The sequence below is a fragment of the Amycolatopsis sp. DSM 110486 genome, from assembly GCF_019468465.1.
GTDB lineage: Bacteria > Actinomycetota > Actinomycetes > Mycobacteriales > Pseudonocardiaceae > Amycolatopsis.
Window position 1 is genome coordinate 5,437,550 of record NZ_CP080519.1, and the last position, 456,360, is coordinate 5,893,909.

Genomic DNA, 456,360 nt, shown 5'->3' on the forward strand with positions numbered 1-456,360 from the left:
ACCTCGCGCTGATCGCGAAGTTCATGCCCGCGTACCTCTTCGCGCCCCAGGACTACGCCCCCGTGCCGACCCGCGACGACGCCGCGGACGACGAGTTCCTCTTCCGCCAGGGCCCCGCGCGCGGCCTGTCGAAGGTCCGTTTCCACGACTGGAAAACGGCCTACGGCAAGGCTTCGCACATCCCGAACGTGGCGCTCTTCCGCGAGCAGGCCGACCACCTCGTGCGCCTGCTCACCGAAGCCGCGCCGGACGAGGCCCAGCAGGCCGACCTGGACTTCGGGCTGGCGCTGACGGAGCTGTTCACCCTCGTCGTCTACGGCCAGCTGATCCTGGAGCAGGCCGAGCTCACCGGCGAGCCCGACGACGTCGTGGACCAGCTCTTCGCCGTGCTGGTGCAGGACTTCAGCACGGCCGCGGTGGACCTCAACGGCAAGGCGAGCTCCACGGCCAAGCAGCAGGAGCTGGCTCTGGCGGCCCTGCGCAAGCCCGTCGTGGACGCCGACCGCTTCGCTCGCGTGTGGACAGTGGTGCGGGACCTGTCCGGCACCTACGAGATGAACGCCTAGGCGCACCGGGTCCGCGGGCGCACCCGCGCGCGGACCCGCTCGGGCCCGTTGTCCTGACGGACAACAAACGGCCTCGTTCAGGTTGATCGGGAACATCGCGTTCGCGTGTGCCCTGCTGCACGGTGAGCAGGCAACCCCTTTCACCCCACAACAGGAACGAGGCTCGTCATAGCCGCTTCCGCACTCCCCACCGTCGTACTGGTCCACGGCGCCTTCGCTGACGCGTCAGGCTGGCAGGGGGTGGCCGCCGGTCTGCGTGAACGCGGGTACCCGGTCCTCGCTCCGGCCAACCCGCTGCGCGGGGTCGCCGCCGATGCCGGCTACATCAGGGACTTCGTGTCGACGATCCAGGGCGACGTCGTGCTCGTTGGCCACTCGTACGGCGGTTGCGTGATCACCAACGCGAGCACGGGCATCCCGAACGTGCGGGCGTTGGTCTACATCGCCGCTTTCGCGCCGGACGAGGGAGAGACGTTGCTCGAGTCCTTCGCGCTCGGCGGCGGGGCGTCCGAACTCGGTGAGCGCCTGGTTCGGCGCCCGTACCCGGGTGCGCCCGAGGGCGACGCCGACGGGTACATCGACCTGGAGTTCTTCCACCAGCTGTTCTGCGCCGACCTGGACACTGATCTCGCCGCTTTCATGGCCGTCGCCCAGCGCGGGTTCGCGCTGTCCTGCCTGTCCGCCGCTTCCGGAGTGCCTGGCTGGCGGACCATCCCGAGCTGGTACCTCGTGGCCGCCGACGACGTCACGATCCCGCCGGAGGCCGAGCGGTTCATGGCGAAGCGCGCCGGAGCGCAGACGGTGGAGGTCGCCAGTTCGCACGTCGCGATGATCAGCAAGCCGGCCGAGACGATCGACCTGATCGTCGCGGCATGCGGTGCCTGACACAGGACAAGCTCTAGGCTGACCTGGTGACGCGACGCGAGGCCACGAGCGGGCCCGATCCGGAGCTCGTGGCACTCGCCGGACGGCTGCTGGGCGCCATCGACGAGTTCGCGGACGAGATCGCGTCCGCGATCGAGGCCCGCGTCGAGTTCTACTCCCTGACTACCGTCGTGTCGGCAGACGACCTGAGGCGATCCGTGCGAGGCAACCTCGAGTATGTCCTCCGGTCCTTGCAGGAGGACCGGTTCGCCGACGTCGCGGCAGCCCGGACGACCGGTGCTCTGCGAGCCGAGCAAGGGGTGCCGCTGTCGGTGGTCATGGCGGCGTTCCGCGTGCTGTTCAGCCAGATCTGGCACAGCCTCGTGCGGCACGCCCGTACGCAGGAACGGGTCTCCGATCAGGCACTGGTGGACGCGGCCTCCGACCTCTGGTCCGCACACGACACCTTCGCCGAGGAGATGGCCGCTGCGCACCGCGAGGCGACGATGGCACTGGTGCTGCGGAACGAGGGCGAGCGGTCGGCTCTGGTCGGCGCACTCCTGGAGGGGCGGCCGCTGCACGAGACGTCCGTCTGGGAGGTAGCGGACGTGCTGCGCCTGCCCAAACGGGGGCCCTTCGTCGTGGTCGCGGCCGAATCGGTGCAACTGGCCCAGGAGGCGCTGCCCGGCATCGAGAACCGCTTGCGGGCACGACGCATCGGGTCGGCCTGGCGGCTGATGCCCGATGCGCAGATCGGGATCGTGCGCTTCGAGAACGACGCCGACCTGCGCCCGCTCGCGTCGACCCTGACGGCGTCGGCGCACAGCCGGATCGGCGTCAGCCCGCCGTATCGGGCACTGACGGAGACGGCGGCCGCGCTGCGTTTCGCGCGCATCGCGCTGGCGAGCACCGTCGCCGGCACGCCGCACGTCACGATGTTCGACGACTTTCCCCTTGCCGTCGCGGCGGTCAGCGCGCCCGACGCGATGCAGCGAGTCCGGCAGGCCGTACTCGGCCCGAGTCCGGCAGGCCGTACTCGGCCCGAGTCCGGCAGGCCGTACTCGGGCCGATCCTCGACCTGCCGCCCGAGCAAGGCAAGGTCCTCCTCGACACCCTGGCCGCGTGGCGGGACAACGGAGGGTCGGCGTCAGGCGCCGCGGCAGTTCTGTTCTGTCACCCCAACACGGTCCGCCATCGGCTGCGCCGGGTCGAGGCCGCCACCGGTCGCTCTCTCAGCGACCCGAAAGCAACCGCGGAGATCCTGATCGCGCTCGAGGCCGCGTTGCTGGGAATTGCGCGGTGATGACCGCCTGGGCTCACCGGTCCGCGATCCCGGGCCGGGCTCGCCCGCTCGGCTACGCCGGTGCTCGGTGACGGCACCCCGCCTCGAAGCCCGGGCCATCACCACCGCGCGGCTGGACCTGCTGCCGCTGCTGGTCGAGCACGCCGAGGAGATGGCGCGGGTGCTGTCCGATCCGGCGCTGCACACCTTCATCGGCGGCACCCCGGACACTCCGGAAGCCCTGCGTACGCGCTACCAGCGCATGACCGCCGGCTCGCCTGACCCGGCCGTGACCTGGCTGAACTGGGTGATCCGGCTTCGCGGCGATGCCTGTCTGACGGGCACCGTCCAGGCCACCGTGAGTGCCGCCGGCGCGGAGATCGCCTGGGTGGTGGGGACGCCGTGGCAAGGCCGCGGCATCGCCACTGAAGCCACCCAGGCGCTCGTCGCCTGGCTCGAACGGCAGCCGGTGGCCGCCGTTCTCGCCCACGTCCACCCCGGGCACCGGGCTTCCGCCGCCGTGGCCACCGCCGCCGGGCTCACGCCCACCGACGAGTGGCACGACGGCGAAATCCGCTGGCTCCGGGCCCGCTGACCCGGTCCTACTTGCCGAATCCGGCCCGCCGCAGCGCGTCGGCCATCGAGCCGTTGCCGCCGGAGTTGCCTCCGCGGTCACGACCGCCGCCGCTACCACCGCGGTTGCCCTGCTGGCCACGCCGCTGACCGCCGCCACCGCCCTGGCCGCCACCGCCACCCTGGCCGCCGCCGCCGCCCTGACCGCGGTCACGACCGCCGCCACCGCCACCACCACGACGGTCCTGCGACGAAGCACCCGGCTCGTCGTCCAGGCGCAGCGTCAGCGAGATCCGCTTGCGCGGCACGTCGACGTCGAGCACCTTCACCTTCACGATGTCGCCGGGCTTCACGACGTCGCGCGGGTCCTTCACGAAGTTCTTCGACAGCGCCGACACGTGGGCGAGGCCGTCCTGGTGCACGCCGACGTCGATGAACGCGCCGAACGCCGCCACGTTCGTGACCACACCCTCCAGCCGCATCCCGGGCTTGAGGTCACCGATCTTGTCCACGCCCTCGGCGAACGTCGCCGTCTTGAACGCCGGACGCGGGTCGCGGCCGGGCTTCTCCAGCTCGGTCAGGATGTCCGTGACGGTCGGGAGCCCGAAGGTCTCGTCCACGAACTCCGTCGGCTTGAGCGCCTGCAGCGTGCGGGCGTTGCCGATCAGCTCGCGGATGCCCGAGCCGGTGCGGTCGAGGATCCGCCGCACCACCGGGTACGCCTCGGGGTGCACCGAAGACGCGTCGAGCGGGTCGTCGCCGTCCGGGATGCGCAAGAAGCCGGCGCACTGCTCGAACGCCTTGGGCCCGAGCCGCGCGACCTCCTTCAGGGCGGTGCGCGACTTGAACGGACCGTTGGTGTCGCGGTGGGACACGATGTTCTCGGCGAGCCCCGTGGTGATGCCCGAAACCCGCGTGAGCAGGGGAGCGGACGCGGTGTTCACGTCCACGCCGACCGCGTTCACGCAGTCCTCCACCACCGCGTCGAGCGAGCGCGACAGCGACACCTCGGACAGGTCGTGCTGGTACTGGCCGACGCCGATCGACTTCGGGTCGATCTTCACCAGCTCGGCCAGCGGGTCCTGCAGCCGGCGCGCGATCGAGACGGCGCCGCGCAGCGACACGTCCATGCCCGGCAGCTCCTGCGACGCGAACGCCGACGCCGAGTACACCGACGCGCCCGCCTCGCTGACGACGGCTTTCGTGAGGCTCAGTTCGGGGTGCTTCTTGATGAGCTCCTGCGCGAGCTTGTCCGTCTCGCGCGACGCGGTGCCGTTGCCGATCGAGATCAGGTCCACGTGGTGCTTCGCCGACAGCACGGCGAGCTCGGCGATCGACTGGTCCCACTTGTTCGCCGGCTGGTGCGGGTAGATCACGTGCGTGTCCACGACCTTGCCGGTCGCGTCGACCACGGCCACCTTCACACCGGTGCGGAAGCCCGGGTCGAGGCCCATCGTCGCGCGCGTGCCGGCCGGCGCGGCCAGCAGCAGGTCGCGCAGGTTCGCCGCGAACACGCGCACGGCGTCGTCCTCGGCCGACTGGCGCAGCCGCATCCGCAGGTCGATGCCCAGGTGCAGGAGGATCTTGGTGCGCCAGGCCCAGCGCACGGTGTCGCCGAGCCACTTGTCGGCGGGCCGGCCTTGCTGGGTGACGCCGAACTTGTGCGCGATCCGCATCTCGTACTCGGTCGGACCGACGCGCGGCTCGGCGTCCTCGGCCCGGGGTTCCTCGGCCTCCATCGACAGGTCGAGGATTTCCTCCTTCTCGCCGCGCAGCATCGCGAGGATGCGGTGCGAGGGGAGCTTCGCGTACGGCTCGGAGAAGGTGAAGTAGTCGGCGAACTTCGCGCCTTCCTCTTCCTTGCCCGCGCGGACCTTCGACGCGATGTGCCCCTCGGTCCACATCTTCTCGCGCAGCTCGCCGATCAGGTCGGCGTCTTCGGCGAAGCGCTCCACGAGGATCGAGCGGGCGCCGTCGAGCGCGGCCTGCGCGTCGGCGACACCCTTGTCGGCGTCGACGAACACAGCGGCCGCGGCCTGCGGGTCGGTGTTCGGGTCGTTCATGAGGCCGTCGGCCAGCGGCTCGAGGCCGGCCTCACGGGCGATCTGCGCCTTCGTCCGCCGCTTCGGCTTGTACGGCAGGTAGATGTCTTCCAGGCGCGACTTCGTGTCCGCGGCCATGATCTGGGCCTCGAGCGCCTCGTCGAGCTTGCCCTGCGTGCGGATCGACTCCAGCACGGAGACGCGCCGCTCGTCGAGTTCCCGCAGGTAGCGCAGCCGTTCCTCGAGCGTGCGCAGCTGCGCGTCGTCGAGCATCCCGGTGACTTCCTTGCGGTACCGGGCGATGAACGGCACGGTCGACCCCCCGTCGAGGAGGTCGACCGCGGCCTTGACCTGACCTTCGCGCACCCCCAGCTCTTCGGCGATCCGTTCCTCGACCGACTGCACGCTCACAACCAGGCTCCTGCTCCGTCTCGGTGTCCCGTGCCGAGCATTCTGCCGCCCGGTGCGGTGCGACTTTCGTATGGCCCCGTCGAAGCGACGCCCGAACGGTTCCTTGACACCGAGATTGGTCTAGTCCACTTTGTGGTGACCTGCCTCACTCTTTCGTGGAGGTCTTGCTGTGTTCTCCAAACGGTCCCCACAACCTCGCCCTTCCCGCCGACCCAAACTCGCGATCAGCGCCCTGATCGCCACCGTGGCCGCGTGCCTCGGTGTCACCTTCGTCATCGGTGGCAGCGCCTCGGCGGCCAACATCCTCGCCAACCCCGGCTTCGAAAGCGGCAGCCTTTCGGGCTGGACCTGCAGTGGTTCCGCCTCCGTGGTGTCCAGTGGCGCCCACGGCGGGACCAAGGCGCTCAGCGCCGCGCCGTCGTCGTCCGACACCGCCCAGTGCTCGCAGCAGGTGACGGTGAAGGCGAACACCGCCTACAAGCTGTCGGCCTGGGTGCAGGGCAGCTACGTCTACCTGGGCGTCTCCGGCACCGGCGGCGCCGACACCAGCACCTGGACGCCGGGCACGAGCGGCTGGAGCCAGCTCGTGGTCGACTTCACCACCGGCGCGTCCACCAGCATCACCGTGTACCTGCACGGCTGGTACGGACAGCCGGCCTACCTGGCTGACGACGTCAACCTCGACGGCCCGGGCACCCCGCCGCCCACGACCCCGACCACGCCGACGACACCCACCACCCCGCCGACGACCCCGACCACGCCCACCACGTCCCAGCCGCCGACGACCGGTGACCTGGCCAAACACGTGCTCACGGGCTACTGGCAGAACTTCTACAACGGCGCCAAGGCCCTCAAGCTCGCCGACGTGCCCACGCGCTACAACATCATCGCCGTGGCCTTCGCCGACGCCACGGGCACACCGGGCGCCGTGAACTTCACGCTCGACTCCGGCCTGTCGTCGCAGCTCGGCGGCTACACCGACGCGCAGTTCCGCGCCGACATCAAGACCGTGCAGGCGCGCGGCCAGAAGGTGATCATCTCCGTCGGTGGTCAAAACGGCACGATCAACGTCAGCGACTCGTCGTCGGCGAACAACTTCGCCAACTCCGTTAAGTCGCTGATCTCGACCTACGGCTTCGACGGCGTGGACATCGACCTCGAGAACGGCATCAACGCCACCTACATGGGCCAGGCGCTGCGCAGCATCCACAACGGCGGCGGCTCGGTCATCACCATGGCGCCGCAGACGATCGACATGCAGTCCACCCAGGGCGGCTACTTCCAGCTCGCGCTGGGGATCAAGGACATCCTCACGGTCGTCAACATGCAGTACTACAACTCGGGCACCATGCTCGGCTGCAACGGCCAGGTCTACGCGCAGGCGACCGTCGACTTCCTGACGGCGCTGGCGTGCATTCAGCTGCAAGGCGGTCTGCGGGCCGACCAGGTGGCCCTCGGCCTGCCGGCTTCCGGCTCGGCGGGCGGCGGCTACCAGGCTCCGTCGAACGTCGTCTCGGCGCTCAACTGCCTCGCACGCGGCACCAGCTGCGCCGGCTTCAAACCCTCGGCCACGTACCCGGCGATCCGCGGTGCCATGACCTGGTCGATCAACTGGGACGCGTCCGCCGGGTACGCGTTCGCGAACACCGTTGGCGGCGCGCTCGCGAATCTGCCTTAGGGGCGCTCCGGACAAGACCTTGGAAGGACTCCCGCGACGGCAGGGAGGGCGTCGTCGCGGGAGCTCCTTTCAAGACACCCCCAGTGCACGTGCTCAGAGGGGGGTGAGCGCGTGCGACGCCGCAAGCGTGCCTGGTGGTGGTTGGTGGATGTGTTGAGGGATTGTTGAATCTGCTGGTCAGCGACCGATCCGGAGGTCGACGATCGGCAGCCGCAGTGCGCCGGGCGCCGTCGTCGGTACGGTCGGCTTGAGCGGCGCCACCGGAGTGATCCGGCGATAAGCCGAGCCCAGAGCCGGGCGGGGATCGGCCTCGCCCTTGTTCGGCCACAACGCCATCGCGCGTTCGGCCTGGGCGGTGATCGTCAGCGACGGGTTCACGCCCAGGTTGGCCGAGATCGTCGAGCCGTCGACGATGTGGAGGCCGGGGTGGCCGTAGACGCGCTGGTAGGGGTCGACGACGCCGGTGTCGGGGGAGTCGCCGATGGTGCAGCCGCCGATGAAGTGGCCGGTGATCGGGGTGTTGGCGAGGTCGGTCCAGGCGCCCTGCGGGAGGCCGCCGATCTTCGCGGCGACGCGGCGGGTCACGTCGTGGCCGGCCGGGATCCAGTCGGGGCTCGGTTCGCCGCTGCCTTGACGAGTGGTCATCCGGCGGCCGAGCAGGCCCCGTTTCGTGTACGTGGTCACGGAGTTGTCGAGCGTCTGCATCACGAGCAGGCCGATCATGCGTTCCGACCAGTGCCGCGGGTTGTGCAGGCGCGGCAGCTGGCGCCAGCGTCGAGCCAGTTCGCGAAGCCCCAGCGCCCACCGGCGTTTGCCGGGTTCGGCGTCCACGAGGACGGTGGCCATGAGGCCCATGACGTTGCTGCCCTTGCCGTAGCGCACGGGCTCGACGTGGGTGACGGCGTCCGGGTGGATCGACGACGTGATGGCGACGCCGCGCGTGTAGTCGGTGTCCTTGCGCAGCGAACGGGCGGCGAGCACGGCCTCGGAGTTGGTGCGCGCCAACAGGCCGAGGCGCGGTGACAAGCCCGGGAGCGTGCCGTCGTCGCGGAGCTGGTGCAGGAGCCGTTGTGTGCCCAGGGCCGCGGCCGAAAAGACGACCTCGCGCGCGGTGAAGGTGCGCCGGCCGCGCCGGACCCAGCGGCCGGTGCGCTCGGTGTCCACCGCGTAGCCGCCGTCGACCGGGCGCACGGAGACCACCGTCGTCAACGGGTGGACCTCGGCGCCGGCCTGTTCGGCGAGGTAGAGGTAGTTCTTCACCGTGGTGTTCTTCGCGCCGACGCGGCAGCCGGTCATGCACTCGCCGCAGTGGGTGCAGCCGCGCCGCGCGGGGCCGGCGCCGCCGAAGAACGGGTCCGGGGTCTCTTCGCCCGGGTGCGAGCCGAAGTACACGCCGACGGGCGTGCGGCGGTAGGTGTGGCCGATGCCCATGTCGTCCGCGACTTCGCGCAGCACCTCGTCGGCCGGCGTCGTGAGCGGGTTCTCGACGACGCCCAGCATGCGTTTGGCCTGGTCGTAGTAGGGCGCCAGCTCGTCCTTCCAGTCCGTGATGTGCGCCCACTGCTTGTCCTGGTAGAACGCGTCCGGCGGCTCGTACAGCGTGTTCGCGTAGACGAGCGAACCACCTCCGACGCCGGTGCCGCTCATCACGAAGGTGTTCTTCAGCAGGGTCAGCCGCTGGATGCCGTACAGGCCGAGTTTCGGGGCCCACAGGTATTTCCGCAGGCGCCACGACGTCTTGGCGAACTCGTCGTCGGCGAAGCGGCGCCCGGCCTCCAGCACGCCGACGCGGTAACCCTTCTCCGTGAGCCGCAACGCCGTGACGCTGCCGCCGAACCCCGAACCGATCACGAGCACGTCGTAGTCGGAGTTCGAGACCGTGCTGTTCAAGATCAGGCCACCACCCTGAAGTCGGCCGGGTCGAGCACCCGGGTCCTGCGGTCGTATTCGGTCACCAGACCGGGCCAGTTGGTGCTCACGCGCCCGTCGGCCTGGCGGTACCAGCTCGTGCACGCGCTCCACACGCTGTGGCCCAGCCGCTGCTGCACCTCGCGGTCGTAGCGCTCCTCCACCTCGGGCCGCACGTCCACATAGGACACCCCGGGCCGCGCGAGCTGTTCCACGGCCTGGCGGATGTAGCGCGCCTGCCGCTCGATCATATAGATGATGGAGCCCGCGCCGAGGTTGGTGTTGGGGCCGTAGACGCAGAACAGGTTGGGGAACCCGGGCACCGTCATCCCCAGGTACGCGCGGGCGCCGCCGCGCCACGCGTCGTCGAGACTGCGCCCGTCGAGTCCCAGCACCTTCATCGAGCCGAGGAAGTCGGTGGCGTTGAAGCCGGTGCCGTACACGATCACGTCGGCTTCGTGCTCCACGCCGTCTTCGGTGCGTACTCCACGCGGCGTGATCTCGCGGATCCGGCCGGTCTCGACCTCGACGTTCGGCTGCGCGAGCGCGGGCAGGTAGTCGTTGGTGAACAGGATCCGCTTGCAACCCAATGGGTACTTCGGCGTCAGCTTCCGCCGCAGCGCGCGATCCTTGATGTGCTTGTGCCGCAGCTGGGCCGTCCGCAGCTCGAAGGCTTTCGCCAGCGCGGGGTGGCGCGTCATCGCGTAGGTCGCGTACTCGGCGAGCAGGAAGATCCGCAGGCGGCCGAGCAGCTGCGTCGCCGGGAGGCGTTCGAACAGGCGCTTCTGCCAGCGCGCGTACCGCGTGTCGTTCTTGGCCATGATGTAGGGCGCCGTGCGCTGGAAGATCGTGAGCCGGGCGGCGCGTTTCTGCAGCTCGGGCACGAACTGGATCGCGCTCGCCCCGGTGCCGATCACGGCGACGCGCTTGCCATCGAGGTCCGCCTCGTGGTTCCACAACGCGGAGTGGAACGCCACGCCCTCGAAGCTGTCGCGCCCCGCGATGTCGGGCAGCACCGGCCGCGACAGCTGCCCGACCGCCGGCACGAACACGTCGGCCTCGAACGTCTCGCCCCCTGCCGTCTCGACGCGCCAGCGGCCCTCGTCGAACGTCGCGGCCGTCACCTCCTGGCCGTAGCGGATGTGGGGGCCGAGGTCGTAGTCGGCCACCACGCGCTTGAGGTAGGCGTGGATGTCCGGCTGCATCGAGAACCGCTTGGGCCAGTGGGGGTTGGGCGCATAGGAGAACGAGTACAGCGGCGACGGGATGTCGCACGCCGCGCCGGGGTAGGTGTTCTCGCGCCACACCCCGCCGGGCTCGTTCGCGCGCTCGAGGATCGTGAAGTCGTGGAAGCCGGCGCGCTTCAGTTCGATCGCCGTGCCGACCCCGCCGAACCCGGTGCCCACGATCAGCACCGACGGCGTCCTTGCCGTGTCTCCCATCCTGAGCAAGTTACTCACGCGTCCGTCGCGGTGGAAGGACACGAACGGTCAGATAATCGAGAATTCCGGCCAGTGCCGGGATTACGCGGCAAGCACCTGGATGTCGTGACGCAACCCGGGTTCGGCCCAGGTCAGCAGACGCTTGCCGGAGCTTTCCAACGCGGCTGTGTCGCGCTTCGGCAGCCGTTCGTACGGCGTGAGCACGAGCGTGGCCGCGTCGCGGGTGGTCTTGAGGTCCCAGGCGCCCTTCACGAAGCCGCCGACGAGCAGTGTGCCCTTGACCAGACCGTTCTGGCTGATCACGCGCTTGCGGTGCTCGTCGCGGATCACGCGCGTGCGGTCGGCGTAGGAGAGCAGCGGCTGGTCGAACGGCGCCAGCAACCGCGGCGGCGCGGGCACGTCCTCGCCGGGCAGCGTCGCGCCGGGCAGGTCGTAGAGCGTGCGGCCGGCGTAATCGACGTACGTGCGCAAGTCCATCCCGTCGACCACTTCACCGAGCTTCGTGAGACCCGACCACGCCTGCGCGTCGGCCACCGTCGCCGGGCCGAACGCCGCGAGGTAGCGCCGCACGAGCTGTTCGGCCGAGGACACGGCCTCGCTGCCGGCCAGCCAGCGGTCCGCGAGCTGGTAGGTCGGCTGGCCGGCCTGGCCCCACACGCCGCGCGGCGGGATCTGCACCAGCGGCAGGAGGCAGCGCGCCAGGTGCATCAACGCGTCGCTCTCGCGCTCGGGCCACTTCTCGGCGAGCGCGGCTCCCAGCTGCGCGCTCGTGTGCGGGCGGTCCGCGAGCAGTTCGCGCGTCACGGCGGCCACCTCGCCGTGGTCGAGGCCGGCCACGCGGGCCGCGTGCAGCGTGTTCGTGCGGAGGTCGCGGTCCATGATCGGCTGCACGAGCGGGCGCCACGCCAGCGCGTCGGCCGCCGTCACGAGGTGCACGGTGCCGCGCATCAGCACGATCCGCGCCACGCTGCGGTCCAGGAGCAGCTTCGCCAGGTCGTGCGGCTTGAAGCCGTGCAGCCGCGCCCACAGCGCGTAGTACGGCGGGAACGGCGCCTGCGCCTGCAATCCGGCGAGGTGCTCGACGGCCGCCAGTGCCGGCATCGACGCCCGGCGCAGCAGCAGCTGCCGATCCATCGTCGCGCGGTTGAGGGCTCGCAGACTCAGCTTCATGCGCCCGAGCGTAATGGGCATTGCGGACACAATACGTCCTCAACGAGCACAGCCGAACTGACCTGATCCATAATTCCGGCCATGGCAGAGCTGGCAGCCCCCGCGGTCCGCGACTGGGACTTCCCCCGCGGCACCGCCAGCGTCCTGCTCATGCTCGGGTTCGCCGAGGACCACGGCGTGCCCGCCGAAAAGCTGGTGCCGGGCACCCCGCGTGAAGCGCTGACCGGCCCCGATCGGCAGGTCGACGCGCGGCAGGAGCTGGCCGTGGTGCGCGCCGTCGCCACGCACACCGGCGGTGGCGACGACGTCGCTCTCGAACTCGGCCGCCGCTATCGCGTGACGACGTTCGGCATCTTCGGCTTCGCGTGTATCAGCAGCCCGACGATGCGCGACGCGATGCTGTTCGCGTTGCGCTACCTGGACTTGAGCTTCACGTTCTGCATCCCCCATGTGGAGCTGGACGCGGAGGGGATCAGCCTGGTGCTCGACGATTCGCGCGTACCCGCCGACGTCTCGCGGTTCCTCGTGCTGAGGGACCTCGCCGCGATCCACACCGTGATGCGCGACCTGCTGCCGGGGATTTCCCCACGGAGCCTGGAGTTCCGGCATTCGGCACCATCGTCGACGAGGTCCTATGTGGACACCTTCGGCGTCGAGCCGGTATTCGGCGCCGAGCGCCACCGCGCCGGCTTCGACCCCGCGTTCCTCACCATGCCGTTGCCGCAGGCCAACGAACAGACCGTGGCCCTGTGCGCCGCCCAGTGCGACGCCCTCGTGGCCCGTCGCCGCGAACGGTCCGGCATCTCCCAGCTCGTGCGAGAACGCCTGGTGCGCCTGGGCGGCGTCGACGCCGGCATGGACGAGATCGCGCGCCAGCTCACCGTCAGCCCGCGCACACTGCGCCGCCGGCTCACCGACGCCGGCACCGGCTACCGCCAGCTCGTGGACGAGGTCCGCCAGACGCTCGCCGAGGAAATGCTCGACACCGGCGCGTTGTCCGTCGAAGATGTCGCGCTGCGCCTGGGTTACGCCGAGGCGTCGAGCTTCATCTACGCGTTCAAACGGTGGACGGGGACGACTCCGGCGGCCTACGCGCGTCGTTCCGCTCCGCGAGCACGGCCGGGTAGGTGACCTCGATCAGGCCCATGATCGATTCCACGAGGAAGGTCCGCAGCTCGGCGCGGTTCAGCGTGCCGCGGATCAGCCATTCGCGAGACGCCGCGCGCAACATCCCGCCGTACGACCGGATCATCGCGCGCAGCTCTTCCCGGCCCTCGGTGACGTCGGTCATCAGGGCCCCGGCCAGCACGCGGTCGGCCGCGACGTCGTCGGCCTCCAGCATGATCCGCTCGATCTCGGGGTCACGGCCGGCGGACTCCGGGCCGATCGCGGTGAGCCACGCGTCGCGGTTGCGGTCGACCACGTCGATCCAGCGCTCGATGCCGACCTCCAGCCGGCGCCGTACGGGGCCTTCGGGCAGCGACTCGACCACGGGCGCGGGCACGATCATCATCTGCCGCACGACCTCGAGGTAGAGCTCGCGCTTGCCGCCGAAGTAGTGGTTGATCAGGGGCCTCGCCACCCCCGCGGCCGCCGCGATGTCCGAAGTGGACACTGACGCGTAGCTGCCGGCCCCGAACAGGCGCCGTGCCACCGCGAGGATCTCGGCCCTGCGCTCGGCCGGTTCCAGCCGGCGCCGCGTGGGCCGGGTTCCGGTGCTCATCGTGCCAGCCTTCTCGTCCTCCGTCCTGCTGTCAACAAGTTGTTGACCGCACGTAAAGACCGTGTACCACTGTTGTGTGTGACGGTATTTCTACATCGACTCGGTCCGTTATTGAACCGGAACAACCGGCCGGTAACTTCGCCGCCCACTGGGACGACGGATCGAACGGGGGCTGGGCGCGGTGGGGTAGGAGCAGATGAGCGATGCGGAGGGTGGCACGACTCGGCCTGCGGGCCGCTGGGTCAGCGTGCGCTTGCAGCACCGCCAGGTGCGCGTGGACGAACCCTGCTGCGCGGGCGAGTGCCGCGGTGAGTGCTCGGCGGACCTGTCCTACGACGGCATCGTCATCAGCAACTACGACGAGGGCGCGCTCGTCAGCGAGCGCTGGATCCCGCTGGGCGCCGAACCGAGCGAAGAAGACGACGAGGTCCTGATCGAGCAGCTGCGCGCCGCCATGCTCTGGCAGGCGCGCCGGCCGCCGAAGACCACGACGGGGGAGTGAATCGCCGCCGGGCGGGACTTTCCGGCGGCGAGTGTCACCTCGGCAGGCTCTGCGGTTCAGGCGCGCAGGCCGTCGAACGCCATCTTGCACACCGCGTCCGCCAGCTCCTCACCCGACGAGCCGCGGCGCGGCCGGTACCACTCGATCAGCGAGTTCACCGTGCCGAACAGCAGCCGCGCGGCGACGGCGGGGTCGATGTCCGGCCGCACGTCACCCTCGGCCTCGGCCTGCTTGACCAGATCCGTCACCAGGCGGTCGAACTCGCGCCGGCGGGCCAGCGCCGAACGCTCCACCTTCGTGTTGCCGCGCACGCGAAGCAGCAGCGTGACGAACGGCAGCCGGTCGGCGAGCACCAGCACACTGCCGCGCACGAGGTGCTCCAGCCGGTCGATCGCGCGCCCGTCGAGCTGCTCGGTGGACGCCGCGATCTCGAACAGTCCGTCGAGTGCCCGGTCCACCGACAGCCGCAGCAGTTCTTCCTTGCTGCGCACGTGGTGGTAGATCGCCGACTTCGTGATGCCCAGCTTGCGCGACAGGTCTTCCATGCTGGTGCCGTCGTAGCCGCGCTCGTTGAACAGCTTCACCGCGACCTGCAGCAAAGACTCCAGGTCGTACCCGGGCCGTCCCCGCCGGGCCGGAGGGGTCGTCACGTCTTGTCTCGTTCGTCGATCACGCGCCGCATTTTGCCAACCGACCGCTCCAGCGTGTCCGGCTCCACCACATCGACACCCACCGTCACGCCGACGCCGTCCTTCACACCCGCGATCAACGCCGCCGCCGCAGCCGCTCGCGCGTCCGCCGACGCGTCGTGACGCGCCTCCACCCGCACGGTCAGGTGGTCCAGCCGGCCCCGCGTCGAACGCACCAGCTGGAAGTGCGGGCTCAGCGCGTCGGTCTGCAGCACGATCTCCTCGATCTGTGTCGGGAAGACGTTGACGCCACGCAGGATGATGAGGTCGTCGCTGCGCCCGGTCACCTTCTCCATGCGCCGGAACGCGGGCCGCGCCGTGCCCGGCATCAGCCGCGTGAGGTCGCGCGTGCGGTAGCGGATGATCGGCAGCGCCTGCTTCGTCAGCGACGTGAACAGGAGCTCGCCCTGCGCGCCCGACGGCAGCACCTCTTCGCTGAACGGGTCGATCACCTCGGGGAAGAAGTGGTCCTCCCAGATGTGCAGGCCGTCCTTGGTCTCCACGCACTCCTGCGCGACACCCGGCCCCATCACCTCGGACAGTCCGTAGATGTCCACGGCGTCGAGCGCGAAGCGTTCCTCGATCTCCGCGCGCATCTGCTCGGTCCACGGCTCGGCGCCGAAGATGCCGACCTTCAGTGAACTCGCCCGCGGGTCCACGCCCTGGCGCTCGAACTCGTCGAGCAGCGTGAGCATGTACGACGGCGTGACCATGATGATCTCGGGCTTGAAGTCGGTGATCAGCTGCACCTGGCGCGCGGTCATGCCACCCGACGCCGGGATCACGGTGCAGCCGAGCTTTTCCGCTCCGTAGTGCGCGCCGAGCCCGCCGGTGAACAGGCCATAGCCGTAGGCCACGTGCACCTTGTGGCCGGGGCGCCCGCCGGCCGCGCGGATCGAGCGCGCCATCACGGTCGCCCACGTGTCGATGTCGTCCTCGGTGTAGCCGACGACGGTCGGCTTGCCCGTGGTTCCGCTGGACGCGTGGATGCGCCGGATGTCCTGCTGCGGGACGGCGAACATGCCGAACGGGTAGTTGTCGCGCAGGTCCGCCTTGGTGGTGAACGGGAACTTCGCGAGGTCGGCCAGTTCCTTGCAGTCGTCCGGGTGCACGCCCGTCTCGTCGAACTTCTTGGTGTAGAAGGGCACGTTGGCGTACGCGTGCCGCAGTGTCCATTGCAGACGCATCAGCTGGAGGGCGGCGAGCTCGTCGACGCTGATTCTTTCGACAACACTGTCCGGCGTTGTACTTTTCATCGGGTTTCCCGGCTCTTCTCGATGACGCGGCTGCGGCCGCGGAACTCGGCGACGACTTCGGGCCCTTCGGGGGTGTCCCGGTGCACGGTGACGTCGTAGATGCCGTTGCGGCCGTAGCGGGTGCGCTCGATGGCCGTGGCGGTGAGGTGGTCGCCGAGGCGGCCGGCCGCGACGAAGGAGATCTCGGCGCCGGCGGCGACGGTGACCGGTCCGTGGGTGTTGCACGCGAGGGCGAAAGCGGTGTCGGCGAGCAGGAACAGGTAGCCGCCGTGGGCGATGTCGTGGCCGTTGACCATCTGCTCGGTCACCTTCATCGTGGCGACCGCGCGCCCGTCGGCGGCCTCCACGAGCTCGATGCCCAGGCCCTTCGACGCTTCGTCGGTGTCGAACATGGTGTGGGCCGCGTTGCGCGTGGTCACGTTCGGTTGCCTCCACGTGAGTAACTGACCGAATGGCCGGTAATCCAGGCCCGCCGTTAGTAAAGGCGGGGCGCGGGTTCGCTGTCAAGCACCGGGACTTCCGATCAGAGGCGGGAGCGGCTACGATGGAATTACTGAACGTCCGGTTGGTAATTCCGCGCGGGTGCCTCACCGCGCGACACGGCGAGAGGGTCGGGCCCCATGGTTTTGCTCCGCAGCTACGTCTCCGGCGGCTGGCACACGGCGACGGACGAGGGGGCGCCGCTGCACGACGCGGCGACCGGAGAGGAGGTCGCCCGCGTCTCGTCGACCGGCGTCGACTTCGCCGGCGCGCTCGACTACGGCCGCCGCGTGGGCGGTCCCGCCCTGCGTGAGCTCACGTTCCACCAGCGCGCGGCCCTGCTCAAGGCCCTCGCGTCCCACCTGCGCGAGCACCGCGAGGAGCTCTACGCGGTGTCGGCGCGCACCGGCGCCACGCTGGGCGACTCGAAGTTCGACGTCGACGGCGGCATCGGCGTGCTGTTCAGCTACGCCTCGAAGGGCAAGCGCGAGCTGCCCAACGACACCGTCTACCTCGACGGCGCGGTGGAGCCGTTGAGCAAGGGCGGCACCTTCGTCGCACAGCACGTCGCCGTGCCGCTGCACGGCGTCGCGATCCAGATCAACGCGTTCAACTTCCCGGTGTGGGGGCCGCTGGAGAAGTTCGCGCCCGCGTTCCTCGCCGGCGTACCGAGCCTGGTCAAGCCCGCGAGCCAGACGGCCTACCTCACCGCGAAGCTGGTCGAGCTGATCATCGAGTCCGGCATCCTGCCCGAGGGCTCGCTGCAGTTCATCGCCGGCAGCGTCGGAGACCTGCTCGACCACGTGACCGCGCAGGATCTGGTGTCGTTCACCGGTTCCGCGTCCACCGCGCAGAAGCTGCGCGCGCACCCGGCGGTCGTGCGCAACTCCGTGCGCTTCAACGCGGAGGCCGATTCGCTGAACTGCTCGATCCTCGCGCCCGACGCGCGGCCGAGCACACCGGAGTTCGACCTGTTCGTGAAGCAGCTGGTCACGGAGATGACCGTGAAGGCCGGCCAGAAGTGCACGGCGATCCGCCGCGCGTTCGTGCCGGAGGAGATGCTCGACGACGTCGCCGAAGCCGCGAGCGCGCGCCTGGCGAAGGTCGTGGTCGGCAACCCGACCGCCGAGGGCGTGCGGATGGGTGCGCTGGCCAGCCTGGAGCAGCGCGAAGAGGTCCGCCGCTCGCTCAAGGCCCTGCTCGACGCCGGCAGCGTCGTCTACGGCGACCTGGAGCACGTCGACGTGGTCGGCGCCGACGAGTCGACCGGCGCGTTCATGTCGCCGGTGCTGCTGAAGGCCGACCCGCAGCGTTCGGAGCCGCACGAGGTCGAGGCGTTCGGGCCGGTGTCCACGCTGATGCCCTACACGTCGATCGCGCAGGTCATCGAGTTCGCCGCGCGCGGCGGCGGCAGCCTCGCCGGGTCGATCGTGACCGGCGACCCGGAATTCGCGCGGACGATCGTGCTGGGCGTCGCGCCGTACCACGGCCGGCTGCTGGTGCTCGACGCCGACGACGCGAAGGAGTCGACGGGCCACGGCTCGCCGATGCCGCAGCTCGTGCACGGCGGGCCCGGTCGTGCCGGCGGTGGCGAGGAGATGGGCGGCATCCGCGGCGTGCTGCACCACATGCAGCGCACGGCCGTGCAGGCCAGCCCGAAGGTGCTCAGCACCGTCACCGGCCGATGGGTCGAGGGCGCGCCGCGCGTCGAGGGCGACCACCCGTTCCGCAAGTCGCTGGCCGAGCTGCGCGTCGGCGACTCCGTGGTGGCCGGCCCGCGCACGGTGACCCGCGCCGACATCGACCACTTCGCCGAGTTCACCGGCGACACCTTCTACGCCCACACCGACGAGGCCGCCGCGGCCGCGAACCCGCTGTTCGGCGGGATCGTCGCCCACGGCTACCTGGTCGTGTCGTTCGCCGCCGGCCTGTTCGTCTCGCCGGAGCCGGGCCCGGTGCTCGCCAACTACGGCCTGGAGAACCTGCGGTTCCTCACGCCGGTCAAGGAAGGCGACGCGCTCACCGTGACACTGACCGCCAAGCAGATCACCCCGCGCATCGACCAGGAGTACGGCGAGGTCCGCTGGGACGCCGACGTCGTGAACCAGACCGGCGATTCCGTGGCGAAGTACGACGTGCTCACGCTCGTTTCGAAGGAGCAGCCGTGACCGCTGTAGCTGAGGAAGACCTACTCGGACACTTCGAGCACACCATCGAACGCGACCAGCGCATCGAGCCGCGCGACTGGGTGCCCGAGGGCTACCGCAAGACGATGATCCGCCAGATCGCGCAGCACGCGCACTCGGAGATCATCGGTATGCAGCCAGAGGGCAACTGGATCACGCGCGCGCCTTCGTTGCGGCGCAAGGCGATCCTGCTCGCGAAGGTGCAGGACGAGGCCGGCCACGGGCTCTACCTGTACTCGGCCGCGGCCACGCTCGGCGCGGACCGCGCGGACCTCACCGACAAGCTGATCACCGGCCGGCAGAAGTACTCGTCGATCTTCAACTACCCGACGCTGACCTTCGCCGACGTCGGCGTGATCGGCTGGCTGGTCGACGGCGCGGCGATCTGCAACCAGGTACCGCTGTGCCGGTCGTCGTACGGGCCGTACGCGCGGGCGATGATCCGGATCTGCAAGGAAGAGTCGTTCCACCAGCGCCAGGGTTTCGAGCTGCTGATGACGATGATGCGCGGCACGCAGCAGCAGCGGGACATGGTGCAGGAAGCCGTGAACCGCTGGTGGTGGCCGTCGCTGATGATGTTCGGCCCGCCCGACGCGGAGTCGCCGAACACCGCGCAGTCCATGGCGTGGAAGGTCAAGCGGCACACCAACGACGAGCTGCGGCAGCGCTTTGTCGACATGTCGGTGCCGCAGGCGGAGGCGCTGGGCGTCACGTTCCCGGACCCGGACCTGCGCTGGAACGCTTCGCGCGAGCATTACGACTTCGGCGCGGTCGACTGGGATGAGTTCAAGAACGTGTTGCAGGGCAACGGCCCGTGCAACAAGCAGCGCGTCGAGCACCGGAAGCAGGCGCACGACGACGGCGCGTGGGTGCGGGAAGCGGCTGTCGCTCATGCTGAGAAGGAGGCTTCGCGATGAAGCACGATTGGCCGCTGTACGAGGTGTTCGTGCGCGGGAAGCGCGGGCTCAACCACGTGCACGTGGGTTCGCTGCACGCGGCGGACGACCAGATGGCGCTGCACAACGCCCGTGACCTGTACACGCGGCGCAACGAGGGCGTCTCGATCTGGGTCGTGAAGGCCTCGGACATCACCGCGTCCTCACCGGACGAGAAGGACCCGTTCTTCGCACCCAGCGGCGACAAGGTCTACCGGCACCCGACGTTCTACGACATTCCCGACAACGTTCCGCACATGTGAGGCCTTGATGTCCTTTGACAACGTCTATGAGGCCATCACCGAGGACAACGACGCCCGGTGGGCCTTCGGTACGGGCTTCGCCGACCCGCTGTCCGGTGTGGACACTTCGGTGCCTTCGGGTGTGGACGCCGCCGGCTTGGCGGCGTACTGCCTGATGCTCGGCGACGACGCGCTGGTGTTCTCCCACCACCTGCAGGAGTGGGTCACGAACGCGCCGGAGCTCGAGGACGAGGTGGCGATCGCCAACATCGGCCTCGACCTGCTCGGCCAGGCCCGGCTGCTGCTGGCGCGCGCCGGCAAGGCCGACGGGACCGACCGCTCGGAGGACACGCTCGCGTTCCTGCGGGCGGAGCACGAGTTCCGCAACGTCCGGCTCGCCGAGCTCGGCGGGGGCCATTTCGGGCACCTGATGGCGCGGCTGCTCGTGTTCTCCACGTGGCGGCTGGCGTTGCTGCAACAGCTCGAGTCCAGTGTGGACCCGGTCCTCGCGGCGATCGCGGCCAAGGGCGTGAAGGAGCTTGCCTACCACCGCGACTACGCGGCGCAGTGGGTCGTCCGCCTCGGCGACGGCACTTCGCTGTCGCACGAGCGGATGCGGGAGGGGCTCGACGCGGTGTGGCCATACGTCGACGAGCTGTTCAAGACGCACCCGCTGGAGCTGGTGGACGCGGCCTTGCTGCGGCCGGAGTTCGACGTTGTGCTCGACCAGGTGCTGGCCGCGGCGACGCTGGAGCGGCCGACCGTGGGAGCCGTGGCCGGCGTGTCCGGGCGGACCGGTCGCGACGGCGTCCACACGGAGCAGATGGGGTTCCTGCTGGCGCAGCTGCAGAGCGTGGCGCGGGCGATGCCGGACGCGACATGGTGACCGCCGACGTGCTTTTTCCCGCGGAGGCGGCATCGAACACCCCGCTGGCTGTGGCCGAGACCGTGACCGACCCGGAGCTGCCGATGCTCACGCTCGCCGACCTCGGAGTGCTGCGATCGGTGTCCGTGCGGGACGGTCGCGTGACGGTGGCCATCACCCCTACCTACACCGGCTGCCCGGCCATGGACACCATGCGCGACGACCTGGAGCACGCGTTGCTCGGCGCGGGTTACGCGGACGTCGAGATCCGCACCGTGCTCGAACCGGCGTGGTCGTCGGACTGGATTTCGGCCGACGGGCGGCGCAAGCTCGCCGAGGCCGGCATCGCGCCGCCGGGTGCGGCCCCGCGGCGCGCGAGTGGACCGGTGCCGCTCACGTTGTCACCGCCCGTGTCGCGCATCGCGTGCCCGCACTGCGGTTCGCTCGACACCGAGGAGCAGTCGCGGTTCAGCGCCACCGCGTGCCGGGCGCTGCGCCGGTGCCGTGCGTGCCTGGAACCGTTCGAACACGTCAAGGAGATCTGAGTTGACCAGCACGATTTCCCGGCGCACCGGCTTCCACTCGCTGCGGGTCGCCGACGTCGAGCGGCTGTGCGACGACGCGGTCGCCGTGACTTTCGACGTGCCTCCCGAGCTGGTCGAGACGTTCGCCTTCGCGCCCGGCCAGTCGCTGACCTTGCGCCGCACCGTCGACGGCCGCGACGAGCGCCGGTCGTACTCGATCTGCGCTCCGGCGGGCCAGCGGCCGCGCGTGGGCGTGCGCTTGGTTCCCGAGGGCGTGTTCTCGTCGTGGCTCGTGCAGGACGTGCGCCCGGGTGACGTCGTCGAGGTCTCCGCACCGACGGGAACCTTCACGCCGGATCTGACCACGGGCGGTCACCACGTGCTGATCGCCGCCGGCTCGGGGATCACGCCGGTGCTGTCGATCGTCGCGTCGCTGCTCGCGACGCCGGACGCCACCGTCACTGTGCTGTACGGCAACCGCCGCACGGACACGGTCATGTTCGCCGACGAGCTGGCCGACCTGAAGGACCGCTACCCGGCGCGGCTCGAGCTCATCCACGTCCTGTCGCGCGAACCCCGCGAGGCCGAGCTGTTCACCGGCCGCCTCGACGCCGACAAGCTGCGCGCGCTGTTCGGCTCGCTGGTGCCGGTGGAGTCGGTGGCCCACTTCTGGCTGTGCGGGCCGTTCGGGATGGTCACCGGGGCGCAGGAGGTGCTGGCGGCCCTTGGCGTGCCGGAGTCGAGTGTCCACCAGGAACTGTTCTACGTGGACGACGTGCCGCCGGAGCCGGTCAAGCACGTCGACCCGGCGGTGGCCGGCGCCGCCTCGGAGGTCACGCTGATCCTCGACGGTCGCTCGACCACGATGAGCCTGCCGCAGGAATCGTCCATTTTGGACGGTGCGCAGAAGTTCCGGCCGGACCTGCCGTTCGCGTGCAAGGGCGGGGTGTGCGGCACCTGCCGGGCCCGCGTGACCGAGGGTGCCGTGGACATGCGGCGCAACTTCGCGCTGGAAAAGGCCGAGGTGGACGCGGGGTTCGTGCTGACGTGCCAGTCGCACCCGGCGAGCGAGCGCGTGACGGTGGACTACGACGCCTGATCAGCGCCTGCGGCGCCGGCGCTGCGAACCGAGCGTCAGGTCTTCGGGGCCGTCCGGTTCCGTCGCGGGGCGGGTCGTCTCGGGCAGGCCCATGGCTTCGGCCGCGCGTTCCTGCGCTTGGGCGAACTTCCCCGACGGCCGGTCCTGGGCCCGCCGCAGCACCGAGGTCCGCAGCCGGTTGTACCCGCGCACGGCGACGGGCCGGCGTGACCGCAGCTCGTACTCCGGCAGGGTTGCGAGCGCGGCCGCCAGCTCACGGTCGACCAGCACCGTGCCGGGGCGGGCGACGGACGTCAGCCGCGCGGCGAGGTTCACGACAGAGCCGTAGACGTCGCCGAAGCGGGACAACACCCGCCCCGTAGCCAGCCCCGCGCGCACGGCGGGCAGGTCGTCGGACGCGGACGTGCGTTCGGCGAGGGTGAGCGCGATCTCGGCACCCGACTCGGGGGAGTCGGTGACGAAGAAGACCTCGTCGCCGATCATCTTCACGATCCGCCCGCGGTGGTCGGCGACCACGCCCGCGGCCAGCGACTCGAACCCGTCGAGCACGCGGCTGAGCTCGTCCTCGTCGACCTCGCGGGTCATTTTGGTGTAGCCCACCATGTCGACGAAGCCGACGACCTGCGGCCGGGCCTCCAGGTCCTCGTCGGTGGCGAACGCGCGCCCGGCGAACGCCACGAGGTGGCGGCGCCACACGAAGTTCTGCACCTGCTCCAGCTCGGGCAGCAGCCGCGCGACGAGCTTGGTGACCTGGCTGTCGTCGAGGCCCGGGTTCTCGGCGATGAGCGACCACAGCATGTGCACCTGCCACTCGGCCAGACGCGACAGGTGCTGCCCGAGCGCCCGTGTCACGGCGACCTCGAGGTTGCGCGCGACAAGTCCGGACGCGATGAGCTGGTCGGCGGTGCGCATGGCGGCGACGTCGGCGTCGGTGAACACCACCTCGTCGTCCTCGGCCGCCGCGAACCCGAGCGCGCGCCACAGCCGGCGCGAGCGTTCCTCGGGCACACCGGCCTTTTCCGCGACCTCCAGGCGGGTGTACTTGCGCGGCCCGCCGAGGAGAAGCTTCTCGAGTTGGTGCTGCACCTCAGGGGATTCGGCCACGGCTCAGGTCGTGTGCACGATCAGCACGTCGACACCCGACTTGCGCGCCACCTCCGCCGGCACCGAGCCGAGGATCCGCCCGGCGAGCGTGTTGAGGCCGCGGTTGCCCACCACGAGCAGGTCGGCCGAAGTCTCGTGCACGACCTTGCGCAGCGCGTGCACCGGCTCACCGTTCACGGCGATGGTCTGGATGTCCTTCGCCCCGGCCTTCGCGGCCCGGTCCCGCGCACTCTGCAACGTGTCCTCCGCCGGCGCCGACCCGACGACCTGGTAGGCCTCGTCGCCGAGCTCGTCCTGCGCCTGCTCCACGTCGTGCTTGCTGGCGGGGTAGTACGCGCACACCAGGACCAGCTTCGCCTCGGCATCCGCGGCCACCCCCGCCGCGCGATCCACCGCGGCGAACGACGAGTCGGACCCGTCCGTCCCCACCACCACGGTCCGATAGACAGCCATCCGAAACCTCCCGGCAAGCCCGAATCGGGGCGTCACTGCCCCGCTTGTCGGGGAAGGTTACTCGCCAGTCGCTTCGCTCGCTGTCTGCCTCGGCTCCGCCGGGGCAGACAGCGAGCGAAGCGGTGTTTTCTGCCCCGGCTCCGCCGGGGCGGGCGAGATCGCCTTTGAGCCGGTGTTGGGATAGAGCGGTCGGATCGGCCTGGCGGCCGATCGCACCGCTCTATCCCAACACCGGCACGATCTCGCGCTGTGGTCGCCTCCAGGACCCGGGGCTCGATCTGTCGTGTTGGGTGTGTGCTGGCCCGAGGTGCGCCCGGGTCGGCTCGGTATTCGGGCGCCTTCGCGGGGTTGGGCGGGGGGCCGGAGACTCCGGGCAGTGCGAGTGCGTCTGGCCCGGACAGTGACCAATTTGGGGCGTGGGTCGGGCGGCGGTCCGTCGCGTTGGGTGTGCCGGGGTGGCTCTGCGCTGGGGGCTTTCGGGGGTCGCGCTGCGGGGCTGGAAGGCCCGGGCCGGGGGATCGTGGGTGGTCGGGACGGCAAGCAACCCGGGTCGGGGACCCGGGTTGCTGGGAACAGACGAGCCTCGTTCGGAGGAGGTCAGTCGCCGGTGGGTTTGCCGGCCCGGCCGGAAGCGGGTTGGGGCTGGGGCTTCGGGACGTCGTTGGTGCGGAGGCGGACTGTCTTCTCGACGTCGCCCGAGGCCGAACCCGAACCCGAACCGGCGGGGGCGCCAGCCGGGACAGGGGTCTTCGGCTCGGTGGAAGCCTTGATGTCCGCCGGCACCAGCGTTTCCGCCTCGCCGAGCACGTGGTGGGCCTCGGCCAGCACCGTGCGCGCCTGGCGCACCTGCTCGGCCAGGCTGGTCCGGACGTTGCGCAGCGCCTCGACCCGCTCGTTGGCCTGCGTGATGCGGCGGTTCGACTCGTCGGTGGCCGTGCGGACGCGGCGGCGGGCCTCGTCGGCGGCTTCGGCGAGGCGGGCGTTGGCCTCGGTGATCGAGTCCTGCTTGCGCTTGTTCGCGTCGGCGACGGACTCGCGCTGGCGGCGCTCGATGTCGGCGCGGGCCACTGTTTCTTCTTCGAGCACCTTGGCGCGGATGGCGGCGGCGTCCTCGGCGGCTTCGCGCACTCGGCGCTCGGCTTCGGCCTTCGACGCGGCCTCCTGCTCGGCCAGCACGCGCATCGCCTCGGTGCGGCGGGCGGCCATGGCGATCTCGAAGTCCTCTTCGACCTGCGTGCGGCGGGCCTCGGACTCCGCGTCGAGTTTGTTGCGCTCGGCCTCGGCCTTGTCGGTGATCGACTTCGCCTCGGCGCGGGCGTCCTCGAGGACCTTGCGGTGCTCGGCTTCCATCTCCTTGCGGCGCAGGTCGAGCTCGGTGAGCAGCTGCTCGTACCGCGCGCGCATGGCGCTGGCGTCGGTCTCCGCCTTGGCGCGGATGTGGCCGGCCTCGGCCTCGGCGCGCGCCCGCGTGTCGGCGGACTCGTCCTGCGCGAGGCGCAGCATCCGCTGCAGGCGCTCGGACAGGCCCTCGACGCTCGTCGGCGGCTGCGCCAGCCGGTCGACCTGCCCGCGCAGGTCGGCGATCTCACCGCGCGCGATCTCCAACTGCCGGGCGAGATCACCCGCCTGAGCGATGGCGGCGTCGCGGTCGCCGGTGAGCATCTTCAGGTCGGAGTCCAGCCGTTCCAGGTGTTCGTCGACCTGCGCTCGGCTGTACCCGCGCTTCGCCACGTCGAAGCCGGCTCCCAGCGGCACAAGCTCCCGTTCCTCGCCAAGGCTCATGGCCCTACCGTAGCCGCTACGGGGTCACGGACGGGTGAGCACCCACGGTGTCCGGACGAGCCTGCGCCGAGCGGCGGAACACAGTAGCCCGATGGCTGAAAACGACGCCGGAACCGGTTGTGCGCAACTGTGACCTACAAATCTTGACCGGCCGGCCAATCAAGGCGCATGATCGAAGCAGGGAAACTTTCTGAACAGCAGGTTCTCTGCGGAGGTGAGCACGAATGAGTGAAGTCTCGACGCGCGCCTGGACCCGGCCCCACGACTGGGCCGAGGTCGTCATCGGTGTTGTCGCCGCTCTTTCACCCCTTTGGCTGAGCACGGACACGATGACGATGTGGACGATGGTGATCCTCGGTGCGCTGATCGCCATCGACGGCCTGGTGTCGCTCGCGGCGCCCGGTGTCGTCTACGGCGAGGGCGTCCAGGTCGTCCTCGGGGCGTTGCTGTTCATCGCGCCGTGGGTGATGGGGTACACCGAGTTCAACGGGGCGTCCTGGACGTCCTGGGTCGCCGGTGCGCTCACGATCATCGCCGGCGCCGCCGCGATGCCGATGGCCACCGCCGCCCACCGGACGGCGATGCCGCACTGAAGGAGCTGACATGACGGATGACTCGGCGAAGGAGCGGATCCTCTGCGCGGCTGAGGCGCTTTTCGCCGAGTCCGGCTTCGACGCCACCCCGACGTCCCGCATCGCGGAGCGCGCCGGGGTGCCGAAGGGTCTGGTCCACTACTACTTCCGCCGCAAGTCCGACCTGCTGGCGGCGCTGGTCGCCCGGCTGCCCGACGAGAACATCGAGCCCGCCGCGGTGGTGGTGCCCGGTGATCTCGCCGGGTCGCTGCGCCGGCTCGTCTCGGAGCTCGACCGCCGCTTCGCCGGGTCGCTCGGCCTGTCCCACGTGCTCTGGCGCGAAGCCGACACCCACTACGTCGTGCGCGACGCACTCGGAGAACGCTTCCAGCACCTCGTGCGCCTGGTCCGCTCGGTGATCGTGGGCGCCACGGGCGGCCGCCTCGCCGTCGCCGACCTCGACAGCGCGTCGGGCCTGCTCGCCCGCGCCGTCAGCCACCGCCACGCCACCGCCCGCCACTCCGGCGACGACCGCCCCGCCGAGTTCGACGGCGAGCTCACCTTCCTGGCCAACGCGTTGTCGGCGAAGGCGAAGGAGTCCTAGTGTGCGGCTCCGGCGGGTGCGCCTCGAGCGGAACCGTGGGGAGGATATGGCGTTTACGGCGGGGCAGTGTCAGTCGGTGACGATCATCTGGGTGCCGTTCCATGGAACGACCTGAGGGAGTCGCCCTGTCTTCAGCAGTTCGAGGAGAGCGTCGGTGAATTGGCCGAGCGGGATTCCAGATCCTGCGGGGAAGCCGGTTTCAGAATCGGTGACTTCCGGTGATGCGGGGTCGCCGTTGGTGTAGGCGGCGATCATCTCCTCACCGTTGTAAAGGAGATAGCCGTAGCCGTCCTGGACGTGAGCGTCCACGACGCCGTGTTCGGCTTCCACAGTGGCGGTGAAGACGCCGTCCCGGGCTAGCAGATCGACCAGTTGGCGCACGTCGTCTTCGGTGGTGAGCTCGTGGTTGAACCCGCCTTCCTCGCCGTTCTGGAAGGTGGGGCCGTACGCGATGAGGGTCACGCGTGTTCCTCCCGTCCTGTGTCGGTGATGGTACTGCCGTCCGGTTGAGCGACGTGGAGTATCGAGCCGGGGGCGAGGAACGTGGTCTCGAGCTGCTTGTCGCAGGTCAGTGGTGCTGAGCTGTCGAAGTCTCGGGTGCCGCATACCGAACGGTCGACGACGACCGTCTCTTCGGTCAGGCCCCGGTTGCGCATTTTGATCGCGACCTTGACTTCCATGTGCGAGGCCAGCCGCGCGACCTTCCGCCGAGCAGGCGGAAGGTTCGCGGCAACGAACTCGTTGACCCGCTGGTAGTAGTCGTCGACGGTACCGCTGCGAATCGGGACGATCGTGCCGTCGGAGCGCACCCACTCGCCCTTCGCCGGCGAAGATCCGATGGGTGAATTGCCGACGCGATCACGGGCCCGCTGCACTCGCTGTTGATCCGCGGGTGCCGACGCCGGCGAAGGCTTTCTAGGCGATCCTGCCGGACGCGCTCCGGAGCGAATCTACGAGCCGCCGGCGATCGCGGCGGCGACGGTCGCGACGCTGTCCAGCTCCTGGGTGAGGGCCTGGGCAGCGGCCAACGGCAGGCTGGTCGCGAGGGCTTGGAGCCGGCTGGCAGCTTCCTGGAGTTGGCTGGCCATCCGGCGGGTCCTCCGGGCTGTCTGGTGGCGGCGCGTAACGGAGATCAAGTATGACGCGTCGGCCCTGCACCAGGAACCCGCACTCTCGTTGCAAGTGGCTGAAGGCGAAAGAGTTCTAACGCGCAGCCGGCTCCACCAGCTCCACGAGCACACCGCCGGCATCCTTGGGGTGCACGAAGTTCACGCGGCTGTTCGAGGTGCCGCGCTTGGCGTCGTCGTACAGCAGTCGCAGGCCTTGCTCGCGCAGGGCGGCCGCGGCGGCGTCCACATCGGACACCCGGAAGGCGAGCTGCTGGAGGCCGGGCCCGTTGCGGCCGAGGAACTTCGCGATCGTCGAGTCGTCGCGCAGGGGCGCGAGGAGCTGGATCATCGTTTCGGTGCCCGCGGTGCCAGGCGCGCGCAGCATCGCTTCGCGGACCCCCTGCTCCTCGTTCACCTCCTCGTGCGCGACCTCCAGGCCGAAGTGCTTCTTGTGGAACGCGATCGCTTCGTCGAGGTCGGGTACCGCGATCCCGACGTGGTCGATCGCGGTCACGAACGGGGTGAGCACGGCTTGGATGGACTCAGTGTTCATGGGGGCAGGATAAGGGCCACCACCCTGGTGAAGCCCCCTGAAAACCACTGAGTCCATCCAAGACGTGCGCCCCCTCACACTGGCTCCATCAAGAAGCCGCGGGCCCGGGTACAGTCATGAGACTGTCGGTGTTCAGAATTCTTGGGAGGACGACGTGTCCGGTTCCGTGATCCTGGGTGCGGCCCGTACCCCCATCGGGCGGCTGCTCGGCTCGCTGAAGGACTTCACCGGGGCGCAGCTCGGCGGCATCGCGATCAAGGCCGCGCTGGAGCAGGCCGGGGTTTCGCCGTCCGAGGTCGAGTACACGATCATGGGCCAGGTCCTCACCGCGGGCGCCGGCCAGATTCCCGCCCGCCAGGCCGCTGTCGCCGCGGGCATTTCGATGGACGTCCCGGCGCTCACGATCAACAAGGTTTGCCTCTCGGGCCTCGACGCCATCGCGCTCGCCGACCAGCTGATCCGCGCCGGCGAGTTCGACCTCGTCGTGGCCGGCGGCCAGGAGTCGATGACGCAGGCGCCGCACCTGCTGCCGAAGTCCCGCGGCGGCTTCAAGTACGGCGACGTGACGATGCTCGACCACATGGCCCACGACGGCCTGTTCTGCGCCTTCGACCAGGTCGCCATGGGCGCCTCGACGGAGAAGCACAACACCCGCTACGGCATCACGCGCGAGCAGCAGGACGAGTTCTCCGCGCGCTCCCACCAGCGCGCCGCCGCCGCCATCGAGGCCGGCTTCTTCCGCGAGGAGATCGCGCCCGTCACCATCCCGCAGCGCAAGGGCGACCCGATCGTCTTCTCCACCGACGAGGGCGTGCGCGCCGAAACCACCGTCGACGGCCTCGGCAAGCTCCGCCCCGCCTTCGCCTCCGACGGCACCATCACCGCCGGCTCGTCGTCGCAGATCTCCGACGGCGCCGCGGCCGTGATCGTCGCCAGCCCCGAGAAGGCCGCCCAGCTGGGCCTCACGCCCCTGGCCGAGATCGGCGCCCACGGCGTCGTCGCGGGCCCGGACGCGTCGCTGCACGAGCAGCCGTCCAACGCCATCCGCAAGGCCCTGGCGAAGGCCAAGCTCGACGTGAGCGACCTCGACCTGGTGGAGATCAACGAGGCGTTCGCCGCGGTCGGCGTGGTGTCGTCGGACAAGCTCGGCCTGGACCCGTCGAAGGTCAACGTCAACGGCGGCGCCATCGCTCTCGGCCACCCGATCGGCGCCTCGGGCGCTCGGCTGGCGGTGCACCTGATCCACGAGCTGCGCCGCCGCGGCGGCGGCCTGGGTGCCGCGGCCCTGTGCGGCGGTGGCGGCCAGGGCGACGCTCTGCTGCTGCGGGTTCCGGCCGCGAAGTAGCGTTTTCTCGACGAAAGGCCGGGCAAGCTGCCCGGCCTTTCGTCGTTCACCAGCGTCAGGCGTGCTGAGCCGTTTCGAACAACGGCTTCGTCACCGCCGTACTGAACTGCGGACCCACCAGATACCTCGTGCACCCCGCGTCGCGCTCGCACGGCTTGCCCGCGGCGTCGAAGAAGCCCGCCTGCGTGTTGTCGCCGACGACCGTGCCGAGGCCGGTCTTCGCGTCGAAGTCGCGCAGGCGTGGGCCGCCGCTGGAGCCGCCGCCCATCACGCACGCCGTGCCCCACTGGTTCGGCGAGTCGGGGAAGTCCGGGGTGCCCGGCCATTCGCGCGCCGGGCCCGTGCAGAACGCCAGGCGCGCGCCCGTGTACTCCGGCAGGCCTTCACGCGCGGGGTCGGCCGAAGCTCGTGGGTACCCGAATTGGTACACGTCGGCGCCGCCGGGGCGGTCGAAGCCGATCTTCTGCGCCGCGCCCACCTTGTCCTGCACGGAAACGCCATACGCGCCGCGGTTGAGGACCACGAAGGCCTGGTCGAAGGCGTCGAACTTCTGCGCGTCGATCTGGTCGTTCGCGAGCCACGTGCTGTCCGCGACGCCGAAGCGGCCGACGAACTTCCCGTACGGCGCCTGCCCGTCGTGGTAGCCCGGGACGAACATCGAGTGGGCGTTCCACTGGTTGTTCTCGCCGAGGAGGTCGGTGTTGTTCACGCAGTGCCCGGCCGTGACGACGGTGCTGCGGTTCGCGCCGGCCACCACGGTGGCCGTGCAGCTGGAATCTTCGCCATGGTCGGTGAAGAAGAGCCGGCCGACCGTCTTGGACACGGCGTTGCCGGTGGTCCAGGGCGCGCCGTCGGGGCCGCCCGTCGGCGGGTTGTCCGACGAAGGCTGCGTGAGTGCGTTCATCCGTTCGGGGGTCCAGTAGTCGAGCACGGCCTGCTGTTCGGCCGCGGAGACGGCAAGGGGCTGCACGACCGGTCCGGTCGCGGCGGACGCGACGGCCGGCAGCGCAGCCGCCACCGCGCCGGCCGCCACCACGCTGAGGAAGAGGCGAGTGATCATGACCCGGGACGCTAGGGAACAGTTGTCAGGAGCCCGTCAGCGTTTCGTGAGCGCCCGACTTTCGCGGGAAGCCGAATGGTCCGGACCGTTCGTATACTGCCCCTCTCACTGGGAGGGATACCGCATGAAGAGGCTCCTCGTCACCACACTGGCCATCGGTGCGCTGTGCGCAGCGTTCACCCCGGCAGCGCAAGCAACGCCGGTTGCTTCGCCCACCACCACCCACGGTGCGTGCCAGTACACCGAAACGCCCGACGAACCCGCTGCCCGTCCCGTGCCCCTGCCGCCCGACCCGCAGCACACCCCCGACCGCGGCAAGGTCGACGTCCCCGTGATCACCAACCAGGGATTGCTACCGCTGAAACTGGACCGCGCCGAAGCCCCGTGCACGGTGCAGAGCTTCCTGCATCTGGCCCGCCACGGCTTCTTCAACAGCACGACCTGCCACCGCCTCACCGCGTACCCGACGCTGCAGGTCCTGCAGTGCGGCGACCCGACGGGCACCGGCGAAGGCGGCCCGGGCTACAGCTTCCGCGACGAACTGCCCACCGACCTGCCGCCCTCGACCACCAACCCGTCGGGCCCGGGCCGGATCTACTCCCGTGGCCTGGTCGCCATGGCCAACGCCGGCCCCGACACCAACGGCAGCCAGTTTTTCCTCGTCTACGGCGATTCCACCCTGCGCCCCGACTACACCGTGTTCGGCACCGTCGGCCCGCTCGGCCTGCGCACCCTCGACCGCGTCGCCGCCGGCGGCATCGTGCCGAACGAGGGCGGCGCCGTCGACGGAACGCCGGTCCGCAAGACCAACCTGGATCTGGTGCTGCCGCTCGGGTTGTAGGACCCCAGGCAAAAAGCGGGCCGGGACCAAACCGGTCCCGGCCCGCTCCTACAACGCAAACCTCAGCGTGCAAACCTCAGTGCTGCACAGCCTTCTCCGCATGCGCCCCCGTCAAGGACCGCACCTCCATCTCCGCGTACTTCTTCGCGTTGTGCTCCTTCGACAGCATCGTGCCGAGCCAGCCGAGGAAGAACGCGACCGGGATGGACACCAGGCCCGGGTTGTCGAGCGGGAACCAGTGGAAGTCCACGCCCTGCAGCATCGACGCGCTCTTGCCGGTCTTCGCGTCGATCGGCTTGCCCGACACCGCCGGCGAGAAGACGATCAGCACCAGCGAAACGATGAGCCCGCCGTAGATGCTCCACAGCGCGCCCTGGGTGTTGAACCGCTTCCAGAACAGCGAGTACAGGATCGTCGGCAGGTTGGCCGACGCCGCCACCGCGAAGGCGAGCGCCACGAGGAACGCGACGTTCTGGCCGTTGGCCAGGATGCCGCCGACGATCGCGACCGCACCGATGACCACGGCGGTGATCCGTGCGACGCGCACCTCCGAACCCGGCGTCGGCTTGCCGCGCTTCACCACGTTCGCGTACACGTCGTGGGCGAAGGAGGCCGACGCGGTGATCGTCAGGCCGGCCACCACGGCGAGGATCGTGGCGAACGCGATCGCCGAGATCAGGCCCAGCAGCACCGGCCCGCCGAGGTTCAACGCCAGCAGCGGCGCCGCCGAGTTCACGCCGCCGGGAGCGGCCTTGATGTCGTCCGGGCCGACGAGCGCGCCGGCGCCGTAGCCGAGCACCAGCGTGAACAGGTAGAACACGCCGATCAGCACGATCGCCCAGACCACCGAGCGGCGGGCCTCGCGGGCGGTCGGCACGGTGTAGAAGCGCATCAGCACGTGGGGCAGGCCCGCCGTGCCGAGCACCAGCGCGATGCCGAGCGAGAAGAAGTCCAGTTTGGACGTTCCCGTGGCGCCGTACTGCTTGCCCGGCCCGAGCAGCGTCTCACCGGCCTTGCCCGCTTTGTCGACGGCGCCCTGCAGCAGCGCCGAGAAGTTGAAGCCGTATTTGCCGAGCACCCACAGCGTCATCGTGAGCGCGCCGACGATGAGCAGCACGGCCTTGATGATCTGCACCCACGTGGTGCCCTTCATGCCGCCGATGAGCACGTAGGCGATCATGATCACGCCCACCACGGCGATGACCACCGACTGCGCGGCCTTGCCCTCGATGCCCAGCAGCAGCGCCACCAGGCCGCCGGCGCCGGTCATCTGGGCCAGCAGGTAGAAGAACGACACGATCAGCGTCGAGATCGCCGCCGCGGCCCGCACCGGACGCTGCCGCATGCGGAACGCCAGCACGTCGCCCATCGTGAACTTGCCCGTGTTGCGCAGCAGCTCGGCCACGAGCAGCAGCGCGACCAGCCAGGCCACGAGGAAGCCGATCGAGTACAGGAAGCCGTCGTAGCCGTACACCGCGATGGCGCCCGCGATGCCGAGGAACGACGCGGCCGACAGGTAGTCACCGCTGATCGCGATGCCGTTCTGCGGGCCGGTGAACGCGCGCCCGGCGGCGTAGTAGTCGGAGGCCGTCTTCGTGTTGCGGCTCGCGCGGAACACGATCACGAGCGTGATCAGCACGAACACCGCGAAGATGATGATGTTCAGCGTCGGGTTGCTGCCCTCGACGCCTGCCGCGAGGGTTTTCATTCGGACTCCTTGGCGGCGGCCGGGTTCTCGATGTCTTCACGGATCCGCTCGGACAGCGGGTCGAGCTTCCGGTTGGCGTAGCGCACGTACAGCCACGTGATGAGGAAGGTCGACACGAACTGCAGCAGGCCCAACAGCAGGCCCACGGTGAAGTTGCCGGCGATCTTCGTGCTCATGAAGCCGTGGGCGTAGTCCGCCAGCAGCACGTACAGCAGGTACCAGGCCAGGAACAGCGCAGTCATCGGGAAGACGAAGCGGCGCAACCGGCCGCGCAGCTGCCTGAACTCGGCGCTCTCCTGTACGTGTTCCCAGTCCATGTCCGGCGGGTCACCGGTCAGGTCGGTGTCGGTGGGACTCATCGTCACTCCCTCGCGACGCTGCGAATTGTGGTCCGCGCCACAGTAGGGAGGCGAGCGCCCGTGAGGAAGCGTCAGCGGTTCAAACGCCGGGCGACACGACGAACGGTCGACGAGCGGTACGCGGGCGCGGACGAATGGGGCGGCTCCGGGCCGGGCGCTCGCTCGTCGAGGTGCAGGCGGAGCATCGCCGCGCCGGCCCAGGACGGCGGGCGGCCGCGCAGGGAGACGGCCACCATCACGCCGAACGCGAGTGGTACCGACCAGGGTGCCGGTTGTGACACCAAGATCGCCACCCAGCCGTCGAGCCGCGGCCCGGCCAGTGCGAACAGGATCGAGCCGGACGACGCGACCAGCCCCGTCACCACACCGCTGATCGCGCCCGCGGCCGTGAGGCGCGGCCACCAGATGCCGAGCACGAGCAGCGGGCAGAACGTCGACGCGGCCACGGTGAAGCCCCACGTCACGAGCACCCCGGCGTCGAGCTGCGCCGACGGCAGCGCCAGCACCACCATCACGGCGGCGGCGAACACCACGGTCACGCGCAGGCGGCGCAGGCCCCCGGGCATGAGGTCGTAGGCGATGGCACCGGACATCACCAGGAGCAGGCCCAGCGACGTCGCCAGGAACGCCGCGAACGCGCCCGCGGTGAGCAGCGCCGTGAACAGCTCGCCGGCCCAGCCGGTGTCCACTTGCGCCGGCAGCGCGACGACGACCGTGTCCGTGTCGCCGGAGAGGTAGATCTCGGGCACCAGCACCCGGCCGAGCACGCCGTAGACGCCGGGGAACAGGTAGAACACGCCCAGCAGCGCCACGGTGATCGCGGCGGTCCGGCGGGCGGCGCGACCGTCCGGGCTGGTGTGGAAGCGCATCAGGACGTGGGGCAGGCCCATGGTGCCGAGCATCGTCGCGATGAGCACGGCCCACGTGCCCAGCAGCGGATAGCCCTTGTCGAGGTCGAGCAGCGGCCGCTGCCAGTCGGGGCCGCCGAGCGCGGCGCCGTCGCTGACGTCGGGCACGGGCGCGTTGGTGGCGAAGACCAGGCGCTCTCCACTGTGGACGGTCAGCTCGCCCGGCGGGAGCGTGCGCGGCCCGGTCGCGGTGACGATGGTGGTGGGCTCGCGCAGGACCACGGTCACGTCGTGCTCGAAGTCCACCGGCGTTTCGTGGGTGAAGCGGGTGAACTCCACGGGCGTGAGCGCGGCGTCGCGGTCGGCGTCGCTCACGTGCAGTACCAGCCACAGCGCGGGTACGAGGAACAGCAGCAGCTTCAGGAAGAACTGGAACGCCTGCACGTACGTCGCCGCGCGCATGCCGCCCAGCGCGAGCGTGACGCTCACGGCCGTGCCCGCGATGACCACGCCGACCCAGTACGGCGTGCCGCCCACGGCCGTGAGCACCAGCCCGGCCGTGCGGAACTGCGGGACGACGTAGATCGTGCCGATCACCAGCACCACGACTGCCGCGATCCGTCGTAGCGCCGGCGAGGCCAGGCGCGCTTCGGCGAAGTCCGGCACCGTCAGCGCCCCGGACCGCCGCATGGGCGCCGCGACGAGCACGAGCATCGCGATGTACCCCGCCGTGAACCCGACCGGGTACCACAGCGCGCCGACGCCGTCCTTCACCACGAGCCCCGCCACCCCGAGGAACGACGCGGCCGACAGGTACTCCCCGGACACCGCCGCGGAGTTCACGAACGGCGAGATCCGCCGTGAGGCCACCAGGAAGTCCGACGTCGTGCGCATCGCGGCCACCCCGCGCACGCCGATGAGCAGCGTGATGAGCACGACGGGCGTCACGGCCAGCGCGAGGTCCATCTACCGCTCCTCGGCCTTCTCCGCGCGCCGCAGCTGCCAGCGCGCCAGCCCGGCCATCACGGGGTAGGGCAGCAGCGCGATCATCAACCAGGACAACGGAATGCCCCACACTCGCACCCCGTCCAGCCCCGGCGCCGCGGCGAACACCACGGGCAGCCCGAGCACGAGCACGAACATGGCGACCAGCGCGGGGATGCCGCGCTTGCGTTGCGTTCGGTAAAGCACGGCGGCACGTTCGGCGTCCGAGGTCCTCAGGCGCGGCATCCGCCACCGGCCGCGCGCCTGCCTGCGGGAGCGGGCGAGGCGCGTCTGCGGGCTCATCACGACGACCCGCCGGACCCGGCTCACAGGGCTCTCGCCAAGTCGGCCCTCACCAGGACGACCCCAGCTGCCCCTGCTGCGCCGCCTCCAGCAATCGGTCCCGCAGCTCCCGCGCGTGCCTTCGGCTCACCGGAACGTCGCCGACGGGGGTGTGGGCCAGCAGTCCACCCGTGGTGTCGCTGCGCAGTTCCAGTACGGCGGACACGGACAGCAGATAACCCCGGTGCACCCGCGTGAACCCGGTGCCCTCCCAGTACTCCTCGAGCCGCGAGATCGGCATGCGCACGAGGTGCACCCCACCGCGGGTGTGGAGACGGACGTAGTCGCCGTGGGCCTCGACGAACAACACGTCGTCGCGGCGGACGTACCGCGTGCGGCCGCCGGCGTCGACCGGCAGGGCGGCCATCGCGTCCGGCGCCGCGCGCTGGGCTTCCGAAGGCGCCATGCGCACGACCTTCGCCAACGCCGCCGCCAGCCGTTCCGTCCGCACCGGCTTGAGCAGGTAGTCCACGGCGCCGATGCCATACGCCGCGACGGCATGACCGTCGTGCGCGGTCACGAACACGATCACCGGCGGCTCCGACAGGCGGGCCAGCAGCGTCGCCAGCTCCAGCCCGTCCAGACCCGGCATGGAGATGTCGAGGAACACCGCGTCGAAGTGGTCCGCCTGCAACAGCTTCAGCGCGTGCAAGGCATCGCCCGCGCCCACGACCTCGCCGACCTCCGGGGCCTCGCGCAGCATCCGGCACAGCTCGTCCAGCGCCGGCGCCAGGTCGTCGACGGCCAGCACCCGCAGCCCGCTCACGGCAGCACCCCCGGCTGGAACCGCGGCACCCGCACGACCACGCGCGTGCCGGCACCCACTTCCGTCTCCACGGTCAGCCCGTACCAGGCGCCGTAGACGTTGCGCAGTCGTCTGTCCACATTGGCCAGCCCGAGGCCGCTGCCCTCGGTGACCCGGCCGGCGAGGATGTCGGCGGCCAGCTTCGGGTCCATGCCGACCCCGTCGTCCTCCACGCTGATCACGCAGTCGTTCCCTTCCGCCTGCCCGTGGACCTGCACCAGCCCGGTGGTCGCGCGCGGCTCGACGCCGTGGCGGATGGCGTTCTCCACCAGCGGCTCCAGCACCAGGTACGGCACGGCCACCGCCAGCACCTCCGGCGCCACGCGCACCTGCACCTTCAGCCGTTCGCCCAGCACCGCGCGCTGCAGCGCCAGGTACGTCTCCACCGCGCGGAACTCCTCGGCCACCACGGTGTACTCGCCGTGGCGCGCGAGGCTGTAGCGCGTGTAGTCGGCGAAGTCGAGCATCAGATCCCGCGCGCGGTCCGGCTCCGAACGCACCAGCGAAGCGATCACCGTCAGCGCGTTGTACACGAAGTGCGGCGACATCTCCGCCCGCAACGCCCGCAGCTCGGCCTGCGCCGCGTGGTCGGCCGACGCCTCGAGCCGGCCGCGCTCCAGTGCCTGCACCACGACGTCCGCCGCCTGCTGCACCACCTCCGAACCGCGCGCGCCCACCACGAGCAACGCGCCGGCCAGCTCGTCGTGGACGTGCAGCGGCACCGCCTCCACCCCGTCGGCGGAAGCGGGCTCCTCGCTGTGCAGTACCTCGTCGAGCACGTGGGCCACGGTGGCGTCGGGCCCCGGCCGGCCCGACCACAGCAGCGAGCCCGACAGGTCCGTGAGCCCCAGGCCGGCCGCGCCGAACAGCCGCCGCAGCCCGTGGGCCGCGCGCCGCGCGTGGGTGCCGGCCAGGCCGTCGATGAGGTCGTCGGTGATCTTGCGCGCCGCGGCCAGCACCGGCACGGGGTCGGCGCGCGCGGCGGCGCGCCACGGCAGCCGGACACCCTCGGTCATCGGCGGGCTCCCCTCGGCGACGGAGTCTGGGGGAGTAGATCCTAGCCCCGAACGCGGCGAAGGGGACTTTCCGCGCGGGAAGTCCCCTTCGAGAATCCGGGAAGGTCAGCGGCTCTGCTTGTAGAAGTACTGCGAGTTCGCGTCCATGTCGTCCTTGGTGATGGAGTGCAGCTGCGCGGTGAGGGTCCGTGTCACGGGCGTGCCCTCCAGCGCCGCCACGGCCTGCTGCACGCCCTGGGTGCCGATCGCGGCCGGGTCCTGGGCGATGAGGCCCTGGTACTCGCCCTTGCGCAGGCCGTCCACTTCGGACGGGCTCGCGTCGAAGCCGACCAGGTTGACCTGGCCGATCTTGCCCGCGTTGCGCAGGCCGGTCGCCGCGCCCTCAACGGTGTTGAGGTTGGTGGCGAAGATGCCGATCAGGTCCGGCGTCGAGGCCAGCGCCGCGGTGACCTTCGAAGCGGCCTGCTCCGGCTCGTTCTGCGTGAACTGGATGCCGGCCGACTTGAGGTTCGGGTGGTTCCTCAGCTCGTCCTCGAAGCCCTTCGCGCGCGCCGCCGTGGTCGACGTGCCCGCGATCGTGTCGAGGATCAGCACCGAGCCAGGCTTGTCGCCCGCGAGCTTGGCCATGGTCTGCGCGGCGAGCTTGCCGCCCGCGGTGTTGTCCGAGGAGATCGACGATTCGGCCACGCTCTTGTCCTGCAGCGACGTGTCGACCTCGACGATCTTCGTGCCGCGGTTCTTCACCTGCTGGATCGGCGCGAGCATCGCCTGGTCGTCGGTCGGCGCGATCAGCAACGCGGCCGGCGGGTTGACGCCCAGCGCGTTGACGATCGTGGTCTGCATGGTCGCGTCGAACTTCTGCGGCGCCTGCGTGGTGAGCTCGTAGCCGAGCTTCTTCGCCTCTTCCTGCGCGCCGCACTGCATCGAGATGTAGAACGGCTCCGCCTGCACGCCGGGCACCAGCGTGAGCTTCTTGCTGTTGGCTGAGTTCGCCGCGCCACCCGAGTCGCTGCTCTGGCCCACCTGCCCGGAGCCGCACGCGGCCAGAAGCGAAGCCGCCGAAGCCAGCGCGCCGGCCGCGATCATCTGCCAGAAGTCCCGCACGTGCGTGATGTTGAAGCCCTTCTTCAGCACGACCGGGATGAACACGCCGATCACCCCCGGCCACGCCGGCCAGGAACCTGGTCAGCGTGATCACCACGGCCACCAGCACGAGGTTCGGAACCCCGGCGAACGACGTGCCGTAGCCCAGCGTCTTGTTCAGCGCGGTCGGCACGCTGCGCACGTCGGAACCGTTGTTGAGCAGCAACGCCGCGCCGAGCGTGACGACCAGCGGCGGGATGTCGGCGACGGCGATGAGCCGGCCGTTGATCAGCCCCCAGATCGTGCCCGCGAGCACCGCCGCCACCAGCCCGGCGAAGATCACGCCCCAGCCCGCGCCGGTCGCGTTGCTACCGAGGCTGAGCGCTTCCATCGTCTTCCCGGCCACCATGCCCGCGAAGATCAGCGCAGAGCCCACGGACAGGTCGATGCCGGCGGTGATGATCACGAACGTCATGCCCACCGAGAGCGCGAGCAGCACCGACGTCTCGATCAGCGTCGTCTGGAGCGTGAACAGCGTCGCGAACTCGGCCGGCGCGAGCACCGTGAACACGATGATCAGCGCCAGCAGCACGAGCGCGATTCAGAACGTGTTGGCGCCGATCAGCCGCTCGCCCAGCGGCACTTTGGCGAATCCACCGTCCACAGTGGTCTGGATGTCCTTCGTGGGCGTGCTCACGCGGCCTCCTCCTGAACGAGGGCGCCGGTCATCGCCGCCACGAGGTCTTCGAGCTTCGTGGCCGCCCCTGCGAACCGGGCCACGCGCTTGCCCAGCCGCAGCACCTCGGGCATGTTGTGGCTGATCAGCACCACGGCGATGCCCGACAGCGAGCCGATGGGCACGGAGGTGCTCTGCAGCGTCACACCGAGCCGCTGGAACTCCTCCACGGCCTGGCGGCGCATCTCGGCCTTGTCGAGCATGCCGATCTTGCCGAGGAAACCCTTGCGGTGGATTTCGCGGCCCAGGAACAAGTTCGCCGCCGGATCCAGTTCGGGTGCGACGGCCAGGTCTTGGTACACGGTCTCGATCCCGAGCCGCCGCGCGGTCACGGGGGAGTCGAACTGAACCTCGGAGCCGTCGAGCAGGATCCTGCCGGACGTCGGATGCTCGGCGCCGGAAAGGCACTTCACGAGCGTCGACTTGCCGACACCGTTGTCGCCGATCAGGGCCGTGACCTCACCCGCGTGGGCCTGGAAGGAAGTGCCGCGAAGCGCTTCCACCGAGCCGTAGTGCTTCGTGAGGTCCGCGTCCAGCAGGATCTCGCTCTTGGGCCTACCTCTTCTCGAGTGCGGGCGGGCGGCAGCGGATCGCGGTGAGCGTGCCCGACGCCTCGACCTGCCCGGCGTCGAACGGCACCACATAGGTCTCGCCCTTGGCGAGGGAGAATTCGCCGCCGTGTTCGGTGCGCAGCGTGCCCGCACCGTCGAGCACCACGAGCACGGAGAACGACGGGTCGAACGCCAGGGAGCCACCGGTCAGCTGCACGCGGTCGGCGCGGAAGAACTCGTCGGAACCCGCGGCCAGCAGATCGACCGACGTGGCCTTGTCCTCGGCGGTGTGCTTCACGATCGTGGTGAGCCGCTCGGCGTCCCAGCCGGACGTGTCGAGCGTTTCGATCGCGGTGTCGAAGCCGATGCCGAGGTGGCCCTTCTCCGGCGAGGCCAGGAAGTCACGCCACTCCAGCGTGAGCGAGAAGTCGGTGGGCTGCTGCAGTTCCACCACGAACACGCCCTCGCCGATCGCGTGCGGCAGCCCGGCCGGGATGTACACGGTGTCGCCGGCCTGCACTGCCACGCTGTTGAGCGCGCCCAGCATGGTCGGTGCGTCCTGCTCGCGCGTCCACTCGGCGACGGTCGCCTTGCTCACCGTCTCCTTGAACCCCGGGTACACGCGCGGGTCGTCGCCGTAGGTGCCCACCACGATCCACGCCTCGGTCTTGCCGAAGTGCGAGTCGAAGTGCTGCTTGGCGAACTCGTCGGACGGGTGGAAGTGCACGGGCAGCCGCTGGCCCGCGTCGAGCAGCTTCACCAGCAGGCCGGTGGAGTCGCCGAGCTTGGCGACGTGCGCGGAACCCAGCCACGCCTCGGCGTTCTCGCGCACGGCGTCGCGCAGCCAGACGCCGCTGGGGAGCTTCGTGAGGCCGTTGGTGTCCTGGCCGAACATCGTGGTGACGGAGCCGACCCAGTCCTCCGGGCCGAACTTTGCCTTCGAAGGGCCGGAGTCCGTGCCGGTGGCACCGCGCAGCGCGGCGATCGCGTCGCCACCGCGGTAGAACTGCGGCGGCTGGTTGGCCGGGAGCCGGATCGGTTCGAGGTGCGTGCTCACGGGGCGACCTCACCGGAACCACGGGCTACGAGATGCACGGGCAGGACTACCTTTCTGGGTGCGGACTGATCCCCCTGGATCCGCGCGAACAGCAGCTCTGCCGCCGCGTGCCCCAGGGCGCTGACGTCGTGTGCGACGACCGTCACCGGCGGGTCCAGCAGGTCCGCCAGCTCGAAGTCGTCGAAGCTCACCATGGCGGGCCGGTGATCGGCGTGGGCCAGCGCGCGCAGCAGGTGCACGGCCACGCGGTTGTTGCCCGCGATCACCGCGGTCGCGGCCGAGGGACCCGTCAGCAGCGTCGCCACGGCGTGGGCGATCGTCTCCGGCGTCGGCGTGCGCATCACGACGAGGCTCTCGTCGTAGGAGACGCCGTTGCGCACGCAGCCCTCGCGGAAGCCGCGCAGACGCTCGGCCGCGGTGAAGATGTCGGGGCTGTCACCGAGGAACGCGATGCGGCGGTGGCCGTGCCGCACCAGGTGCGTGACCGCGTCGATGGTGCCGCCGAGGTTGTCGACGAGCACGGTGTCGGCCACGATGTCGCCGGCCGGGCGGTCGAGGAACACCACCGGCGTGCCCGCGCGCATCTCCGGCACGAGGTAGCCGTGCTGCATGCCGGCCGGGACCACGAGGATCCCGTCGACCCGGCGCGCGCAGAACTCCAGCGCCAGCTCGCGTTCGCGGTCGGAGTTCTCCTCCGACGAACCGGTGAGCACGTGGCGGCCGAACGACGTGGCGATGCGCTCCACCGCGCGGTTGAGCTCGGAGTAGAACGGGTTGCCGACGTCTTCGACGATGAGGCCGATCGTGCCCGTGGTCGAGCCGCGACGCAGGTTGCGGGCGCCGAGGTTGCGGCGGAACCCGAGCTGCTCGATGGCCGCCACCACGCGCTCGGCGGTGTCGGGGTGCACCGCGGGCTCGTCGTTGACCACCCGGGACACGGTTTTGATGCTGACGCCGGCGAGCCGGGCCACATCGCTCATCGTGGCCCGTCGGCTTGCCGGGCGGGGAAGCCCGTCCGCTTCCCGGCCATGAGGAGACAACGTTGTCATAGTGGCGCAGATTGCACACCAAAAGCCGGGTCGCTGTCAATGCCCGCTTCGCGCCGAATGGGATTCAGCCTGCGAAAGTTGTGAGGCAGATGGCTGATCAGTGTGTCCTGAACCGGACAGGCTCTCACGGCAGGCTTGACGTTTTCGTGAGGGATTGCCCAAGGTTGCCCGCATCGACGGTGTGCGCGACAAGGTTGTCATCCCACTCCTCCGCGGCCCTGACGGCCGAGTCGCGCCGACGACTGGAGAGGCGATGGCGATGGCGCGAGCGCGCTGGAGAGCCGGACTGATCTTCCTGGCCACGGCGGTGGTGGCGGCGGTCGCGCCGGCCACCGCGGCGGTGGCCGCGAAAGCCCCGGACACTGATTTCGCGAAGTGGGTGAATCCCTTCGTCGGCACCCGGCCGGGCGGTGAGGACCAGGGCACGGGTGGCGGTGCCGGCAACACGTTCCCGGGCGCGGTGGCGCCGTTCGGGATGGTGCAGTGGAGCCCGGACACGGTGAAGTCGCAGCCGGGCGGCTACTTCTACGACGACAACGCCCTCACGGGCTTCAGCCTCACGCACCTCTCGGGTGCGGGCTGCTCGACGTACGAGGACATCCCCTTCATCCCGTACGTCGGCGAGGTCAGCACCTCGCCCGCGACGGACCCGGGCCACTACACGTCGAAGTTCAGCCACGACAACGAGCACGCCACCGCGGGCGAGTACGACGTCACCCTCGACAGCGGCGCGAAGGTCGAGCTGAGCGCGACGCAGCGCACCGGCTCCGCGCGCCTGACCTACCCCGCCGGCGCGTCCTCGACGCTGCTGGTCAACACGTCCGGCTCGGTCAACGGCACCGACGACGCGTCGATCACCATCGGCAAGGACACCATCAGCGGCTGGGCGACCAGCGGCCGCTTCTGCGGCGCGCAGAACACCTACCGCGTGTACTTCTCCGCGAAATTCGACACCCCGTTCGCCTCGATCGGCACGTGGAAGAACGGCGCGGTGACGCCCGGCAAAACCTCGGAGACCGGCGGAGCCAAGGCGAAGGTGGCGCAGCCCAACGGCGTGAACGCCGCCATCGCGCGCCCGGCCAAGGCCAAGACGCAGGACACCACCGTGAGCGGCCCCGGCAGCGGCGGATACGTGACCTTCGCGAACCTCAACGGCGCGCAGGTCAACGTGCAGGTCGGCCTGTCGTTCGTGTCCGTGGACGGCGCGAAGGCGAACCTGAAGGCCGAGAACAACGGCAAGAAGTCGTTCGACCAGATCGCGGCCGGCACGCGCAAGGCGTGGAACGACCAGCTCGGCAAGGTCGCCGTGAGCGGCGGCGCCGACGCGGACATGACCACGTTCTACACGTCGCTGTACCACTCGCTGATCCAGCCGAACGTGTTCTCCGATGTGGACGGTTCCTACCCGGGCTTCGACGGCCGGATCCACAAGGCCGACAAGGGCCACGCGATGTACACCAACTTCAGCGGCTGGGACATCTACCGCTCGGAGATCCCGCTGCTGGCCACGATCGACCCGGCCCAGACGTCGGACATCGTGCGCTCGATGATGGCCTACGCCGAGCAGGGCGGCTCGTGGGACCGCTGGACCGTGGCCAACGACTACACCGGCGTGATGAACGGCGACCCTTACCACATCATCGTCTCCAGCGCGTACGCCTTCGGCGCGCGTGACTTCGACGCCCAGAAGGCGTTGCTGCTGATGATCAAGGGCGCCACGCAGCCCACCCAGGGCTACACCGAGCGTCCCGGCCTCGCGGACTACATGCGTCTCGGCTACGTCCCCGGCGCCGGCGCGGACACGCTCGAGTACACCAGCGCCGACTTCGCCATCGCGCAGTTCGCGAAGCGCCTCGGCGACAGCGCCACGTACACCACGTTCATGAAGCGCGCGCAGAACTGGCAGAACCTCTACAACCCGGGCACCGGCCACCTGCAGCCGCGCAACGCCGACGGCTCCTTCGCCGGCACGTACGACCCGGCCAGCTCGCAGGGGTGGGTCGAGGGCAACGGCGCGCAGTACGAGTGGATGGTTCCCTACGACCTCGGCGGCGTCGTCTCGGCGTTCGGCGGCGACACGGCGACCCAGTCGCGGCTCGACACCTTCTTCACGCAGCTGAACGCGGGCACGCAGGAGCCGTTCGCCTTCATGGGCAACGAGCCGAACTCCAACGCGCCCTACGTCTACTCCTACGCGGGTGCCCCGGCCAAGACTCAGGCCATCGTGCACCGGTCGATGGACGAGCTCTACAACCCGCGTCCCGAGGGCCTGATCGGCAACGACGACCTCGGCCAGATGTCTGCCTGGTACGTGTGGTCCGCGCTGGGCGTCTACCCGGAGATCCCGGGCCGCGCCGAGGTGCTGCTGTCCACGCCGCGGTTCGAAAACGCCGTGCTCACGACCGGCGCGGGCAAGAAGATCACGATCAACGCGCCCGGCACCGGTGACTACGTCGGCTCGTTGAAGGTCAACGGTGGCGCGGCCTCGAAGTCGTGGCTGCCCGAGGCCCTGATCTCGACCGGCGGCACGCTCGACTTCACCCGCTCGGCCACGGCCACCCAGTGGGGTGCCGCGGCGGCCGACGCCCCGCCGTCGTTCCGCGAGCAGGAGAAGCCGAGCCTGGCGTTCGCCAACCCGGCCCGCGTGGTGACCCCGGCGGGCTCGACCGCGACGGCGAGCGTCGGAGTGCAGGACCTGTCCGGCACCGCGAAGACGTGGACCTACACCGCGGGTAGCGCCGACGGCATCACTCTCTCGCCCGCGTCGGGCTCGGTCGCCGTGCCCGCCAACGGCAAGGCACAGGCCACGGTCAACGTGACCGTTCCCGCGGGCACCGCCGACGGCGCCCGCCGCATCCCGGTCACGTTCTCCGCGCCGGGACTGGCGAGCACCGAGGCCGTGCTCACGGTGCTCGTGGCGCAGCCGGGCAGCTGGCTGGCCACAGTGGACAACGCCGGCATCTCGCCCGACTCCGACTCGACCAAGGCCAACTTCGACGGCGGTGGCTGGAGCTACTCGGCCGACGCGCTGGCCGCGGCCGGAGCCAAGCCGGGCGGCACGGTGACGAGTGACGGCCTCAACTTCACATGGCCGTCGTTCCCGGCGGGCGACCCGGACAACGTGGTGGCCAACGGCCAGAAGGTGACCGTGACCGGCTCGGGCCGGCTCGCGCTGCTCGGCGCCGGCTCCAACGGCAACGCGCAGGGCACGCTCACCATCACCTACACCGACGGCACCATGTCCACCGCCACGGTCGGCGTGTCCGACTGGACGCTGGGCGGCGGCGCCGCGCAGCCGTCGTTCGGCAACCGGATCGTGCTGTCCACGCCGTACCGCAACGCTTCGGGCACCGACCCGCAGCAGATTCGCACGATGGTGTTCGGCACCGCGCCGATCACCCTCGACGCCGGTAAGACGGTGGCGAGCGTGACGTTGCCGTCGAACGTCAGCGGTGGCGCGATGCACGTCTTCGCCATCGCCGTCGGCTGATCTTCGCCAGTCCGTGATCCGTGGAGGGCTCCTCGCCCGAGGAGCCCTCCACGGACCCGTCTCGGGAGGGAGCTCGATGAGGAGCAGAACACTGGCGGGCGCGGTCGCGCTCGCCGTCGCGGCGGCCGGCCTCACGCCGGTGACCGCCTCGGCCAGACCGGCCGACGCGCTGGAGTCCGTGAACACGTTCATCGGCACGCAGGACGAGGGCAACACGTTCCCCGGCGCGTCCGTGCCCTTCGGCATGACGCAGGTGAGTCCGCAAACGACCCACTACGCCGGGTACCTCTACACCGACACCGCGATCCGCGGCTTCGGCCACTTCTTCCTCTCCGGCGCGGGCTGCTGGGAGCAGGGCGGCCTGGTGTCCACGCTGCCGACCACGGGCGACGTCGGTCCGGGAGCCGCGTTCGACACGACCAAGCCCGCCACGTTCGACAACGCCAACTACGCGGCGGCGTACACCCACGACGGCGAAGTCGGGAAACCCGGCTACTACAAGGTGCACCTGACCGGCTACGGCGGTGTCGACGTGGAGACCACGGCCTCGACCCGCAGCGGTGTCGAGCGCTACACGTTCGACAAGTCCGGTCCGGCCAACGTGTTCGTGAACGTCGGGCAGGCCAACGCCAAGGAACCCGTGACCGGCAGCAGCGTCCGGATCGTCGACGACCACACGATCTCCGGCACCGTCGAGTCGCAGGCCTTCTGCGGCGGCAAGGCCTACACGACGTACTTCACCACGAAGTTCGACAAGCCGTTCTCCGGCTACGGCACCTGGTCGCCGACCGGCGGCACGCCTTCGAGCAAGTCCTCGGCGGGCGGCGCGGGCCTGCGCGGCGCGTGGCTGACCTTCCCGAAGGGCGACCAGATCACCGCCACCACGTCGATCTCCCAGGTGGACGCCCGCGGCGCCGACGTGAACCTCGCCGCTTCGCGGGTGCGCCCGTTCGACGCAGTGAAGGCCGACGCCCAGCGCACGTGGCGCCAGGAACTGTCTAGTGTGGACATCACCGGCGGCACACCCGACGAGCGCACGGTGTTCTACACCTCGCTCTACCACGCGTTCCTGCAGCCGCTCACCGCGAACGACGCCGACGGCCGCTACTACGGCTTCGACAAGAAGATCCACCGCGCGATCGGCTGGACGTACTACGACTTCTTCTCGCTGTGGGACACCTACCGCAGCCAGAACCAGCTGCTCGCGCTGCTGAAGCCCGACCGGGCGCGCGACATCGCGAAGAGCATCCTCGCGATCCACGAACAGGGCGGCTGGCTGCCGCGGTGGGCGTACGCGAGCCAGGAGACCAACACCATGACCGGCGACCCGGTCACACCGTTCCTGGTCGACCTGTGGCGCTTCGGCGCGCTGAAGGGTGACGAAGTCGAGGCGTATGAGGCGCTGCTGCAGAACTCGCAGCAGATCCCGCCGGCGTCCTCGCCGTTCCAGGGCCGCTCGGGCAACGCGAGCTACCAGGCCGACGGGTTCGTGCAGTACGACCCGAACTTCCCGAAGAAGGGACAGGACACCGACCCGAACCACGGCGCTTCGGCCACGCTCGAGTACGCGCTGGGCGACTGCTCGCTCTCGGCCATGGCCGCGGCGCTGGGCAAGAAGCAGGACGCGGCGGCGTTGGCCGCCAAGGGCCGCACCTACCAGACGCTGTGGGACCCGACCGTGACCGACCGCGGCTTCACGGGCTTCTTCCGCCCGAAGGTCTCCGGCGGTGACTGGTTCACGCCGCCGGGCCAGCCGTACAGCCCCGAGAGTCAGGACGGTTTCCACGAGGGCACCGCGTGGCAGTACCAGTGGCTCGTGCAGCAGGACGTGCCCGGGCTGATGAAGGAGATGGGCGGCGCCGACAACACCCACCAGCGCCTCGACGACTTCTTCGCCTACGACGACCTCGTGAAGGACCCGGCGAAGACCGTCCGGGAGGAATGGGTCGTGGGGCCGTACTCCTACTACAACCAGTTCCGCTACAACCCCAACAACGAACCCGACCTGCACTCGCCGTGGATGTACACGCTCACCGGCCAGCCGTGGAAGACCTCCGCGGTGGTGCGCGCGGCCCACACGCTGTTCACGAACGCGCCCAACGGCGTCACGGGCAACGACGACCTCGGCACCATGTCGGCGTGGTACGTCTTCAGCGCGCTCGGTCTCTACCCGGCCGTTCCCGGTACCGGGAACTTCGTGCTGAACGCGCCGCAGTTCGCCAAGTCCGTGCTGCACCTGCAGAACGGGCGTTCGGTCACCATCAAGGCACCGGGTGCCGACGGGGCGAAGCTCCAGTACGTCCGCGGCCTGAAGGTGGGCGACGGGTGGCAGGCGCGGTCGTCCGACAAGTCCTACGTGAGCGTCGAGCAGCTGCGGCGCGGGACCACGCTGGACTTCACCCTGACCGCCGACGCTACGCAGGCCACGTGGGCAACATCACCTTCGTCGGCGCCGCCGTCACCTTGTGCCGGTTAGTGTCTGATTGAGAACTATCCGTGAAGGCTCTTTCCCGGAATGCGAGACCGGGAAGGGGCCTTCACGGTTTTCCGGGCATATCCCCACGGTTTCCAGGAGTGGTCCAGACCATATTTCGGACTGGTCGTGAGGATGGTCACGGGCCCCGGTGTTCCGGTGAGGGCCGTCACGCCTCACACTGGTGTCATACGCGTCCGACAGTGCTGTTGACGTCAAGCGGGTGAGTCCCCCTTGGACAGTGCACCGGACGCGTTTTTGTGTGTGCAGGCAGCACGCACCCGTGTGACGCACAGGAGGAAGTCGTGTCCAGCAAGGCCGCTATCGTGTTCCGCGTGGCCGCAGTCGCCGAAGCCCTGTCCTGGGCCGGTTTGCTGATCGGCATGTTTCTCAAGTACGTCGTGCACTCCTCCGGTGAGGGCGGCGTGCCCGTCATCGGCATGGTCCACGGCGTGATCTTCGTGCTCTACGTCGTGATCTCCCTGTCCGTCGCCAAGCCGCTCGGCTGGCGCCCGAAGACCCTGGTGCTCGCGCTGCTGTCCAGCATCCCGCCGCTGTTCACCTGGATCTTCGAGAAGTGGGCTCTGCGCAACGGCCGCCTCGACGGCCCGCAGCGCCTCACCCACGGCGGCGTCGGCCTGTTCGAGTCCCGCGTGCCGGAGACCGTGAACGCCTGATTTTCCCCGCTTTCGACGGGCCCGTACGACCTCGTGTCGTGCGGGCCCGTTCGCGTTCGCCCGGGCGTGTTCGCCGGGGCGAACGCGGTTTCGGCGTTATTCGGTGAAGTCGCCTGAGGAGCGGCGGACCTTGGTGAGCAGGTCGGTGAGCTGCTCGACCTGCCGCTCGGTGAGCCCCGTGAGCCCGAAGTCGATGCCCGTCACCGCGGCTGTCGCGGCTTCGCGGCGCGCGCGGCCGTCGTCGGTGATCTCGACCAGCGTCGTGCGGCGGTCGGTGGGGTGCGGCACGCGCTTCACGAGCCCGTCGCGCTCGAGGCGGTCGACTATGTTGGTGACACTGGTGGGGTGCAACTGCAGCCGTTCACCCATCACCCGCATCGGCAGCCGCGAGTTGCGGGCGAAGGTGAGCAGCACGAGCGCCTCGTAGCGGGCGAAGGTGAGGCCGTGCGGCTTGAGCGAGCCGTCGACCGCCGACTGGATGATCTGTTGCACCCGCATCAGTCCGGTGACCGCGGCCATGGTTCCGGCGGGACCGATCCGGTCCTCCCAGAGCTCAGCCGCACGGGCGATCGGGTCGAACGGCAGCGGTCGGTTCATGACAAACGAAGTTACCAGCGGGTACCCGGAACACGGCGATCGCCCTGCTCGCACCGCCATTGTTTTCCCCCGACGAAAGGATCCCGACATGATCGTCGCGTTCAGTGTGAGCCCCTCCGGCGGCGACCCGGACGCCGGCGTGAGCGAAGCCGTGTCCCGCGCCGTGAAGGTCGTCCGCGACAGCGGGCTGCCCAACTCCACCAACGCGATGTTCACGAACGTGGAGGGCGAATGGGACGAGGTGATGGCTGTCGTGAAGCAGGCCGTGCAAGCCGCGGGGGAGGGCTCGGCGCGCGTCGGCCTCGTCCTCAAGGCCGACATCCGCCCGGGCTACGACACGGGCCAGCTCACCGCGAAGGTCGACCGCGTGGAAGCGCACCTGCGCGAGGACTGAGCGCCTACGGCAGCGGCGGGGTGAACGCCACGGTCCACCGGCCTTCCTCCCTGGTCACCGCCAGGGAGTAGGTGAACCGCGACCCGTGCGTCACCCCGCTGACCACCGCGCGCGTCGGGGAGTGCTCGTCGGGGACGAGCTGCACGGCGATGTCGCGAACGTCCTCTTCGCCGAGCACGGCCACGTAGTCGTCGGCGAAGTCGGAGGCGCCGGAGCCCGGGTAGTCGAGCAGGTCTTCGAGCTCGCCTGAGTCGCGGGCGACCAGGGCGCTGCGCAGCGAATCACGCAGGACTACGGGCGAGGGCGCGCCCGGGTCCGGCTGGTTCGCGATGAGCACCGTGATCGCCACGACCCACGCCACGCCCACCCCGACGGCCACCGCCACGGTGGCGTTGCGCCGGCTCAGCATCACGGCCTCCCTGATCTTTCCGCCGTGAGCATGCACGAGCCGGGCGCTCCTGCCAATCGCGGCGCGACTGCGACACCCGGGCACCGGCGGTGAAATGTCCCGCCGCCCCGTGCCAGGATGGAGGGCGTGACACACCCACGCGGATCTGCAGCGAACTCAGCGGCCATGTCCGCCGCACTGTCCGGCGCGGTCGACCTGTCCGCGCTCAAGGCCCGGGCCGAAGCGTCCCGGAGCCAGCCTCCCGCGCCGCCCGCGGGTGCGGCGCCGGCCGGGAGCGGCGCGCCGTCGTCAGACGTGATCCTGGATGTGACGGAAGCCACGTTCCAGGCCGACGTCGTCGAGCGCTCGCTCAACCAGTTGGTGCTCGTGGACCTGTGGGCCGACTGGTGCGGCCCGTGCAAGCAGCTCAGCCCGGTCCTGGAGCGCCTCGCCACGGAAGCCGCCGGCGCCTGGGTCCTTGCCCGCGTCGACGTGGACGCCAACCCGCGTATCGCGCAGCTGTTCGGCGCCCAGTCGATCCCCACGGTCGTCGCGGTCGGCGGCGGCCAGCCCGTGGACGCGTTCTCCGGCGCACTGCCGGAGCCCGAGATCCGCAAGTGGCTGGACGCGCTGCTCGACGCCCTGCGCGACAAGCTCCCCGGCACCCGCGCCGCCGAGGAGGTCCGCGGCCCGATCGAGGAGCCCGAGGACCCGCGCTTCACCGAGGCCGAGGAAGCCTTCGAGCAGGGCGACTTCGCCGCCGCGCAGGCCGCCTACGAGCGCATCCTCGACGCCGAGCCCGCCAACGAGCTCGCGAAGAACGCCCTGGCCCAAGTCAAGTTCACCGCCCGCGCCGAAGCGGCCGACCCGGACGCCCGCGCCAAGGCCGACGCCGACCCGTCGAACCTCGACGCCCAGCTCGCGGCCGCCGACCTGGAGATCGCGGAGCAGGACGTGGACGCCGCGTTCACCCGCCTGATCGACACCGTCCGCCGCACCGCCGGTGACGACCGCAACCGCGTCCGCGAACACCTCGTCGCGCTGTTCGACCTCTTCGACCCGGCCGACGAGCGCGTGATGAAGGCCCGCCGCAACCTGGCGAGCGCACTGTTCTGAGCCGTTCCACGACGAAGGCCCCCGATCCGCGATCGGGGGCCTTCGTCATGTTCCTGACCCGCCAGGCGCGTTTCCAGGATGCCTGGAAACTCCGTTCACGCTGATTTCCAGCCCGCGTGGAAAACCCGCCTCCAGATGCTCAGCCGTACTGCTTCGAGCAGACAGCGGAACCCTCGAGGTAGCCGCGTCGCAGCGACTCGACCCGGTCGAAACCGCTGTCCGGCCGCTTGCCGTTCACGTCCGCCGACACCAGGCCCTCCGGGCGCAGCAGGTCGGCGATCGCCTCGTCGAGATCACCCGCCGAGAGCCGCAGGCTCCCCGGCCGGTTCGAGAACGCCGCCCAGGCGCCCACCAGACACGACGTCCGCAGCCCCGCGTTCGGGTTGTCCAGCGACGCCCCCACGCCCTTCTGGATCCCCATGGCGTACCGCGAAGCCACCTCCGCGAACGCCGCGAAGTCGCCCAGACCCGTGCTCTGCTGTCCGGACGCCTCGGCGTCGGGGTCCACGGGCTGGGCCAGCGCCGTGAGCCGCGAAACGTCGATGTTCACGGTGTTGTCGGCCGGGCAGTAAGACGCGGGCGGGGTCGACGGCCCACCCTGGCAGCTGCCGCTGCCCGGCACGATCGTCGGCGCCTTCACCCCCGCGCCGCCGAACGCCGAGTCCAGGCTCGCCTTCAGCAGCGTCAGCGTCTGCTCGGAGATCTTCGCGTCGCCCTTGCCGGTGTCCTTGCTGTCGAACGGCCGCTCCGTGAGCCGCGCCTGCACGTTCTGCGCGTTCATGCCCGCGCACTCCTTCGGGCCCTTCTCGAACCCGGACTGGAACGCGAACGTCCGGTCGAACGCCGTGCCGTGGGCCTGCCGGTCGGTGGCGCTGGTGCCGGCCTGGTCGCGGATGAAGAACATCGCGGCCATGATCTGGTCGAGGCCCTCGGCGGTGGACACCTGGTAGTACTTGCTCTTCCCCTCGGCCACCCAGCGGAAGTAGCTGCCCGCGAAGCAGTCGGCCTGCTGCTCCTTCACCACGCTCGGCGTGCTCTTCGTGATGCCGGCCTTCGGCCCGAGCCGGTACTGGATCGCGTGGCCGAACTCGTGCGCCAGCACGGTGACCACCGCCATCGGCCCGAAGCGCTGGCGCAGCATCGGCAGCAGCACGCCGCGGTCCCACGCCACCGAGTCGTCGGCGGAGCAGTAGAACGCGTTCACGAGCTTCTTCACGCTGCCGCACGCCGTCTGCTCGGTGTCGGTGCGCGAGTCGTAGGACAGCAGCGACGTCACGGGCTTGAAGTCCTGCCCGAAGTCGGTCGGGAGCGCCTCGCCCCAGAAGGCCTCGACGTCGGCGATCGCGGCCGTGGCCAGCTGGTCGTCCTGGCCGCCCTCGGCGTTCTTCACGGTCAGGTTCGGCTTCGGCGCGCCGCTCTTCAGGCCGCTGTCGAAGTGGGTCACGGGCAGGCCCGCGACGTTGCCGGCCCCGGGCGTCACCGGTCCGGCCGAACCAGTTCCGCAGGCCGCCGCGCCCAGCACCGCCACCACCGCGAGCGCCAGCAGCGCTCCCCCTCGCCTCATCACGCCCGGGACCCTACCCAGCAGTTGTGCCCGATGTGAGCGTTATCCCCGAACGGGTCGCGAGCGCGGGAACGGGCGGCCCGATATGGTCGCTGACCATGCGTGCTGTCCGCCGGTTCACCGTCCGAGCCAGCCTGCCGGAATCGCTCGCGGGGCTTGGTGCGCTCGCGACGAACCTGCGCTGGACGTGGCACCCACCGACCCGCGACCTGTTCGCGTCGATGGACGCCGAGCTCTTCAACTCCATCCGCGACCCGTTGCGGATGCTCACCGCGCTGCCGCAGGAGCGCCTGCGGGAGCTGTCCGTGGACGAGGACTTCCTGCGCCGCACCCACGAAGCCGCAGCGGAGCTGGAGCAGTACCTCACCGAGCCGCGCTGGTACCAGCGGCGCACCGACGAAGGCCTGCCCGCGGCCGTCGCGTACTTCTCGATGGAGTTCGGCGTCACCGAGGCCTTGCCCAACTACTCGGGCGGCCTCGGCGTGCTCGCGGGCGACCACCTGAAGGCGGCTTCGGACCTCGGCGTGCCGATGGTCGGCGTCGGGCTGCTCTACCGGTCGGGCTACTTCCGCCAGAGCCTGTCGCTCGACGGCTGGCAGGTCGAGCACTACCCGGTGATCGACCCCAACGCGTTCCCGCTGGAGCTGGTGACCGACGGCGGGCACGCGGTGCTCGTCGAGGTCGCCATGCCGGGCGGGCGCACGCTGCACGCGCAGATCTGGCGCGCCCGCGTGGGCCGCATCCCGTTGCTGCTGCTCGACACCGACATCGAGGCCAACGACGAGGACCTGCGCCCCGTCACCGACCGGCTGTACGGCGGCGACGCCGACCACCGCATCCGCCAGGAGATCCTCGCCGGCATCGGCGGCTTCCGGGCCGTGCGGAAGTTCTGCGAGCTCACCGGCCACCCGCAGCCGAACGTGTTCCACACCAACGAGGGCCACGCCGGGTTCCTCGGCCTCGAGCGCGCCCGCGAGATCATCCAGGCCGACCGGCTCGCCTTCGACGAGGCGCTCCCGGCCGTGCGCGCGGGCACCGTGTTCACCACCCACACGCCGGTGAGCGCCGGCATCGACCGGTTCCCCGTCGACCTCGTGCAGCGCTACTTCTCCGACGGCCGGCTCGTGCCCGACATCGACGTGCGCCGCGTGCTGCAGCTGGGTGCGGAGGACAACCCGGGCCTGTTCAACATGGCCCACATGGGTCTGCGGCTCGCCCAGCGCGCCAACGGCGTCTCGGAGCTCCACGGCCGCGTCACGCGCCGCATGTTCTCCCGCCTGTGGCCCGGGTTCGACGACGACGAGGTGCCGGTCTCGTCCATCACCAACGGCGTGCACGGGCCCACGTGGGTCGCGCGCGAGCTGAGCGCGCTGCTGGGCGGCAACCACGACGAGTTCGGCCACGAGGGCCGCACGCCGGACAGCTCGCTGCGCGACGGCGTCACCGACCAGCAGCTGTGGGAGCTGCGCCGCGAGCTGCGGGGAAAGCTCGTTGGGGAGGTACGCCGGCGCGTGCGGGCGGCATGGATGCAGCGTGGCGCTTCGGCACTCGAGCTGGGCTGGACGGAGCGCGTGTTCGACCCGGACGTGCTGACCGTCGGCTTCGCTCGCCGCGTGCCGACCTACAAGCGCCTCACGCTGATGCTGCGCGACCCCGACCGCCTGCGTGCGCTGCTGCTGGACGAGAAGCGGCCGATCCAGATCGTGATCGGCGGCAAGTCGCACCCCGCCGACGAGAACGGCAAGCAGCTCATCCAGCAGATCGTGCGGTTCGTCGACGACCCCGCCGTGCGCCACCGGATCGTCTTCCTGCCCGACTACGACATGTCCATGGCCCGGTACCTCTACCGCGGCTGCGACGTGTGGCTCAACAACCCCGTGCGGCCGCTGGAGGCGTGCGGCACGTCGGGCATGAAGTCGGCCCTCAACGGTGGCCTCAACCTCTCCATCCGCGACGGCTGGTGGGACGAGTGCTACGACGGCTCAAACGGCTGGGCCATTCCCACCGCCGACGGCGTCACGGATCCCCTGCGCCGCGACGACCTCGAGGCCGCGGCGCTCTACGACCTGCTCGGCCAGCAGATCGCGCCGCTCTACTACGACACCGACGCTTCGGGCGTCCCCTCCGGCTGGCTGTCGATGGTCTGGCACACCTTGGAGACGCTCGGTCCGCGGGTGCAGGCATCGCGCATGGTCCGCGAGTACGTGGACTCCGGCTACCTGCCCGCGTCGCGCATGGTCGCCGCCGCCGTCGACGACGGCTACCGCGGCGCCCTGTCGCTCGCCGACTACCGCACCAAGCTCGAGGTCTCGTGGCCCCGCCTGCGGATCTTCGACTCGGAACTGCTCTACGACCACTCCTCGCGCTTGGTTGTCGGCACCGAGGTCACCGTCCGTGCCCGCATCGACCTCGCCGGCCTGGACCCGTCCGAAGTGGACATCCAGGCCGTCGTCGGCCAGGTCGGCGACGGCGACGAACTCACGGACACCGTCACGGTCCCCATGCACGGAGACGGCATCGGCGCGTTCTCCGCTTCACTGCGCCTGCCCCGCGCCGGCTCGGTGGGCTACACGGTGCGGGTGCTGCCGAAGCACCCCTTGCTGGCCAGCCCGGCGGAACTGGCCCGGGTGGTGCTCGCGTAGTGCCGGCGCTGATCGCCCCCACGACCCGGCTGCACCGCGCCTGGCTCGACGCGCACGCCGAGTGGGGCCCCGGCAGCCACGAAGACGGTTTCGGACTGAAACCGGCCGACGAGGTCCGCACGGCGGCCGGGTTCGCTGCCTCGGTGGCGCGGCTGGCCGCCGAGTCGGAGGAGGTCACGTACCGGTGGATCGTCGAGGGCGACCGGGTGCTCGGCGGAATCGCGCTGCGGCACGGGTTCGACGGCTACGTGCGCCAGGCCGGCCACATCGGCTTCGGCATCCGGCCGACCGCTCGGCGGCGGGGGCTGGCCTCGTGGTCGCTGGGCCAGGTTCTCGACCAGGCGCGGAACCTCGGCATGAACCGCCTGCTGCTCGTCTGCGATCCGGGCAACACCGCTTCGATGAAGACGATCGAGTGCCTCGGCGGCGTCTTCGAGGACACCCGCGACACCGGCGGCGGTCCGGGCCGGCGCTACTGGATCGAGCCGGCGGACCCAGGCCTTTGACCGGTCACCGCCGACTCCTCCGAGGACTTACGGAACCGCCGGCGACCCACCCTCCACCACAGGCAACCCCTCAGCCGCCCACGCCCGGAACCCACCCGCGAGATCCGTAGCGTTCTTCAATCCCAACCGCTGCAGATCCGCCGCGGCCAGGCTCGACGAGTAGCCCTCGTTGCACACCACGATCGCCGTCGTGTCAGGAGTCACATCCGGCAGCCGCCAGTCGCTGTCCGGGGCGAGCCGCCACTCCAGGTGGATCCGCTCGACGACCACGGCGCCGGGGATCTCACCCTCGGCGGCGCGGTTGGCGTGCGGCCGGATGTCCACGATCAGCGCGCCTTCGGCCTGCAGCGCGGCCGCGCGCGCCGGCGGAACCCGGTCCAGGGAGGACCGGGCGCCGGCGAGGAAGTCGTCGATCGAGCTCATCGGCCGAGTATGACCGGCAGCGGCGGGATTTCGCCGGGCACGTCGGCCAGCGTCGTGTATTCGCGCGTGGGCACCAGCGGCGGCGAGTAGGCGTGGACGCTGGCGGCCGGCTCGTCGCCGAGGCCGGTGACCTGGTGCGCGCGCCCGGCGCCGAAGCCGATGCTCTCGCCCGCCTTGTGCGTGCGGCGCCGGATCGGACCGCCGGGATAGCGGTATTCCTCACCCAGCTCGCCCTGCAGCACGGTGAACGAGCCGGCCGCGCCGCCGTGATCGTGGGGCTTCGTGTGCTGGCCGGGCAGCCACGACAACAGCCACAGCTCGAGCCCGTCGGTGAGCGCGAGCCGCGCCCACCAGCGGTTTTCCTCGTCGAAGCGCAGCACCTCGCGCAGGCTGGAGGTGAGCTCGGTGGTCACGGTCTTGGTGAGGTCGGCCAGCTCACGCGGCGTCCACAGCAGGCGCTCGGGCTGCAGCAGCTGTGCCAGCAGGGGATCGGTCAGACGGGGGTGGATCTCGAAGTCGGGACGGGTGATCGACGTGGTCAACGCGGGTGCTCCTCAAGCAGGGGTGACGGCTGGCAAGACGGCACAGCGCGGCACGAAACCCGCGTTCAGCAGGCGTGCCGCGCTCGCGTACACCCGCACGAGGCCACGAGGAGCAGGTCGATCGTGCGCCGGCGCCAGAACGAGCCCCGGGCTGCGGGGACGGCGGCGGACGCGGACCTGGACACGTCGCCGATCGTGCCACAGCTCACGGTTTGCACGCTGCGTCGTCCCATCCGCTGGACGCCGTCGCGGGGTCACACGCGCGCGGGTGCGTTGTCAACCCCGGGCGGGTGCGGACGCGCGCGCGTGGACGGCCACAATGGGCTCGTGAGCGAGCCGATCCTGCCCAGCGACCTTGACGACCTCGTGGTGCGGATGTCCGGTGTCGGCGTCCGCCGCAGCGGAAACGACCTTCTCGCGGACCTCGACTGGAACGTCGAACTCGACGAACGATGGGTCGTGCTCGGGCCCAACGGCGCGGGCAAGACGACCCTGCTGCGGCTGGCCGCCGCGGAGCTGCACCCCACGGCCGGCACCGTCGACCTGCTCGGCGACCGCATCGGCCGCGTGAACATCTTCGACCTGCGCCCCCGCATCGGGTTCACCTCCGCCGCCATCGCCCAGCGCATCCCCGGCGACGAGCGCGTGGAAGACGTTGTTGTGAGCGCCGGCTACGCCGTGATGGGCCGCTGGCGCGAGGCCTACGACAGCCTCGACCTCAACCGTGCCGCCGAGTTGCTGGGCACGCTCGGCATCGCGCACATGGCGAAGCGCACCTTCGGCACGCTGTCCGAAGGCGAGCGCAAGCGCGTGCTGATCGCGCGTTCGCTGATGACCGACCCGGAGCTGCTGCTGCTCGACGAGCCGGCCGCCGGTCTGGACCTGGGCGGGCGCGAGGACCTCGTGGCGCGGCTGTCCGACCTCGCGATGGACCCGGACGCACCGGCCATGGTCCTCGTCACGCACCACGTCGAGGAGATCCCGCCGGGCTTCACCCACGCGTTGCTGCTGCGCGACGGGCACGCCGTGGTCGGGGGTCTGATGGACGACGTGATCACGAGCGAGAACCTGTCGAAGACGTTCGACCAGGACCTGGTGCTGCAGCGTTCGGGCGAGCGGTTCTTCGCCCGGCGCCGGTAAGTTCGGGCGTACCGGCCGGTAGCCTGCCGGCATCCGTCAACGAGGAGGAAGTCGCGTGGGAGAGTTCGTAAACCTCGAGGTCGAGGACGGGGTCGGCACGATCCGGCTGAACCGGCCGCCGGTCAACGCGATCAACAACCAGCTGCAGACCGAGCTGGCTGAGGCCGCGCGCGAGGCTTCGAACCGCGCAGACGTGCGTGCGGTGATCCTGTACGGCGGCGAGAAGACCTTCGCCGGCGGTGCGGACATCAAGGAGATGGGCGACCGCACCTACCCGGAGATCTCGAAGTTCGGGGCCGAGCTCACCGCGTCCTGCTCGCTCGTCGCGGCCATCCCGAAGCCGGTCGTCGCCGCGATCACCGGTTACGCCCTCGGCGGCGGCCTGGAGCTGGCGCTCACCGCCGACTGGCGCGTGGCGGGCGACAACGTGAAGGTCGGCCAGCCGGAGATCCAGCTCGGCATCATCCCGGGCGCCGGCGGCACACAGCGGCTTTCGCGCCTGATCGGCCCGAGCAAGGCCAAGGACCTCATCTACACCGGCCGGTTCGTGAAGGCCGACGAAGCGCTGAAGCTCGGCATCGTCGACGAGGTCGTCGCCCCGGACGACGTGTACGCCGCCGCGCACAAGTGGGCCGCGCAGTTCGTGAACGGTCCCGCCGTGGCGCTCAAGGCCGCGAAGGCCGCCATCGACTCGGGCCTCGACGTCGACCTGGCCACTGGCCTGAAGATCGAGACGCAGCTGTTCACGGCGCTGTGGGCCACCGAGGACCAGAAGAACGGGATGAAGTCCTTCGTCGAGAACGGCCCCGGCAAGGCCACTTTCGAGGGGAAGTGACGGCCGTGGCCGACCCGGCCCCGAACCCGCACGCCACGGCCGACGAGGTCAAGGCGGCCTACGGCGACCCGAAGCTCGCCAACGTGCTCTACCACGACTGGGAAGCCGGGACGTACGACGAGAAGTGGTCGATCTCGTACGACGAGCGCTGCATCTCCTACGCCACCGACGTGTTCAACGCCGTCGCGGGCGAGGACGGCCAGCCCTACACCCACGCGATGGAGCTGGGCAGCGGCACCGGGTTCTTCCTGCTGAACCTCATGCAGGGCGGCGTCGCGAAGAAAGGCTCCGTCACGGACCTCTCACCGGGCATGGTGCAGGTGGCCCTGCGCAACGCGGAGAAGCTGGGCCTCGACGTCGACGGCCGGGTGGCCGACGCGGAGCGGATCCCGTACGAGGACAACACTTTCGACCTCGTGGTGGGCCACGCCGTGTTGCACCACATCCCGGACGTGCGCCAGGCGTTCGGCGAGGTCCTGCGCGTACTGAAGCCCGGCGGGCGCTTCGTCTTCGCGGGCGAGCCGACCAAGGTCGGCGACTTCTACGCGCGCAAGCTGGGCCAGATCACCTGGTACCTCACCACGCGCGTCACGAAGCTGCCCGCGTTGAACGGCTGGCGGCGCCCGCAGTCCGAACTGGACGAATCCTCGCGCGCGGCGGCCCTGGAAGCCGTGGTGGACATCCACACCTTCGACCCGTCGGAGCTCGAGGGGATGGCGCGCGGCGCGGGTGCCCAGGACGTGCGCGCGGTGACGGACGAGTTCTCGGCCGCGCTGGCCGGATGGCCGATCCGGACGTTCGAGGCCGCGGTGCCTCAGGAGAAGCTCACGGTGCGGTGGCGCCTGTTCGCCTACCACCTGTGGCTGCGACTGTCCGCTTTGGACAAGAAGGTGCTCTCGAAGGTGCTGCCGCGCGAGCTGTTCTACAACGTGATGATCACCGGGACCAAGCGGCCTTCCTGAATTGGCTTACGGGTTCTCGCTCGACGACGTCGCCTTCCTGCGCTCCGCCGCGGGACGGGCGGCGCTCGCCGACTGCGCGGCGCTGCCGCTGACGGACGCTTCCCGCATTGCCGACGTCGCCGCTGTGCGCCGTTCGGTGGGGGAGCGGTTTGCCGCAGCAGTGCTGGAAACGGTGGTGCTGCGGCGGAAATCGGCTCTGAAGCTCGCGGACGCGGACTCGTGGCTGTTCACCGGCGACGCTTTGCAACAGGCGAGTGCCACGGTGGTGGCGCGGCACCGGGCGGCCAGGTTGGCCGGGCGTGATGTGCACGACGTGACGTGCTCCGTCGGCGCCGACTTGGTGGAGCTGGCGCGGGTCGCGTCGCGGGCACTGGGGTCCGATGTGGACCGCGTGCGGCTGGAGATGGCGCGGCACAACGCTTCCGCGGCATCGGTTTCGGTCGGTGTGGTGCAGGCCGACGCTCTGCGCCCCGTCAGCCGGGACACGGTCGTGGTCGCCGACCCGGCCCGTCGCGACTCGGCCGGACGGCGCACGTGGAAACCGGCGGACTTCCTGCCTCCGCTGGACGAGCTCGTCGACGCCTACGCCGGGCGCACTCTGTCGGTGAAGTGCGCGCCAGGCTTGGACTTCGCCATCGCGCCGTGGGCCGAGGAGGTGGAGCTGGTCTCGCTCGACGGCCAGGTCCGCGAAGCCTGTCTCTGGCGTGGTTTGGACACTGGCGTCTCCCGGCGCGCCACGGTGTTGCGTTCGGACGGTACTCAGTGGACGGTCACCGACACCGAACTGGACGACCTGCCTGGTTCGCCGCCGGGGGAGTGGATCATCGACCCGGACGGCGCCGTCGTCCGCGCCGGCCTCGTCCGCCACTACGCGGCGCGCCACGGCCTGTGGCAGCTGGACGAACGCATCGCGTACCTCACGGGCGACACCCCGCCTCCGGGTGTGCGCGCCTTCCGCGTGCTGGAACACGGCCCGTACAGCGAAAAGTCCCTGCGCGCCACGCTGAAACGCCACGACGTCGGCCGGCTGGAGATCCTCGTCCGTGGTCTCGACATCGACCCGGACGCCCTGCGCCGTCGCCTGAAACTGCGCGGTGGTGCCGAGTCCACTGTGGTGCTCACGCGCATCGGCCGGTCGCCGGTGGCCTTCGTCTGCCGCGCCGAACGCATCCATTCGGAGGGTTCTCCTGGCGCCTGAGGTGGCGTAGATTTCGGGCGCAGTTTACCCGAAGTTCACCCTGGAGGGGTCGCCGTGTCCCGTTTTCCCGCCCTGCTCAAGCTCGCCGCCGCCGCGGCGATCGGCGCCACCGTCGCGAGTGGCGCGACCGCGCTGGCCGGCTCCGACGCCGTGACAGCCGCCCACGGCCGGGAGCCGGCGAACATCGGCCAGGTCAAGAACGACGTGAAGGCCTACTACGGCGACTACCTCGACGCGTCGGGCAAGCACCACTACTCCGACTCGAGCCGGTTCGTCACCGACACCCAGCGCGTAGTGGCCGACGCGAAGCGCTATCTCACGCAGAAGCTCGGCAAGGTGAAGGACCCAGCGATCGTCCTCGACGTCGACGACACGTCCGAGGTCACCTACGGCTGGGAAGCCGACAACGACTTCGGGTTCGACCCGGTCAAGCAGCAGCAGGCGATCGACAACGGCACCTTCGTGGCCAACAAGCCCGTGCTGGAGCTGGCGAACTGGGCCGCTCAGCGCGGCGTGAAGATCTACTTCCTCACCGGCCGCAGCACCCCGCAAGGCCCGCAGTCGCTGAAGAACCTGGCCAACGAGGGCTACCCGGCCCCGGCGGACGCGTTCTTCAAGCCGGCCGGCACGGCGCCCGGCTACCTGCCGTGTGGTCTGACCTGCACCACGATCCAGTACAAGTCGGGCACCCGCGCCCACATCCAGGCGACGGGTGCCCACATCGTGCTCAACCTGGGGGATCAGTTCAGTGACCTCGAGGGCGGCTACGCCGACCACCCGGTGAAGCTGCCGAACCCGATGTACTACCTGCCCTGACGGCGTTGCCCGGCCTGGCCGTCCTCAATGGACAACCAGGCCGGGCCTCCGGTCAGCCGTTGTACCCGGAGAAGATCTTCGAGAACTCGTAGGGTTGCTGGGAAACGTTGGTGCAGCGGTAAAGCGCGCCGTTGCACGCGTTCGCGTCGCGGCCGGCCTCCCAGAACGACAGCATGCCGAGGTGCACACTCTTCGCGAAGTTCACCACAGCGGTGGCGTCCTTCTGGTAGAAGATCTCGTTCTGCGAGTCGTTCACGCCCAGCATCGGCGTCAGCCCGACCTTCTTCCACGCGGCCGCCTCCGAGAGGCCGAAGATGGACTTGAGCTGCGCCTGCGTCGCCTTGGCGGCCGAGATCGCCTTCGCACCCTGGTCGCCGGCGCCCTGGTAGTAGTCCATAGCCATCACGTTGACCAGGTCCAGGTTCACACCCGCGGCCTTGGCCGCGTTGACGACGCCGAGGCCGTTGCTGTCGAGCCCGTTGGGCAGCACCGGCAGCGTCAGCGAGATCTTCAGCCCGGGGTTGTTGCTCTGAACGGTTTTGAGTGCCTGCGACCGCCGCTGAATCGACGCCGTATCCGCCACAGCGGCACCCTCGATGTCGAGGTCGATGTACTTCAGCCCGTACGCCTTCACTACGGCGTCGTACTCCGCCGCCAGCGACGACACATTGCTGCACGCCTGCGCCAGCTCAATCCCCGACGCACCCCCGAAGGACACCTTCACGTCACCCCCGCCCGACCGGATCTTCGCGATTTCACTCGCCTGCCACGCCGACCGCGGGTCATACGCGTTGAACCAGCTGGCCTTACACCCGGCACCCGTCACGAACCCGAGCGTGAACCCTTTGACACCACCCTTCGCCGACATCGCCGACAACACCGGCGTCGGCCACGCCCCCATATCCACATACGGCGCCACAGGCACCGGCGACCCAGCCGCCGCAACCGCCACACCCCCCGGCGCAACCAACCCGGCGGCCACAGCCGCCAATCCACCCAACGCAGCAATCAACTTCCGGGGAGAGGGGAGCCTCATGGTGAAACCTCCACAGCGGGGACCTGAAGAGCGGGAAACCTTGTCCAAATGGTATAGACCAATAATGTGACTCGGGCCATAGGCCATTCGGATGCCACATCGTCCCAATCACCGGCAACGATGCCGCCGACCTGCGCTTTCAGTCGCGGCCAGCCCCACGCAACCCGCCCATCACATCCCGCAAAGACTGCCGCGTGACAAAGCAGTGCCGAGCCAACTCCGCCGGCGACACCCGCGCCACCCCGCCGCCGCGCGATGGCCGGATCCGCCATCGCCGGCAATTCACGGCGACTGCCGCGGGTACTGCCCGCCAACGCCACACCGCCGCGTTCCCGCTGGCGCCCAGTGGACGGGCCCGACGACCTCGGGGATGTCACCTCTCCCTGTCGGCGAATCCCCGTGTTTCTAGGCGGCTCCATCGCAACCATCCACAGCCCGACATCGGATGTGGATAACTCCGGCGCACACCAGTTCTTGTCGGTCGACCCCGGTAAAATGGATCATGGGCGGCCCCCGGGAGGGTGGGTCTTTGCCGCCGCGCGGGTTGCAGCGTCACAGGGCTCGCCTCAGCGCCGAGTACTGAGCACAGTTTCGACCACGTTTGGCGAGACCCCCGAGAGCGTGCCAAGCCAGGCGATCCGCAGCCGCCCAACAGCCACCATCCCAGGCGACCTCGACCCACGATCGCGCCGCCGCTGGCTGCCCCGGAAAACCCCGACCCGCCACTTCAGCGAGCCACCAACAACCCATCCCCAACCAACTCGACCACAGCCAACCGGGCCCTCGCACCGCCATAACCCGGCAGCGCCCATCAGCTCCGCGAGCCCCGCAGCCCCGCCGTCAACCCGAGCACCCCACCGACGTCATTCAACAGCGAGCGCAGTCACCCCGAGACATACCGCCCGCCCTTCACATCCCCCAATGGCACCAACCGCGGCAGGTCCAGCGCCTTCCCGTCCTCCACCGTCGACAGCAGCAGCGGCCGCCCGCCCACCGAAGCCTCGGCCAGGGTCACCGCGGCCCCGTACCCGTCCGACCCGACGGCGACCACCGTCTTGTCCGACGTCGGCAGCACGCCGGCCAGCAGCAGCACCAGCGAAAGCGACGGTCCGGACTCCGTGTGCGTCTGCTGCCCCGCGTCGGACCCGAACTTCGCGGTCACTGTCCGCCGCGGCAGGTGGGCGAGCAGCTCCGGCGGCAGAGTCACGACGCGCCGCCCCACCGTCACGCGCACCGCGCGCGTCGCCGAAGCAGCGTCGGAGACGAGCACCGTCACCGACCGGACGTCCGTCACCGTCCGCGACCCATTGCGGTCGCCCGGCACCGTCAGGTCCACACCGTGCCGGCCCGCCCGGAACACGGCCGGATGGTTACCGAACGACGTATCCACCTCCGCGAGCGCGAACGTCACCGCACGGCTGTCCCCGCGAACCTTCACCGTCACCCGCAGCATCGTGTTCTTGCCCGGCGGCAACATCGGCGACGACCCCGTCACCACCTGATCCAGATCCGCGCCCGCCAACTCGGCCGCCGAGAACGCCCGCGGATTCGCCACGGCGCCGCCGACGCTCACCGACTTCTCGGCCGAGGTTGAGGCCGAAGCCGACGCCACCCCCGTCGCCCCGAACGACGCGACGACCACCGCAAGGACAACGACGAGCCTGCGCATCCGCGCCTCCCTCGACTGGTTCCGCCCGCAATCGCGGACAAGCGGGCGAAGTTTAGCCGCTTTCCCGGAGTTCGGGGTTCACTCGACGCACAACGCCACCGCCTGCCTCCGTCGCCGCGAAACGGCGACACCCACGAGCACCACGACCATCCCCACCACCACCCGCGGCCCGATCTCCTCGCCCAGCACCACGGCGCCGAGCACCACCGACACCACCGGCAGCAGATACCCGACCGTCGCCGCCGTCGTCGGCCCCTCATCGGCAATCAGGCGGTAGTTCAAGTAGAACGTCACACCGGTCCCGAACACCCCGAGCACCACCACGGCCACCACCGACAACACCGTGACGTGCGGCGAAGACGACGAACCGACCGGCAACGCCAGCGCACTCAGCCCCGTCGCCGCCTGCAGCTGCGCGGCCGACAGGGCCAACGGCTCCGTCCCGCGACCCACGAGCTTCCGCCCCATGTACGCGTACGCGACCGCATAACTCACCGCCGCGCCGAGCAGCGCGAGCGAACCCCAGTTCGCCAGCCCGGTCTGCGTCCACGGCGCGAAGATCAGCAACGTCCCCGCAAACCCGATCAGCAGACCCGCGAGCCGCGTCGGCCGGATGCCGCGCTCGCCGCCGAGCGCGAGGCCGATGAGCAGTGACCACAGGGGAGTGGTCGAGTTCAGCACGCCGGCCACGCCGGAGTCAACGGTCCGCTCGCCCATCGCGAACAACGCGAACGGCACCGCGTTGCACAACAACGCCGCGACCGTCAGCCGCCCCCATGTCGTCCGGTCCCGGGGCAGCTTCTGCCGCGCCGCCACCGCGAGTCCGAGCAGCACCAACGATCCGAGCGCGCACCGGATCACCGTCACGAACACCGGCGAAAAGCCTTCGAGGGCGAGTTTGATCCACAGGAACGTCGAGCCCCAGAGCACGGCCAGCGCCGCCATCCGCACCACTGTGCCGCTGCCGGACACCCGCGCTCCCCCTGGTCGATTCGCTTTCCACGCTGCCCCAGCCCGATCGACAGGACAAGTGAAAGATCTTGGACGAATCGTTAAGGAGAGCTGGACAATGTCAGCCGGTGCCGCGCTCCTCCAAATACTGCTTCCCGACCTTCTTCGGCACCCGACAGAGCCACCCCTCGACGAGCGCCTCTTCAAGCGTCGGCAGATCGATCTCGGTCAGCCGCACGAGCACGGCCGGGTAGCCGTTGAAGTGCGGCGTGGTGAAGAAGACGCCCGGCTCGTCCGCCAGCAACGCCTCCTTCGCTCCGACATCCGGCACCCGAACCGCCAGCACGTCGCCCGCCGGCGCCGCGTCCCCGAGTGCGTCCAGATCGGTTTTGCGCAAGGGCCGCTCCCACGCGTACGCCTTGCCCTTGACACCCCACGACCGCGTATCCCTCTTGACGACCAGCTCCGTCCCCGGCAGCTGCGCCCCCAGTCGCGCCACGTCATCCCAAGTCGACATGCCGCCCAGGCTAACCCGGCTTCCCCCGCGCGGCCCCGTTTTTCGCCCGTCCACCAGCCCATCGCCACTGAACGGCGAACGGCGCGAGCCGTCGCCACTGAACGGCGACAACCGTCAGCCTCCGGCGAAAACCCCGGCCGGACACCCATCGCCGCCAAACGGCAACAGGCGCCCGGCCGAGAGAATCACCGCTTCCGCGCCACCAATACAGTGTCGCGAATGGACACTTCGTGCCCCTCGATCACGTGCGCCCGCTCCCGCGCATCGGTCACCACGGACTCCCACGACTCGTCCAACGTCGCCGCCACGTCTTCCGCCAGGAAGAACATGTCCGGCACGTTCGGCCGATGCGCGGCGCCCTCCACGTCCGTCGGGTGGTGGCCGACGATGAGCAACGTCCCGCCCGGCGCCACCGCGTCCGCGAGCCGCGCGAAGATCGGCACGCGCTGGGCGGTCGGCAGGTGCAGGAAGTGCGACGTGACGAGGTCGTACTTCTCGTCGGGCACCCACGTAGTGAGGTCGGTCGTGAGCCACCGGATCCGGTCGCCCAGACCCAGCTCGGACGCCTGCGCCGCACCCCGGTCGAGGGCGGTGGCCGCGAAGTCCGCCGCCGTCACGCGCCAGCCGTTCTGCGCGAGCCACAACGCGTCGCCGCCTTCGCCGGAGCCGGCGTCGAGCGCGCTGCCCGGCAGTAGGTCGGCGGCCTCCGTCACGAGCTGCGCGTTGGGCCGCCCGCTCCAGATCGCGGGCTTCGATCGGTACCGCTCGTCCCAGGAATCCTGGTCGAACGGGACTTCTTCGTGCTGCTCAGCCATCGTCACACCCCGTGCTTCGTCGAGCCGCCGACCAGCGCGGCAACCTGTCGTTCCATTTCGTGCGCGAAAGGCTCCCGCGCGCGTCGTACGTCCTCGGCCACGAGATCGCCGTTGATCACCGCGCCGGCCGTCAGCCCGGCCGCCGCGGCAACGACGACCTGCGACTTCATGTCGGTCACGTTCCCGGCCACCCACACCCCGGGCACCGAGGTGGCGCCGTTCGCGTCGGCCGGCACCGAGCTGCCGATCACGTGCCCGTCGACCTCGAGCTCCACGGGCTCCAGCCCCAGCGACACGAGCACGTCGGCCCGCGCCGTGAACCGCGGCGCGACCACCACGGCCTCCCGCGCCACCACCTCGCCCGAGCGCAGCACGACTCCGGTGAGCGCGTCGTCTTCCACGCGAAGCGCTGCCACCTCGCCGTCGACGACGCGGATCCCGCGCGCGGTCAGCTGCGCGAGCTGTTCCTCGTCGAACGCAGCCGTGTGCCGGAAAACGACGACGTCGTCCGACAGCTGCCGCCACATCAGCGCCTGATGGACGGCCATCGGGCTCGTCGCCAGCACGCCGATCGCCTGGTCACGCGCCTCCCAGCCGTGGCAGTACGGGCAGTGCAGCACGTCGCGGCCCCACCGCTCGGCGACGCCCGGGACGTCCGGCAGCTCGTCGACGAGCCCCGTTGCCACCAGGAGGCGACGCGCCCGCGTGGTCCTCCCATCGGCGAGAGTCACGGCGAACCCGCCGCCGTCCAGCGCGACGGCCGCGGTCACCGCGCCGGCCACGATCTCGCCCCCGTACCCGATAACCTCTTCGCGCCCGGCAGCCAGCAGCTCGCCGGGCGGCGTGCTTTCGCGGGCGAGGTAGTTGTGCACATGGCCGGCCGGAGCGTTGCGCGGCTCGCCGGCGTCCACCACCAGCACGGAACGCCGTGAGCGCGCAAGCGCCACCGCGCCGCTGAGGCCCGCGGCGCCGCCGCCGACCACTACGACGTCGTAGTTCTCGTTCACCTGGTCCTCCTGTAGTTCGTCCCTCCTCTCGGACTATCCGCAGATCTCGCCGACTTGACAAATACGTTTGCCGAAGTAGCAAATGGAGACATGGACGGTGAACTCCCGGACGTCGACGGCGTCCTCGAATCGGTGGGCCCGCGGCTGCGCGCCCTCCGTCAGCAGAACAACGCCACGCTCGCCCAGCTGTCGGAGACCACCGGCATCTCGGTGAGCACGCTGTCGCGCCTCGAATCCGGCCAGCGCAAGCCGACGCTCGAACTCCTGCTCGCCCTTGCGCGTGCCCACCAGGTGCCGCTCGACGAGCTCGTCGGCACCGCGCCGACCAGTGACCCACGGCTGCACGAGAACTCCTTCGTGCGCCACGGCATCACGTTCTTTCCGCTCACGCGCCGGCCCGGCGGGCTGCGCGCGTACAAGCAGATCTTCCCGCCGCACTGGCCCGACACGGACCCCGATCCGCGCGTGCACGAGGGGTACGAATGGGCCTATGTCCTTTCCGGACAGTTGCGGCTCATCCTCGGCGAGCACGACGTGATCCTCAAACCGGGTGAAGTCGTGGAGTTCGACACGCACGTTCCGCATTGGTTCGGCAACCCCGGCAACGTGCCGTGCGAGGTTCTCGCCCTTTTCGGGCCACAGGGCGAGCGGTTCCACGTCCGCGCCCGGCCGGCGTCCTCTTGACACATACCCATATGGGAATACGATGGTGGGCGTGGCACGAGCAGCGACGACGACCGACGTGTTCAACGCCGTGGCCGAACCGCGGCGACGGGAGATTCTCGATGTGCTCGCCGGTGGCGAGTACCCCGTGAACGACCTCGTCCGGCTGCTCGGCATGGGGCAGCCGCAGGTGTCGAAACACCTGCGCGTGCTGCGCGAAGTGGGCGCGGTCGACGTCCGGGACGAAGGACGTCAGCGCTTGTACCGGCTCAACGGCCGTGCCCTGAAGCCGATCCACGACTGGGTGCGGCAGTTCGAGCGCTCCTGGGAGGAGCGGTTCGAGCTGCTGGATTCCGTGCTGGAGGAACTCGAACGCACCGACGACCGATCCACGGGCGAGGAGAGCGACCATGACCGAGACGACAACGGGCACGGCGAAGGTGACCCTGCCGGCCGATGACCAGATCCTGATCACCCGCGAGTTCGCCGCCCCGCGGCACCTCGTCTACCGCGCGTGGACCACACCTGAGCTGGTCAAACGCTTCTGGGCGGGCCACCGCGGCACCATGCGGTCCGTCGAGATCGACCTGCGCGTCGGCGGCCGGTGGCGCTACGTTCTCGACGCCAACGGCGGCTTCGAGGTCGCGTTCCACGGCGAGTACCGCGAGATCGTCCCGAACGAACGCATCGTCAGCAGCGAGGTCTACGAAACCCCCGGCGCGTCCGACGAGGACGCCGCCATCACCACCACGACGTTCACCGGCTCGGGCGACCGCACCAGCCTGTCGATCCTCATGGAGACTGGCAGCCGGGAAGTCCGCGACGCCATCATCGAGTCCGGTATGGAGGGTGGCATGCAGGAGCAGATGGACCTGCTGGAGGAGCTGGCCGCCTCGCTTGCCTGACTCGCGAATCTGTTCTGCGGCACCGGATTCTGCCCGGCTTCGAGTCCGGTGTCGCGAAGGGACCCACCGTGTCGAAAGCGGACACGATGGGTCCCGCCTCGCCGAATGGCACGACGGGTCCCGCCGCGCCGAGCGGGCGCGCGACGGCTCAGGTCTGGGCCGTCGGCCGAACCACGATCTCGTTCACGTCCACCGCCGCCGGCTGGCTCACGGCGTAAGCGATGGCGTCCGTAACGGCCGAAGCCGGGATGCCCAGCTGCTCGCTCGCCGCACGCGCCGCCGCCTGCGTCTCGGGGTCGCCGCCCTGGTCGGCGAGCTCGGAGTGCGTGAAGCCCGGGCTGACGATGGTGACGCGGATGTTCGTGTTCTCCTGGCGCAGGCCTTCGGAAAGCGCCCGCACCCCGAACTTCGTCGCGCAGTACACGGCCGCCGTCGGGTCCACGCGCAGGCCGGACGTCGACGCGACATTCACGATGTGCCCCCCGGTTTCGCCCATCAGCGGCAACACGGCGGCGATCCCGTGCAGCGTGCCGCGCAGGTTCACGTCGATCATGCGGTTCCAGTCGTCGACGCGGAGCTTGTCCAGAGTGGACAGCGGCATCACGCCGGCGTTGTTCACCAGCACGTCCACTCGGCCGTGGGTCTCGTGCGCGGCCGCCACGAACGCGCGCACGCTCTCCAGGCTGGTCACGTCCAGTTGCCGGAAGTCGGCATCACCGCCGTTCGCGCGGACTTTCTCCGTGAGCGCCGCGAGCCGGTCGGTGCGGCGCGCGCCTAGGACGACGTGGTGACCGTCGGCGGCCAGGCGCAGCGCGGTGGCCTCCCCGATGCCGCTGCTCGCGCCTGTGATCAGCGTGATCTTGCCGTTCATGCGTACTCCTCGTGAGGTCTGCGCGGTCGTGGGGACCGTCGTGACCTCGAGGCTGCCCGCGGCGAAACGCCTCCGGAAGGACGCCGTTGCCTAGGAGTGGCACACCCTGGCCGGGCTCATCGCCGCAGGTCGGCCACCTCGTGCAACGACCCCAGCAACGCCAGCGCGTCGGCACTCGCGCTGTTCGGCTCCGCGATGCCCACCAGCAGGTACTGGCCGGACGCGTCGCGCACGTCGAACGTCTGGTAGTCCAGCACGATCCGCCCGACGGCGGGGTGGTGGAACGTCTTGCGCGTACCCGCGAGCCCCTTCACACCGTGGTTTCGCCACAGAACGGCGAATTCCTCGCTCGTGGCCAGCAGCTCGTCCACGAGCTCGCCGACCTCCTCGCGGTCGTAGCCGCTCGCGAGCCGCAACGCATCGACGGCGCTGGCCACGATGTCGTCCCACTCCACGAACAGCTCGCGCGCTGCCGGGTCGTCGAACAGCGTGCGCACCATGTTCGCCGGCTTGCCGACGGGGGACAGGAGCGCGTCGGCGAGCTCGTTGGTCGCCAGCAGGTCGAGGCGCCGATTGGCGACGTATGTGACCGCGTTGGGGAAGGTGTCCATGAGCCGCAGCAGCTCGGGGGAGACGTCGTCGCGCCGGTGGTCCGGCACACGCGGCACGAGCCCGGCGAGGCGGTAGGCGTGCCAGAGGCCATCGGCGTTCAGCCGCAGCGCCCGCCCGATCGCGTCCAGCACCGGCCCGGACGGGTTGCGCTCGCGCCCCTGCTCGAGGCGCGCGTAGTAGTCCGCGCTGACGCCCGCCAGCACCGCGACCTCCTCGCGCCGCAGCCCGCTCACCCTCCTCGGGCGATGACTGGTCACGCCCGCGTCCTCGGGCGCCAGCCGGGCCCGCTGCGCGCGCAGGAATTCTCCCAGCTCGTTGCCGCTCACGTCACCACGGTACCGGGCGCTCCGGCTTCCCGACGGTGCTGTCCAAGCGGTATCACCGCAGGCAGAACGGGCTTTGGATCTGGCGAAACTCCGCAATGGCCAAAGGGAATCCGACGTCACCGGCAAGCGGCTGGCGCCTCGCCGAGGTCGTTGCCGGAAATCGGCGACACCGAGGTCAGCGCCGATTTCCGGCCCGCGGTCGTCGCCGGATCCAACCTCAGGAGGCCGGCTCCAGGTGCTGCCTCAGCACGTCGGCTTCCGCGTGCAGCCGCTCCGCGGCCTCGGTCCGGCCGAGCCTCTCGTACTCGTCCGCGGCAGTCGTGCGCTCCAGCACCTCGTTCTCGACGATCGCGCGCACATCGGCTTCCGTCAGATCACGACGCTCGGCCTCGGCGGCGCCGACACCCAGCGCCGCACCCACGACGTGTTCCGTCCCGGTCGCCGTGGACAGCTGATCGGCCGGCACGGCCTCGGCGTTGTCGATCGCCGCCAGTGCCGAGCGCAGGGCGGTGGTGGCGACGCGGTCGCGGTTCTTGAGTGCCGTCGTCAGGCCGGCACGAAGGCTGGCGCGCATAGTGAGAATTCCATCCGGGAGTCGGAACGAACGATCCCGACGCTAGCAGCCGAGCACCACCTCAAGCGCGCCATTTTCGCGACGTCACCTCGCGCGCACACCCGAAAACGGGAATGTCCCGCCACCTGAAATCGTCACCGATCCGGTGAACACGTCACCGTCGACCGTGCCCACCACGCCGATGTCGAACCGCGCCGGATCGGTCACCACGGCGGTGAACTCCAGCCGATCACCGGCGACACTGCCCGACACGATGGGGACCGTCACGCCCAGCTGAGTGTCCACGATGGACCCAGCCACGCCGTCGGCGACGGTTTCGAGGTTCAGCACCAGCTCCTTGCTCCCCGCGGGGTGCGTGAAGGTGATGTGCCACGTCCCGTCGGCGCCGGTTTCGCCGCTGAACGGCAACGCGCCGGCCACGACCGCCTCCGCGACGACCGCCGGCGCCACACGCTCGCCCAGCACCGGCTGCCCCGGCTTCACCTCGACCCCCGCGGAGTTCAGGAACCCCGCCATCATCCGGTAGTAGCCGACAAGGAACAGCACCTCGAGGATCGTCGCCTCATCGAGCGTCGACGCGAGCGCCGCCCATGTTTCGTCCGAGACGAACGCCGCGGTGCACAACTCGTCGGCCGCCCGCAGCACCGCGTCGTCCTCCGGCGACCACGACGCGGCCGGGTCCGACAACGCGTTGATCTCGTCCGCCGTCGCGCCGGCGCCGAGCGCGGCGGGCACGTGGTTGGCCCATTCGTACGGCGCTTCACACCGCAGCGCGACCCGTAAGATCGCCAATTCCCGGACACGCGGGTGCAGCTTGCCTTGAGACAGCAGGTGTTCGCCGAGACTCGACGAAGCCTTCATCAACGACGGGTTCCGCGCGAGCACCCGGATCACCTCGTCGGCACCGAGTTTCGCGAGCTTCTGCTCCTTCGGCGCCATTTCCTCCAACGGAAGCGGCGCGATCCGGGGATGGGTTGCATGAGGCATGACAGGTTCCTCCCAAAGTCACCGATGCCGCTCGATCCCGTCGAGCGCCTTCCGCGCGTCCTCGGCGCTGAGCATCGGGTGCGAATAAAGGTCGATCAGGGCGCGTGCGAGCAGCACGTCGCCCTCGGGGCTGAACACATCGACGCCCATCGCGCGCGACACGTGCTCGTGCAGCACTGTGATCGACAGCGCCATCGCGGTGCTCACCGCCGCCCTCACTTCGGGCGCGACGTCCGGCGCGTCCGGCCGCGTCCGATCGACGTCGGCCAGCCACTGCGCCCCCAACCGCACCATCTCGTCGAACAACGGCGCGGCGCCGCCGTCCACCAACGCCCGCGAGAGGTACGCCTGGTACGGCCCGACGGCGATCCGCGCGGCCGCCACGTGGTTGCCGCCCGCGCCCGCGAGCGCCTGGTCGTTGAGGCGGTGGATCAGCTTCACCAGGTGTGCGTCGCACGCATCGCGCAGCGCCTGCTTGGACCCGAAGTGGTGTCGCACCAGGCCCGACGACACTCCCGCCGCCTCAGCGATGCCACGGATCGTCGCGCCCTCGAACCCGTGCTCGCCGAAGAGCTGCATCGCCGCGTCGCGGATCCGGGCGCGCGCCGTCAAGTCCTCGGGTTCGGCCACGGCATCCTCCTCACTATACAAACGTACAGCCGACTATACGCGTGTGTAGCCGAGGTGGATGATCGAACGATGCGAGACTGCGCACATGGCTGAGACAGCACCAGGCCGGCCGGGCCGTCCCGCGCGCTGGTCGCGTGACGACATCGTCGAGGCGGCCCGCCGGATCGTCACGACCGAGGGCGTCGACGCGCTGACCATGCGCCGGGTCGCCCGTGAGCTCGGCTGCTCCCCGATGGCCCTCTACCGGCACGTCCGTGACAAGGACGAGCTCCTGTTGCTCCTGCTCGACCACGTCGCCGCCACACTGCCCCGGCCGACGTTGCCGGAAGACCCGCGCCGGCGCGTGGTCGTTTTGTGGCGACAGCTGCACGATGCCCTGGCAGAGCACCCGTGGGTGGTCGGCGTGCTGGCGCAGGGCGACCTGGCCGGCCCGTCCGTGCTGTGGCTGGTGGAGGAGATCCTGGCTGGGTTCGTCGCCTCCGGTCTCGCCCCCCGGCAGGCCGCCGCGGCGTATCGGATCGTCTGGCAGTACACGGTGGGCGTGCTGACCATTCGCCACGCGACGACGACGCATGCGGCCGAGCGCGACCAGGACGCGCCGCAGGTGCAACGCACCATGCTCCTCGACGCCGACGCTGCGGAGCTTCCGTTGATCTCGTCCCTGGCCGGCGAATGGCCGCACGCTTGGGACAACTACGCCGAGGGCCTCGACGCCCTGCTGGACGGCCTCCTCGCACGCGCTTGACATCCACCTCCCCGGTTTGTGTACTAGTACGCAAACCGGGGAGGTGTGGTCCATGAGAGACACGACGGACGTGGTGGTCGTCGGCTCCGGCGCCGCGGGGCTGGCCGCGGCGCTGGCTGCCGCCGGCTGCGGCGAGGAAGTGGTCGTGCTGGAGGCGTCGCCGCGCTGGGGCGGGTCGACGGCGGTGTCCGGCGGCCAGGTCTGGGCGCCGAACAACCACCTGCAGGCCGAAGCCGGCTTCGCCGACAGCGAGGACGAGGCCCTGGCGTACTGCCGCGCCGCCGCGCCCGGCCGCGATCCGGAGCTGGTCGAAACCTTCGTGCGGTCCGTGCCGGAGGCGGTCCGCTTCGTCGAGGAAAACAGCCCGATCCATTTCACCGTGGTCCACGGCTACCCCGACACGTTCGCCGAGCTCCCCGGCGGCAAACCCGCCCGGCACCTCGAGGCTCAGCCGCTGACCACCGACGGCTTGGGCTCGCCCGACGAGCTCCTGTGGCCGCCGCCGTACGGCGCGGCCGTGCTCACCAACGACGAGTTCTTCGAGCACCGCATGTTCGCCGGCGGCGAGCCGCCCTTCGAGCTGATGCAGCGGCGGCTCGCCGCGGGGGAGGTCGCGCTCGGCGCAGGCCTCGTCGTCGGGCTGCTGCGCGGCTGCCGCGCCGCCGGCGTGGAGCTGGTCCGCGGTTGCCGCGTACGACGGCTGATCCGGACCGACGGGCGAATCACCGGCGTCGAGGCCGAACGGGACGGCACCCCGTGGCGGCTGCAGGCGCGCCGCGTTGTGCTCGCGACCGGCGGGTTCGAGCACGACCCCGACCTGCGTTCACAGCTGCTCGCCGGCCCGCTCAGCCACCCCGTCACCCCGCCCGTCCAGCACGGCGACGGCCTTCGCCTGGCCGCCGACGCCGGCGCGCAGTTGTCCCGCACCGGCGAATACTGGTCCTGGCCCGCGTTCCAGGCACCCGACCGGCGCTGGCCCGACGACGCCGGCACGCCGCAAGCCCAGCTCGTGATGGCCGAGCGCTACCTGCCGCACGTGATCTGGGTGAACGCCGCCGGCCGTCGATTCGTCAACGAGGCCAGCCACAACTGCGCCGTCTCCTTCGCCGAGCTCGACGCCAACACCCACCGCCCGCGCAACCTCCCCGCCTGGGCGATCGGCGACGCGCAGTTCCGCGCCCGCTACCCCGTCGGCGGCGTGCCGCCCCACCAGCCATTGCCGGATTGGCTTCCCAGCGCCGACAGCCTCGACAAGCTCGCCGCCCTGATCGGCATCGACGCCGCTGCGCTGCAGCACACCGTCGCCCGCTTCAACGCCGCCGTCGACGCCGGCCGCGACGACGACTTCCACCGGGGCGAAACGGCCTACGAACGCGCCTTCGGCGACACCACCGCGCCACACCCCAACCTCGGCACGGTTTCCGAGCCGCCGTTCTTCGCGCTGCCCGTGCATGCGAGCTCCGTCGGCACCAAGGGCGGCGCCCGGACCGACCACCGCGCCCGCGTGCTCGACTGGACCGGTCAGCCCATCCCCGGGCTGTACGCGGCAGGCAACGCCGCCGCGGCCGTTTTCGGGCCGGGCACCATCGCCGGCGGCATCACCATCGCGTCCGCACTGACCTGGGGTTGGATCGCGGGGTCCGACGCGCCGTGACCGTCAGGCCGTCGGCCGCCCCGCGCCGGCGTAGTCGTCGCCGGGCTTGCGGTACGGGTGCACCTGCACGGCCTGGCCCGTCTGCGGGGCGTCGATCATCTGCTGGTTGCCGATGTAGAGGCCGACGTGGTGGATCTTCGTGGTGGGTTCACCGTAGAAGATCAGGTCGCCCAGCTGGGGTTCACTTACGTGGGCGACGCTGTGGAACTGCGTGTCCGCCGTGCGCATGAGCTTCACGCCCGCGCTGCCGTACGCGGCCGTCGTCAGGCCGGAGCAGTCGAAGCCCGGATCGGGGTCGCCGCTGCCGTTGCCGCCCCACACGTAGGGAAGACCGATCTGGTCGATCGCGAAGTCGACCGCGCTCAGCACGGCGGGGTTCGGCGCCTGGCCGCTCTGCCCGACGGTGCCGTACACGTTCACTGTCGCCAGGATCCGGTGCAGCGAAACGGGCGCGCCCTGCAGCGACGAAACGGCGTTCCACCAGTCTGTCGCCAAATCGCGGCCACCCGCGCACAGTGCGCGACCCGCGGTGAGGGCGGCGTCGTCGATGTTCTGCGGATCGGGCTTGCCGCCCGACGCGCTGCGCTGCCACTTCGACCACACCGCCGGCGCCAGCTGCATCGGCCCGGACGCGTTGGCCGTCGACACGACGCGGCCGTAGAAGTCGCGGACCTCGACGGTGCCCAGCGGCTTGGTCAGCACGCCGTCGGTGCCGACGTGATCGCCCTGCGCCCGCCCGTGGTCGCTCGCGACCTTGCCGACGGCCGCGAGCGTCACCCACGACAGGTGGCACGCGGGTTGTTCCTTGGTGAGCGTGACGGTCGCCTGCGCGTACCCCGTCATCGCCCGAAGCGGGATGTCCAGCCACTGGCTCGTCTTCGACGCCCACGCGTCGAACTCACTGGGTTGCGGCACGTTCGGCTGCGTCGTCGGCACCGCCGCACTCGACGCGGCCACCGACGGCACCGGCGCCTGCGCTGACGACGACGGCTCGGCGGCCGTGGTCGCGACCTGCTCCGACCCCGGCGCGAACTGCACGGCCACCACCAGCGCCGCGACAGCCACGACGACCGCCGCGACCACCACCGCCGCCCGCCCCCGCCGCGACTTCCGCTTCCCGACCTGGGGCTTCTCGCCGTCGCCACTCAGCGGCGACAGGTGCTCCGTCATCGCCGAGGAGAACGGCGGCAGCGGCTCGACCGGAGCCGAAAACACGCGCCCGACCTGGCCGTCGCCGCTGACTGGCGACGTTTCCAAGCCGGCCTTTTCTCCATCGAGCGGCGACGCGCCACCGCTCTCGTCGCCATCCAGAGGCGACAGTCCGGCGGGTTCCCTGCTGTTGCCCTTCATCGGCGACGCCGCGATGGTCTGGTCGTCGCCATCCAACGGCACGTCAGCCTGGGCGTCGCCAGCGAGTGGCGAAAACTCGGTGCTCGCCGTGTCGTCGCCTCTGAGTGGCGACGGCTCGGTGATCTGGTCGCCATTGACGGGCGACTCGGCGCCGGCCGAGTTGTCGCCTTCAATCGGCGAAGGCCCGCTGACCTGGCCATCGCCGCTGATCGGCGACACCGCGTTCTCACCGTCGCCACCCAGCGGCGACGGCTGCGAACCGCCCGGCGACCCCGCCATCACCGGCCCCCGGCAAGTCTCGAAAGCACGAACTCCCGCAGCCCGTCGAGGTCGGTGTCGACAGCGACCTCGATCGGCCGTCCCGTCGGATCGATCGGCACCGCGCGGCGATCGACGAGCGTCATTCCGCGCGCCGGCCCCGCGGTCACGTCGATGTCCACCGGGTAGGTCTCCGTCTGCAGAATCCCGGGGTTGATCGCCTCCGCGACGGCCACCGCGTCGTGCATCACGATGCCGTCGAAGCCCAGGACCTGCCGGTAGTGGGCGAGGTAGTCGGGCGTCAGCCCTTCCAGCGTCTGGCCCAGCGGCCCCGACGAGGCGAGCTTCGCCAGCCACGCGCTGTCCACGGCGCAGCGGTGCGTGAGATCGAGGGGGACCATCACGCACGGCACGTCGTCCTCGGCGATCACGCGGCGCGCGGCTTCGGGGTCGGCCCAGATGTTGAATTCGGCGACGGCCGTGCTGTTGCCGCGCGCGACGCCGCCGCCCATCAGCACGATGCGCGAGATCTTCGACTTGACGCCGGGGTGCGCGGCGAGCAGCGCGGCGATGTTGGTGAGCGGTCCGATCGGCGCGATCGTCACCGGTTCGTCGGACGCTTCCAGCAGCGAGACCATCAGCCCCACGGCGTCCAGCGACTCCAACGGCCGCTTCGCCTCGGGCAGCGTCGCGGCGTGGCCCGAGAGCCCGTCGTTGCCGTGGACGTGGCTCGAACCGCGTTTGTTCAGGTGCACCAACGGCCGTGAAGCCCCGGCGGCGACCGGCACGTCGGGGCGGTCGCACAGCTGGAGCAATCGCCGCGCGTTGGCGGTGGTGCTGGTCAGCGGCACGTTGCCGAAGACCGTCGTCACCCCCAGCAGTTCGACGTCGGCGGAAACCGCCGCCAGCGCGATCGCGAAAGCGTCGTCGACACCGGGGTCGGTGTCGATGATCAGCTTGCTCCCCATCCGTGCTCCCCTTGCCTGTGGCGGGCGTCCCTGCACAGGTTACGGTCATCGGCATGACGTCGATGTGGGGTGCGCCCGCGTTGTCCCGCGTGCGTGCCTGGCGGCGGGCCCGGCGCGACCCGCACCAGGCGAAGTTCCTGACGCGTGACTCGCTGCGCTGGGTCTTGCGCAATCGGGCGTACACGCCGTGGTATCTCGTGCGGTACTTCCGCCTGCTCAAGTTCCGGCTCGCCAACCCGCACATCATCCTGCGCGGCATGGTGTTCCTCGGGAAGAACGTGGAGATCCACTGCCGTCCCGGTTACGGCCGGCTCGAGATCGGCCGCTGGGTCCACATCGGTGACGGAAACGCGATCCGCTGCCACGAGGGGTCCCTTCGCATCGGCGACAAGTCCGTGTTCGGGCGGCAGAACGTGATCAACTGCTACCTCGACATCGAGCTCGGCGCCGCCACCCTCGTCGCCGACTGGGTGTACATCTGCGACTTCGACCACGTGACGGCCGACATCCACGTGCCCATCAAGGACCAGGGAATCGTGAAGTCGCCGGTGCGCATCGGTCCGGACACGTGGCTCGGCACGAAGGTCAGTGTCCTCAAGGGAACGCGTGTCGGCCGCGGCTGCGTGCTCGGCGCGCACGCCGTGGTCCGCGGCGACATCCCGGACTACTCCATCGCGGTGGGCTCGCCCGCGCGCGTGGTGCGCAACCGCCAAGACGACTACGCCGCCGACGCCGCCCGCCGCGAAGCCGTCGCCGACATGGCGCGCAAGGCGAACAAGGCCCTGCAGAAGACGCTCGGCGAGGGCTGACGTTTTGCCACTCTGCGGCGACGACCTGGTTGTCGCCGCTGAACGGCAACTTGGCCATCCAGCGGCGACAGCCCGTCACTCCTCGAACGACATCTCCGGCGGCGGCCGGCGGAACCCACGCGTCAGCACGACCAGGTAGACGATCCCGATCCCCAGCCACACCAGGCCGAAGGTCAGGGCGAGCCCGTCGAGGTTCACCAGCAGCCACAGGTCCACCACCGCGCCGATCGCGGGAGCGATCAGCCACGTCAGCACGTTGCGCGAAGTCGTGTGCCGCGTGCGGATCCAGGTCGCGATCACACTCACGTTGACCATCGTGAAGGCCGTGAACGCGCCGAAGTTGATGAACGACGTCGACGTGGTCACGTCCAGCGCCAGCGCGACCAGCCCGACGATGCCCGTCAGCCCGATCGCGAACGCCGGCGTGTTCAGCTTCGGCTGCAACCGGCCGAAGATCCGCGGCAGCACCCCGTCGCGGCCCATCGCGAACATCAGCCGCGACGCGCTCGCCTGCGCGGCGATGCCCGACGCGAACTGCGCCACCACCAGCCCCGCCAGGAACAACGCCCCGAACAGCGAGCCACCGATGTGGCGCGCGATCTCGAACGCGGCCGACGACTCGTCGTCGAACAAGAAACCCGGGTGCACGAGCTGGGTGACGTACGCGAGCACGATGAACACGCCGCCGCCGATGAGGGCCGTCAGCAGGATCGCGCGCGGGATCGTCCGCTTCGGCTCCACGGCTTCCTCGGTCAACGTCGTCACGGCGTCGAAGCCCAGGAACGAGTACGCCGCCACCGCGGCGCCGCCCGAGATCGTGCCGAACGTGCTGCCCGGGTGGAAGAACGGGTCACCGCTCGCCACTGAGTGGCCATCGGCGAGCACCTGCTTGAGCGAAAGCACCACGAAGAACACGATCACCAGTACCTGGAAGGCCATGAGGACGAAGTTGGCCTTCTCGGCGATCTTGATGCCCAGCACGTTGAGCAGCGACGTCAACACGATGAACGCGATCAGCCACAGCCAGCTCGGCACGTCCGGGAACTGCGCCGACAGGTAGGCGCCGCCGATCAGCCAGATCACCATCGGCAGGAAGAAGTAGTCGAGCAGCACCGCCCAGCCGACGAGGAAGCCGAGCCGGGAGTCGATGGCCTTGCGCACGTAGGTGTAAGCGGAGCCGGCGACGGGGTGCGTCGCGGCCATCTTGCCGTAGCTCGCGGCCGTGAACAGCATCGCGACCAGCGCCACGACGTACGCCGATGGCACCGTGCCCGCGGTCGTCGTCGCCACGACGCCGAACGTGCCCAGCACGATCAGCGGCGCCATGTACGCGAGTCCGAAAAGGACGACGCCGGGCAGCCCGAGCCGTCGTTCGAGCTTGGCTCCGGGGGTCACCTTCGTGGTGCTCATCGGGCTCCTTCTCCTCGCGGACGCCACCGGTCCGGCTCGATGCGGCCCCCGTACAGGGGGAGTTCCAGCGGTTTGTCACCCGGCGTGAACTGGTCCCACATCCGGTTGACGCCGGCGGTCCCTTCGCGACGGACGCGGGCGACCTCGTCCAGGTCGACCGTGCTCGCGAGCACGCCGGACGCGGCGCCCGGCAGCTCGCCGAGCACGGTGCCCTCGGGGTCCACCAGGATGCTGTCTCCTACCCCGACGGGCCCGGCCGTATTCACGCTCGCCACGAAAACCTGGTTGGTGATCGCGTTGGCGCGCGCGAGCACGAGCTCCTGCGCGCGGTCGGGAGTGGTGGTCTGCACCGGGTTGAGCACGAGCTCCGCGCCGAGCCACGCGAGGTGGCGCGTGACCTCGGGGAACCAGGCGTCGTAGCAGATCGAGAAGCCGATTCGCCCCGCATCGGCGAGATCGGCGACCACGAAACGGTCACCCGGGTCATAAGGCTCATACGGCCGCCACGGGAACACCTTGCGGTAGCTGCCGGACAGCTCGCCTTCAGGGGAGAAGACGAGAGCGGTGTTGAACAGCTCGCCGTGCTCGCCGCGTTCGCAGACGCTGCCCGGCGAAAGCCACACGCCGAGGTCGCCGGCCAGCTGGGCCAGGTCGCGGGTTCGCGGGCCGTCGAGGGGCTGCGCGGCGGCGTTGAGCTGCTCGGCGCGTTCGTCAGCGGTCCCTTCGACACCGCAGAGGTGCAGTTCGGGAAAGGCGACGAGGCGGGTTCCGGGGTGCTCGGCCAGCACGGTCCCGACCTGCTCCGCGAACGCCACGACGGACTCGGTGTACGGCCGCGGTGGCAACTGTGCCAGCGCGATCGGCAGGGGGCGGGGCATGCGCCGAAAAATAGTCCATCTTGCTCACTTAAACAATAGTGTTCACTTTGAGATATTTTGTTGGGTATGGTCTCTGCATGGCTGCCGACCTGGGTTCACCGGCGCTGACGGGCATCCGGCGCCTGTCCGCGCTCGAGACCGTGCGGGCCCGCATCGCCCTCGCGATCGAGCTGGGCCTGCTGGGCCCGGGGGAGCGGTTGCCGCCCAACGGCGAAATCGCGCGCGCGCTGGGCGTCGGCGACATCACCGTGCGCCGGGCGCTGGTGTCCTTGTGCGAAGACGGCGTGCTGGTGCGCCGCCGCGGCCGCAACGGCGGCACGAGCGTCGCCCCCGACGCGCCGGCGGGCCGGGTCGGCGCGGTGAACGCGTACCGCGAGTCGGCGGACGAGGTCCACGACCTGATCGACCACCGGCTCGTTATCGAGGCGGGGCTCGTCCAGCTCGTCGCCACGCGGCGAACCGACGAGGACGTCGACCGGCTGCGTGACCTCGTCCGCCGCATGGACGACGCCGCCGGGTGGGCCGAGTTCCACGAGCTCGACGCCGAGTTCCACCTCGCCGTGGCCGCCTCGGGCGCGCCGGCGGCGGCGGTGAGGCAGTACGAACTCGTGCTGCGGGAGCTGTACCGCTTCTACCTGCCGTACCGGATGTCGGCGCTGCGGGCGTCCAACCGGGAGCACGAGGTGCTCGTCCGCGCGATCGCCACGCGCAATCCCGACGAGGCGGCGATCATGACCCGCGCCCACGTCGGTGATCTGCACCGGACGATGTTCGTCGGCCTGCCGGACGTGACAGGTTCCTGACGCACGACAGTCCACTACGGACTGATCTCGGCTCATCGGTGACGCACATCAGCCGATCGGCTGATCCGGGTCATCGCGCGCGGGTCCGATGATCATCACCATGCCGAAGTTCCGTTTACTCGTCCCGGTTGTCGCGGCCGTCGCGATGGTCCCCCTCGTGCCGGCGCTCGCGTCCGCGCAAGGGCTCGACTGGAAACCCTGCGTGTCCATCGCGAAGGGCTGGGACTCCGACGACCAGCGCACCGAGTGCGCGCTGGTGACCGTGCCTCTCGACTACTCCGACCCCGGCGGCCGCACGATCGACATCGCCGTCAGCCGAATCCGCGCGACGGGCACGCGCACGGGCGCGATCGTGTTCAACCCCGGCGGCCCCGGCCAATCGGGCATGAAGATGCCGCTCACGATGTCGGAGAGCAAGGCGTCCGGCCTGCTGGAGCACCACGACCTCATCGGCTTCGACCCGCGCGGCGTCGACTACAGCGCGAGCCTCCAGTGCGACGACGACGACGCCCAGCCCGACCCGTCGTTGTCCGAAAAGGACCAGGCGCGGTTCCTCGCCGACCACAAGGCCGCGGCCAACGCGGCGTGCTTCGCGAAGGACCCCGCGCTCGTGAAGTCGTTCACCACGCCCAACATCGCCCGCGACGTCGACCGCATCCGCGAAGCGCTGGGCGAACAGAAGATCGGTTACTACGGCGTCTCCTGGGGCACGGCCCTCGGCGCCGAGTACCGGACGCTCTTCGACAGCCACGTCGACAAGATGCTGCTCGACTCCGTCATGCCGCCCGAGCTGAGCGTCACGACGATGGACGACGACCAGGCCGCCGCGGGAGAGAACACGTTCCGCGAGTTCGCCGCGTGGGTCGCGCGCTACGACTCCGTCTACCACTTCGGCGGCATCGAACCCCAGGTCGAGAAGGCTTTGCTCGACCTGCGCGCCGAACTCGCCGCGCACCCGCGCACCGGCCCCGACGGTTCGCCGCTCAACGGTGAAACCGTCAACCAGTTCTTCGCCTACCCGCGCCGCCAGTGGGTGGAGGCCGCCAGCCAGCTCGCCGCCATCCGCGACGGCGGCGCTCCGGCAGCACAGCCCGACGCCGCAACCTCGCTGAAAACCGGCTTCGGCTGGGACACCGAACGGACCGGTGGCAATTTCTTCCAGCAGAACGCACTGCTCTGCAACGAATCACCCAGCCCCCGCGACTTCGACACGGTCTGGCAGCACCGCCTCGACCGCATCAAGGCCAACCCGGTCGCCGGCTCGTTCGGCGTCTACGAGCAGATGTGCGTCGGCTGGCCAGTGCCCGCGACGCAGTGGCAGTTCAGCGCCGGCAAGAGCCCTCTGCAGCTCGTCGGCCACGCCTTCGAGCCGGTCACGCCCATCGGCTGGGCCCTCGCCATGCAACGGCAAATCGGCGGCTCCCTCATGACCGTCGAAGACGACGCCCACGGCTCGCTCTCGAGCCTGCCCTGCGCCGCCGCGGCCGTGACGTTCTTCGACACCGGCCAGACGACCACGCAGTCCTGCCCCGGCGAGCCGATCCCGGCTCCGAAGGCGTAGCCGCTGAACGGCGAAACCACGTGACGCCGCGGATAACCTCACCTCGTGAGCGAGATCCTGCGGCGTCACGTGGCCGCGTTCAACGACCGCGACCTCACCACTCTGCTCGCGGGTTTCACCGACGATGCCGTCTGGATCACGGGCACGACGGTTGCCCGTGGCCGCGCCGAGCTGGCTGACCTTTTCGAGAGCGCCATGACCCAGCTCCTGCCGACCCTGACGATCGACGAGATCTTGATCGACGGCGACCGCATGGCCGCCCAGCTGACCGAGCGACTCACCCACGGCGGAGCGGAGCACACGTTCCCGATCGCCGGCTTCTACCGCCTTCGAAACGGCCGCATCGCTTCCGCCAAGATCTATCGCGAGGGCAGCGCAGAAGTCGACTGAATCCCGTTGCCGTTCAGTGGCAAATGCTTCTGACCAGCGGAAACGTCACAGCAAGAAATGGAACAGCGGGCTCCCCGGCTCCACCTGCTCGACCTGCAGCGGGCTCGCCTCCAGCCGCTTGAGCAGGCCGGGCAGCTCGGCCGGCCGCGGGATCTCGATGCCGATCAGCGCTGGTCCGAGCTCGCGGTTGTTGCGCTTCACGTACTCGAAGCGCGCGACGTCGTCCTCCGGTCCGAGGATCTCGTCGAGGAAGCGCCGCAGCGCGCCCGGCTCCTGGGGGAAGCTGACGAGGAAGTAGTGCTTCAGTCCTTCGTGCATCAGCGAGCGCTCGAGGATTTCGCTGTAGCGGCTGACGTCGTTGTTGCCGCCCGAGACGATGCACACCACCGTCTGCTCGGGTTCGACCAGGACCGTGGTCCCGAGTGCGGCCGACGCCAGCGCGCCCGCGGGCTCGGCGATCACGCCGTCGGCCTGGTACATGGCCAGCATCTCCGTGCACACGGCGCCCTCGGGCACGGAGGTGAGCTCGGCGCCGCTGTCGCGCACGAGTGGGTAGGTCACGCCGCCGGCCTCACGGACCGCGGCGCCGTCCACGAACGAGTCCACTGCGTCGATGCGCACCGGCTTGCCGGCTTCCAGCGCCGCGGCCATGCACATCGCGCCGGCTGGCTCGACGCCCACGACGCGGATCTCCGGGTGCCGCTCGCGCACCCAGGTCGCGATGCCGGCCAGCAGGCCACCGCCGCCGACGGGCACCACGAGCAGGTCCGGCACGAAGCCGAGCTGCTCGACGACCTCCAGCGCCACCGTGCCCTGGCCGGCGACGGTGCGAGGGTCGTCGAACGCGGGCACGAGCGTCGCGCCCGTGCGCTGGGCGTCGTCGTTGGCGGCGGCGAACGCGTCTTCGTACGTCTCGCCGACGACGATCACCTCGATGTGCGCACCGCCCAGCGTCGCGATGCGCTCGCGCTTCTGCCGCGGCGTGGTGCCCGGCACGTACACGCGGCCGTTGGCCCCCAAGCGCCGACACGCGTACGCCACACCCTGCGCGTGGTTACCGGCGCTCGCACACACGACGCCGCGCGAGCGCGTGGCCTCGTCGAGCTGGACGATGAAGTTGTAAGCGCCGCGAATCTTGTACGAGCGGACCGTCTGCTGGTCCTCCCGCTTGAGCCACACCCGCGCGTCGACGCGGGACGACAGCCGGGCGTTCGGCTCGAGCGGCGTCCGGGTGACCACACCCGTGAGTCGCTCCGCGGCCTGTTCCACCATCTGGGCACTGACGGTATCGATCCGTTGCACGATCGTTGAATCTACTTCCCGCTCATCGCGACGTCCGAGGCGGTGCGGGCGGCAGCTTGCGGTCAGGCGTCACCGCGTGTTGTGGGAACGGCCTAATTTGCGCAGTCATGATCGTTTCGGACAAGCCTGACCGGCCGGTCTCGGTCGCGCTGACTGCCGCCTTCTTCATGGGCAAGACCGCGGTGTTGCCGGCCATGGGCGCACAGCCGCCGGCGTCCGGTGGCGTCGGATTGCTCGCCGCCCCCTTGGTGCCTGGTGTTGGTGTATTCGGTGGTGGCTCATGCTCAGCGTGTTGTCACTGATCGGCCTCGGGCTCGCCTACCTGCCGGCGTCCAACACCTACATTCGCCTCCACAGCTCATGAACTCTTCGGCACCGCCGGGTACGGGACGAACGTGCTGGTGTTCTCGTCGACCGTCAGCGGCTTGCCGATCGCCGGGAACGCGCGCTGCGAGCAAGCCGGGCGTTCACAGACTTTGCAGCCCATCCCGATCGGCGTCGCCGCGGCGGGCTCGTCCAGGTCGAGGCCGGTGGAGTAGACGAGCCGTCCCGCGTGACGGAGTTCGCAGCCGAGTCCGACTGTGAACGTCTTGCCCGGGCTGCCGAAGCCGCCGATGTTGCGCGAGACCGTGCGCGCGACCCAGAAGTAGCGTTTGCCGTCGGGCAGGGCCGCGATCTGTGTCAGGATCTTGCCAGGCGAGCCGAACGCCTCGTAGATGTTCCACAGCGGACACGCGCCACCCACGCGCGAGAAGTGGAACCCCGCGGCCGACTGGCGTTTCGACATGTTCCCCGCCCGGTCCACGCGCACGAACGAGAACGGGATGCCCCGCTGCTTCGGCCGCTGAAGCGTCGACAGGCGGTGGCACACCGTCTCGAAGCCGACGCCGAAGTGGTCGCACAGCCGCTCGATGTCGTAGCGGAACTTCTCCGCCGTGGTCAGAAAAGGGCCATACGGCAGGATCAGCGCGCCGGCGAAGTAGTTCGCCAGGCCCACGCGCGCAAGTGTCCGCGCGGTCGGCCCCGAGAACGCCCATGAGTCGGCCAGCTCGGTGATCAGGTCGTCGTACTCCAGCAACGCGATCTGCGAAGCCATCCGGAACGCCTGTTGCCCCACGCGCAAGCTCGGCGCGAGCCGCAGCACGCGCGTCGCCGGCTCGTAGCGGTGCTGCTGACCTGCGGCTTCGTTCAGTCCTTCGCTCGTCACCTCCACGCCGTAGCGCTGCCAGAGGCGATCCTTCAGCGACGTCAGCGCCGAGCCTCGGCGCAACGGGATCTCCGCGGCCATGCGTTCGGCGCGCTCGTCGAGCTCCGCGACGTAGTTCTCCCGTTCGTAGAAGAAGTCGCGCACCTCTTCATGCGGCAACGGTGCCGCGGCGCTGCCGTGCAGGCCGAGGCCGTTTTCCGTGGTCAGCGCGACCGTGGTCTCCACAGCGTTGCGGTAGCTGCGGTGCAGCTTCACCAGCGCCTGGGCGATCGAAGGCAGGTTGGAGGCCAGCTCGTTGAGCTCGCTCGTGGTCACCTCGACACCGACGACCTCGTCGAGCAGCGCCTCCTTCACGTCCGCGACCAGGCGAGACGTGTCGTTGTTGGCGAAGAACTCCGTGTCGACGCCGAACGCCTGCGTGATCCGCAGCAGCACCGGCACGGTCAGCGGCCGTGAGTTGTGCTCGATCTGATTCAGGTAGCTGGGTGAGATCTCGAGCACACGAGCGAGGTCGGCCTGGCTCATGGAACGGCTCTCACGCAGATGCCGTAGCCGCGCCCCGGCGAAAGTTTTGTCCATCGCTCCTCCGATCGGCCGGAAGGTTTCCGGCCCTGAACGATTACGTGAACGATCAAGGCCGTGGATTTTCACCCGACTTGCCAACCAGTGATTCGCAAGCTTTGCAAGATGCTACGCATCCTTCACATAAATTGGCAAATTGGAGCTATGGACCGCCTTTTCGTGCTCGTGTCAGGGTCGTAACCAGGCAAGGCGAGCAATCGCAAACTTCGCAACACGGGAGAGTCCGATGACCGAGCAGGCCAAGCAGCTCGACCAGGCGGCGGCCGAGCTGGCCGAGCAGTGGAAGACCGACCCCCGCTGGGCGGGCGTCCAGCGGACCTACTCCGCCGCCGACGTGGTGAAGCTGCGTGGCTCCGTCGTCGAAGAGCACACGCTTGCCCGTCGCGGTGCGGAGCGGCTGTGGGAGCTCCTGCGCACCGAGGACTACGTCCACTCGCTGGGCGCTCTCACCGGCAACCAGGCCGTGCAGCAGGTTCGCGCAGGCCTCAAGGCGATCTACCTGTCCGGCTGGCAGGTTGCGGCCGACGCCAACCTGGCCGGCCAGACCTATCCGGACCAGAGCCTCTACCCGGCCAACTCGGTCCCGGCCGTCGTCCGCCGCATCAACAACGCGCTGGGCCGCGCCGACCAGATCAACTGGGCCGAGGGCAACACTGACATCGACTGGTTCGCGCCGATCGTCGCCGACGCCGAGGCGGGCTTCGGTGGCCCGCTGAACGCGTTCGAGTTGATGAAGGGCATGGTCGCCGCCGGCGCCGCGGGTGTGCACTGGGAGGACCAGCTCGCGTCCGAGAAGAAGTGTGGCCACCTCGGCGGCAAGGTGCTGATCCCGACCAAGCAGCACGAGCGCACGCTCAACGCCGCCCGTCTGGCCGCGGACGTGCTGAACGTGCCGACCCTCGTCGTCGCCCGCACCGACGCGCAGGCCGCGACGTTGCTGACCAGCGACGTCGACGAGCGCGACCAGAAGTACCTGACGGGCGGTCGCACCGCCGAGGGCTTCTACGAGGTCAACAACGGCATCGAGCCCTGCATCGACCGCGGTCTGGCCTACGCGCAGTACGCCGACCTGCTGTGGATGGAGACGTCCACTCCGGACCTCGAGATCGCCCGCAAGTACGCCGAGGCGATCAAGGCCGAGTACCCGGACCAGATGCTGGCCTACAATTGCTCGCCGTCGTTCAACTGGAAGAAGCACCTCGACGACGACACCATCGCGCGGTTCCAGCGCGAGCTCGGCGCCATGGGCTACAAGTTCCAGTTCATCACCCTCGCCGGCTTCCACGCGCTGAACTACTCGATGTTCGACCTGGCCCACGGCTACGCCCGTGAAGGCATGACCGCCTACGTCGGCCTGCAGGAGCGCGAGTTCGCCTCCGAGGAGCGCGGCTACACCGCGACCAAGCACCAGCGCGAGGTCGGCACCGGTTTCTTCGACCTGGTGTCCACGGCCCTGAACCCGGAGAGCTCGACCACCGCGCTCAAGGGTTCGACCGAAGAAGACCAGTTCCACTGACGTTTTCCGCGGGCCGGCGACCCGGTCGCCGGCCCGCACCCCTTCTTTCCCTCGCGGAGGTACGAGATGGCCGACAAGCTGAACTACCGCATCGAAATCACCGGTCCCGCCGGTGACCGGTTCGCCGAGATCCTCACCCCGGCCGCGCTGGAGTTCGTGGCCAAGCTCGACAACGCCTTCGCCGGCCGCCGCCGCGAGCTGCTCGACGAGCGCCGTCGCCGTCGCGAGCGCGTGAAGACGGGGGAGGAGCAGCTGGACTTCCTGCCCGAGACACGCCGCATCCGCGCCGACGACAGCTGGCGCATCGCGCCGCCGGCGCCCGGTCTCGAGGATCGCCGCGTCGAGATCACCGGCCCGACGGACCGCAAGATGACCGTCAACGCCCTGAACTCCGGCGCGAAGGTCTGGCTCGCCGACTTCGAGGACGCGACTTCGCCGACGTGGCACAACATCGTCGACGGCCAGCTGAACCTGTTCGACGCCATCCGCCGCAACATCGACTTCACCACCGAGTCGGGCAAGCACTACACGATCGGCGACGACCCGGCGACGATCGTCGCCCGCCCGCGCGGCTGGCACCTGGTGGAGAAGCACATCCGCATCGACGGTCGCCCCCTGTCGGCGAGCCTGGTCGACTTCGGGCTGTACTTCTTCCACAACGCGCGCCAGCTGATCGCGCGCGGCAGCGGCCCGTACTTCTACCTGCCGAAGCTCGAGAACCACCTCGAGGCGCGCCTGTGGAACGACGTTTTCCTGTTCGCGCAGCAGGAGCTCGGTATCCCGCGGGGCACGGTCCGCGCGACCGTGCTGATCGAAACGATCACCGCGGCGTTCGAAATGGACGAGATCCTCTTCGAGCTGCGCGAGCACGCTGCCGGCCTCAACGCGGGGCGCTGGGACTACATCTTCAGCGTCATCAAGAACTTCTCCGAGCACGGCGCCGACTTCGTGCTGCCGGACCGCGCGCAGGTCACGATGACGGTCCCCTTCATGCGTGCCTACACCGAACTGCTGGTCCGCACGTGCCACCGCCGCGGCGCGCACGCGATCGGCGGGATGGCAGCTTTCATCCCGAGTAAGGATCCTGACGCCAACGCGACTGCGTTCGAGAAGGTCCGCCAGGACAAGGAACGCGAGGCGGGCGACGGATTCGACGGCTCGTGGGTCGCGCACCCCGGCCTGGTCCCCGTCTGTCGCGAGGTCTTCGACAGCGTGCTGGGCGGCTGGCCCAACCAGCTGGGCCGCCTGCGTGAGGACGTCGACGTCACCGCCGCGGACTTGCTCGACGTCGCCTCCGCCGGCGGCGAGGTGACCGAGGCCGGCGTTCGCGCCAACATCAACGTCGCCCTGCGCTACATCGACTCCTGGCTGCGCGGCACGGGCGCCGCCGCGATCCACAACCTCATGGAAGACGCCGCGACGGCCGAGATCGCGCGGTGCCAGGTGTGGCAGTGGATCCGCAACGGCACGAAGTTCGCGGACGGCACAGCGTTGACGCGCGAGCTTGCCGTGGAGTTCCTGGACGACGAGTTCGAGTCGGTCCGCGCCGATCTGCCCGCCGGCCACCGCCTCGACGACGCCCGCGCCATCTTCACCGAGACCGCCTTGGGCGAGAAGCTCCCGGGCTTCCTCACGACGAGCGCCTACGCCCGCCACCTGTGCGACGCGCGGTGACCACGCTCCGGCCGCCCCTGACCTGACCGGGGGCGGCCGGTTTCCCGCACCGCTTTGGGACGGTGCGGCGAGACGGGTCCGGTGGCGGAGGCTCCCCGCCACCGGACCCGGGTTTTCGTCTGTTGCCGTCCAGTGGCTAGGCGCTGGTGGGCGGCGCTTTTTGGGTCTGTCCCCTGGGTGGCGATGGCTCTGTTGCCGCTGATCGGCGACAGGCTCCGGAGCTGCCATTTCGACGTGCCGGCGCAGATCGCCGGGGGTCATCCATCGGCTGCGCGGTACAGCTACGGCTCGCCATTGAGTGGCGATTTGTCGACGAACGCGCCGATCGCCGTTCAGCGGCGACGGCCCAGCCGGCCGCTCATCGGCGAATTCACGGCTGCCGGATCAGCGTCTCGCGGCCAACAGGGCCGCCGGATCGGCGCTGCGCGGCCAACAGCGTCGCGGCGGCCGCGCGGGCCGTGCCGGCCTCACCGGGGTCACCCTTGATCGCGGCGAGCACCGTGGCCCCCTCCATGAGGGAGAAAAGCTGGTCGGCGAGGTCGTCGTCGGCGACGAGCCGGCGCAGGTACGCCCGCACTTCGTCCTTGTGGTTGTGGATGGCCGCGGCCACGCCGGGCGCGAGCGTCCCGAACTCGCCGAAGGAGTTCACGAACGCGCAGCCCCGGAAGTCGGGCTCGCTGAACCAGTCGTGCAGCCAGTCGAAAACGGCCAGCGGGTCGTCGCCCCGCACGGCGACGAACTCGCGCAGCGACCGGCGCCAGCGTTCGTCGCGCGTGTTCAAGTAGGCGGCTACGAGGTCATCCTTTGAAGGAAACACCTGGTAGAGCCGCTTGAGTGAGACGCCGGAGCGGCTGCGCACGGCGTCCATACCCACGGACTGCACGCCCTGGGCGTAGAACAGGTCTTCGGCTGCCTCGAGTAGCCGTTCGGTGGCTTCCGCGGTGTTCACGTCGTGTCCCTCTGGTGTGGAGAATCAACGTTCTCTATGCTAGCCGACACCAGGGAGAACGCACGTTCTCCCGCGATCCGCGCAGGAGAACGCCATGACACCGCGCCCGCCGTTCCCGCCGTTCGACGAGAACACCGCCCGCCAGAAAGTCCAGGCCGCCGAGGACGCCTGGAACACGCGCGACCCCGAGAAGGTCTCCCTCGCCTACACCGAGGACTCCGTGTGGCGAAACCGCGACCAGTACGTCGTCGGCCGCGCGGAGATCGTCGAGTTCCTGACGCAGAAGTGGGAGCGCGAGCTCGACTACGCGCTGCGCAAGGAACTGTGGGGCTTCCGTGGCAACCGCATCGGCGTGCGGTTTCAGTACGAGTCGCACAACGCCGAGGGTCAGTGGTTCCGCAGCTACGGCAACGAGCTCTGGGAGTTCAGCGACGAAGGCCTCATGCGCCGCCGCGAGGCGAGCATCAACGACCGCCCGATCGCGGAAAGCGAACGCTGGATTTTCGGCAAGCGCCCGGAAGCCGAGCACGGCAAGGAGTTCCCCATCTTCTGATCCCTCGGCCGTGAGCGAACGCGCGTGATTTCTCGCTGAAGTGCAGCCAGGATCCAGTCATGAGCCTGGGATTCAGCGGAGAAGTCACGGAGTTCTACCACCGCTACCGCCGCGGTTACCCGACGGCGGTGTTCGATGCGATCGCCGCCGAGTTCGCCCTGGCCGGGGACGACGTGGTCCTCGACCTCGGGTGTGGCACGGGACAGCTCGCCGTGCCGATGGCTGCGCGGGTCCGCGCGGTCGCGGGCATGGACCCATCGTCCGACATGCTTTCGCGCGCCCGCCGCGCCGCGGCCGACGCCGGCGTGACCAACGCGTCGTGGCTCCTGGGTGGTGACACCGACGTCACCGCGCTGAATTCCCTGCTCGACGGGCTCGGCGCCGTCACCATCGGGCAGGCGTTGCACTGGATGGACCACGCGACGCTGTTCGCCGCCGTGAAGTCGATGCTCCGGCCGGGCGGTGGCATCGCGGTAGTCACCAACGGTTCGCCGCTGTGGCGCCAGGACAGCGACTGGTCTCGAGCGCTGCTCGCCGTGCTGTCCGACTGGTTCGGCCAGCCCCTCACCGCGGCCTGCGGAACGGACGACGCCAGCCAGGACCGCTATCGCGCCGCGCTGGTCGGCGCCGGCTACGACGTCGGCGTCCGCACCATCGACTACACCGGCGACCTCACCGCGGACGAGATCATCGGCGGCGTCTACTCGGCCATGGGCGAGGACGAGTTGCCACCCAGCGGCGAACGGCCGGCCTTCGAGAACCGCATCCGTTCGGCGATCGAGCCCCACGCGCCGTTCCGCGAACCGGTTCGCGTGACGATCCTGACCGGTCGCGTGCCCTGAGTCTTGTCGCCACTGAGTGGCAACAAGAGGTCGGCCGCAGGGCTTGGCTGTTCAGAGGCTGGTTTCGGCCGGACTTCCGAGCTCGGTCAACTCGGTGGTGACGGCGTCGAGGTGGAGAGGGCGAAGGTCGTTGACGTCCATCCCGACGTTCAGCTGCCGGCCCCGCTTGCGCCACGCGCTGTGGACGTGACCGTGCAGCAGCCACAGTCCCTCGTCGGGCAGGCGGTACTGCGACCCGCGGGCTTCGCCGACGTGGTCACCTTCGTACGGGAAATGGCTGAGCAACACGTTCTGCCCCGCGATCCGGCGCCGCGCAAACGCTTGCACCGTGGCGAAGTGCTCCAGCCACGCGCGTTGGTGCCGATGTGCCTGGCGCAGTCCGGGCCACGGCTCGTCGTGGTTGCCGGTGATGAGGTGGATCTCGCCGTTCAGCTGCCGGAGCGTGTCGGCGAATCGTGCCAGCCGGCCCATGCCGACGTCACCCAGGTGCCACACCTGGTCGCCCGGCCGGACGGTGGCGTTCCACCGCTCGACGACGAACGCGTCGTGCTCGGGCGGCGTCTCGAAGCCGCGCAGGCCGGCCACGAGCTGGTGGTCGAAGTGGGTGTCAGCGGTGAACCAGACGTCCATGATCGGGCTTCTCCTTGTTGTCGACGTCGGCCCATCGCCGGGGTGGCGACGCAGGCATACCTTGCGCCCTGAACCTCCCCTTGCGCCAGGGATTTTCGCCATTCGGCGGCGCTCGTCACTGTCCGTTGTGGATAGTGGGATGAAGGTCCCCTTCATCCCTTCCCGAGGAGCCGCATCACGGTCGCGTCGGACACCTGGGTGAAGTCGGCGTACCAGCGGCCCACGGCGCTGAATCGCCTCGGCGCGGCGACGGCGATGAACTGGTCCACCTCGCCCTCGAACTCGGCGATGGCGTCCGGCGCGCACACCGGCACGGCCAGCACCACGCGCCGCGCGTCGCGGAGGTCGCGGACGGCGGCCATCGCGGTCACGCCGGTCGCCAGTCCGTCGTCGATCACGAGCACGTCGTGGCCGGCCACTGCGACCTCCGGGCGCCCGTCGCGATAAGCCACCAAACGGCGACGCGCCTCGGCCCGCTCGCGCGCACACGCCGGCTCCATCGCTTTCGGCGTGAGCCCGAACGCGCGCAACGCCGGCATCGAGTAGTAAGGCGGCCCCTCCGCCGTCACCGCGCCGACGCCGAACTCGCGCCGCCCAGGGGCCCCGATCTTCCGGGCGACCACGACGTCCAACGGAGCCCCGAGCACCCGGGCGACCTCGGCCGCCACCGGCACGCCCCCGCGCGGCAACCCGAGCACGACGGGCTCGACCCACGGCTGCCTGGCCAGGATCCGCCCGAGTTGCCGCCCGGCGTCGATTCGATCGAAGAACAACGTCCTCACCACGGTCGCGCCACCAACCAAGACACGATGCTCGCGGCACGCGGATTGTTGAACAATCCATTCGCCGAAAAACGGCGAATGCCTGCCGCGCAGCGCATCCCGACGACCGCCGGAACGAGCCCGGCTGCGTGGTCGATGAACGGCAACACCATGCGTTCCAGATTCCCGCGACGAGGCCGGACGAACCAGTTACTCGCCGCGTTCAGGTAGGCCTACCTACTGCTTCCCCTATTGTTTCGCGCGCAGCGACAGACGGATGCTTCGAGCACCCCACCCAATATCCAGGGAGCCGTCATGACCAGCAGACCCAGAGCCGCCGTCGCTGCTTTGCTCGCCGTTTTCGCCGTTGCCCTCACCGCAGCGCCGGCGGTTTCGGCGCCCGCGCAGGCGCACGCCGCCTGCGTCCGGCCCTGCCACTTCTGACGGCGGGCCCACTCAGAGTTCGAACGCGTTGCCCGTCGCGATCTTCGGGCGTCCCAGCTCGATCGGCTCGCCCATACGCGCGCGCCGGTAGACCTCCGCGGTCGCCTCGGCGATGCGTCCCCAGTCGAAGTCCGCCGCGAGGCGCGACTGGGCCGTTCGGGCGCGGCGGGTCGCGGCGGCGGCGTCGCTCAGGACGGTGGTGACTGCCGTGGCCAGACCCGCGACGTCGCCCGGTTCGAAGGCCAAGCCCGTCTCCCCGTCGACGACCACCTCGCCGAGGCCGCCCGCCGTCGACGCGACGAGCGGTGCCTTCGCGGCCGCGGCCTCCAGGGCGACGATCCCGAACGGTTCGTACCGGCTCGGCAGCACCACGGCGTCGGCCGCCGCCAGCAGCGCGCGCAGGTCACGGTCGGGGAGGTGGCCGACGAAGTCCACCGCGCGGCGAATCCGCAGCTTGCGCGCTTGCGCGACCAGCTCGTCGTGGTGTCGCCCCTTACCGGCGACGACCACCCGCGTGCCCGGGAACTGGCGACGGATGCGGGGGAGGGCGGCCAGCAGGTCCTGCACGCCCTTCTCCCACTCCAGCCGACCGAAGAACAGCAGGAACGGCGCGCCGTCGGGGCTGTGCCGTTCACGCATCTTCGCCACCTCGGCCGCCGAGACCCGCCAGCTGCGTTCTTCGATGCCGTTGTGGATCACGGTGACGTCGGCAGCGTCGATCTCGAACAGGTGCGCCACTTCCTTGCGCATCGCCTGCGAGCAGGTGATCACGGCGTCGGCGCGGTTGGCCAGCCACCACTCGACGGAATGCACCTGCTGGTTGAGCGGGTGCGAAAGCCAGCCCGAGTGCCGGCCGGCTTCGGTCGCGTGGACGGTGCCGACGAGCGGCACGCGCGCGGCCTCGGCGATGGCGATCGCCGGGTGCGTCACGAGCCAGTCGTGCGCGTGGACGACGTCGGGCTGCCACGTGCGCAGCAGGTCCTGCGCGGCGCGGATCATGGCGTGGCCCATGGCGAGCGTCCAGGCGACGAGGTCGCGCTCGAACGTCAGGTGCATCGGGTCCTCGGCCACGCGGATCAGCCGCACGCCCTCGACGTCGCGGTCGCTGCGCGGGTGCGTGGAGGCGTCGGTGCCGGCCTGATGGCGGCAGAGAACCACCACGTCGTGGCCCTGCTGGGCGAGGTGCCGGGCCAGCGCGTGCACGTGCCGGGCGAGCCCGCCGATGACCACGGGCGGGTACTCCCACGACAGCATCAGCACGCGCATGGGCAGAGGTTACTCGCCAGTTGCTTCCGCCGGGCGGCCCGGCTGTCGCCGCCTTCGATCTCTGTCACCATCGAAGGTGATGACTTCCAGCCAGCCTGAGTGGCAGCGCGCGGACCCGCCCCTGACGACGCCGTGGACCGACCTCGTCAGCCCCTCCGACGTGCTCCCCGAGTACCCCAGACCGCAGCTGGAGCGGCCGCGGTGGCGCAGCCTCAACGGCGTCTGGGACTACGCGGGGTGGCCGTCGTCGCCTGAGGAACCACGCCCCGTCGGCTACAGCGAACGCATCTTGGTCCCCTTCGCGCCGGAATCGGCACTCTCCGGAATCAACCGGCGCGACGAGGTCCTGTGGTACCGGCGGCTGTTCGAGATTCCCGACGATTGGCATGGCGAACGCGTGCTGCTGCACTTCGGCGCGGTCGACCAGACGGCGAAGGTCTGGGTGAACAACCAGCTTGTGGTCACCCACGAGGGTGGCTACGCGGCGTTCGAGGCGGACGTCACCGATGCGCTGCGTGCGTCCGGGCCGCAGGAGCTGACCGTTCGCGCCGAGGATCGCACCGACATCTCGCCGTTCCCCCTCGGCAAGCAGCGCAACGCACCGGGCGGCATCTGCTACACGCCGACGTCCGGTATCTGGCAGACGGTGTGGCTCGAACCGGTGCCGTTTGAGCGCATTGAGGACCTGGAGATCACGCCGGACCTCACGGGCTTCACCGTATTTCCCAAGGTCAAGGGTGGTGCTCAAGTCGAGCTGAGCGTTTCGCCACCCAGCGGCGACGAGATCGTCAGCGTTCGTGGGGCCGCCGGCACGAGGTTGCGGGCGGACGTCCCGGAGCCCCACAGGTGGACTCCCGATGATCCGTATCTCTACGACCTCACCGTGCGCTTGCTCGACCACCACGGCGAGGTGCTCGACGAGGTCACCAGCTACGGCGGACTGCGCACCGTGGAGCTCGTCGCGGACTCCGCCGGCCGGCCCCGCATCGCCCTCAACGGCCGGATCACCTTCCTCCACGGCCCGCTCGATCAGGGTTACTGGCCCGACGGCGGCTACACCGCGCCCACCGACGACGCCCTGCGTTTCGACCTCGAGAAGACGAAAGAGCTCGGCTTCAACTTCGTCCGCAAGCACGTGAAGGTCGAGCCCGCGCGCTGGTACCACTGGACCGACCGGTTGGGGCTGCTCGTCTGGCAGGACATGCCGTCGCTCGTGGTGTCGTTCGACGGGCCGCCCGGGCCGGCGCCGGACCCGGTGCCCGAGGGCAAAGACCGCTTCGAGGCGGAGCTGCGGGAAATGGTGCGGCAGCTGCGGAACGTGCCGTCGATCGTCGCGTGGGTGCCGTTCAACGAGGGCTGGGGCGAGTTCGACACGGCGCGGATCGCCGAGCTCGTGAAGGAGCTCGACCCGACTCGCCTCGTCGTGGCCAATAGTGGCGTCAACTGTTGCTTCTCCCGCACGGACACCGGCGCCGGCGACGTCTACGACGACCACACGTACGTCGGCCCCGGCGAGCCGCGCGTGCAGGACCACCGCGCGCTCGTCGACGGCGAGTACGGCGGCCTCGGGCTCGTCCTCGACGACCACCGCTGGCCTGGCACGCCCAACGCGTACGAGATGACCGCTGACGCCGCTCACCTCACGCGCCGTTACGCGGAGCTCAGCACCCGGCTGGAGTCCCTGGTCGGCGAATTGGGCCTCTCAGGGGCGATCTACACCCAGACCACGGACGTCGAGAACGAGGTCAACGGCCTCCTCACCTACGACCGCCGCGTGACGAAACTCGACGCGGACGTCGCGGCGGCCCGCAACCGCGCGGTCATCGCTCGGGGCTCGGTCCCGGCCGTTGAAGCCGCTCAGGAGCCACAAAACCCCAGCTAGAGACGTTTCGCCACTGAACGGCGACACGAAAAGGGCGGGAACCCCCAACGGAGTCCCCGCCCTTCGCCGGCCGTGAAAATCAGGCAGGCAGCACGGCCTCGATCGCCTTCACCACGGTCTCGTCCTCGGGCTCGGTCCGCGGACGGAACCGGCCCACGACCTCACCGTCGGAGTTGATCAGGAACTTCTCGAAGTTCCACTGCACGTCGCCGGCGTCACCCTCGGCGTCGGCGGTCTGGGTGAGCGTGGAGTACAGCGGGTGACGGTCGTCGCCGTTCACCTCGAGCTTCTCGAACAGCGGGAAGGTGACGCCGTATGTGGTGGAGCAGAACGTCTGGATCTCGTCGGCCGTCCCGGGCTCCTGGCCGGCGAACTGGTTGCACGGGAACCCGACGACGGAGAAACCCTTGTCGCCGTAGCGTTCCTGCAGCCGCTCCAGGCCGGTGTACTGCGGGGTCAGGCCGCACTTCGAGGCGACGTTGACCACCAGCAGGGCCTTGCCGCCGAGCGCGCCCAGGGTGGTGTCCTCACCCGAGAGCGTCTTCAGCGGGATGTCGCGAATGCTCATTCCTTCGGTGTCCCTTTCACTTGTGTGGCAGCAGCTGTCGTGCGTCCAGCTGTCCGAACGGTCCATCCGCACGGCGGTACTCCGCCGCGAGCTCCTGCGCGCGAGCGCGGTCGCCAGAGCGCAGCAGCTCGGCGAGCTCGTCGAAACGCGAGGTGTGCACGCGGGCGCGCCGGCGTGCGTAGTCCGCGGCGGAGTCCTTGGTGACCATGAACGCCCAGTCACTCGACAACGCCAGCATCGCCTCCGCGACGGCCTGGTCGGCCACGGTGTCGCGAGCGGTCCCCCCGTGGTCCCCGAAATGCCCGGAAACGAGGTCCAGCAAGCGTTTCTGCAACGCCGTGTTGTCCTGCACCATGTCGGCCACCTGCTCGCCGTCCCACACGCGCCAGTCCTTGCCCGAACCCCACGACGACGCCGGCAGGTCGATCGGCGCGCCCACGTGGCCGGCCTCCAGGGCGCCCTTGAGCGTTGTCACGCGAACGCCCGCCTCGGGCAACGCGCGCAGAACTCCTTCAAGCCACGCGGGACCCTCGTGCCACCAGTGCCCGAACAGTTCCGTGTCATACGCCGCGACAACAAGCGACTCGCGACCGTGCTCCGCCCGCAGCGAACGCAGCCGCGCGACGACCGTGTCGACGAAGTCCTTCACGTGCGTACCGAGCACGTCTGCGGCGAGCGCCGGATCGTACGGCGCCTTCTCGTGCGGAGGCACCTGCTTGCCGGTGACGCGCGACGCCTTCAACCCCACTTCGTGCGCCCACGTGTGGAAATCGCGGTACGCAGCGTGGCCGGGGTAGCCGGCTTTCGGCGACCAGACGCGGTACGTCACCTCGAGATCACGCCCGAAACACACCACGTCCGACGAGCCGACCGTGCGCGCCGCCGACGTGTCGCCGTGCAGCGACGGCCCGTCGACCAGGAACCGCTGCACGCCCGCGGCCGCGTAACCCCGCTCCATCCCGGGCTCGTAGCCGCATTCCGGCGCCCAGATGCCCTCCGGCCGCCGCCCGACGCGCAACTGCGTGTCGGCCAGGCCTCCGCGCAGGGCGAACGCGCGAACGTCCTCGTCCAGCAACGGCTGGAACGGGTGCGCGAGCGGTCCCCCCAGCAGTTCGATGGTGTCACTGTCCACAAGTGACCGCAGGATCGGCGAAAACCCGTGGCGCCAGCGCGTCTCCAGCTCCTCCGTCGCGCGCACGGCCGTCTGGTGCTCGGCCGCGGCCAGGTCGCGCAGGAGCGGGTCGCCGCCCCACAGCGTCGACGCGTGCTGCGCGCGCAGCTGCCAGTGGCCGAGCCAGTCGTGGCACGCTCGGATCGCGTACGGGTCGTCGAGCTGTGCCGCGAGCACGGGTGTCATGCCGAGCGTCAGGACCTCGTGTCGCCCCTCAGCGGCGAAACGCTGCAGCAGGTCGACGACCGGCAGGTACGAATGCGCCCACGCCTGGTAGAGCCACTCCTCACCGACCGGCCAGCTGCCGTGGTGCGGCAACCAGGGGAGGTGGCTGTGCAGGACGAGGCAAAAAGTGCCTTCCGAGGCGGGCGGAGTCACGGGCGCACCGCCACCGCGACCAGATCGAGGCTCGCGTCCAAGTCGTTACCGCGGACGGAGAAGTCCTCCGCCCCGATCGCCGCGACGTCGGCGAGCAACCCCGCCGGCCACACGGCCTGCCCGGGCAGCGAGCCCATCACCACCTCGAGCTGCGCGTCGATGAGCGAGCCGCCATACGCGCGTTCCAGCTCCCGCAGGCGGGCCCCGTGATGCAACCCGTGTAGTGATTGGACGACGAACCCGGCCGCACGCAGGAGACCGTCCAATTCGGACGGTGCGAGCTCCCGCGTGTGATAGGGGTTCAGTGGTGTGTCGGAATCTGGCGTGAACGTGAGCCGGTTCGGGGTCGTGACCAGCAGCTTCCCGCCCGGACGCAGCACGCGGAAACACTCGGCGAGGAACCCGTCCTGGTCCCACAGGTGCTCGATCACCTGGAAGTTCGCGACCACGTCCACGGATTCGCCACCCAACGGCAAATACGCGAGGTTCGCGCGGGCTACGGCTACGTCGGGGTACCGGCGCGCGACGTGCTCCGTGGTCGGCACGTCGTAGTCAAGCGCCAGCACGCGCCGCGCCGTCTTCGCGATCAGCCCCGCGCCGTAACCCTCGCCGCAGCCCGCCTCCAGCACCGTCGCGCCGGCGCAGTGGGGGAGCAGGGCCACGTAGGCGGCTTCGTGGCGACGGAACCAGTAGTTCTCCTCGGGGATGCCGGGGACGGTCCGTTCGCCGGTGAGGTGCAGTGCCTCGGCCCGGGTGGCTGCGTTGGTCACCTGCGCGACCCTAGCGCGTGTCACGTTCCTGACCGCCGTCTCGTTCCTGCCCTATGCAACGGACCCTCACGCGTGTACTGCTGGTGCTGCTCGGCGTCGTCACGGCGGCGACGGGACTGTGGCCACTCCTGTCCCCCCTGGGCTTCTACCAGGACTTTCCCGGCTTCCGTCACGGCTGGGTCAGCATGGACGGAGCGTTCGACGAACACCTCATCCGCGACTTCGGCGCCCTCAACCTGGCGCTGGCGGCGACGCTGATCGGCGCCGCCGTGATCGGCACCACAGCCGTCGCGCGGCTGGCGGCCGTGGCGGCGCTGCTGTTCGCCGTGCCGCACTTCGTCTACCACCTCGGGCACGTCGGCCACTTCGCGACCGTCGACCAAGTGATGATCCTGTCAACGCTCGCGCTGGGCGTGGTGATCCCGCTCGTGGTGCTGTTCGTGCCGGAACGGAAGCAGGTCAGGTCGGCGACACCGTGATGCTCAGCGCGCCCGGGCCGACGTGTGCGCCGATCACCGTGCTCGCGTCGCCGACCACGACGTCCGTGATCCCGGGAATCCGGTCCCTCAGGCGTCGCACGACCTCGGTCTCGTCCGAGCCGAAGCGAGTCACGGCGACGTCCACGCGCTGGTCGCCCGCAGCCTTCACCGCGAGGTCGACGAGCCGGTTCATCGCGCGTTTCGTGCCGGGAACGCGCGCCAGCGGCGAGACCTCGCCGTTACGGACAGTGAGCAATGGCTTGATCGAGAACGCCGTACCCACCAGCGACTGGGCGGCTCCGACGCGTCCCGTCCGCCGGAGGAACTCGAGCGTGTCCACGTAGATCAGCTCGGTGGCGGCGCGCACGCGGCGCTCGGCGGCTTCGAGCACGCGCGCGAGCTGACCCCCGGCGCCGGCGACGCGCGCGGCCGACACCGCTGCGTAACCGAGGCTCATGCTGGCCGTCCCGCTGTCGATGATGTGCACGGGGATCCGGACCTGTTGCGCCGCCTCGCGCGCCGCCTGCACGGTCTCCGAAAGGCGACCTGAGATGTGCAGGCTGACGATGGCGGACGCGCCGCGGGCTGCGGCGTCCTGGTACGTCCAGAAGAACGCACCCGGGTCGGGGGGTGATGTGGTGACGCTGTGGCCGGACTTCATGGCGGCGATGAGCTCGTTGCGGTCGAACCGGTGTTCGTCGTCCGTCTGATCTCCGACGTGCAGCTGGACCTGCACCACGCCGATGCCCCAACGGGCGGCGAGTTTGTCGGGCAGGCACGAGGTCGAGTCCGTGACTACGGCGATGTGCGCGGGCATGGTGCGGGAGGTTAACCCCTGTCGGCCTACTGCCAGTAGCCCACCGTTGGTCCGATCGGGCGAGCGGTGTGCTGGACGGGTTAACCGGCGGACTACCGGGACGATGGTCCCAAAAGATTGCTCATCCAGGTGAATGCCGTCACCTCGGCGGGTCTCCTCGCCTGAATGGCCCTAATCTACCGGCCAGTAGAGCACTGTCCCGCGGCCGAGAGCCGGCCCCAACCGGGAGGTCGAAGAAGACCCATGACGAATATCGTTGTCCTGGTCAAGCAGGTACCGGACACCTACTCGGAGCGGAAGCTCTCCGGTGCCGACAACACACTTGACCGCGAATCCGCAGACGCCGTGCTCGACGAGATCAACGAGAAGGCCGTCGAAGAGGCGCTGAAGATCAAGGAGGCGGGCGAGGGCGAGGTCACCGTGATCTCCGTCGGCCCCGCCCGCGCCACCGACGCCATCCGCAAGGCGCTGTCCATGGGCGCCGACAAGGCCATCCACGTCTCCGACGAGGCGCTGCACGGCTCCGACGCCATCGCCACCGCCAAGGTGCTGGCCGCCGCGATCGGCAAGGTCGAGGGTTACGACCTGATCATCGCCGGCAACGAGGCGTCCGACGGCCGCGGCGCCGCCGTGCCGGCGATCGTCGCCGAGCTGCTCGGCCTGCCGCAGCTGACCTACGTGCGCCAGCTGACCGTCGAGGGCTCCAGCGTGAAGGCCGACCGGGAGACCGAGGACGGCATCACCCACCTCGAGGCGAACCTGCCCGCGCTAGTGAGCGTCGGCGAGAAGATCAACGAGCCGCGCTACCCGTCGTTCAAGGGCATCATGGCCGCGAAGAAGAAGCCGGTCGAGACGTTCACCGTCGCCGACCTCGGCATCGACGCGGGCGAGGTCGGTCTTTCCAACGCGTGGTCCACTGTGCTCGAGTCGTCCCCGAAGCCGCCGCGCACCGCCGGCGAGAAGGTGGAGGACGAGGGCGACGGCGGCACCAAGGTCGCCGAGTACCTGGTCGCGCAGAAGCTCATCTGAGACACGGTTTCGAGGAGGATCACGAAAAATGGCTGAAGTACTCGTCCTCGTCGACCACGTCGACGGTGATGTCAAGAAGGTCACGCTCGAGCTGCTGACCGCCGCCCGCGCGCTGGGTGAGCCCTCGGCCGTCGTCGTAGGCCCCACGGGCACTGCGGCCAAGGCGAAGGAAGCGCTCGCCGGCCACGGCGCCGCGAAGGTGTACGTCGCCGAGGGCGACGACGCCACGAGCTACCTGGTGACCCCGAAGGTCGACGTGCTGACGAAGCTCGCGGAGCAGGCTTCGCCGGCCGCCGTGCTCGTCGCCGCCAGCGCCGAGGGCAAGGAGGTGGCCGCGCGCGTCGCCGTGCGGCTGGGCTCCGGTCTGCTCTACGACGCAGTGGGCGTGAACGCCGACGGTTCGGTGGACCAGTCCATCTTCGGTGGCGCGTTCTCCGTGAAGTCCAAGGCTGCCAAGGGCACGCCGGTGATCTCGGTGCGTCCGGGTGCCGTCGAGGCCGAGGCCGCCGACGGTGCTGCCGCCGAGGAGACCGTCGAGATCCCGGCGCAGGACGCGGCGAAGTCCGCGAAGGTGACCGGCATCGAGCCGATCGTCGGTGGCGACCGTCCGGAGCTCACCGAGGCGTCGATCGTCGTCTCGGGTGGCCGTGGTGTCGGTTCGGCGGAGAAGTTCGACGTCGTCGAGAAGCTGGCCGACTCGCTCGGTGCGGCTGTCGGCGCTTCGCGTGCGGCCGTCGACTCCGGCTACTACCCGGCGCAGTTCCAGGTGGGCCAGACCGGCAAGACGGTGTCGCCGCAGCTGTACATCGCGCTCGGCATCTCCGGCGCGATCCAGCACCGCGCCGGCATGCAGACGTCGAAGACGATCATCGCCGTCAACAAGGACGCCGAGGCGCCCATCTTCGAGATCGCCGACTTCGGCATCGTGGGCGACCTGTTCAACGTCGCGCCGCAGCTGACGGAGGCTGTCGACAAGCGCAAGGGCTGAGGTTTTCCCGCTTCGAAGGCCGCTGGGCGATGTACCGCTCAGCGGCCTTCGGCGTTTGTCGGACCCTGAGAAAAGCCTGAGAACCTGCAATTAACTCAACGTGCACTAATCGGTCATCGATTGGTACTCTCCGCGGTTTCCAGGTCGCAGGTACACAGTGTTCATGACGTCGTCTCAGCTCCTCGTCAGCACTGATCAGGCGGGTGTCGAGCTCCCGGCCGATGCGCCGAGGTACTCCCTGCTCGTGGCCCACGCGAACGAAGAAGTGCTCGCCGCGCAGAAGCTGCGGCACCAGGTTTTCGCCGAGGAGATGGGGGCCCACCTCAATTCCCTGAAGCCCGGTCTCGATGTCGACTACTTCGACGAGTTCTGCGACCACCTCGTGGTGCGCGACGACAAGACCGGCGACATCGTCGGTTGCTACCGCATGCTGCCGCCGGAGCGCGCCTCGCAGGCCGGCAGCCTGTACTCCGACAGCGAATTCGACCTGAAGGCCTTTTCCGGCCTGCGCTCGACGCTCGTGGAGACCGGCCGCTCCTGTGTGCACCCGGACCACCGCAGCGGCGCCGTCGTGAGCCTGGTGTGGGCGGGGATCGCGCGGTACATGCTGCTTTCCGGCCACCGCTACCTCGCCGGCTGCGCGTCCGTGCCGCTGAGCGACGGCGGCAGCTACGCCGCCGGCGTCTGGGATGTGTTGCGCGCCAAGCACTACGCCGACGAGTCGCGCCGCGTTTCGCCGCTGCACCCGTGGGATTCCGACTCCGTCGCCCGCCCCGATCGCGCCGTCCTGCCGCCGCTGATCAAGGGCTACGTACGGCTCGGCGCCGAGGTCTGCGGCCCGCCGGCGCTCGACGAGGACTTCGGCGTCGCCGACTTCTTCGTCCTGCTCGACTTGCACAAGATCGACGAGCGCTACCTCAAGTTCTTCCTCGGAGTGCAGGTATGAGCCACGCCTGGATGCCGACGTCCCCCTGCGGCGACAGCTGCCTCACCGAAGGTGCCGCCACGGTCTCGTTCCCGCGTCGCGTGCTGCGCTTCGCCTCGGCGATCGGCGTGGTCCTGGCGGCCCTGCTGACGGCGCCGCTGCTGCTAGTGCTGCACGGCCGGGGCCGGGAACGCCTGGTCCGGACCATTTTCCGCTCGGTGCTGCGCGCGTTCGGCGTGAAGCTGGTCGTCCGGGGCGGCGCCGACTTTCTCGCCGCCCCCGCCGGCCGCGGAGCGCTGGTGGTCAACAATCACATCTCGTGGCTGGACATCGTCGCCATCAACGCCCTGCGCCCCATGCGCGCCCTCGCGAAAGTCGAGATCGGCTGCTGGCCGGTCCTCGGCACCCTCGTCCGCCGCGGCGGCAGCATCTTTCTGGACCGCGAACGCCTCCGCACGCTGCCCGACACCATGACCGAGCTCGCCGACTCCCTCCGCTCCGGCTCGCTCGTCAACGTCACTCCCGAAGGCACCACGTGGTGCGGCCTCGCCTCCGGCCGCTTCACCACGGCCACCTTCCAGGCCGCCATCGACGGTGGCGTGCCCGTCCGCCCCATCGCCCTGCGCTACCGACTCGCCGACGGCCGCGAGACCAGCATGCCGGCGTTCATCGGACCGGAGTCCCTCATCGCCTCCCTGCGGCGAGTGGCCTCCCTGCGCGGCCTGGTCCTCGAGGCTCACGTCTGCCCGGAGATCGCCCCCGGTCGTGCGGAGGACCGTCGCTCGCTGGCCGCCCTTGCGGAGGCCTCGGTGCACTCGGCTCTCGGGACGGTCCGGATCCCGGCCCAGCGTCGCCGGCGGGTGTCTCCGGCTCCTACTGCCAAGGCCGCCGTCGAGACGGCCGAGGCGCACCCGGTTCACTGAGCTGGCTTTGTCGTTTGACCTGCAGGTTCGCGGGTGTCGCCATTGAACGGCGACACCCGCGAGCTGCGTTTTGCTCCGATGTGACCCTCGCGTGCCTTGGCCACCGGCGTCACTGACTGGCGAAACCCGGCATCGACCCTTGACCGACTTCGGATCCGTACTGGCCGCCACACGCCGAACAAGCTCTAGTCGCCGCTGACCGGCCCTCGCCAACGTCGGCCTGCACCGTTCTCGCGTCGTCGCCACTCAGCGGCAAATCGGTTGCGTGGGCTCCCACCTCACCGAGAGCGGTGATTCCCTTCGTTGGAAAACGGCCTTTCCTGCGCGTCGCCACTCAGTGGCAACGTCGGCGAGCGCCCCTCTAGCCAACCTCCGGAGATAGACCTCAGCCAACAGACCCGACACCATTGCCGTTCAGTGGCAAAACTCACTGACCAGGCAATTATGCCAAGAAATCGGCTTGATGATCGGAGACCTCCACACGATCAGGTGGAGCGCGTCTCAACCGAATCGCTGTCCGGCTGAGACGGCCGACCCCACGGATCGTCAGGAAACGACGATCGTGATCTTCCCTCCCGGATGCCCCGCCTGGCTCTCCTCCTGCGCGGCCGCGGCCTCCTCCAACGGGTAACTCGTCCCCTGTGCGATCTGCAGCCCGCGCCCCGCGTACTCGAGGATCTCCTCCAGCACCTCGGGCTTCTGGTCGTCCGCGCCACCGGCCGAGAACGGCAGCCCGAGCTCGAACGCCGCCCCGTCCGCGATGGTCACCACCCGCTCCTTCGACCCGCGTAGCTCCACGGAATCCGGCAGCACGCCGTGGCCTGACGCGTCGAACACCGCGTCCACCGGCCGGTCCGCCGCCTCGCGGACGCGCTCCGGCCAGCCGTCGCCGTAGAGGACGGGGATGGCGCCGAGCGACTTCACCTCGTCGAGGCTGCGCTGCCCCGCCGTTCCGATGACGGTCGCCCCGAGCGCGACTGCCGCCTGCGTGGCGAAGCGCCCGACAGTGCCGCTCGCTCCATGGATCAGCAGCAGGTCGCCGGCCTTGACCTCCAACAGCCGCAGGATGCGTAGTGCCGTTTCGCCGGCCACGGGCAACGCCGCGGCGTCCTCCCACGACAGGCTCGCCGGCTTGCGGGCGACGGCCTTGGCCAGCGCGTACTCCGCGTAAGAGCCGGTGGCCGACCACCCGAAGACCTCGTCGCCGACGGCCACCGTCGCGCCGTCGCCCACCGCGTCCACGACGCCCGAGAACTCGGCGCCCGGGATCTGCGGGCTCTTCGGCGCGGAGCCCTGGGCCATGGCGCCGCTGCGGACCTTCCAGTCGATGGGGTTCACACCCGCGCGCCGCACGGCGACACGGACCTGTCCGGGGCCGGGTTCGGGTAGCGGGACGTCGCTGAGCTGCAGGACGTCCGGGCCGCCGTACGCGGCGAAGGTGATGGCTCGCATGGTTCCTCGTACTTTCCTTCGATTCGGGACGGTCGTTCGTCCTGCTTCGAGTCAACTGTCCCGCGTCGCGATCCGAACCGCTCGGACGAGCAGCGTTCACTATCCGGAAGAGCAGGACCGGTCCCTTCGTACACGCCTACCGTGGACACATGGACGCCTCCTGGACGAAGCCGGCCCACGTGCTCGATGTCGCCGTGCGCGTCATCTCCGCGCCGCGCCCTGAGATGCTGCCGCGCTTCTCACAGGAGCTCGCCGCCGTGCTGCCGCACCGCGCGGCCGCGATGCAGACGGGCGACTGCCCGCGCAGCCCGTTCAAGGTCACCGGCGACACGGCCATCACCGGCGCCGTGACCAGTGCGGAGCTGGACCACCTCGCCGAGCGGGCCATCCCGGGCGAGGCCGTGGTCCTCGACGGCGTGCTCGCCGGCACCGAACGTCGCCTGATCCTGCTCACCTCTCGCCCCGCCATCGGCAACGGCGCGGTGATCGCCCTGGTGCCTTCCGACGCTGAGCCGTCCGTCGAGGCATTGGGACTCGCGGCCCGCCTCTGGCACCTGACCAGCACCGACGCCGGTCAACGCGCCGTCGACCCCGGTCCCGACGTCCTCGCCAGCAACCTCGCCGCCGCGGCCGCGCGCGCCCAGACCGTCACCGACCTCGGCCAGACGCACGCGGCCACGCTCGTCGCGCTCCTGGCCGTCCTGCGCTCGCGGGCCGGCTCGGCGACGCCGCCGCGCGCCAGACGGCGACCGACCTGGCCGCACGCGCGCTCCTCGACCTGCGTGCAGTGGCAGACCGTGACCAAGCGCTGTCTGCGGAGTCCGCTCGCGCCGCGTTCGGCGTGCTCGCCGACCAGCTTTCGCCGGTGGTCGGCCACGCCGACGTCGCAGTCGACCTCGTGGCACCCACCGACGATCGCCAGCTGCGGCAGGACATCGCCCACACGGCGCGCACCGTCACGCGCGGCCTCGTCATCGCCGCCCTCGACCGCCCTGGCACGACCCGCATCCGCGCTTCCTGGCGCCTCGACGGCGCCGCCCTCCGCATCACCGTCCGCGACGACGCCCCCGACATCCCCGACGTCGTCCTCGACCCCGGCCTGACCGAACGCATCACGCCCCTCGGCGGCAGCTGGGAGGTCGACGCCGTCCCCGGCTGGGGCGCGACGATCACCGCCGCACTCCCGCTGGACACCGTCGAAACGCCCGAGCTGCGCCCGCTCGACCGGCTCAACGCGCGGGAGGTCGAAGTCCTGTCGGGCATTTCGCAGGGGCTGCGCAACCGTCAGATCGCCGCGCAGCTGCAGCTCAGCGAGCACACAGTGAAGTTCCACGTGCGCAACCTCCTCGAGAAGCTAGAGGTCAGCTCTCGCGGCGAGGCCGCCGCACTCGCCCGCGACCTGAGGCTCGATCCGGTCGCGGTGCACCGGACCGCGTGAAATCAACTTGACCTCCATAGCGCTGGAGGTTGCAGGCTGGCGATCATGAGCCGGATCGTCGACGCCCAGCCCCAGCCCCGAAGAAGCGTGCTGTGGAGCCGCGAGCACCGGCTCACGACGATCGGCTTGTTGCTAGTCGTCACGTTGGTGGCCTTCGAAAGCATGGGCGTCGCCACGGCCATGCCCACGCTCGTCGCCGAGCTGAACGGCCTCGCCCTGTACTCGTGGCCGTTCACGACGTTCCTGATCGCCAGCGTCGTCGCGACCGTGCTGTCCGGCCGCATGGGCGACCGCCGCGGCCCGGCGCCCGCGCTTCTGGCCGGGCCGGCGCTGTTCGCCGCGGGACTGGTGGTGGCCGGCACCGCGACGTCCATGCCGGTGCTCCTGGCCGGCCGCGCCCTCCAGGGTCTCGGGTCGGGATTCCTGCTGGTCGCGGTGTCCCTGCTCATCGCCCTGACGTTCACCGACCGCGAACGCCCCGTCATCTACGCCGCGAACGCCGCCGCGTGGGTGCTGCCCGCGGTGATCGGCCCTTCGGTCGCCGGCCTGATCACCGTCAGCGTCGGGTGGCGCTGGGTGTTCCTCGGCCTGGTGCCGCTGGTGGCCATGGGTGTCGCGCTGCTGGTCGTCGTCGTCCGCGGCTTGCCCGACCACGTCCCGGCCGCGGAGGCCCGCCGCGCCAGTGTCGTCCCGGCGGTCGTCGCCGCGCTCGGGGTCGCCGCCTTGACGTGGGCGGGCCAGCACCCGTCGCCTCTCGCCCTCGGCTACGGCGCCGCCGGCCTCGTGGCCCTCGGTTTGGCACTTCGGAAGCTGCTCCCCACGGGCACCCTGACTTTCCGCCCCGGCTTGCCCACCGTCGTCGCCTCCCGCGCCCTGCTTTCCGGCGCCTACGCCGGGATGGAGGCCTACCTGCCCCTCACGATGAGCGCCGTCCACGGCTACGGCCCCGCCCTGGCCGGCCTGCCGTTGACGATCACCGCCCTCGGCTGGTCGGCCGCCTCCGGACTGCAGGGAAGGTTCCTCGACTGGTCCCGCGAGGCGACGCTCCGCATCGGCTTCGCCCTGGTCGCCGTCGCTTTGGTGGGCTTCGGCTTCGTCGCGCAGCCCTGGTGCCCGGCGTGGCTGGCCTTCGTGGTCTGCGCCGTCGGCGGCGCTGGCATGGGCATCGCCATGCCCGCGATCTCCGTCCTCCTGCTCCGCTACTCCCCGGAAGGCGAACGCGGCTTCAACACCTCCGCCATGCAGCTGGCGGACTGGGTCGGCTCGGCCCTGCTCATCGGCCTCGGCGGCGTCCTGCTGGCCGTCGTCGCCTCGGCCGTCCACCCGTCTCCGGCGATGGCGATCCTCGTCGCGGCCCTCGTTCTGCTCGCTTTGCTGGGGGTTCGTGTGACCAGCCGATGGCCGCAGAAGGTGTGACAGGCCACTTTCGCGCCCAGGGTGGACTTCGTCACGGGCTGGAGCGGACTACCCTGATGTGGCGATGACCTATCTCGACCACGCGGCGACCACCCCGATGCTGCCCGAAGCCGTAGCGGCGATGACTGAGGCTTTGTCCACCGTGGGCAACGCCTCCGCGCTGCACTCTTCGGGACGTCGTGCACGCCGCGTCGTGGAGGAATCCCGCGAGATCATCGCCGAAGCCCTGGGCGCCCGGCCTTCCGAGGTGATCTTCACCGGCGGTGGCACGGAGAGTGACAACCTCGCGGTCAAGGGCATCTACTGGGCTCGCCAGAGCGCTCACCCCGCCCGCCGCCGCATCCTGTGCAGCGTCGTGGAGCACCACGCCGTCCTCGACACCGTCGAATGGCTCGAGTCCCAGTGCGGCGCCGAAATCACCTGGCTCGAGGTCGACGACCAGGGCCGCGTCTCGCCGGCCACCTTGCGCGCCGCTATCGAGTCCTCGCCCGAGACCGTCGCCCTCGCAACGGTCATGTGGGCCAACAACGAGGTCGGCAGCATCAACCCGATCGCCGAGCTCGCCGCCATCTGCGCCGAGCACGACATCCCGCTGCACACCGACGCCGTCCAGGCCGTCGGCGCCGTCCCTGTCGACTTCGCCGCCAGCGGCGCCTCCGCCCTCACCTTGACGGGCCACAAACTCGGCGGCCCGTACGGCGTCGGCGCTCTCCTGCTCGGCCGTGACACCGAGTGCACCCCGGTTCTCCACGGTGGCGGCCAGGAACGCAGCGTGCGCTCCGGCACCCTCGACGTCCCGGCCATCGTCAGCTTCGCCACCGCCGTCCGCGTGTCTGCGGAGAGCCGCGCCGAATACGCCGCGCGCGTGGAGAAGCTCCGCGACGAACTCATCGCGGCCGTCCAGCGCGAGATCCCCGACGCGATCCTCAACGGCGGACGCGGCGAGCGCCTGCCGGGCCACGCTCACTTCACCTTCCCCGGCTGTGCCGGCGACAGCCTGCTGATGCTGCTGGACGCCAAGGGAATCGAATGCTCCACCGGCTCGGCCTGCACCGCGGGTGTCGCCCAGCCGAGCCACGTGTTGCTGGCGATGGGCGCTGACGCCGCGGCCGCCCGCGGCTCGCTGCGCTTTTCGCTGGGCCACACGTCGACATTGGATGACGTGACCGCGCTCGCGCGGGAGATCGGCGGGGTCGTCGCCCGGGCGCGGCAGGCGGGACTTGCCGGCATGCGCAAGCAGACCCAGAAGCAAGAGGTGTAAGCGATGCGGGTACTGGCTGCAATGAGTGGAGGAGTCGACTCGGCCGTCGCTGCGGCGCGGGCGGTTGACGCTGGCCACGATGTCGTCGGTGTGCACCTGGCGCTGTCCGCGAAACCAGGCACGCTGCGGACGGGCTCGCGCGGCTGCTGCACCATCGAGGACTCGCACGACGCCCGCCGCGCAGCCGACATCCTCGGGATTCCCTTCTACATCTGGGATTTCGCCGAGCGCTTCACCGAAGAGGTCGTCGAGACTTTCGTCGGCGAATACGCGGCCGGCCGAACTCCCAATCCGTGCGTGACTTGCAACGAGAAGATCAAGTTCGAGGCGTTGCTGGAGAAGGCAATGGCACTCGGCTTCGATGCCGTGGCCACCGGCCACTACGCGCGCCTCGCGACGGTTGATGGCGAGCTCGAGCTTCGCCGGAGCGCCGACGAGGGCAAGGACCAGTCATACGTGCTGGCTTCCCTTACGCCCGAACAGCTCGGTCACGCGATGTTCCCGCTGGGCGACTCGTGGAAGTCCGACGTCCGCGCCGAGGCGGAGCAGCGTGGCCTTTCGGTGGCTCACAAGCCGGACAGCCACGACATCTGCTTCATCCCCGATGGCGACACCAAGCAGTTCCTCGAGAACCGACTGGGGCAGCGACCGGGTCAGCTGGTCGACGCGGAGACCGGAGCCGTTCTCGGGCAGCACACGGGCGTGCACGGCTTCACCGTCGGCCAGCGCAAGGGCCTCGGCATTGACGCGCCGGCCACTGACGGGCGACCCCGGTACGTGCTTTCGCTCGAGCCTGTTTCGGGCACGGTGAAGGTCGGTTCGTCGACCGGCCTTGGTGTTGAACTGATCGAGGCCGACCGGGTGATCTGGCCCAGTGGTCGCGCGCTAAACGGTCCGACCGAATGCGTCGTGCAGGTTCGTGCGCACGGTGGCATCGCCGAAGCGGTGGCCGAGGCCGACGGCGAGCACGTCAGCGTCCAGCTGCGTGAGCCGCTCCGGGGCGTTGCTCCGGGGCAGGTCGTGGTCTTGTACCGGCCGGACGCAGGTGCCGGCGATCTCGTACTCGGCAGCGCGAAGATTTCCAGTACGCGCTGACCTCGTCGCTCAGGCTCCCTTTCGGGTCTCCACGGGGTGCTCGACCTGCGAGCCAGGCTCGTGGAGCGGGGGCGGGATGCTCTCGACCTTTTGGCCGGTCGGCGTCGTGATGACGAGCTTTCCGTCGTCGAGGACCTGATACTTCCAATCGGTGCGATTCTTGAGGCGCCTGTGGTGGATGCAGTAGCTCAGTGTTCCGTCAGTGTCGGTTGCCGACCCGGTCTTCGTCGGCGTCGGTTCGGTCAGGCAGTTGTGCGCAGGCCGCGGGCAACCGGGTTGACGGCATTCGCGGTCCCGGACTCGCACGAACTCCTCGACGTCGATGCTCGGCCGGTAACGGAACTTGCCGACTTCGATCACCTGCCCGGTGAGCGGGTCGGTGATGATCCGCCGCAGCGTCGTGTCGGGACCGGTCGCGATGTGCCGGGCGACCTCGGCCGGAACGTGCCCGTGCCCGGCCAGCTCAGCTGGGTCGTCGTTAAGCCCCAGGTAGGTCTGGAGGTCGACGTACAGGTAGACCTCGGCCTGCTCGGCGACGCCACCCTTGTCCGTCAGCAGGAGGTCGAGCGCGACGTCCGCGCGCAACTGGTCGAGCGTCCGCTTCTCGTCGCTCGTCTTGAGAGCCCGGGCGATTTTGTCGATACGGAGATAAGCGGCAGTGGCCTTCTCCGTGGGTGCGTTGTCGATGGAGAGCTGCGATATGCCCTCGGACTGGTGGTGGAGCACGGTCCGGCGTTCAGCGCGCCGTTGCGTGACGCGGTTCGCCGCTCCTTCGGGGTCGGTCCTCATCGCGGCGTACGCGGTGGCTTTGCGGATCTGTGTCGGGTTCTTGTCGGATAGGCGGTCTTCGAGCAGGGTGTCGACGATTCGGGCGTGGTGATCGGACAGCCACACAGTGCCCTCGGTGACCTTCATGGCGCGATACAGGTCGACGAACCCGCTGTCCATCAGGCGAAAGGTCCGAGGGAGTCGGTTCGCCAGGGCCTCGGCCGCGGAAATCATGGCGCCGGCCCGGTTGTCTGTGAGGTGCAAGGTCAACGCCACTTCAGAGGCCAGTTCTCGGGCGTCCGATCTTCGTCTGCGCAGCCCGGCGAGGCAGTGGAGTTGAAGCGCTTGAAGTCGGGCGATCTGGTGACCCGCGTCCTTGGCCACCTGCATGAGCTGCCCTGTCTGCAAGCGCTCGAAAATCTCGAGATTCGCTTGCATGGCACGGAGAAGGAAGTCGAGATCGGCGGTTTCGGGGGTGTTGTTTGAATCGTCGGCGGCTGCGTTCGCCGACTTCGATTTGGTCATGGCGGCGACGATACGCATCGGCTGGTGCGTGGTCATCAAAACGGTACGAATGGGCCGTTCGCGCACTTTTCTAGGCGTCACCGGGGATTCGTGGCAACGTGGAGTCGTCGGGTGCTGCGGCGGCCAGGATGAACTGTGCGGAATGGACAGTCGGAGGAAAGGTCAGAGGTGCAGCTTGAAACCGGTGTGGCTGGCCACGAAACCGAGTCGTTCGTAGAACCGATGCGCTGCGGTCCGGGAGGTGTCGGAGGTGAGTTGCACCAGGGCGCATCCGCGCCGGCGGGACTCGTCGATCGCCCATTGGATGAGGTCTCCACCGAGCCCGGCGCCTCGATGGTCGCCCCGGACCCGCACCGCTTCTATCTGCCCGCGCAGGGCGCCCTGACGCGCGAGGCCGGGGATGATCGTCAGTTGCAGCGTTGCCACGGGTTCGTCGTTCGACGTTGCCACGACCAGAAGCTGTTGCGGGTCGGCGTCGATGGCTTCGAACGCGCGAAGGTAGGGCTCGAGGTCGTCGGCTGAGTCCCTGGTCGCCCCGAGTTGGTCGTCGACGAGCATGCGCACGATGGCTTCGACGTCGTCGCGGCGCGCTTTCCTCACGGTGATACCGGGCATGGTGATCAGTATTCCAGCGTGGCCGTTGTGGTTGGAGCTCTCGCCGCTGGTGGCCGATCAGTTCGTCCGGTAGTGGCGAACTCCGCCGATCTGCTGGACCGTCAGCTTGTTCTGCGACACCAGGAGGTCGAGGTGGGCGCCCGTTTCGAGGACGGCGAGCATCTGGTTGAACGCGTCCATTTCGGACAGTTTGCGGCCACGGCGGGTCCAGCCCAGCCGGCTGGCGGTCTCGAACGCGGTGCTGGCTCCGGCGTCGACCTGGGCGGCCATCTTCTCGAGGCGCTGGCGGTGGTGTTCGAGCAGTTCGTCGATGCGTTTGTGCACGCTGTCCGCCACCGGGCCGTGCGCCGGCAGCATGCGCTGGTCGGGCAGGGCGCGGACCAGGCGCAGTGAGTCGAGGTAGTCGTTGAGCGGCAACTCGGCCGGCACGGGCTGGAAGCCGATCGACGGCGTGATGTGGGGGAGTACGTGGTCGCCCGAGAACAACAGGCCTGCGGCGTCGTCGAGGAAGACGACGTGGCCGGTGGTGTGGCCAGGAGTGTGGACCACTTCGAGCTCACGGTTCGGCAGGACTTGGCGGCGGCCAGGAGTGAGCCACTCGTCCGGGTCCTCCCACAGGTCGAGGTCGGTGCGGCGGGGGACGTCGGCGAACATTCGCCCCAGAGCGGCGATGACTTCGTCGGCGCCGGAGTGGCGGAGGAGCTCGATCTGGGCGTGCATCGGGAGCTGGTCCGGGTCGGCGGTGACCTTCAGCGAAGGTTCCTCCAACTGGCCCAAGGAGATCTTGTTGCCGAATTCGCGCCGAAGGGCGACGGCCTGGGTGTAGTGGTCGCGGTGCACGTGGGTGACGAGGAACTCGCGCACATCACCGAGTTCGGCGCCGATGCCCTTGAGCGCCTCGGCCAGGAGTTGGCGTGCTTCGGTGAGGGCCCAGCCGGAGTCGACGAGGGCGAGGGTGGTGCCGTCGGTGACTGCGTAGACGTTCACTGCGCGGAGGGCGTCGTTCGGCAACGGCAACGGGATCCGGTAGACGCCGGAGGCCACTTCGTAGACCCCCGGTTCTGTCCAGTTCCGGTTGCTGTCTTCGGGCAACGGCTCCACGGCGACCTCCGTCCAGGCAGGACTTCGGCGTCCCGGCCTTTCGCCTCACATTGGGCCGTCACCGGCGTGGTGTCCACCTGGGCGGCCTGAGACAACGGTCACGTGTTCAGGAGGTCTGGCGGGTGAGGGCGGTGTCGATCGTGAGGGTTGTGGCGACGACCATGCTGGCCAGGGGTTCGGGCAGCTGGCGCGGGATTTCGACAAGGTAGGTGTCGCCGGCGATCGGCGAGGGCCCGGATGGCGAGCGGCTGACGCGGGCGACCTCGGTGTCGGCGTGGTTCTTGATGGTTACGTCCCACGCTTGCTGGCCGGAGGCGGCGACGCGGCCGACTGTGCGGCCGTCGACGACGAAGGTGAAGCGGGTCTCGCCCGGGGTGCGGGTGGGGACGATTTCGCCGATCGGGGTTTCGTCGGCGCGGGTGACGACGAAGCGCGTGCGCAGGTCCTTGGCCGGTCTCGCCACTTTCAGCACTGTGCTGTGGTTGGCGTCGCGGACCTCGAACTTGTGGGTGACGTACTGGTCGTACTTCGGCAACAGGCGCGCGGCCTTGTGTAGGAAGCCCTGGCTGACGTCGGCCACGCCGCCGACGCGAGTGCCGTCGCGGTCGAAGACGCTGAACTCCTCGGTGGTCTCGACGACCTCGGCGCGTCGGCTGACGATGAGGACAGCTTCGGTGAACAAGGTCCCGCCGAAGGTGCGGCCTGGGTAGCGGCGTTCAGGGATGCGCGGCTCGTCGTCCCACCGGCGCAGCCGGGTGGGACTCACCTCGTCGGGGTGCCGGCCCGGCGGTGGTGGCGAGGAGCTCGTCATGGCCATCCAGAGTATCGCTGTCTCCGCGTATTCGGTGCTGGCAAAGGGATATGCGGCGAATGTCCGGCTCACTCGGGTGACCCCGGCGAGGGCGGTGGGAGGCATGCGGGTGGGTTCGGCGAGAATTCGCCCGTGACTGAACGAGCTTGGCCAGACGGCGCCGCCACGGCGATCGGCTCGATGCCCGGGGCGGACCCGGCCGAGGCGGCTGCCGTCGTGTTCGGCGAGCTGCCCGACTTCCCGCACCTGCCTGAGTTGCCGGGGCGTGGGGTGGGGGCCGACATCCTCGGCCGCACCGCGGCGCTGCTCGTGGACCTGGCCGTGGAGGTAGTGCCGAGCGGGTACCGCGTCGCGGGGAGGCCCGGGCACGATCACCGGCGGGGGCGCGACCTCCTGCAGTGGGACCTCGACGCCGTGCAGGAAGCGCGTGAAAAAGCCGGCGTCGTGCCGCCGGTGTTCAAGACACAGGTGGCCGGGCCGTGGACGCTCGGTGCCGGCATCGAGCTGCCGCGCGGGCATCGGGTCCTCACCGACCGCGGTGCGTTGCGGGACTTCACGTCCTCGCTGCTGGACGGCCTCGCCCAGCACGTCGCCGAGCTGAAGGCGCGCATCGGGGCGCCGATCGTCGTGCAGATCGACGAGCCGTCGTTGCCGGCGGTGCTTGCCGGGAGCCTGTCGACGCCGTCGGGCTACGGCAACGTGGCGGCCGTCCCCGAGCCGGAAGCGCGGGAGCTCCTGTCGACCATGATCGAGGGCGTGCGGGCGATCACGGACCAGCCCGTCGTCGTGCACTGCTGCGCGCCGAAGCCGCCGCTCGCGCTGCTCAGGGCCGCCGGCGCGGACGCCATCGCGTTCGACGTCACGCTGCTCGGCAAGGCCTCGGCCGAGACGCTGGACGCGATCGGCGAAACGTGGGACGGCGGCACGTCGCTGTTCCTCGGCCTCGTCCCGGCGACGGATCCCGGTACGCGCCCGACGCTGAAGGACGTCGCCGGACCCGCGTTCAGGCTCGTGGACCGCCTCGGGTTCAACCGGTCGATCCTGGCCGAACGCGCCGTCCCGACGCCGACCTGCGGCATGGCCGGCGCGACGAACGAGTGGATGCGCCGCGCGCTCGCCCTCACCCGCGACCTCGGCAAGGCCTTCATGGAGCCGCCCGAGACGTGGTGAGCTCGCGGTAGCGTGTCGGGCAACGATCGACAACGGGGGATGTTCCATGGGCCTGTTCCGCCGCCGCGCTGCCCGCGCCGATACCGACGCCAAAGCCGCGCCGCCCGACCCGCGCACGCCGTGGCCGGCCCAGCTCGTGCCGTCCGACGTCGAGGCGGCCGCGGCGAAGTTCTGGGAAGGCTGGTTCGAGCTCCTCCCGGTGGTCAACGCGGCCTTGGGCGACCGCGAACCGCACCGCGTCGAGCACGATCTCTGCGTGCTGGTCGAGGCTCTGCACCCGCGGCTGCACTTCTCCCTGGAACGCGGCCGTCAGGCCATCTACGCCCTCGTGGTCACCGGCCAGGAGGATCCGGAACTGCGGCCGTTCACCGACGCCTGGAAGGCCGCCGCCCCGCCGGACGACGCCATCTGGGAGCACCACGACTCCGTGCCGCCGGTCCCGGACCCGACCGAGGTCACCGTGAACCTCGGCGACCACCGCATCGCGCTGGCCGACGTGCGTGTCGTCGCGCAGGTGGACGAGGACGTGGTCGACGTGGCCGTCTACCACCCCGCGCTGGCCGACCTCGAGCCGGCGGCGCGCACCACCATGACCTTCCTCCCTCTGGACGCCACGCTCGGTGAGCGCGTCGCCGCCGAACGGCTACGCCGCGTCGAGACAGCGGAAACCGAACCGGAGGGCACGATCAGCCTCCTGGAGCTCCGTGACCTGGTCCGGGGTCTGAACGGGCAAGAGGACGAAACTGTCGGCACCTCCGGCTAGGGTTACCACCCGTGAGCAGCGACCTTCCCCACGACCAGTTGGCCGCCCCCGCCGAACCGGCAGTGGCGGCCCAGGACGTCACCGACGTCCCCGCCGACGTGCGCGAACGCCACGGCGCCCTCGCCGAGGACGTCCGCGGGCACCAGTTCCGCTACTACGTGCTGGACTCGCCCATCGTCTCCGACGGGCAGTTCGACGCGCTCCTCGGCGAGCTGCAGGCGCTCGAGGACGAGTACCCGGCGCTGGTCACGCCGGACTCGCCGACGCAGAACGTCGGCGGCACGTTCTCCACCGGGTTCACCGCGTACGACCACCTCGAACGCATGCTGAGCCTGGACAACGTCTTCGACACCGACGAGTTCCTCACCTGGGTGGAGCGCGTCGAGAAGGAGATCGGTTCCACGGAGTACCTGGCCGAGCTGAAGATCGACGGCCTGGCCATCAACCTCCTCTACGAGGACGGCAAGCTCACGCGTGGCCTGACCCGCGGCGACGGCCGCACGGGCGAGGACGTCACGCTCAACATCCGCACGCTGGAGCAGGTCCCCGACGAGCTGACCGGCACCGACGAGTTCCCCGTGCCGAAGCTCATCGAGGTGCGCGGCGAGGTCTTCTTCCGCGTCGAGGACTTCCTGGAACTCAACGCGAAGATGGTCGAAGCGGGCAAGCCGCCGTACGCGAACCCGCGCAACACGGCCGCCGGGTCGTTGCGGCAGAAGGACCCGCGCATCACCAAGGAACGCCGGCTGCGGCTGATCTGCCACGGCCTGGGCAAGCGCGAGGGCTTCGAACCGGTCACGCAGTCGCACGCGTACGACGCGCTCGTGGCGTGGGGGCTGCCGGTTTCGCCGCACACGCGCGTGCTGCACACGGCGAAGGAGCTCACCGACCACATCGCGTACTGGGGCGAGCACCGGCACGACGCCGAGCACGAGATCGACGGCGTCGTGATCAAGGTCGACCAAGTCGCGCTGCAACGCCGGCTGGGCACCACTTCGCGCGCGCCGCGCTGGGCGATCGCCTACAAGTACGCGCCGGAAGAGGCGATCACGACGTTGCTCGACATCCAGGTGGGCGTCGGGCGCACGGGGCGCGTCACGCCGTTCGCCGTCACGGAGCCGGTGAAGGTCGCGGGTTCGACGGTGGCGCGCGCGACGCTGCACAACGCGGAAGAGGTCAAGCGCAAGGGCGTGCTGATCGGCGACCGCATTGTGATCCGCAAGGCGGGCGACGTCATCCCCGAGGTGATGGGACCGGTCGTCGACGCGCGCACGGGCGACGAGCGCGAGTTCGTCATGCCCACGCACTGCCCGGAATGCGGCACGGAACTCGCCTACCAGAAGGAAGGCGACAAGGACATCCGCTGCCCGAACACCCGTTTCTGCCCCGCGCAGCTGCGGGAACGGCTGTTCCACCTGGCCGGGCGTGGCGCGTTCGACATCGAGGTGCTCGGGTACGAGGCGGCCGTCGCGCTGCTCGACGCGCGCGTGGTCGCCGACGAGGGCGACGTGTTCGACCTCAGCGAGGACGCGCTGTCCGAGGTGGAACTGTTCCGCACCAAGGCGGGCGACCTCTCGGCCAACGCGCGGAAACTCCTGACGAACCTCGACGTGGCGAAGGACCGTCCCTTGTGGAAGGTGATCGTCGCGCTGTCGATCCGCCACGTCGGGCCCACAGCAGCGCAGGCGCTGGCGCGCGAGTTCGGCTCGATCGAGCGCGTCGAGGAGGCGAGTGAGGAAGAGCTCGCCGACGTCGACGGCGTCGGGCCGACCATCGCGCACGCCGTGCAGGAGTGGTTCGAAGTCGACTGGCACCGGGAGATCGTCGAAAAATGGCGACGCGCCGGCGTGCGGATGGAAGAGGAACGCGACGACTCGATCCCGCGTCACCTCGAGGGGCTGTCGATCGTGGTCACAGGCTCGCTCGACGGATTCTCCCGCGACGAGGCCAAGGAGGCCATCATGGCCCGCGGCGGCAAGGCGGCGGGGTCGGTGTCGAAGAAGACCGCGTTCGTCGTGGCGGGCGAGGCGCCGGGGTCGAAGTACGAGAAGGCCGCGCAGCTCAAGGTGCCGGTGCTCGACGAGGGCGGCTTCCGCGTGCTGCTTGAGCGGGGTCCGGACGCGGCCGCCGAGGTGGCGCTGGATACCGGCACCGCCGAGCCGGACGAAGAGCCCTCCGATGGGTGACGTCGAGATCAGGGTGTCGCGGGACGAGGAGCTCGCGGTGGTGGGGGAGCTGACGGTCGAGGCGTACCGCCTGGACGGCCTGCTCTCCGACGAGGTTGGGTACGAGAACGAGCTGCGCGACGTCGCGCACAGGGCGGAGCACGCCGAGCTGCTGGTGGCTGTCGATGGCGACGTGGTCCTCGGGACGGTCGCGGTGGTGCGACCGGGCACGTCGTACGCGGAGATCTCACGTGAGGGTGAGCTGGAGTTCCGGATGCTGGCCGTCGCCGGATCGGCGCGTGGGCGTGGGATCGGCGAGGCGCTCACGCGGGCGGTGCTGGAGCGGGCACGGGAGCTGGGGTTGGGGAAAGTCGTGTTGAGCAGTCTTGATCGGATGCGGACGGCTCATCGGCTGTATGAGCGCATCGGGTTTCGGCGATTGCCGGAGCGGGATTGGAAGCCGTTTCCGAACATCAGCTTGATCGCGTTTGAGTACGATCTGTAGGCTGTTTCGGCTGGTCAGGGTCTTTTGCCGCTGAGAGGCGACGGTTCGCGCCGGGCTGGGATCGGGTGTCCGGAGGGACGCGGGCAGGGTTCGATTGCTGGCCTGATTGTGGCGGCGGATCTCGTGTAGTCGCGGGGTGCTGAGGTGCTCGACAGCGAACCCGCGTCGGCGACGGCTGGGCGAGCGGTCCGAGCGCCGGGAGGCTGTGGTTCGCCGACTTGGAGTGTTGCCGCCCGTCGGCGACACCACGGATCGGTGTCGCCGACGGGCGGGCGTGCTCGCGCGTGGATTGGGCCAGCGCTTCTCGGCTGAGACGTCATTGCCCCTCAGCGGCGACCCCGTCGAACGGTCAGAAACGCCGCCCTGAGGGGACCGTCGCGCGCCGACGGAAGGCATCGCCGTTCTGCGGCGAATCCCAGCTCAGCGCCTGAATCCGGGACCCGTCAGCCGTCCAGAACGACGGCGACGATTCCGGCGAAGTGGGCCAGGCGGGCGACCTCCGCGGCACGGAAGTTGGGACCGCCCGGACGAGCCACGAGAAGAGCCTTGCCCGGCTTGCCCAGCGGCGTCGCCGCGAGCTCCGTGCCCAGCTCCTTCCACGTTTCCGGGATCCAGTCCTCTTCGCCGTCGAGGACGGTGGCGCGCTCCAGCGGCAGCCAGGGCAGGTCCGTGAACGGGTTCTCCGGCGCAGCGCTCGACGAAGCCAGCCGCCGCGTGCCCGATTCCCGGTGTTCCACGACGACGGCCCAACCGGCGCGGATGATTTTCGGCACACCTTCGGCAAGCAGGTCGAGCCCGGTTTTCGGCTGGGCCGCGATCTCCTCGACCAGCTCCAGCTCGCGGTGGGTGTCCAGAATCCCGGCGTACGGCCGGACGGCGTCGACCTCGACGCCTTCGATGCTCTCGGCCGCGGTGATGAGGGCGTCCGGCAGGCGGCCGGACGGGAGCTCGACCACGAGGTCGTCGATGGCGACCCCGCCGCCGCGCTCCACGACGTCGACGCTGAGGATGTCGGCGCCGACGGTGCCGAGCGCCGTCGCGACGGCGCCGAGGGTGCCGGGGGAGTCCGGAAGCTGGACCCGCAGCAGGAACGACACCACACGCCCCTCTCGCCTCAGGCGTTCCGTCTTGTCGCGGAACGCGGTAACCGGGCGCCGATTGTGACAGACCGGGTACTACTTGGGGACCGCCGTCCGGCGAACGGGACTCCCCGGGTCGCAGCAGGTCCGGCCATAACCCGGTCGAGCCGTCCGGCGCCGCCACCATAGACTTGCAGCTTCCGACCGCACCCGCACAGCACACCCCGGGAGTCACCCGCGTGCCCAACATTTCCCGAGACGAGGTCGCGCACCTCGCCAAGCTGGCCAGGCTGGCCGTCACCGATGACGAGCTGGACGTCTTCGCGGGCCAGCTCGACCAGATCCTGGACTCGGTGGCGAAGGTGAGTCAGGTCGCCGCGGCAGACGTCCCGCCGACCTCGCACTCCGTGCCGCTCACGAACGTCTTCCGCGAGGACGAGATCCGCCCCTGCCTGACGCAGCAGCAGGCATTGGCCGGCGCGCCGGCCGCCGAGGAGGGCCGGTTCCGGGTGCCGCGGATTCTGGGAGAAGAACAGTGAGTGAACTCGTCAAGCTGACCGCCGCCGAGCTGGCGGCGAAGATCCACTCGCGCGAGGTCTCCGCGGTCGAGGTCACCCAGGCGCACCTGGACCGGATCGCCGAGGTCGACGACCACGTCCACGCGTTCCTGCACGTCGACACGGAAGGCGCGCTCGGCGCGGCCAAGTCCGTCGACGAGAAGCTGGCCGCGGGGGAGCAGCCCGCGTCGTCGCTGGCGGGCGTGCCGCTGGCGCTGAAGGACGTGCTGACCACCGAGGGCATCCCCACCACGTGCGGTTCGCGCACGCTGGAGGGGTGGATCCCGCCGTACGACGCGACGGTTACGCGCAGGCTGCGCGAAGCCGGCGTCGTCATCCTCGGCAAGACGAACATGGACGAGTTCGCCATGGGCTCGTCCACTGAGAACTCCGCCTTCGGCCCCACGCACAACCCGTGGGACCACGCCCGCATCCCGGGCGGTTCGGGCGGCGGCTCGTCGGCGTCGATCGCGGCGTTCGAGGCGGCGCTGGCCATCGGCACGGACACCGGCGGCTCGATCCGCCAGCCGGGCTCCGTCACGGGCACGGTCGGCGTGAAGCCGACGTACGGCGGGGTTTCGCGCTACGGCCTCGTCGCCTTCTCGTCGTCGCTCGACCAGGCCGGCCCGTGCGCGCGGACGGTGCTCGACGCCGCGCTGCTGCACGAGGTCATCGCCGGTTACGACCCGATGGACTCGACGTCGATCGACGCACCGGTCCCGCCGGTCGTCGCCGCGGCGCGCGAGGGGGCCAGTGGCGACCTCAAGGGCGTGCGCGTCGGCGTGGTGAAGGAGTTCGCCGGCGACGGCTACCAGGCCGGTGTGCTGCGGTCGTTCCACGCCGCCGTCGAGCAGCTGCGCGCGCTGGGCGCCGAAGTGGTCGAGGTCTCGTGCCCGCACTTCGTCTACGCGCTGCCGGCCTACTACCTGATCGCGCCGAGCGAGGCGTCTTCGAACCTCGCGCGGTTCGACGCGATGCGCTACGGCCTGCGCGTGGCCGACGACGGCACGCACAGCGCCGAAGAAGTCATGTCCCTGACGCGCGAAAAGGGCTTCGGCGCCGAGGTGAAGCGCCGCATCATGCTGGGCACGTACGCGCTTTCGTCGGGCTACTACGACGCCTACTACGGCTCGGCCCAGAAGGTGCGCACGCTCATCACGCAGGACTTCACCTCCGCGTTCGAGCAGGTGGACGTGCTTGTGTCGCCGACCACGCCGACCACGGCGTTCAAGATCGGCGAACGCGTGGACGACCCGATGGCGATGTACCTCGCCGACCTCTGCACCATCCCGTCGAACCTCGCGGGCAACGCCGCCATGAGCGTCCCGAGTGGACTGTCCGACGAGGACGGCCTGCCGGTCGGCCTGCAGATCATGGCCCCGGCGCTCGCCGACGACCGGCTCTACCGCGTCGGCGCCGCCTACGAGGCCGCACGCGACGCCGCCGCCGGCGGGTCGCTCGTGCACCAGGTCCCGGAGCTGGGAGGAACGAAGTGACTGCCGTGGCCGAGTTGATGGACTACGCCGAGGTCATCGAGCGCTTCGACCCGGTGCTCGGGCTCGAGGTCCACGTCGAGCTCAACACGAAGACGAAGATGTTCTGCGGCTGCGCCAACGAGTTCGGCGGCGAGCCGAACACGAAGACGTGCCCCACGTGCCTCGGCCTGCCCGGCGCGCTGCCCGTGGTGAACGGCAAGGCCGTGGAGGGCGCGATCCGCATCGGGCTGGCGCTCAACTGCGAGATCGCCGAGTGGTGCCGCTTCGCGCGGAAGAACTACTTCTACCCGGACCAGCCGAAGAACTTCCAGACCTCGCAGTACGACGAGCCGATCGCCTTCAACGGCTACCTCGACGTCACGCTCGACGACGGCGAGGTCGTGCGCGTGGAGATCGAGCGCGCGCACATGGAGGAGGACACCGGCAAGTCGCTGCACATGGGCGGCGCGACCGGCCGGATCCACGGCGCGGACTATTCGCTGCTGGACTACAACCGCGCGGGCGTGCCGCTGATCGAGATCGTCACCAAGCCGATCGAGGGCACCGGAGAGAGGGCGCCGGAGGTGGCGCGCGCGTACGTTTCGGCGCTGCGTGACCTGCTGCGGGCGCTCGACGTGTCCGACGTCCGAATGGACCAGGGGTCCCTTCGCTGCGACGCGAACGTGTCGCTGATGGACAAGGACGCCACCGAGTTCGGCACGCGCACGGAGACGAAGAACGTCAACTCGCTGCGCAGCGTCGAGCGCGCCGTTCGGTACGAGATGACGCGCCAGGCGGCGATTCTCGCTGACGGCGGCTCGATCAAGCAGGAGACGCGGCACTTCCAGGAGGCCGACGGCACCACGTCCGGCGGGCGCACCAAGGAGACCGCGGAGGACTACCGGTACTTCCCGGAGCCCGACCTGGTGCCGATCGCGCCGGCGCGCGACTGGGTCGAGGAGCTGCGCAAGACGCTGCCGGAGATGCCGGCCGAGCGGCGCAAGCGGATTCAGACCGAGTGGAACCTGTCGGACGAAGCGTTGCGCGACCTGCTGAACGTCGGCGCCGTCGACCTCGTCGCGGCCACGGTCGAGGCCGGCGCGAAGCCGGACGAAGCCCGCGGCTGGTGGGTCAACACGCTGGCGCAGGAGGCCAACACGCGCGAGGTCGAGCTCGCCGAGCTGGCGATCACGCCGGTGCAGGTGGCCGAGGTGATCGCGCTCGTGTCCTCGGGTGAGCTGACGAACAAGCTCGCCAAGGAGGTCGTGCAGGGCGTGCTCGCCGGCGAGGGTTCGCCGCGCGAGGTGGTGGACAAGCGCGGGCTGAAGGTCGTTTCCGACGACTCCGCGCTGATCGCCGCCGTGGACGAGGCTTTGGCCGCGCAGCCGGACGTCGCGGAGAAGATCCGCGGCGGCAAGGTCGCCGCGGCGGGCGCGATCGTCGGCGCGGTCATGAAGGCCACCAAGGGCCAGGCCGACGCCAAGCGCGTGCGTGAGCTCATCATCGAGCGCGTCGGCTCCTGAGTGGCGTTCTCCGTCAAACGCGTCACGTGGCGCGAGTGGCTCGGTCAGGGGGCCGGGCTGCTCGCGCTCGTGGCGCTGTTTCTTCCCTGGACGGTCCTCACCGCCGACACGGCCACGGCCGATGTCCGTGACGCCTTCAACTCCCTGCCCCACGACGATGTCGTGCGCTCGGCCTGGCACTCGGACTTCTTTTCATGGTTCCCGCCGCTGGTGCTGGTGCTGGTCGGGCTCGCGGTGGTGTTCTTCGGGCAGGTCAGGAAGGTCCGGGTCAGCGGCCTGCCGCACCTGTGGCTCGTCGCGGACCTCGCCGCGCTGCTGCTCATGGTCATCGGCTGGACGACGCTGGACTGGGTCTTCGACAGCGACCAGCGGGCGTTCCTGGAAACCGCCGGCGTGATGATCAACCCGGGGGTCGGCCGGTACGTCGCGCTGCTCGCCGTGTTGGTGTCGATCGCCGCGTCGATCCTGGACATCCGGGCGGCGCGGGCGGAAAGCCGCGCTCCACGGTCTCGCCGCTGAGGGGCGAAACCGCCGTTGCCTCTCAACGGCGACGGTCATCTCGCCTGTGGGCGGCAACGCGTTCGCCTCTGAACGGCGATTTGCCGGCTCGCCTGGGAGCGGCAATCGGGATTGGCCACTGAGTGGCGACTGCTGCTGCTTCGCTTGTGAGCGGGAACATGATTCGCCGCTGAAAGGCGACCGTCGGCCCGTCTGGGAATGGCAACCGGGATTGGCGACTGAGTGGCGACTGCCGCTTCGCCAGGGAATGGTGGCCGGATTGGCCGCTGAATGGCGACTGCCAGCTCGTCTCGGAGCGGCGACCGCGATTCGCCCCTGAGTGGCGACCGCTGCGGTGCCGTTCGGCGGCGCCGAGGTGCGACGACCAATCGCCGCCGAACGGCGAAAAGCTTCGAGCTATCGAAAGGTGGCTGGAGTCCGAGCGTTCATCGGTCGATGGAGCGCGCTCGGGCGATCAGCTGAGGCAACGAGCCGGGCGAGGACCAGCTCGGAACCACCTGTCGCCGCTCAACGGCGACAACCACAAACCCCCAGGTCAGACCCGAAGCCGGACCTCAGTCCTTCCCCGGACCGCCCTCGGTTTGGACGATCGTGATGAGGACGACGCGGTCGTCGCTGGAGACGGGTTTGCCGCCGTCCTTGTTGGTGGTGCCGGCGACCGCCAGTTGGGGGCTGATCATGCTCATGGCTGCGAGGCGGCCGTAGGTCGTGGGGGGCTTGCCCTTGCCGTCGAGGCTGACGCTGGGTTTGCCGGTCACAGCGCCGTCCGGGTTGACCGGCAGGTTCTGCAGGCCGGCGGACGACGCGATGCTCAGGGTGCCGTCCAAGTCGGAGAAGTCGGCGCAGCCCCGGACGCCTGGCTTGTCCGGCCAGGTCCACGCGGGCGTCGACAGGGTCTGGCCCGCCTGGACGCGGTACAGCGCGTCGGGGCCGGAGGTCTGGTCGGTGACCCACACGCGTTTGCCGTCGGGGGAGATGCAGAGGCCGCCGGGGGTGTGGAGGCCCGAGGCGTACACAGCGGAGCCCGCGGTCGGGTTGCCGGCGGCCGGGCTGCCCGATGTGTCGATGCGCAGCACCTTGCCTGCCAGGGACTTCGGGTCGGCCGCTGACGCGGGGTTGCCTGCGTCGCCCGTCGCGACGAGCAGGGCGCCGCGGCCGTCGCCGACGAGGGCGCCGCGGTTGCCGGTCGCGCCCTTCGGGATGCCCGTGAGCACCGGCTTCGGCGGCTGGCCCTTCGCGAAGCGCACGACGCGGTTGTCGGTCGCGGTGGTGATATACGCGAACACCAGCTGGTCCTCGACGTAGCTCGGCGACAGCACCAGCGAGGTCAGGCCGCCGTCACCGGTGGCGACGACGTCGAGCTGCTCGAACGGCGTCGCGTCGCGGCCGGCTGTGGCGAGAACCACGCGGCCCGATTTCCGTTCACCGGCGAGAGCCGCGGGCGTCGAGCCGTCGCCCGGCAGGCCGGCGACGGCCGCGACCGTGTCCAGGCACGTGGCGATCACGGCCTTGTCGAAGTCCTTGCACCCCTGCGGCGGCGGGATCGGCGTGGGCGACTGTTGCTGACCGCCCTGGCCCACGCCGCCTTGGCCGTCGCCGGACGGGTCGTTCGGGTCCTGCACCTGCGGCGGCGACTCGGGGCTGGGCACGGGGGCGGCGCTGAACGTCTGGCCGGCCGCGGTGTCGTCGAACCGCGCGCAGCCCGACAGCAGGAGTCCGCCAGAGGCGAGGAGGGCCAGCGGCGCCGACCACCGGTACCGGGTACGCATGATGCTCCAGCCTAGGTGCCCCCACGTGAGCGCGGAGTAAGTGGCTAACGTGGCGATCATGACGCTGACTGTGCTGGTCCCCGACGACGAGGGCGTCGAGGCGCTCTCGGAGCTCCCGATGGTGCAGGCCGTGCGCTACCAGTGGGGCGACCCCGTGCCGCCGGAAGCCGCGAAGGCCGAGGTCCTCATCCCCGGCCGTCACCCGGCGGGCGACCAGCTGTGGCGCGAACTGCCGAACCTCAAGCTCGTGCAGCTGCTCTCCGCCGGCGCCGAGGACTGGGTCGGCAAGCTTCCCGACGGCGTCCTGCTCTCCACCTGCCGCGGCGCCCACGGCGGCAGTACGGCCGAATGGGTCGTCGCCGTCTTGCTGTCGATGTACCGGAAGCTGGACGTGTTCGCCGACGCCCACCGCGAACGCCACTGGGAACGCCGCTCCGCCGAAACGCTCCAGGGCCAGCACGCGCTCATCGTCGGCGCCGGAGACCTCGGGCGGCAGCTGCGGCGCCGGCTCGAACCGTTCGACGTCCGCTGCACGATGGTCGGCATGTCGGCGCGCGACGGGGTCCACGGCGTCGCCGAGCTGCCCGAGCTGTTGCCGCACCACGACATCGTGGTGCTGATGGTCCCCCTCACGTCGCGCACGCGGGGGATGGTCGACGCCGAGTTCCTCGCCGCGATGCCCGACGGTGCCGTCCTCGTCAACGCCGCGAGGGGACCGGTCGTGCGCACCGACGCGCTCCTGGCCGAGCTCACCGCCGGCCGCCTGCGTGCCGCGCTCGACGTGACGGACCCCGAGCCGCTGCCGGCCGACCACCCGCTGTGGCACGCGCCGGGTCTGCTGCTCACGCCGCACGTCGGCGGGGCCGTCGCCGGTGTGCGGCGACGCTCGTACGCCGTCGCCGCGGCCGAGATCGCGCGTTACGCGGGCGGCGAGCTGCCCGACAACATCGTGCACCGCGAATACTGACGCGAAGGGCCCCTGACCTCGGCGCGCTCGCTCGCGGCCGGGGTCGGGATCCCCTACCCTTCGCGCGTGACCAGTCAAGGGGACGACTACCAGAGCGGCCTGCTGTCCGGGGTCGGGGACACGACGAACGACAACGACGACGAGGTGCGCCAGGGCGGCCTGGGCCTCGGCCTGCTGATCCTGCGCCTGGGGCTCGCCGCGATCGTGGGGGCGCACGGCCTGCAACACCTGTTCGGTGCGTTCGGGGGACCCGGCATCACGGGGTTCGCGCACCTGCTCGAGACATTCGGCTTCCACAAGCAGACCACGCTGCTCTCGTGGGTCACCGGCATCGTCGAGGTCGGCGGCAGCGCGCTGCTGCTCGTGGGCCTCTTCACGCCGCTCGCGGCCGCGGGGATCCTGGGCGTCGCCGCCAGCGCCGTCTTCGCGAAGTTCCACGGCGGCTTCTTCGAGGGCGACGGCCGCGGCTGGGAGTTCGAACTCCTCATCGGCGTGGTGGCCCTCGCGCTGATTTTCACCGGCGCCGGCCGGATCTCGCTGGAGCGGAACACGCCGTGGCGCAAGCGGCCGTTGCCCCTGGGTGTCGTCTCGCTGCTGCTGGCAGCGGCGGCTTCGGTGGTGGTCATCGTTTTGACCCGCTGACCTGGGGTTTGCCACGGAGTGGCAAAAGCAGTGCCGCCGCCCGGCGGACGGAGTGATCCGGAGCTCTTGCCGGGCCGCTGACCAGCACGAAGACCGCCGTCGCCACTCAGCGGCAACGAACGAAAAGGGCCGTCCACCCCCTCGGCGATGGACGGCCCGTCTCATTCAACCGTCAAGCTCACTTGTTCGGGTCCCGCACCGCGCCGGTGTCTGCGGAGGTGGCCATCCGGGCGTACGCGCGCAGTGCCGCCGTGATCGGGCGCTGACGCTCCTTCGGCTGCCACGGCCGCTCCGCCGTCTCCATCTTCGACCGGCGCTCCGCCAGGATCTCGGCGTCGACCAGCAGCTCGAGGCGGCGTTCGTGGACGTCCAGCAGAATGCGGTCACCGTTCTCGACCAGGCCGATCAGGCCGCACGCCGCTGCCTCCGGCGAGATGTGGCCGACGGAGATGCCCGACGAGCCGCCCGAGAAGCGCCCGTCCGTGATCAGCGCGCACTTCTTGCCCAGGCCCGAGCCCTTAAGGAACGCGGTGGGGTGCAGCATCTCCTGCATGCCCGGCCCGCCGGCAGGACCCTCGTAACGGATCACCAGCACCTCGCCCGGCTGGATCTCCTTCTTCAGGATCGCCGACACGGCCTCCTCCTGGCTCTCGAGCACCCGCGCCGGGCCTTCGAAGTGCCACAGGTCCTCGTCGATGCCGGCGGCCTTGATCACGGCGCCGTTCTCGGCCAGGTTGCCGCGCAGGATCGCGAGGCCGCCGTCCTTCGTGTACGCGTGCTCGACGTCGTGGATGCAGCCGCCGACGGCGTCGGTGTCGAGCGACGACCAGCGGTTCTCCGTCGAGAACGCCTTGGTGGTGCGCACCCCACCCGGCGCGGCGTGGAACAGCTCCAGCGCCTTCTGCGACGGCGACTCGGCGCGGATGTCCCACTCGTTCAGCCACGAGTCGAGGTCGGGGGAGTGGACCGAGTGGACGCCGGTGTTCAGCAGGCCACCGCGGTAGAGCTCGCCCAGGATGGCGGGGATGCCGCCGGCTCGGTGGACGTCTTCCATGTGGTAGTCGGAGTTCGGCGCCACCTTCGACAGGCACGGCACGCGGCGGCCGATGTCGTCGATGTCGCTGATCGTGAAGTCGACCTCGCCTTCCTGTGCGGCGGCGAGGATGTGCAGCACGGTGTTGGTCGAGCCGCCCATGGCCATGTCCAGCGCCATCGCGTTCTCGAACGCGGCGCGGGTGGCGATCGAGCGGGGCAGCGCCGACTCGTCGTCCTCGCCGTACCAGCGCTTGCACAGGTCGATGACCGTGCGCCCGGCGCCGGAGAACAGTTCGCGGCGCGCGGCGTGCGTGGCCAGCGTGGAGCCGTTGCCCGGCAGCGACAGGCCCAGCGCTTCGGTGAGGCAGTTCATAGAGTTCGCGGTGAACATGCCGGAGCAGGAACCGCAGGTCGGGCACGCTGAGCGCTCGACGATCGACAGCCCGTCCTCGTCGACCTCGCTGCTCGCCGACGCGGCGATCGCGGTGATCAGGTCGGTGGGTGCCTGGGCGACGCCGCCGACGACCACGGCCTTGCCCGCTTCCATCGGCCCGCCGGAGACGAACACGGTGGGGATGTTGAGGCGCATGGCGGCGTTGAGCATGCCCGGCGTGATCTTGTCGCAGTTGGAGATGCAGACGAGGGCGTCGGCCTGGTGCGCGTTGACCATGTACTCCACGGAGTCCGCGATGATCTCGCGCGAGGGCAGCGAGTAGAGCATGCCCGAGTGGCCCATCGCGATGCCGTCGTCGACGGCGATCGTGTGGAACTCGCGCGCGATGCCGCCGGCTTCCTTCACGGCCTCGGCGACGATCTCCCCGAGGTCCTTGAGGTGCACGTGGCCCGGCACGAACTGCGTGTAGGAGTTGGCGATGGCGACGATTGGCTTGCCGAAGTCGCTGTCGGTCATCCCGGTCGCGCGCCAGAGGGCGCGCGCGCCCGCCGCGTTGCGGCCGTGGGTGGTGGTCCGGGAACGGAGGTGCGGCACGGCATTCTCCCAGGTCAGAAGGCTGGTCCAGGCGGAGTCACGAGACCGCTCCGCAAACTGGTCCTACCAATTCTACTCGCTGGGCTCGGCCTTGGAACCGCCGGTCTCGGCGGACGTGGCCTCGGGGGTCTGCTCCGGGGCCTTCTCGGCCGGCTTCGCAGCTGCTTTTTCAGCGGCCGGCTTCAGCTCTTCGTCACTCAGCACACCCGAGGGGTCCTTGATCTTCCCCTCGCTCACGAGCGCGAGCACCGGAAGATGGCGCGTTCTCACCGTGGGCAACGTGACCTGCGTGTCGTCGCCCAGCACGGCACGCACACGCGCCCTGCCGGTGATCGCGAGTCCCTTCAGCGACGACCACGGGAGGTCGCGCTTGCCGAACACCGTCCGCACGGCCAGGCCCTGGCGCGTCGCGACGGTGCGCGTGCGCACGACGAAGACGAACAGCGCGATCGGGAAGATGTACAGCCATTGCAGCCCGTTGATCTCCCCGAGTGCGATCGGTGTCACACACACGGTCAGGAGCGCGATCGCCATGTACGCCGTGCTGGGGATCTTGAACACGGCCTTCCGGCCTTCGTCCGCGCGCTGGTCCTGCTCTTTTTCGGCCACCAATGAATGGTGCACCGCGTCTCCGGCGTGCTTGCGCCCGGGTCGAGGGGTCGCCCGAAGAGCAGTACTGGCGGTCCAGCATGCGGAACCGCCGTCTCGCAGAGTTGACACTCGCGCGGACGCCGGTCTAACGTCAGCGCCGTGACAACGCAGACCGGCCTCGTACTTCCTCAGCGCGTCGACGCTTAGGAAGAGTCCGCTGCGTCGACGCGCGACCCTCGTGCGACCTTACGGTCGGCGGGGGTTTTTTGTTGCGTAGAACCGGTTTCCGACCGGCTGTACGGCTCCAGACAACCCGAACGAGTGACACCGAGAACCCACGAGGCAGAACCGATGACCAGTGCCACGTCGCGCAGCGACGCGAAGCCCGGGCCGACCGCGCCCGGTGTCCCCGGAGCACGTCCGAAGCCGGCGCCGCCGGCGGGAACCCCGGTAAGGGTCACGGGCGCGCAGTCGCTCGTCCGCTCGCTCGAGGCCGTTGGCGCCGAAGTCGTCTTCGGCATTCCCGGTGGCACCATCCTCCCGGCGTACGACCCGCTGCTCGACTCCACGAAGCTCCGCCACATCCTCGTCCGGCACGAGCAGGGCGCCGGGCACGCCGCCACCGGCTACGCCCAGGCGACCGGCAAGGTCGGCGTCTGCATGGCGACGTCGGGCCCGGGCGCCACGAACCTGGTCACCCCGCTGGCCGACGCCAACATGGACTCCGTGCCCGTCGTCGCCATCACGGGGCAGCAGTCGCGCGCGCTGATCGGCACCGACGCGTTCCAGGAAGCCGACATCTGCGGCATCACCATGCCGGTCACCAAGCACAACTTCCTCGTCACCGACCCGGCCGAGATCCCGCGGACCATCGCCGAGGCATTCCACTTGGCGCTCACGGGCCGACCCGGCCCGGTGCTGGTGGACATCCCCAAGGACGTGCTGCAGGAGATGACCTCGTTCTCCTGGCCGCCCGAGATGCGGCTGCCGGGTTACCGCCCGACGCTGCGCCCGCACGGCAAGCAGGTGCGCGAAGCCGCGAAGCTCATCGCGAACGCGCGCCGGCCCGTTCTCTACGTCGGCGGCGGCGTGATCAAGGCCGAGGCCTCGCAGCAGCTGCTGGAGCTGGCCGAGCTGACCGGCATCCCGGTCGCCACCACGCTGATGGCGCGCGGCGCGTTCCCCGACTCGCACCGCCAGCACGTCGGCATGCCCGGCATGCACGGCACCGTCGCCGCGGTCGCGTCGATGCAGCGGTCCGACCTGCTGATCGCGCTCGGCGCCCGCTTCGACGACCGCGTCACCGGCGCGACGTCGTCGTTCGCGCCCGACGCGAAGGTGATCCACGCCGACATCGACCCGGCCGAGATCTCCAAGAACCGCAAGGCCGACGTGCCGATCGTCGGTGACTGCAACGAGATCATCGGCGAGCTGATCGCCGCCGTGAAGGCCGAGTTCGAGCACGGGCACCAGCCGGACCTCACCGACTGGTGGACGCAGGTCGACTCCTGGCGCGACACCTACCCGGCCGGCTACGAGTGGCCCGACGACGGTTCGCTGTCGCCGCAGTACGTCATCGAGCGCATCGGTGAGCTCGCCGGTCCCGACGCGGTCTTCACCGCCGGCGTCGGCCAGCACCAGATGTGGGCCGCGCAGTTCGTGAAGTACGAGAAGCCGCGTACATGGATCAACTCCGGCGGCCTCGGCACCATGGGCTTCGCCGTCCCGGCGGCCATGGGTGCGCAGTTCGGCCTGCCCGACACGCAGGTGTGGGCGATCGACGGCGACGGCTGCTTCCAGATGACCAACCAGGAGCTAGCCACGTGCGCCATCGAGGGCGCGCCGATCAAGGTCGCCGTGATCAACAACGGCAACCTCGGCATGATCCGGCAGTGGCAGAACCTCTTCTACTCGGAGCGGTACTCCAACAGCGATCTCGGTACCCACAAGCACCGCATCCCCGACTTCACGCTGCTGGCCGAGGCCCTCGGCTGCGCCGGGCTGCGCTGTGAGACCAAGGAGGACGTCGACGCGACGATCCGACGCGCGATGGAGATCAACGACCGTCCTGTCGTGATCGATTTCGTCGTGGGGAAGGATGCCCAGGTGTGGCCGATGGTGGCCGCGGGCACCGGCAACGACGAGATCATGGCCGTCCGCGGCATCCGGCCGCTGTTCGACGACGACGAGGTTTCGCAGGAAGCCGCCGAGACCCTCGAAGCCGCCGAAGCTGCCGCGGAAGGAGAAAACCGATGACCGTCCACACGTTGAGCGTGCTGGTCGAGAACAAGCCCGGCGTGCTAGCCCGGGTGTCCGGCCTGTTCTCCCGCCGCGGTTTCAACATCGAGTCTCTTGCCGTGGGCCCTACGGAAAACCCCGAGGTGTCCCGCATGACGATCGTGGTCGCCGTTGAAGAGCTACCGCTCGAACAGGTGACCAAACAGCTCAACAAGCTGGTCAACGTGATCAAGATCGTGGAGCTGGAACAGTCCAGCGCGGTGCAGCGTGAACTGCTGCTCGTGAAGGTCCGGGCCGACGCGACCGTGCGCAGCCAGGTCCTCGAGACCGTCCAGCTCTTCCGTGCCAAGGTGGTGGACGTGTCCCCGGAGGCGCTCACCGTCGAGGCGACCGGGACATCGGACAAGATCGGCGCACTTTTGCGCATGCTCGAGCCGTACGGCATCCGTGAGCTCGTGCAGTCCGGCATGGTCGCGGTGGGTCGCGGGGCCCGCTCGATCACCGCCACCTCGCCCCGCTGATTCTTGAGAAGTCGATTCTTCAGCAGTAACCCGAAAGGAAGCAGTACCCCCATGGCAGTGGAAATCTTCTACGACGACGACGCGGACCTTTCGATCATCCAGGGTCGCAAGGTCGCCGTGATCGGCTACGGCAGCCAGGGCCACGCCCACTCTCTGAGCCTGCGTGACTCCGGTGTCGACGTCCGCATCGGCCTGCCGGAGGGGTCGAAGTCGCGGGCGAAGGCCGAGGAGCAGGGCCTGCGCGTGCTGAACGTCGCCGAGGCCGCGGCCGAGGCCGATCTGATCATGATCCTCGCGCCGGACACGAAGCAGCGCTTCATCTACTCCGAGGACATCGCGCCGAACCTGAAGGACGGCGACGCGATCTTCTTCGGCCACGGCTTCAACATTCGCTACGACCTGATCAAGCCGCCGGGCAACGTCGACGTCGCCATGGTCGCCCCGAAGGGCCCGGGTCACCTCGTGCGCCGCCAGTTCGTGGACGGCAAGGGCGTGCCCTGCCTGATCGCGGTGGAGCAGGACGCGACCGGTGGCGCCCAGGCGCTGGCCCTGTCGTACGCGGCCGCCATCGGCGGTGCGCGCGCGGGCGTCATCAAGACGACGTTCACCGAGGAGACCGAGACCGACCTCTTCGGCGAGCAGGCCGTGCTCTGCGGTGGCGCGTCGGCGCTGGTGCAGACGGGCTTCGAGGTGCTGACCGAGGCCGGTTACGCCCCGGAGATCGCCTACTTCGAGGTGCTGCACGAGCTCAAGCTGATCGTCGACCTCATGTACGAGGGTGGCATCGCGCGTCAGCGTTACTCGATCTCCGACACGGCCGAGTACGGCGACCTCACCCGCGGCCCGCGCGTGATCTCGCCGGCGGTGAAGCAGGAGATGCAGAAGATCCTGGGCGAGATCCAGGACGGCACCTTCGCGCGCGAGTGGGTCGCCGAGGACGAGGCCGGGCGCCCGAACTTCATCAAGCTCGAGGAGCAGGGCAACCAGCACCCGATCGAGGAGACCGGCAAGAAGCTGCGTGCCCTCATGTCGTGGGTGGACCGGCCGATCACCGAGACCGCCTGATCGTCTTGTGATGGCTTGATCGTTCGAAAGGCCCCCTCACCCGCAGGTGAGGGGGCCTTTTCGGTGGTTTCGCCGTTCAGCGGCGAGACCTGTCGCGGTGGGTCGATACGCTGGTGCCATGAGTGATCAGCCCGTCGACGACAAGGCGCACATCCGGCACGAGCTGGACCTCACCGACGCCCCTTGGATCAGGGCCGAGCCCGAAGGCGTCACGCTCGAGGACTGCGTGGAGTACGCCTTCGTGCCGCACACCGACGGCGTCACGTACGTCGCGATGCGCCAGTCGTCGAAACCGGACGGCGTGGTGCTCGTGTTCACGCCGTCGGAGTGGGACGCGTTCGTGAAGGGCGTCCGTGACGGCGAGTTCGACCTGCCTGAGGACCTCGAGGCCTAGGCGATTACGCGGTCGACCAGCTCCTGGAGCCGGCCGGTCGCGGCCGCGAGCGCCGGGTGGTCGCCGTAGTCGCGCGACTCGACGATCTCCCCGTCGCGCACGCGCAGCGCGAAGATGTTGTTGACGCGGAACGGCGTTGCGCCGAGTTGCCCCTCGTAGGCGAATTCGCCGATCAGCACCTCGGGGTCGGTGCTCTGGTAGGTGACGAGGTCGGTGGCCTGCATGCGGATGCCGATTTCCCCGGCCAGCGCGAAGTGCGTGCGCAGGTCTTCGCGGGACTTCAGCATGGGCGCGCCCGGCAGGAACGGGTGGCGGACGTCGGTTTGCTCGGCATAGAGGTCGGGCAGCTCGGACCAGCGCTGGTCGGAAACGCCGTAACAGAGCCGTTGGAACACACCCAGCGGGCTCTTGCGGTCGGCGAGCCGCGCCGGCCGCGGCTGGACCGGGCCGGGTTCGTGGGGCGGGACTTGGGCGTACGCCTCGGCGAGCCCGGCCGCCGCTCCCTGGACCGCCGCCATCCGCAGGTAGTCGTGGTAGTCGCGGCTGTGGACGATCAGCCCGTCGCGCACCCTCAGCATCTGGATGTTCTCGGTTTCGGTCTTTTCGCCGCTGAGCGACGATTCCGCCGTGTACCGGAACTCGGCGACGATCACCTCGGGGTCCGTCATCTCGTGGACGACGACGTCGCTGGTCGACAGCCGGAGCGTCGCCCCCAGTCCGCCCACAAACCGCTCGTGCACCGCTTTTCGACCCTCGATTCGGCCGGGGACGGGGATCGCGGTGGGGTGCTCGACGACGGTGTTCTCCGCGTAGAGCTGGGAAAGCTCGTTGAACCGGCCCGCGGTGATGCCCTCGGAAAGCCGCTCGAAGACCTCTCGGGGTGTGGTCATGGTTGTCCTCCCAGTGGATGAAACGGAGTCCGTAGTCCGCCTCTTCGGGTCGACGATACGGACTACGGACTCCGCTTGTCTACCGGGCTTTCGCCAGCAGGGCGCGCGCGGCGGGGCTGTCGCACGCGTCGGCCCAGCCTTCGGGTGTGGAGTTCCAGAGGCCGTCGCGCGCGTCGAGGTCGGCGCCGGCCCGGACGAGGACCTCGATGACGTCGAGCCGGTTGTTCTGCGCGGCGAGGTGCAGAGCGGTGATCCCGACGCCGTGCTTCGGGCCGCCGAAAGTCCCAACGCGGTTCACGTCGGCGCCCAGCTCCAGCAAGGTCCGCACGGCGGCGATTTTGCCCTGCGCGGCGGCCCAGGTGAGCGCGGTGCCGCGGTAGACGTCGGCGTCGAGGTCCGCGCCGCGCTCGGCGAGGGTGCGCAGGGTGTCGGTGCGATCGTTGCGCGCTGCCCAGCTGAGGGCTTCGTCGCGGATCTCCCGGGGATCGTCGCTGGGGCGCCACAACGGGAAACCACTGTGGGGCCGGTAGAACTCGCGGTGCGCACCCGCCGCCGGCGTGAGTGTCCCGTTCGGACGGACGAGCTCGTCCAGCAGCTCGGCGTCCCCGATGCTCGCTGCGACGCGAAGATTGCGAGGGGACCGGTCGCGCGTTGCCAGTTTTTCGGCCACAGTCCGGTTTCCCCAGAACAACGCGACGACGAGAGGCGTCCCGCCGTCGCCGCGCGCCGACACATCGAGTGGTGCGCCGGCGTCGAGGAGCAGATCGGCGAGCAGGGGCAGATCGCTGTACGCGGCCTGGTGCAACGGGGTCCAGCCGTGGGCGTTGCCCCGCGCGGGATCGGCGCCGCGTTCGAGCAGGACGCGCGTGAGCCGCTCGTCGCAGGTGGCGCCGGCCATGCCGAGGAGGTCGTTGCCGTTGGTGCCGCGCACGTGGACGAGTTCGGGGAACTCGTCGACCACCGCCGCCAGCCCGTCGACGTCCCTCGCCTCCAGGAGGCGAAACGCCCGCGCGAACGGCTCGCCACTGTCCGACAACGCCGCGACGTGCTGGCGCAGCCCGCGCCACGACCCGAACCCGTGTTCCTTGGCGACGACCGTCCGCGCGCCCTCGCGCGTCAACGGCTGGTCGTGGCGCTCGAACGCCTCGCGCGCCCCGGCCGTCCCGTCCTCGGCGGACGCGAGCAGTCCGAGGGCGCGCTCGCCGTAGTACTCGGTGTCGGCGTGGTAGGCGTGCTGCAGATTCGGCCCACCCTCGGCGACGCGCCGGACGTACGCCTGCAACTTCGGCCAACTTGGAAACCCGTGCCCGCGCGCGACGCGGAACTGCGCCTCGGACAACTTGATCGACTCCGCGCGTGCCAGCTCTTTCGCGCGCTTGCGCAGCTGGGCGAGATCGGGTTTTGCGGGCAACGCGGCCATGGGGGAGTCCTTCCTTCCCTCGGTTCGCCCGTGGTCCGCCGGCACCGGGCAGGGAAGAAGGCGCACGCACCGCACTTCACTTCGGGGGTGGGCTCAGCCCTTTCCGCGGACGGGACGCAGCCCTCACCGCGCCTCGCCACTGTACCGCCCGCCTGTCCCGGTTTCGCCCCTCAACGGCAACGCCGGTGGTCGCCGGGTGTGGCCGTAGTGGGCTCTGGGGCGGGGAAGGGATGAAGGTCCCCTTCATGCATTGCCGGGTCACTGTGGGTGCCGAACCGCGGGTGAAGGTCCCCTTCATCCGCGGACGGGTCGAGGTCGCGCCGCAAAGGGGTGAAGGGCCCCTCCACGCGCAGGCGAATGGCGATGGGTGACGGCGAAGGGGCGGAGGGACCCTTCACCCATTGCGGGCGGCTTCGCGGCCGTTGCAGCGGTGAAGGGGCCCTTCATTCGGCGCTGGACCGCGGTGGATGTTCGGGACAGCGTGAAGGTCCCCTTCATCCGGCCGAGAACGTGTCAAAGTCCCCTCCACGCACCCGTGCACCGGATCGCGCTGCGCACGAAGGGATGAAGGTCCCCTTCACCCCTAGCCCGCGCCCACGCCATAGACCCCCGAACGAATGAACATTCCCATCGTTCACCCGAGCACCACGACGTAATAAATCCCTTTCACCCCAATCGCCCCAACCTCACCACGCCACCTCATCCCACCAGGTGGAACACACAAAACACCCCACCCGCCGCACCCCGACTGTCGACACCCCGGCACCGTTTTCCTTGCCGCAAACCCAATCCCCGCCCAAGCGACCCACCCCGACCGCCGACCACCCTGACCGGCCCCGCGACCGAGTTTTCGCCGGATTACGAGCGAGTTAACAACGCGGGCAGCACCGGGGCCCCCGACCGGGCTAAACTCCCGCCCATCCGGGCACAACGGCGTGCGCCGTAGGAGAGCGTCCTCGATTTCGTGACCAGATAGTGGGAGCCGCATCGTGACCAAGCCCAGCAAACCCGTCGTCCTCATCGCGGAGAAGCTCGCGCCTTCCGTGCTGAGTGTGTTCGGTGACGAGGTAGAGGTACGGCATGTGGACGGCACGGACCGTCCCGCGCTGCTCGAGGCGGTGAAGAGCGCCGACGCGCTCCTGGTGCGATCCGCCACGAAGGTCGACGCCGAGGTGCTCGGCGCGACCACGCAGCTCAAGGTCGTGGCCCGCGCCGGTGTCGGGCTGGACAACGTCGAGGTGCCCGCCGCCACCGAGCGTGGCGTGCTGGTGGTCAACGCCCCGACGTCGAACATCGTGTCTGCCGCCGAGCACGCCGTGGCGCTGCTGCTTTCTGTCGCCCGTCGCGTGCCGGCCGCCGACCAGAGCCTGCGCGGTGGCGAGTGGAAGCGCAGCTCGTTCTCGGGCGTCGAGCTCAACGGCAAGACCATCGGTGTCGTCGGCCTCGGCAAGATCGGCCAGCTGTTCAGCCAGCGCCTCGCCGCGTTCGGCACGAAGCTGATCGCGTACGACCCCTACGTCTCGGCCGCCCGCGCCGCGCAGCTCGGCATCGAGCTCGTGCCGCTCGACGAGCTGCTCGAGCGCGCTGACGCGATCTCCATCCACCTGCCGAAGACGCCGGAGACCAAGGGCCTCATCGACGCCGAGGCGCTCAAGAAGACCAAGCCGGGCGTGATCATCGTCAACGCCGCGCGCGGTGGCCTGATCGTCGAGGAGGCGCTGGCCGACTCGATCCGCAGCGGCCACGTCGGCGGCGCGGGCATCGACGTGTTCGTCACCGAGCCCACCACCGCCAGCCCGCTGTTCGAGCTGCCCAACGTGGTCGTCACCCCGCACCTGGGCGCGTCCACCTCGGAGGCGCAGGACCGCGCGGGCACCGACGTCGCCCGTTCCGTGCTGCTGGCGCTGCGCGGCGATTTCGTGCCGGACGCGGTGAACGTCTCGGGCGGCGGCGCCGTCGGCGAGCACGTGCGGCCGTACCTGTCGCTCACGCAGAAGCTGGGCACGGTGCTCACGGCGCTGAGCCCGAAGGCGCCGACGTCGGTGACTGTCGAGGTCAAGGGCGAGCTGTCCAGCGAGGACACGTCGGTGCTGCAGCTCGCGGCGCTGCGCGGGGTGTTCGCCGCTGTCGTCGACGACCAGGTCACCTTCGTCAACGCGCCGCGGCTCGCCGAGGAGCTGGGCGTGCAGGTGGATCTTGTCACCGAGACCGAGAGCCCGAAGTTCCGCAGCCTCGTCACGGTGCGTGCGGTCCACGCGGACGGCGCCGTGCTGACGGTGTCCGGTTCGGTGACCGGCAAGGACGAGGTCGAGAAGATCGTCGAGGTCAACGGTCGTCACTTCGACCTGCGCGCCGAGGGCAACGTGCTGCTGCTGGACTACCCGGACCGCCCGGGCGTGATGGGCCGCGTCGGCACGCTGCTCGGCGAGGCCGGCATCAACATCGAGGCCGCGCAGATCAGCCAGACCACCGACGGCTCCGACGCCGTGATGCTGCTGCGCGTCGACCGCCACGTGGACAGCAACGTCCTCGAGCCGATCGGCGCCACCGTGGGTGCGCACACGATCCGCGCGGTGGACTTCAACTAGCTCCGCCCGTTTTTCGAAAGCCCCTTTCCCCGTCCGAGTGGCGGGGGAAGGGGCTTTCTTTGTGGAGTCCACCCAGACGGGCAACATTCGTATAACGGAGCATTTTCGCCACGAAAGTAGGTGTATCGGGCAGCTAGGTTCTGTGCCGCGAGGCAGAACCACGCGCCGTGAGAGCACGGTGCGGCGCCGGTGCTCACCTGTCGGGGGTGGTGATCGGGGAGCGCCAGGCAGGTTCGCGATCCAGGCCTCGAGTAAAGGGGTTGGGTACTCATGAGCAGATCCCGGTTGCCCGGGTGGGCTGCGCGTTCGACGGCTGCCGTGTCCGCGGTGGTCCTGGCCGCAGCCGTCTCCGCCGCGTCTGGCGCGTCGGCGCAGGGTGCGCCGCTCGCCGACCCGGTCGCGCCGGCCAAGGTCGCCGCCGCGGGGTTGCAGGGCAAGATCTCGCCGCGGCTCGACGCCGCGCGGGGCAAGATCACCGCGTTCGTGGAGCTGGCGAAGAAGCCGGCCGTCGACGCGTTCAACGCCGAGCAGGGCAAGGGCGCCGGCAAGGAGAAGGCCAAGCAGGCTGCGCGCGCCGCGAAGGCGGACGTCGCCGCCGCGGTGAACTCCGTCGTCGGGCAGCTCAAGAAGGCCGACGCGGGCACGCAGCTGGTCACGCAGACGTCGAACGCCGTCGCGGGCGCCGTAGTGACCGCAGACGCGGCAAAGATCCGTGAGCTCGCGAAGCGTCCCGACGTCGTTTCGGTGCGCACGGTCGTGCCGAAGACCAAGAACAACGCCAGCGCCGAGCAGCTCACCAACACGCTCGCCAGCTGGCAGCAGACCGGCAAGTTCGGTGACGGCATCCGCGTCGGCGTGATCGACGACGGCATCGACTACACCCACGCCGACTTCGGTGGCCCCGGCACGCCGGCGGCCTACCAGGCAGTGGACCGGACCAAGCCGTCGCCGCTGTTCCCGAGCGCCAAGGTCGTGGGCGGTACGGACTTCGTCGGCGACGACTACGACGCCGAGGGCAAGACCGGCTCGCCCACGCCGAAGCCGGACTCCAACCCCATCGCGTGCGGCGAGCACGGCACGCACGTGGCCGGCACCATTGCGGGCTTCGGTGTGAACGCCGACGGCACCACGTTCACCGGCAACTACAAGAAGCTGAACAAGAAGCAGCTCGACGCCATGCGCATCGGCCCGGGCACCGCGCCCAAGGCGTTGCTCTACGCGCTCAAGGTGTTCGGCTGCACCGGTTCGACGAACGTCACGTCGCAGGCGCTCGACTGGGCGCTCGACCCCGACGGCGACGGTGACTTCACCGACCACCTCGACATCGTCAACCTGTCGCTGGGCAGCGACTTCGGCGCGCCGGACGACCCCGACTCGCTGTTCGTGCGCAAGCTCGCCCAGAACGGCGTCCTGCCGGTCCTCGCGGCGGGCAACGGCGGCGACCTCAACGACGTCGCGGGCTCGCCGGGCAACACGCCCGAGGCGCTCACCGTCGCCAGCAGCCGCGACGCCGGCGAGCTGAAGGACGCCCTCGAGGTCACGGCTCCGATCAAGGGACAGCAGCCGGGCCAGTACAGCCAGGACTACACGGGCTACGACACGCTCGACCTCACCGCGCCCGTCGTGCCGATCTCAGCCGCCAACAACGCGGGCTGCAATGCCTTCTCCGCTGAGGACAAGGCCAAGGTCGCGGGCAAGATCGCGTGGCTGGAGTGGGACGACAACGACTCCACCCGCGCCTGTGGTTCCGCGGCGCGCGCCAACAACGCGCAGGCCGCCGGAGCCAAGGGCGTGCTGCTGTCGTCCACTTTGGAGCACCCCGCTGCCGGGATCGCGGGCAACGCCGGTGTGCCGATGTTCCAGCTCACCGGCAAGGCCACCACGGCCGTGCGCCCTGGCCTGACCGCCGGCACGCTGACGGTGCACTTCTTCGGCGCCGGGCGGGCGAGCCTGCAGACCACGGACAAGACGATCGTGGACACCCCGAGCTCGTTCACCTCGCGTGGTGGCCGTGGCCCGTCGGTGAAGCCGGACGTCACGGCGCCCGGTGACACGATCACGTCGGCGTTCCGCGGAAGCGGCAACGGCCGGCTCTCCATCTCGGGCACGTCGATGGCCACCCCGCACACCGCAGGCATCACCGCGCTGGTCCGCCAGACGCACCCCGACTGGAACGTCGAGGAGGTCAAGGCCGACGTCGTGGGCTCGGCCGTGCACGAACTCACCGACGGCGCCGGCCACACCTACGCGCCGCAGCGCGTGGGCACCGGCCGCATCGACGCCAAGGCCGCGCTGGACAACCAGGTGCTCGCCTACGTGCAGGACGACCCGGGTGCCGTGAGCGTCACGTTCGGCACCGTCGAGGCGGCGGGACCGGTCACGCTCTCGAAGACGATCAAGGTCGTCAACAAGGGCACCGCACCGGTCGAGTACTCGGTGGCGTACGAGGCCGTGGACTCACTGCCCGGCGTGCAGTACACAGTGGACAAAAGCTCGGTGAAGCTGAACCCGCGCGGGGTCGCGACGGTGAAGGTGACGTTGAAGATCACCGACCCGAAGGCGCTGCGCAAGGTCATGGACCCGACCATGGAGGCCGCGCAGGCCGGGCTCGCCCGCCAGTTCGTGGCCGACGCTTCGGGCCGCGTCGCGTTCACCCCGAAGAACGGCGCCACGGTGCCGCTGCGGGTGGCCGTGTACTCGGCGCCGAAACCGGTCTCGGCCATCACGACGCCGGCCGGCGTGCGCTTCGGCGGGAGCCAGAACCAGGCCGTGTTGAACCTGGGCGGCAAGGGCATCGACCAGGGCACCGGCGCGCAGCGCTACCGCTCGCTGGTCAGCGTGCTGGAGCTGCAGGCCGAATCGGCGCAGCTGCCGGAGTGCGGCGCGGGCGTCTCGTCCGACTGCACGCTCAACGGCACCGCGAAGGGCGGCGACCTGCGCTACATCGGTGCGGCGTCGACGGCCCCGCTCGCCAAGGCGCAGGGCGAACCGGAGAACGCCATGCTCGCGTTCGGCCTCACGACCTGGGGCGACTTCGCGAACCTGGGCAGCAACACGATCCCGTTCGTCGACTTCGACACGACCGGCGACGGCCAGCCGGACTTCGAGACCTTCGTGACGAAGGCGACGGGCACCGACGTGCTCCTGGCCGCCACGGTGTCGTTGACGCAGGCGGGCAACCCGACGGTGGACGTGCAGGCCGTCAACGGTCAGCTCGGCGACGTGGACACCAACGTGTTCGACACCAACGTGATCGTGCTGCCGGTCAGCATCGCCGCGCTGGGCATCGACCCGAACGAGGCGTCGCACCGGATCAGCTACACGGTCGGCACGGCGGGGTACTACGTCGCGCCGGGCAGCACCGACGGGCTGATCGACTTCGTCGGCACGTCGCTCTCGTTCGACGCGCTGGCGCCGGCGTTCTCGGTGCAGGGCGGCGGTGACGCGGCCCTCGGCTACGTCGCCAAGCCCGGCACCCAGCTGGTGGTCAACCGTAACGCGGCGGCCATCGCCGGTGACAAGCCGAAGGGCCTGCTGGCGATCGAGCACCACAACGCGGCCGGCTCGCGCGCGGGTGTCGTGCGGATCGAGTCGACGGTGACACGGCCGTGAGGTAAGGCCCCGTCACCCGGCCAGGCAGGGTGACGGGGTCCTCCGATCGGGGAAGGCTTGTCTCGCTGGTCAGGTTCCCCGAATAGCGGCGATAGGGGGCTTTCCGGGTCGTTGGGACCCGGGAGGCCCCTTTGCCTTTCACCCGTTCAGGTGTCTCACCCTGCGGGAGGATGCGGCATAAGGGTGGTGCGGCTACGGCGTCTTGTCTACGGCCGGTAACCTTCCGCTGCTGGCGTTTTCTTGCGGATGGGCCATCGGTGCGTTCGGTGGCCTGGTCTACGGAGGTGTGTGGATGCGGCTCGCGGTGATCCCAGGTGACGGGATCGGGCCCGAGGTGGTCTCCGAGGCGCTCAAGGTGCTCGGTGAAGTAGCACCGACGGCGGAGATCACGAACTACGACCTCGGTGCCGCGAGGTGGCACACGACCGGGGAGTTGCTCCCCGAGTCGGTGCTCGGCGAGCTGCGTCAGCACGACGCGATCCTGCTCGGCGCGGTCGGCGACCCGACGGTGCCCAGCGGCATCCTCGAGCGAGGGCTGCTGCTGCGCCTGCGCTTCGAGCTCGACCACCACGTGAACCTGCGCCCGGCGCGCCTGTACCCGGGCGTGCGCGGCCCGCTGGCCGACGCCGGCGAGGTCGACATGGTTGTGGTGCGCGAAGGCACCGAAGGCCCGTACACCAATAACGGTGGCTTGCTGCGCAAGGACACCGAGCACGAGGTCGCCACGGAGGTCAGCGTCAACACGGCGTTCGGCGTCCGACGCGTCGTCGTCGACGCGTTCAACCGCGCCGAAGAGCGGCCGCGCAAGCACCTCACGCTCGTGCACAAGACCAACGTGCTCGAGTACGCCGGGTCGCTGTGGTCGCGGATCGTCGAGGAGGTCTCGCTGGAGCACCCCGACGTCACAGTCGCGTACTCCCACGTCGACGCCGCCACGATCCACCTGGTCACGGACCCGTCGCGCTTCGACGTGATCGTCACCGACAACCTGTTCGGCGACATCATCACCGACCTGGCGGCCGCCGTCACCGGTGGCATCGGCCTCGCTGCCAGCGGCAACCTCGACATCACGCGCCGCAACCCGAGCATGTTCGAGCCGGTCCACGGCAGCGCCCCCGACATCGCCGGCCAGGGTCTCGCCGACCCGACGGCCGCGGTGCTCTCGGTGTCGCTCCTGCTCGACCACCTGGGCCACAGGGAGGCCGCGCGCCGCATCGAGGCGTCCGTGGCCTTCGACCTGGCGACGCGCGACCAGGCGTCGCCCGGCACCACCCAGGCGATCGGCGACCGGCTGGCCGCGCTCGTCTCGTCGAACGTGCGCAACGTCAGCTGACGTTCTTGTAGGAACCCCGCCGCGGAAGCCGGTCGAAATCCGGCGCTGACCCGCAACGGTAGGCCCGCGGTCTGTGTTCTTCGCAGACCGCGGGCGAGCCCGACACGGGCGGTGGTTTTCGCACCACCGTCGTCCCTCCCGTCGCGGTCTACGGGAGACGACACCCCTGCTCTCTTTGGCGTGGCTGCCGTCTTTGTTGTGTGGACCCTTGAGCAGATCGTGGCCTGCCGGTGCCACCTCCGAAGTTCCCGTCGTCTGACGGTCCGGACTCCTCGCCGTCTTTCCCAGCGGCTTCCGACGGGTCGCCTCCGGTGTCGCCGGCCAACGGCGAATCCTCGCGCAGCGACTCTGGCCTTGCCGACTCTGCCACGGCCCGCCCGTCACCGGCGTTGCCGTTCAGCGGCGAATCCAAGCCGGCGACACATCCGCTGACTCCTCCGCGCCGGCCGGACCCGGTTCGCGCGGCTCTGATCTGCCCATCGGAGGCCCCGACCCGTCGCTCAGGTTGTCGCCGAAAAGCGGCGAACCCTCCCGCGACGACCCTGCCGACGCCAACCCGGGTCTGACGGGAACGCCACCGCTGTCGTCGATCAGCGGCGAATCCGAGCATGTCGGCCGAGCCTCCGACGATTCGCCGTCGGCCGGATCCGACATCGTCGGTTCGCCCCGGCCATCCTACGTTCCGGACCGCCGGCTCCGGCCGTTGCCGGCTGGTGGCGAATCCTCGCGCGGTGACGCCGGCCCAATCGGCTCGCCTCCGACGGGGTCATCCCGGGCGTCGCCGTTCAGCGGCGAGTCCGAGCGTGGCGACGAAGCCGCAACTAGTTCGCCGCCAGCGGAGCTCGACACCACCACTCTGCGCTTGGTCTACCACGTGCTCAAGCCTTCAAAAGGCGCCGTTCTGCTCGACAACCGGCCCCTCGAGGATTTCAGCCGCGTGACCAGGCGCGGGCGATCGCGGCTGTCACTCAGGAGTCGCACACGGAGTTCGACTTCACGGTCGCCGAGGTCGTCGCCATGGGCCGCCTGCCGCACCACGGCCTGCTCGACCGCATGACCGCCACGGATCGGCAAGTGTGCGCGGCGCGCTCGAGCAGGTCGGCCTGGCGGAGTTCGCCGACCGCGGCGTCCTGACGCTTTCGGGCGGCGAACGGCAACGCGTGCTCATCGCGCGCGCCCCCGCGCAGGAGCCGTGGATCCTCGTGCTGGACGAGCCCACCAACACCTCGACATCCGCCACCAGCTGGAGATCCTCGCTCTCGTGCGGCGAAGTGGCCCGACCGTGCTGGCCGCGCTCCACGACCTCACCTCGCCGCTGCGACGTGCGACACGTGCACGTCCTCGACGGCGGCCGCCTCGTCGCGAGCGGAACGCCCGCGCAGGTGCTGACCCCTGATCTGCTGGCCGGGGTGTTCGGCGTGCGCGCCCACGTGGTGACGCACCGGCCGGCCGGCCGGCCCCAGCTGTTGTTCGACCGGCTCGAGTCCGAGGAGGACAGCCATGCGTAAGACGGTCGCGATGGTCCTGGTGGCCGCGCTCTCCGTGACGGGCTGTGGTGCCCAGGTGTCCGAAGGGGACAGTGGTGTCGCGCCGGCGGGGTATCCGGTGACGGTGACCAACTGCGGTCAGCCGCTCAGCGTCCGAAAGCCACCGTCGCGAGTGGTCACCAACGACATCGGCATCACCGAGCTGATGTTCGCCCTCGGTCTCGACGACCGGATGGCCGGCTACGTCGTCGACAAAGGACAGTCGGGTGGCGTCGCGTCTTCGCCGTGGAAAGCCGATTTCACGAAGGTGCCCAAGCTCGCCGAGAAGCAACCGCGAAGTCGTGCAGAGCGCCGGCGCCGACCTGGTGTTCGCGGGCTGGAACTACGGCTTCTCCGAGAGCACAGGCTTCACCCCCGACACGCTCACGCAGCTCGGCATCCAGCTATCAGCTGACCGAAGCCTGCCGCAACGGCGTCGGCAAGCAGCGCGGCATCATGCCGCCGCTCGACGCGCTGTACACCGACCTGCGCAATCTCGGCAAGATCTTCGGCGTGAACGACCGCGCGGAGAAATTGGTGAAGCAGTACAGCGACCAGGCCGCAGCCGTCACGAAGGCCGTCGCCACTCAGGGGCAACGGCCGAAAATGTTCCTCTACGACGACGGCCGCGACCAGCCGTTCACGGCCGCCCGCAACGCCGGCCCCCGACGAGATCATCACCAAAGCGAGCGGCACCAACATCTTCTCCGACGTCGACGACAGCTGGACTACGGTCAGCTGGGAGGCCGTGGTCCAACGCGCGCCCGACGTCATCCTCATCAACGACTACGGCGGCGAGGTCGGCACTGTCGCCGACAAGGAGAACTTCCTCCGGTCGCAGTCCGGCCTGCGTGACATCCCGGCCGTGAAGCAGGGCCGCTTCTTCGCCTTGCCCTACGCAGCTCTCGTGGAGGGCCCACGCAACGCTTCGGCAGTGCAGGCGTTCGGCGCGTACCTGGCTGGTCTGTCCCGTTGATGGGCTCCCAGGAGGTGGGAAGCTCCGCCCGGCACTTGGATGCCGGGCGGAGCTGTGGCATCATGCAAGCCATGACCGCCATCTCGATCATTATCGCCGAGCGCGCCGGATAGACGCTCCACAAGAGCTTCCGGCGCGCAACCTCTCGCACCCATGCGGGAGGTTTTTTTGTTGCCAGAAACAGGTTCCGCCCCGCCCAAGGAGACACCGTGACCCGCACGGAGCCCGCCGAAACGCCCCTCGGTGACGCCTTCCACCTCTACGACACGACCCTGCGCGACGGCGCCCAGCGCGAAGGCATCACGTACTCCGTCACCGACAAGCTGGCAGTCGCCAGGCTGCTCGACGAACTCGGCGTGGGCTTCATCGAGGGTGGCTGGCCGGGCGCATTGCCGAAGGACACGGAGTTCTTCGCGCGGGCTGCGAAGGGCGAGTTGGAGCTGAAGCACGCAGCGCTCGTCGCCTTCGGGTCGACGCGCAAGGCTGGCACCCGCGCGTCCGAGGATCCGCAGGTCCGCGCGCTGTTGGACTCCGAAGCGCCCGTGGTCACCTTGGTGGCGAAATCCGACCTCCGGCACATCGAACGCGCGCTGCGCGTCGACGTCGACGAGGCGTGCGCCATGGTCCGCGACACCGTCGCGTTCCTGACCGGCGAGGGCCGGCGCGTGTTCCTCGACGCCGAGCACTTTTTCGACGGGTACGCCTTCTCGCGCGACACCGCGCTGCGAGTACTCGACGCCGGCGCCAATGCCGGCGCGGACGTCCTCGTGCTCTGCGACACCAACGGCGGCCAGCTGCCGCTCGGCCTCGCGGAGACCGTGCGCGAGGTCAAGGACAAGACCGGGTTCCGCTTGGGAATCCATTGCCAGGACGACACTTCCTGCGCCGTGGCGAACTCCGTCGCCGCGGTGCAGGCCGGCGCGACGCACGTCCAGTGCACCGCGAACGGTTACGGGGAGCGGGCCGGCAACGCCGACCTGTTCGCCGTGACGGGAAACCTCGTGACCAAGCTCGGAATGGAGGTCCTCCCGATCGGAGGTGCCGCCGAGCTCACCCGGGTCTCCCATGCGCTTGCCGAAATCGCGAACCTCGCACCCGACACCCACCAGGCTTACGTCGGGTCGTCGGCCTTCGCCCACAAGGCGGGGCTGCACGCGAGCGCGATCAAAGTGGATCCGTTGCTGTACAACCACATCGATCCATCTTCAGTCGGCAACGGCATGCGGGTACTGGTCACGGAGATGGCCGGCAGGGCCAGCCTCGAGCTCAAGGGACGTGAACTCGGGGTCGACCTTGCCGGCCGGCCCGAAGCGCTGACGAACGCCGTGCGCAAGGTGAAGGACCTCGAAGCGGAGGGCTGGTCGTTCGAGGCCGCCGACGCTTCGCTGGAGTTGTTGCTGCGCCGCGAAGTCGAGGACGTGTCTGGTGAGGAGCCGGTGACGCCGCCGTTCCACCTGGAGTCCTACCGTGTCGTCCTCGATCACCGGTCCGGCGGCGAGGTCGTTTCGGAGGCGACGGTAAAGGTCCACGTGAACGGGCAACGCGTCATCGCGACGGCCGAGGGCAACGGGCCCGTGCACGCGATGGACGCCGCCCTGCGGGAAGCGCTCAGCCCCCACCTGTCCTGGTTGGACGCCGTGGAACTGTCCGACTACAAGGTGCGCATCCTGCCGTCCAACCCGGGCACTCACGCGGTGACCCGTGTCCTGCTCGAATCCAGCGACGGTGAGCGGGAATGGACCACTGTCGGTGTGCACGGGAACATCGTCGAGGCGAGCTGGATGGCGATGTGCGACGCGCTCGTCCACAAGAGCCTCGCGGCTCGCGTCTGAGATCGGCGGCTCCTTTCTGCCGGGTTCGTCGGTGGGCTGCGTCGATGGCTGTGCGGTCAGGTTGACGCATGGCCGGCGTGGTCGTCGAGGATTTCCGGTGAGAAAGCGGGCGAACGGACCTCTCGTGCACCTCGCGGCGATCGATCCGCAGGTCGTGGGCGACGCGAGGGGTCCATTCGGTCCGAGACGGCGCGAGGGGACCGTTCGCGCCGCCGGGGGCGAGCGCCCCGGCGGCGGCGTACGTAGACTGGCCGAGTGCGTCTAGCCCGTATTGCTCATCCCAGTGGTGGTGTCGCGTTCGCTTCGATCGAGGGCGAGGGCGACGACGCCCAAGTCCTGGAGATCGCCGAGCACCCGTTCGGCCAGCCGAACTTCACCGGCAAGCGGTGGCCGCTCGCCGACGTCCGCCTGCTCGCGCCGATCCTGCCGTCGAAGGTCATCGCCGTCGGCCGGAACTACGCGAAGCACGCGGCCGAGTTCGGCAACGAGGTGCCGTCGGCCCCGATGCTGTTCATCAAGCCGTCGACCACGGTCATCGGCCCGAATGTGCCGATCCGTCGCCCGCATGACGTCGGTCGCATCGACTTCGAGGGCGAGCTGGCGATCGTCATCGGCCAGCCGGTGAAGAACGTGTCCGCCGACCGAGCGGCGAGCGCGATCCTCGGCTACACGGTGGCGAACGACGTGAGCGCCCGCGAACTCCAGAAGTCCGACGGCCAGTGGGGCCGCGCGAAGGGCTTCGACACGTTCTGCCCGCTCGGCCCGTGGATCGAGACGTCGATCGATCCGTCGGACCTGGCCCTGCGCAGCGAGGTCAACGGCGACGTCAAGCAGGACGGCCGCACGTCCGACCTCGTGCACAAGGTGCCGGAGCTGGTCGAGTTCATCTCGGGCGTCATGACGTTGCTGCCCGGCGACATCATCCTGACCGGCACGCCCGAGGGCGTCGGCCCGATCGTCGACGGCGAGTCGGTCTCGATCACCATCGAAGGCATCGGCACCCTGACCAACCCGGTCCAGGACATCTGACTTCGGTTCGACCCGAGGCCCGCAGGCCGTTCGCCTCATAATGGCGACGGTCGGCGGGCCTCCGTATTTCCGGGGTGGTGACTGAGGTCACCGGCTCGTGTTCGGTTCGGATTTCGCCGTTTGGTGGCGGGGCGGCCTTGGCCTTCGCCGTGGGGATGGGGCGGTTGCCGCTGAGTGGCGAATGGCTGGATCGGCAGGTTGGCTGTGGGTTTCCTGCTGCTGACCACGGCAACGGCGGGTGTCGCCACTCAGTGGCGAGGCTCGGCGATCGAGCCCTGCGGCCCGGTCTGGCGGGTGTTGCCACTGAATGGCGACGCCTTGGCCGACGGGGGATTGGTCGCTGAGCTGGAAGTCGCCGGGCCGCGAGGGTTCTCGGCGCGGTCAGGGTGGGTGTTGCCGCTCAGTGGCGACAGCTTGCCCAGTGGGAAAAGGTGGTCGCTGAGCTCGGAGTTGCCCGGCGACCGAGGCTCGAGGTGCCGGCGGGTAGGCGTTGCCGCTCAGCGGCGACACGTTGATCGGCTGGGAAACTGGCCGCCGAGCTGGGTGTCGCCGGCCGAACCAGCCTCGTGGCACGGTCGGGTCGGGGTTGCGCTCAGCGGCGACGGCTTGGCTGGCAGGAACGTGGTCGCTGGAACTGGGGGTCGCTGGGTCGCAAAGCTTTGCGGCGGGCTCGGGTTGGGCGTTGCCGCTCAACGGCGACACCTCGGCCGGCGGTGGGAACTCGTCGCTGAGCTGGGAATCGCCCGGTGACCGGGGCTCGCGGCGCCGTCGGGTGGGCGTTGCCGTTCCGCGGCGACACTTTGGTCGGCGGCAAGCGGGTTCCTCGCTCGGAGTCGACCGGCGTTCGCGTCGCGATGCGCGGTGTGGCTGGGCGTTGCCACTCGGTGGCGACACCCTGGTCGGCGATGGGAAGCGTCGCCGAGTTTGGTGTCGGCTTCGCGATTGAGCTTCGCGGCATGGTCGGGCCAACGGTTGCCGCGCAGTGGCGAGGGCTCCGCTGGTGAAGGGAAGTAGGGGCTGGATCGGTGTCGCCGTTTGGTGGCGACACGGGAGTTGGCATCCGCGGGGGTACACGTCGTCGTTGGGTGGCGACGTCGTGCGGAGTGGATCGATTTAGCTGTCGTGTGGTGCCGCAGCGATCCGGAGTGGGGTGCCGCGGAGCCGGCGGGGGTATGGACGGGAGTGCCGCCACGCTCGTGCTGCGCGGCGGCACTCGGGGTTGCGGTTGTGGGCTATCAGGGGCCAGGCGTTGCGTCCCTCGGACCAGTCGGTTGGGCGCGGACTTGTTGTGTGGGTTGGTGGACGCCGCGAGGCGGGTTGGCCCCGATGGGCTATTTCTTCCCGGCGGGTTCCATCGCGCGGCGGGCGAAGGCCGGGGCGTGCTCGGGGCGGAAACCCAGGCCCAGTATGCGCGCGGGGATGTAGGCGAGTTTGGGGAAGCGCGCGAACAGGGCGATGAGCTGGGGAGGCGGGCCGTCGCGGCGGCCGGACATGACGGGGCGCATCACGGCGCGGTGGAGGAGCCGTTGCAGGGTTTGGACGGCGATCGTCGGGAGTAGGCGGCGGGTGCGGACCTTCGCCAAATCGTCTTCCGAGGCGGGGCCGCGGAGGAGGGGGTCGGCCAGGAGGGTCGCGGCGGCGACCGCGTCCTGGACGGCGAGGTTGATGCCGACGCCGCCGACGGGCGACATCGCGTGGGCCGCGTCGCCGATGCAGAGGAGGCCGTCGGCGTGCCAGCGGTGCAGGCGGTTGAGGCGGACGTCGAGGAACTTGATGTCGTCCATCGTCTCCAGCTCGTCGACGCGGTCGGCGAACTCGGGGCAGACCTCGACGACGTTGCGGCGGAAGGCCTCGATGCCGGCGGCGCGCAGGTCTTCGCCCTTCGGTGCGAGGTAGGCGATTTGGTGGTAGCCGTCGCGGGGCAGCGGCACCGCGAACCGTCGGTGGCTCATGCGCGGCATGAGCATCGAGCCGACTTCGTCGTCGTGGCGGGAAAGGCGGAACCACCAGACGTCGAAGGGGCAGTCGAACTCCCGTGGCTCCAGGCCGGTCGAGCGGCGCGCGAGCGACCAGCGCCCGTCGGCGGCGATGACGAGGTCGGACTCGAGTTCGCCTTCGGTGCCGTCGGCCGTGCGGTAACGCACGCCCGTGACTCGGCCGCGCGAGCGGAGCAGACCGGTCATCTCCGTCTCGAGGCGGAGGGTGAACGTCGGTTCCTTCTGAGCCGATTCGGCGAGCAGGTTGAGCAGGTCCCACTGCGGAACCATCGCGATGTAGGGGTGTGGAACGTTCAACAGCGACAGATCGGCGAGCTTCATGAGGCCGCCGTCCTGAGTGGGGAAGCCGGCTTCCCGCAACTCGCTGTGCGGGATCGCGTGGAATTTCTCGCCGAGGCCGAGCTCGTCGAGCAGCGTGAGGGTGGACGGGTGGACCGTGTCGCCGCGGAAGTCGCGCAGGAAATCGGCGTGCTTCTCCAGCACGGTCACCTCGACGCCCGCCCTCGCCAGGATCAGGCCGGCGACCATGCCCGCAGGTCCGCCGCCGACGACGACGCAACGCGTGTGCTCGGTCATCTGACTCATCTCCCTCTTTTCATCACCCGTTGAATAACCTCAGGATGCACCCGGGGTGGGTCTCACGTCAAGTGGTCGGTGCGTCACAGCGCCGACTGTCCACTGAGGACTTGCGCCTGTGGGGAAGTTGTTCTTTCGCGCGCGGTTCGTGGCAAGGTGGCCGCTTGAACCGTTTCACTGGCATCGCACGAATCGGTTCACTCACCCGGTTGGCCGGATTCCTGTGTCGTAACCGGATCAACGCTTTCCACGCACTGGGAGTAGACGTGGTGCGCCGCATCAGCGGAGCGGCAATCACCTTTTTGGCCGCGTTGCGAACGCGGCGAGTGCCCTAGCCTCACTGGGTGGATTTCGCCGTGGCACCCCCGACCCCTTCGCGAACCGCCCCTCCGGCACCTGTCGGACCCGAACCTTGGGCGCCTCCGGAACTGCGTCTGGTCTGCCTCGACATCGATGACACCTTGATCGACTGCACCGCCGCGATCCGCGTCAGCCTCCACGCGCTCACTGGCCGCAGCGATCTCTGGCCGTTGTGGGACTTGATCACCGAGGAGCACGTGGCGCTGGTCGTCGCCGGAAAACTCGGGTACGACGTGATGCACCACCGCCGCACCGAATGCTTCCTCGCCGAGCTCGGCATCTCCGCGGATTCGGCGCAGGTGACCGCGTTCGAGGCGCGCCGGCGGGACATCCTCGCAACGTCGTGGCAACTGTTCGACGACGTGCTGCCCTGCCTCGAGTGGCTGCGCGCGGCAGGTCTGCTGCTCGCGGCCGTGACGAACGCCTCTGGCGCGCACCAGCGCCGCAAGATCGCGGACCTCGGGCTGGCGCCGTTCTTCGACCACGTGGCCATCGCCGGCGAGATCGGCGTCGCCAAGCCCGACCCTGTGATGTTCCACTCGGTGTGCCTGGGCCTGGGCTGCGACCCGGCGCAGACCGTGCACGTCGGCGACAAGCTCGACACCGACGCCATCGGCGCGTACGACGCCGGCCTCGGCGCCGTCTGGCTCGACCGCGACGGGACCGGTCGCACCGGCGAACGCGCACCCGCCGGTGTACACACGGTCACAACCCTCGACGAGCTGCCTGAGCTGCTGGTTTCCGAGTACGCGACCGTCGGCGTCCCCGTCCAGCGTGCGGCGGGGACCCCCGCTGCGCAGCTGCGCGGCAGCGTGCTCTAGTATTTCTCTCCGTGCGGTACTGAACCGGCCGAGCCGGGAAAGCGCCTCACTGGGGTATGGTGTAATTGGCAGCACGACTGGTTCTGGTCCAGTTAGTCTAGGTTCGAGTCCTGGTACCCCAGCTGCGGAGAGTGACCCCCCTGCTGAGCGAGAAATCGCCTCTGGTAAGTTCTCTCCAGCAAGAAAAACAGAATAGCTCCCCGGAAACGGGGAAAGATCCTAAGCCCCCGTCGTCTAGCGGCCTAGGACGCCGGCCTCTCACGCCGGTAGCGTGGGTTCGAATCCCATCGGGGGTACAGTTAGTCGCCACCCAGGTTCCGCAGTTGCGGACCTGGGTTTTTGGCATTTCTGGGGTTGGTTGATTTCGGGGGCTGAGTAGGGGCCGCTGGTCTGTGTTGGTGGGTGTCTACACGGGACTGTTTGTGGCGGTGGGGTGGTGGCTCGGGTTTTGGTCCGGAAGGGCTGTCGGGGGCGGGGCGGCGGGGGTGTTGCTCATGTGTGCGGTGGTTCGTGAGCGGGTCGGGTTACGCATGCCGGGCGGGACCGCCGGAGCTTGTTCTCGGTAGGGACGCGGCTGCCGGCTTGGGGAGCGGCGGTGGGCGGCCGGAGCATCAGGTTCTTGATGTGGGGGAGTGGCGGGCTTTGGGGCCGCCTTTGTTTCTGGTGAGGGGTACTGGTTGGTTTTCGCCGGAGCCGGAGCCGGAGCCGGAGCCGGAGCCGGAGCCGGAGCCGGAGCCGGAGCCGGAGCCGGAGCCGGAGCCGGAGCCGGAGCCGGAGCCGGAGCCGGAGCCGGAGCCGGAGCCGGAGCCGGAGCCGGCAACTGTGGCTGGGGCTGTGGCTGTTCGGCTGGAGGGCGGGCCGGTCGGCTGAGGGTGGATTTCCTTGCGCTGGTCGACCGGAGGGGCGCGAGTGCAGGCGGAGTGCGGGGTTGGTTGGGGGCTGATCGCTGGGACTGGGGGCGATCTGGCGCCCGTCTCTCGAGGTTGGTGGGTGGCGACGGCTCCTGCTCGGCGCGGCGACGATCTCGGCCGCGTGCGCGACCTTCACGGCAGCGATGGTGGTGGACCGGTTCTTGCTGTGCGGGGCTGGTGGACGTTGTGCGCGGGCAGGTGGGTGCGGACGCGACGAGGCGGTGTTGCCTGCACAACGGCGATGGTGGTGTTGCGGCTGTCTTGTGTGAGCAGCGTGTCCGCGGAGTCGGTCGATGCTTTAGGACGGCGACGGTCGGGTGGTGCTGTGGGTGCGAGGTGATGGCGCTGCCGGAGCCTTCGGACGGAAGCGTGCCGGTGGGAACAGCCGATGCCGAGTGCCAGCGTGTAGGCAGGGACCCGGGATAGATGGTGTCGCCGGTGAGTGGCAAGGGTGTCTTGGGCGCGAGGTGGCCCGGTGGGTTGGTGGGTCGGTTGATGCTGTGCTGGCGTGTGGGGCGGGGACTCGGGATAGGTGGTGTCGCCGGTGAGTGGCATTGGGTGTCTTGCGTGCCAGGCGAGCGGTGGGCCGGCGTGTGGGGCGGGGACTGGGGTGAGTGGGTGTCACTGGCGAGTGGCGTGGGTGTCTTGGGCGCGAAGTGGGTCTGTAGGCCGGCTGATGCTGTGTCTCGGTGCGTGGGGCGCGGAGCCGGGATAGGCGTTGCTTCCGGTGTTTGGCGTGGATGACCTGCACGCGAGGCGTGCCGGTGGGACCGGTCGAAGCTGGGGGCGGGAGGGGCCCGGGGAGGCGGCGCTGCTGGAGTGACGGCGGTTCGGGTGATCTGTGTGGGAAGCGGGCTGGGCGGGAGCGGCTGATGCTGCGCGATGACGCGTGGGAGATGGCTTCTGGGAGGCGTGGCGCGGGGAGCGGTGAGCGTGGTGTTGAGGATGTCTTGTGCGACGCGGGCCGATGGGGCTGGTCGGTGATGTGCCGAACGGGTCGGTCCCTGGTGTGGTGGTGTCGCCGGTGAGTGGCGATGAGGGCGACCCGGGCGTGTTGCGCGCGACGTCTCCTGGGCGGGGCCGTCGTTGCGGTCGAAGGCACGGGGAGGGGTGGTGCTGCCGGCGGTGGTGATGGTGGCCGGTCGGGTGTCTGGGTGCGAAGCCAACTGGGAGAGACCGGTCGACGCCGCTCGGCTGCAGGGAAAGAGCTTTGAGGAGGCGGCCCTACCGGTGAATGGTGATGGGCGTGAGGGGCTGCGGAGATCGTTTCGCTGGTGGTTGGCGGATGGCGTTGGACGAGCCTTCGGGTAATGGTGATGCCTCGCTCAGTGGAACTGATTGGCGTATCGAACCATTGCGAGGGAAGTCGAATTGGATCGGCTGATATGACGGCGGCGGGAGAGAACTGGATCGGGGCGGGGTATTGAGTGCGGAGTGATTGTGGCGATGGGGGAGCCCGAGTCGGATCGCTGTTGAGGGACTGAGAGACGCGTGTAAGGAATGCGCCGTGGACCGGATGGATGGGGCTCGCGGTGGGCGAGGATTTGTCGCGGAGGCAGGGATGTCGACAGGTTGGTGAGGTCTGGGGCTTCACCGGCGGGGCACTGGGGTTGGGGCCTGTAACGCCGTCCTGTGCAGGCCGATGTGAGGCTGGACGGGGCCGACGCCGGCGGTGAGGCGGGGCAACCCGCGGCCGCGATGCCGTGCGGCGGGCCGAAGTCAGCGATGGAGGGGCCGATGCTGGCGGCGGGGAGAGGATCCTGTCCGGGGCGGGGTTGCTGCGCACATGCCGATGTCAGGCAACGTGGGACCGACGTCAGTGGCGAGAGGCAGTCCCGTCTGGGGCTGCGATGGCGCGCGGCAGGCCGATGCCAGGCAACGTTTGGCCGACGTCAGTGGCGAGAGGGAGTCCCGGCCCCGGCTGCGTTGCGGCAGGCTGTTGTCAGCCATGGCGCGACCGACGCCGGCGGCGAGAGGGGAGCTCCGTCCAGGACCGCGTTGTCGGGAACTGGAGTGACTTCAGGTCAGTTCGGTGGCTGGGTCCGTTGGCGGACAGACGGTTCCAGCCGAAATCACCGGCGAGCAAAAGACCCCGGACATGCGGCAGGGCCCCGTCCCGGGAGTGGGAGGGGACCCTGCCGTGAAGTGCACGTCCCGACGTGTAAACGTCGGGGTGGTGTTACTTCTTCTTCGCAGCGCTGGTGCGCTTGGCGGCCGGCTTGGCAGCGGCCTTCTTCGCAGCCGGCTTGGCAGCGGCCGGCTTCGCGGCAGCGGCCTTCGTTGCCGTGGCCTTGGTGGCGGGCTTCGCGGCGGCGGCCTTGGTGGTCGTGGCCTTCGCGCGCGTCGCGGCCGGCTTGGCGGCGGCGGTCTTCGTGGCGGCGGCGGGCTTCGCGGCCGTCGCGCGGGTGCGGGTGGTGGTGGAGCGCGTCGCTGCGGGGCGGGTGGCCGTCGTGCGCGAGGCGGTCGCACGCGTCGTCGTGGTGGCGCGCGACGCAGTCGCCGTGGTGGTGCGCTTGACGGCGGTGGCCTTCGGCAGCTTCTTCGTGCCGGAGATGACGTCCTTGAACGTCGTGCCCGCACGGAAGGCCGGCACGTTGGTCTTCTTCACCCGCACCGTCTCACCCGTGCGCGGGTTACGCGCGGTCCGAGCGGCACGGGCACGCTTCTCGAACACACCGAACCCGGTGATGTTCACCTTCTCGCCCTTGTTGACCGTCCGGATGATGATGTCGACGAGACCGTCGACGGCCTCCGAAGCAACCTTTTTGTCGCCCAGACGCTCCGACAGCGCCTCGATCAGCTGGGCCTTGTTGGCCATTCCAGTCCTCCAAGAAGAACTCTTCGTCCACGGCCACGTCGGCCGACTTAGCGCACACGGTATTACCAACGCAGCACAAATTCCAAACGGCACGCGGAATTTTCCCTTGCACGGGGAGTGGTTCCGCCTCCCGAGGGACCCTTCCGGGGCCAGGGGAGGTGCCGTTTGGTGTGGGCGAAGCAGCCTCTCGCGGGGGCACGGATTCCCTTTCCGAGCAGGGAATCCGTGCCCCCGGACGGGGCTAGGAGGCCGTGATCGGGGTGGTCACGGGCTTCCAGGAGGGCCGGGTCGATTCGAACTCGGTGATCTCTTCGGCGTGGCGCAGGGTCAGGCCGATGTCGTCGAGCCCTTCGAGCAGGCGCCAGCGCACGTAGTCGTCGATCTGGAACGGGGCGGTGAAGTCCTTGGCCCGCACGGTCTTGGTCTCGAGGTCGACCGTGACCTCCGTGCCGGGCTCGTTCTCGAGCAGCTTCCACAGCAGTTCGACGTCCGACTGCTCGCACTGGGCGGCGACGAGGCCGCCCTTGCCGGAGTTGCCGCGGAAGATGTCGCCGAAGCGGGAGGCGATCACGGCGCGGAAGCCGTAGTCCATGAGCGCCCACACCGCGTGCTCGCGGGAGGAGCCGGTGCCGAAGTCGGGGCCGGCGACCAGGACGCTGCCGCGGTCGAAGGGCTCCTGGTTGAGGATGAAGTCGTCCTGGGTGCGCCAGGCGGCGAACAGGCCGTCCTCGAAGCCGGTGCGGGTCACGCGCTTGAGGTAGACGGCCGGGATGATCTGGTCAGTGTCCACGTTGGACCTGCGCAGCGGCACCCCGACGCCGGTGTGCTGGGTGAACGGTTCCATGGTGGGAGCTCCTGTCTCGGGAAGGGTCAGACGGTGGCCAGGTCGGCCGGGGACGAGAGCGTCCCCCGCACGGCCGTGGCGGCGGCCACGAGCGGCGACACCAGGTGTGTGCGCCCGCCCTTGCCCTGCCGGCCCTCGAAGTTGCGGTTGGAGGTCGACGCGCTGCGCTCGCCGGGGGCGAGCTGGTCCGGGTTCATGCCCAGGCACATCGAGCAGCCCGCCTGCCGCCACTCGGCGCCGGCCTCGGTGAAGACCTTGTCCAGGCCCTCGTCGATGGCCGCCTGGCGCACGCGCATCGACCCGGGGACCACGAGCATCCGCACGGACTCGGCCACCTTGCGCCCGCGCAGCACCTCGGCGGCCGCGCGCAGGTCCTCGATCCGGCCGTTGGTGCACGAACCGAGGAAGACGGTGTCCACCGCGATCTCGCGCAGCGGCGTGCCCGGCGTCAGGTCCATATAGGACAGGGCCTTCTCGGCCGAGACGCGCTCGTTCTCGTCGGGGATCGTGGCCGGGTCGGGCACCGAGGCGCCCAGCGGCAGACCCTGGCCCGGGTTGGTGCCCCAGGTCACGAACGGGGTGAGCTCGTCGGCGTCGAGGTGCACCTCGGCGTCGAACTCGGCACCCTCGTCGGTGCTCAGCTCGCGCCACGCGGCCACGGCGGCGTCCCAGTCGGCGCCCTGCGGTGCGTGCGGACGGCCCTTCAGATACTCGAACGTCGTCTCGTCCGGCGCGATCAGGCCGGCGCGCGCGCCTGCCTCGATCGACATGTTGCACACCGTCATGCGCGCTTCCATCGACAGCGCCTCGATGGCCTTGCCGCGGTACTCGAGCACGTAGCCCTGCCCGCCGCCGGTGCCGATCTTGGCGATGACGGCGAGGATGATGTCCTTCGCCGTGACGCCCGGCTTCAGTTCGCCGTCGACGGTGATCGCCATCGTCTTGAACTTGCGCAGCGGCAGCGTCTGGGTGGCGAGCACGTGCTCGACCTCCGAAGTGCCGATGCCGAAGGCCATCGCGCCGAACGCACCGTGGGTGGAGGTGTGACTGTCGCCGCACACCACGGTCGTGCCGGGCTGCGTGAGCCCCAGCTGCGGGCCGATGACGTGCACGATGCCCTGCTCGACGTCACCCATCGGGTGCAGCCGGACACCGAACTCCTTGCAATTGCGGCGAAGGGTGTCGACCTGCGTGCGCGACACCGGGTCCGCGATCGGGAGGTCGATGTCGACGGTGGGAACGTTGTGGTCCTCGGTCGCGATGGTGAGGTCGGGACGGCGCACGGGCCGCCCGGCCAGCCGGAGGCCGTCGAACGCCTGCGGGCTCGTGACTTCGTGCACCAGGTGGAGGTCGATGTAGAGCAGGTCCGGTTCGGCACCTTCGCCTCGGCGCACGAGGTGGCTGTCCCACACCTTCTCCGCCAGCGTGCGAGCCTTGCCGGTCGGGCTGGTCATCTCCGGCTCCTTCCAAGGGGTTGGCCGGGAGCAAGGAACTCGGGCGACGTCCTCAGGCGGGGCGAGCCACGTCACGTGCGCAGCTCGAGTTCGTTTTTCCCAGATTCTGGACTTCCCAAACTTCGGGAAGTTAGTATCGCGTCGTGGGACAGCATAGCGGTATCGGAGTACTGGACAAAGCCGTGGCGGTGCTGCAGGCCGTCGCCGAAGACCCCTGTGGGCTGGCGGAACTCTGCACACGCACGGGACTACCGAGGGCGACGGCGCACCGTCTCGCCGTCGGTCTCGAAGTGCATCGGTTGCTGCGCCGGGGACCGGACGGCCGCTGGCGCCCTGGCACCGCGCTCGCCGAGCTGGCGGGCGGCTCGACCGACCCGTTGCTCGACGCGGCGAGCTCGGTGCTGCCGAAGCTGCGCGACATCACGGGCGAAAGCGTGCAGCTGTACCGGAGGGACGGCGTGCAGCGCGTGTGCGTCTCGACGGCCGAACCGCCGAGTGGCCTGCGCGACACCGTGCCGATCGGCTCGCGCCTGCCGATGACGGCCGGCTCGGGTGCGAAGGTCCTCGCCGCGTGGTCGGATCCGCACACGCAGCGCACCATCCTCGCCGAAGCCGTGTACGGCGAACGCACTTTGCTGGAAGTGCGCCGCCGCGGCTGGGCGCAGAGCGTCGCCGAACGCGAACCCGGCGTGGCGAGCGTCTCAGCGCCTGTGCGGGATTCGTCGGGCACGGTCGTCGCGGCGGTGTCGGTTTCCGGGCCCATCGAACGCATCGGCCGCAAACCGGGCGCGCGTTGGGCCGCCGATCTGCTCGCCGCGGCGGACGCTCTCCAGGAACGGCTTTGACGCTCCACTCCCGCTGACTCCCACCACTCTCCACCTCAGGCCGCCTCTCCTTCGGGGGAGGCGGCCTTCTTTTTTCGGTGGGCGCCGAACGGCCGTTCACCAAACGGCTGTTCGGCGCCCGAACCTGTGCCGATCATCTGAGCCGGCTGAGAATCCGGCAGCCGCCTTCACGAGCGCGCGACACCCCTCGATGGAACCTGGCCCCACTTCGCGGCCCGACCGGCCGCGACCCTCCCAGGTGGACGGAGCCCCCATGACCGAACTCACCGACCTGATCCTCGCCGCCCGACGCGCCGGCGGCGCCCCGGACCCGGCGGCCGCGCTGGTGCGGCTGCAGCGGGAGGTCGCCGCGTCCGCCGCCGAGGTCCTCGGCTGGCTGCCCGGCGCCGGCGTCGACGAGCACGTGCTCCACGCCGAGCCGACGCTGACGTTGCTGCGGGTCGAGATCGGGCCCCGGACGGAGTACCCGCCGCACGACCATCTCATCCCGGCGTGCATCGCCGTGCTCGAGGGCCGGGAGACCAACACCTTCTATCGCGCGGACGGCTCGGGCCTCACGGGCGTGGGGGAGACCGACACAGCGGCGGGGTCGGTGCTGCCGATGGACGAGCGCGTGATCCATTCGGTGGCCAACCGGACCGCCGACCGGTCCGTGGCGCTGCACGTGTACTTGGGGGACCTCTTCCAGCTGTCGCGGACGATCTGGGACCCGGCCACCGGCGCGCCCGGGCCCTACAGCGATGAGCGGTACTTCGCGCTCGCCCGGACCACGGCGCCCGCCTGACAGTCCTGAGTAGACATATCATCTTACCCCTGACCTGCTGATCCATGACGGCGCCCCGGCCGGCGCGGCTAGCCCGCGGTTCTGGCCGGAGCGCTTTTTTTCTGTGCTCGCGGACCCTGTCCGAGGTCTCGTGTTCCGTGCCGAGGGGCCGTTCCCTCGCTGAGTGAGCCGGGTGCTTCAGGTCACTCGCGGGCATCCGGTGCGGGCCCGATACCTGTCCCTGGCACGGCTTCGGACGGCCGAACCGTCGTTCACCGCGGTGCCACCCGCTCGGCCGAGCGCCGCCTGCCCTTGCGTCACACGGAACGCCGGTCCGGGGCCTTCGCCGGTCACACGCTTGGCCGAGTCTTCACGCGACCGGACCCGTGCCGGAGGTCCGGGGTGCGCACCCGTTGCCGCTCTTGGGGGTTCTGCTTTGTCGGGTTTCGTGGCCGGCTCCGGTCCGCCGGCCGACTCCTTTGCCGCCCAACGGGCGTCGCCGCCGGGCCGCCGAACCCCCGCCGCGGCAGGGGTTCCGACCCTCCCCGGGGACGCCCTGCCCGCCCCGCCGGGCCGCCGCGCACCGGATTTCCGACGATCGTCGGGCCGTCGTTCGTCAGTCCGCAAAGGACACTCCCGGGCCCGGGGCAAGATCGCCTTCCGCCACTGGAGAAGCACGGGGCCGCGGTGGTGGCTGGGCCAAAACCGCTGGTAGAGCCCCACTCTGCGCGAACAATCGAACACAAGAGCGAATAAGGTGTCGGTTATTTCGACCGTTCTCGAGCCCTTCGAAAGGGCGGACCGCAGACACGCCAACGGAAAAACCAAGGGTCCCGTTTGGACTTCTTCGCCTTATGGGTAATACTATTGAAGAGTTCGGCCGACGTGGCCGTGGACGAAGAGTTCTTCTTGGAGGACTGGAATGGCCAACAAGGCCCAGCTGATCGAGGCGCTGTCGGAGCGTCTGGGCGACAAAAAGGTTGCTTCGGAGGCCGTCGACGGTCTCGTCGACATCATCATCCGGACGGTCAACAAGGGCGAGAAGGTGAACATCACCGGGTTCGGTGTGTTCGAGAAGCGTGCCCGTGCCGCTCGGACCGCGCGTAACCCGCGCACGGGTGAGACGGTGCGGGTGAAGAAGACCAACGTGCCGGCCTTCCGTGCGGGCACGACGTTCAAGGACGTCATCTCCGGCACGAAGAAGCTGCCGAAGGCCACCGCCGTCAAGCGCACCACCACCGCCACGGCTGCCACCGCCTCCCGCGCGACCACCACGCGCGCGACCGCGGCGACCGGCACGCGTGCGGCTGCCTCGCGCACCGCGGCGACCCGCCCGGCCACCACGCGCTCCACCACGACGCGTACCCGCGCCACCGCTGCGAAGCCGGCCGCTGCGACGAAGACCGCCGCCGCCAAGCCCGCCGCGACGCGCGCGAAGGCCGCCACCACGACCACCAAGGCTGCCGCTGCGAAGCCGGCCGCCAAGGCCACGGCGACCAAGGCCGCTGCCGCGAAGCCGGCCGCTGCCAAGCCTGCTGCGAAGAAGGCCGCCGCCGCCAAGCCGGCCGCCAAGCGCACCAGCGCTGCGAAGAAGAAGTAGCACCACCCCGGCGTTTACGCCGGGACGTGCACTTCACGGCAGGGCCCCCTCCCATCTCGGGAGGGGGCCCTGCCGCATGTGTGGGGTGGTTCTGGCCAAGTTGGGTGCGGTGTTGGACATCGGGTCTGGCCAGCTTGGGGCCGTGGGAATGCTGGGGCTGGCAGGGGAACGATGCGCCCTGGCTCGGTCGCCCGGTATTGCCCGACGGCGCCGGTGCGCATGCTCTGGCCTGCAGGATCACGGCACCGCACAGGAATGACGGGGCCTGCGCACTCGTGGCTCGCGCAGCATAGAACGGCGGACGAGAACACGCTGCTGCATAAGCCGAGAGCCCGCCACGAACAACGCGGCCCGACGCTCTGGCGTAACGGGTTGGGCGCGGTCCAGCCATCGGGTCTGTCCGGTGTACTTCTGCAGGCCGGCTCCCGCGAGCATCGCAATGCCGAGGCCGGCAATCGCCAGGCACGCCTGCGATAGATCACTGTGGCACTCGCTTACCGCCCGACTGCGGCACGGTGGAATGCGGGGACGCGCAATCAACTCCCAGCTTCCTATCAGCGGAATCGCCGCCCAGCTCACGGTGCGGCCTCGGCCTCGGGCCGGCAGCTCTGCCACGCGGCGGATGTCAGGACGCGAACGTGGCCTGGGAAATGAGGGCGCTATCGCGCATTCCTCGCACTCTTGATCCGCAGGACGCCTTAGGCACGACGCACCGGAAATGGTGTGCTACCTGCGTGTTCGCGCTCTCCGGCCCAGGCAAGAGTGCGAACGGCGTGGTCGCGCGGCGAGTTCCGTCGCCTTCTTCTCGCATCTGTCGGGAGAGCGGCTGCGCCCGAACGAGCCGGGATGGCTGTGGTGCGGTGAGCTGGAAGTGGTGCGCTACCTGCATGATCGGCTCGTGGGCCGCGCGAGGTTGGGTGCAGCGTGGCGGCGGGGTGGGGTGCCGCAGCTGTCTTCTCGTATTTGTCGGGGCGGCGAGGTTGTGCCGGAACGGCTGGGACGGGTGCGGTGCGCTGCGAATAGTGCGCCGCCTGCATGCTGGCGCGCTCGATCCGCGCGGCGGAGCGGCGGGGTGCTGCCGCGGTCTTCCCCTTGCCTGCAGGGAGTGGCTGCGATCCCCACCGGGACGGCCGGGGTGGGCGTGGTGCGATGCGCTGGAAATGGTGCGCTACTACCTGCATGTTCGCGCTTTCGGTCCACGCGAGGTTGGGTAAGCCGTGGTCGGGCGGCGAGGCTCAGGCGCTCCTCGATCATCTCTCCGGAGATCGGCCGTGGTGCTCAACCGGAATGGCTGGAGTGGTCGGGCTCGCGGCGTGCGTGACGCCGGGGTTTGGTCTGCTGGGTGAAGGTAGTGGCACCGCGCCGGGGTGCGGTGTCCTCGGCCGCAGGAGGGCTGCTGCGGCGTTGGGAAGTGGCGCGCAGCTCGGTGTTCTTCCCGGGGCTGAGCTTGCAACGTGGCTGGGAGGGCCGGGGAAGCGGGGGCGTGCCGCGCGGACCTTGCCGCACGTTGTCGTGGGCCTGCGGTGCGCGGGAGGAGCGCGGCGGAACCGACGTTCGAGGCTGTGGTTACCGGGATCCCACGGGGAAGGACGCGGGAGCGGCGGGACCGTCGGGTGGATCGGCTGCGGGGCAACACATCCGAGGTCCGGCTGGCAGATATGGCCTGGAGCTGCGGATTCACCCCTCAACGCAGAGCGAGGAAGGCTCAGCCGAGATCGTTGCCCCACCGGGGAGTCGTGGGCTGGGGGCGTCGCTGGGCCGACGAGGGCCACAGCGCGGCCGAGGGTTCTGCGGAGGCGAGACGGACAGCCCACGGCGAGCCTGAGCGCCCCTGCCGACGGTCCCACGACCCAAGTCGGGATGAAATTTCGCCCCCAGCCCGAGCGCTTGATCCGCCGTTCGGGCGGACTTGTGTACCCATAGCCGGCCAACCTCGGCGGGAATAGTCCTCTCTATAGAATCCCCGCGAAGCCACCCCGCGAATAGCGATCCGCCCACTTTTCGAGCCCATTCGAACACCGCCATTCCCCGAAACGCGGAAGGCCTCCCCGCGGCGACAACAGCCGGCGGGGAGGCCCGAACAGAAGAACTGCGTCAGTGTTGCGAAGGGGCGGGTGCGGGCAACGGCGTCGGGTAGTAGTCCGCGCCGGCGAGGCGCGGGCCGATGTCGCCGGACGGCGGGAGGAAGGAAAGGACCCAGAGGGAGCCCTTCTTGCTGGGCACGACGCCCCCGCGGGCGGCGGCGAGCTCGGTGCCGTCGCGGTCGGCCAGGGCGCTGATCAGGTCCGGGATCACGCCGCCCTGACTGGCGATCAAGGGGGTACCCCCGCCGCCGGCGATGGCGAGGAGGCGGGCGATCCCGAGGACCGGGTCGGGCCAGTAGCCCTCTTCCGAGAGGAGGTTCTCGTGGCGCACGTCGACGCCCAGGTCCTCCGCGACGCCTCGCACGGTCTGCACGCACCGCAGGCGCGGGGCCGAAAAAACCCGGTCCGGCCCGAAACAAGGCAACAGGGTGCGCAGGGCTTCGGCTTGGCGCTGGCCGGCGTCGGACAGGGGGCGCAGGTCGTCGTCGCCGGTCCAGTCGTCGCGTTTGCCTGCCTTGGCGTGGCGGACGAGCAGCACGGTGATCAGCGACACCGGCAGCGCGCAGAACTCGCGCAGCACGCGCACGTCCGTGTCGCGCGTGAGGAGGCGCTCGGCCGCGACCGCGTCGAGCCAGCGCAGCTCGTCGACCTCGTGGTTGGCCAGGAAAGTTCCCGACACGGCTTCGCCGCTGAAGTAGTCGACGGTCTTCTTCAGCATGCCACCGCCGCTGCGGGCGGGCACGTCGTACGCGCTCTGCGCGACGTGGCGCCCCAGCACGACGCGGTAGCCGGTTTCCTCCCACACCTCCCGCACCGCGGTGGCGGCGAGGGTCTCACCCGAATCGACCTTGCCCTTCGGCAATGACCAGTCGTCGTAACGAGGCCGGTGCACCAGGGCGACTTCGAACCCGTCACCGGCGCGGCGCCACAGCACCGCACCGGCTGCGCGGACGTCCACGCTCATCCGGCGGCCCCGTGCAGCTTCGCGAGCTCCACCTGGTGGTCGCGCACCTGAGAACCGGCGGCGGGTGAGGGCTGCCACTCGCCGGTGGCCGTGAGGACCCAGCACCGCGTGGTCGGGTCGAGCGCCGAGTCGAGCACGGCGTCGAGCTGCTGCGTGAGCTTCGTGTCCTTCACGCGCACCAGCGCTTCGATACGACGATCGAGGTTGCGGTGCATCATGTCGGCGCTGCCGATCCAGTGCGTGCCGCCGGCGCGGAAGTGGAACACCCGCGAGTGCTCCAGGAACCGGCCCAGGATCGAGCGGACGCGGATGTTCTCCGACAGCCCCTCAACACCCGGCTTCAGCGCGCAGATCCCGCGCACCACCACGTCGACGGGCACTCCGGCCTGCGAAGCGTGGTACAGCGCGTCGATCACCTGCTCGTCGACGAGCGAGTTGCACTTGATCCGGATCCCGGCGTCCTGCCCGGCGCGCGCGAGCTCGATCTCCTCGCCGATCGCGCGCACGATGCCGCGGCGGATGCCGTGGGGCGACGTGAGGATCGTGCGGTAGGTGTCCTGCCGCGAGTAGCCCGTGAGCACGTTGAACAGGTCGGTCACGTCGGCGCCGATGCTCGGGTCGGCGGTGAACAGGCCGATGTCCTCGTACAGGCGCGCGGTCTTCGGGTTGTAGTTGCCGGTGCCGATGTGGCAGTAGCGCCGGATGGTCGAGCCTTCCTGGCGCACGATCATCGACACCTTGCAGTGGGTCTTGAGCCCGACGAGGCCGTAGACCACGTGCACGCCCGCGCGCTCCAGCGTGCGCGCCCACGTGATGTTGGCCTGCTCATCGAAGCGCGCCTTGATCTCGACCAATGCCACGACCTGCTTGCCGGCCTCGGCGGCGTCGATCAGCGCGTCGACGATCGGGGAGTCGCCCGATGTGCGGTAGAGCGTCTGCTTGATCGCCAGCACCTTCGAGTCGGCCGCGGCCTGCTCGATGAAGCGCTGCACGCTCGTGGAGAACGAGTCGTACGGGTGGTGCACCAGCACGTCGCCCTCGCGCAGCGTCGCGAACACGCTCTTGGGCGTCTCGCGCTCGCCGAACGCCGGGTGCGTCGCCGGCACGAACGACCGGTCCTTGAGCTCCTTGCGGTCCACACCGGACAGCTGGTGCAGGCAGGTCAGGTCGAGCAGACCCGGCACCTCGACGACGTCGGCCGGGTCCACCTCGAGCTCGCGCAGCAACAGCTCGAGCATGTGCTCGCTCATGTCCTCCGCGACCTCGAGCCGCACGGGCGGGCCGAAGCGCCGCTGCGCGAGCTCGCGTTCGAGTGCCTGCAGGAGGTCCTCGTCGCGGTCTTCCTCGACCTCGAAGTCGGCGTTGCGGGTGACGCGGAACACGTGGTGCTCCGTCACCTCCATGCCGGTGAACAGCTCGCCCAGGTGCGCGGCGATCAGCTCCTCCAGCGGCAGGAACGTGGCCGTGCGGCTGGTGCGTTCGGGCTCCACGCGCATGAGGCGCGGCACGTTGCTCGGCACCTTCACACGGGCGAAGCGCTCCGTGCCGCCCTGCGGGTCGCGCACCGTCACCGCGAGGTTGAGCGACAGGCCCGAGATGTACGGGAACGGGTGCGCCGGGTCGACGGCCAGCGGCGTGAGCACCGGGAAGATCTGCTCCGAGAAGTAGCTCGACAGGCGCAGCTGGTCGGCGCCGGCGAGGTCCGCCCACCCGACGAGCTGGATGTCCTGCTTCGCGAGCTCCGGGCGCAGGTGATTTTCGAACGCGCCGATGTGGCGCTCCACCAGGTCCTGGTTGCGCTTGGCGATGTAGTCCAGCTGCTCGCGCGGCGTGAGGCCGTCGGCGCTGCGCACGGACAGGCCGGTGTCGTCGCGGCGCTTCAGGCCGGCCACGCGGACCATGTAGAACTCGTCCAAATTGGACGCGAAGATGGCGAGGAACTTCGCCCGCTCCAGCAGCGGCTGCGACTCGTCCTCGGCGAGGGCGAGCACCCGCGCGTTGAAGTCGAGCCAGGACAGCTCGCGGTTGAAGTACCGGTCGTCGGGCAGCGTCTCGACGGCGGTCGGCGCGCTCGAGGTGACAGCAGGCGGAGCCGAGGGCACGCCGCGGAAATCGTCACCCGACGCGTCGACCGCGGCCGTGGTGCGCCGGGCCGCGGGCCGGGCGGTCTCCGTGGTGGCCACGGCCGTGGCCGCGGTGGTCTTGCGGGCCCGCGAGGTTTTCACCGGCGCGGTTTTCGGCTCGCTCTTGGCGGTCTTGGCCTTGCCGGCGGCGTTGGTGCCCGCCTTGGCAGCGGTCGCGCGGGCGGCCGTGGTCACCGCGTCGGCGGAAGCGACGCTCTTGCTCGGAGGCGTCTTCTTCGCTGCGCTGGTGTGTCGTGCGGGGCTTCCAGGCGCCTCAGCTTTCGCCGCGCTGGCCCTGCGCCGCCGGGCGGGCTGTCCGTTCCGGGCGGATGTGCTGGCGTCGTCTGTGCTCACGACGCCCATTGTTCACTACGAAGCAGCAGTTTGCGCAGACCGCGGTGAAGGTCAAATGAACACCTTCAGCCCAATGGGACGGATTCGTCGGGCAGCAGTGCCGCCGTGCGTTTGCCGACGCCGAGCGCGCGCACGTGCTCGAGATCGTCCGAAGTGTCCACGTCGCTGCGCAACGACACCACCGCCCCGGCCAGCCGGACGGCTCCGGAATCGGTGTGCCGCTGGGCGGAATCGGCGCCGAACCGCGGGTCGAGCAGCGCGCCGGGAGCCGACAGCAGCAGCGTGGTGCCGGTGCCCTGGAGGTCCGCGACGAACGCGCGCCGCCCGGCTGCCTCGGCCAGCGCGTCGGCGAAATCGCCCGCGCGCAGGGCCGGCAGGTCGGCCTGCAGGGCGCCGACGATTCCGTCCGGTTCGTCGTCGCGCAGCAGAGCCGCTCCGTGACGCAGGGCTTCGTTCAGCCCGCCGTCGCCCGGTTCGGTCACCAGCTCCACGCCGAGCCCGGCCAGTTCGGACACCGCCGCCGGGTCCGCGGCCACGACCAGCACTCGCCGCACGCCGGCCACCGACGTGACCGCCGCCAGGGTGTCGTACGCCAGCGCCAGCACCAGCTCGGCGTGCTCCGCTTCGACGACCGCGCCACGCAGGCGCGACTTGCCCACGCGGGGGTGTTTCAACGGCACGACCAGGTCCACGTCCACGTGTCCATCTTTACCCGAAAGCTCCGTGGTGCGTGGTGAGCGCACCCTCCCTGGACTGCGTGAACCCCGGCGCGGCAGGATCTGCCGGAGTGGATCGTTCGGAGGAGGAGACTTGGCACGGCGTGAGAAGGGCGGCTTCTGGGTGGGGTTGGCCGCGTTCGTGTTCTACCCGCTGACCCGGATCGGGAAGCGGTCGTACCTCGGCGCGGAGAAGATTCCGCGCCAGGGCCCGGCGGTGCTCGTGCTGAACCACATCTCCCACCTCGACCCGGTGGTGGATGCGGTGTTCGTGCACCGCCAGAAGCGCGTGCCGCGGTTCTTCCTCAAGGACAGCCTGCTCAAGGTCCCGGTCCTCGGGAAGATCGCGACCGCGTCAGGGCAGATCCCGGTGTCGCGCAACTCCAGCGCGGCGGGCGACAGCCTCCGGGCCGCGCACGAGGCACTGGCCGAGGGCAAGATCGTCGTGATCTACCCCGAGGGCACGATCACGAAGGATCCGGCCGGCTGGCCCAAGGAGTCGTTCACAGGTGTCGCGCGGCTGGCGCTGCAGAACGACGCGCCGGTGATCCCGATCGCACGCTGGGGTACCAACCAGATCTACAACGGCTACACGAAGAAGTTCACGCCGTTCCCGCGCAAGACCGTCACGCACCTCGTCGGCGACCCGCTCGACCTGTCGGCCTACGCGAACGCCAACCCCCGCAGCGCCTCGACGCTGCGTGAGGTGACCAAGCTGATGATGGACGAGGTCACCCGGCTGCTCGCCGAGATCCGCCGCGAGGAGCCGCCCGTGAAGAAGCCGGAGGACGGCGCCTGATGGCCGCCTTCGCCACCGACGTCCAGCGGGTGACGGTGCTCGGCGCCGGCTCGTGGGGCACGGCGTTCGCCAAGGTCCTCGGCGACGCCGGCCGCGACGTGACCGTGTGGGCGCGCCGCGAGTCGGTCGCCGAGGAGATCACGACGCGGCATTCGAACGAGTCGTACCTGCCCGGCACCCGGCTGCCCGAGCGCATCACGGCGACGGCCGATCCGGCCGCGGCGCTCGACGGCGCGCAGGCCGTGGTGCTCGGCGTGCCGAGCCAGAGCCTGCGGCAGAACCTCACCGCGTGGCAGCCGCTGCTGCCGCCCGGGGCCATCCTCGTGAGCCTGGCCAAGGGCGTGGAGCTGGGCACGCTCAAGCGGATGAGCGAGGTGATCGCCGAGCTGGCGAAGGTCGACGCGGGCGAGATCGTGGTCGTTTCCGGGCCGAACCTGGCCCGCGAGATCGCCGCGGCGCAACCGGCCGCGGCGGTGCTGGCCTGTGCGGACCACGAGCGCGCGGTGGCGATCCAGCGGGCGAGCTCGAACCAGTACTACCGCCCGTACACCAACACCGACGTCGTCGGCTGCGAGCTCGGCGGCGCGTGCAAGAACGTGATCGCGCTCAGCTGCGGCATGGCCGCGGGCCTCGGTCTCGGCGCCAACACGATGGCGACGCTGATCACCCGCGGCCTCGCGGAGATAGCGCGCCTGGGCACGAAGCTCGGCGCCGACCCGCTCACGTTCGCGGGCCTCGCGGGCGTCGGCGACCTGGTGGCCACGTGCTCCTCGCCGCTGTCGCGCAACCGCACCTTCGGCGAACGGCTGGGCCGCGGCGACACGCTGGAGCAGGCGCAGGCCGCCACCGGCGGGCAGGTCGCGGAGGGCGTCACGTCGTGCTCGTCGATCCGCGAGCTGGCGCGCAGCCTGGGCGTGGACATGCCGATCACCGACGCGATGCACCGCGTGTGCCACGAGGGCGTGGACCCGCGCCGGGCCGGCGCGGAGCTGCTGGGGCGCTCGCAGAAGCACGAGTGGAGCTGATCTCCCAGGGGCTGGGAAGCGGTTGACCGCCGGGGCCGGCGCTGGTTCGCTGTCGGCGTGACGATGTGCCTGATGACCGCGCGGCCGGGGTCCTGTGACCTCCGCCCGGTCATGCCGTCGTGTCGCTGTTGTCGGTGAACCCAGCCCCGGCCCAGCTTTCTCCCCCTTTTCTCCTGCGAGGAACGACCATGTTCGCCGTCCCGGACAACACCCTGCTGCGTCCCGAGAATCCCGCCCTGCGCCACCCGGTGCGTGTCGCCCTTCAGGTGGCCGCAGACCGCGAACGCTGGGCGAACCTCCTGCGCTACGACCCCGACGAGCGCTTCTCCGCCCTCGTGGAACGCGGCGACGGCCAGGAGGTCTGGCTGCTGAGCTGGCTGCCCGGCCAGCACACCGACCTGCACGACCACGAGTTCTCGACCGGCGCGTTCACGGTCGTCTCGGGGCGGCTGACCGAGACCGTCGCGCGCCGCTCACCCGACGGCCGCGCGGTCACCGAGGTGCACGCGCTGGCCGCCGGGCAGTCGCGCGTGTTCGGACCCGGGTATGTGCACGAGATGCGCAACGACGGGCCCGACCCGGCGATCAGCGTGCACGTCTACCGCGACGGGCCGCGCGCGATGCGGCTGTACCACATGGATCCGCTCGGTGGTCCGGTCCGGGACTGACGCCTCAGCGGTCCAGGTCGCCACGCAGGCGGAACTCCTGCTCGACGCGTTCCCGCGAGGCGCCGGTGGCGAGCAGGACCTGAAGCAGGACGCGGGCTTTGCGGGGGTCGAGCCAGCCGGCCATCGTCGCGCCGAGGCGGATCAGGCTCGACTCGGAGCCGTGGAAACCGTAGGTGCCGCGGAACGTCGTGCCCGCGCCGGTGCGTGAGGCGACGACGATCGGCACCTTCGCGCCGGCGATCACGTCGGCGGTCCCGCGCGAAACGTGGCCGACGCCGCTGGCCGCCACGACCACCCCGCCGGCGCCGCCGTCGAGGACGAGCTTGAGCAGTTCGCCGGAATCCGCGATGCCCGCTTCCAGCAACGGAACCAGCCCCGAGAAGTCGGCGCTTTCCACCTGAAGCGCTGACGGACGTCCGCCGGCCGGGTGGAAGTAGTGCACGTTGCGTTCCGCGACGAGCCCGAGCGGTCCCGCCGGGTTCGAGGAAAACGCTTCGAGGTGGCTCGCGTGTGCCTTGCGCACCCAGCGCGCCGAGTGCACGTCGTCGTTGAACGCCACGAGCGCACCGCGCCCGCGGCTGCGGGGTTCGGCCGCGACGGTCAGCGCCGCAAGAAGGTTGGCGGCGCCGTCGGCGCTGGGCAGGCTCGGGTTGCGCATCGCCCCGGTGACGACCACCGGCACATCGTGGGGCCAGGTCAGCTCGAAGAAGTACGCCGTCTCCTCGAGGGTGTCCGTGCCCTGCACCACGACGAGTCCCGCCGCGCCCGCCGCCACCTGCTTCAGACCCCAATCGCGGGTCCGCAGCAGCGTCTCGTAGTCCATCGACGCGCTGGAGATGCCGGCGAGCGTGGCCGCCGTGAGGTCCATCGGCAGGTCGGTGCCGAGGTCGCCGAGCAGGTCCTCGGCGGTCAGCCGCGGCACCACCCCGTCTTCGATCGAGCGGCCGGGGGCCATGGAAATGGTGCCGCCCAGTGCGGCGACGGCGACAAGAGCACGAGTCATGCCCGCACTCTAGGAAATCTTCGCCGCCTGCAGGGTGTAGCTCGCCGCGAGGCGCCGCGGGTTCTCCCGCAGCCGCCATTCGCCGCCGTCGACTTGGCGCATTTCGTTCGGCAACGCGTTCCACGGCACGGTGTCGTGCTCGGTGAACGCGGTGAGCGTGAGGCCGTTGTCCAGCAGCGCTGTGATGATTTCGCCCAGCGAATGGTTCCACGAGTGCGTGGTGCTGTTCACGATGGGACCGTCGGACTCGACGTAGGTGGTTTCCTCGGCGAAGACGAGCGGTTCGGTGTGCTCGAAATACTCGTACTTCGGCCAGCCGTGCTCGGATTCGTCGTCGAGGGTCCACAACATCGGGTGGCCCTCGCGCAGGAACAACCGTCCGCCCGGCTTCAGCAGCCGCGCCACGACCGTGGCCCACTGGGCGATCCGCGGCAGCCAGCACAGCGCACCGATGCCGGTGTAGACGAGGTCGAACGCGCCGTCGCCGAACACGTCGACAGCGTCGTACGTGTTGGCCTCGTGGTAGTCGATCTCCGCGCCGACGCTGTCCGCGAGCTTGCGCGCTTCCGCCAGCGAGCCGGGGGAGAGGTCGAGGCCGGACATCCGCGCGCCCAGGCGGGACAAGGAAAGCGTGTCCGTGCCGATGTGGCACTGCAGGTGCACGCCGCGCAGGCCCGAGACGTCACCGAGGCGCGGGAGGTCGAACCGCACGACGTCGCTGAGGTACCCGGGGTCCGTGCGGAAGCGCTCGAAGCCGTAGTACTCGGACTTCGCGTGCACGGCCGCGCGCTCGTCCCAATTGGCGCGGTTGAGGTCGAACGACTCGGTCACTTCGCTGCCTTTTCGGCCTTGCTGCGGAGTACGCAGAATTCGTTGCCTTCCGGGTCGTGGAGCACGGCCCAGCCGGTGCCGTCGGCGTTGCGCTGGTCGTCGAACATCGTGGCGCCGGCGGCGAGCAGGCGCTCGACCTCGTCGTCGCGCGGGCCTTCGGGCGTGAGGCACAGGTGGATGCGGTTCTTCACGGTCTTGGTCTCTGGCACGCGGATGAACAGCAGCGTGCCGCCGTGGTCGAGCTCGATGCCGACCTCCGGGTCACCCGGCTCGTCCTCCTCGGCGACGGGCCGGCCGAGGACGCCGCTCCAGAACTGGGCCAGCGCATACGGATCGGCGCAGTCGAAGGTGGTGTTCTCGACGATGGACGGCATCGGTCTCCCCTGTTCGGTCGCGGTGATCGCAGTCTGCCCGAAAAGAACGGTCTCACGCGAGGCGGTTTCGCCGACCTCAGCCGGGGAAGCCGACGACCGGCGCGGGCGTGCCGCCGTACGTGCTGCGCGCCAAGACGATCGCGCCCGGCGCCGGCACGAGCCGCAGGTCCGACAGCGGGCCCGAGCCGTCCATCCGCACCACCCGGCTGGTCGGCGCGCTGCCGTCGAAGCTCTGCACGAACAGGGTCAGGTCGCGGCCGGTGTCCTGGCACGCGCGGAGATACGTGTGCCGGGTGGTGGCGTCGGCCGAGCGCACGGGGCATGCGCCGAGGTCGATCGGGTGCGTGGTGCCGGTGCCGGGGTCGAGGGCCTCGGCGGACGTCTTTTCCTCTTCGGTCACGGGAATCGGTCCCACGTCCATCCGCACCCACCGCGACGCGTCCGGCTGGGCCAGCAGCCGGCCCGTCTCGGTGTCGTACAGGCCGTTGAGGACCGAGCCGGGAGCGGCGGCGCGGCCGACGAGCCGCAGCCACACGACGGCACCGTCGGTGGTGGTGGCGGGGGAGATGGCGAGCCGTTCATCGTCGGGTCCAGTGGTCTCGACCACATGGCGCCAGCGTTCGTGCCCGGTCACCTCGTCGAGCGCGACGAGTCCCGCGGAACGCCCGCACTCCAGCGCGGCGAGCACCACCGTCCGGGCTTGCGCGGGCAAGGTGTACGGGTTCACGCACCCGGCCGGCGCGGACCAGTGCCAGAGTTCGTCGCCGGTCTGGATGTCGTAGCCGGCGTACGCGTCATCGCGGATGGTCAAGGTCTTGGTGCCCACCAGGATCTCCCCTGTCTCGACGAGAACCGACGGCACCACGCGGTCGAAGCGTGCAGTGCCGGTGTCGGCGTCGAGGACGACCACCAGGTCGTTGCTGCTGTCGGTTTTCGACGCGAAAGCGGCGACGACCGTGCGCCGGTCGGCGGACGCGAGCAGCGCGTGGACGTGAGCGCCGGCCCGGGCGTAGGACCAGTCGCGGCTGCCGTCGAGCCCGTCGAGCGCCGTCACCGAACCGTCGGCGGCCGCGACGACGACCCCGTGCCCCGCGGCCACCATCGCGCTCACGTCGGCCGGTGGCTGCCAGGACCACTGTCGGCCACCGGGCTTTTCGGCCACCGGTTCGGGGGTCAGGTCCGGCACGCCGCGGGTCGTGCTCGCCGTGGCGACCCGGTCGGCGGCGAACGGCGCCCCCATCGCTGTGGCCAGCATGGCGACGGCCACCAGCAAGCCGACGGGACGGATCCGCCACGACGTGCTGTCGAGCAGCCCGACCGCCACCCCCACCGCGCCCACGGCGAGCACCGGGGTGTCCAGGCCCGGCACACCGCCACGCACGTCGAGCACCAGCCGCACCACGGCGGCCACGGCGGTGGCGATCCCGAGAACCGCCGCCGCGACCCGCACCTTGCGCGACCGCGCCGGCCCCAGCGCCGCGGCGACGAGCGCCCCGGCGACGAACCACAGCAGCCCCACGCCGCTCGCTCTCGTCGCGCCTCCCGACAAGAACGACGCGACCACCACGCACACCGCACCGGCAACCGTCGTCAACCGCAGCACGCTCAGTACGACGCAGCTCGCCGGTCCGCGTTTCACCACCACCGTGAACATCCGGTGACAACGACATCACGTCGGCACTGGTCGGAATCTCACCGAGTGCACTGTGGACACTCGGGTCAGGCGAGCGCGAGGCCGGGGGAGCGGTGGACGCGCCGCCGGGCGTCGACGATCAGCACGTCGCAGCCGGGTTGTTCGGCGACCCAGCTGATGCCGTCGGCGCCGAGGGCGAACGCGGCGGTGGCCAGCGCGTCGGCGTGCGTGAGGTCTTCGGCGACGACGGTGACGCTCAACAATCCGGTGGCGGGCAGACCGGTGCGGCCGTCGAGCACGTGGGCGCCGCGTTCGTACGCGGCCGAGGTGGCGACGGCGCCGTCGCGCGAGGCGACCACGGCGCACACCGCTTCGGGCTGTTCGGGGTGGCGGATGCCGACGCGCCACGGCCGTCCGGACTCCGGCTCGCCCGCGGTGACGACGTCGCCGCCGGCGTTGAGGCAGAACCGGCGTGCGCCGGCCGCGTGGAGGCGATCGGCCGCGCGCTGCACGGCCCAGCCTTTGACGACGGCGCACGGGTCCAGGCCTCGGCCCGGCAGCCGGGCGGAGAAGGCGCCGCCGGAGAGGTCTTCGTAGTACGCGCAGAGGCCGAGCACCTCGTCGAGGTCCGCACTGAGTTCGGTGGTTTCGCCGCGGTCGTAGCGGCATACTTCGCTGCCGGAGCGGAACGGACTGAAGCGGGCGTCGACCTCGCGCAGCCACCGGAACGTGTCGGCGACGGCGCCGGTGAAGTCTCCTTCGTCGCGCAGGTCGAGCGACACGGGCAGCCCCATCACCTGCTCGACGTGCGTGGCCATCACGAGCCCATCGCGTCGAGCGCCGCCTGCAGCGACTTGATGTACGACTCGCTGGTCTGCGTCGCGCCCGAGACGGTGTCGATGTCCGCGCTCTGCGCCTGCAGGGCTTCCTCGCGCAGCAGCGGGATCGCGGCGACGCCGCGGCCGCTGTCCGGCTGCTGCACGAGGGTGACGTTGGTGATCCGGCTGCCGGAGAAGGACACCTGCACCTGCACGGTGCCGAACTCGGTCGGCTCGGCGCTGCCCCGCGTGGTCACGGAGCCGGAACCGGCCGAAGTGGACGGTGCGGCGCCGGCTGTCGGAGCAGGGGCGCTCGTGGTGGTGCTGCTCGTCGCCGGCGTCGGGTCAAACCGCCACACGGCCACGAACCCGGCGATCGACAGCGCGACCACGAAAATGGTCTTCTTCATCGGAAGCTCCTCACGCGGCCAGGCTGAAGCGTTCGGCGTGGACCTGGGTGCCGGGCACGCGCAGCTCCCGCAGGCTGCGCAGCACGGCCGACGTCATCCCGGGCGGACCGCAGACGAACACGTCGCGGTCGCCGATGTCCGGCACCAGCGCGTGGAGCGCGGCGGGACCGAGCACGGGGCCGTGGGGACCGTGCAGATCCGACGGTCCACTGAGGACGTGCACGACCGCGCCGCGGGCCTTGGCCAGCGCGTGCAGCTCGGGCAGAAGCACGGCGTCGGCCGGTGTCCGCACGCGGTAGAGCAGCACGACGTGGCCGCTCACGTCTTCGAGCAACGCGCGGATCGGCGTGATGCCGACGCCGCCGGCGACCAGCAGCGCGTTGGGCCGTTGCTGGTGGATGGTGGTGAAGGCGCCGTACGGGCCTTCGGCGAAAACACGCGTGCCGACGCGCAGCGACCGAAGGCTCGCGCTGGAGCTGCCGACGGCTTTGGCGGTCAGCCGCAGTGTGCGGCCGTCGGGCGCGGCCGAGAGGGAGAACGGGTTGGCCTGCCACCAGCGGTCACGCGTGAGGAAGCGCCACAGGAAGAACTGCCCCGCGCGAGCCGGCAGCCGGTCGAGGTCGCGGCCGGTCATGTACACGGACACGGTGTCGGGCGACTCGGGCACCACGGCGACCACCCGCAACCGGTGCCGCAGGTTGCGTCGCAACGGCAAGAGCACGCGCCCGGCCAGCACGGCCAGACCCGCGCCCAGCCACAGCGTCCACCAGTACACACGGGCGGCCGGGTGGCTCGCGAACGACTGCCCGACGGTGATCTGGTGCGTGAAGGCCAGCACCACCGCGGCGTAGGTGTAGAGGTGCACGAAGTGCCACGTCTCGTAGGCCATCCGTTTGCGCGCGAAGCGGGCGGAAGCCGCGCCGACCACCAGGATGAGCACGAACGCGACGATCGCGCGCAGGATCCCCTCGGTGGTGTTGGCCAGCTGCACCAGCTCGTCGGCCGCGTTCGTGCGCTCGATGGCGGAGTAGCCGACGACCACCAGCACCACGTGCGCGACCAGCAGCCACAGCAGGCTGAAGCCCGTCCAGCGGTGCCACGACGTGAGCCGGTCCATACCGAGCCGGCGATCGAGCCAGGGCAGGCGCGCGACGAGCAGCAGCTGCACGGCCATGGCCTGCGCCGCGTAGATGCCGGCGAGGCGCCCAGCGCTGATCAGCGGGTCGTCCGACAGGTCGCCGACGGCGAAGAACACCGTGGCGAGCACCACGTTGGCCGCCAGGAACGCGAAGATCCACGCCTTGGCGACCACGCGGGGCGCCACCGCCGGGCGGGGCGGGACGGCGATCGGGGTCAGGACACTCACGGGGAATCCCTTCGGCTCGGGTGTCACGAACGCCAGCGTCGCCGTGGAACCTGTGGCGGATCTGGGCGGAACCTGTCGACTGGCTGTCGGCCGCGCGCTCCGCTCGCGCGCCTGCGCGGTGGTCACGGAGGATGGTGGAGTGGACAACCCGAACCCGGTGCGGCTGCTCGTCGTCGACGACGAACCGCACATCGCCGATCTCGTCGCGACCGTCGCCCGCTACGAGGGTTGGCAGGCCGTGACCGCGGGCTCGGGCGCGGCGGCGCTCAGCCGCGCGGCGGAGTTCGGACCCGACATCGTGGTGCTCGACCTGATGCTGCCGGACTTCGACGGCTTCACCGTGCTCGACCGCCTGCGCGAACACGGCAACGCCGTGCCCGTGGTCTTCCTGACGGCAAAGGACGCGACGGCCGACCGCATCGCCGGCCTGACCCGAGGTGGCGACGACTACCTCGTGAAGCCGTTCTCCGTCGAGGAGTTGATGGCGCGGATGCGGGCGGTGCTTCGCCGGAGCGCGGCCGCGCCGCCCGCGCCGCGCACCGCCGTGTTGCGCGTGGAGGACCTGACGCTCGACGAGGACACGCGCGAGGTCCGTCGCGGCGATCGGCTCGCGGAACTGACGCCGACCGAGTACGAGCTCCTGCGATACCTCATGCGCCGCTCGCCGGCCGTGCTCACGAAGGCGCAGATCCTCGACCACGTGTGGGAGTACGACTTCGGCGGCCGGTCGAATGTCGTCGAGCTGGTGATCTCGCACCTGCGCCGCAAGCTCGACGACGGTGCCGAACCGCTGATCCACACCGTGCGCGGCGTCGGCTACGTCGTGCGGGCGGGCCGGTGAAGCGGCTGCGGCGCTGGGCTCGCCGCTGGTACGCCGCGTGGCGCGCGTCGCGGCTCGGCACGCGGCTGGCGTTCGGGCTCGGCGCGCTGGCGCTGGTGGTGTTCGCGATCGTGGGGACCGTCACGGTCGGATTCATGCACGGCTACCTCGGCCGTCGTCTCGACGAACAGCTCAAGACGAGCCAGGTCGCGCAGGTGCCGGGGCTGCGCAGCTCGCACGGCAACCCGGAAATCGTCTACTCGTGGTTCTCGGCGGTGTTCGAAGTCGACCGCGGAGTGGCGACGCCGCAGCCCGGCAGCAACCTGCCGACGGACATCACGCCGCTCGCCGACGTCGCGTCCGACGCCACGCGTGGAGACGTGTTCCGCACGGTGTACCTCCACGGCGACGGGCCTTATCGCGTACGCGCGTGCCCGGTCGCGACGGATTCCGCCGGCAGCGGAACGGTGTTGCTGAGCGCGGCGCCGCAGGCGGATCTGGACAGCACGGTGCGGCAGCTGGTGCTGGTCGAGGTGATCGCGTTCCTCATCGCGCTGGCGATCCTCGTTGTGGTGGGACGGCTCGTGCTGCGCCGCGGCCTGCAGCCGTTGTCGGACATGGCGGGCACGGCGCACGACATCGCGTCGCACGACCTCACGGGGACGGCGAACCTGCCGGTGCGCGCGACGGGCGAAGGCGGCGGCGCGGAGGTGGCGGAGCTGCGCACGGCGTTCAACGTGATGCTCACGCACATCGAGTCGTCGCTCGCCGCGCGGACGGCCGCCAACGAGCGCCTTCGCCGTTTCGTGGCCGACGCGTCGCACGAGCTGCGTACGCCGCTCACGTCGATCCGGGGCTACGCCGACCTTTTCCGGTACGCGGCGGCGAACGAACCCGAGGAACGTGAGGCGCACCTGGCGAAGATCGGCGAGGAGACGGCGCGGATGAGCGTGCTCGTCGACGATCTGCTGCTGCTCGCGCGCCTCGACGCCCACGACGCGGAGCCGCCGGTGCGGCCCGAACGGGTGGACGTTGTCCCGATTGCCGAGGCCGCCGCGGACGCGTTCCGGGTGGGGCGGCCGGCGCATCCGCTGGGGGTTTCGCTGGGTACTTCGGCGGTTTTCGTCGACGCGGATCCTGTGCGGCTGCGGCAGATTTTCGACAACCTGCTGGCGAATGCGGCCGTGCACACACCTTCCGGGACGCGGGTGGGTTTGTCGGTCAGCGTTCTGGATTCCGTCGCGGTGATCCGCGTGGAGAACGCCGGGCCGGGGATCTCGCCGGAGGATCAGCAGCGGATCTTCGACCGGTTCTTCCGCGTTGACAACTCGCGCACGCGGTCGGCCGGTGGCACCGGTCTGGGCCTGTCCGTGGTGCACTCGCTGGTCGTGGAACACGGTGGCACGGTCGAAGTGACGAGCCGGCCGGGCCAGACCGTGTTCACCGTGCGGCTGCCTCTGGCTGGGTGACGCGTCCGGTGACGTGCTCGGGCACGCTCCAGCCGGCGGGCAGGTCGGCGGAGGGTTCGGGTTCGCCGAAGACAGTTGTCACCGGGAGGACGCCGGCCCAGGCTTCGTTGGCGCTCACGTCTTCCGGCTCGTCGTCGGGGCCTTCGGCGCGCAGTTTCACCGAGGCTTCCGCGAGGTCGAGCGCCAGGACGGAGACGGCGGCGAACTCCTTCGCGTTGACGCCGCGCGCGTGGTCCCACGAGCCGGGGGAGAGGTGGTCGGTGAGCACGCGCAGGGCGTGGAGCTTCTCGTCCCGGTCGGTGATGAGGCGCGCGCGGCCGAGGATGACGGCGCTGCGGTAGTTCATGGAGTGGTTGTTGACCGAGCGGGCGTAGACGATGCCGTCGAGCAGCGTGACGGTGACGCAGACGTCAAGGTCCAGTGCGGCGGTGCGCAGACTGGCCGCGCCCGTGGAACCATGCAGGTAGAGCGTGTCGCCGTCGCGGCCGTAGCCGGTGGGCAGCACGAGCGGCGCGCCGTCGCGGACGAGGCCGAGGTGGCAGATCAGGGCCTCGTCGAGCACGGCGTGCAGTGTCGCGCGGTCGGTGGCCGCGCGGTTCTTCTTGCGGCCGAGGGTCGTGCGGGGGGTCGGCGAGAGGCTCGTCATGTCCGCAGTGTCGCGCGGATGAGTGGACGTGTTGAACGGCCACTTCTTCTACACTTGGGAAGTCCACTTTTTCAGTTCGGTTCGAGGAGGATTCGTGTCGTACGCCGACACCGCGCTGCCGGTGAGCCTCGACCGTGAGGCGAGCATGCCGCTGGCCGTGCAGCTGGCCGACGCCCTGCGCGAGGCCGCCGCGAGCGGGCACCTGCGCGGCGGCGACCGGTTGCCGTCCACGCGCGCGCTGGCCGAGCGGCTCAGGGTTTCGCGCACGGTGACCTCGGCCGCGTACGAGCAGCTGCACGCCGAAGGCTGGATCGCCGGGCGCCACGGCTCCGGCACGTACGTGACGACACCGCCGACGCGCGCGGCCGCGTCGGTGTCCCCGGCGGGACCGCTCGCGCCGGAACCCGAGACGGCGCCCGTACTGGATTTGACGCCGGGCACGCCGTGGGCGGCCGGTCTGGACCGCGCGGCCTGGCGCCGCGCGTGGCGGGCGGCGGCCGACCCGGAGCCGTTGGTCCGCGCCCACCGCGCCGGCCTGCCCGAGTACCGCGCGACCGTTTCGGAACACCTGTTGCGGCACCGCGGTCTGGCCGCCGGCTCGGTCCTGGCGACGGGCGGGACCACGGCCGCCGTCGTGGAGCTCGCCGCCGCGGTGCTGCGGCGCGGCGCGGTGGTGGCGTTCGAGGAACCGGGTTACCAGCGGGCCGTGCAGGCGTTCCGGTCCGCCGGCCTGACGGTGGTGGGCGTGCCCGTCGACGAGGAGGGCCTCCGCCCCGACGCGATCCCCGCCGGCGCGCGGGCGGTCTATTGTTCGCCCGCGCACCAGTACCCGATGGGCAGCCGCATGAGCGCGGCGCGCCGCGTGGAGCTCGTGGAACGCGCCCGCGCCGACGGCATGCTCGTCATCGAGGACGACTACGACGGCGAGCTGCGCTTCGACGTCGCCCCGCTGCCCATGCTGGCCGCCCTCGCGCCCGACGTCGTCGTCCACTTGGGGACCACGAGCAAGATCCTCACTCCCACGCTCGGCGCCGGCTGGCTCGTCGCGCCCGCCTCGGTCACCGAGGCCGTGCTCGCCTACCGCGACCTCACCGGCACGCGCCCCTCCCCGGCCGGCCAGCGCGTGCTGGTGGAGCTCGCCCGCCACGGCGACCTGGGCCGCCACCTGCGCAAACTCCGCCGCGAACTCGCCGAACGCCGCTCTCTGCTGTCCGCCGCCCTCACCTCCGCCACCATCCCCATCCTCGGCGACGACGCCGGTGCCCACCTCGTGGTCCCCTTCGCGTCCGCCGCGCAGGAAACCCGCTGCTTGACCGAGGCCGAACGCCAAGGCATCCGCCTGGACGGGCTGGCCCGCCACTTCGCCGGGACGCCGACGGTGCACGGGGTGGCGCTCGGGTATGCGGGCTGCTCGCGGGAGGCTTTGGTGAGTGCGCTGCCGGCTTTGGTGGGTTTGCTTCGCTGACTGGCCGATGTACTGCGCCTTCCGCTGCGGTCGCCGCACCGCCGCGAACGGTCCAGTGGCACCGCGGTCATCGCTCTCGGCGCTGCGGGCCTTTCTCGCGAGGCTCTCGTGCCGGCGCGACCACCGGCGGGTCGGCGTCGCTGACCCCGAGGCCCGGGGGCTTCTTCGCCTGCGGTGACGAGTGGTGTGCTGCGCGAGCGGTCCGGTGGCACCTCAGCCGTCACTTTCGGTGCCGTGGGGCGCGCTTGCGAGGTTCTCGTGACGATGCCGCCGCTGGCGGCGGGTGACCCCAAGGGTGACGCTGCTTCGCCTGCGGCGGTGAGTGGCGTGCAGCGGACTGGTCCTTTGACGCCATAGCTGCTCGGCTGCGGCGTCAAAGGACCAGTCGACCCCCCGCCGATACGGCGCGCTCCTCGTCGCGGCGCGGCCGACCCTGGCCGCACCGCGTGGCCGATGTGCTCGGCCGCGGCCGGGGCCCGCGGACTCGGTGAGTGACCGGCGTCCAGCGCGAGCGGTCCCGTGGTGACCGGTGTGCAGCGCGACCGGTCCACTCGGGCAACCGGCGGGAGGCGTCCGTCACGGTCCGACTGCGCCTGCACCCGGCCGCACCCCAGCGCCGAACAAGCACCTGATCATGCCCAACCCGCACCCACCACCCCCGCCGGTGGACGGGCCGGGGGACCCGTCGCAACGCCGGGTGCGCGCCGTTGGGCGTGGTCACCCGGTACGGTGACCGACCATGAGTGCTGAGAAGATCCGCGTGGCGGTCGTGTTCGGCGGGCGCAGCAGCGAGCACACCATCTCGTGCCTGTCGGCGGGCAGCGTGATCGCGAACCTGGATCCGGAGCGCTACGAGGTGCTCCCCGTGGGCATCACCCCGCAGGGTGGCTGGGTGCTCGGCACCGGCGACCCGACGGAGCTGAGCATCCAGGGCCGCGAGCTGCCGACTGTGGAGTCCGGCCGCGCGCTCGTGCTGGCGGGCGACCCGACCAGCCGCGAGCTGCGCACCGTCGACCCCGGGCAGGCGACCGAGGTGCTCGGCACCGTCGACGTGGTCTTCCCCGTGCTGCACGGCGCGTTCGGCGAGGACGGCACCATCCAGGGCCTGCTCGAGATGGCCGACATCCCCTACGTCGGCCCGGGCGTGCTGGCCAGCGCCGCCGCCATGGACAAGGAGTACGCGAAGAAGCTGCTCGCCGCGGAAGGGCTGCCGGTGGGCACGTACGCGGCGCTCCGCCGTGGACAGTCCACTTTGGCCCAGAATGACCGGGAACGCTTGGGGCTGCCCGTTTTCGTGAAGCCCTCGCGCGCGGGCTCGTCCGTCGGGATCTCGCGCGTCACCGACTGGTCCGATGTGGACGCCGCCATCGAGCTGGCCCGTCGCACCGACCCGAAGGTGCTCGTGGAGGCCGCCGTGGTCGGGCGTGAGGTCGAGTGCGGCGTGCTGGAGTTCCCCGACGGCCGCGTGGAAGCGTCGCTGCCGGCGGAGATCCGCGTGCTCGCCGAGGGCGAGGACGCCTGGTACGACTTCGAGACCAAGTACCTCGGCGAAGACGCCGAGCTGGACATCCCGGCCAAGCTCGGCGACGCCTTCACCGACCGCCTGCGCGCCATGGCCGTCGAGGCGTTCCGCGCGCTCGACTGCCAGGGCCTGGCCCGCGTCGACTTCTTCGTCACCGAAGCCGGCGATCTCGTGATCAACGAGGTCAACACCATGCCCGGCTTCACCACGAAGTCCGCCTACCCGAAGATGTGGGAGGTCACGGGCGTCGACTACAACACGCTCCTGTCGACCCTCATCGACACCGCCATCGCCCGCGGCACCGGCCTCCGCTGACACCACACAGGGTCACCCACTTGGGTGACCCTGTGTGGTCACGTGATCAGGGGATCGACTTACCCAGCGCGAGCAACGCCGCCGGCGTCAGGAACGTGTAGAGCGACGTGACGGTCAGGATCCCGCCGAGCACCTTGCCGGGCAGCTTGCCGTAGGTCGTGGCCGTCACCGCGAGGAACGCGACCAGCCACACCACGAGGATCGAATGCAGCATCCAGCTGCCGTCGAAGAATTTCCACCACAGCAGCGGCACCACAGCTACCGCCACGGCCAGGTTGCCGACCGGCCGGAGGTCCAGGCCTCGGACAAGAGTCACGCCCAGCGTGGTGAAGAACGTGCCGTAGAACGTGACGATTCCGGCCAACGGGATGCCCGTCGCGGGCGGCGCGGTCGCGATGATCACGGCGGCTTGCAGGAGGTCCACGACGCCGGCGAGCAGCGTCACCCAGCCGACCGTGGTCAGTGGATTCGGGCCGTCCTCGACGGGTTTGGCGCCGATCCCGAGAAATGCCAAGCCGTTGAGCCAAACGGCGAGTCCCGAGACGACGAAGATCACGGTTATCGGCGGCACTGGTGATTCCTTTCCGAGGCGGAATTCGGCGCGCGACAGGTCCACTCGGCGCACCGTGGGGTCGAAAGACCAAGGGGTACAACGAGAAACGGTCGACCCGGAGCTGCGGCGATCAGGGTCGAGCGAAAGTGCAAACGGTGAAGAAAAGAAACCTCCTGACATTCCAGGCCCGATATCACGGAGAATTTCACCGGCGCCGCATTTCCCGATGATGTCGCCCGGAACAACTTGGTGTTTCCGTTGTTTCGAAATCATGAACAGCCGCAGGAAAGGACCGGACCACAACCGCCGAACCGACGAACGGCATCACCCACTACAGTGATCATCCGGTGGCACCGGGTGACGCCGACGTGGCCCGCGCGCGGCAAGCCCGAGCCAGGGCAGGAGACAACGCGTGCAGATCGCATCCCGGCTCGACCGGCTCCCGGTCACCCGCCGGCACCGGTACTTCGTCGCCGTGGTGGGGGTGGCGACATTCTTCGACCTCTACGACCTGTTCCTCGCGTCCACGATCAGCACCGTGCTCACGCACGAGTTCGGCGTCACGGCCGACGCGCTGAAGTACGTGCTCGCGTCAGCGTTCGTCGGGGCGTTCGTGGGCGCGGTTTGCCTCGGCAAGCTCGCCGACCAGCTCGGCCGGCGCCGCGCGTTCCTGCTGACGCTCGGCCTGTACTCGGTCTTCACACTGCTCGGCGCCTTCAGCACGGACGTCTGGATGCTCGTGGTCTGCCGCTTCATCGCCGGCATCGGCATCGGCGCCGAGCTCCCCGTCGCCGACGCCTACCTCGCCGACCTGCTGCCCGCCCGCGCCCGCGGCCGCGCGACAGCCTGGGCGTACACGCTCGGCTTCTGCGGCGTGCCCGTCGCCGGGTTCCTCGCGCGGGCGCTGGCCGGCCATTCGCCGCTCGGCGTCGACGGCTGGCGCTGGCTGTTCGTGATCGGCGCGCTCGGCGCCGCCGTCGTCTGGGGCCTGCGGTTCACGCTGCCGGAGTCGCCCCGCTGGCTCGCCGCTCGCGGGCGAGAGGCGGAAGCCGACGAGATCGTGCGCAAGCTCGAAGCCTCGGCGCCGCAACCGCTCCCGGAACCCGCGCCCGAACCGCCCGCGCCGGAACCCGTGCGGTTCTCCGCGCTCCTGCGCAAGCCGTGGGCGCGGCGCACGTCGATGCTCTACATCTTCCAGCTGCTGCAAGCGTTCGGCTACTACGGCTTCGGCTCGCTCGTGCCGATCGTGCTGGCCGCCAAGGGGTTCAGCCTCGTGAACTCGCTGACGTTCAGCGCGATCACGTTCCTCGGCTACCCGATCGGTTCCGCGCTCTCGATCCCCGTCATCGAACGGATCGAGCGCAAGTGGCTGATCGTCGTGAGCGCCGCGGCGATGGCGGTGTTCGGGCTCGCGTTCGGCTACTCGACAGCCGGTGTGGCGATCGCGGTGTTCGGCTTCTGCTACACCGCCGCCAGCAACGTGTTCTCCAACGCGTTCCACACCTACCAGGGCGAGCTGTTCCCGACTTCGCTGCGCGGCACGGCCGCCGGTTCGGCGTACGCGCTCTCGCGCCTGGCCACGGCGGCGATGCCGTTCATCCTGCTGCCGGTGCTGCAGGCGCAGGGCGCCACCAGGATGTTCGCCGTCGTGGCCGCCGCGATGGTGGTGCTGATCGTCGACGTCGCAGTTTTGGGGCCACGCACCACGGGCGACTCGCTGGAGGAGATCGCCGCCCGGACGGTCAGAACTTCAAGGGTTTGACCGGCAGCTTCGCGTTGACGGTGTCCGACACCGTCTGCAGGGGACCGGTCCCGGCCGAGTCGGGGACGGTCAACGCGACGTAGACGTCGCGGTCCACCACGTACCACGTGGCCGCGGCGTCTTCGGTGACCTGCAGCCACTGCACGCCGTTGACCAAGCGCAGCTGCGCGGTCGGGGTGAGCTCCGGCGGCCGGTCGAGCCCGCACCGCAGCACGATCGCGTCGCCGTCACCCCAGGCGACGGTGGCCTTCGGCGCGGGCTGGGCGAGCGTGCGCCGGACGAGGTCCTGGCCGTTGGACTTCAAGGTCGAGGGCAGCGCGTCGACGACCGTCGTGCACGCCTGCGTGGTCGCCTGAGGGGCGGGAACGGCGACGAGTGGGAGCGGTCCACTCGCGACGCCCTCGCCGCTGAGCGCCGATTTCTTCGTCACCGCGAAGACGGCGACCACCACGGCCAGCGCGACCACGAGCACGGCCGCGACCACGAGGACCACCCGCGGGGGTGCGCCGGTGTCGGAATCTGCCACCCCCGAAGTGCACCACGTCTCAGAGGTGGACCACCGGGCAGGTCAGGGTTCGGGTGATGCCTTCCACGTTCTGCACCTTCGCGACCACGAGCTGGCCCAGCTGGTCCACGGTCTCCGCGGTCGCGCGCACGATCACGTCGTAGGGACCGGTGACATCCTCCGAGCTGGTGACGCCCGGCACACCGGAGATCTCCGCCGCCACCGCGGCCGCCTTGCCGACCTCGGTCTGGATGAGGATGTATGCGTGGACCACGGCGTGCCCTTTCGTCGGTAGCGATGGAGTCGAGGTAGGAACGGTGTAGGCAAGGTATCGCCAGCCCCGGGAAAAACCTAGGGGATCCGACTGTCGGTGGTCGAGGCTTCGTACACGGAGAGAAACAGGAGGTGACCGGTGTCACCGGACGATGGCTCGGTGGCCGGGACAGGCGAGTTCGCGCTGATCCAGGCGGTCACCAACGGGCGTCGCCAGCCGGCGGCAACGCTGCTCGGCCCGGGCGACGACGCGGCCGTGGTCGCAGCGCCCGACGGCCGCGTAGTGGCGACCACGGACGTGCTGGTCCAGGGCGTGCACTTCCGCCTCGACTGGTCGAGCCCCGAGCAGGTGGGGCGCAAGGCCGTGGCGGTGAACCTGTCGGACGTCGCGGCCATGGGCGCGAAACCGACCACGGTCCTCGTGGGCTTCGCGTGTCCACCGGACACTCCCGCCCAGCTCGTGACCGAGATCATGAACGGCATGTGGGCCGAGGCGACCCGCGGCGGCGTCGGGGTGTCCGGCGGCGACATGGTGAGCGCCGACCAGATCGTGATCAGTGTCACCGCGTTGGGTGACCTCGAAGACCGTGAACCCGTGACGCGCTCCGGCGCCCGGCCCGGCGACGTCCTCGCCGTCTGCGGGCGACTCGGCTGGGCGGCGGCGGGATTGGCCGTGCTGCGGCGAGGGTTCCGTTCGCCGGTCGGGGTCGTGAACGCGCAGCGCTGCCCGGAACCGCCGTACCCGGCCGGGCCGCAGGCCGCGCTGGCCGGCGCGACGTCGATGATCGACATCTCCGACGGGCTGCTCGCCGACCTGGGGCACATCGCCAAGGCGTCGGACGTCGGGCTCGACGTGAGCACCGCGGAGCTCGAGATTTCCACGCGGCTGCAGGAAGTGGGTTCCGCGCTCGGCGCCGACCCGCTGCACTGGGTGCTCACCGGTGGTGAAGACCACGCGCTGGCGGCGACGTTCCCGCCATTCGACGAGCTGCCGGAGGGCTGGCGCAAGATCGGCGCGGTGACGATGCCGGGATCCGGCGTGACCGTGGACGGCAAGGATTATGGTCACGAAGGCGGTTGGGAGCACTGGCAGCAGCACTAGCCTCGTCGTCGTGGAGATCCGAGCGGTCGCGTACGACCATCCCGACGCGACCAAGCTGATGGCGGAAGTGCAGCTCGAGTACGTGCGCCGCTACGGCAGCGAAGACTCGACGCCGATGGACCCTTCGCAGTTCGTGCCGCCGCGTGGACTGTTCCTCGTCGGTTACCTCGAAGGCGTGCCCGTGGCATCCGGCGCGTGGCGCGCGCACGACGGGCCGGCGCCCGCGTTCAGCCCCGGCGACGTGGAGCTGAAGCGGATGTACGTCGTGGAATCCGCGCGGGGCAAGGGTTTCGCGCGCGTGATGCTGGCGGAGCTGGAACGCACGGCGGTCGCAGCGGGGCGGCTGCGGGCCGTGCTGGAGACGGGTACCGAGCAGCCGGAGGCGATCGCCCTCTACGGTTCGTCGGGCTATACCCGAATCCCGGGTTACGGCGTCTACAAGGACGAACCCGACAACCGGTGCTTCGGCAAGAACCTCGTGTGACCAACGGGAGACGGCTTTGGCGATCTACGCGCTCGGCGACCTCGAACCCTCGATCCACCCGGACGCCTACGTCCACCCCGACGCCACCGTGATCGGCGACGTCCGCATCGGCCCGCGCGCTTCCGTGTGGCCGCAGACGGTGCTGCGCGGCGACCACGGCTACATCGAGATCGGCGAACGCTCCAACGTGCAGGACGGCTGCGTGCTCCACTGCACCAAGCGGCACCCGACGATCCTGGGGCCGTCGTCGGCGATCGGCCACGCAGTGCACGTCGAGGGCGCGGTGATCGGCACCGGCTGCCTCATCGCGTCGGGTTCTGTGGTGCTGAACGGAACCGTGATCGAGGACGGCGGAATGGTCGGCGCGGGCGCGGTGCTGTCGTACAACTCGCACGTGGGCCCGGGCGAGATCGCGCTCGGTGTGCCGGCGAAGGTGCGGCCGAACAAGTCGTTTTCCGCCGAGCAGATCGCCACGGTGGTCGACTCGTACGTGCGCCGCGGCGCACGGTTCCGCGAAGAGCTGCGGCGCCTCGACCCGCCACGGTGACCCCGCTCGCACCGCGCTAGGCTCGCGGGCCGTGACCGCACGACCGCTGCAGGAAATCGTCGAAGCCGGGTGGGCGCAGGCCCTCGAGCCCGTGGCACCGCAGGTCAGCGCGATGGGGGAGTTCCTCCGCGCGGAGATCGCGGCGGGCCGCACGTACCTGCCGGCGGGTGAACACGTGCTGCGGGCGTTCAAGCAGCCGTTCCACGACGTGCGGGTGCTGATCGTCGGCCAGGACCCGTACCCGACGCCGGGCCACGCGGTCGGCTTGAGCTTCTCGGTGGCGCCCGACGTGCGGCCGCTGCCGAAGAGCCTCGTCAACATCTACAAGGAGTACGCCGAGGACCTCGGGCACCCGTTGCCGACCAACGGCGACCTCACCCCGTGGGCCGACCAGGGCATCCTGCTGCTCAACCGCGCGCTGACGGTGCAGCCCGGCAAGTCGAACTCCCACCAGGGCAAGGGCTGGGAGCAGGTGACCGAGCAGGCGATCAAGGCGCTCGCGGCCCGCGACGAGCCGATGGTGGCGATCCTCTGGGGCCGCAATGCCCGCAACCTGCGGCCGATGCTGGGTGAGATCCCGTGCATCGAGTCGGCGCACCCGAGCCCGCTTTCGGCGCACAACGGCTTCTTCGGCTCGCGGCCGTTCAGCCGCGCGAACCAGCTGCTGGCCGACCAGGGCGCGGCGCCGGTGGAGTGGAAACTTCCCTGAGCCTGTCCGGTCGCGGGTCGTCGCTCCGACCTCCAAGGTGAGAACGACACCCAGGAGGACAGCCATGACCACCACCGTCACTTCCGCCGACGGCACGCCGATCGCGTTCGACACCTACGGCGCGGGGTCGCCGGTGCTGCTCGTCGGCGGCGCTGTGAATGACCGGACGACCGTGGCCGCGCTCGCCGTCGTGCTGGCCGAGGCCGGATTCCAGGGCGTTGCCGTTGATCGGCGAGGCCGTGGTGAGAGCGGGGACGCGCCTGTGTACTCGGTGGAGCGCGAGCTCGACGACCTGTCGGCCGTGATCGACGCGGTCGGCGGCTCGGCGGTGGTTTTCGGCCACTCGTCGGGCGCGATCCTGGCTCTCGAAGCGGCGGCCCGGGGGCTGCCGATCACGAAGCTGGCCGTGTACGAGCCGCCGTTCATCGTGGACTCTCAGCGGCCACGCCCTGGTGAAGACCTCGCGGAGCGCATCAGTGCCCTCGTGGCCGACGGTGATCGCGACGGCGCCGTGGAGCTGTTCCTGACCGAAGGCGTGTCAGTGCCGCCCGAAGGCGTGGCGGCCATGAAGGGGCAACCGGTGTGGGACTGGTTCGCCGGCTACGCGCACACGCTGCCCTACGACATCACCGTGACCGGTCCCGGCGGCCGCTTGCCGGCCGACCGGTTGGCCGCTGTCACCGTGCCCACGCTCGTGCTGTCGGGCGGTGCCGGGGAGGCGTGGATGGCCGCTTCGGCCCGGGCCGTCGCCGAAACCGTGCCCCACGCGCGGTACGAGTCGATCCCCGGCCAGGACCACGGCGTCCTCAACGCGCCCGAATCGTTGCGCACCGTGCTGACCGATTTCCTGAGGTGACAAGAGGCGGCTCTATCGAGTGGTGACCACTCGCGGGGGTCCAGGGGGCTTGCCCCTGGCGGGGGTCTGGGGGTTCGACCCCCAGAACACACGTAAGGCGAAAAAAATGGCGAGTGCTCTCCACGAGCACTCGCCATCCCAAGCTTTCGCCTTACCCGCGGACGACCTTGCCCGCCTTGATGCACGAGGTGCACACGTTGAGGCGCTTGCGCTGGGACACGCCGATCTTGGCGTGCACAGTCTGGATGTTCGGGTTCCACCGGCGGTTGGTACGCCGGTGGGAGTGCGAGACCGACTTGCCGAAGCCCGGTCCCTTGCCACAGACGTCGCACACGGCAGCCACGTCGAACTCCTCTGGATATGGGACAAAGAATGGCGCCCAGACCAGCTGGGCAACTCGACCATAGTAACTACTCGTCTGGGTAGGGTCCGCACGGGGTCGTACCTGCAGGAGCGGTACCGGCGAGATTGACTCCGGCAGGATCGACGCCTGCGAGGTCGAGTCCTACGGGATCGACACTCGCGAAGTCGATACCCTCGCGGGAACCAGCGAGGAGGTTACGGGGTGCGGGTGCTGGACGTGGTGGCGGTGTCGGCCTGGTCGGCCGCGTGTGTGCGCAGCCTGGAGGTGCTGCGCCCGGCGATCAACGGCATCAACGTGTACCCCGTCGCGGACTCCGACACGGGTTCGAACCTGCTGCACACGATGACGGGCGCGCGCGACGCGTTGGCCGCCGCGGAGCCGTCCGACGTGGCCGAGGCGCTGACCGTGCTGGCGAAGGGCGCCGTCGCCGCCGCGCGCGGCAACTCCGGGGTGATCATCTCCCAGGTCGTGCGGGGGATCGCCGACTGGGCGGCCGAGGGCGACGACCTCGACGGCGCGGGTCTCGCGGCCGCGCTGGCGCACGCCGACCGGATCGCCACGGGCGCGGTGAGCCGGCCCGTCGCCGGGACGATGCTGACCGTGCTGCACGTCGTGGCCGCAGCCGTCCAGGAGGACACGCGGTCGCTGGCCGATGTCGCCGCCACCGTCGCCGCGGCGGCCGCGGCCGCGTTGGAGGAGACGCCGAAGCAGCTGCCGGCCCTCGCGAAAGCGGGGGTCGTCGACGCTGGAGGGCGAGGGCTCGTCGCCGTGCTCGACGCGCTGGCCGGCGTGATCAGCGGCACCGCGACGCAGCCCGAGCACGAGCTCACGGCCACCGTCGAGGCGCCTGCTGCCGCCGAGCCCGCGCCGTACGCGTGGGAGGTCATGTACCTGCTGGACGGCGTCGAGGAGGCGCGGCTGCCGGCGTTGCGCAAGGAGCTGAGCGGGTTCGGCGACAGCGTCACGGTGGCGGGCGACGGTTCGGGCAGCCACGCCGTGCACGTCCATTGCGCCGACATCGGCGCGGCCATCGAGGCGGGGCTGGAGCTGGGCCGCCCGCGCCGGATCCGCGTCGAACCGCTGCTCACGCCCACGCCGATCGAGCCGGGCGGCGGGCTGGACCGGTCGGTGGTGGCCGTGGTGCACGGCGGAGGGCTGGCCGAGCTGCTGCGGGCCGAGGGCGTTGCCGTGCTGGCCGTGCCCGACGGCGGGAAACCCGGCGTCGAGGACATGATCGGGCTGTTCAACGAGGCCGCGGGCCGGCACGTGACCGTGCTGCCGGGCGGTCTCGATCTCACGGCCGCGGCCGACGCCGCGGCGGGCCACGCGATGGCGGGTGACCGCGATGTCGTGGTGATCCCGTGCACGTCGCCCGTGCAGGTGCTGGCCGCGCTCGCGGTGCACGACGAAGGCCGGCGGGTCAACGACGACGTCGTCGCCATGGCCGAGGCCGCCGCGGCGACCAGGCGTGGCGAGGTGCGGATCGCGGGCGAGGAGTCGCTAACCTGGGTGGGCCGGGCCCAGTCCGGTGACGTGATCGGCCTGGTCGACGACGAGGTGGTGCTGATCGAACCGGCGCCGGCCTCGGAGACGAACCTCGTCGCGGCCGCGATGAGCGTGCTCAACCGGATGCTGACGCTCGGCGGCGAGCTGGTCACCGTGCTGAGCGGGGCCGCCGCCCCGCCGGGCGTGACCGCGGAGCTCGCCGAGCAGCTGCGGCTGGAGCACCCCGAAGTGGAGTTGACGAGTTATGCCAGTGGCCAGGCCGGAGCCGTGCTGCTGATGGGGGTCGAATAGAAATGGCCGGGCTGCGCGAAAAGCTGCCGCTGCTGTTGGGCGCGAAGACGGCGAAAGCGCTGGCGGGTGCGCTGGACATCGAGACCGTCTCCGACCTGCTGCGGCACTACCCGCGCCGCTACGCCGAGCGCGGCGAGCTCACCGACATCGCCGGCTTGGAGCTGGGCGAGCACGCGACCGTGCTGGCGCGGATCGAGAAGATCAGCAAGCGGCGCATGAAGTCGCGCAGCGGCACGATCCTCGACATGGTCATCACCGACGGGAAACGTCGGCTGGCCTGCGCGTTCTTCAACCAGGCGTGGCGTGAGAAGGAACTGGTGCCGGGCAAGACCGGTCTGTTCGCGGGCAAGGTCACGGCGTTCCGCGACACCCTGCAGCTGGCCAACCCGGAGTACGAGCTGCTCGACGCCGAACGCGAAGCCGAGGCCGTCGACAACTTCCTGGCCGAGATCATCCCCGTGTATCCGGCGGCGCAGGGCATGCCGACGTGGTCGATCGCGAAATGCGTGCGGCAGGTGCTCGACGTGCTGGAGGTCGACGCCGACCCGATGCCCGCCGACGTGCTGAAGCAGCACGGGCTGCCCGGTCTCGAACGGGCGTTGCGAGGCATCCACCGGCCCGAAGATTGGGCGCACCTGGAGACCTCGCGCCACCGCCTCAAGTGGGACGAGGCGATGGCCGTGCAGCTGATTTTCGCGCAGCGGCGCCATTCCGCGGTGTCGCGCCCGGCCAAGGCCAGCCCGCACACCGACGGCGGGTTGCTCGACCTGTTCGACAAGCGCCTGCCGTTCGACCTGACTGCCGGCCAGCGCGCGATCGGCGACGAGATCGCCGCGGATTTGGCGACCGAGCACCCGATGAACCGCCTGCTGCAGGGCGAGGTGGGGTCGGGCAAGACCGTCGTCGCGCTGCGGGCGATGCTGCAGATCGTCGATTCGGGGCGCCAGTCGGCGATGCTCGCGCCCACGGAGGTGCTGGCGGCGCAGCACGCGCGTTCGCTGCGGGAAATGCTCGGCGAGCTCGGCATGGAGGGGGAGCTGGGGGCCGCGGAGAAGGCGACGCGCGTGACGTTGCTCACCGGGTCGATGGGCGCGAAGGAACGCAAGAAGTCACTGCTGGAGACGGTGAGCGGCGAGGCAGGCATCGTCGTCGGCACGCACGCGCTGATCCAGGACACCGTGCAGTTCGCCGACCTCGGGTTCGTCGTGGTCGACGAGCAGCACCGCTTCGGCGTGGAGCAGCGCGACGCCCTGCGTTCGCGCGGTTCGGACTCCACTTCGCCGCACGTGCTGGTGATGACCGCGACGCCGATTCCACGCACGGTCGCGATGACCGTCTACGGCGACCTGGAGACGTCCGCGTTGCGCGAGATGCCCGTCGGGCGCTCGCCGATCAAGACGACCGTGGTGCCCGTGGCGGAGAAGCCCGCGTGGCTCGACCGGGCGTGGGAGCGGGTGCGCGAGGAGGTTTCGAAGGGGCACCAGGCGTACGTCGTGTGCCCGCGCATCGGCGACGAGCCCCCGTCGGACAAGAGCGACAAGCGCCCGCCGCTCGCCGTGCTGGACGTGGCGCCGGAGCTGGCGGGCGGGCCGTTGAAGGGCCTTCGCGTGGCGGCGCTGCACGGCCGCATGCCCGCCGACGAGAAGGACGCCGTCATGCGGGCCTTCGGCGCCGGCCAGATCGACGTCCTCGTGGCGACCACCGTCGTCGAGGTCGGCGTGAACGTCCCCAACGCCACCGCCATGGTCATCCTCGACGCCGACCGCTTCGGCGTGAGCCAGCTGCACCAGCTGCGCGGCCGCGTCGGCCGGGGCAGCGTGCCGGGCCTGTGCCTGCTGGTGACGGAGACGTTGGACGGAACCGCCACCCGCGAACGCCTCGCCGCCGTCGAATCCACCACCGACGGCTTCGAACTCTCCCGCCTGGACCTCGAACTCCGCCGCGAGGGCGACATCCTCGGCGCGGCCCAGTCCGGGAAACGCTCGGGCTTGAAGCTGCTGTCGCTCCTGCGCGACGAAGACGTGATCACCGAGGCGCGCGCCCAGTCGCAGGAAATCGTGGTGCGCGACCCGACGCTCGCTTCGTACCCTGGCCTGGCCCAGATGGTGTCCGATGTGGTGGACATGGAGCGCGCGGAGTACTTGGAGAAGAGTTGACTGCCTCGGAGCCGTCGGAGCCGTCGGAGCCGTCGGAGCCGTCGGAGCCGTCGGAGCCGTCGGAGCCGTCGGGCCGTTCGGCTGGTTCTGGCTCAGGTTCGCGTTCGCGCTCCGGCGTTGTGCCTGCTTCGGGCTCTGGCTCTGGTGCGGAGCCTGCTTCGGTGTCCGGTGCCGGCTCCAGGGCGGTGCAGTCGTCGACCTCCGGCTCTGGCGCTGTGACTTCGTCGGGCTCCGCTGCGTCCGGCCTGGCGACCACACCTGGCTCGACTGCCACCGTCCGCCCGGCCGTCGTCGCGGACGCTCCCGGCATCGCACGCGTGCACGTCGGCTCCTGGCAGGCGGCCTACGCCGGCCTCCTCCCGGCCGACTTCCTCGCCGGCCTCTCCGCGTCCCGCCGCGAAACCTTCTGGGCGGAAAGCCTGTCCGCCCCGGCGCCCCGCCACACCGTCCTCGTCGCCGAAACCCCCGACGGCACCATCGCCGGCTTCGCCGCCTCCTGCCCCAGCCGCGACGATGACGCCACCCGCGATACCGGCGAACTCGCGTCGATCTACCTGCTGCCCGAATTCTGGAGCCAGGGCTACGGCCGCGCCCTCCACTCCCACGCCCTCACCGCCCTGGCCACCGACTTCCGCACCGCCACCCTCTGGGTCCTCGCCGGCAACACCCGCGCCCGCACCTTCTACGAACGCACCGGCTGGACCCCCGACGGCCGCACCAAGGTCGATTCCCTCGCGAACGGCACGGTCACCATCGACGAAGTCCGCTACCGCACCTCTCCCCGCGGGTGACCCTTTTCGCCCCTCAACGGCGATCACCGGTTTTACCTGGTCAGGACTGCAACGCCCGCACGCACAGGAACACCGGCTTTGTGTTCAGCACCTCGAACATCTCGGGCCAAGACAGTCGGCAGCCGAGGTCTGTCGTGGTCACCCGAACTCTTTCGGAGAAGCCGGATTCCCGCCGCCGCAGGGGCTGCGTAGCGGCGGCGACGATCATCGCGGCCCACAACTCGTTGCCACTCACCGGCGACACCGACGTCAAGCCCCTGATTCCGCGCCCTCACCCGCCGCATCCCGCACGAAAACCCCCGCCCGCGCCGCCGCCGCAGCTGCCTCCGCTGCCACCCGCGCGTCAGCCGCCGTCACCGACTCCCGGGAGATGAACAACCGGTAGAAGATCGGCCCGCTCGCCACCCGCACGACCTCCGCCGAGTCGGTCCAGGCGGGCACCTCGCCCCGCGTGATCGCCCGCGTGACCATCACCACCGAGCGGCCGTGCCGGTCCTCGTAGAACCCGTGCAGCGCCTCCGCAGCACGCGGGGAGTGGAAGGCCGCCAGCACCGACGCCGTCGGGAGCTCGCGCAGGCCGGGCTCGGTGAAGTACTGCACGAGTTCCAGCAGCGTCTCCGCCAGGTCGCCGGCCAGGGAGCCGGTGTCGGGCGCCGTCCACGGCTGTTCGGTGCCCATGCGCAGCGCGGCGGCCACGAGCCCGTCCGTCGACTCCCAACGGCGGTAGATCGTGGTCTTGTGCACGCCCGAGCGGTCGGCGACCGCGTCCACCGTGAGGTTCGTGAACCCCTGCTCCGCGAGCAGGTCGAGCGTCGCCTGCAGCACGGCGAGGCGCGTGCGTTCCGTGCGCCCACCCGGTCGGCGGGTTCCGGCCAATTCGCTTGCCAAGTGCGACTCCAGTTGCGTTAGTGTGCCCAGTATGCCAGACCTCGACTTCCGCACACCTTTCTCGCCCGACGACGTCTCATCGATCGCCGACCTGATCGGAGACGCGCGCATCGTCGCGATCGGGGAGAACAACCACCACATCCGCGAGTTCGGCGAGCTCCGCAACCGGCTGCTGCGCCACCTCGTCGAGGAACGCGGCTTTACCGTGCTCGGGTTCGAGTCGGGGTTCGCTGAGGGCGAGCTCGTCGACGGCTGGCTGCGCGGCGCTCCGGGTGACGTCGCCGAAATCGGGCGAGACGGCTTCACCTTCTCCCTCGGCGACTCACCCGAGGCGCACGACATGCTCACCTGGCTCCGCGGCCACGGCGGCGTTCGCTACGCCGGCCTCGACGTCCCGAGCTCCGGCGGCTCACCCGTGCCCGCGCTGAAAGCCGTGCAGCGCTACCTCGAGGACGTCGCCCCCGACGTACTCCCGCTGGTCGAGGCCGGCCTCACCGCTTCGGAGCCGTATGCGTCCGTCAGCAGTGCCGTCGCCCCTGGCCGTTACGCGGCGATGGCCGCCCCCGCGCGCGACGCCGCGACGGCAGCCTTCACCGCCCTCCTGTCCCACCTGAAATCGCTGGCACCCGTCTACTCGCAATGGCGCGACCGGGACGCTCACGCCATCGCCGAGCATCACGCCCTCGGCGCCCTGCGCATCGACATGTACCTGCGCGAGCTGGCGGCGATGATGGCGGGCGTCGCGCCGCCGATGCAGAGTTCGTCGCGCGACACGTACATGGCATCGACAGTGAAGCTGCTTCGCCGCCTGCACGGCGAAGGCGCGAAGATCGTCGTGATGGTCCACAACGGACACCTCCAGCGGGTCCCCTTCGCCGCGGCGCCCGGCATGGTCTTCCCCACGGCCGGCACGCACCTGGCCGCCGAGTTCGGCAACGACTACTTCACCCTCGGCGTCACCGCCGGCACCGGGACCACCAGCGGCCTCACCCCGGACGAGGGCGAACGCCTCGGCTTCCGCGTCCACACCGAAGAGCTCCCGCCGCCGGGCGACGACAGCGTCGAAGCCACCCTCGCCGGCTCCGACGCCTGCCTCGTAGACCTGCGTACCAACCGCACGAAAGGCGTGGCGGGCCCGACGAGCATGCGCCACGCCCACATGTTCACCCAGGTGGACGTCGTCCAGGCCTTCGATGCCCTGGTCTACCTGCCGACGATGTCCGTCAGCGACCACGTGCCCCGGAGCTAGTCTGCCATCAGCGGTTCGAATCGCCGATAGGCGGCGAAATCGCGGAAGTGCCGGGCGTACAGGTCGGCGTCGTGCGTGAGGTCGTCCTCGAGGGCGCGCGCGACGTCGACCACCCGCTTGCAGCGCAACGTGATCAGCTCGCCCTGCTCGTTGCGGTGGCTGCCCGTCTCGCCTTCGACGCGCCGGGTCACGGCTTCGCGCGCGGCTTCTTCGCTCTCGGCGTACACGAGCACGAAGTCTTCGCGGTACAGCGGTTCGTACGCGGGCGAATCGCTCGTTGCCTCGTAGAGGACAACGGCGACGTACGCGTTGGCGCTCATCGTTCCCCCTGGTTCGCTCCATGATCACTTTCGCCGCGCACCGGCGAGTGGGCAACCGGATTTCGAGCCCAAACACGGACCAGCCCATCGTGTGACGTCGAGTTGCCGTCGCCGCGCGCTCGGGATACGACGCAGGAATGCGGAACCGAACGGCTCGTGGTCTTTTTTCGGCGACAACGGTGTTCCTGCTGGTGGTGGTGGGAAACTCGCCCGCGCTCGCGGCCAGCGGCACGCAGGTCAACCCGCCGAGCTGGGCGCTCGACCGGATCGATCAACGGACGGGCCTCGACCAGAAGTACCGCTACGAATCCGACGCCGCCGACGTCACGGTCTACGTGATCGACAGCGGCGTCGACGCCAAGCACCCCGACTTCCAGGGCCGCGTCCAGCCGGGCAAGGACTTCCTGACGACTGGCGCCGATACCTCCGACACCAACGGCCACGGCACCCGCGTCGCCGGCATCGTCGCCGGTCGTAGCTACGGCGTCGCCAAGGCCGCGCAGATCTTCCCGGTCCGCGTGCTCGACAAGGACGGCGGCGGGTCCACCGACAACATCATCGCGGGCATCAACTGGGTCGCCCAGAACGCCCACCAACCGGCCGTCGCCGTGCTCGGTATCGGCGGCGTCGCCAACGAGCAGCTCGACAACGCCGTGGCCGGCCTTGCCGCGGTGATGCCCACCGTCGTCCCCGCGGGCGAAGGCGGCGAAGACGACAGCCAGGTTTCGCCGGCGAGGGTCCCGGCCGCGCTCACCGTCGCGGCGAGCGACGTGCAGGATCAGGTGGCGAATTTCTCAGACTTCGGGACGCCCGTCGACCTCTACGCGCCGGGCGTCGACATCCCGGCGCCCATCGCGGGCTCGTCGGACGTCGGCACGTTATCGGGTACGTCGATGGCCGCGGCCGTCGTCGCAGGCGCCGCTGCCGTCTACCGATCCCTGCACCCGGACGCCGCGCCGGCCGACGTCGACAAGGCGTTGGTGCAGGCAGCGACCCCGGACGTGCTGAAAAACGTGCCTTCCGGCACTGCCAACCGTTTGCTCTGCACCCTGGCCGCACCGACGTCCTGACTGTTGCGGCGAGCCCCGGATCCCCGCATCATGCACGCAGGTCGGCGCGCATGATGTCCATCACTTGGACTTCAGCTCCCGGAGGGCGAGAAGAACCGGGTAACGTGCCTTCACTACCGATCCGAAACGGGAAGGACCGGGCATGTTCCGCAAGGTGCTGGTGGCCAACCGCGGTGAGATCGCGATCCGAGCGTTCCGCGCAGGCTACGAACTGGGGGCGGGCACGGTTGCCGTGTTCCCGCACGAAGACCGCAACTCGCTCCATCGGCTGAAGGCCGACGAGGCCTACGAGATCGGGGAGCCCGGCCACCCGGTGCGCGCCTATCTCTCCGTCGAGGAGATCGTCAAGGCCGCCAAGAAGGCGGGTGCCGACGCGGTCTACCCGGGTTACGGCTTCCTGTCGGAGAATCCGGACCTGGCGCTCGCCTGTGAGCAGGCGGGGATCACTTTCGTCGGCCCGAGCGCCGAAATCCTCGAGCTCACGGGCAACAAGGCGCGCGCCGTGAAGGCCGCGCGCGAGGCTGGCGTGCCGGTGCTGGGTTCGTCGGAGCCCTCCAGCGACGTCGACGCCCTGGTGGCCGCGGCCGACGACCTCGGTTTCCCGGTGTTCGTCAAAGCCGTCGCCGGCGGCGGTGGCCGCGGCATGCGGCGCGTCGAGGACCCGGCGATGCTGCGCGAGTCCATCGAAGCCGCGGCCCGCGAGGCCGAGTCGGCCTTCGGTGACCCGACGGTGTTCCTCGAGAAGGCCGTGGTCGACCCGCGGCACATCGAGGTGCAGATCCTCGCCGACGGCGAGGGCAACGTCATCCACCTCTACGAGCGCGATTGCTCCGTGCAGCGCCGCCACCAGAAGGTGGTCGAGCTCGCGCCCGCGCCGAACCTCGACCCCGAGCTGCGCGACCGCATCTGCGCCGACGCCGTGCGCTTCGCGCGCAAGATCGGCTACCGCAACGCCGGCACCGTCGAGTTCCTGCTCGACCGCCAGGGCAACCACGTGTTCATCGAGATGAACCCGCGGATCCAGGTCGAGCACACGGTGACCGAGGAGGTCACCGACGTCGACCTCGTGCAGTCCCAGCTGCGCATCGCCTCCGGCGAGACGCTGGCCGACCTCGGCCTCTCGCAGGACAAGATCTACCTGCGCGGCGCCGCGCTGCAGTGCCGCATCACCACGGAAGACCCGGCCAACGGCTTCCGCCCCGACACCGGCATGATCAGCGCCTACCGCTCCCCGGGCGGCTCCGGCATCCGGCTCGACGGCGGCACCGCGTTCTCCGGCACGGAGATCAGCGCCCACTTCGACTCGCTGCTCGTGAAGCTCACCTGCCGTGGCCGCGACTTCAAGACCGCCGTGGGCCGCGCCCGCCGCGCGGTCGCGGAGTTCCGCATCCGCGGTGTCTCCACGAACATTCCGTTCCTGCAGGCGGTGCTCGACGACCCGGACTTTCGCGAAGGCCGCGTCACCACGTCGTTCATCGAGGAACGCCCGCACCTGCTCACCGCCCGCCACTCGGCGGACCGCGGCACGCGCCTGCTCACCTACCTGGCCGACCAGACGGTGAACCGCCCCCACGGCGAGCGCCCGCGCACCCTCGACGCGACGGCGAAGCTGCCGAAGCTGCCCGCCGACGTGACACCGCCGGACGGCTCGAAGCAGAAGCTCACCGAGCTGGGCCCGGCCGGCTTCGCCCGCTGGCTGCGGCAGTCGCCGATGCTCGGCGTCACCGACACGACATTCCGCGACGCCCACCAGTCGCTGCTCGCCACGCGCGTGCGCACGAAGGATCTGCTGGCCGTAGCCCCGGTCGTCGCCGCGACCGTGCCACAGCTGCTGTCCCTCGAGTGCTGGGGCGGCGCCACCTACGACGTCGCTCTGCGCTTCCTGGCCGAGGATCCGTGGGAACGCCTCGAGCAGCTGCGCAAGGCCGTGCCCAACATCTGCCTGCAGATGCTGCTGCGCGGCCGCAACACCGTGGGCTACACGCCGTATCCCACCGAGGTGACGCACGCCTTCGTCGAGGAGGCGGCCGCCACCGGCATCGACATCTTCCGCATCTTCGACGCCCTCAACGACGTCGAGCAGATGCGGCCGGCCATCGAAGCCGTGCGCGAAACGGGTACCGCCGTCGCCGAAGTGGCGCTCTGCTACACCTCCGATCTCTCTGATCCCCACGAAAACCTCTACACGCTCGACTACTACCTCAAGCTGGCCGAGCAGATCGTGGGCGCCGGGGCGCACATCCTGGCCATCAAGGACATGGCTGGCCTGCTCCGCGCACCAGCCGCCGCGAAGCTCGTGACGGCGCTGCGCAAGGAGTTCGACCTCCCCGTGCACATCCACACGCACGACACGGCGGGCGGCCAGCTGGCCACCTACCTCGCCGCGATCCAGGCGGGCGCGGACGCGGTCGACGGCGCCGTGTCATCCATGGCCGGCACCACCTCGCAGCCGTCGCTCGGCTCGATCGTCGCGGCGACCGACCACTCCGACCGCACCACGGGCCTCGACCTGCAGGCGATCGGCGACCTCGAGCCCTACTGGGAGAGCGTGCGCAAGATCTACGCGCCGTTCGAGGCCGGCCTCGCGTCGCCCACGGGGCGCGTGTACCACCACGAAATCCCGGGCGGCCAGCTCTCGAACCTGCGCACGCAGGCCATCGCGCTGGGCCTCGGCGACCGCTTCGAGGACATCGAGGCCATGTACGCCGCGGCCGACAAGATCCTCGGCCACCTCGTGAAGGTCACGCCTTCGTCCAAGGTGGTCGGCGACCTCGCGCTGCACCTCGTGGGCGCCGGCGTCTCACCCGCGGACTTCGAGGCCGAGCCCAACAAGTTCGACATCCCGGACTCCGTGATCGGCTTCCTGCGCGGCGAGCTCGGCGACCCGCCGGGCGGCTGGCCGGAGCCGTTCCGCACCAAGGCTCTGGAGGGCCGTTCGGCGGCCAAGCCCGTGGCGGAACTGTCCGAAGAGGACCGCAAGGATCTCACCGACAACCGGCGCGCGGCCCTGAACCGGCTGCTGTTCCCCGGCCCGACTAAGGAGTTCGAAGCCCACCGCGAGGCCTACGGCGACACGAGTGTGCTGTCCAGCAAGGACTTCTTCTACGGTCTGCGCCCGGGTGAGGAGTACGCGGTCGACCTGGAGCCCGGCGTCCGGCTGCTCATCGAGCTCGAAGCCATCGGTGAGGCCGACGAGCGCGGTGTGCGCACGGTGATGTCGACGCTCAACGGCCAGCTCCGGCCGATCCAGATCCGCGACCGTTCCATCGCCTCGGACGTCCCCGCGACCGAAAAGGCCGAGAAGGGCAACCCGAAGCAGATCGCGGCTCCCTTCGCCGGTGTGGTGACGCTGCAGGTGGCGGAAGGCGATCAGATCGAGGCCGGCGCGACCGTGGCGACGATCGAGGCGATGAAGATGGAAGCTTCGATCACCGCGTCGGCGGCGGGCAAGGTCGGTCGGTTGGCGATCACCTCCGTTCAGCAGGTCGAGGGCGGGGACCTCCTCATCGTGCTCGAGTAGCGCGTCGCTGCGCCAGTTTCGACCGTCGCGAACGGTCCGTTCGTGCCATCACGGCGCGAATGGACCGTTCGCGCCGTGATGGGCTCGTCTCGACCGGCGTCGCCGCGCTAACGTCGGGCGCATGCTGATCAACGCGGTGCCGCAGTGGCAGGGCGCGATCGGCCCCCGGGCACGGGGACTGGTCGAGGGCTGCCTCGCGCTTTCCGAGCTGGCCGGGCACGTCCTCGGCCTGCCGGTGCACCACATCCACCAGGACCCCGAAACCTCCGACGCGGTGTCGGGCGTCGCCAACCGGGCCGTGCTCACGGGCACGAACCGAGGGGCGCAACTTGCCGCGCTCGAAGCACCTGGCGGCCCGGTCCTGACGATCGGCGGCGACTGCGGAGTCGAGCTCGTGCCGATCGGCGTCGCGCGGTACCGCTACGGCCCGGCGCTCGGCGTCGCCTGGTTCGACGCGCACCCCGATCTGAACACGGCCTCGTCGTCGCCGTCGGGCGCGTTCCACGGCATGGTGCTGCGGTCGCTGCTCGGCGAAGGCGACGAGCAGTTCGCGGCGAGCCCGGCTGTCGAAGCCGGCCGGGTGGCCTTGTTCGGCACGCGGGCTTTCGACGCCCCGGAGGAAGAGGCCATCGGCCGAGGTTTGGCTGTACGCACCGACAATGCCGTCGCGACGCTGCGTGAGTCCGGCGGTGAGCAGGTGTACTTGCACCTCGACCTCGACGTCCTGGACCCGGCGTCCTTCGGTGGCGTCAACTACCCGGAGCCCGGTGGGCTGACGGTCAGCGAGCTTGTCCGGGCGATCGATGCACTGTCCGAAATGGACGTCATCGGCGCGGGGATCACGGAGTGCGTGGGCATAGAGCTCGAGATCCTCGAGCCTGTGATCGCCGCGGTGGGGAGGGTGCTGCTGCAGGACTGAACCCGTTTGCCCACGGGCGGATTCCGCTTCGGCGGTGATCTTCGCCCCGGTGCGCGACCACGAGTGAGTACGGCCAGAAGGAGGTGTGCCCGAGCCGTACCGGATGTGGTCTGCGAAGTGGCGAAAAGCTCGCCGGCCGGGTTCAGGGGATCATTGTTGGTCCTGCGGAACGTCGCTCAGGGCTGCCCGCGCGGCGTCGACGGCTTCCTCAGGATCGACACCCAGCTCCCGGACGCGCTGGGCGTACTCGGCGGCAGCATCGCGCAGTAGTGAGGCGCGGTCCGGCCGCTCGGTCGAGCTGGTGACGACTGTTCCCTTGGCGCGAGCCGTGGTCACCCAGCCGGCGGCCTCGAGTTCGCGGTAGACGCGGGCGATCGTGCCGGAGGCGAGCCCGAGGTCTCGGGCGAGCTGGCGGATCGGCGGCAGCCGGGCGTCGACCGGCAGCGCGCCGGTGCCGATCGCGCGGACGATCTGGTCGTGGACCTGGCGCCACGGCGCGACGCCGTTGTTGGCGTCGACGGTCACTCGCAACGGCATCTACTTCGCCGTCACCGGCGCGGGCAGTTTCCGCGGCGGCGTGGCGATCGCGATGAACGCGGCCAGCGTGACGACGAACGCCAGGAACGACGCCAAGTTGCCGCCGGGCCAGGCGCACATGCCGGTGGCGAGCCCGAGCGCGACGCGTGCGCTCCGGCAGCGCAGCGCCAGGTCGACGTCGGGATCACCCGCGGCCGGCCGTCGGACGGCGAGGAGCACCACGCCCCACGCGACGGCGGTGGCCGCGACGGTGATGCCGAACAACGTCCATTCGCCGATCACGGCGAGGTGGACCGCGGCGGCGAGCGCTGCCAGCGCGGAGACGACGATCGCCCACAGCGGGGCGAAGTCGAGGATGCCGCGTGGCGCCAGCACGGCTTCGCGTCGCGCGCTCGGAGACGGACGTTGCGCGAGCACTTCGGCGATCAACCCGCCGAGGAGGAGCACGGTCATGATCGCGTTGAGGTCGATGGAGTTCGCGAAGTCCGCCGCGCCGGGAATGAACGGGAGGCCCACGAAGAGCCACGGATACCAGAACCTGCGGCGACGCAGATAGTGCACGGCCACGGACACCTGGTCCGGGGTTGCGTCCGGCAAGCCCCATTTGGCGAGCAGGCGCGCGCCCTGGCGTTGGCCTGGCCAGAGCACGAACAGGATGGCCAAGCCGAACAGGCCGCAAGCGATCGCGACGCCGACCACGGAGTCGAGCTGCATGGTGTGATCCCCCTGTCTTGTATCAAGTGAATGATACAAGACGGATGGGCGTCGTGCACAGCGCCGGTCCCGTTGCCACTGAGCGACGACGAGGAGCTAGGTGCGGGGAACGGAAAAGAAAAATCCCGGCCACTCGGGCCGGGATCTCTCTTCTGCGTGCCGTCAGTTCTTGAGGTCCGCCATGATCTCGTAGGAGCGCAGGCGGTCTTGGTGCCCGTGGACCATGGTGGTGACCATGAGCTCGTCGGCGCCCGTGTCGGCGAGGAGCTGGTCGAGTCCCTTTCGGACGGTCTCGGGCGAGCCGATGATGCTCGAGCCGAACCGGTCGGCGAGGAACGCGCGGTCCATCTCCGTGTACGGGTACTCGGCGGCTTCTTCGGGCGTCGGCAGCGCGATGGGGCGGCCGCGGCGAAGGCTGAGGAACGTCAGCCCGCTGGGGCCGGCCAGGAACTGCGCGCGCTCGTCGGTCTCCGCGGCGACCACTGACACGCCGAGCATCACGTACGGCTCGGCCAGAGTCTCGGACGGGCGGAAGTTCTCCCGGTAGAGCTGCACAGCCGGCAGCGTGTTCTCGGCGGCGAAGTGGTGCGCGAAGGAGAAGGGCACACCGAGGCGGCCGGCCAGCTGCGCGCTGAAGCCGGACGAGCCCAGCAGCCACAGCGGCGGCTTGTTGCCCTCGGCGGTCACGGCGTTGACGCCGCGCGCCGGGTCGCTCTCGAAGTACTCGAGCAGCTCCATCAGCTGCTCGGGGAAGTTCTCGGCGGACAGCCCGCCGGGGCCGCGCAGCGCGAGCGCCGTGCGCTGGTCGGTGCCGGGCGCGCGCCCGACGCCGAGGTCGATGCGGTTCGGGTGCAGCGCCTCCAGCGTGCCGAACTGCTCGGCCACCACGAGCGGCGCGTGGTTGGGCAGCATGATGCCGCCCGACCCCACCCGGATCGACTCCGTGGCGTCGGCGACGGTCCCGATCAGCACCACCGTGGCCGAGCTGGCGATGCCCGGCATGTTGTGGTGCTCGGCGAGCCAGTAGCGGCGGTACCCCAGCCGCTCGGCGTGCCGGGCTAGGTCGATGGTGTTGCGCAGCGCTTCGCCGACCCCGTGCCCGTCCGAGACGGGGGAGAGGTCGAGCACGGACAGCGGGACGTCAGGCAGAGAACTCACGCTGAGCAGTAACGCACACGACGGCTGTTCCCTTCCCGGCGAGTCAAGGTCGGGTGGCCGGCGTTCGGTCGAGATCGGACGCACCAGCGGTTCGCCGCCGGGTGGCGAGGGGTTCGCCACTCGGCGGCGAATCCGTGGTCGGGCCGGGGCCGGGCTTGTGGCCACGGTCCACTCGGGTGCGTGGCCTCTGCCGGAGTGCTGGGTTCGGTGGTGCGTGTCTTGGTCGCCGCGGCAGGCGAGGCCGTCGCCGATCAGTGGCGAATCTGGGTCGCGCCGTGTCGTCGGGGCCGCGACCCCGGCGAGACGGCGCGGACGCGGACGAGTCGGAGCGAGCGGGTGCGTGGCCTGCCTGTGGCAGGCCTCACGGTCGGGCCATGGGGTGCGGGTCTCTTGTACGCGCAGCGTGCCCTGTTGGGCACGAGGTCATTCCGCGTTGGGTCGCGCGGGTGTCGCCGATCAGCGGCGAACCGGCGCCCGACCCATTCCGGACGCGGCCGCGCGGCTCGCCGACCGAGGCGCGCGGCCAGCCAGTGCTGCGGGGCCTGGGAGCCCGGCGGGCGCGAGGCCTGGGCGGGCGGGGCCCGGGAGCGCGGCGGGGGTGGAGGCCGGGAGCGCAGCGGGTGCAGGGCCCGAGAGTCCGGTCGACTCGATCACCTGGCCAATACCGGAGATGCCGAGCCAGCCGGGGCGTCGCCGCTGAGAGGCAAATGCCTGAAGGCGGCGGAGGGTCAGGTGCTGGGCAGCCAGTCCGGGTTCGAGGCCAGGACGATGAGGTGCTGGGTCGCCCGGGTGAGGGCGACGTAGAGGACGCGGCGGCCGGTGGAGGACTCGGTGACGAGATCCATGGGTTCGACGAGGACGACGGCGTCGTACTCGAGGCCCTTGGAGTCGAGGCTGCCGACGACCTTGAGGCGTTCGTCGGTCTCGTCGGTGAACCAGGCGTTGACCTCGGGGACGCGGTCCATGGCCGTGATGACGCCCACGGTGCCTTCGACCGAGCCGAGGAGTTCCTTCACCGCGGCCTGCGTCGCGCCTTCCAGAGCGCCGGCCTCGACGGGGCGGACCTCGGGCTCGATGCCGGTGGTGCGGACGGCGCGGGGGAGCTCGTCGGCCTGGGCGTGGCCGGTGACGACCTTCGCGGCGAGGTCGAAGATCTCCGCGGAGTTGCGGTAGTTGGTGCGCAACGTGAAGCGGCGGCGGGTGGTCTTCACGCCGAAGGCCTGGTCGCGCGCGGCGGCGGCCTCGTCGGGGTCGGGCCAGGAGCTCTGCACCGGGTCGCCGACGACGGTCCAGCTGGCGTACTTGCCGCGGCGGCCGACCATGCGCCACTGCATGGGGGACAGGTCCTGGGACTCGTCGACGACGACGTGGGAGTACTCGTCGTAGTGCTCGGGCCGGTGGGTGCCGCCGCCGGTGCTGCCTCGCTCGGGCTCGGCCTCGAGGACGGTCTGGCGGCGGCGCCGCTTGGGTTCGGGGCCGACGAGGACGCGCAGCTCGTCGAGCAGGGCGACGTCGGCGACGGACCAGCCGCGCGAACGGTCGGCGAAGTCGGCGGAGAGGAGGGAGATCTCGTGGCGGTTGAGCACGCCCTTCGCGACCGCGGCGAGGCGCTTCTCGTCGCCGAGCCACTTGAGGATCTGCGCCGGGTACAGGACTGGCCACCAGACGACGAGGAAGCGGTGGAACTCGATGCGCTCGCCCAGGTCGCTGATCAGCTCCGCGCGGTCGAGCTGCTTGCCGTCGGCCTTCGCGTACTCCTCGGCCTTGTCGGCGAGCGCGCCCAGCAGCAGCTCGGCCGTGCGTACGCGCGCGCGGTTGGGCGGTGCGCCCTGGGTGTGGGCCTTGCGGCGGACCTTCTCCAGCTCGCGCGCCGAGAGCTTGAGCACCTCGCCGCGGTAGACGATGCGCATCTCCTGCGGCGATTCCGGCGGTGTATCGCGCAACGCGCGCAGCAGCACCTTCCGCATGCGCAGCGAGCCCTTGATCGCGGCGAGCTCGGAGGTGTCCTGGCGGGTGGCGGCGAGGCCGTCGAGCACCTCGCCGAGGGCGCGCAGCTCCACGTTCGTCTCACCCATCGACGGCAACACCCGCGAGATGTACGTGGTGAACACCCCGGACGGCCCGATCACGAGCACGCCGGCGCCCCCGAGCTGGCGGCGGTGGCGGTAGAGCAGATACGCGGCGCGGTGCAGGGCAACGGCCGTCTTCCCCGTGCCCGGGCCGCCCGTGATCTCGGTGACACCGCGCCACGGCGCGCGGATGACCTCGTCCTGTTCCTTCTGGATCGTGGCGACGATGTCGCGCATCTTCTCGCCGCGGGAACGGCCGAGCGCGGCCATCAGCGCGCCCTCGCCGACGACCTGCATGTCCTCGGGCACGGCGTCGGGGATCAGCACGTCGTCGTCGACGTCGAGCACGTTCTGCCCGGAGCAGCGGATGACCCGGCGGCGCACCACGTCCATCGGCTCCTCGGCCGTGGCCTGGTAGAACGCCGCGGCGGCGGGCGCGCGCCAGTCGGTGACGAGGTTGTCGAACTCGTTGTCGCGGATGCCGAGGCGGCCGACGTAGATGTGGTCGCGGTCGAGGTGGTCGAGCCGGCCGAACACGAGGCCCTCGTACTCGGCGTCGAGCGTCTGGAGGGTCTGGTTGGCGTGAAAGACCATCATGTCGCGTTCGAAAAGCATCGAGGCCTGTTCGAAAATCGCCTCGCGCTGGGCGCCTTGCCCCAGCTCGTAGCCCTTCGTGCGCATCGCCTCGGCCTGTACCCGCAGCTCGGCGAGCCGGGTGTAGACCCGATCCACGTGGGCCTGCTCGACGGCGATCTCCGCCCGTCTCACCCGGGGTTCCGACACGCAACGCTCCTAAACGACTCGATGCCTCACGAGGGCGAAGAACGACTGTACGCGCCCGCGCGCGCGTGATTCAGCAAGTCCTGCCCAACGCCACACTGCGACGTTCGGCGAAGATGGCGGGGTGACGAGGATCGTGGCGGGGAAGGCGGGCGGCCGGCGGCTCAAGGTGCCGCCCAAGGGGACCCGCCCGACGTCCGAACGCGTGCGCGAAGCCCTGTTCAACGCGCTCGAAGTGGCCGGTGAGCTCGACGGCACCCGCGTGCTCGACCTCTACGCCGGCTCCGGCGCCCTCGGTCTCGAAGCCCTCTCCCGCGGCGCCGCCGACGCCTGGTTCGTGGAGGCCGACCGCCGCGCGGCCGACGTGCTGCGCGGCAACGTCGGCGCCCTGGGCCTGGGCGGCACCGTCCGCGCGGCCCCCGTCGAGACCGTGGTCGCCGCGCCCGCGCCCGCCCTGTTCGACGTGGTGCTGGCCGATCCGCCGTACGCCGTGGACGCCGCCGCGCTCGGCTCCGTGCTGGCCGCGCTCGACGAAGGCGGCTGGCTCGCCGACGGCGCCCTGGTGGTGATCGAACGCGCCGCTCGCGACGGCGCGCCCGACTGGCCCGGCGCCTACACGCCCACGCGTGACAAGAAGTACGGCGACACCGCCCTGCACTGGGCCGAGTACACGTGTCGATCACAGGTGTGACGCAGCAGTCACGAAGTGCGCGCGCAGCGTCGCGGCTTGGTAGCGTCCGCGCATGCGGCGTGCGGTCTGTCCCGGTTCCTACGATCCGGCCACCAACGGACACCTCGACATCATCGAGCGGGCCTCCGTCCTCTTCGACGAGGTAGTGGTCGCCGTGGGGGTGAACAAGAGCAAGAAGGGCCTCTTCACCGTCGAGGAACGGCTGGAGATGCTGCGCGAGATCACCGCGAGCCTCCCCAACGTGCGCGTGGACTCGTGGCAGGGCCTGCTCGTGGACTACTGCCGCGAGAACGACATCGCGGCCGTCGCCAAGGGCCTGCGCTCGGTCAGCGACTTCGACTACGAGCTGCAGATGGCCCAGATGAACCGCGAGCTCACCGGTCTCGAGACGCTGCTGATGGCCAACAACCCGGCCTACGGCTTCGTCTCCAGCTCGCTGGTGAAGGAGGTTGCGGCGCTCGGCGGCGACGTCGAGCGGCTCGTGCCGCCGGTGGTGTTCGAACGGCTCGGCAAGGTGTTCCCGCACCAGGGCTGAGCGCGGTCCCGGACGAAAACCGCTCGTTCGCGAACAAGATCCGGTTCGTACCCGAACAAGATCCGAGCAGTTTCGCACGTTCACCCGGCGCATTCGCCCGAACGGGTTGCGACCATCGTCGGGACTTCGGGGAACGCTCGAAGCTGTTCACTTGACGGCAGCCTCGCGACCATCCGATCGGGTTACGGTCCGAAAATGGCCAACCACCGTTCGCGTTTAGCGACCGTCCTGTTCGCGCTGCTGGTCGGATTCCTCGGGCTGGGCACCGCCGCGGTCGCGGCACCCGCTGCCCCGGCGGCGCCGGCGTCCGTGCTGCAGAACTCCTGCGGCAACCTGTCGGGCTTCTCGCACACGTCGCTGTCCTCGCTCCCCGCGGAGGCGACGACGACCTACAACCTGATCCAGAAGGGCGGGCCCTTCCCGTACCCGAAGAACGACGGCGTCGTCTTCGACAACCGTGAGGGCATCCTGCCGTCCTGCGCTTCGAGCTACTACCACGAGTACACCGTGCCCACGCCCGGTGCGAGCAACCGCGGCACGCGCCGGATCATCACCGGCCAGGGTGGCGAATTTTTCTACACCGGCGACCACTACGAGACCTTCAAGGTCATCGACGTCAACGGTGGTGGCGGCGACACCGGCTCCTGCGGCAACCTCTCGGGCCTGGCGAAGATCGGCTACTCCACTCTGTCCTCGGCCGCGAAGTCGGTCGTGAACCAGGTGCGCAGCGGCGCGACCGGCCAGACCTACGAGAACCGCGAGGGCGTGCTGCCGGCCTGCGCGGCGGGCTACTACCAGCTGTTCCCCGTGGGCACGAACGACCGCGTGATCAAGGGCAAGGGCGGCGAGCTGGCCTACACGCCGGACCGCTACTCCACGTTCAAGGCGATCGACCTCAACTCCTGAAATCCCTGACCGGCCTGTGTGCCGCCCCACCCGCGCCGGGTGGGGCGGCACGCTGCGTCATGAGTCGTTCGCAAGAGGACACGCCCAGTCCGGCGCGCGTTCACCGCTTCAGGCCGGCAAGCGGGCAGACTGATCGGTAGCGAAACGGGGATTACTGCTTGAGGGAGTGGCCGTGTACCGGGTTTTCGAGGCACTCGACGAGCTCGTCACGATCGTCGAAGAGGCCCGCGGGGTGCCCATGACGTCCAGCTGCGTCGTGCCGCGCGGTGACGTCCTCGAGCTGCTCGACGACGTCCGCGACGCGCTGCCTGGCGAGGTCGACGACGCCCAGGACGTGCTCGACAAGCGCGACGACCTGCTGCACGCCGCCCGCAAGGAAGCCGGCGAGACGGTGGCCGGCGCCAACGAAGAGGCCGAGCGCACGGTGTCCGACGCCGCGTCGGAGGCCGAGCGGATCCTCGCCGACGCGCGCGCCCGCGCCGAGCAGATGATGGGCGACGCCCACAACGAGGCCGAGCGCATGGTCGCCGCCGGGCAGGCCGAGTACCAGAACCTCACCGACCGCTCCCGCGCCGAGTCCGAGCGCATGATCCAGGCCGGCCGCGACGCTTACGAGCGCGCCATCGAGGACGCCCGCGCCGAGCAGACGCGGCTCGTCTCGCAGACCGAGGTGGTCCAGGCCGCGCACGCCGAGTCGGCCCGCATCGTCGACGAGGCCCACGCCGAGGCCGACCGCCAGCGCGCCGACTGCGACGCGTACGTGGACGGCAAGCTCGCCGAGTTCTCGGAGCTGCTCGCGACCACGCTGCGCACCGTCGACTCGGGCCGCAACCACCTGCGTTCCCCGGTGAACCTGGGCGGCAGCGGCGGTCGTCCGACGCTGTACGACTACCAGGTCTGACCCCCTGCGGGAGTGACGCTCGGCACCAGCGCGAAACCACTGGCGCACCGTGCGTACCCTGGTATCCGATGTCAGAGAACCCTGCCCAGAACACCCGCCCCGCACAGCTCGACGACAAGAGCCCGTGGGTGGTCGACACCCGTGAGCTCGGCCGGCGCGCCGGCCTGAGCCGCGACGTGCGCCGGAGCGTGCCGATCGAGGCCGCCCTCGGTGTGCCCGACGTCATCTCGCTCGAGGCCGGCTCCGTCCTCGAGCTCGACCTGCTCCTCGAATCCGTGGTCGAGGGTGTGCTGGTCAGCGGAACGGCAAGCGCCACCGCCACCGGCACGTGCTCGCGCTGCCTCGACCCCCTCACCGAGGAGATCGAGGTCGACCTCACCGAGCTGTTCGCCTACCCCGGCACGGCCACGGAGGAGACCACCGACGAGGACGAGATCCCGCGGCTGATCGACGACCGGATCGACCTCGAACCGATCGTCCGCGACGCCGTGGTCCTGGCGCTTCCCCTCGTGCCGCTGTGCGAGGAGGACTGCGCCGGGCTGTGCACCGAATGCGGCGTCAAGTGGGCCGATCTCGAGCCCGGACACGGGCATGAGAAGATAGACCCTCGGTGGGCCGCGCTGGTCGAGCGATTCGACGAGAACGCGGGCGAAAAGCCTGCGCACGGCTCCGGAGAGCAAGCCTGACGAGCGTCCAGCTCGATCCGGGAGAAGTCAGTTCGGCTCGTGAACGCGGGCAGACAGTCTGAAGGAGATCTACTCGTGGCCGTCCCGAAGCGGAAGATGTCGCGATCCAACACGCGCGCGCGCCGCAGCCAGTGGAAGGCGGCTCCGGTTCAGCTGGTGCCCTGCTCCAACCGCGCCTGCCGCCAGCCGAAGCTCCAGCACATCGCGTGCCCGACGTGCGGCCAGCACAACGGCCGCCAGGTCGTCGAGCCCGCCTGATCGGGCAGCCGACCATGGGGGGTAAGTCCGCCGGGGGACCCGCGGCCGATCCCATCACACTGCTCGAGGCGCTCGGGGTCGAATTCGACCCCGAGCTCCTTCGGCTTTCGCTGACCCACCGCTCGTACGCGTACGAGAACGGTGGGCTCCCGCCCAACGAGCGGCTGGAGTTCCTCGGCGACGCGGTGCTCGGCCTGGTCGTCACGGACCACCTGTACACCACGCACCCGGACCTGCCGGAAGGCCAGCTCGCGAAGCTGCGCGCCAGCGTCGTCAACATGCACGCGCTGGCGGGTGTCGCCCGCGGGCTGGGTGAGGGCGGTCTCGGGGCGCACCTGTTGCTGGGCAAGGGCGAAGAGCTCACCGGCGGCCGGGACAAGGCGAGCATCCTCGCCGACGGTCTCGAAGCCGTGATCGGTGCCACCTACCTGGCTCACGGCATCGAGGTCGCGCGCAAGCTCGTGCACCACCTCTTCGACGGCCTGCTGGCCGAGGCGCCCCTGCGCGGGGCCGGTCTCGACTGGAAGACCAGCCTGCAGGAGCTCACCGCCTCCTCCGGTCTCGGCGTGCCCGAGTACCGCGTGGAGGACACCGGTCCGGACCACCGCAAGGAGTTCACCGCCACGGTGCTCGTCGCGGGTCGTCCGCTGGGAGACGGTTCCGGCACCACGAAGAAGGAAGCCGAGCAGAAGGCCGCCGAAACGGCGTGGCGCGCCCTCTCCGAAGAGCGGGGCCACGGCTCCGACGGTTCGGCCAAGTCCGAAGGCTGACGCCCGCCGGTCCGGAAGTGTCGTACCGGGCGGGCAGAATGGACGCCATGCCCGAACTTCCCGAGGTCGAGGTCGTGCGCGCCGGCCTCGCGGCCCACGTGGCCGGTCGCACCGTCAGCAAGGTCGAGGTCCTGCACCCGCGCGCGATTCGCAGGCACGCCCTCGGCGCCGAAGACTTCACCGGCCGTCTGGCCGGTGTCGTGGTCGAGGCCGCGCGCCGGCGGGGCAAGTACCTGTGGCTCGAGCTGTCGCATGGTGAGGCCGTGCTCGCGCATCTCGGCATGAGCGGCCAGATGCTGGTGCAGCCCGAGGGCACGCCCGACGAGAAGCACCTGCGCGTACGCGTCCGCTTCGACGACGACGGTCCGGAGCTGCGGTTCGTGGACCAGCGCACGTTCGGCGGCCTCGCGCTCGACGAGCTCGCCGACGTCGAGGGCGACCTGCTGCCCGCTACCATCGCCCACATCGCGCGCGACCCGATGGACGCGCGGTTCGACCCGGCGGCTGCCGTGAAGGCGTTGCGTTCGCGGCGCACCGAGGTCAAACGCGCACTGCTGGACCAGACCCTCGTCTCCGGCGTCGGCAACATCTACGCCGACGAAGCCTTGTGGCGCACCAAGTTGCACGGCACCCGGCCCACCGACAAGCTCACCAGCGCCCAGGGGAGCGCGCTGCTGGCCGCCGCCGGCGAGGTGATGAACGCCGCGCTCGCCGTGGGCGGCACGTCCTTCGATGCCTTGTACGTCAACGTGAACGGGCAATCCGGGTACTTTTCCCGTTCCCTCGACGCGTACGGCCAGGAGGGACTACCGTGCCGCCGGTGCGGAACGGCGATCCGGCGGGAACCGTTCATGAACCGCTCGTCCTACTCCTGCCCGAAGTGCCAGCCGCGGCCCCGCAGCTCGCGTTGATGCGCCTGTCGGGGCGATCAACTAGGATGAACGCGGCGGAAGAGGAGCAGCATGACGGAGCCGGACAGATCGTCGCTGGCCGACAAGATCGACCAGCTGTTCCACGTCGTGCGCCGGCCCGACCGCGAGCAGTACAGCCACGAGGAGGTCGCCCGCGCGTGCCGTGAGGCGACGGGGGAGAGCTTCTCCACCACGTACCTCTGGCAGCTGCGCACCGGGCGTCGCGACAATCCCACGAAGCGTCATCTCGAGGCGCTCGCGCAGTTTTTCGGCGTTCCTCCGGCATACTTCTTCGACGACGAGCAGAGCGTGAAGATCGCGGAAGAGCTGGCGTTGCTCGGCGCCTTGCGCGACGCCGGTGTCCGCGATGTGGCGCTGCGGGCCATCACGCTCTCGCCCGACGGGCTCGACACGATCAGCGACATGATCGACGCGATCGCCCGGAGGGAGGCCGCGCGAAGCGGCGTGAAGAAGGAGGACTGAGCGGTGGCGGACCGGCAGCGCGAGCTCTGGCGACGGTGCCGTCGCCTGGCCGAGGCGCCGGCGCTGCCCGAGCCCTTCGACGCCGCCGAGTTCGTGGCGGGCATCGCCGCCGGTCGCGGCCGGCCGATCGAGCTGATGCCGGTGAACGCGCCGTCCGGCGGGCCGTGCGGCCTGCTGATGAGCACCGCGCGCGCCGACTACATCCTCTATCCCACCAACACCACGGCCCTGCACCGGCGCCACATCCTGCTGCACGAGGTGGGCCACCTGCTGTGCGGGCACGTCGGGTCCGACGCCGGCGCCGAAGGTGCGGCGATCGACACCGCCGTGAGTCGCGCGTTGATGCCGAACCTTTCGCCCGAGCTGGTCCGCCGCGTGCTGGGGCGGACCACGTACTCGGCGGTGGAGGAGCAGGAAGCCGAGCTTGTGGCGTCGTTGCTCGCCCAGCGCGCGGCGAAGGTGCAGGCGCCGCGGCCGGAACCGGACAGCGGCATGGCCCGCATGGACGACATGTTCGGCGGCCGCCCGCGCCGCCGGAACCCGTGATCGAGACGCTGGCGTACCTGGCCTGCGTGCTCGGGTTCGCCGGCTTCGGCGTGAAGCTGCTCGAGGCCGGGCGCGATCAGCCGGCGCGGACGCTGTGGTTCCTCGCCGGCTTCGGCATCTGCATCGCGCTCGGCATCACCGACGGCATGCCGGCGATGGACGAGCTGGCCGGCCACCACCGCTGGTACGCCGAGTACGCGCCGCTCGCCGGCGACCTCGCCAAGTTCGGCGCGATCGGGTTCACGGTCGCGTTCACGCGCTCGATGCGCTTCGGCGCCGACGCGCGCCTGGGCTGGCACGCGGTGTTGTCGTGGTTCGTGATCGCGGTGGAGATCGTGCTGTTCACCCTTGCAGGCCCGGACCGCTCCGGCGACGAGACGGTCGTCGCCGCTGAGGGGCGACCGTTCCTGATCGCGTACGAGCTGGTGTTCGTCGTGTACGGCGTGCTCAGCCTGACGCTCGTCGCCGTGTTCTTCGCGCGCTTCGCCACGCGCGCCCGCGCGGGTTCGCTTCGCACCGGGCTGTGGCTGATCTTCGCCGGCGTGGTGGCGGCGGTGGCGTGGACGCTGTGGGACCTCGACGACGTGGCCGCGCTGATCTCGGATGGCCGCGTCGGGGCGACGGAGGACCTCCCGGCCGCGGTGCTGGGGGCCACGTGCGTGGTGCTCGCGGTGGCGGGGTCGACGTTGTCGGTGTGGGGGCCGTCGCTCGCCACGCCGTTCCGCTGGATGCGCGCGTACCGCGGCTACCGCCGGATCGAGCCACTGTGGACGGTGCTGCGCGACGCCGTGCCCGGCATCGCCCTGGATCCGGCGAGCGGGCTCGGGCGTGGTGCGGAGTTCGCGCTGTACCGGCGCGTGATCGAGATCCGCGACGGGCACCTCGCGCTGCGGCCGTACTTCGACCCGGACCTGCCCGCGCGCGTGGTGGACCGCGCCCGGCGCGACGGCGTGCCGACCCGCCGGGTGGCCGCGACCGTCGACGCCGCCACGCTCGCGGCGGCCCTCGTCGCGCGCGAAGCGGACCACCGGTTCCAGCCCGACGATGCCGACGCGCCCGAGAGCCGGGCCGTGGCCGCCGACGTGAGTGCCGAGGCCGCGTGGCTCATCGAGGTGACGCGCGCGTGGCGGCGCTCGGCTCTGGTGGCCGACGTGCGACGCGAAACCCGGCGTGAGCTGGGCGTTCCAGTCTGATCTTCACCTCTGTGCGCGGATGGTTTCCGCCGAATGGCCGTCCGCCGTGCGCACTACTGCGCAATGCGTGGTACCGTTCCAAGCGCAAGACTGGAGGGTGCCGTGGAGATCAGTCAGCTGCTCAAGGGAGTGCTGGACCTGGCGGTGCTGGCCGTGCTTCGCGAAGACGACGGGTACGGCTACGACGTGCTCCGAAGACTTCGCGTGGCCGGCCTGGAGGAAGTGGGGGACGCTTCCGTCTACGGCACGTTGCGCCGGCTGTACAAGGCCGGGTTGCTGACGTCGTACGTCGTGCCGAGCGAAGAGGGCCCGCACCGCAAGTACTACAGCCTGAACGAGCCGGGGAGAGCGCGGCTGCAGGAGTCGGGGAAGACGTGGGCGAGTTTCGCGTCGACGATGAACGGGTTACTGGGAGAGGCAGCATGAGTACGGAGAAGCCCACCGCGGTGCGCGTGTACCTGGCGAGGGTCCGCACCGCGCTCGGCGATCTGCCCGCGGGGGAGATCGAGGAGATCCTGGAGGACGTCCGGCCGCACCTGGCCGAGATGGAAAACGAGCTGGGGGCCGACGCGCGCGTCGAGCAGCTCATCGAACGGCTCGGCTCGCCGGAGAGCTACGCGGCCGAGCTGCGGGCGTCCGGGGGTTATCCGCCGGCGCCCGCGGGTGCCGAAGCGGCCACGGCCGTGCTGGCTCCGGCGAAGGCCCCGAGCCTGTTCGCGGCGAGATTTGCCTTGTGGGGCTTGGTGTTCTGCGCCGCGGGGCTCGCGTTGTTCGCTTTCGCGGCGGCGGTGAGCCTCGACCCGGACAGGTTGCTGGGTCTGCTGCTCCTGGCGCCGGTGTTCGCGTTGAGCCTGATTTTCTTGTTCCACCGCGGGGTTTCGGCCGTGCTGGAGCTGCCCGAGGTCGTGCGGACGCGGGAGTCGGTGCGGTCGTGGCGCTCCAACCGCGAGGGCGACAAGGCCGTGGCGTACCTGCGTTCGCTGAAGCCCGCGTGGTGGGTGGTGTGTGCGGTGGCCCTGATCGGGTTCGGCCTGCTGCTCATGGTGCGGCACTCGTACGCGGTGCTGCTGCTGCCTTTCCTCATCGCGGCCGCCGCGGCGGTGATCTGGGCCGGGCCGAAGACCGGCGGCGACCGCCGGCTGCTGTGGATCGCGGTGCCGGTGTCGGCGTTCGTGATCGGCGGCGCGTTCGGCGGCTTCGGCGCCGCGATCGACCTGATCACACACCGCACGTACTACCCGGACACGACGTCGTACTCGTCGCCGTCCACGGACACCTACGGCAACCAGCAGCTGCGGTACGGCAACGAAGACGTCGACAACGTCTACGCCTTCGACGCCTCCGGCAAGCCGCTCACGGACGTCTACCTCTACGACGACCAGGGCCGGCCGCTGACCGTCACCCGCTACGGCTGCGAGCAGGACACCGGCACCCGCTCGAAGGTCGGCGAGGACAACCGCTTCCCGCGCCCGCAGCTCGTCCAGGGCGTCCAGGACGCCAACGGCAACCGCGACGGCTACAACGGCTACCTCGGGTATTGCCACGAGCAGGCAGGGGTGCCGTTTGCCGCGGCGATCCCGAAGCCGGTGACTTCGGCGCCGAGTGCTCCTTCCAGTGCACCTGCTAAGCCGACGTCGTCGGCCCCGGCGAAGACGACGTCGCCGACCAGTCCTGCTCCGCCGACGAGGTAGAGCGCGCGAGGGGCCGGGGGAGCAGAGGTCGGGGCTGCTCCCCCGGTTCCGTCTTGTGTCCGGGCCCGGTTCGGTTCCGCAAACCGGTGTGCGCAGGGCCGCTGGGGCGCGAAGATCGGCTGATCCCGACAAACGGTGCCCCGGGGTGCCTGAGGCTCGTGTGGGCCGAACCGGTGGGAGTAAGAAGGGTGCGCGGGAGAGCCGCGGGCGAGGCGCGCGGTCCGCGTCCTGGGTAGTCCCCACCGGACCCGGGAACAGAAGGCAAAAAAGAACTCGGGCGCCCGGGTTCGAGACCCAGGCGCCCGAGCTTCGGGAGCTACGTCAGTGGCCGAAGGCCGAGCGGGCGGCGAGGTCCGCGAGGAGGGCGCGGCCCTTTTCGGCGTTGCGGGGCTGCGACAGGACGTCGTAGCGCTGGGCGACGAGCTGGCTTTGCGAGACGAAGCCGCGCTTGTTGCGGTTGGATGCGTAGCCCAGGGCGCCGAACAGCAGGTTGAAGGCGACGCCCGCGACGAGGCCGATGATGATGGACAGCAGGCCCGCGGCGGGGTTGAGCAGGCTGAGCACCAGGCCGAGGAACAGGCCGAACACCGCGCCCGACATGGCGGCGCTGCTGAGCATCTTGCCCCAGCTCATGCGGCCCGCGATGCGCTCGACGAGCATCGGCTGGATGCCGACGATGGTGACGTCGCTGATCGGGAAGTCGGTGCCCGCGAGGTGGTCGACCGCCTTCTGTGCCTGCTCGTAGGACTCGTAGGAGCCGATCGGCCAGCCTGTGGGCATGGTCGGGAGCTGTGGCCGCGCCTGCTGCCGGCTGATCGTGGACTGCGTGAATGCTTCTGTCATCCCTCTCACCTCTCTTGTCCCGTTCAACGCCCGAGACGGCGCGTTTGGTCCCGCGCCCCCACGATTCACAGATTCTTCTCAGCCGGGCAAGCCGGACATACGAGGCTCTTACGCAATGGAATCCAACAGTACCTTTGACCGGATTGACCCCGCGAGCACCGGCCGGTAGGAAGAACCCGCAAAGGATCCCATCCAAACCTTTGGGGCGGTGCCATGGCTGGCAGGCGAGGGTTGCTCACGCTCGACGCGCTCCGTGAGCAGGTGGCGGCCGGAACGATCGACACGGTGCTGGTCGCGATCACCGACATGCAGGGCCGGCTCCAGGGCAAACGCTGCTCGGCCGAGTACTTCCTGGAAGAGGTCGTGGGCCACGCCACGGAGGCGTGCAACTACCTGCTGGCCGTCGACGTCGACATGAACACCGTGGACGGCTACGCGATCTCCTCGTGGGATGCGGGCTACGGCGACTTCGTGCTGCGCCCCGACTTCACCACCCTTCGCCTCGTCCCGTGGCAGGAGGGCACGGCGCTGGTGCTCGCGGACGTCGAGCGCGTCGACGGCGGCGGGCCCGTCGCGGTGTCGCCGCGGCAGGTGCTCAGGCGGCAGCTGGAGCGGCTGGCCGACAAGAAGCTGCAGGCGTTCGTCGGCACGGAACTCGAGTTCATCGTCTTCGACGACAGCTACGAAGCCGCGTGGGACAAGCGCTACCAGGGCATCAAGCCGTCGAACCAGTACAACGTGGACTACTCGATGCTCGGCACCGCTCGCGTCGAGCCGCTGCTGCGCCGCATCCGCAACGAGATGGCGGGCGCCGGCCTGTACCCCGAGTCGGCCAAGGGCGAGTGCAACCCCGGGCAGCAGGAGATCGCGTTCCGCTACGCCGAGGCGCTCACCACGTGCGACAACCACAGCGTCTACAAGAACGGCGCCAAGGAGATCGCCGCGCAGGAGGGCAAGAGCCTCACGTTCATGGCGAAGTACAACGAACGCGAGGGTAACTCCTGCCACATCCACCTCAGCCTGCGCGGCACGGACGGGTCAGCGGTCCTGCCCGGCGACGGCGACCACGGCTTCTCGAAGGCCATGGAGCACTTCCTCGCCGGCCAGCTGGCCGCGCTGCGCGAGCTGACCTATTTCTTCGCGCCGAACATCAACTCCTACAAACGGTTCGTGCGCGGCAGTTTCGCGCCGACGGCCGTCGCGTGGGGCACCGACAACCGCACGTGCGCGCTGCGCGTGGTCGGCCACGGTGATTCGCTGCGCGTGGAGAATCGCGTGCCGGGCGGGGACGTCAACCCGTACCTCGCCGTCGCCGCGCTGATCGCCGCCGGCCTGCACGGCATCGAGAACGAGCTGGCGCTGGAGCCGGAGTTCACGGGCAACGCGTACGGCTCCGACAAGCCGACCGTGCCGACCACTTTGGGTGAAGCCGCGGACGTGCTGGCGGGCAGCCGCATCGCGCGCGAGGCCTTCGGCGACGATGTGGTGGACCACTACCTCAACGCCGCCCGCGTGGAGCGGGAGGCGTTCGAGAAGGCCGTGACCGATTGGGAGCTCATCCGTGGCTTCGAACGTCTCTGAGCACGCCGCCCGAAAACCCGTCATCGGGCTGACCACCTACGTCGAGCAGGCCAAGTTCCTCGCCTGGGACACGGAAGCCACGCTGCTGCACCGGGTTTACGCCGACTGCGTGGTGGCCGCCGGTGGGATTCCGGTGCTGCTGCCGCCGTTGACGGACGGGTACGCGAGCCTCGTCGACCGCGTGGACGGGCTCGTGCTCACCGGTGGCGCGGACGTCGAGCCGGAAAAGTACGGCGCCGAGCCACACCCGGCCACGTACACGCGCCCGGACCGCGACGCCTTCGAGTTCGGCCTGTTCGAGGCGGCCCGCGAGGCGCGCAAGCCTGTGCTCGGCGTGTGCCGCGGCCTGCAGGTGATCAGCGTCGCCCTCGGCGGCACGCTCAGCCAGCACCTGCCCGAGTCCCTCGGCGACACCGCGCACCAGCCGGCGCCCGCGACGTTCGGCACCAGCAGCATCACCCTCGTCGAAGGCACGCGCGCCGCCGCGTTGCTCGGGCCCGAGACGAAGGGCCACTGCTACCACCACCAGGCCATCGACCGGCTCGGCGACGGCCTCGTCGCGTCCGGGCACGCCGCCGACGGCACCGTCGAGGCCGCGGAGCTGCCCGGTGACGAGTTCGTGCTCGGCGTGCAGTGGCACCCCGAGCAGGACACCGGCGACGTCCGCCTGTTCCGGGCCCTGGTCGAAGCAGCCGAAGCAGCGGCCCAAGCAGCAGAGGAGCGCAAGTGACGAGGATGTTCGACGTGATCAACCCCGCCACCGAACAGGTGGTGCGGTCGGTCGCGCTCACGAGCGCCGAGGAGGCCGACGCGGCGATCGCCCGCGCGCACGCCGCGTTCGGCGCCTGGCGAGCCGTCGCCCCCGGTGATCGCGCGCGGCTGCTGCGCCGCTTCGCCGACGCCGTCGAGGCCGACCTCGAGAACCTCGCGCGCCTCGAGGTGACCAACTCCGGTCACACCATCGGCAACGCGCGGTGGGAAGCGGGCAACGTCCGCGACGTCCTGAACTACTACTCCGCGGCCCCGGAACGCCTGATCGGGCAACAGATCCCGGTGCCCGGCGGGGTGAACGTGACCTTCCACGAGCCGCTCGGCGTAGTCGGCGTGATCGTGCCCTGGAACTTCCCGATGCCCATCGCGGGCTGGGGCTTCGCGCCGGCGCTCGCGGCCGGCAACACCGTGGTGCTCAAGCCCGCGGAGCTCACGCCGCTCACCGCGATCCGCCTCGGCGAGCTCGCGCGCGAGGCCGGCATCCCCGAGGACGTGTTCCAGGTCCTGCCGGGCAAGGGTTCGGTGGTGGGGCAGCGGTTCGTGGACCACGCGCTGGTCCGCAAGGTCGTCTTCACCGGCTCCACCGAGGTCGGCAAGCAGATCATGGCCGGCTGCGCGGCGCAGGTGAAGCGCGTGACCCTGGAGCTGGGCGGCAAGAACGCCAACGTCGTGTTCGCCGACGCCGATCTGGAGAAGGCCGCCGCGACGGCGCCGTACGGCGTGTTCGACAACGCCGGCCAGGACTGTTGCGCGCGTTCGCTGATCCTCGTGCAGCGCCGCGTCCGCGAGCGGTTCATGGAGCTGCTGGAGCCCGCCGTGCAGGGCGTGGTCGTCGGCGATCCCGGCGACGACGGCACGGAGATGGGCCCGCTGATCTCCGCGGCGCACCACGCGAAGGTGTCGTCGTACGTCACCGACGCGACACCTGTTGCGTTTCGCGGTAGCGCGCCCGAAGGGCCGGGTTACTGGTTCGCGCCCACCGTCGTGACGCCGGCGAGCCTGGCCGACCCGCTGGCCGCCGACGAGATCTTCGGCCCGGTCGTGGCCGTCGTGCCGTTCGACGACGAGGCCGACGCGATCCGCATGGCCAACCACACCGACTACGGCCTCTCCGGGTCGATCTGGACGCGCGACGTCGGGCGGGCCTTCCGCGTCGCGCGCGGGGTGGAGTCGGGGAACCTTTCGGTGAACTCGCACTCGTCGGTGCGGTACTGGACGCCGTTCGGCGGGTTCAAGCAGTCGGGCCTCGGCCGTGAGCTGGGCCCCGACGCGCCGACGGCCTTCACCGAGACGAAGAACGTTTTCCTGAGCACGGAGGAATGAGAGAGATGGTGCAGCGTTTCGAGGGCCGCGTCGCCGTGATCACAGGCGGGGCCAGCGGCATCGGCCTCGCGTCGGCGCGCCGGCTGGCGAGCGAGGGCGCGAAGGTCGTGATCGGCGACCTCACGCCCGAGCAGGGCAAGGCGGCGGCCGACGAGGTCGGGGGCCTGTTCGTGCAGGCCGACGTGACCGATCCCGAGCAGGTGGAGGCCTTGTTCCAGGCGGCCGTGGACCAGTTCGGCGCGGTCGACGTCGCGTTCAACAACGCCGGCATTTCGCCTCCTGAAGACGACTCGATCCTCACCACCGGCTTCGAGGCGTGGGAGCGCGTGCAGCGCGTGAACCTGACCTCGGTGTACCTGTGCTGCAAGGCAGCGCTGCCGCACATGCAGCGCCAGGGCAAGGGCTCGATCATCAACACGGCGTCGTTCGTGGCCGTGATGGGTGCGGCGACCTCGCAGATCTCCTACACCGCGTCGAAGGGCGGGGTGCTCGCGATGAGCCGCGAGCTCGGCGTGCAGTTCGCGCGGGAGAACATCCGCGTCAACGCGCTGTGCCCGGGACCGGTGAACACGCCGCTGCTGAAGGAGCTCTTCGCGAAGGACCCGGAACGCGCCGCGCGGCGGCTGGTGCACGTGCCCGTCGGCCGGTTCGCCGAGCCGGAGGAGATCGCGGCCGCGGTGGCATTCCTGGCCAGCGACGACGCCAGCTTCATCACGGCGTCGCAGTTCCTCGTGGACGGTGGCATTTCGGGCGCGTACGTCACTCCGCTTTAGACAGAGCCTTTGGACAGAGCTTTCGGACAGACGTCACCGGGACGGGTTGATCTTCCGCCTGTTCCGGTGGCGACGCCCCCTGTCCGGTTTCGCGGTGGGTAGACCGGAACCGCGGCGACCGGCCCGGTCGCCCGGTCCGGGCGGGTGCCATGCCGATCCGCGAAGCGTCTCCGATGCTGCAGGAGGTCGCCGACCTCTGCGAACTGTGCCGGGTGCGGTGCGAACGGGCGTTCGCGAGGCGAGCCGAACAAGCCGACCCTGGCAGCGAGCCGGCCACGATGGGACCGGTCATGCTCGCGGCGGCGTCGATGTCGCGCCTGTGCGCCGACACGCTCGACCGCTGTTCCGGAATGGCCGCCGACGTCGCGATGGTGCGCATGTCCGTGAAGGCGATGTGCGGCGAGGCCGCGCGGCTGCTGTCGCTGTGCGCCCAGTCCTGCCTCGGGACCGACGACGAGGAGCTGCGCGACCTCGCCGTACTGCTCACGCGCTGTGCCGACCTGTGCGCGTTGCTGGCAGGGCCGCCGAAGATCACGAAGGTCCCCGTGACGCTCCCCGCGCAGACCCGTCACCTGCGCACCTTCAGCCGCGGCTCGGCGGGTGTGGCGTGAACCGTCCGAGGTAGACTGGCGCGCAAAGCGGCAGGTACCGTGGCCGCCAGCACACAAACGTGAATACCGGGCCGTTCGAGCAGGAGCGGGAGAGCCCCCATGAGACCGGTGGGGCACCGAAGGAGCAAACTCCCCGGAATCTCTCAGGTACCCACTACCGCTTCGCGCGAGGCCACTCTGGAAAGCAGGCGCACCCGCGCCTCACCCAAGGTGAAAGCCGCGCTGTGCGGTGAAACTCTCAGGTGCCCATGACAGAGGGGGAGTTCCCAGCGCACCGCTGTGCCCGGTGCCCGGCAAGAGGAGCTCCCATCACCTCCACACCGTTCGACGCCCGCCACATCGGCCCCGCCGAGGCCGAGCGGGCCAAGATGCTCGCCGAATGCGGTTACGGAAGCCTGGACGCCCTCGTGGAGTCGGCCGTCCCGTCCGCCATCCGCGCCCGTGACCTGGACCTTCCCGCCGCGGCGTCCGAAGAGGAAGCCACCGCGGAGCTGCGCGCGCTCGCGGCGCTCAACCGCCCGATGACGCAGATGATCGGCCTCGGCTACTCCGACGCCGTCACACCGGGCGTGATCCGCCGCAACGTGCTCGAGAACCCCGCGTGGTACACCGCCTACACGCCGTATCAGCCGGAGATCTCCCAGGGCCGGCTCGAAGCCCTGCTGAACTTCCAGACGATGGTCGCCGACCTCACGGGCCTGACCACAGCCAACGCGTCGATGCTCGACGAGTCGACCGCCGTCGCCGAGGCCATGACGCTGATGCGGCGCTCGTCGAAGTCGAAGTCCAATGTGATCGTCCTCGACGCCGAATGCCTGCCGCAGACGATCGCGGTCGTGCGCACGCGCGCCGCCGCGCTCGGCATCGACGTGCAGGTGCGCGACCTGCTCACCGGGTTTCCGGAAGAGTTCTTCGGCGTCGTCGTGCAGTACCCGGGCGCTTCGGGTGTGCTGCGAGGCCGCGGCTTCTACCACGCCATTTCCGAGGCCGCGAAGGCCGCGGGCGCCCTGTACACGGTGGCCGCCGACCTGCTCGCGCTCACGCTGATCACCTCGCCGGGCGAATTCGGCGCCGACGTCGCCGCGGGTTCGACGCAGCGCTTCGGCGTGCCGCTGGGCTATGGCGGCCCGCACGCGGGCTACCTGGCCGTGCGCGCCGGGCTCGAGCGTTCGCTGCCGGGCCGGCTGGTGGGCGTGTCCGTGGATGCTGACGGGAACATGGCGTACCGGCTCGCGCTGCAGACGCGGGAGCAGCACATCCGCCGCGAGAAGGCGACGTCGAACATCTGCACCGCGCAGGTGCTGCCGGCCGTGCTGGCCGCGATGTACGGCGTGTACCACGGCCCGGGCGGCCTGAAGGCCATCGCGACCCGCGTGCACGAGCTGGCGGCGGGCTTCGCCGCGGCCCTGCGCGCCGGTGGCGTGGAGGTCGTGCACGAATCGTTCTTCGACACGGTCGTCGCGCACGTTCCGGGCCGCGCCGCCGAGGTCCACGCGGCCGCGCGCGAGGCGGGCATCAACCTCGGGCACGTCGACGCCGACCACGTGCGCGTGGCCTGCGACGAGATCACCCGCCCGGACATCCTCGCGCAGGTGCTGCGCGCGTTCGGTGTGGACGCCGAAGGGGCCGCTGCCACCGCGCTGCCGAGTGGCATCGTGCGCGAAAGCGGCTTCATGGCCCACGAGGTGTTCAGCACGCACCGCTCCGAGACGTCGATGCTGCGCTACCTGCGCAAGCTCGCCGACCTGGACTACGCGCTCGACCGCGGCATGATCCCGCTGGGCTCGTGCACGATGAAGCTCAACGCCACCACCGAGATGGAGCCGATCAGCTGGCGCGAGTTCGCGGGCATCCACCCGTTCGCGCCGGCCGAGGACGCCGAGGGCTACCACCGGCTCGTGGCGCAGCTGTCGGGCTGGCTCGCCGAGGTGACCGGCTACGACGAGGTTTCCCTGCAGCCCAACGCCGGCAGTCAGGGCGAGCTCGCGGGCCTGCTCGCCATCCGCGGCTACCACCACGCGAACGGCCAGCCGGAGCGCGAGGTCTGCCTGATCCCGTCGTCCGCGCACGGCACCAACGCGGCTTCGGCGGTGCTCGCGGGCATGCGCGTGGTCGTGGTGAAGTGCACCGACGAGGGCAACGTCGACCTCGAAGACCTGCAGGCCAAGGTGGACGCGAACCGCGAGACGCTCGCGGCGATCATGGTCACCTACCCGTCCACCCACGGCGTGTACGAGCACGGCATCGAGCGGCTCGCCAAGATCGTGCACGACGGGGGTGGCCAGGTGTACGTGGACGGCGCGAACCTCAACGCGTTGCTGGGCCTGGCGAAGCCGGGCGAGTTCGGCGGCGACGTGTCGCACCTGAACCTGCACAAGACGTTCTGCATCCCCCACGGCGGTGGCGGCCCCGGCGTCGGCCCGGTCGCGGTGCGCGCGCACCTCGCGCCGTACCTGCCGAACCACCCGCTGCTCGACGCCGCGGGCCCGGCAACCGGCGTCGGCCCGATCAGCGGCGCGCCCTACGGCTCGGCGTCGATCCTGCCGATCTCGTGGGCGTACGTGCGCATGATGGGCGCGCCCGGCCTCACGGCAGCCACGAAGGTCGCGGTGCTCGCCGCGAACTACGTCGCCGCCCGCCTGTCGCCGCACTACCCGGTGCTCTACACCGGGCAGGACGGCCTGGTCGCGCACGAGTGCATCCTCGACCTGCGCGGCATCACCAAGGACACCGGCGTGACCGTCGACGACGTCGCGAAGCGGCTCATCGACTACGGCTTCCACGCACCGACGATGTCGTTCCCGGTCGCGGGCACGCTCATGGTGGAGCCCACCGAGAGCGAGGACCTCGGCGAGATCGACCGCTTCTGCGCCGCGATGATCGCCATCCGCCACGAGATCGACCAGGTCGCGGCCGGGCACTGGACCGCGGAGACGAGCCCGCTGCGCGCCGCCCCGCACACGGCGGAGACGTTGGTGGGCGAGTGGACCGCCGACTACGACCGTGAGCTGGCGGTGTACCCGGCGGGTGTGTCGCGCAAGAACAAGTACTGGCCGCCGGTGCGCCGGATCGACGGGGCGCGCGGTGACCGCAACCTCGTCTGCTCCTGCCCGCCCCTCAACGCGTACGAAGGCTGAGACTCGTGCCTGAATCAAACGCAGCCCGAGAGACCTCCCTGCACGCCGTCCACAAGGGACTGGGTGCGCTGTTCACCGACTTCGCGGGCTGGTCGATGCCGGTCCGCTACGCCAGTGAGCTGGCCGAGCACAAGGCCGTGCGCGAGGCGGCCGGGCTGTTCGACCTGTCGCACATGGCCGAGATCCACGTCCGCGGCACGCAGGCCGCCGACGTGCTCGACTATGCGCTGGTCGGCAATCTCACCGGCGTGAAGCCGGGCCGCGCCCGCTACACGATGATCTGCGACGCCGACGGCGGCGTGCTCGACGACCTGGTCGTCTACCGGCTCGACGACGAGGAGTACCTGGTCGTGGCCAACGCCGGCAACGCCGACGTGGTCGCCGAAGCGCTGGCCGAGCGCGTGGCCGGGTTCGACGCCGTGGTGGAGAACCGGTCCGCGGACACGGCCTTGATCGCCGTGCAGGGCCCGCGCGCGGTCGACGTGCTGGCCGCGGTGACCGACGCGGACCTGGGCGCGCTGAAGTACTACGCGAGCGCGCCCGCCGTGGTGAAGGGGCACGACGTGCTCCTGGCCCGCACCGGTTACACGGGTGAAGACGGGTTCGAGCTGTACGTGCCGGCAGCCGAGGCGCCGGCGCTGTGGCGAGCGCTGACCGACGCCGGTGAGGCGTTCGGGCTCGTGCCGTGCGGGCTGGCGTGCCGTGACACGCTGCGGCTCGAAGCCGGGATGCCGCTGTACGGCAACGAGCTCTCGCGTGAGCTGAACCCGTTCGCCGCCGGTCTGGGCCGCGTGGTGAAGTTCGAGAAGCCGGGTGACTTCGTGGGCCGGGCCGCGCTGGAGGAGCTGGCGAAGGCGGACGTTCCGCGCGTGCGGGTCGGGCTGCGGGCCACCGGCCGCCGGGCACCTCGGCACGGTTACGCCGTGCTTTCCGGCGACGCTTCGGTGGGCGAAGTGACCAGTGGTGCGCTTTCGCCGACGTTGGGTTACCCCATCGCGATGGCGTACGTCGATCGGGCCTACGCCGAGCCTGGTACGAAGCTTTCCGTCGACATCAGGGGCAGGATCGAGCCCGTCGAGGTCGTCGCCCTGCCCTTCTACTCCCGAGCCTGAGAGCCCAGCCCCCGCCCCACCGCCACCCTCAACGGAGCGGCTGCGCCGCACTGAAAGGATTCCAGCACAGTGAGCATCCCCCAGAACCTGTCCTACACCAAGGAACACGAGTGGCTGTCCGTCGTGGACGGCGTCGCGACCGTGGGCATCACCGCCTTCGCCGCCGAGTCGCTGGGCGACATCGTGTTCGTGCAGCTGCCCGCCGTGGGCGGCACGGTGACCGCGGGCGAGGTGTTCGGCGAGGTCGAGTCGACGAAGTCCGTGAGCGAGCTGTACTCGCCGGTGAGCGGCGAGGTCGTCGAGGTGAACGAGACCACATCGGACACCCCCGAGATCGTGAACTCCGACCCCTACACCGAAGGATGGCTCCTGAAGGTGCGGCTCACGGGCGACGTCCCGGAGCTGCTCGACGCGACCGCGTACGCCGCGCTCACCCAGGAGAACTGAATGACGACGTTCGACGCCCACCTGTCCGATGTGGACCCGGAGGTCGCCGCGGCCGTGGCGGCTGAGCTCGACCGCCAGCAGTCGACGCTGGAGATGATCGCTTCGGAGAACTTTGCGCCCGTGGGTGTGCTCGAGGCGCAGGGTTCGGTGCTGACCAACAAGTACGCGGAGGGCTACCCCGGCCGCCGCTACTACGGTGGCTGCGAGTACGTCGACGTGGTCGAGCAGCTGGCGATCGACCGGGCCAAGGCGCTGTTCGGCGCCGAGCACGCGAACGTGCAGCCGCACTCGGGCGCCCAGGCCAACGCGGCGGCGATGTTCGCCGTGCTGAAGCCAGGCGACACGATCCTCGGCCTCGACCTGGCACACGGCGGCCACCTGACGCACGGGATGAAGATCAACTTCTCGGGCAAGCTCTACAACGTCGTGGCCTACCACGTCGACAAAGAGACCGGGATCGTCGACGTCGCCGAGGTCGAGCGGCTGGCCGTGGAGCACAAGCCGAAGCTGATCATCGCGGGCTGGTCGGCCTACCCGCGCCAGCTCGACTTCGCGGAGTTCCGCCGCATCGCCGACCTCGTCGACGCTCGCCTGATGGTGGACATGGCGCACTTCGCGGGCCTGGTGGCCGCGGGGCTGCACCCTTCGCCGGTGCCGCACGCGGACATCGTCACCACGACCACGCACAAGACCCTCGGCGGCCCGCGCGGCGGCCTGATCCTGTGCCGTGAGGAGCTGGCGAAGAAGATCAACTCGGCGGTGTTCCCCGGTCAGCAGGGCGGGCCGCTGGAACACGTGATCGCGGCCAAGGCCGTGGCGCTGAAGATCGCGGCGAGCGACGAGTTCCGCGAGCGGCAGGAGCGCACGCTCGAGGGCTCGCGGATCCTGGCCGACCGGCTGTCGCGTTCGGACTGCGCCGAGGCGGGAGTGCGTGTGCTCACCGGTGGCACCGACGTGCACCTCGTGCTCGTGGACCTCGTCCAGTCCGCTTTGGACGGTCAGCAGGCCGAGGACCGGCTGCACTCCGTGGGGATCACGGTGAATCGCAACGCGGTGCCGTTCGACCCGCGGCCGCCGATGATCACCTCGGGCCTGCGCATCGGCACGCCGGCGCTGGCCACGCGCGGGTTCGGCGCAGAGGACTTCGCCGAGGTCGCCGACGTGATCGCCGAGGCGCTGAAGCCGGACTTCGACGACTCCGTGGCGCAGACGCTGCGCGGGCGTGTGGAGCTGCTGGCGAAGAAGCACCCGCTGTACTCGGACCTGTCGCGATGAGCGCGCAGCCCGAGGGGCGCAAGCTGCTGCGGCTGGAGGTCCGCAACAGTGAGACGCCGATCGAGAAGAAGCCGTCGTGGATCAGGACGAAGGTGCGGATGGGGCCGGAGTTCACCGAGCTGAAGGGCTTGGTGCGCCGGGAGGGCCTGCACACCGTCTGCGAGGAAGCGGGCTGTCCCAACATCTACGAGTGCTGGGAAGACCGTGAGGCGACGTTCCTGATCGGTGGTGACCAGTGCACGCGGCGGTGTGATTTCTGCCAGATCGACACGGGCAAGCCCGCCGAGCTGGACCGCACGGAGCCACGCAAGGTCGCGGAGTCGGTGCAGGCCATGGGTTTGCGGTACTCGACGATCACGGGCGTCGCGCGCGACGACCTGGATGACGGCGGTGCCTGGCTGTACGCGGAGACTGTCCGGCAGATCCACGAGTTGAACCCGGGCACCGGCGTGGAGTTGCTGATCCCGGACTTCAACGCGGATCCCGAGCAGCTGGCGGAGGTGTTCGGTTCACGGCCGGAGGTTTTGGCGCACAACGTGGAGACGGTGCCGCGGATCTTCAAGCGGATCCGTCCGGGGTTCCGGTATGCGCGGTCGTTGGAAGTGCTGTCGAAGGCGCGTGAGGCCGGGCTGGTGACGAAGTCGAACCTGATCCTCGGGATGGGGGAGACGGCGGACGAGGTCGAGCCGGCGATGCGGGACCTGCACGAGGCGGGCTGCGAGATCCTCACGATCACGCAGTACCTGCGCCCGTCGCCGCGGCACCACCCCGTGGACCGGTGGGTGAAGCCGGAGGAGTTCGTCGCGCACGCGCAGGCAGCCGAGGCGCTCGGGTTCGCCGGCGTGATGGCGGGACCGCTCGTGCGCTCGTCGTACCGGGCGGGTCGGCTGTACGCGCAGACCAAGGCCCACCGCGGTGAGGAGCTGCCGGAGAACCTGGCGCACCTCGCGGCCGAAGGCCCCGCAGCGCAAGAGGCCAGCTCGCTGCTGGCCAGACACTAGAGGGAAGGGGCGGGTCAATGGCGATCAGCGTCTTCGATCTGTTCTCCATCGGCATCGGGCCGTCCAGCTCCCACACGGTCGGCCCGATGCGGGCCGCGCGGACCTTTGTGGACGGTCTCGTCGACGAGGGCGTGCTGGACCGCGTGACGCGGGTGCAGGCGGAGCTGTTCGGCTCGCTCGGCGCGACCGGGTTCGGCCACGGCAGTGACAAGGCCGTGCTGCTGGGGCTGTCGGGTGAGCGTCCGGAGTCCGTCGACACGGAGACGGTGCCTGAGCGGGTCGCCGCGATCCGGTCTTCGGGGCGGCTGCTGTTGGGTGGCGTCCGGGAGATCTCGTTCGACGAGGATGCCGACTTGACGATGCACCGGCGCAAGTCTCTGCCGGCGCATCCGAACGGGATGGTGTTCCGGGCCTTCTCCGGCTCTTCCGAGCTGCGCACGCGGACGTACTACTCCGTGGGCGGCGGCTTCGTGCGCGACGAGTCGTACGAGACGGACGCGGTGTTCGTGGAGGACTCGACGCCGGTGCCGTACCCGTTCCGCACCGGTGCCGACCTGCTCGGCCACTGCGCGGCGACGGGGCTGCCGATCAGCGAGATCATGCTGGCGAACGAGCTGGCGTGGCGTTCCGCTTCTTCGGTTCGGGCCGGCTTGCTGGAGATCTGGGACGTGATGGCCGCGTGCGTTTCGGCGGGCATCGCCCACGAGGGCGTGCTCCCGGGCGGCCTGAAGGTCCCGCGGCGCGCCAAGGCGTTGCACGACAAGCTGATCGCCGAGGACGGCGTCGGGGATCCGTTGTACGCCATGGACTGGGTCAGCCTGTACGCGCTGGCGGTGAACGAGGAGAACGCTGCCGGCGGGCGCGTGGTCACGGCTCCGACGAACGGCGCCGCGGGGATCATCCCGGCTGTGCTGCACTACTACCAGCGCTTCATCCGCGGGTCTTCGGACGACGGCATCGTCACCTTCCTGCTGACGGCGGGGGCGCTGGGTTCGATCCTCAAGCAGACTGGTTCCATTTCGGGCGCGGAGGTCGGTTGCCAGGGTGAGGTCGGCTCGGCCTCGGCCATGGCGGCCGCAGCGTTGACCGAAGTGCTGGGCGGGTCGCCGGCTCAGGTGGAGAACGCGGCGGAGATCGGTGTCGAGCATCATCTGGGTCTTACGTGTGACCCGGTTGGTGGGCTGGTGCAGATCCCTTGCATCGAACGCAACGCCGTGGGCGCTTCGAAGGCGATCCACGCTGCGCGGATGGCGATGCGCGGAGATGGCAGCCACGTGGTGACCCTGGACAAGGCGATCAAGACCATGCGCGAGACCGGGGCCGATATGTCGGTGAAGTACAAGGAAACCGCGCGCGGTGGACTGGCGGTGAACGTCATCGAGTGCTGAGGTGCTCGTTGGGTGTTGGTTGGATGGGACCGTTCGGAGGGCGAACGGTCCCATCTTGCTTTTCGATGGGTTTCCGGCGACCTGCCCCGGCGGCTTTTGGAGCACCAGTCGGTGAGCGGGGCGCGCGTCGTCTCACCGATAGCGGTGCGTCAGTGGCCCCGTCGCTGGGCGAATAGCCCTGTCGAGGCAGGGGTCAGGCGGGCAGGCTGAACGGCGCGCGTTCGCTCCGTTCGGTCACCAGGCGGAGGCCCGCGTGGACGAGGAGCCAGCCGAGGCGTTGTCGGGGCGTGTGGCTGCGGGGCCGGGCGTGATGGCGCGCGGCGGCGGCGCGCAGTTCGGCCTGACGGGCGTGGACGAAGTGTTCGGTGAAGTCGTGCGGAATCATGGTGTCCCCAGTTCTTCGGTGGATTCGGCGTCGGGTTCCGGGTGGGCGGTGCGGGGAAACGCGGCCCAGTGGGTGACCACCGCGTCGTCGCCCGGGCGGGCGGGCCGGCGGTAGCGGTCGACCACGGCGAGGATGTCGTCGGACATTCGCCGGGCTTCTTCGGGCGTCAGGGAGAGCTGGTTGCTGGCCATCGAGGCGTTCTGTTCCCAGTTGTCCTGCCACCGTGGAAGCTCAGCGACGAACCGCGCCTCCTCCTCGTAGCGCTGCACCACGAGTTGGTGCAGGAACGAAGCCAGGTGCCCGGCCAGTTCCGGGTCGCCCGCGAAGTCGCCGGCGCGCATGGTCGTCGAGTCCTGCGCTGCTTTCCACCAGCGTTCGCGTTTCGAGCCTCGGCCGGGGTCTTCCGCGACCAATCCGGCGTCGGCCAGCTGGCGCAGGTGCCAGGACGTGGTGCCGGAGCTCTCGCCGACACGCTTGCCCAGCCCGGTGGCCGTCGCGGGGCCGTCGCGTTCGAGGAGGTCCAGAAGGCGCATCCGGAGCGGGTGGGCGAGCGCGCGCAGGGTGCGTGCGTCGAGGATCCGTTCGGTGCGTCCCTGGGAGCTCATGGCACCACTGTAGACCGCAGAGAATCCTTTGCAAAGAGGTCTCTGCGATTAGGCGGGCTTAGACTCGCCATCGTGGAGACGTCGGTGGCTAGCGCGAACGAGGCGCTGTTCCGGCCGGTGCGCGCGGGCAACGCGTTCGAGGAGACCGTCGAACGCCTGCTGCAGGCCATCCGCCTCGGCGTGGTCGGCGCGGGGGAGCGGCTGCCGTCGGAGCGCGAGCTGGCGGAGCGGCTCGGGGTGAGCCGCGTGACGCTCAGGGAGGCCATCCGCGCGCTGGCCGATGCGGGTTACGTGGAGTCACGAAGGGGGCGCTACGGCGGCACGTTCGTGAACGAGAACCTGCCCGAGCCGCCACCGAGCAAAACGCGGGAAATCGACGCGGCCGCCTTCGAGGACGCGCTGTGTCTGCGCCACGTGCTCGAAACCGGCGCCGCCGAGGCCGCTGCCGCGCGGACGCTCAGCCCGGCCGACCGGCAGCACCTCAAGACCACGCTCGCGGAGGCCGCGGCCGCCGACCTGGTCGACTACCGGCGCAAGGACTCCCGCCTGCACCTCGCGATCGCCGAGGTCACGGCGTCGAGCTCGCTCACCACGGCGATGGCCGACGCCCGCACGCGCGTGAACCAGCTGCTCGACCGCATCCCCCTGCTCGAGCCCAACCTGGACCACTCCAACGCCCAGCACGAGGCGATCGTCGACGCCATCCTCGCCGGCGATCCCGTGGCCGCGCGCCATGCGATGACCGAGCACATCGAGGGCACGGCGTCGCTGCTGCGCGCCTTCCTGTCGTGACCCGCCGTGAATTTCTCACCGAACCGCACAACCTTTTCACCCGTACGGCCGTCGTCCCATCGTGCTACGCGACACGGATGCCGAGACGGATGGAGCCACCAGCAGTGTCACGAACGAGCCGCCCGATGATCCCCGCGCCCGCCGTCGCCGCCGGTGGCGCAAGATCCGCCGCATCGCGTACTGCGGCTTCGGCGTCTTCGTCGGCCTGCCGCTGATCGCGTTCTGGGTCGCCTACCTGCTGATGGACGTCCGCAGCCCGCAGGACGTGCTCGCCTCGCTCGACAAGACCGTGGAGCTGAAGTACTCCGACGGCAGCGAGCTGCTCAAGGTCCTGCCCGCCGACGGCGACCGCTCCTTCGTGCCCTACGACAAGGTGCCCTCGAAGCTGCGCGACGCGATCATCGCCACCGAAGACCCGACGTTCTGGGACAACGCGGGCTTCGACCCCACCGGCATCGGCCGCGCGTTCCTGACCGGCGTCGGCGGCGGCTCGGGGATCACGCAGCAGTACATCAAGAAGTCGACCGGCGACGACGACGCGACGCTCGGGCGCAAGCTGCAGGAGCTGGTGCTCGCCACGAAGATCACGCAGCAGCAGAGCAAGGAACAGATCTTCACCAGCTACGTGAACATCATCTCCTTCGGCCGCGGCACCTTCGGCCCGGCCGCGGCGATGAACGCGTTCTTCGGCCGGCCGCTCGACGACTCCATGACCTGGAGCGAAGCCGCGTTCCTGGCCGGGATGATCCAGTCGCCCTCGGTGCACGACCCCGCCGTTTCCGGCGACGCACACGCGGCTAAACGCTGGACGTACGTGCGCGACAAGCTCGTGCAGCGCGGTTACGTCAAGCCCGCCGACGCCGCCACGATGGCCTACCCCGGCAAGGAAATCCTGCCGCCCTCGGAGACGCGCGCGAGCGTGACCTACGACGAGTACCACGTGAAGCAGCAGGTGCTCAGCGAGCTCGAACAAGACGGGTTCTCGCTTTCCCGGCTGCAGCAAGGGAATCTGGTCGTGCAGACCACGCTCGACCGCAAGGCGCAGGCGTCCGCGCGCTCGACGCTGGCCGACCGCCTGAAGGGCGAGCCGAAGGAGTTCCGGGGCGCGCTCGTGTCCGTGGACCCGTCCACCGGGGCGGTGCGCGCGTACGACGGCGGCGACAACGGCGTCCGCGACTACGCCGGCACGGAACACCCGGCGGGCTCGGCGTTCTACCCCTTCACGCTCACGGCGGGTCTGCGCGCCGGCGTCTCGCCCGACGAACCCACGGCCGCGCCGGGCAAGATCGACTTCCTGGGTGAGGACTTCGAGTACCCGCAGAAATGCCCGGCGACCTGTACGTTGCGCACGGCGATGACCTCGGGCGCGGACACGCCGTACATCGGGCTGGCCAAACGCGTCGGCGCCGACGCGGTGAGCGCCGCGGCCCGCGACGCGGGCATCCCGGAGGCGGTCGACGGCTCGCCGACCCTGCGCGAGAAGGACGGGTTCCTGATCGGCTCGGGCCTCGCCGTCGGGCGGTATCCGTTGCGGCCATTGGACTTGGCCGGGGCGTACGGGACCTTCGCGGCCGACGGGATGCGCGTCACGCCGCACCTCGTGGACAAGGTGCTCGACCAGGACGGCAGCGTCGTGTGGCAGCACGATGACGAGCCGCACCCCGCGTTCTCTGACGACCCGGGGGTGAGCGCGAAGATCTCCGCCGAGGTGACGAACGTGCTGCAGACGTTCCTGCCCGACGGCCGCCCCGCCGCCCTGCGCACAGGCGAGTTCCAGCACGGCAACTCGTCGGACTACCAGGACGCCTGGGCGATCGGCTACACCCCGCAGCTGGCCACGGCCGTCTGGGTCGGCTCCGACGACGAACGGCGGCTGTTCGACGCGCAGGGGAAGAAACTGATGGGTTCGACCGTGCCCGCGGACATCTGGCGGACGTTCATGGTGCAGGCGGAGCAGGGGCAGCCGATCAAGGAGAACGGCGGGGTCGAGCCGAGGTTCGCCCCTCCGCTCGCGAAGCAGACGGCCCCACCCGGTCGCTGATCTTCCCGTGAAGGGCGCCGTTCATGCGCGCCCTTCACGGGAAGCGATCAGGTCAGCGCACGCGGGCGAGGACGAAACCGTCGTAACCCTTGTCTCCCACCGTCTGGATCGCGGTGGCCTCGAGGCGGTCGTCGCCGGTGAGAGCCGCGAACATCTCGCGCACGCCCCGCACGGACGGGTCCGTGCTGGTGGCTTCGAGCACGGCACCGTCGCGGACGACGTTGTCGACCACGATCGTGGTGCCCGGCCGCGAAAGCCGCACGGCTTCGGCGACGTAGGGCGCGAGGTTGGCCTTGTCGGCGTCGATGAAGACGAAGTCGAACGGCCCCGTGAGCGTGGGCAGGGTGTCGAGAGCGGCGCCGACGCGGATGTCGGCCACGTCGGGCCCGAAGCCGGCGCGGTCGAGGTTCGCGCGCGCCACGGCGGCGTGCTTCGGGTCGTATTCGCAGGTCACCAGCGTGCCGCCGGGCGGCAGGGCGCGGGCGAGCCAGATCGTGCTGTAGCCGCCGAGCGTGCCGATCTCGAGGATCGAGCGGGCGCCGGCGGTGAGAGCGAGCAGGTTGAGCAGTTTGCCTTGTGTGGGCGACACGGCGATGGCCGGCAGGCCGGCCGCGCCCGACTCGGCGAGGGTGGCGTCGAGCACCGGGTCGGCGGGGAGCAGGGCTTCGGCCAGGTAGTCGTCGACTGCGGTCCAGAGTTCGCGGGTCATGGCACCTCCGGCACCAACCTAGCGACTATGCGGCGCGCCGGCCCGCCTTCGGGATCACCAGCGGGGTGCTCGTCTCGGGACACGGCATGACGCGGCACGGCAGTTCGAAGATCTTCTCCACGTTCTCCTCCGTCACGACCTCCTCGGGCGTTCCGGTGGCGAGCACCTGGCCGTCGCGCATGGCGATCATGTGGGTGGCGTAGCGGGCGGCGTGGTTGAGGTCGTGGAGCACGGCGACGAGGGTGCGGCCCTGTTCGGCGTGCAGCTGCGCGCACAGATCGAGGATGTCCATCTGGTGCGCGATGTCGAGGTACGTCGTGGGTTCGTCGAGCAGCAGCAGGTCGGTCTGCTGGGCCAGCGCCATCGCCATCCACACGCGCTGGCGCTGTCCGCCGGACAGCTCGTCGACGAGCCGCTCGGCCAGGTCCGAGACGCCGGTGGCCGCCATGGACTCGGCGACCACGGCGGCGTCGTCGCGGGACCACTGGCGCAGCAGGCGCTGGTGGGGGTAGCGGCCGCGCGCGACGAGGTCGGCGACGGTGATGCCGTCGGGCGCGACGGAGCTCTGCGGCAGCAGGCCGAGGCGGCGCGCGACCTCCTTGGCGCCGTAGCTGGAGATCACCGAGCCGTCGAGGTAGACGGAGCCCTTGCGGGGCTTGAGCATCCGCGCGAGCGCGCGCAGGAGCGTGGTCTTGCCGCACGCGTTGGGGCCGACGATGACCGTGAACGACTTGTCCGGGATGACCACGCCGAGGTCTTCGGCGACGGTGCGCCCGTCGTAAGCGAGGGTCAGTTCCTCGGCGTGCAGCCGGGGCTCGGTCCGGGCCGGTGCTTCCGCGATCGTCTGTTCCACACAGGTTAGGCTAACCTAGTGACCCTCGTTCGGGGAGTTCCCTGGGTCGCATTGGCCGAACGTGACCAGCCGGTGTCATCATGCGGACGGGGTTCTGTGCGGTTCACGGCGTAAGCGAAGGTGGCGATGGATGACTACCGGGTCGTCGCGGACGAGCTCGCCGCCGACATCGAAGCCGGCCGGCTGAGGCCGGGCGACCGCCTCCCGCCGCAACGCCGGTTCGCGCGCGACCGCGGCATCGCCGGCTCCACCGCCGCCCGCGTCTACGGCGAGCTGATCCGCCGCGGCCTGGCCGTCGGGGAGGTCGGCCGGGGCACCTTCGTACGGGCCGCGCGCCCGGCGCCCGAGCCCGGGCTGGCCGAACCCGGCGACGCGCGCGTGGACCTCGAGCTCAACTTCGCCGTGCTGCCGAGCCAATCCGCGAAGCTCGCGTACGCGCTGGAGCCGCTGCTTCGCGCCGACGTCTTCACCGACGCCCTGCACCCCGTGGGCGCCGCGGGGACGAAAGCGGTGCGTGAAGCCGCGGCGGGACTGCTGTCTCGCGGCAGCTGGGAGCCCGACCCGGCGACGGTTCTGGTGACGGGCAACGGCCGCCAGGGCATCGCCGCCGCGATCTCCATGTTCGTGCCGCTGGGGGAGCGGCTCGCGGTCGAGGCGCTGACGTACCCCGTGGTGAAGGCGCTGGCCACGCGGCTGGGTGCCGAGCTCGTGCCCATCGAAACCGACGCCGACGGCCTCGTCCCGGCCGCGCTCGAAGCCGCCCACGCGGCGGCGCCCGTGCGCGCGCTGTACGTGCAGCCGACGCTGCACAACCCCCTCGGGCCGACGATGTCGCCCGCGCGCCGCGCCGAGCTGGCCGACACCGTGCGACGCCTCGACTTGCCGGTGATCGAGGACGGGATCTACACGTTCCTGCGCCCGGACGTCGAACCGCTGGCCGCGCTCGCGCCCGAGCGCACGGTGTTCGTCGACAGCCTGTCGAAGCGGGTCGCGCCCGGTCTCACCGCGGGGTTCGTGGTGTCGCCGGCGGCCTGGACCGCGCGGCTCGCGGGCGCCGTCCGTTCGGGTGGCTGGGGTTCGACGCGGTTCGCGATGGAGGCCGCCACGCGCTGGATCACCGGCGGCGCGCTGGCCGAGGTCGAGACCGCGAAGCGCATCGACGCTGCCGAGCGCGCCACGATCCTCGACGAGCGCCTCGCCGGGTTCACGGTCGTCGGCGATCCGGCCGCGTACCACCGCTGGTGGGAGCTGCCTGAGCAGTGGCGCGCGGAGACGTTCGTGGCCGCCGCCGCCCGCCACGGCATCGCGTTGTCGCCGGCGGCCTCGTTCGCGGTGCTCCCAGGTCACGCGCCGAACGCCGTGCGGCTCGCGGTTTCGGCGCCACCCAAGGAAACCCTCGCGGCCGCGCTCGAGGTCCTCGCGACGTTGGCGGCCGGCTCGCCCGACGACACGTTGCCGGACTGAAGCCTCAGCGCACCCACTTGCCGACGAAGCTCCCGCACGCCACCGGTTGTCCGCTCAGCCGCGCGCGCAAGGCGTTCTCCAGCCCCAGGTAGTCGACGATCGGCGCATCCACCGCCACTTGAGCGGGCACCGGGCCGCCCTGCGCCAGCGTCTTGTTCGGCACGGTTTCGAACAGCACCAGGTAGTCGCCCTCGCGATCGAGATCCGCCGCGGTGTCGAGCATGCGCTGCGGCGCGTCACCGACGATCTCCAACGGCAGCGGCCACTCCAGCGGGAACGGGTTGCGCAGGCCGAAAGCCGGGTACGCGAACGGGTTGTCGGGCAGCACCGCGACGCGGGAGGCCGGGTAGCGCTGCAGACAGTCGCGGATCTGGGCGACGTAGGTGTAGGTCGCCGGGTTCGTGCGGATGCCGCGCATGGCCGGGCTGACCGTGCCGAGGTCGGCTGTGAGCTTGTCGTGCGAGAGGTCGAGGTACGCGGCTTCGTCGTGGTGCGCCACGACCGCCCAGCCGCACAGCGCCACCGTGACCAGGCCTGCCGTGGTGGTGAGCCACGTGCGGCGCAACACCGGCGAAAGGTCCGGCAGCACGAAACCCAGCAGCAGCAACGCCGTGAGCGCCAGGGAGCCGGTGAGCAATGTCGGGGTGTCGTTGCCCCACGACAGGCTCGTCATGAACCCTGTCGCGAGTACCAGCAGCCCGGCCCAGGAAACCTTGCGCCGCACGGTCGCGTGGACCACGACGGCGACGGCCAGGATCCACCACAGCACGTCGGCCCAGCGCGACGAAGCTGTGAGCCGCCCGTCGACCACCGTCCACGCCACCGCGGCCGCGCCGCCGAGCGCGAGCAGCCACGACGCCGCGCGCCCGGCCGCGCCGAGCCGTTCGCCCGCGAGCCGCAGCACCAGCAGCACGACGGCGACGGCGGCGAAGAACGTGAGCTCCCGCACCGGAGGGTGCAGCAGCACCTGCGGGTCTTCCAGCCACAGGCCGAGCAGCCGTTCGCCGTACGCGGGCACGCCGCCCGTCAGCTGCCCGACCATCTCGCCGAAGCCGCCGCCGATGCTCACCCAGGCCACGTAGGCGATCCCGAACGCGCCCAACGCCAACAGGTCACCCGGCAGGCGGCGCAGCCGGTTCGGGTAGCACAAGGTCCAGACCAGCCCGATCACCGCGGCGAGCACGAAGCTCTGCTTCACGAACACCGCCGCGCCCAGCAGCGCGAGCCCGCCGAGCCGCGCGTACTTGTTTCCCTTGCGCAGCCCGGAATCCAGGGCCCACGCGCCGCACGCGGTGAGCGTGATCCCGTCGACGGTGTGCCATGCCATGAGCGGGAAGCCGTTGAGGTTCAGCAGGGCCGCCGCCGCGACCAGTGCCGTGCGGCCGGGTCCCCACGACAGGACCGGCCGCCGCGTCACGAGCACGGCGAACGCGATCGTCGCGAGGGTGATCTGCACCATCGCCAGACAGCTGGACGCGAAGAACAGCGGCCCCGGCAGCGCGAAATCGACCACGTGCAGGATCGCCGAGCCGAGCGGCCGCGCGGAGATGATGTCGGCATGCGGCACTTCGCCCTGCAACACCCGCCACGCCTGCGCGAGGATGAAGCCCTGGTCGGACGGATGGAAGCCGAACCGGCCCACACGCAGCTCCGTCGCCACGGCGAGCACGAGCACCCACGCGGCATGCGCACTCACCCGCCGAGCCTCGGCGACGTCCACTCCGTGTCCTTTCGCCTCGGCTGTGTTTTCTGCCTCGGCTTCGCCGAGGCGCGCGAGATCGCCTGGAAGCCGGTGTTGGGATTGAGCGGTCGGATCGGCCGGGGGCCGATCGCCCCGCTCAATCCCAACACCGGCGCGATCTCGCGCTGTGGTTGCCTATAGGGCCCCGGGCCGGGGGCTGGCCCGGCGGGGCCAGGGTAGTCGGGTGGCGGTGGCGGTGAGTGAGGCCGGTGCGGGCGGGCGCGGCTGTTCGCGGGCTTCCTGAGCGGACTCCGGCATTACGCGGTAGGCCAGGTGGGCTAGGAGCCGGGCGAGGTCGGGGGCCAGGAGTGTGCTGGTTCGGCCGCGTGGCCTTGGGCAGTGACAGGTTGTGCGACCGTCGTTGCTGCGCCTCCGCGACGAGCGCCGCCGCCTGATCAGGGGAGGTCGTTGGCAGGCCGTAGCGGGCCAGGTGGGCGACGAGCTGGGTGGGGTCGGGGCCACGAGACTAGCCGGTTCGGTCGCGCGGCCTTGGGCGGCGGCAGGATCTGCGGCGCTGTTGCAGCGCCTTCGCGACGAGCGCTGGCGACCGATCGGGGAGGTCGTTGGGCGGCGGCGGGTGCTCGTGACGTTCGCGGCGCGGTCGGCAGTCGCCGGCGGTGAGGTCGTGGCCGGCGCCGAGGTGGTCGAGGCGTGAGTGCGCGGCCGGGTGGAGACCGAGGAGGGGCGGTGAAGCGTCCGGCGTAGGCGGCCGGGTCGAGGCTGGGGAAGGCTCGGTGAGGGCACCGGTGGTGGGGATCGGGCGGTCTGCCACGGCGACGACGCAGGGGCCTCGCCAAGGTCCTCAGGCAACCACGGAGCGAGATCGCGCCGGTGTTGGGATCGGGCGGTGCGATCGGCCCCCGGCCGATCCGACCGCCCGATCCCAACACCGGCTCCAAGGCGATCTCGCACGCCTCGGCGGAGCCGAGGCAGAAAACACGGTCACTCCGGGTGCTGAGCCACGGCCACCACGGCGTCGCGCAGCGCGGCCCTCAGACGTCCGACGTCGAGGGGCCCGAGCACGGCCGCTTCGCCTGGCGGCGCCACGAGCACGATCTTGTCGTCGCTGCTCACGAACACCGTCACGTCCCTGCGCCTGCCCGCCAGATCCCGGCAGCCGATCGACCACTCGTCCCGGTCTGTCACGGCTCTCGCCCTCCCGATTCCGCGTTGCGATCGTGCTTCGTGCGGGGGTGGGACGAGCGCCTCACGCGGCTCTTACGCGGGTTCACCCGAATTGCCTACCGACGGGTTGTCCTGGCGGGTTCACCTGGGATGTGCCGTCCGCGCAACGGGAGTAGCGTCCACGCGGCAGGTGGTGGGGACGCGGGAGGTCGGGATGTCCGGGATGGCGCAACCGCGCAAGATCGTGATCGTCGGGGCCGGTCTCGCGGGGGCCTCGGCTGCCGCCGCCGTGCGGGAAAAGGGCTTCGGCGGCGACGTGCTGCTGATGGGTTCGGACCCGCACCGGCCCTACGAGCTGCCGCCGCTGTCGAAGGGCGTGCTGCTGGGCACCACTGACGAACCCGATTGGGTGCACGAGGCCGGGTTCTACGACGCCCACGCCATCCGGCTCACCTCCGGACTCACCGCCACACGCCTGGAGCTCGGCGCGCGCCTCGTGCTCGACGACGCCGGCGGCGAGCACCTCTTCGACCGCCTCGTGCTCGCGACGGGTTCCCGTCCGCGTCCGCTGACCGCGCCCGGCGGCAACTTCCCGGGCCTCTACACGCTGCGCACGCTGGACGACTCGCTCAGCCTGCGCACGGCGTTCGTCGACGCCCGGCGCGTGGTGGTCATCGGCGCCGGCTGGATCGGCACCGAGGCCGCGGCGGCCGCGCGTTCGCACGACGCGGACGTGACCGTGGTGGCGCCCGGGCGCCTGCCGCTCGGGAAGGTCCTCGGCGCCGAGGTGGCCGGGGTTTTCCGGTCCCTGCACCAAGAACACGGCGTGCACTGGCGTCTGGGCGAGCACGTCGCGGAGGTCACGGGCGACCCGAGCGGCGTGCGTGGCGTGCGGCTGCAAAGCGGTGAGGAGCTGCTCGCCGACGTGGTCCTCGTGGCCGTCGGCGCCGCCCCGCGCGTGGAACTCGCCCACACGGCAGGCCTCGAGCTCTCGGACGACGGCGGCGTCGCGGTCGACGCGGGCCTGCGCACGGCCGCCCCGGACGTCTACGCCGTCGGCGACATCGCGTCGCACTTCCACCCCCGCTACGGCCACCGCGTGCGCGTCGAGCACTGGGCGACCGCGCGTACGCAGGGCGCCCACGTGGCCGGGAACCTGCTGGGGGAGAACGAGCCCTACCTGAATTCGCCGTACTTCTTCTCCGACCAGTACGACCTCGGCATGGAGTACCGCGGCCTCGCCGACCTCGACCGCGACCGCCTCGTCGTCCGCGGCGACCTCGCGGCGCGCGACTTCACGGCGTTCTGGGTCGGCGCCGAGGGCGAAGTACACGCCGCGATGAACGTGAACCAGTGGGACGACGGGGATGCGTTGCAGCGCTTGGTGGACGGACGCATGAACGTGCGTGACGAGGACCTGAAGTCGGGCAACCTCGCAAACCTCGGGTGATGGCTTGATCGCCAGTGGCACCGAAGGCACAGTGAAAGGCATGCTGCTTCGCGCCGCTTAGCCCCATGAAGCCGCCGACCTCAGCGCGCTCACGCTGCGGTCGAAGGCTCACTGGGGCTACGACGAGGCGTTCCTGGAGGCATGCCGAACCGAGCTGACCCTCCGACCCGACGACCTGGTCGCGGGGAAAGCGACCGTGGCGCAGATCGGCGAGCACGTGGTCGGGTTCTACACCCTGGCCGGTCAGGCACCCGAAGGTGAGCTCGCCTGCCTCTTCGTCGAGCCTGACCACATCGGTACCGGCGTCGGCCGCCGGTTGTGGCAGCACGCGGTGGACACGGCCCGCACGCTGGACTTTCAGCGGCTCATCATCGGCTCCGACCCGTTCGCCGAGGACTTCTACCGGAAGATGGGCGCGGTCCGGATCGGCTCCGTGCTCTCGGGATCCATTCCGGGCCGGCTGCTCCCGCAGCTGGTCTACCGGCTCTCGCCTGGGCCGGCACCCGGGTGAGGCTCAGACCTCCACCTGGATGACCGGCCCGTCCAGCGCCAGGTACCCCACCAGGTTCGGCGGCGCGTAGTCCGTAGCGCGCTTGTGGCGGGTGACGGAGCTGGAGGCGACGTACTCGTGTTTCGGGTCCGTGGTGCCGATTCCGCGCGTCATGGAGGGCAGCAGGCGGTAGAAGCCCGTGCGGGACGGGTGGATCGGCCCCAGGGCGTCGGGTTCGTTGGCGAGGCCGGGTTCCAGCGCCAGGCCGCACGACCGCGCTCGGTCGGCGAGCCAGCGCAAGGTGACGTCGGCGAGGCCGTGCTGGGTCCGTCCGCCACCGCCGACGTCGCCGTGGCAACCGGCGAACCACACCTGTTCCACGTGGTGCGTCACGCCCTCGGTGGGAGGCGCCCACACCGACGGTGTGAACGGCTTGCGGTGCTCGTCGATCGCCAGCGCCTGGTAGGCGGCGTCGACGGTCGCGCTCAGTGCCGTGTCGTGGAACTGGAACCGGCGGTTGAAGACGTCGAACGGCCAGAACCCGGTCAGCGGCACGCCGAGCGCGCCGACCGTGTCCCACACGCCGATGAAGCGGATCCGCGGTTCGTGCGCGTAGGACTTGCGGAACAGGGCCATCTCGGTGGACCGCGGGTGCGTCTTGTCGGAACGGTCACGGTAGAGCCCGTACGCCTGCTTCACCCGGTGCTCGTGTTCGCGGCGCAGCAGGCCGCAGTTGCGGATGAGCCCGGCCGTGCTGCGGGCCGTGTACGCACCGCGGCTGAAGCCCAGGAAGAAGATCTCGTCGCCGGGTTCGTAGGTCCGGACCAGGAAGAGGTAGGCCTCTTGAATGTTGCGCGAGAGCCCCACGCCGAACGCGCCGCCGAGCAGCTTCTGCCGTTTGGTGCCGACGCCGGACTGGTAGAAGGCCCGTTGTTCGGTCCCTGCTTCGTCGACCGGCGCCACGGCGAGTGCGAGCTGCGTGACGTTGGTCGGTGCCGGAGTGTGGCCGTCGACCACGTCCGCCATGTCCGCCGAGTCCCATGTGCCGTCGCAGCAGATCACGATCCGCTTGGGCATCCGCACCTCGTTCATCGGTCGAAGAGTCGGGGGCCATCAATTCACGACCCGGCGCGGTTTTCAACGGGTTCGGCCGAATCGGTACCGAAGACACGGTGTGACAAGGAAAAACGGGCGGGAACCCACGCTCGGGCGGAGGGACCATCGGCCAGGGTGCCCGCCAGGGTGATCCGATCAATTTTGACACCAAATCCTCCAGACCTCTGGATCCCGCGCCGCCCATGCGCTATACATCGGATGTCTTGATGTGGCTGTGGTGAGAGGGGAACGTCCGTGCAGCTTGTGCGTCTCGGAGCCGCGGGAGAAGAGCGACCGTTCGTGCGTGCCGGAGACGGCACTCTGTACGACCTCTCCCGCCTCACGGCCGACGTCGACGGCGCGTTCCTCGCGGCCGACGGCCTCGCCCGCGTCGCCGCCGCGCTCGAAGCCGGCGAGCTGCCCGCCGCCGGCCCGGAAACCGCGAGCCTGCGCGTCGGCCCGCCGCTGGCCTCGCCCGGCAAGGTTCTCTGCATCGGCATGAACTACCGCCGGCACGCCGAGGAAACCGGCGCCGCCGTGCCGACGGAACCGGTGCTGTTCATGAAAGCCCCCGACGTGATCGTCGGCCCGGACGACGACGTGCTCATCCCGCGCCGCTCGACCAGCACCGACTGGGAAGTCGAGCTCGGCGTCGTGATCGGCAAGCAGGCCCGCTACCTCGACAGCGTCGAGGAGGCCCTCCAGTACGTGGCCGGCTACGTCGTGTCCAACGACGTCTCCGAGCGCGAGTTCCAGCTGCACCGCGGCGGACAGTGGGACAAGGGCAAGAACTGCGAGACGTTCAACCCGCTCGGCCCGGCGCTCGTGACCGCCGACGAGGTGCCCGACCCGCAGGACCTCGGGCTGCGCACCTGGGTCAACGGCAAAAAGGTGCAGGACTCCTCGACGAAGGACATGGTCTTCACCGTCGCCGAGATCATCCACTACCTGAGCCAGTTCATGGTGCTGCGCCCCGGCGACCTGATCAACACCGGCACCCCCGAGGGCGTCGCGCTCGGGCAGCCGGAGCCGAAGCCGTACCTGCGCGAGGGCGATGTCGTCGAGCTGGAGATCGACGGCCTCGGCCGCCAGCGCCAGACGCTGAGGCAGGCCTGACATGGCGAAGATCATCGGCATGGAGGTGCTCGACGTCCGGTTCCCGACGTCCCGGGAGCTCGACGGCTCGGACGCCATGAACCCCGACCCCGACTACTCGGCCGCCTACGTCGAGCTCCACACCGACCTCGGCCCCGACGGCTACGGGCTCGCCTTCACCATCGGCCGCGGCAACGACGTGCAGGCCGCCGCGATCCGCGCGCTCGCGCCACACCTCGTCGGCCGCGAAGTGCCGGAGGACGCCAACGCGCTCGGCCGGCTCTCGCGCGACCTGATCGGCGACTCGCAGTTCCGCTGGCTGGGCCCGGAAAAGGGCGTGGCGCACATGGCGATCGGCGCGGTCGTGAACGCCGCGTGGGACCTCGCCGCGCGCCGGGCCGACCTGCCGCTGTGGAAGTTCGCGGCCCGCATGACGCCGGAAGAGCTGGTGTCGCTCGTGGACTTCCGGTACCTGTCCGACGCGCTGACCGAACAGGAGGCGCTCGACATCCTGCGCGCCGCCGAACCCGGCCGCGAGGAGCGGATCGCGAAGCTCGAAGCCGAGGGCTACCGCGCCTACAGCACGTCGCCAGGCTGGCTCGGCTACTCCGACGCGAAGCTGGTGCGCCTGGCCGAACAGGCCGTGGCCCACGGCTTCGAGATGATCAAGCTGAAGGTCGGTGGCAACCTCGAGGACGACGTGCGCCGCATGAAGCTGGCGCGCGAGACGGTGGGCGCGGACATCCGCATCGCCGTGGACGCCAACCAGCGCTGGGACGTGGCCACGGCCGTGTCCTGGATGACGGAGCTCGCGCCGTTCGACCCGTACTGGATCGAAGAACCGACCTCGCCCGACGACATCCTGGGCCACGCGGCCATCGCGAAAGCACTGGCGCCGATCAAGGTCGCGACCGGCGAGCACGTGCAGAACCGCGTGGTGTTCAAGCAGCTGCTGCAGGCCGGCGCGATCGACGTGCTGCAGCTTGACGCCGCGCGCGTCGGCGGGGTGAACGAAAACCTCGCGATCCTGTTGCTGGCGGCCAAGTTCGGCGTTCCGGTGTGCCCGCACGCCGGCGGCGTCGGGCTGTGCGAGCTGGTGCGGCACCTGTCGATGTTCGACTTCGTGGCCGTCTCCGGCGAGGACACCGACCGCACCATCGAGTGGGTCGACCACCTGCACGAGCACTTCACCGACCCGGCCGTCGTGCGTGACGGCCGGTACCTGGCCCCGACCGCACCCGGGTTCTCCGCGCGGATGCACGACGCGACCCTGCGCCGCTTCCGCTTCCCGGACGGTCCAGAGTGGACGGAGGACGCCCAGTGAGCGAGTTCGACGGCCTGGTCGCCGTGGTCACCGGCGGCGCTTCGGGGATCGGCCTGGCCACGGCCACGCTGCTCGCCGAGCGCGGCGCGCGGGTGGCCGTGCTGGACCTCAAGACCGACGACGTGCCCGAGCCGCTGGCCGGCTTCCGGTGCGACGTCACGGCCGACGCCGAGGTCAGGGCCGCGATCGACGCCGTCGCCGAGCGTTTCGGGCGGATCGATGTGCTGGTCAACAACGCCGGCATCGGCGCGGCCGGCGACGTCTCGGACAACAGCGACGACGAGTGGCACCGCGTGTACGACGTGAACGTGGTCGGCATGGTCCGGGCCACGCGCGCCGCCCTGCCGCACCTCAAAGCCTCGCCTTCGGCGGCCGTGGTCAACACCTGCTCCATCGCCGCGTGGGCCGGCCTGCCGCAGCGGGCGCTGTACTCCGCGACGAAGGGCGCGGTGCTGTCGCTGACGCTCGCGATGGCCACCGACCACCTGCCCGACCGCATCCGCGTGAACTGCGTGTGCCCCGGCACCGCGGACACGCCGTGGGTCGGGCGCCTGCTCGACGCGGCCGCGGACCCGGCCGCCGAACGCGCGGCCCTGGCCGCTCGCCAGCCGATGGGCCGGCTCGTGACCGCCGACGAGGTCGCGAGCGCCATCACCTACCTCGCCAGCCCGCTGTCCGCGTCGACCACCGGCACCGCGCTCGCGGTCGACGGCGGCATGCACGGCCTGCGTCCGCGGGGACCTGTGCAGAACTAGTGCTCGTTTGCACGTCATCAAGTTTGCCTGTCATCAAGGAGGATGCGGTGCGTACGAAGGTGATCCGGCTCGCCGCCGCGGCGGCCGCGTGTGGTCTGGTCCTGACCGCGTGTGGGTCCACGAAGGACAAACCGGCGGCGTCGGCGGGCGGCGGTGGCGACACCGGCGGGAAGGTCGGGGCCACACTGCCGCTGCTGACCTCGCCGTTCTGGCAGGCCTACAACAACTACGTGCCGCAGATGGCCAAGGCGGCCGGCCTCGACGCGCTGCCCACGGTGAACGCCGACAACGACGCGGCGAAGCTCATCACCGACATCGGCACCCTGCTCAACCAGGGCGTCAAGGGCCTCGTGGTGACGCCGATCGACTCCGCCGCGATCGCGGCCGGGCTGAAGCAGGCCGAGAACAAGGGCGTGCCCGTGGTCGCAGTCGACGTCGCGCCCGAGGGCGGCAAGGTCGCCATGGTCGTGCGCGCCGACAACAAGGCGTATGGCACCAAGGCGTGCGAAGAGATCGGCAAGCGCGTGAAGAGCGGCAAGGTCGTGCAGGTGATGGGTGACCTCGCCTCCGTGAACGGCCGTGACCGCTCGGCCGCGTTCCGCGACTGCATGAAGGCCAAGTACCCGGACATCAAGGTGCTGGAGATCGCGGCGGAGTGGAAGGCCGACAAGGCGTCCTCGGGCCTCGACAGCCTGCTCACCGCCAACCCCGACATCAAGGGCGTCTACATGCAGGCCGGCGGTACGTACCTCGCGCCGACCGAGCAGGCGCTCAAGCGCAAGAACCTGTTCTTCCCGACCAGCGACCCGCGCCACGTGGTGCTGGTGAGCAACGACGGCATCCCGCAGGAGCTCGCGGCGATTCGCGCGGGCGAGCTCGACGCCACCGTGTCGCAGCCGGCCGACGCCTACGCGAAGTACGGCATGTACTGGCTCAAGAAGGCCATGGCGGGGGAGAAGTTCCAGCCCGGCCCGACCGACCACGGTTCCACGATCGTCGAGATCAGCCCCGGCATCCTCGAGGACCAGCTGCCGGCGCCGGTCGTGACGAAGGACAACGTGGACGACAAGACGCTGTGGGGTAACAACCTGTGAGCGCGCCCGCCCCCGAGACGGCCGCGCCGGTGGTGAGTGCCCACGGCGTCGGCAAGCGCTACGGGCCCACCGTGGCCCTGCACGACGTGAGCCTCACCGTCCACGCCGGCGAGTCGCACGCGCTGGTCGGCCGCAACGGGGCGGGCAAGTCCACGCTCGTGTCGATCCTCACCGGACTGTCGCTTCCGGACACCGGGAGCGTCGAGTTCGGCGGCGTGCCCGCGCCGTCGCTGTCCAAACAGGACGACTGGAAGGCCCACGTGGCGTGCGTGTACCAGCACGCCATGGTGGTGCCCCAATTGACGGTGGCCGAGAACCTGTTCCTCAACCGGCAGGCGCGCGGCGGTTTCGCCATCGGCTGGCGCAAGCTGCGCCGCCAGGCCCGCGCGCTGCTCGACTCGTGGGACGTCCGCGTGGACGTGGACACGCCCGCGGGTGAGCTTTCGGTGGAGGACCGCCAGTTCGTGGAGATCGCCCGCGCGCTGAGCTACGGCGCACGGTTCATCGTGCTCGACGAGCCCACGGCCCAGCTCGACAGCCAGGCCATCGAGCGGCTCTTCGAACGCATGCGCCAGATGCAGCGCAGCGGCGTGACCTTCCTGTTCATCTCCCACCACCTGCACGAGGTGTACGAGGTGTGCCAGGCCGTCACGGTGCTGCGCGATGCGAAGCACGTGCTCACCGCGCCGGTCGCCGACGTCAGCCGGCCACAGCTGGTCGACGCCATGACCGGCGAGCAGGGCGGGCTTTCCGTGCGCGACGCGGCGAGCCGCGATCCGCTGGCGGTCGACGCCGCCGAGGTCCTCACCGTCGACGCGCTGTCCGGCGACGGCTTCCACGACGTGTCGCTGCGGGTGCACCGCGGCGAGGTCGTGGGGCTGGCCGGCAGCAACGCGAGCGGCAAGCACCAGGTGGCCGAGACCGTGTACGGGTTGCGCTCGCCTTCGGCGGGAACCGTGGCGGTGGACGGGAAACCGTTGCCACCCGGCGACATCCCGGCCGCGGTGCACGCCGGGATCGGCTGCGTGCCGCGCGACCGTCACCACGAGGGGCTCGTGCTGGAGCACTCGATCATGGACAACGCCACGCTGTCGGTGCTCGACCGCATGGGCCCGGCCGGGTTCGCGTCGCCGAAGGCACGCCGCGACCGTGGGGCCCGCGCGCTGGCCGCCTACGACATCGTGGCGGCCGGGCCGGACCAGCCGGTGGCCGACCTGTCGGGTGGCAACCAACAGAAAGTGGTCCTCGCCCGGGCGCTGGAGAGCGGCCCGCGGGTGGTCGTGCTGATCAACCCCACCGCCGGCGTGGACGTGAAGTCGAAGGAGGCTCTGCTCGCGGTCATCGACCGGGTGCGGGCCGAAGGCAAGGCGGTGCTGATCGTGAGCGACGAGCTCGACGACCTGCGCCTGGCCGACCGGGTGCTGGTGCTGCGCGCCGGTGCCGTCGTCGCCGAACACCAGGCCGGCTGGTCCGACGGAGACCTCGTGGCCGACATCGAAGGAGTCGGGCTCCATGACTGAGCTGATGAGCGATCCGCAGACGGCGCTGCCCGCGGCGCCCCCGAAACGGCGCAAGTCGCTGTGGCTGCGCGAGCTGGCGCTGCTGCCCGCGCTCGTGGTCGTGTTCGTGATCGGCGGGCTGATCAGCGACTCGTTCTTCACGTTCGACAACGTGATCAGCATCCTCTCGGCCGCCGCCGCGCTGTCGCTGGTGGTGCTGGGCGAATCGCTGGTGCTGCTGACGGGCAAGTTCGACCTGTCGCTCGAATCGACCATGGGCATCGCACCCGCGATCGGCGCGATGCTGGTGATCCCGGCGACGTCGTCGGGTTTCGGCACGGGCTGGCCGGCCGCGCTGGGCTTGCTCGCGATCCCCGTGGTGGGTGCGCTGATCGGGCTCGTGAACGGCTTCCTGATCGTGAAGCTCAAGCTCAACGCGTTCATCGTCACGCTGGCGATGCTCACGGTGCTGCGCGGCACGCAGATCGGCTCCACCAACGGCAAGACGCTGTTCGACCAGCTCGACGCGTTCACGGCGCTGGCGACCACGACGTTCGCCGGGCTGCCGATGTCGGTGTGGCTCGCGGCGGTGCTGTTCCTGCTGTTCGGGCTCGGCCTGCGCTACCACCGCGTCGGCCGCTCGCTCTACGCGATCGGCGGCAACCGCGAGGCGGCGCGCGCGGCGGGCATCCGGGTGGACCGGATCTCGTGGGCGGTGTTCATCGTCGCCGGTGTGCTGGCCGCGATCGGCGGCCTCGCCTACACCGGCTACGTCGGCGCGCTCGGCGCCGACCAGGGTGACGGCCTGATCCTGCAGGTCTTCGCCGCGGCGGTGATCGGCGGTGTCTCGCTCGACGGCGGCAAGGGCACGCTCGTCGGCGCCGTGACCGGGGTGCTGCTCCTGCAGTCGGTGGACAGCCTGCTGCGCATCGCGCAGGTGCCGGCGGAATGGCTGAAGGCGATCTACGGCGGCATCATCCTGATCGCCCTGATCATCAGCCGCTACGCCGGCGGAAAGCCGCAGACCTGATCGGCGCCTGGGCCGTGATCATCCGACCTTATCGCCGTTCCGTGAAGGGCCCCTCCAGGGATTCAGAGTCCCTCGAGGGGCTCCTCACAGAGCCTCGGCGACGCTCACGAGGCGGCGGCTTCGGCGCTGTCGTCGGCCGGGCTGTCGGCGTCCGTGCCGGTCTGCGTGAGCGTGCTGCGCAGCCACTGCTCGACCCCCGCGACGTGCACGGTCGCCCACGACCGGGCCACTTCCGGCTCACGGGCGGCGATGGCCTCGTAGATGGCCGTGTGCTGCTCACGCGTGCGCGCGACCGCGCCCTCCTGCGTGAGGCCGCGCCAGATCCGCGCCCGCGCCGTGGGCCCCGACAGGCTGTCGAGCAGCGAGCAGAGCACGGGGTTGCCCGAGCCATCGGCGATCTTGCGGTGGAACTGCAGGTCGTTGGCCACGAGCGCCTCCACCGTCGGCGCGTCGGCCAGCTCGTCGAGCAGGGCGCCGAGCTCGGTGATGTCGTCCTCGCTCATGTGCAGCGCGGCCAGCGCCGTGGCGGCCGGCTCGAGGATCCGGCGCACGGCCAGGAAGTCGAGCACGGTGTCGTCGCGGTGGAAGTCGACCACGAACGTCATGGCGTCGAGCAGCAGGTTCGGCTCGAGACTGGTCACGTACGTGCCGTCGCCCTGGCGCACGTCGAGCACCCTGATCAGGCACAACGCCTTCACGGCCTCGCGCAGGGAGCTGCGCGAGAGCCCCAGCCGCTGGGCGAGCTCGGCTTCCTTGGGCAGCCGGTCGCCCGGCGCGAGCTCCCCGGAGATGATCATGTCCTTGATCTTGTCGATCGCGACATCGGTGACGGGCATCGAGACCGCCCTCCCTCAAGAGACCTCGGATGTTTCGGTGTTCTGAACACAGAGTGCCACGTAACTCGTCAGGAGGGCTCATGACCCACGGCTCGGCACCGCACTCTGCCCCTGAAAGGGTTGCTCTTCGCACTCGGCTCAAACCGGGTCAAGAGGCGACCTACGAGTCCGTGCACGCCGTGATCCCGCCCGAGCTCGACGCGGCGCTGCGGCGCGCCGGCGTGCGCACGTGGCGGATCTGGCGCAGCGGGCTCGACCTGTTCCACTTCGTGGAGGTCGACGACTTCGACGCCATGAAGGCCGCGCTCGCCGACGATCCCGCCGACATCGAGTGGCAGATCCGCATCAACCGGCTGCTCGACACGGACGACGACTGGTCCGATACTTCGACGGCCCTGGGGCTCGTCTGGGAACTTCCGGTGAAGGAGTGAACGTGAAGCTCTCCCCGCTCGGGCTCGGTGGCGCGCAGCTCGGCAACCTCTACCAGGCGATCGACGACGACACGGCGACCGCGACCGTGCGGCGTGCGTGGGACGAGGGCATCCGCTACTTCGACACCGCCCCGCACTACGGGCTCGGGCTCTCCGAACGGCGCCTCGGCGCGGCACTCGCCGCGTACCCGCGAGACGAGTACGTTCTCTCCACCAAGGTCGGCCGGGTGCTCGAACCCCGCGCCGCGGCTCCGGGCGAGCGCGACGACCAGGGCTTCGACGTGCCGGCCACCTACCGGCGGCGCTGGGACTTCAGCCGCGACGGCGTGTTGCGGTCGCTGGAGGCGAGCCTCGACCGGCTCGGCCTCGACCGCGTCGACATCGTGTACGTGCACGACCCGGACGACCACTTCGCCGAAGCAGTGAGCGGCGCGTTTCCCGCGTTGCTGGAGCTGCGGGAGCAGGGCGTGATCGGCGCGGTCGGCGCCGGGATGAACCAGACGCCGATGCTCACCGAGTTCGTCCGCCGCTTCGACCTCGACCACGTGCTCATGGCCGGGCGCTACACCCTGCTCAACCAGCCGGCGCTCGACGACCTGCTGCCGCTGTGCCTCGAACGCGGCGTCGGCGTGGTCGCGGGCGGTGTGTTCAACGCGGGCATCCTCGCCACCGCGGAACCGGGCGCGATCTACGACTACGCGGCCGCGCCGGCGGAACTCGTCGAGAAGGCACGCAGGATCGCGGAGATCTGCGCCCGCCACGGCGTCGAGCTGCCGGAGGCCGCGCTCGCGCTGCCGGCTTCGCACCCGGCCGTGGTGTCGGTGGTCGTCGGCGCGCACGACGCCGGGCAGGTGGCGGTGAACGCGCGCCGCGCGGCCAAGGTCGTGCCCGCCGTACTGTGGACCGACCTCGTCGACGCCGGCCTGCTGCGCGCGGACGCCGTCGGCCGGCCCGTGACGTCTGGAGGACCGCAGTGATCGACGCCCACCACCACCTGTGGGACCCGACCCGCCGCGACTACCCGTGGCTCGCCGGCGCGGCGATGGACCCGATCCGGCGTCCGTACACAGTGGACGATCTACGCGCGGTGACACACGCGGCCGGGGTGCACGCCACCGTGCTGGTGCAGACGCTGCCCGACCAGGACGAGACGGAGGAGTTCCTGGCCGCCGCGGCGGCCGAGCCGGTGATCGCCGGCGTGGTGGGCTGGGTGGACCTGACGGCGCCCGACGTCGCCGACCGGCTGGCGCGGCTGAAGGAGCTGGGCCCGCTCGTGGGCATCCGCCACCAGGTCGAGAACGAGGACGACCCGGAGTGGCTGCTGCGTCCGGACGTGCTGCGTGGCCTGGCGGCCGTCGGGGCGGCGGGGCTGGTGTACGACCTGCTCGTGGCGCCCGCGCAGGTCGCGGCGGCGCGGAAGGTGGCCGAGCAGCTGCCGGAGCTGCGGCTCGTGCTCGACCACGCGGCGAAGCCGGCCATCGGGGCGCGGGAGTGGCAGCCGTGGGCCGACGGGATCGCATCGCTCGGCGCGCGGGACAACGTGGCGTGCAAGCTCTCCGGGCTCGTCACGGAGGCCGACTGGCAGCAGTGGCAGGTGGGCCACCTGCGCCGCTACGCCGACCACGTCTTCACCTCGTTCGGCGCCGACCGCGTGCTGTTCGGCACCGACTGGCCGGTGTGCGAGCTGGCGGCGGCCTACGAGGTCGTGCTCGACGCGGCCATGTCCCTCACAGGCCCGCTGACGGACCCGGAACGGCTCGACGTATTCGAGTACACGGCGAAACGCGTGTACGGACTCGGTTGACGCGTCAGAAGTCTTCGCCCTGCACCATGTCGCGCAGCTTCGTGAGCGCGCGGTGCTGGGTGACGCGGACGTTGCCGGCGGAGATGCCGAGCGTCTCGGCGGTCTCGTTGGCGCTCAGGCCGACGATGATGCGCAGGGTCAGGATCTCCTGCTGCAGCGGAGCGAGGCGGGTGAGCATCTCCTGCAGGCGGGAACCGAGGTCGAGCCGCAGCGCATACGACTCGGGCTCGTTGCCGGTTCCCGACAGGGGTCGCTCCGGCAGCTCGGGCACCGGCTCGGACCGGTCCCGCGCGACGGCGCGGTAGGCGTCGGCGACCTTGTTGGCCGCGATGGCGTGCACGAGGTAGAGGAACGACCCGCCTCGGTCCTGGTAGTCGGGCAGGGCCTTGAGGACGGCCATGCTCACGTCCTGCGCCACGTCGTCGGCCGAGAGGTAGGACAGGTCGCGCCCGCCCATGCGCGCCCGGCAGTAGCGGGCCACCACGGGCCGCAGCACGTGGAGCAGTTCGGTGATCGCGCGCTGGTCCCCCCGGCCGGCGGCGACCACGAGCGGGTCGAGGTCTTCCTTGGTCAACCGGCCCGCGGGCCTCGGCAGCGTTTCCGGCGTGACGTAGCCTGGCACGTCTGCTTCGTCGGCGGCTGCTTCGGTATGGGACGTCTTCGACGGTGCTGTCATGGTCGTCTCCCCGGCGACCCTGCGACCGTCGCTGGTCTTGGGGTCAACACTCTGTGATGTTGCGGTCGCAGCTACTCCGGATGATCGAGTAGTTGCTGCCGTCATTGCGACGCTCCGTAACCCTATGCGGGTCGCGGGCCGACAGTCCAGATTTCAACTACGAATACCCCGTTAGCAGCAGTGGTCTTGATAAAATCGAGACCAGTCAACGCACAGTACGATTCGCTGCTCGCAGGATGTGCGGACTGTCCACTCAGTACGTCACCAAGAGTGACAGCGCCGTTGCACAACAGAGGGTGGCCACCACCGCGGGTAGAACGGGTTTCAGTGCGGGCGGCTCGGGGTCCGTGCGGAGTGATCGCTCCCGGTGTCGGCCGACCCCCGCGAGCGCCAGTGCGGTGAGGGCTGCGAACGCCGCCGGGACGATGTCCCACGCGCCTTCGTTGCGCACCGCGGCACCCAGCAGCAGCACCGCGCACGCGGCGGCCGACAGCGCGGTGCGGCGCCACGCGAGGCCGGTGCGTTCGGGCTGGGCGCCGTTCGCGAAGGGCCGGCTCACGACACGATCACCAGCACCACGGCGGCCGCCATCAGCAGGAACACTCCCACGGTGAGCACCAGGATCATCGAGCTGCGGGCCAGCGGCTGCCCGGCGCGCATGGCGATCTGCACGCGCCGCCAGCGCGGGTAGGCGCCGGCCGCGAGGATCGCCGCGAGCACCACGCACAGCCCGGCGAGCACGGAGCTCATCGCAACGGGCCTCGGCACCAGCTGGTGGACCGCGACACCGCCGGCGAGCAGGCCCAGGGCCGTGCGCAGCCACGCGAGGAACGTCCGCTCGTTGGCGAGGGTGAACCGGTAGTCCGGTTCGGTGCCACCGCTGTGGGGGCCGATGCTGGGTGGTTCGCCGTGGGGCGGGTCGAGCTTCTCTTCCGACACTGCCCGGACGTTAGTCGTGGTCCGCGGCGGGCGCTTCGGGCTCGGCGTGGGCGAAGACCCACCACCGCAGCACGGCGAACCGCACGACCCCGCCGATGAAGCTGGCGGCCAGCAGGCTGGCCGTTTCGTCCCACGCCGTCGGGTGGCTGACCACCGCGTCGAGGGTGGCCAGGACGATCGAGCCGTACCCGGCGTAGAAGACGAACGTGAGGAAGTCCTGCAGGTGGCGCTGGCCGGCCTTGCTCGCGCGCCCGGCGAACGTGACGCGGCGGTGGAACTCGGTGTTGCCGACCGTGGTGAGCGCGATGGCCACCAGGTTCGCCCACTGCGAGCCGAGTTCGGGGCGCAGGACCAGGAAGAGCACGGCCTGCAGGCCTGTGGTGACGCCGCCGGCGACGAGGTACCAGGCGGCGTGTCCGCCGAGCTCGTGGTCCTCGTGGTGACGCTGCGGGTCCCGGTGGAAAAGCGGCGGCCGGGGCGTCCACCTGGTGGTGGTCATGATCTTGACGCTACCTCTGCTTCACAAACTTGTGAACCTGATGAAGCCGATGAACACTTGTGATCCCGCTGACAGGGACTCCGCGCCTTTGGTTCAGCCCATCCGGCGCGCCGGCTATTCCGTGTTCTCGGGTGTTCGCGCGCACTCGCGCCCGCGTGTGGGCAGAACGCCCGGTTTTCAAACGCGTTTGTGACCGGTCCCACGGCTTCCCGGCGCGGGCGCCGCTCACGCTGCGCTGCCGAACGGGCGCCCCTAGCGTGAAAACCCATCGCATCCGACCGCGACGAAGGGAAGGCCGAAGATGCTGACCGTGACCGAAGCCGCCGCCGAGGCGATCTCCGCGCTGACGGCTCAACAAGGCGCCGAGGAGAGCGGGCTGCGGTTCGCCCTCCAGAGCGTGCAAGAGGGCGAGGGCGCTCAGCTCGCGCTTTCCGTCGCCCCCGCTCCCCAGGACGGCGACCGCGTCGTGGGCACCGACGCCGGCGCGAAGGTCTTCCTCGAACCCCAGGCCGCCGCCCTCCTGGACGACAAGGTCCTCGACGTCCAGCAGGACGAAACCGGCGACGTGGCCTTCGCGGTACTTCCGCAGCAAAGCTGAATAGTCTGCCCCCGCTTCCCGCCCGCCCCTAACGCGAGATCGCGTGTTGGGTTGGGAGCGAGCGGCGAGATCGACCTCCGGCGCAACTCAGACACATACCCGGACCGGCGCCTAGGCGACCACAGCGCGAGATCGCGCCGGCTTCCGGATTGGGCGGTGCGATCGGCCCCCGGCCGATCCGATCGCCCGATCCGGAAGCCGGCTCAAAGGCGATCTCGCCGCCCCGGCGGAGCCGGGGCCAAAGACACAGCCCAGGTGCGGACCAGGTCGCTGGCGCGGGCGCGCAGCAGTTCGGCCGCGTGGGTGCGCGCGTGGTCGAGGGACGGGGCGTGGTCGATGAGCGCGCTGCTGCCGACCACGCCCAGGCTGGCGAGGCCGGCGGCGTCGAGCTGGATGCGCCCGGCCAGGACCATCAGCGGCACGCCCGCGCGAGCGGCCCGGGCGGCGATGCCGGCGGGTGCTTTGCCCGACAGGCTCTGCGAGTCGAGTGACCCTTCGCCCGTGATGACGAGGTCGGCGCCGACCAGAGCCGTGTCGACGCCGGTGAGACCGGCGATGAGGTCGAAGCCCGACGCGACCGTGGCGCCGAGACCCGCGATGGCGCCGCCCGCGACACCGCCGCCGGCCCCCGCGCCGGGGACCGCCGAAACGTCCGGGGCGCCCGCGTTGACCAGTGTCTGAGCCCAGCGGCCGAGCGCCGTGTCCAGCTCCGTCACCTCGTGCGGCCGCGCGCCCTTCTGCGGGCCGAAGACCGCCGCGGCGCCGTCGGGGCCGACGAGCGGGTTGGTCACATCTGTCGCGACGGTGATCGGCACCGTGCCCAGCCGTTCGCGCGCCGGACCCAATTCGACCTTCGCGACGCGCGAGAGCGTGCCGCCGCCGAGGCCGATGGGGGCGTCGAACGCGTCGAAGACTCCGGCTCCCAGGGCGGCCAGCATGCCGGCGCCGCCGTCGGTGCTCGCGGTGCCGCCGACGGTCAGCACGAGCCGGGAAGCACCGCGGGACAGCGCGTCGCCGAGCAGTTCGCCGACGCCCCACGTGTGCGCGGCCAGCGCGGTCTCCGGCGTCGGGTCCACGAACTCGATGCCGCACGCGCGCGCCGACTCGATGTAGGCCGTGCCGTCGAGCACCACGTACCGCGCGTCGACGTGGTCCTCCAGCGGACCGCGCACCGAGAGCCGCACGAGCTCGCCGCCCGCGTTCTCCAGCACTTCGAGCGTGCCTTCGCCACCGTCGGCGACGGGGCAGGCGGCGATGTCGGCGTCGGGCAGCGCGTCGCGCACTCCGAGGGCGATGGCCTCGGCCGCGGCGACCGCGGTGAGGCTGCCCTTGAACTTGTCCGGGGCGATGACGACACGAGTCACGGCGTTACCGATCCGACCGGAAGTAGGCGGGTACGCAGCTGGACGTCACCGCGGCGGGCAACTGTTCCCGCCGTGGCTGTAGTCGGATTGGTGACAATCAACACAAGACCTCCGTCAGCGGTGCTTCCCCGGCGAGTACCGAGGTCACGTTTCGGGCGGCCAGCACGGCCATCGCGGTGCGCGTCTCCACGGTCGCCGAGCCCAGGTGCGGCATGACCACGACGTCGTCGCGCTCCAGCAGCCGCGGTTCGACCTCGGGCTCGCGTTCGAACACGTCCAGCGCGGCGCCCGCGATCTCGCCGGCCTCCAGCGCGTCGGCCAGCGCCGCCTCGTCGACGACCGGGCCGCGCGTGGTGTTCACGAGGTACGCGGTGCGCTTCATGGCGCGCAACGCCGCCGCGTCGATCAGGTGGCGCGTCTCCGGCGTGAGCGGGCAGTGCAGCGAGACGAAGTCCGAACGGCGCAGCAGCTCGTCGAACGGCACGAACTCGCCGTCGAAGTCCGGTTTCGCCGACCGTCCCGAGTAGACGGTCCGCAGCCCGAACGCCGCTGCCCGCGTGGCCATCGCGCGGCCGATCTGCCCGAGCCCGACGATGCCGAGCGTTTTGCCCTGCAACCCCGAACCGAGCAGGAGCCCCAGGTGGAACGACCACGGCTGCCGCGCCCGCAGCAGCCGTTCGCCCTCACCGAGCCGGCGCGTGACGGCCAGCAGCAGCCCGAACGCCAGGTCCGCCGTCGCGTCGGTGAGCACGCCGGGGGTGTTGGTCACGGTCACCTCGCGCGCGGCCAGCGCCGGCACGTCGACGTTGTCGTAGCCCACGGCCACGTTCGCGACCACGGCCAGCTGTGGCCCTGCCGCTTCGACCACGGACGCGTCGATCCGGTCGTGCAGCATCGAGACGATCGCCGACGCCCCGGCCACGAACGACCGCAGCTCCTCGGGCGTGAGCGGACGGTCGAGTTCGGACACCCGCACTTCTCCCGCGTCGGCGAGCACCTTCACCGCGTCGTCGGGAATCCAGCGCGTCACGGCGATGAGGGGGCGATCGGGCACATCGGCAGCCTAATGGGTGGAGCAGTCCGTTAGCGAGGTTCGCGCCGCAGCCGCACGAGCACGCTCGCGGCGGAAGTGCCGGCCAGGTCGATGAGCAGGCCGTGGGTCGTCAGCACGGCTCCGTGGTGCGTGGTTCCGGTTCCCACATCGTGGTAGACCGCGTCCGGGTCGAGGCCCTGGAGCACCGGCGTGACGATCGGCCGGCCGTGGTCGTGCGGGCGCCGCGCGAACAGCACTACGACGTCGTCGCCGAGCACGAACTGCACCGCGGTGAGCGGGGAGACGGCGGGATCGGCCAGCCGGTAGGCCTCGCCGTGCTGCACGACGGGCCGGATCTCCTTGTACAGAGCCACGAGCTCGGCGGTGCGGCGCAGCTCGTCGTCGGTCCACTTCGTGAGATCGCCGCCGAGGCCGAGCACGCCGGCCATCGCGACGTGGAAGCGGAACTCGAGCGGCGCCTCGCGGCCGGTCAGCGGGTTCGGGCTGTCGGTGACCCACGCGGCCATCGCGCCCGCGGGCAGCACCTGCGAGAAGCCGTGCTGGATCTTGACGCGATCGGCCGCGTCGGTGTTGTCCGAGGCCCAGATCTCGTCGGTGCGCGCGAGGATCCCCAGGTCCGTGCGCCCGCCGCCGCCCGCGCAGGCCTGGATCCGCAACGCCGGGTGGTCGGCCCGCAGTCGGTCGAGCACGCCGTAGACCGCGCGCACGTGGTCGACCCAGACGGGCCCGGGACCCGCCTCCGTGAACGCACGGTTCATGTCCCACTTGAGGTAGTCGATGCCGTGCTCGGCGACCAGCCGGTGCAGCCACTTGTACGCCCAGTCGGCGACCTCGGGCCGGCCGAAGTCGAGCACGAGCTGGTTGCGCAGCGTGGTCCGCTCGCGGTGCGGCATGTGCAGCACCCAGTCCGGGTGTGCGCGGTAGAGGTCGCTGTCGGGGTTGACCATCTCCGGCTCGACCCACAGGCCGAAGCCCATGCCGAGCCGGTGCACCTCGGTCACGAGCGGGCCGAGCCCCTCGGGGAAGCGTTCGCGGTTCACGGTCCAGTCGCCGAGGCCCGCGGTGTCGCCGGTGCGCGCGCCGAACCAGCCGTCGTCGACCACGAACAGCTCCGCGCCCACCTCGCCGGCGATGGCGGCGAGCTTGAGCTGGCCGGGCTCGTCGACGTCCCAGCCCGTGGCCTCCCACGAGTTGTAGGCGACCGGGCGTAGCTCTTCGTGGTGTGGCTGGACGAACGTGCGCACGTACGAGTGCCACCGCCGGCTCGCCCCGCCGAAACCGCCGGCCGCGTACAACCCGGCGAACACGGGCGTTTCCCAGGTCTCGCCCGGGTCCAGCGACCACTGCACGCCCTCGTGCCCGAACCCGCCGGTCCACGTCACGCGGCCGGTGTGCGAGCGCTCGACGGTGATCCGCCAGCTGCCGCTCCACGCCAGCGCCGTGCTCCAGACTTCGCCGCGCGTTTCGGTGGCGGTGCCGTCGTCGAGCATCACCCAGGGCTGGGCCTGGTGGCTGGAAACCCCGCGCCGGCTCGTCAGCGTCGTCTCGCCGACGGGCAGGGTTTCCCGCAGCAGCCCGGCTTCCGCGCTCCAAGCACCCGTCGTGTGGGAGACGCGGTAGGCGTCGCGACAGGGGAGCGTCCAGGCCGCGGAATCCGTGCGCAACAAGGAGATCGGCTCGGTTCCGGTGTTGCGCAGCACCACGTGCCGCTCGACGACGTCACCACGGAGGACGTAGTGCAATTCCGCTACGAGGCCGAAGTGCCGATCCTTCAGCCGCACGACCAGCCCGTCCCCGGCGTCGTGTCCGGTGTCGTGTCCGGCGTACGCCCACTCCACGGCCTGCGTCCCGTCCGCGAACCGCACCGACAGCCCGGCCACGCCGAAGAACGCGCCGCCCTCGGTCGCCAGCTCGGGCCGGTCGTCGCCCGGCTCGTCGAAGCTCGAGTCCACGGGATTGCGCCGGCTCGGGATCTGCGCCGCCTGCTCCAGCGTGAGTGGCGGGCCCCAGTGCACGTGCCGCGGCTGATCGGCTTCGTCGAGCCGGAAGGCGTACGCCGACTCGGGGGTTCGCAGCAGCCACAGCCGGTGATCGACGTCGAATTCCACGGACATGGGTCAGAGCGTAGGGATGACCAGCGGAAAAATAAATTCTTGACGAAGTTAATTTATCCGTCGTACGGTTCCGCGCATGCCACGCAGTGCACCGGCAAGGGCGCCGATCACGAGTCCCGCCGCGGCCACCGTGTTCACCACGGTGCTGACCCAGGGTCCGGTCAGCCGCGTGGACGTCGCCCGCCGCACAGGCCTCTCCTCGGCCGCCGTCACGAAGGCCGCGCGCCCGTTCATCGAAGCCGGTTACCTCGAAGAGCTCGCCTCCGCCGAACGCACCGCGCCCGGCGCCGGCCGGCCGGCCAGCCCGCTCGCCATCCGGCCCGACCGCGAGTACTTCATCGGCGTCAAGATCACCGGCGACGACCTGATCGGCGTGGTCACCGACCTGCAGGCCCAGATCCGCGTGGCCAAGCACCACCCGCTGACCAGCCACGACGTGGATCACGTGGTGCGCGCGCTGGTCGACCTCGTCGCCGAGCTGCTGGCCGGCTCGGCGCCCGACGGCGCCACCAGCTTCCGCGACCGGGCCTACTGCCTGGGCGTGGCCATTTCCGGCGACGTCGACCGCGACACCGGCGTCGTGCGCTACTCACCCTTCCTCGGCTGGCGTGACGTGCCGCTGGCCGAGCTGCTGGAGGAGAGCACGGGCCTGGCGACCACGCTCGAGAACGACGTCAAGGCGCTCACCGTGGCCGAGCAGTGGTTCGGCGAAGGCGTCGGCGCCTCGTCGTTCGCGCTGGTCACCGTGGGTACCGGCATAGGAAGTGCCCTCGTGCTCGACGGCCGGCTCGTCGGCGGCGCGCACGGGGTGGCCGGCGAGATCGGGCACGTCCCGGTCGCCGGCATGGGAGCCGACGGCCCGGCCTGCCACTGCGGTGGCACGGGCTGTGTGGAGGCGATCGCGTCGACCGAGGCGATCGTCGCGAGTGCGCGCCGGGTCGCGGGGGATCCGGCGCTGACGCTGGACGAGGCCGTCGCGAGGGCTCGGGCGGGGGACGAGCCGTTGCGGGCCGTCTTCGCGACCGCGGGCCACGCGATCGGGCTCGGTCTCGCTGCGCTGGTCAACCTTTTCGGCCCGGAACGGGTCGTCGTCTCGGGCGAGGGCGTGGCCACCTACGACCTGTTCGAGGACCAGATCCGCCGCACGTTCGCGGAGCAGGCGTTCGGCAGTGCCGCGCGGTGCGGCCTGGTGATCCGGCCGCTGCCGTTCGAGGAATGGGCACGGGGCGCCGCCGCTGTCGCCGTTCAGAGTCTTTTCGTGTCCGACCGTTTGTGAGGAGAAGTCATGGCCCCGTCCCCAAACCTGTCGCGCAGGAGCTTCCTCGTCGGCTCCGTGCTGTTCGCCGGGGGAGCCGCCCTGGCCGGCTGCACCTCCGACCCGTTGAACAAGAACTCCGGTGCCGCGGGCGGGGCGAAGGTCACGCTCAACCAGTGGTACCACGCGTACGGCGAATCGGGCACGCAGCAGGCGGTGCAGCGCTACGCGCAGGATTTCACCAAGGCCAACCCGGACATCGCGATCAAGGTCAGCTGGATCGCCGGTGACTACGAGACCAAGCTCAACTCCGCCATGCTCACCGCGGACGCGCCCGACCTGTTCGAAATCGGCGACTTTCGCTACCAGAACGTGAAGAACGGCTTGCTGGCCCCGCTCGACGACATCGTGGACCCGGTCAAGGGCGACTTCTCCAAGGCCGCGCTGGACACCGCGACCGTCGAGGGCAAGATCTACGGCGTCAAGACGATCGACGACGTCATGATGCTGTACTACCGCAAGAGCGTGCTGGCCGCGGCCGGGGTCAAGCCGCCGACGACGTTCGCCGAGCTGCTCGACGCGACGCGCAAGCTCACCACGAGCAAGCAGAAGGGCCTCTACGTCGGCACCGACGGCGTCGGCGAGGCCGCCACCCTGCTGCTGTGGTCCTCGGGCGCCGACTTCTTCGACGCCAGTGGCAAGAAGATCGCGTTCGCCACCCCCGAGGCCGTCGCCGCGATCGCGGGCCTCAAGCAGCTGCACGACACGGGTGGCCTGCTGCAGGGTTACCCCACCGACTGGTCCGACCCCGGCGCTTTCTCCGACAACGCCACCGCGATGCAGTGGGGCGGCCTGTGGTCGCTGCCGGACATCAAAAAGGCACTCGGCGACGACTTCGGCGTGGTGCCGTGGCCGAAGTTCGGTGACGCGGGCCGCCAGGTCGCGCGCGTCGGCGGCTGGTACCAGCTGGCCAACGCGAAGAGCAAGAACCTCGACGCCGCCAAGAAGTTCATCAACTGGCTGTGGGTCCAGCAGGCCGACCTGCAGAAGGACTGGTGCGTCAAGTACGGCTTCCACATCCCGGCGCGCAAGGAGGTCGCGGCGCAGACGACCGAGTTCTCGTCCGGCGCGGCGAAGGACGCCGTCACGATCTCGCAGCAGAACGGGTTGTCGTACTCGGGGCTGTGGAACAAGGCGTCGGCGACGCTGTTCCTGCAAGCGGCCACGAAGATCGCCAACGGTCAGGCCGACCCCGCCGCCGAGCTCGGCGACGCGGCGAAGCGCGCCCAGTCCGAAGTCGACAAGCAGCTCGCCTGACATGGCTGTCTCGTCCCCTTCAGTCCTGTCGCCCTCCACCAGTACTCCGGCGGCGCCCGCCAAGCGGCGCCGCCGGAAGGTGGACTGGCGCGCGGTCGGCGCGTTCACGCTGCTCACCGCCCCGGTGGTGATCGGGCTCGGCGTGTTCAAGTACGTCGCGATCGCGTGGAGCTTCCTGCTCTCGTTCAACGACGCGCGCGGCACGATCTCGCTGGGCAAGTGGATCGGCTTCGACAACTACACGTTCCTGTTGTCCGATCCCGCGTTCCGCGACTCGCTGCTGATCATCGCGCTGTTCACGGTGTTCATCGTGCCGGTCACGTTCGTCGCGTCGCTGGCACTGGCCGTGCTGGTCAACAGCATCCGCCGCGGCAGGGCGTTCTTCCGCACGGTATTCCTCATCCCCGGCGCGGTGTCCTACGTGGTCGCCGCGCTCGTGTGGAAGATGGCGCTGTTCAACGGCCTGCCCTCGGGGGTCGCGAACGTGATCGGCGGCCTGTTCGGCGCCGACCCCGTGGCGTGGCTGTCGGAGACGAGCCCGCCGGTGTACTGGGTCGCGGTGGTCACGCTGCGGCTGTGGCTGCAGGTCGGGCTGTACATGATCCTTTTCCTCGCGGGCCTGCAGGCGATCTCGCCTTCGCTCTACGAAGCGGGTGAGCTCGACGGCACGTCGAAGTGGCAGGCCTTCCGCTACATCACGTTGCCGCAGCTGCGGAACACGTCGGTGGCGGTGCTGCTGCTCATCCTCATCGCGGCGTTCCAGGCGTTCGACGAGTTCTACAACCTGTTCGGCACCGGTCTTTCCGGCACGGCGACCGCGCCCGTGAAGCCGCCGCTGGTGTACCTCTACGACTCCGCGCTGGGCGACCAGAACTACGGCGTCGGTTCCGCGGGCGCGTTCCTGCTCACGGTGATCATCGTGGCGATCACGTTGCTGCAGGGGAAGTTCGTGGGCTTCGGGAAGAAGGACTGACATGGCCGTGCTGACCGCCAAGGCACCGGCGAAGGTGCGGGAACGCCGCCCGGCCGGCTGGAGCCGCATGCCGAAGTACGCGCTGGCCACCGTGCTCGTGCTGATCTTCCTCCTGCCGTTCTACATCATGGTGCGCAACGCGTTGATGACGCGCGCGCAGGTCGCCTCGCCCGAGTGGTCGTGGTTGCCGGACCCGCTTTCGTGGGTCAACTTCGGCGACCTGTTCGCCGACGCGTCGGTGCCGATGGCCCATGCGCTGCTCAACTCGTTCGTCATCGCCATCATCACGGCGCCGGTGGGCACGATGTTCGGCTCGATGGCGGGCTACGCGCTGGCCCGCATCAACGTGCCGGGCCGGCGCGCGGTGTTCACCTACGTGCTGGTGACGCTGATGATCCCGCAGTCGGTCACGTTCGTGCCGACGTTCGTGGTCGTCGGCGCCATGGGCGGGGTGAACACCGAGTGGGGCATCATCGCGCCGAACCTGTTCAGCGCGTTCACGGTGATCCTCTTCCGCAACTTCTACCTGCGGTTCCCGGCGGAGATCGAGGAGGCGGGCCGGCTCGACGGACTCGGGTACCTCGGCGTGTACCGCAGGCTCGTGCTGCCCAACTCCGGCAGCATGATCGCCTCCCTCGGCGCGCTGATGTTCATCGAGAGCTGGAACTCCTTCCTGTGGCCGCTGGTCATCGGGCAGGACCCGTCGTCGTGGACGGCCCAGATCGCGCTCTCGACGTTCCTCACCGCGCAGACGATCAACCTGCCCGCCCTGTTCGCCGGCGCGCTCGTGACCATCGCCCCGCTCGTGGCGATGTTCCTGGTGGCGCAACGGTTCATCGTCCGCGGCATCGCGGCGAGCGGGATGAAGGAGTAATCCCCCCACCCCACCGGGAGCGTGACCGATGAAGTCCACACTCCGTCGACTGTGGACGGTAACCGCCGTCTGCTGAGTACGGCACGAGCTGGCTGGTCGACTCCCACATCCGCGATGCGGCCGACGCCGTGTCGGCCAAGCTCAAATCCGCCGGGGACACGAACATCAACCTCGATGCGGGCTGGAACGCGAACTTCGACTGGGTGTTCCACGGCGACGCCAACGGGATCGCCGACCCCGATCCGGGGCGATTCCCGAACGGTATGGCGCCGCTGGCGTCCTACGTGCACGGAAAGGGCCTGAAGATCGGCCTGTACGCGGCGACCGGGCTCGACAAGGAGGTCTACGACAAGAACGCGCCCATCGTCGCCACGACGTGTCACACGCGCGACATCGTCGTGCTGCCACTCACGCCGTCGAACATGTGGGGCGGCAACTGGAAGGTCGACTACAGCAACCCGTGCGCGCAGAAGTACTACGACTCCGTGGTCGCGAAGTTCGCTTCGTGGGGCGTGGACTTCCTGAAGGTCGACGGCACGACGGCGGACAACGTGCCCGACATCGCCGCGTGGTCGAAGGCGATCGATCACTCCGGGCGCGCGATGTGGCTGACGGCCAGCGCTTGGCCGGTGCCGCGCGAAGCGGGACCGGGGCTGGCGCCGTACGCGAACAGCGTGCGCGTGGACACCGATGTGGAGTGCTACTGCGAGTCGGTGTCTTCGTGGGACAGCTCGGTGAAGAAACGCGGGGACGACCTGCCGGCGTGGCAGGGCGTGTTCAATGCCGGATACCGGCCGGACCTGGACTCGATGCCGATCTCGAACAACACCGGGAGCGGGATCCAGGACGGGCTGAACGACGCCGAGCGGCAGAGCGTGATGACGTTCTGGTCGATGGCGTCTTCGCCGCTGTACGTGGGTGGTGACGTGTACTTCCTGGACGATTCGGCTGTGCGCGTCCTCACGAACCCCGAGGTGATCTCCGTCGACCAGTCGGGCACCTACCCGGCGCAGGTCGCGGGCGGGACGCTGCAGGTGTGGAAGAAGCAGCTGGCCGGCGGGAAGCAGGCGGTGGCGGTCTACAACCTGGGTTCGTCGGCGGCGAGCATCTCGGTGAGCTGGTCGTCGCCGGGGCTGTCGGGTTCGCGCGCGGTGCGTGACCTGGTGGCGCGGGCGGATCTGGGCTCGTTCTCGGGTTCGTGGACGGCGACCGCGGTACCGGCCCACGGGTCGCGGTTGATCACGGTCGGCTGATTTCCTGCTGAAGGCTCCTACCCTGAGATCGTTGGGGGAGGAGCCTTTCTGTGTTTCCGGGTGTTCTCGGGCGGGTTTCGGGGCCTCGCGTCGGGGCGCTGGTTCGTGCTATGTTCATATCAAGAACTTGTGTGCGCGATGCGAACATCGGAGCGAACACTTTACGGTGTTGGCGGGCGCGGTCGAGATCCAGGACGGAAAGGCTCGCGATGGCTAGGGTGCTGTCGCTCGGCGAGGCAGTCGCCGAGCTGGTGCACGACGGGGACACCGTCGCGCTCGAGGGGTTCACGCACCTCATCCCGGTCGAGGCCGGGCACGAGATCATCCGGCAGGGGCGCAAGAACCTCACGCTGGTCCGGATGACCCCCGACATCGTCTACGACCAGCTGATCGGCGCGGGCTGCGCGAGTAAGCTGATCTTCTCGTGGGGCGGCAACCCGGGCGTCGGCTCCCTGCACCGGTTCCGCGACGCCGTGCAGCACAGCTGGCCGGTGCCGCTGGAGATCGAGGAGCACAGCCACGCGGGCATGGCCAACCGCTACGTCGCCGGCGCGTCCGGCCTGCCGTTCGCGGTGCTGCGCGGCTACACGGGCACCGACCTGCCGGCGCAGACGGACACGATCAAGCCGATCACCTGCCCGTTCACCGGTGAGCAGCTCACGGCGGTCCCGGCGCTGAACCCCGACGTCACGATCGTGCACGCGCAACGCGCCGACCGCGCGGGCAACGTGCAGCTGTGGGGCATCGCCGGCGTGCAGAAGGAAGCGGTGCTGGCGGCGAAGCGGTCGCTGGTCACCGTGGAAGAGGTCGTCGACGAGCTGGAGCCGAAGCCGGGCGCGCTCGTGCTGCCCACCTGGGCCGTCACCGCCGTCGCCGAGGTGCCGGGCGGCGCGAAGCCGTCGTACGCCGCGGGCTACTACGAGCGTGACAACTCCGCCTACCAGGCGTGGGACCTGATCGGACGCGACCGCGACGAGTTCACCAAGTGGCTGAACGAGCTGACCGGGGTGAAGGCATGAGCGAGTACACCGCCGACGAGATGATGAGCATCGCCGCGGCGCGCGCGCTCGGCGAGGGCATGTCCTGCTTCGTGGGCATCGGCCTGCCGAGCACCGCCGCCAACCTGGCGCGGCGCACGCACGCGCCGAACCTCACGCTGATCTACGAATCCGGCTGCCTTGGCGCGAAGCCGACCCGGCTGCCGCTGTCGATCGGCGACGGCGAGCTGGCCGACACGGCCGACGCCGTGGTGAGCGTGCCCGAGGTCTTCAACTACTGGCTGCAGCCCGGGCGCATCGACGTCGGCTTCCTCGGCGCGGCGCAGCTCGACAAGTTCGGCAACATCAACACCACCGTGATCGGGTCCGACTACCACGACCCGAAGGTCCGCCTCCCCGGCGCGGGTGGCGCGCCCGAGATCGCCGCCTCCTGCAAGGAGGTGTTCATCGTGCTGCGGCAGAGCCCGCGCGCGTTCGTGGACAAGGTCGACTTCATCACCTCGTTCGGCCACGGCACGGGCAAGGGCGACCGCGAGAAGCTCGGCCTGCCCGGCGCGGGCCCGACGCTGGTGGTCACCGACCTCGGCCTCATGCGGCCCGACCCGGAGACCGCCGAGCTCACACTCACCGAACTGCACCCCGGCATCGAGGTCGAGCAGGCGATCGCGGCCACCGGGTGGAAACTGAAGGTGGCGGCGGACCTCAAGACCACCCCGGCGCCCACCGACGAAGAACTGACCCTGCTCCGATCTCTGAAGAAGGCCGGCGAATGAGCGACGTATTCCTGTTCGACGCGATCCGCACCCCCTTCGGCCGCCACGGCGGCGCGCTGGCGAAGGTGCGTCCCGACGACCTCGCCGCCACCGTGCTGAAGTCGCTCGTCGAGCGCAACGACCTCGATCCGTCCACTGTGGACGAGGTGCTGCTCGGCGACGCCAACGGCGCCGGTGAGGACAACCGCAACGTGGCGCGCATGGCCACGCTGCTCGCGGGCTGGCCGGTGACCGTGCCGGGCGGCACGCTCAACCGGCTGTGCGGCTCGGGTCTCGACGCCGTGATGCAGGCCAGCCGCACGATCCAGGTGGGCGACGCGTCGCTGATCGCCGCCGGTGGCGTGGAGTCCATGAGCCGCGCACCGCTGGTGATGGCCAAGCCGGACAAGGCGTTCCCGGCCGCCAACCAGACGCTGTACAACTCGGCGCTGGGCTGGCGCATGGTCAACCCGGCCATGCCGCAGGAGTACGTGATCTCCAACGGTGACTCCACCGAGTACCTCGCCGAGCGCTACGGCATCACGCGCGAGGAGCAGGACGAGTTCGCGGTGCGCAGCCACGTCAACGCGGCCCGCGCGTGGGACGAGGGCTTCTACGACAACCACGTGGTGCCGGTCGAGGGCGTCGAGCTGACGCGCGACGAGGGCATCCGCCCCGACTCCACCGTGGAGAAGCTGGCGAAGCTGAAGCCGGCGTTCAAGCGCGACGGCGGCACGGTCACGGCCGGCAACTCGTCGCCGATCAACGACGGTGCCTCCGCGCTGCTGCTGGGCGACGAGGCGGCCGGCAAGCGGCTCGGCAAGGCGCCGCTGGCCCGGATCGCCGGCCGGGGTGCGGCGGGCGTCGAGCCCAACGTCTTCGGCGTCGGCCCGGTCCGCGCGGCCGAGATCGCGCTGGAGCGCGCCGGCATCGGGTGGGGCGACGTCGCGGCCGTGGAGCTCAACGAGGCGTTCGCCGCGCAGTCGCTGGCGTGCCTCAAGGAGTGGAAGGAGCTCGACCCCGAGCTCATGAACGTCCACGGCGGGGCCATCGCGATCGGGCACCCGCTCGGCGCGTCGGGCGGCCGGATCCTCGGCACGCTCGCCTACCGGCTGCAGCAGACGGGCGGGCGCTACGGCGTCGCCGCGATCTGCATCGGCGTGGGCCAGGGGCTCGCCGTCGTCCTCGAACGCCAGTGACACCCCTGTTCTGAAAACTGATCCGACACCACCGACCGGATACGGAGGAACTGTGGCCGCTCCCACCGATCTCCGCCTGCCCCGCTACCCGCGGGAGCCGGAGGGGACGAACGCTCCGCTGGACTTCGCGGGGTACGGCTCCACGAAGCTGCGCCACCCGTCGCAGCCGCTCGTGCTGCTCCCGCAGATGCTCACCGAGGTCACCGGGCCGCTGCTCGGCCCGGGCCGCCTCGGCGAGCTCGACAACGACCTCACCCGCCAGCACGACGGCGAGCCTCAGGGCCAGCGCATCATCGTCACCGGCCGGCTGCTCGACGGCGACGGCCGCCCGATCCGCAACTCGCTGGTCGAGATCTGGCAGGCCAACGCGGGTGGGCGCTACCGCCACACCGGCGACCGCTGGCCGTCGCCGATCGACCCGAACTTCTCCGGGCTCGGCCGGGCGCTGACCGACGGCGACGGCCGCTACGAGTTCACCACCATCAAGCCCGGTGCGTACCCGTGGAAGAACCACGACAACGCCTGGCGCCCCGCGCACATCCACTTCTCCGTGTTCGGCTCGGCGTTCACGCAGCGGCTGGTCACGCAGATGTACTTCCCGGAAGACCCGCTGTTCTCGCAGGATCCGATCTTCAACTCGATCCCCGACGAGAAGGCGCGGCAGCGGATGGTCTCGCACTTCAACCTGGAGCGCACGGTGCCGGAGTGGGCGCTGGCGTACGACTTCGACATCGTCGTGCGCGGCAGTGAGCAGTCGGTGTTCGAGGACGAGGAGGACGAGGACTGATGGGCGAGCTGCTCACGACGCCGTCGCAGACCGTCGGCCCGTACCTGTCGATCGGGTTGCCGTGGGAAGACGGGCCGTTCGTGGTGCCCGAGGGCACCCCAGGCGCGTTCTGGATCCGCGGCACCGTCACCGACGGCGCGGGCGAGGTCGTGCCCGACGCCATGATCGAGACCTGGCAGGCCGACCCGAAGGGCGGGTTCGACCACCCGGACGACCCGCGGGGCCGCAGCGAGTCGGGCTTCCGCGCGTTCGGCCGGTGCCCCACCGACAAGAACGGCGAGTACCGCGTCCTCACGCTGCTGCCGGGTGTCCTGCCCGGTGAACAGGGCGAGCAGGCTCGTCACATCGACGTGTCGGTGTTCGCGCGCGGGCTGCTCAACCGGGTCGTCACGCGGATCTACTTCGAAGACCAGGACAACTCGGGCGACGCGGTGCTGGCGAGCGTGCCGGCCGAGCGCCGGAACACGCTCGTGGCGAAGAAGACCGAAGACGGTTACCGCTTCGACGTGCGGCTGCAGGGCGAGGGTGAGACGGTCTTCTTCGCGCTCTGATCGGTTCACTGTCCACTTTGGAGGTACAGGCGTGAGCGGCGTGGCGGTAAACCGGGTCGTCGAGGGTCGCGGCGACGGCCCGGTGGTGGTGTTCTCCAACTCGATCGGCAGCGACCACCGCATGTGGGAGCCGCAGGTGGCGCCGCTCGTCGAGCGCGGCTATCGGGTCGTGCGGTACGACACGCGCGGCCACGGAGCTTCGCCCGTGCCGGACGGCCCGTACGACCTGGCCGATCTGGGCGGTGACGTGCTGGCGCTGCTGGACGACCTGGGCGTGGAGCGGGCGCACCTCGTCGGGCTTTCGCTCGGCGGGATGACCGGGATGTGGCTGGGTGTGCACGCGGCCGAGCGGCTGCGGAGCCTGACGTTGTGCTGCACGTCGGCGAAGCTCGGCCCGCCGCAGGGGTGGGCGGACCGCGCGAAGCTGGTGCGGGCCGAGGGCACCCGCGCCATCGCCGAGGCCGGCGTGGGGCGCTGGGTCACGCCGGCGTACGCGCAGTCGCACCCGGACGAGATGGCGTTCCTGCGCGGGATGATGACCGACTGCCCGGACGAGGGGTACGCGGCCTGCTGCGGCGTGATCGAGCGGATGGACCAGCTGGCCGACCTGCCGAAGATCACCACGCCGACGCTGGTGATCTCCGGCGCCGACGATCCCGCGACACCGCCCGACCCGCACGGCAAGCTCATCGCGGAAGGCATTCCGGGCGCGCGGTTCGAGGTCGTCGCCTCGGCCGCGCACCTGGGCAACTACGAGCAGCCCGCGGAGTTCACGCGGCTGATCCTCGAGCAGATCACGGAGGCAGCGTGATGGTCGACGTTCCGGGCGAGCGTTACGACGCGGGCATGAAGGTGCGCCGCGAGGTGCTGGGCGACGAGCACGTGGACGGGTCGGTGGCCCGGACCACGGAGTTCAGCAAGCCGTTCCAGGAGTACATCACCGAGGCGGCGTGGGGCTCGATCTGGACGCGCGACGGCTTGGACCGCAAGACGCGCAGCTGCATCACGCTGGCCACGCTCACCGCGTTGCACTGCCACGACGAGCTGGCCATGCACGTGCGCGCGGCCGTCCGCAACGGCCTCACCGCCGCGGAGATCCGTGAGGTCCTGATGCACACCGGCGTGTATGCCGGCGTGCCCGCGGCGAACACCGCGATGGGCATCGCCCAGCGCACGCTGGCCGAACTGGGCGAGCCCACCGCGCAGGTCCCCGACGCCGGATAGGGTTCGCCGCATGGACTCCGACGAACCGGCCGAACGCGGCGCGCACCACGTGCAGTCGCTGGAGCGCGGGCTGGCGGTGATCAAGGCCTTCAGCGCCCAGGCACCGCACCCGACGCTCAGCGACGTCGCGCGCATCACGGGCCTCACGCGCGCCGCCGCTCGCCGGTTCCTGCTCACGCTCGTGGATCTCGGCTACGTCCGCACCGACGGCAAGTACTTCTCACTGACCGCGCGCGTGCTCGATCTGGGGTACGCGTACCTGTCGAGCCTGTCGCTTTCGGAGGTCGCGCAGCCGCACCTGGAGAGGCTTTCCGCGCTGGTGCGGGAATCCAGCTCCGTGTCGGTGCTGGAGCCGCCGGACATCGTCTACATCGCGCGCGTGGCGGTTTCACGCATCATGACGGTGAGCATCAACGTCGGCACGCGGTTCCCCGCCTACGCCACGTCCATGGGCCACGTGCTGCTCGCCGACATGTCGGCGGCGGAGCTCGAGGCGTACTTCGTGATCACCGACCTCGACCGCCTCACGTCCCACACCCTCACCGACCGCGCCGCCCTCGAGGCCGAGCTCGCGCAGGTCGCCGAGCAGGGCTGGGCCATGGTCGACCAGGAGCTCGAGGAGGGCCTGCGCTCGGTCGCCGCGCCGATCCGCAACCGCCAGGGCCGCGCGGTCGCCGCCGTGAACATCTCCACGCACGCCAGCCGCACCCCCGCCCACTCCGTCCGCGAAGACCTGGTGCCACCCCTGCTCGACACGGCCCACGCCATCGCCGCCGACCTCGCCGGCTCGAGCCCCGCGCAGGCCGTCCGTGGCTGACCCGCTCACCACCGCTCCCAATGCCGCACCGACCGACTCTCCTCTCGGCCGGCCGAGTGCCGCTGCCCACAAGCAGGCCGACTCTGCGGGAAGTGCCCCGGCAGCCTCGATTGCTGCGAGCGGCGACCCGGAGGCCGCGCCGGCCGAACGACGAACCAGTACGGCTCCGCGCGTGGCCGGGCTGCTGCTCGCTGCCGGGGCGGGGCGGCGGTTCGGTGGGCCGAAGGCGCTGGTCGAGCTGGACGGGGAGCCGTTGGTGCGGCGGGCGTTGCGGACGTTGACTGAGGCCGGCTGCGGCCCGGTGCGGGTGGCGGTGGGGGCGGCGGCGGAGGACGTGATGAAGCTGCTGCCCGACCCGAGCCAGGCGGTCTACGCCGAACGCTGGGAAGGCGGCATGGGTGCGTCGCTGAAGGCGGGGCTGGCGGCGCTCGCCGGGCAGTTCCCGGATGGTGCCGACAGTGCGCCCGTGGCGGTGCTCGTGCACCTGGTGGACCTGCCGTGGGTGCCGGCGGCGGCGTTGGCGCGCGTGGTCGCGAAAGCTTCGCCGACGGCGGTCGCCAGGGCCGCCTACGACGGCGTACCCGGACATCCCGTGCTTTTCGGGCGACGGTGGTGGGGCGAGGTTGCCGAGTCGGCGCAGGGGGACCGCGGGGCGCGGGACTGGCTGCGGGGCCGGGAGGACGTCGTGCTCGTCGAGTGCGGGGATCTGGGCAGCGGCCAGGACGTCGACCGGCCCGCTGACCTGGGGCGGACCCCGAAGACGGCGGGATGACCGGCGCAACCGCGGCTGGGAGCCCTACGATCGGGAGCGTGACCGAGTCCCTCGCCTCGCCCGAAGAGCTCACCGCCGCGCTCGACGCCACCGGGTACCTCGCCGACGAGGGACTGGCGACAGCCGGGTTCCTCGCCCTGCGCCTGCGCCGCCCGTTGTTCTGCGAAGGCGAACCCGGGACGGGCAAGACGTCGCTGGCGCTGGCGCTCTCCGCCGCGCTCGACCTGCCGCTCGTGCGCTTGCAGTGCCACGAGGGCATCGACGCCGCGCAGGCCCTGTACGAATGGGACTTCCCCCGCCAGCTCCTGCACCTGCGCGCCCTCGAAGCCTCCGACGGGGGCCGCCTCGACGCCGAGACGGCCGAGCGCTCGCTCTACACCGAGCGGTTCCTGCTCGCGCGCCCGCTGCTGCAGGCCCTGACCACCGCGCCGTGCGTGCTGCTCGTCGACGAGATCGACCGCGCCGACGACGAGTTCGAAGCGTTCCTGCTGCAGCTGCTCGACGACTACACCGTCACGATCCCCGAGTACGGCGAGGTCCGCGCCGAGCAGCCGCCGCTCGTCGTGCTCACCTCCAACCGCACGCGCGAGGTCCACGACGCCCTCAAGCGCCGCTGCCTCTACCACTGGCTCGAGCACCCCGACCTCGCCCGCGAGATCACCATCCTGCGTCGCCGCATCCCCGGCATCGGCGAAACCCTCGCCCGCCAGGTCGCCGACGCCGTCCACCGCCTCCGCGCCATGGACCTGCTCAAACCCCCGGGCGTCGCCGAATCCCTCGACTGGGCCCGCGCCCTCCTCGCCCTCGACCGCGACGAGCTCGACGCCGCCACCGCGGCCCGCACCCTCGGCGCGGTCCTCAAGTACAGCGAGGACATGGACCGCGTGCGCGCCAAACTGGACACGCTCTTCTCCTGACACCGCCCGCCCGCCTGCCCGCTCGCCGGGGTGCTCGGCGGCGGCGATGCCGGCTCGCGCACGGTCACCTCCACACGCCGCCCGCCAGGCGGTGCGCGGCGGCGGTGACCCCCGCACGGCGCAAGGCCGGCGATTTTCCTGCCGCACCCCGTGCCGACTGCCTCGGCGCAGCGCTCGAACAGCGCCGGCGCCGCCTGCCGCGTTGGGTGGCGCCACCTGGTGATGCCGCGCGAAGCGGTTAGCGCTGTTCCGCGAGGGCGGCGTTGTTGTTCTGCCCCGCCCGAACGTCGACTGCGCTGGCGCGGCGCTCGAACAGTGCCGGGGCCGCCTGCCACGTTAAGTGGCGCCGCGCGGTGGTGCTCGCGCGAGGCGAGGAGCAGCTATCTGTGGCACCACCGTTCCGGGAACGTGGTGCAGCACTTGCCCGATCAGTCCACTGTGGACCCCAGGTTAATTGCGTTGACCGGACCACTACCCGCGAGTCATGCTTTTCCCATCACCGCGACAGAAGCAGCCGAGAGGAGGAAGACCGTGCGGATGACCGAGATCGATCGCGCAGCCGCGGTCTTCCCCGTGCTCTGACCTGGCAGCCGACCGGTACTGATACCCCGGCACCGAACTCCGGCACCGAAACGGCCCTGCCCCACGCCGACCGCGCCAACCGCGGCATTGAAGCGCGTAACCGCACCCCAGAACCACCAGCACCCGAAGCTCTCGATCTTTCCCCAAGCCTCCGTGCGCCCGCCCTCCCGCTACCTTGGGCGGTCGCTGCGCGGAGCCGCCGAGCGCGCGCGTCGTCCCGGGGGAGGGGCGGCGTGCGCGCCCGCGCGTGGCAGGCGAAATCCCGCCGCGGGCGAAACCGTTGCACAATGGGGGCATGGACACCGAGGTCGCCGATCCGCTGGCCGGGTTTGCCGGGTTCGCGGCGGCCCTGCGAGAGGCGGGCGTGGCGTGCGATGCGCGCCGCGTGCAGGCGTACCTGGCGGCCGTCGCGGAGGTGGACATCGCGGAGCCCACGCAGCTGTACTGGGCCGGCCGGCTCACGCTGTGCTCCGATCCCGACGACCTGCCGCGCTACGAAGAAGCGTTCGCCCGCTGGTTCGACGGCGACGAGACCCGCCGCGGCACCCAGGCCGCCCCCGCGCAGAAGCGCGCCCGCATCGCGCCGCTGACCTCCGACACCGGCGGCAGCGGCGAAAGCGACGAAGAGCCCGACAGTCTCAAAGTCGCCGCCAGTGACCACGAAGTGTTGCGCCACCGCGACCTCGCCGAGCTCACCAAGGCCGAGCGCGAGCACCTGCGCGAGCTCCTGGCCACCCTCAAACCGGTTCCGCCGCAACGTCGGGCGGCGCGCCGCCGCCCCGCCCACCGCGGCCGGCTGGACCCCGCCCGCACGCTGCGCGCCATGCTCGCCGACGGCGGCGAACCCATCCGCCTCATCCACAGCCGCCGCGGTACTCGCCCGCGGAAAACGGTGCTGCTCATCGACGTCTCCGGTTCGATGAGCCCCTACGCCGACGCGTTACTGCGCTTCGCCCACGTGCTCACCAGGTCCGCGCCGGCCAGCGTCGAAGTCTTCACCCTCGGCACGCGCATGACGCGGGTGTCGCGCCAGCTGCGGCAGCGCGACCCGGAGCAGGCCATGCTCGCCGCCGGCAACGCGGTGCCCGATTTCGCCGGTGGCACGCGCCTCGGCGAGACGCTTCGGGTGTTCCTCGACCGCTGGGGTCAGCGCGGCATCGCGCGCCGCTCCGTGGTCACCGTGTTCTCCGACGGCTGGGAACGCGGCGACGTGATGCTGCTGTCCGAGCAGCTCGGCAGGCTGCGCCGGCTCGCGCACGCCGTATTCTGGGTTAATCCGCACGCGGGGCGGGAAGGGTACGCTCCGGTCCAGTCGGGCATCGTGGCCGCCTTGCCCCACATCGACCGGTTGCTGGCCGGGCACAGCCTGGCGACGTTGGAACGATTGCTCGGGGAGATTGCCGATGCGTGACGTACTGGACGACGTGTACCGCCGCTGGCTGGCGGGCGAGACGGTGGGCCTGGGCACGGTGGTGGCCACGTTCTCGTCGGCGCCGCGGTCACCGGGTGCGTCGATGGTGGTGGCGCCGGACGGCACCGTGGCCGGCAGCGTGTCCGGCGGGTGCGTCGAGGGTGCCGTGTACGAGCTGGCCCAGGACGTGGTCACCGACCGCAAGCCCGTGCTGCAGCGCTACGGCGTGACCGACGACGACGCCTTCGCCGTGGGCCTGACCTGCGGCGGGATCATCGACATCTACGTGGAGCACCTCGACCGCGAGTCGATGCCGGAGCTGGACCAGGTCGTGGCCTCGGTGCGCAGCGGCGAGCCCGTGGCCATTGTCACGATCGTCGAGCACGAGACGCCCGGCCTGGTCGGCGAGCGCATGATCGTGTGGCCGGACCGCGTCGAGGGTTCGCTCGGCTCTTCGCGCATGGACGACGCAGTGGCCGACGACGCGCGCGGCCTGCTGGCCAGCGGCCGCACCGGCACCCTGCGCTACGGGCCGGATGGCCAGCGTCGCGGCGAGGGCATGGCGGTGTTCGTGAACTCGTTCGAACCGCCGCCGCGGCTGCTCGTGTTCGGCGCCATCGACTTCGCCGCCGCCATGGCGCGCATGGGCGCCTACCTCGGCTACCAGGTCACGGTGTGCGACGCGCGGCCCGTGTTCGCCACCAGCAGCCGCTTCCCCGACGCGCACGAGGTCGTGGTCGACTGGCCCCACCGCTACCTCGCCGCCGAGGCCGAGGCCGGCCGCATCGACAGCCGCACCGCGATCGCCGTGCTCACGCACGACCCGAAGTTCGACGTGCCGCTGCTGGAGATCGCGCTGCGGCTCGACGTCGGCTACGTCGGCGCCATGGGCTCGCGCAAGACCCACGACGACCGGTTCTCCCGGCTGCGCGAAGCCGGCATCACCGAGCCGGAGCTGGAGCGGCTCTCGTCGCCGATCGGCCTGGACCTGGGTGCGCGCACGCCCGAGGAGACCGCCGTGTCGATCGCGGCGGAGATCATTTCGCTGCGCTGGAGCGGAACCGGACGACGATTGGCCGCTCTGTCCGGCCGGATCCACAACTGAGCGTTTTTCAGAAAGTCCCGCACGCCACGGTGTGCGGGACTTTCTCATGAGCCCGCACCTGCGGAGACAATAGCCTGTAAAATCCGCATCTGCAGTAAAAAATCCACTGTGGACCCGAATTTGCGGTGAATCACGAGCAATTCTCAAGCGACTCGACGCGCAGTGGGCGAATGACCGGAAATCCCCTTGCCCAGGCAGAAGTCGACCATGTCGCGACCGTCCATCTGAGACTTGGGTGAGTTTTGCCGCCGGGTGGAAAAATCACTCTAACGGAGGTCCGCATTTGCGGAATGGCCCTGCGCATAAGCGTGCAGATGCGGGAGCACGGCCCGGATGTACGACATCAGGACTTGTCCGCGCGCGAGAGGAGTAGCAGGCTCGCCTGTGAGGCCGATCACGATCGACCTTGGCCGTTCCCGAACCGGCCCGCCGGCCCCACCCGGGTCAGGCGGGCATTTGCTCTTGGAGGCCTTTGATGCGCATCACCGTCACCGTCGACGGCACGAAGTACACCGATGAGGTGGAGCCCCGCACACTTCTTGTCCATTACCTGCGGGAACGCGTCGGGAAGGTGGGCACGGTCGTCGGCTGCGACACGAGCAACTGCGGCGCGTGCACCGTCCACCTCGACGGTCATAGCGTGAAGTCCTGCTCCGTGCTCGCCGTCCAGGCCGACGGCAGCGAGGTCACCACCGTCGAAGGGCTCGCCCGCGACGGGCAGCTCCACCCCGTGCAGAAGGCGTTCCGCGACAACCACGCCCTGCAGTGCGGGTTCTGCACGCCCGGCATGATCATGGCGTCGATCGACCTGCTGGCCGACAACCCCGACCCCGACGAGAAGGCCGTGCGCGAAGGCCTCGAAGGAAATCTCTGCCGCTGCACCGGGTACCAGAACATCGTGCGCGCAGTGCGCGACGCCGCGCACCACATGAGCCCGGGCGCCGGACCCGAGGCCGAGCAGATCAAGCACGTCGGCGTGGGTGGTGAGTGATGACCGCGACCATTGAGCCGGAAGTCGGAAAATCCCGTCTCCGCAAGGAAGACGAGCGGCTGATCACCGGCCGCACGCGCTGGACCGACAACATCGTGCTGCCGGGCATGCTGCACCTCGCCGTGCTGCGCAGCCCGATGGCGCACGCGAAGATCGTGTCCCTGGACGTTTCGGCGGCCAAGGACTCACCCGGCGTCGTCGCGGTCTACACCGCGAAGGACCTGGACCCGGACGGCTCGATCGGCATGCCGTGCGCGTGGCCGATCACGCCGGACATGAAGGCGCCGCGCCGGCCGGTCCTGGCGGACGGCCAGGTCAACTTCGCCGGTGAAGGCATCGCGGTGGTGGTCGCGCGCTCCGCGGCCGAAGCTCACGACGCGCTCGAAGCGATCGACGTCGAGTACGACGAGCTGCCCGTGGTCCTCGACATGGAGGCCGCGCTCGCCGAGGGCGCGCCGCTCGTGCACGAGGACCTCGGCACCAACAAGAACGCGTTCTGGGTCTTCGACTCGGGTGAAGCGGGTACCGGCGGCAGCGTCGAGGACGCCATCTCGTCGTCGGAGATCGTGGTCAAGCGCCGCTTCCGCCAGCAGCGGCTGGTACCGGCGTTCATGGAGCCGCGCGCGTGCGTGGTCGACCCGACGGGCGCGCAGCTCACGATGTGGTCGGCTACGCAGATCCCGCACATTCTGCGGGTGATGACGGCGCTGACGCTGGGCATCCCGGAGCACAAATTGCGTGTGATCGCCCCCGACGTCGGCGGCGGTTTCGGCGGCAAGATCGGTGTGCTGCCGGAAGAGATGATGACCGTGCTGATCGCGCAGAAACTCGGCAAGCCGGTGAAGTGGAACGAGTCCCGGTCCGAGACGATGGTCACCGCACATCACGGCCGCGACCAGATCCAGGACATCACGATCTCCGCCAACGCCGACGGCACTGTCACGGGGCTCAAGGTCGAACTGCTTGCCGACATGGGCGCCTACAACGGACTCGTCGGTCCCGGGGTGCCGATCCTCGGCGCGTTCATGTTCAACGCCATCTACAAGTTCCCGGCGTACCACTTCGCCTGCACGAACGTGTTCACCACCACGACGATCACCGACGCCTACCGTGGTGCCGGGCGGCCGGAGGCGACGTTCGGGGTCGAGCGGATCATGGACGAGCTCGCCGACGAGCTCGGCATGGACCCGATGGAGCTGCGCGAGAAGAACTGGATCAAGCACGAGGAGTTCCCGTTCACCACGGTGGCCGGGCTGACCTACGACTCGGGCAACTACGAGGCGGCCACCGCGAAGGCCAAGGAGCTCTTCGACTACGACGGCCTGCGGCGCGAGCAGGCGCAGCGACGTGAATCGAACGACCCGGTGCAGCTCGGCATCGGCATCTCCACGTTCACGGAGATGTGCGGCCTCGCGCCGTCGCGGGTGCTCGGCTCGCTGGACTACGGGGCCGGTGGCTGGGAGTACGCGTCGATGCGCATGCTGCCGACCGGCAAGGTCGAGGTCACCAGCGGCGCCTCCGCGCACGGCCAGGGGCACGAGACGGCGTGGAGCCAGATCGTGGCCGACCAGCTGGGCGTCCCGTTCGAGGATGTCGAGATCCTGCACGGCGACACGCAGTCCTCGCACAAGGGCATGGACACCTACGGCTCGCGTTCGCTGGTGGTCGGCGGCGTCGCCGTCATCAAGGCCGCCGAGAAGGTGATCGCGAAGGCCAAGCCGATCGCCGCGCACATGCTCGAGTGCGCCGAGGACGACCTCGAGTTCGCGGGTGGCAAGTTCACCGTGAAGGGCACGGACTCGTCGACGACGCTGCAGGACGTCGCGCTCGCTGTGTTCGCCGCGCACGACCTGCCGGATGGGATCGAGCCGTCACTCGACTCCGACGCCACGTTCGACCCGGAGAACTTCTCGTTCCCGCACGGCACGCACCTGTGCGCGGCCGAAGTGGACACGGAGACGGGCAGCATCAAGCTGCGCTCGTACGTGTGCGTGGACGACGTCGGTGTGGCGGTGAACCCGCTGATCGTCGAAGGCCAGGTGCACGGCGGGCTCGCGCAGGGCATTGCGCAGGCGCTGTTCGAGGAGGCCGTGCACGACGAGAGCGGCACGCTCACCACAGGCACGTTCGCCGACTACCTGCTGCCGTCGGCGGCCGACCTGCCCTCGTTCACGACGGCGCGGACCGAAACGCCGTCGACCACGAACCCGTTGGGCGCCAAGGGCGTCGGCGAGGCGGGCACGATCGCCTCGACGCCGGCGGTGGTCAACGCGGTGATCGACGCCGTGCGCCACTTCGGCGTGAACGACATCGAGATGCCGCTGACGCCGATGCGCGTGTGGCACGCCGTCCAGCACGGAACCACGGACGCCGGGGGAGCCGGCTCGGAGGCCGGTGGCGGCCTCGGTTCGATCGACACCTCCGGAGGTGCCCAGTGATCCCGGCCCCGTTCGAGTACGTGGCTCCGTCCAGTGTCGACGAAGCCGTGCAGGCGCTCGCGGCGGCGGGCGAGGACGCCAAGGTGCTGGCGGGCGGGCAGAGCCTGCTGCCGGTGCTGCGGATGCGCCTCGCCGCGCCGAGCACGATCGTGGACCTCGGCAAGATCGCCGAGCTGCGCGGTGTGCGCGAGGACGGCGAAGCCCTCGTGATCGGCGCGATGACCACGCACTACGACGTGCAGCGCGACGCTTTGGTCGCCGAGCACGCTGCCCTGATCAAGGCGGCGACCGACACCGTGGCCGACCCGCAGGTGCGCCACCGGGGCACGTTCGGCGGCTCCATCGCGCACGCCGACCCGGCGGGCGATCTGCTGGCTCCGGTGCTCGCGCTCGACGCCTCGCTGGTGATCGCCGGGCCCAACGGGCGGCGCACGCTCGGCGCGGCGGAGTTCTTCCAGGACTTCTTCACCACCGCGCTGGCGCCCGACGAGCTGCTCGTCGAGGTGCGGCTGCCCAAGCACACGGGTTGGCGCGCGCACTACGAGAAGTTCAACCGGGTGGCGCAGGCGTGGTCGATGGTCGCCGTCGCGGCCACCGTCCGCACCGAGGGCGGTGTGATCGAGGAGGCCCGCGTGGCGCTCACGAACATGGGCTCGACGCCTGTGCGGGCCGTCGCCGTGGAGCAAGCGTTGGTGGGCGCTTCGGCGAACGCCGACGTGATCCGCGCGGCCGCCGCGCACGCCGCCGACGGCACGAACCCGGCAGCGGACGGCAACTCCGACGTCGAGTACCGGCAGCACCTCGCGCGGGTGCTCACGGGCCGTGCCCTGACGGCTGCTGTCGGAGCCTGATGTCCATGAGGCCCACCTTTCGACCGCCGACGGTCGTAAGGTGGGCCTCATCGGCTTCGGCCGAGACCGGCTTTGATGAAGGAGAGGAGGTCGGCCCGTGCGGCTCGACCACGAATTCACCGTCCCAGCACCCCTCGAGGAGGTCTGGCAGGCCGTCATCGACCCCGAGCGCGTCGCCCCGTGCATGCCGGGGGCAGCGCTCACGAAGGTGGAAGGCGACTCCTTCACAGGCACGGTGAAGGTCAAGCTGGGCCCGATCTCGTTGCTGTACAAGGGCTCCGGCGAGTTCCTCGAAAAGGACGAAGCGGCCAGGAAGGTCGTCATCAAGGCCTCCGGCAAGGACTCCCGCGGCGGCGGCACCGCGGCGGCCACCGTGACGGTGACCCTGAGCTCCGTCGACGGCGGCACCCACGGCGCGGTGGCCAGCGACATCGCGATCACGGGCCGCCCGGCACAGTTCGGGCGCGGCCTGATCTCGGAGGTGGGCGGCAAACTGCTGGACACCTTCGCCGGCAACCTGGCCGACTCACTGCGAACGGACTCCGGAGCGAGTGCTGGTGCTCCTGGTTCAGCCGCGGCGTCGGCCGGCTCGGGCTCGGTTTCGACCGCGCAGGCGGCCGCGGCTGCCCCGGCCGCCGAAGCGGCCGCGAAGGGCGACCTCGCCGAACAATCCGCCGCCGACACCGCCGAAGCCGGCTCACCGGCCTCGAAGCCCCAGCTCCGCAGCGTCTCGTCCGGCGGCTCGACCGGCGAAACCGAACCCATCGACCTCCTGGACTACGCGGGCCAGTCCGTGGCCAAACGCCTCATCCCGGTCGCCGCGGGCGCCGCGGTGCTGTTCGTGGTCTTCATGATCATCCGGGCGCTGCGCCGCCGCTGACCGCCTGGCCTAGCTCGGCTGCTCAACTGGACTCGGCACGGCCGAGTAGCGAGAAGCAGGAAGGTGTAGCCAGGCGCGAGCCGGCGCCGGCGAGGCACTCGGCGTGGCGCCCGGCCACGCAGCCAGGCATAAGCACTCGCGAGCCGAGCCGAGCCGAGCCGAGCCGAGCCGAGCCGGCCACGGCCTGACCCGACCTCAGACCTTGCCCACCCGCTCTACTCTCACCATGTCCGCAGGGCAGAGGACCTCCGGGAATTCCCCCGGTCCGGCGACGGCGGAGGGTTGACCGGCTACCCTGGGCCACCTCGTCGGCCGAAGGGGCGTCACGATGCTGGGAGCGGGTCCCCGGGGCGTCCGGGGTGCGCTGGCGGCGTGGCGGGAGTGGGACGGCCTGCCGTCGCGGTGGGGGATGTGGGTGGTGGCGCGGCGGAGGTGGATCGCGTATGCCGTGGTTTGTGAGCTCGCCGCCGTGACGGCCGTGGTGGTCGGGTTCGCGACCGACTTCGGGGGCACAGTCCAGGTCGGGTGGTTCGCGACGCTCGTCGTGCTGGGTATCGCGCAGGCCGAGATGTCGCGCAGGATCGAGCGGTTGCGGCGGTGGATGAGCGGCCAGACGCACATCAACGTCACCTCCGTCTGGTACCTCGCGGGCGCCTTCCTGTTGCCGCCCGCGTGGGTGGCGTTGCTGGCGCTCGTCCTCTACCTGCACCTGTGGCTGAGGGTCTGGCGCAGCGTGCGTACGCGGCCCGCACACCGGTTCCTCGCCAGCACGGCGTGGGCGATGCTCAGCTGCTTCGCGGCGTCCTCCGTGCTCACCATCGACCACCTCAACGACGCGACCCTCAACACGTGGCACGGCATGCTCGCCCTCGTCGCGGCGGCGGCCGTGTTCGAGGTGGTCAACATGGCGCTGGTCGCCGCCGGGATCTACCTCTACACGGGCAGCCGCCAGGCCGCGGACCTCCTCGGCACGTGGGAGGACAACGCGTTCGAGATCGCCACGCTGTGCCTCGGCGGCCTCGCCTCGCTTGCCCTCGTGGCGCAACCGGTGCTCGTCGTCTTCGTGGTGGCGCCGCTGCTTCTGCTGCACCGCTACCTGCTTCTGAAACAGCAACTGCAGGTCGCCGCCGTCACGGACGAGAAGACCGGCCTGCTCAACACTGCCGGGTGGCACGACCTCGCCACGCGCGAGTTCACCCGGGCCCGAAGGCGAGGGCCGGGCAGTGAGTTCGCCGTCCTGATGATCGACCTCGACCATTTCAAGCGCATCAACGACACCTACGGCCACCTCACCGGCGACGAGGTCCTCGCCGCCGTCGCTGTGGCGATCGAGGACGCCGTGCGCCAGAGCGACACGGTCGGGCGGTTCGGGGGCGAGGAGTTCGTGGTGCTGCTGCCGGCCACCGGCGGCACGCCCGTGCTCGCCATCGCCGAGCGCGTGCGCGTCGCGGTGGGGGAGCTGGGTGTGGTGGTCGGCGGGACCGCGCAGGTCAGCGGCTTGTCGGTGTCCGTCGGCGTCGCCGGGTACCCCGACGCGGGCGACACGCTCGACCAGGTGCTGCGCTCGGCCGACGCCGCCCTCTACCGAGCCAAGGACGCGGGGCGCAACCGCGTCGCCGTGTGAGTCACCGCTCGAAATACGCGCTTTGCCAAGTTGTTGAACGTTGTATGAGTGCGGATCACGAGACCGACGTCGTGGTGATCGGGGCGGGGCAGGCGGGGCTGTCGGCGGCGTACCACCTGCGCCGCGCGGGACTCGCCAACGAGAGCGGCTTCGTGGTCCTCGACCACGGCAAACGGCCCGGCGGCGCGTGGCAGTACCGCTGGCCTTCACTGGTCGTCGGCAAGGTCCACGGCATCCACGACCTGCCCGGCATGGCCTTCGGCACGCCCGACACGACCAAGCCCGCCAGTGAGGTCGTGTCCGAGTACTTCGGCCGCTTCGAGAAGACCTTTGACCTCCCCGTGCACCGCCCGGTCGACGTCACGGCCGTGCGCAAAACCGGCGACCGCCTGCTGGTCGAGACCCCCGCCGAGACGTGGGCCGCGCGCGCCGTGGTGAGTGCGACGGGCACGTGGGACCGCCCGTTCTGGCCGCACTACCCGGGGCAGGAGACGTTCGCCGGCCGCCAGCTGCACACCGCCGACTACACCGGCGCCGAGGAGTTCCGCGGCCGCCGCGTGGTCGTGGTCGGCGGCGGTACTTCGGCCGTGCAGCTGCTGATGGAGATCGGGCCCGTCGCGAGGTCGACCACCTGGGTCACCCGCCGGCCGCCGATTTGGCACGACCAGGACTTCAACGAGGACTGGGGTCGCCAAGCCGTCGCGAAGGTGGAGCGGCGGGTGGCGGAAGGGCTGCCACCGCAGAGCGTCGTGAGCGTCACCGACCTCGCCGTGACGCCCGAGGTGCGGGCCGCGGAGGCCGCCGGGTACCTCGACCGCAAGCCGATGTTCGACCACCTCGTGCCCGAAGGCGTCGTCTGGGCCGACGGCACCTTCGAACCCGCGGACCTGATCCTCTGGGCCACCGGCTTCCGCGCCTCGATCGACCACCTCGCGCCCCTGCACCTGCGCGCTCCCGGCGGCGGCATCCGCATCGACGGCACGCGCGTGGTCGCCGAACCGCGCCTGCACCTCGTGGGCTACGGGCCCTCGGCCAGCACCGTCGGCGCCAACCGCGCCGGGCGCGCCGCCGTGCAGGAGATCCGCCGGTACCTCGGCCTCTGAACTCGACAACTCCATACGACGTAAAGTATCGTCGGCTCCAATCGCTTACAACGTAAAGAGATGGGGGCCGGCATGGTCACGCTGCCCGGCGGAACGACGATCGACGTCGAGGTGCACGGCGACGGACCCGCGTTGCTGCTGCCTGTGAACCCGCGCCCGCTGGAAGGCGAGCAGGCCGAGTCCGTGCGCCAGTGGGGCGGCGACCCCGCGCTGGGCCGCTCGCTCATCGACGGTCTCGCGGGCTTCCGCGTGATCGCCTTCGACTACGAGGGCCACACCCTCACCCATCCCCGCCCGGAAACCCTTACGCCGGACGAAATCTCGGCCGACCTGCTGGCGATCGCGTCAGCCGTGAACGCCGAAAGCTTCGCCTACTACGGCTACTCCTGGCTGGCTCTCGCCGGTCTCCAGCTCGCCCTGCGCACCGACCGTCTCACGGCCCTGGTGATGGGCGGCTACCCGCCCCTCGACGGCCCGTGCGACGCGATGCTCGCCGTCACCCGGGCGACGCACGCGATGCCCCGCACGGAAGGCGGCGACGCGACACCGGGCGATTGGGACTCCGTCGACTTCACGATGTCCACGGCGCAGACCGGCCAGTTCGTCACGCTTTACGAGGCCCTGCAAGGCTTCGGCGACCACGCCGTCCACCTGACGTGTCCCCGCCTGTGCTTCACGGGCACCGAAGACCGCATCGAATACGGCGAACGCTGGGGTGGCGTCACGGTCGACATCGCGGGTCCTCTCGTCGCGAACCGCGCGGCCCTCGAAGAGGACGGCTGGACAGTCGAGCTCCTCGAGGGTCTCGACCACATGAGCGCCATGCAGGCCAAGGTTGTGCTCCCGATCCTGCGTCCCTGGCTTGACGAGCACGTGGCGTAGATCAAGAAAATAGACAGCCAAGGCTGATCAGTATAGGCTGTCTATCGTGAACGAACAGAGCTCTCCCGACGTCGTGGCCCAGCGGCTGCGGATCCTCGTCGGCCGGTTGCGGCGGCGGATGCAGGACGCGTCGTCCGTGCGTGGACTGAGTGCGCCGCAGGCGTCGGCGTTGGCGCGGCTGGCGATTTCCGAACCGTCGTCGGCCAGTCAGCTGGCGGGTGCGGAGCGGGTCCGGCCGCAGTCGATGGCCAAGACGGTCGCGGCGCTGCACGAGCAGGGCCTGATCCGGCGCGAGGCCGACGCCGAAGACGCGCGACGCCAGCTGCTCTTCCTGACCGACGAGGGGCGCGCCGTCGCCCAGGGGGCCCGCGCCAGCCGGGAAGAGTGGCTGGCCAACGCGTTCGAGCAGCGCTTCACCGAGGCCGAGCGCCAGGTCCTGGACCAGGCACTGACCTTGCTGGAGCGCGTGGTCGAAGAATGAGCGCGCCCGTGAAGCCCCGCGAGCGGTTCGGCGCGGGCGACGGGTTCAACCGCAAGCTCATCGCACCACTCGTCTCCGGCGCGATCCTGAACCCGATCAACTCCACGATCGTCTCGGTCGCTCTGGTGTCGATCGGCGTCGCGTTCGGCGCGCCACCCTCGCAGACGGCGTGGCTGATCTCCGCGCTCTACCTCGCGACGGCGGTCGGCCAGCCCGTGGTCGGGCGCCTCATCGACATCTACGGTCCGCGCCGGCTGTTCCTCCCCGCGACGGCTCTGGTCGGGGTAGCGGGTGTGATCGGCGCGCTGGCGCCGAACCTGGCGGTGCTGATCGTCGCCCGCGTGATCCTCGGCTTCGGTACCTGCGCCGGCTACCCCGCGGCGATGCGGCTGATCCGTGACGAAGGCCGCCGCACGGGCAAGGACAGTCCCGCCGGTGTGCTCACCATCCTGGCGATCGCCACGCAGACCATCGCCGTGATCGGCCCGCCGCTGGGCGGGCTGCTGATCGGCCTCGGCGGCTGGCAGGCCACGCTGGCGATCAACATCCCCATCGCGATCGTGGCGTTCGTGCTCGGCCGGCTGCGTTTCCCGCGCGACGAACGCGCCCCGGGCAAGCTGAACCTCGACTTCCCCGGCATGGCCCTGTTCGCGACGACGCTGGTCGCGCTCCTGCTGTTCCTCATGAACCCGCACGCCGGCTCGTGGTACCTGCTCGTGATCACCGCGCTCGCCGCCGCGGGTTTCACGGTGCACGAGCTGCGCCACCCCCGCCCGTTCATCGACCTGCGGGTGCTCGGCGGCAACATCCCGCTGCTGCTCACCTACGGCCGTGCCCTGCTCGCGTACATCGTCTCCTACAGCTTCATCTACGGCTTCACCCAATGGCTCGAGGACGGCCGCGGCCTGTCGGCGAGCACCACGGGCCTGGTCACGCTGCCGATGTTCGCCACCGGCATCGTCGTCTCGGCGATCACCGGACGCCGGCAGGGCCTGCGCGGCAAGCTGGTCGTCGCCGCTGTCGCGCAACTCGTCGCGTGTGTGCTCTTGCTGACGCTGGTGCCGACCAGTCCGTTGTGGACGATCGTCGGGATCGTGCTGATCTTCGGCATCCCGCAGGGCCTCAACAGCCTCGCGCTGCAGAACGCCGTGTACCGGCAGGCGAATCCCGACGACGTCGGCACGTCCGCGGGCCTGCTGCGCACCTTCGGCTACCTCGGCGCCATCGTCTCCTCCGCCGCACAAGGCGGTTTCTACGGTCAACGGGCCGACACCGGCGGCCTCCATCACCTGGCGTGGTTCCTGGTGATCGCGAGCGTCGTCTTCCTGCTCGTCAACGTCCTCGACCGGACGCTGGCGCGATCCACCCATCCCGAAAGGCACCCGGAAATGACCGAACAGCTCGACCCGGCCCGCACTGCCCTGCTCGTCATGGACTACCAGGCCGGCATCGTGAGCCGCGTCGCCGACGACCAGGCGCTCCTCGATCGCGTCGGCACCGCGATCTCCGACGTCCGCGCCCACGGCGGGCACGTCGGCTGGGTCCGCGTCGGCTTCGACGACGCCGAGTTCGACGCCATCCCGTCCACCAGCGTGTTCGCCCGCATGGTGGCGCCCGAAAGCCGCGCGGTGATGCACGCCGACGCCCCGGCCACCCAGATCGACGAGCGGCTCAGCCCGCAGCCGCAGGACGTCTCGGTGCGCAAGATCCGCGTCGGCGCGTTCACCACCACCGACCTCGACACCCAGCTGCGCGAGCGCGACGTCGACACCCTCGTGCTGGCCGGCATCAGCACCAGCGGCGTGGTGCTCAGCACCGTGCGCGAGGCGATGGACCGCGACTACCGGATCCTCGTGCTCGACGACGCCAGCGCCGACCCGGAGCCCGGCACCCACGAGTTCCTCACCGGCACGATCTTCCCGAAGTTCGCCACCGTGCTCGACGTCGACGCGCTGGCGAAGCTCTGGGCCTAGCGGCTCAGGTAGCGGACCTGCCCGGGCTTCGCGGCGTCGAAGTCCGGGCGGCCCGCGAGGTGCTCGGGCACGCCGACCTCCCACCACGCGCCGGCTTCCGTCCACGCTGCGGGCAGCGTGCGCACCACGACCACCGCGGGCCGGCTCTCGGCGACGGCGGCCGTGCGCGCCTTGGCGTACGCGTCCCGGAGGTCGTCGACCGACGAAGCCGAGAACACCACGCAGCCCAGGGATTCCGCGTGGCGCGCGAAATCCACGCGGGGCGGCTCGGCGTGGGAGGTGCGGCAGTCAGCGTAGAAGTTGTTGAACGGCTTGCCACCCTGGCCCTGTTGCAGGCGCGCGATCACGGCGTACCCGCCGTTGTCGCAGACCACCGCGACGAGCGGGTGGCCCGCGAAGGCGGCGGAGAACAGGTCGGAGTTGAGCATCAGGTACGAGCCGTCGCCCAGCAGGGTCGTCACGAGGCCGCTGTCGTGGGCCATCGCGGCGCCCCACGCGCCGGATAGCTCGTACCCCATGCACGAGAAGCCGTACTCCACGTCCATGCTCACCTCGCCGGACCCGCGCCAGCCGCCGATCAGCTCACCCGGCAGCCCGCCTGAGGCGGTCATCACGTAGTCGCGCGGCTCGGACAGGTCGTTGACCACACCGACAACCTGCGCGTAGCTGGGGATCTCCGAGGCAGCAGAACGCAGGGAGCCGATGTGCGCGTCCCACTTGACGCGCTCCTCGGCGGCCTGGGAAGTCCACTGTGGATCGACGCGCCAGCTTTCCAGCTGTGCGGCCAGATCGTCGAGCCCGGCGTAGGCGTCGCCCACGACGGCCAGCGCGCCGTGCTTCACTGCGTCGAACGCGGCCGCGTTGAGCGTGACCAGCCGCATGTCCGGCGAGAACACGGTCCACGACGCGGTGGTGAAGTCCTGCAGCCGGGTGCCGACGGCGAACACCACGTCGGCGGTCGCGGCCACGGCGTTCGCCGAAGACGACCCGGTGACACCCAGCGGCCCCGCGTACAGCGGATGCGTGTGCGGCACCAGCGTCCGCCCCGCCGTGGTCTCCGTGACCGGAATCCCGTGCCGCTCGGCGAACTCCAGCGCGCGCTTACCCGCACCCGAGTAGCGCACGCCGCCACCCAGCACCAGCAGCGGACGCCGGGCCGCGCGCAGCACCCCGGCCGCCTCGGTCACCGCGCGCCGGTCCGGGCGCGGGCGCGGCAGCCGGTGCGTCACGGGCTCGAAGAGCGTTGGCGGGAAGTCGAACGTCTCGGCCTGCACGTCCTGCGGCAGCGCCAGCGTCACCGGCCCGCAGTCGGCCGGGTCGGTGAGCACGCGCGCGACCTGCGGCAGCGTCGCGAGCAGCTGCTCCGGTCGCGTGATCCGGTCGAAGTAGCGGCTCACGGCGCGGAAGGCGTCGTTCACCGTCGCCGTGCCGTCGTGGAACGGCTCGATCTGCTGCAGCACCGGGTCGGGCGCGCGGCTGACGAACGTGTCGCCCGGCAGCAGCAACACCGGCAGCCGGTTGGCGTGCGCGACCCCCGCGGCCGTCACCATGTTGAGCGCGCCAGGACCGATCGACGAGGTGACCACGCCGACCTGGCGCCGTTGCGTCGCCTTCGCGTAGCCGACGGCCGCGAGCGCCATGCCCTGCTCGGTGTGCCCGCGCCAGACGGGGATCTCGTCGCGGTGCTCTTCGAGGGCGGTGCCGAAGCCGAGGACGTTGCCGTGGCCGAAGATCGCGAAGACACCGGGGAACAGCGGCACCTCGCGGCCGTCGAGCGTCTCGGACCGCTGCGCGAGCAGCCAGCGCACCAACGCCTGCGCCGTCGTCAGCCTCATCGAACCCGTCCTTCGTAATCGGTGACAGGACACCGAGGGTCCTGCTGCTGCGTGGCCCAGGTGTCGCGGACCCAGCCGTGCGCGGGGTCGTCGCAGAACGCCATCGAACGCTCTTCGGCGGGCCCGGCCAGCACGTTCAAGTAGTACATCGGGTAACCCGGCGCCGCGACGCACGGGCCGTGGTAGCCACGCGGGATCACGAAAACGTCGCCGTCGCGCACCGCCACGTCTTCGTCGAGCGAACCGTCGGCCGTGTAGGTGCGGTGCAGGCCGAAGCCCTCACGGGAAGGCGTGATCCCATCGCGCCCGGCGATGCGGAAGTAGTAGATCTCCTCGTTCACGACCTCGCACTCGCTCGCCTCGTCGTGCTTGTGCGGCGGGTAGGAGGACCAGTTGCCGTCGGGCGTGATGAGTTCGCACGCGTTGAGCTTGTCCGCGTGGTCCCACACGCCGGGCACACCGAAGTTGGTGACCTGCCGCGTCGCCTGGCCCGAGCCGCGGACCTCCACGGGCACGTCCTCGGCCGCGCCGTACCTCGGGTCCAGCCGGCGCTCGCAGCGGGCCATCGGCAGCGCGACCTCGGCGCCGGTGGGCGAGGTCAGCTCGACCTCGGCGTCGCGCGGCACGTAGACGAAGTCAGTGACACGCGAGAACACCGAATCGCGGCCTTCGAGCTCGAACTCTTCGTCGTCGACGCGCACGGTGAGCGAGCCGGACAGCGGCAGCACGAACGCCTCGAACTCGCCGGTCTCGATCATCCGGGGCAGCCGGCGGCCGACCTTGAGGACCCGCAGGCCGGTGTGCGACCAGCCGGCTCCCTCGGGCGTCAGCAGAATCGGGTCGGAGTCGTCGGTCAGTGTCCCGTGTGGATGGTGCAGTGCGCTCACTTCGCGGCCTCCAGGATCTTCGCGGCAGCTGCCACGGCGGACCCGACGTCGCCGTCGGGCGGGTAGAGCAGGGTACGGCCCACGACGAGGCCGCGCACCACGTCGTGCCGCAGCGTGCGGCCCCACGACGCGAGGTCGGCGGCGGGGTCACCCGAGGGCACCCCGCCCAGGATCACCACCGGCAACGTCGTGGCGCCGAGCACGGCGGTGTCGTCGGTCGACGGCAGCTTGAGCCAGGTGTGCGCCGACGTCACGCCGATGCCCGAGGCCACCGTGACGGCCCGGGCCAGCGCCGCGGCGTCCTTCTGCAGCACCAGCCGGCCTTCGGCACGGGCGTAGGGCAGGGGCTCGACCATGGCGACGAGGCCGTAGGAAGCGAGCTCTGTGACGGCGTCGGCGCAGGCTTGCAGGGTCGGGACCGTGCCGGGGTCGTCGTCGACGAGCCGCAGCAGCATCTTGCCGCCGTCGAGCCGGGAGTCGACGAGCGACGCGGCGTGGTAGCCGGTGAAGCGGTCGTCGATCTCCCAGTCGGCGCCGGCCAGGCCACCGCGGTTCATCGAGCCGATCACGACCTTGTCGTGCAGCGCGTCGAGCAGCAGCAGCTCCTCGACGACGTCGGGGGTGGCGAGCAGCCCGTCGACGGCCGGGTTGGCCAGCGCCACCAGCAGCCGTTCGAGCAGCGACCTGCGGTCGGCCATCGCGAGCGGGTCGCCGCCCACGCCGAGGGCGCCGCGGGCCGGGTGGTCGGCGGCGACGAGGAACAGGGTTCCCTTGTCCGACAACAGGTTCTCGCGCCGCCGCCGCGCCGCGTACGCCCGCCGCACCGCGCCCGGGTCGGTGGCCCGCACGCGCAGCAGCTCGCTCCAGCGTTCGTCGGTCAGCAACGGCGTCACAGCAGCTCCTCGATCTCCGCGGCGGTCGGCATCGCGTCGGCGCACGCGAGCCGCGCCGCGACCAGCGCGCCGGCCGCGTTGGCGTACTCCGCGAGGCGCACCGGCTCCCAGCCCGACAGCAGCCCGTGCACGAGGGCACCGCCGAAGCCGTCGCCCGCGCCGAGGCCGCACACCACCTCGACACGCTGCGGTTTCACCGTCGCCCGGCCTTCGGGGGTCGCGACGAGCACGCCTTCCGCGCCCTTCTTGATCACCGCGAGCCGCACGCCACGGGTGAGCATCCGGTCCGCGGCCTCCTCCGGGTCCGCCGTGCCCACGGCCACCTCGACTTCCGCGCGGTTGCCGACGGCCACCGTCACGTGGTCGAGCATCCAGCCGATCTCCTCGCGCGCGGTCTCGACGTCCGGCCAGAACATCGGCCGGTAGTCGAGGTCGACCACGGTGTGCTGCCGCCGGCCGCGCGCCTCGAGGATCTTGCGCTGCGTCTTGCGCGCCGGGTCCGTGGAGACGCCCGTGCCCGTGACCCACAGCAGCGGGACCTCGCGGACGACGTCCCACGGCACGTCGGCGTCGGTCAGCGTGAGATCGGGCGCGATGGGGGAGCGGTAGAACAGCAGCGGTGGGTCGGCCGGCGGGTTCAGCTCGCAGAACACCACCGGCGTCTGCAGATCCGGCGAGGTGCCGACATGGTCCGGTGAGACGCCGAAGCGCGTGAGCGCCTGGCGCACGTAGTCGCCGAACCCGTCGGGCCCCACCTTCGTGAGCACGGCGGTGCGCCGGCCGAGCCGCGCGGCGGCGACCGCGACGTTGGTCGCGGTGCCGCCGAGCGACTTGGCGAACGTGGCGACCTCGGCCAGCGGCACGCCGCTCTGCTCGGGGTAGAGGTCCACCCCGACCCGGCCGACGGTCAGCGCCTCGAGACTCACGTCTCCACCGCGCGCAGCTCGTGTTCCAGGGCCTCCAGCTCGGCACCGCCCGCCATCTGCCGCGTGAGCTCCGCGATGCCGATCTCGGGCTTCTCGTACGAGCCGAGCGCGGCACCCCGCTTGAGCAGCAGGAACCGGTCGGCCACAGGGTAGGCGTGGTGCGGGTTGTGCGTGATCAGCACGACGCCGAGGCCGCGGTCGCGCGCCTGCGCCACGTACTTGAGCACCACGCCGGCCTGCTTCACGCCCAGGGCCGCGGTGGGCTCGTCGAGGATCAGCACCTTCGCGCCGAAGTGCACGGCCCGCGCGATGGCGACGCACTGGCGTTCACCGCCCGACAGTGTGCCCACGGGTTGCTCGACGTCACGCAGGTCGATGCCCATGTCGGCCAGCGCCTGTTTGGTGGTCTCGCGGCCCTTCTTCCGGTCGAGCATCCGGAACGGCCCGAACCCGGTCGTCGGCTCGGAGCCGAGGAAGAAGTTGCGCCAGACGCTCATCAGCGGTACCACGGCGAGGTCCTGGTACACCGTGGCGATGCCGAGGTCCAGCGCCTCGCGCGGCGAGGTGAACCGCACGGGCTCGCCCTCGACCTGGAACTCGCCGCGGTCGTGCTGGTGCACGCCGGCGAGGATCTTGATGAGCGTGGACTTGCCGGCGCCGTTGTCGCCGAGCACGCAGGTGACCTCGCCCGCGTTGACCACTGTGGACACATCGCGCAGCGCCACGACGCTGCCGTACATCTTGCCGACGTCCTTGACTTCGATCAGGGGAGCGTTCATCGCCGGACCCTTTCCGCGCGTCGCCGGAAGGCGTTGTTGACCAGGACCGCGGCCAGCAGCATGATCCCGAGGAACAGCATGAACCAGTCGCTGTCCCACCCGGCGAACACGATGCCCTGGCGCGCCATGCCGAAGATCAGGGCGCCGATCGCCGCGCCCACGGCCGAGCCGTACCCGCCGGTGAGCAGGCAACCGCCGATCACCGCGGCGATGATGTACTGGAACTCCAGCCCGATGCCCTGGTTGGCCTGCACGCTGGCGAACCGCAGGATGTTGATCGAGCCGACGAGCCACGCCGCGAGCGCCGTACCCATGAACAGCAGGATCTTCGTGCGCACCACCGGTACGCCGACCGCGCGCGAGCTGGCCGCCGAGCCGCCGACGGCGAAGATCCAGTTGCCGAACCGCGTGCGCGAAAGCAGCCACGCGGCCACCGCCGTCACCCCGATCCACCACACGATGGAGATCTGGAACGGCGTGCCCCCGATGTTCACCGTGGAGGCGAACACGAACCCGGCCGAGGCGTAGCCGTCGGTCGAGCGCATGCCCGAGACCTGCACAGTGCCGGTGACCAGCCGCGTCACGCCGAGGTTGAGGCCCTGCAGCGCCAGGAACGTGCCGAGGGTGACGATGAAGCTCGGCAGGCCCGTTTTCATCACGAGCCAGCCGTTGAACGCACCGACGACCAGCGCGAACACCAGCGAGGCCAGCAGCGCGAGCCACACGTTCCAGCCCGCCTCGGTCGCGAGGATCGCGGTGACCAGCGAGGTCGACGCCGTCATCACGCCCGCCGACAGGTCGAACTCACCGCCGATCATCAGCAGGGAGACGGCCACGGCCATGATGCCGAGCGTCGCCGCGTCGTCGAGCCAGGTGGCGGCGCCGCTGGCGCTGAAGAACTTCTCGGTGACGAGGCTGAAGAACAGAAAGACGACAGCTGCGCCGAGCAGCGCGCCGATCTCCGGCCGGACCACCAGCCGGTCCATGAGCGTCGGTTTCACGAGCCGCTCGTCGAGGGTCGTCATCGGGTGCCCCTTTGCACGTACTGGCCGACCTTGTCCACAGTGGATTTGTCGACCAGGTCGGGGCCGGTGAGCACCGGCTTGCCGCCGCCGACGATGTTCGCGTTGTCGCGGTAGAGCTTGAGGAACATGACCGGCAGGTAGCCCTGCTCGTACTGCTGCTGGTCGACGGCGAAGAGCACGTCGCCCGACTTGATGGCGGCCACCACGTCGGAGTTGAGGTCGAACGTGCCGACCTGCGCCTTCGAGCCCACCGACTTGATCGCGCTCACGGCCCGCGCGGCGACCTGCGAGTTCAGGGTCAGCACGGCGTCGATCGACGGGTCGGTCTGCACGGCGCCGCGGATGCGCGACTCGGCGTCGGTGGGGTTGGAGATGTCCACCTGCAGCGTCTGCACGTCGCCGCCGAAGCCGGCCTTGGCGCCGTCACACCGTTGCGCCTGGCCGATGTTGCCGGCTTCGTGGATCACGCAGAGCAGCTTCTTCTTGCCGAGGTCCTTGAACTTCTTGCCGGCTTCCTGGCCCGCGATGGACTCGTTCTGGCCCACGTGGGTGAGCGCGCCGTAAGCCGCGCTCTTGTCCTCACCGGAGTTGATGGTGATGACCGGGATGCCGGCCCGCACCGCCGCCTCGATCGAGGGTTGCAGGGCTTCGGGGTTGGCCATCGAGACGACCAGGCCCCCGATCTGCTGGGCGACGGCGTTGTCGATCAGCTTGGCCTGCGCTCCCGGGTCACCGTCGGAGGCGTACTCGACCTGCACACCCAGATCCTTGCCCGCCTGCTCGGCGCCGTTCTTGACCACGTTCCAGAACGCGTCGCCCGCGGTGCCGTGGGTGATCACGGCGACCTTGAGCGGCCCGGACTCGACCGGTGCCGCGGCGGGGGCCGTGACCTTCGGCTCGGCCGCGGGCCCGGTGCACGCCGACAGCAGCAGGCCGGTGGCCAGCAGCCCCGCCACGACCCGGGCGGCCCTCAAGCGCGGTTTCGGCACCCCGCGCCTCAAGCGATGGGACATCGTCGTCTCTCCTCGCTGCGTTTTCCTCGTTGTCTTCTCAGCCGGCCAGGCGGCCGACGATCGCCCCGAGGCAGGCCAGACTCGTCGCCACGTCCCGCTTCGGCAGGTCCACGGGGCTGCGCTCGTCGAGCGCCGTGTCCTGCTCCAGCACGTACCAGCCGTCGTAGCCCGCTTCGTGCACGAAGCGAACCATGGCTTCGATGTCCACGTCACCCTCACCGAGCGGGACGTACAGACCATTGCCCACGGCCTCGGTGTACCCGACGGTGCCCTTGCGGACGGCTTCGGCCAGCTCACCGCGCACATCCTTGAGGTGCAGGTGCCCGATCCGGTCCGGGTACCGCCGCGCCAGCTCGACGGGATCGGTGCCGCCGATCAGCAGGTGACCGGTGTCGAGGCACAGCGCCACGTCGGAGTCGGCGAGGAACCGTTCGACCTCGGCTTGCGTCTCGGCGTGGGTGCCGACGTGGGGGTGCAGCACGGTATTGAGGCCATGGCCGGCCGCGACGTCGCGGATCCGGCCGGCGGTGGTGATCAGGGTGGTCCATTCGGCGTCGGTGAGGGCGGGCCGTTCGTCGTAGCCGTCGAGCCCGGTCGCGGCGGCGAGCACGAGCACCTCGGCCCCGCACGCGGCGAAGAGCGCGGCGGAGTCCTCGGCTTCGGCCAGCGCGGCTTCGGGGTTTTCGTGCAGCACCACGGCGAGGAAACCGCCGATGAGGTCGAGGCCGTGGCCGCCGAGGAGCTTTTTCAGCTCGGCCGGGTCGCGCGGCAGGTACCCGGGCGGTCCGAGCTCGGTGGCGGTGATGCCGAGCTCCGCCATCTCCCCGAGCACGGTCGGCGCGTCGAGGACGCGGCCCCAGCCCGGCACTTCGCACACCCCCCAGGAGATCGGTGCGGCGGCGATGCGGATGTTCGCGGTCATGGCTGCCCACTTCCGTGCGGTGACTGGCGTTGGCCCGTTCAGTGCGCGTTGGAGCGCTCTATTGATTAGAGCGCTCCAAGCTTGTAGCGTCGGCCACACCCGAGTCAAGGGCCGGTTTCCGGCCGGTTCCGGCGGAGAGGCAAGCGAATCGTGAAGCCCACCATGGAGGACGTCGCCGCGCGGGCGGGGGTTTCGCGCGCGCTCGTGTCCCTCGTGATGCGGGGTGCGCCCAATGTTTCGGCGCTGCGGCGCGAAGCTGTGCTGAAGGCGGCCGACGAGCTGGGCTACTCGCCGCACGTGATGGCGCGCTCGCTCGCCAGCCGCACGTCGACCGTGCTCGGCGTGATGGTGAACGATCTGCGCAACGCGTTTTTCGCCGACGTGGTCGAGGGTCTCGACGCGGCGGCGCAGGCGGCCGGGTTCGACCTCATTCTCAACACCGGTGGGCGCGTGCCTTCGCGGGAGAGCGCCGCGTTGCGCAGCCTGTTGTCCTTTCGGCCGGCGGGGTTGATCCTGCTGTCGCCGGTGGTGCCCGCGTCGGCGATCGAGGCCGCGGCCCGCCAATGTCCGGTGGTGCTCGTGTCGCGGACTTCGCGCGCGGCCGGGGTGGACACGGTGAACGACGACGGTGAGGCGGGGTCGGCGCTGGCCGTCGAGCACCTCGTGGGCCTGGGGCACCGCCGGATCGCGCACCTCGACGGTGGGGGAGCGGCCGGTGCCGCCGCGCGTCGGCGGGGGTTCCGGCGGGCGATGACGGTGCACGGGCTCGAACCGATCGTGGTGCGCAGCGAGCACACCGACACGGCGGGGGAGAAGGCCGTGCTGGAACTGCTGAGCACGTACGACGGGGCCGACCTGCCCACCGGGTTGGTGGCGGGCAACGACTTCAACGCCGTGGGCGCGATCTCCGCGTTGGAGGACAACGGGTTGCGCGTGCCTGGTGGCGTGTCCGTGGTCGGCTACGACAACACGTCGCTGGCTTCGCTGCGGCACGTCTCACTGACCACTGTGGACCAGCCGCGCACCGAGATGGGCCGGCTGGCCTTCGAAACCCTGCTGGAGCGCGTGCGCGGCGAGCGCACGACGCCGGTCCGGCACCTGTTGCACCCCTCCCTGGTGGTCCGCTCGACCACCGGGCGCCGTTGAGCGTTTCGCCGCACGACGTTTCCCGTACGACAACGAGGAGGACTGCCACGATGAGGTTGGGACTTGCGGGCACCGGCCGGATCGGCACCGCCCACGCCGAAACTCTGAAGAGCTTCGCCGAGGTCTCCTCGGTGGTCGTCGCCGACGTCGACCCGGTCCGTGCGCGCTCGGCGGCCGCGAAGCTGGGCGTCGAGGTCGCCGACGGGATCGACGCGTTGTTCGCGGCCGGTCTCGACGCCCTCGTCGTCACCGCGGCGACGGACGCGCACCCGGAACTCATCGTCAAGGCCGTCGACGCCGGCCTGCCGGTGTTCTGCGAGAAGCCGGTGGCCGCGGACATCGCGGGCACGCTCGCGGTGATCGACCGCATCGTCGGCTCCGACGTGCCGGTGCAGATCGGCTTCCAGCGCCGATTCGACGCCGGTTACCGGGCCGCGCGCGCCGCCGTCGCGAGCGGCGAGCTCGGCTGGCTGCACACGATCCGTGCCACCACCCTCGACCCGGAACCCCCGCCCGCGGAGTACGTCCCCCACTCCGGCGGCCTCTTCCGCGACTGCGGCGTGCACGACTTCGACGTCGTCCGCTGGGTCACCGGCCGCGAGGTCACCGAGGTCTACGCCCTGGGCGCCAACCGCGGCGACCAGTTCTTCGCCGCCGCGGGCGACGTCGACACCGCGGCCGCCACCTTGACGCTGGACGACGGCACCCTCGCCACGGTTTCGCTCACCCGCTACAACGGCGCGGGTTACGACGTCCGCTTCGAGGCCCTCGGCTCCCTCGGCAACGCCATCGTGGGCCTCGACGACCGCGCCCCGCTGCACTCCGCCGAGCCCGGCTTCGCCCCGCTGCCCGGCCCCGCGTACCCGGGCTTCATGGAACGGTTCCGCCCCGCGTACGCGGCCGAGCTGAAGACGTTCCTCTCCGTCGCCGCCCGCCACCTCCCCAGCCCGGCGACGGCGGCGGATGCGTTGGAGGCGTTCTACATCGCCGAGGCGTGTGAGCTTTCCCGCCACGAGCGCCGACCGGTGTCCGTGGCCGACGTCCGTCGCTAGGCTGCGACGGCGAGGGTTTTCGGCGACACGACAGGAGTGGCCTTCGATGGAGTACGTCCGGTTGGGATCGAGTGGCCTGCAGGTCTCGCGGGTGATCCTCGGGTGCATGAGTTACGGCGGCCCGGGCCGGGGAGGCCACGAGTGGTCGCTGGGGCTCGACGAGTCGCGGCCGTTCTTCCGGGAGGCGGTGGAGGCCGGGATCACCACGTTCGACACCGCCAACACCTACTCCGACGGTTCGAGCGAGGAGATCACCGGCAAGCTGCTCGGGGAGCTCGCCCGGCGCGAAGAGGTCGTGATCGCCACCAAGGTCTACAACCGGATGGGCGAGGGACCCAACGGGGCGGGCCTGTCGCGCGGCGCCATCATGACGCAGATCGACGCCAGCCTGCGTCGTCTCGGCACGGATTACGTGGACCTGTACCAGATCCACCGCTACGACGTGAACACCCCGATCGAGGAGACGATGGAGGCGCTGCACGACCTCGTGCGCGCCGGCAAGGTGCGGTACCTCGGCGCGTCGTCGATGTGGGCGTGGCAGTTCGCGCAGGCGCAGTACGTCGCCGACCTCGGGGGCTGGACGCGGTTTGTGTCCATGCAGGACCAGTACAACCTCATCCAGCGCGAGGAGGAGCGGGAGATGCACCCGTTCTGCCTCGACCAGGGCGTCGGCGTGCTGCCGTGGAGCCCGCTCGCGCGCGGCAAGCTCACGCGCGACTGGGACGAGTCGACGAAGCGCAGCGAAAGCGACCGATTCGCCCAGAAGCTCTACTCGCAGGCCGAGGAAGCCGACCGCCTGGTGTCGGGGGCGGTGGCGGAGATCGCCGCGGAGCGCGGGGTGTCGCGGGCGCAGGTCGCGCTGGCGTGGATGCTGCACAAGCCCGCCGTGACGGCCCCGATCTTCGGCGCCACCAAGCCGGGCCACGTCGCGGACGCGGTCGCCGCCGTGGACCTCGAGTTGAGTGACAAGGACCTGGAGCGGCTCGAGGAGAACTACGCGCCGCACCTGCCCGCGGGCTTCTGACCTCATCCCCTCAAACGGCCCCCTGAAACCGGCGCGGTGGGACGGCACACCTGCCGTGTCGTATGTTCGAACCATGCCTGGTCGTGACGAGAACGAGGCCGGCCTCGCCGGTGGTGCGGGCGGCCATACACCGCTGCTCGTGCTCGGGAAGATCACCGAGATCCTCAACGCATTCACCCTGCGGGAGCCGTCGCTGACGTTGCGGGACATCCAGCAAGCCACCGGGATCCCGTCCTCGACGGTCCAGCGGCTGGTGACGAACCTCGTCGCCCACGGGTTCCTCGACCGGGTCGACGACCGGTTCCGGATCGGCGTGAAGATGGCGTACTGGGCGGCCGCCGCCGCGCGGGAGGTCGACGTGCTCGCGGTGGTCAACCCGGTGCTGAAGGACCTGCGTGACGTCACCGGCGAGACCGCGTGTTTCTTCCGGGTGGAGGGTGAGCACCGGGTGTGCATCGCCGTCGCCGAGACCCGCCACGGGTTGCGCCGGGAGATGTCGGTCGGCCGGATCGCGCCCGTCTCGGTCGGTGCGTCGGGGCGCGTCCTGCTGGCGTGGAACCCGGACCTGACCGAGCAGGTGCTGGGCCACGAGCTGCCTCAGCTGACCGCCGGCACGGTCACCGACCGCGACGAGCTGCGCAAGCTCATCAAGCAGACCGCTGCCGACCGGTACGCGATCACAGTGGGGGAGCGGGTCGACAGCGCGTCGGGTGTCGCGGCGCCCGTGTTCGACTCTGCCGCCGACCTGGTCGGCGCGGTCGTCGTGCAGGGCCCGACGCTACGGATGCCGTACGAGAAGTGCGTCGAGTGGGTCGACCTCGTCGTCGAGCACGCCGAGCGCATCACCCGTGCGCTCGGCGGCCGGATGCCGGACTGACGCCGGTCAGAGCGCCCACGGGAAGGCCATGGCACTGGTGCGCGCGCCCTGGCCGGCGCGCGACCGGTTCGGTTCGCCCAGCTCGTCGAGCAGGTCACCGGCGAGGCGCACGAGGCGAGCGAACACGCACGGCGTGAGCCACTCGGGACGCAGCGCGAACAACAGGTCCTCGGTCGCGGCGTTGCCACTGGCGCCCGGCGCGAACGGGCAGCCGCCGAGGCCGCCGAGCGCGCCGTCGACCTCGTCGGCGCCGGCGGCCAGCGCCGCGAGCGAGTTCGCGACGCCGAGCCCCCAGGTGTCGTGGCCGTGGTACACGACGCGTCGGCCCCGCCGCGCGACTTCGCCGACCAGGCTCGTGACCTGCGCGGGCACGGCTTGCCCCAGCGTGTCGCACACGACGACGTCCACAGCGCCGGCTGTCCGCGGATCGTCGGCGATCGCGAGCACCCGCTCCGGGTGCACCTCGCCGCGGAACGGGCACGTGAACGACGTGGCGATACACAGCTGCACCCGCCCGCCGCTCGCGTTCGCCACCGCCGCCGGCATGGCCGCCAGGCTGTCCTCGGTGGACCGGCCGAGGTTGGCCCGGTTGTGCGCGTCCGAAGCGGAAAGGCAGTACTGGAAGTTGACCGCGCCGGCGGCCGCTGCCTTCTCGACGTGCCGCGGCGTGGCGACCCACACCCAGCAGCGCGCGAGCTCCGCCGGAGTCAGCGCGGCCAGCACCTCGGGGGTGTCGGCCAGCGACGGCACGAGGTCGGGGCGGGCCATCGAGCCCACCTCGACGGCGGGTACACCCAGCGCGAGAAGTTCGCGCACGAGGGCGATCTTGTGGTCGGTCGGGAGCGGCTTGCCCGTCAGCTGCAACCCGTCCCGCAGTGTCACGTCCCGGAGCGTCATGCCCGTCCTCCCGCGATGGCTTCGATCTCGTCGTCGCCCCGGCCGAGCACGTCGCGCAGCACCTCACGGGTGTGCGCGCCGAGATCCGGGCCCACCGAGCGCACCGGCAGCGACCGTGCGCCCAGCACCGGCACGATCCCGGGGAACCCGACGTCGACCGGTTCGTCGCCGCCGACGTCGACCGGCAACGTCTGGATCATGGCGCGGGCGCGGTACTGCTCGTCGGCGCAGATGTCGGCGGCGGTGTAGATGGGACCCGCCGGGACCGCGGCCTCGTCGAGCGCCGTGAGCACCTCCTCGCGGGTGCGTTCGGCGGTCCACTCCGAGATGGCGCGGTCCAGTTCGTCTCGCCGCGCCCACCGGCCGGCGTTGGTCGCGAGCCCCGGGTCGTCGGCGAGGTCGGGCCGGTCGATGGCCCGCATGTAGCGACCGAAGATCGAGTCGCCGTTGCCGGCGATCACCACGCTCGTGCCGTCGGCGCACCGGTAGGCGTTGCTGGGCGCGATGCCCTCCATCCGGCCACCGACCCGCTGCCGCTCCACGCCGTGGGCGAGGTGGTCGGGCACGAGCGACTCCATCATGGAGAACACCGCTTCGTGGAGGGCGACATCGACCACCCGGTCCCGTAGCGGGCCGCGCTTCCCCTTGCCCCGCACCGAGATCTCGCGCAACGCGACCAGCACACCGAACGCCGCGTACAGCCCGGCGATCGAGTCGCCGATCGACACCCCGACCCGCGACGGCGGCCGGTCTGCCTCTCCGACGAGCTCCCGCAACCCGCCGAAGGCCTCGGCCACCGCGGCGAATCCCGGCCGCTGCGCGAGCGGTCCGGTCTGCCCGAACGCGGAGATGCGCGCGAGCACGACGTCGGGGTTCGCCTCCTCGAGCCGGTCGGGGCCAAGGCCCCACGCTTCGAGCGTGCCCGGCCGGAAGTTCTCGATCACCACGTCGCAGTGCCCGACGAGGTCGAGCACGGCGGCGCGACCGTCCGGGGTCTTCAGGTCGAGTACCACGGACTTCTTGTTGCGGTTGATCGTGCGGAACAGCATCGAGGTGTCGCCCGCGTGCAGCCGCCAGTTCCGCAGCTCGTCGCCGCGGCCGGGCCGCTCGACCTTGATCACCTCGGCGCCGAAGTCCGCGAGCAGCCGTCCGGCGGTCGGCCCGGCGATGTAGTTGCCGAGTTCGAGCACTCGCACGCCCGCAAGCGGCAGCTGGGTCATCGGGTCCTCTTTCGTTTCGGTCACAGCACCAGGCTCAGGGCGAGGATCGGGCCCAACGCGGTGACCGACGCGATCGAGACGCCCACCGAGCAGGTCTTCAGCGTGCCCCGCGTCGTCTGGCCCATCAGTGCTTGCAGCAGCCAGAACGTGTTGCTGGTCAGGTGCACGAGGAAGAGCGAGCCGGCGCCCGCGGCGAGGGCGATGAGTACCGGGTTGATCCCGAGCGCCGGTGCCACCGGGGCGAGCAGGCCCGCGGCGGTGATCGCGGAGATCGTCACAGAGCCGACCGCGATGTGCAGCACCGCGGCGATCGCCCAGACCACGAGCAGCGGCGCCCACGCGCCGGCCGAGAGGTACTTGCCGAGGATGTCACCGAGGCCGACGGCCTTGATGACGGCCGCGAGCGAGCCACCGACACCGCTCAGCAGCAGGATCTGCCCACTCTGGCGCAGTCCGGCCGCGAGCGCCTTCTCCACCCGGGGCTGGCCGGCGTACCAGCGGCCGACGAGACACGTCCCGACGAGCCCGATCAGCAGGGCCACCATCGGCGTGGACAACAGCGCGACGACCGGGTTCGACCAGTGCGCCATCTCGGCGATGGCTCCGGTGGCGACCAGCAGCAACGCGACGACGAGCGGGGCCAGGAGCACGAACAGCCGGGGCTCGGCCCGCTGCCGCGTCTCGACGAGGGTGGCTGTGGCGCCGCCACCCGCGACGGGCTCGGCGGCCGTCGGAGCCCGGTCATCGTCATCGTCATCGGCGAGTTCGGTCTTCGGGGTTTCCGAGGCGGTGACGTCCTGCTCGTCCATGGCCGGCTTCCACCAGCCGCGCGTGAGCAGGAAAGTGGACACGAAGATCGCGATGACGACCGTCGGGATGACCACGATCAGGCCGTACAGCAAGTAGGTGCCCAGGGGCACGTGCAGCAGCCCGGCGAGTGCGAGCGCGCCGACGCCCGGAACGGTGAAGATGATGCCGCACTCCAGCCCGATCGCCAGTGCGGTGGCCATCCGCGCGGTGCCGAACTTGCCCAGCCGGGGCGCGATGCCCTTGGCGAGCGGCGCAGCGATCACCAGCAGCACGTCCAGGTAGATCGACTGCAGGAAAGTGGAGATCGTCAGCGCCAGCGCGTACGGGATCCGTTTCGGCCCGACCGCGTGCATCAGGCGGTCCACCAGCCGCTCGATCGCTCTGAGATCGCGCAGGATCGCGCCCATGAGCACGCCGAAGGCGATGAGCAGGCCGATCTCGGCCATGATGTCGCCGAAGCCCGAGCTGATGGCGTCGACGGTCTTCCCGACGCCCAGTCCGGTGGCGAGCCCCAGATAGCAGCAGCCGATCACCAGCGCGATCAGCGGGTTCAGCTTGAACCTGACGATCAGCACGGCGATCGCGATGATCGCGACCGCCGTGTTGATCAAGATTGCCGTGTCCGACATAAGAGTTTTGTCCGTCCGCTCGTGCGACGTTGCACACTGTCCGCCCGGCTCCCCGGGTAAGTTGGCCCGAATTATGGGCACACGTTCACAATGTGGGTCAAGACGATGAGGGCAAAACGTCGTTACGGCTCAAATAGGGGATAAATCTTCCTAAACCGGACGCGGCTGAGGTTCGGTGCGTTGGGCACCTGCGAGCGAGCGCGGTCAGGGACGGAGCAGCTTGCGGGCCGAGCGGGCCACCAGGTCGGCGGCCTTCGGCGGTGGCGTCCGGCCGCCGGAGAGGTAGCGGTGGACCACGGCGCGCGGCACCTCGACGAGCGCCAGCACCACGTCTTCCGCGGTGCAGCCGACGGAGGACGGCAGCGTCGCCGTGGCGTGTTTGATCGCGGCTTTCAGTTCGTTCTCGGCGCGCGCGAGGTCGGCGGTCGCGGAAGGGGACCAGTCGGCCGGGGAGAACGCCTGCTTCCCCGCGTCCAGCACGTGCGCGCCGGCCGGGTGGCGGCGGCACCAGTGGACGACGCTGGCGGCGGCGGCGATGGCGTCGTCCACTGAGGGGGCCGGACCCAGCAGGGCAATGAAGTCGTCCTGGAAGTCGCGCAGTGTCGTGATCCACAGGGCGGCCAGGAGTTCCGGGCGGTCGGCGAAGCGGTGATAGATCGAGCCGTTCGGGGCGCCCGCGGCTTTCGCCGTGGCGGCCATCGTCACGGCGCGTGCGCCGCCCCCGGCGAACAGTGCGGTGGCCGCGTCGAGGAACTGTGCGGTCGTGTAAGCCGGAGGCCTGCCCATGTTGTGGAGACTATGCTCTAATACGTTATGGAGGAAAGTCTCTAGAACGGAGCGGTCCCATGGCTGTGCTCAACGTTCACGCTCGCGAGTTCCCCGTGTCCGCCGCCGAGGCGGGTGCCCTGCTCGACACGCTCGGCGCGCCCGGCGATCGGCTGTGGCCGGTCGAGCTGTGGCCGCCGATGCGGTTCGCCGGCCCGGTCGCGCCCGGTGTCCCGGGTGGCCACGGGCCCGTGCACTACGTCGTGGAAAGCTTCCATGAAGGACGGTCATTCCGTTGCAGATTCACGGCGCCGCAAGGGATCGACGGTTTCCACGAGTTCCTCGTGCAGGACACTTCGGACGGTTGTGAACTGCGGCACGTGCTCGCGGCGCACCTGCACGGTGCCGCGCGGATCACCTGGCCGCTGTTCTGGCGGCCGCTGCACGACGCGCTGATCGAGGACTGCCTCGACCAGGCGGAACGGGTGCTGACCGGCGGTGTCGTGGCCCCGGCGCGGTGGTCGCCGTACGTCCGGTTGCTCCGCGAGGCCGGGAAGACGTTGGTAAGCCGTATTACCAGGTCGCGCGACCAAGATCCTCGTGCCAAGCTCCGTGCGTGACCGGAGCCTTCGATTCCGAGATCGTGCTGACCCCCCTCGACGAGCCGGCCCTGCACCGGCTGCTCGAGGCCGCGGTCGCCGACGCCGACCCCCTCGAGGTGATGCCTCCGGTGGAGGGCCCGCCGGGCTGGACGCCCGAGCGGCGCCAGGCGTTTCTCACGTTCCACCGGCGGCGCTGCCTCGACCCGGACACCGCGATCGAAACCACGTGGCTCGTGGAGGTCGGCGGCCGGGCGGCCGGGGCTGCGCGGCTGCAACCGGTGCACGGGCCCTCGGCCGTCGCGGTGGAGGCCGGTGTGTGGCTGGGCCGCTCGGTGCGCGGGCGCGGCATCGGCAAGCGCGTGACGGAAGTGCTGCTCGAAGCCGCGCGCGACGGTGGCGCGGCGAGGTTCATCGCCTCGACCACCGTGGACAACGCCGCCGCCCGCCGCCTGCTCACCGGCACCGGCGCGGACCTCGACGTGCACGGCGCCGACGTGGACGCCAGCCTCGGACTCTGACCCGCCGACCCGAGAAGACGAGCCGTGGCTCGCCTCCCGGACGCGGGGGAGGCGGGCCACGGCGTCAAGCAAGGGAACTCAGTCCAGCTGCAGCTCGGGCGAGTACATGTCGAACCAGTGGTAGAGGTCCAGCGCGCGGTCCATCCCCACCCGCTGCGTCGGCTCGATCGTCACCGGGTCCACTTCGGACACCTTCGTGAGCCACTCGCGGCTCACGAGCTGGAACACCGGGTTGTCGCGCTCCGCCAGCACTTCCTTCACCTGCTGCTGCAACGCGGCGGGGTAGCCGGGGTCCTGGGTGGACGGGTACGGGCTCTTCACGCGGTCGCGCACCGAGTCCGGCAGCACGTGCTTGGTCGCGTGCCGCAGGAGGCTCTTCTCGCGGCCGTCGAAGGTCTTGAGTGACCACGGCGTGTTGTACACGTACTCCACGAGCCGGTGGTCGCAGAACGGCACGCGCACCTCCAGGCCCACGGCCATCGACGCGCGGTCCTTGCGGTCGAGCAGCATCCGCACGAACCGGCTCAGGTGGAGGTTGCAGATGGTGCGCATGCGCGCGTCCTGCTCCGACTCGCCGTCGAGGTGCTCGACCTTGTCCACGGCGGTGCGGTACTGGTCGGCCACGTAGTCGCCGAGGCTCAGGTGCGTGGCGACTTCGGGGCGCAGCAACGCTTCCCGCTCCGTCATCAGGCCCGAGCGGAAGGCCAGCCACGGGAACGTGTCGGCGTGCACCGACTCGTCGTGGAACCAGCGGTACCCGCCGAACACCTCGTCGGCCGACTCACCCGACAGGGCCACTGTGGACTCGCCGCGGATCGCCTTGAACAGCAGGTACAGCGACGTGTCCATGTCACCGAGGCCGGCGGGGATGTCGCGCGCCCGCAGCACGGTGCGGCGCACCTCCGGGTCGGACAGCTCGCCCGGGTTGAGCACCACGTCCTGGTGCGCCGAGCCGACGAGCTTCGCGACGTCGCGGATGAACGGCGAGTCCGGGGTGTCGCGCATCTCGTCCGGCTGGAAGTTCTCCTCCTGGCCTGTGAAGTCGACCGAGAACGTGCGCAGCTGCTCACCCTGCTCGGCCAGCCGCACGGCCGCGAGACCCGTGACGGCGCTGGAGTCGAGCCCGCCCGAGAGCAGCACGCAACGCGGCACGTCGGCCACGAGCTGGCGGTTGACGATGTCGGTCATCAGCTCGCGCACGCGCGCGACGGTGGTCTCCTGGTCGTCCGTGTGCTGCTTCGCGTCGAGCTTCCAGTACGTGCGGGAGCGGATGCCTTCCTTCGACACCGTGACGACGGTGCCCGGCTCGACCTCGGCCATGCCCTTCCACAGCGACCAGCCGGGGCGCTTGGTGAACGCCAACAGCTCGCGCAGGCCGTCGCTGTCCACGACGCGCTTCGCCAGCGGGTTGGCCAGGATCGCCTTGGGTTCCGAGCCGAACAGCACGCCGTCGCGCGTCGGGTAGTAGTAGAACGGCTTGATCCCCATGCGGTCGCGGATCATCACGAGCTTCTGGTCGCGCTCGTCCCAGATCGCGAACGCGTACATGCCGTTCAGGTGGTCGACGACCGCGTCGCCCCACTGCAGGTACCCGTGGAGCACGACCTCGGTGTCGCTGTCGGTCTCCCACGTGTGCCCGAGCTTCGTGAGTTCTTCACGAAGTTCGGTGAAGTTGTAGGCCTCGCCGCTGTAGACCATGGAAATCTCGCCGTTGGGCGTGCGCACACTCATGGGCTGGCGGCCGCCCGGCAGGTCGATGATCGCGAGCCTGCGGTGCCCGAGCGCGACGTTGCGGCGCACCCACGTGCCACGGTCGTCCGGGCCGCGGCACGCCATCGTCTCCGTCATCGCGTCGACGATCTCCTGCCGTTGTGACAGGTCAGAGTCGTAGGAAACCCAGCCGGCGATTCCGCACATCCGCGTGCCTCCGTGATTTTTGCTTAGGTAATACAACTATTCGAAACACTGGTGTAACACAGACCGGCGGGCCATGTCTGCCCGAATTGCACGCTCCGTCGTAGATCCACTACGTTTTGTGATGCCAGTCACTAACCAACTACGTCGAGTTACCACCCAAGATCAACCGAACGTCCTCGAGTACCAGGCGAACGGCGGTGGCGGGGGTCACCCGGCGTCAAGAACGCGTAAATGGCCAAGGAGACCGCGTCAAGGAGGCGTCAGACCGTCTCCATCACGCAGCGCTACAACCGCACAGTTGCGACGTCCAACGGTCACCCGCCCTGGGTGACCTGTCTTGAGAGGTGCCTTGTGGCCGACTTGTTGTACGTCTTGCTGACGATCGGCGTGTTTGTGGTCCTAGCCCTGACGCTGCGCGGGATGGAGAAGCTGTGAGCGGCGCCGGCACCGTGGCCAACATCGTCGGCGGACTGCTGGCGCTGGGCCTGATCGTCTACCTGTTCATCGCACTGGTGAGGCCGGAGAAGTTCTGATGAGTGATGTCGGCGCCGGCCTCCTCCAGGTCGGTCTACTGCTCGTCGCCCTGGCGGTGGTCTACAAACCGCTCGGCGACTACATGGCCCGGGTCTTCTCGAACGAGAAGCACTGGCGGGTCGAGAAGGTCTTCTACAAGATCGTCCGCGTCAACCCCGACTCCGAGCAGCACTGGAAGACCTACGCGTCCGGGGTGCTCGGGTTCTCCTTCGCGTCGATCATCCTGCTGTACCTGCTGCAGCGCCTGCAGTCGGTGCTGCCGTTGAGCCTCGGTCGCGGCGCGGTGTCGCCCTCGGTCGCGTTCAACACGGCGGCGAGCTTCGTGGCGAACACGAACTGGCAGTCCTACGTCCCCGAGACGACGATGGGCCACTTCGTGCAGATGACGGGCCTCACCGTGCAGAACTTCGTGTCGGCGGGTGTTGGCCTGGCCGTCGCGATCGCGGTGACGCGCGGGTTCATCCGCTCGAAGACCGACCGCCTCGGCAACTTCTGGGTGGACCTCACGCGCGGCACGATCCGCGTGCTGCTGCCGATGGCGTTCGTCTTCGCCATCGTGCTCATCGGGCTGGGCGTGGTGCAGAGCCTGCACTCCGGCGTCGCGGTGACGAACCCCGACGGCAGCCAGAGCACCATCGCGCTGGCGCCGGCGGCGAGCCAGGAGACGATCAAGGAGCTCGGCACCAACGGCGGCGGGATCCTGAACGCGAACTCCTCGCACCCGTTCGAGAACCCGAACGCGTGGACCAACCTGATCGAGCTGTTCCTGATCCTCGTGATCCCTGTGAGCCTCACCCGCACCTTCGGGCAGCTGGTCGGGAACAAGAAGCAGGGCTACGTCCTGCTGTCGGTGATGGGCGCGCTCTGGGGCGCCATGCTGGTCCTGATCTGGACCGCGGAGTCCTTCACCAACAGCCCGGCCGCGCTGGCCGCCGGGGCCAACATGGAGGGCAAGGAACAACGCTTCGGGCTGAGCCTCACGTCGATCTTCGCCGATACGACAACGGGTACGTCCACGGGCGCGGTCAACGGCGCGCACGACAGCCTTTCGGGTCTGGGCGGCGGCGGGCCGTTGCTGAACATGCTCTTCGGCGAGATCTCGCCGGGCGGCGTCGGCACCGGTCTCTACGGCATCCTCGTGATGGCCGTGATCGCGATGTTCCTCGCGGGCCTCATGGTCGGGCGCACGCCGGAGTACCTGGGAAAGAAGCTCGGCAAGCGGGAAGTCACCGCCGCGGCGATCTCGATGCTCGCGATGCCGACGCTCGTGCTCGTCGGCGCCGGGATCGCCCTGGCGATGCCCGACACGCAGAGCGCGCTGGGCAACCCGGGCGCCCACGGCCTGTCGGAGATCCTCTACGGCTACGCCTCGACCGCCAACAACAACGGCAGCGCCTTCGGCGGCCTGACCGCCACGAGCAACTGGTTCCAGTCCTCGTTCGGCGTCGCCATGCTGCTCGGCCGGTTCATCCCGATCATCGCGGTCCTCTGCCTCGCCGGTTCGCTGGCCAAGCAGAAGAAGGTTCCCGAGACCGCCGGCACCCTGCCCACCACCGGGCCGCTGTTCGCCACGATGCTCACCGGAACCATCGTCCTCGTCGCGGCCCTCACTTTCGTCCCGGCGCTCGCGCTCGGGCCCATTGCGGAGGCGATGGCATGACAGTCACCGAAACCCCTCGAAGTCCCCTGGAAGACCAGCAGCACCACGCGGAGAACGCGGGCCGGGTCGGGGCGGGCGCGTTCAACGCGCGTCAGCTCTGGCTCTCGCTGCCCGAGGCGCTGCGCAAGCTCAACCCCAAGCACCAGCTGAAGAACCCCGTGATGTTCGTGGTGTGGGCCGGTTCGGCGCTCACCACGGTGTTCGCGATCGTGGAGCCGAGCGTGTTCGCGATCCTCGTCGCGATCTGGCTGTGGCTGACCGTGCTGTTCGCGAACCTCGCCGAGGCCGTCGCCGAAGGGCGCGGCAAGGCGCAAGCCGAGTCGCTGCGCAGGTCCAAGAAGGAGACGGTCGCGCGGCGGCTGACCGAGGACGGCTCCGAGGAGAGTGTGCCCGGTGTCGACCTGCGCGTCGGCGACCTGGTGGTCGTCGAGGCCGGTCAGATCATCCCCGGCGACGGTGACGTCGTCGAGGGCATCGCGACCGTCGACGAGTCGGCCATCACGGGCGAGTCGGCGCCGGTCATCCGCGAGTCGGGCGGCGACCGCTCGGCCGTGACGGGTGGCACCACGGTGCTGTCCGACCGGATCGTCGTGAAGATCACCACCAAGCCCGGTGAGTCCTTCGTGGACCGCATGATCGCGTTGGTGGAAGGCGCTTCCCGGCAGAAGACGCCCAACGAGATCGCGCTGACGATCCTGCTCTCGACCCTGACCATCATCTTCCTGCTCGCCGTGGTGGCGCTGCAGCCGATGGCCGGGTACTCGGGCAAGGAACAGTCGGTGATCGTGCTGACGGCACTGCTCGTCTGCCTGATCCCGACCACGATCGGCGCGCTGCTGAGCGCCATCGGCATCGCGGGCATGGACCGGCTGGTGCAGCGCAACGTGCTGGCCACCTCCGGGCGCGCGGTGGAAGCCGCGGGCGACGTCTCGACGCTGCTGCTCGACAAGACGGGCACGATCACCTTCGGCAACCGCAAGGCCACCGAGCTGATCCCCGTCGTCGGGTCCACAATGGACGATCTGGCCCGCGCGGCCCGGCTGTCCAGCCTCGCCGACGGCACGCCCGAGGGTCGCAGCATCATCGAGCTGATCACGGCGAACCACGGCCTGCCCGACAAGGCCGGCGACAGCGAGAAGCTCGCCGAGTTCGTGCCCTTCACGGCGCAGACGCGGATGAGCGGTGTCGACCTCGGCGACCGTGAGGTCCGCAAGGGCGCCACCTCGGCCGTGCGCCAGTGGGTGCGCGAGCGCGGCGGCGCGATGCCGGACGAGACCGAGCGCGTCGTCGACGAGATCAGCCAGCAGGGCGGCACGCCGCTGGTGGTGGCGGAGTCGGCCGGCGGACGCGCGTTCGTGCGCGGCGTGATCCGCCTGTCCGACGTGGTCAAGCCGGGCATGAAGGAACGGTTCCAGGAACTGCGTTCGATGGGCATCAAGACGGTGATGATCACGGGTGACAACCCGCTCACCGCCAAGGCCATCGCCGAGGACGCGGGCGTCGACGACTACCTCGCCGAGGCCAAGCCCGAGGACAAGATGGCGCTCATCAAGAAGGAGCAGGAGGGCGGGCGGCTCGTCGCGATGACGGGTGACGGCACGAACGACGCGCCCGCGCTGGCGCAGTCCGACGTCGGCGTCGCGATGAACACGGGCACGTCGGCCGCGAAGGAGGCCGGCAACATGGTCGACCTCGACTCGAACCCGACCAAGCTCATCGAGATCGTGGAGATCGGCAAGCAGCTGCTCATCACGCGCGGCGCGCTCACGACCTTCAGTGTCGCCAACGACCTCGCGAAATACTTCGCCATCCTGCCCGCGATGTTCACGTCCATCTTCGCCCAGCTGGGCGCGCTGAACATCATGCACCTGGCGACACCCCAGTCGGCCATCCTCTCGGCCGTCATCTTCAACGCACTGATCATCGTCGCCCTGATCCCGCTGGCCCTGCGGGGCGTGCGGTACCGGCCGTCGTCGGCTTCCGCGCTGCTGCGCCGGAACCTGCTGATCTACGGCCTCGGCGGCATCGTGAGCCCGTTCCTCGGTATCTGGGTGATCGACTTGATCGTGCGCCACATCCCTGGAATCGGGTGAATCTGATGAACTCATTGGTCAAGCAGACCTGGGCGGGCCTGCGCGTCATCATCGCGATGACGGTGCTGCTCGGGCTGATCTACCCGTTCGCCGTGTGGGCGATCGGGCGGATCCCGGGCCTGGAGTCGAACGCGGAAGGCTCGGTCGTCACGCAGAACGGGCAGGCCGTGGGGTCGTCGCTGATCGGGATCGACCCGGTCGCGGCCGACCCGGCGCACGACCCCTGGTTCCACAACCGGCCCTCGGCGTTGTCGAAGGACGCGCTCGGCCCCGGTGACCCGTCCACCTCGGGCGCGTCGAACAAGGGCCCGTTCAACGAGGACCTCGTGAAGACCATCACCGAGCGCAAGGACGCCATCGCGAAGCGGGAGAACGTCGCCCCGGCCCAGGTGCCGGCGGACGCCGTGACCGCTTCCGGTTCCGGCCTCGACCCGTCGATCAGCGTCGCGTACGCCGACCTCCAGATCCCGCGTGTCGCGAAGAACACGGGGCTGAGCGAGGACAAGGTGCGCGAGCTGGTCGAGGCGAACACCACGGGCGCCGGGATCGGCGTGCCGGGCGTGAACGTGCTGCTGCTCAACTTGGCCGTGCATTCCGCTGCGCCAGGAGCACACTGACAGCGTGAGCACACCGAGTACGACCCCGAAGCCGCGCCGAGGAGAACTGCGGATCTACCTCGGCGCGGCTCCGGGCGTGGGCAAGACTTTCGCGATGCTGGGCGAGGCCCGCCGCCGGCTGGAGCGCGGGACCGACGTCGTGGTGGGCCTCGTGGAGACCCACGGCCGTCAGAAGACCGCAGACCTGCTCGACGGCCTCGAGATCGTGCCACGGCGCACGGTCAGCCACCGCGGGCACGAGTTCGCGGAGATGGACCTCGAAGCGATCCTGAAGCGCGCTCCCGAGGTCGTCATCATCGACGAGCTCGCGCACACCAACGTGCCCGGCGCGCGCCACGACAAGCGCTGGCAGGACGTCGAGGAGCTGCTCGAGTCCGGGATCGACGTGCTGTCCACGGTCAACGTGCAGCACCTGCAGAGCCTCAACGACGTCGTCGAGCGCATCACCGGCGTCACGCAGCAGGAGACCGTGCCCGACGAGGTCGTGCGCAAGGCCGAGCAGCTGGAGCTCGTGGACATCACGCCGGAGGCGCTGCGGCGCCGGCTCGCGCACGGCAACGTCTACCCGGCCGAGCGCATCGACGCCGCGCTGGGCAACTACTTCCGTCCCGGCAACCTCACCGCGCTGCGCGAGCTGGCGCTGCTGTGGGTCGCCGACCAGGTCGACGTCGCCCTGCAGCGCTACCGCGCCGAGCAGAAGATCACCGACACGTGGGAGGCGCGTGAACGCGTTGTCGTGTCCATCACCGGCGGCCCCGAGAGCGAGACGCTCATCCGGCGCGCGAGCCGCATCGCCACGCGCGCGGGTGCGGAGCTGCAGGTGGTGCACATCCTGCGCGGCGACGGGCTGTCCGGGCTCGGGCCCACGGCCATGGCGCGCAGCCGCACGCTGGCCGAGGAAGTCGGGGCCACGTTCCACGCCGTCGTCGGCGACGACGTGCCCACAGCGTTGCTGGACTTCGCACGCGGGGTCAACGCCACGCAGCTCGTGATCGGCACCTCGCGCCGGTCGCGGGTGGCGCGGCTGTTCGACGAGGGCATCGGCGCGGCCGTGGTGCAGCAGTCCGGCTCGATCGACGTGCACATGGTCACGCACTCCTACGCCGGCGGCCGGCTGCGGGCGCGCCTCGGCGCGAGCCCGCTGGCGCCGTCGAGGCTCGTGGTGGGCTGGGTGCTGAGCCTGGCGCTGCCGATCCTCGCGACCGGCTTGGGCGTGCTGCTGCGCGACACCGTCGAGTTCTCCACCGACGTGATCCTCTACGTGCTCGCGACGGTGATCGTCGCGCTCGTCGGCGGGCTCGGCCCGGCGGTGATCGCGGCCGTGTTCGGCGCGGGCCTGCTCAACTTCTTCTTCACGCCACCGCTGTACACGCTCAACGTGCACAGCCCGCAGAACGTGGTCACGCTCGTGGCGATGATCGTGGTCGCCGTGCTGGTGGCCCTCGTCGTCGCCTCGGCGGCCCGGCGCGGCAGCCAGGCCGCGCGGGCGCGCACGGAAGCGGCGCTGCTGGCGTCGTACGCGCGCACGGTTTTGACGAACCCGAACCCAATCGAGCGGCTGCTGGAGAAGGTGAAGGAAAACTTCGGCCTGACATCGGTCACGTTGCTGGAGAAGAAGAACGGCGCGTGGCAGAAGGTCGCGATCGCAGGGCAGTTCCCGTGCGCCGACCCGGACGAGGCCGACGTGGACATCGCGGTGACGGCCGACGTCCACCTGACCCTGCGCGGCCGGGCACTGCCCGCGGCCGACCGGCGAGTGCTGGACGCCGTGGCCGGGCAGGCGCTGCTCGCGCTGCGCCAGCAGCGGATGGCCGCGGCCGCGGCGGCGGCCGAGCGCAAGGCCGAGGCGACGGAGCTGCGCACCACGCTGCTTTCGGCCGTCGGCCACGACCTGCGCACGCCGTTGACGTCCATCAAGGCGGCGATCGGCAGCCTGCGCGCGCCGGACCTGTCACTGTCCGAGGAGGACACCGCGGAGCTGCAGGAGACCATCGAGCTCTCGGCCGACCGGCTCGCCGGGCTCATCGACAACCTGCTCGACTCCTCCCGCCTGGCCACCGGCGCGGTCACGCCGCACCTGCGGCCGGTGGGCTACGACGAGGTGGTGGCCCACGCACTGTCCAACGTGGACAATTCGCAGGACGTGAAGGTGGGCGTGGACGTGAGCCTGCCTTCGGTGCTGGCTGACCCCGGCTTGCTCGAACGGGTGATCGCCAACGTCCTGGACAACGCCTTGCGCCACGGCGGTGGCGTGGTGTCGGCGCGGGCGAGCGCGCACTCCGAGTACGTGGAGCTGCGGATCGTGGACCACGGCCGCGGCCTGAAGAAGGGCACGGCGGATTCGGCGTTCGCGCCGTTCCAGCGGCTGGGCGGCGACCGCGACTCGACCCCCGGCGTGGGGCTCGGGCTGTCGGTCGCGAAGGGCTTCATCGAGGCGATGGGCGGCAGCATCCGGGCCGAGGACACGCCGGGCGGCGGTCTCACCGTGGTGATCTCGCTGCCCGCCTACACCGGGCAGAATCCGGACAAAGACCTCCTCAAGATCGACGAGGCCGCCGGCTCAGTCGCTGACGAGGCTGTGGAGGGAGTGGGCTCGTGAGTCCCGACAAGGCGGCCACCGTGCTGGTGGTCGACGACGAACCGCAGATCGTGCGCGCGCTGCGGATCAACCTCAACGCCCGCGGGTACAAGGTGATCACGGCGCACGACGGCACCGCGGCGCTCAAGGCCGTGGCCGAGACCAAACCCGACGTGGTGGTGCTCGACCTCGGGCTGCCCGACCTCGACGGCACCGAGGTGATCGCCGGCCTGCGCGGCTGGACCACGGTGCCGATCATCGTGCTCTCGGCGCGCGGCGACTCGGCCGACAAGGTCCAGGCGCTCGACGCGGGCGCTGACGACTACGTGACGAAACCGTTCGGCATGGACGAGCTGCTCGCCCGGCTGCGGGCCGCCGTGCGGCGCTCGACCGTGGCCGGCTCCGACGGTGCGGAAGCCGTGGTGGACACGGGTTCCTTCACGATCGACCTGGCGGCGAAGAAGGTCCGTCGCGACGGCAAAGAGGTGCACCTGACCAAGACCGAGTGGGGCGTGCTGGAGCTGCTGGTGCGCAACCGCGGCCGGTTGGTGGCCCAGAAGCAGCTGCTGCACGAGGTGTGGGGGCCGTCGTACGAGACGGAGTCGCACTACCTGCGCGTGTACCTGGCGCAGCTGCGGCGGAAGCTGGAGCCGGAGCCCTCACGTCCGCGGCACCTGCTCACGGAACCCGGGATGGGGTACCGCTTCGAGGTCTGAACACGACGATGTCTGAACACGACGATGGCCGCCCCGCGGGGCGGCCATCGTGTTGTGCGGCTTGTGTTTTCAGCTGGTGGGGCCGGTCGGGTCGGTCGTGCGAACGTCCGTGGAGGACGACACCGGCGGAGAGCTCGGCGGCTCCCCACTGCTGCTCGAACCTCCGCCACCGCTGCTGCTCGGCGGCGGGTCCGATCGAGACGAGGTCGGCGGGTTGCCAGACGACGATGACGAGGGGCTGCCAGTCGACGTCGGCGGGGTGTCGCTCGACGACGGCGGCGGCGGCTTCACGGTGTTGCTGCTACCGGGCGGGTTGCCACCCGTGGGGTGCTGGCCCGGGTTGCCCGGCTGGCCGGGTGGGTTATTCGGCGGCGGGATGACCACGGTGGTGGTCGGCACGCCGTTGGCGCCCGTGGAGACCACGGTCGTGGGGCTCGAGGGGACCGACGTCGGGTCGCCCGGGGTCGGCTCGCCGGTCACGGTCATCGGGGCGCCCGGCACGGCGTTGCCCGGAACGACCTGCGAGCTGCCCGGCAGGGTGCCCTGGCCGCCGCCGGGGATGGTGGTGGACGTGGCGGTGGTGGTGCCAGGGCCCGCCAGTTCGGCGACCGCGGCGAAGGCGGTGGCGACCACGAGGCCGCTCACACCGAGGATGGCGTAGCCGGCCCGGTTCATGAGGCCGCTCGCGGCCTTCGGTGGCGCGACGGAGATGCGTGAGCTCGGATCCGGCCCGTCGGGACGGGACATGCAGGCTCCTTACATACATGCGGTTCAACGCTGTACGGGTCGAGGCAGTCGGGTCGTCGCCGGTTTTCGGCGTCGTCGGGTGCGGCAGTCTTTTGACGGACGAGTCGGCACCCGGGTCGACGCCGGAAGTCGTGGCGCGGTTCGGTCCGGCTCCCCGGAGTGGTTCGGGGGATCGGGGCGCCGGACGCGGACCCCGGCCGGGAGGTTATCACCGCCTGTGACCCATTCGCGCAGGTACGGGGCCTGTCCCGTCACTGTCCGCAGCGAGTGGCGTGGGGCAGGATGGACGCGTGAGTGAGGAAGAAACACACATCCGGCTGGCGGCGTGGGTCCACGGGCGAGTCCAGGGGGTCGGTTTCCGCTGGTGGACCCGGAGCCGCGCGCTGGAGCTCGGCCTGGTCGGCTTCGCCCGCAACCTGCCCGACGGCCGTGTCGAGGTGGTAGCGGAGGGTGGTCGCGACCACTGTGAGCGGTTGTTGGCCACCCTGAGGTCGGGAGAATCACCCGGAAGTGTGGATCACGTCGTCGAGCGCTGGAGCCCGGCGAAGGGTGGTCTGACGGGCTTCGCCGAGCGCTGAGCGGCAGCGCCGGGGGCACTGCGCCGCCCGGGTGACCGCTGTGACGGGTGGGACACAAGGGGTTGCCGGTGCGCTGCGTTCTGTGCTAGGCGCGCCGGGAGAAGGCGGCCTCCCGCGATCACGGCGGGTGCCCAGGTAGCCTTGGCCGACTGTAGAGCCAGTACCCGCGGCCGGAAGGGTCAGCACCACGTGCACCTGAAAAGCTTGACGCTGAAGGGTTTCAAGTCCTTCGCCTCGGCCACCACGCTGCGGTTCGAACCAGGGATCACGTGCGTGGTCGGGCCCAATGGTTCGGGCAAGTCCAACGTCCTCGACGCGCTGCGCTGGGTCATGGGTACTCAGGGCGCGAAAGACCTGCGCGGCGGCAAGATGGAAGACGTCATCTTCGCCGGCACCGCGGGCCGCGCCCCCCTCGGCCGCGCCGAGGTCACGCTCACCATCGACAATGCCGACGGCGCGCTGCCCATCGAGTACACCGAGGTCTCCATCACGCGCCGCATGTTCCGCGACGGCGCGAGCGAGTACGAGATCAACGGCGACCGCTGTCGTCTGATGGATGTGCAGGAACTGCTGTCGGACTCCGGTATCGGCCGCGAGATGCACGTCATCGTCGGGCAGGGCCAGCTGGCGGCGATCCTCGAGTCGAAGCCCGAAGAGCGCCGCGCCTTCATCGAAGAGGCCGCGGGCGTCCTCAAGCACCGCAAGCGCAAGGAACAGACCTTGCGCAAGCTCGCGAACATGCAGGGCAACCTCGACCGCCTCGGCGACCTCACCACCGAGCTGCGCCGCCAGCTCAAGCCGCTGGGCAAGCAGGCCGAGATCGCGCGCAAGGCCCAGTCGGTGCAGTCCGAGCTGCGCGACTCCCGTCTGCGCCTGCTGGCCGACGACCTGGTGACCCAGCGAGGCGCCATCGCCCGCGAAGAGGCCGACGAGCGCACCGCGCGTCAGCGCCGCACCGAGGTGGAACAGGCCCTGGAGGTCGTGGCCGCCGAGGAGACGGAGCTGGAGGCCTCGCTCGCCGAGGACGCGCCGAAGCTGCAGACCGCGCAGGAGACCTGGTACAAGCTCTCCGCGCTGGCCGAGCGCCTGCGCGGCACTGTCCGGCTCGCCGTGGAGCGCCAGCGCCACCTGTCCTCCGACGTCTCGGCCCCAACGGGCGGGCGCGACCCCGAGGAGCTGCTGGCCGAGGCCGAGCAGGTCGCCGAGCGCGAGCAGGAGCTCAACGAGGCCGTGATGGAGGCCCGGGAGCTGCTGGCCGAGACCGTGCTGCGGCGCGAGGACCTCGAACAGCGCGTGCAGGCCGCCGAACGCGCCCACTGGGCCGCGGTGCGCGCCATCGCCGACCGCCGCGAGGGCATGGCGAAGCTGACCGGCCAGGTCGAGGCGCTGCGCAGCAAGAACGGCGCCACCGCCGACGAGATCGACCGCCTGTCGGTGTCGCTGCAGGAATCCGCCGAGCGCGCGGAGATCGCGCTGGAGGAGCTCGAAGAGGCCAAGGCCGAGGGCGGCGTCGAGGAGTCCGACGACGCCGACCTCATGCAGCGCCACGACCGCGCGGTCGAGGCCAACAACGCCGCCAAGGCCCGCGTCGAAGAGCTGGTGAAGGCCGAGCGCTCCGCCGAACGCGAGATCGCGTCGGAGCGGGCACGTGTCGAGGCGCTGTCGATGGGTCTCAAGCGCAAGGACGGCGCCGGCGCGCTGCTGGGCGCGTCGCACGAGCTGCCGGGCCTGCTGGGGTCGGTCGCCGCGCTGCTCACGGTGGAGCCGGGCCACGAGGTGGCGCTGGCCGCCGCGCTCGGGCCGGTCGCAGACGCCGTGGCCGTGGCCGGCGGCGAGCAGGCGCTGACCGCGCTGAAGTACTTGAAGGACACCGATTCCGGCCGTGCCGGCATCGTGCTGGGCAGCTACGGATCCACTGTGGATATTCAAAGCGTGGACACGTCGTCGTGGCCAGTGCTTCCCTACGGCGCCCGCTGGGCCCGTGAGGTCGTGACCGCGCCGGAGCAGCTGCGCCCGGCCGTCGAGCAGGCGCTGGACAAGCTGGCGCTGGTCAACGACTTGGAAGTGGCACGGCAGCTCGTCGCGAGCCACCCGGACGTCCGCGCGGTCACCGGCGAAGGTGACGTGTTCGGCGCCCGCTGGGTCGCCGGCGGCTCGGCCGCGCGCGAGAGCGTGATCGAGGTCCAGGCCGCCGTCGACGAGGCGGGCGAGCGGCTGCGCACGGCCGAGCGCGCGCTGGAGCGCCACACCGCCGAGCTGGAAGGCGCCCGCGCCGAGCAGCAGGCCCGGCGCGAAGAGGTCGGCCAGGCCAAGGATGCCCTCGGTGACGCGAAGGTCCGCAAGGCGCGGTCGTCGGAGCGGCTGAACCGGATGCAGCAGGCCGCGCGTTCGGCGCAGGCCGAGGTCGAGCGCCTCGCCGGGCAGCGCGCGAAGGTGGAGCAGAGCCGCGAGCAGGCGCTGGAGCAGCTGGCCGAGTTCGAGGAGCGGCTCGCCGCAGTCGCCGAGCAGCCGGTGGAGGACGATCCCGACACGGCCGAGCGCGACGAGGCCGTGGCCCAGCTGACCGTGGTCCGCCAGGAGGAGATGGAGGCGCGGCTCGCGCAGCGCACCTCCGAGGAGCGGGCGCGCAGCATCGCCGGGCGGGCCGAGTCGCTGCGCCGCGCGGCGCTCGCCGAGCAGCAGGCCCGGGAACGCGCCGCCAAGGCCCGCGAGGCGCGGGAGCGCGGCGCCGCGATCGCCAACGCCGTGGTCAACGCCGGTGAGCTCGCGCTGGAACGCATCGAGCACTCCGTGCAGCGCGCGGCCGCCGAGCGCGACGAAGCCCAGGCACAGCGCCAGACCCGCGAGACCGCGCTCACCGCGGTGCGCGCCAAGGTCCGCGAGCTGTCCGGCGAGCTCGAGAAGCTCACCGACGCCGTGCACCGCGACGAGGTGCTCCGTGCCGAGCAGCGGCTGCGGCTGGAGACGCTCGAGGCCAAGATCGCCGAGGACTTCGGCATCGGCCTCGCGGACCTGGTCCAGGAGTACGGCCCCGACGTGCCAGTGCCGCCGAGCGCGGGCGAGATGGCCGAGTACGAGGCGGCCAAGGAGCGCGGCGAGGACGTGACCATGCCGCCGCCCATGCCGTACGACCGCGACACGCAGGCCCGCCGCGCCAAGCGCGCGGAGAAGGACCTGACGCTGCTGGGCAAGGTCAACCCGCTGGCGCTGGAGGAGTTCGCGGCGCTGGAGGAGCGCTACAAGTTCCTTTCGACCCAGCTCGAGGACCTCAAGGACACGCGCAAGGACCTCGAAGCCGTGATCCGGCAGGTCGACGAGAAGATCCTGGAGGTCTTCGCCTCGGCCTACGCCGACGTCGCGCGCGAGTTCGAAACCGTGTTCAGCGTGCTGTTCCCTGGCGGCGAGGGCCGCATGGTCCTCACCCAGCCCAACGACCTGCTCGCCACCGGCGTCGATGTCGAGGCGCGTCCGCCGGGCAAGAAGGTGAAGCGGCTGTCGCTCCTGTCGGGTGGCGAGAAGTCGCTGGTGGCCGTGGGCATGCTGGTGGCCATCTTCCGCGCCCGCCCTTCACCCTTCTACGTGATGGACGAGGTCGAGGCGGCGCTCGACGACACCAACATGCGCCGGCTGATCGGGCTGCTGGAGCAGCTGCGCGACTCGTCGCAGCTGATCATCATCACCCACCAGAAGCCGACCATGGAGATCGCCGACGCGCTCTACGGCGTGAGCATGCAGGGCGACGGCATCACGAAGGTGATCTCGCAGCGCCTGCGCGCCGAAGACGAGGAGCCGGTGCCCGCGGGCTGAGTGCGGACGTGCGAAAAGGGGCTTCCCGGGGTGCCCGGGAAGCCCCTTTTCCGTTGTTGCTTTTAGTTCGCGGCCCAGAACGCATACTCGGCCGAGTACGGCGTGGAGGTCTGCTGGCCCGTGGTGCACGCGCCCTTCGGGGCGAGGCCGCCCTTGGTGGCCAGCCGCTGCACGTAGGTGACGGTGCCGAACACGCCCTTGCCGGTGTCCTGGTCGGACTTGAGCAGGATCTCGGGGATCGCGTCGGTGTGCTGCACGGCCTTGCCGGGCACGGCGGTGGCGGCGACCGTGCTGCCGTCCACAGTGGACGTCCACACCGGTCCCTTGCTGTGCAGGGCCACGGCCTTGCCGTTGTCGGACATGATGGCCGCGGGCTGGATCAGGGTCCACGCGCCGTCGGTGCAGCCGTAGATCTGCACACCCTCGCCGTGGAAGGTGGCCACGCGCTTGTTGCCCGGCGGCACCTGCACCTGCGCGGGGGCCGCGATCACCTCGGGGGTGCCATCCTGGGTGCCGGCCTGCGACTGCGCCGGCGCTCCGGCCTGGGCCCCGGCCGCCGCCTTCGCCGCGCCCGGGTCGGCCGCCGCGGCCCCGGAGGCCGACGAACACGCCGTCGCACCGCCCAGGAGGATCATCGAACCAGCCGCCAGTGCCAGAGAAATCCGCTTCATCGTCCCCGCCTGATCCGGGCCCGCCATCCGGTGGCGGGCGCTCGTCAGGTGCACGAGCGCCCACCCCGGGACGGTTCACCCGATCGGGGAAAATCTCGCAGCGGTGATCAGACGGTGACTTCCTCCTTCGGGAGGTCGACTTCGGTGGCGTTCGGGTCGACGTCGCGGTGGCGCAGCGCGAGCAGCCCGCCGACGACCATCGTGATCACCACGCCGACGAACGTGTACCAGTACGTGGCCAACGGCACCAGCGTCTTGGTGGCCGCGCCGAACTGGATGTGCACGGCCGTGGTCGCCTTGTCGAACTTGACGAACAGGATCAGGAACGCCATGCACACCACCGAGCAGGCGAACGCGACGATCGCGTCGGGCTGGCGCGCCTTCTTCACGATCAGGCCGAGGAAGAACGAGCCCAGCAGCGCGCCGTAGGTGTAGCCGACGATGCCGAGGCCCTGCTGGATCACCGGGTCCTTCGAGTTGGTGAACAGCGACGCGAAGATCGCGAACACGACCGCCCAGATCAGCGTCCACATGCGACCGTGGCGCAGCAGCTTCGAGTCCTCGACCGACCGGTTCGTGAAGCGCTGGTAGAGGTCGGCGATGGTCGAAGTGGACAGTGCGTTGAGCGCCGAGGCCAGCGCGCCCATCGTGGACGCGAGGATGCCGGCGATGAGCAGGCCCGCCAGGCCCACGGGCAGGTCGTTGACGATGAAATTGGAGAACACGTCGTCGCCGGACATCTTCCCGGCCGCGACCGCGGTGGCCGTCGCGCCCGTCTTGCCGCCGGTGTAGACCCACAGCATCGCGCCGACCACCAGGAACAGCCCGAACTGCACGAACACCACGAACGACGAGCCGATCAGCGCGCGCTGGCCGTCGCGCAGGCTCTTGGTCGACAGCAGCCGCCCGACGATCAACTGGTCCGCGCCGTGCGAGGCCATCGACAGGAAGGCGCCACCGACCACGGCGCCGATGAACGCGTACGGGCTGGTGATGATGTTGGACGTGAAGTCGGTGAGCTGGAAGCGGCCCTGGCTCGCGGCGATCGACGTCCAGCCGTCCGGCAGCTTGGTCGAGAGGAACACGACCGCGCCGATCGCGCCGAGGACGTAGAGCGACCACTGGATCACGTCGACCCAGATCACCGACTTGATGCCACCGACGAACGCGTAGATGAGCGTGAGCGCGGTCAGCAGCACCACGATGTGCCAGTACGACGTGTGGATGCCGTAGTGGTCGAGGATCGCCTTGATCGGGATGGCGCCGGCGAACAGCCGCAGGCCTTCGGCGAGCAGGCGCGTGACGACGAACGTGACCGACGCCGTGCCCTGCAGCCCGCGCCCGAAGCGGCGCCCGAGGAACTCGTACGCGCTCACGTAGTTGCCGCGGAAGTAGCGGGGCAGTAGCACGAACGCGGCGACGATGCGGCCGAGGATGTAGCCGAACGCCACCTCGAGGAAGAGGAACTCGCTGCCGAAGACCAGGCCCGGCGTCGAGATCACGGTGAGCGTGGAGGTCTCGGTGGCCACGACCGAGAGCGTGACGGCCCACCAGGGCATGCTGCGTTCGCCGACGAAGTAGTCGTTCGCGGACTTCTGTCTGCGGCCGACCAGCACGCCGATGATCGGCATCGCCGCCAGGTACACGATGACGATCACCAGATCGACTGGGTTCATGGGGTTTCTCCTACCGTCGTGCGCCAACTTCCGTGACCCGCAAGCGGTTCACGGTGCCCCCCAGTGGGGCCGGAAGGTTCAGGGGGTGTGCGCCCGGGGTGAGCGCGCCGAGCAGCCGGGGCCCGCGCGCGCCCGTCGCGGACGGCAGCGTGGCCGGCACGCCGCACCAGCTCAGCCAGCCGAGCAACGCGGTCAGGTACGCCTCTTTGCCCGCGCCGGGCAGGCCGAGGTCGTCGCTGGTGCGCAGGGTGACGCCCGGGAGGTTACCCGCCAGCGCCGCCATCACGGCGGGGTTGCGCATGCCGCCGCCGGACACGACGAGCGTCGCCGCGAGGTGGCGCCGGCATTCGGCGGCGACGGTCGCGGCGGTGAGCTCGGTGAGCGTCGCCAGGAGGTCTTCGGGCGTGAGCGGCGCCACGCCGGCGAGGGCGGCGTCGAGGTAGTCACCGTGGAAGTGCTCCTTGCCGGTGGACTTCGGTGGTGCGGCGGCGAAGTACGGGTCGGCGAGCAGCCGGTCGAGCAGATCGCGGCGGACGGTCCCGGCGAGCGCGAGCTTCCCGTCGACGTCGGCGTGCTGCTCGCCGCCGGTCACGCGGGCGGCGGCGAGGTCGAGCAACGCGTTGGCGGGGCCGGTGTCGTAGGCGAGCACGGTGTCGCTGCCGCTGACGACGGTGATGTTGGCGATGCCGCCGAGGTTCAGCGCGGCCACGGGTTTGCCCGTCTCCTCGGCGAGGCCACGCAGCCACAATGCGTCGAGCGTGCTGGCGAGCGGTGCGCCCTGGCCGCCCGCGGTGATGTCGCGGATGCGCAGGTCGGCGACGACGGGGGTGCCGGTGCGTTCGGCGATCCACGCGGGCTGGCCCAGCTGGAGCGTGCCGAGCGCCACGCCGTTCTCCACCCAGTGGTAGACGGTCTGGCCGAGCGAGGCGATCACGTCCACGGGCCCGTGCTCGGCGATGGCCTGTGCGGCGGCTTCGGCGAAGGCCTGGCCGACGCGAGTGTCGAGCACGGTGAGCGCTTCGGCGCTGCTCGGGTTGGGCGGCAGTGCGGCCAGCACGGCTTCGCGGGTTTCCGCCGTGAAGGGCACGTCGAGCTCGCCGAGCGGGGTGAGGACCACGGTGCCGTCTTCGGCGTGCAGTTCGGCGACGGCGACGTCGATGCCGTCGACCGAAGTCCCCGAAAGGAGGCCGAGGACGCGGAAGCCGTGGGTTTTCATCCGGAGTGGTTTAGCCGGGGTGAAGCGGTGACGCAACCCACGTCGTGAAGTCTTGGCCGAATCGGAACTCTGCGTGTGATCCGTTGGCCTGAAGGGTGCAGCGCGGTGGGGTGTCCGGGGGAGCCTCGGAGCAGATGACAGGATGGGTGCGTGTCGAGTACCTGGTTCTGGATCGTCATCGTCGCCGTCGTCGTCTTGGTCGCCGTGCTGGTGTCCGGGCTGCTCATCGCACGTCGGCGGCGGATCAGCCTCGAACAGACGCGCAAGGTCGAGGAGAAGCCGAAGGGTGGCGGGTACACCGCGTCCGGCGGCATCACCTTCGCGCCCGGAGGTGAGGCCGAGGCTGCCCCTCAGGCGGAACCGGTGCCGGCCGAGCACCCCGTCGAGGACCGCCCGGAGGTCGACGGCCAGCCCGCCGTGGGCGACGACGCCGCGGTGCCGCGCGACTCCGACCAGCGCACGATGCGCGACGTCAAGCTGCCCGAGCCGGAGTCGGAAGGCCCCGCGGCTGCGCCGGTCGCCGGCACCGTCGAACCGATCGAGCCGGTCCTCCCGATCGAGGAGATCGACCCCGCGGCAGGCCGCCTGGATCGCCTGCGCGGCCGGCTGTCGAAGTCGCGCTCGATGTTCGGCCAGAGCCTGCTGGGCCTGCTCGGCGCCGGCGACCTCGACGAGGACTCCTGGCAGGACGTCGAGGACTCGCTGCTCATCGCCGACCTCGGCGCGGCCACCACGACCCAGATCGTCGAACGCCTGCGTGACGAGCTGTCGCGCCGCGCGGTGCGCACGCCCGCCGAAGCGCGCGAAGTGCTGCGCGAGGTCCTGACCGCTTCGCTGTCCACGGACGGCATCCGCGCCGTGCGCGCGCTGCCGCACGAGGTCGACGGCCAGAAGCAGCCCGCCGTCGTGCTCGTCGCCGGCGTGAACGGCACCGGCAAGACCACCACTACCGGCAAACTCGCGCGCGTGCTCGTCTCGCAGGGATCCACCGTGGTGCTCGGCGCGGCCGACACCTTCCGCGCCGCGGCCGCCGACCAGCTCCAGACCTGGGGCGACCGGGTCGGCGCGTCGGTCGTGCGCGGCAAGGAAGGCGCCGACCCCGCGGCCGTCGCGTTCGACGCGGTGAAGCGCGGCATCGACGAAGGCGCCGACGCGGTCCTCGTCGACACCGCAGGCCGCCTGCACACCAAAACCGGCCTCATGGACGAGCTCGGCAAGGTCAAGCGCGTGGTCGAGAAGCAGGCGAAGGTCGACGAGGTCCTGCTGGTGCTCGACGCCACTACGGGCCAGAACGGCCTCGCCCAGGCCCGCGTGTTCTCCGAAGTCATCGACGTCACGGGCATCGTGCTGACCAAGCTCGACGGCACGGCCAAGGGCGGCATCGTCTTCCAGGTCCAGAAGGAGCTCGGAGTGCCGGTGAAGCTGGTCGGCCTCGGTGAGGGCCCGGACGACCTGGCACCGTTCGAGCCCGGCGCGTTCGTGGACGCCCTGCTCGGCTGAGACAGGATTCGCCCGTTGAGGTGATCAACCGGCGAAGCGGGCGGAACCCTCGTGGGTTTCTGCCACGGTGGACTCGTCGCTGCAGGCCGGACGAGGGGTTCACGGGGGATGACGGGCGGGTTCGACGCCGTAACGGAGGAGCTCGAACGCGCCGCCGACACCATCGGCGACGTCGTCGGGGGCGCCGCGGGCCTGCTGTGGCAGGGCCCGAGCGGCGACTACGGGCACCCCGGCGTGCAGGCGGGCTGGGGCAGCTTCATCGCGGACATCGAGTCCGTCGTCGAAGGACTCACCGGTAAGGCCCACGGCCACGGCGAGGACCTGCGCACGGCGGCGGTCCGCTACGCGGGCGCCGACGACACCGCGAGCGACTCGATCGTGAAGACCGCGGCGAAGGCGTTCGGCGGCTCTTCCGGCGGCGGCATCTTCGGCCCACTCGGCGAGATCCTGCACACCTCCGTTGACCCGAAGCCGGGCGACGGCGAGAAGCTCGGTCCCGCGTGGACCGGCGGCGCGACCGGCCGCATCAGCGGGTCGATCGACGAACTCCCGCCGGACGTGATGAGTCCCGAGCGCTCCCGGGAGCTGTTCCCCCGTCCGAAGTCCGAGGTGGAGGGCCCTGACCCCGTAACAGAGGCGGACGGCGAAGGACCGGTGTTCTGATGGCCGCCGAAATGGGGGAGACGACCGACCCGAAGGACCTCGTCCCCGGCGAGCCGCGCTTCATCTCGGGCGACCTGAAGGATCTCGTCCGCAACATCCAGAAGATGGCCGCGATCTCCGACGGCCTCTCGGGCGTCGACGCGAAGCAGTGGTCCGGCGTAGCGAGCGACCGGTTCCGCGAGACCTTCGGCCGGGAGCCGAAGAAGTGGTTCGACACCATCGGCGTCCTGGGCACCGGCGCCAACGCCCTCGCCGATTACGGCGACGCCCTGACGCGCAGCCAGTCCGAAGCCCAGCGGGCGATCGAGCTGTACACGCAGGGCCAGGCCGCCACGCGGGCCGCGTCCGCGCAGTGGATTGTGGACGCCTACAAGGCCCTCACCGGCGGGTACTCGGTCCCGGCCTTCGCCGACCCCGGTCAGGGCGCGACGCAGGAGGCCGAGCGGATCCTGAGGGCCGCCCGCGCCGCTCTGGAAGAGGCCGGCGGTTCCACGGCGGAAAAGCTGGGCTTCGAGAAGAAGGCCGACGGTACGTACAAAAAGGATCTCGGGGATTCCCACGAGTTCGGCGCTGCGCACCGCGACAAAGAGACGAAGACGGAGTGGGACCCCGACAAGAAGAAGTGGGTCAAGGTCGAGGAGGACCCCGGCGGCTGGCAGGACCACAAGGGCGGCAAGAACTATTCCCGCGAATTCGGTTCGCAGTCCGACGGCATGCTCACCGACAAACTCGGCGGCCTCCTCGAAAAGTTCGGCATCGACACCTCCGAAAGCACGGTGTCGGCGTCGGCGAGTGTCGACCTCGTCGACGGCTCGCTGGAGGGGAAGTTCGGCGACGGAACCTTCGGCGGCAGCGGCAAAATCGAGGGCGCGGCCCTCGGCGCCGGCGCCGAGGCGCACGCCGGTGCGGGCCCGCTGGGTCTCACGGCGGGCGCGTCGGCCGAGGCGTACCTGGCTAAGGGCAGTGCCCAGGGTGAGGTCCACTACGGCGACCACGTCTCGGTCAAGGGCGATGCCTCGGCCGAGGTCGGAGCCAAGGCGTCCGCCCAGGGATCGCTCGGCTGGTCCGGGATGCAGGGCAGCGTCGAAGGATTCGCGGGCGGCCGCATCGAGGCCAACGCGAGCGCCGAGGTCGCCGGTGTCACCGCCGGTGCGCACGGCGAGGCGTGGGCCGGCGTCGGGGCCGAGGCGAGCGCCCAGTTCGGCATGGGCGACGACGGGAAGTTCCACGTCGGCGCTTCGCTCGGCGTGGCCCTGGGTATCGGTGGCAAGGTCGGGTTCGACCTCAGCATCGATCCGGGTGAGGTCGTCGACACCGTGCAGGACGTGGCCGGTGACGTCGCCGACGTGGCCTCCGACGTCGGGCACGGCATCGCGAACGCCGCGGGCGCGGTGGGCGACTTCCTCGGCTTCTGACCACCAGAGATTCGGAGCAGACACAGTGGCAGGCACTCTCCCCGTCCCGATCGTCTTCGAGCTGCCGGACGGATGGCGATCCGTTCCGCCCGACGAAGTCGGCACGCCGGACGCCGCGTTCGTCGCGCTCAACACCGGCAGTTCGCGCGAGGGCTTCACGGCGAACATCACGATCACCGGCGAGCTCCGCGAGGACGACGCGCCGCTCACGGCCATCGGTGACGAGGCCGTCGAGCGGTTGCGGAGCGCGGGCGCACAGGGCGTGCAGCTCGGGCGGCGCAACGAGGTCGGCTCGGCGGAGAACCCGGGTCTCACGCAGGCGGTGAAGTTGACCGTCGGCCTCAAGGGCAAGCAGGTTGACCTCGTGCAGTTCCAGGTGTTCATGGTCATGCGAGACCAGCAAAACCCGGAGCGGCGCGCGGTCTTGCACATCGTGCTGTCCGCGCTGCTGGAAAACCAGTTCGAGCACGTCATCGACGACTTCCAGAAGTTCCTCACCACCGTCAAACCGGAGCAGGCGGCATGAACGACACCGCACGGCAGCTGCTGGCCCGCATCGAGGCGATCGACACGGCCGCGGCGGACAACCGCTTGCGGGCCGAGGCATACAAGCGCGTGGCCGACGAACTGAAAGACGCGATGGGCAGCGCCACCTCACCGGACGGCGTGGTCGCCGTAGTCGCTGGTCCCGGCGGTGCGATCGCGTCGGTCACCTTCAGCGAACGGGCCCGGGAAACGGATCCCGCTGTGCTGTCGTCGGACGTCATGCGCGCGATCGGCGAAGCGCAGGCTGCGGCGGCGCGGATGCAGGCCGACGTGGTGCGCCGCGGACTCGGCAGTACCGAGTTCCTCAACCGCGTGCTCGACTCCGACGAGCAGCTCTTCGGCGCTCCTCGCCCGGCAGCGCCGGCCCCGCCGAAGCCGACTCGAGCAGCGCCCGCGGACGACGAGTTCGACGACTTCAGCGTCTACGACCAAGAGCCGACCCGGTGAGCACAGCGCTCATCCTCGTGATCGTCATCGGCGGCACGCTCCTGATCGCGGCCGCGGTGACGTGGTTCGTGGTGTGGAACAACCGCGGTATGCAGCGCGCCGAAGCCGGGGTGTTGCAGCGGCTGAGCCAGGAATCGCCGCGGCGGGGCTGGCAGTACGAGGAGCGCAACGACTCCTACTGCGCCTTCTACAACGAAGGCGACCACTATCTGCAGCGTTCCTTCGCGGACGAGCTGTTCTCACCGAGCGATCCGTTCGCGCGGCTGCCCGAGGCGTTCGAGGCGCACGAGATCGTGAGCGGGACGCACCGGGGACGCCCCTTCCTCGGCGCCAGGTTCAAGGTGCGCCAACGCGGCGTGGCCATCCACTACACGCGGGCCGTGTGGGTGCGCACTCCGAAACTCGGCCCTGCCCTGCAGGTGGGCCCGGCGGTGGCGCTCGAGAGCCGCGTGAACGACTCGATCGGACGCGGCGACCTTCGAGTGGGCGACCCCGAGTTCGACGAGCGCTACGAGGTGCTCACCGGCGACGATCGCTTCGCCCGTGCGGTGCTCGTACCGCAGGTCACCCAGTTCTTGAAGACCGACCCTCGCGAATTCCGCGGGTTCACCTTGTTCGGCGCGAACTTCGTGGTCCTCGACCGCCTCGTCGATCACCGTGATCCCGAAAAACTCGTCGCCGCATTGGACTTGCGGTGCGACCTGCTGGATTTGGTTCCGCGTTCCGTCTGGGCCTAGAGGAGGCTGGCTGTGGTGCGTCGTTTGTTGGTCGCGGTGTGTGGCATCGCTTTGGTGGCCGGGTGTTCCGCGCACGTGGAGGTGACGCGGCGGGTGGCGAAGGCCGATCTGGAGAAGGGGATCGCCGACGCGCTGCAGAGCTCGATCGGGCAGCGGCCGGACACGGTGACGTGCCCAGGGCCGATCGACGCGAAAGTCGGGCAGCAGATGCGCTGCGAGCTGAGCGCCGGCACGACCAGGGCGGGCCTCACAGCGACCATCAACACCGTCAACGGCAGCGACGTCCGCTACTCGGTGAAGGTGGACGACCACGTCATCAGCAATTGAGGTGACACACCGGTCCCCACCGGCGCACACTCGCGGTGTGTATTGACGCCCGCGTGGACCGCCCGTTTCCCCTCGTCACCCGAACACCCCCCGACGAGAGGAAACCCGGTGATGATCATCGAAGGCCCGCGCGTCCGCCTGCGTCCGCTCACGCGTGACGATCGGCAGCGCGCCCAGGAAATCCTGTCCACACCCGAAGTCGCCCGATGGTGGGGCGAAGCCGAGCCCGAGGTCGAAACCCTCCTCGAGGAGGAAGCCGGCTACTCCAGCTACGCCATCGAACTCGACGGGGACGTCATCGGGCTCATCCAGAGCTCCGAAGAACTCGACCCGCAGTACCGCCACGCCGGCATCGACATCGCCGTCGACCCGGCCCACCATGGCCACGGCAACGGCCCCGAGGCGATCCGCGTGCTCGCGCAGCACCTGTTCGCCCAGGGCCACCACCGGCTCACGATCGACCCGGCCGCCGCGAACGAGAAGGCCGTGCACGTGTACACCAAGCTCGGCTTCCGGCCCGTCGGCCTGCTGCGCCAGTACGAACGCGGCCCCGACGGCACCTTCCACGACGGCCTGCTGATGGACCTCCTGGCGGGCGAGCTCAGGTGACCGGCAGCTGCTGCGAAAGCCGGTCGGCGATCTTCTGCACCACCGGCGCGATGCTCGCCACCGCGTCCGCGGTCAGCCGGCCGGACGGACCGGACACGGACACCGCCGCGGGTACCGGCATGCCGGGCACCGCGACGGCGATGCACCGGACCCCGAGCTCCTGCTCGGCCTCGTCCAGCGCGTAACCCTGCGACGCGATGCGCGTGAGCTCGTCGGCGAGCGAAGAAGGGTCGGTGAAGGTGTGTTCGGTGTACGCGGGCATGCCCGTGCGCGCCAGAAGCGCCGCGACGTCGTCGGCGGGCAGCTGCGCGAGCATCGCCTTGCCGACCCCGGTGCCGTGGGGCAGCAGGCGCCGGCCGACTTCGGTGAACATGCGCATGGAGTGCTTGGAGGGCACCTGGGCCACGTACACGACCTCGTCGCGCTCCAGCACGGCGAGGTTGGCCGTCTCGCCGACCTCCTCCACGAGTTCGACCAGCAACGGCCGCGCCCACGAGCCGAACTGCATGCTCGCGTTCTCGCCGAGGCGGATGAGCCGCGCGCCGAGGGCGTAGCGGCGGTTGGTGTTCTGCCGGACGTACCCGAGGTCCACGAGGGTGCGGATCAGCCGGTGAATGGTCGGCATCGGCAGCCCCGACAGGGTCGCGAGCTCCGACAGGCTGGCCTCCCCACCCGTGTCCGCGAGGTGCTCCAGCAGCTCGAACGCGCGCTGCAGGGACTGGACGCCGCCGTCCCGTCCGCCTTTCTCAGCTGCCACCGGTGGTCCTCCTCACAGGTCCTCTTCTTCCGAGCGTTTGAGCTTCCGCTATGCAGAAACTATAGTCCGTCAGGTAAAAACCGTAGGGACGTTATCCAAAGTACGACTCGGGGTGTTTCGCATGTCTGAAGTCCAGGTCCTCGGCGGCTCGGTGGAGCGCGGCGAAGAGATCCTGACGCCGGAAGCCCTCGCCTTCCTGGCGGGGCTCCACGACGCCTTCGCGGCGCGCCGGGACGAGCTGCTCGCGGCCCGCGGCAAGCGCCGCGAAGAGGCCCGCACGACCGGCCGGCTCGACTTCCTGCCGGAGACGAAGGAAATCCGCGAGGGCGACTGGAAGGTCGCCGAGGCGCCGCCGGCGCTGCGCGACCGCCGCGTGGAGATCACCGGTCCCACCGACCGCAAGATGACCATCAACGCCCTCAACTCCGGCGCCAAGGTGTGGCTCGCCGACTTCGAGGACGCCAACACGCCGCACTGGGCCAACGTCGTGTCCGGCCAGGTCAACCTGTCCGACGCCATCCGCGAGACCATCACGCTGGAGAGCGGCGGCAAGAGCTACGCGCTCAAGGACGACGTCGAGCACGCCACCATCGTGGTCCGCCCGCGCGGCTGGCACCTCGACGAGCGCAACCTCACCTTCGGCGGCCGCCAGGGCGTCGGCGCGCTGGTCGACTTCGGCCTGTACTTCTTCCACAACGCTGCCGAGCTGCTCAAGCGCGGCAAGGGCCCGTACTTCTACCTGCCGAAGATGGAAAGCCACCTCGAGGCGCGGCTGTGGAACGACGTGTTCACCCACGCCGAGAAGACCCTCGGCATCGAGCACGGCACCGTCCGCGCCACCGTGCTGATCGAGACGATCCCGGCCGCGTTCGAGATGGAGGAGATCCTCTACGAGCTGCGTGAGCACGCCTCGGGCCTCAACGCGGGCCGCTGGGACTACCTGTTCAGCGTGATCAAGTACTTCCGCGACGCCGGTGAGAAGTTCGTGCTGCCGGACCGCAACTCGGTGACCATGACCGCGCCGTTCATGCGCGCCTACACCGAGCTGCTCGTGGCCACCTGCCACCAGCGCGGCGCGTTCGCGATCGGCGGCATGGCGGCGTTCATCCCGAGCAAGGACCCGAAGGTCAACGAGGGCGCGTTCGAGAAGGTCCACGCCGACAAGGCGCGCGAGGCGGCCGACGGCTTCGACGGTTCCTGGGTCGCGCACCCCGGCATGGTCGCCCTCTGCAAGGAGGAGTTCGACAAGGTTCTCGGCGACCGGCCGAACCAGCTCGAGCGCACCCGTGACGAGGTCAGCGTCACCGCCGACCAGCTCCTCGACGTCGCCTCGACGCCGGGCAGCGCCACCGCGGCCGGCCTGCGCGCCGCCGTCGAGGTCGGCATCCGCTACATCGCCTCCTGGCTGAGCGGCAACGGCGCGGCGGCCATCCACAACCTCATGGAGGACGCGGCCACCGCCGAGATCTCGCGGTCGCAGATCTGGCAGTGGGTCAAGAACGGCACCCAGCTCGACACCGGCGACACCGTTACGGCGGAGTTGGTGCGCGGCGTGCTGGCCGAGGTCCGCGGCGAGCTCTCGGCCGAGGTCAAGGAAGACGTGCTCACCCCGGCCGTCGAGCTGTTCGAGCAGGTCGCGCTCGCCGACGAGTTCCCGGACTTCCTCACGCTGCCGGCCTACGAGCACATCAAGTAATGCGGGACGGCAGGCTCACCGAGGACGTCTACACCGCCGCCGACGCGCGCCTGGCCGAGGCCGACGCGCGCGTCGCGGCGCTGTACCCCGGTGAGCCGCCGGGCCGCCGCCCCGTGCACACCGTGTACGTGCCGGCGTCGGAGTACCGCACGCGCCTGGTCGCCGACTGGGGCAAGCAGGCCATGCGGGTGTTCGTCGAGCGCGGCGACGTGCTCGGCCTCGACGCGGACGTCGCCGAGCGCGTGCGGACGAAACTGCTCACCGAGCCGATCGAGGACCTCCGAATCGACTTCGAGGACGGCTACGGCAACCCGGGCGACGAAGCCGAGGACGCCGCCGCCCTGGCCGCCGGGCAGACCCTGGCGACCACAGGCGGCACGCCGTTCGTCGGCATCCGCTTCAAGAGCTTCGAAGCCGCCACGCGCCGGCGCGGCATCCGCACACTGGACCTGTTTCTGACCGGTTTGCTCAGCAACGGCGACCTCCCCAACGGCTTCGTGGTCACGCTGCCGAAGGTCACTGCCGTCGAGCAGGTCTCGGTGGCGGCCGACGTACTCGGACAGCTCGAGGTCGCCTACGGCCTGGCGGAAGGCGCGCTGCGCTTCGAGGTACAGATCGAGACCGCGCAATCGATCCTCGCCCACGACGGCACGGTCGCAGTGGCCCGCATCATCCAGGCCGCCGCCGGCCGTTGCTCGGGCCTGCACTACGGCACCTACGACTACAGCGCGGGCCTCGGCATCGGCGCCGCCTACCAGAGCATGGCCCACCCGGCCGCCGACTTCGCGAAGCACCTCATGCAGGTCGCGGCCGCCGGCACCGGCGTACGCCTCTCCGACGGCTCCACCAACCGCCTGCCGATCGGCGACGACCTGCCCGGCGCCTGGGCCGAACACCTGCGCCTGGTCCGCCGCTCCCTGGAAAACGGCTTCTACCAGGGCTGGGACCTGCACCCGAACCAGCTGCCGACGCGCTTCGCCGCCACCTACGCCTTCTACCGCGAAGGCTTCCCCACCGCGGCAAAACGCCTCAGCGACTACGCCTCCCAAACGTCGTCCGGCGTCCTCGACGAACCCGCCACCGCCGCCGCCCTCGCCCACTACCTCCTCGGCGGCCTCCACTGCGGCGCCCTGGAAGCGGCCGAACTCCCCTTCGACGCCGCGACCCTCGACCGCTACGCCCGCCGCCTCACCTGACGCCCCTCTGAACGCACCCCAACGCGGCGTTCGTTGCGCTCACCGCGCCCAATGCGGCGTTCGTTGCGCCCAACGCACCGAACGCCACAATTGAAGTGCTTTGACGCCCCACTCACCGCCGCCCGCCTGCCAAATCGGCCCCCACCCAGGCCGCGTTCACCCTCATGACCGCCGCCCAATCACGCGACGGAACCCTGCACCCAGACCCGCCCCGGCACCCCGATCCGAAGCCTTCTTGCGGACGGCTCACCGGCGGTCAACACAATCCAGCTTCGGGGTGCACACCCCACGCAACACGCCCTGCGAGGACCAGAAACCACACAGAGCTGACTGCACCCGCAACCCATCCAACCCACCCCAGGTAGGCTCGCTGCCGTCTTTCTGGTGTGGGGTGGGAAAGGAAAAACGCGACACCATGTCTCAAGAAGCGGCGACTCAAGCAGCACAGCCCGAAACCCTCGAATTCCAGTCCGAGGCCCGCCAGCTCCTCCAGCTGATGATCCACTCGATCTACTCGAACAAGGACATCTTCCTCCGCGAGCTCATCTCCAACGCCTCCGACGCCCTCGACAAACTCCGTCTCGAGACCTACCGCGACAAGGACCTCGAAGCCGATACCTCGGACCTCCACGTCGAGCTCACCCTCGACAAGGACGCCCGCACCCTCACCGTCCGCGACAACGGCATCGGCATGAGCCGCGACGACGTCGTGAACCTGATCGGCACGATCGCCAAGTCGGGCACCGCCGAGTTCCTGCGCAAGCTCAAAGAGTCGCAAGACGGAAGCTCGCAGGACCTGATCGGCCAGTTCGGCGTCGGCTTCTACTCCAGCTTCATGGTCGCCGACAAGGTCACCCTCGTGACGCGCAAGGCCGGCACCGCCGACGGCGTGCGCTGGCAGTCCGAGGGCGAGGGCACCTACACGATCGAGCCGGTGGCCGACGCGCCGCAGGGCACTGCCGTCACGCTGCACCTGAAGCCGGCCGACGACGAGGACCACCTCTTCGACTACACGTCGGAGTGGAAGGTCCGCGAGATCGTGAAGCGGTACTCCGACTTCATCACCTGGCCCGTGCGGATGGCCAAGCAGGCCAGCCCCCTCGAGGCCGCCGAGGAAGGCGCCGAAGAGGGCTCCGAAGAACGCACCGAGCCTGAGTTCGAAACCGTCAACTCCCGCAAGGCCCTCTGGGCCCGCCCCTCCTCGGAAGTCTCCGACGAGGAGTACCAGGAGTTCTACAAGCACATCAGCCACGACTGGAACAACGCGCTCGAAACCGTCCGCATGCAGGCGGAGGGCACGTTCGAGTACCAGGCGCTGCTGTTCATCCCGTCCCAGGCGCCGATGGACCTGTTCATGCGGGACGCGAAGCGCGGCGTGCAGCTGTACGTGAAGCGCGTGTTCATCATGGACGACTGCGAAGCGCTCATGCCGAACTACCTGCGCTTCATCAAGGGTGTCGTCGACGCGCAGGACCTTTCGCTCAACGTCTCGCGCGAGATCCTGCAGCAGGACCGCCAGATCCGCGCGATCCGGCGGCGGCTGGAGAAGAAGATCCTGTCCACGATCAAGACGATGATGACCGAGGACGCCGAGAAGTACGCGACGTTCTGGCGCGAGTTCGGCCGCGCGGTGAAGGAGGGTCTGCTCGACGACCCGGAGAACCGCCCCGCCATCCTCGACATCTCGTCGTTCGCGTCCACGCACCACGCGGAGAAGCCGACCTCGCTGCGCGACTACGTCTCGCGGATGAAGGAAGGCCAGGAGCACATCTACTACCTCACCGGCGAGTCGCGCACGGTGATCGAGAACTCGCCGCACCTGGAAGCGTTCCGCGCCAAGGGGTACGAGGTCCTCATCCTCACCGACCCGGTCGACGAGATGTGGGTCGACGGAGTGGGCGGGTTCGAGGAGAAGTCGTTCCAGTCCGTGGCCAAGGGCGAGGTCGACCTCGGCGGCGACGAGACGTCCGACGAGCAGAAGGCCGAGTACGAGGACCTGCTCAAGTGGATGTCGGCGACGCTCACCGACAGCGTCAAGGAGGTTCGCCTCTCCTCGCGGCTGACCACCTCGCCGTCGTGCATCGTCGGCGACTCGGGTGACATGACGCCGACGCTGGAGAAGATGTACCGCGCGATGGGCCAGGAGATGCCGCAGATCAAGCGGGTCCTGGAGCTCAACCCGGAGCACGCGCTGGTCTCCGGGCTGCGCAAGGCGTTCGCGGAGAACCCGGCGGACGGTTCGCTGGCCGAGACGGCGGAGCTGCTGCACGGCATGGCGCTGCTGGCCGAGGGCGGCGAGCTGGCCGACCCGGGCCGGTTCCTGAAGCTGGTCGCCGACCGGGCCGCGAAGGCTCTCTGACCACCGGTCCGTGAAGGGCACCTTGCGGGAAACCCAAGGTGCCCTTCACGGCGTTTCAGGACTCCGAGGTCAGCGCCAGGTAGACGTCGACCTGCGCGACGAAGTCCGTGAGGTCCACGCCGAGCAGCTCGGCGGCGCGGCCGATGCGGTAACGCAGGGTGTTCACGTGGATGTGCAGGGTTTTCGCCGCGCGCGTGGGGGAGCCGGAGCACTCGAGGAACACGCGCACGGTGCGCACGAGGTCCGAGTGCTGCTCGGCGTCGTAGTCGAGCAGTGGCCCGAGCAGGCGCCGGCGCAACGCGGCGCGCAGGTCGGTGGACGCGCCGGCGAGCAGGAGCTGGTGCACGCCGAGCGCGGCGGCGGGCACGACCACCACGTCGCCTTCCCGGTCGGCCGCAAGGGAAAGCGCGTGGCGCGCGACTTCGAACGCGCCGCGTGACTCCGCCGCGGGCACGGCATCGCTGACGCCGGCGAGGATCCGCGTCGCGCGCAGCAGGGGTTCCACTGTGGACAGAGCGGTCACCGCGTCGTCGGCCCAACCGGCGGGCCACGAACCGTCGTCGGCGACGAGGGCGAGCGCCTCCGTGTGGTCGCGGCTGCCGGTCGGGGTGACGGCTCTCCCGGTGGTGGCCAGGAGTTCGGCGAGGACGTCGTCGGCCTCTGCGCTGTCCTCGGTCCGCAGGGCGACCGCGCGGACGTTCCCGCCGAGCGGCGCCGGCGACGGACGCGACCGTGCGCGAGCCAAACCGACCAGCCCGGCCAGCTCCTCGGCGAGCTCGGTCTGCGCGGTGCTCAGCGGTCCGTCCACGGCGAGCAGCCACGGCACCGCGTGGCGGCTCTCCACCGGCAGCACGGTCAGGCCGCCCGCCGCCGTCGGGCGGGCGCGGGCGGCGGCGAACTGGCGCACGGGCTCGGCCGCCGATACCGGCAGCGCCGCCGTGCCGGCCACCACGCGGGGCACGCCCGAGAGGACCCAGCACGCCGTGCCGAGCTCCTTGGCTGCGCGGGCCAGCAGGTCTTCCAGCGGCGCGTCCTCCGCGGCGGCGGTGAGCAAGCGTTTGCGCGCTCCGTCGGCGGCGGCCGCGAGTGCGAGCACCACGCGCTCGGTGACCACGGCGAACGACAGGTCCGGTGGCACTTCCAGCAGCGGGACGCGGTGGCGCGCGCACGTGTCGATGACGTCTTCGGGAATGCTGCCGGCGTCGGCGCCCGACGCGGCCAACGCGGCGGCGCCCCCGGCCGCGAGCGCCGCCACGAACGGCTCGGCGTCGCCCGGCGCGCGCCACCACAGCAGCCCGGACAGCACGAGCTCACCCGCCGTCAGGTAGCGGCCCGGGTCGGGCAGCTCGGTCACGTAGATCCGCGTGACGGCGCGGTCGAGCAGGTCCTCGGCGGTGCTCGGGTGCGGGCGCAGGCCGGGCAGGCCCAGCAGGGTTCTCACGGTCGTCATCAGGCTTGTAGGAAAGCACAAACGGGTGGTCTTCCGCTGGGACGGCTTTCATGGCGGGGCACCGTTGCCGCGCGGGCGCGTTCGGCGTGTACTGGGACATCAGCCCGTGGGGAGGAGCTCGAGCGTGGATTTCCTGCGACCCGCCAACCTGGCCGAGGCGCTGGCCGTGAAGGCCGAACGCCCCGACGCGGTGCCGATCGCCGGTGGCACGGACGTGATGGTGGAGCTGAACTTCGACCACCGCCGCCCGGCCGCGCTGCTCGATCTCACCGGCGTCGCGGAGCTGGCGGAGTGGTCCACTTCGGACGGCACTCTTTCGGACGGCGCTCTTGAGGGCAGCACTCTTTCAGACAGAACTGTGCGGCTCGGCGCGGCCGTGTCTTATTCGCGCGTGATCACGGAGTTGGGTGAACCTTTGCCCGCGTTGGCGATGGCCTCGCGCACGGTCGGTTCGCCGCAGATCCGCAACCGCGGCACGGTCGGCGGCAACCTCGGCGCCGCGTCACCGGCGGGCGACACGCATCCGGTGCTGCTCGCGCTCGGCGCGCGCGTGGAGGTGGCGTCCGTCCGGGGCACGCGCGTGCTGCCGGCGGAGGAGTTCTACCTCGGCGTGAAGCGCAACGCGCTGGAGCCAGACGAGCTGATCACCGCCGTCCACCTGCCCGCGCACGCGGGTCCGCAGCAGTTCGCGAAGGTCGGCACGCGCAACGCGATGGTGATCGCGGTCTGCTCCTTCGCGGTGAACCTGCGGCCTTCGCAGCGCCAGGTGGGCGCCTCCGTCGGGTCCGCCGCGCCCACCCCGCGCCGAGCCCGCGCGGCCGAGGAGTTCCTCGCCGCCGAACTGCCGTGGGACGCGCCCACGGCGTTGGCGGACTCGCTCAAACGGCGCTTCGGCGAGCTCGTCGCCGAGGCCGCCGCACCGATCGACGACGTCCGCGGCAGCGCGGACTACCGCAGACACGCCCTGGCCGTGCTCGCTCGGCGCACGCTGACCTGGGCCTGGGACGAACACCGGGGGAGTGAGCGCACGTGCGCGTGAACGTGAACGTCAACGGCGAGGCCCGCGAGGCCGACGACGTGTGGGAAGGCGAGAGCCTGCTTTACGTGCTGCGCGAGCGGCTCGGCCTGCCGGGCTCGAAAAACGCCTGTGAACAGGGCGAATGCGGGTCCTGCACGGTGTACCTCGACGACGTGCCGGTGTGCTCGTGCCTCGTGGCGGCCGGCCAGGTCGAGGGCCACTCGGTCCGGACCGTCGAGGGTTTGGCCGACGGCGACAAGCTGGATCCCGTGCAGCAGTCCTTCGTGGACAACGGCGCCGTGCAGTGCGGTTTCTGCACGCCCGGTCTCGTCGTCGCGGCTCACGACCTGCTCAACCGCGTGGCGCAGCCCAGCGACGAGGAGATCCGCGAGGCGCTGGCCGGGAACCTGTGCCGGTGCACGGGGTACGAGAAGATCCTCGACGCCGTCCGCGCCGCCGCTGTCCTGAAGGGCGACGCCGTGAAGGGTGGTGTCGCATGAGGACGGTCATCGAGAACGCCGCGATCGCCACCGTCAGCGGCCCCGAGTACGGCTCGGGGTACGTGCTCGTGGACAACGGCGTGATCGCCGAAGTCGGCGAAGGCACCTTCACCGGCGACGCCGAGGAGCACGTCGACGCGTCCGGCTGCCTCGTGACACCCGGCCTGGTCAACACCCACCACCACCTCTACCAGTGGGCCACGCGCGGGATGGCGGCCGACCACACGCTGTTCGAGTGGCTCGTCGCGCTCTACCCCGTGTGGGGTCGCCTCGACGCGGAGATCACGCACGCCGCCGGCACCGCCGGGCTGGCGCGGCTCGCGCTGACCGGCTGCACGACCGTGGCCGACCACCACTACGTCTTCCCGCGCGACGGCGGCGACCAGGTCGAGGCGCTCGTCGCGGCCCGCCAGCGCGTCGGCGTGCGGATGCACCTCGTGCGCGGATCGATGGACCGCGGCGAGTCCGACGGCGGGCTGCCGCCGGACAACCTCGTCGAGGGCACCGACGCCGCGCTGCTCGGCACGGAGGCGGTCATCGACCGGTTCCACGACTCGTCGCCCGACGCGCACCTGCGGATCGCGGTCGGCCCGTGCTCACCGTTCTCCGTCACCGAGCGGCTGATGACCGGCGCGGCGGACCTGGCGCGCCGCAAGGGCGTGCGGCTCCACACGCACCTGGCCGAGACGCTCGACGAGGAACGCCAGTGCCTCGCCGAGGTCGGCTGCACGCCGGCCGAGTACGCGGACAAGCTCGGCTGGCTGGCGGGTGACGTCTGGCTCGCGCACACCATCCACCTCTCGCCCGACGCGATCCGCCGCTTCGGCGCCACCGGCACGGGCTCGGCGCACTGCCCGACGTCCAACGGCCGGCTCGGCGCGGGCATCGCCCCCGTGCGGGACCTGCTGGACGCCGGCGCGCCCGTGGGCCTCGGGGTCGACGGCGCCGCGTCCAACGAGTCAGGCGGCCTCGGCGAGGAGCTGCACCAGGCGCTGCTGCAGGCTCGGCAACGCGGCGGGCCGACCGCGCTGACCACGCGGGAAGCGCTGTGGCTCGGCACAATGGGCGGCGCGCGCTGCCTAGGCCGCGACGCCGAACTGGGCTCGATCGAGGCCGGCAAGCTCGGTGACCTCGCCGTGTGGGACCTGTCGGGGCTCGAGTACGCGGGCATCACCGACCCGGTCGCCGCGCTCGTGCTGGGCGCGACCCCACCGTTGGCGCGGCTGCTCGTGGGCGGCCGGACCGTGGTGGAGCACGGCACGCTGCGTGAGGAGGACGAGTCCGCGATCGCCCGCGACTTGGCCGCCGCGAGCGCCCGGCTGCGGGAGGACCGATGACGACGACCACCACCACTTGGAAGGCCACCGGCACCACCAACGGCGTCGGGGCCGACGCGCCGAGGCCTGACGGCACGGTGAAGGTGCGCGGCGAGTTCGCGTACTCCTCGGACCTGTGGCACGAGGACATGCTGTGGGGCGCGACCCTGCGCAGCCCCCACCCGTACGCGCGGATCACCGGGATCGACCTCACGGAAGCCCTTGCGGTGCAAGGGGTTTACGCCGTGCTGACCCACGAGGACGTGCCCGGCGTCAACCGCTACGGGCTGGAGCACGCCGACCAGCCGGTGCTGGCCGACGAGGTCGTGCGCTACCAGGGGGAGCCGGTGGCGCTCGTCGCCGCCGACCACCCGGAGACGGCGCGGCGGGCGATGAAGCGGATCAAGGTGGCGTACGAACAGCTGTCGCCCGTCACCAGTTCCGAGGCGGCGGTACGGGGCGACGGGCCTTTGTTGCACGACGGTGGCAACGTGGTCCGGCACGTGCGGATCCGGCGTGGCTCCGAGGACGTGCGGGCCGACATTGTGGTGTCCGGCGTGTACGAGGTCGGCATGCAGGACCAGGCGTTCCTGGGGCCGGAGTCGGGGCTCGCGGTGCCCGACACCGTCGGTGGCGTGGACCTGTACGTCGCGACGCAGTGGCTGCACGTCGACCAGCAGCAGATCGTCGCCGCGCTCGGCCTGCCGGTCGAGAAGGTGCGGCTGACGCTGGGCGGCGTCGGTGGCGCGTTCGGCGGCCGCGAGGACCTGTCGATGCAGGTGCACGCGTGCCTGCTCGCGCTGCACACCGGCAAGCCGGTGAAGATGGTCTACAACCGCGAGGAATCCTTCTACGGCCACGTGCACCGGCATCCGGCGAAGATGTACTACGAGCACGGCGCCACCTCCGACGGCCGGCTCGTGTACGTCCGCGCGCGCCTGTTCCTCGACGGCGGCGCGTACGCGTCGTCCACCGGCGCCGTGGTGGCCAACGCGGCGACGCTCGGCGTCGGACCGTACACAGTGGACAATGTGGCGGTGGACTGCTGGGGCGCCTACACGAACAACCCGCCGTGCGGCGCGATGCGTGGCTTCGGCGCGGTGCAGGCGGCGTTCGGGTACGAGTCGCAGATGGACAAGCTGGCCGCCGCGTGCGGCCTCGACCCAGTCGAGCTGCGCATCCGCAACGCGATGACCGAGGGCGCCGTGATGCCGACGGGCCAGGTCGTGGACTCGGCCGCGCCCGTCGCCGAGCTGCTGGAACGCTTGCGCGCCAAGCCGTTGCCCGCTTCGCGCTCGTTCGACCTGCGCCACCTGCCTGGCGGTGTCTCCAACACGACGCACGGCGAAGGCGTGGTGCGTGGTGTCGGGTATGCCGTGGGGATCAAGAACGTCTGCTTCTCCGAGGGCTTCGACGACTACTCCACCGCGCGCGTGCGCCTGCAGCTCGTCGGCGGCGAACCCGCGGCCACCGTGCACACCGCGGCGTGCGAGGTCGGGCAGGGGCTCGTGACGATCATGCAGCAGATCGTGCGCACGGAGCTCGGCGTGGAGCAGGTGACCGTGCTGCCCATGGACACCTCCATCGGCAACGGCGGCTCGACGTCGGCGTCCCGCCAGAGCTACGTGACCGGCGGCGCTGTGCAGGCCGCTTCCGCTGCCGTGCGCTCCCGCTTGCTATCCCAGGCCGGGCTTTCTGCGTCGACGCGTGTGGCCGGCGGCAAACTCGTCGCGTCCGACGGTGTGGTGCTGACGGACCTCGCGTCGGTGCTGGGGTCCTCGACGTTCGACGAAACGGTCGAATGGCGCCACCGCCCCACTTACCCGCTCGACCCTGTTACCGGCCAGGGGATCGCCCACGTGCAATACGGCTTCGCCGCCCACCGCGCCGTGGTCGACGTGGACGTGGAGCTGGGCCTGGTGAAGGTCGTCGCGCTCGACTGCGCCCAAGACGTCGGCCGCGCCCTCAACCCGCAAGCCGTCCTCGGCCAAATCCAGGGCGGCTCCGCCCAGGGCCTCGGCCTCGCCGTCATGGAGGAAATCCAGGTCGACGCCGGCCGCGTCCGCAACCCCTCCTTCACCGACTACCTCATCCCCACCGTCCTCGACGTGCCCCCGATGTCCATCGACGTCCTCGAACGCCCCGACCCCCACGCCCCCTACGGCCTCCGCGGCGTCGGCGAACCCCCCACCATCTCCTCCACCCCGGCCATCGTCGCCGCCATCCGCGCCGCGACGGGCCTGGCACTCACCCGGGTGCCGGTCCGGCCGGAACACCTGACGGGGACCTGAACCCGGCGTAGTCTCCGACGCGGAACGTCCGATGTGGATCAGACGGGGGAGCGCGCATGCCGGACCGCGGACACGACCGCCTTTTCGACCCACTCACCACAAAAGGCACCGCGTTCACCCACGACGAGCGGCGGGAACTCGGCCTGCTCGGCCTTCTCCCCCTCGCCGAGAAGACGATCGGCGAGCAGGTGGCGCACACCTACCAGGAGTTCGCCCGCCAGCCGGCCGACTTGGACAAGCACGTGTTCCTGCGCGGGTTGCAGGACCGCAACGAGACGCTGTTCTACCGGCTGCTCGCCGAGCACCTCGAGGAAACTCTCCCGATCGTCTACACGCCCACCGTCGGCGAGGCGTGCCAGCGGTTCAGCGAGATCTACCGCCGCCCACGGGGCCTGTACGTGGCCTACCCCGACCGCGAGCACCTGCGCGAAGTGCTGAGGAACCGGCCCCGCGAAGAGGTCGACGTCATCGTGGTCACCGACGGCCAGCGCATTCTCGGGCTGGGCGACCAGGGCATCGGCGGCATGGGCATCCCCATCGGGAAGCTGTCGCTGTACACGCTCATCGGCGGCATCGACCCGGCGCGCACGTTGCCGATCATGCTCGACGTGGGCACCGACAACGTCGAGCGCCTCGAAGACCCGCAGTACCTGGGCTGGCGCCACCGGCGCATCGGCGACGACGAGTACTACGCGTTCGTCGACGACTTCGTCACGGCGGTGCGCGAAGAGCTGCCCGAGGTGCTGCTGCAGTGGGAGGACTTCGCCACCGCGCACGCCCAGCCGATCCTCGAGCGCTACCGCGACCGCCTGCTCACCTTCAACGACGACATCCAGGGCACCGCCGCCGTCGCGGTCGGGGCGCTGCACGGCGCGGCGAAGGTGGCCGGGCGGCCGCTGTCGCAACAGCAGATCGTGATGCTCGGCGCGGGCTCGGCCGGTATCGGCGTGCTGGAGATGATCCGCCAGGAGATGGTGGCGCAGGGTCTGTCCGACGCGGATGCGGCCGAGCGGATCTGGGTCGTCGACATCGCGGGCCTGCTCACCGACGACCGCACCGACCTGTCGGAAAGCCAGCGCCGGTTTGCCCAGCCCGCCGCCAAAACCCACGGCTGGACCGGCACCGGGCTGGCCGACGTCGTGCACAACGTCGACGTCGGCGTGCTGCTGGGCCTCTCGACGGCGGCGGGCGCGTTCACCGAGGACCTCGTACGCGAGCTGGCCGCCAAGACCGACCGGCCGATCATCTTCCCGCTCTCCAACCCCACCAGCCGCGCCGAGGCGACTCCTCGGGAGCTCGACGAGTGGACTGACGGCCGCGCCCTCGTCGCCACGGGATCGCCATTCGCACCGGTGGAGCGCGACGGCAAGCAGCACCGCGTCGCGCAGTGCAACAACGTCTACATCTTCCCGGCCATCGGCCTGGCCGTCACAGCCGTCGGCGCCACCCGCGTGACCGACGCGATGATGCGCGTCGCCGCGAAGACGCTCGGCGAGGCGTCACCCGCCCTCGACGACCCGGACGAACCGCTGCTGCCGGCGTGGGAGGACGTGCCCGAGGTCGCCACGCAGATCGCCACGGCCGTCGCCGAGCAAGCCGTGAAGGACGGCGTCGCCCCGGCGAACGACCACCTCGCCGAAACAGTCCGGCAAGCCCGCTGGACGCCCGAGTACCGCTAGCGCCTCTTCCCGTCGTGTCCGAGTTCGTCGAGGATCCGGCGGGCCACGTCGACCACGGCGGCGCCCGCGACCGCCATCGGTTCCGGCGACCGCATCGAGCGCGCCAGCACGAACGCGCCCTCCAGACTGGTGATCAGTGCGATCGTCAGCACCCGTGCCTGCTCGGGCGGCAGGCCGAATGCGGCGAACTTCTCGGTGCCCACCGAGATCCAGGCGGTGAACACGTCGGCCGTCGCCTGGCGCAGCGGTTCGCTCGTCGTTGCGACTTCCAAAGCCACCGTGGCGATCGGGCAGCCCTCCACGTAGTCGGTGTCCAGCAGTGTGGTCACCCCGGCGGCGAAGAAGGCTTCGATGCCACTCACGACGTCGGGCGCGGGCGCGATGAAGAGGTCGTACAGCTGCGCGTACTCCATCCCCGACGTGCGGATGACCTCTTCGGCGAGCTGCTCCTTGCCGCCGGGGAAGAAGTGGTACAGCGAGCCGAAGGGCGCGCCGGCCTTTTCGACGATCTGCTTCACGCCCGTGCCGGTGTAGCCACCGCGGCGGAAGAGCTCCGCGCCCGCGGCCAGGATGCGGTCCTTCGTGCCTGTCACGGCACCGAGGATAGCTCCGGGGCGGTAGAGCGTTCTGTCAACCGTTCGCCGAACACCAGGTTCAGCACCACGGCCGTGAGGCAGCCCGCGCTGATGCCGGAGTTCAGCACCACCTGCAGCGCCGCCGGAAATCCCGAGTAGAAACCCGGCACCGCGATGGGAATCAGGCCCACGCCCAGCGACGCGGCCACGATCGCGACGTTGCCGGGATGCTCGAACGACGCCTTCGCCAGCGTCCGCACGCCGCTCACCGCCACGCTGCCGAACAGCACCAGCCCGGCCCCGCCGAGTACCGGCTGCGGCACGAGCGCCACGATCCCACCCGTCACCGGCAGTGCGCCGAGCACCACCAGCACCACGCCGCTGGCCGCGACCACGTACCGGCTGACCATCCGCGTCAGCGACACCAGCCCGATGTTCTGCGCGAAGGCCGTGCACGCGAACCCGCCGAACACGGTGCTCACGGCGGTGGCGAGCCCGTCAGCCCGCAGGCCGTCCGCCAGGGTCCGGCTCGTGGTCGGCCGTCCGACGATCTCGCCGAGCGCCAGCAGGTCGGCCGTGCTCTCGGCCATCACGACGAGCATCACGATGAGCATCGAGACGATCGCCGCGATGTCGAACACCGGCGCCCCGAAGTGGAACGGCGTGGCGATGCCGAATACGGGCGCCTGCTTGAGTGTCGATGTGTCGACTTCGCCCAGCGGCCACGCCAGCAGCGTCCCGGCGACCAGGCCCAGCAGCAGCGCGATCCGGCTCCAGAAACCCTTGAGGAACCGCGTGAACACCAGCACCGCGACCAGCGTGACGCCCGCCAGCAGCAGCCCGCTCGGCCGCGCCGCCGGCTGTTGCGCGGTAATCCACTGCACGGCCACGGGCAGCAGTGAGACGCCGATCAGCGTGATGACGGTCCCCGTCACCACCGGCGGGAAGAACCGTGTGAGCTTGGAGAAGAACGGCGCGGCCAGCACCACGAACACGCCGCCGACGAGCGTCGCGCCGTAGACGACGCCCAGCGCGTTGCCGGCGTGCTGCTGCGCGATCGAGAGAATCGGCGCGACGGACGCGAACGTGACGCCGTTGACCAGCGGCAGCCGCGCGCCGAAGCGCCACACGCCGAGCGTCTGCAGAAGCGTCGCGAGGCCTGCGGTGAACAGGGACGCGCTGATGAGCAGGCTCAGCTGCCCGGGCGAGAGCCCGACGGCCGCGCCGATCACCAACGGCGGGGCCACCACGCCGGCGTACATCGCCGCCACGTGCTGGATTCCGCCGAGCACGAGCTGTGGCCACTTCGGGCGCACATCGACGGGATGACGGGATGGTCGTTCTGACATGTGCTCTCCCGGTGGGGATTCGGGGCTAGAGCACGGCGTCGGTCCAGGCCGGGCCGGGCTCTTCGGCTTCGTCGCGGACCGCGGTGCCTTCGATGAGGCCGTAGGGGCGGTCGGCGGCGTAGAACACCTCGTTGTGGTTCTCGAGGCCGAAGGGGCTCAGATCGACGAGGAAGTGGTGCTTGTTCGGCAGGGAAAGCCGGACCTCGGCGACCTCGGGCCGTGCGAGCAGCACGGCCTCACCCATCGTGTACAGGGTCTGCTGCAACGACAGGCTGTGCTTCGTGGCGAACGCCTGCAGCAGCGTCCGCCGGATCTCCTGGTGGTTCTTGGCCCAATCAACATCGGTGTCGGCCGGGTCGCCGTCGTACCGCCAGCGCGCGGTGACAGCCGTGGCGAGAATGCGGTCGTCAGTCTCCGCGAGCGTCGTGTACTCGTCGCGCGGGAAGCCGTGGAACTCCGAGCCGCCGGACTTGAGCACGGTCAGACCGTCCACACCGGACACCACCCACGCGCGGCCCGCGTGCACGGTCACGGTGGTGGTGCGGCTTTCGCCGCTGGAGCGGCTGAAGGCTTGGTCGTGCGGCCGGCCGTCGACGGGAATGCGTTCCCAGGCGTGTTCGGCGACGGTGATGCGCGCGCCGGTGATCGCCTCCTGCGTGGCCACGAAGTGCCGGCCCAGGCGTAGCGCGAAATCCTCGATCTCGCCGACGTCCTGCTGCTTGGCGAACGCGTAGACGGTGTTCTTCTGCGCGTCGGTGCTCAGCACGGCGCTGTTGTCGCCGGTCAGGTGCGTCGCGGCGAGGTCGCCGCGCAGGGCTGTGGACACGGTGAGGTCGCGCAGGTGGTGCACCGGACCGTCGCGGCGGACGGTGACCAGGCGGACCTCCGCCTTGCCGTACTGGTTGGGGCCCAGGGAGATTCCCACAGTCAGCTCCTTTTCAGCTGCCACGGTAGGTCGAGTAGGCGAACGGGCTCAGCAGCACCGGCACGTGGTGGTGCGCGGTGCCGTCGGTGATGCGGAACGCGATGGTGACGTCGGGGAAGAACGCTTCGGGCCCGAGGTAGGCGCCCGTCTCGAAGATCAGGCGGTAGACGCCAGGTTCGAGCGTCTCGGGTCCTAGGTCGCGGACTCGGCCATCGGCGTCGGTGACCCCGGAGGCCACGGGGTTCCAGCCGGAATCCTGGTGGTCCAGGTGCACTGGGATGCCTGAAGCAGGTTTGCCCGCTGCCGTGTCGAGCACGTGCGTAGTCACCAAGCTCATTCGAGGATCGCTTTCCGCAGGCGCAGCGCGGCGATCTTCGCCAGCTCCGCGCCCGCCACGTCGAGTTCGGTCTCGGGGTCGTTGCCCAGCCGCGACCGCAGGTTCGCGAGCAGTTCGGCGCCGCTGCGGCCGCCGGCGCACACGAGGAACACGTGGCCGAAGTGGGCTTCGTACTCGGCGTTGGCGGCGGCGAACTCGTCGGCGTTGTCCACACCGGACTGTTCGGAGCGCGACCACTCGGCGTCGGCGCCCTTGCTCGTCGGCTTCTCCCCGATCCGCGGGTGGGCGGCGATGGCGGCGCTCACCTCGTCGCGGTGCAGGGGAGTGGCTTTTTCAGCGGTGGTCAGGAGCGCGTCGAAATCCGCGTACGGCCGGCCGGCGAGCACCGCGTCGACCCAGCGCGGCACGGCCAGGCAGGCCGTGAGCGCGGGCCGCACGTCGGCGGCGTCGGCGGTGTTGAACTCGGCGAGTGCGAGTGGCACGGGATCTCCTCGCTGCGGGGGAGCTGGTGCCTGCCGACGGTACGGCGCCCTCGCGCCGCCGTCAACATTTTGTTGAACGCGCTGGTCAGTCCACTTCCCGGTTGAGATAGTTGTAGACCGTGAAGCGCGTGACGCCCAGCGCTTCGGCCACCGCGGACACCGATTTCCGCAAGCTGAACGCGCCGCGTTCGCGCAGGAGCCGCACCGCCCGCTGCTTGTCCGGGCGGTCGAGGTCACCGAGCTTCGCACCCAGCTCGCGCTCGACGTCGGCGATGAGCCGGGCCAGCGCGGTGTTGAGCTCGACCGGCGGGGTCGGCCCGGGTTCGTCCGTGCGGCGCAGCTGGACCGTGACGCGCGTGGCGCCGCCTTCGAGGGCGGCTCGCGCGATGGCCGGCAATGCGTTCATCAGCTGGTCGGCCGGGCCGCGCGCGAGTGTGCCGAGTGGACCGAAGTCGGTGTCGAGTCCGGCGTCGCGCGCCGCGTCGCGAGCGCGCACGGCGTGCTCCGGCGGGGCGCCCTCGCCCTGGAAGGGTTCGCTGGTGAACTCGGCTTCTAGCTCCACCTGGTGACCGTAACGTGGAGGGCGAGGCGTTGACGAGGCGAGAGCGTCGTGGTTAATCTCGATTGGCGAAAGATACTTTCCGTACTGTGAAACAACCCGTCGTTCTTGTCGACGGGAGAAGGAGTGTGCCCGCAGATGGATCTCGTGGTGCGCGCCGCACGTGCGGTGACGGCGGCCGGTGAGGGCCCCGCGACGCTGGGGGTCGACGGTGGCCGGATTGTCGTGCTGGAGCAGGGAATCGTCGACCTGGCCGGCACTCGCGTGGTCGAGCTCTCGGCCGACGAGGTGCTGCTGCCGGGGCTCGTGGACACCCACGTGCACGTGAACGACCCCGGCCGTGCCGAGTGGGAGGGCTTCGAGACCGCGACGCGCGCGGCCGCCGCCGGTGGGGTCACGACGATCGTCGACATGCCGCTCAACAGCCTGCCGCCGACGGTCGACGTCGCCGCGCTGGAGGTGAAGCGCAAGGCGGCTTCGGGGCGCACGCACGTGGACGTCGGCTTCTGGGGCGGCGCGATCCCCGGCAACATCAGCGATCTGCGTCTGCTGTACGACGCGGGGGTGTTCGGGTTCAAGTGTTTCCTGCTGCACTCCGGCGTCGACGAGTTCCCACCGCTCGACGCCGCGGGTCTGGAGGCGGCGCTGCGTGAGCTGACCTCGTTCGACGCGCTGATGATCGTGCACGCAGAGGACTCCGAGGCCATCGACGCCGCGCCGGACCCGCACGGAGAGAAGTACACCGACTTCCTCGGCTCGCGCCCGCGCGGCGCCGAGAACCTGGCCATCACGCACGTGATCGAGGCGGCCCGGCGCACCGGCGCCCGCGCGCACGTGCTGCACCTGTCCTCTTCGGACGCTCTGCCCCTGATCGCGAGCGCACGCCGCGAGGGCGTGGCGCTGTCGGCGGAGACGTGCCCGCACTACCTGAGTTTCGTCGCGGAGGAGATCCGCGACGGCGCCACGCAGTTCAAGTGTTGCCCACCGATCCGGGAGGCGGCCAACCGGGAACTGCTGTGGCAAGGGCTCGCCGACGGCGTGATCGACACGATCGTGAGCGACCACTCGCCGTGCACGCCGGAGCTGAAACGCTTCGACACCGGCGATTTCGGCCTCGCGTGGGGCGGGATCTCCAGCCTGCAGCTGGGGCTGCCCGCGGTGTGGACGCAGGCGCGCCAACGCGGGTTCGGCCTCGCCGACGTGGCGCGGTGGATGGCCGAGCGTCCGGCGGCGCAGGTGGGGATGACGCGCAAGGGCCACCTCGCCGTGGGCTACGACGCGGACTTCTCCGTGTTCGCGCCGGACGAGGCGTTCGTCGTCGACGTCGCCGCGCTGAAGCACCGCAACCCGGTGAGCGCGTATGACCAGCGGCCACTGGCCGGAGTGGTGCGCGGTACGTGGCTGCGGGGTTCGCCGGTGACCGGCGACGAGCCGCGGGGAGAGCTGTTGACCAGGGGGAACTGCTAGAGATGGAGGACCACGTGTCGCACGACCGTCCCGAGTGGACAGCCCAGCCGGACTTCGCTTCCCGCGTGTTCGGGGGCACGGTGATGTGGGCGAGCGACGAGCTGTTCGCCGAGAAGGAGAACCTCGTCAACCCGTGGCGCCCCGCGCACCGGGCCGAGACGTTCGGGCCGAAGGGTCAGGTCTACGACGGCTGGGAGACGCGCCGGCACCGCGAACCGGGTGACGACCAGGCCGTGCTGCGCCTCGGCGTCGCCGGTGTGGTGTCCGGCGTGGTGGTGGATACGGCGTTCTTCAAGGGCAACTACCCGCCGTTCGTGTCGGTGGAAGCGGTGTCGGTGCCCGGATACCCGAGCGCGGCCGAACTGTCCGAAGTGGACTGGGAAGTGCTGGTCGACCACGAGCCGGTGGTCGGTGACTCGGAGAACTTCTTCAAGGTCTCCTCGCCCCGGCGGTTCACCCACGTCCGCCTCACGCAGCACCCGGACGGCGGCGTGGCCCGCCTGCGCGTGCACGGCTCGCCGGTGCCCGACCCGGCGCTGCTGGACCCGCGCTCGCTCGATCTCGCCGCGCTGGTCAACGGCGGCGTCGTCACGGGCTGCAGCAACATGTTCTATTCGTCGCCCAACAACCTGTTCTCGCCCGGGCTCGCCGCGCACCAGGCCGAGGGCTGGGAAACCGCGCGCCGCCGCGACGACGGCAACGACTGGGTGACCGTACGCCTCGCCGGCGCCGGCATCGTCCGCTTCGCCGAGGTCGACACGAGCAACCTCAAGGGCAACGCACCGGGCTGGGCCGCGATCTCCGGCCGCCTCGACGACGGTGAATGGGTTTCTTTGCTTCCCCGCACCCGCCTGCAGCCGGACACCCGCCACCGCTTCGCACTCGAAGACGGCCCGCAGATCACCGACGCCCGCCTCGACATCTACCCGGACGGCGGCCTCGCCCGCCTGCGCCTCTACGGCGAGCTCACCAAACGCGGCCGCGAAGCCGTCACCACGCGCTTCACCGAAACGAGGGCGTGAGGTTCTAGGAGTTCGCGCCGGGCCGGTTCAGGTAGATCGAGGCACACGACAGCAGCGTGCCGACGGCGAAGATCGCCCCGAGCCACCACGGTCCGCCGGTCACGACGTTCCAGATGAACCCCGCCGCCATCAACACGGCGGCCAGGGCGTTGCGCATCTGCAGCGGGGTCGGTTTGGCCATTCCGCCACCTTCTCACGGGCCTGACCAGCCGCTCACGGCAGGACCGGCCATGATCGAGCTGCTTCGCGGACCGTGGCGCCCCGGCTGCGGACCGCGACGGGCGGCGCGGCTTGCGCGGCCGTACGCGGGTCGGGCCGGGTGAGGGAGTGAGGTTCCCGCGCGCGGGTCTGTTGCGTGCGGTTGGTGGCTGGGCCGGGCATGGTCCGGCGTCCGGCGAGGTGTCGATCGGGTCGCGGCGGCTGCCGAGCGGAGATCTCCGGTGCTCGGGCCCAGCGCGGTTTGCGCGAGGTGTCGCCTCCGCGCCGGCGTGGCGTGTCTGCGCCGGCCCGGGCGGCACGACTTGCGCATCTGTTCTATGAGTTGTAGAACAGACCAATGACCCTCGCCGTGTTCCTCACCGCCGCCGTACTGGTCGCGAGCGGCATCGCCGCCGCCGCACCCGGCACGGTGGCGGCGTCCGACCGGGAAGTGAGGTTCGTGTCCGACGGCGTGCCGGCCTACGGCACGCTGCACGTTCCCGCGCACCGGGCGGGCGCGCGGGTGCCGGCGGCGCTGCTGATCCCCGGCAGCGGCCCGACGAACCGCGACGGCGACGAGCCGCCCACGGTCACGCCGGGGACGTTGAAGCTGCTCGCCAACGCCCTGGGCCAGGACGGCGTCGCCACGCTGCGGTTCGACAAGTACGGCACCGGCCGCACGGGCCTCGGCGGGCTGGACCCGGCGGCGCTGGACCTGCCGACGTTCACGAGCCAGGCCGTCGTCGCCGAACAGACGCTGGCCAAGCAGCCCGAGGTCGACCGCGACGAGGTGTCGATCGTCGGGCACAGCGAAGGCGGGTTGCAGGCGATGCTCGTCGCGCGCCGGGTCCGCGTGAAGAGCCTCGTGCTGCTCGCGCCGCAGGACCTGCGGCTGCTGGACCTGCTGAAGATCCAGCTCGACGCGCAGGCCACCGCGGCCGACCAGGCCGCGCTGACCAAGGTGATCACCGACTTCCGCGCCGGCCGCGAGCTCGACTACACCGGGATGAGCACGCAGCTCGCGACCTTCCTCCAGCAGGCCATCTTCAGCCCCGTCAACACCCGGTTCGTCCGCAGCGACGATGCCGTCTACCCGCCGTCGGTCGCGCGGCCGGGCCCGCACGTACTGCTGACGTGCGGAACGCAAGACACCCAAGTGCCCTGCTGGACCACGTCGCCGCTGGCCGCCGCCCTGCGAACGCTGCCGCGGCCCCTGCCCGTGGACCACTTCCAGCACGCGCCGGGCACACCGGTCAACGACCAGGTACTCGACCCGAGCGTGGTCACCGCCCTTCGGACCTTCCTGGAGCACCGATGATCCTCGACGTCGACCTCACCAGCGAGGTCCCGATCTACCAGCAGATCCACGACCGCGTGGTCGAGGCGATCGCGGCCGGCGAGCTCGCCGACGGCGACCCGTTGCCCTCGACGCGTCAGCTCGCCGTGGACCTCGGCATCAACTTCCACACCGTGAACAAGGCCTACGACCAGCTGCGGCGCGAGGGTCTGCTGCTGATCACCCGGAAAAGCGGCGCGGTGGTACGGCGGGCCTCGACCGCGGGTTTCGCGGCCGACTGGCAGGAACGGCTGAAGACGTTGCTGGCCGAGGCGATCGCCCACGGGCTGGCCGAACGAGAAGTCCTCGGCCACTGCGAAACGACGCTGCGGGCGTTCGAGGAGGTGCGCGCGTGATCGGGGTGATCGTCCTGCGGGACCTGCTGGTCCCGGTGCTGTTGCTGGTCAGCGCGTGGGTGATGCCGTCGGTGGCGAAGCCGACGGTGCCGTTCGGGGTGCGAGTGCCGGCGGCGCGGGTGGCCGACCCGCTGATCGCCGAGCAGCGGCGGATCTACCGCTGGTGGGTGGGCGTGGCCGGGACCGCGCTGGTCGTCGCCGGGCTCATCGTGGGCGTGGTCGTGCAGAAGGTCCTGGTGCCGGTGCTCGTGGTCGTGGCGCTGCTGGGGGTCGTCACGCCGGCGTACGTGCGGGCGCGCGCCGTGATCCGCTCGGCCAAGCGGCGGGAGGACTGGTACCAGGGGCTGCGCCAGACGGTCACCGCCGACACCTCCCGCGTCACGCGGCCGCCGTTCCCGTGGCTGTGGGCGGTCCCGGCGGTCCTCGTGCTCGCCGCGACGGTCGTGGTCGGCGTGGTGCGTTACCCGGACCTGCCCGCGACGTTGACGCTGCACTACACCGCTTCCGGCACCCCCGATCGTACCGCCGCGAAATCGGTGGGCAGTGCGTTCGGCCTGGTGTTCGTGCAGGCCGGGCTCACGGTGCTGTTCTCCGCGCTGGCCTACGTCGCGCCGCGGTTCCGGCCCGATCTCGACCCGGCGCGCCCGAAGGCCAGTGCCAGCCAGCACCGGCGCTTCATCGAGGCCATGCCGCGCCTGCTGCTGCTGTTCGGCGCGTGCGTCAACTTGACGATCGCCCTGGCGGCGGGGCAGATCTGGTCGGCCCCGGCGTCGGTCTCGGTGGTGCCGATCATCCTGCCGACGTTGGTGGGCGCCGCGGGCCTGCTGGGTTTCGCCGTCCGCTACGGCCAGGGCGGCAGCCGCCTGGAGACCGACGAAGAGCCGCCCCGCGACGCCGTCGAACGCGACGACGACCGCTTCTGGAAAGGCGGCCTGCTCTACGTCAACCGCGCCGACCACGCGGTGTTCGTGCCTAAGCGGTTCGGGCTCGGCTGGACGCTGAACTTCGGCAACCCCGTGGCGATCGGCGGGTTCGTGGTGCTGATCGCCGCGGTGGTCGTGGTGCCGTTGGCCGTCCGTTAAGGGGCGGCCTGGCGCCGCGAGCTGATCACGCCCGTGTTGAAGCCGGCCAGGTGCAGGCCGCCGGCGAAGCGCGCGTGCTCGATCTTCACGCAGCGGTTCATCACCACGTCGAGCCCGGCCTCGCGGCCGCGGTCGGCCACCTGCTCGTGCCACAGGCCCAGCTGCAGCCACAACGTGCGCGCGCCCGCCGCGATGATCTCCTCGGCCACCTGCGGCAGGTCGTCGTGCTTGCGGAACACGCTCACCAGGTCGATCTCACCCGGCACGTCGGCCAGCGTCGGGTACACGGGCTTGCCGAGCAGCGTGTCGAGGCGCGGGTTCACGAAGTTGACCTCGTACCGCGTCGACGAAGTCAGGTACGTCGCCACGAAGTAGCTCGGCCGCGCCGGGTTGGCCGAGGCGCCGATCACCGTCACCGACCGCGTGCGGCCGAGGATGTGCCGCCGCTCCACGGCCGAAACGTCGTAACTCACCGCCGTGCTCATTCCGAAGCCACTCCCTTGCCGGTCGCCGCCCGTTCCAGCGCCTGATCGAGGTCCCACAGGATGTCCTCGAGGTCTTCCAGCCCCACCGAAAGCCGGATCAGGTCCGGGCCGACGCCGGCGGCCGCCAGCTGGTCGTCCGACAGCTGCGCGTGTGTGGTCGACGCCGGGTGGATCACCAGCGTGCGCGCGTCGCCGACGTTCGCCAGGTGCGACAGCAGCTCCACCGACTCCACGAACTTCTCACCCGAGGCCCGGCCGCCCTTCACCCCGAACGAGAACACCGCGCCCGGCCCGGCCGGCAGGTACTTGCGCGCCAGCTCGTGGTCGGCGTGATCGGGCAGCCCGGCGTAGGAAACCCAGGCCACGCGCGGATCGGCGTTCAGGTACTCCGCCACGGCCTTCGCGTTGGCCACGTGCGCGTCCATCCGCTGCGGCAGCGTCTCCACGCCCTGCAGCAGCAGGAACGCCGAGTGCGGCGAGAGCACCGCGCCGATGTCGCGCAATTGCTCGGCGCGCAGGCGCGTGCAGAACGCGTACTCGCCGAAGTTCTCCCAGTACTTCAGGCCGCCGTACGAATCGACGGTCTCGGTCATGCGCGGGAACTTGCCGTTGCCCCAGTCGAAGCGGCCCGACTCCACGACCACACCGCCGAGCGTGGTGCCGTGACCACCGAGGAACTTCGTGGCCGAGTGCAGCACGATGTCCGCGCCGTGCTCGATCGGGCGGCACAGGTATGGCGTCGCGAGCGTCGCGTCGACGACCAGCGGGATGTCGTGCGAGTGCGCGAGGTCCGCGAGCCCGGCCAGGTCGGCGATGGCGCCCGACGGGTTGCCGATCACCTCGGTGTAGATCAGCCGCGTCTTGTCCGTGACGGCCTTGGCGTAGTCCTCGATGCCGCCGTTGACGAACGTCGTCTCGACGCCGAAGCGCTTGAGCGTGCCGGTGAGCTGCGTGACGGTGCCGCCGTAGAGGCCGCTCGCGGACACGATGTGCTCACCCGCCTCGGCCAGCGCGGAGAAGGTGAGGAACTCCGCGGCCTGGCCGCTCGCCGTGGCCACGCCGCCGATGGCGCCCTCGAGGCTCGCGAGGCGCTCCTCGAACGCGGCCACGGTCGGGTTGCCGATGCGGCTGTAGATGTTCCCGTACTTCTGTAGCGCGAAGAGGTTCGCCGCGTCGGCCGCGTCCTCGAACACGAAGCTGGTGGTCTGGTAGATCGGCACGGCGCGCGCGCCGGTGGCGGGGTCGGGCGTGCCACCGGCGTGCAGGGCGCGGGTGCGGAAGCCCCAGGTGCGTTCACTCATCAGCGGTCACGCTACTCAGCCGGGAGGTCAGCGGCCATCCCTCTCGAAGCGTGGTCGTCGCGCTTTCGGAGGACCTCGGGCCGTTCTTCCTGGTGATGCCGCACGGCGATGGGCCGCTTACCGTTCGTGGTGATCTTCGACTCGGGGCCGGATGTGCGCAAGGTGCTGATCATCGTGGCGATGCTTCTCGCAGCCGGTGCTCGATGTGGCGCCAATTCGGGGTGTGAGTCCTAGCCGCCGAGGGCCGCGCGCAACCGGGCGTCGCGCTCCTCGGGCGTCTGCCGCGGGCAGCTGACGCACTTCGGGTTGCCCACTTCGTAGATCAGGCAGCACGACGCCCGTTTCACGGCCTGCGTCCGGCCGACGCTGACGTATCGCGGCGCGGGCAGGTCGAGGCCGGTCGACGCCACGACGTCGGCCGCCAGCTGCGGCGCCGAAGCCCACAACAGCCGGTTGGCGATGGAGTCCGTTGCGATGGCGCCCAAAGCGCGCGCCCGCGCGCCCGTGACCGAAGCGATGGTCGTGATGGCCGTGTTCAGTGCGGCGCCGAGTGCCGGGCCGAGCGGCCCGCTCAGCGCCCGCGTCGAGCGGGCGCCCAGGAACCGCCCGTCGGGCACGATGTCGAGCTCGACGGCGTCCAGCGACGGGTCCAGCACCTCGCCGCCTGCGGCGAGCGACTCCATCGTCGGCGCGACGAGCACGGACGACAGCGAGTACCACCAGATCGTGCCGATCACCTCGGGCGCCGCGCAGCCGTACAGCTTCGCGGCGCCGCCGATGCGGGCACGCACCCACGTCGCGTCGGCCAGCAGCGCGGCCGGTGTCACGGCTGCCTCCGCCACACGCTCACCCCCACCGCGAGCGTCACGTCCCGCGCCGAGGCGGCTTCGAGGCGTTCGCGACGGCCGTCGCGGTCGAGGTGGAAACCGGCGGGACCCATGGCGACCACGTCGTGCACCTGGCTCGCGGTGAAGGGCGCCGTATGCACCACGTCCACTCGCGACACCCGTGCGAAATGATCGCCCAGCGCCGTTTCGAGCCGCTCTTCCTTGCGCTCGTCCACGGACAGCACGAGGTCGCCCAGCTCGGCGAGGTGCCCGGGCAGCGGCGCGGCCACCACGAGCACGCCGCCGGGTTCGAGCACGCGGTGGAACTCCGCGGGGTTGCGCGGGGAGAACACGTCGAGCACCACGGAAGCCACGCCGTCACCGACGGGCCATGGCTCCCACAGGTTCCACACCACGGCGCCGAGCCGCTCGTGCGCTCGGGCGGCCCGGCGCAGCGCGACGGCGGACACGTCGAGCGCGAGCCCGGTCGCCTCGGGCGCGGCGTCGAGCACGCGCGCGAGGTAGTAACCGGGGCCGGCGCCCGCGTCGATCACGAGGCCCCTGGCGGCCGGCGCGGCGACGCGCGCGAGCTCGTCGGCCAGCGGTGCGTACGCGCCGGAATTCAGGAGCGCCGAACGCGCCTCGACCATCGGCACGGTGTCGGCGGTGCCGGCGGGGATGCGTGCGTGCAACAGGTTGACGTAACCCTGGCGCGCCAAGTCGAACGAGTGACCGTCTTCGCAACGCACCGTGCGGCCCGCTAACCCGACCGGGGCAAGGCACACCGAGCACCGGAGTGCGTCCACGACCCGCCGTGGCAGTGGGTCATTTCCGGGTCCGGCCGAGGTCATGCGGCTATTCGACCATGACGTTTCGCAATCGGACACCCCACCCCGCGTGGCGGGAAACCTTCCCGTAACAACCGCGACCCGACAGTTCACGCCCACGAAACCTTCAGCGCCGCCCCGCGAAACACCCGGAACCAAGACTTCCGGGTCATCTACCCAGGGCACGGGAGGACGATTGTGCTGAACGCAGGAGACACCGCGTGGGTGCTGGCCGGCGCCGCGCTGGTCATGCTCATGACACCCGGACTGGCGTTCTTCTACGGCGGCATGGTCCGCGCGAAGAGCGTCTTGAACATGCTGATGATGAACTTCATCGCCCTCGCCGTGGTGGGGGTGTTGTGGGTCCTCTTCGGCTTCTCCATGTCCTTCGGCAACGACGCTTTCGGCGGCCTGGTCGGCAACTTCGACCTCGCAGGGCTGTCGGACACCTTCGGCAAGCTGGTCGGCTTCGCCGCGGCGGCCACGGACTCCGCGCCGGCTGTCCCGTGGCCGGGCCCGGACGCCTTGCCACTGCTGGCGTTCTGCATGTTCCAGCTGATGTTCGCGATCATCACGCCGGCGCTGATCTCCGGTGCGATCGCGGATCGCGCGAAGTTCTGGGGCTGGACGCTGTTCGTGGTGATCTGGGTGTCCGTCGTGTACTTCCCGGTGGCACACTGGGTGTTCTCGTTCAACGGTTTCCTCGGTGAGAACTCCGTCGGCGGCTGGATCGCCAACAACCTGAAGGCCCTCGACTTCGCGGGTGGCACGGCGGTCCACATCAACGCGGGCGCGGCGGGTCTGGCCCTCGCGATCGTGCTCGGCAAGCGCAAGGGCTGGCCGAAGGACACCGGACGGCCGCACAACGTGCCGTTCGTGCTGCTGGGTGCCTCGCTGCTGTGGTTCGGCTGGTACGGCTTCAACGCCGGCTCCTCGCTGGCCGCCAACGACCTCGCGGCCGTCGCGTTCACCAACACGACCGTGGCCACCGCGGCCGCCGTGCTCGGCTGGTTGCTGGTGGAGCAGCTGAAGTTCGGCAAGCCGACCACGCTGGGTGCCGCTTCCGGTGCCGTCGCCGGCCTCGTCGCGATCACCCCGGCGTGTGGTTTCGTGAGCCCGCTCGGCTCGATCGCGATCGGCGTGATCGCCGGTGTGCTGTGCGCGCTGGCCGTGTCGCTGAAGTACCGCTTCGGGTTCGACGACTCGCTTGACGTCGTGGGCGTCCACCTCGTCGGCGGCATCGTGGGCACGCTGCTCATCGGCTTCTTCGCCACCACGAGCGTCAACTCCCTCGGCGCCGACGGGCTCTTCTACGGCGGCGGCTTCGCCCAGCTGGGCAAGCAGGCGGCCGCGGCGGGCGCGGTGTTCGGGTACTCCTTCATTCTGACGGCCATCATCGGCTTCGTCATCAAGAAGGCGGGCGGCTTCCGCGTCAGCACCGAGGACGAGGTGAGCGGCATCGACGAGGCGCAGCACGCGGAGAGCGCCTACGACTTCACCGGCATGGGCGGCGGGCTCGGTCAGCCGACCACGATCCCGGTCAAGTCCGCCACCGCCCCTGCGAAGCTCGAGGAGACCAAGGCATGAAGCTCATCACCGCGATCGTCAAGCCGTTCACGCTCGACGACATCCGCTCCGGGCTGGAGCAGCTGGGCGTGCTCGGCATGACCGTGAGCGAGGTCCAGGGCTACGGCAGGCAGAAGGGCCACACCGAGGTCTACCGCGGCGCCGAGTACTCCGTGGACTTCGTGGCGAAGCTGAAGATCGAGGTCGTGACGGACGACGCGAACGTCGAGAAGGTCCTCGACGCCATCACCTCCGCCGCGCACACGGGCAAGATCGGCGACGGCAAGGTGTGGGTGACACCGGTCGAGACCGTGATCCGGGTGCGCACCGGCGAGCGCGGAGCGGATGCGCTCTAGGTGAGCACTCACGGGGGTGAACTGGTCCGGGCTCGAGAGCAGCTGCTCACAGGTCGCCACGGCCCGGCCGCGCTGCGGGCGGCCTTGGTGGATCTGTACGAATTCTGGCTCGCGAAGGGCGCCACGGCGGCCGGCGTGGACACCGCTGATCCCGGTGTCGCGCTGGTCGCCGTCGGCGGCCTGGGGCGGCGTGAGCTGGTGCCGTTTTCCGATCTGGACCTGGTGCTGGTGCACAACGGGAACCCGCGCGTCGGCGAGCTCGCCGACGCGTTGTGGTATCCGCTGTGGGACGCGAAGCTCGGGCTCGACCATTCGGTGCGTACGCCGGGTGAAGCGCTGAAGGTCGCTTCGGAGGACCTGCGGACGCAACTGGGCTTGCTGGATGCGCGCCACCTCGCGGGCGACGGCGAGCTGACCGCGCGCCTCGCGTCCGCCGCGCGCGACCAGTGGCGGCGCACGGCCCGCAAGCGGCTCGACGAGCTGGCCGACTCCGTCCGCACCCGGTGGCGGCGCAGCGGCGAGATCGCGCAGTCGGCGGAGCCGGATCTCAAGCACGGCCGCGGGGGGCTGCGGGATTTCGCGGTGCTGGAGGCGCTGGCGCTGGCGCAGCTCACGGCGCGTCCGGGCGAGGAGCTGCTGGCGGCCAAGGCGTTGCTGCTCGACGTGCGCACGGAGCTGCGTCGGGAGCTTCGCCGGGAACGGGACGTGTTGAGCGCACCGGAGGCCGAGGTCGTGGCCGCCGAGCTGGGTCTGGCGGACCGGTTCGCGTTGGCGCGCAAGCTTTCCGGGGCGGGACGGACGGTCGCCTATGCGGTGGACGTCGCCCTGCGGTCCACTGTGGAACCTTCCCGGCCGCGGTTCGGTCGTCGACCTTCGCGCACCCCGTTGGCCGAGGGCGTCGTGCTGCACGGCGACGAGGTGTCGCTGGCCCGCGACGCCGTCCCAGCGAAGGACCCGGCTTTGCTGTTGCGCGTCGCCGCTGCTTCGGCGCGCACGGGCAAACCCATCGCGCACGGCACTTTGCGCACGCTGGCGGACTCCGCGCCCGAGCTGCGCGCGCCGTGGCCGGACGAGGCGCGCAACGCTCTGGTCGAGCTGCTCGGCGCGGGGGAGGGCCTGGTCGACGCGGTCGAGGCACTGGATCGTACCGGCTTGTGGGCCCGGCTGTTCCCGGAATGGGGCGCGGTGCGCGACCTCCCGCCGCGTTCGCCCGTGCACCAGTGGACGGTGGACCGGCACCTCGTACAGGCGTGCGTCGAGGCCGCCCGCCTGACCACCACGGTCGCGCGACCCGACCTGCTGCTGATCGGCGCGCTGCTGCACGACATCGGCAAAGGCCGCGACGCCGACCATTCCGAGCTGGGCGCCGACATCGCCGCGCAAGTGGCCGCACGCCTCGGTTTGCCTTCCGCCGACGTGCAAACGGTGGCCGCGATGGTCCGTCACCACCTCCTGCTCCCGCACACGGCCACCCGCCGCGACATCGCCGACCCCGCCACGGTCTCCCGCGTCGTCAAAACCCTGGACGGCGACGTCGTGCTGCTGGACCTGCTCCACGCCCTGACGCGCGCCGACTCGCTGGCCACCGGCCCGGGCGTCTGGACGGATTGGAAGGACCGCTTGCTCGCCGACTTGGTCGCCGCCGGCGAGGAAGCCTTGCACGGCACGGGTTTCACCGCGCCGGAGCCCCTGGACAGTTCACAACGCGACCTCATGGCCGAAGCCGTCCGATCGGGGATCGGCGAGGTCCGCATCACCGCCCACGGCAAGGTCGTCACGGTGACCCTCGCGGTCCCGTCGCGCGCCGAGCTCCTCGCACCCGCCGCGGGCGTCCTGGCGCTCAACTCGCTGGAAGTCCACGCCGCCGTCCTGCGCGACCGCGTCGGCGTCTTCACCGCCTCACCCAAGTTCGGCTCCCTGCCCGACTCGACGCTGCTGCGCGAACAGTTCTCCCGCGCTGTCGCCGGCACTCTGCCCCTGACGCAACGCCTCGCCGCCAAGGAACGCGACTACGCCACCATGGCGTCGTCCGTGGTCGCCCCCAAGGTCCTCTGGTTCGACGACGAAACCAGCGGCCCGAACACCGTGGTGCTGGAATTGCGCGCCACCGACCGCATCGGCCTGCTCTTCCGCGTCGCCCGCGCCCTGAGCCGCTCGGGCGCCTCCGTGCACTGGGCCAAAGCCACCACCCTGGGCGGCGCCGTCGTGGACTCCTTCGCCGTCAGCCCGTCGACGGGCCCCATCGATTCACCTTGGCGCGCCAAAGTCGAGGATGCCGTGCTCACCGCCGCTTCGTGAGCGTGGGGGCGGGCTACGGTTCTCCCGTGGCCCGCCCCCTCCTCTTCCTCGACGTCGACGGTCCCCTCATCCCCTTCGGCGCCGCGGACTACCCGCACTTCTCACCGTTGCCCGGCCCGGCTGAGCACCCGCTCCTGGAGCGTCTCGACCCAGCCCACGGCGCGCGTCTCGCCGCCCTGCCGTGTGAGCTCGTTTGGGCCACGACGTGGTTCACCGACGCCAACGACGTCATCGCCCCGCGCCTCGGCCTGCCGGCTCTGCCGCTTGTCGACGAGCCGGCCGACTACGACGTCGACGGCCTGTACTGGAAAACCCGGCCATTGGTGACCTTTGCCGCCGGCCGGCCCTTCGCTTGGGTCGACGACGAAATCTCGGCCGCGGACCGCGTGTGGGTGTCCGCGCACCACCCCGGCGCCGCTCTGCTGCACCGCGTCGATCCCCGCACCGGTCTGACCGAAGCCGATTTCACCACCCTCGCCGAGTGGTTCGAAAAGCTCGCCCCGACCTCCTGACCGTCCACACCTGTAAACACCTCCACCCACCCCCGACCCAGCACGTAACCAGGCTGACCAGCCCCGTTACCCAACCCGCCCGTCACACGATCGGGGTGTCGCGCTGGCGAAGGCAGGCCCCGGTGGCAATATGGCGCGGGTCCGGAGCGGCTGTGCGGAGGGCGGGGTGTGGGGTGCTGGGGTCCGAGCAGAACCTGCCGAGGCTTTCGTTGCCGCCCACCGTGGTCGCGGCGCATCTGAGGTCGTGTGCGGAGGAGTTGGCCGGCTCGTTGCGCACCGACGGCGAAGCGGCGACGTTGGGGGAGCTCACCGAGGTCGTCACCCAGCTCGTCGCGGGGCAGCACGCGCTCGCGCACGCACTGGCCGGTCTCGCGCGGCGTGTGGACGTGCGAAACGGGGCCCTGGCGGCCGCGCCGTCCGTGGACGTCGAGGTGGTCATCGAGGTGCTCCAAGCGGCGGCGTGCGCGGTGGGCTGCTCGGCCGAAGCGCTGGCCGAGGCCGAGCCGTCGTTCGAATGCGTGAGCGAATCCGCAGGACCTCACACTCGTTTGTAGCTGTCCCGCCCACCGCACGCGAACAGGCCGAAGGCGTCACCGGGTTGCTGAAGCCCCTCCACCGGAGGACCGTTGGTGGCCACGGCCCGCGCCGCCCTCGAAAAGGCCGCGAGCGCCCGTTCCCGAGCCGAGCGCGCGGTGAAGAACCGCGGCTTGAGTAGTTCTACGCAACTCCGGTTGGGGGCTTTCACACTGCCCCGCCGGCCCGCGCCCCGGCAGACTTCTCCCCAACGCAAGGCGGAGCGCGTTCGCCCGGTACTGGGGGTCTGGCGAGCGGGGGACGGGGCACCCGTCTGGCGTGCACGCGGCGGAAGGCTCCCGGGGAGGTGAGCCCTTCCGCCAAGGTTCCGGGGCCGGCCGTGGGGAGCGGCCGCGTCCCGGAACCCCTGGGGGAGTTCAGGAATCCGCCATCCGCACCATCAGATCCGCGGCCATGCGCAACAGCTGTTGTTCCGTCGGGCTCAACGCGCGCGCCATCGCCGCCGCCAGCCACTGCTCCCGCGAAATCGAGTAGTCCCGCAGCACCACGCGCCCGGCGTGCGTGATGTCGAGCAACGACCGCCGCCCGTCCGACGGGTCCGCGGTGCGCGTGATCAACCCGCGAGACGCCAGCGAAGCCAGTACCCGCGTCAGCGACTGCGGATGCATCCGTTCGGCCTCCGCCAGCTCGCTCGGCGTGTGCGTGCCCGCGCGGTAGAGCCGCGACAGCACGGCCAGCACCGTCGGACCCGGCGACGGCGAGTCCGCCTCCGAGCGCATGCGCCAGTTGAGCCGCCCGACTCCCTCCCGGACGTGGCGGGCCAGCTCGGCCAGCTCGTCGGCACGGCGGGTGTCGGCTTCGGTCTGCATACCGCCACATTAGGCGGTTTCCCCGCGCACGAGCCGCGCGTATCGGCTGTCGAGCGCCAGCAGCTCCGAGTGCGTGCCGCGCTCCACGATCCGGCCTGCGTCGAGCACCACGATCTGGTCCGCGTTCTCCACAGTGGACAGCCGGTGCGCGATGGTCAGCGTCGTGCGGCCTGCGGCGAGCCGGTCGAGCTCCGCCTGCACCGACCGTTCGGTGCGGTTGTCGAGCGCGCTCGTGGCCTCGTCGAGGATCAGCACGGGCGGGTTGCGCAGCAGGATCCGCGCGATCGCCATCCGTTGCTTCTCCCCGCCGGAGAACCGGTAGCCGCGCTGCCCCACCACGGTGTCGTAGCCCTCGGGCAGCTTCGCGAGCGTGTCGTGGATGTGCGCGGCCTTCGCGGCCTCCTCGATCTCCGCGTCGGTGGCGTCCGGCTTCGCGAAGCGCAGGTTCTCCCGCACCGAAGCGTGGAACAGGTACGTCTCCTGCGACACGAACCCGACTCCCGCCGCCAGCGACGCGAGCGTGACGTCCCGGACGTCCGTGCCGTCGATGGTCACGCGGCCTTCCGTCACCTCGTACAGCCGCGCCACGAGGTACGCGAGCGTGGTCTTGCCCGAGCCCGTCGAGCCGACCAGCGCCGTGGTCGTCCCCGGCGCCACGTCGAGGTCGACGTCGCGCAGGGTCCACGCGCCGTCGTCGTCGTAGCGGAACGACACCGAGCGCATCGACACCGCGCCCTCGCGCACGGCCAGCTCCCGCGCCCCCGGTCGGTCGTCGATCTCCACGCGCAGGTCGAGCACCTCGAAGATCCGCCCGAACAGCGCCTTCGCCGCGCCCACGCTCTGGCTCACCGTCTGCATCGCCGTGGCCGGTCCGAGCAGCCGGTTGAGCATGCTCGTGAACGCCACCACTGTGCCCAGTGACACCGGCGCCGAACCGCCGGCCAGCTCCAGCCCGGCGACCCAGTACACGAGTGCCGGGATGATCGTCAGGCTCATCACCCGCGAGGCCCGCTGCCAGCGCCCGGCCAGCGCCGCGCTGCGTTCGAGCGCCGCGACCTCGCGGGACTCCTCGGCGAAGCGCTCCCGCATCCGCCGTTCGTTGCCCATGGTCTTGGCCAGCAGCACGCCGGTGACCGACAACGACTCCTCGACGATCGTCGTCAGCCGCGCCATCCGCCGGGTCCGGCCGCGGGCGAGCTTGCGCTGCTTGCCGCCCAGCCGCAGCGTGAACAGCAGGAACAGCGGCACGACCACGAGCGAGAGCAGCGCCAGCTGCCAGTCCATGATCAGGATTGCGACGGTGATCGCCAGAGCCGTGGTGCCGTTCTGCACGATCGAGGCCGCGGTGGTCGTGACCACGTTGTCCACGCCGCCGATGTCGTTGAAGACCCGCGACAGGATCTCGCCGGTCTTGGTGCGGGTGAAGAAGCCGAGCGACATGCGCTGCAGGTGGCCGTAGACCGACACGCGCAGCTCGTTCATCACGCGCTGCCCGATCGTGTTCGACAGCCCGGTCGTCGCCACGCCGAGCGCGCCTGAGCCCAGCGCCGCGGCGATCATCCCCATCGCCAGCAGGGACACCAGTAGCGCGTCGCGGTGGGGGAGTGCGGTGTCGAGGATCTCGCGCAGCAGGAACGGCGAGGTGACGCCGAGACCCGCCTGCACCACCAGCAGCACGAACAGCGCGGCCATCGGTCTCCGGTGCGGCCGGAACAGCGCGGCGATGCGGCTGAACGGCACTTTCTCGTCGGTGTCCGCCTCCGGTTCGGCCAGCGTCGGACGCGGTGTCGTTGCTGAAGTCATACGCAGATGTTTACCGATTCGCGCTGTCGAGTCGAGCGATTTTCTTGTGTTGACCCAGGACGTCCCATGGAGTTATTACGCATGTGCGTACTAACCTTCTCTTGAAGGTTCGCGCACCCGCGAGGCGGCCGAGCCCGGACCGCTACCCTGGGAGGTTGCCGGGGTCGCCCAGCGATGCCCGGTACGCGAACGACGACCCAGCTGGAGCGTGCACACCCGTGTTCGACACCCTCTCCGATCGGCTCACCGCCGCCCTGCAGACGCTGTCTCGCAAGGGCCGGCTGTCCGACGCCGACATCGACGCCACCGCGCGCGAGATCCGCATCGCGCTGCTGGAAGCCGACGTCGCGCTGCCGGTGGTCAAGGAGTTCATCGCCCGGATCAAGGAGCGGGCGAAGGGCGCCGAGGTATCGCAGGCGCTCAACCCCGCGCAGCAGGTCATCAAGATCGTCAACGAGGAGCTCGTGGGCATCCTCGGCGGCGAGACGCGCCGGCTGAACCTCGCGAAGAACCCGCCGTCGGTGATCATGCTGGCGGGTCTGCAGGGTGCCGGTAAGACGACGCTCGCCGGCAAGCTCGCGATGTGGCTGAAGAAGCAGGGCCACGCGCCGATGCTGGTGGCCTGTGACCTCCAGCGCCCGAACGCCGTCACGCAGCTGCAGGTCGTCGGCGAGCGCGCCGGAGTGGTCACGTTCGCGCCGGAGCCGGGCAACGGCGTCGGCGACCCGGTGGACGTCGCCCGCCGCGCCATCGCGGAGGCCAAGCACGCGCAGCACGACATCGTGGTGGTCGACACCGCGGGCCGCCTGGGTGTCGACGAAGAGCTGATGAAGCAGGCCGCGGACATCCGCGACGCCGTGCAGCCCGACGAGATCCTGTTCGTCGTCGACGCGATGATCGGCCAGGACGCCGTGAATACGGCCCAGGCGTTCCGCGACGGCGTCGGCTTCACCGGCGTGGTGCTCACGAAGCTCGACGGCGACGCCCGCGGTGGTGCCGCGCTGAGCGTGCGCGAGGTCACCGGCCAGCCGATCCTCTTCGCCTCCAACGGCGAGAAGCTCGAGGACTTCGACACCTTCCACCCCGACCGGATGGCCTCGCGCATCCTCGGGATGGGCGACATGCTCACGCTCATCGAGCAGGCCGAGCAGCACTTCGACCAGGACCAGGCCGAGAAGGCCGCGGCGAAGCTGACCAGCGGGCAGCTGACGCTGGAGGACTTCCTCGAGCAGATGCTCGCCGTCCGCAAGATGGGCCCGATCGGCAACCTGCTCGGCATGCTGCCGGGCGCGGGCCAGATGAAGGACCAGCTGGCGCAGGTCGACGACAAGCACCTCGACAAGCTGCAGGCGATCATCCGCGGCATGACCCCGGCCGAGCGCGACGACCCGAAGATGATCAACGGCTCGCGCCGGCTGCGCATCGCCAACGGCTCGGGCGTCTCCGTCCGCGAGGTCAACGACCTGGTCAACCGCTTCTTCGAAGCCCGCAAGATGATGGCCCAGATGGCCGGGCGCTTCGGCTTCGGTGGCGGTGGCGGCAGCAAGACACGCAAGGGCAAGAAGGGGAAGAAGGGCAAGGGGCGCGGCCCCACGCAGCCCAAGGTCCGCGGCGGCTTCCCCGGCGGCATGCCGATGCTGCCCCCTGGCGGCATGCCGACCGGTGGTGGCATGCCCGACCTGTCGCAGCTCGGCGGCATGAACGACGTGCCGGGCTTCGACCCGACGAAGTTCAAGCTGCCGAAGGACCCCAAGAACAATTGAGCGCCGGACAATTGAGCGCCCTGCACGTCTCAGGCACCGTCCTGCCCGACGGCTCGCCGCGTGAGCTCTGGATCACCGACGGGCGCATCTCGTTCGAGCCCGTGCCCGGCGCGGAAACGCTGGCGACCGGCGGGTTCCTGGTGCCCGGCCTCGTCGACGCCCACTGCCACCCGGGCCTCGGCCCGCGCGGGGCGGTGCCGGTCGCCGACGCCGCCGAGCAGGCGGTGACCGACCGCGACGCCGGCACGCTGCTGATCCGCGACTGCGGTCTGCCACTCGACGTGCGGCCCCTGCAGGCGCGCGCCGACCTGCCCACGATCATCCGGTGCGGCCGTCACCTGGCCCTGCCGAAGCGCTACGTCCCCGGCTTCGCCATCGAGCTGGACGACGTGGCGCTGCTGCCCGAGGCCGTCGCGGAACAAGCGCGTGACGGCGACGGCTGGGTCAAGCTCGTAGGCGACTGGATCGACCGCGGCGAGGGTGACCTCGCGCCGCTGTGGCCCGACGACGTGCTGGCCGAGGCCGTCGGCGTCGCGCACGACCTCGGCGCCCGCGTGACCGCCCACGTCTTCGGCGAAGCCGCCCTGCCGGGGCTGATCAACGCGGGCATCGACTGCCTGGAGCACGGCACCGCGTTGAACCCCGACCAGCTGGGCGAGCTGGCTCGCCGTGACGTGGCGCTCGTGCCGACGCTGATCAACATCGAGAACTTCCCCGGCATCGCCGACCAGGCCACGAAGTACCCCACGTACGCGGCCCACATGCGGGCCCTGCACGCGGGCGTCGCCGACATGGTGTCCGCGGCCGTCGAGGCGGGCGTGCGCGTGTTCGCCGGCACCGACGCCGGCGGCATGGTCGCCCACGGCCTCATCGCCGACGAGGTCGAAGCGCTGCACCGCGCCGGCATGACGCGCGAGCAGGCGCTCGCGAGCGCGTCGTGGGCCGCCCGCGAGTGGCTCGGCCGCCCCGGCATCTCCGACGGCGCCCCGGCAGACCTGATCGTGTACCCGGCCGACCCGCGTGAGGACCTCGCGGTGTTGCGCCACCCGTCGCACATCGTCCTGCGCGGCACGGTTTTCGGCTGAAACACCTCCTTCACCGGTGATCGCCCGAGTACTGTGCGAAGTCTCCTCGGCGGTTAGGCTCGACCGGTGAGCCGAGCGATCACCGGAGGGCGGGCGTGACCACTTCCCAGCCCCGGGAACCGATTCCGGGCGCCACGCCGATCCGTCCGGAGGACCTGGTGAGCGCCCCGCGCGAGTTCCCGCCGCACCGGTGGGGCTTCGGGGCGTTCCTGCTCGTGGAGGCCGTGCTCATCGCATCGGCCGCGTTCGTGAGCGCGTTGCTCGGCGATCCGCCGGCCGGGCAGCCGCTGCCGATCCGCACGGTGCTGCTGGGCACGATGCTGCCCGCGATGATCGCCGCGGGCGTCGCGCTGCTGGCCACGGTCGTGCGCGGCAACGGACCCAAGATCGATCTGCGCCTGGAGTGGCGCTGGTCCGACGTGAAGATCGGGCTCAAGTTCGGCCTGCTCGGGCTGGTGCTCACGTCGCTGAGCGCCTGGGTGTGGACCGAGATCGTGGGCTCGGCCGACGCGACGTCGGCGATCAGCGCGCTGGTGGACGACCGGAAGATGTCGGTGTCCGCGGCTATCGTGACGTTCGTCTACCTCTGGCTGCTCGGGCCGATCTGCGAGGAGATCATCTACCGCGGCCTGCTCTGGGGAGCGGTGGAGCGGCTGCAGTGGCGCAGCGAACGGTGGGGTCGCATGGCGGCTTTCCTGCTGTCCACGGCCGTGTTCGCCGCCAGCCACCTCGAACCACTGCGGACCACGCTCCTGCTGGTCATCGCCGTGCCGATCGGTCTCGCGCGCTTCGCCACGGGCCGGCTGCCGGGCAGCGTGGTGGCGCACTCGATGAACAACTTCCTGCCCTCGGTCGCGATCCTGCTCGGCTCGCTCGGGGTCAGCTCGTTCTGAGGTGCGTTCCGGGTCTGTTCCGAGGCCCTGCGCAGGCACTTCGAGCCATCTGGCAGAATGTTCGCTTGCCCGCTTCCGTCCGGACCCTCTCGCCGTTCGGGGGCTCCTGTTTCGGGCGCCTGTGATCGTGTCCCCACGCGGTCGACGAGCGCCCACCCTGCACCAGCACTGAGGAGTACCCACACCCGTGGCCGTCAAGATCAAGCTGCAGCGCCTCGGCAAGATCCGTGCGCCGTACTACCGCATCATCGTCGCCGACGCGCGCACCCGCCGGGATGGCAAGGCCATCGAGACGATCGGCAAGTACCACCCGAAGGAAGAGCCGAGCCTGATCGAGGTCGACACCGACCGCGCCCAGTACTGGCTGGGCGTCGGCGCCCTGCCGACCGAGCCGGTCCAGCGCATCCTCGAGATCACCGGTGACTGGCAGAAGTTCAAGGGCCTGCCGGGCGCCGAGGGCACCCTGAAGGTGGCCGAGCCGAAGCCGTCCAAGCAGGACCTGTTCAACGCGGCGCTGGCCGCGGCCGGCGAGGAGCCCTCCGCCGAGGCCACCACGCCGAAGAAGAAGTCCGCTCCCAAGAAGGCCGAGGCCGAGAAGGCCGAAGCCGCTGAGGGCGAGAAGTCCGAGTGAGTTTTCTCGCTGACTCCCTCGAGCACCTGGTGCGCGGGATCGTCGACAACCCGGACGAGGTCCGGGTCGAGCTGCTGACCACTCGCCGTGGCCGCACGCTCGAGGTGCACGTGCACCCCGACGACCTCGGCAAGGTGATCGGCCGGGGCGGTCGCACGGCGACCGCTCTGCGCACCGTGATGGGCGGCATCGGTGGCCGCGGCGTCCGTGTGGACGTCGTCGACACCGATCGCTGACCCGCGGCGGAACTCGGACGGTCAGGATGGACGTCGTAGTCGGCCGCATCGCCAAGGCGCACGGCATCCGCGGGGAACTCGCGGTGGATGTGCGCACGGACTCGCCCGGACAGCGGTTCGCCGTCGGTGCGGTCGTCACGACGCAGCTGCGTGACGGCAGCAAGAGGGATCTCACCATCACAGCCGCCCGCGAACACAGCGGGCGGCTGCTGGTGCGTTTCGAACAGGTCCCCACGCGCGACGTCGCCGAGACCCTGCGCGGCGCGTTGCTGCTCATCGACACCGCCGCACTCCCGCCGACGGGCGACCCCGACGAGTTCTACGACCACGAGCTGGCCGGCCTCAGCGCCGAGCTGGCCGACGGCACGGTCGTGGGCAAGGTCGTCGAGGTCGTCCACTCGCCGGCGGGGGAGCTGCTGGAGCTCGACGTCGACGGCCGTGAGGTGCTCGTGCCGTTCGTGCGCGCGATCGTCCCGACGGTCGACGTCGCGGGCGGGCGCGTGGTGCTGGACCCGCCCGAAGGCCTGCTGGACGAGGACTGACGTGATCCCGTTCCCCTCGCACCGGAGGTGGTGAGCGTGCGCATCGACGTCGTCACGATCTTCCCCGAGTACCTCGACCCTCTGCGCGCCGCGCTGCTGGGCCGGGCGATCGATCGCGGCCTCATCGAGATCGGCGTGCACGACCTGCGCGAGTGGACCCATGACGTCCACCGCGCGGTCGACGACGCGCCGTACGGCGGCGGCCCCGGCATGGTCATGAAGCCCCAGATCTGGGGCCCGGCGCTCGACGAGGTCTGCGGGCAGGAGACCCGGCTCGTGGTCCCGACGCCGGCGGGCAAGCCGTTCACCCAGGAGCTGGCCCACGCGTACGCCAGGGAGAAGCACCTGGTCTTCGCGTGCGGCCGCTACGAGGGCATCGACCAGCGCGTGGTCGACGACGCCGCGCGCCGCATGCCCGTGGACGAGGTGTCGATCGGCGACTACGTGCTGGTCGGCGGCGAGGCCGCGGTGCTGGTGATCGTGGAGGCCGTGGTCCGGCTGCTGCCGGGCGTGCTCGGCAACGCGCGGTCGGCGGCCGAGGACTCGTTCTCCGACGGGCTGCTCGAAGGCCCCAGCTACACGCGCCCGGAAGTGTGGCGCGACCTGGCGGTGCCCGACGTCCTGCGCTCCGGGAACCACGCGCTCGTGGAGCGCTGGCGGCGCGATCAGGCGCTGGAACGCACGGCCCTGCGGCGCCCGGATCTTCTGGCCCGGTTGCCGGAGGGTAGTCTGAACAGCCGAGATCACGAGGTACTCGACCGGCTCGGCGAGGACCTCGGCTAGACCCCGTGCGAAGCGAGCACCAGCGCCTCTGCCATAATCGACAGGTTGGCGTGAGTGGACCGCCTCGTTCACGAGCCCGCCATCAGCCCCTGGTGTAGTTGCAGCAGCATTGCTGCGCGCCCGGGGAGAAGTACCCGAGTTACACGAATCGACGAGGACGGACCACCGATGAACACCCTGGACGCGCTGGACGCGCACTCCCTGCGTTCCGACATCCCGGACTTCCGCCCGGGCGACACGCTCAAGGTCCACGTCCGCGTCATCGAGGGCAACCGCGAGCGCAACCAGGTCTTCCAGGGCGTCGTGATCCGCCGCCAGGGCGGCGGCGTCCGCGAGACCTTCACCGTGCGCAAGGTTTCGTTCGGCGTGGGCGTCGAGCGCACCTTCCCGGTGCACTCGCCGAACCTGGCCGAGGTCGAGGTCTTCAAGCGCGGCGACGTGCGGCGCGCGAAGCTCTACTACCTGCGCGACCTGCGTGGCAAGAAGGCGAAGATCAAGGAGCGTCGCGAGAACCGCGAGACCACCTCTGCCTCCTGAGTGGCAAGGCGGTACCCGGTAGCCTGGCGACGTGGTCGACCCCGTGCCCCAGAACGCCGCTGAGGATGACCCCGACGGCTCGGAGGACTCTCGTTCCGAGGAGCGTCGGGGCTCCCACCGGCGGGGCAAGCCTCAGAAGAAGCGGTCGTTCTGGAAGGAACTGCCGATCCTGATCGTGATCGCCCTGGTGCTCACGATCCTGATCCAGGCCTTCCTGGCGAAGGTCTTCATGATCCCCTCGGGGTCCATGGAGGCCACGCTTCACGGCTGCCCCGGCTGCACGGGCGACCGGATTCTGGTCGACCGCGTCACCTACGACTTCACGGATCCCTCGCCGGGCGACGTGGTCGTGTTCAAGGGTCCGCCCGCGTGGACTGAGAACGAGATCGCGCCGCAGGAATCCACCAACGTCATCGTCCGCGGCCTGCGGGGTCTCGGCTCGCTGGTGGGCTTCGCCCCGCCGGACGAGCGCGACTTCGTGAAGCGCGTGATCGCCGTCGGCGGCCAGACCGTGCAGTGCTGCGATCCGCAGAACCGCGTGATCGTCGACGGCAAGGCCCTCGACGAGCCGTACATCCACTGGGAGAACCCCGACCACGCGATGCAGGACTCGTTCGCGCCGGTCAAGGTGCCGCAGGGCACCTTGTGGGTGATGGGCGACAACCGCAACAACTCGGCCGACTCGCGTTACCAGGGCCAGGGCGGTGCCAACGGCGCCGTGCCCGTGAGCGACGTGATCGGCAAGGCCCGGATCATCGTCTTCCCGCCGGGTCGCTGGGGCGGGGTCTCGGACCACGATCCGCAGGCGAACGCGCAGCCGGTGGCCCTCGGTGCCCCGGCGTGGCAGGAGGGCTTGCCGCTCGGCGTCGGGTTCGCCGCGGCCGTGCCCACGCTGTTCGTCGGCCGGCGAGTGAAGGCGGGCCTGCGCAAGGCGCGCCGTTAGGGTGCCCCGCCCGAGAAGGTTGGCAGTGACCGTTCCCGCTCCCCGAACCCCGGCCGAACCCCTGCGGCCGCCGCGCGCCGTCGTGCGCGGCGAGCTGTTCTGGGGTCTGCAGGGTGCTCTCGAACGCCGTGGCCTGGGCCCCGTCGCCGGCGTGGACGAGGCCGGCGCTGGCGCGTGCGCGGGCCCGCTGGTGGTGGCCTCCTGCGTGCTGCGCCCCGGCGACGGCGCGCGGCTGCCGGAGCTCACCGACTCGAAGCTGCTCACCGCGAAGGCCCGTGACCGCGTCTACGACCTGGTCCTCAAGCGCGCCCTCGACTACGCGGTGATCGTGATCCCGTCCGAACAGGTCGACCTGCTTGGCATCCGGGTGATGAACCTGGAGGGGATGCGGCGCGCGGTCGCCGCTCTGCGCGACCACCCGGGGTATGTGCTCACCGACGGTTTCCCGGTGCCGGGCATCCCGGCGCCCAACGTCGCGGTCATCAAGGGCGACCGCAGCGTGGCCAGCATCGCCGCCGCGTCGGTGCTCGCGAAGGTGACGCGTGACCGCATCATGGCCGGCCTGCACGGCGAGCTGCCGCACTACGGCTTCGACGTGCACAAGGGCTACAGCACCGCCGACCACCTGCGGGCTCTCACCGAGCACGGCCCGAGCCCCGCGCACCGCTGGTCCTACACGAATGTGGCCACCGCGGCCCTCGCACACGGACTCACCCCACCGCATCCGGTCGTGCTCACCTACGCTGCTCTGGAGAACGCGGCTTCGGAAGCCGCCGCGGAGGAGAATGGTTCTCGGGAAAACCCGAGCGCGCCGGTCCGTGCCCTGGCCCGCTCGGTGGGTAAGAATGAACGCTCCGCCGCCGGAGCAGCAAGACGAACGCGAGGAGGGGCGCGGATTTCATGAGCGCAGAGGATCTCGAGAAGTACGAGACCGAGATGGAGCTCTCGCTGTACCGCGAGTACCGCGACATCGTCGGCCAGTTCTCGTACGTGGTGGAGACCGAGCGGCGGTTCTACCTGGCCAACGCAGTCGACGTACAGGTACGCGACGGCGGCGGCGAGGTGTACTTCGAGGTCCGCATGTCGGACGCGTGGGTCTGGGACATGTACCGCCCGGCCCGCTTCGTGAAGCACGTCCGCGTCATCACGTTCAAGGATGTCAACGTGGAGGAACTCGACAAACCCGACCTGCGCCTCCCTGAGGACGGCCCCTTCTCGGGCTGAGGTCCCTCTCGGTTTCACCGGCCACCCGGGTTCGCCCGGGTGGCCGTTTTGCGTTCCCGGCGCTAGCACCGGGCACCGACATTTTCACGCCACCTGCCGTCAGGCTTGCCACGGTTATCCACAACCCCCCCAGTTGTCCACAGCCCGGCTTTTCGATGGTGGCGCCTTCCCTCGTCACTCTGCGACGGTTGATCGCACACGCATCGTGACAGCCGGCAAAGGCCCGGCGACGGCGCGGCCGAGGGGGAGCGATGAACGACGGCCCGGACCCGGGCGCCCAGTGGCGCCGCGCGTTCGGCCGCTGGGGCGAAGACCTGGCGGCCCGGCACCTGCAGAACGCGGGCCTGGTGGTGCTCAGCCGCAACTGGCTCTGCCGCGAAGGCGAACTCGACCTCGTACTGGCCGACGGCGACAAGGTCGTCTTCTGCGAGGTCAAAACCCGCGCCACCAACGCCTACGGCTCCCCCGCGGAATCCGTGACGGCCGAAAAGATCACCCGCGTCCACCGCGCCGCCCAACGCTGGCTGCGCGCCCACCGCGTCGGCTGGTGCCGCACCCGCTACGACGTCGTGACCGTCTTCGCCCCCGCCGGGGCCCACCCACAGGTCCACCACATCGCGGGAGCCTTCTGATGCCCATCGCGAAGGCTTGGTCGGTAGCACTGCTGGGGATCGAAGGCCGGGTGATCGAGATCGAGGCCGACCTGGGCGGCGGGCTCAGCCGGGTGACCCTGGTCGGACTGCCCGATGCCGGGCTGCGTGAGGCGAAGGATCGTGTGCGCTCGGCCATCCGCAACTCGGGCCAGCCCTGGCCCGACGGCAAAGTCACACTCGGGTTGTCGCCCGCGAACTTGCCGAAGGTGGGCTCTGGCTACGACCTGGGGATAGCCGCCGCGGTGCTTGCTGCCAACGGCGCTGTACCGGCCACAAAGCTCTTGCGCACGATCCTGTTGGGCGAGCTGGCGCTCGACGGTCGGATCCGCCCAGTCCGCGGTGTCCTGCCCGGACTGCTGGCTGCGCGGGCAGCGGGGTACGAGCGCGCTGTCGTCCCGATGGAGTCGCTCTACGAAGCTGCGCTCGTCGACGACCTCGAGATCGCCGGTGCGTCGCGCCTATCTGACCTGGTCGCCTGGCTTAAGGGTGAGGGCGAACTCGAGTCGAGCCCCGAAGCGGTGGCGGCAGAAGCGGCCCCTGTACCGGACCTTGCCGATGTGGTCGGCCAACCAGAGGCCCGTTGGGCGCTGGAAGTCGCCGCGGCGGGTGGGCATCAACTGTTGCTGACCGGTCCTCCGGGTGTCGGCAAGACCATGCTCGCCAAGCGAATGCCGGGTCTGTTGCCGCCATTATCCAAGGAGGAATCACTGCAGGTCACAGCCATCCACTCCATCGACGGCTCCCTGTCGAAGGCTTCGCCGCTGGTGACCGTCCCGCCGTTCGTGGCACCGCACCACTCGATCACCGTTGCGGCACTGGTAGGTGGTGGCAGCGGGATCGCGAGCCCCGGCGCGATCAGCCGTGCTCACCGAGGAGTTCTTTTCCTCGACGAGGTATGTGAGTTCGGCGCACAGCGTTTGGATTCTCTACGCACCGTCCTCGAAGAAGGCGAGGTCCGCATTTCGCGGGTGAAAGGCTCCGTCCGCTACCCGGCCCGCTTCCAGCTCATCCTGGCCACCAACCCGTGCCCCTGCGCGCCGCCGCGTGAGACCGACTGCATCTGCTCGCCGATCGTCCGCCGCCGTTACCTCGGGCGGATCTCAGGGCCGCTGCTGGACCGCGTCGACCTCCGCGTGCGCCTGCGTCCGCTGACCGCCATCTCCGCTCACCAGTCCGCGGAGCCCGAATCGTCCGAGGCGGTCCGCGCCCGCGTCCTGGCCGCCCGCGACCGTGCGGCCCACCGCTGGCGCACGCACGGCTGGCGCGCCAACTCCGACGTCCCCGGCCCCGCCCTCCGCCGCGAGTTCGTGTTGCCGTCGCCCACCACCGCCCTGCTCGACCGCGCCCTCGACCGCGGCCTCCTCACGGCCCGCGGTGCCGACCGTTGCCTTCGCATCGCCTGGACGCTCGCCGACCTGTCCGCCACGCCCCACCCGACCCCCGACCACGTCGCCGCCGCGCTCGACTTCCGAGAAAGGACCGCCGCATGACCCGCCCCCGAAAGGAATCCGCCGTGAAACGCCACCTGCGTCTCGTTCCGAATCCCCACAACCCGCCCGAACGCGATCGCGCCCGCGTCCGCGCCATTCTCGTGCCGCGCCCGCTGTCGCTCGTGAGACTGAGAGGTGCGGCATGACGGCCCTGCCCACCGAACAGCCGGTCGCCACCGCCACCGATGAAGAACGCCTCGCCCGCGCCTACCTGCTGCGCGTCGCCGAGCCGCCGGCGCCGGCGTTGGTCGCGTTCGTGGGGGAGCGCGGCCCGGTCGAGGCCGCGGCCCGCGTCCGCAGCGGCGATTGTCCCGACAAGGTCCGTCGCGAAACCGCGGCCCGACGCGATGTCGACCTGGCCGAGCAAGATCTGGAGACGGCCGCGAAAACCCGAGCCCGTCTGGTCGTGCCCGAGGACCACGAGTGGCCGGCGTGGCCGTTGCTCTCGCTGGCGGTCGCGAGCGGCCGCGGAGTCGAGAACGTCGCCGCCCCGCTCGCCCTCTGGGTCCGCGGCGGCGCGAACCTCGCGAAGGCAGCCGACCGCGCGGTCGCCGTCGTCGGAGCGCGCCTCGCGACGAACTACGGAGAACACAACTCCGCCGAGTTCGGCCACGGCCTTGCGACCCGCGACGTCCCGGTCTTCTCCGGCGCGGCCCTCGGCATCGACGGCGCCGCCCACCGCGGTGCCCTCGGCGCAGGGGGCGTCACGGTCGCGGTGTTGGGCTGCGCCGTCGACATCGGCTACCCGGCCGGCCACGTCGACCTGCTGAGGCGCATAGCCGACAACGGCGGCGCCGTCGTCAGCGAGTACGCCCCCGGCACCCCTCCCGCGCGCCACCGCTTCCTCGTCCGCAATCGCCTCATCGCCGGTCTCACCGACGGCACCGTCGTCATCGAAGCCGGCATTCGCAGCGGCGCGCGCAACACCGCCACCACCGCGGGTGCCCTCGGCAAAGTCGTGATGGCACTGCCGGGCCCCGTCCAGTCCGGCAACTCCGCCGGCTGCCACGCCCTCATCCGCGACTGCAAGGCCACCCTCGTCACCTCCGTCGACGAGGTCGTCGACACCGTCGGCCGGTTCGGCCCCGCCGCCGAACCGGAAAACCCCCGGCCGCGCCGCCCCACCGACGTCCTCGCCCCCGAAGCCCTCCGCGTCTACGAAGCACTCGTACCCCGCGCCGGCCGCTCGGCCGATCAGGTCGCCACCGAATCGGGCGTCCCGGTCGACCGTGTGCGCGCCCTGTTGCCCGAGCTGGAAATCGACGGCTTCGCCGTCCGCGGCGACACCGGGTGGCGCCGCATCGTCCGCGCGGCACCAAAGTGAACGGCGCTTGTCGTCGCGCTCGGCCGCACGGAGGGCGGTTACGGGTGGCCACGGATCGATCTGCAGCGAACGGCACCGAATTTCGTAGGTGGCCCCTGACCGCTCGCCGCCGGATGGCGCCGGACGCCGCCGCGCTTGGCCGCACGCCCGCACGGTATCCGTGCAGGTCCGCAGGACCGTGATCGGCGCCGGACAGGCTGTTCGGTCGCGTGGTGCGGCACCCGCCGGCGCCCCACCACCCGCTCGCACCTCGGTGAACGGCGACGACCGTGGCGCTCGGCCGGATGGCGCACAACCCACGTGGCCCCGGAATGTGCATGCGGCACAGAGGAAAACGGCGTGGCGATGCTTGACCTCGGGCGGTGGTTCGCGCAGCGTGATCGCCATGTCGTCAGCGAGCGCCCGCCGGGACGCGGTCCCGCGTGTCTCGGGGCACCGGAAAGGCGCGCAGCGGCCGGATCTGCGGGCGGTGCGCGAGGGGTTGCCCGGGCCGGAGCGCGCGGTGGTGGCCGAGTACGAACGGCATCTGACGCTGGAGCGCGGGCTGTCGCCGCACACGGTGCGGGCGTATGTGGGCGACGTGGTGTCGTTGCTGGGGTTCCTGACCGCGGCGGAGGACGACAGCCGCGGGCTCGCCGATCTCGACATCGGGCTGCTGCGCGCGTGGCTTGCCGGGCAGCGGTCCGACGGGGCGGGTCGAACGACCTTGGCGCGGCGGGCGGCGGCGGCGCGGACGTTCACCGCGTGGGCACACAGGCAGGGCGGGCTGAAGGCGGACCCGGGCGGCCGGCTCGCGGCGCCGCGGGCGCACCGGACATTGCCGGGCGTGCTGCGGGCCGATCAGGCGGACGAGCTGATGCAGGCGGCCGCGATGGGAGCCGAGCAGCGGGATCCGGTTGCACTGCGTGACCGTGCGCTCGTCGAACTGCTGTACGCGAGTGGCATCCGGGTGTCTGAGTTGTGTGGTCTGGACGTCGGCGCGGTCGATTTCGGGCGGCGTGTCGTCTCGGTGATCGGGAAAGGGGACAAGGAACGGACGGTGCCGTTCGGCGTTCCGGCGGCCGAAGCACTCACCGCGTGGCTCGACGCGGGGCGCCCGGAACTGGCCGGCCCGAAGTCGGAACAGGCCCTCTTCCTGGGGGTTCGCGGCAGCCGGCTCGATCCGCGCGCGGCGCGGCGCGTGGTGCACGAGGCAGTGGCCGCGGTACCCGGAGCACTGGACATGGGGCCACACGGACTACGTCACTCGGCCGCTACCCATCTGCTGGAAGGAGGTGCCGATCTCAGGAGCGTTCAGGAACTGCTCGGTCACGCTACGCTTGCCACGACCCAGCTCTACACTCACGTGACCGTCGATCGGCTGAAGGCGATCCATGACCGAGCACACCCACGGGCCTGACGAGGCCGGTGGCGGCTCGGCCGGAAAACCCGGGGCCGAACCACCGGCGCACGCGCATCCGCACGAGCACGGAGACCATACTGAGCCGCATGCCGAGAACGACCGTGCAATGACCTCCACGCCGCAAGTCACGGACGCCGGGGTGAGCACTGCCGGAGGCGAGGGCGCCGTCAGCGAGGACGGGCGCCCCGGTCATGACGTCGACGCGGGCATCCAAGCTTTGTGGCAGCAGTTCGCCGACAAGCCGGACCAGATGTCGCGCGACCGGCTGGTGCTGCACTACGCGCCCCTGGTGAAGTACGTCGCCGGCCGCGTGGGCACGGGCCTGCCGACGCACGTCGACGTGGGCGATCTCGTGCAGTCCGGCATCTTCGGCCTCGTCGACGCGATCGAGAAGTTCGAGCCCGCGCGCGGGCTGCGGTTCGAGACCTACGCGATGCAGCGCATCCGAGGCGCGATCCTCGACGATCTGCGCTCCCAGGACTGGGTGCCCCGCGCCGTGCGCAGCAAGGCGAAGGAGGCCGAGCGCGCCCTCGAGCGCCTCGGCGCGCGCCTGCACCGCACCCCCACCGACGCCGAGCTGGCCACCGAGCTCAACATCGGCCTCGACGACCTGCGCGACTTCTACGGCCAGCTCCAGCTCACCAGCGTCGTCGCGCTGGAGGACCTCGTCGCGGCCGGCAAGGACAGCGGCTCGCTCGTCGACACGATCCCCGACGACGGCGCCGTCGACCCCGTCGCCGTCCTCGTCGACCAGGACAACCGCCGCCAGCTCGCGGAGGCCATCGCCCAGCTGACCGAGCGCGACAAGATCGTGGTCAGCCTCTACTACTTCGAAAGCCTCACGCTCGCCGAGATCGGCAAGGTCCTGGGCGTCACGGAGTCCCGCGTGAGCCAGCTCCACACCCGCGCCGTGATGCGGCTGCGCGCGAAGCTCACGGAGCAGCCGAGCACCTGAGCGCGCGCCCGGTCAGTGCGGGTCGGCCCAGGGTTTCAGGCGGACTCGGCCCGGCGTGCCGACGAGGGCCAGCGGATCGACGTACTCCTCTCCTTTGCGGGCGCCCCAGTGCAGGCACGTGGCGGTGGGACAGCCGGGGTGCCCGGCGGCCACGGTCCCCAGCGGCTGGCCGCGGTACACCTGGTCTCCGGTGGCCACGGCCGGGGTGAGCGGCAGGTAGGTCGTGTGGAGGCCACCGTCGTGGTCCACCGCGACGACGCCGTGGCCCCCGACCTCGCCCGCGAAGATCACGACGCCCATGTCGGCCGCGAGAACCTGTTGTCCCGCAGCGGCTTCCAGATCGACGCCGCGGTGGCCGGGCCCGTAGACCGTGGCGGGTGGTTCGAAGAACCGGGTGACTTTCGGCCGGGGCGTGAGCGGCCAGGCCAACCGTCCCGCTTGCGCGCCGACATTCGGCGAAGGTGGGACGTCCGCGAGTGCCCGTCCGGCCCACGCGCCGGGCAACACGGTGAGCAGCACCAGCGCGGCGGCCATCACGTACCGGGTCCGCGCCACGGCCCGGCGCAGCACCTCGAGCCAGCGCATCCACAACCGTGGGGCAGGGCGCCGATGTCGTCCCCGCTGAGGAGACTGCTCAGGTGGAGCGGATCGGGAGACCCAAGGCATCCGCAGAGCACCCAGCGCAACCGAAGACCGCTGGCCGCCTGAAGCGGCCAGAACACCCGGAGCGTCGAACGCAGCAGAAGCGCCAACGCCCGAAGCACGCAGAACACGCACCGGCCGCAAACCGCCACGCCCCAGTGCAAAGCCTGGCCGCGGCATCAAGGAACGCATCGAGGAACACGAGGTCGTCGTCACGGGTTCGATCATGAGGCACCCCCTGACCGGCACCCTGCCAACAAGGCGAGTTGTCCACAGGTGGCCCGAGTTGTGGACAACTCCGCCGGGCGGGAGCGCTGCCGGTGGGGGCGCCCCTGGTGGCAGGGGGTAGAATCTTTCCCGCAGCCCACTCGCTGGGCTGACTTCGCGTGCTCGTGCGCGCAGCCCCGGCCGGTTCCGCTTGAAACACCAGCGGAGGTCCGGACGGAGGAGTCGCACGGCGCCCGGCGGTCCCTGGGGTTCTCGGAAGTGAGAACCGCGGGGTCCGGATGCCGGCACGAGCACCAGGGCGAGCGGTCACCCGGCCGCGAGCGACAAACCGAACGAGCACGTCCGCGGGCGCGAACCGCGGGGGTGCGCGACTACAGAGAAGGTGTGATTCCGGCAATGGCCGTCGTCACCATGAAGCAGCTGCTCGACAGCGGCGTGCACTTCGGGCACCAGACGCGTCGGTGGAACCCGAAGATGAAGCGCTACATCTTCACCGAGCGCAATGGCATCTACATCATCGACCTGCAGCAGACGCTGACGTACATCGACCGTGCGTTCGAGTTCATCAAGGAAACCGTCGCGCACGGCGGCACGATCATGTTCGTCGGCACGAAGAAGCAGGCTCAGGAAGCCATCGCCAACGAGGCCGCGCGCGTGGGCATGCCCTACGTGAACCAGCGCTGGCTCGGCGGCATGCTGACCAACTTCCAGACCGTGCACAAGCGCCTCCTGCGCCTCAAGGAGCTCGAGGCTCAGGAGCAGACCGGCGGCTTCGCGGGTCTCACCAAGCGCGAGATCCTCACGCTCACCCGTGAGAAGGACAAGCTCGAGAAGACCCTCGGCGGTATCCGCGACATGGCCAAGGTGCCGAGCGCGGTGTGGATCGTCGACACGAAGAAGGAGCACATCGCCGTCGGCGAGGCTCGCAAGCTGAACATCCCGGTCGTCGCGATCCTCGACACCAACTGCGACCCGGACGAGGTCGACTACCCGATCCCGGGCAACGACGACGCGATCCGCTCGGCCGCGCTGCTCACCAAGGTGGTGGCCGAGGCCGCCGCCGCCGGGCTGATGGCCCGTTCGAGCCGAGGTGGCGCGTCGGCCGACGCGAAGCCGGAGCCGGGCGTGGCGTCGGACGAGCCGCTGGCCGAGTGGGAGAAGGAGCTGCTCGCCGGCTCGGAGACCGCTGCCGCGGACGCCACCGAGGCGGCTGCCGCGACGGAGGCGGCCACCGAGGCCGCTACCGAGGCCGCCACCGAGGCGACCCCCGAAGCCGTGACCGAGCAGGCCCCGGCCAACTCCTGATCCACCGTGTCCGGGCGGCCCGCGCAGGGCCGCCCGGGCGCTGATCACCTCACACGTACCTGAAACGGACGGATTCAACACGATGGCGAACTACACCGCCGCTGACGTGAAGCGCCTGCGCGAGATGACCGGCGCCGGCATGATGGACTGCAAGAGGGCCCTCGAAGAGAACGAAGGCGACTTCGAGAAGGCTGTCGAGTTCCTGCGCATCAAGGGTGCCAAGGACGTCGGCAAGCGCGCCGAGCGCGCCACCGCCGAGGGCCTCGTCACCGGCGAAGGCGGCGTGCTCATCGAGCTCGACTCCGAGACCGACTTCGTCGCCAAGAACGACGACTTCCAGCAGCTCGCCGCGAAGATCGTCGAGGTCGCGAAGACCCTCAAGACCAGCGATGTCGAGGCCCTCAAGGCCGCCGACCTCGACGGCAAGCCCGTGATCGAAACCGTGCAGGAGCTCTCGGCCCGCATCGGCGAGAAGCTCGAGCTGCGCCGCGTGGTCGCGTTCGAGGGCAAGACCGCCACCTACCTGCACCGCCGCGGCTCGGACCTGCCGCCGGCCGTGGGCGTGCTCGTCGAGTTCACCGGTGACGACGCCGACGCCGCCCGCGGTGCCGCCATGCAGGTCGCCGCGCTGCGCGCGAAGTACCTGACCCGCGAGGAGGTGCCGGCCGAGATCGTCGAGAACGAGCGCCGCATCGCCGAGCAGACCGCCCGCGAAGAGGGCAAGCCGGAGCAGGCCCTCACGAAGATCATCGAGGGCAAGGTCACCGCGTACTACAAGGACAACGTGCTGCTCGACCAGCCGTCGGTCAAGGACAACAAGAAGACCGTGAAGGCTCTGCTCGACGAGGCCGGCGTGACCGTGACCCGGTTCGCCCGGTTCGAGGTCGGCCAGGCCTGAGCGAGGTACTGGGTCTAAGTTCTGCGACTGTGCCCCGTCTCCGCGGTGCGGGGACGGGGCACAGTCGGGTCCGGCCGAGGACGCTCCCTCACGAAGGGGTCCGCGGCGAGTGAACACGGGAGGCGACACACAAATGGGTGACCGGGTCGACGGTGGCTACCGAAGGGTGCTGCTGAAACTGGGCGGCGAGATGTTCGGTGGCGGCTCGATCGGGGTCGACCCCGACGTCGTCCACTCCGTTGCGCGCCAGATTGCCGCGGTCGCGCGCACCGGCGTGCAGGTGGCGGTGGTGATCGGCGGGGGTAACTATTTCCGCGGCGCGGAGCTGTCCCAGCGAGGGATGGACCGTGACCGCGCCGACTACATGGCCATGCTGGGCACCGTGATGAACTGCCTGGCCCTGCAGGACTTCCTGGAGAAGGAAGGCCTGCCCACGCGCGTGCAGACCGCCATCACGATGGGCCAGGTCGCCGAGCCGTACATCCCGCGCCGCGCCGAGCGGCACCTGGAGAAGGGCCGCGTGGTCATCTTCGGCGCCGGGGTCGGCATGCCGTACTTCTCCACCGACACCGCCGCCGCGCAGCGCGCGCTGGAGCTCGGCTGCGAAGCCGTGCTCATGGCCAAAGCCGTGGACGGTGTCTACACCGCCGACCCGAAGACCGACCCGAGCGCCACGATGTTCCACGAGATCAGCCACCGCGAGGTGCTCGAGCGCGGCCTCAAGGTCGCCGACGCCACCGCGTTCAGCCTCTGCATGGACAACAACATGCCGATCATCGTCTTCAACCTGCTCACCGAGGGGAACATCGCCCGTGCGGTGAGTGGTGAGAGGATTGGGACGCTGGTCAACACCCCCGCCGACGGGGCGTCGGCCTAGACCTGCTGGGATCAGCACAGGTTCGACAATCACAACACCGGGAGTAGCCGTGATCGACGAGACCCTCCTCGACGCCGAGGAGAAGATGGAAAAAGCGGTGTCCGTCGCGAAGGACGACCTGACGTCGGTGCGGACCGGCCGGGCCACCCCGTCGATGTTCTCGCGCATCGTCGTCGAGTACTACGGCGCGATGACCCCGCTCAACCAGCTGGCGAGTGTCAACGTGCCCGAGGCGCGCATGGCGCTGATCAAGCCCTACGACCAGACGCAGCTCGGTGCCATCGAGAAGGCCATCCGCGAGTCCGAGCTCGGCGTGAACCCGAGCAACGACGGCAACGTGATCCGCATCGTCATCCCGCAGCTCACCGAAGAGCGGCGCAAGGAGATGGTGAAGGTCGCGAAGAGCAAGGGCGAGGACGCCCGCGTCTCGATCCGCAGCATCCGCCGCAAGTCGAAGGAAGAGCTCGACCGGATCGCCAAGGACGGCGAAGCGGGTGAGGACGAGGTCGCGCGCGCCGAGAAGGAGCTGCAGAACCTCACCGACACCTATGTGCACCAGGTCGACGAGCTGGTGAAGCACAAGGAAGCCGAGCTGCTCGAGGTCTGATGAGCCAGGTGAGCGAGGAACGAGAAGAGCGGGTGGAGCACACCCCGCAGCCAGAGCCGGCTGACAAGCCCGAACCGGGTGGACAGCCGGAACCCGCTGCGCAGCCGGAGCCGGCCAAGAAGGACTCCCGGGCCGGGCGAAACCTGCCCGCGGCCATCGGCGTGGGTGTGCTGCTCGGCGCGGCCATCATCGTTTCCCTGCTCACCGTCCGCTTCATTTTCATCGGGGTCATCGCGATCGCGATCGGGGTCGGCACCTTCGAGTTCGCCGGCGTGCTCAAGCGCGTCGCGAACATCAAGGTCGCGATGATCCCCGTGCTCGTCGGCGGCCAGGCGATGATCTGGCTGGCCTGGCCGTTCGGCCGCGCGGGCGCGCTCACGGCGTTCGTCATCACGGTGCTCGCCTGCCTGCTCTGGCGGCTGCCCGGCGGCGCCGACGGCTACCTGCGCGACATCTCGGCGTCGGTGTTCGCGAGCGCGTACCTGCCGCTGTTCGGCGCGTTCGCCGCGATGCTCGTGCCGCCCGAGGACGGTGTCGGCCGGGTCCTCACGTTCCTCATCGCCGTGGTCGCCTCCGACACCGGCGGCTACATCGCCGGCGTGCTCGGCGGCAAGCACCCGATGGCACCGACGATCAGCCCGAAGAAGTCCTGGGAGGGCTTCGCCGGGTCGATGGTCGCCGGCATCGTCGCCGGCATCCTCACGATCAGCCTCATGCTCCACGGCCACACCTGGCAGGGCGCGGTCTTCGGCGCGGCCATCGTGCTCACCGCGACGCTCGGCGACCTCGTCGAGTCGCTGATCAAGCGCGACCTCGGCATCAAGGACATGGGCACGCTCCTGCCGGGCCACGGCGGCATCATGGACCGCCTCGACTCGCTGCTGCCCTCGGCCGTCGTCTCCTGGTTGCTGCTGTCGGCGTTCGTCCCCGCGTGACGCGCCTGACCCGCCTGATCGACCCGACCCGCGGACCTGCGCTGGGAGCTTCGGCCTCCCAGGGGTAGCGAACGGTTCGTGGACCACCGAAGCGTCGGCGCGTTTCACTCGAGGTCATGACCGCCTCGACCCCAGCTTCGACCCGCGAACGTTCCCCGGCCCGGCTCGCGCTCGCCGCCGTGTGCCTCGGGTTCGTGATGATCACGCTCGACGCGACCATCGTGAACCTCGCGCTGCCCGCCATCGGCGCCGAGTTCGGCCAACGGTCGACGGCCGCGCTGCAGTGGGTGGTCGACTCCTACACCGTCGCGCTCGCTGCGTTCCTGCTCACGTGGGGCGAGGCGGGGGACCGGTGGGGCTCGCGGCGCGTCTTCGAGATCGGCGTCGCGGTGTTCGTCCTCGCCTCGATCGCTTGTGCCGCAGCGGATTCCCTGCCGTGGCTCGTCGCCGCCCGCGCGGTGCAGGGGGCCGGCGCGGCGGCGCTGCTGCCGTCGTCGCTGGCGTTGATCGTGCACCAGTTCCCCGAGGTCGGCGCCCGGGCCCGCGCGTTGGGCGTGTGGGGCGGCATGAGTGGCGTCGGGCTCGCGGCGGGGCCGATGCTCGGCGGCCTCGCGGTCGGGCTGGCCGACTGGCGGCTCGTCTTCGCGGTGAACGTCCCCGTCGGGTTGATCGCGATCGCGCTGACCCGCCGGTACGTCACCGAAACCACGCCGCGCCGGCAAACCCGCATCGACGGCGTCGGGCAGGTCCTCGGCACGGCCGCGCTGGCGTGCGTGGTCGCCGGGCTCATCGAGGCCGGCCACGCGGGCTGGGCGGACGCGACCACGCTGGTCCTCGTCGGTGCCGGCGTCGTGGCCGGGATCGCGTTCGTGGTCGCGGAAAAGGCGATCGCTGCGCCCGTGCTGCCCTTGGGCGTGCTGCGCGTACGGGCCTTCGCCGTGGCGACGGCGATCGGCGGCCTGTTCAACTTCTGCCTCTACGGCACACTGTTCTGCCTCGCCCTGTTCCTGCAACGCGTGTGGCACCTGAGCGCGCTCGTCGCCGGGCTCGCCCTCGTGCCGCTCACACTCGCGGTGGGGCTCAACGCGTTCGTCAGCGGCCGGCTCACGCACCGGTTCGGCTCACGCCCGCCGATCGTCGTCGGCAGCCTCACGGCACTGGTCGGCGCGGCGGGGATGGCGGTGCTGCCGGACGAGCGCTCGCCGGTGCTGCTGGTGGTGTTCTCGTTGGTCTTCGGGTTCTGCTCGCTCGCGATGCCCGCGATGACGTCGCTGGCCATGAACGCGTTGCCCGGCAAGGCAGGCATCGCCGCGGGCGTGCTCAACGCGGCGCGCCAGACCGGTGGCGCGGTGGGTGTCGCGCTCGTCGGCGGGCTGCTGCCGGGCACGGCGATGTGGATCGTCGCCGGGGGTTACGCCGCGATCGCGGCGCTGACGGGGTTGCTAAGGCTCGGTCGTCGTAAGGCTCAGTCGTCGTGAAGATCAGTCGTCGTAAGGGTCGTCGACCTCGGCGCGGCCGACGTCGTCGAGCGTGCGCGAGTGGTCGATCACCGCGAACACCGCGCCGTCCGGGTCGGCGAGGATCGCCATGCGGCCGAAGGGCGTGTCGTAGGGCTGGATCACCACGTCCCCGCCGAGCATCAGCGCCTGCCCCGCCGTCGCGTCGCAGCCGCGCGCCGGGTCGACCTCGAAGTAGACGAGCCAGTGCGGGGGAGTGTCGCGGCTGTACTCCGGGCCCATCACGTAGCGGTAGAGCACGGGCGTGTGCTCGATGAGGTATTCCGCGTAGTCGACGCTCTCGCCGTCGCCGATCTGGTGGCTCGCGTAGTTGAAGAGCTTGGTGTAGAAGTGATCGGCCGCCGGGCCGTCGTGCGCGTTGAGGTCGGCGCCGCTGAAGGTGTTGGGGATGCCGGTCATGAACCGCCAGTCCTGCGGCGCCTCCCAGAAGACCACGGGTGCGCCCGCCGCGTCGATCGCGTGCAGGATGTTGCCGCGATCGGGGATCGCGACCGGTCCCAGCGTCACCTGGCCGCCGAGGTGCTCCACCCACTCGGCCGCACTCGCGGTGTGCGGCACGGAGACGTGCAGCGTCCAGCCGGGCTCGCTCTGCGCCCCGGCTTGGTAGAGACCGCCCGTCGGCTCGCCGGCGAGCGACGAGATCCAGTAGCGGCCGGTGGGCGCCGCGGGGTCGCGGCGCACGTCGTACTGCCAGCCGAACAAGCCCGTGTAGAACTGTTGCGACACCGCTTCGTCGCGGCAGGCGACCTCGATCCAGCACGGGAGGCCGGCCGGAATCGGACTTGAACTGGCCGAACCGACGGTCATCGCGGCCTCCTCACGGTGAGTGCGAAAGTCTATGCGGTGCCGGTGATTTTTTCGCCATGAGCCCCGGAACCCGGAACCGGGCCGCGGCCGCCGACGTTGGAGGAGTTCGTGCGTCTCTTCTCCCGCTCCTCGCGCCTGTCCCGCGCGACGGAGGTCTTGCCGAGCCCCAACATCTGGTACTACCAGCAGGCTTACGAGGTGGAGAACCGCGCGCAGGACGTCGACGGCGAGATCTGGCGCGTCCTGTGCGAGGAGTGCGACTGGACCGGCCGCGACGTTCTCGACCTCGGTTGTGGTGACGGATTCCACTTGCCGCGCTTCGCCCGCGACGCGCGCTCGGTGCTCGGCGTCGAGCCGTACGCACCGCTGGCGCGCGACGCGGCGAAGCGCGTGCGGGAACTGCCGAACGTGTCAGTGCGCGAAGGCCGCGCGCAGCGGTTGCCGGTCGACGACGCGAGCGTCGACGTGGTCCACGCGCGCACGGCGTACTTCTTCGGCCCCGGCTGCGAGCCGGGGCTGCGTGAAGCGGAACGCGTGCTGCGGCCCGGCGGGTCGATCCTGATCGTGGACCTCGACGCGACGAGCGAGCCCTACGGCGGCTGGCTTCGGGCGGACATCCCGCACTACGACCCCGTAGAGATCGAGAAGTTTTTCGAAGGCGAGGGCTTCAGCCTCCGGCGCGTGGCGACGCGCTGGTTGTTCGCTGACCACGCCGCCATGGAGTCAGTGCTGAAGATCGAGTTCAGCGCGCAGGTCGCCGCGCGGGCCGTGGCCGACGTGCACAAACGCACGGTCAGCACGGCCGACGGGGCCGGGGTGACGCTGCCGGTGGGCTACCGCGTGCACACGCGGGTCAAGCCCACCGGCCTCGTCCTGCCGGGTCACTCGGCTTCTTCCGGCGACTCGTCGGTTTCCTCGACCTCGCCGAGGATCGAGTAGACCGAGCGCCGGGCCTCGTTGAGCACGTCGACCACCCGAGCCTGCTGGCTCGGGCTGCCGGCGCGCATCACCTGCACGACCGCCGCCGCGAGCGTGGCGCCTGCCTTGCGAAGGTCGACCTCGACGGGGTCGACGTCCTCGGTGAAGTGCTCCCACGGCGGGGTGCCGGTCTGCTGCTCCGCGGCCGCGCGGCCCTCGTCGGTGAGCTCGAACAGCTTCTTGCCGTTCTCGTCCTTGCTCACGACCAGGCCTTCGTCGGCCAGCATCTGCAGCGTCGGGTAGATCGAGCCGGGGCTGGGCTTCCAGAAGCCGCCACTGCGCTCGCCGATCTCGCGGATGATCTCGTAGCCGTGCCGCGGCTGCTCCGCGAGCAGGGTCAGGATCGCCGCGCGGACGTCACCGCGCCGGCCGCGACGCGGGCCGCCGTGGCCTCGCCGTCCGCCGGGACCGTGGCCACGCCGGCCGCGACCCATCGGGCCGCCGGGGCCGAATCCGAAGTCGCCGAACTCGCGGCCGAAGGGGCCGAAAGCGGGACGACCGTGTTCTCCGTGTTGGTGCGCGTCTCGCGCACCGGGGTGAGGGTGCCTCATGTCGATGTTCCTTTGCTGTGTTGATGGCCTCGGCTCCGCCGAGGCGTGCGAGATCGCCTTGGAGCCGGCGTCTCGATCAGGCGGTCGGAACGGCCGGGGGCCGATCGCACCGCCTGATCGAGACGCCGGCGCGCTCGCGCTGATCGGTTGCGACTGGTTCACGATATATCGGAAACGGTCGCGATGCAACCTAACGACTGTCGGGGACCTGCGCGAGGCGCGTTTGCGGTGGTCGGAGATACTCGAAGGAGTAGGAAGACGCCCCGTAACGACAGACCTGAGACGACCTGGGAGACCCGACCCCCCATGCTGGACCGAGTGGTCATCGACGCCTTGTTCCCCGCGGACCTGCCCGAGCCGGAGCACTGGGAGCAGCGCTACCCGGCGCGGCAGCTGCCCGACGGTGCGAAGGTGACCCGGTTCGGCCCGTCGCCCACCGGGTTCGTGCACATCGGCGGCATCTACGTGGCCACGATCGACCAGGACGTCGCCCGCCGCTCCGGCGGCCGCTACCTGGTGCGCGTCGAGGACACCGACCAGTCGCGCGAGGTCGAGGGCGCGCTGGAGCAGTTCGAGCGCGGCTTCACCTACTTCGGCCTGCAGGCCGACGAAGACACGTTGCGCGGCGGCGACTACGGCCCGTACCAGCAGTCGGGCCGCGAGCAGATCTACCTGACCTTCGTGCGGCAGCTGCTGCGCGAAGGCCGCGCGTACATCGACTTCGCGACCAAGGACGAGCTCGCGTCCATCACCGCGCGCCAGCAGGCCACGAAGCTGCCCACCGGCTACTACGGCTCCTGGGCGATCTGGCGCGACGCCGACCCGGCCGACGTGCAGGCGAAGCTCGACGCCGGCGAGCCGTGGGTAGTGCGCTTCCGCGCGCCCGACGACACCGGCGTGCGCGTGCGCTTCACCGACGCCATCCGCGGCACGATCGAGGCCGAGGCCAACCGCAACGACGTGGTGATCCTCAAGAGCTCCGACCAGAGCCCCCGGCTGCCGACCTACCACTTCGCGCACGCCGTGGACGACCACCTCATGCGCGTGAACCTCGTCATCCGCGGCGACGAGTGGATCTCGTCCGTGCCGGTGCATCAGCAGCTGTTCGACGCGCTCGGCTTCGAGCCGATCACCTACGCCCACATCGCCCCGCTGATGAAGCAGGAGGGCGGCAGCAAGCGCAAGCTGTCCAAGCGCAAGGACCCCGAGGCGTCGGTCGACTTCTACATCGAGGCCGGCTACCCGGTCGAGGCCGTCCTGTACTACCTGCGCGGGCTGGCCAACGGCCGCCTCGCCGAGCTGCCGCTGGCCCAGGCGCTGGACGAGCCGGTCAACCTCGACGAGATGGGCGTCGCGGGACCGCTCGTGGACCTCGTGAAGCTCGACGACATCTCCGCCGACCACATCGCCACGATGTCCGGCGCGGAGATACTCGCCGCCGTGCGCACGTGGGCGCAGCGCTTCGACCCGGAGCTGCTGTCGGTGCTCGAGTCGTCGGAGGAGCAGGCGCTGCGCGCGCTGGCCGTCGAGCGCGAAGGCGCCGAGAACCCGCGCAAGGACCTCAAGAAGTGGAGCGAGTTCCGCGCGGTCTACGGGTTCTTCTTCCCGCAGCTGCACGCGCCCGTGACCGGCCCGGACGACGAGCGCATCGCCGCACTGGGCGTGGCGCCGGACGTCGTGCGCGCGGTGGCGTCGGACTTCGTCGCGAACTACACACAGCTCGACGACGGCCAGGAGTGGTTCCAGCAGATCCGCGACGTCGCGGCGAAGCACGGTTTCGCCAAGAACGCCAAGGAACTCAAGAAGAACCCCGACGCGTTCCCGGGCTCGATCCGCGAGGCCTCGCAGATCATCCGCATCGCGATCACCGGCTCAACCCGCAGCCCGGACCTGCACTCGATCACGCAGGCGCTGGGCCGCGACGAGACCCTGCGGCGGTTCGAAGCCCTGACGGCGTGAGCCGCGACCGTCCTCCGGTGCAGGTCCGCCGGAGGACGGTGCGTCACTCCTGTTCGGGCGCGGTGGCGTCCAGCCTTCGTTGCAGTTCCGGGTGGCCGGTGAACACCGCCACCTGCAGCTCCGCGACGAGGCGCTGCATGGGAATCTCCACATCGACCCCGAACACGTCCCGGATCCGGGTCAGCCGGTACTTCAACGTGTTGCGGTGCACGTACAGAGTGCGGGGCCGCCGCGGTGAGGTCCCCGCCCGCTTCCGGTGCACGGGCTACCAGTTCATCGTCGACGCCGTCCGCGAGGCGGCCGCGGTGCTGCGGGCGGACCCGTCCGGCTGGTGACCGGCAGCACACGGTCGGGGGAGTCCTGACGGCGTGTCCGGTGGACGTGGAATACTGGATCGGTTATGACTGCCCTCCCCCTTGTTTTCGATGCGCCCAAGCGCGGCCTGCCGCCGCGCCACCTCGCCGACCTCACCTCCGCCGAGCGGGCGGAGGCTGTGGTGGAGCTGGGGGAGAAGGCCTTCCGCGCGAAGCAGCTGTCGAACCACTACTTCTCGCGCCTGACCGTCGACCCGGCCGACATGACGGACATCCCCGCGGCCTCGCGCGAGCGGCTCGTCGCGGACCTCATGCCGTCGCTGCTCACCGAGGTCCGCGCCCTGACCGCCGACGCCGGCCCGACCCGCAAGACCCTGTGGCGCGCCCACGACGGCACGCTGCTCGAGAGCGTGCTCATGCGCTACCCCGACCGCGCGACGCTGTGCATCTCCAGCCAGGCCGGCTGCGGCATGGCGTGCCCCTTCTGCGCCACCGGCCAGGGCGGCCTCGACCGCAACCTCTCGACGGCCGAGATCGTCGACCAGGTCCGCTCCGCCGCCGCGGTCATGCGAGACGGCGCCATGCCCGGCGGCCCCGGCCGGTTGTCGAACATCGTGTTCATGGGCATGGGTGAGCCGCTCGCGAACTACAAGCGGGTGGTGGCCGCGGTGCGGCGGATCACGGAGCCGGCGCCGTCGGGTTTGGGGATCGGGCAGCGTTCGGTGACGGTGTCGACGGTGGGTTTGGCACCGGCGATCCGGAAGCTGGCGGACGAGAAGATGCAGGTGCGGTTGGCGGTGTCGCTGCACACGCCGGATGACGAGCTGCGGGACACGTTGGTGCCGGTGAACAATCGCTGGTCGGTGGACGAGGTCTTGTCGGCCGCTCGGTATTACGCGGACACGAGCGGTCGGCGGGTGTCGATCGAGTACGCGCTCATTCGGGACATCAACGACCAGCCGTGGCGGGCGGAGTTGCTGGCTAAGCGGCTGCGGAAGCACTTGGGTCAGTTGGTGCATGTGAACGTGATTCCGTTGAACCCGACGCCGGGTTCGAAGTGGGATGCGTCGCCGAAGCCGGTGGAGCGGGAGTTCGTGCGGCTGGTCAACGCGGGGGGCGTAGCCTGCACGGTGCGTGACACTCGTGGTCAGGACATTGCTGCCGCGTGTGGCCAGTTGGCTGCCGAAGGCTGAGTTTTTCGTTTCAGTGATGGAGAATCTGTTGTGATCTCAACCCCGTGTCTGCTGGACCCGGCTGCCGAAGAACTGAAGCTGCGCGACATCACCGGCGGGGTGGCGGTTGCTCGCGCGGCCCGCACGTTGCTGGGTGAGCGGTTCGATTCGGAGAGTTTCATGTACGTCCTGATGCGCGCGTACTCCGTGGACTTCCACGCCGCCCGCGTCGCTTCGCGCTGGCACGAGTTCGAGAACGGCCCGCGGGCGTTGTCGGATGCGGATCTGGAAGTGCTGCTGGCGCCCTGGGTCGCGACCAGCTGAAGGCTCAGCCGGGTCAGGAATGGCGCAGCTGCGGCCACAGCGTTTCCCACGATTGCCTTGGTGTGTTGCACAGCCAGATCGGCACGCCCTCGTTGAGCCCGGCGAAACCGTGGTCACCGTCGGCCGGGGTTGCCGACACCCGCAGGCAGTGTGTGCGCAACTCGGCCGGGTCGGTGCCGACGAACAGGATCGCCTGCGCGGCGTCCCAGGGTTCGCCGAAGTAGGAGAAGCCGCGGTGGGGGCTGTGTGCGGGAGGCAGCCCGCGGCCCGCGCCGAACCAGTTCAGCGCGCTCGCCTGCCAGTAGTGGTCGGTGACGATCGTCGTCGCGGGTGGCAGGTGGTGGTAGGCGGTGGACACCGCGTCGGTGAAGCCGCTCCAGCCTTGTTCGGCCCGGACTTCGAGGGTGGCCGCCGTGGCCCAGGCCGGTGACGAAGGTCCGCCGGAGAGCAGGCTGGTCGCCAGGACGACGGCGCCGGAGAACGCGGAAACGCCCAACGCGATCCGTCGCCACCACCGTGATCCCGCCGCGGTACTGATGCGGGCCGCGGCTGCGGCCCGGCAGACCGGGAACAGGCCCGCGCAGTTGCCGCCGGCGAACTCGCCGGTCTCCTGCGCGACGACGGGGATGAGCGTCAGCTGCGGGAAGCCGTGAAACCCTTGCCAGATCAGGTAAGGCAACGCACCGGCCACGGCGAGCGCGGGCAGTTTCCCCAGCCCGGCCCACGGCACGCTCCGCCGGCGGGTTGCCAGCAGCACGGCGACGCAGCACGCCCAGAACACGGCGATCAGCGGTTTGACCGTGAACGCCACCCCGGCGAGAAGTCCCATGCCCCACCAGAGGCGGTCGGAGCCGGTCCGGGCCCAGCGCACCAGCAGCAACGTCGTGGCGATCCACAGCGGGATGTCGAACGTCTGGGTCAGCAGCAGCGATCCGGTGTCGAGCACCCGGGGCGAAGCGGCGTACGCGGCCGCCGCGGCGGTTTGCGCCCAGCGGCCGCCGCCGAACTCCCGCGCGAGCAGCGCGGTGAGCACGACGCCGACGACCGTGGCGAGGACCGCCGGAATCCGCAAGGTCAACGGCGAACCTTCGCCGAGCCACGCCAGGAACGGCACGAGGGCGCCCTGGTCCGCGTAGCCCCAGGACAGGTGCTGGGCCGCGGACAGGAAGTAGAGCTCGTCGCCGTGGTAGTCCTGCAGCCAGGCCTCGACCAGCAGGGCGAGGGCGGTGCACGGCGCCACGACCGAGATCGCCGGCCACGCGAAGGGCCCAGCGGCCGGCCGGCGAGCGACCCTGCTGACGGGAAGACGAGGTTCCAGGGGGCTGCGGATGATCACCATAAGGTCACTGCATATACAGAGTATACTTCGAGTGTATAGATGGAGTCATGGCAGGTCAGGGCGTTGATGGGGGTATCCAGTGATCACGCGCCGGCACGACGGGAAAGTTGCTACCGGGCCTTTGACCCCAGCTTCTCCGAGGGCGAGCGGTGGTAGGCCTTGCGGTACTCGGCCGCGAACCGGCCGTAGTGCAGCAAGCCTCACGCGTAGGCCACGGACGTCGCTGTCACGGTCTCGGGGTCGGCCACCGGGGGCGCGGCGTGCGCGCCTGATCTGACGGAGGTACCGCACAGGCGGAACGCCGACGTGACGCCGGAAGCCCTCTTCGAGAGCGCGGACGCTCAGCCCGGCCAGGCGCCGGTCAGCGCACCTCGAAGACGTCGACCTTCACCGTCGACTGCGTGCGCGCACCCCGCGCGACGGTGACCACGCGGTTGAGCCACTCGGTCTGCGGGCCGCCCGCCTCGAAGAGCAGACACTCGCGGAAGTAGTACGAGTCCGGATCGACGTCTTCGCCCGCCGCGATCCGCCGCATGGTCTCCGCGGGGCCGTGGCGCAGGCCGCGGCCGGTCAGGTAGACGAGGTCGTCGTGTTCGGTGCGCAGGGTCGCGCGCACGTCGATCTCCGCGACGCCGTCGGGGCGGATGAGCTGGAAGTCGGCGCCGCCGGGGAGTACCTCGCCGCTGAGGCGCTCGCCGGTGAAGGTGCCGCCGAGGATGTCGATGACGCGGCGTTCGCCGTGGGGTCCGTTGTGGACGGTCTTCGGCGCGGCGAGCTGGACGTCGAGGGTGAACAGGGGTACGAGGTCGAGCACGAGACGACTCCTTCGGGTGGCGGTGCGGTGCTCGCCACTGTAGTACTCTCGTGTACGAAATATTCGTACACGAGAGTTTGGAGGGATCGTGGCCGGGCTGAGGAGCAACCACGTGATCATGTTGCGCCGGGCAGTGCAGGCCACCACCGCGTGCTGGCAGGAGCGGATCACGGAGATCACGCCGCCGCAGTACACGGTGCTGCTCGCGCTGGAGAGCAGCCCGCAGTCGAGCCTCACCGAGGTCACCGCGATGACGATGATCGACTCCGCCACGCTCACACCGCTGGTTTCCCGCCTCGTGGAGCGCGGCCTGCTGACCCGCGCGACGGACCCGGCGAGTGCACGCCGGAAGCTGCTGAGCCTCACCGACGAGGGCGCGGCCGTGCTGAAGAAGGTCAAGCCCCGCGCCCGCGCCGCCGAGAAGGCGAGCCTCGAAGTGCTGAGCGCGGACGAGCGTGAGCAGTTGCTGAGGTTGACGACGAAGATCGTCGACCACCACCGGGGACGGAACGCGTGATGGCCGAGGTCGACCCCGCCGTCGCGCGCAGCGACGAGCTCGAAGCGGAGATCCTCGCCGCGCCGTCGGACTTCCGCGTCCTGACGGGCGACCGCCCGACCGGGCCGCTGCACCTGGGCCACTACTTCGGCACGCTGCAGAACGGCGTCCGCCTGCAGAACCTGGGCGTCGACACGATCCTGGTCATCGCCGACTACCAGGTGCTGACCGACCGCGACGTCGCCGACGACCTGCCCGGCCATGTCCGCGAGCTGGTGCTGGACTACCTCGCCGTCGGCATCGACCCGGCCCGCTCGACGGTGTTCACCCACAGCTCGCTGCCGGCGCTCAACCAGCTGCTGCTGCCGTTCCTCAGCCTGGTCACCGTGCCCGAGCTGCAGCGCAACCCGACGGTCAAGGACGAGATCGCGCACTCCCACCAGGGCTCGGTCAGCGGCCTGATGTTCACCTACCCCGTGCACCAGGCGGCGGACATCCTCTTCTGCAAGGCCAACCTCGTCCCGGTGGGACGCGACCAGCTCCCGCACCTCGAGCTGACCCGGACCGTCGCGCGCCGGTTCAACGACCGCTACGGCCGCGTCTTCCCGGAGCCGGAACCACTGTTGTCCGCGGCGCCGTCGTTGCTGGGCACCGATGGCCGGAAGATGAGCAAGAGCCGTGGCAACGCGATCGCGCTGCGGGCCTCGGCGGACGAGACGGCGCGGCTTCTCAAGGGCGCCAAGACGGATTCCGAACGCGTGATCACCTATGAGCCGCAGCGGCGGCCGGAGGTGTCGAGCCTGGTGCTGCTGGCCGCGCTGTGCCGGGGCGTCGATCCGAGGGAGATCGCCCGGGAGGCGGGTGCCGGCGGTGGCGGCACGCTCAAACGCATCGTGACCGACGCGGTCAACGACCACTTCGCGCCGATCCGCCGTCGCCGGGCCGAGTTCGCCGGCGACCCGGCCCTCGTGTCGGAGCTGCTGCGCGACGGCAACCTCCGCGCGGGTGCCACGGCGGAGGCGACGCTGGCCGAGGTGCGCGAGGCGATGTCCACGGTGTACTGAGACTTCGAGTAGCGCGCACAAACGTGAATATCGTATTCGCCGTAATCGGGATAACGCGCGGACCCTGATTTCCTGCTGCAAGAATTAATCATTCTCCGACGTTTCCGGAAAAGCCGACCCGCGAGCGAATCAAGTTCCGTCGGAATCGGCTCAAGTTCCGCGTGCGCACCTGGCGTCGCCTGTTCGGCATCGCCGGCTGGCGCTCGCTGTTCCTCGTCGAGGGCGGGCTCACGATCGTGATCGGCGTGCTGATCTTCTGCTTCCTGCCCGACCGGCCCTCGCAGGCCCGCTGGCTCGACGAGCGTGAAAAGGCCACGCTGGAGCGGACTTTGGCGGCGGAAGTGGAAGAACAGCGAGGCCACGGCGCTCTCACCGGCCTGCGCCAGGCGCTGACCAGCGGCCGGGTGTGGGCGCTGGCCGTGACGTTCTTCGCCATCGTGTTCGGTCTCTACCTGCTCGCGTTCTTCCTGCCCACGATGATCACCTCGATCACCCACGGCGTCGACGGCGCGGCCGACGTGAGCAGCGTGCTGCTGTCCGGGATCCCGTACGTCGTGGCGGCGATCGCGATGCTCGCGTGGGCGAGGTTCGCCGGCCGGCGCAGCGCGGTCGTCGCCACCGGGGTTCCCATGGCGGTCGGCGCCGCCGGGCTGCTGCTGGCCACGTTCGCGGGCAGCGGGCTGTTGTTCATCGTGGCCGTGTGCCTGAGCGTGGCCGGGATCTACACCGCGATGCCGCAGTTCTGGCGGATCCCCGCGATCGGGCTCACCGGCACGGCCGCGGCGTCCGGCATCGCCCTGATCAACTCCGTCAGCAACCTGAGCGGCTTCGTCGGGCCGTACTTCACGGGCGCGATCAAGACCGCCACCGGTAGTTTCACCTTCGCGTTGCTGGCGATCGCCGTGATCATGCTCGCCGGCATCGCCGTGCTCGCGACAGCCGGGCGGCGGATGGAACGGCTCGACGGGAAGCTGGTCCCATGACGACCGCACTCATCGTGGGTGACCTCCAGCAGGGCATCACCCGTGACTACGCCTTCGCGCGGCAGGTCCTGCCGCCGGTCACCGACTTGCTGCCCCGGGCACGGGCGGCCGGGGCGCTCGTGGTGTTCGTGCACACCGCGTTCCGGGTCAACCGCGCCGACCTCCCGCCGGGTGACACCGTGCTGACCGGGTTCTTCGAGGCGGGCGACACCTTCCACGAAGGCTCGCCCGGCACGGACCTGGACCTGCCGGTGCTCGCCGAGGACGTCGTGGTGCTCAAACGCCGGGCGAGCGCCTTCGCCGGCACGGATCTGGACCTGGTGCTGCGGGCGCGTGGCGTGGACGAGGTGGCCGTCGCCGGAGTGGCGACGAGCGCGATGGTCGCCGCGACCTGCTACGACGCCGCTGACCGGGGCTACGGCGTCTCGGTCCTGTCCGACGGCTGCGCCGACGCCGATCCGGAAGTGCACGACTTCTTCCTGCGGAAGGTTTTTCCGGGTCGCGGGTTCGGGATCCGGTCCTGCGCCGACTGGTGACCTTGGCGCACATCGTCAGTCCCCGCGGCAGCCACCGTCAGCTCGTGAGCCGGCGAAACCCGCACGCTGGCTCGATGACAACCGAACTGCCGAGCAACTGGGGCCGCTGGGGCGAGGACGACGAACGAGGTGCGCTGAACCTCATCACCGACGAGGTCCGGGCGCGCGCGGCCCGCGAGGTGCGGACGGGCCGCTGGGTGTCGCTGGCGCTGCCGATCGAGCCGGCGCCGATCCTCAGCGGTCCGTTCGTGCCGGCGAAAGTCGAGGAATCGCCCGTGCAGCAGCTGATGGTGCACCCGGTGCACCCGGATCCTTCGGTCTGCGTGAGCCTCGACGTCCTCCTCGTCACCAACCACCATCCCCGGTCGACCCACCTCGACGCGCTCGCCCACATCGCCGGCGACGGGGCCGTCTACTCCGGACGGCCGCTGGCCGAGTGCGTGACCCCGGCCGGGGTGCGCAGGGGTTCGAGCGCGGCGTTCAGCGAAGGGATCGTCACGCGCGGGGTCCTCCTGGACCTGGCCGGCGACGGCCCGCTTCCCGAAGGCCACGCCGTGACGGCCGAAGATCTCGAAGCGGCGGAGCTGAGGGATGACGTCCGCGTCGAGTCCGGGGACGCGCTCGTCGTGCGGTGCGGCTGGGAGTTCACGCCGGATCCGGCGCGGTCGTCGCCAGGGCTGAGCATCGACGCCGTGCGCTGGATGCACCAGCGCGGAGTTTCGGTGTACGCGGGGGACATCGGCGACGCGTTCCCGGCGCTCGATCCCGCCGTGCCGTTCCCGCTGCACGTCGTGGCCCTCAGGCGCCTGGGCGTGCCGCTGATCGACGCCGCCAACGTCGAAGACCTGGCGGCTACGTGCACAGAGCTGGGACGTCACAGCTTCCTGCTGGTAGCAGCACCGCCCCGGGTCAATGGCACCACCGGGCTGCCGGTGAACCCTGTCGCGGTGTTCTGAGCTTCCGGTGTTCTGAGCTTCCGGTGTGCTGGGCCTCCGGTGTTCTGGCCTCAGCTGCCGACGTCCATGCGCTGCGTGCCGATCACCGACAACAGCCGCAGCGCCTCCTCCGAAGGCGAGCCCGGCCCGGCCGTGTAGATCACGACCTGCTGGTCGCGGTCGGTCAGGTCGAGCACGTCGCAGTTGACCGTGAGGGGACCGACCACCGGGTGCCGGAACGTCTTGCGCAGGCTGGGTTCGGCGGTCACGTCGTGCGACGCCCACAGGCGCGCGAAGTGCTCGCTGCCGGCGAGCAGGTCGTGGACGAGCTCGGTCACCTCGGGGTCGTCCGGGTAGCGGGCGGCGGTGGCACGCAGGTTGCGGGCGGCGTAGCGGGCGAACTCGTCGGCGTCGGACACGCCGTAGAGGCGCTGGTCGTCGGAACGCAGGAACACGCGGCGGACCAGGTTGCGGTCGCGCCGGGGCAGCGCGGAGAAGTCCTCCATCAGGGCGGCGGCGAGGTCGTTCCAGGCGATCACCTCGTACGTCGCCGACATCACCATCGCGGCGGCCTGCGGCAGCCGGTCCAGCAGGTCGAGGATGCTCTGGCGCACCACGCGCGACGGCCCGGGCAGCGGCGCCGCGGGTTCACCGGCGAGGTGGTGCAGGTGCTCGCGCTCGGCGTCGCTCAGGCGCAACGCGCGCGTGAGCCCGCCGAGCACCTCGCGCGACGGGTGCGGGCCGCGCGCCTGTTCGAGGCGCGTGTAGTACTCGGTCGAGATGAACGCCAGCTGCGCCACCTCCTCGCGGCGCAGCCCCGGCGTGCGGCGGCGCGGCCCCGCGGGCAGCCCGACGTCGGCCGGGGTGATCCGCTCGCGCCGGCTGCGCAGGAAGCCGGCCAGTTCTCGCCTGTCCACGTCTCCAGTATCCGCGTCGCACGGCGCTCAGCCAGGTACTGCCGATGCCTGAATAAGCCCGCCGCGGCGTCGCAGCCTGGGTTTATGGAACTCCACGAAACACCCGGCCTGCTGGCCGGCAAGGTCGCTTTCGTCTCCGGCGCGGGCCGGGGCATCGGTGCCGCCGCGGCGCGCCTGTTCGCCCGGGAAGGCGCCCGCGTGTTGCTGGCGGCCCGCACGGAAACCCAGCTCAAGACCGTGACCGAAGAGATCCGCGCCGCCGGCGGCACCGCCGACTACGTGCTCTGCGACCTCGCCGACGCCGCCAGTGTGCGAGCCGCCGTCGACCTCGCGGCCGAGCTCTACGGCCGCCTCGACATCGCCTTCAACAACGGCGCCACGATCCAGCAGCCCGGCCCGATGGACCGCCTGTCCGAGGCCGAGTTCGACCACGTCTTCGCCGTGAACCTCAAGGGCGTGTGGCTCGCCATGGCCGCGGAGGTCGCCGCCATCCGCGCGACGGCGGGCACCGGCGCCATCGTGAACACGTCGTCGGTCGGCAGTCTGCGGGGCAACCCCGAGCTGCCCGCGTACGGCGCCATGAAGCGAGCCGTCAACAGCCTCACCGAGTCCGCCGCCGTCACCTACGGCCCGGAAGGCATCCGCGTCAACGCCATCACTCCGGGCAACACGCTCACCGAGATGATCCGCGCGTGGGAAGCGGAGTCGCCGGGCCTGCAGGACCGCCTCGTCTCGGCGACCCCCCTGCGCCGCGGCGCCGAGCCGGCCGAGATCGCGGAAGCCGCGGCCTGGCTCCTGAGCGACCGCGCTTCCTACGTGACGGGCGCCATCCTCCGAGTCGACGGCGGCGCGGGAGTCTGAGCGCGAACCGCACTCCAGCGACGGAGTTCCCGGTATTCTCGGGTGATTGACTCTTTGGGGGTGTCATGCGGAAGTCCCTGTGGTTCGCGCTGCCCGCGGCCGTGCTCGCGGTGGCCGCGGTGGCGGCGCCGCTCGACGAGGACGCGGCCGTGGCGTCGGTGAAGCTCGACCCGGCGCTGAGCCTGGATCGCACGACGTACGAGCCGGGTGCACCGGTCCGGGGGACGCTCACGCTCACGAACGACACCGGCCGGCCGGTCTACGGCGTCCATGTGACGTGCGCGTCGGCGGATCCCGCGGATCGCATGGCGCTCAACGGGATCCAGACCAACCAGCCACTGCAGGGCGGCTTCTCCGGAACACTGCGGGCGGACCAGACCATCACGGCGGGGCTGACCGGGCGGGTCACCGAGGACGGCGTGCGGCGCGGCGGGCTGGAGGCCACGTGCGTGGTCACCGCCGGCGGGTTCGTCATGCTCAGCGGCGCGGCGGCCGACGTGATCGGACCGGTCGTGCCGGTGAACGGGCATGTCGTCGAGGACGGGAAGCCGGTCGCGGGCGTCACCGTCGTGGCGGCGAGCCAAAGCCTCGCGACGCTCGACCAGACCTGGACCGCGGTCAGCGGCCCGGACGGCAGCTACCGGCTGTCCGGGCTGCGCGCGGGCTACTACCTGCTGAAGGTTCCCGGCCGCGCCGTCGAGAACGACTTCCTTTATCTGGTCGCCGGCACGACGGCGGATCACGTCGTCGTGCTGACCGGCGGCGAGTGAATGCCACCCCACGCTCCATAGTGGACAATTCTCCGCGACGATTTCCCGCGCGGAGTTTTACGAAAAACCCACGAGCCGCCGTAGTGGTCACATGACGGTGAGTGCCCGCCGGTCACCCATCCCCAGGATCACCCCGAAGAGTGGCGGCGCGAGGAATCCGCCAAGTAGGTGCCGAAACGTCCTAGCGCAGAGTGAGAGAACTCGGCCAAAACCACAGCGTTACATCACTCTTTAGTGGTGAAATTGCGGAAAACGTGGTCACTGACTCGGCTGATCGACGCGCTGCGCAGTGGATCTTGCTTTGCAATTCCGGGCCCCCTTGATAGCGTCGCGTTCTCGCCGGTGATCGACAGTTGCGTCGGGTCACGCGTGGATTCGGGGATCCGCGGGCGGTTCCATTTCTTTGGTGTTCGAAAGGACAATTCATGCGTTCTGCCCTGCTGCGAGGACGGGCCCTCGTGGTCGCCGCTCCGGCCCTCGCCCTGCTCGCCACCGGCGCCCCCTCGGCGGTAGCCGCCGACGCGCCTGCCGGGTCGGCCTACGGCGCGTCCGCGTCGGTCTCACTGCTGGCGGGAGTGCTGGGGGACAAGGGAATCTCCGTGGAAACGGGCAAGATCGCGCCGTCGAACACGGACGGGCCCACGTCGGCGTCGGTGGTGGACGTGCCGCTGAAGGGCCTGGTCACGGCGAAGGCGGTCAGCAGCTCCGCGAAGAAGACCGACGACAAGGTCGCCTCGAAGGCCTCCATCGTCGACACCACGCTGCCCGTGCTCGCCCCGCTCGCGGGCGCGACGCCGAAGGCGCGCGTGATCAGCTCCGAATGCACGTCGACGCCCGACGGCATCACCGCGTCGTCCGAGCTCGCGGGCCTGGACCTCGGCCGCATCGGCAAGCTGCCCGTGGGCACCGCGCCGAACCAGAAGATCGGTGTGCCCGGGGTGGTGCAGGTGATCGTGAACGAGCAGATCAAGCACGACGACGGCTCCCTCACCGTCAACGCCCTGCACGTGAAGCTCCTCGGCGGCAAGGCCACCGGCGCGCTGGGCAGCGGCGACATCGTCCTCGCCTCCTCCACCTGCGCGAAGGTCGCGGCGACGCCGAGCACGCCCACCCAGCCCACCGCCCCCGCCAAGCCGCCGGCCCAGGGCCCCGGCCAGGTCACCGTCATCCCGGCCGGCGCGCCGGAGACCGGTGACGGCTCGCTCGCCACGGTGTTCGCTCAGTGAGTGTTCGCTCGGTGAGTGATCGCTCGGTGAGTGATCGTGCAGTGACCCGACGCCGGTTTGGGCTCTTCGCCCTGTTGCTGGCGCTCGTCGCCACCTTCGCCCTGTCCGGCTGTGGCGCGGAAACGACCCCGGCCCAGCAGCCGGCCGCGCCTGCGAGCGCCGCACCCGTGGTCGGGCTGGCGCGGTCGGTGCCGGTGTCGCTCGACGTCCCGAGCATCGACGCGCACTCCTCGCTCGTCTCGCTCGGCCTCAACGCCGACAAGACCGTCCAGGTCCCGCCGGTGACCGAACCACTGCAGGCGGGCTGGTACTCCAACAGCCCGACGCCGGGCCAGGTCGGCCCCGCCGTGGTGCTCGGGCACATCGACGGCAACCACCAGAAGGGCATCTTCTGGCGGCTGCACGAGGTGAAGAAGGGCGACCAGGTCGTGATCGGGCGCCAGGACGGGTCGAAGGCCACCTTCACCGTCACGAAGGTCGACCAGATCGCGAAGAAGGAGTTCCCCACCGAAGCGGTCTACGGCAACACCACCGATCCGCAGATCCGCCTCATCACGTGCGGCGGGGCGTTCGACGCCGCCGCGCACAGCTACCTCGACAACATCATCGTCTACGGCTCGCTCAACACGTAGGCGTTCCCCGGACCAGGGCCCTGCCGTCTCGCGCTCGGGCGAGCCGGCAGGGCCCTGCTTTGTCTCACGCCGCCGCGGCCACCGTCGTCAGCAGGGCCGCGCCCGCCGGCGTCAGCTCCGCCGCCACCTGCTGCCCGATGAGCCCGAGCCGCGCCGGGCGCACCAGACCCTCGTGGGCCAAAGCGTGCGCGGTGAACTGGTCACAGCACGGCAGACCGTCGACGAACAGGTCCGGTTCGGCGCTGCAGGTCACCCTCGCGCGCCCGGCTGCGACGGCCCGCAACATCGCGATCCCGCGTGAGCTGGTTCCCATGGCTGCCTCCTGAACTCGCTCTCTACTCCTACGTCGAAGCAGAGGCCGCCGTTTCGACATCCCGGCGCCCTAACCTGGCGGGAGAAGCCGCAACGCGATCGGGAGCGCCCATGTTGATCGAAGACCTGCAAGCCGTCCTGCCGCCCGAGGTCCTCGTGCGCGACCCCGACGTGCTGCCCAGCTTCGCCCACGATGAGGCCGAATGGGCGCCGTGGGCGCTGCCCGAGGTCGTGGTACGGCCGCGCTCGGCCGAAGACGTGCAGGCCGCCGTGAAGGTCTGCCTCAAGCACCGCACGCCCGTGGTCACGCGCGGCGCCGGCACCGGGCTGTCCGGTGGCGCCAACGCCGTGGCCGGCTGCGTCGTGCTCGTCACCGACCGCATGACGGCGATCCACGAGATCGACGCGGTCGAGCGCCTCGCCGTGGTCGGCCCGGGCGTCGTGAACGACGACCTGCGCGCCGCCTGCGCCGAGCACGGCCTCTGGTACCCACCCGACCCGGCGAGCTCCCCGTGGTCGACGATCGGCGGCAACGTCGCCACCAACGCGGGCGGCGTGTGCTGCGTGAAGTACGGCGTGACCCGCGACTACGTGCTCGGCCTGCAAGTCGTCACGGGCACCGGCGAACTCGTGCGGCTGGGGCGCCGCACCGCGAAGGGTGTGGCGGGCTACGACCTCGCCGGTCTGATGGTCGGCTCCGAGGGCACGCTCGGCGTCATCACCGAGATCACCGTGCGCCTGCGAGCCCAGCGCGCGCCCGAGAGCACGGTGGCGGGCTACTTCGACTCGACCGTCGCGGCGGGCGAAGCGGCCGCCGCGATCCGGGCGGCCGGCGTGGTGCCCTCGGCGCTGGAGCTGGTCGACCGCCACTGCCTCGTCGCCGTGGACGAGTGGAAGAACATGGGGCTGTCGGCCGACGCGGAGGTGGTGTTGCTGGGCCGCAGCGACGCGCCGGGCGCGGCGGGGGAGCACGAGGCCGCCGTAATGCTCGCGTGCTTCGAGAAGGCGGGCGCCACGTGGGCGGCGCAGTCGTCGGACCAGGCGGAGGCCGACGCGCTGTTCGCCGCTCGGCGGCTGGCATACCCGGCGCTGGAGCGGCTCGGCCCGCTGCTGACCGAGGACGTCTGCGTGCCCACCCACCTCGTGCCCGAGATGCTCGCGCGCATCGACCTCGCGGCGAAGCGGCACAACACGCTTATCGCCAACGTCGCGCACATCGGCGACGGCAACCTCCACCCGTTGCTCAGCACACCGGCCGGCGACGAGGACGCGCGGCGGCGTGCGCAGGCCGCGTTCGACGACATCGTGGCCGACGCGCTGGCCCTCGGCGGCACCGTGACCGGCGAACACGGCGTGGGCCTGCTCAAGCGGCCGGGGCTGCAAAACGAGCTCGGACCGGCGGTTCTGCAGATGCACCAGGCCGTGAAAAACGCGCTGGACCCGCACGGGATCCTCAATCCCGGGAAGGTTTTCGCTGTTCACTCGGTCGAGTGAACGTAAATAGTCCTCAAAGGACAGTGATCATCCTGTGACGGTTCTCTCGTAACCGATTTACGAAGTTGGTTGCCACAGGCAAGCAACTTGCTTAGCCTAGCTAAGGGAACGAGAGAAAGGTTTCACTGTGGCCGAGCGCAGAACGTATTCACTCGCGGAACTGGGTCCGCGATACAAGTGGATCGCGCTGTCCAACACGACGCTGGGCATGCTGATCGCGACGATCAACTCGTCGATCGTGCTCATCGCGCTGCCCGACATCTTCAAGGGCATCGGGATCAACCCGCTGGAGCCGGCCAACACCAGCTACCTGCTGTGGATGATCATGGGCTTCCTGGTGGTCACCGCCGTACTGGTGGTGAGCTTCGGGCGGCTGGGGGACATGTACGGCCGCGCCAGGATGTACAACCTCGGCTTCGCGGTGTTCACCGTGTCGTCGATCTTCCTGGCCATCACCTGGTTCGACGGTGACGCCGCGGCGCTCTGGCTGATCGGCTGGCGCATCGTGCAGGGCATTGGCGGCGCGTTCCTGATGGCGAACTCGTCGGCCATCCTCACCGACGCGTTCCCCTCCAATCAGCGCGGTCTCGCGCTGGGCATGAACGGTGTCGCGGCGATCGCGGGTTCGTTCCTCGGCCTGGTCGTCGGCGGTATCCTCGCGCCCGTCGACTGGAACCTGATCTTCCTGGTTTCGGTGCCCTTCGGCGTGGTCGGCACGATCTGGGCCTACGTGAAGCTGCACGACACCGGGGTGCGCAAGCACGCGAAGATGGACTGGTGGGGCAACATCACCTTCGCGGTCGGCCTGATCGCGGTGCTGGTGGGCATCACCTACGGCATCCAGCCCTACGGCTCGTCGCCGACCGGCTGGGGCAGCCCGATGGTGCTCTCGTGCCTCATCGGCGGTATCGCGGTGCTGATCGCGTTCGTGGTCATCGAGACCAAGGTGGCCAACCCGCTGTTCCGGCTTTCGCTGTTCCGGATCCGGTCGTTCAGCTGGGGCAACCTCGCGAACCTCACGGCGTCGCTCGGGCGCGGTGGCCTGCAGTTCATCCTGATCATCTGGCTGCAGGGCATCTGGCTGCCGCAGCACGGTTACACCTTCGAACAGACGCCGCTGTGGGCCGGCATCTACATGCTGCCCATGACCGTCGGCTTCCTGGTGTCCGCGCCGACGGCCGGGATCCTGTCCGACCGCATCGGCAGCCGGCTGCTCGCGTCGAGCGGCCTGGTGATCACCGCGATCACCTTCCTGCTGCTGATCCTGCTGCCGGTGAACTTCAACTACTGGGCGTTCGCGGCGATCCTGCTCGTCAACGGCATCGGCATGGGCATGTTCTCCTCGCCCAACCGCGCCGAGGTGATGAACAGCCTGCCGGCCGACGCCCGCGGCTCCGGCGCGGGCATGATGACCACGTTCCAGAACGCGGCCATGGTGCTCTCGATCGGCTTCTTCTTCAGCCTGATCATCGCGGGCCTCTCGGACAACCTCCCGACGGCGATGTTCCAGGGCCTCACCGCCCACGGCGTGGCCGCCGGGCCGGCCAACCAGGTTGCGCACCTGCCGGCGGTGGCCGTGCTCTTCGCGGCGTTCCTCGGCTACAACCCGATCCAGCAGCTGCTGGGCGGCCAGCTGGGCAGCCTGCCGCCGGACCAGGCCTCGTTCCTGACCGGGCGCAGCTTCTTCCCGAACCTGATCTCGGGTCCGTTCCAGGACGGTCTGGCCGTGGCGTTCGGCTTCGCCATCGTGGTCTGCCTGATCGGTGCGGTCGCGTCGCTGCTCACGAAGGACAAGGGCAAGACTTCGGAATCGGTGGGTGAGGAGCTGGCCGCGGTCGCCGGGGAGTCCGGCGGTGGGCCGAGCGAGCTGGTGGCTCCGACCAGCGAACGGTGACCATTTCGGGTGCACGGGCCGTCCCGGGATTCGTTCCCGGGGCGGCCCGTTTCTCTATGCCGGGACGGGTTCTTTCGCCGGTGTGGGTTCGGGCCGCTTCGCGGTGACCCGCCGGCCGAGCGCGATCATCGGCAGCTCGACCCAGCGGTAGAGCAGGTCGGCCATCAGCAGCGCGACGGCCGTGACACCGACCGCGGTGAGCGTGCGCGGGTGGGCCAGCTGCGGCACCAGACCGGCGAGCGTCCAGCCGGCGATGGACTGGATGAGGTAGAGCGAGTACGACCGCTCCCCGATGAACCGCAGTGGTTTCAGGGACAGCAGCCGGCTCAGCGGCCCACCCGCGACCAGCGACGGCAGCATCAGCGCCACGAGCACCGCATACGCCGTGCCGACCGCGACGCCGCCGTCGTCGTGCAGGGCGACGGTGAGGTCGGTGAAGAACACCTGCACCACCACGATCACCGCGGCCACGACGACGCCGGCCACTGGGTGCGTGAGGGGTTTGAGTACCGCGAACCCTGTGCGGTGGTGGAGAACGATGGCCGCCGTGCAGCCGATGACGATGGACGCGTACGCGCCGGAGTAGGGGACCACCGGCACGAGCGCGACGAGCGCGACCACCAGGCCCAGCGCGAGGCTGAATCGTTTCGCGAACGCGAGCCCGGCTACGCCGAACGCCAGCACGGGCCACACCAGGTAGAACTTCTGCTCCACTCCGAGCGTCCACGCCACCCCGAACACCCCGATGACGTGGAACTCGTTGAGGAACGTCGCGAACCACGGCAGTGCGCCCAGCAGCGCACTCGACCGCAGCTCACCACGCGCGTACGTGACCACGACGAAGATCCCGAGCACCACGTAGTACACCGGCAGGATCCGGAACGCCCGCCGCAGGTAGAAGTTCTTGAGCGAGACGCGGCAGGTGCGGTCCTCCTCGCGCAACGCCAGCGTCGTGATCAGAAACCCGGACAACACGAAGAACACGTGCACGCCGATCCACCCGTTCGCGCGCACCCACGCGCTGCCCCCGAAGTGGAACACCACCACCAGCACCGCGGCGATCGCCCGCACCCCGTCCAGCGCCGGGAACCGCCTGGTGGCGAGGTAGGTTTCGTGGGTCATCAGCATGAGCTCCCCCGGTCCGCCGCCCGACTGCTCGCGTACTGTAATCAGGCGCGGCGACGATTCACTCTTTGGGGTTGCTCGTGCTGGTCGGGGACGGGTTCTGGGGTGGATGTGGACCGCGAACGTCTGGCGGAGCTGCTGTCCACCGCGCCGGGAGACGTCGCCGCGTCGGCCAGCGAGGCTCTGGCGGCGGGGGCGACCTTCAAGCTGTGGCCAGGGGCGTCGACCGCCGCCGAGTTCAGATCAGTGTTCCGGCGGCGGCAACGAAACGCGCTCCGCGCCGGCCAGCCGTCGATCGGGTTCGCCGAGGGACTTCGCGACCTCGGCGCCTACGAAGGCGTGTTCCTCGCGCTGGGTTACGTCGATGACCGGCCGCAAGGCGGGTATTACTTCCAGCTGTTCCTGACCCCTGATCTGTCCCGGCTGATCACGGGATTCGGGTGAAAGTGGCTGCCGAACGGCGGGCCTGACCTACCGGCCGAACGACGCCGTCGCGATCTTCACCGGGTGTTTCGGCGCACCGTCCAGCGGCCCGTTCGGATCGGTCGGAATGATGCCGGCCTTCACCATCCGGTCGATCGCGTCCATGCCGCGCACGACCTTCCCCAGGACCGAATACTGCGCGGGAATGTGCGCGAAGGAATGGACGATGAAGAACTCCGACCCGTTCGTCCCCGGGCCCTGGTTGCCCATCGCGATGGTGCCGCGCTCATACGTCTCCGCGCCCGACACCTCGTCCGGGAACTTGTAGCCCGGGCCGCCCTTTTCGACTTCGTAGAGGTCGCCGCACTGGAGCACGCCGAGGCGCTCCGAATCGGACAGGCGCCAGCACTGCGAACGGTCGTAGAAGTGCTGCATGACCAGCGACACCAAGTTCGCCACACCACACGGGGCGGCGCCGGCGCGATCCAAGCGAACCGTGACCGGCCCGTAGTTGAAGTGGAAGGTCACGTCGACCGTGCCGCGCGTCAAGGCGAAGGGCAGCGGCCGGAGCACCGGACGGGCCGCCGGGTTGTCCGGCGTCGGCGTGAAAGTGCAGCGGACAACCGGCGCGGACGCAGCTGTGGCCGGCGCGGCGAACAGCGCCACACCGGCCACGACCGAAAGAACGAGAGCGACCCAGCGTGACGTCATAGCCCCGCAAGGTAGCGAACGGGAACCTACTTGCGCCAGGCCGTGCGGCGCTTGCGGAAGTCGATTACGAGCAACAGGGCGAGGAACGCGGCGAGGCCGATGAGCCACACGTTCTCGGTGTTGTTCTCGTGGTTGCCCTTGATCATGAGCAGCAGAATGACGACGCTGACCCAGCCGGCGATGCGCGTGGCCTTCGGGAACGACCCGTGCCAGCCCCACTCGGCCGACGGCTCGTCGCGCGGGTCCACTTCGGGGCGCTTCTCGATCGCCTTGCCTGCCACGATCACTCCTCCTGACCCGCTCAACCTGGTACGCCGTAATGATCCCACACCCCCGAGTGCTCCGCGGAGACGGGCCGCGGCTCGGCGGGCGATAATGGCGTGCGATGACTACCTCGCGAAGCGTCCTCGTGCTCGGCTCGACCGGGTCCGTCGGAGCCCAGGCCCTCGACGTCACCGCTCGTAACCCCCACCTGTTCACCGTCGCGGGCATCGCCGCCGGTGGCTCCGACCCGCAGGCGCTCGCCGCGCAGGCCCTGGCCCACGGCGTGGAGGCCGTGGCCGTGAGCCGCCCGACGGTGGTGGAAGACCTGCAGCTCGCGTTGTACGCGGAGGCGCAGCGGCGCGGCTACTCCCGGGGCGAGTTCCGCATCCCGCGCATCTTCGCCGGCGCCGACGCCGTGACGGAGCTCATCGACGCGGTGAACGTCGACGTCGTGCTCAACGCCCTGCCCGGGTCGCAGGGCCTTCAGCCCACGCTCAAAGCCCTGGCCACCGGCTCGACGCTCGCGCTGGCCAACAAGGAGTCGCTCATCGCGGGCGGGCCGCTCGTGCTCGCGGCCGCGAAGCCGGGGCAGATCGTGCCGGTGGACTCCGAGCACTCGGCCATCGCGCAGGCCCTGCGCGCCGGCCGGGACAACGAGGTCGCGCGCCTGGTGCTCACGGCGTCGGGCGGGCCGTTCCGCGGCAAGAAGCGCGAGGACCTCTCCGATGTGACCATCGAGCAGGCCATGGCGCACCCGACGTGGTCCATGGGCCCGGTCATCACGATCAACTCGGCCACGCTCATCAACAAGGGCCTGGAGCTGATCGAGGCCGCGCTGCTGTTCGGCATCGAGCCCGCGCGCATCGACGTGACCGTGCACCCGCAGTCGATCATCCACTCGATGGTGACGTTCGTCGACGGCTCGACGATCGCCCAGGCCAGCCCGCCCGACATGCGGCTGCCGATCGCGCTCGCGCTGCACTGGCCCGAGCGCGTGCCCGGCGCCGCCGCGGCGTGCTCGTGGGACAAGGCCGCGAGCTGGACGTTCGAGCCCCTCGACAACGAGGCGTTCCCGGCGGTCGAGCTGGCGCGCCACGTCGGCACCGAGGGCGGCTGCCTGCCCGCCGTCTACAACGCGGCGAACGAGGAGGCCGTGGCCGCGTTCCTCGCGCAGAACACCGGTTTCACGTCGATTGTGGACACTGTTTCCCAGGTGGTCGAAGCCGCCGACGAATGGCGTCGCGAACCGCGCGACGTCGAGGATGTACTCGCCGCCGAGCACTGGGCTCGAGGGCGCGCAGGATCGATGCTGGGTAAGGGGAAGTAGCGCGTGCTCGCCTACATCATCGGGGTGGTGCTGTTCGCCCTGGGCATCTGCATCTCCGTCGCGCTGCACGAGGCCGGCCACATGGTCACGGCCAAGATGTTCGGCATGAAGGTCCGCCGGTACTTCATCGGCTTCGGGCCCACCATCTTCTCGTTCCGCCGCGGCGAGACCGAGTACGGCGCGAAGTGGATCCCGCTCGGCGGGTTCTGCGACATCGCCGGCATGACAGCGCTCGACGAGGTGACCCCGGACGAGGCGCCGCGCGCAATGTGGCGGTTCAAGACGTGGAAGCGCACCGTCGTGATGTCGGCGGGCTCGATCACGCACTTCATCCTCGGCTTCATCGTGCTCTACCTGATGTCGATCACGATGGGCCTGCCGAACATCGCGGCCGCGTCGGAGCCGGTGCAGCCGGTCATCCAGAGCACGTCGTGCGCCCGCCCGGCCACCACCACGCAGCAGTTGAGCGACACCTCGTGCCCGCCCGGCGCGCCGACGCCGGCGGCGACGGCCGGGATCAAGGCGGGCGACAAGATCGTCTCCGTGGCGGGCAAGCCCACCGCGAGCTGGACCGACGTGCTGCAGGTCGTGCAGGCCGCGAAGGGCCCCACGCCGATCTCCGTGCAGCGCGGCGACAAGACCGTGAACCTGGTCGTGGACATCCCGCGCGTGCAGCGGATGGGTACCGACGGCAAGGTGCACGAGGTCGGCATGATGGGCGCCTCCACCGTGATCCCGCCCGCGTACCTGCACTACAACGGCCTCACCGGCATCGGCGCCACGTTCTCGTTCACCGGCGACATGTTCGCCCAGACCGCGCAGCGCCTCGTGGAGTTCCCTGAGCGCATCCCGGCCGTGGTCAGCGCGATCTTCGGCGGCGAGCGCGACCCGAACACCCCGGTCAGCGTCGTCGGCGCGAGCCGGATCGGCGGCGAGGCCGTGGAGCGGGGGCTGTGGCAGATCTTCTTCTTCCTGCTGGCCAGCCTTAACTTCTTCATCGGCGTGTTCAACCTGCTGCCGCTGCTGCCGCTGGACGGCGGGCACATCGCCGTCGTCTGGTACGAGAAGGTGCGCGACTGGCTGCGCGGCCTGCGCGGCAAGGCGGCGGGTGGACCGGTCGACTACACCAAGCTTTCGGCCGTCACGATGGTGCTCGTCGTCATCGGCGGCGGCATCACTCTACTGACGGTCACAGCGGACATCGTGAACCCGATTCGCTTGCAGTAACCGGTCCCACCGGTCGGGTCACTACCCGGCCGGTGGGCCCCCGACCGGGGGTAACGCTGCTCACCGTGACGGTTGACTTCGTTGAAGCAGGGCCGGATGGAGTAGGTAGGCTGAGGACGTGACCGTCGCGCTAGGTATGCCCGCACTGCCGCCCCCCGTCCTCGCCGAGCGCCGCAAAACCCGCCAGCTCCACGTGGGTTCCGTCGGTGTCGGCAGCGACTTCCCCATCTCCGTCCAGTCGATGACGACGACGCTGACCTCCGACGTCAACGCCACCCTCCAGCAGATCGCCGAGCTCACCGCCGCCGGCTGCGACATCGTCCGTGTCGCGTGCCCGTCCGCCGACGACGCCGAGGCGCTGCCCGCGATCGCGAAGAAGTCGCAGATCCCGGTGATCGCCGACATCCACTTCCAGCCCAAGTACGTGTTCGCCGCCATCGAGGCCGGCTGCGCCGCCGTGCGCGTGAACCCGGGCAACATCCGCAAGTTCGACGACCAGGTCAAAGAGATCGCGCAGGCCGCGAAGGACCACGGCACGCCGATCCGGATCGGCGTCAACGCCGGTTCGCTGGACAAGCGGCTGCTCGAGAAGTACGGCAAGGCCACGCCCGAGGCGCTGGCCGAGTCGGCCATGTGGGAGGCCTCGCTCTTCGCGGAGCACGACTTCCACGACATCAAGATCTCGGTCAAGCACAACGATCCGGTCGTGATGGTCCGCGCCTACGAGATCCTCGCCGAGCAGTGCGAGTACCCGCTGCACCTCGGCGTCACCGAGGCCGGGCCGGCGTTCCAGGGCACGATCAAGTCGGCCGTCGCGTTCGGCGCGCTGCTGACCCAAGGCATCGGCGACACCATCCGCGTGTCGCTGTCCGCGCCGCCGGTCGAAGAGGTGAAGGTCGGCAACCAGATCCTGCAGTCGCTGAACCTGCGCCCGCGCAAGCTGGAGATCGTGTCGTGCCCGTCGTGCGGTCGCGCGCAGGTGGACGTCTACACGCTCGCCGACCAGGTCACGGCCGGTCTGGAGGGCATGGAGATCCCGCTGCGCGTCGCGGTCATGGGCTGCGTCGTCAACGGCCCCGGCGAGGCCCGCGAGGCCGACCTGGGTGTCGCGTCCGGCAACGGCAAGGGCCAGATCTTCGTGAAGGGCGAGGTCATCAAGACCGTGCCCGAGCACGCGATCGTGGAGACCCTGATCGAAGAGGCCATGCGCATCGCCGAGGAAGCCGGCGAGGGCATCGGCGAGGGTTCGCCGAGCGTCACGGTCGGCTGAGTTTTCGGCTTTTGTGAAACCGGCCCCGCCTTTGTCGCGGGGCCGGTTTTTCAGCCCTGCAGATGGTGCTGGGCGGCGTCCTTGATCTGCATGCGCACGTTCTCCAGGGCCGCGGCGACCTCGTCGATCTGCTGGCTGGCCAGCTGGATCGCGCCCTGGATGGACGTGGCGGTGGACGTCTCGCCGAGCAGCCCGAGCACCTGCGACTGGAGGTCCTCCAGCTCGCCCTTCGTCGCGAGGGCGATGCCGGTGGGCACCGAGTCGGCCAGCAGTTCGAGCTGCTGGGCCTGCTCCTGGATCGTCACTCCCGCGTCCTTTCTCCGGTGGCCCCCGCTGTCCGTGGTAGCAGAAACCGGTGCTTCGCGGCCTACGCTGGTCAGGTGAGTCACAGCTGGGCCACCCGCTTGCCGCACCCGGTGCTGCGGCCGCTGGTCACGCGCTACATCGGCTACGCCCAGGACGACGTCACGTTGTCGGTTCATCGCGGCCTGCCGTCCCGGCACGTGACGCTGATCATCAGCCTGGAACAGCCGATCCGCTTCGCCGGCCTGCCCGGCGAGGGCACCCTGCAGGCCCTGGTCGGCGGGTTGCACACCTCACCCGCGCTCATCACGCAGGACCGGGTGCAGCGGGGCCTGCACGTGGAGCTGGACCCGCTGGGCGTGCGTTCCCTGCTCGGCGTGACGGCGGCTGAGCTGAGCGGGCGGGTTGTGGACCTCGCCGAGTTCGGCCGGCCGTGGGCGCTGTTGCCTTCGCGTCTTTTCGAAGCTGCGGATTGGCCTTCCCGGTTTGCCGTGCTGGACGAGGTGCTGGCTTCTTCGGCTGCTTCGGCGCCCCCTCCGGCTCCTGAGCTGGGGGAGGCTTGGCGGCTTCTGCGGGTGCGTTCGGGCGGTGTGCGGGTGACGGACCTGGCTTCTTCGGTCGGCTGGAGCCGGCGGCATTTCGGTGAGCGCTTCCGCGCGGAGGTCGGCCTGGCCCCGAAGCAGGTGGCGCGGGTGTTGCGCTTCGAACGCGCCGGTCGTCTGTTGCGAGCGGGTTCGCCGGACCTGGCCTCGGTGGCTGTCGAGGCCGGCTACTACGACCAGGCGCACCTGTCGAACGAGTGGCGGGCGTTGGCGGGATGCTCGCCGCGGACGTGGATCGCTGAGGAGCTCCCGTTCCTCCAAGACGACTCGGCGCCCCCGGAACCAGACTCGGGGGCATGACACCTCAACCGACAGTCTGGCCCGCCCTTCGCTACGACGACGCCCCCGCGGCCGTGCGCTTCCTCGTCGACGTCCTCGGCTTCGAGGAAACGCTGGTGGTCCCCGGCGGCGCCGAGCGCGCCATCGGCCACGCCGAGCTCCGCTGGCCCGAAGGCGGCGCCGTGATGCTCGGCAGCACCGGCGGCCCCGCCGACGAGGTCCACGACGCCATGAAACCGGGCACCGGCGCGGTCTACGTCGTCTCCGACCACGTGGACGCCATCCACGCCCGCGTGCGCGCCGCCGGCGCCGACATCACCCTCGACCTGCACGACACCGACTACGGCTCGCACACCTTCAGCCTGCGCGACCCGGAGGGCAACAGCTGGACGATCGGCACCTACCGGGGAGCGTGAGGCGGGCGCCTACTGAACCGGTCGTTCGAAGGTCACCAAGAGCCCTTCCACGGAGCCGGGGCCGACGCGGCCCTTCACGTCGGCGGAGGTGATGGTCTTGAGCTGCCAGCCGTCGGCGGCATGGTCGTTGAGGACCTTCTCGAGCCGGTCACCGGACATTTTGCCGCCCATGAGCTTCTCGCGGAGTTCGACGACCTTGTACGTGTAGCGCTGCATGTGTCCGATTGTGCCGTTCATCTGAGCGTGTCGGTGGGCTTGCGTTCCGTTCATCCGCGTCATCTGGCACTCTGGACACTGTGTTGCGGCTTGCAGGTGCACGGCTGCTCGACGATCGGGACTACCCAGCGGTGCGCGCCGCGCTGGCCGCCGACCCGGTGAGCAGCTGCATGGTCAGCGCCAGGGTCGAGGCCGCGGGCCTCGACCCTTGGCGGCTCGGTGGCGAGCTCTGGGCCGCCGACGGCCGCCCGGGGCGGTCCACGCGGTTCCAGGGGTTGTGTTTTGCCGGCCCGAACCTGATTCCGTTGCGCGGCAACGCGTCGGCCTTGCGGTCGTTCGCGGACCGGGCGTTGCGCAGGCAGCGCACGTGCTCGTCGCTCGTCGGGCCTGCCGAGCAGGTGCTGGGGTTGTGGGACGAGCTTTCGAGCGAGTGGGGGCCCGCGCGCGAAGTGCGGGGAGACCAGCCGCTGATGGCGCTCGACGGCAGCCCGCACGTCAAAGCCGACCCGCATGTGCGCGCGGTGCGGCCGGACGAGCTCGACCGCTATCTGCCCGCAGCCGTGGCGATGTTCATCGAGGAGGTGGGCGTCGACCCGCGCAGTGGCGACGGCGGCGCCAGCTACCGCGCCCGCGTGAGCGAGCTGATCGCCACCGGACGGGCGTTCGCCCGGTTCGAAGACGGTGAGGTCGTGTTCAAGGCCGAGATCGGCGCGATGTCGGCCGGCGTCGGCCAGATCCAAGGCGTGTGGGTGCACCCGGCGCGCCGCAGCGGCGGCCTCGGCACCGCGGGCACGGCCGCGGTCGTCAACCGGCTCGTGCACGGCCTCGGCCGCACCGCGAGCCTCTACGTGAACGCGTTCAACGCACCCGCGCTCGCCGCGTACCGCCGGATCGGGTTCCAGCAGGTCGGCCAGTACGCGACCGTCCTGTTCTGAACCTGATTCGCCCTTCCGGGTCGGCGTTTCGGCCCCGGACCCGCCCGCCGGGCTGGTTCGATCCGACGCATGGCACCTGGTCGGCACCCGCACCGTCGACACCGCGCAGCGGCCCTGACCGCCGCCGTCGCGACCGTCCTGCCGCTCGCCGGCTGCGGCCTGTTCTCGTCCGACGGCCCGGAAGACACGCTCGCCGCCTTCCTCACCGCCGTCAGCTCTGGTGACGTCGCCGGGGCCGCCGCGCGCACCGACTCGCCCGACGCCGCGAAGACCCTGCTCACCCAGGTCCGCGCCGCGCTCAAGCCCGAGTCGATCGAGGCGACCGGCGAGACGGTGAAGCAGTCGGGCGACAACGCCACCGGCGGCTACCGCCTCACCTGGCACCTCCCGAAGGGCCGCAGCTGGAGCTACACCTCCGACGCGCAGCTGCGCTCGGCCGAGGACGGCTGGCAGGTGCACTGGCAGCCCACCGTCGTGCACCCGCAGCTGGCGCCGTCGCAGAGCATCGCGATCGTGCCCGATCCGGCCGCGCCCGCGCCGGTCCTCGACCGCGACGGCTTCCCCCTGCTGCGCCCGCAGACCGTGATCGGCGTCGTCGTGGACCCGGCGAAGACCGGCAACACCACGGCCGTCGCCAGCAAGCTCGGCTCGGCGCTGCACCGCTTCGAGCCCACGGTGACCGGCCGCTCCGTGCTCGACGGCATCAAGGCCACCAAACCCGGCGCCTCCTACCCCGTGCTTTCCTTGCGCGACACCGACTACGAGCAAGTCAAGCCCACCATCTACGACCTGCCCGGCGTCCGCTTCACGAGCCAGGAACGCCTCCTGCCCGACGACCGCGACACCGGCCGCCAGATCCTGCCCGCCCTGCGCTCGATGGTCGAACAGCAAGCCGCGGGCGGCGCGGGCTGGCGGATCGTCTCGCTCGACGTCACCGGCAGCGAGGCCAGCGAGCTCTACGCCGTGCCGCCCAAGGACTCGCCGGCCGTCACGAGCACGCTCAGCACCCACGTCCAGACCGCCGCCGAGAAGGCCCTCGCACCGGTGAAGACCGCCGCCGCCATCGTGGCGCTGCAGCCGTCGACCGGGCAGCTGCTGGCGGTCGCGCAGAACGAGCCCGCGGACGAGCAGGGACCGCTCGCGCTCACCGGCCGCTTCCCGCCGGGGTCGACGTTCAAGATCGTCACCGCGACGGCCGCGCTCACGGCCGGCCGCGTGAAGGTCGACTCGCCGGTCGCCTGCCCGGGCACGGTGACGTTCGCCGGCCGCGTGGTGCCCAACGAAGGCCGGTTCGACCTGGGCACGGTGCCGCTGGCGAGGGCGTTCGCCCAGTCGTGCAACACGACGTTCGCCCAGCTTTCGGCCGACCTCTCGCCGACGGCGCTCACCGACGCCGCGCGCTCGCTCGGCATCGGCGCCGACTTCGTGATCCCCGGCCTCACGACCGTCACCGGGTCCGCGCCGCAGGCCGATTCCGTGGTGCAGCGCGCGGAGAACGGGTTCGGGCAGGGGACCGTGGTCACGAGCCCCTTCGGGATGGCGCTCGCCGCCGCGGCCGTGCAGTCGGGAAAGGTCCCCTCGCCGTCGCTGGTGCGCGGCCGGCCCGCCAAGGTGAGCGGTCTCGGCCCGGCGCCGCGGCCGGACGTGCTGGACGCCGTGCGCTCGATGATGCGCGACGTCGTCACCACCGGCACGGCCACCGCCCTGCGCGACCTGCCGGACGTGCGCGGGAAGACCGGCACGGCCCAGTTCGGCGACGGCACGCACTCCCACGGCTGGTTCGTCGGCTACCAGGGCGACCTGGCGTTCGCGGTGCTGCTCACCGACGCCGGCTCGTCGAAACCGGCCGTCGACGCCGCTCACCGGTTCCTCGCGGGCGTGGCCGCGAAGTGACGTCGTAGTCTGGAGGGCATGTCCGTTCGTGCCCCGTTGAAGCCCGGCGTCCAGACTCCGCGCCGCGCCGTTCCCGCAGACATCGCCCGCCCCGAGTACGTCGACCGGCCGGCGCCGAAGCGAGACACCGGCAACGGCGTGCGCACGCCCGAGGTGATCGAGGCGATGCGCGTGGCGTCGAGGATCGCCGCGCAGGCGCTCGAGGAGGGCGGCAAGGCCGTCAAGCCCGGCGCGACCACCGACGACATCGACAGGGTCGTGCACGAGTTCCTGCTCGACCACCACGCCTACCCGTCGACGCTGGGCTACCGCGCCTTCCCGAAGTCGTGCTGCACCTCGCTCAACGAGGTGATCTGCCACGGCATCCCCGACTCGACCCTGATCGAGGACGGCGACATCTGCAACATCGACGTCACCGCTTTTATCGGCAGCGTCCACGGCGACTGCAACGCCACCTTCCTCGCCGGCGACGTCTCCGAGGAGGCGAAGCTGCTCGTCGAGCGCACGCGCGAAGCCACGGCGCGCGCGATCAAGGCGGTGCGCCCCGGGCGGCAGCTGAACGTGATCGGCCGCGTGATCGAGGCGTACGCGAAGCGCTTCGACTACGGCGTGGTCCGCGACTTCACCGGCCACGGCGTCGGCCCGGCGTTCCACACCGCGCCGACGGTGCTGCACTACGAGGAGCCCTCGGTCCACACGCTGATCGAAGAGGGCATGACCTTCACGATCGAGCCGATGATCACCCTCGGCACCATCGACTACGACGTGTGGGACGACAACTGGACCGTGACCACGAAGGACAAGAAGTGGACGGCCCAGTTCGAGCACACCCTCGTGGTCACGGCCGACGGCGCGGAGATCCTCACGCTCCCGTGAGGTGCGCGGTCCGGGCCAGCTGAGCCGGGTCGGCCTTGCTGCGCGGAGCCGGTGCCTTGGTGCCCTTCGCGGGCACGCCGAGCGCCTGGGCGATCAGCTTCGCCTCGGCCTCCATGCCGGAGCGGAACGGGTGGTAGGCGACGGCTTCGAAGAGGTTCGTGCTCTGGCCGTTGACCCATGCTTTGCCGCCGGCGCACGCGTCGTGGCCGAGGCTGGGGCTGTAAGTGTCGACGAAGTGCACGCCTTCGCTGCGCGCCGCTCCTTCGATGGCGGCGTTGAGCTTCTGCTCGATGCTGTCTGCCCACGCGTAGTCGCCGTCGGCGAACGGGATCACGCTCGGGCACGTGCCCGTGGGCGGCAGCAGGCGCGGGTAGCCGACGAGCACGATCGTCGCGGCGGGCGCGCGGTCCTTCACGCCTTGCACGACCTTCGCGACGTTGCGGCCGGTCGCCTGCACCGCGCCGGCCATGGTGTCGACGCCGTTCACGGTGTAGTGCGCCTGGCAGGGCGCACCGGTCGGGTCGTCGGCGCGCAGCGTCGGGCAGGTGCCGGTGAGGTCGCCGAAGACGCTGTCGTCGTTGCCGCCGATGCCGATGGTGACCAGGTCGGTGTCGGCGTGCAGCGCGTCGAACTGCGGCTGCTGTGTGGACAGCGGAATGCTCGGCGACGGCGTGACCTGCGGCTGCGTCATGTTCGACGTGTCGGCCGACGAGCAGCTGACGTCGGTGAACGCGCCGTCCGCGTCGTAGATCCCCAGCCGCGTCGCGAGCCAGGACGGGTAGTTGTTGTTCGAGCGGAAGCACCAGCTGGCCTGCTGCCACGGGATCAGCGGCCCGGCGGTGTACGAGTCGCCGAGGGCGACGTACTTGCGGAACGACGGAGTACTGGCGGCCGCGGCGGCGGCACCGGCGACCAGCCCGGCGACCACGAGCAACACGACAAGGGGCGAACGGCGCACGGGCCTGACCTCTCCGTCCGACGGATGGTGATCAGACTTTCGCGTGGTCCGGACAAGTCCGCAACTTATGTGAGTCACTTTCACGTTCAAGAGTCCCGCGGGTGGGGGAGGCCCCTCGGCCGGGCCGGGAACCGGCGGTGACATCGGGGGAGCGGTGTCTAGGAGTCCCTAGTCCGCCGTTTGTCCGCTTTCCTCGGCCCGCGCCAGGATTTCGTCGAGGAAGTCGCCGGCCGCCTGGGCTGCGCGGGCCGGGTCGCGAGCTTCGATGGCGTCGACGATGGCGCGGTGCTGGGCGATCTCGGCGTGGTCCGGGTGGTCGTAGGTGGACGCGACACTGGCGGTGATCGCCTCCATCAGGCCGCGGTAGAGCTCGAACAGCAGGCCGTTGTGTCCACATCGGACGATTTCGAGGTGGAACTCCGCGTCGGTGCGGGCGAAGTCGTCGACGCGGCCGTCGAGCTGGTCGGTGTCCCGCTGTTGCAGCAGCACGCGCAGACTCTCGACCTCGGTGTCGGTGCGGGCGGTGGCGGCCAGGCGCGCGCCTTCGACCTCCAGGGTGCGGCGGACCTGCAGGACCTCGCGCAGCTCGGTGCCGCACAGGCGCCTCAGTGCGCCGGAGACCTCGCTCGTGGCGCGGACGTACGTGCCGTCGCCCTGGCGGACTTCGAGGATGCCGGTGTGTGCGAGCGCGCGGACAGCCTCGCGCACGGTGTTACGCCCGACGCCGAGCTGGGCGACCAGCGCGGGCTCGGTGGGGATGCGCTGTCCGACCGGCCATTCCCCCTGTGCGATCGCGTCGCGCAGCTGGTCGATGACCTGGTCGACCAGGCCCGCGCGCCGGGTGGTGGCGAGAGGCACAGGATTAATCCCTTCATCCAATCATCCTATGTATGCGATAGTAGCGGACGTGTCCGTCGATTCCTGGGATCCCACCCCACGCCCCGCCTCTTACTCCGACCGCCTCGAGCTCGAACTCGAAGGCGGCATCGAGGAAGAGACGCCTGGCGGCGTGCGCCGGCCCGGGGTGATCGCGGGTGGCGCGCTGCTCGCCGTCGCTGTGGTGCTCACGGCGCTGAACCTGCGCCCGGCCATCACGAGCGTCGGCCCGCTGCTCGCGGAGATGCGCGGCAGCCTCGGCGCGTCGGCGATCTGGGCGAGCGTGCTGACGACGTTGCCCGGCCTGTGTTTCGCCGGCGCGGGCCTCACGGCGCCGCTTCTTTCGCGCCGGTTTGGCATCGGCTCGGCGATCGGGTTCGCGCTGGCGGTGCTCACGGCCGGGCTGGTACTGCGCGTCGTCGACGGTCAGCTCGTGGTCCTCGGCGGCACCCTCGTCGCGACAGCCGGCATCGCGCTGATCAACGTCCTCATCCCCGTGGTGATCAAGGACTCCTTCCCGGCGCGCGTCGGCATGATGACCGGCGTCTACACGGCCGCGCTGCAAGGCGGCGGCGCCGCGGGGTCCGCCGCGAGCCCACCCCTGGAGACGGCGTTCGGCGGCTGGCGCCTGTCGCTCGGCTCGTGGGCCGTGCTGGGCGCGCTCGCGCTGGCCGTCTGGCTCTTCGCCACGCGCGGCACCGGCCGCGCACCCAAGCCGGCCGCGTCGACCGGCGGTGGACGGTCGCTCATGCGCAGCCCGCTCGCGTGGATCGTCACGATCTTCTTCGGCCTGCAGTCGTTCATCGCTTACGTGGTCATGGGCTGGCTCCCGCAGGTTTTCATCGACTCCGGCGTCAGCAAGGGCGACGCCGGCCTGCTGCTGGGCCTGATCTCCGTGATCGCTGTGCCGATCAGCCTCGTCATCCCGCCCATCGCGGCACGGCAGGGCACGCAGAGCTGGTGGATCCTCGGCATGGGCCTGTGCGGCCTGGCCGGGATGGCCGGCCTGCTCGTGGCGCCGGCCGCGTCGCCGCTGCTGTGGAGCGTGCTCATCGGCATCGGCATGAGCGTCTTCTCACTCGCCCTCACCGTCATCGCCCTGCGCGCCCGCACCGGCGCCGACACCGCGCGCCTGTCCGGCATGGCCCAGGGCTACGGCTACCTGCTCGCGGCCGTCGGCCCGTTCGTCTTCGGTCTCCTCCACAACGCGACGGGCAGCTGGTCGGTGTCGCTGATCGTGCTCATCGTGGTGATGTGCGCGCAGATGTTCTTCGGCGTCCTGGCGGGGCGTCCGCGCTACGTCTGACCCGATACGCGAAAGGCCTCCCCGCTCGGTCAAAACGGGGAGGCCTTTCGCGTATCGAGATTCTCAGTCCAGCGGCAGGTTCAGCAGCGCGTTCTCGATCAGCTCCGGCATCGCCGGGTGGATCCAGTACTGGCCGCGCGCCATGGTGTGGGCGTCGAGGCCGAAGCTCATGGCCTGGATGAGCGGCTGGATGACCGACGAGGCCTGCGGGCCGATGATGTGCGCGCCCAGCAGCTGGCCGGTGGCGGGGTCGGCGAGGAGCTTCGCGAAGCCCGTCGTGTCCTCCATGGCCCAGCCGTAGGCGATGCCGGCGTAGTCCTGTTTGGACACGACGTAGGACACGCCGCGAGCGCGCGCGTCCTGTTCCGTCAGGCCCACCGAGGCGATCTGCGGCGAGGTGAAGATCGCGTGCGGCACGAAGCGGTGGTCGGCCTTGATGCGGTCGTCCGGGTGCAGCAGGTTGTGTTGCACCACACGGCTTTCGTGGTTCGCGACGTGCTTCAGCTCGTACGGCGACGACATGTCCCCGAGCGCGTAGATGCCCGGCACCACCGTCTCCTGGTGGTCGTCCACGGCCACGTGGCCGCTGGCCTTCGTGGTGACGCCGGTGGCCGCGACGTCGAGCACGTCGGAGTTCGGCGTACGGCCGATAGCGACCAGGATGAGGTCGCTCTCCAGCGTCTCGGCGCCCTGCGGGCCTTCGAGCTCCAGCACCGCACCGGTGGCTTCGCGGTGCGCGCGCAGGATCTTGCGGTCACGGCGCAGGTCGAAGCGTTCCGCGGCCAGCTCGGTGAATCGGGCGCTCACGTCCTCGTCTTCGCCGCGCAGCATCGCGCCCGAGCGAAGGACCACGGTCACGTCCACGCCGAACGACGCGAACACGTGCGCGAACTCCGCCGCGATGTAGCCGCCGCCGAGGATGGTGATGCGGCGGGGCAGCGCGTCGAGCCGCATGATCGTGTCGGAGGTGTGGTAGCCGGTCTCCTCGAGGCCCGGGACGTCCGGCACGACCGGGCGCCCGCCTGCGGCGAGCACGAAGCGGTCGGCCGTGAGCACCTCGTCGGGCCGCCCGTCGGTGAAGCTGACGCGCAGCTCCTTCGTTCCGGTGAAGCGGCCTTCGCCCTGGTAGACGTCGACGTTCTTGTTGTCCTCGTGGTTCTTCCGGTACTCCGCGCCACCCGCGGCGATCGGGTCGATGCGCCCGAAGACGCGGTCGCGGATCTCGGGCCAGCGCACGCCCTTGAGCTCCTCGTCCACGCCGTAGCGGGAGCTGTGCGAAGGCGTCGCGGCCACGTCTGCGGCATAGACGAACATCTTGGTCGGGATGCAGCCCACGTTGAGGCACGTGCCGCCGAACGTCCCCTTCTCGACGATCGCCGTCTTCAGGTCGGCGAAGCGCGAGTCGAGGATCGAGTTCCCCGATCCGGTCCCGACGATCACCAGGTCGTAGTGCGGCACAGTCTTCCTCCGAAAGCCGTAGAACGGGCGTTCCCCAGCCTAGTCAACTGCGCGGCCGCACAGGGTGTTCCCGCGATCAATGCCCCGTGGCTGTGAAGTGCATCCGGTCGACCGGCGAGGTCCACGCGCCGCCCCAGCTCCAGCCGACGGCGGCGAAGTCGCGCACGACCGGTCCGCCCGCGACAACCATGCCCGGCCGCACGCGCGAGCGGTCCAGGTAGGCCGACGCCAGCTCCGGCAGTACCAGCGGTCCCTTCGTGTACGGGTTGCAGAACGGGTTCACGTCCACGGCCAGCCCGTACGCGTGGGCGGACCAATTCGTCTCGCCGCGGACGGGCCGGCAGACGAAGGCGCTCGTGTCGTTGCCGTCGCCGGTGGGTGGCGCGTCGAGCTCCTCGGGGCTGGTCACGCGCATTTCTTCGAGGGGGAACCGCTGCGCGAAGAGCTTGCCGAACGCGGTGACGACGGCCTGCGCGCCGGTGCGGTTCACGAGCAGTTCGCCGGTGTGGGCGCGGCCGTCGAAGCCCCAGAAGGAGAGCGTGACGTAGCGCAGGTCCGTCGACTTCACCGGGCACCCGGCCTGCCAGGTGCTGCGGGCGAGCACGTCGGCGGGGACGGGGACGATCTTCGACGTGTAGGTGGTGCCGGCCGGCGGCGGCAGGAAGTCGCGCGTCGGCAGGGCGCGGTTCACCAGTTCGGGTGGAGTCGGGAGGATCTCGCCGAAGCCGTCGGAACGGCGGGGGAGCGGGCGTGCACCCACCTGCCAGGTGACGGGCGGGGTGCTCGTCGCTGTCCGGGTTGTCGGGAGTGCCGCGCTCGTCCGGCTCGTCGCGCTCGGTGACGGCGTTCCGGGCGGGACCGAAGGTGCCGTCGGGGCCGGCGTGCTGCAGCCGACCAGCAGGAACGTGATCAGGGTGCCGGCCGCGGCCGTCGCTCTCCGTCGCATGGAACCAAGCCAATCAAACGCGCTCCGTGAGCGCTGAGTCCACCCGTTCCAGTGACACCATTTCGGGCCTGCTCCGTTTAGGGTAATCGCGGCTGCTCGTTCACGCGCCGCGATCCCGCTGCCTGCTCTTGCCGAATGTCCTTGCTTTTGCCGAATGTCCTGGTCGAATGCCGAAGGGGAATCCCATGCCCGCCAAGTTCCGCCGCCCGCTCCTTCTCGCGGCCGGGGCCCTGCTCGTGACCGCGGTGACGGTGCCGATCGCGGTCAGCACGGCGTCGGCACAGGACGCGCCCACGCCGCCCTCCGGCGCGCAGCCGCGGATCGTCGGCGGAGACGAGGCCACGCTTTCCGACCACCCGTACGCGGTGTACCTCGCCGACCAGAACGGGAACCAGTTCTGCGGCGCCGTGATCGTGAGCTCCACGGCGGTCGCGACAGCCGCGCACTGCGCGAAAGCCTTGCCCCGCACCGATGTTCGCGTTGTCGCGGGCCGCCAGGACAAGCGCACGAGCGACGGCGTGGTGCTCACCGTGTCGCGCGAGTGGGTCGATCCGGACTTCTCCGACCCGACGAAGGGCGCCGACGTCGCGGTGCTGAGCGTGCGGGGCCAGCTGCCTTACCGGCCGGCGAGGGTGGCGTCCGCGAGCGACCGCGCGGCCTACGACACCGGCACGCAGGCCACCGTCCTCGGCTGGGGCCGCGTCGCCGACGGCGGCGACCGCTCCGACTACCTGCGCAGCGCAGTCGTGCCGCTCGTCAGCGACTCCACGTGTAAGACGGCCTACGACACGTACGACCCGTCGAGCATGGTCTGCGCCGGCTACCCGGACGGCGGCATCGACGCCTGCCAGGGCGACTCCGGTGGTCCCCTCGTGGTCGGCGACACCCTCATCGGCATCGTCTCCTTCGGCGACGGCTGCGCGAAGGCCGGCAAGCCCGGCGTGTACACCCGTGTGTCGACGTACGCCGACGACATCGTGGCGCAGTCGCAGGCGCGGATCCTGGGCTGAGCTGTGCAGTCCCCGCCGCGGGTCCTCGGCTGAGCTGTGTTAAGCAGGGGTCGTGACGACCCCGCACCACGCGACCGGCCCCGAACTCACCGCCGCCCAGCTCTACGCCGTCCTCCGCCTGCGCGCCGACGTGTTCGTCGTCGAGCAGGAATGCGCCTACGGCGACGTCGACGGGCGTGACCTGCTCCCGTCGACGCGGCACCTGTGGTTCACGGACTCCGCCGGCGAGGTCACGGCGTACCTGCGCGTCCTCGCCGACCCGGATGACGTCTCCCGCATCGGCCGCGTCGTCACGGCCGTTTCAGCCCGCGGTCGTGGCCTCGCGGCGTCGCTGATGGAGGCCGCGCTGGCCGGCGCGACGGGCGAGTTTGTCCTGGACGCGCAGACGTACGCCCAGGCCCTCTACGCCCGCTTCGGCTTTGTGGCCGAAGGCGACGAGTTCCTCGACGACGGCATCCCGCACATCACCATGCGCCGTGTCGCGAAGGACCCTGCCGGCTCCTAAGAAGCCGCCCCTAGCGGTGCCGTCGCGGTGATGACCTTCACCGCGCGATCCACGTCTGCTTCGGTGAGGTCGGCGCGGACGGTGAGGCGCAGGCGCGAGATGCCGTCCGGGACGGACGGCGGGCGGAAGCAGCCGACACGGATGCCCTGGTCGGCGCAGGACTCGGCCCACGTGACGGCGGCCTCGGCGGACGGGGCCTGCACCGAGATCACCGCGGCGTCCGGGAGGCTGGCTCGCAGGCCGGCCGCCTTGAGCTGCATGGCGATGGTGCCCGCGTTTTCGGTCACCTTCGTGGGCAGCGAAGGGTCGGCCTTGAGCACGTTCAGCGCCGTCAGCGCGGCGGCGACGCTGGCGGGCGCGAGGGCGGTGTCGAAGATGAAGCTCCGCGCCGTATCCACGAGGTGCTTGATCACGCGCCGCGGGCCGACGACGGCGCCGCCCTGGGCGCCGAGGGACTTGGACAGCGTCAGGGTGGTGACGACGTCCGGCGAGGCGGACAGACCGGCCGCGTGGACGGCGCCTCGGCCGCCTTCGCCGAGGACGCCGAAGCCGTGGGCGTCGTCGACCAGCAGGGCGGCACCCGCGCCGCGGCAGATTTCCGCGAGCTCGCCCAGCGGGGCGAGGTCGCCGTCGACGGAGAACACCGAGTCCGTGACCACGAGGGCGCGCGGCTTGCGGCGCGTGGACAGCGCGTGCTGGATCGCCGACGGCGTCGCGTGGGCCACGGCCGCCACGTCGGCGCGCGACAGGCGGCAGCCTTCGATGAGCGACGCGTGGATGTACTTGTCGGTCACGATCGCCGATTCGGCGCCGGACAGCGCCGTCACCGCGCCGAGGTTCGCGGCGAAGCCCGAGGAGAACACCAGCGCCGCCTGGGCGCCGCAGAAGCGCGCCAGCTCGAGCTCCAGCTCGGCGTGCAGCTCGGTCGACCCGGTGACGAGCCGCGAACCCGTGGCGCCCGCGCCCCAGCGCATGGCGGCGGCCGCGGCGGCGCCGACGACGCGCTTGTCGCGGGCCAGGCCGAGGTAGTCGTTGCCGGCGAGGTCGAGCTCGTCCGTCTGCGCGGGCCGGGCCCGCAGCCGCCGCACCAAACCCGCTTCCGCGCGCTTCTCGGCCTCGGTGTCGAGCCAGTCGAAGACGTTCTCGGGCGGCAGCTGCGGGATGGCATTCACGTCCCGCAGTGTCCCACCCGTGTCACGCGCGAAACCGTGGGCCCTGCCACACAAAGAAAAAGCCCCGCACGAAGGCGGGGCTTTTTCTCGAACGGAAACTCAGCTGTCGTAACCACGGCGCTGCGGACGACCCGGGCGCTGCGGGCGACCCGAACCGTTGCCGGACCGCCCACGGCCACCGAAGCTCGGGCGGCCTTCGCGCGAACCGTAACCACCGCGGTCGCGGTTCTCGCCGTAGCTGCGCTCACCTCGCTCGCGGCCACCGCCGAAGCCACGGCCACCGCTGCGGCGCGGCGACTCGCGGCGACGCTCGATCACCGGCTCGCCGCTCGGCTCCTGCGCACCCGTGATGCGCGAGAGCTCCGCGTCGCCCGGGCGGACCACCGTGGTCTCGGCGCGCACGCCGGCCCGGTCGGTCATCCGGCGGACGGTGCGCTTCTGGTCGTGCGTCACCAGCGTGACGACAACACCCGACGCACCAGCGCGCGCCGTGCGGCCCGCGCGGTGCAGGTAGTCCTTGTGGTCCGCGGCCGGGTCCACGTGCAGTACCAGGGAGATGTCGTCCACGTGGATGCCGCGCGCGGCGACGTCCGTGGCGACCAGCACCGGAGTGTGGCCTTCCTTGAAGTCGGCCAGCACGCGGTTGCGCTGTCCCTGGGTCTTGCCACCGTGCAGCGCCGCCGCGTGCACACCCTGCTCACGCAGCCGCTCGGTGAGGCGGTCGACGTGGTGCTTGGTGCGCACGAACATGATCGTGCGGCCCTCGCGGGCACCGATCTGCGTGACGATGTCCTGCTTGTCCTGGTGCGACACCTGGAGCACGTGGTGGTCCATGGTGTCCACGCTCGCGGTCGACGGCGCGACCGAGTGCGTGACCGGGTCGGCGAGGTACTGCTTCACCAGCTTGTTGACGTCACCGTCGAGCGTCGCCGAGAACAGCAGCCGCTGGCCGCGCGGCGGGGTGAGGTCGAGGATCTCCCGCACCTGCGGCATGAAGCCCATGTCGGCCATCTGGTCGGCCTCGTCGAGCGCGATGAAGTTGCAGTCGCTCAGCGACGCGGTGCCCTGCCGGACGTGGTCCGACAACCGGCCCGGGGTGGCGATGAGCAGGTCGACACCACGCGAAAGCGCGTCGGCCTGACGGGTGAAGGCCATGCCGCCGACGGCCGTGCGGCACCACAGGCCGAGCGACTTGGCGAGCGGGGTCAGCGAGTCGGCCACCTGCATGGCCAGCTCGCGGGTCGGCACCAGCACGAGCGCGCGGGGGTGCTTCGGGCGGGCCTTGCCGCCGTTGAGCCGGGCCAGGATGGCCAGGCCGAACGCCAGCGTCTTGCCGGAACCGGTCTGGGCGCGGCCCAGCACGTCGCGGCCCGCGAGCGCGTCGGGAATCGTCGCCGACTGGATCGGGAACGGCGAGTTGATGCCGGCCTCCGCCAGCGCGCGCAGTAGCTCGTCGGGCAGACCGAGCTCGGCGAAGGTCTTGGTGGCCACCGTCTCGACGGTGTCGTCGCGAAGGAAGTCTTCGCGAGCCGGGCGCTGCCGCGGCTTGCGGTCGGGACGGTCCCCGCGGCCCGGCCCTGAGTGGGACGACGCAGCGGAATGGCCGGAGTTGAACGTGACTGTCACTTATGCCTCTCGGACGTGGCACGTCGCAAGGAGGCCCGGGCTGCCCGCTCGCAGGCAGGGCAAGATGGTGTGCAATGGGCTTTCACAGGGACGGACCCGGCGCGCTCAGGAGTTCCCACCATCGAGCGCCGATGGAAATGCTTCGGATTTCACCGCGAGCCCGTCAGTGGGCTTTGGAGGCGACGGACACCAACTCATCCACGCCGCCGATTGCGGTCTGTGCTCACTGTACCGGAGCGAGGGCTTCTGCTTCACACCCAGGTGTCCGGTTGTGGGCGGCGTCGCAGTCGTGTCCTGTGCCACATCCGAATGGCCCAGCGCAGCGACGCCACCCACAGTACAGCCGGCGGATCAGCCCACCCCTCCGGCGTAGGCCAGTTCCGCCACGAGATCCTCGACGTTCGTCACGCGTTCCGGCAGGCCACGGGCCTGGAACCAGCCCGCCAGGTTGCGCACGTCGCGCTCCAGGAACTCGCGGCCGCGGGGGTTCGCGACGAGGTCGACGACCTGCGGGAGGTCGATCACCATCAGGTGCCCTTCGTGCACCAGGAGGTTGTACGCGGACAAGTCGCCGTGCACGAGCCCTTGCGTGGCGAGCAGTTCCAGCGCCGACACGGCCTGTTCCCACAGTTCGGTCAGTTCGTCGTGCTCCGGGCGCAGCTGTGCCAGCCGGGGCGCGGCCGTGCCGTCGGGCTCGCCGAGGAACTCGAGCAGCAGCTCTGTCCCGTGGCGCTGCACGGGGTAGGGCACGGGTGCCCCGATCGTCCACAAGCGACTCAGCGCGGCGAACTCCGCGACCGCCCACTGCTCGGCGATCAGGTTGCGCCCGAAGGAGGTGCGGCCCGCCATGGCCCGCATCTCACGTGAGCGCCGCATGCGCCGGCCTTCGAGGTACCCGGCGTCACGGTGGAACAGCCGGTGCTCGTCGCTGCGGTAGCGCTTGGCGGCCAGCAGCACTCCGTCGGTGCCGGGCAGAGTGCGGCGCAGGAGGTGGACGTCGGCCTCCTTGCCGGTTTTGAGCACCCCCAGGTCGGTGTCGACGGCCCCGAGCTCCGTGACCACCCAGTCGGGCCTCGGGTGGGGGCCTTGGTCGGCGTCGTCCCAGGTGGTCCAGCGGTCGGCGCCGTCCGGGAGGTCGGTCTCGGTGTAGGCGTCGTCGCGCGCCTGGGCGAGGCGGACGCGCTCGCCCTCGGTGAGCCGGCCCCGGCGGGTCGGCTCGGGTTCGTCGCTGAAGCGCCGCCCACGACGGGGACGCTCGAAATCGGACGCGTGAAGGTCTTCGTAGTCGTGCTCGCGCACTGGTGGGTCTCCTCGATCGGGGTGCCCCACCGGGCGAGCGCGGCGGCTCTAGCCGAGAGGGGCGGACGGAAGTGGGCAGGTCAGCGCCCGGACATTCGCCATGACGCACCTCCTTCGCTTCCGTCGGCCACCGGCACCCCGCCGGTTCGCGAGCAGCATGCCGGGGCGCGAGCGGCTCGCGCAACCGAATTAACGGGCTCCGCGAAATACCCCTAGCCTCGGCGGCATGAACGGTGGCGGGAAGTACGACGCGGTGATCGTGGGCGGCGGCCACAACGGCCTGGTCGCGGCGGCCTACCTGGCCCGGGCCGGGTGCTCGGTGCTGGTGCTGGAACGGCGCGGCGAGATCGGGGGAGCGGCTGTGTCGTTCCGCGCGTTCGACGGCGTCGACGTGCGCCTGTCGCGCTACTCCTACCTGGTGAGCCTGCTGCCACGGAAGATCGCGGCCGACCTCGGTCTCGGCGTCGAGCTGCGCCGGCGCCGGATGTCGTCCTACACGCCGTCCGGCGACACGGGTCTCCTTGTCGACACGGGGGACGAGGCGCGCACCGCGGCGGCTTTCCGCGCCGTCACCGGGTCCACAAAGGACTTCGACGCGTGGCGCGAGTTCTACGCGCAGGCCGGGCGCGTGGCGGCGGCGACGTTCGACACGCTCACCGAACCGTTGCCCGGCCGGGAAGAGCTCAAAGCCCGCATCGGCGACGACGAAGCGTGGGCCACGTTGTTCGAGCGCCCGATCGCCGAGACGCTCACCGGGCTGTTCGACGACGACACTGTGCGCGGCGTGGTGCTCACCGACGCGCTCATCGGCACCTTCGCCGGCGCCGGCGACGAGGACCTGCGCCAGAACCGCTGCCTGCTCTACCACCTGATCGGCAACGGCACGGGCGACTGGGACGTGCCCGTCGGCGGGATGGGCGCGGTCACCCGCGCGCTCGCCGACGCCGCCCGCGGCGCCGGGGCCACGCTCGTGACCGGCGCCGAGGTGCGGTCGGTGTCGCCCGACGGCGAGGTCAGCTACACGCTCGACGGCACCGAACGCGTGGCCGCCGGCTCTCACGTGCTGGCCAACGTCGCCCCCGACACGCTCTCGCGGCTCCTCGGCGAGGAACCCGGCCCGCGCCCGGAAGGCGCTCAGCTCAAGGTGAACATGGTCCTGTCGCGGCTGCCTCGCCTGCGCGACGCGGCCGTGGACCCGCGCGACGCGTTCGGCGGCACCTTCCACGTCAACGAGACCTACTCGCAGCTCGAAACCGCGTTCGCCGAGGCCGCGGCGGGCAAGATCCCGTCGCTGCCGCCGTGCGAGATCTACTGCCACTCGCTCACCGACCCGTCGATCCTCGGCCCGGCCGAGCGCGCGGCGGGCGTGCAGACGCTGACGTTGTTCGGCCTGCACATGCCGGCGCGGCTGTTCGAGGCCGACAACGATCGCGCGCGGGCCGAGGCGTTGCGCGCCACGATCGCGTCGCTGGACAGTGTGCTCGCCGAGCCGATCGAGCGCTGCCTGCTGCGCGACGCGGCGGGCAACCCGTGCGTGGAGGCGAAGACGCCGCTGGACCTGGAGGCCGAGCTCGGGCTGCCGCGCGGGCACATCTTCCACCGCGACCTGTCCTGGCCCTACGCCGAAGATCCGGCCGACGCCGGGAAGTGGGGTGTCGAGACCGCGCACGAGCGCGTGCTGCTCTGTGGCGCCGGTGCCGTGCGCGGGGGTGGCGTGAGCGGGATCCCCGGGCACAACGCGGCTATGGCGGTGCTCGCTCGACGGCGCGGCGAGGAGCGGGCAGGGTGAAGACATGCGCGTGATCGTGATCGGCGGCGGGATCGCCGGAGCAGCCACTGCCTACCACCTCGTGAGCAGCGGGGCCGACGTCGTGGTGGTGGACGCCGGGCTGCCCGGCGTCGCGACGGAGGCCGGCGCGGGGATCGTGAGCCCCTGGACCTCGCGGTGGGACAGCGCGATCTACCCGCTCGCGGCCGCCGCCGGGGCGTACTACCCGGAGCTGGCGGCGGCGTTGCGCGAGCAGGGGCAGGACCCGTCGTTCGAGGTCGTCGGCGGGATGGTCGTCTCGGCGGACCCGGGCGAGCTGGACGAGGCCTACGAGCGGCTGGTCGAGCGGGTCGCGGACGCACCCGAGGCGGGCGAGGTGCGGCGGCTGGATCCGGCGCAGGCGCGCGAGCTGTTCCCGCCGCTGGCGCCGGAGCTGTCCGCCGTGCACTTGTCGGGCGCGGGCCGCGTCGACGGCCGGGTGATGCGGGCGGCGCTCGTGGCCGCCGCGGAGCAGCGGGGCGCACGGTTCGTGTCAGCGGAGGCAACGCTCCTGTCCGGCGCCCGCGTGCAAGCGGGCGACGAGGAGCTGACCGGCGACGCCGTGGTGCTCGCCGCGGGCGCGTGGTCGGCCGCGCTGGCCGAGCCGCTCGGGATCGCGGTGCCGGTGGCGCCGCAACGCGGGCAGATCAGCCACTTCGACCTGCCGGAAACGGACACGTCGGCCTGGCCCGTGGTGCTGCCGCGGTCGAGCCACTACCTGCTGTCGTTCGCGGGCGGCCGCGTCGTGGCGGGCGCGACACGCGAGACGGACTCCGGCTTCGACTACCGCGTCACGGCCGCCGGCCAGCGCGAAGTGCTCGACCAGGCGCTGGCCGTCGCGCCGGGCCTGGCCGACGCGACGCTCGCCGAGACCCGCGTCGGCTTCCGGCCCGCGACGCCGGACACGCTGCCGTTGCTGGGCCAGGCCGCGCCGGGGTTGTTCCTGGCCACGGGCTTCGGGCCGGCCGGGCTGACGCTGGCGCCGTACGCGGGCAAGCTCATCGCCGCACTCGTCCTCGGCGAAGACCTGCCGGCGGACCTGCTGACGGCGTGCTCGCCTTCGCGGTTCAGCTGAGGCTGCCGTACTCAGGCTCAGTACTCAGGCTCAGTCGTCGGTCAGCAGTTCCAGGGCGTGGTCGCCGGCGCGCTCCACCGTGAGGCCGGCCTTGGTGATCACCTTCACCAGCTCGTCCACAGTGGACGGTTCGGTGCGCGTGGTCGCGAGCACCGCGGCGAGCCGGCCCTTGTAGGCCTTGTTGAAGTGGCTCACGGTGGTGCGGTTGCCGGCGGCGTCCTCCGTGACCACGCGCACGGTCACCGCGCCGGGGCGCAGCTTCGCGAACGCCGAGTACGTGCCCGAGCGCAGGTCGACGATGAGCCCCTCGATGTCCTGCAGCACCGGCTCCAGCGCGGGCTTCCACAGGCTGCGCACGGTGCCGAGCGCGGGCACGCTGTTGCCACCCGAGAGGCGGTACGCGGGGATCGGGTCGGTGGCCGAGACCACCCCGAACAGCGAAGACGTGACGGCCAGGCGGCGGTGGGCCTTCTCCAGGCCGGCGCGGGTGAAGCTGCCGATGTCGAGGGCGTCGTAGAGCACCCCGGTGTAGCGGCGCAGCGCGGGCAGCGTCGGCGAGGTCCAGAGGCTCCCGTTCCGCGCGACCTCGTGGCTCTGGCGCTCGGAGATGCCAAGCGCGGCAAGGCTCGCGGGGACGTCTTGCGCGAGTTCGACCAGCGCGTCCGCGAGCTTGGCCCGCACGGGGTTGAGCTCGGGGAAGGACAGCGTCTCGAGGTCGAGCGGCGCACCCTTGCCGCCGTCGGCCTTCGTCTCGGAGGGAGGGAGGAGCACCAGCACACGACGAGGGTAATCGGGGTGCGCCGCTGTTCGGCGCCCGCCTACGCTGACGTCATGGAGCTCACCTGGCGCCCGCTCACCCTCGGCGACGCGGAGCAGCTCGCGACCGTGTTCGCGGCCGCCGAGGAGCTGGACCGCACCGGCGAGCACTACACCGCCGCCGACCTGCGCGAGGAGATGCAAGGACCCGACCTCGACCTCGCGCTCGCCAGCACCGGCGCGTGGGCCGGCGGCCGCCTGGTGAGCTACGCGGCCATCCGCCGCCGCGACGCCGCCGACCCGGTGCACATGCCGCGCGTCGAGGCGATGACGCACCCCGAGTTCCGCACGGCCGACGTCGCCGCGCACCTCACCACGTGGTTCCTCGACGCCGGCAAGCGCGTGCACGAGCGCGCCTTCCCCGACGCGCCGCTGGAGCTGCACGCGGGCGCGCACGAGAACGAGCACTGGTACCTCGACGCGCTGGCGCGGGCCGGGTTCCGGCACGCGCGGTCGTTCGTCGAGATGCGCGCCGACCTGCGTGCGTTGCCGCCCGCTCGGCCGCTCCCGGCCGAGTACGAGGTGGTCGCGTTCGACGAGCGCTACGACGACCTCACCCGCGTGGCCCGCAACGCGACCTTCGCCGGCCACTGGGGCAGCGCCGAGCTGTCGGCCGAAGCCTGGCGCCACCGCATCACAGGGGCGAAGGACTTCCGCGGCGACCTGTCGTTCCTGCTCCTGACCCCTGAGCACGACGCCGTGGTCGGGTTCGTGCTCAGCGCGTTCCACCCGGCCGACTTCGCGGGGACCGGCGTGCGCGAGCTGTACGTGGACTACGTCGGCACCCTGTCGGAGCTGCGCGGCCGCGGCGTGGCGACGGCGCTGCTGGGCCACACGCTGGCCCACGCCCGCGACGCCGGGTTCGAGCGCTCGGCTCTGTCCGTGGACACCGACAACGCCCACAGCGCCGTCGGCATCTACGAACGGTGCGGCTACGAGGTCGCCGACACCTACTACGGCTACGTGCTCTCGATCTGAAGCTCTATTCGACGACGTTGAGCAGGGGTTCCCCGGCCACGAAGCGGCGCAGCTGCTCGGCCACGAGTTTCTTGGCGCGCGGGTAGAACGACGCCGAACCGCCGGCGACGTGCGGCGTGATCACCACGCCCGGAACCCTCCACAGTGGATGGTCGGCCGGCAGCGGCTCGGGGTCCACGACGTCGAGGGCGGCCCGCAACCGGCCGGTGGTCGTTTCGGCGAGCAGCGCGGCGGTGTCGATCGCGGAGCCGCGCCCGACGTTCACGACCAGCGCGCCCTCGGGCAGCAACGCGAGCTCCCTGGCACCCATCAACCCCTTCGTGGCCTCGGTTTCGGGCAGGATCAAGACCACGATGTCGGCCGATGGCAGCAGCTCGGGCAGCTCGGCGATCCCGTGCACGCCTTCACGCGCGCGGCTCGCCACCCGCGTGACCACTGCCTCCGCGGCCAGCAGCTGCCGCTCGATCGCGTGGCCGATGGAGCCGTAGCCCACGAGCAGCACGCGGCTGTCGGCGAGCGAACGCGTGTGCTCGCGCTCCCACGACCCGGTGGCCTGCTGCGCGAACCACCGCGGCAGGTCCCGCTGAGCCGCGTGGATCAGCGCCAGCGCGTGCTCGGCCACGCTGAGGTCGTGCAGACCCCGGCCGTTGGCCAGCACGACGCCCTCGGGCACCAGCGGCACAAGCGCCTCGACCCCGGCCGACAGCGCCTGCACCGCGCGCAGCGAAGGCAGCTTCCCGATCAGCTTCGGCGGCTCGCTCCCCGCGTCGTAGGGCAGCACGTAGAACTCCACGCCGGACAGGTCGCCGCCGGGCAGGTTCACGCCGTCGTAGTACGCGGCGGCCAGCCCCTCGGGCAGCTCGATGTCGGTCCAGGGCAGGAGAACTCGCGCGCTCATGCCCGCCAACCTAGTGCCGCCGGCTCAGTGCGCGCCCGCCTGTGCCACGCAGAACACGTTGCCCTCCGGATCGGCCAGCACCGTCCACTCGATGCCCGGCTGCGCGTGCCGCTCCTGCTCGCTCGCACCCAGCCCGACCAGGCGTTTCACCTCCGCCTCTCGGTCGGGCGCGGAGAAGTCGATGTGCACGCGGTTCTTGACCGTGCGCGGCTCCGGGACCTGCTGGAAGGCCAGCGCGGGCCCGTCGCCACCAGGGCGCGCGAGCATCACGAACGGTCCGTAGTCCGCTTCGACCGCGACGCCGAGCGCCTGCGTCCAGAAGTCCGTGAGGACCCGGGGGTCCGCGCAGTCGATGGTGATCATGCTCAGTTCGAGTCCCATGCCGCCGACGCTAGCCCGGGACACCGACAAAACCCCGACCACGCGATAACCGGGTGGAGTGGCCGGACGCCGGTTGACTACCCTGTGTCGGTCGAACCAGGCTCGACGTCTCAGCCCGCTCAGCGTCTCAGTCTCTCAGTGCAGGGAGTCCGCAGTGATCACCAGGATGTCGTCGTTGTTCCTCCGCACCCTGCGCGAGGATCCGGCGGACGCCGAGGTACCCAGCCACCGGCTGCTGGTGCGCGCCGGCTACGTCCGCCGGGTCGCCCCGGGTGGTTACTCGTGGCTTCCGCTGGGCCTGCGGGTGCTCCGCCGTGTCGAGAACGTCGTGCGTGAAGAGATGAACGCGATCGGCGCGCAGGAGATCCAGTTCCCCGCGCTGCTGCCGCGCGAGCCCTACGAGGCCACCGGCCGCTGGACCGAGTACGGCGACAACCTCTTCCGCCTCAAGGACCGCCGCGGCGCCGACTACCTGCTCGGCCCGACGCACGAGGAGCTGTTCGCGCTCACCGTGAAGGGCGAGTTCAGCTCGTACAAGGACTACCCGGTCACGCTGTACCAGATCCAGACGAAGTACCGCGACGAAGCGCGCCCCCGCGCCGGCATCCTGCGCGGCCGCGAGTTCGTGATGAAGGACTCCTACTCCTTCGACCTCGACGACGAGGGCCTGGAGCGCTCCTACCAGGCGCACCGCGACGCCTACACCAAGCTCTTCGACCGCCTCGGCCTCGAGTACGTGGTGGTCGCCGCGACGTCGGGCGCCATGGGCGGTTCGGCGTCGGAGGAGTTCCTCGCCGTCGCCGAGACGGGTGAGGACACGTACGTGCGCAGCACGGAGTCCGGCTACGCGGCCAACGTCGAGGCCGTGGTCACGCCCGCGCCGGCCGAGCGCCCGATCGAGGGCCTGCCCGCCGCGCAGGTGCACGCCACGCCGAACACGCCGACCATCGAGTCGCTCGTGGCGTTCTTCAACGCCGCCGGCCTCGGCCGCGAGTTCACCGCGGCCGACACGCTCAAGAACGTGATGCTGAAGATCCGCCAGCCGGGCGCGAAGGAGTGGGAGCTCATGGGCGTCGGCCTGCCGGGCGACCGCGAGGTCGACATGAAGCGCCTCGAAGCGTCACTCGAGCCCGCCGAGGTCGAGCTGCTGGAGGAGGCGGACTTCGCGAAGAACCCGTTCCTCGTCAAGGGCTACATCGGCCCGAAGGCACTCAAGGAGAACGGCGTCCGCTACCTCGTCGACCCGCGCGTGGTCACCGGCACCGCGTGGCTGACCGGCGCCGACCAGGACGGCCACCACGTGCTCGACCTCGTGGCGGGCCGCGACTTCACGCCCGACGGCACGATCGAGGCGGCCGAGGTCCGCGAGGGCGACGCGTCGCCCGACGGCCACGGCACCCTCGTCGCCGCGCGCGGTATCGAGATCGGCCACATCTTCCAGCTGGGCCGCAAGTACACCAACGCGTTCGAGCTCGACGCCCTCGGCCCCGACTCGAAGCCGATCCGCATCACGATGGGCTCCTACGGCGTCGGCGTCTCGCGTCTGGTCGCCGTGCTCGCCGAGCAGAACCACGACACCTCCGGCCTCGTGTGGCCGCGCGAGGTGTCGCCGTACGACGTGCACGTGGTCGTCGCGGGCAAGGACGAGACCATCGCGGCGGGTGCGGAGAAGCTCGTCGCCGAGCTCGACGCGGCCGGGGTCGACGTGCTGTTCGACGACCGCAAGGCCACCCCGGGCGTGAAGTTCGCCGACGCGGAGCTGGTGGGCGTGCCCACGATCCTCGTCGTCGGGCGCGGCCTGGCCAATGGGCTGGTCGAGGTCAAGGACCGCCGCACCGGCGAGCGCGAGGAGATCCCGGTCGACTCCGTGGTCGGCCACCTGGTCAAGCTCGTCCGCTCCTGACGGCCCACGCCGGTGGGGCTCTTCGGCCGGTCCGGCCGCGACGGTGCCGACGGTGCCGACGGTGATGGCGGCTACGAGGACAACGCCGCCCTCACCGGCGTCGGCGGGTACGAACCCGCTGACGCGCCTGGCTTCCCGGCCGCCGGCTACGGCACGGGCTCCCCGGTTTCCGGGAAGTCCGCCGCCGAGCCGGCGGCCGAACCGGGACGCGGTCCGTGGCCGGCGCAAGGCGAGAAACCCGGCGGAACTCCTTGGTACGCCGAGGATCCCGCCGCCACCGGGCACGCTCCGCGCGCGGAGCCCCAGCGCATCCGGCCGCCGAGCCGGCCGCCTGCGCGGTTGAAGGGGCGGCCGTCGCGGGCGCTGTGGATCCTCGTGGCCGTGATCGCCCTCGGTGTGGCCGCGATGAACTTCTTCGGCGCCGCCCGCCACCACTCGGCGAGCCCGTCGACACCCAGCCAGGGCCCGGTCACCTTCCAGCCCGAGCCGCACCTCGTCGTGCCCGCGGTGGTCGACGGCTGGTCCTCCGTGGCCGCGCGCGACGGCAGCTTCGCCTACGACGTCCCGCCGAGCTGGACACCGGAACCCGGCGTCGTGCACGGCTGGGACGGCACGGCGACCTCGCCGGGGATCACGCTCGGCACCACGGCGTCCGTCGGCCGCGGCTACTGCGGCAGCGACAGCCGCCACGGCGGGTCCGGAGTCACGACCGAAGACGGCGGCAACGCCGAAGCCGCCGCGCGCAAAGCCGTCGGCGACCTGGTCGGCAGTGCCTACGACCCCGGCGCGAAGGTGACGTACGCGCCGGCACAGGACGCGACCGTGCAGCTCGAAGGCTTAACCCGTCCCGCGCGAGTGGTGCTCGCCGACGTCACCCAGGGCGGCACCGACGCCTGCACTCAGAAGCACGTCACCGTCGCCGCGCTCGCCTTGGCCACCGCGACCCAGTCCGTGGTGCTCGTCGTCTACACCGACGACACCACCAGCCGCGCCGACGTCGTCCGCTTGCTTCAGAGCTACCGCGGCGTGCCGGCCGCCGACCGGACCACGACCACGCCGCCGCCGACCACGCGCTGACGCCGCAACGCCAGCTTCGCGAAGTCCTTCAGCCCGGCCCCCTGCAGGTACGCGCGCCCGAGCGCGAGGCCGATGCGCGGCAGGTCGGCCTCGTCGCGGTAGGCCAGGTACAGCGGCTCGCGCCGCGGCTGGAACTTCGCCTTGAACGCGTGCAGCGAGCGGAACCCGTAGTACGGCTCCATCAACGCGCCCACCGCGTCGAGCACCCGGTCCACCGCACGCGCCGGTGCGGTGTCGCGGCTGCGCACGAGCGGCGCGCCCGAAAGCGACACGAACCGCGCGCCTTCGTCACGCAACGCCAGGCACGCCGACGCGATCAGGAACTCCATCACCGGCCGGAACCCGTCCGGACGGCGGCGCATCACGTCGAGCGTCCACCCGCCCACCGTGCCCGAGCCCGTGTGCACCGGCAGCCACGACGTGAAACCACAGACCGTGCCCGTCGCGTCGATCGCGAGCCCCACGCGCGTCGCCGGGTCCATCGCCTCGGCGACACCGCCGAGCGTGAACCCCATCTCCGGCAGGCCCTTTGTCGCCGACCCACTCCTCCGACAGCGCGCGCACCTGCTCCCGGATCGCGGGCGGCTGCTCGGCCAGGCGCACCAGGCGGAACTCGATGCCGTCCTTGCGGGCCTTGTTCAACGCCGAACGCACGTCCTGCCAGGCTTTTCCGCGGAACTCCAGGTTCTCGAGATCCACCAGCGTGTCCTCCGCGACCTGCACGTGCTGCCAGCCCAGCTCCCGCGTCACGCCGACAGTGGCGGCCGTCGCAGAGAAAACGCACGGCACGAGCCCGGAGTTCTCGCACATCTCCCGGAACTCCGTGAGCGCGTGTGCCGCCGAGCCGCACGGCGCCACGGGATCGCCGAGCGCGATCGCGACCCCCGCGTGGCGCTGGTAAGCGAGGTAGGACGCGCCGTCGGAGGCGACGAAGTACGCGTTCTGCGGCCACGTCGTCATCCACGAGATCGTGCTGCCTCCGTTGCGCCCCAGCAGAAGCCGGGCAAGGCTGCCGTCCGGACCACCGCGCAGCAGCTTGCGGCGCCGCCGGCGTGAGGGCACGCGGAACGCCCCGCTCGCCGCGATTCAGCAGCACCAGCTCGACCGTCCACAGGAGATTGTCCACGAAGAACAGCGAAAGCCCGTGGCTGTCGTACTCGGTGCGCACCAGCTTCGCCACGGCCAGGACCCCGCTCACCAGGAGCACCTGCGACACCGCGAACACGCACAACCCCACGGCCCAGCGCCACGCGACGCGCGAGCCGCGGCGCAGGCCGTTGAGCATCGGCACCACGAGCACACCCATGATGAGAATCTCTCGCGCCGACAGGGAAACCGCGTCCGACGGGCCGAACGGGCCGTCTCCAGGGACGAGCCACATGACCACTTCGGCCACGGTGAGCAGCAGCAGTCCCGCGCACGCCAGCAGCCGCCACTCGCGCACGCTCGGCCGCACCGGTTCGGTGAGCCGCGCCGTGCCCGCGAGCCGATGGCCGAGCGGCAACGCCAGCACCAGTGCGAAGAAATGCACGAGATCAGCGAGCGTGCCGACGTACACGATCGCCACGCCCGCGTACACGCACAACCCGGCGCGCAGCCGCAGCCGCCACGGCGCGCGCAGCGTCGCGCTGGCCACGGCGATGGCCACGAGCGTGCCGCCGGAGAAGCCGACGTCGAGTGTGGTCGCGATGTGCGCGGCCCACCATCCAGCCGGAATGGCGGCACAGCACGAGGAACTGGATCGCCGCCGTGGCCGCGGCCAGCTGCCCGCCGACGGTCACCAGGATCGTGCGGCGCGTGCCGAGCTGCCACTCCGCGAACCCTGTCAGCAGCGCGAAAGTGCCGGCCATCGGCAGGTAGAACAGCGGCCGCGGCGCGAAGAACGGGCCGGTCGCCAGCGTCCACCAGCGGCCGTGTTCCAGCGAGGGCAGGCCGTAGGCGTAGTAGGCGAACGACGGCTGGTGCTCGGCGGCTTGCCAGAGCGTGCGGCTCGCGACCCCGGCCACGAGGATCGCGAGCACGACGGTGGTGGTGAACGGCAGGCGGCGCCAGAGCACGGCGAACCGCTCGCGTTTCGGCCTTCCGGCCGCCCGCCCGCGTCCCCCCGTGCCGGCACCGCCGGCGGTCCCCGCCGCCGGCGATGCGGTCGTCATGATCCGAGTCTTGCGCCTGGACCTAAAGCCGACATCCTTCGTGGGAGCGACTTGTCCCCCTAGGGGAGTGCCACCCCGGAGGGAGAAAACCCTGACCCGAAGGCGGATGCGGGCTCAGGGAACAGCACTCGACCAGGGGCGAACCCCGCACGGCGGCCTCGGCGCGGACGCCGAAACCGCCGTGCGGGGCGAAAACAGGGGTGAACCGCTCAGCCGAGCACGGCCTTGCGCACCGAGTCGAGGTCGGCGAGATCGGGCAGCACGGTGTGGGCACCCGAGGCCGCGAGCTCTTCGGCGCTGTAGTGCCCGGTGGCGACGGCTACCGCGACGGCACCGTTGTCGAGGGCGGCCTTCACGTCGTTCGGGGTATCGCCGATCACCACGACGTCGCCGGGCGCGAACGCCGTGCCGTGCTTGGCGGCCGCAGCGGCCACGGCGTGGGGGACGAGGTCGGGCCGGTGCGCCGAGAGCGAGCCGTACCCGCCGATCTCCAGTTCCAGGTGCTCGTCGAGGCCGAACGCGGCGAGCTTGTGCACCGAGATCTCCGGCAGGTTGCCGGTGACGAGCGTCTGCACGGCGCCGTGGCCGGCCATCGCGGCCAGTGCCGCCGCCGCGCCGTCGAGCGCCCGGCCGGCTTCGTGCAGCGTGCCGCGGGCCTCGTCGGCCACGGCGATCAGCTCGCTCCACAGGCGCTGGATGTTCTCCTCGGTCGCCTCGATGCCGTGCGTGGTGAGGATGTCGGCGGTGATCGCGCGCTCGGTGCGCCCGCCGTAGTCGGGGTGGGTGCGCAGCTCGGTGCCCATGGCCGTGAGAGCCGTGGCGTACCAGCTGCTGCCGACCCCCGTGAGGTCCACGAGCGTGTGGTCGATGTCCCAGAGCACCAGCCGGTGCGCGTGCGTCGTCGTCACGGCCGTGAGGGTACCGGCGGAAGTATTCAACGTCTGTTGACTTTCCGGGGGACGCGACCTACTTTGATCGTAATTCAACATGTGAAGAATAACTGGGAGGCCGTCATGTCGGCTGCTACTCGGCGCCCCGCGGGCGCGTTCGCCCTGGTCGCGGTGCTGGTGGGTGCGCTCGCCGCCGTGGTGCTGGGGTTTCTGACCTTCGGGGCGCAGGCCTCCGTCGCGCCCGATCACGTTCCTGTCGCCGTTTCGGCGCCGCCGCCGCTGCAGGGGCTGGCGCACCAGGTCGCCTCCCACGGCGGCACGCAGCTCGACTGGCGCGTCGCCGACCCGGCCGAGGCCCGGAACCTGTTGGCGGACAAGGAGGTCTACGGGGTCCTGGAGCTTCGTCCTGGCCCCGCCGCCACCGTCGTGCTCTCCGGTGCGGTGAACCCGGCGGGCACGCAGGTGGCGCAGCAGGTCCTCGCGGGCGCCGCTCAGGCGCTGCCCGGCGAGCCGCGGCTCGAGATGCTGCACCCGGCGAGCGCCGCGGGCCGGATCGTGCCGCTGGCCGCCAGCGCGCTCGCCTGGCTGGGCTCGCTCGTCGCCGGTGCCGTGCTGGTGCGGCTCAGCGCCGGCCGTCGCGTGAGCGTTCCGGTCCGCCTGGCGCAGGTGCTGGGCAGCGGCGTGCTGGTGACGGGTGTGCTGGTGGGCTTCGCCGCGCTGTGGGACTCCACGCTGCCGCTGACCTGGGACGTGCTCGGCTTCCTGTTCCTCACGGTCACCGCGTTCGCCGCGCTGCAGGCCGGTCTGCTGCGGCTGCTCGGCCTGCGCGCGCTCGCCATCCTGGCGCCGCTGTACCTCGTGGCGCCCGCGGTGGCCGGGCAGGTGCCCGAACTGCTCAACCCGGCCTACCGCGCGCTGCTGTGGTCGTGGACGCCGTTCCGCTTCTCGACCGAAGGCCTGCGCAGCCTCCTGCAGGGCGCGCCGGCCGCTCCGGACGTGACGACGGGCGTCTGGGTCCTGACCGGGCTACTCGTGGTCGGCCTGGCGCTGGCCCTATGGCCGGCCCGGTCGCGACGTGAGCCGCCCCAGCCACAGCCCACGGAACGGCCCGTCGAGGTCGCAGCCGGCTGAGATCGGCGCCACCCACCCAACTCACCCTGCCGAGCCGACCCACCAGCGAGATCGCGCCGGCTTCCGGATGGGGCGGTGCGATCGGCCCCCGGCCGATCCGACCGCCCCATCCGGAAGCCGGCTCAAAGGCGATCTCGCACGCCCCGGCGAAGCCGGGGCCAAAGACACAGCCGGGGCCAAAGACTCAGCCACACAAGAAGCTGAAGCGGACCTTGCGCACCGGGTTGTCGACGTTGGTGTCGACGAGGCAGACCGACTGCCAGGTGCCCAGCGCGAGCACCCCGCCCAGCACCGGAACCGTCGCGTACGGCGGCACCAGCGCCGGTAGCACGTGGTCACGGCCGTGGCCCGGGCTGCCGTGGCGGTGCCGCCAGCGCGCGTCGCGGGGAAGGATGTCCTCCAGCGCGGCGAGCAGGTCGTCGTCGCTGCCGGCGCCGGTCTCGAGGATCGCGAGACCGGCCGTGGCGTGCGGGACCCAGACGTGCAGCAGGCCGTCGGTGGCGTCGGCGTCGCGCAGGAACTTCTCGGCCTCGTGGGTCAGGTCGTGCACGACGGCGGTGTTTCCGGTGTGCACCTCGAGTTCGGTGGAGTACATGGTGATGAGCGTAGGTGCGTTCACAGGCCGAGGTAGCGGAGCACCGCCAGCACCCGGCGGTTGTGGCCTTCCGACGGCGGCAGGCCGAGCTTGGCGAAGATGCTCGTCACGTACTTCTCCACCGAACCCGCCGACAGGAACAAATCGCCGGCGATGGCGGAGTTGGACCGGCCCTGCGCCATCAGGTCGAGCACCTCGCGTTCGCGGGCGGTCAGTTCTGCCAGCGGCCCCGACCGGCCGGTGGCGGCGAAGAGCTGGCGCACGACTTCGGGGTCCAGCACCGTCTCGCCGGCCGCGACCCGGCGCAGCGCGTCGAGGAAGTCGGACACCTCGGCGACGCGGTCCTTCAGCAAGTAGCCGACCGCGCCGGCCTGGTCGGCGAGCAGCTGCTTCGCGTACTTCGTCTCCACGTACTGCGAGAACAGCAGGATCGCGCACCCGGCCAGCTCCTCGCGCAGCTCGATCGCCGCGCGCAGGCCCTCGTCGGTGTGCGAAGGCGGCATGCGGATGTCGACCACGGACACGTCGGGCCGGTGCGCGCGCACGGCCGCCCGCAGCTCCTCGGCGTCCTTCACCGCCGCGACGACGTCGTGGCCCCGCAGCCCCAGCAGCTCAACCAGGCCCTGGCGCAGGATGGTCGAGTCCTCGGCGATCACGATCCGCATGCGTCCCCCCTCGTCGCCAGCCTAGCGAGGCAGCGGGACCTCGGCCGTGACCACGGTCGGGCCGCCGGGCGGGCTCGCCACGGTCAGCTCGCCGTCCACCGGCCGCAGCCGCTCCGCGACCCCGGCCAGCCCGCCGCCGGGTACCACTGCCGCGCCGCCGGGGCCGGGATCGGTGACGGTCAGCCGCAGCACGGCGTCGTGCTCGTCGATCCGGACGGTGCAAGGCTTTCCGGAGTGCTTCGCCACGTTCGTCATCAGCTCCGCAGCGGCGAAGTACACCACGGCCTCCAGCGACGGCGGCGGCCGGTGGCCCAGCCGCACGGACACCGTCGCCGCCATCCCGGCAGAAGTGGCCACAGTGGACAGTGCGACGTCGAGACCCTTGTCCAGCGCCGCCGGGTGGATGCCACGCGCGAGGTCGCGCAGCTCGACCAGCGCCTGCTTGGCGTTGCCGTGCGCGGCTGCGACGAGCGTGCGTACCTGGTCGAGGTCGACGGTATCCGTGGCCAGCTCTTCCTTCGCCAGCCCCAGTTTCATCGCCATCGCGACGAGCTGCGCCTGGGCCCCGTCGTGCAGGTCGCGTTCGATGCGCCGCAACCGCTGCGCCGCGTCTTCGAGCGCCGTCGCCCGCGTCTCCTCCAGGAACCGCAGGCGCTGCAGCAACCCGGGCCCGGACAGCAGCAGCCGCCCGAGCTGCCGGTCGAGGACCGCCAGCGCGTGCACGACCCACGGCACGGCGGCCAGCGCGATCACGCCGCCGACCGCCCACAGCACCGTGCCCGGCCACGTGCGGCTGACGATGTTGTAGACCGGCAGCACGTCGCGCGTGAAGAACCACAACACCGGGTAGCTCGCCCCCGCGACGCCGAACACCAGGAGCGACCCGGCCACGGCGAACCCGGCGAACGAGATCGGGACCCGCAGCACGAGATACGCGCCGGCGCGCCACGCGTGCCGGTCGCCGAGCCGCGCGACCAGCCAGTGCCACAACCCGGGCCGCAGCGCCACCGGCGCCGGCGCGCGCAGCGGCGCGTCGAGCAACACGCCCGCCAGCCGCCGGTGCAGGCCCCCGAGCAGCCGCATCCCCCGCACGACCCCCGCGAGCACCAGCAGCCCCAGCCCGAGCGGGCTCAACGCGACACCGATCGCGAGCCCGACGAGCACGACGACGAGCGCGACCGGAGACAGCACCCCGGCCACCACCAGCCACACCGTTTCCGCCCGCGTCTGCCGCAGCGGCCCCGGCCACCACCCGCGCCGCGGCGCGCGTGCGTCCGCGGCCCGAGAAGTCATGCCCCGAAGTCTGCCCGCCACACGGCCGGCCGACCACCGGGTTCGCCCTGGACCGGGTGGGGGATTTCCCCCGCCCGGCCCGGGGCGTCAGTCTTCTTGGGGGCGCTGCTCGTCCTCGCGAGCGCTGTACTCAGGAGCGCTGTGCTCACGGGCACCGTGCTCACGGAGGCTGTCCTCCCGAGCGCGCTGCGACGCTTCGCGCATCTCGATCACGTCGGTCAGCCAGCTGCCGGTTTCGCGCGCGATGTCGCGCACGGCGCCGGTGATGATCGTCGCGATCGCCCCGATGTGGGTGGCCGCGGATTCCGTGAGCTCCTGCACCGTGTCCTTGCCGCTTTCGAACTGACCCACCATGTGCGGTTCCTCAGGCTGCTCGGAGTTGCCGGTCGGGGTCCACCGTAACCTCCGGGCCGCCCGGAGGCGTTCCGGGAAGCGCCAGCTTCACGATCTTCTTGGCCACCGACCACAGCTGTTTGCGCAGCGGCCCGGTGTTGTAGGGCAGGCCGTAGCGCTCGCAGATCTCGCGCACCTCGGCCGCGATCTGGGGGTAGCGCCGCGCCGGGATGTCCGGGAACAGGTGGTGCTCGATCTGGTGCGAAAGGTTCCCCGAAAGGATGTGGAACAGGGGGCCGCCGGTGATGTTGGCCGACCCCAGGATCTGGCGCAGGTACCACTGGCCGCGCGACTCGTCGTCGGTCTCTTCCTGGGTGAAGCTCTCCACGTCGGCGGGGAAGTGGCCGCAGAAGATGATCGCGAACGCCCACAGGTTCCGCACGAGGTTCGCGCTCGCGTTGCCCACCAGCGTCAGCGGCGCCAGCGGTCCGGTCAGCAACGGGAAGAGCACGTAGTCCTTGCCGATCTGACGCCCGGCCTTGCGCACGATCTTGCGCAGCACCGGCACGTTCTCGGCCCACGTGCGCTCGCCCTTGAAAACTCGCTCGATTTCGAGGTCGTGCAGCATCACGCCCCACTGGAACAGCAGGGCCAGCAGCGTCGCGTACACGGGGTTGCCGAGGTAGTACGGGTGCCATTTCTGCGCCGCGTCCATCCGCAGGATGCCGTAACCGATGTCACGGTCCTTGTCGAGGATGTTCGTGAACGTGTGGTGCAGGTAGTTGTGGGAATGCCGCCAGTTCTCGGCGGGCGCGACGTTGTCCCACTCGAAGCGCTGCGAGCTCAGCTCCGGGATGCGCGTCCAGTCGTACTGGCCGTGCATCACGTTGTGGCCGATCTCCATGTTGTCGAGGATCTTGGCCAGCGACAGCGCCGCGACGCCGGCGACCCAGGCGGGCGGCAGGAACCCGGCGAACAGCAGCCCCCGCCCGGCGACCTCCAGCCCGCGCTGGGTCCTGATGATCGTGCGGATGTACTCGACGTCGGCCTCGCCGAGGTCGTCGACGACGCGCCGGCGCAGCGCGTCGAGCTCGCGGCCGAACTCCTCGATCTGTTCTGGCGTGAGGCGGTCCTGAAGTCCTGTCATGGCGTACCTCCTGTGTCTTGCGGGGCACCCGCACCCGGTCGGCGTCGCGATCGGGCGGGGCACGATGTGCTCACGACGCCTCTCAGGCGTTGATCTCGACGTCCCCGACCGGGACGCTGATGCAGAGCTGGATCTCTTCGTCCTCTTCGCCGGAGACCTCGCCGGTGCGGGCGTTGCGCACGCGCCCGGCGGTCTTCACCTGGGTGCAGGAGAAGCAGATGCCCATGCGGCACCCGTGCTCCGGCGACAGGCCCGCGTCCTCGGCCTGCTCCAGCAGCGGCTTGCCCGAGTTGGCGCATTCGCGGCCGCTGCGGGCGAAGCGCACGGTGCCCTCGGCGGTCTGGTTGGTCTCAGCGTCGAACGTCAGCGGCGGCGCCGTGAACTCTTCGGTGTGCAGTCGTTCACCGAGTCCTTCGGCCTCGAACAGTTCGCGGGCCGAGTCCATGAGCGGTTTCGGACCGCAGAGGAAGGTCTCGGCGTCGCGGAACCACGGCGCGGCGTGGGCGAGGTGCTGCTTCGAGAAGAACCCGCGCAGGTCGCCGCCCCGGCCGTGGGTGTGCGCGTGGACCACCCGGAACCCGGGGTGGCGCTCGGCGAGCCCGGCCAGCTCGGTGCGGTAGAGCACGTCGTCCGCGGTGTTGGAGTAGTGCAGGAACGCGACCTCGCCGCGGTGCCCCTCGGCGACGAGCCGGCGTGCCATCGCGAGGACCGGCGTGATGCCGCTGCCGCCGCTGACCAGCACGATCCGCTCAGGTCGCGGCGAGGGCAGGGTGAACTCGCCGTCCGCGGCGGACAGCCCGAAGACCGTGCCGACGCGGGTGCTGGCGTACAGGTGGCGCGACACCAGGCCCTGCGGGTCGGCCTTCACGGTGAACTCGAGGTCGCCGCCACCCGGCCCGCAGGGCGAGTAGCAACGGGTGCGCCGGACGCCGTCGATCTCCACGGTCAGGCGCACGTACTGCCCGGCCTCGAAGCCCCGCCACGCGCGGCTCGGCCGCACGGTGAACGTGACCGTGTCCGGGGTCTGGCGCCGGACCGCGACGACGCGGCCGCGGATCTCGCGGCGGACCAGCATCGGGTCGAGCAGTTCCAGGTAGCGGTCGGCGCCGTGTGGGGTGAGCAGGGCCTCGGCGAGCGAGGCGAGCCCGCGCAGGCGCTGCGGGAGCAGTGCGGTCATCACGCCCTCCGGATTTGAGTGCACATCTGTACACTCACTAGTGTGGGGGCACGGCCCGGGTGGCTGTCAACGCGGGAGCGAGGTGATGTGACGTGGACCATGCCGAAGGCGTCAGTACGCTGCCGGGGGTGTCCGCTGGGTCGGAATTCGAGGTGCCGGCGTCGGTGAGCCGGCAGGAGCGCAAGCAGCGCACCCGCCAGGCGCTGCTCGACGCGGCACTGGAACTGCTGGCCGACCGCGGGTTCGGCAGCCTGTCGCTGCGCGAGGTCACCAAGCGCGCGGGCATCGTGCCCACCGCGTTCTACCGGCACTTCACCTCGATGGACGAGCTCGGCGTCGCCCTGGTCGAGGAGACCACGCGCACGCTGCGCGGCATGATCCGCTCCGCGCGCGCCGAGCCCGTGAGCCACCGCGGCATGATCGACGCGTCCGTGCGCACGCTGTTCGAACACGTGCGAGCGCACGAGGACCATTTCCGCTTCGTCACGCGCGAGCGCTACGCCGGCACCGGCACGGTCGCGCGCGCCATCGGCGTGGAGCTGCGGCTGTTCTCCAGCGACCTGGCCATCGACCTCGCCCGCTTCGACCACCTCCGCGAGTGGCCCACCGAAGACCTCCACGCGCTGGCCGACCTCATCGTCACGGCCATGCTCGCCACGGTCGTCGACCTGCTCGACGTCCGCCACGGCGACCGCGAAGCCGATGAACGCACGTTGGAACTGGCCCGCAAGCGCCTGCGGATGATCCTCGTGGGCGTGCCCCACTGGCGCCCGTCCGCCTAGCCGCGGGCCGGCGCCCGAGAGCTACGATTTCGTTGACCAGCCTGTTCTTCGGGGACGCCGGATCTTCGGCGGGCGAGGTCGTGGAGGAGCGCTGTGGACACCGGGTCGGACGTGCGTGCGGAGTTCAGCGACCCGGCCGGGAACCTGGCGTTCGACGAGGCGCTGCTGCGGGAAGGCCCGGCCGCGCCGGTGCTGTGGCTGTGGCGCAACCCGGTGAGCGTGGTCGTCGGCCGCGGTCAGAAGGTGGCGCGCGAGGTGCGCGTGGCCGAGTGTGAGCGCGACGGCGTGCCGGTGCTGCGCCGGGCCAGCGGTGGTGGGACGGTGTTCCACGATCCGGGCAACCTCAACGTCACGCTCGTGCTGCCCGGCCCGGCCGACCGGCCGCTGGAGATGCTCGGGCTGGTGATGTCGGCCGCCGTCGAGAAGCTCGGCCTGCCGCCGCGCCTCGGTGGGCGCGGCCTGTTCATCGGCGACGCGAAGCTGTGCGGGTTCGCGGTGTTCCGCACCAAGAACGGGCTGCTGGCCCACTCGACACTGTTGATCGACACCGACGCCGCGCGCGTCGGTGCCTACCTCACCGGGCCGCCGCCGGACCCGAAGCCGCTCGACTCGCACCGCAGCAAGGTCGCCTCGCTGGCCGACCACGGCGTGCACCCGCCGGAAGGCGAGGTGGAGTCCGTGGTGCGTGCCGCGTCCGCGGGGCTGCTCGGCCCGCTCGTGCCGCGGCCGCCGACGGACGCGGAGCTCGAGCGGCAGCGTGTGCTGCTGGACACGCGCTACCACTACGACGGCTGGCACACCGACGGCAAACAGCGCCGGTGAGCGCTACTCGCCGGCGGAGAACGTGACGGCGGGGATCTTCTTCACCGGGCGTCGGACGTCCTTGGCCGGCTTCGGCTCAGTGGTCTTCACCACGGCTTTCGGTTCCGCGGCAGGGTTTTTCACCGGCTGCTTGGCCCGCGTGGTCTTCGGCGCCGGTTCGGCCTGCTCGACCGGGCGGGCCGTCGTCTTCGCCGCTGCCGCGATGCGCTTGGCGGGCTTGGCCTTCGCCGGAACTTCCTGTGGTTCCACGGCTTTCGCCCCCGCCACCAGGCGCGGCCGCTG

438 protein-coding genes, 2 tRNA genes, 4 pseudogenes and 2 riboswitches (2 of these 446 only partly in view) are annotated in these 456,360 nt (G+C 70.5%); of the genes and pseudogenes, 268 read left to right on the top strand and 176 right to left on the bottom strand.

The window, feature by feature from the left end; genetic code table 11:
- The 5 genes and pseudogenes from K1T34_RS26450 to K1T34_RS26465 all read left to right on the top strand — a co-directional run.
- On the top strand, window positions 1-566 hold the 3' portion of the coding sequence (locus K1T34_RS26450; RefSeq protein WP_220246863.1) for an acyl-CoA dehydrogenase. Its footprint begins 1,147 nt before the window's first position; only the last 566 of its 1,713 coding nucleotides appear in the window; its start codon lies beyond the left edge, outside the window; the stop codon is at window positions 564-566.
- Between the two features lie 198 nt (window positions 567-764).
- Entirely contained in the window at window positions 765-1,451 is a 687-nt protein-coding gene (locus K1T34_RS26455) for an alpha/beta hydrolase (RefSeq protein WP_255638796.1), read from the top strand.
- Between the two features lie 485 nt (window positions 1,452-1,936).
- Window positions 1,937-2,323: pseudogene (locus tag K1T34_RS54745) on the top strand (PucR family transcriptional regulator); the annotation flags it as partial.
- Between the two features lie 221 nt (window positions 2,324-2,544).
- Complete coding sequence (locus K1T34_RS54750; protein ID WP_370643839.1) at window positions 2,545-2,733, top strand: helix-turn-helix domain-containing protein; 189 nt, start codon at window positions 2,545-2,547, stop codon at window positions 2,731-2,733.
- Window positions 2,734-2,800: 67 nt separating this feature from the next.
- On the top strand, window positions 2,801-3,307 hold the full coding sequence (locus K1T34_RS26465; protein ID WP_255638724.1) for a GNAT family N-acetyltransferase: 507 nt from the start codon (window positions 2,801-2,803) through the stop codon (window positions 3,305-3,307).
- Between the two features lie 7 nt (window positions 3,308-3,314).
- Here K1T34_RS26465 and K1T34_RS26470 read toward each other — a convergent pair whose 3' ends face one another.
- Window positions 3,315-5,738 carry a Tex family protein gene (locus K1T34_RS26470; protein WP_220246865.1) on the bottom strand — a complete coding sequence of 808 codons (2,424 nt, stop codon included), beginning with the start codon at window positions 5,736-5,738 and terminating at the stop codon, window positions 3,315-3,317.
- Between the two features lie 235 nt (window positions 5,739-5,973).
- Here K1T34_RS26470 and K1T34_RS26475 point away from each other — a divergent pair, with 235 nt between their 5' ends.
- Window positions 5,974-7,416: a chitinase gene (locus K1T34_RS26475; protein WP_370643840.1), complete on the top strand. Its 1,443-nt coding sequence runs from the start codon at window positions 5,974-5,976 to the stop codon at window positions 7,414-7,416.
- A 177-nt stretch (window positions 7,417-7,593) separates the two neighbouring features.
- Here the strand turns inward: K1T34_RS26475 and K1T34_RS26480 are convergent, their stop codons facing one another.
- From K1T34_RS26480 to K1T34_RS26490, 3 genes are all read right to left on the bottom strand, one after another.
- Window positions 7,594-9,306 (bottom strand): GMC oxidoreductase, encoded by a 1,713-nt coding sequence (locus K1T34_RS26480; RefSeq protein ID WP_220246867.1) that lies wholly within the window; start codon window positions 9,304-9,306, stop codon window positions 7,594-7,596.
- Window positions 9,307-9,308: 2 nt separating this feature from the next.
- On the bottom strand, window positions 9,309-10,766 hold the full coding sequence (locus tag K1T34_RS26485; protein ID WP_220246868.1) for an NAD(P)/FAD-dependent oxidoreductase: 1,458 nt from the start codon (window positions 10,764-10,766) through the stop codon (window positions 9,309-9,311).
- Window positions 10,767-10,847: 81 nt separating this feature from the next.
- Window positions 10,848-11,936 carry a winged helix DNA-binding domain-containing protein gene (locus K1T34_RS26490; RefSeq protein ID WP_220246869.1) on the bottom strand — a complete coding sequence of 363 codons (1,089 nt, stop codon included), beginning with the start codon at window positions 11,934-11,936 and terminating at the stop codon, window positions 10,848-10,850.
- 81 nt (window positions 11,937-12,017) lie between these two features.
- On the opposite strand from K1T34_RS26490, the gene K1T34_RS26495 reads away from it, so the two are divergent.
- Window positions 12,018-13,067 (top strand): AraC family transcriptional regulator, encoded by a 1,050-nt coding sequence (locus K1T34_RS26495; protein WP_220246870.1) that lies wholly within the window; start codon window positions 12,018-12,020, stop codon window positions 13,065-13,067.
- Here K1T34_RS26495 and K1T34_RS26500 read toward each other — a convergent pair.
- Window positions 12,994-13,659, bottom strand: coding sequence for a TetR/AcrR family transcriptional regulator (locus K1T34_RS26500; protein WP_220246871.1), 666 nt, complete (start codon window positions 13,657-13,659; stop codon window positions 12,994-12,996). The two genes, K1T34_RS26495 and K1T34_RS26500, sit on opposite strands and share 74 nt — an antisense overlap.
- A 196-nt stretch (window positions 13,660-13,855) precedes the next feature.
- On the opposite strand from K1T34_RS26500, the gene K1T34_RS26505 reads away from it, so the two are divergent.
- The gene (locus K1T34_RS26505) at window positions 13,856-14,161 is read left to right on the top strand and encodes a hypothetical protein (protein WP_220246872.1); all 306 of its coding nucleotides are present in this window, start codon (window positions 13,856-13,858) and stop codon (window positions 14,159-14,161) included.
- A gap of 56 nt (window positions 14,162-14,217) precedes the next feature.
- Here K1T34_RS26505 and K1T34_RS26510 read toward each other — a convergent pair whose 3' ends face one another.
- From K1T34_RS26510 to paaI, 3 genes are read right to left on the bottom strand one after another with little or no spacing between them, the layout of a single operon-like run.
- Window positions 14,218-14,811, bottom strand: coding sequence for a TetR/AcrR family transcriptional regulator (locus K1T34_RS26510; RefSeq protein WP_220246873.1), 594 nt, complete (start codon window positions 14,809-14,811; stop codon window positions 14,218-14,220).
- Window positions 14,808-16,106 (bottom strand): phenylacetate--CoA ligase PaaK, encoded by a 1,299-nt coding sequence (paaK, locus tag K1T34_RS26515; RefSeq protein WP_220246874.1) that lies wholly within the window; start codon window positions 16,104-16,106, stop codon window positions 14,808-14,810. The genes K1T34_RS26510 and paaK overlap by 4 nt, the downstream gene beginning before the upstream one ends.
- Entirely contained in the window at window positions 16,103-16,498 is a 396-nt protein-coding gene (gene paaI / locus K1T34_RS26520; protein WP_220247428.1) for a hydroxyphenylacetyl-CoA thioesterase PaaI, read from the bottom strand. The genes paaK and paaI overlap by 4 nt, the downstream gene beginning before the upstream one ends.
- 228 nt (window positions 16,499-16,726) lie before the next feature.
- On the opposite strand from paaI, the gene paaZ reads away from it, so the two are divergent.
- Genes paaZ through paaE form a run of 6 tightly spaced genes read left to right on the top strand, consistent with a single transcriptional unit; the run spans window position 16,727 to window position 22,437 of the window.
- A complete protein-coding gene (gene paaZ, locus K1T34_RS26525; protein WP_220246875.1) occupies window positions 16,727-18,754 on the top strand; it encodes a phenylacetic acid degradation bifunctional protein PaaZ in 2,028 nt (675 codons plus the stop codon).
- Window positions 18,751-19,689 carry a 1,2-phenylacetyl-CoA epoxidase subunit PaaA gene (paaA, locus tag K1T34_RS26530; protein ID WP_220246876.1) on the top strand — a complete coding sequence of 313 codons (939 nt, stop codon included), beginning with the start codon at window positions 18,751-18,753 and terminating at the stop codon, window positions 19,687-19,689. The genes paaZ and paaA overlap by 4 nt, the downstream gene beginning before the upstream one ends.
- A complete protein-coding gene (gene paaB, locus K1T34_RS26535) occupies window positions 19,686-19,970 on the top strand; it encodes a 1,2-phenylacetyl-CoA epoxidase subunit PaaB (RefSeq protein ID WP_220246877.1) in 285 nt (94 codons plus the stop codon). Before paaA ends, paaB begins: the two co-directional genes overlap by 4 nt.
- Before the next feature lie 7 nt (window positions 19,971-19,977).
- On the top strand, window positions 19,978-20,835 hold the full coding sequence (paaC, locus tag K1T34_RS26540) for a 1,2-phenylacetyl-CoA epoxidase subunit PaaC (protein ID WP_220246878.1): 858 nt from the start codon (window positions 19,978-19,980) through the stop codon (window positions 20,833-20,835).
- Window positions 20,829-21,359 carry a 1,2-phenylacetyl-CoA epoxidase subunit PaaD gene (paaD, locus tag K1T34_RS26545; protein ID WP_220246879.1) on the top strand — a complete coding sequence of 177 codons (531 nt, stop codon included), beginning with the start codon at window positions 20,829-20,831 and terminating at the stop codon, window positions 21,357-21,359. The genes paaC and paaD overlap by 7 nt, the downstream gene beginning before the upstream one ends.
- 1 nt (window position 21,360) lies before the next feature.
- Window positions 21,361-22,437 carry a 1,2-phenylacetyl-CoA epoxidase subunit PaaE gene (paaE, locus tag K1T34_RS26550; protein WP_220246880.1) on the top strand — a complete coding sequence of 359 codons (1,077 nt, stop codon included), beginning with the start codon at window positions 21,361-21,363 and terminating at the stop codon, window positions 22,435-22,437.
- Here the strand turns inward: paaE and K1T34_RS26555 are convergent, their stop codons facing one another.
- From K1T34_RS26555 to K1T34_RS26565, 3 genes are all read right to left on the bottom strand, one after another.
- The gene (locus K1T34_RS26555; protein ID WP_220246881.1) at window positions 22,438-23,541 is read right to left on the bottom strand and encodes an adenylate/guanylate cyclase domain-containing protein; all 1,104 of its coding nucleotides are present in this window, start codon (window positions 23,539-23,541) and stop codon (window positions 22,438-22,440) included.
- Between the two features lie 3 nt (window positions 23,542-23,544).
- Window positions 23,545-23,994, bottom strand: a complete 450-nt coding sequence (locus K1T34_RS26560) for a universal stress protein (protein ID WP_220246882.1) — start codon at window positions 23,992-23,994, stop codon at window positions 23,545-23,547.
- Between the two features lie 597 nt (window positions 23,995-24,591).
- Entirely contained in the window at window positions 24,592-25,749 is a 1,158-nt protein-coding gene (locus K1T34_RS26565) for a chromosome segregation protein (protein ID WP_370643841.1), read from the bottom strand.
- Window positions 25,750-26,000: 251 nt separating this feature from the next.
- On the opposite strand from K1T34_RS26565, the gene K1T34_RS26570 reads away from it, so the two are divergent.
- Together K1T34_RS26570 and K1T34_RS26575 are read left to right on the top strand one after the other, a co-directional pair.
- Window positions 26,001-26,369 carry an SPW repeat protein gene (locus tag K1T34_RS26570; protein ID WP_220246884.1) on the top strand — a complete coding sequence of 123 codons (369 nt, stop codon included), beginning with the start codon at window positions 26,001-26,003 and terminating at the stop codon, window positions 26,367-26,369.
- A gap of 10 nt (window positions 26,370-26,379) precedes the next feature.
- Window positions 26,380-26,952 (top strand): TetR/AcrR family transcriptional regulator, encoded by a 573-nt coding sequence (locus K1T34_RS26575; RefSeq protein WP_220246885.1) that lies wholly within the window; start codon window positions 26,380-26,382, stop codon window positions 26,950-26,952.
- Window positions 26,953-27,021: 69 nt separating this feature from the next.
- Here the strand turns inward: K1T34_RS26575 and K1T34_RS26580 are convergent, their stop codons facing one another.
- The 4 genes from K1T34_RS26580 to mce form a co-directional block, all read right to left on the bottom strand.
- Complete coding sequence (locus tag K1T34_RS26580; protein WP_220246886.1) at window positions 27,022-27,414, bottom strand: Imm1 family immunity protein; 393 nt, start codon at window positions 27,412-27,414, stop codon at window positions 27,022-27,024.
- A complete protein-coding gene (locus K1T34_RS26585) occupies window positions 27,411-27,827 on the bottom strand; it encodes a DddA-like double-stranded DNA deaminase toxin (RefSeq protein WP_220246887.1) in 417 nt (138 codons plus the stop codon). Before K1T34_RS26585 ends, K1T34_RS26580 begins: the two co-directional genes overlap by 4 nt.
- A gap of 75 nt (window positions 27,828-27,902) precedes the next feature.
- The gene (locus tag K1T34_RS26590; protein WP_220246888.1) at window positions 27,903-28,040 is read right to left on the bottom strand and encodes a hypothetical protein; all 138 of its coding nucleotides are present in this window, start codon (window positions 28,038-28,040) and stop codon (window positions 27,903-27,905) included.
- A 115-nt stretch (window positions 28,041-28,155) separates the two neighbouring features.
- A complete protein-coding gene (gene mce, locus K1T34_RS26595; RefSeq protein ID WP_220246889.1) occupies window positions 28,156-28,614 on the bottom strand; it encodes a methylmalonyl-CoA epimerase in 459 nt (152 codons plus the stop codon).
- 154 nt (window positions 28,615-28,768) lie between these two features.
- Between mce and K1T34_RS26600 the strand changes: the two genes are divergently transcribed.
- The gene (locus K1T34_RS26600) at window positions 28,769-29,959 is read left to right on the top strand and encodes an acetyl-CoA C-acetyltransferase (protein WP_220246890.1); all 1,191 of its coding nucleotides are present in this window, start codon (window positions 28,769-28,771) and stop codon (window positions 29,957-29,959) included.
- A 55-nt stretch (window positions 29,960-30,014) separates the two neighbouring features.
- On the opposite strand, the gene K1T34_RS26605 is transcribed toward K1T34_RS26600, so the two are convergent.
- A complete protein-coding gene (locus K1T34_RS26605; protein ID WP_220246891.1) occupies window positions 30,015-31,019 on the bottom strand; it encodes a serine protease in 1,005 nt (334 codons plus the stop codon).
- A gap of 124 nt (window positions 31,020-31,143) precedes the next feature.
- On the opposite strand from K1T34_RS26605, the gene K1T34_RS26610 reads away from it, so the two are divergent.
- Complete coding sequence (locus tag K1T34_RS26610) at window positions 31,144-31,860, top strand: peptidylprolyl isomerase (protein ID WP_220246892.1); 717 nt, start codon at window positions 31,144-31,146, stop codon at window positions 31,858-31,860.
- A gap of 76 nt (window positions 31,861-31,936) precedes the next feature.
- Here the strand turns inward: K1T34_RS26610 and K1T34_RS26615 are convergent, their stop codons facing one another.
- The 11 genes and pseudogenes from K1T34_RS26615 to K1T34_RS26665 form a co-directional block, all read right to left on the bottom strand.
- Complete coding sequence (locus K1T34_RS26615; RefSeq protein ID WP_220246893.1) at window positions 31,937-33,568, bottom strand: cation acetate symporter; 1,632 nt, start codon at window positions 33,566-33,568, stop codon at window positions 31,937-31,939.
- Window positions 33,565-33,927 carry a DUF485 domain-containing protein gene (locus tag K1T34_RS26620; protein WP_220246894.1) on the bottom strand — a complete coding sequence of 121 codons (363 nt, stop codon included), beginning with the start codon at window positions 33,925-33,927 and terminating at the stop codon, window positions 33,565-33,567. The genes K1T34_RS26615 and K1T34_RS26620 overlap by 4 nt, the downstream gene beginning before the upstream one ends.
- Before the next feature lie 71 nt (window positions 33,928-33,998).
- Window positions 33,999-35,741 (bottom strand): cation acetate symporter, encoded by a 1,743-nt coding sequence (locus K1T34_RS26625; RefSeq protein WP_220246895.1) that lies wholly within the window; start codon window positions 35,739-35,741, stop codon window positions 33,999-34,001.
- Window positions 35,742-36,089, bottom strand: coding sequence for a hypothetical protein (locus tag K1T34_RS26630; RefSeq protein ID WP_220246896.1), 348 nt, complete (start codon window positions 36,087-36,089; stop codon window positions 35,742-35,744).
- Window positions 36,090-36,111: 22 nt separating this feature from the next.
- Window positions 36,112-36,867, bottom strand: coding sequence for a LytTR family DNA-binding domain-containing protein (locus K1T34_RS26635; RefSeq protein WP_220246897.1), 756 nt, complete (start codon window positions 36,865-36,867; stop codon window positions 36,112-36,114).
- Window positions 36,864-37,922 carry a sensor histidine kinase gene (locus tag K1T34_RS26640; protein WP_220246898.1) on the bottom strand — a complete coding sequence of 353 codons (1,059 nt, stop codon included), beginning with the start codon at window positions 37,920-37,922 and terminating at the stop codon, window positions 36,864-36,866. Before K1T34_RS26640 ends, K1T34_RS26635 begins: the two co-directional genes overlap by 4 nt.
- Before the next feature lie 105 nt (window positions 37,923-38,027).
- On the bottom strand, window positions 38,028-38,945 hold the full coding sequence (locus K1T34_RS26645; RefSeq protein ID WP_370643842.1) for an ABC transporter substrate-binding protein: 918 nt from the start codon (window positions 38,943-38,945) through the stop codon (window positions 38,028-38,030).
- Between the two features lie 30 nt (window positions 38,946-38,975).
- A pseudogene (locus K1T34_RS26650) lies at window positions 38,976-39,702 on the bottom strand (ABC transporter permease); the annotation flags it as partial.
- Window positions 39,699-40,283, bottom strand: coding sequence for an ATP-binding cassette domain-containing protein (locus tag K1T34_RS26655; RefSeq protein ID WP_255638797.1), 585 nt, complete (start codon window positions 40,281-40,283; stop codon window positions 39,699-39,701). The gene K1T34_RS26655 and the pseudogene K1T34_RS26650, both read right to left, overlap by 4 nt.
- Window positions 40,284-40,296: 13 nt before the next feature.
- Window positions 40,297-41,349 carry a class I mannose-6-phosphate isomerase gene (locus tag K1T34_RS26660; protein WP_220246900.1) on the bottom strand — a complete coding sequence of 351 codons (1,053 nt, stop codon included), beginning with the start codon at window positions 41,347-41,349 and terminating at the stop codon, window positions 40,297-40,299.
- On the bottom strand, window positions 41,346-42,329 hold the full coding sequence (locus K1T34_RS26665) for a LacI family DNA-binding transcriptional regulator (RefSeq protein WP_220237528.1): 984 nt from the start codon (window positions 42,327-42,329) through the stop codon (window positions 41,346-41,348). Before K1T34_RS26665 ends, K1T34_RS26660 begins: the two co-directional genes overlap by 4 nt.
- 322 nt (window positions 42,330-42,651) lie before the next feature.
- Between K1T34_RS26665 and K1T34_RS26670 the strand changes: the two genes are divergently transcribed.
- From K1T34_RS26670 to K1T34_RS26680, 3 genes are all read left to right on the top strand, one after another.
- The gene (locus K1T34_RS26670; RefSeq protein ID WP_255637599.1) at window positions 42,652-45,888 is read left to right on the top strand and encodes a GH92 family glycosyl hydrolase; all 3,237 of its coding nucleotides are present in this window, start codon (window positions 42,652-42,654) and stop codon (window positions 45,886-45,888) included.
- Between the two features lie 76 nt (window positions 45,889-45,964).
- Entirely contained in the window at window positions 45,965-48,364 is a 2,400-nt protein-coding gene (locus K1T34_RS26675; RefSeq protein WP_220237529.1) for a GH92 family glycosyl hydrolase, read from the top strand.
- 302 nt (window positions 48,365-48,666) lie between these two features.
- On the top strand, window positions 48,667-49,038 hold the full coding sequence (locus K1T34_RS26680) for a DUF3817 domain-containing protein (RefSeq protein WP_220237530.1): 372 nt from the start codon (window positions 48,667-48,669) through the stop codon (window positions 49,036-49,038).
- Between the two features lie 96 nt (window positions 49,039-49,134).
- Here K1T34_RS26680 and K1T34_RS26685 read toward each other — a convergent pair whose 3' ends face one another.
- Window positions 49,135-49,635 carry a MarR family winged helix-turn-helix transcriptional regulator gene (locus K1T34_RS26685; protein ID WP_220237531.1) on the bottom strand — a complete coding sequence of 167 codons (501 nt, stop codon included), beginning with the start codon at window positions 49,633-49,635 and terminating at the stop codon, window positions 49,135-49,137.
- A gap of 88 nt (window positions 49,636-49,723) precedes the next feature.
- On the opposite strand from K1T34_RS26685, the gene K1T34_RS26690 reads away from it, so the two are divergent.
- Entirely contained in the window at window positions 49,724-50,029 is a 306-nt protein-coding gene (locus K1T34_RS26690) for a thiamine-binding protein (RefSeq protein ID WP_220237532.1), read from the top strand.
- A 4-nt stretch (window positions 50,030-50,033) separates the two neighbouring features.
- On the opposite strand, the gene K1T34_RS26695 is transcribed toward K1T34_RS26690, so the two are convergent.
- Window positions 50,034-50,438 carry a hypothetical protein gene (locus K1T34_RS26695; RefSeq protein ID WP_220237533.1) on the bottom strand — a complete coding sequence of 135 codons (405 nt, stop codon included), beginning with the start codon at window positions 50,436-50,438 and terminating at the stop codon, window positions 50,034-50,036.
- A gap of 165 nt (window positions 50,439-50,603) precedes the next feature.
- On the opposite strand from K1T34_RS26695, the gene K1T34_RS26700 reads away from it, so the two are divergent.
- Entirely contained in the window at window positions 50,604-51,533 is a 930-nt protein-coding gene (locus K1T34_RS26700) for a tetratricopeptide repeat protein (protein ID WP_255637600.1), read from the top strand.
- A gap of 139 nt (window positions 51,534-51,672) precedes the next feature.
- On the opposite strand, the gene K1T34_RS26705 is transcribed toward K1T34_RS26700, so the two are convergent.
- Window positions 51,673-53,097 (bottom strand): neutral zinc metallopeptidase, encoded by a 1,425-nt coding sequence (locus K1T34_RS26705; protein WP_220247431.1) that lies wholly within the window; start codon window positions 53,095-53,097, stop codon window positions 51,673-51,675.
- Between the two features lie 98 nt (window positions 53,098-53,195).
- Between K1T34_RS26705 and glgP the strand changes: the two genes are divergently transcribed.
- Entirely contained in the window at window positions 53,196-55,739 is a 2,544-nt protein-coding gene (gene glgP / locus K1T34_RS26710; RefSeq protein WP_220237535.1) for an alpha-glucan family phosphorylase, read from the top strand.
- Window positions 55,739-56,245 (top strand): GNAT family N-acetyltransferase, encoded by a 507-nt coding sequence (locus K1T34_RS26715; RefSeq protein WP_220237536.1) that lies wholly within the window; start codon window positions 55,739-55,741, stop codon window positions 56,243-56,245. The genes glgP and K1T34_RS26715 overlap by 1 nt, the downstream gene beginning before the upstream one ends.
- A 27-nt stretch (window positions 56,246-56,272) precedes the next feature.
- Here the strand turns inward: K1T34_RS26715 and K1T34_RS26720 are convergent, their stop codons facing one another.
- Complete coding sequence (locus K1T34_RS26720) at window positions 56,273-56,668, bottom strand: rhodanese-like domain-containing protein (protein WP_220237537.1); 396 nt, start codon at window positions 56,666-56,668, stop codon at window positions 56,273-56,275.
- Window positions 56,665-57,210 (bottom strand): cysteine dioxygenase family protein, encoded by a 546-nt coding sequence (locus tag K1T34_RS26725; RefSeq protein WP_220237538.1) that lies wholly within the window; start codon window positions 57,208-57,210, stop codon window positions 56,665-56,667. The genes K1T34_RS26720 and K1T34_RS26725 overlap by 4 nt, the downstream gene beginning before the upstream one ends.
- A 327-nt stretch (window positions 57,211-57,537) precedes the next feature.
- On the opposite strand from K1T34_RS26725, the gene K1T34_RS26730 reads away from it, so the two are divergent.
- The 5 genes from K1T34_RS26730 to K1T34_RS26750 are packed head-to-tail and all read left to right on the top strand — an operon-like array spanning window position 57,538 to window position 62,161.
- Window positions 57,538-58,350, top strand: coding sequence for an ABC transporter ATP-binding protein (locus K1T34_RS26730; protein WP_220237539.1), 813 nt, complete (start codon window positions 57,538-57,540; stop codon window positions 58,348-58,350).
- Between the two features lie 55 nt (window positions 58,351-58,405).
- Window positions 58,406-59,185 carry an enoyl-CoA hydratase/isomerase family protein gene (locus K1T34_RS26735; RefSeq protein ID WP_220237540.1) on the top strand — a complete coding sequence of 260 codons (780 nt, stop codon included), beginning with the start codon at window positions 58,406-58,408 and terminating at the stop codon, window positions 59,183-59,185.
- On the top strand, window positions 59,182-60,147 hold the full coding sequence (locus K1T34_RS26740) for a class I SAM-dependent methyltransferase (protein WP_220237541.1): 966 nt from the start codon (window positions 59,182-59,184) through the stop codon (window positions 60,145-60,147). The genes K1T34_RS26735 and K1T34_RS26740 overlap by 4 nt, the downstream gene beginning before the upstream one ends.
- Window position 60,148: 1 nt before the next feature.
- Window positions 60,149-61,345, top strand: a complete 1,197-nt coding sequence (locus tag K1T34_RS26745) for a class I SAM-dependent methyltransferase (RefSeq protein WP_220237542.1) — start codon at window positions 60,149-60,151, stop codon at window positions 61,343-61,345.
- A gap of 54 nt (window positions 61,346-61,399) precedes the next feature.
- Window positions 61,400-62,161 (top strand): HAD family acid phosphatase, encoded by a 762-nt coding sequence (locus K1T34_RS26750; RefSeq protein WP_220237543.1) that lies wholly within the window; start codon window positions 61,400-61,402, stop codon window positions 62,159-62,161.
- A 52-nt stretch (window positions 62,162-62,213) separates the two neighbouring features.
- Here K1T34_RS26750 and K1T34_RS26755 read toward each other — a convergent pair whose 3' ends face one another.
- The 6 genes from K1T34_RS26755 to K1T34_RS26780 all read right to left on the bottom strand — a co-directional run bounded on the left by K1T34_RS26755 (window position 62,214) and on the right by K1T34_RS26780 (window position 68,156).
- On the bottom strand, window positions 62,214-62,987 hold the full coding sequence (locus K1T34_RS26755; protein ID WP_255637604.1) for a chitinase: 774 nt from the start codon (window positions 62,985-62,987) through the stop codon (window positions 62,214-62,216).
- Window positions 62,988-64,080: 1,093 nt separating this feature from the next.
- A complete protein-coding gene (locus K1T34_RS26760) occupies window positions 64,081-64,866 on the bottom strand; it encodes a hypothetical protein (protein ID WP_220237545.1) in 786 nt (261 codons plus the stop codon).
- Window positions 64,867-64,944: 78 nt separating this feature from the next.
- Window positions 64,945-65,811 carry a DMT family transporter gene (locus K1T34_RS26765; RefSeq protein WP_220247432.1) on the bottom strand — a complete coding sequence of 289 codons (867 nt, stop codon included), beginning with the start codon at window positions 65,809-65,811 and terminating at the stop codon, window positions 64,945-64,947.
- 127 nt (window positions 65,812-65,938) lie between these two features.
- Entirely contained in the window at window positions 65,939-66,334 is a 396-nt protein-coding gene (locus tag K1T34_RS26770) for an MmcQ/YjbR family DNA-binding protein (RefSeq protein ID WP_220237546.1), read from the bottom strand.
- Window positions 66,335-66,519: 185 nt separating this feature from the next.
- A complete protein-coding gene (locus K1T34_RS26775; RefSeq protein ID WP_220237547.1) occupies window positions 66,520-67,149 on the bottom strand; it encodes a cyclopropane-fatty-acyl-phospholipid synthase family protein in 630 nt (209 codons plus the stop codon).
- 2 nt (window positions 67,150-67,151) lie between these two features.
- The gene (locus tag K1T34_RS26780) at window positions 67,152-68,156 is read right to left on the bottom strand and encodes an NAD(P)/FAD-dependent oxidoreductase (RefSeq protein WP_220237548.1); all 1,005 of its coding nucleotides are present in this window, start codon (window positions 68,154-68,156) and stop codon (window positions 67,152-67,154) included.
- Between the two features lie 90 nt (window positions 68,157-68,246).
- On the opposite strand from K1T34_RS26780, the gene K1T34_RS26785 reads away from it, so the two are divergent.
- Genes K1T34_RS26785 through K1T34_RS26795 form a run of 3 tightly spaced genes read left to right on the top strand, consistent with a single transcriptional unit; the run spans window position 68,247 to window position 69,724 of the window.
- Window positions 68,247-68,840, top strand: a complete 594-nt coding sequence (locus tag K1T34_RS26785) for a helix-turn-helix domain-containing protein (protein ID WP_220237549.1) — start codon at window positions 68,247-68,249, stop codon at window positions 68,838-68,840.
- A gap of 31 nt (window positions 68,841-68,871) precedes the next feature.
- Window positions 68,872-69,279 (top strand): helix-turn-helix transcriptional regulator, encoded by a 408-nt coding sequence (locus tag K1T34_RS26790; RefSeq protein WP_220237550.1) that lies wholly within the window; start codon window positions 68,872-68,874, stop codon window positions 69,277-69,279.
- Complete coding sequence (locus tag K1T34_RS26795; RefSeq protein ID WP_220237551.1) at window positions 69,230-69,724, top strand: SRPBCC family protein; 495 nt, start codon at window positions 69,230-69,232, stop codon at window positions 69,722-69,724. The genes K1T34_RS26790 and K1T34_RS26795 overlap by 50 nt, the downstream gene beginning before the upstream one ends.
- A 148-nt stretch (window positions 69,725-69,872) precedes the next feature.
- Here K1T34_RS26795 and K1T34_RS26800 read toward each other — a convergent pair whose 3' ends face one another.
- The 5 genes from K1T34_RS26800 to K1T34_RS26820 form a co-directional block, all read right to left on the bottom strand.
- Window positions 69,873-70,595, bottom strand: a complete 723-nt coding sequence (locus tag K1T34_RS26800; protein WP_220237552.1) for an SDR family oxidoreductase — start codon at window positions 70,593-70,595, stop codon at window positions 69,873-69,875.
- A gap of 116 nt (window positions 70,596-70,711) precedes the next feature.
- Window positions 70,712-71,533: a helix-turn-helix domain-containing protein gene (locus K1T34_RS26805; RefSeq protein WP_220237553.1), complete on the bottom strand. Its 822-nt coding sequence runs from the start codon at window positions 71,531-71,533 to the stop codon at window positions 70,712-70,714.
- A 217-nt stretch (window positions 71,534-71,750) separates the two neighbouring features.
- Complete coding sequence (locus tag K1T34_RS26810; RefSeq protein WP_220237554.1) at window positions 71,751-72,107, bottom strand: GatB/YqeY domain-containing protein; 357 nt, start codon at window positions 72,105-72,107, stop codon at window positions 71,751-71,753.
- A gap of 84 nt (window positions 72,108-72,191) precedes the next feature.
- On the bottom strand, window positions 72,192-73,094 hold the full coding sequence (locus K1T34_RS26815) for a carboxymuconolactone decarboxylase family protein (protein WP_220237555.1): 903 nt from the start codon (window positions 73,092-73,094) through the stop codon (window positions 72,192-72,194).
- 18 nt (window positions 73,095-73,112) lie between these two features.
- The gene (locus K1T34_RS26820) at window positions 73,113-73,724 is read right to left on the bottom strand and encodes a TetR/AcrR family transcriptional regulator (RefSeq protein WP_255637605.1); all 612 of its coding nucleotides are present in this window, start codon (window positions 73,722-73,724) and stop codon (window positions 73,113-73,115) included.
- A gap of 85 nt (window positions 73,725-73,809) precedes the next feature.
- Here K1T34_RS26820 and K1T34_RS26825 point away from each other — a divergent pair, with 85 nt between their 5' ends.
- Window positions 73,810-74,469, top strand: coding sequence for a TetR/AcrR family transcriptional regulator (locus K1T34_RS26825; RefSeq protein ID WP_220237556.1), 660 nt, complete (start codon window positions 73,810-73,812; stop codon window positions 74,467-74,469).
- Window positions 74,470-74,521: 52 nt separating this feature from the next.
- Complete coding sequence (locus K1T34_RS26830; protein ID WP_220237557.1) at window positions 74,522-76,123, top strand: FAD-dependent oxidoreductase; 1,602 nt, start codon at window positions 74,522-74,524, stop codon at window positions 76,121-76,123.
- Between the two features lie 3 nt (window positions 76,124-76,126).
- Here K1T34_RS26830 and K1T34_RS26835 read toward each other — a convergent pair whose 3' ends face one another.
- A complete protein-coding gene (locus K1T34_RS26835; protein WP_220247434.1) occupies window positions 76,127-77,293 on the bottom strand; it encodes a bifunctional lysozyme/C40 family peptidase in 1,167 nt (388 codons plus the stop codon).
- 458 nt (window positions 77,294-77,751) lie between these two features.
- Entirely contained in the window at window positions 77,752-78,699 is a 948-nt protein-coding gene (locus tag K1T34_RS26840) for a nucleoside hydrolase (RefSeq protein ID WP_220237558.1), read from the bottom strand.
- 53 nt (window positions 78,700-78,752) lie between these two features.
- Here K1T34_RS26840 and K1T34_RS26845 point away from each other — a divergent pair, with 53 nt between their 5' ends.
- Window positions 78,753-79,508: an acyltransferase gene (locus K1T34_RS26845; RefSeq protein WP_220237559.1), complete on the top strand. Its 756-nt coding sequence runs from the start codon at window positions 78,753-78,755 to the stop codon at window positions 79,506-79,508.
- A 75-nt stretch (window positions 79,509-79,583) separates the two neighbouring features.
- Here K1T34_RS26845 and K1T34_RS26850 read toward each other — a convergent pair whose 3' ends face one another.
- Window positions 79,584-80,918, bottom strand: a complete 1,335-nt coding sequence (locus tag K1T34_RS26850; protein WP_220237560.1) for an APC family permease — start codon at window positions 80,916-80,918, stop codon at window positions 79,584-79,586.
- Entirely contained in the window at window positions 80,915-81,796 is an 882-nt protein-coding gene (locus K1T34_RS26855; protein ID WP_220237561.1) for a carbon-nitrogen hydrolase family protein, read from the bottom strand. The genes K1T34_RS26850 and K1T34_RS26855 overlap by 4 nt, the downstream gene beginning before the upstream one ends.
- A gap of 77 nt (window positions 81,797-81,873) precedes the next feature.
- Between K1T34_RS26855 and K1T34_RS26860 the strand changes: the two genes are divergently transcribed.
- The 3 genes from K1T34_RS26860 (at window position 81,874) to K1T34_RS26870 (ending at window position 84,550) form a co-directional block, all read left to right on the top strand.
- Window positions 81,874-82,599, top strand: a complete 726-nt coding sequence (locus tag K1T34_RS26860) for a FadR/GntR family transcriptional regulator (RefSeq protein ID WP_220237562.1) — start codon at window positions 81,874-81,876, stop codon at window positions 82,597-82,599.
- A gap of 100 nt (window positions 82,600-82,699) precedes the next feature.
- Entirely contained in the window at window positions 82,700-84,160 is a 1,461-nt protein-coding gene (locus tag K1T34_RS26865) for an alpha/beta fold hydrolase (RefSeq protein WP_220237563.1), read from the top strand.
- 45 nt (window positions 84,161-84,205) lie between these two features.
- On the top strand, window positions 84,206-84,550 hold the full coding sequence (locus K1T34_RS26870; protein ID WP_220237564.1) for a nuclear transport factor 2 family protein: 345 nt from the start codon (window positions 84,206-84,208) through the stop codon (window positions 84,548-84,550).
- Between the two features lie 45 nt (window positions 84,551-84,595).
- Here the strand turns inward: K1T34_RS26870 and ilvA are convergent, their stop codons facing one another.
- Entirely contained in the window at window positions 84,596-85,852 is a 1,257-nt protein-coding gene (gene ilvA, locus K1T34_RS26875; RefSeq protein ID WP_220237565.1) for a threonine ammonia-lyase IlvA, read from the bottom strand.
- A 107-nt stretch (window positions 85,853-85,959) separates the two neighbouring features.
- Between ilvA and K1T34_RS26880 the strand changes: the two genes are divergently transcribed.
- The gene (locus K1T34_RS26880) at window positions 85,960-86,154 is read left to right on the top strand and encodes a hypothetical protein (protein WP_220237566.1); all 195 of its coding nucleotides are present in this window, start codon (window positions 85,960-85,962) and stop codon (window positions 86,152-86,154) included.
- Window positions 86,155-86,210: 56 nt separating this feature from the next.
- On the opposite strand, the gene K1T34_RS26885 is transcribed toward K1T34_RS26880, so the two are convergent.
- The gene (locus K1T34_RS26885) at window positions 86,211-87,638 is read right to left on the bottom strand and encodes a short-chain fatty acyl-CoA regulator family protein (RefSeq protein ID WP_220237567.1); all 1,428 of its coding nucleotides are present in this window, start codon (window positions 87,636-87,638) and stop codon (window positions 86,211-86,213) included.
- A gap of 229 nt (window positions 87,639-87,867) precedes the next feature.
- Here K1T34_RS26885 and aceA point away from each other — a divergent pair, with 229 nt between their 5' ends.
- Window positions 87,868-89,157, top strand: coding sequence for an isocitrate lyase (aceA, locus tag K1T34_RS26890; protein ID WP_220237568.1), 1,290 nt, complete (start codon window positions 87,868-87,870; stop codon window positions 89,155-89,157).
- Window positions 89,158-89,223: 66 nt separating this feature from the next.
- Window positions 89,224-90,831 (top strand): malate synthase A, encoded by a 1,608-nt coding sequence (gene aceB / locus K1T34_RS26895; protein ID WP_220237569.1) that lies wholly within the window; start codon window positions 89,224-89,226, stop codon window positions 90,829-90,831.
- A gap of 370 nt (window positions 90,832-91,201) precedes the next feature.
- Here the strand turns inward: aceB (K1T34_RS26895) and K1T34_RS26900 are convergent, their stop codons facing one another.
- A complete protein-coding gene (locus K1T34_RS26900) occupies window positions 91,202-91,780 on the bottom strand; it encodes a TetR/AcrR family transcriptional regulator (RefSeq protein WP_220237570.1) in 579 nt (192 codons plus the stop codon).
- A gap of 94 nt (window positions 91,781-91,874) precedes the next feature.
- On the opposite strand from K1T34_RS26900, the gene K1T34_RS26905 reads away from it, so the two are divergent.
- Both K1T34_RS26905 and K1T34_RS26910 read left to right on the top strand, forming a co-directional pair.
- Window positions 91,875-92,333 carry a nuclear transport factor 2 family protein gene (locus tag K1T34_RS26905; protein WP_220237571.1) on the top strand — a complete coding sequence of 153 codons (459 nt, stop codon included), beginning with the start codon at window positions 91,875-91,877 and terminating at the stop codon, window positions 92,331-92,333.
- A gap of 59 nt (window positions 92,334-92,392) precedes the next feature.
- A complete protein-coding gene (locus K1T34_RS26910) occupies window positions 92,393-93,175 on the top strand; it encodes a class I SAM-dependent methyltransferase (RefSeq protein ID WP_220237572.1) in 783 nt (260 codons plus the stop codon).
- A gap of 51 nt (window positions 93,176-93,226) precedes the next feature.
- On the opposite strand, the gene K1T34_RS26915 is transcribed toward K1T34_RS26910, so the two are convergent.
- The 3 genes from K1T34_RS26915 to K1T34_RS26925 form a co-directional block, all read right to left on the bottom strand.
- Window positions 93,227-93,805, bottom strand: coding sequence for a metallophosphoesterase family protein (locus K1T34_RS26915; RefSeq protein ID WP_220237573.1), 579 nt, complete (start codon window positions 93,803-93,805; stop codon window positions 93,227-93,229).
- A 152-nt stretch (window positions 93,806-93,957) separates the two neighbouring features.
- On the bottom strand, window positions 93,958-94,578 hold the full coding sequence (locus K1T34_RS26920; RefSeq protein ID WP_255637609.1) for a phosphoribosyltransferase: 621 nt from the start codon (window positions 94,576-94,578) through the stop codon (window positions 93,958-93,960).
- 5 nt (window positions 94,579-94,583) lie between these two features.
- Window positions 94,584-94,739, bottom strand: a complete 156-nt coding sequence (locus K1T34_RS26925) for a hypothetical protein (protein WP_220237575.1) — start codon at window positions 94,737-94,739, stop codon at window positions 94,584-94,586.
- Between the two features lie 142 nt (window positions 94,740-94,881).
- Here K1T34_RS26925 and K1T34_RS53530 point away from each other — a divergent pair, with 142 nt between their 5' ends.
- On the top strand, window positions 94,882-95,010 hold the full coding sequence (locus tag K1T34_RS53530) for a hypothetical protein (protein ID WP_255637610.1): 129 nt from the start codon (window positions 94,882-94,884) through the stop codon (window positions 95,008-95,010).
- A gap of 12 nt (window positions 95,011-95,022) precedes the next feature.
- On the opposite strand, the gene K1T34_RS26930 is transcribed toward K1T34_RS53530, so the two are convergent.
- Window positions 95,023-96,276, bottom strand: coding sequence for a glycosyltransferase family 4 protein (locus K1T34_RS26930; RefSeq protein WP_220237576.1), 1,254 nt, complete (start codon window positions 96,274-96,276; stop codon window positions 95,023-95,025).
- Between the two features lie 79 nt (window positions 96,277-96,355).
- On the opposite strand from K1T34_RS26930, the gene K1T34_RS26935 reads away from it, so the two are divergent.
- Complete coding sequence (locus K1T34_RS26935) at window positions 96,356-98,158, top strand: glycoside hydrolase family 2 protein (protein ID WP_220237577.1); 1,803 nt, start codon at window positions 96,356-96,358, stop codon at window positions 98,156-98,158.
- Between the two features lie 79 nt (window positions 98,159-98,237).
- On the opposite strand, the gene K1T34_RS26940 is transcribed toward K1T34_RS26935, so the two are convergent.
- The 3 genes from K1T34_RS26940 to K1T34_RS26950 are packed head-to-tail and all read right to left on the bottom strand — an operon-like array spanning window position 98,238 to window position 101,045.
- The gene (locus tag K1T34_RS26940) at window positions 98,238-98,726 is read right to left on the bottom strand and encodes a glutathione peroxidase (RefSeq protein WP_220237578.1); all 489 of its coding nucleotides are present in this window, start codon (window positions 98,724-98,726) and stop codon (window positions 98,238-98,240) included.
- A 16-nt stretch (window positions 98,727-98,742) separates the two neighbouring features.
- Complete coding sequence (locus K1T34_RS26945) at window positions 98,743-100,275, bottom strand: glycoside hydrolase family 57 protein (protein WP_220237579.1); 1,533 nt, start codon at window positions 100,273-100,275, stop codon at window positions 98,743-98,745.
- Window positions 100,272-101,045, bottom strand: a complete 774-nt coding sequence (locus K1T34_RS26950) for a class I SAM-dependent methyltransferase (RefSeq protein ID WP_220237580.1) — start codon at window positions 101,043-101,045, stop codon at window positions 100,272-100,274. Before K1T34_RS26950 ends, K1T34_RS26945 begins: the two co-directional genes overlap by 4 nt.
- A 53-nt stretch (window positions 101,046-101,098) precedes the next feature.
- Here K1T34_RS26950 and K1T34_RS26955 point away from each other — a divergent pair, with 53 nt between their 5' ends.
- Window positions 101,099-101,524, top strand: a complete 426-nt coding sequence (locus K1T34_RS26955) for a hypothetical protein (protein WP_220237581.1) — start codon at window positions 101,099-101,101, stop codon at window positions 101,522-101,524.
- Here the strand turns inward: K1T34_RS26955 and K1T34_RS26960 are convergent.
- Window positions 101,505-102,341 carry a DegV family protein gene (locus tag K1T34_RS26960; protein WP_220237582.1) on the bottom strand — a complete coding sequence of 279 codons (837 nt, stop codon included), beginning with the start codon at window positions 102,339-102,341 and terminating at the stop codon, window positions 101,505-101,507. The two genes, K1T34_RS26955 and K1T34_RS26960, sit on opposite strands and share 20 nt — an antisense overlap.
- Window positions 102,342-102,584: 243 nt before the next feature.
- Here K1T34_RS26960 and K1T34_RS26965 point away from each other — a divergent pair, with 243 nt between their 5' ends.
- The 4 genes from K1T34_RS26965 (at window position 102,585) to K1T34_RS26980 (ending at window position 106,206) form a co-directional block, all read left to right on the top strand.
- Window positions 102,585-103,370: an electron transfer flavoprotein subunit beta/FixA family protein gene (locus K1T34_RS26965; protein ID WP_220237583.1), complete on the top strand. Its 786-nt coding sequence runs from the start codon at window positions 102,585-102,587 to the stop codon at window positions 103,368-103,370.
- A gap of 28 nt (window positions 103,371-103,398) precedes the next feature.
- A complete protein-coding gene (locus K1T34_RS26970) occupies window positions 103,399-104,358 on the top strand; it encodes an electron transfer flavoprotein subunit alpha/FixB family protein (protein WP_220237584.1) in 960 nt (319 codons plus the stop codon).
- A gap of 163 nt (window positions 104,359-104,521) precedes the next feature.
- Complete coding sequence (locus K1T34_RS26975; protein WP_220237585.1) at window positions 104,522-105,304, top strand: GNAT family N-acetyltransferase; 783 nt, start codon at window positions 104,522-104,524, stop codon at window positions 105,302-105,304.
- Window positions 105,301-106,206, top strand: a complete 906-nt coding sequence (locus K1T34_RS26980) for a 1-acyl-sn-glycerol-3-phosphate acyltransferase (protein ID WP_220237586.1) — start codon at window positions 105,301-105,303, stop codon at window positions 106,204-106,206. Before K1T34_RS26975 ends, K1T34_RS26980 begins: the two co-directional genes overlap by 4 nt.
- Before the next feature lie 546 nt (window positions 106,207-106,752).
- Here the strand turns inward: K1T34_RS26980 and K1T34_RS26985 are convergent.
- Together K1T34_RS26985 and K1T34_RS53535 are read right to left on the bottom strand one after the other, a co-directional pair.
- Window positions 106,753-107,658 carry an NADP-dependent oxidoreductase gene (locus K1T34_RS26985; protein WP_220237587.1) on the bottom strand — a complete coding sequence of 302 codons (906 nt, stop codon included), beginning with the start codon at window positions 107,656-107,658 and terminating at the stop codon, window positions 106,753-106,755.
- 239 nt (window positions 107,659-107,897) lie between these two features.
- A complete protein-coding gene (locus K1T34_RS53535; protein ID WP_255637613.1) occupies window positions 107,898-108,329 on the bottom strand; it encodes a hypothetical protein in 432 nt (143 codons plus the stop codon).
- Window positions 108,330-108,445: 116 nt separating this feature from the next.
- On the opposite strand from K1T34_RS53535, the gene K1T34_RS53540 reads away from it, so the two are divergent.
- From K1T34_RS53540 to mnmA, 4 genes are all read left to right on the top strand, one after another.
- Window positions 108,446-109,096 (top strand): helix-turn-helix transcriptional regulator, encoded by a 651-nt coding sequence (locus tag K1T34_RS53540; protein ID WP_255637614.1) that lies wholly within the window; start codon window positions 108,446-108,448, stop codon window positions 109,094-109,096.
- Between the two features lie 45 nt (window positions 109,097-109,141).
- On the top strand, window positions 109,142-110,512 hold the full coding sequence (locus K1T34_RS26995; RefSeq protein ID WP_220237588.1) for an MFS transporter: 1,371 nt from the start codon (window positions 109,142-109,144) through the stop codon (window positions 110,510-110,512).
- Window positions 110,513-110,576: 64 nt separating this feature from the next.
- The gene (locus K1T34_RS27000; protein WP_220237589.1) at window positions 110,577-111,773 is read left to right on the top strand and encodes a cysteine desulfurase family protein; all 1,197 of its coding nucleotides are present in this window, start codon (window positions 110,577-110,579) and stop codon (window positions 111,771-111,773) included.
- 3 nt (window positions 111,774-111,776) lie between these two features.
- Window positions 111,777-112,868, top strand: coding sequence for a tRNA 2-thiouridine(34) synthase MnmA (gene mnmA, locus K1T34_RS27005; protein ID WP_220237590.1), 1,092 nt, complete (start codon window positions 111,777-111,779; stop codon window positions 112,866-112,868).
- 9 nt (window positions 112,869-112,877) lie between these two features.
- Here the strand turns inward: mnmA and K1T34_RS27010 are convergent, their stop codons facing one another.
- The 4 genes from K1T34_RS27010 to K1T34_RS27025 all read right to left on the bottom strand — a co-directional run bounded on the left by K1T34_RS27010 (window position 112,878) and on the right by K1T34_RS27025 (window position 116,688).
- The gene (locus tag K1T34_RS27010) at window positions 112,878-114,197 is read right to left on the bottom strand and encodes a DUF222 domain-containing protein (RefSeq protein WP_220237591.1); all 1,320 of its coding nucleotides are present in this window, start codon (window positions 114,195-114,197) and stop codon (window positions 112,878-112,880) included.
- A gap of 126 nt (window positions 114,198-114,323) precedes the next feature.
- Window positions 114,324-114,776 (bottom strand): GNAT family N-acetyltransferase, encoded by a 453-nt coding sequence (locus tag K1T34_RS27015; protein ID WP_220237592.1) that lies wholly within the window; start codon window positions 114,774-114,776, stop codon window positions 114,324-114,326.
- A gap of 57 nt (window positions 114,777-114,833) precedes the next feature.
- Window positions 114,834-115,877 (bottom strand): MBL fold metallo-hydrolase, encoded by a 1,044-nt coding sequence (locus K1T34_RS27020; RefSeq protein WP_220237593.1) that lies wholly within the window; start codon window positions 115,875-115,877, stop codon window positions 114,834-114,836.
- A 106-nt stretch (window positions 115,878-115,983) separates the two neighbouring features.
- A complete protein-coding gene (locus tag K1T34_RS27025) occupies window positions 115,984-116,688 on the bottom strand; it encodes a scramblase (protein ID WP_220237594.1) in 705 nt (234 codons plus the stop codon).
- A gap of 132 nt (window positions 116,689-116,820) precedes the next feature.
- Here K1T34_RS27025 and K1T34_RS27030 point away from each other — a divergent pair, with 132 nt between their 5' ends.
- The 4 genes from K1T34_RS27030 to K1T34_RS27045 are packed head-to-tail and all read left to right on the top strand — an operon-like array spanning window position 116,821 to window position 121,291.
- Window positions 116,821-117,858 carry a methionine synthase gene (locus K1T34_RS27030; RefSeq protein ID WP_220237595.1) on the top strand — a complete coding sequence of 346 codons (1,038 nt, stop codon included), beginning with the start codon at window positions 116,821-116,823 and terminating at the stop codon, window positions 117,856-117,858.
- Between the two features lie 46 nt (window positions 117,859-117,904).
- The gene (locus K1T34_RS27035) at window positions 117,905-118,621 is read left to right on the top strand and encodes a hypothetical protein (RefSeq protein WP_220237596.1); all 717 of its coding nucleotides are present in this window, start codon (window positions 117,905-117,907) and stop codon (window positions 118,619-118,621) included.
- An 11-nt stretch (window positions 118,622-118,632) separates the two neighbouring features.
- On the top strand, window positions 118,633-120,807 hold the full coding sequence (ligA, locus tag K1T34_RS27040) for an NAD-dependent DNA ligase LigA (protein WP_255637615.1): 2,175 nt from the start codon (window positions 118,633-118,635) through the stop codon (window positions 120,805-120,807).
- Window positions 120,800-121,291: a GNAT family N-acetyltransferase gene (locus K1T34_RS27045; protein ID WP_220237597.1), complete on the top strand. Its 492-nt coding sequence runs from the start codon at window positions 120,800-120,802 to the stop codon at window positions 121,289-121,291. The genes ligA and K1T34_RS27045 overlap by 8 nt, the downstream gene beginning before the upstream one ends.
- A gap of 443 nt (window positions 121,292-121,734) precedes the next feature.
- Here the strand turns inward: K1T34_RS27045 and K1T34_RS27050 are convergent, their stop codons facing one another.
- Window positions 121,735-122,388, bottom strand: a complete 654-nt coding sequence (locus K1T34_RS27050; RefSeq protein WP_220237598.1) for an amino acid-binding protein — start codon at window positions 122,386-122,388, stop codon at window positions 121,735-121,737.
- A gap of 221 nt (window positions 122,389-122,609) precedes the next feature.
- Here K1T34_RS27050 and gatC point away from each other — a divergent pair, with 221 nt between their 5' ends.
- The 4 genes from gatC to K1T34_RS27070 are packed head-to-tail and all read left to right on the top strand — an operon-like array spanning window position 122,610 to window position 126,444.
- A complete protein-coding gene (gatC, locus tag K1T34_RS27055) occupies window positions 122,610-122,909 on the top strand; it encodes an Asp-tRNA(Asn)/Glu-tRNA(Gln) amidotransferase subunit GatC (protein ID WP_220237599.1) in 300 nt (99 codons plus the stop codon).
- Window positions 122,906-124,423 (top strand): Asp-tRNA(Asn)/Glu-tRNA(Gln) amidotransferase subunit GatA, encoded by a 1,518-nt coding sequence (gene gatA, locus K1T34_RS27060; protein ID WP_220237600.1) that lies wholly within the window; start codon window positions 122,906-122,908, stop codon window positions 124,421-124,423. Before gatC ends, gatA begins: the two co-directional genes overlap by 4 nt.
- Window positions 124,420-125,925, top strand: coding sequence for an Asp-tRNA(Asn)/Glu-tRNA(Gln) amidotransferase subunit GatB (gene gatB / locus K1T34_RS27065; protein ID WP_220237601.1), 1,506 nt, complete (start codon window positions 124,420-124,422; stop codon window positions 125,923-125,925). The genes gatA and gatB overlap by 4 nt, the downstream gene beginning before the upstream one ends.
- On the top strand, window positions 125,926-126,444 hold the full coding sequence (locus K1T34_RS27070; RefSeq protein ID WP_220237602.1) for a hypothetical protein: 519 nt from the start codon (window positions 125,926-125,928) through the stop codon (window positions 126,442-126,444).
- A gap of 554 nt (window positions 126,445-126,998) precedes the next feature.
- Here the strand turns inward: K1T34_RS27070 and K1T34_RS27075 are convergent.
- A complete protein-coding gene (locus tag K1T34_RS27075) occupies window positions 126,999-128,213 on the bottom strand; it encodes a sorbosone dehydrogenase family protein (RefSeq protein ID WP_220247436.1) in 1,215 nt (404 codons plus the stop codon).
- Window positions 128,214-128,271: 58 nt separating this feature from the next.
- Between K1T34_RS27075 and K1T34_RS27080 the strand changes: the two genes are divergently transcribed.
- A complete protein-coding gene (locus tag K1T34_RS27080; protein ID WP_220237603.1) occupies window positions 128,272-129,180 on the top strand; it encodes a 2-hydroxyacid dehydrogenase in 909 nt (302 codons plus the stop codon).
- Window positions 129,181-129,246: 66 nt separating this feature from the next.
- Window positions 129,247-129,822, top strand: coding sequence for a DoxX family protein (locus tag K1T34_RS27085; protein ID WP_220237604.1), 576 nt, complete (start codon window positions 129,247-129,249; stop codon window positions 129,820-129,822).
- Window positions 129,823-130,000: 178 nt separating this feature from the next.
- Here the strand turns inward: K1T34_RS27085 and ilvD are convergent, their stop codons facing one another.
- Both ilvD and K1T34_RS27095 read right to left on the bottom strand, forming a co-directional pair.
- A complete protein-coding gene (ilvD, locus tag K1T34_RS27090) occupies window positions 130,001-131,845 on the bottom strand; it encodes a dihydroxy-acid dehydratase (protein WP_220237605.1) in 1,845 nt (614 codons plus the stop codon).
- A 72-nt stretch (window positions 131,846-131,917) separates the two neighbouring features.
- Complete coding sequence (locus K1T34_RS27095) at window positions 131,918-132,454, bottom strand: PH domain-containing protein (RefSeq protein ID WP_220237606.1); 537 nt, start codon at window positions 132,452-132,454, stop codon at window positions 131,918-131,920.
- Between the two features lie 333 nt (window positions 132,455-132,787).
- Here K1T34_RS27095 and K1T34_RS27100 point away from each other — a divergent pair, with 333 nt between their 5' ends.
- From K1T34_RS27100 to K1T34_RS27115, 4 genes are all read left to right on the top strand, one after another.
- On the top strand, window positions 132,788-134,692 hold the full coding sequence (locus K1T34_RS27100) for an acetolactate synthase large subunit (RefSeq protein WP_220237607.1): 1,905 nt from the start codon (window positions 132,788-132,790) through the stop codon (window positions 134,690-134,692).
- On the top strand, window positions 134,689-135,195 hold the full coding sequence (gene ilvN / locus K1T34_RS27105) for an acetolactate synthase small subunit (RefSeq protein ID WP_220237608.1): 507 nt from the start codon (window positions 134,689-134,691) through the stop codon (window positions 135,193-135,195). The genes K1T34_RS27100 and ilvN overlap by 4 nt, the downstream gene beginning before the upstream one ends.
- A 51-nt stretch (window positions 135,196-135,246) precedes the next feature.
- Window positions 135,247-136,260 (top strand): ketol-acid reductoisomerase, encoded by a 1,014-nt coding sequence (ilvC, locus tag K1T34_RS27110; protein WP_220237609.1) that lies wholly within the window; start codon window positions 135,247-135,249, stop codon window positions 136,258-136,260.
- 118 nt (window positions 136,261-136,378) lie between these two features.
- Window positions 136,379-136,654, top strand: coding sequence for a DUF397 domain-containing protein (locus K1T34_RS27115; RefSeq protein ID WP_220237610.1), 276 nt, complete (start codon window positions 136,379-136,381; stop codon window positions 136,652-136,654).
- Here the strand turns inward: K1T34_RS27115 and K1T34_RS27120 are convergent.
- Window positions 136,651-137,544 carry a nuclear transport factor 2 family protein gene (locus K1T34_RS27120; RefSeq protein WP_220237611.1) on the bottom strand — a complete coding sequence of 298 codons (894 nt, stop codon included), beginning with the start codon at window positions 137,542-137,544 and terminating at the stop codon, window positions 136,651-136,653. The two genes, K1T34_RS27115 and K1T34_RS27120, sit on opposite strands and share 4 nt — an antisense overlap.
- Before the next feature lie 79 nt (window positions 137,545-137,623).
- Entirely contained in the window at window positions 137,624-138,964 is a 1,341-nt protein-coding gene (locus K1T34_RS27125) for an ankyrin repeat domain-containing protein (protein ID WP_220237612.1), read from the bottom strand.
- 989 nt (window positions 138,965-139,953) lie between these two features.
- Here K1T34_RS27125 and serA point away from each other — a divergent pair.
- From serA to K1T34_RS27160, 9 genes and pseudogenes are all read left to right on the top strand, one after another.
- Window positions 139,954-141,552, top strand: a complete 1,599-nt coding sequence (serA, locus tag K1T34_RS27130; protein ID WP_220237613.1) for a phosphoglycerate dehydrogenase — start codon at window positions 139,954-139,956, stop codon at window positions 141,550-141,552.
- Window positions 141,553-141,822: 270 nt separating this feature from the next.
- Window positions 141,823-145,164, top strand: a complete 3,342-nt coding sequence (locus tag K1T34_RS27135) for a S8 family serine peptidase (RefSeq protein WP_220237614.1) — start codon at window positions 141,823-141,825, stop codon at window positions 145,162-145,164.
- 292 nt (window positions 145,165-145,456) lie between these two features.
- Window positions 145,457-146,497: a 3-isopropylmalate dehydrogenase gene (locus K1T34_RS27140; RefSeq protein WP_220237615.1), complete on the top strand. Its 1,041-nt coding sequence runs from the start codon at window positions 145,457-145,459 to the stop codon at window positions 146,495-146,497.
- Window positions 146,498-146,520: 23 nt separating this feature from the next.
- Window positions 146,521-146,603, top strand: a riboswitch (cobalamin riboswitch).
- Between the two features lie 970 nt (window positions 146,604-147,573).
- On the top strand, window positions 147,574-148,005 hold the full coding sequence (locus K1T34_RS54485) for an ABC transporter ATP-binding protein (RefSeq protein ID WP_304504290.1): 432 nt from the start codon (window positions 147,574-147,576) through the stop codon (window positions 148,003-148,005).
- A 10-nt stretch (window positions 148,006-148,015) separates the two neighbouring features.
- The gene (locus K1T34_RS53555; RefSeq protein WP_255637622.1) at window positions 148,016-148,438 is read left to right on the top strand and encodes a hypothetical protein; all 423 of its coding nucleotides are present in this window, start codon (window positions 148,016-148,018) and stop codon (window positions 148,436-148,438) included.
- A gap of 41 nt (window positions 148,439-148,479) precedes the next feature.
- Window positions 148,480-148,620 (top strand): annotated as a pseudogene (locus K1T34_RS53560) (iron transporter); the annotation flags it as partial.
- A 103-nt stretch (window positions 148,621-148,723) separates the two neighbouring features.
- A complete protein-coding gene (locus tag K1T34_RS53565; protein ID WP_255638798.1) occupies window positions 148,724-148,999 on the top strand; it encodes an ABC transporter substrate-binding protein in 276 nt (91 codons plus the stop codon).
- 209 nt (window positions 149,000-149,208) lie between these two features.
- Entirely contained in the window at window positions 149,209-150,831 is a 1,623-nt protein-coding gene (gene cimA / locus K1T34_RS27155) for a citramalate synthase (RefSeq protein WP_220237616.1), read from the top strand.
- Between the two features lie 255 nt (window positions 150,832-151,086).
- Window positions 151,087-151,860, top strand: coding sequence for a fumarylacetoacetate hydrolase family protein (locus K1T34_RS27160; protein ID WP_220237617.1), 774 nt, complete (start codon window positions 151,087-151,089; stop codon window positions 151,858-151,860).
- 1,331 nt (window positions 151,861-153,191) lie between these two features.
- On the opposite strand, the gene K1T34_RS27165 is transcribed toward K1T34_RS27160, so the two are convergent.
- Window positions 153,192-154,433, bottom strand: a complete 1,242-nt coding sequence (locus K1T34_RS27165; RefSeq protein ID WP_220237618.1) for an FAD-dependent oxidoreductase — start codon at window positions 154,431-154,433, stop codon at window positions 153,192-153,194.
- Between the two features lie 344 nt (window positions 154,434-154,777).
- On the opposite strand from K1T34_RS27165, the gene K1T34_RS27170 reads away from it, so the two are divergent.
- From K1T34_RS27170 to K1T34_RS27180, 3 genes are all read left to right on the top strand, one after another.
- A complete protein-coding gene (locus K1T34_RS27170; RefSeq protein ID WP_220237619.1) occupies window positions 154,778-155,614 on the top strand; it encodes an HAD family hydrolase in 837 nt (278 codons plus the stop codon).
- A 50-nt stretch (window positions 155,615-155,664) separates the two neighbouring features.
- Window positions 155,665-155,736, top strand: a tRNA-Gln gene (locus tag K1T34_RS27175).
- 101 nt (window positions 155,737-155,837) lie between these two features.
- Window positions 155,838-155,910 (top strand) — tRNA-Glu (locus K1T34_RS27180).
- Window positions 155,911-158,704: 2,794 nt separating this feature from the next.
- Here K1T34_RS27180 and K1T34_RS27185 read toward each other — a convergent pair.
- From K1T34_RS27185 to leuC, 3 genes are all read right to left on the bottom strand, one after another.
- A complete protein-coding gene (locus K1T34_RS27185; protein WP_220237620.1) occupies window positions 158,705-159,343 on the bottom strand; it encodes an HU family DNA-binding protein in 639 nt (212 codons plus the stop codon).
- A gap of 241 nt (window positions 159,344-159,584) precedes the next feature.
- Window positions 159,585-160,187: a 3-isopropylmalate dehydratase small subunit gene (gene leuD, locus K1T34_RS27190; RefSeq protein ID WP_220237621.1), complete on the bottom strand. Its 603-nt coding sequence runs from the start codon at window positions 160,185-160,187 to the stop codon at window positions 159,585-159,587.
- Window positions 160,188-160,213: 26 nt separating this feature from the next.
- On the bottom strand, window positions 160,214-161,641 hold the full coding sequence (leuC, locus tag K1T34_RS27195) for a 3-isopropylmalate dehydratase large subunit (RefSeq protein WP_220237622.1): 1,428 nt from the start codon (window positions 161,639-161,641) through the stop codon (window positions 160,214-160,216).
- Window positions 161,642-161,784: 143 nt separating this feature from the next.
- On the opposite strand from leuC, the gene K1T34_RS27200 reads away from it, so the two are divergent.
- The 3 genes from K1T34_RS27200 (at window position 161,785) to K1T34_RS27210 (ending at window position 164,849) form a co-directional block, all read left to right on the top strand.
- Complete coding sequence (locus K1T34_RS27200) at window positions 161,785-162,486, top strand: IclR family transcriptional regulator (RefSeq protein ID WP_220237623.1); 702 nt, start codon at window positions 161,785-161,787, stop codon at window positions 162,484-162,486.
- A gap of 253 nt (window positions 162,487-162,739) precedes the next feature.
- Entirely contained in the window at window positions 162,740-163,270 is a 531-nt protein-coding gene (locus K1T34_RS27205; RefSeq protein WP_220237624.1) for a hypothetical protein, read from the top strand.
- Between the two features lie 901 nt (window positions 163,271-164,171).
- Window positions 164,172-164,849: an HU family DNA-binding protein gene (locus K1T34_RS27210; protein WP_220237625.1), complete on the top strand. Its 678-nt coding sequence runs from the start codon at window positions 164,172-164,174 to the stop codon at window positions 164,847-164,849.
- Window positions 164,850-166,943: 2,094 nt separating this feature from the next.
- On the opposite strand, the gene K1T34_RS27215 is transcribed toward K1T34_RS27210, so the two are convergent.
- The 3 genes from K1T34_RS27215 to cofC are packed head-to-tail and all read right to left on the bottom strand — an operon-like array spanning window position 166,944 to window position 171,072.
- On the bottom strand, window positions 166,944-167,897 hold the full coding sequence (locus K1T34_RS27215) for an NUDIX hydrolase (RefSeq protein ID WP_220237626.1): 954 nt from the start codon (window positions 167,895-167,897) through the stop codon (window positions 166,944-166,946).
- Complete coding sequence (locus tag K1T34_RS27220; RefSeq protein ID WP_220237627.1) at window positions 167,894-170,383, bottom strand: RNA degradosome polyphosphate kinase; 2,490 nt, start codon at window positions 170,381-170,383, stop codon at window positions 167,894-167,896. The genes K1T34_RS27215 and K1T34_RS27220 overlap by 4 nt, the downstream gene beginning before the upstream one ends.
- Before the next feature lie 56 nt (window positions 170,384-170,439).
- Window positions 170,440-171,072 (bottom strand): 2-phospho-L-lactate guanylyltransferase, encoded by a 633-nt coding sequence (gene cofC / locus K1T34_RS27225; protein ID WP_220237628.1) that lies wholly within the window; start codon window positions 171,070-171,072, stop codon window positions 170,440-170,442.
- 112 nt (window positions 171,073-171,184) lie between these two features.
- Here cofC and K1T34_RS27230 point away from each other — a divergent pair, with 112 nt between their 5' ends.
- The 3 genes from K1T34_RS27230 to K1T34_RS27240 all read left to right on the top strand — a co-directional run bounded on the left by K1T34_RS27230 (window position 171,185) and on the right by K1T34_RS27240 (window position 173,582).
- Window positions 171,185-171,889, top strand: a complete 705-nt coding sequence (locus K1T34_RS27230) for a 1-acyl-sn-glycerol-3-phosphate acyltransferase (protein ID WP_220237629.1) — start codon at window positions 171,185-171,187, stop codon at window positions 171,887-171,889.
- Window positions 171,889-172,914, top strand: coding sequence for an NAD(P)H-dependent glycerol-3-phosphate dehydrogenase (locus tag K1T34_RS27235; RefSeq protein ID WP_220237630.1), 1,026 nt, complete (start codon window positions 171,889-171,891; stop codon window positions 172,912-172,914). The genes K1T34_RS27230 and K1T34_RS27235 overlap by 1 nt, the downstream gene beginning before the upstream one ends.
- A 188-nt stretch (window positions 172,915-173,102) precedes the next feature.
- Entirely contained in the window at window positions 173,103-173,582 is a 480-nt protein-coding gene (locus K1T34_RS27240; RefSeq protein WP_220237631.1) for a cysteine dioxygenase family protein, read from the top strand.
- Between the two features lie 4 nt (window positions 173,583-173,586).
- On the opposite strand, the gene K1T34_RS27245 is transcribed toward K1T34_RS27240, so the two are convergent.
- From K1T34_RS27245 to K1T34_RS27275, 7 genes are all read right to left on the bottom strand, one after another.
- The gene (locus tag K1T34_RS27245) at window positions 173,587-174,585 is read right to left on the bottom strand and encodes an asparaginase (protein ID WP_220237632.1); all 999 of its coding nucleotides are present in this window, start codon (window positions 174,583-174,585) and stop codon (window positions 173,587-173,589) included.
- A gap of 9 nt (window positions 174,586-174,594) precedes the next feature.
- On the bottom strand, window positions 174,595-175,416 hold the full coding sequence (locus tag K1T34_RS27250) for a class I SAM-dependent methyltransferase (RefSeq protein ID WP_220237633.1): 822 nt from the start codon (window positions 175,414-175,416) through the stop codon (window positions 174,595-174,597).
- Window positions 175,413-175,790: a VOC family protein gene (locus K1T34_RS27255; protein WP_220237634.1), complete on the bottom strand. Its 378-nt coding sequence runs from the start codon at window positions 175,788-175,790 to the stop codon at window positions 175,413-175,415. Before K1T34_RS27255 ends, K1T34_RS27250 begins: the two co-directional genes overlap by 4 nt.
- Before the next feature lie 76 nt (window positions 175,791-175,866).
- Entirely contained in the window at window positions 175,867-177,432 is a 1,566-nt protein-coding gene (locus K1T34_RS27260) for a PQQ-binding-like beta-propeller repeat protein (RefSeq protein ID WP_220237635.1), read from the bottom strand.
- Between the two features lie 77 nt (window positions 177,433-177,509).
- Window positions 177,510-178,241, bottom strand: a complete 732-nt coding sequence (locus tag K1T34_RS27265; protein ID WP_220237636.1) for an FAD:protein FMN transferase — start codon at window positions 178,239-178,241, stop codon at window positions 177,510-177,512.
- Window positions 178,241-178,651: an FMN-binding protein gene (locus K1T34_RS27270; RefSeq protein WP_220237637.1), complete on the bottom strand. Its 411-nt coding sequence runs from the start codon at window positions 178,649-178,651 to the stop codon at window positions 178,241-178,243. Before K1T34_RS27270 ends, K1T34_RS27265 begins: the two co-directional genes overlap by 1 nt.
- 10 nt (window positions 178,652-178,661) lie before the next feature.
- Window positions 178,662-180,017 carry a ferric reductase-like transmembrane domain-containing protein gene (locus tag K1T34_RS27275; RefSeq protein ID WP_220237638.1) on the bottom strand — a complete coding sequence of 452 codons (1,356 nt, stop codon included), beginning with the start codon at window positions 180,015-180,017 and terminating at the stop codon, window positions 178,662-178,664.
- Between the two features lie 139 nt (window positions 180,018-180,156).
- On the opposite strand from K1T34_RS27275, the gene K1T34_RS27280 reads away from it, so the two are divergent.
- Together K1T34_RS27280 and K1T34_RS27285 are read left to right on the top strand one after the other, a co-directional pair.
- Entirely contained in the window at window positions 180,157-180,858 is a 702-nt protein-coding gene (locus K1T34_RS27280) for a response regulator transcription factor (protein WP_220237639.1), read from the top strand.
- On the top strand, window positions 180,855-182,306 hold the full coding sequence (locus K1T34_RS27285) for a cell wall metabolism sensor histidine kinase WalK (protein ID WP_220237640.1): 1,452 nt from the start codon (window positions 180,855-180,857) through the stop codon (window positions 182,304-182,306). The genes K1T34_RS27280 and K1T34_RS27285 overlap by 4 nt, the downstream gene beginning before the upstream one ends.
- Here the strand turns inward: K1T34_RS27285 and K1T34_RS27290 are convergent.
- A complete protein-coding gene (locus K1T34_RS27290) occupies window positions 182,278-182,952 on the bottom strand; it encodes a pyridoxamine 5'-phosphate oxidase family protein (RefSeq protein WP_220237641.1) in 675 nt (224 codons plus the stop codon). The two genes, K1T34_RS27285 and K1T34_RS27290, sit on opposite strands and share 29 nt — an antisense overlap.
- A 94-nt stretch (window positions 182,953-183,046) precedes the next feature.
- Between K1T34_RS27290 and K1T34_RS27295 the strand changes: the two genes are divergently transcribed.
- Window positions 183,047-184,417, top strand: a complete 1,371-nt coding sequence (locus tag K1T34_RS27295) for a PLP-dependent aminotransferase family protein (RefSeq protein ID WP_220237642.1) — start codon at window positions 183,047-183,049, stop codon at window positions 184,415-184,417.
- 739 nt (window positions 184,418-185,156) lie between these two features.
- Window positions 185,157-186,254, top strand: a complete 1,098-nt coding sequence (locus K1T34_RS27300) for a D-alanine--D-alanine ligase family protein (RefSeq protein WP_220237643.1) — start codon at window positions 185,157-185,159, stop codon at window positions 186,252-186,254.
- 46 nt (window positions 186,255-186,300) lie between these two features.
- On the opposite strand, the gene K1T34_RS27305 is transcribed toward K1T34_RS27300, so the two are convergent.
- Window positions 186,301-186,825 (bottom strand): hypothetical protein, encoded by a 525-nt coding sequence (locus tag K1T34_RS27305; protein ID WP_220237644.1) that lies wholly within the window; start codon window positions 186,823-186,825, stop codon window positions 186,301-186,303.
- Window positions 186,826-187,219: 394 nt separating this feature from the next.
- Here K1T34_RS27305 and K1T34_RS27310 point away from each other — a divergent pair, with 394 nt between their 5' ends.
- Window positions 187,220-188,569: an MFS transporter gene (locus K1T34_RS27310; protein WP_220237645.1), complete on the top strand. Its 1,350-nt coding sequence runs from the start codon at window positions 187,220-187,222 to the stop codon at window positions 188,567-188,569.
- Here the strand turns inward: K1T34_RS27310 and K1T34_RS27315 are convergent.
- Window positions 188,550-189,095 (bottom strand): DUF3515 domain-containing protein, encoded by a 546-nt coding sequence (locus K1T34_RS27315; RefSeq protein ID WP_220237646.1) that lies wholly within the window; start codon window positions 189,093-189,095, stop codon window positions 188,550-188,552. The genes K1T34_RS27310 and K1T34_RS27315 overlap by 20 nt on opposite strands.
- Before the next feature lie 19 nt (window positions 189,096-189,114).
- Window positions 189,115-189,348, bottom strand: coding sequence for an Lrp/AsnC family transcriptional regulator (locus K1T34_RS27320; RefSeq protein ID WP_220237647.1), 234 nt, complete (start codon window positions 189,346-189,348; stop codon window positions 189,115-189,117).
- A 138-nt stretch (window positions 189,349-189,486) separates the two neighbouring features.
- On the opposite strand from K1T34_RS27320, the gene K1T34_RS27325 reads away from it, so the two are divergent.
- The 5 genes from K1T34_RS27325 to K1T34_RS27345 all read left to right on the top strand — a co-directional run bounded on the left by K1T34_RS27325 (window position 189,487) and on the right by K1T34_RS27345 (window position 193,045).
- Window positions 189,487-190,449, top strand: a complete 963-nt coding sequence (locus K1T34_RS27325) for a thiamine-phosphate kinase (protein ID WP_220237648.1) — start codon at window positions 189,487-189,489, stop codon at window positions 190,447-190,449.
- A gap of 58 nt (window positions 190,450-190,507) precedes the next feature.
- Entirely contained in the window at window positions 190,508-190,933 is a 426-nt protein-coding gene (locus K1T34_RS27330; RefSeq protein WP_370643843.1) for a GNAT family N-acetyltransferase, read from the top strand.
- A 16-nt stretch (window positions 190,934-190,949) separates the two neighbouring features.
- Window positions 190,950-191,480, top strand: a complete 531-nt coding sequence (locus K1T34_RS27335) for a gamma carbonic anhydrase family protein (RefSeq protein ID WP_220237650.1) — start codon at window positions 190,950-190,952, stop codon at window positions 191,478-191,480.
- A 31-nt stretch (window positions 191,481-191,511) separates the two neighbouring features.
- Window positions 191,512-192,189 carry a uracil-DNA glycosylase gene (locus tag K1T34_RS27340; RefSeq protein WP_220237651.1) on the top strand — a complete coding sequence of 226 codons (678 nt, stop codon included), beginning with the start codon at window positions 191,512-191,514 and terminating at the stop codon, window positions 192,187-192,189.
- A 64-nt stretch (window positions 192,190-192,253) separates the two neighbouring features.
- The gene (locus K1T34_RS27345) at window positions 192,254-193,045 is read left to right on the top strand and encodes an alpha/beta fold hydrolase (RefSeq protein ID WP_220237652.1); all 792 of its coding nucleotides are present in this window, start codon (window positions 192,254-192,256) and stop codon (window positions 193,043-193,045) included.
- 151 nt (window positions 193,046-193,196) lie between these two features.
- Here K1T34_RS27345 and rpmB read toward each other — a convergent pair whose 3' ends face one another.
- Complete coding sequence (gene rpmB, locus K1T34_RS27350) at window positions 193,197-193,388, bottom strand: 50S ribosomal protein L28 (RefSeq protein ID WP_091623274.1); 192 nt, start codon at window positions 193,386-193,388, stop codon at window positions 193,197-193,199.
- A 222-nt stretch (window positions 193,389-193,610) separates the two neighbouring features.
- On the opposite strand from rpmB, the gene K1T34_RS27355 reads away from it, so the two are divergent.
- From K1T34_RS27355 to K1T34_RS27365, 3 genes are all read left to right on the top strand, one after another.
- Window positions 193,611-195,206: a DAK2 domain-containing protein gene (locus K1T34_RS27355; RefSeq protein WP_220237653.1), complete on the top strand. Its 1,596-nt coding sequence runs from the start codon at window positions 193,611-193,613 to the stop codon at window positions 195,204-195,206.
- 2 nt (window positions 195,207-195,208) lie between these two features.
- Window positions 195,209-197,362 carry an ATP-dependent DNA helicase RecG gene (gene recG / locus K1T34_RS27360; protein WP_220237654.1) on the top strand — a complete coding sequence of 718 codons (2,154 nt, stop codon included), beginning with the start codon at window positions 195,209-195,211 and terminating at the stop codon, window positions 197,360-197,362.
- Window positions 197,363-197,577: 215 nt separating this feature from the next.
- Entirely contained in the window at window positions 197,578-198,153 is a 576-nt protein-coding gene (locus K1T34_RS27365; protein WP_255637625.1) for a GNAT family N-acetyltransferase, read from the top strand.
- A gap of 40 nt (window positions 198,154-198,193) precedes the next feature.
- Here the strand turns inward: K1T34_RS27365 and K1T34_RS27370 are convergent, their stop codons facing one another.
- Complete coding sequence (locus K1T34_RS27370; protein WP_220237655.1) at window positions 198,194-198,388, bottom strand: hypothetical protein; 195 nt, start codon at window positions 198,386-198,388, stop codon at window positions 198,194-198,196.
- A gap of 14 nt (window positions 198,389-198,402) precedes the next feature.
- Entirely contained in the window at window positions 198,403-199,041 is a 639-nt protein-coding gene (locus K1T34_RS27375) for a TetR/AcrR family transcriptional regulator (RefSeq protein ID WP_220237656.1), read from the bottom strand.
- Between the two features lie 31 nt (window positions 199,042-199,072).
- Here K1T34_RS27375 and K1T34_RS27380 point away from each other — a divergent pair, with 31 nt between their 5' ends.
- Window positions 199,073-200,290, top strand: coding sequence for an erythromycin esterase family protein (locus K1T34_RS27380; RefSeq protein WP_220237657.1), 1,218 nt, complete (start codon window positions 199,073-199,075; stop codon window positions 200,288-200,290).
- On the opposite strand, the gene K1T34_RS27385 is transcribed toward K1T34_RS27380, so the two are convergent.
- Window positions 200,287-200,610 (bottom strand): DUF4288 domain-containing protein, encoded by a 324-nt coding sequence (locus tag K1T34_RS27385; protein ID WP_220237658.1) that lies wholly within the window; start codon window positions 200,608-200,610, stop codon window positions 200,287-200,289. The two genes, K1T34_RS27380 and K1T34_RS27385, sit on opposite strands and share 4 nt — an antisense overlap.
- A gap of 137 nt (window positions 200,611-200,747) precedes the next feature.
- Here K1T34_RS27385 and K1T34_RS27390 point away from each other — a divergent pair, with 137 nt between their 5' ends.
- From K1T34_RS27390 to K1T34_RS27400, 3 genes are all read left to right on the top strand, one after another.
- Window positions 200,748-201,680: a S8 family peptidase gene (locus K1T34_RS27390; protein WP_220237659.1), complete on the top strand. Its 933-nt coding sequence runs from the start codon at window positions 200,748-200,750 to the stop codon at window positions 201,678-201,680.
- 142 nt (window positions 201,681-201,822) lie between these two features.
- The gene (locus tag K1T34_RS27395; protein WP_220237660.1) at window positions 201,823-205,200 is read left to right on the top strand and encodes a pyruvate carboxylase; all 3,378 of its coding nucleotides are present in this window, start codon (window positions 201,823-201,825) and stop codon (window positions 205,198-205,200) included.
- A gap of 121 nt (window positions 205,201-205,321) precedes the next feature.
- Window positions 205,322-206,119 (top strand): arginase family protein, encoded by a 798-nt coding sequence (locus K1T34_RS27400; protein WP_220237661.1) that lies wholly within the window; start codon window positions 205,322-205,324, stop codon window positions 206,117-206,119.
- A 150-nt stretch (window positions 206,120-206,269) separates the two neighbouring features.
- Here K1T34_RS27400 and K1T34_RS27405 read toward each other — a convergent pair whose 3' ends face one another.
- The 4 genes from K1T34_RS27405 to K1T34_RS27420 form a co-directional block, all read right to left on the bottom strand.
- The gene (locus K1T34_RS27405; protein WP_220237662.1) at window positions 206,270-206,656 is read right to left on the bottom strand and encodes a GntR family transcriptional regulator; all 387 of its coding nucleotides are present in this window, start codon (window positions 206,654-206,656) and stop codon (window positions 206,270-206,272) included.
- Window positions 206,657-207,370, bottom strand: coding sequence for a hypothetical protein (locus K1T34_RS27410; protein ID WP_220237663.1), 714 nt, complete (start codon window positions 207,368-207,370; stop codon window positions 206,657-206,659). It abuts the gene before it with no gap.
- A gap of 162 nt (window positions 207,371-207,532) precedes the next feature.
- Entirely contained in the window at window positions 207,533-208,528 is a 996-nt protein-coding gene (locus tag K1T34_RS27415; RefSeq protein ID WP_220237664.1) for an LLM class flavin-dependent oxidoreductase, read from the bottom strand.
- A 728-nt stretch (window positions 208,529-209,256) separates the two neighbouring features.
- A complete protein-coding gene (locus K1T34_RS27420; protein WP_220237665.1) occupies window positions 209,257-211,380 on the bottom strand; it encodes an ATP-binding domain-containing protein in 2,124 nt (707 codons plus the stop codon).
- A gap of 121 nt (window positions 211,381-211,501) precedes the next feature.
- Here K1T34_RS27420 and rsmD point away from each other — a divergent pair, with 121 nt between their 5' ends.
- The 13 genes from rsmD (at window position 211,502) to K1T34_RS27485 (ending at window position 220,948) form a co-directional block, all read left to right on the top strand.
- Entirely contained in the window at window positions 211,502-212,068 is a 567-nt protein-coding gene (gene rsmD, locus K1T34_RS27425) for a 16S rRNA (guanine(966)-N(2))-methyltransferase RsmD (RefSeq protein ID WP_220237666.1), read from the top strand.
- A gap of 52 nt (window positions 212,069-212,120) precedes the next feature.
- A complete protein-coding gene (gene coaD, locus K1T34_RS27430) occupies window positions 212,121-212,603 on the top strand; it encodes a pantetheine-phosphate adenylyltransferase (RefSeq protein WP_220237667.1) in 483 nt (160 codons plus the stop codon).
- Window positions 212,604-212,798: 195 nt separating this feature from the next.
- Window positions 212,799-213,509, top strand: coding sequence for a ribonuclease domain-containing protein (locus K1T34_RS27435; protein WP_220237668.1), 711 nt, complete (start codon window positions 212,799-212,801; stop codon window positions 213,507-213,509).
- Between the two features lie 172 nt (window positions 213,510-213,681).
- Window positions 213,682-214,410, top strand: a complete 729-nt coding sequence (locus tag K1T34_RS27440; protein ID WP_220237669.1) for a DivIVA domain-containing protein — start codon at window positions 213,682-213,684, stop codon at window positions 214,408-214,410.
- Between the two features lie 68 nt (window positions 214,411-214,478).
- A complete protein-coding gene (locus tag K1T34_RS27445; protein WP_220237670.1) occupies window positions 214,479-215,096 on the top strand; it encodes a DUF177 domain-containing protein in 618 nt (205 codons plus the stop codon).
- Between the two features lie 75 nt (window positions 215,097-215,171).
- Window positions 215,172-215,354 (top strand): 50S ribosomal protein L32, encoded by a 183-nt coding sequence (rpmF, locus tag K1T34_RS27450; RefSeq protein WP_220237671.1) that lies wholly within the window; start codon window positions 215,172-215,174, stop codon window positions 215,352-215,354.
- Window positions 215,355-215,368: 14 nt separating this feature from the next.
- A complete protein-coding gene (gene rnc, locus K1T34_RS27455) occupies window positions 215,369-216,124 on the top strand; it encodes a ribonuclease III (protein ID WP_220237672.1) in 756 nt (251 codons plus the stop codon).
- 47 nt (window positions 216,125-216,171) lie between these two features.
- Entirely contained in the window at window positions 216,172-217,035 is an 864-nt protein-coding gene (mutM, locus tag K1T34_RS27460; protein ID WP_220237673.1) for a bifunctional DNA-formamidopyrimidine glycosylase/DNA-(apurinic or apyrimidinic site) lyase, read from the top strand.
- 51 nt (window positions 217,036-217,086) lie between these two features.
- Window positions 217,087-217,518, top strand: a complete 432-nt coding sequence (locus K1T34_RS27465; RefSeq protein WP_220237674.1) for a helix-turn-helix domain-containing protein — start codon at window positions 217,087-217,089, stop codon at window positions 217,516-217,518.
- 3 nt (window positions 217,519-217,521) lie between these two features.
- Window positions 217,522-218,064 carry a hypothetical protein gene (locus K1T34_RS27470; RefSeq protein WP_220237675.1) on the top strand — a complete coding sequence of 181 codons (543 nt, stop codon included), beginning with the start codon at window positions 217,522-217,524 and terminating at the stop codon, window positions 218,062-218,064.
- Entirely contained in the window at window positions 218,061-219,257 is a 1,197-nt protein-coding gene (locus tag K1T34_RS27475) for an MAB_1171c family putative transporter (protein ID WP_220237676.1), read from the top strand. Before K1T34_RS27470 ends, K1T34_RS27475 begins: the two co-directional genes overlap by 4 nt.
- A gap of 102 nt (window positions 219,258-219,359) precedes the next feature.
- On the top strand, window positions 219,360-219,683 hold the full coding sequence (locus K1T34_RS27480; protein ID WP_220237677.1) for a PadR family transcriptional regulator: 324 nt from the start codon (window positions 219,360-219,362) through the stop codon (window positions 219,681-219,683).
- Window positions 219,680-220,948: a DUF1700 domain-containing protein gene (locus tag K1T34_RS27485; RefSeq protein WP_220237678.1), complete on the top strand. Its 1,269-nt coding sequence runs from the start codon at window positions 219,680-219,682 to the stop codon at window positions 220,946-220,948. Before K1T34_RS27480 ends, K1T34_RS27485 begins: the two co-directional genes overlap by 4 nt.
- A gap of 321 nt (window positions 220,949-221,269) precedes the next feature.
- Here the strand turns inward: K1T34_RS27485 and K1T34_RS27490 are convergent, their stop codons facing one another.
- Window positions 221,270-221,791 carry a general stress protein gene (locus K1T34_RS27490; protein ID WP_220237679.1) on the bottom strand — a complete coding sequence of 174 codons (522 nt, stop codon included), beginning with the start codon at window positions 221,789-221,791 and terminating at the stop codon, window positions 221,270-221,272.
- A 213-nt stretch (window positions 221,792-222,004) separates the two neighbouring features.
- Here K1T34_RS27490 and K1T34_RS27495 point away from each other — a divergent pair, with 213 nt between their 5' ends.
- The 11 genes from K1T34_RS27495 to K1T34_RS27545 all read left to right on the top strand — a co-directional run bounded on the left by K1T34_RS27495 (window position 222,005) and on the right by K1T34_RS27545 (window position 235,210).
- Window positions 222,005-223,372: a glutamine synthetase family protein gene (locus K1T34_RS27495; protein ID WP_220237680.1), complete on the top strand. Its 1,368-nt coding sequence runs from the start codon at window positions 222,005-222,007 to the stop codon at window positions 223,370-223,372.
- A complete protein-coding gene (locus tag K1T34_RS27500) occupies window positions 223,353-224,102 on the top strand; it encodes a gamma-glutamyl-gamma-aminobutyrate hydrolase family protein (protein WP_220237681.1) in 750 nt (249 codons plus the stop codon). Before K1T34_RS27495 ends, K1T34_RS27500 begins: the two co-directional genes overlap by 20 nt.
- Before the next feature lie 5 nt (window positions 224,103-224,107).
- Window positions 224,108-225,466: an aldehyde dehydrogenase gene (locus tag K1T34_RS27505; RefSeq protein WP_220247438.1), complete on the top strand. Its 1,359-nt coding sequence runs from the start codon at window positions 224,108-224,110 to the stop codon at window positions 225,464-225,466.
- Window positions 225,467-225,471: 5 nt separating this feature from the next.
- On the top strand, window positions 225,472-226,239 hold the full coding sequence (locus tag K1T34_RS27510; protein WP_220237682.1) for a 3-oxoacyl-ACP reductase: 768 nt from the start codon (window positions 225,472-225,474) through the stop codon (window positions 226,237-226,239).
- 149 nt (window positions 226,240-226,388) lie between these two features.
- Window positions 226,389-226,850 (top strand): hypothetical protein, encoded by a 462-nt coding sequence (locus K1T34_RS27515; RefSeq protein ID WP_220237683.1) that lies wholly within the window; start codon window positions 226,389-226,391, stop codon window positions 226,848-226,850.
- Window positions 226,851-226,926: 76 nt separating this feature from the next.
- A riboswitch (glycine riboswitch) is annotated at window positions 226,927-227,020 on the top strand.
- Window positions 227,021-227,098: 78 nt separating this feature from the next.
- A complete protein-coding gene (gcvP, locus tag K1T34_RS27520; RefSeq protein ID WP_220237684.1) occupies window positions 227,099-229,987 on the top strand; it encodes an aminomethyl-transferring glycine dehydrogenase in 2,889 nt (962 codons plus the stop codon).
- Between the two features lie 5 nt (window positions 229,988-229,992).
- A complete protein-coding gene (gcvT, locus tag K1T34_RS27525) occupies window positions 229,993-231,099 on the top strand; it encodes a glycine cleavage system aminomethyltransferase GcvT (protein ID WP_220237685.1) in 1,107 nt (368 codons plus the stop codon).
- 69 nt (window positions 231,100-231,168) lie between these two features.
- Window positions 231,169-231,546, top strand: a complete 378-nt coding sequence (gene gcvH / locus K1T34_RS27530) for a glycine cleavage system protein GcvH (protein ID WP_220237686.1) — start codon at window positions 231,169-231,171, stop codon at window positions 231,544-231,546.
- Complete coding sequence (glyA, locus tag K1T34_RS27535; protein ID WP_220237687.1) at window positions 231,547-232,821, top strand: serine hydroxymethyltransferase; 1,275 nt, start codon at window positions 231,547-231,549, stop codon at window positions 232,819-232,821.
- Window positions 232,818-233,822 (top strand): lipoyl synthase, encoded by a 1,005-nt coding sequence (lipA, locus tag K1T34_RS27540; RefSeq protein WP_220237688.1) that lies wholly within the window; start codon window positions 232,818-232,820, stop codon window positions 233,820-233,822. The genes glyA and lipA overlap by 4 nt, the downstream gene beginning before the upstream one ends.
- 17 nt (window positions 233,823-233,839) lie before the next feature.
- The gene (locus tag K1T34_RS27545) at window positions 233,840-235,210 is read left to right on the top strand and encodes an L-serine ammonia-lyase (protein ID WP_220237689.1); all 1,371 of its coding nucleotides are present in this window, start codon (window positions 233,840-233,842) and stop codon (window positions 235,208-235,210) included.
- A gap of 193 nt (window positions 235,211-235,403) precedes the next feature.
- Here the strand turns inward: K1T34_RS27545 and K1T34_RS27550 are convergent, their stop codons facing one another.
- Both K1T34_RS27550 and K1T34_RS27555 read right to left on the bottom strand, forming a co-directional pair.
- Entirely contained in the window at window positions 235,404-235,595 is a 192-nt protein-coding gene (locus K1T34_RS27550; protein WP_220237690.1) for a hypothetical protein, read from the bottom strand.
- On the bottom strand, window positions 235,592-236,200 hold the full coding sequence (locus tag K1T34_RS27555) for a helix-turn-helix transcriptional regulator (RefSeq protein WP_220237691.1): 609 nt from the start codon (window positions 236,198-236,200) through the stop codon (window positions 235,592-235,594). The genes K1T34_RS27550 and K1T34_RS27555 overlap by 4 nt, the downstream gene beginning before the upstream one ends.
- A gap of 69 nt (window positions 236,201-236,269) precedes the next feature.
- Here K1T34_RS27555 and K1T34_RS27560 point away from each other — a divergent pair, with 69 nt between their 5' ends.
- Both K1T34_RS27560 and K1T34_RS27565 read left to right on the top strand, forming a co-directional pair.
- Complete coding sequence (locus tag K1T34_RS27560; RefSeq protein ID WP_220247439.1) at window positions 236,270-236,992, top strand: FadR/GntR family transcriptional regulator; 723 nt, start codon at window positions 236,270-236,272, stop codon at window positions 236,990-236,992.
- A 61-nt stretch (window positions 236,993-237,053) separates the two neighbouring features.
- Window positions 237,054-239,033 (top strand): transglycosylase domain-containing protein, encoded by a 1,980-nt coding sequence (locus K1T34_RS27565; protein WP_220237692.1) that lies wholly within the window; start codon window positions 237,054-237,056, stop codon window positions 239,031-239,033.
- Window positions 239,034-239,085: 52 nt separating this feature from the next.
- Here K1T34_RS27565 and K1T34_RS27570 read toward each other — a convergent pair whose 3' ends face one another.
- Window positions 239,086-239,742 carry an O-methyltransferase gene (locus K1T34_RS27570; RefSeq protein ID WP_220237693.1) on the bottom strand — a complete coding sequence of 219 codons (657 nt, stop codon included), beginning with the start codon at window positions 239,740-239,742 and terminating at the stop codon, window positions 239,086-239,088.
- A gap of 25 nt (window positions 239,743-239,767) precedes the next feature.
- Entirely contained in the window at window positions 239,768-240,595 is an 828-nt protein-coding gene (locus tag K1T34_RS27575) for an ABC transporter ATP-binding protein (protein ID WP_255637626.1), read from the bottom strand.
- A 126-nt stretch (window positions 240,596-240,721) separates the two neighbouring features.
- On the opposite strand from K1T34_RS27575, the gene K1T34_RS27580 reads away from it, so the two are divergent.
- Window positions 240,722-242,059, top strand: a complete 1,338-nt coding sequence (locus K1T34_RS27580; protein WP_220237694.1) for a PLP-dependent aminotransferase family protein — start codon at window positions 240,722-240,724, stop codon at window positions 242,057-242,059.
- A 4-nt stretch (window positions 242,060-242,063) separates the two neighbouring features.
- On the opposite strand, the gene K1T34_RS27585 is transcribed toward K1T34_RS27580, so the two are convergent.
- Entirely contained in the window at window positions 242,064-243,779 is a 1,716-nt protein-coding gene (locus K1T34_RS27585) for a hypothetical protein (RefSeq protein ID WP_220237695.1), read from the bottom strand.
- A 538-nt stretch (window positions 243,780-244,317) separates the two neighbouring features.
- Between K1T34_RS27585 and K1T34_RS27590 the strand changes: the two genes are divergently transcribed.
- Window positions 244,318-244,455, top strand: coding sequence for a hypothetical protein (locus tag K1T34_RS27590; RefSeq protein WP_220237696.1), 138 nt, complete (start codon window positions 244,318-244,320; stop codon window positions 244,453-244,455).
- A 287-nt stretch (window positions 244,456-244,742) separates the two neighbouring features.
- Here the strand turns inward: K1T34_RS27590 and K1T34_RS27595 are convergent, their stop codons facing one another.
- Window positions 244,743-244,946, bottom strand: a complete 204-nt coding sequence (locus K1T34_RS27595; RefSeq protein ID WP_220237697.1) for a hypothetical protein — start codon at window positions 244,944-244,946, stop codon at window positions 244,743-244,745.
- A gap of 202 nt (window positions 244,947-245,148) precedes the next feature.
- Here K1T34_RS27595 and K1T34_RS27600 point away from each other — a divergent pair, with 202 nt between their 5' ends.
- Complete coding sequence (locus K1T34_RS27600; RefSeq protein WP_220247441.1) at window positions 245,149-246,375, top strand: NAD(P)/FAD-dependent oxidoreductase; 1,227 nt, start codon at window positions 245,149-245,151, stop codon at window positions 246,373-246,375.
- A gap of 175 nt (window positions 246,376-246,550) precedes the next feature.
- Complete coding sequence (locus K1T34_RS27605) at window positions 246,551-246,886, top strand: GNAT family N-acetyltransferase (protein WP_255638800.1); 336 nt, start codon at window positions 246,551-246,553, stop codon at window positions 246,884-246,886.
- Between the two features lie 3 nt (window positions 246,887-246,889).
- Here the strand turns inward: K1T34_RS27605 and K1T34_RS27610 are convergent, their stop codons facing one another.
- The gene (locus K1T34_RS27610) at window positions 246,890-247,957 is read right to left on the bottom strand and encodes a DUF2235 domain-containing protein (protein WP_255637627.1); all 1,068 of its coding nucleotides are present in this window, start codon (window positions 247,955-247,957) and stop codon (window positions 246,890-246,892) included.
- 258 nt (window positions 247,958-248,215) lie between these two features.
- Here K1T34_RS27610 and K1T34_RS27615 point away from each other — a divergent pair, with 258 nt between their 5' ends.
- Genes K1T34_RS27615 through K1T34_RS27640 form a run of 6 tightly spaced genes read left to right on the top strand, consistent with a single transcriptional unit; the run spans window position 248,216 to window position 254,757 of the window.
- Complete coding sequence (locus tag K1T34_RS27615; RefSeq protein WP_220237698.1) at window positions 248,216-249,076, top strand: fumarylacetoacetate hydrolase family protein; 861 nt, start codon at window positions 248,216-248,218, stop codon at window positions 249,074-249,076.
- 1 nt (window position 249,077) lies between these two features.
- Window positions 249,078-250,379 (top strand): enolase C-terminal domain-like protein, encoded by a 1,302-nt coding sequence (locus tag K1T34_RS27620; protein ID WP_220237699.1) that lies wholly within the window; start codon window positions 249,078-249,080, stop codon window positions 250,377-250,379.
- Window positions 250,376-251,134 carry an SDR family NAD(P)-dependent oxidoreductase gene (locus K1T34_RS27625; RefSeq protein WP_220237700.1) on the top strand — a complete coding sequence of 253 codons (759 nt, stop codon included), beginning with the start codon at window positions 250,376-250,378 and terminating at the stop codon, window positions 251,132-251,134. Before K1T34_RS27620 ends, K1T34_RS27625 begins: the two co-directional genes overlap by 4 nt.
- A gap of 47 nt (window positions 251,135-251,181) precedes the next feature.
- Window positions 251,182-252,228 carry a sugar ABC transporter substrate-binding protein gene (locus tag K1T34_RS27630; RefSeq protein ID WP_370643393.1) on the top strand — a complete coding sequence of 349 codons (1,047 nt, stop codon included), beginning with the start codon at window positions 251,182-251,184 and terminating at the stop codon, window positions 252,226-252,228.
- Entirely contained in the window at window positions 252,225-253,748 is a 1,524-nt protein-coding gene (locus tag K1T34_RS27635) for a sugar ABC transporter ATP-binding protein (RefSeq protein WP_220237701.1), read from the top strand. Before K1T34_RS27630 ends, K1T34_RS27635 begins: the two co-directional genes overlap by 4 nt.
- The gene (locus K1T34_RS27640; protein WP_220237702.1) at window positions 253,741-254,757 is read left to right on the top strand and encodes an ABC transporter permease; all 1,017 of its coding nucleotides are present in this window, start codon (window positions 253,741-253,743) and stop codon (window positions 254,755-254,757) included. Before K1T34_RS27635 ends, K1T34_RS27640 begins: the two co-directional genes overlap by 8 nt.
- A gap of 104 nt (window positions 254,758-254,861) precedes the next feature.
- On the opposite strand, the gene K1T34_RS27645 is transcribed toward K1T34_RS27640, so the two are convergent.
- Window positions 254,862-255,593, bottom strand: coding sequence for a FadR/GntR family transcriptional regulator (locus K1T34_RS27645; RefSeq protein ID WP_220237703.1), 732 nt, complete (start codon window positions 255,591-255,593; stop codon window positions 254,862-254,864).
- Between the two features lie 80 nt (window positions 255,594-255,673).
- Here K1T34_RS27645 and K1T34_RS27650 point away from each other — a divergent pair, with 80 nt between their 5' ends.
- The 3 genes from K1T34_RS27650 to K1T34_RS27660 are packed head-to-tail and all read left to right on the top strand — an operon-like array spanning window position 255,674 to window position 257,828.
- Window positions 255,674-256,024, top strand: coding sequence for an L-rhamnose mutarotase (locus tag K1T34_RS27650; RefSeq protein WP_220237704.1), 351 nt, complete (start codon window positions 255,674-255,676; stop codon window positions 256,022-256,024).
- Entirely contained in the window at window positions 256,021-257,001 is a 981-nt protein-coding gene (locus tag K1T34_RS27655) for an aldo/keto reductase (protein WP_220237705.1), read from the top strand. The genes K1T34_RS27650 and K1T34_RS27655 overlap by 4 nt, the downstream gene beginning before the upstream one ends.
- On the top strand, window positions 256,998-257,828 hold the full coding sequence (locus tag K1T34_RS27660) for an amidohydrolase (RefSeq protein ID WP_220237706.1): 831 nt from the start codon (window positions 256,998-257,000) through the stop codon (window positions 257,826-257,828). Before K1T34_RS27655 ends, K1T34_RS27660 begins: the two co-directional genes overlap by 4 nt.
- A 4-nt stretch (window positions 257,829-257,832) precedes the next feature.
- Here the strand turns inward: K1T34_RS27660 and shbA are convergent, their stop codons facing one another.
- From shbA to K1T34_RS27680, 4 genes are all read right to left on the bottom strand, one after another.
- The gene (gene shbA / locus K1T34_RS27665) at window positions 257,833-258,504 is read right to left on the bottom strand and encodes an RNA polymerase sigma factor ShbA (RefSeq protein ID WP_255637632.1); all 672 of its coding nucleotides are present in this window, start codon (window positions 258,502-258,504) and stop codon (window positions 257,833-257,835) included.
- A 253-nt stretch (window positions 258,505-258,757) separates the two neighbouring features.
- Window positions 258,758-259,063, bottom strand: coding sequence for a DUF202 domain-containing protein (locus K1T34_RS27670; protein ID WP_220237707.1), 306 nt, complete (start codon window positions 259,061-259,063; stop codon window positions 258,758-258,760).
- Window positions 259,060-259,443 carry a YidH family protein gene (locus K1T34_RS27675; protein WP_370643394.1) on the bottom strand — a complete coding sequence of 128 codons (384 nt, stop codon included), beginning with the start codon at window positions 259,441-259,443 and terminating at the stop codon, window positions 259,060-259,062. Before K1T34_RS27675 ends, K1T34_RS27670 begins: the two co-directional genes overlap by 4 nt.
- Before the next feature lie 10 nt (window positions 259,444-259,453).
- Window positions 259,454-259,942: a GtrA family protein gene (locus K1T34_RS27680; RefSeq protein WP_220237708.1), complete on the bottom strand. Its 489-nt coding sequence runs from the start codon at window positions 259,940-259,942 to the stop codon at window positions 259,454-259,456.
- Between the two features lie 301 nt (window positions 259,943-260,243).
- On the opposite strand from K1T34_RS27680, the gene K1T34_RS27685 reads away from it, so the two are divergent.
- Window positions 260,244-260,540 carry an iron-sulfur cluster assembly accessory protein gene (locus K1T34_RS27685; protein WP_220237709.1) on the top strand — a complete coding sequence of 99 codons (297 nt, stop codon included), beginning with the start codon at window positions 260,244-260,246 and terminating at the stop codon, window positions 260,538-260,540.
- Window positions 260,541-260,743: 203 nt separating this feature from the next.
- On the opposite strand, the gene K1T34_RS27690 is transcribed toward K1T34_RS27685, so the two are convergent.
- The 3 genes from K1T34_RS27690 to K1T34_RS27700 form a co-directional block, all read right to left on the bottom strand.
- The gene (locus tag K1T34_RS27690; RefSeq protein ID WP_220237710.1) at window positions 260,744-261,904 is read right to left on the bottom strand and encodes a glycerate kinase; all 1,161 of its coding nucleotides are present in this window, start codon (window positions 261,902-261,904) and stop codon (window positions 260,744-260,746) included.
- Between the two features lie 97 nt (window positions 261,905-262,001).
- Window positions 262,002-262,958, bottom strand: a complete 957-nt coding sequence (locus tag K1T34_RS27695) for a D-glycerate dehydrogenase (protein WP_220237711.1) — start codon at window positions 262,956-262,958, stop codon at window positions 262,002-262,004.
- Between the two features lie 29 nt (window positions 262,959-262,987).
- Complete coding sequence (locus tag K1T34_RS27700; RefSeq protein ID WP_220237712.1) at window positions 262,988-265,072, bottom strand: alpha-galactosidase; 2,085 nt, start codon at window positions 265,070-265,072, stop codon at window positions 262,988-262,990.
- Between the two features lie 76 nt (window positions 265,073-265,148).
- On the opposite strand from K1T34_RS27700, the gene K1T34_RS27705 reads away from it, so the two are divergent.
- From K1T34_RS27705 to K1T34_RS27830, 26 genes are all read left to right on the top strand, one after another.
- Window positions 265,149-266,348, top strand: a complete 1,200-nt coding sequence (locus tag K1T34_RS27705) for an ROK family protein (RefSeq protein WP_255637634.1) — start codon at window positions 265,149-265,151, stop codon at window positions 266,346-266,348.
- 9 nt (window positions 266,349-266,357) lie between these two features.
- A complete protein-coding gene (locus K1T34_RS27710; RefSeq protein WP_255637635.1) occupies window positions 266,358-267,644 on the top strand; it encodes an ABC transporter substrate-binding protein in 1,287 nt (428 codons plus the stop codon).
- A 1-nt stretch (window position 267,645) separates the two neighbouring features.
- Window positions 267,646-268,617, top strand: coding sequence for a carbohydrate ABC transporter permease (locus K1T34_RS27715; protein WP_220237713.1), 972 nt, complete (start codon window positions 267,646-267,648; stop codon window positions 268,615-268,617).
- Window position 268,618: 1 nt separating this feature from the next.
- Window positions 268,619-269,491, top strand: a complete 873-nt coding sequence (locus K1T34_RS27720) for a carbohydrate ABC transporter permease (RefSeq protein ID WP_255637636.1) — start codon at window positions 268,619-268,621, stop codon at window positions 269,489-269,491.
- A gap of 107 nt (window positions 269,492-269,598) precedes the next feature.
- Window positions 269,599-270,744 (top strand): glycoside hydrolase family 27 protein, encoded by a 1,146-nt coding sequence (locus K1T34_RS27725; protein ID WP_255638801.1) that lies wholly within the window; start codon window positions 269,599-269,601, stop codon window positions 270,742-270,744.
- Between the two features lie 209 nt (window positions 270,745-270,953).
- The gene (locus K1T34_RS27730) at window positions 270,954-271,763 is read left to right on the top strand and encodes a CoA transferase subunit A (RefSeq protein ID WP_220237714.1); all 810 of its coding nucleotides are present in this window, start codon (window positions 270,954-270,956) and stop codon (window positions 271,761-271,763) included.
- Window positions 271,760-272,515, top strand: coding sequence for a CoA-transferase subunit beta (locus K1T34_RS27735; protein WP_220237715.1), 756 nt, complete (start codon window positions 271,760-271,762; stop codon window positions 272,513-272,515). The genes K1T34_RS27730 and K1T34_RS27735 overlap by 4 nt, the downstream gene beginning before the upstream one ends.
- On the top strand, window positions 272,512-273,693 hold the full coding sequence (locus K1T34_RS27740) for a thiolase family protein (RefSeq protein WP_220237716.1): 1,182 nt from the start codon (window positions 272,512-272,514) through the stop codon (window positions 273,691-273,693). The genes K1T34_RS27735 and K1T34_RS27740 overlap by 4 nt, the downstream gene beginning before the upstream one ends.
- 52 nt (window positions 273,694-273,745) lie before the next feature.
- Window positions 273,746-274,480: a protocatechuate 3,4-dioxygenase subunit beta gene (gene pcaH / locus K1T34_RS27745; protein ID WP_220237717.1), complete on the top strand. Its 735-nt coding sequence runs from the start codon at window positions 273,746-273,748 to the stop codon at window positions 274,478-274,480.
- On the top strand, window positions 274,480-275,031 hold the full coding sequence (gene pcaG / locus K1T34_RS27750; RefSeq protein ID WP_220237718.1) for a protocatechuate 3,4-dioxygenase subunit alpha: 552 nt from the start codon (window positions 274,480-274,482) through the stop codon (window positions 275,029-275,031). The genes pcaH and pcaG overlap by 1 nt, the downstream gene beginning before the upstream one ends.
- A 31-nt stretch (window positions 275,032-275,062) precedes the next feature.
- Complete coding sequence (gene pcaD, locus K1T34_RS27755) at window positions 275,063-275,842, top strand: 3-oxoadipate enol-lactonase (RefSeq protein ID WP_220237719.1); 780 nt, start codon at window positions 275,063-275,065, stop codon at window positions 275,840-275,842.
- Entirely contained in the window at window positions 275,842-276,255 is a 414-nt protein-coding gene (pcaC, locus tag K1T34_RS27760) for a 4-carboxymuconolactone decarboxylase (protein WP_220237720.1), read from the top strand. The genes pcaD and pcaC overlap by 1 nt, the downstream gene beginning before the upstream one ends.
- Before the next feature lie 10 nt (window positions 276,256-276,265).
- Complete coding sequence (locus K1T34_RS27765; RefSeq protein ID WP_220237721.1) at window positions 276,266-277,072, top strand: IclR family transcriptional regulator C-terminal domain-containing protein; 807 nt, start codon at window positions 276,266-276,268, stop codon at window positions 277,070-277,072.
- 172 nt (window positions 277,073-277,244) lie between these two features.
- Window positions 277,245-277,844 (top strand): NTP transferase domain-containing protein, encoded by a 600-nt coding sequence (locus tag K1T34_RS27770; protein ID WP_220237722.1) that lies wholly within the window; start codon window positions 277,245-277,247, stop codon window positions 277,842-277,844.
- Window positions 277,841-278,761: a MoxR family ATPase gene (locus K1T34_RS27775; protein ID WP_220237723.1), complete on the top strand. Its 921-nt coding sequence runs from the start codon at window positions 277,841-277,843 to the stop codon at window positions 278,759-278,761. The genes K1T34_RS27770 and K1T34_RS27775 overlap by 4 nt, the downstream gene beginning before the upstream one ends.
- Window positions 278,762-279,638: 877 nt before the next feature.
- Window positions 279,639-280,754, top strand: coding sequence for a VWA domain-containing protein (locus tag K1T34_RS27780; protein WP_220237724.1), 1,116 nt, complete (start codon window positions 279,639-279,641; stop codon window positions 280,752-280,754).
- Entirely contained in the window at window positions 280,747-281,859 is a 1,113-nt protein-coding gene (locus K1T34_RS27785) for an XdhC/CoxI family protein (protein WP_220237725.1), read from the top strand. The genes K1T34_RS27780 and K1T34_RS27785 overlap by 8 nt, the downstream gene beginning before the upstream one ends.
- 475 nt (window positions 281,860-282,334) lie before the next feature.
- Entirely contained in the window at window positions 282,335-282,850 is a 516-nt protein-coding gene (locus tag K1T34_RS27790; protein ID WP_220237726.1) for a (2Fe-2S)-binding protein, read from the top strand.
- On the top strand, window positions 282,850-285,288 hold the full coding sequence (locus K1T34_RS27795; protein ID WP_220237727.1) for a xanthine dehydrogenase family protein molybdopterin-binding subunit: 2,439 nt from the start codon (window positions 282,850-282,852) through the stop codon (window positions 285,286-285,288). The genes K1T34_RS27790 and K1T34_RS27795 overlap by 1 nt, the downstream gene beginning before the upstream one ends.
- Window positions 285,285-286,139: a xanthine dehydrogenase family protein subunit M gene (locus K1T34_RS27800; protein ID WP_220237728.1), complete on the top strand. Its 855-nt coding sequence runs from the start codon at window positions 285,285-285,287 to the stop codon at window positions 286,137-286,139. The genes K1T34_RS27795 and K1T34_RS27800 overlap by 4 nt, the downstream gene beginning before the upstream one ends.
- Before the next feature lie 97 nt (window positions 286,140-286,236).
- Entirely contained in the window at window positions 286,237-287,019 is a 783-nt protein-coding gene (locus tag K1T34_RS27805) for an SRPBCC family protein (RefSeq protein WP_220237729.1), read from the top strand.
- Between the two features lie 409 nt (window positions 287,020-287,428).
- Window positions 287,429-288,643: a diguanylate cyclase gene (locus K1T34_RS27810; protein WP_220247450.1), complete on the top strand. Its 1,215-nt coding sequence runs from the start codon at window positions 287,429-287,431 to the stop codon at window positions 288,641-288,643.
- A gap of 44 nt (window positions 288,644-288,687) precedes the next feature.
- A complete protein-coding gene (locus K1T34_RS27815; protein ID WP_220237730.1) occupies window positions 288,688-289,746 on the top strand; it encodes an NAD(P)-binding domain-containing protein in 1,059 nt (352 codons plus the stop codon).
- 60 nt (window positions 289,747-289,806) lie between these two features.
- Complete coding sequence (locus K1T34_RS27820; RefSeq protein ID WP_255637638.1) at window positions 289,807-290,628, top strand: alpha/beta fold hydrolase; 822 nt, start codon at window positions 289,807-289,809, stop codon at window positions 290,626-290,628.
- Window positions 290,629-290,674: 46 nt separating this feature from the next.
- The gene (locus tag K1T34_RS27825) at window positions 290,675-291,109 is read left to right on the top strand and encodes a MarR family winged helix-turn-helix transcriptional regulator (protein WP_255637639.1); all 435 of its coding nucleotides are present in this window, start codon (window positions 290,675-290,677) and stop codon (window positions 291,107-291,109) included.
- The gene (locus tag K1T34_RS27830; RefSeq protein WP_255637640.1) at window positions 291,106-293,082 is read left to right on the top strand and encodes an MFS transporter; all 1,977 of its coding nucleotides are present in this window, start codon (window positions 291,106-291,108) and stop codon (window positions 293,080-293,082) included. Before K1T34_RS27825 ends, K1T34_RS27830 begins: the two co-directional genes overlap by 4 nt.
- Here K1T34_RS27830 and iolD read toward each other — a convergent pair.
- From iolD to K1T34_RS27875, 8 genes are read right to left on the bottom strand one after another with little or no spacing between them, the layout of a single operon-like run.
- Complete coding sequence (gene iolD, locus K1T34_RS27840) at window positions 293,079-294,917, bottom strand: 3D-(3,5/4)-trihydroxycyclohexane-1,2-dione acylhydrolase (decyclizing) (protein WP_220237731.1); 1,839 nt, start codon at window positions 294,915-294,917, stop codon at window positions 293,079-293,081. The two genes, K1T34_RS27830 and iolD, sit on opposite strands and share 4 nt — an antisense overlap.
- On the bottom strand, window positions 294,914-295,804 hold the full coding sequence (gene iolB, locus K1T34_RS27845) for a 5-deoxy-glucuronate isomerase (RefSeq protein WP_220237732.1): 891 nt from the start codon (window positions 295,802-295,804) through the stop codon (window positions 294,914-294,916). The genes iolD and iolB overlap by 4 nt, the downstream gene beginning before the upstream one ends.
- Window positions 295,801-296,697 carry an aldolase gene (locus tag K1T34_RS27850; protein ID WP_220237733.1) on the bottom strand — a complete coding sequence of 299 codons (897 nt, stop codon included), beginning with the start codon at window positions 296,695-296,697 and terminating at the stop codon, window positions 295,801-295,803. Before K1T34_RS27850 ends, iolB begins: the two co-directional genes overlap by 4 nt.
- On the bottom strand, window positions 296,694-297,623 hold the full coding sequence (gene iolC, locus K1T34_RS27855) for a 5-dehydro-2-deoxygluconokinase (protein ID WP_220237734.1): 930 nt from the start codon (window positions 297,621-297,623) through the stop codon (window positions 296,694-296,696). The genes K1T34_RS27850 and iolC overlap by 4 nt, the downstream gene beginning before the upstream one ends.
- Window positions 297,620-298,402 carry an ATP-binding cassette domain-containing protein gene (locus K1T34_RS27860; protein WP_220237735.1) on the bottom strand — a complete coding sequence of 261 codons (783 nt, stop codon included), beginning with the start codon at window positions 298,400-298,402 and terminating at the stop codon, window positions 297,620-297,622. The genes iolC and K1T34_RS27860 overlap by 4 nt, the downstream gene beginning before the upstream one ends.
- Window positions 298,399-299,427, bottom strand: a complete 1,029-nt coding sequence (locus tag K1T34_RS27865; RefSeq protein WP_220237736.1) for an ABC transporter permease — start codon at window positions 299,425-299,427, stop codon at window positions 298,399-298,401. The genes K1T34_RS27860 and K1T34_RS27865 overlap by 4 nt, the downstream gene beginning before the upstream one ends.
- A complete protein-coding gene (locus K1T34_RS27870; RefSeq protein WP_220237737.1) occupies window positions 299,424-300,440 on the bottom strand; it encodes a substrate-binding domain-containing protein in 1,017 nt (338 codons plus the stop codon). The genes K1T34_RS27865 and K1T34_RS27870 overlap by 4 nt, the downstream gene beginning before the upstream one ends.
- Window positions 300,441-300,477: 37 nt before the next feature.
- On the bottom strand, window positions 300,478-301,362 hold the full coding sequence (locus K1T34_RS27875) for a sugar phosphate isomerase/epimerase (protein WP_220237738.1): 885 nt from the start codon (window positions 301,360-301,362) through the stop codon (window positions 300,478-300,480).
- A 147-nt stretch (window positions 301,363-301,509) separates the two neighbouring features.
- Here K1T34_RS27875 and K1T34_RS27880 point away from each other — a divergent pair, with 147 nt between their 5' ends.
- From K1T34_RS27880 to K1T34_RS27895, 4 genes are all read left to right on the top strand, one after another.
- On the top strand, window positions 301,510-302,508 hold the full coding sequence (locus tag K1T34_RS27880) for a LacI family DNA-binding transcriptional regulator (RefSeq protein WP_220247454.1): 999 nt from the start codon (window positions 301,510-301,512) through the stop codon (window positions 302,506-302,508).
- A gap of 50 nt (window positions 302,509-302,558) precedes the next feature.
- Complete coding sequence (locus K1T34_RS27885) at window positions 302,559-303,560, top strand: Gfo/Idh/MocA family oxidoreductase (RefSeq protein ID WP_220237739.1); 1,002 nt, start codon at window positions 302,559-302,561, stop codon at window positions 303,558-303,560.
- A 46-nt stretch (window positions 303,561-303,606) separates the two neighbouring features.
- A complete protein-coding gene (locus tag K1T34_RS27890; RefSeq protein ID WP_220237740.1) occupies window positions 303,607-304,584 on the top strand; it encodes an aldo/keto reductase in 978 nt (325 codons plus the stop codon).
- A gap of 73 nt (window positions 304,585-304,657) precedes the next feature.
- On the top strand, window positions 304,658-305,461 hold the full coding sequence (locus tag K1T34_RS27895) for an IclR family transcriptional regulator (protein ID WP_220237741.1): 804 nt from the start codon (window positions 304,658-304,660) through the stop codon (window positions 305,459-305,461).
- 6 nt (window positions 305,462-305,467) lie between these two features.
- Here the strand turns inward: K1T34_RS27895 and K1T34_RS27900 are convergent, their stop codons facing one another.
- From K1T34_RS27900 to K1T34_RS27915, 4 genes are all read right to left on the bottom strand, one after another.
- A complete protein-coding gene (locus K1T34_RS27900) occupies window positions 305,468-306,358 on the bottom strand; it encodes a hydroxymethylglutaryl-CoA lyase (protein ID WP_220237742.1) in 891 nt (296 codons plus the stop codon).
- Window positions 306,355-307,578, bottom strand: coding sequence for a CaiB/BaiF CoA-transferase family protein (locus K1T34_RS27905; RefSeq protein ID WP_220247455.1), 1,224 nt, complete (start codon window positions 307,576-307,578; stop codon window positions 306,355-306,357). Before K1T34_RS27905 ends, K1T34_RS27900 begins: the two co-directional genes overlap by 4 nt.
- Window positions 307,579-307,598: 20 nt before the next feature.
- Entirely contained in the window at window positions 307,599-309,017 is a 1,419-nt protein-coding gene (locus K1T34_RS27910; protein ID WP_220237743.1) for a GntP family permease, read from the bottom strand.
- Window positions 309,018-309,221: 204 nt separating this feature from the next.
- Window positions 309,222-309,803 carry a TetR/AcrR family transcriptional regulator gene (locus K1T34_RS27915; protein ID WP_220237744.1) on the bottom strand — a complete coding sequence of 194 codons (582 nt, stop codon included), beginning with the start codon at window positions 309,801-309,803 and terminating at the stop codon, window positions 309,222-309,224.
- A 59-nt stretch (window positions 309,804-309,862) separates the two neighbouring features.
- On the opposite strand from K1T34_RS27915, the gene K1T34_RS27920 reads away from it, so the two are divergent.
- Window positions 309,863-310,402, top strand: coding sequence for an SRPBCC family protein (locus K1T34_RS27920; protein WP_220237745.1), 540 nt, complete (start codon window positions 309,863-309,865; stop codon window positions 310,400-310,402).
- A complete protein-coding gene (locus tag K1T34_RS27925) occupies window positions 310,399-310,902 on the top strand; it encodes a GNAT family N-acetyltransferase (RefSeq protein WP_220237746.1) in 504 nt (167 codons plus the stop codon). Before K1T34_RS27920 ends, K1T34_RS27925 begins: the two co-directional genes overlap by 4 nt.
- Window positions 310,903-310,980: 78 nt before the next feature.
- On the opposite strand, the gene asnB is transcribed toward K1T34_RS27925, so the two are convergent.
- Window positions 310,981-312,819 carry an asparagine synthase (glutamine-hydrolyzing) gene (gene asnB / locus K1T34_RS27930; protein WP_220237747.1) on the bottom strand — a complete coding sequence of 613 codons (1,839 nt, stop codon included), beginning with the start codon at window positions 312,817-312,819 and terminating at the stop codon, window positions 310,981-310,983.
- Between the two features lie 231 nt (window positions 312,820-313,050).
- Between asnB and K1T34_RS27935 the strand changes: the two genes are divergently transcribed.
- From K1T34_RS27935 to K1T34_RS27965, 7 genes are read left to right on the top strand one after another with little or no spacing between them, the layout of a single operon-like run.
- Window positions 313,051-313,254: a hypothetical protein gene (locus K1T34_RS27935; protein WP_220237748.1), complete on the top strand. Its 204-nt coding sequence runs from the start codon at window positions 313,051-313,053 to the stop codon at window positions 313,252-313,254.
- Entirely contained in the window at window positions 313,251-313,352 is a 102-nt protein-coding gene (kdpF, locus tag K1T34_RS27940; RefSeq protein WP_220237749.1) for a K(+)-transporting ATPase subunit F, read from the top strand. Before K1T34_RS27935 ends, kdpF begins: the two co-directional genes overlap by 4 nt.
- Window positions 313,352-315,013 carry a potassium-transporting ATPase subunit KdpA gene (kdpA, locus tag K1T34_RS27945; protein WP_220237750.1) on the top strand — a complete coding sequence of 554 codons (1,662 nt, stop codon included), beginning with the start codon at window positions 313,352-313,354 and terminating at the stop codon, window positions 315,011-315,013. Before kdpF ends, kdpA begins: the two co-directional genes overlap by 1 nt.
- Entirely contained in the window at window positions 315,010-317,106 is a 2,097-nt protein-coding gene (kdpB, locus tag K1T34_RS27950) for a potassium-transporting ATPase subunit KdpB (protein WP_220237751.1), read from the top strand. The genes kdpA and kdpB overlap by 4 nt, the downstream gene beginning before the upstream one ends.
- Window positions 317,107-317,111: 5 nt before the next feature.
- A complete protein-coding gene (locus tag K1T34_RS27955) occupies window positions 317,112-317,723 on the top strand; it encodes a potassium-transporting ATPase subunit C (RefSeq protein WP_220237752.1) in 612 nt (203 codons plus the stop codon).
- A gap of 4 nt (window positions 317,724-317,727) precedes the next feature.
- Entirely contained in the window at window positions 317,728-320,322 is a 2,595-nt protein-coding gene (locus tag K1T34_RS27960; RefSeq protein WP_220237753.1) for a sensor histidine kinase KdpD, read from the top strand.
- On the top strand, window positions 320,319-321,017 hold the full coding sequence (locus K1T34_RS27965) for a response regulator (protein WP_220237754.1): 699 nt from the start codon (window positions 320,319-320,321) through the stop codon (window positions 321,015-321,017). Before K1T34_RS27960 ends, K1T34_RS27965 begins: the two co-directional genes overlap by 4 nt.
- A gap of 69 nt (window positions 321,018-321,086) precedes the next feature.
- Here K1T34_RS27965 and K1T34_RS27970 read toward each other — a convergent pair whose 3' ends face one another.
- Entirely contained in the window at window positions 321,087-321,764 is a 678-nt protein-coding gene (locus tag K1T34_RS27970) for a hypothetical protein (protein WP_220237755.1), read from the bottom strand.
- Between the two features lie 290 nt (window positions 321,765-322,054).
- Between K1T34_RS27970 and K1T34_RS27975 the strand changes: the two genes are divergently transcribed.
- On the top strand, window positions 322,055-322,342 hold the full coding sequence (locus K1T34_RS27975) for an acylphosphatase (protein WP_220237756.1): 288 nt from the start codon (window positions 322,055-322,057) through the stop codon (window positions 322,340-322,342).
- A gap of 189 nt (window positions 322,343-322,531) precedes the next feature.
- A complete protein-coding gene (gene smc / locus K1T34_RS27980; RefSeq protein WP_220237757.1) occupies window positions 322,532-326,149 on the top strand; it encodes a chromosome segregation protein SMC in 3,618 nt (1,205 codons plus the stop codon).
- A gap of 62 nt (window positions 326,150-326,211) precedes the next feature.
- Here smc and K1T34_RS27985 read toward each other — a convergent pair whose 3' ends face one another.
- The 3 genes from K1T34_RS27985 to K1T34_RS27995 form a co-directional block, all read right to left on the bottom strand.
- Window positions 326,212-326,820, bottom strand: a complete 609-nt coding sequence (locus K1T34_RS27985; protein WP_220237758.1) for a DUF3455 domain-containing protein — start codon at window positions 326,818-326,820, stop codon at window positions 326,212-326,214.
- Window positions 326,821-326,927: 107 nt separating this feature from the next.
- Window positions 326,928-328,496 (bottom strand): sodium:solute symporter, encoded by a 1,569-nt coding sequence (locus K1T34_RS27990; RefSeq protein ID WP_220237759.1) that lies wholly within the window; start codon window positions 328,494-328,496, stop codon window positions 326,928-326,930.
- A gap of 10 nt (window positions 328,497-328,506) precedes the next feature.
- Window positions 328,507-329,712: an anhydro-N-acetylmuramic acid kinase gene (locus K1T34_RS27995; RefSeq protein ID WP_220237760.1), complete on the bottom strand. Its 1,206-nt coding sequence runs from the start codon at window positions 329,710-329,712 to the stop codon at window positions 328,507-328,509.
- A gap of 150 nt (window positions 329,713-329,862) precedes the next feature.
- Between K1T34_RS27995 and ftsY the strand changes: the two genes are divergently transcribed.
- The 8 genes from ftsY to K1T34_RS28035 all read left to right on the top strand — a co-directional run bounded on the left by ftsY (window position 329,863) and on the right by K1T34_RS28035 (window position 335,956).
- On the top strand, window positions 329,863-331,212 hold the full coding sequence (ftsY, locus tag K1T34_RS28000) for a signal recognition particle-docking protein FtsY (protein WP_220237761.1): 1,350 nt from the start codon (window positions 329,863-329,865) through the stop codon (window positions 331,210-331,212).
- A 108-nt stretch (window positions 331,213-331,320) separates the two neighbouring features.
- Window positions 331,321-331,875 (top strand): hypothetical protein, encoded by a 555-nt coding sequence (locus K1T34_RS28005; RefSeq protein WP_220237762.1) that lies wholly within the window; start codon window positions 331,321-331,323, stop codon window positions 331,873-331,875.
- Window positions 331,875-333,290 (top strand): putative T7SS-secreted protein, encoded by a 1,416-nt coding sequence (locus K1T34_RS28010; protein WP_220237763.1) that lies wholly within the window; start codon window positions 331,875-331,877, stop codon window positions 333,288-333,290. The genes K1T34_RS28005 and K1T34_RS28010 overlap by 1 nt, the downstream gene beginning before the upstream one ends.
- A gap of 25 nt (window positions 333,291-333,315) precedes the next feature.
- On the top strand, window positions 333,316-333,816 hold the full coding sequence (locus tag K1T34_RS28015; RefSeq protein WP_220237764.1) for a hypothetical protein: 501 nt from the start codon (window positions 333,316-333,318) through the stop codon (window positions 333,814-333,816).
- Entirely contained in the window at window positions 333,813-334,283 is a 471-nt protein-coding gene (locus K1T34_RS28020) for a YbaB/EbfC family nucleoid-associated protein (protein WP_220237765.1), read from the top strand. Before K1T34_RS28015 ends, K1T34_RS28020 begins: the two co-directional genes overlap by 4 nt.
- The gene (locus tag K1T34_RS28025) at window positions 334,280-335,020 is read left to right on the top strand and encodes a hypothetical protein (RefSeq protein WP_220237766.1); all 741 of its coding nucleotides are present in this window, start codon (window positions 334,280-334,282) and stop codon (window positions 335,018-335,020) included. The genes K1T34_RS28020 and K1T34_RS28025 overlap by 4 nt, the downstream gene beginning before the upstream one ends.
- A gap of 12 nt (window positions 335,021-335,032) precedes the next feature.
- Window positions 335,033-335,347: a DUF4333 domain-containing protein gene (locus K1T34_RS28030; protein WP_220237767.1), complete on the top strand. Its 315-nt coding sequence runs from the start codon at window positions 335,033-335,035 to the stop codon at window positions 335,345-335,347.
- A 111-nt stretch (window positions 335,348-335,458) separates the two neighbouring features.
- On the top strand, window positions 335,459-335,956 hold the full coding sequence (locus tag K1T34_RS28035) for a GNAT family protein (protein WP_360592538.1): 498 nt from the start codon (window positions 335,459-335,461) through the stop codon (window positions 335,954-335,956).
- Here K1T34_RS28035 and K1T34_RS28040 read toward each other — a convergent pair.
- Window positions 335,949-336,713: an IclR family transcriptional regulator gene (locus K1T34_RS28040; RefSeq protein ID WP_220237769.1), complete on the bottom strand. Its 765-nt coding sequence runs from the start codon at window positions 336,711-336,713 to the stop codon at window positions 335,949-335,951. The genes K1T34_RS28035 and K1T34_RS28040 overlap by 8 nt on opposite strands.
- A 121-nt stretch (window positions 336,714-336,834) precedes the next feature.
- Between K1T34_RS28040 and aceB (K1T34_RS28045) the strand changes: the two genes are divergently transcribed.
- The 3 genes from aceB (K1T34_RS28045) to htpG all read left to right on the top strand — a co-directional run bounded on the left by aceB (K1T34_RS28045) (window position 336,835) and on the right by htpG (window position 341,964).
- Window positions 336,835-338,409: a malate synthase A gene (gene aceB / locus K1T34_RS28045; protein ID WP_220237770.1), complete on the top strand. Its 1,575-nt coding sequence runs from the start codon at window positions 336,835-336,837 to the stop codon at window positions 338,407-338,409.
- Entirely contained in the window at window positions 338,409-339,605 is a 1,197-nt protein-coding gene (locus tag K1T34_RS28050; RefSeq protein WP_220237771.1) for an aldolase, read from the top strand. Before aceB (K1T34_RS28045) ends, K1T34_RS28050 begins: the two co-directional genes overlap by 1 nt.
- A gap of 415 nt (window positions 339,606-340,020) precedes the next feature.
- Window positions 340,021-341,964 (top strand): molecular chaperone HtpG, encoded by a 1,944-nt coding sequence (gene htpG, locus K1T34_RS28055; RefSeq protein WP_220237772.1) that lies wholly within the window; start codon window positions 340,021-340,023, stop codon window positions 341,962-341,964.
- A gap of 55 nt (window positions 341,965-342,019) precedes the next feature.
- Here htpG and K1T34_RS28060 read toward each other — a convergent pair whose 3' ends face one another.
- Window positions 342,020-343,414, bottom strand: a complete 1,395-nt coding sequence (locus K1T34_RS28060; protein ID WP_220237773.1) for a PucR family transcriptional regulator — start codon at window positions 343,412-343,414, stop codon at window positions 342,020-342,022.
- 124 nt (window positions 343,415-343,538) lie between these two features.
- Here K1T34_RS28060 and K1T34_RS28065 point away from each other — a divergent pair, with 124 nt between their 5' ends.
- Genes K1T34_RS28065 through K1T34_RS28085 form a run of 5 tightly spaced genes read left to right on the top strand, consistent with a single transcriptional unit; the run spans window position 343,539 to window position 350,218 of the window.
- Window positions 343,539-344,453: a xanthine dehydrogenase family protein subunit M gene (locus K1T34_RS28065; protein WP_220237774.1), complete on the top strand. Its 915-nt coding sequence runs from the start codon at window positions 343,539-343,541 to the stop codon at window positions 344,451-344,453.
- Window positions 344,444-344,932, top strand: a complete 489-nt coding sequence (locus K1T34_RS28070) for a (2Fe-2S)-binding protein (protein ID WP_220237775.1) — start codon at window positions 344,444-344,446, stop codon at window positions 344,930-344,932. The genes K1T34_RS28065 and K1T34_RS28070 overlap by 10 nt, the downstream gene beginning before the upstream one ends.
- The gene (locus tag K1T34_RS28075) at window positions 344,929-346,269 is read left to right on the top strand and encodes an 8-oxoguanine deaminase (RefSeq protein ID WP_220237776.1); all 1,341 of its coding nucleotides are present in this window, start codon (window positions 344,929-344,931) and stop codon (window positions 346,267-346,269) included. Before K1T34_RS28070 ends, K1T34_RS28075 begins: the two co-directional genes overlap by 4 nt.
- Entirely contained in the window at window positions 346,266-348,539 is a 2,274-nt protein-coding gene (gene pucD / locus K1T34_RS28080) for a xanthine dehydrogenase subunit D (protein WP_220237777.1), read from the top strand. Before K1T34_RS28075 ends, pucD begins: the two co-directional genes overlap by 4 nt.
- Before the next feature lie 56 nt (window positions 348,540-348,595).
- On the top strand, window positions 348,596-350,218 hold the full coding sequence (locus tag K1T34_RS28085; RefSeq protein ID WP_220237778.1) for an NAD-dependent malic enzyme: 1,623 nt from the start codon (window positions 348,596-348,598) through the stop codon (window positions 350,216-350,218).
- Here the strand turns inward: K1T34_RS28085 and K1T34_RS28090 are convergent.
- The 6 genes from K1T34_RS28090 to K1T34_RS28115 form a co-directional block, all read right to left on the bottom strand.
- A complete protein-coding gene (locus K1T34_RS28090) occupies window positions 350,215-350,811 on the bottom strand; it encodes a TetR/AcrR family transcriptional regulator (RefSeq protein ID WP_255637643.1) in 597 nt (198 codons plus the stop codon). The genes K1T34_RS28085 and K1T34_RS28090 overlap by 4 nt on opposite strands.
- Complete coding sequence (locus K1T34_RS28095) at window positions 350,808-352,142, bottom strand: nucleobase:cation symporter-2 family protein (protein WP_220237779.1); 1,335 nt, start codon at window positions 352,140-352,142, stop codon at window positions 350,808-350,810. The genes K1T34_RS28090 and K1T34_RS28095 overlap by 4 nt, the downstream gene beginning before the upstream one ends.
- Before the next feature lie 25 nt (window positions 352,143-352,167).
- The gene (gene pucL, locus K1T34_RS28100; RefSeq protein ID WP_220237780.1) at window positions 352,168-353,067 is read right to left on the bottom strand and encodes a factor-independent urate hydroxylase; all 900 of its coding nucleotides are present in this window, start codon (window positions 353,065-353,067) and stop codon (window positions 352,168-352,170) included.
- Window positions 353,068-353,080: 13 nt separating this feature from the next.
- On the bottom strand, window positions 353,081-353,404 hold the full coding sequence (gene uraH, locus K1T34_RS28105; protein WP_220237781.1) for a hydroxyisourate hydrolase: 324 nt from the start codon (window positions 353,402-353,404) through the stop codon (window positions 353,081-353,083).
- Window positions 353,401-353,886, bottom strand: coding sequence for a 2-oxo-4-hydroxy-4-carboxy-5-ureidoimidazoline decarboxylase (gene uraD / locus K1T34_RS28110; RefSeq protein WP_220237782.1), 486 nt, complete (start codon window positions 353,884-353,886; stop codon window positions 353,401-353,403). Before uraD ends, uraH begins: the two co-directional genes overlap by 4 nt.
- 85 nt (window positions 353,887-353,971) lie before the next feature.
- The gene (locus K1T34_RS28115; protein ID WP_220237783.1) at window positions 353,972-354,448 is read right to left on the bottom strand and encodes a helix-turn-helix domain-containing protein; all 477 of its coding nucleotides are present in this window, start codon (window positions 354,446-354,448) and stop codon (window positions 353,972-353,974) included.
- 135 nt (window positions 354,449-354,583) lie between these two features.
- On the opposite strand from K1T34_RS28115, the gene allB reads away from it, so the two are divergent.
- Together allB and alc are read left to right on the top strand one after the other, a co-directional pair.
- A complete protein-coding gene (gene allB / locus K1T34_RS28120; protein ID WP_220237784.1) occupies window positions 354,584-355,912 on the top strand; it encodes an allantoinase AllB in 1,329 nt (442 codons plus the stop codon).
- 2 nt (window positions 355,913-355,914) lie between these two features.
- Entirely contained in the window at window positions 355,915-356,934 is a 1,020-nt protein-coding gene (gene alc / locus K1T34_RS28125) for an allantoicase (protein WP_220237785.1), read from the top strand.
- Between the two features lie 4 nt (window positions 356,935-356,938).
- Here the strand turns inward: alc and K1T34_RS28130 are convergent, their stop codons facing one another.
- Window positions 356,939-357,115 (bottom strand): hypothetical protein, encoded by a 177-nt coding sequence (locus tag K1T34_RS28130; RefSeq protein WP_220237786.1) that lies wholly within the window; start codon window positions 357,113-357,115, stop codon window positions 356,939-356,941.
- A gap of 375 nt (window positions 357,116-357,490) precedes the next feature.
- Here K1T34_RS28130 and K1T34_RS28135 point away from each other — a divergent pair, with 375 nt between their 5' ends.
- Genes K1T34_RS28135 through K1T34_RS28145 form a run of 3 tightly spaced genes read left to right on the top strand, consistent with a single transcriptional unit; the run spans window position 357,491 to window position 359,906 of the window.
- A complete protein-coding gene (locus K1T34_RS28135) occupies window positions 357,491-358,450 on the top strand; it encodes a S9 family peptidase (RefSeq protein WP_220237787.1) in 960 nt (319 codons plus the stop codon).
- A complete protein-coding gene (locus tag K1T34_RS28140; protein WP_220237788.1) occupies window positions 358,447-358,824 on the top strand; it encodes a GntR family transcriptional regulator in 378 nt (125 codons plus the stop codon). The genes K1T34_RS28135 and K1T34_RS28140 overlap by 4 nt, the downstream gene beginning before the upstream one ends.
- On the top strand, window positions 358,821-359,906 hold the full coding sequence (locus K1T34_RS28145) for a DUF1648 domain-containing protein (RefSeq protein WP_220237789.1): 1,086 nt from the start codon (window positions 358,821-358,823) through the stop codon (window positions 359,904-359,906). Before K1T34_RS28140 ends, K1T34_RS28145 begins: the two co-directional genes overlap by 4 nt.
- On the opposite strand, the gene K1T34_RS28150 is transcribed toward K1T34_RS28145, so the two are convergent.
- The 4 genes from K1T34_RS28150 to K1T34_RS28165 form a co-directional block, all read right to left on the bottom strand.
- On the bottom strand, window positions 359,903-360,379 hold the full coding sequence (locus K1T34_RS28150; RefSeq protein WP_220247457.1) for a CoA-binding protein: 477 nt from the start codon (window positions 360,377-360,379) through the stop codon (window positions 359,903-359,905). The two genes, K1T34_RS28145 and K1T34_RS28150, sit on opposite strands and share 4 nt — an antisense overlap.
- Window positions 360,380-360,387: 8 nt before the next feature.
- Window positions 360,388-361,692 (bottom strand): O-acetylhomoserine aminocarboxypropyltransferase/cysteine synthase family protein, encoded by a 1,305-nt coding sequence (locus K1T34_RS28155; RefSeq protein ID WP_220237790.1) that lies wholly within the window; start codon window positions 361,690-361,692, stop codon window positions 360,388-360,390.
- Window positions 361,693-361,922: 230 nt separating this feature from the next.
- Window positions 361,923-362,534 (bottom strand): (2Fe-2S)-binding protein, encoded by a 612-nt coding sequence (locus tag K1T34_RS28160; protein WP_255637646.1) that lies wholly within the window; start codon window positions 362,532-362,534, stop codon window positions 361,923-361,925.
- On the bottom strand, window positions 362,516-363,370 hold the full coding sequence (locus K1T34_RS28165; protein WP_220237791.1) for a putative RNA methyltransferase: 855 nt from the start codon (window positions 363,368-363,370) through the stop codon (window positions 362,516-362,518). Before K1T34_RS28165 ends, K1T34_RS28160 begins: the two co-directional genes overlap by 19 nt.
- Before the next feature lie 174 nt (window positions 363,371-363,544).
- Between K1T34_RS28165 and K1T34_RS28170 the strand changes: the two genes are divergently transcribed.
- The 5 genes from K1T34_RS28170 (at window position 363,545) to K1T34_RS28190 (ending at window position 368,632) form a co-directional block, all read left to right on the top strand.
- The gene (locus K1T34_RS28170) at window positions 363,545-364,933 is read left to right on the top strand and encodes an ammonium transporter (RefSeq protein WP_220237792.1); all 1,389 of its coding nucleotides are present in this window, start codon (window positions 363,545-363,547) and stop codon (window positions 364,931-364,933) included.
- Entirely contained in the window at window positions 364,930-365,268 is a 339-nt protein-coding gene (locus K1T34_RS28175; protein ID WP_220237793.1) for a P-II family nitrogen regulator, read from the top strand. The genes K1T34_RS28170 and K1T34_RS28175 overlap by 4 nt, the downstream gene beginning before the upstream one ends.
- On the top strand, window positions 365,269-367,566 hold the full coding sequence (locus K1T34_RS28180) for a [protein-PII] uridylyltransferase (RefSeq protein ID WP_220237794.1): 2,298 nt from the start codon (window positions 365,269-365,271) through the stop codon (window positions 367,564-367,566).
- Between the two features lie 26 nt (window positions 367,567-367,592).
- Window positions 367,593-368,078, top strand: coding sequence for an HAD domain-containing protein (locus tag K1T34_RS28185; RefSeq protein ID WP_255637647.1), 486 nt, complete (start codon window positions 367,593-367,595; stop codon window positions 368,076-368,078).
- A 173-nt stretch (window positions 368,079-368,251) separates the two neighbouring features.
- A complete protein-coding gene (locus K1T34_RS28190) occupies window positions 368,252-368,632 on the top strand; it encodes a hypothetical protein (RefSeq protein ID WP_220237795.1) in 381 nt (126 codons plus the stop codon).
- Between the two features lie 396 nt (window positions 368,633-369,028).
- Here K1T34_RS28190 and K1T34_RS28195 read toward each other — a convergent pair whose 3' ends face one another.
- The gene (locus tag K1T34_RS28195; RefSeq protein WP_220237796.1) at window positions 369,029-369,481 is read right to left on the bottom strand and encodes a MarR family winged helix-turn-helix transcriptional regulator; all 453 of its coding nucleotides are present in this window, start codon (window positions 369,479-369,481) and stop codon (window positions 369,029-369,031) included.
- A gap of 9 nt (window positions 369,482-369,490) precedes the next feature.
- Window positions 369,491-371,284: an ABC transporter ATP-binding protein gene (locus K1T34_RS28200; protein WP_220237797.1), complete on the bottom strand. Its 1,794-nt coding sequence runs from the start codon at window positions 371,282-371,284 to the stop codon at window positions 369,491-369,493.
- A 218-nt stretch (window positions 371,285-371,502) separates the two neighbouring features.
- Here K1T34_RS28200 and ffh point away from each other — a divergent pair, with 218 nt between their 5' ends.
- The 16 genes from ffh to K1T34_RS28280 all read left to right on the top strand — a co-directional run bounded on the left by ffh (window position 371,503) and on the right by K1T34_RS28280 (window position 385,745).
- On the top strand, window positions 371,503-373,047 hold the full coding sequence (gene ffh / locus K1T34_RS28205) for a signal recognition particle protein (protein ID WP_220237798.1): 1,545 nt from the start codon (window positions 371,503-371,505) through the stop codon (window positions 373,045-373,047).
- Window positions 373,048-373,058: 11 nt separating this feature from the next.
- Window positions 373,059-374,132, top strand: coding sequence for an amidohydrolase family protein (locus tag K1T34_RS28210; protein ID WP_220247460.1), 1,074 nt, complete (start codon window positions 373,059-373,061; stop codon window positions 374,130-374,132).
- A gap of 95 nt (window positions 374,133-374,227) precedes the next feature.
- The gene (locus K1T34_RS28215) at window positions 374,228-375,025 is read left to right on the top strand and encodes a CPBP family intramembrane glutamic endopeptidase (RefSeq protein WP_220237799.1); all 798 of its coding nucleotides are present in this window, start codon (window positions 374,228-374,230) and stop codon (window positions 375,023-375,025) included.
- 187 nt (window positions 375,026-375,212) lie between these two features.
- A complete protein-coding gene (gene rpsP / locus K1T34_RS28220; RefSeq protein WP_220237800.1) occupies window positions 375,213-375,656 on the top strand; it encodes a 30S ribosomal protein S16 in 444 nt (147 codons plus the stop codon).
- On the top strand, window positions 375,653-375,892 hold the full coding sequence (locus K1T34_RS28225) for an RNA-binding protein (RefSeq protein WP_003103110.1): 240 nt from the start codon (window positions 375,653-375,655) through the stop codon (window positions 375,890-375,892). The genes rpsP and K1T34_RS28225 overlap by 4 nt, the downstream gene beginning before the upstream one ends.
- A 26-nt stretch (window positions 375,893-375,918) precedes the next feature.
- Window positions 375,919-376,434 carry a ribosome maturation factor RimM gene (rimM, locus tag K1T34_RS28230; protein WP_220237801.1) on the top strand — a complete coding sequence of 172 codons (516 nt, stop codon included), beginning with the start codon at window positions 375,919-375,921 and terminating at the stop codon, window positions 376,432-376,434.
- Window positions 376,435-376,470: 36 nt separating this feature from the next.
- On the top strand, window positions 376,471-377,217 hold the full coding sequence (trmD, locus tag K1T34_RS28235) for a tRNA (guanosine(37)-N1)-methyltransferase TrmD (RefSeq protein WP_220237802.1): 747 nt from the start codon (window positions 376,471-376,473) through the stop codon (window positions 377,215-377,217).
- A gap of 168 nt (window positions 377,218-377,385) precedes the next feature.
- The gene (gene rplS, locus K1T34_RS28240; RefSeq protein WP_220237803.1) at window positions 377,386-377,754 is read left to right on the top strand and encodes a 50S ribosomal protein L19; all 369 of its coding nucleotides are present in this window, start codon (window positions 377,386-377,388) and stop codon (window positions 377,752-377,754) included.
- Between the two features lie 31 nt (window positions 377,755-377,785).
- Window positions 377,786-378,697 (top strand): signal peptidase I, encoded by a 912-nt coding sequence (gene lepB / locus K1T34_RS28245; protein WP_220237804.1) that lies wholly within the window; start codon window positions 377,786-377,788, stop codon window positions 378,695-378,697.
- A gap of 25 nt (window positions 378,698-378,722) precedes the next feature.
- Entirely contained in the window at window positions 378,723-379,601 is an 879-nt protein-coding gene (locus K1T34_RS28250) for a ribonuclease HII (RefSeq protein ID WP_255637648.1), read from the top strand.
- Complete coding sequence (locus tag K1T34_RS28255; protein ID WP_003096226.1) at window positions 379,598-379,921, top strand: DUF2469 domain-containing protein; 324 nt, start codon at window positions 379,598-379,600, stop codon at window positions 379,919-379,921. The genes K1T34_RS28250 and K1T34_RS28255 overlap by 4 nt, the downstream gene beginning before the upstream one ends.
- 251 nt (window positions 379,922-380,172) lie before the next feature.
- Window positions 380,173-380,553 carry a YraN family protein gene (locus K1T34_RS28260; protein WP_220237805.1) on the top strand — a complete coding sequence of 127 codons (381 nt, stop codon included), beginning with the start codon at window positions 380,173-380,175 and terminating at the stop codon, window positions 380,551-380,553.
- Window positions 380,553-382,064, top strand: a complete 1,512-nt coding sequence (locus K1T34_RS28265) for a YifB family Mg chelatase-like AAA ATPase (protein WP_220237806.1) — start codon at window positions 380,553-380,555, stop codon at window positions 382,062-382,064. Before K1T34_RS28260 ends, K1T34_RS28265 begins: the two co-directional genes overlap by 1 nt.
- Window positions 382,065-382,206: 142 nt before the next feature.
- Complete coding sequence (gene dprA / locus K1T34_RS28270) at window positions 382,207-383,388, top strand: DNA-processing protein DprA (RefSeq protein WP_220237807.1); 1,182 nt, start codon at window positions 382,207-382,209, stop codon at window positions 383,386-383,388.
- Between the two features lie 385 nt (window positions 383,389-383,773).
- The gene (locus tag K1T34_RS28275) at window positions 383,774-384,787 is read left to right on the top strand and encodes a tyrosine recombinase XerC (protein WP_220247462.1); all 1,014 of its coding nucleotides are present in this window, start codon (window positions 383,774-383,776) and stop codon (window positions 384,785-384,787) included.
- A gap of 109 nt (window positions 384,788-384,896) precedes the next feature.
- Window positions 384,897-385,745, top strand: a complete 849-nt coding sequence (locus K1T34_RS28280) for a FliA/WhiG family RNA polymerase sigma factor (protein WP_220237808.1) — start codon at window positions 384,897-384,899, stop codon at window positions 385,743-385,745.
- A 12-nt stretch (window positions 385,746-385,757) separates the two neighbouring features.
- Here the strand turns inward: K1T34_RS28280 and K1T34_RS28285 are convergent, their stop codons facing one another.
- Window positions 385,758-386,330 (bottom strand): murein hydrolase activator EnvC, encoded by a 573-nt coding sequence (locus tag K1T34_RS28285; RefSeq protein WP_220237809.1) that lies wholly within the window; start codon window positions 386,328-386,330, stop codon window positions 385,758-385,760.
- Between the two features lie 681 nt (window positions 386,331-387,011).
- Here K1T34_RS28285 and rpsB point away from each other — a divergent pair.
- From rpsB to K1T34_RS28315, 6 genes are all read left to right on the top strand, one after another.
- Window positions 387,012-387,920, top strand: coding sequence for a 30S ribosomal protein S2 (rpsB, locus tag K1T34_RS28290; protein ID WP_220237810.1), 909 nt, complete (start codon window positions 387,012-387,014; stop codon window positions 387,918-387,920).
- Window positions 387,921-388,002: 82 nt separating this feature from the next.
- On the top strand, window positions 388,003-388,818 hold the full coding sequence (tsf, locus tag K1T34_RS28295; RefSeq protein ID WP_220237811.1) for a translation elongation factor Ts: 816 nt from the start codon (window positions 388,003-388,005) through the stop codon (window positions 388,816-388,818).
- 133 nt (window positions 388,819-388,951) lie between these two features.
- Complete coding sequence (gene pyrH, locus K1T34_RS28300) at window positions 388,952-389,695, top strand: UMP kinase (protein ID WP_220237812.1); 744 nt, start codon at window positions 388,952-388,954, stop codon at window positions 389,693-389,695.
- Window positions 389,696-389,744: 49 nt separating this feature from the next.
- Window positions 389,745-390,302 (top strand): ribosome recycling factor, encoded by a 558-nt coding sequence (gene frr, locus K1T34_RS28305; protein ID WP_220237813.1) that lies wholly within the window; start codon window positions 389,745-389,747, stop codon window positions 390,300-390,302.
- The gene (locus K1T34_RS28310) at window positions 390,302-391,237 is read left to right on the top strand and encodes a phosphatidate cytidylyltransferase (protein ID WP_220237814.1); all 936 of its coding nucleotides are present in this window, start codon (window positions 390,302-390,304) and stop codon (window positions 391,235-391,237) included. The genes frr and K1T34_RS28310 overlap by 1 nt, the downstream gene beginning before the upstream one ends.
- Window positions 391,238-391,353: 116 nt before the next feature.
- Window positions 391,354-392,715: a DHA2 family efflux MFS transporter permease subunit gene (locus K1T34_RS28315; RefSeq protein WP_220237815.1), complete on the top strand. Its 1,362-nt coding sequence runs from the start codon at window positions 391,354-391,356 to the stop codon at window positions 392,713-392,715.
- Between the two features lie 3 nt (window positions 392,716-392,718).
- On the opposite strand, the gene K1T34_RS28320 is transcribed toward K1T34_RS28315, so the two are convergent.
- Window positions 392,719-393,561, bottom strand: a complete 843-nt coding sequence (locus K1T34_RS28320; RefSeq protein ID WP_220237816.1) for a VOC family protein — start codon at window positions 393,559-393,561, stop codon at window positions 392,719-392,721.
- 108 nt (window positions 393,562-393,669) lie between these two features.
- On the opposite strand from K1T34_RS28320, the gene K1T34_RS28325 reads away from it, so the two are divergent.
- Complete coding sequence (locus tag K1T34_RS28325; protein WP_220237817.1) at window positions 393,670-394,500, top strand: class I SAM-dependent methyltransferase; 831 nt, start codon at window positions 393,670-393,672, stop codon at window positions 394,498-394,500.
- Here K1T34_RS28325 and K1T34_RS28330 read toward each other — a convergent pair.
- The gene (locus K1T34_RS28330) at window positions 394,443-395,090 is read right to left on the bottom strand and encodes a PadR family transcriptional regulator (RefSeq protein WP_220237818.1); all 648 of its coding nucleotides are present in this window, start codon (window positions 395,088-395,090) and stop codon (window positions 394,443-394,445) included. The two genes, K1T34_RS28325 and K1T34_RS28330, sit on opposite strands and share 58 nt — an antisense overlap.
- Before the next feature lie 306 nt (window positions 395,091-395,396).
- On the opposite strand from K1T34_RS28330, the gene K1T34_RS28335 reads away from it, so the two are divergent.
- Window positions 395,397-397,049: a glutamate--tRNA ligase gene (locus tag K1T34_RS28335; RefSeq protein WP_220237819.1), complete on the top strand. Its 1,653-nt coding sequence runs from the start codon at window positions 395,397-395,399 to the stop codon at window positions 397,047-397,049.
- A 43-nt stretch (window positions 397,050-397,092) separates the two neighbouring features.
- Here the strand turns inward: K1T34_RS28335 and K1T34_RS28340 are convergent, their stop codons facing one another.
- Window positions 397,093-397,260, bottom strand: a complete 168-nt coding sequence (locus tag K1T34_RS28340) for a helix-turn-helix domain-containing protein (RefSeq protein WP_220237820.1) — start codon at window positions 397,258-397,260, stop codon at window positions 397,093-397,095.
- 189 nt (window positions 397,261-397,449) lie between these two features.
- Between K1T34_RS28340 and rlmN the strand changes: the two genes are divergently transcribed.
- Both rlmN and K1T34_RS28350 read left to right on the top strand, forming a co-directional pair.
- A complete protein-coding gene (rlmN, locus tag K1T34_RS28345; RefSeq protein WP_220237821.1) occupies window positions 397,450-398,556 on the top strand; it encodes a 23S rRNA (adenine(2503)-C(2))-methyltransferase RlmN in 1,107 nt (368 codons plus the stop codon).
- A gap of 30 nt (window positions 398,557-398,586) precedes the next feature.
- Window positions 398,587-398,859, top strand: a complete 273-nt coding sequence (locus tag K1T34_RS28350) for a hypothetical protein (RefSeq protein WP_220237822.1) — start codon at window positions 398,587-398,589, stop codon at window positions 398,857-398,859.
- Window positions 398,860-398,872: 13 nt separating this feature from the next.
- Here the strand turns inward: K1T34_RS28350 and K1T34_RS28355 are convergent, their stop codons facing one another.
- Together K1T34_RS28355 and K1T34_RS28360 are read right to left on the bottom strand one after the other, a co-directional pair.
- A complete protein-coding gene (locus K1T34_RS28355) occupies window positions 398,873-400,099 on the bottom strand; it encodes a glycosyltransferase family 39 protein (RefSeq protein ID WP_220237823.1) in 1,227 nt (408 codons plus the stop codon).
- A gap of 460 nt (window positions 400,100-400,559) precedes the next feature.
- On the bottom strand, window positions 400,560-401,012 hold the full coding sequence (locus K1T34_RS28360; RefSeq protein ID WP_220237824.1) for a DUF3237 domain-containing protein: 453 nt from the start codon (window positions 401,010-401,012) through the stop codon (window positions 400,560-400,562).
- A gap of 88 nt (window positions 401,013-401,100) precedes the next feature.
- Between K1T34_RS28360 and K1T34_RS28365 the strand changes: the two genes are divergently transcribed.
- The 5 genes from K1T34_RS28365 (at window position 401,101) to K1T34_RS28385 (ending at window position 405,047) form a co-directional block, all read left to right on the top strand.
- On the top strand, window positions 401,101-401,529 hold the full coding sequence (locus K1T34_RS28365) for a MarR family winged helix-turn-helix transcriptional regulator (RefSeq protein WP_220237825.1): 429 nt from the start codon (window positions 401,101-401,103) through the stop codon (window positions 401,527-401,529).
- Window positions 401,529-402,572, top strand: a complete 1,044-nt coding sequence (trpS, locus tag K1T34_RS28370; protein WP_220237826.1) for a tryptophan--tRNA ligase — start codon at window positions 401,529-401,531, stop codon at window positions 402,570-402,572. Before K1T34_RS28365 ends, trpS begins: the two co-directional genes overlap by 1 nt.
- A 161-nt stretch (window positions 402,573-402,733) precedes the next feature.
- A complete protein-coding gene (locus K1T34_RS28375; protein ID WP_255637649.1) occupies window positions 402,734-403,555 on the top strand; it encodes an MFS transporter in 822 nt (273 codons plus the stop codon).
- Window positions 403,552-404,091, top strand: a complete 540-nt coding sequence (locus tag K1T34_RS28380; RefSeq protein ID WP_220237827.1) for a cysteine hydrolase family protein — start codon at window positions 403,552-403,554, stop codon at window positions 404,089-404,091. Before K1T34_RS28375 ends, K1T34_RS28380 begins: the two co-directional genes overlap by 4 nt.
- Window positions 404,092-404,165: 74 nt before the next feature.
- Window positions 404,166-405,047 (top strand): cyclase family protein, encoded by an 882-nt coding sequence (locus K1T34_RS28385; RefSeq protein ID WP_220237828.1) that lies wholly within the window; start codon window positions 404,166-404,168, stop codon window positions 405,045-405,047.
- Window positions 405,048-405,097: 50 nt separating this feature from the next.
- On the opposite strand, the gene K1T34_RS28390 is transcribed toward K1T34_RS28385, so the two are convergent.
- The gene (locus K1T34_RS28390; protein ID WP_220237829.1) at window positions 405,098-405,943 is read right to left on the bottom strand and encodes a helix-turn-helix transcriptional regulator; all 846 of its coding nucleotides are present in this window, start codon (window positions 405,941-405,943) and stop codon (window positions 405,098-405,100) included.
- An 84-nt stretch (window positions 405,944-406,027) separates the two neighbouring features.
- On the opposite strand from K1T34_RS28390, the gene K1T34_RS28395 reads away from it, so the two are divergent.
- The 4 genes from K1T34_RS28395 (at window position 406,028) to K1T34_RS28410 (ending at window position 409,432) form a co-directional block, all read left to right on the top strand.
- A complete protein-coding gene (locus tag K1T34_RS28395) occupies window positions 406,028-406,804 on the top strand; it encodes an SDR family NAD(P)-dependent oxidoreductase (protein WP_220237830.1) in 777 nt (258 codons plus the stop codon).
- 65 nt (window positions 406,805-406,869) lie between these two features.
- A complete protein-coding gene (locus K1T34_RS28400; RefSeq protein WP_220237831.1) occupies window positions 406,870-407,574 on the top strand; it encodes a carboxypeptidase-like regulatory domain-containing protein in 705 nt (234 codons plus the stop codon).
- Window positions 407,575-407,999: 425 nt separating this feature from the next.
- Window positions 408,000-408,800, top strand: a complete 801-nt coding sequence (locus K1T34_RS28405) for a choice-of-anchor P family protein (protein WP_220237832.1) — start codon at window positions 408,000-408,002, stop codon at window positions 408,798-408,800.
- A 41-nt stretch (window positions 408,801-408,841) separates the two neighbouring features.
- Window positions 408,842-409,432, top strand: a complete 591-nt coding sequence (locus K1T34_RS28410) for a class F sortase (protein ID WP_220247464.1) — start codon at window positions 408,842-408,844, stop codon at window positions 409,430-409,432.
- Between the two features lie 64 nt (window positions 409,433-409,496).
- Here K1T34_RS28410 and K1T34_RS28415 read toward each other — a convergent pair whose 3' ends face one another.
- Entirely contained in the window at window positions 409,497-409,745 is a 249-nt protein-coding gene (locus K1T34_RS28415) for a hypothetical protein (protein WP_220237833.1), read from the bottom strand.
- 110 nt (window positions 409,746-409,855) lie between these two features.
- Here K1T34_RS28415 and K1T34_RS28420 point away from each other — a divergent pair, with 110 nt between their 5' ends.
- Together K1T34_RS28420 and K1T34_RS28425 are read left to right on the top strand one after the other, a co-directional pair.
- A complete protein-coding gene (locus K1T34_RS28420) occupies window positions 409,856-411,238 on the top strand; it encodes an FAD-binding oxidoreductase (RefSeq protein ID WP_220237834.1) in 1,383 nt (460 codons plus the stop codon).
- 127 nt (window positions 411,239-411,365) lie between these two features.
- Window positions 411,366-413,132, top strand: coding sequence for an MFS transporter (locus K1T34_RS28425; protein ID WP_220237835.1), 1,767 nt, complete (start codon window positions 411,366-411,368; stop codon window positions 413,130-413,132).
- A gap of 54 nt (window positions 413,133-413,186) precedes the next feature.
- On the opposite strand, the gene K1T34_RS28430 is transcribed toward K1T34_RS28425, so the two are convergent.
- Window positions 413,187-414,254, bottom strand: a complete 1,068-nt coding sequence (locus K1T34_RS28430) for an acyltransferase (RefSeq protein WP_255637651.1) — start codon at window positions 414,252-414,254, stop codon at window positions 413,187-413,189.
- A gap of 114 nt (window positions 414,255-414,368) precedes the next feature.
- On the opposite strand from K1T34_RS28430, the gene K1T34_RS28435 reads away from it, so the two are divergent.
- Window positions 414,369-414,701, top strand: coding sequence for a hypothetical protein (locus K1T34_RS28435; RefSeq protein ID WP_220237836.1), 333 nt, complete (start codon window positions 414,369-414,371; stop codon window positions 414,699-414,701).
- 27 nt (window positions 414,702-414,728) lie between these two features.
- Here K1T34_RS28435 and K1T34_RS28440 read toward each other — a convergent pair whose 3' ends face one another.
- Both K1T34_RS28440 and K1T34_RS28445 read right to left on the bottom strand, forming a co-directional pair.
- Window positions 414,729-415,391: a peptidylprolyl isomerase gene (locus K1T34_RS28440; RefSeq protein ID WP_220237837.1), complete on the bottom strand. Its 663-nt coding sequence runs from the start codon at window positions 415,389-415,391 to the stop codon at window positions 414,729-414,731.
- A gap of 26 nt (window positions 415,392-415,417) precedes the next feature.
- Entirely contained in the window at window positions 415,418-415,672 is a 255-nt protein-coding gene (locus tag K1T34_RS28445) for a DUF2631 domain-containing protein (protein WP_220237838.1), read from the bottom strand.
- A 104-nt stretch (window positions 415,673-415,776) separates the two neighbouring features.
- Between K1T34_RS28445 and dxr the strand changes: the two genes are divergently transcribed.
- The 3 genes from dxr (at window position 415,777) to ispG (ending at window position 419,479) form a co-directional block, all read left to right on the top strand.
- Window positions 415,777-416,982, top strand: coding sequence for a 1-deoxy-D-xylulose-5-phosphate reductoisomerase (dxr, locus tag K1T34_RS28450; RefSeq protein WP_220237839.1), 1,206 nt, complete (start codon window positions 415,777-415,779; stop codon window positions 416,980-416,982).
- 3 nt (window positions 416,983-416,985) lie between these two features.
- Window positions 416,986-418,209 (top strand): RIP metalloprotease, encoded by a 1,224-nt coding sequence (locus tag K1T34_RS28455; protein ID WP_220237840.1) that lies wholly within the window; start codon window positions 416,986-416,988, stop codon window positions 418,207-418,209.
- A 118-nt stretch (window positions 418,210-418,327) separates the two neighbouring features.
- Entirely contained in the window at window positions 418,328-419,479 is a 1,152-nt protein-coding gene (gene ispG, locus K1T34_RS28460; RefSeq protein WP_220237841.1) for a flavodoxin-dependent (E)-4-hydroxy-3-methylbut-2-enyl-diphosphate synthase, read from the top strand.
- 50 nt (window positions 419,480-419,529) lie between these two features.
- On the opposite strand, the gene K1T34_RS28465 is transcribed toward ispG, so the two are convergent.
- Complete coding sequence (locus K1T34_RS28465; protein WP_220237842.1) at window positions 419,530-419,784, bottom strand: hypothetical protein; 255 nt, start codon at window positions 419,782-419,784, stop codon at window positions 419,530-419,532.
- A gap of 75 nt (window positions 419,785-419,859) precedes the next feature.
- Between K1T34_RS28465 and K1T34_RS28470 the strand changes: the two genes are divergently transcribed.
- Window positions 419,860-420,684, top strand: coding sequence for an AraC family transcriptional regulator (locus K1T34_RS28470; protein WP_220237843.1), 825 nt, complete (start codon window positions 419,860-419,862; stop codon window positions 420,682-420,684).
- Window positions 420,681-421,079: a VOC family protein gene (locus K1T34_RS28475; protein WP_220237844.1), complete on the top strand. Its 399-nt coding sequence runs from the start codon at window positions 420,681-420,683 to the stop codon at window positions 421,077-421,079. Before K1T34_RS28470 ends, K1T34_RS28475 begins: the two co-directional genes overlap by 4 nt.
- Before the next feature lie 9 nt (window positions 421,080-421,088).
- Here the strand turns inward: K1T34_RS28475 and K1T34_RS28480 are convergent, their stop codons facing one another.
- Window positions 421,089-421,295, bottom strand: coding sequence for a DUF4177 domain-containing protein (locus K1T34_RS28480; protein WP_220237845.1), 207 nt, complete (start codon window positions 421,293-421,295; stop codon window positions 421,089-421,091).
- 80 nt (window positions 421,296-421,375) lie between these two features.
- On the opposite strand from K1T34_RS28480, the gene K1T34_RS28485 reads away from it, so the two are divergent.
- From K1T34_RS28485 to map, 3 genes are all read left to right on the top strand, one after another.
- A complete protein-coding gene (locus K1T34_RS28485; RefSeq protein WP_220237846.1) occupies window positions 421,376-422,230 on the top strand; it encodes a GNAT family N-acetyltransferase in 855 nt (284 codons plus the stop codon).
- Between the two features lie 69 nt (window positions 422,231-422,299).
- The gene (locus K1T34_RS28490) at window positions 422,300-424,123 is read left to right on the top strand and encodes a penicillin-binding transpeptidase domain-containing protein (RefSeq protein ID WP_220237847.1); all 1,824 of its coding nucleotides are present in this window, start codon (window positions 422,300-422,302) and stop codon (window positions 424,121-424,123) included.
- An 18-nt stretch (window positions 424,124-424,141) separates the two neighbouring features.
- Window positions 424,142-424,999 (top strand): type I methionyl aminopeptidase, encoded by an 858-nt coding sequence (gene map / locus K1T34_RS28495; protein ID WP_220237848.1) that lies wholly within the window; start codon window positions 424,142-424,144, stop codon window positions 424,997-424,999.
- Here the strand turns inward: map and K1T34_RS28500 are convergent.
- Both K1T34_RS28500 and K1T34_RS28505 read right to left on the bottom strand, forming a co-directional pair.
- Window positions 424,986-425,957: an SGNH/GDSL hydrolase family protein gene (locus K1T34_RS28500; RefSeq protein ID WP_255637652.1), complete on the bottom strand. Its 972-nt coding sequence runs from the start codon at window positions 425,955-425,957 to the stop codon at window positions 424,986-424,988. The genes map and K1T34_RS28500 overlap by 14 nt on opposite strands.
- Before the next feature lie 168 nt (window positions 425,958-426,125).
- Window positions 426,126-426,815: a FadR/GntR family transcriptional regulator gene (locus K1T34_RS28505; protein ID WP_220237850.1), complete on the bottom strand. Its 690-nt coding sequence runs from the start codon at window positions 426,813-426,815 to the stop codon at window positions 426,126-426,128.
- Between the two features lie 49 nt (window positions 426,816-426,864).
- Here K1T34_RS28505 and K1T34_RS28510 point away from each other — a divergent pair, with 49 nt between their 5' ends.
- The gene (locus K1T34_RS28510; RefSeq protein ID WP_255637653.1) at window positions 426,865-428,139 is read left to right on the top strand and encodes an MFS transporter; all 1,275 of its coding nucleotides are present in this window, start codon (window positions 426,865-426,867) and stop codon (window positions 428,137-428,139) included.
- A 63-nt stretch (window positions 428,140-428,202) separates the two neighbouring features.
- Here the strand turns inward: K1T34_RS28510 and K1T34_RS28515 are convergent, their stop codons facing one another.
- Together K1T34_RS28515 and K1T34_RS28520 are read right to left on the bottom strand one after the other, a co-directional pair.
- The gene (locus K1T34_RS28515) at window positions 428,203-429,597 is read right to left on the bottom strand and encodes a mycothione reductase (protein ID WP_220237852.1); all 1,395 of its coding nucleotides are present in this window, start codon (window positions 429,595-429,597) and stop codon (window positions 428,203-428,205) included.
- Between the two features lie 76 nt (window positions 429,598-429,673).
- The gene (locus K1T34_RS28520; protein WP_220237853.1) at window positions 429,674-430,543 is read right to left on the bottom strand and encodes a M15 family metallopeptidase; all 870 of its coding nucleotides are present in this window, start codon (window positions 430,541-430,543) and stop codon (window positions 429,674-429,676) included.
- Between the two features lie 185 nt (window positions 430,544-430,728).
- On the opposite strand from K1T34_RS28520, the gene K1T34_RS28525 reads away from it, so the two are divergent.
- Entirely contained in the window at window positions 430,729-431,553 is an 825-nt protein-coding gene (locus K1T34_RS28525) for a trypsin-like serine protease (protein WP_220237854.1), read from the top strand.
- 52 nt (window positions 431,554-431,605) lie between these two features.
- Window positions 431,606-432,058 carry a GNAT family N-acetyltransferase gene (locus tag K1T34_RS28530; protein WP_220237855.1) on the top strand — a complete coding sequence of 151 codons (453 nt, stop codon included), beginning with the start codon at window positions 431,606-431,608 and terminating at the stop codon, window positions 432,056-432,058.
- Here the strand turns inward: K1T34_RS28530 and K1T34_RS28535 are convergent.
- From K1T34_RS28535 to K1T34_RS28545, 3 genes are all read right to left on the bottom strand, one after another.
- Complete coding sequence (locus tag K1T34_RS28535) at window positions 432,055-433,230, bottom strand: 8-amino-7-oxononanoate synthase (RefSeq protein ID WP_220237856.1); 1,176 nt, start codon at window positions 433,228-433,230, stop codon at window positions 432,055-432,057. The two genes, K1T34_RS28530 and K1T34_RS28535, sit on opposite strands and share 4 nt — an antisense overlap.
- Window positions 433,231-433,329: 99 nt before the next feature.
- Window positions 433,330-434,856, bottom strand: coding sequence for a DEAD/DEAH box helicase (locus K1T34_RS28540; RefSeq protein WP_220237857.1), 1,527 nt, complete (start codon window positions 434,854-434,856; stop codon window positions 433,330-433,332).
- 351 nt (window positions 434,857-435,207) lie between these two features.
- Window positions 435,208-436,155 carry a serine protein kinase RIO gene (locus K1T34_RS28545; RefSeq protein ID WP_220237858.1) on the bottom strand — a complete coding sequence of 316 codons (948 nt, stop codon included), beginning with the start codon at window positions 436,153-436,155 and terminating at the stop codon, window positions 435,208-435,210.
- A 226-nt stretch (window positions 436,156-436,381) separates the two neighbouring features.
- Here K1T34_RS28545 and K1T34_RS28550 point away from each other — a divergent pair, with 226 nt between their 5' ends.
- The gene (locus tag K1T34_RS28550; protein ID WP_220237859.1) at window positions 436,382-437,944 is read left to right on the top strand and encodes an NAD(P)/FAD-dependent oxidoreductase; all 1,563 of its coding nucleotides are present in this window, start codon (window positions 436,382-436,384) and stop codon (window positions 437,942-437,944) included.
- A 4-nt stretch (window positions 437,945-437,948) separates the two neighbouring features.
- Window positions 437,949-439,037 carry an FAD-binding oxidoreductase gene (locus K1T34_RS28555; protein ID WP_220237860.1) on the top strand — a complete coding sequence of 363 codons (1,089 nt, stop codon included), beginning with the start codon at window positions 437,949-437,951 and terminating at the stop codon, window positions 439,035-439,037.
- Window positions 439,038-439,067: 30 nt separating this feature from the next.
- On the opposite strand, the gene yaaA is transcribed toward K1T34_RS28555, so the two are convergent.
- Window positions 439,068-439,814: a peroxide stress protein YaaA gene (gene yaaA, locus K1T34_RS28560; RefSeq protein WP_220237861.1), complete on the bottom strand. Its 747-nt coding sequence runs from the start codon at window positions 439,812-439,814 to the stop codon at window positions 439,068-439,070.
- Between the two features lie 54 nt (window positions 439,815-439,868).
- Between yaaA and K1T34_RS28565 the strand changes: the two genes are divergently transcribed.
- Complete coding sequence (locus tag K1T34_RS28565) at window positions 439,869-440,831, top strand: GNAT family N-acetyltransferase (RefSeq protein WP_220237862.1); 963 nt, start codon at window positions 439,869-439,871, stop codon at window positions 440,829-440,831.
- A gap of 4 nt (window positions 440,832-440,835) precedes the next feature.
- Here the strand turns inward: K1T34_RS28565 and K1T34_RS28570 are convergent, their stop codons facing one another.
- Both K1T34_RS28570 and K1T34_RS28575 read right to left on the bottom strand, forming a co-directional pair.
- Entirely contained in the window at window positions 440,836-441,729 is an 894-nt protein-coding gene (locus K1T34_RS28570; protein ID WP_220237863.1) for a 2-hydroxyacid dehydrogenase, read from the bottom strand.
- Window positions 441,730-441,753: 24 nt separating this feature from the next.
- Window positions 441,754-442,110, bottom strand: a complete 357-nt coding sequence (locus tag K1T34_RS28575) for a VOC family protein (RefSeq protein WP_220237864.1) — start codon at window positions 442,108-442,110, stop codon at window positions 441,754-441,756.
- A 154-nt stretch (window positions 442,111-442,264) separates the two neighbouring features.
- Between K1T34_RS28575 and K1T34_RS28580 the strand changes: the two genes are divergently transcribed.
- Together K1T34_RS28580 and K1T34_RS28585 are read left to right on the top strand one after the other, a co-directional pair.
- Window positions 442,265-444,013 carry a proline--tRNA ligase gene (locus K1T34_RS28580; RefSeq protein WP_220237865.1) on the top strand — a complete coding sequence of 583 codons (1,749 nt, stop codon included), beginning with the start codon at window positions 442,265-442,267 and terminating at the stop codon, window positions 444,011-444,013.
- A 12-nt stretch (window positions 444,014-444,025) separates the two neighbouring features.
- Window positions 444,026-445,090, top strand: a complete 1,065-nt coding sequence (locus K1T34_RS28585) for a hypothetical protein (protein ID WP_220237866.1) — start codon at window positions 444,026-444,028, stop codon at window positions 445,088-445,090.
- Here the strand turns inward: K1T34_RS28585 and K1T34_RS28590 are convergent.
- Together K1T34_RS28590 and K1T34_RS28595 are read right to left on the bottom strand one after the other, a co-directional pair.
- Window positions 445,030-447,147 (bottom strand): annotated as a pseudogene (locus tag K1T34_RS28590) (bifunctional lysylphosphatidylglycerol flippase/synthetase MprF). The gene K1T34_RS28585 and the pseudogene K1T34_RS28590 sit on opposite strands and share 61 nt — an antisense overlap.
- A gap of 305 nt (window positions 447,148-447,452) precedes the next feature.
- Window positions 447,453-448,124, bottom strand: a complete 672-nt coding sequence (locus K1T34_RS28595) for a haloacid dehalogenase-like hydrolase (RefSeq protein WP_304504330.1) — start codon at window positions 448,122-448,124, stop codon at window positions 447,453-447,455.
- Between the two features lie 132 nt (window positions 448,125-448,256).
- On the opposite strand from K1T34_RS28595, the gene K1T34_RS28600 reads away from it, so the two are divergent.
- Window positions 448,257-449,264 (top strand): ABC transporter permease, encoded by a 1,008-nt coding sequence (locus K1T34_RS28600; RefSeq protein ID WP_220237868.1) that lies wholly within the window; start codon window positions 448,257-448,259, stop codon window positions 449,262-449,264.
- Between the two features lie 184 nt (window positions 449,265-449,448).
- Here K1T34_RS28600 and K1T34_RS28605 read toward each other — a convergent pair whose 3' ends face one another.
- From K1T34_RS28605 to K1T34_RS28630, 6 genes are all read right to left on the bottom strand, one after another.
- A complete protein-coding gene (locus K1T34_RS28605) occupies window positions 449,449-449,859 on the bottom strand; it encodes a secondary thiamine-phosphate synthase enzyme YjbQ (RefSeq protein WP_220237869.1) in 411 nt (136 codons plus the stop codon).
- Window positions 449,860-449,879: 20 nt separating this feature from the next.
- The gene (locus K1T34_RS28610; protein ID WP_220237870.1) at window positions 449,880-450,524 is read right to left on the bottom strand and encodes a response regulator transcription factor; all 645 of its coding nucleotides are present in this window, start codon (window positions 450,522-450,524) and stop codon (window positions 449,880-449,882) included.
- 21 nt (window positions 450,525-450,545) lie between these two features.
- Window positions 450,546-451,817, bottom strand: a complete 1,272-nt coding sequence (locus K1T34_RS28615; protein ID WP_220237871.1) for a sensor domain-containing protein — start codon at window positions 451,815-451,817, stop codon at window positions 450,546-450,548.
- Window positions 451,818-451,904: 87 nt separating this feature from the next.
- On the bottom strand, window positions 451,905-452,171 hold the full coding sequence (locus K1T34_RS28620) for a hypothetical protein (RefSeq protein WP_255637656.1): 267 nt from the start codon (window positions 452,169-452,171) through the stop codon (window positions 451,905-451,907).
- Window positions 452,172-452,181: 10 nt separating this feature from the next.
- Entirely contained in the window at window positions 452,182-453,297 is a 1,116-nt protein-coding gene (locus K1T34_RS28625) for an acyl-CoA desaturase (protein WP_220237872.1), read from the bottom strand.
- A gap of 82 nt (window positions 453,298-453,379) precedes the next feature.
- The gene (locus tag K1T34_RS28630) at window positions 453,380-454,474 is read right to left on the bottom strand and encodes a ferredoxin reductase (protein WP_220237873.1); all 1,095 of its coding nucleotides are present in this window, start codon (window positions 454,472-454,474) and stop codon (window positions 453,380-453,382) included.
- Between the two features lie 128 nt (window positions 454,475-454,602).
- Here K1T34_RS28630 and K1T34_RS28635 point away from each other — a divergent pair, with 128 nt between their 5' ends.
- Window positions 454,603-455,256, top strand: a complete 654-nt coding sequence (locus tag K1T34_RS28635; protein WP_255637657.1) for a TetR family transcriptional regulator — start codon at window positions 454,603-454,605, stop codon at window positions 455,254-455,256.
- A gap of 93 nt (window positions 455,257-455,349) precedes the next feature.
- Window positions 455,350-456,078, top strand: coding sequence for a lipoate--protein ligase family protein (locus K1T34_RS28640; protein ID WP_220237875.1), 729 nt, complete (start codon window positions 455,350-455,352; stop codon window positions 456,076-456,078).
- Between the two features lie 3 nt (window positions 456,079-456,081).
- On the opposite strand, the gene K1T34_RS28645 is transcribed toward K1T34_RS28640, so the two are convergent.
- A protein-coding gene (locus K1T34_RS28645) for an Lsr2 family protein (RefSeq protein ID WP_220237876.1) crosses the window boundary here: on the bottom strand, window positions 456,082-456,360 show its 3' portion. It continues 183 nt past the right edge of the window; only the last 279 of its 462 coding nucleotides appear in the window; its start codon lies beyond the right edge, outside the window — the gene reads right to left on this strand; its stop codon occupies window positions 456,082-456,084.

Bases quoted from the DNA above. Each gene is read 5' to 3' on its own strand.
- K1T34_RS26485 (WP_220246868.1), bottom strand. From the start codon at position 10,766: ATGGGAGACACGGCAAGGACGCCGTCGGTGCTGATCGTGGGCACCGGG.
- K1T34_RS26490 (WP_220246869.1), bottom strand. From the start codon at position 11,936: ATGAAGCTGAGTCTGCGAGCCCTCAACCGCGCGACGATGGATCGGCAG.
- K1T34_RS26495 (WP_220246870.1), top strand. From the start codon at position 12,018: ATGGCAGAGCTGGCAGCCCCCGCGGTCCGCGACTGGGACTTCCCCCGC.
- K1T34_RS26500 (WP_220246871.1), bottom strand. From the start codon at position 13,659: ATGAGCACCGGAACCCGGCCCACGCGGCGCCGGCTGGAACCGGCCGAG.
- K1T34_RS26505 (WP_220246872.1), top strand. From the start codon at position 13,856: ATGAGCGATGCGGAGGGTGGCACGACTCGGCCTGCGGGCCGCTGGGTC.
- paaK (WP_220246874.1), bottom strand. From the start codon at position 16,106: ATGAAAAGTACAACGCCGGACAGTGTTGTCGAAAGAATCAGCGTCGAC.
- paaI (WP_220247428.1), bottom strand. From the start codon at position 16,498: ATGTTCGACACCGACGAAGCGTCGAAGGGCCTGGGCATCGAGCTCGTG.
- paaZ (WP_220246875.1), top strand. From the start codon at position 16,727: ATGGTTTTGCTCCGCAGCTACGTCTCCGGCGGCTGGCACACGGCGACG.
- paaB (WP_220246877.1), top strand. From the start codon at position 19,686: ATGAAGCACGATTGGCCGCTGTACGAGGTGTTCGTGCGCGGGAAGCGC.
- paaC (WP_220246878.1), top strand. From the start codon at position 19,978: ATGTCCTTTGACAACGTCTATGAGGCCATCACCGAGGACAACGACGCC.
- paaD (WP_220246879.1), top strand. From the start codon at position 20,829: ATGGTGACCGCCGACGTGCTTTTTCCCGCGGAGGCGGCATCGAACACC.
- K1T34_RS26560 (WP_220246882.1), bottom strand. From the start codon at position 23,994: ATGGCTGTCTATCGGACCGTGGTGGTGGGGACGGACGGGTCCGACTCG.
- K1T34_RS26570 (WP_220246884.1), top strand. From the start codon at position 26,001: ATGAGTGAAGTCTCGACGCGCGCCTGGACCCGGCCCCACGACTGGGCC.
- K1T34_RS26575 (WP_220246885.1), top strand. From the start codon at position 26,380: ATGACGGATGACTCGGCGAAGGAGCGGATCCTCTGCGCGGCTGAGGCG.
- K1T34_RS26590 (WP_220246888.1), bottom strand. From the start codon at position 28,040: ATGGCCAGCCAACTCCAGGAAGCTGCCAGCCGGCTCCAAGCCCTCGCG.
- mce (WP_220246889.1), bottom strand. From the start codon at position 28,614: ATGAACACTGAGTCCATCCAAGCCGTGCTCACCCCGTTCGTGACCGCG.
- K1T34_RS26605 (WP_220246891.1), bottom strand. From the start codon at position 31,019: ATGATCACTCGCCTCTTCCTCAGCGTGGTGGCGGCCGGCGCGGTGGCG.
- K1T34_RS26610 (WP_220246892.1), top strand. From the start codon at position 31,144: ATGAAGAGGCTCCTCGTCACCACACTGGCCATCGGTGCGCTGTGCGCA.
- K1T34_RS26615 (WP_220246893.1), bottom strand. From the start codon at position 33,568: ATGAAAACCCTCGCGGCAGGCGTCGAGGGCAGCAACCCGACGCTGAAC.
- K1T34_RS26620 (WP_220246894.1), bottom strand. From the start codon at position 33,927: ATGAGTCCCACCGACACCGACCTGACCGGTGACCCGCCGGACATGGAC.
- K1T34_RS26625 (WP_220246895.1), bottom strand. From the start codon at position 35,741: ATGGACCTCGCGCTGGCCGTGACGCCCGTCGTGCTCATCACGCTGCTC.
- K1T34_RS26640 (WP_220246898.1), bottom strand. From the start codon at position 37,922: ATGACCGAGGGTGTCCGGCTGCCGTGGCGCGCCGCCGCGCGCGCCGAC.
- K1T34_RS26665 (WP_220237528.1), bottom strand. From the start codon at position 42,329: ATGAGCGATGTGGCCCGGCTCGCCGGCGTCAGCATCAAAACCGTGTCC.
- K1T34_RS26670 (WP_255637599.1), top strand. From the start codon at position 42,652: ATGGCGATGGCGCGAGCGCGCTGGAGAGCCGGACTGATCTTCCTGGCC.
- K1T34_RS26675 (WP_220237529.1), top strand. From the start codon at position 45,965: ATGAGGAGCAGAACACTGGCGGGCGCGGTCGCGCTCGCCGTCGCGGCG.
- K1T34_RS26685 (WP_220237531.1), bottom strand. From the start codon at position 49,635: ATGAACCGACCGCTGCCGTTCGACCCGATCGCCCGTGCGGCTGAGCTC.
- K1T34_RS26690 (WP_220237532.1), top strand. From the start codon at position 49,724: ATGATCGTCGCGTTCAGTGTGAGCCCCTCCGGCGGCGACCCGGACGCC.
- K1T34_RS26695 (WP_220237533.1), bottom strand. From the start codon at position 50,438: ATGCTGAGCCGGCGCAACGCCACCGTGGCGGTGGCCGTCGGGGTGGGC.
- K1T34_RS26700 (WP_255637600.1), top strand. From the start codon at position 50,604: ATGTCCGCCGCACTGTCCGGCGCGGTCGACCTGTCCGCGCTCAAGGCC.
- K1T34_RS26705 (WP_220247431.1), bottom strand. From the start codon at position 53,097: ATGAGGCGAGGGGGAGCGCTGCTGGCGCTCGCGGTGGTGGCGGTGCTG.
- glgP (WP_220237535.1), top strand. From the start codon at position 53,196: ATGCGTGCTGTCCGCCGGTTCACCGTCCGAGCCAGCCTGCCGGAATCG.
- K1T34_RS26720 (WP_220237537.1), bottom strand. From the start codon at position 56,668: ATGAGCTCGATCGACGACTTCCTCGCCGGCGCCCGGTCCTCCCTGGAC.
- K1T34_RS26760 (WP_220237545.1), bottom strand. From the start codon at position 64,866: ATGCGCAGGCTCGTCGTTGTCCTTGCGGTGGTCGTCGCGTCGTTCGGG.
- K1T34_RS26765 (WP_220247432.1), bottom strand. From the start codon at position 65,811: ATGGCGGCGCTGGCCGTGCTCTGGGGCTCGACGTTCCTGTGGATCAAA.
- K1T34_RS26770 (WP_220237546.1), bottom strand. From the start codon at position 66,334: ATGTCGACTTGGGATGACGTGGCGCGACTGGGGGCGCAGCTGCCGGGG.
- K1T34_RS26775 (WP_220237547.1), bottom strand. From the start codon at position 67,149: ATGGCTGAGCAGCACGAAGAAGTCCCGTTCGACCAGGATTCCTGGGAC.
- K1T34_RS26785 (WP_220237549.1), top strand. From the start codon at position 68,247: ATGGACGGTGAACTCCCGGACGTCGACGGCGTCCTCGAATCGGTGGGC.
- K1T34_RS26795 (WP_220237551.1), top strand. From the start codon at position 69,230: ATGACCGAGACGACAACGGGCACGGCGAAGGTGACCCTGCCGGCCGAT.
- K1T34_RS26800 (WP_220237552.1), bottom strand. From the start codon at position 70,595: ATGAACGGCAAGATCACGCTGATCACAGGCGCGAGCAGCGGCATCGGG.
- K1T34_RS26810 (WP_220237554.1), bottom strand. From the start codon at position 72,107: ATGCGCGCCAGCCTTCGTGCCGGCCTGACGACGGCACTCAAGAACCGC.
- K1T34_RS26815 (WP_220237555.1), bottom strand. From the start codon at position 73,094: ATGCCTCATGCAACCCATCCCCGGATCGCGCCGCTTCCGTTGGAGGAA.
- K1T34_RS26825 (WP_220237556.1), top strand. From the start codon at position 73,810: ATGGCTGAGACAGCACCAGGCCGGCCGGGCCGTCCCGCGCGCTGGTCG.
- K1T34_RS26830 (WP_220237557.1), top strand. From the start codon at position 74,522: ATGAGAGACACGACGGACGTGGTGGTCGTCGGCTCCGGCGCCGCGGGG.
- K1T34_RS26835 (WP_220247434.1), bottom strand. From the start codon at position 77,293: ATGACGGAGCACCTGTCGCCGCTGAGTGGCGACGGCGAGAAGCCCCAG.
- K1T34_RS26840 (WP_220237558.1), bottom strand. From the start codon at position 78,699: ATGGGGAGCAAGCTGATCATCGACACCGACCCCGGTGTCGACGACGCT.
- K1T34_RS26845 (WP_220237559.1), top strand. From the start codon at position 78,753: ATGACGTCGATGTGGGGTGCGCCCGCGTTGTCCCGCGTGCGTGCCTGG.
- K1T34_RS26850 (WP_220237560.1), bottom strand. From the start codon at position 80,918: ATGAGCACCACGAAGGTGACCCCCGGAGCCAAGCTCGAACGACGGCTC.
- K1T34_RS26855 (WP_220237561.1), bottom strand. From the start codon at position 81,796: ATGCCCCGCCCCCTGCCGATCGCGCTGGCACAGTTGCCACCGCGGCCG.
- K1T34_RS26860 (WP_220237562.1), top strand. From the start codon at position 81,874: ATGGCTGCCGACCTGGGTTCACCGGCGCTGACGGGCATCCGGCGCCTG.
- K1T34_RS26865 (WP_220237563.1), top strand. From the start codon at position 82,700: ATGCCGAAGTTCCGTTTACTCGTCCCGGTTGTCGCGGCCGTCGCGATG.
- K1T34_RS26880 (WP_220237566.1), top strand. From the start codon at position 85,960: ATGATCGTTTCGGACAAGCCTGACCGGCCGGTCTCGGTCGCGCTGACT.
- K1T34_RS26885 (WP_220237567.1), bottom strand. From the start codon at position 87,638: ATGGACAAAACTTTCGCCGGGGCGCGGCTACGGCATCTGCGTGAGAGC.
- aceA (WP_220237568.1), top strand. From the start codon at position 87,868: ATGACCGAGCAGGCCAAGCAGCTCGACCAGGCGGCGGCCGAGCTGGCC.
- aceB (WP_220237569.1), top strand. From the start codon at position 89,224: ATGGCCGACAAGCTGAACTACCGCATCGAAATCACCGGTCCCGCCGGT.
- K1T34_RS26905 (WP_220237571.1), top strand. From the start codon at position 91,875: ATGACACCGCGCCCGCCGTTCCCGCCGTTCGACGAGAACACCGCCCGC.
- K1T34_RS26910 (WP_220237572.1), top strand. From the start codon at position 92,393: ATGAGCCTGGGATTCAGCGGAGAAGTCACGGAGTTCTACCACCGCTAC.
- K1T34_RS26915 (WP_220237573.1), bottom strand. From the start codon at position 93,805: ATGGACGTCTGGTTCACCGCTGACACCCACTTCGACCACCAGCTCGTG.
- K1T34_RS26925 (WP_220237575.1), bottom strand. From the start codon at position 94,739: ATGGTGTTGCCGTTCATCGACCACGCAGCCGGGCTCGTTCCGGCGGTC.
- K1T34_RS53530 (WP_255637610.1), top strand. From the start codon at position 94,882: ATGACCAGCAGACCCAGAGCCGCCGTCGCTGCTTTGCTCGCCGTTTTC.
- K1T34_RS26930 (WP_220237576.1), bottom strand. From the start codon at position 96,276: ATGCGCGTGCTGATGCTGTCGTGGGAGTACCCGCCCGTGGTCATCGGC.
- K1T34_RS26935 (WP_220237577.1), top strand. From the start codon at position 96,356: ATGACTTCCAGCCAGCCTGAGTGGCAGCGCGCGGACCCGCCCCTGACG.
- K1T34_RS26940 (WP_220237578.1), bottom strand. From the start codon at position 98,726: ATGAGCATTCGCGACATCCCGCTGAAGACGCTCTCGGGTGAGGACACC.
- K1T34_RS26955 (WP_220237581.1), top strand. From the start codon at position 101,099: ATGCAACGGACCCTCACGCGTGTACTGCTGGTGCTGCTCGGCGTCGTC.
- K1T34_RS26960 (WP_220237582.1), bottom strand. From the start codon at position 102,341: ATGCCCGCGCACATCGCCGTAGTCACGGACTCGACCTCGTGCCTGCCC.
- K1T34_RS26965 (WP_220237583.1), top strand. From the start codon at position 102,585: ATGACGAATATCGTTGTCCTGGTCAAGCAGGTACCGGACACCTACTCG.
- K1T34_RS26970 (WP_220237584.1), top strand. From the start codon at position 103,399: ATGGCTGAAGTACTCGTCCTCGTCGACCACGTCGACGGTGATGTCAAG.
- K1T34_RS26975 (WP_220237585.1), top strand. From the start codon at position 104,522: ATGACGTCGTCTCAGCTCCTCGTCAGCACTGATCAGGCGGGTGTCGAG.
- K1T34_RS26980 (WP_220237586.1), top strand. From the start codon at position 105,301: ATGAGCCACGCCTGGATGCCGACGTCCCCCTGCGGCGACAGCTGCCTC.
- K1T34_RS26985 (WP_220237587.1), bottom strand. From the start codon at position 107,658: ATGCGAGCCATCACCTTCGCCGCGTACGGCGGCCCGGACGTCCTGCAG.
- K1T34_RS26995 (WP_220237588.1), top strand. From the start codon at position 109,142: ATGAGCCGGATCGTCGACGCCCAGCCCCAGCCCCGAAGAAGCGTGCTG.
- K1T34_RS27000 (WP_220237589.1), top strand. From the start codon at position 110,577: ATGACCTATCTCGACCACGCGGCGACCACCCCGATGCTGCCCGAAGCC.
- mnmA (WP_220237590.1), top strand. From the start codon at position 111,777: ATGCGGGTACTGGCTGCAATGAGTGGAGGAGTCGACTCGGCCGTCGCT.
- K1T34_RS27010 (WP_220237591.1), bottom strand. From the start codon at position 114,197: ATGACCACGCACCAGCCGATGCGTATCGTCGCCGCCATGACCAAATCG.
- K1T34_RS27015 (WP_220237592.1), bottom strand. From the start codon at position 114,776: ATGCCCGGTATCACCGTGAGGAAAGCGCGCCGCGACGACGTCGAAGCC.
- K1T34_RS27025 (WP_220237594.1), bottom strand. From the start codon at position 116,688: ATGACGAGCTCCTCGCCACCACCGCCGGGCCGGCACCCCGACGAGGTG.
- K1T34_RS27035 (WP_220237596.1), top strand. From the start codon at position 117,905: ATGGGCCTGTTCCGCCGCCGCGCTGCCCGCGCCGATACCGACGCCAAA.
- K1T34_RS27045 (WP_220237597.1), top strand. From the start codon at position 120,800: ATGGGTGACGTCGAGATCAGGGTGTCGCGGGACGAGGAGCTCGCGGTG.
- K1T34_RS27075 (WP_220247436.1), bottom strand. From the start codon at position 128,213: ATGCGTACCCGGTACCGGTGGTCGGCGCCGCTGGCCCTCCTCGCCTCT.
- K1T34_RS27080 (WP_220237603.1), top strand. From the start codon at position 128,272: ATGACGCTGACTGTGCTGGTCCCCGACGACGAGGGCGTCGAGGCGCTC.
- K1T34_RS27100 (WP_220237607.1), top strand. From the start codon at position 132,788: ATGACCAGTGCCACGTCGCGCAGCGACGCGAAGCCCGGGCCGACCGCG.
- ilvN (WP_220237608.1), top strand. From the start codon at position 134,689: ATGACCGTCCACACGTTGAGCGTGCTGGTCGAGAACAAGCCCGGCGTG.
- ilvC (WP_220237609.1), top strand. From the start codon at position 135,247: ATGGCAGTGGAAATCTTCTACGACGACGACGCGGACCTTTCGATCATC.
- K1T34_RS27115 (WP_220237610.1), top strand. From the start codon at position 136,379: ATGAGTGATCAGCCCGTCGACGACAAGGCGCACATCCGGCACGAGCTG.
- K1T34_RS27120 (WP_220237611.1), bottom strand. From the start codon at position 137,544: ATGACCACACCCCGAGAGGTCTTCGAGCGGCTTTCCGAGGGCATCACC.
- K1T34_RS27125 (WP_220237612.1), bottom strand. From the start codon at position 138,964: ATGGCCGCGTTGCCCGCAAAACCCGATCTCGCCCAGCTGCGCAAGCGC.
- K1T34_RS27135 (WP_220237614.1), top strand. From the start codon at position 141,823: ATGAGCAGATCCCGGTTGCCCGGGTGGGCTGCGCGTTCGACGGCTGCC.
- K1T34_RS27140 (WP_220237615.1), top strand. From the start codon at position 145,457: ATGCGGCTCGCGGTGATCCCAGGTGACGGGATCGGGCCCGAGGTGGTC.
- K1T34_RS53555 (WP_255637622.1), top strand. From the start codon at position 148,016: ATGGTCCTGGTGGCCGCGCTCTCCGTGACGGGCTGTGGTGCCCAGGTG.
- K1T34_RS27165 (WP_220237618.1), bottom strand. From the start codon at position 154,433: ATGACCGAGCACACGCGTTGCGTCGTCGTCGGCGGCGGACCTGCGGGC.
- K1T34_RS27185 (WP_220237620.1), bottom strand. From the start codon at position 159,343: ATGGCCAACAAGGCCCAGCTGATCGAGGCGCTGTCGGAGCGTCTGGGC.
- leuD (WP_220237621.1), bottom strand. From the start codon at position 160,187: ATGGAACCGTTCACCCAGCACACCGGCGTCGGGGTGCCGCTGCGCAGG.
- leuC (WP_220237622.1), bottom strand. From the start codon at position 161,641: ATGACCAGCCCGACCGGCAAGGCTCGCACGCTGGCGGAGAAGGTGTGG.
- K1T34_RS27205 (WP_220237624.1), top strand. From the start codon at position 162,740: ATGACCGAACTCACCGACCTGATCCTCGCCGCCCGACGCGCCGGCGGC.
- K1T34_RS27210 (WP_220237625.1), top strand. From the start codon at position 164,172: ATGGCCAACAAGGCCCAGCTGATCGAGGCGCTGTCGGAGCGTCTGGGC.
- K1T34_RS27215 (WP_220237626.1), bottom strand. From the start codon at position 167,897: ATGAGCGTGGACGTCCGCGCAGCCGGTGCGGTGCTGTGGCGCCGCGCC.
- K1T34_RS27220 (WP_220237627.1), bottom strand. From the start codon at position 170,383: ATGGGCGTCGTGAGCACAGACGACGCCAGCACATCCGCCCGGAACGGA.
- K1T34_RS27235 (WP_220237630.1), top strand. From the start codon at position 171,889: ATGGCCGCCTTCGCCACCGACGTCCAGCGGGTGACGGTGCTCGGCGCC.
- K1T34_RS27240 (WP_220237631.1), top strand. From the start codon at position 173,103: ATGTTCGCCGTCCCGGACAACACCCTGCTGCGTCCCGAGAATCCCGCC.
- K1T34_RS27245 (WP_220237632.1), bottom strand. From the start codon at position 174,585: ATGACTCGTGCTCTTGTCGCCGTCGCCGCACTGGGCGGCACCATTTCC.
- K1T34_RS27255 (WP_220237634.1), bottom strand. From the start codon at position 175,790: ATGCCGTCCATCGTCGAGAACACCACCTTCGACTGCGCCGATCCGTAT.
- K1T34_RS27265 (WP_220237636.1), bottom strand. From the start codon at position 178,241: ATGGCCACGCACGTCGAGCAGGTGATGGGGCTGCCCGTGTCGCTCGAC.
- K1T34_RS27270 (WP_220237637.1), bottom strand. From the start codon at position 178,651: ATGAAGAAGACCATTTTCGTGGTCGCGCTGTCGATCGCCGGGTTCGTG.
- K1T34_RS27290 (WP_220237641.1), bottom strand. From the start codon at position 182,952: ATGACGAGCCTCTCGCCGACCCCCCGCACGACCCTCGGCCGCAAGAAG.
- K1T34_RS27300 (WP_220237643.1), top strand. From the start codon at position 185,157: ATGAGTGCTGAGAAGATCCGCGTGGCGGTCGTGTTCGGCGGGCGCAGC.
- K1T34_RS27330 (WP_370643843.1), top strand. From the start codon at position 190,508: ATGGCGGAAGTGCAGCTCGAGTACGTGCGCCGCTACGGCAGCGAAGAC.
- K1T34_RS27345 (WP_220237652.1), top strand. From the start codon at position 192,254: ATGACCACCACCGTCACTTCCGCCGACGGCACGCCGATCGCGTTCGAC.
- recG (WP_220237654.1), top strand. From the start codon at position 195,209: ATGGCCGGGCTGCGCGAAAAGCTGCCGCTGCTGTTGGGCGCGAAGACG.
- K1T34_RS27380 (WP_220237657.1), top strand. From the start codon at position 199,073: ATGCCAGACCTCGACTTCCGCACACCTTTCTCGCCCGACGACGTCTCA.
- K1T34_RS27385 (WP_220237658.1), bottom strand. From the start codon at position 200,610: ATGAGCGCCAACGCGTACGTCGCCGTTGTCCTCTACGAGGCAACGAGC.
- K1T34_RS27390 (WP_220237659.1), top strand. From the start codon at position 200,748: ATGCGGAACCGAACGGCTCGTGGTCTTTTTTCGGCGACAACGGTGTTC.
- K1T34_RS27395 (WP_220237660.1), top strand. From the start codon at position 201,823: ATGTTCCGCAAGGTGCTGGTGGCCAACCGCGGTGAGATCGCGATCCGA.
- K1T34_RS27400 (WP_220237661.1), top strand. From the start codon at position 205,322: ATGCTGATCAACGCGGTGCCGCAGTGGCAGGGCGCGATCGGCCCCCGG.
- K1T34_RS27405 (WP_220237662.1), bottom strand. From the start codon at position 206,656: ATGCCGTTGCGAGTGACCGTCGACGCCAACAACGGCGTCGCGCCGTGG.
- K1T34_RS27410 (WP_220237663.1), bottom strand. From the start codon at position 207,370: ATGCAGCTCGACTCCGTGGTCGGCGTCGCGATCGCTTGCGGCCTGTTC.
- coaD (WP_220237667.1), top strand. From the start codon at position 212,121: ATGCGGCGTGCGGTCTGTCCCGGTTCCTACGATCCGGCCACCAACGGA.
- K1T34_RS27435 (WP_220237668.1), top strand. From the start codon at position 212,799: ATGGCCAACCACCGTTCGCGTTTAGCGACCGTCCTGTTCGCGCTGCTG.
- K1T34_RS27445 (WP_220237670.1), top strand. From the start codon at position 214,479: ATGTCAGAGAACCCTGCCCAGAACACCCGCCCCGCACAGCTCGACGAC.
- rnc (WP_220237672.1), top strand. From the start codon at position 215,369: ATGGGGGGTAAGTCCGCCGGGGGACCCGCGGCCGATCCCATCACACTG.
- mutM (WP_220237673.1), top strand. From the start codon at position 216,172: ATGCCCGAACTTCCCGAGGTCGAGGTCGTGCGCGCCGGCCTCGCGGCC.
- K1T34_RS27465 (WP_220237674.1), top strand. From the start codon at position 217,087: ATGACGGAGCCGGACAGATCGTCGCTGGCCGACAAGATCGACCAGCTG.
- K1T34_RS27485 (WP_220237678.1), top strand. From the start codon at position 219,680: ATGAGTACGGAGAAGCCCACCGCGGTGCGCGTGTACCTGGCGAGGGTC.
- K1T34_RS27490 (WP_220237679.1), bottom strand. From the start codon at position 221,791: ATGACAGAAGCATTCACGCAGTCCACGATCAGCCGGCAGCAGGCGCGG.
- K1T34_RS27495 (WP_220237680.1), top strand. From the start codon at position 222,005: ATGGCTGGCAGGCGAGGGTTGCTCACGCTCGACGCGCTCCGTGAGCAG.
- K1T34_RS27505 (WP_220247438.1), top strand. From the start codon at position 224,108: ATGTTCGACGTGATCAACCCCGCCACCGAACAGGTGGTGCGGTCGGTC.
- K1T34_RS27510 (WP_220237682.1), top strand. From the start codon at position 225,472: ATGGTGCAGCGTTTCGAGGGCCGCGTCGCCGTGATCACAGGCGGGGCC.
- K1T34_RS27515 (WP_220237683.1), top strand. From the start codon at position 226,389: ATGCCGATCCGCGAAGCGTCTCCGATGCTGCAGGAGGTCGCCGACCTC.
- gcvP (WP_220237684.1), top strand. From the start codon at position 227,099: ATGACAGAGGGGGAGTTCCCAGCGCACCGCTGTGCCCGGTGCCCGGCA.
- glyA (WP_220237687.1), top strand. From the start codon at position 231,547: ATGACGACGTTCGACGCCCACCTGTCCGATGTGGACCCGGAGGTCGCC.
- lipA (WP_220237688.1), top strand. From the start codon at position 232,818: ATGAGCGCGCAGCCCGAGGGGCGCAAGCTGCTGCGGCTGGAGGTCCGC.
- K1T34_RS27545 (WP_220237689.1), top strand. From the start codon at position 233,840: ATGGCGATCAGCGTCTTCGATCTGTTCTCCATCGGCATCGGGCCGTCC.
- K1T34_RS27550 (WP_220237690.1), bottom strand. From the start codon at position 235,595: ATGATTCCGCACGACTTCACCGAACACTTCGTCCACGCCCGTCAGGCC.
- K1T34_RS27555 (WP_220237691.1), bottom strand. From the start codon at position 236,200: ATGAGCTCCCAGGGACGCACCGAACGGATCCTCGACGCACGCACCCTG.
- K1T34_RS27570 (WP_220237693.1), bottom strand. From the start codon at position 239,742: ATGACCCGCGAACTCTGGACCGCAGTCGACGACTACCTGGCCGAAGCC.
- K1T34_RS27580 (WP_220237694.1), top strand. From the start codon at position 240,722: ATGGATGACTACCGGGTCGTCGCGGACGAGCTCGCCGCCGACATCGAA.
- K1T34_RS27600 (WP_220247441.1), top strand. From the start codon at position 245,149: ATGGCGCAACCGCGCAAGATCGTGATCGTCGGGGCCGGTCTCGCGGGG.
- K1T34_RS27610 (WP_255637627.1), bottom strand. From the start codon at position 247,957: ATGAACGAGGTGCGGATGCCCAAGCGGATCGTGATCTGCTGCGACGGC.
- K1T34_RS27620 (WP_220237699.1), top strand. From the start codon at position 249,078: ATGGCGAAGATCATCGGCATGGAGGTGCTCGACGTCCGGTTCCCGACG.
- K1T34_RS27640 (WP_220237702.1), top strand. From the start codon at position 253,741: ATGACTGAGCTGATGAGCGATCCGCAGACGGCGCTGCCCGCGGCGCCC.
- K1T34_RS27645 (WP_220237703.1), bottom strand. From the start codon at position 255,593: ATGCCCGTCACCGATGTCGCGATCGACAAGATCAAGGACATGATCATC.
- K1T34_RS27650 (WP_220237704.1), top strand. From the start codon at position 255,674: ATGACCCACGGCTCGGCACCGCACTCTGCCCCTGAAAGGGTTGCTCTT.
- shbA (WP_255637632.1), bottom strand. From the start codon at position 258,504: ATGACAGCACCGTCGAAGACGTCCCATACCGAAGCAGCCGCCGACGAA.
- K1T34_RS27680 (WP_220237708.1), bottom strand. From the start codon at position 259,942: ATGACCACCACCAGGTGGACGCCCCGGCCGCCGCTTTTCCACCGGGAC.
- K1T34_RS27685 (WP_220237709.1), top strand. From the start codon at position 260,244: ATGCTGACCGTGACCGAAGCCGCCGCCGAGGCGATCTCCGCGCTGACG.
- K1T34_RS27700 (WP_220237712.1), bottom strand. From the start codon at position 265,072: ATGTCCGTGGAATTCGACGTCGATCACCGGCTGTGGCTGCTGCGAACC.
- K1T34_RS27705 (WP_255637634.1), top strand. From the start codon at position 265,149: ATGCCACGCAGTGCACCGGCAAGGGCGCCGATCACGAGTCCCGCCGCG.
- K1T34_RS27710 (WP_255637635.1), top strand. From the start codon at position 266,358: ATGGCCCCGTCCCCAAACCTGTCGCGCAGGAGCTTCCTCGTCGGCTCC.
- K1T34_RS27715 (WP_220237713.1), top strand. From the start codon at position 267,646: ATGGCTGTCTCGTCCCCTTCAGTCCTGTCGCCCTCCACCAGTACTCCG.
- K1T34_RS27720 (WP_255637636.1), top strand. From the start codon at position 268,619: ATGGCCGTGCTGACCGCCAAGGCACCGGCGAAGGTGCGGGAACGCCGC.
- K1T34_RS27730 (WP_220237714.1), top strand. From the start codon at position 270,954: ATGGCTAGGGTGCTGTCGCTCGGCGAGGCAGTCGCCGAGCTGGTGCAC.
- K1T34_RS27735 (WP_220237715.1), top strand. From the start codon at position 271,760: ATGAGCGAGTACACCGCCGACGAGATGATGAGCATCGCCGCGGCGCGC.
- K1T34_RS27740 (WP_220237716.1), top strand. From the start codon at position 272,512: ATGAGCGACGTATTCCTGTTCGACGCGATCCGCACCCCCTTCGGCCGC.
- pcaG (WP_220237718.1), top strand. From the start codon at position 274,480: ATGGGCGAGCTGCTCACGACGCCGTCGCAGACCGTCGGCCCGTACCTG.
- pcaC (WP_220237720.1), top strand. From the start codon at position 275,842: ATGGTCGACGTTCCGGGCGAGCGTTACGACGCGGGCATGAAGGTGCGC.
- K1T34_RS27765 (WP_220237721.1), top strand. From the start codon at position 276,266: ATGGACTCCGACGAACCGGCCGAACGCGGCGCGCACCACGTGCAGTCG.
- K1T34_RS27775 (WP_220237723.1), top strand. From the start codon at position 277,841: ATGACCGGCGCAACCGCGGCTGGGAGCCCTACGATCGGGAGCGTGACC.
- K1T34_RS27780 (WP_220237724.1), top strand. From the start codon at position 279,639: ATGGACACCGAGGTCGCCGATCCGCTGGCCGGGTTTGCCGGGTTCGCG.
- K1T34_RS27785 (WP_220237725.1), top strand. From the start codon at position 280,747: ATGCGTGACGTACTGGACGACGTGTACCGCCGCTGGCTGGCGGGCGAG.
- K1T34_RS27790 (WP_220237726.1), top strand. From the start codon at position 282,335: ATGCGCATCACCGTCACCGTCGACGGCACGAAGTACACCGATGAGGTG.
- K1T34_RS27795 (WP_220237727.1), top strand. From the start codon at position 282,850: ATGACCGCGACCATTGAGCCGGAAGTCGGAAAATCCCGTCTCCGCAAG.
- K1T34_RS27810 (WP_220247450.1), top strand. From the start codon at position 287,429: ATGTGGGTGGTGGCGCGGCGGAGGTGGATCGCGTATGCCGTGGTTTGT.
- K1T34_RS27815 (WP_220237730.1), top strand. From the start codon at position 288,688: ATGAGTGCGGATCACGAGACCGACGTCGTGGTGATCGGGGCGGGGCAG.
- K1T34_RS27820 (WP_255637638.1), top strand. From the start codon at position 289,807: ATGGGGGCCGGCATGGTCACGCTGCCCGGCGGAACGACGATCGACGTC.
- K1T34_RS27830 (WP_255637640.1), top strand. From the start codon at position 291,106: ATGAGCGCGCCCGTGAAGCCCCGCGAGCGGTTCGGCGCGGGCGACGGG.
- iolD (WP_220237731.1), bottom strand. From the start codon at position 294,917: ATGAGGCTGACGACGGCGCAGGCGTTGGTGCGCTGGCTGCTCGCGCAG.
- K1T34_RS27860 (WP_220237735.1), bottom strand. From the start codon at position 298,402: ATGAACGCTCCCCTGATCGAAGTCAAGGACGTCGGCAAGATGTACGGC.
- K1T34_RS27865 (WP_220237736.1), bottom strand. From the start codon at position 299,427: ATGACGACCCTCGACGAGCGGCTCGTGAAACCGACGCTCATGGACCGG.
- K1T34_RS27870 (WP_220237737.1), bottom strand. From the start codon at position 300,440: ATGTCCCATCGCTTGAGGCGCGGGGTGCCGAAACCGCGCTTGAGGGCC.
- K1T34_RS27875 (WP_220237738.1), bottom strand. From the start codon at position 301,362: ATGACCGCGAACATCCGCATCGCCGCCGCACCGATCTCCTGGGGGGTG.
- K1T34_RS27885 (WP_220237739.1), top strand. From the start codon at position 302,559: ATGAGGTTGGGACTTGCGGGCACCGGCCGGATCGGCACCGCCCACGCC.
- K1T34_RS27890 (WP_220237740.1), top strand. From the start codon at position 303,607: ATGGAGTACGTCCGGTTGGGATCGAGTGGCCTGCAGGTCTCGCGGGTG.
- K1T34_RS27895 (WP_220237741.1), top strand. From the start codon at position 304,658: ATGCCTGGTCGTGACGAGAACGAGGCCGGCCTCGCCGGTGGTGCGGGC.
- K1T34_RS27900 (WP_220237742.1), bottom strand. From the start codon at position 306,358: ATGACGCTCCGGGACGTGACACTGCGGGACGGGTTGCAGCTGACGGGC.
- K1T34_RS27905 (WP_220247455.1), bottom strand. From the start codon at position 307,578: ATGACCCAGCTGCCGCTTGCGGGCGTGCGAGTGCTCGAACTCGGCAAC.
- K1T34_RS27910 (WP_220237743.1), bottom strand. From the start codon at position 309,017: ATGTCGGACACGGCAATCTTGATCAACACGGCGGTCGCGATCATCGCG.
- K1T34_RS27915 (WP_220237744.1), bottom strand. From the start codon at position 309,803: ATGGGCAGGCCTCCGGCTTACACGACCGCACAGTTCCTCGACGCGGCC.
- K1T34_RS27920 (WP_220237745.1), top strand. From the start codon at position 309,863: ATGGCTGTGCTCAACGTTCACGCTCGCGAGTTCCCCGTGTCCGCCGCC.
- asnB (WP_220237747.1), bottom strand. From the start codon at position 312,819: ATGTGCGGAATCGCCGGCTGGGTTTCCTACGACTCTGACCTGTCACAA.
- K1T34_RS27935 (WP_220237748.1), top strand. From the start codon at position 313,051: ATGGCCAAGGAGACCGCGTCAAGGAGGCGTCAGACCGTCTCCATCACG.
- kdpA (WP_220237750.1), top strand. From the start codon at position 313,352: ATGAGTGATGTCGGCGCCGGCCTCCTCCAGGTCGGTCTACTGCTCGTC.
- kdpB (WP_220237751.1), top strand. From the start codon at position 315,010: ATGACAGTCACCGAAACCCCTCGAAGTCCCCTGGAAGACCAGCAGCAC.
- K1T34_RS27955 (WP_220237752.1), top strand. From the start codon at position 317,112: ATGAACTCATTGGTCAAGCAGACCTGGGCGGGCCTGCGCGTCATCATC.
- K1T34_RS27970 (WP_220237755.1), bottom strand. From the start codon at position 321,764: ATGTCCCGTCCCGACGGGCCGGATCCGAGCTCACGCATCTCCGTCGCG.
- K1T34_RS27985 (WP_220237758.1), bottom strand. From the start codon at position 326,820: ATGAAGCGGATTTCTCTGGCACTGGCGGCTGGTTCGATGATCCTCCTG.
- K1T34_RS27990 (WP_220237759.1), bottom strand. From the start codon at position 328,496: ATGAACCCAGTCGATCTGGTGATCGTCATCGTGTACCTGGCGGCGATG.
- K1T34_RS27995 (WP_220237760.1), bottom strand. From the start codon at position 329,712: ATGAAAACCCACGGCTTCCGCGTCCTCGGCCTCCTTTCGGGGACTTCG.
- K1T34_RS28005 (WP_220237762.1), top strand. From the start codon at position 331,321: ATGACGGGCGGGTTCGACGCCGTAACGGAGGAGCTCGAACGCGCCGCC.
- K1T34_RS28010 (WP_220237763.1), top strand. From the start codon at position 331,875: ATGGCCGCCGAAATGGGGGAGACGACCGACCCGAAGGACCTCGTCCCC.
- K1T34_RS28020 (WP_220237765.1), top strand. From the start codon at position 333,813: ATGAACGACACCGCACGGCAGCTGCTGGCCCGCATCGAGGCGATCGAC.
- K1T34_RS28035 (WP_360592538.1), top strand. From the start codon at position 335,459: ATGATCATCGAAGGCCCGCGCGTCCGCCTGCGTCCGCTCACGCGTGAC.
- aceB (WP_220237770.1), top strand. From the start codon at position 336,835: ATGTCTGAAGTCCAGGTCCTCGGCGGCTCGGTGGAGCGCGGCGAAGAG.
- K1T34_RS28050 (WP_220237771.1), top strand. From the start codon at position 338,409: ATGCGGGACGGCAGGCTCACCGAGGACGTCTACACCGCCGCCGACGCG.
- htpG (WP_220237772.1), top strand. From the start codon at position 340,021: ATGTCTCAAGAAGCGGCGACTCAAGCAGCACAGCCCGAAACCCTCGAA.
- K1T34_RS28060 (WP_220237773.1), bottom strand. From the start codon at position 343,414: ATGACGACCGTGAGAACCCTGCTGGGCCTGCCCGGCCTGCGCCCGCAC.
- K1T34_RS28075 (WP_220237776.1), top strand. From the start codon at position 344,929: ATGAGGACGGTCATCGAGAACGCCGCGATCGCCACCGTCAGCGGCCCC.
- pucD (WP_220237777.1), top strand. From the start codon at position 346,266: ATGACGACGACCACCACCACTTGGAAGGCCACCGGCACCACCAACGGC.
- K1T34_RS28085 (WP_220237778.1), top strand. From the start codon at position 348,596: ATGCCGGACCGCGGACACGACCGCCTTTTCGACCCACTCACCACAAAA.
- K1T34_RS28095 (WP_220237779.1), bottom strand. From the start codon at position 352,142: ATGTCAGAACGACCATCCCGTCATCCCGTCGATGTGCGCCCGAAGTGG.
- uraH (WP_220237781.1), bottom strand. From the start codon at position 353,404: ATGAGCTTGGTGACTACGCACGTGCTCGACACGGCAGCGGGCAAACCT.
- allB (WP_220237784.1), top strand. From the start codon at position 354,584: ATGGATCTCGTGGTGCGCGCCGCACGTGCGGTGACGGCGGCCGGTGAG.
- alc (WP_220237785.1), top strand. From the start codon at position 355,915: ATGGAGGACCACGTGTCGCACGACCGTCCCGAGTGGACAGCCCAGCCG.
- K1T34_RS28130 (WP_220237786.1), bottom strand. From the start codon at position 357,115: ATGGCCAAACCGACCCCGCTGCAGATGCGCAACGCCCTGGCCGCCGTG.
- K1T34_RS28135 (WP_220237787.1), top strand. From the start codon at position 357,491: ATGACCCTCGCCGTGTTCCTCACCGCCGCCGTACTGGTCGCGAGCGGC.
- K1T34_RS28140 (WP_220237788.1), top strand. From the start codon at position 358,447: ATGATCCTCGACGTCGACCTCACCAGCGAGGTCCCGATCTACCAGCAG.
- K1T34_RS28155 (WP_220237790.1), bottom strand. From the start codon at position 361,692: ATGAGTGAACGCACCTGGGGCTTCCGCACCCGCGCCCTGCACGCCGGT.
- K1T34_RS28165 (WP_220237791.1), bottom strand. From the start codon at position 363,370: ATGACCTCGGCCGGACCCGGAAATGACCCACTGCCACGGCGGGTCGTG.
- K1T34_RS28175 (WP_220237793.1), top strand. From the start codon at position 364,930: ATGAAGCTCATCACCGCGATCGTCAAGCCGTTCACGCTCGACGACATC.
- K1T34_RS28195 (WP_220237796.1), bottom strand. From the start codon at position 369,481: ATGCAGACCGAAGCCGACACCCGCCGTGCCGACGAGCTGGCCGAGCTG.
- K1T34_RS28200 (WP_220237797.1), bottom strand. From the start codon at position 371,284: ATGACTTCAGCAACGACACCGCGTCCGACGCTGGCCGAACCGGAGGCG.
- rimM (WP_220237801.1), top strand. From the start codon at position 375,919: ATGGACGTCGTAGTCGGCCGCATCGCCAAGGCGCACGGCATCCGCGGG.
- rplS (WP_220237803.1), top strand. From the start codon at position 377,386: ATGAACACCCTGGACGCGCTGGACGCGCACTCCCTGCGTTCCGACATC.
- K1T34_RS28255 (WP_003096226.1), top strand. From the start codon at position 379,598: ATGAGCGCAGAGGATCTCGAGAAGTACGAGACCGAGATGGAGCTCTCG.
- K1T34_RS28260 (WP_220237805.1), top strand. From the start codon at position 380,173: ATGAACGACGGCCCGGACCCGGGCGCCCAGTGGCGCCGCGCGTTCGGC.
- K1T34_RS28265 (WP_220237806.1), top strand. From the start codon at position 380,553: ATGCCCATCGCGAAGGCTTGGTCGGTAGCACTGCTGGGGATCGAAGGC.
- dprA (WP_220237807.1), top strand. From the start codon at position 382,207: ATGACGGCCCTGCCCACCGAACAGCCGGTCGCCACCGCCACCGATGAA.
- K1T34_RS28275 (WP_220247462.1), top strand. From the start codon at position 383,774: ATGTCGTCAGCGAGCGCCCGCCGGGACGCGGTCCCGCGTGTCTCGGGG.
- K1T34_RS28280 (WP_220237808.1), top strand. From the start codon at position 384,897: ATGACCTCCACGCCGCAAGTCACGGACGCCGGGGTGAGCACTGCCGGA.
- K1T34_RS28285 (WP_220237809.1), bottom strand. From the start codon at position 386,330: ATGCGCTGGCTCGAGGTGCTGCGCCGGGCCGTGGCGCGGACCCGGTAC.
- rpsB (WP_220237810.1), top strand. From the start codon at position 387,012: ATGGCCGTCGTCACCATGAAGCAGCTGCTCGACAGCGGCGTGCACTTC.
- tsf (WP_220237811.1), top strand. From the start codon at position 388,003: ATGGCGAACTACACCGCCGCTGACGTGAAGCGCCTGCGCGAGATGACC.
- pyrH (WP_220237812.1), top strand. From the start codon at position 388,952: ATGGGTGACCGGGTCGACGGTGGCTACCGAAGGGTGCTGCTGAAACTG.
- K1T34_RS28310 (WP_220237814.1), top strand. From the start codon at position 390,302: ATGAGCCAGGTGAGCGAGGAACGAGAAGAGCGGGTGGAGCACACCCCG.
- K1T34_RS28315 (WP_220237815.1), top strand. From the start codon at position 391,354: ATGACCGCCTCGACCCCAGCTTCGACCCGCGAACGTTCCCCGGCCCGG.
- K1T34_RS28320 (WP_220237816.1), bottom strand. From the start codon at position 393,561: ATGACCGTCGGTTCGGCCAGTTCAAGTCCGATTCCGGCCGGCCTCCCG.
- K1T34_RS28330 (WP_220237818.1), bottom strand. From the start codon at position 395,090: ATGAGGCACCCTCACCCCGGTGCGCGAGACGCGCACCAACACGGAGAA.
- K1T34_RS28335 (WP_220237819.1), top strand. From the start codon at position 395,397: ATGCTGGACCGAGTGGTCATCGACGCCTTGTTCCCCGCGGACCTGCCC.
- rlmN (WP_220237821.1), top strand. From the start codon at position 397,450: ATGACTGCCCTCCCCCTTGTTTTCGATGCGCCCAAGCGCGGCCTGCCG.
- trpS (WP_220237826.1), top strand. From the start codon at position 401,529: ATGGCCGAGGTCGACCCCGCCGTCGCGCGCAGCGACGAGCTCGAAGCG.
- K1T34_RS28380 (WP_220237827.1), top strand. From the start codon at position 403,552: ATGACGACCGCACTCATCGTGGGTGACCTCCAGCAGGGCATCACCCGT.
- K1T34_RS28385 (WP_220237828.1), top strand. From the start codon at position 404,166: ATGACAACCGAACTGCCGAGCAACTGGGGCCGCTGGGGCGAGGACGAC.
- K1T34_RS28395 (WP_220237830.1), top strand. From the start codon at position 406,028: ATGGAACTCCACGAAACACCCGGCCTGCTGGCCGGCAAGGTCGCTTTC.
- K1T34_RS28400 (WP_220237831.1), top strand. From the start codon at position 406,870: ATGCGGAAGTCCCTGTGGTTCGCGCTGCCCGCGGCCGTGCTCGCGGTG.
- K1T34_RS28405 (WP_220237832.1), top strand. From the start codon at position 408,000: ATGCGTTCTGCCCTGCTGCGAGGACGGGCCCTCGTGGTCGCCGCTCCG.
- K1T34_RS28415 (WP_220237833.1), bottom strand. From the start codon at position 409,745: ATGGGAACCAGCTCACGCGGGATCGCGATGTTGCGGGCCGTCGCAGCC.
- K1T34_RS28420 (WP_220237834.1), top strand. From the start codon at position 409,856: ATGTTGATCGAAGACCTGCAAGCCGTCCTGCCGCCCGAGGTCCTCGTG.
- K1T34_RS28430 (WP_255637651.1), bottom strand. From the start codon at position 414,254: ATGACCCACGAAACCTACCTCGCCACCAGGCGGTTCCCGGCGCTGGAC.
- K1T34_RS28440 (WP_220237837.1), bottom strand. From the start codon at position 415,391: ATGACGTCACGCTGGGTCGCTCTCGTTCTTTCGGTCGTGGCCGGTGTG.
- dxr (WP_220237839.1), top strand. From the start codon at position 415,777: ATGACTACCTCGCGAAGCGTCCTCGTGCTCGGCTCGACCGGGTCCGTC.
- K1T34_RS28475 (WP_220237844.1), top strand. From the start codon at position 420,681: ATGACACCTCAACCGACAGTCTGGCCCGCCCTTCGCTACGACGACGCC.
- K1T34_RS28480 (WP_220237845.1), bottom strand. From the start codon at position 421,295: ATGCAGCGCTACACGTACAAGGTCGTCGAACTCCGCGAGAAGCTCATG.
- K1T34_RS28490 (WP_220237847.1), top strand. From the start codon at position 422,300: ATGGCACCTGGTCGGCACCCGCACCGTCGACACCGCGCAGCGGCCCTG.
- map (WP_220237848.1), top strand. From the start codon at position 424,142: ATGTCCGTTCGTGCCCCGTTGAAGCCCGGCGTCCAGACTCCGCGCCGC.
- K1T34_RS28520 (WP_220237853.1), bottom strand. From the start codon at position 430,543: ATGCGACGGAGAGCGACGGCCGCGGCCGGCACCCTGATCACGTTCCTG.
- K1T34_RS28525 (WP_220237854.1), top strand. From the start codon at position 430,729: ATGCCCGCCAAGTTCCGCCGCCCGCTCCTTCTCGCGGCCGGGGCCCTG.
- K1T34_RS28550 (WP_220237859.1), top strand. From the start codon at position 436,382: ATGAACGGTGGCGGGAAGTACGACGCGGTGATCGTGGGCGGCGGCCAC.
- K1T34_RS28555 (WP_220237860.1), top strand. From the start codon at position 437,949: ATGCGCGTGATCGTGATCGGCGGCGGGATCGCCGGAGCAGCCACTGCC.
- K1T34_RS28565 (WP_220237862.1), top strand. From the start codon at position 439,869: ATGGAGCTCACCTGGCGCCCGCTCACCCTCGGCGACGCGGAGCAGCTC.
- K1T34_RS28570 (WP_220237863.1), bottom strand. From the start codon at position 441,729: ATGAGCGCGCGAGTTCTCCTGCCCTGGACCGACATCGAGCTGCCCGAG.
- K1T34_RS28575 (WP_220237864.1), bottom strand. From the start codon at position 442,110: ATGGGACTCGAACTGAGCATGATCACCATCGACTGCGCGGACCCCCGG.
- K1T34_RS28600 (WP_220237868.1), top strand. From the start codon at position 448,257: ATGTCGGCTGCTACTCGGCGCCCCGCGGGCGCGTTCGCCCTGGTCGCG.
- K1T34_RS28605 (WP_220237869.1), bottom strand. From the start codon at position 449,859: ATGTACTCCACCGAACTCGAGGTGCACACCGGAAACACCGCCGTCGTG.
- K1T34_RS28610 (WP_220237870.1), bottom strand. From the start codon at position 450,524: ATGCGGATCGTGATCGCCGAGGACTCGACCATCCTGCGCCAGGGCCTG.
- K1T34_RS28615 (WP_220237871.1), bottom strand. From the start codon at position 451,817: ATGACTTCTCGGGCCGCGGACGCACGCGCGCCGCGGCGCGGGTGGTGG.
- K1T34_RS28620 (WP_255637656.1), bottom strand. From the start codon at position 452,171: ATGGTGGGTCAGTTCGAAAGCGGCAAGGACACGGTGCAGGAGCTCACG.
- K1T34_RS28625 (WP_220237872.1), bottom strand. From the start codon at position 453,297: ATGACAGGACTTCAGGACCGCCTCACGCCAGAACAGATCGAGGAGTTC.
- K1T34_RS28630 (WP_220237873.1), bottom strand. From the start codon at position 454,474: ATGACCGCACTGCTCCCGCAGCGCCTGCGCGGGCTCGCCTCGCTCGCC.